This is a genomic window from Pelobacter seleniigenes DSM 18267 (assembly GCF_000711225.1).
In the GTDB taxonomy this organism is placed as follows: domain Bacteria; phylum Desulfobacterota; class Desulfuromonadia; order Desulfuromonadales; family Geopsychrobacteraceae; genus Seleniibacterium; species Seleniibacterium seleniigenes.
In genome coordinates this window covers 530,096-991,468 of record NZ_JOMG01000002.1, presented here as the reverse complement: position 1 = coordinate 991,468, position 461,373 = coordinate 530,096, and the positions used below count along the sequence as shown (strand labels likewise).

Below are 461,373 nucleotides of genomic sequence, written 5' to 3'. Positions count from 1 at the left end.
TTTCGGTACCACCTCCCTTTGGGCCACCGCGCCCCTGGAGGTTGAAGCAGAAGGGTTGCTCAATCTCAACCCGGCCGATGCCGCCGCTGCCGGCATCAGCGAAGGTGATACCATCAAAGTCAGCAGTAGTACCGGAGCGACGGTCGGCAAAGTCAAACTCAGCACAGATGTTCCCCAGGGACTGATCTTTGCGCCGTATCACTTTGTCGCGCTCGGTATTCAACAACTGATTCCGGACAGCGCCAACCGCACTGCGGTGGAGATTGCCAAAGTCTGAATAGCCTTGCTGAGAATTGACTGATATGTCATCCGCCCCGGGAATTTCCCGGGGCTTTTTTTTGTAACGAAAATGGGTTGGCCGCAGGAGGATGGCGATGGCCCGACTGTGGAAAAGTGTCTGCTTATGGTCGGTGCAGCTGGTATCTGCGGACTGCGGCGTTATGCTCGCGCAGGGTGGTCGAAAACTGATGACTGCCATCGCCGCGCGCCACAAAATAAAGATAGCGGGTGGTCGCCGGTGCCGCGGCGGCCCGCAGGGCGTCCAGGCCTGGACTGCAAATGGGGCCGGGGGGCAGGCCGCGAATCAGATAGGTGTTGTAGGGGGTCGGGGTGGTCAGGTCCTTGCGGGTGATGTTGCCATCGAAATCCTTGATGCCGTAGATCACTGTCGGATCGGTCTGCAGGGGGATGCCGCGCTTGAGCCGGTTGTGAAAAACCGAAGAGATGAGCGGCATTTCTTCAATCGCCGCGGTCTCCTTTTCGATAATCGACGCCAGGGTGACCAGCTGGTGCAGGTTCAAGCCCTGGGCTTTGGCCTGTTGCAGCAGTTGGTCATCCAGATGCGCACGGAATTGGCTGGTCATCATCTGCAGCAAGGTTCGTTCGTCCACGCCCGGAGCAAACAGGTAGGTTTCCGGGAACAGGTACCCTTCCAGGCTGTTGGCACCGATCTGCAATGAATGAATGAAGTCCTGGTCATGAGCCAGCTGGGTGAGGACCTCGGCCCGGCCGTAACCGGCCTCGGCAATCCGGGCAATGATCTGCTCCAGGGTGAAGCCTTCGGGAATGGTCAGGCTGACTTTTTCCACGTCCCCCTTGATCAGCCGTTCGAGGATCTCGGCCGGACGGGCTGCCGATTGAAAGCGATAGGTTCCGGCCTGGACCTGACCGGAACGCTGTTCCCAGCGGGCCAGGAGCCGTAGTGCCAGGGCATTGCGAATAACTCCGGAATCTTCCAGCTGGCGGGCGATTTTATGCAGGCTGGTCCCGGGGGGGATGGCGATGGACACCGGTTTTTCCGGCATCACCGGCACCATCAGTAATTGGTAGCAAAACAGGGCCAGGGCGGCTATGGCCACAACCAGGGTAAAACTACAGGCGAAAAGTAATCGACGCATGATGAATCAGAGGTTAAATCTGTTTTCGGTACCGGCCCGCAATCGTTCGATATTGCCACGATGGCGCCAGATCACGATGGCCGCGATGACCAGGGTGGCGATGAAGAGTGGCACCGAGTGGGAAACCAGGATGACCAGCAGCGGAATAATCGTTGCTGCCGAGATGGACGCCAGGGAGATAAAGCGCCACTTCCAGAGGACGACGATAAAAACCAGCAAAGCCCCCAGGACGGCCAGCGGCGAGAGGACCAGAAAGATTCCCAGGGCGGTCGCCACCCCTTTACCCCCTTTGAAGCCAAGGTAAACCGGAAAACAATGGCCGATAAATGCGGCGATGGCCACGGCCGCCAGCCCGTTGCCGCTCAAGCCGAACCATTGCTGGGCGACGAGCACCGGCACAACCCCCTTCAGGCAATCGCCAAGCAGGGTGATGAGGCCGAGTTTGCGACCGGCAACCCGATAGACGTTGGTCGCACCGATGTTGCCACTGCCGGCTTTACGGATGTCCTCGCCGCCGACCAGACGGGTGAGGATGAGGCCGGTGGGAATTGCGCCGATCAGATAGGCGGCACAGATCAGAAGAAAAAGGATCATGACGGTTCTCCAGGTCTATTGTCGTTAACCGGACAGGGGCAACGCGAACTATCCATCCTGCCGATCCGGCGGAAAGGCTTTCCGATATTCGGTGATTGCTCCCCTGATCGCCCCTGCTGCCATATTGGAACAGTGCATTTTTTCCGGTGGCAGACCGCCGAGGGCATCAGCAATCGATTGGTCGCTGATCTGCAGAGCTTCATCAAGGCTTTTCCCCAGCACCATCTCGGTGGCGATGGATGATGTGGCAATGGCGGCGCCGCAGCCGAAGACCTTGAACTTGATATCAGCAACCCGGTCATGTTCGATTTTCATCGTTACCAGCAAGGCATCCCCACAACTCGGTTCCCCCACCTGGACCAAAACCGTAGGGTCTTTGATGATCCCGATATTGCGCGGGTTGTTGAAATGCTCGAGGACTTTTTCAGTGTACAATGTTTCGTTCCTTTGTCCGCCGCCGAGATCACGGCGGCAATCTGTTTTTGCCGCGCCAGTTTAACGTTCCTGGCCGGGTGAGAGCAAATGTAATTTTGGACAGGGTGGGAAAAACGCCCCATTCGGGGAAGGGGATGCCGCAGTCAGGGAAATTTCTGCTCTGCCAGGGTGGCGGAATTGCGTTTGCTGCAGTCATTAAAAAAGCAGCCGCAAGGGCTGCTTTTGTGAAGGTGTTCCTATCGGGCAGGGTGCGGGTAGAGCAAGCAATCAGTACTGCGCACCCCAGCGTGAAATCAGATGAAATTTGTCATCACTGTTCAGCCAGTGTGCATTGACAATCCGGCTTTCATCTTCCCAGCTCTTGGAGCCGGTATTGCTGAACAGAACGACGGGAACCAGTACGCCCAACGTAATTAACAAAATTAAAATACCCATCATATCCTCCCAGCGCCTTTACTGTTAAAATCCGGAGTGGTCAGAGGGATGCCGTTGTTTTCCGGACAATCTGTTTAAAAAATCTTCATTTGCTTGAATTCTAAAGCCGGACTATATATAAGTAAAATCATTCTTTATGAAGTAATAGATAGGCTGTGCTTATGCTACCGGATCTGAATCGACTCAATGTCTTCTTCCATATCTACCGGGCCAACAGTATTGTTGCCGCGGCCCGAGCGCTGAATCTGTCGCAACCGGCGGTCAGTCAGCAACTGCAGAAACTGGAAGCAGAGTTGAAAATACAGCTGTTCACCCGCTTGCACAAAAAGCTGGTTCCGACTGCGGCGGGTGAGCGGCTGTTTCAGCTGGCCGAACCGTTTATCAACCGGTTGGAAAAAGAGCTGCCTTTTATCCGCCAGCCCCTGGAGCGACCGAGCGGACTGCTGCGCATCGGTGCCCCGCGGGAATTCGGTAAGGAATACCTGCCCCGCTTCTGCAATGCCTTTCGAGAGCGTTATCCGGATGTGGTGTTCCAGCTTAAATTCAAGGAATCGATCCCTCTGCTGACCATGATCCGGGAAGGGAGTCTTGATTTCGCCCTGGTCGATGTCTATTTCAATCAGGGGGAGCTGCCGGGATTTCCCGACATCTTCAGCATCGATCCATTGCTTCGGGAGGTGATGATCCTGGCCTGTGCCCGCTCTTATTACGACCGGCATGTCAAGGGGGATCACAGCTATGCCAACCTGGTCGACCGCGAATTCATTACCGATGAGGACGACCCTTCGATCCTCGACCTGTGGTTCAAGCATCACTTCCGGAAGGTCCCGGACCAGCTCAATATTGTCATGACCCTCGACAGTCATGAGGCGTTGATTTCGGGAATCAAACTGGGAATGGGGCTGGGGGTGGCGACTGCGCACCTGATGTGGGAAGAGTTGCAGAGTGGGGAATTGGTCCTGGTGCGGACCGCGGCCGCCGACATGGTCAACATGATTTCCCTGGTACAGCTGCAGGATAAGGTTCCGACCCTGACCGAGAAAACCTTTCGCGATTTCATGCTGGCCGGCATGCGTCAGCCGGAAATCCTCGAACGTTTCCAGGCGGTCAGCCATCTGTCGGATGATTGACCGCCTGCACACTTTTATCCAGCGTCTGTCAGTTTATCCAGGGCCTGGGTAATCGCCTGCTGCATCATGTCGTCAAAACAGACAAAGATGACCCGCTCCAGGCTGATGTCGGTTTTCAGAAACTCAGCGACTTCGGTCACTGCAATCTGCGCGGCCTGGCCGATGGGAAACCGATAGACCCCGCAGCTGATCGCCGGGAAAGCGATGGATTTGAGGCCGTGCTGCACTGCCAGCTGCAGACTGCAGCGGTAGCAGGAGGCCAGCAATTCGGGCTCGTTGTCATTGCCGCCGTGCCAGACCGGGCCGACGGCATGGATGACGTGTTTGGCGGGTAGCCGATAGCCCCGGGTGATTTTGGCTGCGCCGGTCGGACAGCCGCCGAGGGTGCGGCATTCGGCCAGTAATTCAGGTCCGGCGGCCTGATGAATGGCGCCGTCCACGCCGCTGCCACCGGCCAGCCTGCTATTGGCAGCATTGACGATGGCATCGACCTCAAGTTTGGTGATGTCGCCAAGGACAACTTCCATGCGTTTCATGACTCCTCCACAACAGATGTTTTTCATCGTAGCATACTCAGCCAGCTGGCCTGAATTCAACCTCTGCAAGGACTGCTGGTCGGCGTATTGCCACACCATGTTCCGCCATTTATCAAGAGCGGTGGGGCGCTGAAAAATACCGGCGCATTCCCACCAGGAGCATTTCCGGAAAAAACGCTTCTACAGGTCTTTGATGATGAAACCCATATTGCCGATCATCACTTTCTGATTTTTATCGCCCAGCCACAGGCGGACCGAACGCTCGCCGACCATTTCAAAGCGCATCCGGTTGTCTTCGATGGAGGCAACCTTGTTACCGGCTTCGGTGTAGACCTCGACCACCCGATGGGTGCCGATGGTGTCCGCTTTGAGGTCATAGGCTTTCTGCTGGGCGCTTTCGCAGCCAGCCAGGAGCAGAAGTGCGCTCAGCAGCAGTAAGATCAGGGTTGATTTCATTCTTTCGTCCTTTCCTGAGACAGGGTAAAAATCAGTATTTCGGTTGAAAGCCAAGCCGATTATCACTTTGTCGCGATGACGTGCCGATTCGCAACAATGTGCTTGGGCCACATGCTTTCCGGGTTTATTTGATGAACCAATCTAACACAAATTTTTTGGTTTTTTGGGGAGTCTGTCGGGAAAATGCCGGTCAGGGTAGAGAATTAACCCAAACCTTTGCGGCAGGAGCAGGGTGGAAAACCTTCAGGTTTCCCGCCCCTGGCAAGCGAGATTCAGCCTACCCGCTTGAGGTGCTCGGCGGAACAGGGCTGGCAGCGCGGTTATAAACGGAAGAAACACCTCGTTGGCTGGTTGTTCAGCTGATCACAACGCAGTTGCGGCCGGCATTTTTTGCCTCATAAAGCAGGTTGTCTGCTTTGGATACGGTTTTGTCAAAGGTCTCGCCCAACTGGGTGCAGACGCCAATGGAGACCGAAACGCGAATTTTGGCTCCGTCTGACTTGATAATATGGCTGGAAATCCGCTCCCGGAGTTCTTCAAAATGCTGCTTGATCCTGGAGCTGTCCATATTGCTGGTCAGGATGATAAACTCTTCACCGCCGAATCTGGCCACGATGTCCGAGGAACGGAAGCTGTTTTTCAGGATTCCGGCCACATGGCGGATTGCAACATCCCCGCAGCAATGTCCGTAGGTATCGTTGATGGCCTTGAAATGATCGATATCAATCATGGCGACGCTGATCTGCAGGTTTTGCCGCCGGGCATTTTCGAACAGCTTGTCACCGACCTGAAAGAAGTAGCCGCGGTTGTAGAGGCCGGTCATCGAATCCACGATTGCGGCCTGGCGCAGTTGCTCAACATGCACCAGCATTTCAACGTTCTGGTTGACCCTCCAGACCAGCTCTTCTTCAAAATACGGCTTGTTGAGGAAGTCACTGGCACCCCGCTTGAGAAACTGGGCGGAAAGCAGGGGGTTGCCGTAGGCGGACATGCCGATGACCGCCAGCTTGTCCATAGGGAAGTTCTTGCGGATTTCTGCGGTGAGTTCGAAACCGTTCATCTCCGGCATGTTGAAGTCGGTCAGCACGACCCTGGTATCCTGGTGTTTGCGCAGTTCCTGCAAGGCGGTCTTTCCGTGGTTCGCTTCGATGACTGTGAATTGCTGTTTTTCCAGGATGGCTTTGGTGCTTTCCCGGACCAGCCGGGAGTCTTCGACCAGCAGGATTTTAATGTCCTTGTTGCGCAGAAAGCGGCTGATGGTTCCGGAGAGCAGATCGAGGGTATGAGGGCCCTTGAGGATATAGTCGAGGACCTGTTTTTCAAGAATACTGTCGCGGGTCAGGTCGTCCATACGTCCGGTCACAACGACGATGGGAATGCCTTGCGTCTTGACCAGGTCGACAATCTCCCCGTCAGGCGAGCCGGGTAAAGTCAGATCGAGAATAGCCAGCAGGTATTCATGTTGGCCGGCCGCGAGCAGTTCTGCAGCCTCCTGGTAACTCTGGCGAATAACACATTCAATCTGGAAATCCCTGCTAATTCGGTTTTGTACCAGGTTGATAAACATTTTACTGTCTTCAACAAGCAGAATCTTTTTCATCAAAATACCCAACGGGCTAGGGAGAAAACAAAGAAAAAATAAATTAACCTAAATTAAGAATGGTTTCAATCATTATTATCCCTTTCCGCTGTGAAAAATGCCGCACAGCGAACCGATTGAAAAGGGTTGACAGGGAGAACCTCCGGGGTAATATGACTGACACGTCAGTCATATTACCCCGGAGAAGAAACCATGCAGACCGAAGCGGGAGCGAAGGATACCAGGGCGCAGTTGATCAATGCGGCCATTGACATGTTTCATGAAAAGGGCTTTCAGAAAACCCGGGTTTCAGACATTGTGGCCGCGGCCCGGGTGGCACAGGGCACTTTTTATCTCTATTTCAAGTCCAAGGACGATGTTTTCCTGCATATCGCAGCCGAGTTCAAAGGGTTGTTTGCCGAGGTCATTGAAGGCGCGGACAATCTCTTTGCCGGAACTTCTGCCGATGAAATCAGAGCCAACCTGCTGGTTTTCATCCGCGATCTGGTGCGGCTCTATTCGGAGAACAAAAAAATGGCCAAGCTGCTGTTTTACGAAAGCGGTCAGCATGACTGTTCATTCCGGAATACCTGGCAGGATCTTTATCTTGATTTCATCGATATGACTCGCCGGCAGCTGGAGCAGAACCGGGATTCAGCGTTCCTCTCATTTGAGGATGCCGAAACCGAGGCGGCATTTCTGGTCGGCCTGTTCAGTCGCAGCCTGTTTTATTTTATTGAACTCAAAAACGATATCGATATTGAAACCCTGAGTCGGCGAATGACGGCGTTTGTCCTCGGCGGGTTAAGCAAACAATCAGCCAGCGGCGGAATTTAAACCTGAACCGGCCGCAAGTTCGGGCGGGAATGGGAACGGTTGTCCCGTCCGCGCCAGTCCCGTAGCGCACGCAAAGGAAAATGTATGAGATTCATTTCCCCCCATCCCATTTGGTCAGGAACCGGCCTTCGGCAACAGCAGCGCTTGGTTCTGGTTCTGTTGTTATTGCTGGCTGTGCTCGCCGGCTGTTCGGACGAACAACCGGCGGTAGCACCAAGCGCACCCCCGATCCCGGTCGCTGTGGGGCAGGTCAAACATGTCCGGGTGCAGCGCAGTATCCCGGTCAGCGGCAGCGTGGTCTCCCCTTTTGAACCCACAAAGGTTTCGTTCCTGGTTGCGGGGCGGGTCGAGAGAGTGATGCCCCGGGAAGGGGATTTTGTTAAGGCGGGGCAGTTGCTGGCCAGCCTGGAACCCCTCGATTATCAGGCGGCCCTTGACGGAGCCAGCGCTCAGGTTAAACAGGCCGGGGTCGCCGTGGAGCGCAGCCGTGACGAGTATCAGCGGATGGACTATCTGTATCAGCATCACAGCCTGGCCAGGAATGATTTTGAGAAATACCGGGCCGCCTACCAGGCGGCGACTCAGCAACTGGAGCAGGCCCTGGCCGCGGAAAAAATCCAGCGCAAGCGGCTTGGCGATACCAGACTGCGTGCGCCAGTGAGCGGGTTTGTTGCCAAACGGCAGGTGGAACCCGGCCAGACCGTGGCCGCAGGCTCGCCGGCGTTGGAGATTGTCCGTCTCGATCCGGTGGAAATCCTGGTCGGTGTGCCGGAACGCGACATCCATCTGGTTGCTGTGGGGCAGCAGGCGCAGGTGACCCTGCCGGCGCTGCCGCAGCAGCAGTTCAATGGCACGGTCCGGGTGGTCAATGTCAGTGCCGATCCGGGGACGCGCACCTATATGACCCGCATTGCGGTTGCCAATCCGGATTATCAGCTGCGTCTCGGCATGGTGGCGAAAGCCGCCATCATCGGCAACGACCAGCTGGATGCCATGACCCTGCCGACGGCGGCGATTGTGCATGACCCGCAGGGGGCGCCGCTGGTCTACATCTATTATCCGCAACAACAGCGGGCCCACAGCAAGCGGGTGACCATCGGTAATCTGATCGGGGACCAGGTCGAGATCAGCTCCGGGCTGGTCGGCGATGAGCAGATCGTGCTTGCCGGGCAGGATAAACTGCGGGACGGAGCCGCTGTCACCGTTGTCAAAGCCGGTGAAAGCCAGTAACAAGGAGCAGCGCGGTGAACCCGATTAAAAGCACTCTAAAGTATCCGGTGGTCGCCCTGTTTTTTGCGGCCCTGCTGTTCCTGGCCGGTATGCATGCATTTTTCAACATGCCGAAGACCGAAGATCCCTCCATCACCATCCGCACCGGGCTGGTCCTCGCCCAGTATCCGGGGGCGACCGCCAGCCAGGTTGAGGAGCAGGTCAGCAAGGTGCTGGAACGGCATATCTTTAAATTCCCGGAAGTCCGTAAGGATAAGACTTTCTCCACCAGTCGCCACGGACTGGCGGTGATCAATGTGGAACTGGAGGACAACGTCAAGGAACCGGACGTGTTCTGGGGCAAGCTGCGCCATGAAATGCTCCAGACCGCTGCGACAGAGCTGCCGGCCGGAGTTCGGGGACCGTTGGTGAAATCCGATTTCGGCGACACCGTCGCCATGCTGATCGCGGTCCACGGCAAGCGCTACGGCTATCGGGAACTGCAGGATTATGTCGAGCGGATTGAAGACGAACTGCGCAAGATTCGTCAGATCGGCAAGATGGCCAGCTACGGTGAGCAGACCGAAGAAGTTTGGGTGACCAGCAGCAGTGAACGGATTTCCCAACATGCGGTCAACCCCGCCCAGGTGATTCAGGCCCTGCAGCAACAGAATGTCATTACCAGCGCCGGCAGTGTCGACTCCGGGAGCCTGGATGCTCCGCTACGGGTGACCGGGGCTTTCGATACCGAAGAGGATATCCGCAATGTGCTGCTGAATGTGTCCCCCGGCGGACAACCGGTCTATATCCGCGATGTCGCCGAGGTCACCCGCCGGTACCAGGATCCGACCTTTCTGGTCCGTTGCAACGGCGAACCGAGCGTGATGTTCTCCATCGAGATGCAGAAAGGGAAGAACATCGTCCACCTCGGCGAGCGGATCGCCCAGGTGTTTGAACGCCTGCACGCGGTGCTGCCGCCGGACCTGTCCCTGGACATCATCGCGGATCAGCCGACCGTGGTCAAAACCCGCATCAACGACCTGAGCCACGAGTTTCTCCTGGCCATCGGCTCGGTGATCCTGGTCACCCTGTTGCTGCTGCCCATGCGGGTGGCGCTGGTGTCGGCCGTGGCCATTCCCATCACCCTGGCGACCACCCTGGGGATCATGGATGCTTTCGGCATTCAGCTTCACCAGGTCTCCATCGCCGCCCTGATCGTGGTGCTGGGGATTATCGTCGATGATGCCATCGTCATTGCCGACAATTATGTCGAACTGCTCGACCGCAAGGTCCCCCGTGCCGAAGCGGCCTGGCGCTCCGCAACCGAGGTGGTGGTGCCGGTGTTCACCGCAACCGTCACCATTATCTGTTCGTTTTTGCCGCTGTTGATTCTAAGCGGGTCGACCGGAGAGTTCATCCGCGCCCTGCCGCTGACCGTCGCCACTGCGCTAAGTGTCTCCTTTGTGGTGGCGGTGATGCTGACGCCGATTCTCTGTCGGTCCTTTGTCCGCAAGGGGCTGCACAATCATGATCAGCCGGTCAGGAAAAAGGGCAAAAAGCATGTCTCCTTGCTTGACCGGCTGCAGGCGGTGTATGCCCGGTGCATCACGTTTCTGATGCGCAGGAAACTGGTTGCCGTCGCCCTGGGAATCCTTGCCGTCGTGGCTTGCGGGCCACTCTTTAAACAGGTGCCCCAGCAATTTTTCCCGTCGGCAGAACGTGATCAGTTCGTGATCGATGTGTGGATGCCGCAGGGCAGCCGGATCGAAGCGACCGATGCGGCGATCCAGCGGATCGAAGCGGAACTGGCCGGGCGGGCCGATATCGCCCAGTATGCCAGTTTTATCGGGCAGAGCGCCCCCCGCTTTTACTACAACGTCAATCCCCAGCAGCCCGATAGTGCTTACGGCCAGCTGATTGTCAACACCCATTCGGTTGACGCAACCCCGACGATTGTCGAAGAGCTGAGCGGCAAACTGGCCGGGCTGGTTCCCGAAGCCATGGTCGTGGTCAAGGAGTTGCAGCAGGGGAATATTGTCGAAGCGCCGGTGGAGATTCGGATCTCCGGCGACAAGCTCGATGAGCTGAAGGAGCTGGCGGCCGAAGTGCAGGGGATCGTCAGTGCAGTTCCTTACGCTCGCTATGTCCATCAGGATTATTTTAATGATGCCTTCATGGCGGATGTCAACGTTGACAGCGAACTGTCCAAGCGCCTCGGGTTGACCAATGCTACGGTGGCCAGAACCCTGTCCGGCGCCTTCAGCGGTCTGCCGGTGAGCGTGTTCTGGGAAGGTGATCGCCCGGTCACCATTGTGCTCAAGCTGGACGAGGACGAGCGGGAGAATTTCGACGATGTGCAGGACGCCTATGTCTCCTCATCACTGACCGGAGCAAGTGTGCCGGTTCGTTCGGTGGCCAGACTGGCCCCGGAATGGGAAACCGGTCGCATCGTCAGGCGCAATGGGGTGCGCACCATCACCGTGCGCAGCTTTGTCAAGCAGGGGCACTATGCGTCGGAACTGCTCAATGCCATCCAGCCGCAACTTGACGATCTCAAGCTTCCGGTCGGCTACCGGCTGTTCTACGGCGGGGAAAAGTTCAACCAGGAAGAAACCTTGCCAACAATGGTGGCGGCGCTGGGGATCAGTCTGCTGGCTATCTTCCTGGTGTTGCTGTTTCAGTTCCGCAACCTTCTTGAGCCGCTGGTGATCATGTGCTCCATTCCGCTAATGCTGCCCGGAGCGGTGTTTGGCCTGTATGTGACCGGTAATGCCTTCGGCTTCACCGCCTTTGTCGGTCTGATCAGTCTGTGTGGCATTGTGGTGCGGAACGCCATCATCCTGGTGGATTACATCAATGAAAAGATTGCCGAAGGCCATTCCCTGGACCAGGCGGCCACCGAAGCCGGCGAACGCCGCTTGCGGCCGATTTTCCTGACCACCATGGCCGCTGCAGTGGGGGTGACACCCATGATTCTGTCCGGATCCAGTCTGTGGAGTCCGTTGGCCAGCGTCATCGCTATCGGGCTGATTTTTTCCATGTTCTTTACCCTGCTGGTGGTGCCGGTCATTTATGTCCTGGTCTGTTCACGGCTGAAGAAAAACCGGGCCGGTGCTATCGCCGCGGTCTGTCTGCTGGCTCTTTGCGGCCTGCCGTCCATGGCTCGGGCCGTTGCGCCGGTGCAACAGCTGACCCTGCAGCAGACCGTTGCGCTGGCTTTACGGCAGAATCCCGCCCTGAAGATCGCGGCGGCCAAGGTTCTCGAAAAAGGCTACCAGGAGGATGCGGTGCAGGCGGATTACTATCCCCAGCTGTCCGATGATCTGCGCTGGACCTACCTGACCGCTAGCCAACTGGTTTCGATTCCGGCGGGCTCTTTGGGAAATATCGAAGGGCTCGGCTCTTTCCCGGCCGAGAAAATGGATATCTCCCAGGGGTCGCAGAGCACCCTGCTCAATACCCTGACCGTCAAGCAGCCCCTCACCCAGCTGATCAAGATTAGCGATGCCGAGCAGGTGGCGGCCGCTGACCGGATGATCTCGGAGGCGGAATTGCGCCAGGCGCAAACGGAAGTGGTGTTCGCGGCGAAAAAACTCTTCTATGGCTTATTGCTGGCAAAAAAACAGCAAGAGACCGCCCGTGCCGCCATCGCTGCCGCTGACGCCGGCCTGCGCGAGGCAACCGATGCGGCAACCTCCGGAGTGGTGCTGCCGATGGTGGTCAGTGGGGCCAGGGTCAAGCTGCTGCAGGCGCAACAGGCGCTCCTGAACGAAGAGATCCGCAGCAGCGATTTGAGTGCCGAACTCAGCCGCCTGATCGGGCTGCCTTTGGATAGCGATTACGAGCTGGTCTATGCCGCCAGCGAGCCTGCTGAGCCGTTGCCGCAACAAAGCTACGTCGCTACCGCTCTCGTCAGCAATCCGGAGATCCTGGGAGCAAGGAAAAAAGTCAGCAAGGCACAGGGCGGAGTCGCTGCCTCCCGCCATGACTCTATTCCGGATATCGGACTTTTTGCCAGCTACATGCATCAGGAAGGGGTCTCATTTCTCCAGGACGATTTCGGTGTCGTCGGCCTGCAGATGACCTGGGATATCTTCGACTGGGGCAAGAAATCCGCCAAAGTCAAACAGCGCAACATGCAGCTGGTGCAGGCGGAGCGCAACCTGGAGCGGGTCAAACAGCAGGTGGAAGTTGCAGTGGGCAAGGCCTATCGAAAACTGGAACAGACCCGGATGATGATGGCCGTGGCCGAAGAGGCCCTCAGCCTGCAACGGGACCGCTTACGCCAGGGGGACGATCAGCTGGCCGTCGAGACCATCACTGTGGCGGCCCATGACGAACTGGTGGCCGCCGTAAAAGAAGCCGAATACAACCAGCTCCAGGCACAGGTTGCCTATCAGCTGGCCCTGGCGGAACTGGACCAGGCGGTGGGAAGCAATGCGGCCGACTGAGCCAGCGGAATCCGCTCAGGCCAGTAGATCCGCATACTCCTGATGACGTTCGATGTATTTGGCCACAAAGGAACACTTGGCAACGACTTTCAGGTCCTCCTGCCGGGCGTAATCCAGGGCGCTGCCGGCCAGCCGACTGCCGATCCCTTTGCCCTCCAAGGCGGGCGGTACTTCGGTATGGAGCAGGGTTAATACGCCCTCCTCCAGGGAATACGTCAAGAAGGCGCTGATCCCTTCGACGGTGGTTTCAAAACGTTCGGCCTGTGGGTTGAGCTGGATGTTGATCTCCATGCGCGGTGTCTCCTTGCCAAAAAAATGTCAACGATCGCCATTCATTATCGCACAGCCGGAGCGGATTTTCATGCTGCCGGCAGATTACTGCGGCGGATCGACAATCCAGCGACATTTCGGGCCGACCACGATCATACTGTTGGGGAGATGATGCTGCACCTTCTCCATGGTACTGCCGAACAGGGTTTCCTTGATGTTGCCTTTGCCGTAGGCGCCAAGCAGCACCAGGCTGTCGTGGGGAATGTTGAACAGCCGCGTGGCCGTATCGTGACCGGTCAGGAAATGCCAGTCCAACGAAGCAATCTGTTGGTCGCTGAAGCCCTGGGAACGCAGCCGCGCTTCGAGTTCATGCTGATCACCGCGGGCGAAGAGCTGCAGCGGCGCGTTGCTGCGCTGCTGAATCTTCAGGGCCAAACGCAGAGCACCGGCGGCATGGATCGAGCCACCGTACAGCACGGCCAGCTTATCCCAGGGTTTAAATACCGGCGCCGGCAGAAAAATGGGGAACGGGGCGGTATTGACGATCCGCCGTACCTTCAGGCCGATACTGCCCAGAGCGATTTTGCGGGTATCTTTGGTCATGGAACGCGGGCAGGTCATTACTGAAAAATGGGTCGGTAAATCCGGCAGGGTGCTGGCGCTTTTGCTGATTGGCTGGATTGGCGTGTAGTCCAGCTGCTGCAGGTTGAGAATGTCGCGGATATGGTCTTCCGCAGAATCGGGGTTGGTCAGATAGCTGCCATCAAGGTCGATCTGCACCACATCCGTGGCAAAGTAAAAGAGAAAACTTTTGAATTCAGGACGATAGATCGTCAGCGGCAGCTGCAGGCGCCGGCAGAGATAAGCCGATTGCAGTAAAGTTTCACGGCCGAACGGGGTATTGCGAAAGATGTGCAGTAACGGTTTCTTCATGACGACTCCAAATGACGGCTAAAACGGCATCATAGCTCCAGGATTGCTCTCTTGCAAATTTGCCGGGATTTTTCTCGGCGGAGCTGTTAAAAAAGATGGGGCATCAATCGGTCTGAACCAAGGGGGATGATTTTCTGAAATGAATAAATTCAACCAACCGAGGTAGATCATGTTTTCACGTCAATACAATTTTTCCTCAAAGCTGTTGTTTTTTATTTTTATCTCAATATTAATCCCTTTTTTCGCTCTATCATTCTTTTTAAAAACAGAAATACAAGACGATATTTTCGAAGAAAAACAGGATAAGCTCTTTGGTTTGACAAGACAGTTGGACCATCATCTTGATGGAACGTTTGAAGAACTTATTGCAAAGGGAAATGTTCTTTCGTCAAGCCGGGACGAACAGATAGCTTATCTGAACCGGGAATTGCGAGGGATCACGGATTTTGTTGCTTCAGGAAATCCAGGGGTGGGCGTCGGTTACTATGCAAAAGACCTGAATGCTGTCTTGACTTATGGTCCGAGCAGAGAGTTTCAGCATACTGTCGGGATCTCGATAGAAGAAGACCATGAAGGCCTTATTGCTATGGCGACTGGAGAAGATCGAGTGCAGATAGGGCAACTGGTCCGCGGCAATATCATGAACTGCATGCATCCGATCCATCGTGAGGGCAGAGTCATCGGATATATCTGGGCAAATGAGACGGTCAGTAAGGTACAGGCTCAGCTTTCTGAAATAATGAAAAGGGTTTACCTTCTTGTAATCATTATTTTTGCGGTAATTTATCTTTGTGTTTACTTTATTTCAAAAAACTTTCTAAGAGGAGTTAATATATTAAAAAAGGAAATAGAGAATATTATTGATAAACCAACATCGCGCCTCCCTGAAATAGAAGGTGATCTTAATATAATTGGTAAAACAGTTAATAATCTTGTAGATAATAATTGCTACATGAAATCCCATATCAGATATATTCTTGATGCTGTTGTCAGTGGTGTTCTTGTTGTTTCTAATAATGGTATCATCACTCATGCCAATCAAAAGTTTTCTCAGCTATTTAAAAAGTCTGGAAGTGAAGTCTATGGCAAACAGGCGCGTGATATTTTTGGAGAATCAGTCAGGAATGTCATTGATGGAGGCTTACTTGAAGATAAATGCTATGAAGGTGAAGAGCTGAATCTGGACAACCAAATTATTAGAGTGCTGAGCAATTTTGTTATCGATGAGCAGGGGCAAAGACTTGGGCTGATTCTTATTTTTCAGGATATTACACTGATCAGGCAATATCAGAGTGACCTGCGGGAGAAAGAAAAAATAGTGGCCTTAGGTGAGATGAGTCTTGGAGTCGCTCATGAAATTAAAAACCCGCTGACTTCGATCAAAGGATTTACGCAAATGCTTCAGCGGCCAACCCTGAAAGAAAATAAGCGGGTCGAATACCTGCAGATCATGGACGAGGAGTTGAATCGGGTAAACCGTTTGCTTAATGATCTTCTGCTGTATGGCGGACAGGCTCCTTTAAAGGTGAAGGCTGAGGATCTTTTGAGTATTCTTGATGACCTGCTGGCAGGGCATCGAACGGTTAATCCGGAGATTGCATTTGAAAAGAAAATTTTACAGGAGGGTATTTTTGTTATACCTCTTGATAAATATAAGATAATTCAGGTTTTTGAGAATATCATAAAGAATTCAGTGGACGCACTTGATCATGTTGAAAACGGAAAATTAATGGTGAGTCTTGCGGCTTCTGATAAACACATCCGAATTTTTTTCAAAGATAACGGAAAAGGAATCAGTAAAGAGAACCTTTCCAAAATTTTTAATCCGTTCTTTACGACCAAGGACAGTGGAACTGGTTTCGGTTTGCCGATCTGCTACAGAATTATCGAAAAACATGGTGGTGCTATGGCAATTTCCTCGGAAGAGGGAAAGTTTACTGAGGTGTCAATCAAACTGTACAGAACGGTAGGTGAATAAATGAAGGGCAGCATACTGATTGTTGATGATGAGAGAAATGTCAGGGTCTTTTTGCGTGAGCTTTTCGAACAGGATGGATACGAGGTTTTTGCTGCAGGAAGCATTGATGAAGCAAAGACCGAAATTACTAAAAACAGTCCTGAAGTCGTTGTCCTGGATCTCGGTCTTCCCGATGGCAGTGGGCACGAGCTGATTCCGTTTATAAAGAATAATAAGAAAAACACGGAAGTCGTTGTCATAACCGCAATGGGAACAATCGATAATGCTGTTGATTCAATGCGGCTTGGAGCTTACGATTTTATTTCTAAGCCGTTTGACACGGAAAAAATACTCATTTCATGTGAGCGGGCAGTGAAGTTTGCAAAGGTGAGCCGCGAAAACACTGCTTTAAAGCGTCAGCAGAAAAATCACATCTATTTTGAAGAGTTTATTGGTGAGTGTCCCGAGACCCAGAAGCTTAAAAAGCTGATTCACAAGCTTGCTTTTGTGGATGTCCCGATCCTGATTACCGGAGAAACGGGAACGGGGAAAAATATCCTCGCAAAGCAAATACACTTTACCTGTGCAGATGAAAATAAACCCGTTGTCTATACAAACTGCTCAAGCCTCCCGGAAACTTTATTCGAGTCTGAACTGTTTGGTCATGAGAAAGGGGCATTTACAGGCGCCAGCACCTTGAAGAAAGGACGGGTGGAGGAGGCTGACGGCGGGACGTTGATTCTCGATGAGATAACCGAAATTCCTTATGAACTGCAGGCCAAATTGCTCAATTTCATTCAGGAGAGGTGCTTCTATCGGGTTGGCGGGAATCGGCATATTTTGGTCAATACAAGAATTATTGCCCTTTCAAACAGAAATATGAGCGAGGAAGTTGAGGCGGGGAGATTTCGAAAGGATCTCTTCTATCGATTGAATGTCGTGCATATGAAGGTTCCGCCTTTGAAAGAAAGGGGCAGTGACATTGCCCTGCTGACCCGACATTTTATGGATATCCTCAAAACGAAATATGGAAAAGATAAGCAGCTTTCGCCCCTCGCTTTCAAACTGTTACAGACTTACTCCTGGCCGGGAAATGTTCGTGAGCTCAAAAATACCCTGGAGCGGGCATTTATTTTTTCAGAAGATGAAGTGATTAAAGAAGGCGAGATCGTTTTCGAAGGCGACGCGACCAGCGGGGAGCAGGGGGACCTGAAAAGTATGCTCAGTGGTTTTGAAAAGACTCTTATTATCCAGACCCTTGCCGCTCAAGGTGGAAATCGGGCCAATACTGCCGCGGAACTTGGAATTTCCCTCCGTAATCTTCAGTATAAACTCAGCCGATATGACCTTATAGACTGACTGCAATGTGCAAGATATTGCATGTGAGCATGAAAAAGCTGGCACATCGAACCTCTTTCTTATCTCAATAATTCTGCTCGAAATTACAAAAAATCTTCAATAAGCCCATAAAGCCGACTGATCATTTCCGCTAAAGGACAAGATATCAACTTGGTATGATTGCTGCTCTATCCCCTCCTATCTAGTTTTCATTCGGAAACGGACCTTTTCCGCTGTGGCGGTGTCAATCTGCGGGTTTTCTTGTGCGGTGTAAAGTACTACGCCTCCGCGCAACCCCTTGATTTCCTTGCTACAACGGAAAACTTCTCGTTTCCAATCTGAAAACTTAATTATTGTCATCTCAGTGTTTCCGGATGGCAACTATCTATTACCCTTTCACCAATAGGAGGTACAAATGGTACGAGCTCTCGGTACATTCTTTTCCAAGGTTGCAAAGAAGTATCTGCCGGATGCATTTATTTTTGCGGTCATTCTTGCGATTATTGTTTTTGTATTGGGAATGGCTATAGAGGGGGCCTCCTTTGTTGAAATGACCACCTATTTTGGTGGCGGAATGTGGAAGTTCTTAGCCTTTTCAATGCAGATGGTTCTTATCTTGGTAACAGGCAGCGCTCTTGCAACCTCAAGGCCTGTTCATAAGGGCCTTAAAAGTTTATCGACTATCGCCAGGACTCCTACTCAGGCAATTGTTCTTGTGACTGTCGTCATGATTGTCGGCTGCTGGCTTAACTGGGGGTTCGGTCTTATCGTCAGTGCGCTGGTCGCCAAAGAACTTGCTAAAAATATCAGGCATATTCATTATCCGCTTCTTGTCGCCAGTGCCTATTCCGGTTTTGTGGTCTGGCATGCCGGTTTTTCAGGGTCTATTCCGCTCAAAGTGGCGGGTGCTGACACCATCATGAAACAGTTTGCGGATGGGGCGATTATCCCAACCGCGGAGACGATCTTTTCCTGGCCGAATCTCCTGCTTGTTGCCGTTTTTCTGGTCACCATTCCGATCATCAATATGCTGATGAGTCCTAAGCACAAAGATGAAATTCTGGAGGTTGATTCTGCTCTCTTTGAAGAGGAAGAAGACGCTCCGCTTAAACCCAGACAAGACATGACCCCGGCTGAAAAACTTGAGAACTCCTGGATTCTTTCAATGATCATCGGGGTCATCGGGGTTGCTTTCATTATTTCCTTCTTTGTCAAAGGGGGCGGGCTTGGCCTGGATGTTGTCAACTTCATTTTCCTGATTCTCGGCATTATTCTGCATAAGACGCCAATTCGTTATGTAAATGCGGTGAACGATGCAATCAAGAACTGCGGCGGGATCGTTCTGCAGTTCCCCTTCTATGCAGGGATCATGGGCATGATGATCAGCTCAGGTCTTGCGGTCACCTTTTCTGAAGGTTTTGTCGATATCTCCAATACGACAACCTTCCCGTTCTTTACCTACCTCTCTGCAGGCCTTGTCAATTTCTTCGTTCCTTCAGGCGGAGGCCAGTGGGCGGTTCAGGGTCCGATCATGATGCCCGCGGCAAAGGCGATTGGTGTTCCCTACTCAACAACGGCAATGGCTATTGCCTGGGGTGATGCCTGGACCAATATGGTTCAGCCGTTCTGGGCTTTGCCTTTGCTGGCCGTTGCCAAACTCAATATTCGCGACATCATGGGATATACGACCGTCGTCCTTATTTTTACCGGGATAGTGACTTCTTTGTTCATGCTGTTCGTTTTTTAAATAACAGCAGCTATGAGACGGCGCATCGTTTCTTAGCGAAATTCAGTTCCCGACTATTTTGACAGCATAAGGAGTACCGCATGATTGAGAAGAAAATAATCAGCGCTGAAGACGCAGCCGCATTAGTGAAAGATGGAGATACTGTCATGCTCAGTGGTTTTATGGCCTGTGGATCTCCCCCCGATATCCTTAACGCTCTTTATGAAAAAGGGACCAAGGGGATGACCCTCGTTTGTAATGATACTGCAATCTATAATCCCAAGAACGACTACATGAATGGTGTGGCGCCTTTGGTCCTGAAAAAGCAATTCAGCAAGATGATCGTCTCTCATATCGGGACCAATCCCGAGACCCAGCGGCAGATGAATGCCGGGGAAGCCGAGGTTGAACTTGTCCCACAGGGAACCCTCGCCGAGCAGATCCGTGCCGGTGGCGCTGGCCTCGGTGGGATCTTGACTCCGACAGGTGTCGGTACTGAGGTAGAAGAAGGCAAGCAGGTTATTGAGGTTGACGGAACAAAGTTCCTTCTTGAAAAGGCCCGGAAGGGGGATATCGCTCTAATCAAGGCTGGTACCGCAGACAAAGCCGGAAATCTGACCTATGCCAAATCCTCACGGAACTTTGGGCCGCTGATGGCGACTGCCTGCAAGACAGTTGTCGTGGAAGTTGATGAGATCGTGGAGGTCGGCGAGTTGGATCCTGAGTGTATCGTGACCCCGGGTTTCTTTGTTGATTACCTTGTGCAGACAAAGGGGGCAAAGTGATGGAATATACGCCGAATAAAGAAATCATCGTCAAAAGAATAGCGCAAATGTTTAAAAACGGTGATCTGGTCAATCTCGGAATCGGTCTGCCGACCCAGGTTGGAAATTATGTCCCTGATGACGTGACCATCATTCTCCAATCGGAAAATGGGTTTGTCGGACTCGGCCCTGCGCCGGAAAAAGGCCATGAAGATCCCATGCTTGTGAATGCCGGGGGAACCCCTGTCACCCTGCTGCCCGGAGGAGCCTATTTTGATTCGGCAACCTCCTTCGGCATTATCCGTGGCGGTCATGTCGATTATACTGTTCTTGGCGTACTTGAGGTTGATCAGTACGGCAACCTGGCGAACTACAAGATTCCCGGCAAGATGGTTCCGGGCATGGGAGGAGCCATGGATCTTACTGTCGGAGCCAAAACGGTTATCACGGCGACAACACATTTTGAGAAGAACGGTGATGCAAAACTCAAGCGCACCTGCACACTGCCACTTACTGCGGCGAATGTCGTCGACTATGTGGTCACCGATCTGGGCTTTTTCCAAATTGCCGAGGGCAAATTCGTTCTGAAGGAATACTTCGCTCCCTATACCGTGGCTTATATTCTCAACAATACCGATGCAGATATCTTTGTACCTGAAGACTGTAAGGAGGCAACGTTATGAGTAAGGTCAGTATCATCGGCGCCTATAACACGCAGTTCGGATCTTTCGTTAAAAAAGATAAAGAGACCAGACAAGTCACCGATCTCAAGTCCATCAATGAACTCTCCTATGAAGCGATCAGGGGGGCTCTGAAAGATGCCGGAGTAGAGGGTTCAGATATCGATGCGATCTGGGTTGGGACCTGCGCTCCCGGACTTTTTGCAAATCAGGAGCATATGGGGGCACTGGCCGTAGATGCGGATCCTGGGCTGAGATATAAGCCCAGTACCCGCTGTGAGAATGCCTGCGCGTCATCATCTGTGGCCCTTTATGATGCGATTTACGCTGTTGAGGCCGGAAGATGTAAGACGGCCCTGGTTCTTGGTGTCGAAAAAATGAACCTGCTCGATACCAAAGGGGTCACGCATGCTCTTGCGACCTGCTCACACTGGGACTCGGAAGGGGCCAATGGCATGACCTTCCCCGGTCTTTTTGCCGAATATGCCAAGGGCTATCAGGCCCATTACGGGATCAGTGACGACCAGCTTAAAAAGATGCTGGCCTATGTCTCGGCACTCGGTTACGCCAATGGTGTTGAGAATCCATTGGCACACTTTGGCGTTGGTGGACCTTCCGATAAGTTGAAGCTATTCAGTGCTGAAGCCATCTTGAATCTTCCAGATGAGAAAAACCCGTTGATTGCTCCGCCTTTAAGGCTTCATGATTGTTCTCTCGTGACTGATGGTGCTGCCGCCCTTGTTATCACCACAACCGACAATGCCAGAGCGATATCAAACAGAGTCGTCGAAATCGCCGGTATCGGGCACGCCAATGAACGGTTTGCCATCAAAGACAGAGATAACATGTATGAAATGATTGCCGGAAAAATTGCCAGAGACAAGGCTTTCAAGGAAGCCGGGATCACCATTGCCGATGTTAACCTGGCAGAAGTTCATGACTGTTTCACCATTAACCAGATTCTCTGTACCGAAGCGCTGGGACTGTCTGAGGACGGCCGGGCCGGCTATGATTACATTGACGGAAGGTTTACCCGGGATGATGTCTGCCCGGTCAATATTTCAGGCGGGCTCAAGGCAAAGGGGCACCCTGTGGGAGCAACCGGGGCGTCGATGCATACCCTCATCTACAAGCAGCTGGTCGGCGAACCCATTGGTGTCAAACCGACGAAAGGACAACCCGAGATCGGTGTTACCTTGAATGTCGGTGGGTCCTCTGCCACAAACTGTGTCTCTGTCCTGCGCAGATTGAAGTAGTGATAGCCTGACCAGATGCTGACTACCGGTCAGCCTTTGATGCCCCAGATCAGTCGATGCTGGGGCATTTTTTTTTAGAAACACATCACTTCAATTTTAAACGGTCAACCATTATGGCTAAGCGTGATCGTTGAATCGTAGCAACGCAGAAGGGGATTGTCTTTCACCGGATGATGTCTTGTGCTATGGATGTTCTGTTCCTTGCCGACTTATCCTGAATTCTTCAAGGGGAAACAGTGCTATAGTTTTTGCAGTCACCTATCCTCAGCTTTGGCGCCGAAGGCGAAAGTAGCTAATGCGATTATTTGACACCGTTTCACTCAAATACTTTTGTGCGGTCTGTAAAGAGGAGAATATTGCCCATGCTGCGGCCAAGCAGGCCACGGTCCCTTCTGCGGTCAGCAAACGGATCAGCGCCATGGAGCAAACCATCGGCACACCGCTGTTGCAGCGCGGTTCCCGTGGCGTCAAGCCGACGCCTGCGGGGATGGTCCTCTGGCGCTATGCCAATGAAATCCTTGAGCTGATGGCACAGATGGACAAGGAATTGAGCACCTTTGCCGATGATGTGCGGGGGAAAGTGCGGGTCTGCGGACCGTTCTCGCCGGTTATGGAGCTTCTGTCAAAAGACATTGGCAATTTCATGCGCCAGTATCCGCATGTGCAGGTGGAAATTATCGAAAAAGTGACGACCGAGATCGTGACCTCGGTCGAAACCGGGGATGCCGATATCGGCGTCTGCTGGGAAGCAGCCGATTTGGATAAACTGCAGTGTCGCCCCTATCGGCATGATGATTTGGAGCTTCTTGTGCCGCGTTCCCACCCCCTGGCGTCCCGCGATGTCGTCACGGCTGGCGATATCGTTGATTATGATGTGGTTGATATCTTCCCGGGCAGCCTGGTCTCGAATCGCTTGGGGCAGGAAGCCAGTAAGCTTGGTAAAATCTATAATTGTCGGGTTCAGGTTTCGAGTATTGAAAATGCCTGTCGGATTGTTGCCGATCAGTTGGGCATAACCGTCATTCCGCGGGGCGTGCTGCCCTCCTATGAAGGGCTGGTGACCATTCCGGTCGGGGATGCCTGGGCGCACCGGCTTTTTATGATATGTGCAAAAGATTTTGCCAAGCTTGCGCTGCCCACCCGGCTGCTGGTGGACAGTTTGTCCGCAAGTGTTGCGCATGCTGAGCAGGATCATCAGGCTACGGAGGCATAAAATCTCTCCAATCTGTCATTCCGCTCCTAAAATGAACAATGCCGATCCTTCTAAAGGATCGGCATTGTTGCAAGGTACAGTCAAAGTTGCCTATCGGATGAGGCTACTTCAATCCTCTTCCGACCAGGTGAACAACGGGCCCATGCTGGAGCGGCCATAGCCACTGAAGCTTGCAGACGAGCCAAGTGATTGAAAAACAGAAGAAACGGCATCTTTGAAAGAACGCTTTTTGCTTGTCGCTGTGCGATTTTTTGTCGGAGACAGAGTCTCCATCGGTATCGTTGTCATAAGTCTTCTCTCCATTCTCTTTGGTTATGTCCCACAGGTGTCGTGGGCTTATTTAAACTCAAGTTGACGATCAGCGTTCACTTGAGATGAACTGACAAATTAACACTTCCAACTTAAGCGAACCTGAATCATCCTTGAGACGATGATTTATTTATATTCATATTAACATGAATCGACAAGTGGTGATAATTCACCCTTGTCATGCCGAATGGGGATGGCTGGAGTTGGTTCGGCTGGCATGGTGAAAGGGGAAGGATGGGGATGAAAATGCTATTCTTTGTTCTCTCCGGATCAAGGTCTGGTTTCGCCCTGCTGACCATCTCTACAAGGAGTTTTATCGACCCGTTCCTCGGCAGAGAAACCGATAGAAATATTGCAGCTATTTCGTTATGATCTGTGAATATTTATGCTATCCGGGGGAATGCGATGATGGCCCGCAAAATTGATTAAGACCGCTTCGTGTCCGCAAGGCCGGAGCGGTCTTTTTGCAATGAAATTCCAGGAAGGTATTTAGTTTTATGACACCCAATTTTACCCAGACCGCTGCATTTTTGTGGGCGGTTGCTGATCTGCTGCGCGGTGATTTCAAACAAAGCCAGTACGGCCGGATTATTCTTCCTTTTACGCTATTGCGCCGGCTTGAGTGTGTTCTTGAAGAGGACAAACCCGGCATCCTGAAGAAAAATGCTGAAGTCAGTAAAATGGGATTACCGGAGAGTGCCGCTGAAAAAATCCTGTTGCATGCGACCTCCGCAAATTTTGTCAACACCTCGCCCATGGACCTGTCCAAGCTTGGGGAAGCGAGCATCAAAGATAATCTGGAAACCTATCTGCAATCTTTCTCAAAAGATGCGCGGGAGATTTTTGAATATTTCAAGTTCAGTGAATTTATCGGCCAGCTGAATGACTGTAATCTACTTTATAAGGTGGTGCAAAAGTTCGCCAATGCCGATCTCAGCCCGCAGCGTATTTCCAATTATGAAATGGGGCTGGTTTTTGAAGAACTGATTCGGCGTTTTGCAGAGAGTTCCAATGAAACTGCCGGTGAGCACTTTACCCCACGTGATATCGTCCGCCTGACAACGTCTTTGGTTTTTATGGCGGATGATGAGGTTCTAACTCGGGAAGGGATCATCCGCACCATTTATGACCCAACGGCCGGAACAGGAGGCTTTCTCTCCAATGGCATGGAGTATGTTCACGAGCTCAACCCCAATGCGGTCATGCGCGCTTTTGGCCAGGAGCTGAACCCGGAATCTTACGCCATCTGCAAAGCCGACATGCTGATCAAAGGACAGGAAGTCGACCGTATCAAGCTGGGCAACACCCTGAGCAACGATCAGCTTTATGCCGATAAATTCGATTACATGCTTTCCAACCCACCCTTTGGAGTCGATTGGAAGAAGGTCGAAAAAGAGATCCGGGACGAACACACCTTCAAAGGTTTTGACGGACGCTTTGGCCCCGGTTTGCCACGGGTCTCCGACGGCTCGTTGCTGTTTTTGCTGCACCTTATCAGCAAGCTGCGCGACACCAGGGACGGCGGCGGGCGAATTGGCATTATCCTCAACGGCTCGCCGCTTTTTACCGGCGGCGCGGGGAGTGGTGAGAGCGAAATTCGCCGTTACATCCTTGAAGTCGATCTGCTGGAGGCAATCGTTGCCCTGCCGACCGACATGTTCTACAACACCGGCATCGCCACTTATGTCTGGGTACTCTCCAACAAGAAAGCCCCGGAACGAAAAGGAAAGGTGCAGCTCATCAACGGCGTCAACCTCTGCAGCAAGATGCGCAGGTCCCTCGGTTCCAAGCGCAACGTGATGCTTGATGATGATATTGCCACGATCACCCGAGCCTTCGGACAGTTCGCGCAAATTGACAGTGTTGAACTCAACAAACCAGAGGATGTGAAAAGCAACCGGGGTCGGCAAGCTGACAACCCGAAAGCACCAGAACCGAAGACCTTTTCGAGCAAGGTTTTCGCAACTACTGATTTCGGCTACCGGCGCATTACCGTTGAGCGGCCTTTGCGGCTTTCGGTACAGTTCAGCAATGAACGTCTGGAAGAGTTGCGTTTTGCGCCCAAACCGTTCGATTCGGTGATGAAGTGGGCTTACGAACAGTTTGGACAGAACTGGGCGGATGAAGATTACGGCGATCTCTCCGCTTACGAGAGTGAAATTCGCGCCTATATCAAAGAGAACTTCTCCGGGTTGAAAGAGAAGCAGATCAAGACGGTGTTAGACGACGGTCTGTGGCGTTTTCAGAAAGCCCTGCTGGAGGTCGGAGTCGCGTTGCAAAAACAGCTTGGCAAACAGATGGGGACTGACGCTATCGTTGTTGGCCACTGTGATGACTTCAATCATTTTGAAGGCCAGCTGAAGAAGGCTCTGAAAGCAATCGAGGTGAAGCTTGAGGTTGGGGAGAAAAAACAGCTTCTTAATGCAGTGAGTTGGAAAAATCCCGAGGCACAACGGGTGATCAAGAAGGTTCACAGTCAACAGGCCGATCCACTTTACGGGCTGTTTGAGCTGGGGAAGAAGGTCGTCGAATTTCAGGCCGATGGCGATCTGCGCGATTATGAGAATATCCCCCTTGATCCGTCACGTCCGGTCAAGGAGTTGGTTGAAGATTATTTTTTAAAGGAAGTCGCTCCCCATGTGCCCGATGCCTGGATCGACGGCAGCAAACGTGATGGCAAAGATGGTGAACTTGGTCTGGTTGGTTACGAGATCCCTTTCAATCGGCATTTCTATGTCTACACACCGCCGCGTTCGCTGGAGGAGATTGATGCTGATCTTGATTTGGTGAGTCAGGAGATTATGGATCTGCTGCGGGAGGTTCATTCGTGAAAGCTGCTGCTTGCCAGATGTTTTCTATGTTTAAAATAGTACTTGACGGTATGAATGGGGGAATGTACAGTTTTTCCATCGCTTCGGCGATTCACTTTAAAAACACCCTCCAAGCCTCTCCGATGGTTCGCCGTCGCGATGCTCAAACCGGAGGGTTTATTTTTAGGGGGCTAAGCTATGCAATATAGCAAGCCCCCTCTTTCAATTGATGATCAGGTTGCCCGTTTGTTTCAGCGCGGGTTAGTCTGCGAAAACCCTGAGCGACTCAAACATTATCTCACCCATATCGGCTACTATCGCCTTAGCGCCTATTGGCTCCCTTTTGAACTAGCTCCTGTAGAACCAGACAGCCGCAACCATCATTTCGAAGCAGGTACGACCTTTGACCGGGTTTTGGATCTCTACGACTTTGACCGAAAGCTGCGGCTGTTGGTGATGAACGCCCTCGAACGGATTGAAGTTGCGATCAGAACGCGTTGGGCAGGTGCTATGGCAAAGCACCACGGTCCTCATGCTTATATGAATTCAGATCTTTTTAAAGATCCGTGGCAACATCAGCGGGACTTGGCGATGCTTTCCCGTGAAGTCAAGAAGAGTAGTGAGGTTTTTATCAAGCATTATCTGGATCACTATTCAAGGCCCTTTTTGCCACCCATTTGGGCAATTGTCGAGATGATGAGTTTTGGGCAACTGTCCTGTTGGTTTTCCAATACGAGCAATACAGAAATAAAAAAAGAAGTCATGCGAAGTCTGAAGTTGCCTACGATTGAGGTTTTAGAAAAAGTGCTGCATACCCTAACCCCGGTGCGAAACACGGCTGCCCACCATGGCAGACTGTGGAATCGTCAATTTCCGATGACTCTGCCGGAGATAAAACGGCTGCGGGAAAGGGTTATGCCGAATAGTGCTCCCGATAGGCTGGGGCACCGCATTTTCAACTACCTGGTCATCATCGAGTACTTGAAAAGTGTCATCAATCCAACGGGGCAATGGAAGTCGCAGTTGATGAGTCTTCTTGAGACTGTTTTGGAGAGTGACTTGAGGGCGATGGGGTTTCCGGAGGATTGGCGGGAGCGTGAGCCTTGGCGTGGGGTAGAGTGATGACAGGGCGTTACTCAGCATATTTCTCTGTCAAGAATTCGGGCGTTGCGTGGGTTGGTGATATCCCAAAGACATGGGATGTTAAACCCCTATTCGCGTGCACAGATACTGAGTGTCGGAAGAATGTTGATGGTCAAGAGTCAAATATATTGTCTTTGAGCTATGGTCGAATTATTCGCAGGGATGTTGAAGAGAACTACGGTCTTTTGCCCGAATCGTTCAACACGTATCAACTGGTCGATGCAGGGGACATTGTTTTACGCCTTACTGACCTCCAGAACGATAAACGCAGCTTGCGAGTAGGGCATGCTGGAGAGTCGGGGATAATTACCTCCGCGTATCTTAAATTGATCGCCAAAAGCGGCCAGCTTAACGATCGCTATTTGTATCGCCTTTTACATTCCTACGATACGACGAAAGTGTTCTACGGGATGGGCGGCGGACTTCGGCAATCCATGAAGTTCGAAGATATGAGGCGTTTGCCATTGCTGGTGCCTTCAATTCCTGAGCAGGAGCAAATCGCCAACTTTCTCGACCACGAAACCGCCAAAATCGACACCCTGATTGACAAGCAACAACAACTAATCAAGCTGCTGAAAGAAAAGCGCCAGGCGGTGATCAGTCATGCCGTAACCAAAGGGCTGAACCCCGATGTGCCGATGAAAGATTCCGGTGTTGAGTGGTTGGGGGAAGTTCCGGAGTGTTGGGACGTGCGGCGAATCGGAACATTATTCTCGGAAAGCGGCTCAAGAGCTGTAAGGGAAGCAGAGCTTGAGTACCCCATACTTCGCGTGTCTATCCATCATGGCATATCGGATAAGGAACTTGATGAAGAGGAGATGGAGAGGAAGGTTTTCAGAAGTGAAGACCGTTCCCTCTACAAAGTAGTACATGAAAACGATCTTGCTTACAATATGATGAGGGCTTGGCAGGGGGGATTTGGTGCCGCAAAGGTTAATGGTTTGATCAGCCCGGCATATGTCGTTTGCAAGCCGAAGGCTGAGTTGAATTCTTCATACTTTGAACTTGTTTTACGTTCACCAAATGCGGTTACAGAGCTGAAACGGTTTTCACGGGGGATCACGGACTTCCGGCTAAGGCTATATTGGGATGAGTTCAAAAGCATTAAAGTACCTATCCCACCGGCAGGTGAGATCGAGAAAATTTTACAGCACATAGACAAAGTAAACTCAAAATACGATCAAATTTCAGCGAGTGCGCAGAAGCAAATTGATCTTCTTATAGAACGGCGCACTGCACTTAACTCAGCCGCCGTCGCCGGCAAGATCGATATTCGGAACTGGGTGTTTAAAGAATGATGTAAAAGTCTGAAAACCGGGAGTGATTCCAGTTTTCAGAATTATTTATCCGAAGATCAAGCATGAAAAATCGGGCACCCCGCAAAAGTGGACTGATTTAAGTCAGCCTTTAGTGCTTTTTCGTTTCTTGAAGGTTAGGTTATCGTATGTTAAAGACCATCACCTCAATAACACTCTGGGTTGCCAATAGACTCTATAGCATCGTGTCTTGGCTGGAAAGCAAAGACCGCTCCGCCGACATGCAATCGAAGTACGTGGACCTCGCGCCAACTGATGAGGCAGACAAGGCTGGCGTATATTCCGAAGCGATTTTGTTTGCGACGAACAATGCGAAGGTCTCTAACATCGCTCTAACTGGCCCCTATGGATCAGGAAAGAGCAGCATCATCCAATCCTTCTTGAAGAAGTATCGGCGGCCTGCGCTTCATATTTCTCTTGCTGCATTCGTTCCCGAGGCCGATTCGAGGGGCGAGAAGGTAAGCCGTCAAGAGATTGAGAGAAGTATCCTGCAGCAGATGCTGTATGGTGCTGACGCAAACAAGCTTCCGCTATCAAGATTCAAAAGAATTCAATCTCCTGGTGTTTGTTCGATTTTTAAATCTCTTTACATAATGCTTGGAATTCTCGCGCTGTGGTACGTGTTTCATAAACGAGAAGACATCATCAGTGGCACTTTTTTCGTCCCGCTTGCGCTCAGCAATTGGCTCAATCTGGGGATTTTAGTGCTTGCGGCAACATTCCTCTGGGTGACGCTGCATCACTTTTATGTCGCGAGCTTCGGCCTGTCACTCAAGAGCATCTCGCTGAAGGATGTTGAGATTAAGCCTGCACATGATGACCAGGCGTCCATATTGAACCGCCACCTCGACGAAATAATCTATTTCTTCCAATCAACCGCTTATGATCTTGTCATCATTGAGGATCTCGATCGATTTAACGATACTGAAATTTTCGTCACACTGCGCGAAATTAATAGCCTCGTGAACGAGAATGCAGGCGTGAAACGCACTATCAGATTCCTCTACGCCCTGCGCGACGATATGTTTGTCAACACCGATCGAACCAAGTTCTTCGAATTCATTATTCCCGTTATACCGATCATCAACACATCGAATTCGATCGATATGGTATTGGAGCAGGGAAGGAGACTTGAGCTTGATGAGCGCCTTGACCCGCAGTTTCTGAGAGAGGTCTCACGATACCTGAACGACCTGAGGTTGATTCAGAACATTTTTAATGAGTACGCCATCTATGTGGCTAATTTGGAAACCGATGGAGAGAATCTGCTCGACACCAACAAACTCCTCGCGATCCTGATCTATAAAAACGTCTATCCAAGGGACTTTGAGCAACTGCACCGCGGCGCGGGGGCTCTCGCCAAAATATTGAACCTCCAAGACGAACTCATTGGGCATGGTGAGGCCACGTATAGGACGGAGATCGCGGAACTCGAAAAGCGACTTGAAATCGCCGAGCGACAGACGCCTTCGGACCTGAAAGAGCTGCGGCAAATCTACGCTATGGCCCTGATTGAGAAGCTTCCAGAGAATGTTGTCACAGTCAGTCTTGATCGGCAAACATGGATCACGCTTCACCAGTTGGTCAGCCATGATGCGTTCGAGCAATTTATTGAGGCTTCGCGTCTATTCTGCCGTAGCGGCTACTATAATCAACAAGATACGGTCGATGTTTCCAAATTGCAAAGCGAGGTAGATTCTCAGAAATCCTACAAGCAACGCAAAACGGAGATCGAAAACAAGGCGGCTGGCAATAAGAACAAGAGCTTGCGCAAAATACAGGAGCTAAGATCAAAGATCGCAGCGCTTCGTACGACTAAGCTTAATGAGCTGTTGCGTTTGAATGCCGACCGCGTGCAGGAGCTTCTCGGAAACTTAGGGGAAAACGGGGAACTTGCCCGTTATCTGATTCTGGAAGGCCATCTTGACGATACCTACTACCAATACACTTCACTCTTTCACTCAGGCCGTTTGTCGCCCAATGACAACAAGTTTCTAATCCAGATAAGAGCATTTGTTACGCCTGAACCGGGTTTCCCAATTGACAATCCAAAAGAGGTCATCGCAGCGATGCGAGATGAAGACTTCCGGCAAAGCTATGTCTTGAACGTCAAGCTTGTCGATAGTCTCTTAAGTGACCCAAGCTGTTACCCCGACCAAATGAAGAAGCTTATCGAGTGTCTCTCGTCCGAATTCGAAAGCTGCGAGAGTTTTTTCGATTCCTATTACTCCAGCGGCCACTATGTTGTAGGACTGCTTTCGGAGCTAGCAAAAGCATGGAAAGGTCTTGTCCCAACAGCCATTGCCAGCCCCAACAATATCTCACACGTTACCCAACTGGTCGCGAGCCTACCGGAAAGCGTGCTCAAAACGCTCGCAAGGGATTTCAAGAAACTACCGGAATTTGTTTCGGCGAACCTTCCTGAGATTTTGGTGAATTCACCCGAATTAGCACCGGAACGCCTTGCATGTCTCGACTTTGAGGTCAAAGATCTTGCTGCAATCAAAGAACACTCTGAAATTGTACACTTCATGTTCGAGGAGGGGCTTTTCGAACTCACGATCGCAAACTTGGAATTCATCTACCAAGCGATTTTGGGAGAGAAGGATCTTAAGCCATTACGTGAGAGGAACTACACGGCCATACGTTCAACAAATAACGCAACCTTGATGAAGTGGGTCGAATACGATTTCGATCGCTACCTACATGATATCCTTTTGGATCTTCAAGGGAACTCAGAGGAGGATGCCCCCGCTATTCTTGCCGTTGTTCGCCACGATACGCTTGATCAAGGTGATCTTCGGGAGTTTCTTGGACGGCAGACGACCCCGCTTCCATCCCTAGAGGATGTGCCTGGGGGGGTGCACTCGATGCTGTTCCAGTTAGGTAAGATCGAACCAACCTGGATGAACTGTCTTGATTTTATCGAAAGTGAAGGGTTCGAGGATGAGTGCCTGATTGGCTATCTTGATCGAGATGACGTCCGGTCGGCTATCCTGAAATATCCCATACCAAGCGACTCAGATTCACTGAAGCTGCGTCTGTTCCTCTTCAATGCTGGCTTACTATCTGATGCCAGCTATAAAGAATATGCGCATGCTTTACCCAAGCCTTTTAAAGAATTTCCTGTAGGGCTTGAGCCAGCCAAACTTCGAGTCTTAATAAGTGAGGAAAAAGTCACATTTACTACGGAGAGTTTAGAAGCGCTCGCTGAGAACAGGAATTTGCAGTTACTATTTGTCGCGGCCAACATCCACAAATATCTGGCGGACCCAGTTAGCTTCGGCCTGGATGACGATTTCTTGGAAGATCTTCTTCGATCTGAAATTAATCATGCTTCCAAGCTTGGGATAGTCAAAATAATGGACCTAGAAGCGCTTGTGGGCCTTCCCGATCGATCAGCACTCATAGGCTCGGTTCTTGTCAACACCGACGCCAACATACCCAATCTCAATGGGAGTATTGCACAATCCCTAGTTGAGCATTCTACGCCCATAGCGACGCAAATATCACTCTTTAATAAATATCATTCTCTTATGACTGATGACGAAGTGCGTCATGTCTTGGCTAATCTGCCCCAACCCTTTTCCCAAATAAAAACTGGGTATAACAAGCCAAGATTGGAGAACAGCCCCGAGAATCAGGTTTTGGTCAGATGGCTTGATTCAAGAAACATTATCTCGTCATGGAGTGAGAGTAAGAAATTATTCAATAATGATATTAAAGTGAATCTCTATAGACACTGAGAAGCGGCTTCCAAAATTCCGCATTGTCTCGGTGTCAGCGTTACTCCGTCTGGGGTGCCACACACCGAACGACCGATTCGGGCCAACTCTTGCAATGCTGGTAATAGGGTAACGCCGGGACGCTGTTGACAAATTGTCATTCCTGGAAGGAGATCTGCCTTAATAGGCGGATGGTTTACATAAATGTGAAGTTTTTAGGTGCAACTATGTGGAATACCCCAACCTATTTGAGAGTAACGGAATGACTTCATCCGGTCGATATGACACCTCGGGATATCCTGAAGATCAGTATGAGCCTGGTTCTGATGGAAAGGTTTTAAAAAACCGGCTTAGGATTACCTCCCGTGAAGAAATGGAGATTGCCGAAACGGAATACTTGTGGAAAGCACAGGAACACCTGCTGGATGTTGTCGAGGAAGATCAGCAGTTTACTGCTCATGACATTTTCGAGATGCACCGTACTTGGCTTGGCGTTGTCTACGAATGGGCGGGCAAAGAACGCCGGGTGAATGTGAGCAAGGATGGTTTTACTTTTGCCATGGCCCACACAATCACTGGGTTGATGTTGGAGTTTGAGCGCAAACAACTGTCCCGCTACACACCTTGCCGATTTGATAGTTACGATAAAATTGCCCAGGCGTTGGCAGAAGTGCATGTCGAACTGATGTTGATCCATCCATTTCGCGAAGGGAACGGCAGACTAGGCCGGTTGCTCGCCACGATAATGGCATTGCAGGCCGGTTTGCCATTGCTGGATTTTAGTGAAATGGCTTGTGAAAAGAAGGATGAATATTTTTTAGCGGTGCGAGTAGGTTTGGAAATGAATTATGCGCCGATGAAACAACTGTTCCTAGACGTAATAGAAAGTTCGGAAGCATCAAATACGGAGGATTAAGCTTTGTCGGAGGCAAGACGGCCTGACTTGTGATCATGCTTGGTTTCAGTTATGCATGTTGTTTTTGAGGAGGGATTCTTGCGGTCTACAAAGCGTCCGGTGGCAGCATCTCTTTTTACCCGGATGCCTTCAATGGCAGAAGATGATTCGATGTTGCGAGCCATATTGCGTTGGCGGGTGGTGCTATTACTTAAATGAATATTACTTTTTGCGAGTGTTTTGCCCATAAAGTCAGATCTCGGATTAAGTGTTAGTCTGCTTGCCTGCGCCAGGCCAGTTTGTCAAACACGACTATTATAGCCGGAACGGATTGTTTTTAGAAGGCTATAGATGAATGCCCGGAGGGAATTGTGGTGGCAAATAAATCGAACGAGCAAAGCTTCCAAAACGACATCATTGCTCAGATGGTCGCCAACGGCTGGCAGCTTGGAACCTCCGCTGGTTACAATCGGAAACTGGCCCTGTACGAAGAAGACGTGATCGGCTTTGTGCAGGACAGCCAGGGCGAGCAGTGGCAGAAATACTGCAAACTCTATCCGCAAAACCCGGAAAAGCACCTCCTTGAAAGAGTCGCCAGCCAGCTCAACAAAGCCGACCCCAACGCCGCCGACCGTGACCTGCGCACTTTCGGTACTCTTGGTGTGCTGCGTCACGAACTGCGCGTTCGTGGTGTGCGCTTTAAATTTTGCCAGTTCAAGCCGGAACACGACCTCAATCCCGATACCCTGACGAGATACAAAAAGAACCGCCTGCGTATCGTACCGGAGCTAGTCTATAGTCCCTATGCGACCGAAGACCTAGTCGGGAGCGAGGAACAGGCGGGCAAGCAGGCGAAAAGCTGGCGTATCGACCTGGTGCTGTTCGTCAATGGTCTGCCGGTTGCCACTTTGGAGCTGAAGTCCGAGTTCAAACAGGCGGTCGATAACGCTATCAAACAATACAAGCGTACCCGTTTGCCGAAAGATCCAGTCACTAGGAAGCCAGAGCCGTTACTGACTTTCAAACGTGGCGCGCTGGTCCACTTTGCAGTCAGCCAGTATGAGGTCTACATGACCACCCACCTGGAAGGTGACGATACGTTCTTTTTGCCGTTCAACCAGGGGACCAAAGAGGGCGGGGCTGGTAATGACGTGCCGGATGATCCAAATGAGTACGCCACCGGTTATCTCTGGAACGAGGTGCTGCTGCCCGATAACCTGCTCAAAATCCTCGCCCGCTATGTCCATCTGCAGATCGAAGAAAAGGAAGATTGGCAAGGCAAAAAATACAAAAAAGAGACACTGATTTTCCCCCGTTACCACCAATGGGACGTGGTCAACCGGCTACTTGATGCCGCCCGCAAAGAAGGGCCGGGACAGAAATACCTGATCCAGCACAGCGCTGGGTCGGGCAAGTCGAACTCCATCGCCTGGACCGCGCATCAGCTCTCATCCCTTTATACTGCCGCTGGCGATAAGCAGTTCCATTCGGTGATTGTTGTCACCGACCGCACCGTACTCGATGATCAACTACAGGATACCATCTATCAATTTGAACATGCTGACGGGGTAGTGGGGCGGATCAATCGCGAGGTCGGTGAAGGCTCAAAGTCTGAAAAGTTGGCGAAGGCGCTGGAGAGTTCCCAGCCGATTATTATCGTTACCATCCAGACTTTTCCCTTTGTGCTCCAGGCAATTGAGAACAGTGTCAGCCTCAAGGAACGACGCTATGCCATCATCGCTGACGAGGCGCATTCGTCGCAGACCGGCTCGACTGCCCGGAAATTGAAAGAAGTGCTGGTTGCCGAGAATACAACTGATGATATCGAGTACACTTCTGAAGATATCCTTGATGCCACTGTCGCCGCCCGGCGTTCTAACGATAACCTGAGTTATTTTGCGTTCACAGCTACGCCGAAGCCGAAGACCCTGGAGCTGTTTGGCCGTCTGCCCGATGCTGGTCAACAACCTTCCAAAAGTAACCTGCCTGAAGCGTTTCATGTTTATTCGATGCGTCAGGCCATTGAAGAAGGTTTCATCCTTGATGTGCTGAAGAACTACACCAATTACAAGGTTGCTTACCAGCTGGCGCAGAGGATTAAGGACAGGGACAAAGAGGTTGACAGCAAGAAGGCGACAGTCAAGCTTAACCAGTGGGTGCGGCTGCATGATTATAACATCGCCCAGAAGGTGCAGGTGATTGTCGAGCACTATAAGAACAATATCATGGGGTTGCTTGGCGGCCAGGCCAAGGCGATGGTGGTAACCAGCTCACGCAAGGAGGTGGTGCGATACAAGCAGGAGTTCGACAAGTACATCATCCGTAAGGGTTACAGCGGTATCAGCGCCCTGGTGGCCTTTTCCGGTGAGGTGGCGTTCAATGACAACGACCCAAATGTCGCAGGGCTGCTCGGTGAAAAGTTCACCGAGCACAGCATGAACCCCGGCCTTAAAGGGCGCGACATGCGCAAAGCTTTTGACACCAACGAGTTCCAGGTGATGCTGGTTGCCAACAAGTTTCAGACCGGCTTTGACCAGCCGAAGCTTTGCGCTATGTATGTCGATAAAAAACTCTATGGCGTCGAGTGCGTGCAGACCCTGTCGCGCCTGAACCGGACCTATCCGGGAAAAGGAGAAAGTGGCACTTTTGTGCTCGATTTCTTCAACGAGCCGCAGGATATTCTTGAGTCTTTTCAGCCATATTTTCAGACTGCTGAGCTGGCGGATGTCTCCGACCCTGACCTGGTTTTTGATCTCTTCGACAAGCTGCGTGCCGAAGGAATCTTTACCTGGCAGGAGATAGAACAATTCGCTGTGGCCTTTTTTGCCAAAAACAAGAGCAATGCCGCGATCAGTAATATCTGCAAGCCGGCGGTGCAGCGCTGGCAAGGACGCTACAAGCTGGCGGTCGACGCCTACAAAACCGCCAAGGAGATGTTCGACCGCACCAAGCAGACCGGTGACGCGGTCCTGATCGCCAATGCCGAAAGGAGCCTCAAGGAGTGCAAACAGGAAAAGGATCGGCTTGATATCTTTAAAAAGGACCTGGGCAGTTTTACCCGTTTTTATGAATTTATGTCGCAGATTGTTGACTACGACAGCAAGGATCTGGAAAAACTCAGTCTTTACGGTCGCCACTTACGGCCGCTGTTACGGGAAAAACAGGAAGAGGAAGATGATATCGATCTGAGCAATGTCGCTCTGAGCCACTACCGGCTTTCGAAGCAACGCGAGCAGAATTTGGTGATGGAATCGGCTGGAGATTACAGCTTAATGCCGGGTAGTGATCTTGGAACCGCCAAACCGAAAGATAAAAAGGAAGAATTCCTGTCGCAGGTCCTAGCGCGTTTGAACGAACTGTTTATGACCGATAATCTGACCGATAAGGATTTGGTCAACTATGCTTACACGATTCGCGACAAGGTTCGCGAGAACAAGGTCGTCATGGACCAGATTCTCAACAATACCCCTGAACAGGCTATGTTGGGTGATTTTCCAAAAGCACTCGATGATGCGGTTTTGGATAGTAATGAGGCACACCAGAAACAGATGATGCAGATTCTGGCAAACCCCGAAGTCGCTAGGGGTTTTGCCAGGGTGGTGTTTGATTTGCTGACACACAAAGAATTGCGATAGGCGGCAATGTAGGGTCTCTTGGAACGTGTTTTCAGGATGCCTCTTTTTGCATACGAAGAAAAAAGTTCGGGGCGAGAGGATTTGCCCACTGGGTCACCGGCGTCCTGCCGGTTCCTGCGTCGGCTCCACTGTGCTCGCTGGCGCTTCAAATCCCCCTCAATCCCCCTTTGTAAAAGGGGGAAGGTCAAACTGCATTGGTCTCATTCAAGGTCTGTAGATCCTCTCTCGAAAGCAATAACAAAAAAGCACTTCCCAAAAAAATGGAAAGTGCTTTTGTTGTAACTGGTCGGGGCGAGAGGATTTGCCCACTGTGTCACCAGCGTCCTGCCGGTTCCTGCGTCGGCTCCCCTCCGCTCACTGACGCGGCCATCCTTGGCCGCTTTTCTGACATTCAGTCAGCGCTCGCTACGCTTCAAATCCTCTCTCGGCATGCAAATAAAAAAGGGTCGGCTTAAATCGCCAACCCTTTTTTCTTCGTATGGTCGGGGCGAGAGGATTTGAACCTCCGACCCCCTGCTCCCGAAGCAGGTGCGCTACCAGACTGCGCTACGCCCCGATACCTGGTGTTTTCTGAAGTACGGCGGACATATTTAGCATCGTTGCAGAGGAAAAGCAAGGTTTTTTGCGCCCGCCGCTGGGAATATTGTTCGTCTTTATTTTTGCGGAGTTAACTGGTATATGCAAGGTGGCGACTTTGAGTGATTGTCAGTCTGGAGGTTGTTTTGACCTGGATTGTTCTGTTTTTCGCTATCCCGCTGTTTGTGTATCTAACCTTTAAAATGAACTCGGGCTCCGCAGGTTCTTTGCCTCCTGTTTCTTGTGCCAAGCAACAGGTTTTTCTGTCTTTTGCCGAAAGGGATGTGCTTGGTCTGCTGGAGCAGATCCTGGGTCCGTCTTATCGTATTTTTGTCAAGGTCCGGTTGGCCGATCTGGTGGTGATCAGGGCGGGGCAGGAGCCGCGACAGAGATCCGTTGCGGCCGGGATGCTGGCCCGCGAAACCGTCTCTTTTGCCATTTTCGATCAGGCCCAGAAAGCAATTGTCGCCGTCATCGATCTGGCCGAAGGCGGCGACCAACATAAGCTTCGTAATGAATTTGTCGATCAGGCTCTGGGTTCAGCGGAAATTCCCTATGGGCGGATTCCCTTGCAATTGTCCTATTCGAGCCAGGAGATCGAAGGGCTGGTCACTGCCCTGCTGAAGATTGAAGGCCGGGCCGTGGTTGAGAATGAAGAACAGGTTAGTCTCAACCATGGCGCCGACCAACAGGACTCTGCACGTTTCGGGGGGCGATAACCGCTGAAAAGAAGCGAATCAGCTCGTTTGGGCCAGTTTTATCCCCAATTGGTAAGCTCTGCGACAATCTTCGGGAAATGCTTCCGCCTTGCGTTGTTTCTTGTAGGCCGGGTCTGCATATTCCATCACCATTTTGGAAAAGTCGTCAACCTGACAGGTATCGTACGCACAGATGGTTTCGGCCGAGCCGAGGATGCGGGCAAAGTAGTCCTCGATAATCTGGAACTGGACCGGGTATTGACGCTCGATGCTCCCCTGCTCGCTGAGGTTCATGGTGTAGATCAGTGCGGTTTTAAGTTTTTTGGGAAACCGGGAGCTGGGTGGTTTGGTATAGACCATGGGCGCAAACAGCAGGCGCTCCATGAAGCTGCGGGCTTCGCCGGTGACACTGGCAAGATAGATGGGTGAGCCGACCACCAGGACATCTGCCTGCTCCTCGATCTTATCCAGGACCGGAGTCAGATCGTCGCGCATGGCGCAGCGGCCCTCTGATTTGCCGTTCACGGTTTTGCAGGCCAGGCAGCTGACGCAGCCCTTGAAGTTGAGGTCGTAGAGGTGGATCAGTTCGGTTTCGGCGCCTTTGCTGGCGGCTCCTGCCAGGGTCTGTTCGAGCAGGGTTGCGGTATTCCACTTTTTACGGGGACTGGCGTTGATGGCGATAATTTTCATGATTCGTAACCTTTTTTGCTGGTGATAAGAATTCTGCGGAGTAAACTTTTCAAATTGTCGGGCTCGCTTCGGGATCATAACCAACCACGGCGTATTTTTCCAGCGGCTGCCAAAGCGATCCAGTTTGCGTTTGCCCCATTCATTGTTTATTGCCTGCTGTCCGGAGATTAGTTTTTTGAACGCTTCAGCTTCCTCATTTCCCCTGTTTCGCCTGTTGTTCGGCTCGCTTTGTATCAGTTTTTCCCCGGTGTTTATCAAGCTTGCGGCGGTTGATCCGGACTTGGCCGGGTTTTATCGGATGCTGTTTGCGGTGGGCGGACTGCTGGTGCTGTTACTGCTGCGCCGGGAATTGCCGCGCGTGCCGGGGAAAATTCTCTGGTTGCTCGCCGCTTGCGGAATTGCTCTTGGTTCTGACTTCATGTGCTGGCATCGCAGTATTGAACTGATCGGGCCGGGGCTGGCCACCCTGTTGGGAAATTTTCAGGTGTTTTTTACGGCGTTTTTCTCCTGGCTGGTGCTGAAAGAGAAGATCAGCGGGCTGTTTATCGTGGCGGTGGTGCTGGGTGTGGCCGGGCTGTTTCTGATCACCGGAGTCGATGCAATTGTTTTATCCAGTGACATCAGGCTCGGGCTGCTGCTGGGGGTGTTCACTGCGCTGGCTTATTCGACCTTCATCATGCTCATGAAAAAAGCCGTGACCGGCAACAAGCTCAGTGGCGTTTCGGTCATGCTCTGGATCAGCCTGTTCTGTATGACTTATCTGGGCGCGATCTGCCTGGCCAAGGGAACCTCGTTTGCCGTGGCCGAAACGTCATCCCTGCTGGCTCTGGCCGGGGTCGGCATTTTGGGCAGTACCCTCGGTTGGTCACTTCTTTCCTCTGCCCTCAAAATAGTGCCTGCCTCGATTGCCGGTTTGGTCATGTTGCTGCAGCCTGCCCTGTCTTTTATCTGGGATATCCTGTTGTTCAAGCGGCCGACGGGGTGGCTCGACTATGTCGGGGTATTGATGATTCTGACGGCAATCTATCTGGGAACCTTGCGTAACCAGCCGAAATAGCTCCCGGCCATTCAGTTGGGCCGGGTTGTTTTTTCGTCTTCAAGCTGATGACGGATTCTGCGGGTGATGAAGATCGGCAGATAGGAGCGGATGGTGGCTTCCGGCAGAATCTCACTCAGCTGTTTCTCATAACGGGTTCGGATCAATCCACACCGATCAGGAAACTGATCACAGAGCACTTCAATGGCATTTTCGTGCTGATTTTTTTCCACGTCGTTTTTAAACAGGGTCGTGTCCATTGTTGACTCCTTGGGTACGAATTTCGACTCGACCTTTTTAACAGTGGATTGTTAGGATTATGTTAGCGTTTTAACCGAAATCAAATAATTCTTGCTCAGGGGTTTTCCGGAAAGTTGATCTGCCCGGCACTCAGGTCGGTTAAGCGGGTTCGCAGGGCGGTCAGCTGCTCCTGGGCGACCCGGATATGCAGCACGACCTGGGCTGCGAATTGCTGTTCGAGAATGGTTGCTTCATAGTCGGGAAGCAGCCGTTCGATGCTGCTCAGAAGGGGGTAAGCGCAGCTGAACCTGAGTTCTTCCCAGGCGATTTTTTCAGCGACCTCCAACTGCTCAAGAGCGCTCTGGACCGCTTGGGTGTAGGCTTTGACCATCCCTCCTTTACCCAGTTTGATGCCGCCGAAAAAGCGCGTCACCACCACGGCCAGATCGCCCAGGCCGCTGTGTTGCAGGGCGGTGAGCAGCGGCTTTCCGGCCACGCCGTGCGGTTCGCCGTCATCGCTCAGGCCGATCCGGTCGCTGCTGCCGGGCGGTCCGCACAGGTAGGCCCAGCAGTTATGGTTGGCGGTGGGGAACTCTTGTTTGAGCCGGGCGACAAAGTCCTGGGCCTGGTCCGGGGTTTCGACCATTTCGATGCTGGCGATGAAACGACTGCGATTGACTTCGATTTCACAACGGCAGGGAGCTGCCGGGATGGGATAGCGAGTCCTGGACATGATGGCTTCAGTCCCCCCTCCTCCCGGCTGGGAAGAGGGGGCGCGTGAGGTTAGGGAGTTGGCTGCTGCTTGCGCTGTTTCTCTTCGTGCCAGGTGCAGAGCAGCATAATGCCGACGCCGATGCAGATGGCACTGTCCGCGACATTGAAGGCCGGCCAGTGGTGGCTGTACCAGTGGGCGTCCAAAAAGTCGATCACCTCGCCGAAGCGCAGCCGGTCGATCATGTTGCCGACCGCGCCGCTCAGAATCAGCCCCAGGGCGGTCAGCTGCCATTGCTTGTCGGCGGCAAGCCGCCGGCTGTACCAGAGGATGCCGATGATGGCAATACTGGAGATGGCAAGAAAGAACGGCAGCCGGAAGCCACTGTCTGCCAGCATACCGAACGCCGCACCGGGATTGCGGACATAGGTGATATGAAAAAAGTTTTCAATCACCCGGTGCGACTCGCCGATGGCAAAATGAGTATCGATATAGCCCTTGCTCAGCTGGTCGAGGATCAGGCTGAACGCTGCGGCCAGGGCAAAACTCCGGTATTTTTTCATGTCACTCCGCAGCCAGGGCTGCTGCACACCGGGCGCAGACAGTCGGATGTTCAGCGGTTTCGCCGACCGTTGTTTTGTAGTTCCAGCAACGTTCGCATTTTTCCCCTTCCGCAGCCTGAATCAGGATTTTCAGATCCGGGATCTGTTCGGCGGCGTGGCCGTCGTCGAGCTGTTCCCGCATCTCAACCTGGGAGACGATGAAGTAGGCCGGAAGCAGGTCCTGATACTGAGCCAGCAGGGCTTGCAGGTTGGCCGGGACCTGGAGGACGACTTTGGCTTCCAGGGACTGGCCGATGCGTTTTTCCGCGCGGGCTTTTTCCAGCTGGCGGGACACTTCCGAGCGCACCTTGCGCAGCTGCTCATAGCGTTCTTCCAGCTCATCGTCGATGTAGCCCTTGATAGCGGCGGGGAATTCGGCCAGATGGACGCTCGCTTCGCGTTCGCCCGGCAACCGCTGCCAGATTTCATCGGCGGTAAAGGTCAGCACCGGGGCGATCATCCGGGTCAAGGCATCCAGAATCCGGTACATGGTCGAGCGGGCGCTGCGGTATTCGATACTCGACTTCGGACTGGTATAAATGCGGTCCTTGAGGATATCGAGATAGAAGGAACTCAGATCGCCGCTGCAGAAGTTGTGCACCGCATGATAAAAGGTGTGGAACTCATAGCTATCATAGGCCTTGGCGACCCGTTGGCCGAGCCGTTCCAGGCGGGCCAGGGCCCAGCGGTCGAGTTCGAGCAGATCGGCGTCAGCAACCATGTCCTGGCTCGGTTCGAAGCCATTGAGGTTGCCGAGCAGATAGCGGGCGGTATTGCGGATGCGCCGGTAAGCGTCGGAGAGCCGCTGCAGGGTTTCCTGGCCAAGACGGATATCATCCCGGTAATCGGTGGCCGAGACCCACATGCGCAGGATTTCGGCTCCGTACTTCTGGATGATTTCTTCCGGGGCGATGACATTGCCCATGGATTTCGACATCGGCCGGCCGTCCTTGTCGAGGACAAAGCCGTGGGTCAGGACCGATTTGTAGGGAGCCCGGTCCCTGGTGCCGACCGATTCGAGCAGGCTCGAATGGAACCAGCCGCGATGCTGGTCGGAACCTTCCAGATACAGGTCAGCCGGGCTGCTTAATTCTTCACGGTGTTCACAGACCGCAGCGTGGGACACCCCGGAGTCAAACCAGACATCGAGAATGTCGGTTTCCTTGGTGAACTTATCATGACCGCAGGCCGGGCAAACAGTTCCCGGTGGCAGCAGCTCGGCGGCATCTTTTTCAAACCAGATATCGCTGCCCGTTTCTTCAAACTGATCGGCGATGTAGTGCATGACTTTGCCGTCATTGAGTGCTTCGCCGCACTTTTCACAGTAGGCGATGGTGATCGGCACTCCCCAGCTGCGCTGGCGACTGATACACCAGTCCGGCCGGCCGGCAACCATGTTGTAGATCCGGTCACGACCCCAGGACGGGATCCACTCGACCCGGTCGATTTCAGTCAGGGCTTTTTGGCGCAGGTCGTTGTGATCCATGCTGATGAACCACTGCTCGGTGGCCCGGAAAATAACCGGTTTTTTGCAGCGCCAGCAGTGCGGGTAACTGTGCTCGACCGAGCTTTCATAGAGCAGCGCGCCGACTTCGGTCAGTTTTTCGCTGACCGCCCGGTTGGCGTCCTGCAGTTTCATCCCGCCGAACAGTTCCAGATCTTCCCGATAACGACCGTAATCATCAACCGGATTGTAAATCTCCAGACCATATTTGAGACCGACCAGGTAATCGTCGTGGCCATGCCCCGGCGCCGTGTGCACACAGCCGGTGCCGGCTTCCAGCGTGACATGGTCGCCGAGCATGATCAGCGAGTTGCGCTCATAGAAGGGATGTTTGCAGTTCTTGTTGTCGAACAGGGCGGACTCAAAGGTGGCGGCCACCTGGTAATCCTCGATCGCGAGGGTCTTCAGGACTTTTTGATAGAGGCCTTCGGCCATCACCAGCCGTTCCGCCCCGGTGTCGACCGCCACATAAGTCAGCTCCGGGTTCAGACAGATCCCCAGGTTGGCGGGGATGGTCCAGGGGGTGGTGGTCCAGATCACAAAGCTCAGCGGCTTGTCGCCAAGTTGCGCCAATGACGCCGGCAGTTCGTCGACATAGGGGAACTTGACGTAGATGGAGGGTGAACTGTGATCCGCGTATTCCACCTCGGCTTCGGCCAGGGCGGTGACGCAGGAGGTACACCAGTGGATCGGTTTTTTCCCTTTGAAGAGCGAGCCTTTTTCTGCCAGTTTGGCCAGTTCCCTGGCTGTGGCCGCCTCGTAGTGGGTGGTCATGGTCAGGTACGGATCCTGCCAGTTGCCGAAGATGCCGAGGCGCTGAAATTCCTCACTCTGGGTTTGAATCCAGACCTTGGCATATTCGCGGCATTCCCGGCGGAAGTCGGCTTTGCTCAGCTCGCGTTTTTTCTTGCCGAGCTTTTTGTCGACCATCAGTTCGATGGGCAGGCCATGGCAATCCCAGCCCGGCACATAGGGGGTGTAATAACCCTGCATGCGTTTGCTTTTGACAATAATGTCCTTGAGGATTTTATTGAGCGCATGGCCCATGTGAATATGCCCGTTGGCATAGGGAGGGCCGTCGTGCAGGATGAAGCTCTGCTTGCCCTGGTGGGCTTTTTCCAGTTGCTCGTTCAGGCCGATCTGTTGCCAGTGGGCCAGGATTTCCGGTTCCCGGTTGGGCAGGTTGGCGCGCATTGGGAAGTCGGTTTCGGGAAGATTTAAAGTCTCTTTATAGTCCATGCCGTTCTCTCCGCAGGGATGGGTGATTCAGAGTGAAAACTAATCCGGCAGGCTAACAAATGCGGCCTTGAAGTTCAAGGGGAAAGGCCCGAAACTCCGGCGTTAAGATCTATTTTTTGCGGGTTTGAAACTTTCCGGCGGGTCAGTTGTCGGTTGGGCTGTCCTTAATCTGCCCCATGAGTCTGGCCCAGAGCAGGCCGAGCTTTTCATGGGCCCAGTACTCGGTGTCGGCCAGGGTTTTGCTGGAAGGGAAGGTCCACCAGCTTTTGATCGGTTTGCTCAAATGCTCGGTCGGAGCCGGCTGGGGGTCGAGGCCGGCACCCCGGAACAGGCCAAGCGCCCGTTGCATGTGCATGGCCGAGGTCACCAACACCAGTCGTGCCACCGGGAAGACCCGGGCAAGCAATTGGGCTTCTTCAATGGTATCGCGCGGGCCCTCAAAGGTCAGGATGTCATGGTCGGGGACCCCGAGTTCCAAGGCCAGCTCGCGCAGCTTGGCCGGATAGGAGACCGCATCTGCCGGCGTGCCGCTATAGCCGGTAAAGACCAGTTTGCTACCGGGGTTGAGGCGATAAATGCGGATGCCTTCCACCAGTCGAACAATGCCGTCGGGACTGATTTGGCTGGTCAATGGCTGGTTTGCAGTGGACTGGTGCCAGCTGCCGAGAACAACGATATAGTCGGCCGGGAGATCCTGCTGGGAATAACTCGGGACGCGATTTTCAAAATTGCTGATCAGGCGATGGCTCAACGGAGCATAGCTGCTGATAAAGAGCAATCCGGTTGCCACGCAGACCAGCAGAATGCCGAACCAGCGGGTCTTGCGCCGCAGCATGAAGAGCAGAGCGCCGAGCAGCAGCAACAGGGTGAGGGGAAGCGGCAAGAGCAGGTTGCCGAGAAACTTTTTCAGCAGGAAGAGGTAGTGGTTGATCATCGCTGCGTCCGTTTAAGTCAGAATCGGTAAAAAGGGAATATCGGCACCCTAACGCAGAATCCTCAATAGATCAAGTTAACGCTTTGGGATAACAGCATAAATCGGCCAGAGGACAAGCCGGACAGAGAGGCTTGGTGCGGCAGAATTCCTTGCAGTGCTGCACGATCAGGGCGTGATATTCATTGTAGAGTTCGACCTCGGCAGGCAGCCGGGCCATGAACAAATCCCTGATTTCGGCATACTTTTCCGCGCCCTGAAGAATACCGATGCGGCTGAACAGCCGCCTGGTATAGGCATCGACCACAAAGGACAGGTGCTGCCCGGCATAGAGCAGGATCGAATCCGCGGTTTCCGGACCGATCCCTTTCAGGCTGAGCAGTTCGCTGCGGATGTGGTGGCTGTCCTGCTGCAGCATGGCCTCGAGGCTATCCTGGTAGTGGGTTTGCAGATGGTGACAGAAGCCTTGCAGGCGTTCGGCTTTCTGGCGAAAGAACCCGGCCGGGCGAATCAGTTCCTGTACCTCGGCGGCAGACAGGCGCAGCAGCGCCGCACAGCTCAGGGCGTCGGCCCGGCGCAGGTTGGCAATGGCTTTTTCCACATTGCGCCAATTGGTGTTCTGGGTCAGAAACGCGCCGATCACCACCTCAAACGGAGAATCGGCCGGCCACCAGTGGCGCTGACCGTAGGTTTTCAGCAGGATTCGGTAGATCTGCAGCAGCTCGGGCATGGTGATTTCCTCTCTGGAGATTGCCTGTAGGGTAGCAGATTTGCAACAGGGGGCACAATGCTCGAGCTGATCGACAGGGACAGCGGATCGGGGTCTTGTAATTAAGTGTCCCATTCCTGTCTCGCTTCCACTATAATCCCGACCCATGCTTGATTATTTTTCCCCTGACAGTATCGACCAGATCCGTTATGCCATTGCCCAGGCCGACGGCAATGAGGTTTTTGTGCTTGGCCAGACCGATGCCGAGCGGCGCATCGTGCAGGTCGAGGTTCTGGCTCGTGGTTCTGAAAGCGCGGTTCCCGCCATTCTGCAGACCTGTGGATATGGGGATATCGTTATCCACAACCATCCTTCCGGGGTGCTCAAACCCTCCTCTGCGGATATCTCCGTAGCCGCACAATTCGGGGCTTTGGGGGTCGGTTTCTACATTGTGAATAACTCTGTGGATAAGGTGTACAGGGTTGTGGAAGCCTTTGCCGACAAGGACCGGGAGCTGATTACTCCTGAGGCAGTCGGTCAACTGCTCGGCCCCGCCGGGATGATCGCCTCCAAGCTGCCCGACTACGAAGAGCGCCCTGAGCAGCTGCGTATGGCCTTTGCGGTCAGCGAGGCGTTTAATCGGGAGCAGCTGGCGGTGATTGAAGCCGGGACCGGGACCGGCAAAAGCCTGGCCTATCTGGTGCCAGCTCTGCTCTGGGCGCGGGCCAATCGCGAGCGGGTGGTGGTTTCGACCCGCACCATCAACCTGCAGGAGCAGCTGATCCGCAAAGATCTGCCGTTTCTGGGGAGGTCTACCGATCTGGAATTTTATGCGGTTCTGGTCAAAGGACGCAGCAACTATTATTGCCTGCGTCGCGGCGAAACTGCCGGGCGGGAACCGGGCCTGTTCGATCAGGATCTGGTCGAAGAATTTCAGCAGATCGCCCAGTGGGCGGAGACTACGGCCGACGGGTCGCGGGAAGACCTGTCTTTTATCCCCAACTATCAGGTCTGGGAAGAGGTCTGCTGCGAAGCCGATCAATGTGCCCGAGTCAAGTGTGCGCACTACAGCCGCTGTTTCTTCCACAAGGCCAGACGCCAGGCGGCGCGGGCCGATATCCTGGTGGTCAATCATGCTTTGTTGTTGTCGGATCTGGCCCTGCGCCAGCAGACCGACAACTATTCGGCGACCGCGGTGTTGCCCCCTTTCGAACGGATTATCCTTGACGAGGCCCACCACCTGGAAGATGTTGCGACCAGTTATTTTTCGTCCCAGGTGACCCGCTTTACCTTTGCCCGGGTGCTGCATCGGTTGCGTCATCCGCGCAAGGCCAATCAAGGGCTGCTGCCGCGTTTCCTGGATCAGCTCTCCAAAGAGCTGCCGCAGACCATGGACGAGCTGTACCGGCCGCTGCATGCCGAGATCGAATCCTTGCTGGTCAAGCGCCAGCAGCTGCTGGAAGAATCCCTCGATGAACTGCAGGGGATCGGCGAGTGGTTGCCGGGTGCCCTTGGCAAAAAGGTCACCGACAAATTTGAACTCAAGCACCGGGTCCTGCCCGAGTTTCGTGAAAGCCATCTCTGGGTGGAGTTGTGTGAACGGGTCGAGCGGTTGCGCAGGGGCTGCCAGGAGCTTGCCGACAAGCTGGCGGGCCTGCTGCGCCTCTGTGAACCCCTGCCGGACGCGGTTGCCGAAAAGCTCAATCCGACCATGGTCGACCTGGGCGGGATCGCCGGTCGCCTGGAAGGCCTGGCCGCCGATCTCGGTTCGTTTCAGGCCGCCGCCGACACCAGCTGTGTGTGGATCGAGATTCGCGAAGGGCGGGTTGGCCGCGGCAAGGGGTTGATCACCAGTCTTTGCCAGGCGCCGCTGGAAGTGGCCGATAGCCTCAACAAGGCCCTCTATCAGCGTTTTCGGACCCTGGTCATGACCAGCGCGACCCTGGCCGTAGCCGGAGCGTTCGGTTATTTCCATTCCCGGGTTGGTCTCGACCGGGTTGAGCCGGGGCGGTTGCGCGAGCTGGCCTTGGAATCTCCCTTCGATTACCAGCGTCAGGCCCTGGTGGCGATACCTACCGACCTGCCCGAACCGGGGCGGCCGAACTTTGCCGCCGCCGTCCGCGATGCGGTGGAAAAGGCGGTACTGTGCAGCCAGGGGCGGAGCTTTGTACTGTTTACCTCCTATGCCTTACTTCGCCAGGTGCATGACGAACTGGCCCCGGTGCTGCAGGCGCAGCGGCTGCATTGTTTGCGTCAGGGGCAGGAGAACCGCCACCGGCTGCTCAAACGTTTTGCCGAAGACGAGACCAGCGTACTGTTCGGGACCGATTCCTTCTGGGAAGGGGTCGATGTGCCGGGGCGGTCTCTCGAGCAAGTGATTATCGCCCGCCTGCCTTTTAAAGTGCCGACCGAGCCGGTCCTGGAAGCGCGTGCCCAGGCCATTGAACAGCGCGGCGGCGACCCATTCATGGAATATACCGTGCCCCAGGCCGTGATCCGTTTCAAGCAGGGGTTCGGCCGGTTGATCCGTCACCGCAATGATCGTGGCGTGGTGCTGATTCTCGATAGCCGGGTGGTTAAAAAAGGCTACGGACGGATGTTTCTGCGCTCTTTGCCTCCGGCTCGGACTGTCCGGGGTGACAGCCACGAGGTGTTCAGGGCGATCGGGGATTTTTTCAAACCGGAGCTAACAGACTAAGGGGGAGCTGATGATGAAAAAGCTGGTTGGGCTGCTGGTAGGGACGCTTTTGCTGAGCGGACTCTGGGCCTGTGACAACAAGCAGCAATATCTCACGCCGTTGCGTCCGAATGACGTCATCCTGGCCTTCGGCGACAGTTTGACCAAAGGAGCGGGGGCGGCTCCGGAATTGAGCTATCCCGCCCAGTTGAGCCGGCTGATCGCGCGCAAGGTGATCAACGCCGGCATCTCCGGGGAAACCAGCGACGAAGGGGCACGCCGCCTGCCGGGATTGCTGGATGACGTAAAACCGGATCTGGTTATCATTTGCGAAGGCGGTAATGATATCCTGCGCAAGCAGGACCGCGGACAGTTGCAGGAGAATCTGCGCCGCATGTACGAAGCGGCCCATCAGCGGGATATCCAGGTGGTGATGATCGCGGTTCCGCAAATGGGGCTGCTGGCCAAGGATCTGGACCTCTATCGCCAGCTGGCCGAAGAGCTCAAGTTTCCCCTGCTGGAAGATCGGTTGGGGGAGCTGCTCTTTGATCGCAGCTATAAAAGCGATGCGGTCCATCTCAATGCGCAAGGATACCGTAAGCTTGCCGAAGCTGTGGCCGATCTGTTGAAAAGCCGCGGTGCAATATAGCTTCGCAGCGACCATCCTGTTGCGCTGAAAGTGACTCAAGTTCAGTGGGTTAAGTGATTGACAAGCGGCTGGGCTCGGCTATTTTTAAAAGAGAGAACGTGCTGAGCAACCTTTGCACAAGGAGGGTCCTATGCCGCAGGAATTCATTCATCAGGAAGCGATCAAACAGGCGGTTGAGAGTGCCAAACAGATCATGTGCTTTTATCGAAAGGCTGCGGAGATGGTTGCGGATGAAGGTGGAAAGAGGGTCTTCAACCGCCTGGCCGATGAAAAAAGGGCGCATGTCGAACGTTTTTTCCGCTATTACAAAGGGACTGAATTCGGCAGCTTTGACGAATTTATCGTGACCCCCTGCAATGAGGAGGCCGCGGTCGTGAAAGAACTCGACGGGATTATCAGCGAGGAAGTCAAAGAACGCAAGGCGCGGGAGATCGCCCTTGGCAAAGAACAGCAGATGGAACGGATTCTGCGCAGCAAAGCGAAGAATATCGTTGATCCCGGGGTGCGGATCGTTTTTGAGCAGCTGGCCCTGGAAAGCCAAAAGCATTTCGCGGTGATTGAATCGGAATACGCCCGGTTCATGGGGATGCCCCATGAGACCGATATCGATACCTATGTGAGGGAATAGTCAGCTATGAAATATCTGTCTGTGACGGTCCTTGTTCTGGCGGCCAGCTTGGCTGCTGCGCTGTCGGTATCCGCCCAGGACAAGATCGAGGCCGAATACCAGCGCATCATTAACGAACGTTGCAGCCAGTGCCACACGCCGGCGCGCATTGAGCAAGCGCTGCAGCGGGGTGAGAATATCGATGAAATCATCACCAAGATGATCCGCTTCGGGGCGCGGCTCGATGATCGTGAAGCAGAGGTCATGGGAATCTTCTGGACTGCAAAGCAGGCGGCGCTCAAGAGTGCTTCGCCCGCATCGCCTCTGCCTCAGGCTGATCCTTTAGGAGAATACCGGGCCATTCTGGAGCGGCGCTGCACCGGCTGTCACAGCCTGGCACCGGTGGATCGGGCCATGCGGGACGGACGTTCTCTGAATGAATTGCTGGATCTGATGGCGGCCCGCGGGGTGATTATCAGCCCGGCGGAAAAGAGTGTGCTGGGGACCTTTTGGGGGACTCCGTTTAAAGCGGATTTGCCGCAATAAACTGAAATCATTAACCTGACAATTGAATGCCGAGGAGGGGGATATGCGGCGGATTAAAGATTGGCCGGCGGACGAGCGTCCGCGGGAGAAATTACTTGCGTCTGGAGCCGAGAAACTGACCGATGCCGAATTGCTGGCATTGATCATTCGTACCGGGGACGGCTCCGGGAAAAACAGCGCGGTCGACCTGGCGCGGGCGCTGCTCAGCCGGTTCGGTTCGTTTCGGCAACTGGCTGCAGCCAGTATCAGCGAACTTTGTCAGCAACCCGGCATCGGTCCGGCCAAAGCAGCGGAAATTCAGGCGCTGTTCCAGATCGGCCGGCGTTTTGCCGATCAGCGCCTGCAGCCGGGCCAGCCTTACCGGTCATCTCAGGATGCCTTCCTGCATTTCCATGAACGACTCTGCGATTACCGCAAAGAGGTGTTTGTCGCTCTGTTGTTGGACACCAAAAACCGGCTGTTAAAAGAGGTGCGCATCTCCGAAGGGAGTCTGAATGCGAGTATTGTCCATCCGCGGGAAGTCTTTGCCCCGGCCCTCAAGGAAGCGGCAGCCGCCATCCTCTTTGTCCACAACCACCCTTCCGGCGACCCGACGCCGAGCCGCGAAGATCTCAATATTACCGAACGGTTGAAACAGGTGGGCGAGTTGATGGGAGTGCGGGTGCTGGACCATGTCATTATCGGCAAGGGGGAGTATGTCAGCCTGGCTGACCGGGGGCTGCTCTGAGCCAGGCCGGCGAAGAAGCCTCCGGCGTGGCGACAGGGGATCATTCGATCTCGTAATCCTTGATCTTGTACATCAGTGAGCGCAGGCTGATTTCCAGCAGCTGGGCGGCCTGGGTCCGGTTGCGGTCGGTTTTTTTCAAGGCCTTGCGAATATACTCTTCTTCCAGCCGCCGGGTGGCGACCTTCAGGGAGTACTCTTCCGCATCGAAACCTCCCGGGGGGGGCTGCCTCATGCGCAGCGCGGGCAGGTCCAGCTGTTCACCGTGGCTGAAGATGAGGGCTTTCTCAATATAGTTTTCCAGCTCGCGGACATTGCCGGGCCAGGGATAGCGGGTCAGCGTCTGTTTGGCCTCTTCGGTCAACTGCGGGCAGGGCCGCTTCTCCCGCTGGCAGCTCTTGGCCAGGAAATATTCGCTCAGCTTGACGATATCTTCAGGCCGTTCGCGCAATGGCGGCAGGTGCACATCAACCACGGCCAGGCGGTAATACAGATCCTGGCGAAAGGTTCCTTGCTGGACCGCACCCTGCAGGTCGGTGCCGGCGGCGGCAATCACCCGGGTATTGATTTTTTCCGAGCGGGTGGCGCCCACCTTCCTGATTTCACTCTCCTGCAGAACCCGCAACAGTTTTGGTTGCAGCTCCAGGGGCAGGTCGGCAATCTCATCCAGAAACAGGGTGCCGCCGTGGGCGATGGAAAACAATCCTTCCTTATCCCGGTCTGCGCCGGTAAAAGCCCCTTTTTTATGTCCGAATAGTTCGCTTTCCAGCAACCCGGCGGTGATGGCGCTGCAGTTGATGGCCAAAAACTGACCTTTGCGGGCGCTTTCACTGTGCAGGGCTTTGGCGATCAATTCCTTGCCGGTTCCGGTTTCACCGCTGATCAGCACCGGCGAGTCGGCTTTGGCCGCCACTTTGACCAGCTTAAGCAACTGCTGCATTTTGGGGCTGGCATGGATGATGTGTTCGATGGAGAAGTTTTGCTCCTGCTTCGACAGCGCTTGCTTCAATTGCCGGTTTTCAACCTTCAGCTGCTGCCGCTCTTCGGCTTTACGCAGGGTCAGGATGACTTCATCGGGCTTGAAGGGTTTGGAAATGTAATCGTAGGCGCCGCGTTTCATGCATTCCAACGCGGTATCGACGCTGCCATAGGCGCTCATCATGATGATCGTGCTGGTGAGCGCACGGACTTCCGGTTGTTCCAGAAAGGTCAGGCCGTCCATGTCCGGCATGCGGATATCGGAGAGAATGACGTCAAACTTTTCCTTGTAGAGCAGATTGATGGCCTCGGCACCGTTGGCGGCTTCACTGACCCGATACTGGTGCTGCTCCAGAACCAGCCGCAGCATATGACGCATGGAGCCTTCATCATCAATGACCAGAAGATTACGGAATTGCTCTGCCATGGGGTCCCCTCAACAGGAAAGTAACAGTTTTGTTAAGATACCTTTATTTTTGGGAATGATCAATGATCTTCCCCGGTGTGGCGGTGGAGGATGGGAAAAATTGGGAGTTTTTTTCTCACCCCCATCCCGACCTTCCCCCATCAAGGGGGAAGGAGCAAAGGACCAAATTTCATCAAACCATCAGTCCTTCCAAATTTGCAGCCCCTCAGTCCGCCAGTACGAGAAGCGCAGCTTCTCGTCGGGCGCATTCAACGACCATACGGCTAGTAGCGGGCATGCTCCGTGATTAAATGCAACGGTGACCAACCCTGCCGAATGAGCAGCGACCAGAGCATCCCTGAGTCATTTCCGGAACAAACGAAACTCCCGAGCAATCAAAAGGCCATTTTTTTCCATCTTTTTGTTGGCCTGGACAAAAAGATGGGCGGCTGCGGGGCCGCGACCCCGCGACTGTGATTTTGATTTCAGTGTTTTGAAAGTTTTCGGCATGAACGGATACGGTTCGTGAAGCAACCAGAGAAACCGGCGGGTCTCGTCCCGCCAGGCGAGTGACTTTTCTACTTTAGGTCAGAAAAGGCACCAAAAGACCCCGCCCCAATGCCAGCGCCTGGCTGCGCCAGGTCCCTTCCGCTCCACAGGTTTGGGCCGCGCTCGCAAAACTTGCCCAAAAGGGCTGCGAACATTCCTCGCTTACTCCGGCCCAATCCTGTTCCGCTCCAGCGCTGGCAAAAGGGGGATGAAAGTCAGAAGCTAAAATCAATCTTTAGGCCCCGAAAAAGGCAAGCCATTTGACGGGCAACGGGTGGCGATGGTGATTGGTGCGGCAGCTCTGCGTAGGTGTTGGTTGTTTCAGCCCCATCCCGGCCTTTCCCCTTCAATGTGGAAGGCCGGGATAATCAATTGCGCAACGTCGCCACCAACCGTCCCGGATGCAGCAGCAAATCAAGCGCCGCGAGGATATCCCTGGTGACCAGATCCGCCGCCAGGATGGTGGCACTGGCCGCGCCCTCCTCCTGCAGCACCGCAATCCCCAATCCTGCCCCGGCCAGCATGAGCCGGTCATTGCGTCCGTTACCGATGGCCGCTGCTCTGGATGCACCGAGCTGCTGCAGGTAATCGAGTTTTGCCTGGTCTTGAGCCTTGGGGGGAATAATCGACAGCCGACAGGGGATATCCGCCACGGCTGCGGCAACCCCGCCAAACGTATCGGCGGTGATGATATGGATCTGCAGCTGTCCAGCCAACCGTTCAAGCCGTTGGCGAACACCGGCAATGAGCTGGCCGTCGCAGGCGAGGGTGCCGTTGAAATCAAGGACCAGATGGTCCAGTTGCAGGGTTTGATAACCGGGGATGTCAATTGTCAGCATAATAGGTGTCCTGGCTGGCGGTCGGGGTACTTGGTACTGATAACCAATTCTGGCGCAATTAATTGTTCGCAGGCAAGCGCTTGTTGATTCAAGCAGGGCCATTTTCGGCTGTGCAGGAGCTCTTTCCCATGAACTGATTCTGCCTGGGGTCAATTGCTTTTCACTACTGAATCCACTATTGTTGACTATTAACCTTGCTAATATTTTTATTAATTCTGGATTTTTCAGGCTGTCGGCTGCGTTGCCTTCCCAGGCTTTGTATCAAACCGGGTCTCTCTTGCTTTGCCGGTGCCTCAATAACCTCAGGTGAATCCAAGTAGGTTGAAAAAAGATAGCGACGGTTTGCTCTGCAGCGCGAACCGTCAGGAGCCGCGATAATGAATCGAATCTCCCTCTTCACCTCCCGACGCCTCAGCGGCCAAATCCTCAGCAGAGTTTTACTGTTCGGGGTTCTTGTTGTGACGATTGCCACAATCTCCTGCTACTTTCTGGTGTACCACCACAGCAAGGAACGGTCACTGGCGACGATGCGCCAATATATGGTCGAGCGCAAGCAGATTGAGGATCAGCTTTTTGCTGGGGCCTATCATAATTTAACCTTTTTTCGGGACGAGTTCCTTCACCTGTACCTTTCGCCGTTGGACTTTTCGGATGATGAGTTCTGGGCGATGTATTTTGTCGATGGCGATGGGGCCACTCGAATGAAGGAGCAATTCTTTACCGAAAGCATCGAACGCCACCTGGGACGATCCTGGGGGGTGACCAGTTTTATCGGCAACAATCAGTCGGTCGCTTCCCACGATTTCAAGCGCCGGCTGCTCATCGCTTATCTGCTGGTCAATCGCTACGGGCCGGCCTGGGCTGCCCAAGGGGTACTGCATGCCTCTTATCCGGAGAACGCCATCACCATCTATTCCCCGGCGGCACCCTGGGGACTGCAGGCCAAACCGGACCTGCCCATGAACGAACTGGGTACCATCAAGGCGACCTTGCAATCGGAAAACCCCGCGCGGACTCCGGTCTGGACTGGGCTTTATTATGACGAGACGGTCGGGCAATGGACCATTACCTTTGAACTGCCGGTTGACTACCAGGGTCGCCACTTGGTGAATCCCAGCCTGGATCTGTACCTGACCGCCATTATGGAGCGGCTCAACAATGATTCCCTGTCCGGCACCTATTCTCTGATCCTCAGTAAAAATGGCTACCTTATTGCCCATCCCGGCAAACTCAAGGACGAACTGAAACAAAAAGGGCAGCTGTCGCTGGACAAGATTGGCGATCCGGCCCTTGACCGCATCTTTCATCAAGTTGCGCTGGCAAAGCCGGATGCACAAGGCATCTCCGTGACCGAAGATGTCCAGGGAGGCAACTACCTGATCGCCGCAGCGCTGGCCGGACCGGACTGGTGGCTGGTCAGAGTCCTGCCCAAGCAGCTTATTGCCCATGAGGCGCACCAGACTGCCCGCATTGTTCTGCTGTTCGGGTTTCTGCTCTTTGTGGTCTATTATGTCACGGTTTATCTGGTGATCGGCAAACAGGTCAAAGCCCCCCTGGCCAAGCTGCAGCAGGCCATATCCCTGGTGGCGGCCGGAGATTACCAGACCGTGATCCGCTCTTCGCAGCAGCTCCCTTTGGAGCAGCAGAATGAGATCGGCGGGCTGGCCGGAACCTTTCTGGATATGTGTCGTCAGGTCGATGAGGCCCAGACGGATCTGCAGGGGCTGGTGAACAGCCGGACCCGGGAGCTGGAGACAGCCAATGCCCAGCTCAGGGAGTTGAGCCTGCTCGATGGTTTGACCGGCATTCATAATCGCCGCTCTCTGGATCGGGATATCGAGGCCGTATTCAGGCAGGCGCAGCACAATGTTGAATCCTTTTTCCTGCTGCTGGTCGACATTGACCACTTCAAGGCGTTCAACGATATCTACGGGCATACGGCGGGGGACGAAACCTTGCGTGCGGTGGCTCAGGTTATCGCCGCCACCATCCGCAAAGTCGATCGAGCCTATCGCTATGGCGGGGAGGAATTCGCGGTGATTTTCAACAGCGCCGACCAGGCCGCTGCCCATATTTGTGGCGAGCGGCTGGTCGAGGCCGTCCGTAACATGGACATCCCCCACCGCGGCAGCCCCCACGGAATCATTACCGTCAGTGCCGGATTGGTGGGGTATTCCTCCCGCTTTCAATCAGTGACCGACCTGATCGATGTGGCCGATGCCTGCCTTTATCAGGCAAAGGATTCCGGCCGCAACTGTCTGCGGATCAATCTGGCTGCTGACGACAGTCCGACCGGCTGATTGTTCAGGCTGATCGATCCATCTGCAACTCGTTTGGCACCCGTTGCAGGAATGTCTTGATGGCTTTGGGCGAGGTCAGATGCAGCACCTGTTTGGACTGCGCTGCGTCGGCGATCAATTGCCGATACTTTGGCGTCAGCTTGCGGTGGCAGAGCCACAAAACCCGGTAGCTGTTCAACGATCCTTGCCAAATCGGACTGTCCTTGGGCCAACCTTCGGGATTGACAAATACCCCTTTGATGAGCCGTTTGGTGACCCACCAGAAATGCCTGGCCAGGGGAAGATCGATATAGATCAAGGTATCAGCGGCGGCAAAACGCTGCCAGGCAGAACTCACGCAACCAAAACCATCAATGATCCAGCGGGGTTGCTGCAACAGTTCGGCATGCATGGCCAGGTACTCCTGGTGCGGCACTTCGCCGCCGCCGGGGCGGTATTTAATTTGATCAAGGGAATGGAGCGGGAGCCCGGTCAGTTCTGCCAATTGCCCGGCCAAGTGGGATTTTCCGCCGCCGGCATTGCCGAATATGGCGACTTTGTTCATGATCTTGCCTCCTTGGGGATCTGCCCAAGAAGCAAAAACACAAAACCCGCCTCTTGGGCGGGTTGATAAACGGTTTTCACGTCAGCGAACCCACCACTCCTATGGAGTGATGGTCATAATCTGCCGGAAAAAATGGGTTGGGTTCGTGTTCATGAAAGTATTCTGGCGCGCCAGGCAGGCGTTGTCAACGGCAAAGTCAAGTGCGGCCCAGGTTCAGTTTTTTCCGGCCATGCGCAGCGCGGGGTCTTGCCGGTAGTACTCTTTCAGGACCCGATAGAGTTCGGGAGCCTGTTCCATCAGCAAGCTTGGCTGATCAAAAAACTGCTCTGTGGCCACGGCAAAAAACTCGGCGGTATTGGTGCTGCCGTAGGCGTCAAGGAATGACTTTCTACCTTGCCGGGTATCCTGTTGCAGGCGCTGGTATTCCCGGGTGCAGATTTCTACCCAGTCGCGGTATTCGGTGCGGTCGCGCAGCGGCGGGGTTCCGTCGACAGCGCCGTCGAGCATGTCCAGCTTATGGGCAAACTCATGGTAGACAACGTTGTGGCCCAGTTCCGGGTGCCGCCCTTCGTGGAGGGCGGCATCCCAGATGATGATGACCGGGCCATGCAGGAACGCTTGCCCGAGAATCGGCTGCGTCGGATCCACCGGGGCGGTGGTGGTTTCAAAAAAGCCCCGCTGGCGGGGCGGGGGCACCACGGTTGAGGGATAGACAATGATGGACTCGACATTCCGATAATAGTTGTGTTGCAGGCCAAGCAACAGCAGGCAGGCCTGGGCGGAGATTGTCACCCGAATCTCATCAGTCAGTTGCAGACCACCAACCGCTTCCCAATGCTTTTCCGCAATAAATACCTGAATCAAGGCTTGCAGGTGGGCACGTTCATCGTCCTCCAGCAAGCCATAATGGGCAACATTGCGGCGGAGAATGGATTCCCAAAGCTCAGAAAAAGGGGCTGCGGTAAGTTTCTTACGGCGGCGCTTGGTCAGCCAGTCAAACAATACGCTATTCTCTCTTTGTGAATGCGGTGGAGTGTCAATTACTCTTTCATGTAGCTGCAGCAATAGTCGGTGACGCTGTTGATTTTCAACTGAAATTTGGCGTTGGCCGGTACTTCAAATGAATCGCCGGCTTTGATGGCTTGCCAGTCGGACCCAGGCAGCCGGATCTCCAGGTTGCCGGCCAGAATTTCCATCAGCTCTTTGTCTTCGGTGCCGAACTCATATTCCCCCGGCAGCATGATGCCCAGTGTTTTGCGGGTTCCGTCGGCAAAGAGCACGCTCCGGCTGGTGACTTTTCCGTCAAAATAGATATTGGCTTCCCGAACGACTGATACATTGTCAAATTGTGACATCGCAGCTTCCTTTATTTTTGAGGTGATCGTAAATATCTGAGTCTTTTGTTGGTGAGGTTATCTGCGACTGTTTTCTAATCGATCAGAAATAAAAAAGCCAGAGGAAATGACCTGGCTTTTTTAAAAGGCTCAACCTGTGAACGACAACTCGCCGACCAACCGCAATGACCGGACAACCCGGTCATTGCGGTTGGTCGTTGTTTTTGTGCTACGGCTGCCAGACCTTGAGCAGAGCCTCGGCCATTTCGGCCGGGGAGTCGGCGACGCTGATGCCGCATTCTCTGAGGAAGGCTTTTTTGCTGGCGGCATCCCCTTTGCCGCCGGAGATGATCGCACCGGCGTGGCCCATGCGTTTGCCTTTGGGGGCGGTGGCGCCGGCGATGAAAGCGGCCACTGGTTTAGTCATGTGGTCACGGACGTAGGCCGCGGCCTGCTCTTCGGCGTCGCCGCCGATTTCACCGATCATGATGACTGCTTCGGTGGCCGGATCGGCTTCGAACATCTTCAGCACGTCAAGGTGGCTGGTACCGTTAACCGGGTCGCCACCGATGCCGACGCAGGTGGTCTGGCCGATATCGCGGGTGGTCAGCTGCCAGACCGCTTCGTAGGTCAGGGTCCCGGAGCGGGACACCACGCCGACCGGACCGGGCTTGTGAATGTAGCCGGGCATGATACCGATCTTGCATTCGCCGGGGGTGATCACGCCCGGACAGTTGGGGCCGACCAGGCGGGATTTCTTGCCTTCCATGAACTTCTTGACCTTGACCATGTCCAGCACCGGAACCCCTTCGGTGATGCAGATGACCAGTTCGATTCCGGCATCGACCGCTTCCATGATGGCGTCGGCGCTGCCGATAGGGGGGACGTAAATGACGGAAGCGTTGGCCCCGGTCTCTTTGACGGCATCTTCCACGGTGTTGAAAATGGGGAAACCGTCAACCGATTGACCGCCTTTACCCGGGGTTACCCCGCCAACCATCTGGGTGCCGTAATCGCGTGCTCCCTGGGCGTGAAAGAGTCCGGTGGCGCCGGTGATTCCCTGAGTGATGACCTTGGTGTTTTTATCGATGAGGATACTCATGATTCGCTCTCCTTAACCGTTGACGGCTTTGACGATTTTCTGGGCGGCGTCGGCCATGCCGTCGGCACTGACGATATTCAGTCCCGATTCAGCCAACATCTTCTTGCCGATTTCGACATTGGTCCCTTCCAGGCGGACCACCAGCGGCACCTTGACGCCGACCTGCTTGGCGGCTTCGATAATCCCGGTCGCGATAACGTCACACTTCATGATACCGCCGAAGATGTTGACCAGAATCCCTTCCACTTTTTCGTCGGAGAGAATGATTTTGAAGGCTTCCGTGACCCTTTCGATGGTTGCACCACCACCGACATCAAGGAAGTTGGCCGGCTCGCCGCCGGTATGTTTGATGATGTCCATGGTCGCCATGGCCAGACCGGCGCCGTTGACCATGCAGCCGATGTTGCCGTCCAGGGCGATGTAGGACAGGTCGTACTGGGAGGCCTCGATTTCCATGGGGTCCTCTTCGTCATAATCACGCAGGTCGCGGATGCGGATATGCCGGAACAGGGCGTTGTCTTCCAGATTCAGTTTGGCGTCAAGGCAGATGAGATTGCCTTCGACGGTCTGGATCAGCGGATTGATTTCCAGCAGGGAACAGTCCGTTTCGATAAAGGCCTTGTAGAGATTACTCAGCAAGGGGACGGCCTGTTTGACCTGGGGCATGGCGAAGCCCAGTTTGAACGCCACCTTGCGCGCCTGGAAGGCGGTCAGTCCGACGACCGGATCAATGGCTTCGAAAAAGATCTTTTCCGGGGTTTTCGCGGCAACCTGTTCGATGTCCATACCACCCTCGGCAGAGGCCATCAGGGTCACCTTGGAGGTGGCCCGATCGACCAGAAAGGACACATAAAATTCATCGGCAATGTTGCTCCCCTTTTCGACCAGCACCCGTTTGACAACCTTGCCTTCCGGGCCGGTCTGGTGGGTGACCAGGGTCATGCCGAACATGCTGCGGGCGAACTGTTTGACTTCGTCCGCGGTTTTGGCAATTTTAACACCGCCGCCCTTGCCGCGGCCGCCGGCATGAATCTGGGCTTTGACCGCCCAGGGGCCGTCGCCAAGGCGGCGTGCCCAGTCGCGGGCAGAGTTGCTGTTGTAGACCACGTGCCCTTCCGGAACAGGAACACCGAAATTGCGTAGAATCGCCTTTGCCTGATACTCGTGAATGTTCATTGCGTCCTCACATGGTTAGAAAAAAGATACGGGTTCGTTGCCGAATGCCGCAAACAAGATGAATCAAAGACCTACAAATTTGGAACTGCCCTGCGTATACCTGAGAGCCACATTGAAGTCAAGCTGTCAGGGGGGTAGAAAATGAGCAAATTAAATCAATGTTTTATCTTGCTGCAAAGGAAAATATAACTGATAACGTATAAAAAGACAAAGCCGGAAGATAGGCTTCCGGCTTTGTCTTTTTACTGTTGTACGGGAATGGGGAACTGATTATTTGGTCTTCTCCCAGTCGGCCAGGAACTTGGCAATGCCGACATCGGTCAACGGATGTTTTGCCAGTTGGGTTATGACCGCATAAGGGATGGTGCAGATATCGGCACCGATCAACCCGGCATTCAGCACATGCATGGGCGAGCGCACCGAGGCGACGATGATTTCGGTCGAGTAGCCGTAATTGTCGAAAATGGTCCGAATCTGTTCAACCCCTTCCATCCCTTCCTGACCGACATCGTCGAGGCGGCCGACAAAGGGGGAGACGTAGGTTGCGCCGGCTTTGGCGGCGAGCAGGGCCTGCAGGGGCGAAAAAATCAGGGTGACGTTGGTGTTGATCCCTTCGCTGCTGAACTGTTTGGTGGCCTTAAGACCCTCGGTGGTCATCGGGACTTTGATGACGATGTTGTCATTGATTCTGGCCAGCTCACGCCCTTCGCTGAGCATACCCGGCGCATCCAGAGCAATGACCTCGGCTGAAATAGGGCCGTCGACAAGGGCGGTGATTTCGGTGAGGACCTCTTTGAAGTCGCGGCCGCTTTTGGCGATCAGGCTGGGGTTGGTGGTGACTCCGTCAACCAGTCCCAAGTCGTGAGCAGCGCGGATTTCCTCAACTTCAGCGGTATCAATAAAAAACTTCATCTGAACGACTCCCTGTAAAAGGTTTAATGGCCTTGCGCGTCTTTAAATTTCTTCAGGCATTCTTTGGAGCAGAAATAGTACTCGCGGCCATGAAAGTTGGCTTTGATGGCATCGCTTTGCGGAAGGTAGGTTCCGCACTGCGGATCTTCAACCATGGTTTCTCCCTGGTTGGTACGATTGAGCGGTCGCCTGGATTTGCCGGAACGCAGCAGCAGTCCGGAAAAAAAGGAGTAGACGACGAATCCGAGCAGGGCCAGAAGCAGAAGTTTGATCATAAGATTACCATGCTTTGTGTAGACAATGAATTCCCTCTTCCGGGGGCAACTTATCAAGCAGCTCCAGCATTGAGCATTGTAACTGCGGATGCTGCAGCTGGGGGGCCAGATCGCAAAGCGGGCGCAGCACAAAGTGCCGCTCTGCCAGGCGGGGGTGCGGCAACGTCAACTGTTTGCTGTCCAGAACCTGATTGTCGACAAATAACAGATCAATGTCCAGAGGGCGCGGCCCCCAGTGAACGGTCCTGACCCTGCCGGACTCATGCTCCAGCTGCTGGCAAAACAGGAGCAGTTCAACGGCCGTTAATTCCGTAGCGATTTCGAGGACGGCATTCATGAAATCGGGTTGCCCCTGGGGGCCACCAACGGGTGGCGTAGAATACAGTGGGGAACTGGCTTTGAGCTGGACCCGTGGGTGTGCCGCCAGCTGTTGCCGGGCTCGCCGAAAATGGGTCAAGGGATGATCGATATTACCGCCGAGGCCGAGAAAAGCTCGACTCTGATTTCGCTCTGTCATAACCTGAGGCATTAAAGCACAAGCCGGGAAATAAAATCAATTTGCCAATCGCGGGGATGACATAAATGCAGTTGAATCTCACTCTGGGTGTGACCGATTTGCAGCGGAGCCAAATATTTTACAGCGAAATTCTCGAGCTGGAAGTCGACAGTCAGCCGGCGCACAACAGCCGGCCGGCATTTCTGCTGGTCAGATGCGGAGCAACCCGCCTTGTTTTGCAACCCCTGGCCGTCTTGGAAGCCCAGCATCCGGCCCTGTTGCAGAATCTCAGTCGCGATACCCTGGGGGTTGGTCTGCAACTGGAATTCAGCTGTCCGGATATGAGTGCGCTTTTGCACAGGCTGCAGGCGCGGCACTGGCCGATCCTCTATGAACTCGAAGATCAGGAACATCAGCGCCGCGAACTATGGTTGCACGATCCCGACGGCTACCTGCTGGTCTTGAACGAGGAGCAGGAGCCGGCCGGTCGCCGACCCTGAGTGCGGCTGGATTACGCGTACCCTTCCGGCTGACCGAGCATTCCGCGGGTGACCAGCACAATCCCTTTTTCCGTGATCCTGAAACCGTTTTTCCGATCCTCTTCCGGGTCATAGCCGATCACCATCCCTTCGGGGATTTCACAACCACGATCAAGGATGGCCCGTCTGATTTTGCAGTTTCGATGGATAACCACTTCCGGCAGGATGACCGCTTCGTCGACGGTCGAGAAGGAGTGGACCCGGACATTGGAAAAGAGCAGGGATTTATTAAGCCTGGAGCCGGAAATGATGCAGCCGCCGGCAACGGTCGAATCGACGGCCATGCCGCGGCGATCATCATCGTTGAAGACAAACTTGGCCGATGGCAGGTGCATCTGATAGGTCCAGATCGGCCAGTTGGGATTGTAGAGGTTCAGTTCGGGGGCCGGGGAGATCAACTCCATGTTGGCTTCCCAGAAGGCATCGAGGGTCCCGACGTCACGCCAGTAGGCACGTTCGCCAGTTTCCTGATCGCGGAAAGGATAGGCGTAGACGGCATGGTCCTTGATAATGGAGGGGATGATATTCTTGCCGAAGTCATGTTCGGACTCCGGGTTCTTACCGTCCCGGCGCAGATTCTCAAACAGAAAATCAGTATTGAAAATATAATTTCCCATGGAAGCCAGGGTCATGCCGGGCTTGCCAGGAATTTCCGCAGGGTGGGCCGGTTTTTCCTGAAAGCCGATAATCCGTAGATCCTCATCGATCTCCATCACTCCGAATGCGCCTGCCGCCTCTTCCACGGGGACTTCCAGGCAGGAGACCGTCATATCGGCTCCCGATTCCACGTGTGCCAGCAGCATGGAACGATAGTCCATGGTATAGACATGGTCGCCGGAAAGAACCAAGACGTACTTGGGACGTTCGGCGCGAATAATATCCAGATTCTGGTAAACCGCATCCGCCGTCCCCTGGTACCATTCATCGGAAAAGCGCTGGGATGCCGGCAGGACTTCGACAAACTCCCCCAATTCCTTTTTGAAATGACTCCAGCCCCGGACCAAGTGGCGGATCAGGGAGTGGGACTTGTATTGGGTCAGTACGCCGATTCGGCGGATCCCTGAATTGATGCAGTTGGAGAGGGGGAAATCGATGATCCGGTATTTGCCACCGATATAGACCGCCGGCTTGGCGCGCCAGTTGGTCAGTTCATACAGCCGTGATCCTCTGCCCCCGGCCAGAACGAGGGCAAAGGTATCTTTGACCAGGTGATCGACATAGCGGTAGACAATGTGACGGTCGGATTTGTTGGGCATGTTTTCTCCTTGCCGGGTGATAGAAACAGAACTGCAGTCAGCTGGAATGACTCTTTATCAGGTTGTTGAAAAAGTCCATCCTGGTTTTTTTCAAGCCCGGTAGAGAAAAGTGCCATTTTCTCCACCTTACAAAATCAATGACTTACAAGACGTTATTGATTTTGATCGCCCGTCCATGGGCTCAACAACCTGTTGTATAGTTAGTTGCCATCCGGAAACTCCGAAGGGCAACGGCTAAGTTTTCAGATTGGAAACGAGCAATTTTTCGTTGTGGCAAGGACATCAAGGGGTTGCGCGGAGGCGTAGTCCTTTACGCCGTACAAGAAAACCCGCAGATTGACACCGCCACAGCGGAAAAGGGCCGTTTCCGGATGAAAACTAGTTACATTAAAGATTAGTCGCTTTTATGTGTCCCGGCAACCGTTGTTCTGGGATTTTTCTCACTGGTTTGGGGCGGCTGAACGAGTGGCTGAAGCCCTCGGCGGGAGCAGGTGGCCTGGCTTATGCCGCTTTGCGATTGGTCAGGTAGACCCCGCAACTGACCAGAATCAGACCGGTCAGCAAGGACAGGGTCAGGGGTTCCCCAAGCAGCCAGACCGAGAGCATGACCCCGCTGACCGGGACAAAATTGATGAACTGCCCGGCTCTGGTCGAGCCGATTTTTTGAATCCCCTGATAATACCAGATAAACGCCAACACTGTTCCACACAGGCCCAGGTAAAACAGGCAGATCCAGGCGGATAAAGAATATTTGGGCAACTGCGCAAGCAGCCCTTCGTGCAGAGCGACCGGGCATAGCAGCACGGTGCCGACCAGGGAGGAATAGGTCACGGCTTCCAGTGGGGAAAAACCGCGCATGGCAATCCGCCCGACCAGCGAGTAAACCACCCAGCTGACCACGCAGCCGAAGATATACAGCTCTCCTTTGCCGATTCCTTGCGCAATAATTTGCTGCGGGTGGCCGTGGGTAATGACCACCAGCGCTCCGAAAATCGACAACAGGATTCCCGCAAGCTTCGGCAGGGTCAGCTTCTCGCCCAGTAGTAGAGCGGCGAACAGGGCAATGATGATCGGGTTGTTGGCAATGATCACCGCCGCCCGACTCGCTTCGATCAACTCCAACCCTTTAAAGAAAAAAGCGTTGTAGGAGAAAATTCCACTCAGTCCGAGCAGCAGGAGCGGGAGCCACTGATTTTTGCGGATTCGGGGCAGTCCGCCAGAGGTCCGCAGGCAGATCAACACCAGCGCAACGGAAGCGATACTGAAACGGATAAAGGCCGAAGAAAAGGGGGCCGCATAGCTGCCCAGCAAGCGCCCGGCAATAAATGTCCCCCCCCAGAATATGGCCATGAACAGCAGTTTGAGGTAGGTGGTCAGGGTTGAATCTGCAGGCATGGTCCAATAAGTCTCAAGCGGGTTTGAGGATAATGTCAGTGCCGGAGGTGTTTCCGCCTGTTCAGGCCGCTGACCGGGGAACCGATTTTCAGTTGAATTCCGGCCGGTTTTGCGGCTGCTTGCCCCAGCGTTCATGCAGAATCAGCGAGAACAGCAGCACTGCGCCACCGATGCTTAGTCGGAGCAGGTCGGCGTCGCGGTTCCAAATCAGCAGGTTGACCACGAGTCCGGCGGGAATCAGGGCATTGTTCATGATCGCCAAGGTTCCGGCATCGACCTTGGTGGCCCCTTTGTTCCAGAAGAAATAACCCAGCCCCGAGGCGATCACGCCCAGGTAGATGAGGATTTCCCATTGCAGCGGGGTGGTCGGCAGTTTGGCCGGGTTACCGAACAGCAGCCAGGTGATCACAGTGACAACCAGCGCGCCCAGATAGAAATAACCGAAGATTGCCCGCTGTGAAAGGATATTTTTTTCTTTTTCCAACAGCACCTTGTAGCCGACCTGGCCCAGGGCAAAACAGATGTTGGCGCCCTGGACCACCAGGAAACCGACAAAAACCTGCTCACCGATGCCGTTGTAACGGATGATTCCCGCCCCCAGCACTGCGAGCAGTGCTGTGACCAGATAGCGTGCGCTGAACCGCCCCTGCATGAGATCAAAGATCAGGGTGACATAGACCGGGGTCAGAATGGTGAAAATGAGGACTTCGGGGACGGTCAGGAGCAGGAACGACTGGTAGTAAAACACGTACATGCAGCCGAGCTGAATGGCGCCCAGGGCCATCATTTTGGCCGCTAGTTTGAGCGGAGCCGGGCGCAAAAACGGTAGAAAAATCAGCGCTGCCAGCGCAACCCGGGTGAGCACGGAAAAATACGCATCGACCTGGCCGGCCAGATAAACGCCGATCAGGCTGAAAGAAAATGCCCAAAGAATAGTGATAGCGCAAAGATAACCCATAATCCATTCATCCTTTGATACGTCTGCTGCAGGCCCAAAAAGCACAGAGCCCGAAAGATGTCGGATGGATGAATTGCTGACGGGCTCTGCTCATGATCATGCCCTGAGCGCTCTGTTTAGTCAACCCGGAGATTGTCAATGGTTGACGAATCAGATAATGCGGTCGCTATCAGCTCTCAAACGGTTTTCGCGGTGGCTTATTCGTCTTTGAGGCCGACCTCTTCGGCAGGGATAATTTCGGTTTCCGCCCTTGCCTGTTCCTGCCACAGCTTGATTCGGGGGTGATCCAGCACGGTCTGGACATACTGCCGGGCCAGGGTGGACAAAGGTGGATTGTAGCTGGCAAAACGCATGACAACAGGAGCGAACATGCAGTCGGCAATGGAAAATGTGCCGAACAGCCAGGGGCCTTGGGAACTGTGTTCGCGAAGACAGTCTGACCAGATTGCGTCGATCCGGTCAATGTCCCGTTGCAATTCCTCAGTCATGGCGACCTGGCGCTGGTGGGCTCTGCAGTTCATGGGCATCTGCCCCCGCAGAGCGAAAAAACCGGAATGCATCTCAGCACAGCAGGAGCGGGCTTTGGCCCTGGCGACGTGATCGCTGGGCCAGCCCTGGCCGGAGAGAAAGGTTTCGGAAATATATTCACAGATAGCCAGCGAGTCCCAGACCGTTATTTCCCCGTCCAGCAATACAGGAACCCGCCCAGCCGCGGAATACTGTCTGATCGCTGCGGCCGTGTCCGGGGTTGACAGTGGAATGCGGATTTCTTCAAACGGAAGGTCAAACCCTGCGAGCATAAACCAAGCCCGTAGCGACCATGAAGAGTAGTTTTTGTTGCCGATAACCAGTTTCACAGCGACCTCCAGTGGTTGGGGAATTTGTCTGGCACAGCCAGAACGAAGATATCAGTTTAGCATTTTTTGCTGATTTGAAAACGATCCTGATTCAACAGGGTCGGTCAATCCTATCTCATGGTTGATTTGTGGGTTGCGGATTGGGACCTGGCGGCAGCGGTTGGCCGAATTCCACCCGATTGCGGCCGCGGCTTTTGGCCAGATAAAGCGCCTTGTCAGCCCGGCTGATAATATCCCGCACCTTGTCGTCGGGCTGACTCAGGGCCAGACCGAAGCTGGCGGTTTTGTGGCCGACCGGGGAACTGTGATGGGCCTGGAGCGCCTGGCGCAGGTTCTCGGCCATTTCGAGTAGACCGTCGTGGTCGGTTTTGGGGCAGACAATCAGAAATTCCTCGCCGCCCCAGCGTCCGGTGGTATCTGTCTGGCGAGTCTTATTCGCCAGCAGCTCAGCCGTTTCTTTCAGGAATTGATCGCCGACCTGATGGCCATGGGTGTCGTTGACTTCCTTGAAATGGTCCAGGTCCAGCAGGATCACGCCGAAAGGCATTCCGAAGCGTCGGAAGCGGGCCAGTTCATCCTCCAGAACTTCGTCGAGCTTATGGCGATTGGCCAGCCCGGTCAGCCGGTCGGTCAAGGCCAGGGTTTCAAGGATTTCCGCCTCTTTCTCCTTGATCTTTTCGCGCAATTCCAGGGCGACGAGATCTTTGGTCCGTTTGCCGAGTTCCTGGGTCATATTGCTGAAGTTATTGCTTAACCGGTCAATCTCCCTGATTCCGACCGTACCCGGCGGAGCGCTCTCAAAAGCGGCGCCGAGGCCACCGGTCAGCTTGGACAGGTTTTCGATCGGTTCCGCAATCCGGGCCGCCAGCCTGCTCGATTTATGCTGCAGGTAAAGGAAGAAGGCCGCATAAAAGAACAGCATTGCAACAATGGCGCCGATTCCGATCCGTTTACTCAGCGCATCAAGCGCATAGATCGGCGTAAAGATGGCTGACTTGTCAACCAGGGTGAGCAGCCGCCAGCCGGTCGCCGGGACGATCTCCTGGCTGACCAGGTACGGGGTCCCGGCAATCGTCAGTTCCGCCAGGTCGGCCCGGTTCAGAAACAACTCCTTGAGAGCTGCGTCAATGGGCAACTCCTGGTTGCTCAACAGGTTGTATTCGCCGCGCTGAGCCAGGACCGCCGTGTCCGCCAGAGGTGCCCCCTGGGTTTTCAGCGGCGGCAACCCGAGCAGTTCTGCCAGCTCGGCCGGGATCGCCAGGATCGAGCCATTCTCCTCAACCATGAATGCCTGCGCGTTCCAGGGCAGCTGGAGATCGAGGATCTGCTTGACAAAGACATCGAGGGTCACGTCGACACCGCTGACCCCTTCGAGGAAATCGCCCCGGTAGATGGGGACGACATTGGAAATCATCCAGCCCTGGCCGGCCGGATCCAGATAAACTCCGGTCCAGACCGGCAGCCGTTGCGGGTTGTGGCGGGCATCGGCCTGATAATAAAAGTTGAAGGCGGTCAGGTTGAGGGCCGGCCCGAACTGCTCGGGCGCATTGTCCAGAAACGGATAGATGCGGACCATATTGTCCCAGGTATTCAGATACGCCTGGGTAATGATCGGGCTGGTCTGCACCACGGAGATCAGGATGTCATCCAGCTTTTCACTGCACAGCGCCTTTTTTTTCTCAACGGTCCCAATGGGGGTTGAGGCCGAATAATACAGGCTGGCGCCGCCGTTGTTATTGGTTTTGTAATAGGCCCCGTTGCGGTGAACGGCAAACCTTGGGGTCCCGTTGGGAAGATAACAGCTGTCCGGGGTGGCAAAGAACTTTTCATGATCCCGCTGCAGGATGGCGGCATAGCGGGATACCTCCTGCAATTGGGTGTTGATAGTGTTGACCTCCCGGCGGGTTACGTCGCGAAGGTGTTGGCTGACTTCAGTGAACAGGGTTTGCTTGTTGTGCTCTGAGATATAGGCATTGATGCCGAAGTAAAGCAGCACCAGCGCCAGCTCGATCATCAGGATGGGAACCAGCGAACTGGTCAGCGCACTTCGATAAATAAGTCCCTGCAGGTTTTTTGAACTCATTCGAGGCATGCAGATCCTCATTGGTCCGGAGGTTGGCTGATTTCCCCGGCCTCTTGCAGACCGAGCCTGCCGTCGAAAGTCCGCAAACCTCGGTCCAGCCGGTCTCCTGACGGGACATGGGGAAATAAGCTGGCGAAAGCTTACCATTTATATCGGGTATTTTCAAAGAACTCTGCTGCCGATTGGCAGCAAAGGGGCTATGCCTTGTCGCAGGTCAGCAGGAGAGCGCCTGAATTATTCGACTTCGGGAAGAGAGATGGCCAGGACCGCTCCGGCGACTCCCAGCAGTGACAGCAGCAAAATAATGGTGCTGATGGACAAAACAGTACTGAGCGCACCGCTGAACCCCATGATCAGCAGGATGATGCCGATCATGGTATTACTGACCGAGACATAATCGGTCCGTTTGTTCCCTTCGGCCAGGTCGACCACGTAGGTTTTGCGACCGACCCGGACCCCCTGGTGGGCGATACTCAAAATGAAATAGACCGCAGGCAGCAGCCAGGGCAGGGCCAGCCAGCCGGGGTGGACACTGTCGATCAGGTAGACGCTGATCCCCAGAATCGCTGTCATGATCGCCGCGGCAATCATCACCTTACGGCTGGAGCGATCGGCGAACCGTCCCCAGAATGGTGCGGACAGCAGGCTGGCCGCACCGCTGGCCAGAATGAACAGGCCGAGCAGGGAGACCGGAGAGCCCAGGTTTTTCTGGGCCAGGACCACGTAATAAGGAGCGGTCAGTGCGGAACAGAGGAGCAGCGCACGGGTGATGACAAAGCGCCGGAACGGTTGGTCGCGGCGGAGAATATCAAGGCGTTTGATGGCTTCGACCAGGGCATTCCGGCCGCCCTCAGTGGCGCCGGGGAATTCTTTGATGCGGGCATAAACCAGCGCAGCGAGCAGCCACAGGGCTCCGGCAGCGATCAACATAACGGCGTAGTTGAGCGGGGTCAGCGCCTGGTTGGAGCTGAACAGAAACAGCAGCCCGAGGCCGACCGTCACCAGGCCGGAACTGCTGGCGGACCAGCCGGTGACCTGACCGCGGCGGGTTTTGGGGATGGTTTTGCCGATGACATCCTTGGACGCGACCGAGCTGAGCCCGCGGGCCAGACTGAACAGGGTGAGCAGGGCGATGATGCACCATCCCGCCAGCGCGCCCCGCAGGGTCCAGGCCACAATCCCGATACTGACCATGGCTGCTGCCTGAAGGATACTGCCGAATATCCAGACCCCTTTGCGGATCTCCTGTTTGCGGATGAAGCCTGCGATGACCAATTGGGGAAGCAGCGAGCCCGATTCACGAATCGGCACCAGGAAACCGATCAGGTATAAAGGGGCATGGATTGTTTCCATGACCCAGGGCAGAACGACTTTGGGATTGGCAACCGCATCTCCGAGTTGGCTGAAAAAATGGCTGAAAACCATCAGCAGAAAATTACCCGGGACAACCTGACAGGCCTCTTCACTGATGGAGTTACAAGCTCTGGCATCTTCTTCACCGACCAGTTTTTCGTAGAGACTTTGGGCGAGGTGCTGTTGTGTCATGGTGAAGCCCTCCATGTGTTTTGCCGTCGAGATGACCAGTTCTCATTACCCTCTTGGCTACTTAGTTTTCATCCGGAAACGGCCCTTTTCCGCTGTGGCGGTGTCGATCTGCGGGTTTTCTTGTGCGGCGTAAAGTACTACGCCTCCGCGCAACCCCTTGATTTCCTTGCCACAACGAAAAATTTCTCGTTTCCAATCTGAAAACTTAGCCGTTGCCCTTCGGAGTTTCCGGATGGCAACTACTTAATTAATTATAGCGACGATATCTTTTTAACATAATTTTGTGGGTAATGCGAAGGGGAGGGTGGACCGCAGAAACAATCGGGGGCAGGGGAACCCAGCAGCAAGAAGGCACCGGAAATGAGCCGGTGCGGCTGGGTTGGGACTTTTAAACAGCAGCTGTGCTGAAGGAGCAGGGGGTAACGGTGGGCTCCTTCAGGGGGCCTGGGGGAACAGTTACATGGCGTCTTTTGAAACATCCTCAGCGGTGACCCAAACCAGATTTTCTTCAAGCTGGCCGGCACGGATTTTCTGCTCTGCAATGGCCAGCAGGCTTGATTTGCTGGCCTGGAACTGAGACATCGGATCGGTCTCACCGTTGGCGGGGTCGATGGCGCGCAATGCTGCCAATGTCATACGACAGAAGATGCTTTCGTCGTCAACTTTGGCCCGGTAGGAAACACCGCCATCAGGGGACATGACAGCCGGGCCGCAAAAGAAAATGTTCATGGACTTCTCCTTGGAAATGGTCGATTGGATATCGCCACGGGGTGACTATTCATCATACATATCATAAAAAAAGATCAGATGAAAGCAGTCGTCTGAGCATCTTTATACCCTGGCCATGTTAGGCATTTATAAGCGGTCCGGCTAGATTACAGGCGGCGAAACTGCCGCCAGATTTCTGCCGGAACCTGATAGCATTCCTTGAGCCATTTTTCATTATCCTGAACGAAGCCGAGCGATTCCCGCTGGACAGCCAGCACCCAGAGCCGGGTGGCCGCGTCGACGCACAAATCATTTAATTGCGCGGCAGGCATATTTTCCTGCCGGGCCTGGCGAAAACGATTAAGCGCCGTTTCCAGTTTTTCCCCGGCCCGTCCCAGAGCGGAGGCTTTTTCCTGCATGATTTCAAGATCCTGTGGATTAAATTTTTTCGCCCACATGAATTGATGAACCTCTTTCCGTCTCAAGACAATCAGTCAGTGCGGTTGTAATGAATAATGCATAGTCGTTCTTGCGCTGGTCACTGCAAACCGCTTCGTGATGATGCCTGCTCCCGGTTTTATCGCGGCAATGAAAAGCTGAAGGTTGTCCCCTGCTCCTGCGAAGAATGAAAATTGACTTTTCCACCGAGGATTTTCTCACCGAAAAACTTCATTGAGAAGGTTCCGATCCCCCGCCCGGCCTGCTCTTTGGTGGAGAAATTCCGCTGAAAAATACGCCGGGCAACCTCTGCTGGGATCATTTGATCGTTCCAGACATGAAAGGTCAGGCGTTTGGGGTCCGCCAGTGACCAGATGCGGACCGATCCCGCTGACTCCGTGGCTTCCAGGGCATTGGTGACCATGTTGCACAGGACCCGTGATAATAAGGAACTATCCGTGATCACCACGGCGTCCGCGGCTGCTTCGGTAAACTGAAGAGACTTGCCCTGGGCCGCCGGGTGGGTGGAAAAAAAGTTTTTTAATTCCTTAAACACCTCTGCTGCGGATATCCTGTGGTGCAGGGGCTGGTAGCTGCAGGATTCGGTTTGGGTCAGACAACGCTGAATGGCGATTTCTTTATGCAGGCGAACGGCTGCCTGGTGCAGATTTTTGGCCAGGGGAATCGGCGTTTGCCTGACCAGGAGTTCGCTGGCGCCTTCCAGGGCCGCCAGCATATTATTGATATCGTGAAAAAAGGTCCGTTCCAGGGCGGCCCGCTGTTGCTGCAGGGTGACATCCTGAAGGAACAGTAAAAGGAACCTTTCCCCGTCGATCAGGATCGGTTGGGAGCGGACCTGCAGCGCAAGATCGATCTCCTCATCGCCTTTTCGGGTTGTCAGCGCGCAGATTCTTTCCACCGGTTTATTCTGCTCCAGACTGGAAACGATGGCGATGGCCGCCCCACAACTCGAACACATCCTGGTGGTTCCGCAGCAGGCGGATTCCTCCTGCACGTAAGTGCATTGCAGGGCTTCGCCCGGTCGCAGGCCCAGGGCTTCGTCAGCGGACTCAAGGTTGAGCATTTGCAACAAAGAGTCGTTGACCGCCACAATCTGCCGTTGTTCGTTCAGGACTGCGAGCAGACCGTTGATGGAATAGAGCAGGCCACTGACCACCGGGTGTGCGCTGAGAATTTCAATTTGCGCCGCCAGTTTTTTTGAGCCCGTTTTGGCGGCCGGAGCGAAAAAACTCTTCATAGCATTCTCCCTCGGTAAAAGGACATGCCCGGGCAGAGTTGCCGAGAAGCATTATCCTGCCGTCACCCCTGGTGTTTGAGCGTCAGGAGCGCGCCGGCCGGGATGGGCATAGGAGCGGGTGACGAGGCGATCTTGCGGCCAGTCAAAAAAACAAAAAACCGCCCCTGCTTTGTTCAGCAGGCTGCGGTTTGGCAAATGTTTCTCAAAACTGGTCTCTTCATGGCATCCCCCATTCTCAAAAATTACTGCAAAAGCCGCTAAAGATCAAGAATGGGCGATCCGCCAGTCGTCCAGCGGGACCAGGGCCTGGCTTGGCTATGGTGTAGAAGCGACTGTAACAAAAAGTAGTCAAGATCAAACAGACAGGAAAGATCCTTCCGCAGTAAACTACCGCTTCGCGGAGCTGAAGCTAAGGCTCGCTGTTTTCCCGGCGAGGATAACGAAAGGGTAGCATGCCCATGTGGCGTAAATATTTTTTAGGGTTTATCTTCTGTCTGCTGACGACCCCGGTTTGGGCCGGGACCGCTGAAATCAGTTTTAACGACAGCAGTTTTCAGTTCCTGTACGAATACCTTTTTCAGCATCAGAATGATAACGCTGATGCTCCCCCTGCGGCACCGGAAGAGGCCTTACCCGAGCTGTTCAGCGGCCACTACGGACTCGTTATCGCCAATGCACGCTACCTACACAACGATGATAAGGATATCGAAATGTTCAGCGGCGGACTGGACCTGGCCGGCCAGCCTTTTATCGATAACCCGACCTTGCAAATGCGTATCGGAGCGAAGCTCTATACCGGAAAAGCCAATGGAAAAGTCGATTTTCTGAACATCGCCATCGCTTTGCGCGGCGAGTATGTCATTCCGGACACCGAGCGGATGGGGATATCGGTCGGTTTCAACTATGCACCCAAAGTTTTTTCCTTTGGGGATTCAGCTCACCTGATGGAAACTGAAGTTCGTTTGAGTTATGCTCTTTTTCCCCGCTTGAATGCCTTTATCAGCTATCAGAACATTCGTTGCGACCTGGTTGATGATGAGCGGGTCGGCGTTGATAATTCCGTACGGCTCGGGTTTTCCGGACTGTTCTGAGGGTACGCTTATGGGGCCGGGACGTCGTTGCAGGACGGCGGATAAAAAACGGCCAGCCACAGGGTCAGTTGTGCTGGATCGGTGCGGCTGACCCGGTGCTTGACATGCGCCGGCAGCAGCAGATAATCACCTCGTTTCAGCTCCTGCTCACGACCGTCTGCAAACTGAATCGTGGCCGAGCCCTCCAGCACCATGACCCATTCGTGCTCTTCCTGGTCGTACCAGCCGGACGCCGGCGAACTGTGCCCCCTGGAGACAATCCTTTCAATGCGCACCATTTTGGAGTGAACCAGCTCCAGGAACTCTTCTTCCGCCAGCTCAACCGGTAACTTGTCAAAAATATTGCCTAGCATAACATGTCCTGACGGTTTGGAAGCCGCTCACCCCCGGCTGTTGATCAAGCTGGCCAAGTCCTTCCGACTGCGCATCCCCAGCTTATCATAAACCCGCTTCATGTAGGTTTTGACCGATGATTCCGAAATATCCAGCTGGCTGGCGATGTCCCGGTAGGTCGTCCCGTTCAAACTGTGCTGGAGAACCAGACATTCCCGGTCGGACAGTTGCAGCCGGATGCTGTCGGGAAGGGTGATCTGCACAGGTTCGGGCTGGGCAACCGGCTGGGACGGACTCTGCTCGGCAAACCATTGTTGAATGCGCCAGCGGTAATAGTAAAGGCTCAATGCGGCCAGGTTCAGGCAGATCAGCCCGGTTAGGGCGATGCTGCCGGCGTATTGCTGCAGGCTGGCGCCGAGCAGCTGCCCACCGCTGACGCCGAGACACAGGGTTGCCAGGCCGAAACCGAAAGCGCGAATCGGTTCGTTAAAGGAGAGCAGATAGACAATAAGAAACAGGTCGATGATCCCCTGACCCGCCTGCATACTGAACATGGCACAATTCACCGCCAGCGGTTGCCGGGTCTGCAGCAGGATAAAGGACAGCATGGCCAGCAGGATTCCACCCATCAGGGAGAGTTCGCGGCTGCTCTTGACCAGCCTTGCGCTGGCGCTGACCGTCCCAATGTAGAAAAACAATTCCAGACCCGGGAGCACGGCCTGATCAAGATAAGCCGGGTACATAAAGCTGTACATCAGGCCGCCGACCAGATGAAAGAGCAGAATAAAGGGCAGAAACAGCCAGAGTTCTCCCAGGGCGGATTTTCTTTTTTGCAACGACTGGGCAGGCAGTGCTTTTGGTTTCAGCAGCAGACTGAGCAGGGGCAGGCTGAGGAGCGCGAAGAACCAAGGTGAGTTCTGTGCTTGAGTCAGCAGGGCAAACAGCACCAGATTGGCCCCGACCAGACCACTTGCTGCATGGCCGACAGGGGTGGCCGACTGCCGCAGGCGAGCGCAGGCCGCAACCGCCACCAGGGCCCCGCTGAATCCCAAGAGCATTCCGATCCAGGGGAGCGCCGTGCCGAAAAACGGCAGTAGACTGGTCAACAGGACCGTAAGAACAGCCCCGTAGGGGAGGAGCCGCTCCAGTTGCACCTTTGAACAGCGATAACCGAGCAGAAACAGGCCCAACACATGGGGCAGCAGAAAATAGAATGACAGCGCCGGCAGCCCGTTTGCAGAAAGCAGTGGGCCATCCATGGGAACGGCCAGAAGCCAGGTGACAAAGGCGGCAAAGGAAAAAACTGGAGAGCAGTGTCTGGCAGTCATAATTGGCATCGTGGTTGATGTATATTCAGTATTTTTCTGTCTTTTTTAGTGGAAAGTTGACAAAAAGTCGACTTTATTTTCCCCTATATTAATGTTTGTTTAGGTCTCAATACAAAACCGACAGGTGAAAGGAGATCTGAACATGCTGAAGAGGGGTTACAGGTTGTTTATTTTAGGTCTGGTGTTGTTGTTGGCCGGACTGTTGGGGTGTGACGGTGATGACAACCACACCAGGGACAGTGCTGGCGAAGGGGATTCCAACCTTTCCACGGTCACCGCGGGGGTGGCGGTCGACCCTTACATCATCGGCGCGCTCTTTTTTGAGGACAAGAACAATAATGGTCTTCAGGATGAGGGGGAACAACTCTCCACCGTCACTGATGAAAACGGTTATTTCAGCTTTGCCGAGCCGCTCACTATTGGCAGTACGCTGGTGATGAAAGATCCCGGCACTCATCAGGGCCTGCCCTTCACCCTGATTCTGAAACGCCAGATCAATGCCGAGGACGCTGGCCAGGTGGTTGTTTCACCGCTGACCACTTTATTGGCCGCGGGATTGAGTGCCGATGAACTGCTGACCTTGTTGAGCGATGCCGGGCTGCCTTGGGCCGCCCAATTGCAGCCGGCTGATCTGTCCAGCGACCCGCTGGCGGCCATAACCGGCCTCTCCGCCGGCCAACTGACCGATGACGACCTCGCCCTGCTGCGCACCGATTTCGTCGCCTATTCCGTCATGGAATTCATGAATCGTTTTTCGCCCCGGGAGCTGACTGCGGAGCGTATTGCCGCCGCCCTGGACAGCGAAGATTTTTCCCAACTGCTCTTTGACACCGTCGAACTGCTCTGCAGTAAGAGCATGCTCGAAGACGCGGATTTGGACCTGGCCGGACGGGCCGCCGGAATGCCGGCGCTGACCATGGATGATCTGGCAACGACCATCCCCGCTATTCTCTATTGGTGGACCGGGCAATTTTATGAGGATCTGATCAACAATCGCTATGATTTCCCGGTCATTGACGATATTGCCGAGCAACTGGGCAGCTTTGTCCTGGCTTTGGCCCCCTATAATTATGCCTTGCACCGGTTGGACAATCCGGCCGTGACTCCGGCCGATTTTCTGGCCGCCGAGCTGCTCCCCCTGGCCGCCGATTCCTACGTGATGCTGGCCAATGACGGCAGTCAGGGTGTTCGCCTGGTCAGCAACGAGATTTCTCTGACGGATGAAACCTTCCAGGATCGCTCTTATGTTTTCGGTGGAGCTGTGCTGCACTTCTCCGCAACCGGTGACTGGAGGGCAATATCCGCTGAGGATGGTGTCGTCGATCTACAGCAGGGAACCTGGTCCCGAACGGGCAACGATGTACAGTTGGTTGATAATACTGACAGTGCTGCCTATACTCTGACCCTGGTCGGCGAGTGGCCCGAGTATCTGCGGTTTATGACGACCGATCCGGTTTTGGGGGACGAACGAAGCGGGGTTATGAATCTACCGCTGGCAAAAGTCCGTCAGTTTGACAGTAGCGATCTGGCCGGGCGGACCTTTTTGATTGATGACGACGATTGTCTGGGAGCGACGGATTTTTGCGGCGGGCGGGTCGTCTTTGGTGCTTACGATGCCGAAAATGGTTTAGGAACGGCGACCCTGTATATGTTTGACGCCGATAACACCGCTCCGGTCGTCGCTGACTGGCGTTTTGCCGAGGATGATGCCGTTGTTATCGAGACGGCGGATGAAACCAGTGAGCTGTATTTTTACGGGGATGATGGAAACGTCGTCGTGGTGACCTCTCAGGGTGATACCGTCATTGACGTTGCGGGCGAAAAAATGTTTCCGCCTGACATTCCTGAAGCGATCGGCAGCGGGGTTTATACGGTTGCCTCAACCGTTGGCGAAGAACTGACCCTGTACGCCGGCAATCAGTACAGCTGGAATGATGGGACCCAGGTAGAAAGCGGAACCTTGAACTATGACAGTGCGACCGGCGAACTGACCCTGTCCAGCGGCGAAGCCGTGAGCGTCCGAATCTGGTTCTATGGGGTGGCCGGTGAGACGGCGACGGAATTCCCCTTTTATTACGAGGATTATGACGGGGGAACCGTCGTTGCCTCGGGTTTCGATAAATTGATTTATAAAGAAGCGGCTCCCGTTCAGACCGCGAATCTGGCTTTGAATAAATCGGTCAGCGCCCTGACCAATACCCAGCAGGGACTTCCTGAATATGTGACCGATGGCGACGTCAATACCTGGTGGTATAGCTATCAGGGCGTCAACAACAGCTGCCAGTTTGTCGTTGATCTGGGGGCTGAGTACAGCATCGGTGAGGTTGTCCTGGGGGTTCTGCAGACCGAAGAGATGACTCTTGAATCCTCCGTTGATGGAACGGATTGGACGACGCGACATCAGCAGAGCGGGCTTTGGTTGACGACGACCGACCCTGTCCTGTCTTTCCCGGTACCGTTTTCGGCCCGCTATCTGCGCTATACTGGACACAACGCACAAACGGCCTGGATCGGGATGAAAGAAATAGAGGTGTTCGCTCCGTAACCACGCGGTGGTAAAACGGGCCCGGCAAAAGCCGGGAGGACTGTGCCAGCGGGCAGACACCGCCACTCCGGTAGCGGTGTCTGCCCGCGATCTTATCTCTTGGTTGCGATCACACTGATCAGACCCTGATCGTTGCTCATTTCGATGGACTTGAAGCCGGCTCCGGACAGCTGCTCAAGCACCCAATCCGGGGATAGCCTGAGCTTGCGGTAAAAGCTTTTGTGGCATGTCCACTGCTCATTCTCCTTCTTATAAACCAGGTCGTGGACCTTGACCGTTTCCGGTTCATATTCGAGAAAGCAGGTCATGATGCTGCTGTTGTCACTTTTGACGGGGATAAAGCGTTCAAGAGCTGACAGTTCAAAGCTCAGGTCCCTAAATGTAGCGATAAAGCGGCCGTTTTTTTCCAATGCAGTGAAAATTTTTCGGAACAGTTCGCAGACCGTTGCCTTGGAATCGAGATGCAGCAGGGTATCGGTCATGCAGACGATCAGTTCCGCCGAAGTCGTTAGGTGCCGGTCGAACTGAACCAGGTCGTCATTGATGATAGTGATGCTCAGGTCATCGGCGTGATCGGCTAGTAGATTGAGCAGCTTTTGACTATGATCGATGGCCGTGACCGTAAAACCTGTCCGGGCCAGGGGGATGGACTGAAAGCCGCAGCCCGCGCCGAGATCAATCGCGATCCCGGAAGAGACCGGCTTGATGTCATGCCGGCTGAGAAAAGCGCTGTTTTGAGCAAGGGCGTTGGAAAAACCGCCAAACATCCAGACGTAAACGTCCGCCAGTACCTCTTCATAATGTTGTTTGACTGTTGCCATTTTCTTCTCCGGTCAAAATTAATCGTCTATCGGGGTAAACCAAAGACCCTTCGACAAGGTGTTGCGAACCGGGCAATTCTCTATTGCTGCCAGCAGGGTCTGCTGTTCCGGTTCTGATAAGGAATCGGGAAAGACAACGCTGTAACCAAATGTCGAGCGATCCGGTGAACTGCGATCAAGGGAAACCGAAACCCTGACTTGGGAAAGAGCAATTCCCATCTGCTGGGCGGTCATGCGCAGTGTTATGTTCATGCAGCTGGCCAGCGCCGCTTCCAGCAAATCGTGCGGGCGAAACCCTTGATTGCTGCCGCCTTTGTCGCTGGTGGTGTCTGCTATACCTTCTTGTTCACCATTGGTGAAGAAAGTCAGAAAATCCTGATTTTGGCTCTCTGCCTGAATCATGGAACACCTCTAAACCTGACAAAAAATTATTACAAAAACAAATTTTGTGACAACGACGGAGATATCCGGCCGCGTGCAGCAGACCGCCGGCTTTTCGTCGCGCCTGATACATATAAAAATTTATCCATGCATATTTATTTTGGTTGCAGATAAATGCCAGCGCTATACTAGCGCGCGTTCCGTTCATTGCAAACGGATTTTTCGGTTGGGTTGGCCATGGATTCCTTTTTCCCTTTTTTACAAACACATCTGCTGCAGTTTCTTTTTACCTGTATTATCGCTTTTGCCGCTGCGGTCATGGGGGGGATCTCGGGGTTCGGTACCGGCTTGATCCTGCCGGTCTTCTTGAGTCCGGTTGTCGGGGTCGCGAATGTTATTCCGGTCATGGCGGTTGCCATGCTGTTAAATAACGGAAGCCGGGCTCTGGCCTTCAGGGAGGCAATCAAGTGGGATCATGTGCGTCGTCTCCTGGTGTTTGGTTTACCGGGGTGCGCACTGGGGGCTTATGGCTATACTCTCCTGAAAGCCGATTGGATTGCTTTTGCCCTGGGTTGCTTTTTGTTGCTCAGTCTTCCTTTGCGAAGACGATTGCGGAGGGCCGCTTTTCAGCTGCGGGCACCTGGAGAAATTTTCGCCGGCGGATTATTCGGCGTGATCAACGGTGGAATGACCGGGACCGGGGTGTTCCTGATTTCCCTGTTACTGGCCGCTGGAGTGCAGGGTGCTGCACTGATTGCCACTGATGCGATTCTGGCCGTGATCATGAGTGCGGTCAAAGTCGTTTTGTTCGGCCGCTTTGCCAGCCTGGACCTGCTGATGCTCTGCATCGGTCTGCTGGTTGGTGCCGCGACGATTCCGGGAGCTTATCTGGCCCGCTATTGTCTGGGGAAAATATCACTCCGGGTTCATGCCTGGTTGATGGAGGGGATTGTGCTGGTCGGTGCGATGACCTTTCTCTGGCAAGCTTTTCATTGACCTCCCGGTGGTTTGACAGGGGTGCTGTGAACATTGAATAATAATTTTCCGGCATAACCGATTTTTTTACATCCAGCCCGAAAGCCGTATTCCATGACTCAGCAGAAACCCATCGTTGCCGATTTTCACATCCACTCTCATTATTCACGCGCGACCAGCAAACAGTTGACCCCGGAATATCTGGACTACTGGGCTCGTATCAAGGGGATTCATGTGGTCGGCACCGGCGACCTGACCCATCCGGGCTGGCTGGCCGAGTTGAAAGAGAAACTGGAGCCGGCCGAGGCGGGACTGTTTCGACTCAAACCGGCTTATCGGGGTGTGCCCGAGGAACAGGACTGCCCGGCGCCTGAAGGTCAAGTCCGTTTTCTGCTCAGTGGAGAAATCAGCAATATCTATAAAAAAGACGGCCAGGTCCGCAAGGTCCACAACCTGGTCTGTGCCCCTGATTTTGCCAGTGTTGAGACCATTCAGGACAAACTGGAGCGGATCGGCAATATCACCGCGGATGGCCGTCCCATTCTCGGCCTTGATTCAAAGGATCTGTTTGAGCTGTGCCTGAACAGCTCTGAGCAGATCATGTTCATCCCGGCGCATATCTGGACGCCGTGGTTTTCAGTGTTGGGGGCAAAATCAGGATTTGACAGTTTGCGCGCCTGTTTTGGCGAGCTGGCCCCGCTGTTGGCCGGCGTGGAAATGGGTCTGTCCACCGACCCGGCCATCAACTGGATGTGTTCCTTTCTGGATGATTTCACCCTGCTGGCCAATTCCGATGCCCATTCGCCGGAAAAGCTGGGCCGCAACGCCAATCTGCTGGCCACCGAACTGAGCTACGCGGCCATCCGTAGCGCCGTTGCCAGCGGCGGGGAGGAATTTCTCGGCACCATCTCCTTTTTCCCTCAGGAAGGGAAGTATCATTTTGACGGCCACCGTAAATGCGGGGTCTGCCTCGATCCGGTGGCCACCTTGCGCAACAACGGAATTTGCCCGCACTGCGGCAAACCGGTCACCGTCGGTGTGGCCAATCGGGTGGTGCAACTGTCCGACCGGGCCGATATCCTGCAGCGCCCCAACCGGAAACCCTTTCATTCGCTGATTCCCCTCAAAGAGATTTTTGGGGAATTGCTGGGGGTCGGGGTAAACAGCAAAAAGGTCAGCCAGGTCTATCAAGAGGCAATCCGCAAATGGGGAACGGAGCTTTCCATTCTTATGGACCTGCCTGTGGATGTCGTTGAACGCGAAGGGGATGCGCTGTTGGCTGAAGCTTTGCGGCGGATGCGGGCCGGAGAGATACTGATTCAGGAAGGATATGACGGCGAGTATGGCAGTATCCGGGTTTTTGCTGCCGGGGAAAAGGAGCGGTTTTCCGCCCAAAACAGCCTGTTCATGGGGGCTGCCGACGGCTCAGCCAAACGCAAGCGCGCCCTGCTGACCTTTGACCTGAATGAGTACCGGCAGCTGGTTGAACAACGGGACGAACAGAATGAAACCGCTGCCGGGCAGCCGGCAGCTTCCGTTGCCAAACCGACGGCGGAGTTTGTCTTTAATGCCGAACAGCTGGCGGCGGTGGAGCACGCAGCAGGACCGGCCCTGATCCTGGCCGGTCCCGGGACCGGCAAAACCCGGGTGCTGGTCAACCGCATCCAGCGGCTGATTGACAGTGGAACCGCTCCGGCAGAGAGCCTTCTGGCCATCACCTTTACGAATAAGGCGGCGCAGGAGATGCGCGAACGCCTCAACCTGCTGCTGGGACCTGTTGCCCAAGCAATCACGGTTGCCACTTTCCATGCTTTTGGGTTGCAGGTTCTGCGTGACCAGCTGGTTCAAACCGGCCGCAGCGCGGATTTTTCTCTGCTTGATGAGGAGGACAAGGAACTCATCGCCCGCCATCACCTGGGGTGGGATAAAAACCTGCTCAAAGAGCGGCTGGCCTTGATCAGCCAGGTCAAACAATTGCAGGTTGAGCTGCCCGGCGCTCAGGAAGAGCCGTGGTTCAAGGACTGGCAGGAGGTCTTACGCGAACAGAACCTGTTCGATCTCGATGACCTGCTTTACCAGCCCTTACAGTTGTTTGCTGCTGAGCCGGAACTCCTTGACCAGTATCGTAAACGTTTTTCCTGGCTGCTGGTGGACGAATACCAGGACGTGAATCGCGTCCAGTACGCCTTGATCCGTCAGCTGGCACCGTGCGCAGATTCCAACCTGTTTGCCATTGGTGATCCCAATCAGGCGATCTACGGATTTCGCGGAGCCGATATTCAGTACATCCAGCAGTTTTCCACGGACTATCCGCAGGCCGCGGTTTATCAGCTGAGTCAAAGCTACCGCTGCCCAGATCCGGTGATCAGGGCCTCCGGCCATGTTCTGCGCAAACCGGGAGAATCTGCGGAGGTGGGCTTTTTGTCAGGAGTGCCGTCGCAGGTCAAGATCAATATCGATCATCATCGCAGTGACAAGAGCGAGGCGGAATTCGTAGCCCGCACCATTGAGCAATTGCTGGGCGGCATGAGCTTTTTTTCCATTGATTCCGCCGTGACCAGTGGCCATGCGCAGGGAGAAATCGGCGGCCTGGCGGAGATTGCCATCCTCTGCCGGCTGGGCCGACAAATGGAGGTGCTGGAGAAAGCGCTGCAGGATCACCATATTCCATACCGCGTGGTCGGCGAAGCGCCGTTTTTCCGCCGTGAGCCGGTCAAATCGATTCTGCAGCAATGTCAGGCGGTTCGTCAGCCCGACCACCCATTTCTGCACCGGCAGGTTGTGGAGCGTTTCGCTCTCAGCGAACAACAACTGCAGCAATGGGGGCAATTGAACGACTCGCGTGACCTGGTCACCGCTGTGGTCGCGGCCCGGGCGGACGGCTCCAGCCTGTTGGAAGACCCCGCCATCCGTCGGCTGCTGGAATTGTGCGGCGAATATCCGCAACCACAACGGTTGCTTGACTACCTGGCGCTGGGGATGGCGGCCGATGATTACAGTTCCAGGAGCGAGGCCGTGGCGTTGATGACCCTGCATGCTTCAAAGGGATTGGAATTCGATGCCGTGTTTATTCCCGGTTGCGAACAGGGATTGCTCCCCTATGCGCTGTTTGAAACGCAGCGGGCTGATGTGGCTGAGGAGCAACGGCTGCTTTATGTCGGAATGACCCGCGCTAAAAAACGCCTGTTTCTCTCCCACGCGGACAGCCGTTTTCTTCTTGGAAAAGAGTACCAGCTGCCGCGCAGCCCGTTTCTGGACCGGATTGAGTTGGAGTTGTTGGCCCAAACCCACCAGGAGAGCAAACGGAAGCAGCAGCCCGCGGCTGAACAGTTGTCGCTGCTCTGATGAAAGGTTGGCAATAAAAAGCGGATTCCCAGGGGGACGAAAGTCCTCAAAATGGACCCATTCAGTCGGCAATGCGGATGCTGGCCCACTCGGTGCGCGGGATATACATGTACTTCACCTTTTCACAGCCATCGCATTTGACCGGAACCTGAATCAGGCCTGGGTCATAGGGGACCGGTTTGGCCGGGGCATTGTCGATGAGCAACTCATGGCCGCACTGATCGCAGGCCAGCCCGGTTCTTTTCCGTTCCTGCTTGCGTTTTTCGAGGACAGCATCATTGTGTTGGGACAGGGTCTTCATGGGGACTCCTTGTTGTTCTGCGGATGAGAGGACATTATACACAACTTGTCTGCAGTGGTGGGGGAGGTTGTTTCACCCCCATCCCGGCCTTCCCCCATCAAAGGGGGAAGGAGATATCTTCTTTCGCCAGTAGGCAGGCTAAGTAACCGAGCAAAACCGTCGGGTCTCGGCCCGACAGCCGACCTCCTTTTTTTGATCGCAAATAAAAAGGAGGCAAAAAAAACTCTTTTGATTTCTCGGGATGAGCGGCTCTGTTGTGATTTATCGTGGGTCGCGCTGAGAGCGGCTTCGTGGCCTGGGATTGAGACGGAGACCTCACTCGCCTTAGAAATATTGCTATGTGGGAACCGAAGCGGCGCAGCATGAGCCCCGAAAAAGGCAAGCCTTTTGGCGGGGCAACGAAGTCTCTGGGGAGATTGCGCTGCGTTTCAATGTGAATAGCGGCCTTCCAAATGAGAAAAGACAAAAGGTGCATCAATTCGGCTACCGTACCAATCCCGCAGCCCCTACCTCCGCCAGTACGAGAAGCCTCGCTTCTCGTCGGGCGCATTTGACGACGGTGCGGTCAGTAGCGACCACGATCCGTGCATAAATGTAACGGTAACCAACCCTGCCGAATCAGCATTAAACAATGCGCAGCTATTTCATTCCCGGAACAAACGAAACTCCCGAGCAATCAAAGGCCATTTTTTGCCTTCTTTTTGTGGGCCTGGACAAAAAGAAGGGCGGCAGCGGGGCCGCGACCCCGCGACCTTGATCAACTCAGGTCCCTTCCAACAGCGCAGAGATCTCCTGCCTGCGGGCTGTTGCATCAGCTTCCCCGACTTTCAGCATTTGCCGGATATAGCGCGGGTCGAACATCACCATGCTCAACCAGTCCGGGCTGCCTGTTTTATGGGTCCCGATGCCGCGGACCAGGTAACGAAACAGCCTTGGCAGATCCTGCTCGAATTGCCCGGAGAGCCTGCCGATGTCGCAGGATGGGCGGGACAGGAAGAGTTCTACTCGGCTTGGTCCAGGGTCCGAACCCGGAGGGATTTTACTGAGCAGGCGGTTGACCATTTCGAGAGAATGGGCATCCTGATCGAGCACATCCAGGAATATCGCATTCATTAAGACGCCGATAATCTGGGCCGGTGGCGGGTAGCCCTGGATAACCGGTGTGTCGGCCTCAGACAGTGAGCGCTGATAGCGGGTCGAGATGGCCAGAATCCTTTTCCCGCCCAGATGTAAGGACGGTGCAAAGGGTGCAGCCTGGCGGATGCCACCATCGCCGAACCACGCATTGCCGATCTGAACCGCCGGGAAAAACAGTGGCAACGCGGCCGAGGCCATGATGTGGGCAACGGATATTTCGGTGCGGACGCTCCGGCGATGCGGCCGTTCCCACAGGGTGATGTCTTTTCCCTGCACCCAGGTGACCGACTGTCCGGTGCCGTAGTTGGTCCCGGTAATGGCCAGGGCCTTCAGTTTTCCCTGGCGCAAGTTTTCGCCAATGCCTGACATACTCCCGGCGGGAGCGAGGCTCTGTCGCAACAGCTGATGGAGAGGGGTGGTATCAACCAGCCCACGGACTCCAGGGGTAATTCCGAGCCCGCCGAAGAGCAGATTTGTGCCCCAGCCCAGCACGTTTTTGCTCAGACTCCAGCTGTCCGCACGGAATACCTGATCAAGGGTGAGGCCGCACCACAGCTCGGCCAGGTCAGCCACTGCTTCGGCAAAGCTTCCGGTGTGGTTCGCGAGGAAGGCGGCATTGATCGCCCCGGCGGAAACGCCGGTCAGGATCGGGATATTAAGATCGGGTTTGAACTTGGCAAGGGAGAGCAGAAAACCAACCTGGTAAGCGGCACGAGCGCCGCCACCACTCAGTACCAGGGCGAGATCGTTGTTTGCGTTCATGCGATCCTCCTTGCCTGAGAAGATTCTCCGGTCACCGATTGGAAACTGTTGTTCTTAAGCTCTTATCCCTGTGGATTTAATCCCCTGTCGCTTACGGAGAGGAGCCTGGTCGCCATCAGCCGTCAAGTCCAGGCGGAAACATCCAGGGCGGATTTTATTGCTCCAGTGCGCTCCTTCAAAACTATGGACTTTCAGATCCTATGAATTGAGTCCTTCCCCCTTGATGGGGGAAGGTTAGGATGGGGGTGGAAATGCCGGCCTGTTTCCCCCCTCACCCCAACCCTCTCCCACGAGGGAAGAGGGAGCTATTTTAGGGGCTTTCAGTGCATAGTGGTTTATTCAAAGACCGAATGCGGTTGGTCCGTCGTTTTTCACAGACCGCGGCCGGTCGCTAAAAAATGAGCCCAGTCCGCGCGGTTGCGTTTTTGCGCCAGGGCGACCGCCTTCTGGTAATCATAAGCCACTTTGATATGTTGCACGCTCCAGCCCTGGCCGCAATTTTCGATCATGGCATAAGTAGTATGGGGGCTGAAACTCTGCATGGAATGGCGTACCGGAGTGTCATCGGTATAGGCTGGCAAACCGACACTCCCCGGATTGACAATCAATTGCCCGCTACTGGTGAACACCGCTCTGGCAATATGGGTATGGCCGCAAAGGATGACTTTTTCCTTGTGCCCGTTTAAAAGGTGCAGGATCTCCGGATCGGATCGCAAACCGGGCAAACCGCTCTCAACGGACTCCAGCAGATAGGTCATGTCATCGTTGGGAGAGCCATGACAGAGATAAATTTCGTCTGTTACGCGACTTTCGCCGGGCAGGCTTTTCAGCCATTCCACGGATTCTGCTCCCAACTCCTCCAGAATAAACTTGAGGGTTGGGTTGGCTTCGATCTCGGCTTGGGTTGCGGCAACGATCTGCCGGTCCTGATTGCCGGCGATGGTGACAAAATCGTATTCCTGCAGCAAATCATAGGTTGCCCGCGGAGCAATCGGCCCATAAAGAATATCGCCAAGATTGACGGTTATATCGGCATTGCGCTGTTTGATGTCCGAAATGACGGCTTCAAGTGCGAACAGGTTACTGTGGATATCGGATAAGATGGCGATGCGCACGGGGTCCTCTGCGGTTCGTGTCCGGGGCTGGTTAATTCAATCCATTTATGCCGGTTCTTTCGGCTGCCAACAGGGTAGCGGCTGGTCAGTTTGCGGCCGGGCCGGGAAGCAGCGATGCGTCTTGACAGCCATGAAACTGGAGCGGTTAGCACCGCAAAGACCTGGGACAGTCCCGGTTTTGCTTACAGCTGCTCTTAAACGAGCGCCATTCCACTACTGTCCCAAGAATTGCCTTTTGGCAAAAGAAAATCAAGAACGAAAATCGGTCTTTCAGGGCAAAGCTCCTGTCCAAACAGAGGAATGCCAGTCACAGGCAATGGCCGTATCTTTCACTGTTCAGCGCGGTCAGGTGTTTTCGTTCGAAAGAGTCCTGATTGAAAGGTGGTGGCTCCGTTGATCAGGATATGTCCGGTCGGGCAGACCCGAAGACAGGCCTGGCAGGTTCCGCAGCCCGCCGCAGTCGTGGTCGTCACATAGGCCACTTTGAGGTCCTGGCCTCGCCCCAGAAAAGTCAGTTTGTTCCTGGATATTGATCGACACAGGGAGACACACAGCCCGCAGAGAATGCAGCCGGGTTGCGGTGGTTTGTTGGCTGCGTTGCCCTGCCCGGCCGGTTGGTCCTGAGCGTTGGCCGGGGCTTGCCCCAGGGCCGCTAATTCCTGCAGCATTTCGGTCACGGCAGCATGGTTAAACGGGCCGCGTTGCAGCAGCAATGCGGCCGCCAACGCGCGGGTCCGACGAATTTTTCGCGAATCGGTCCTGATTTGCATCCCTGGCCGACAGTTAAGCAAACAGGCGTGCTGCAGGACCCAGCGGCCGTTTTCCTGCTGTTCGACCAGGCATAAACCGCAGCGTCCCTGCACTGGCAGGCGCGGAAAGTAACACAAGGCCGGAATCGCTATGGCGTGGGAGATCAGGACCGCGAGCAATGATTCTCCCTCGGTAGCGGGGAGTTCCCGCTGGTCGACATGGATGGTTATTGAACTCATTATGGCGTCTTCCTCGGTTTGGTCATAATGCAGGCATGCGGGCAGAGTTCCGTACAACTGTGGCAGCGTACACAGCGCTCATCGTCAAACCGGTAGCGTGCCGGACCCCGGCCGGGCAGCAGGGTGATCGCCCCGACCGGACAGACTTTATAGCAGACCAGGCAATCGGTGCAGGCCGTTTGATCGATTTCGAAACGGATCAGCGCATGGCAGGCTCCGGCCGGGCAGATTCCCTGAGTGTGGGAGGCGAATTCCTCGGCAAAATATGTCAGTCCGCTCAGCAACGGATTAACCGCGGAGCGGCCAAGTCCGCAGCGGGACAGTTCGCTGACCGTCCGGCTCAGTTCCGCCAGGTCCCGCAGCAGGGACTCGTCAGCCCGGTTCCGGGTCAGCCGATCGAGCAACTTATGCAGCTGCGCCAGGCCGTCCCGACAGAACAGGCATTGGCCGCAGGATTCCGCGGCCATGAAGGCGGTCAGCTGTTTACATAGATCCACCATGCAGTGGGATTTATTCAAGACCACCAACCCGCCGGAGCCGATCATTGCCCCGGCTTGTTGAAGAGTGGAATAATCCAGCGGGGTATCCCGGTACGGGAGCAGCCCGCCGGAAGGTCCGCCGATCTGGAGCGCCTTGATGGACTGTGGCGCTGCTCCGCCGATCTCTTCAACGACTGTCGCTGTGCGGGTTCCCAGGGGCACTTCAATGAAGCCGGGGCGGGGCAAATCACCGGTCAGGCAGAAGATTTTTGTCCCCGGGCTTTGGGCGCTCCCCGTTGCGCGGAATTCTTCCGCTCCCCGGGTCAGAATCCAGGGGACATTGGCCAGGGTCTCGACATTGTTGATCACGGTCGGATGCCCGCCCAGACCCTGCTCGGCCGGGTACGGCGGCCTTGGAACCGGTTCGCCCCGCCGGCCCTGCATGACCTGCAGCAAAGCGGTTTCTTCGCCGCAGACAAAAGCCCCGCCGCTTTGAATGATTTCGACCTCAAGACTGAACCCGGTCCCCAGAATATGACTGCCGAGCAGACCGGCGGCATAGAGATCGGCGATGGCCTTGCGCAGGTTGGCAATGGACAGCTGATATTCATGGCGGACAAAAACGTAAGCGCGTTGCGCACCAACGGCATAGGCGGCCAGCAGCAGCCCCTCCAAACACCGGTGCGGATCGCTTTCCAACAGGGTACGGTTCATATACGCACCGGGGTCACCTTCATCGGCATTAGCCACCACCATGCGGAGCGGATCGGAACTCTCTGCAGCGAGCAGCCATTTTTGCCCGGTGGGAAAGCCGCTGCCGCCGCGGCCACGTAGGCCCGCCGCGGTAATTTCCGCAATGAGATCCGACGGGGTTTGTTCAAAGAGGGCTTTGGCCAGGGCAAAATATCCCCCGGTCGCCACATATTCAGCCAGGCTGTGGGGGTCGATCAAGCCGCAATGACCGCTGATGCGCCGTTGCTGGCCGGCAAAAAAGGCTGCGAAATCGTTGTTGGCGGCACGGAGAACGTCCAGATCTTCAAACCCGGTCAGGATCCCCGGATGGCGTTCCTGTAAGACCAGCCAGGCCGAATCATGGACTCTTTGCTTCAGGGCCGTGCGGATAATCGCTGAATGATTGATGCTGCCGGCTTTACCAAACAGATAGTGGCGCCCCTCGGTGGTGCGCACGTCGATCAGGGGTTCCGCGTAACAGGCGCCGATACAGCCGACGTTGTGGACCTTGACGGCTCCGGCAAAGTCGGCCCGGGTGGTCAGCAAATCCAAACGTTGGCCTGCTCCGGCTGCCTGCCCACAGGACGCTGTACCGACGTTGATCCGGGAAACGTCCCGCGGGCACAGCAGGTCTTGCCCCTGCCTGGCCAATTTTGTCAGAATGGGCGGGATCACACAGAGGAGACCATGGCGGCGGGCAAGCAGGAGCTCAATCGGCGGCGTTGCCGCCGCTGCGCTGGGAACCAGGGGAATATCACGTTGAACTTGTCCAGTCATAAACCCTTCCGCAATCAGCTTGTTGCAAAAATCCATCCCTGGCTTTTTGCAAACCCGGTAGAGAAAAGTGCGCTTTTCTGCAGCCTGTAATCCGGGGGGCGTCCGGAATGGCGCTCGTTTAAGCAACTTCGCAGTAAACTCGGGACTGTCCCCAGGGGCATCGCGGGGGGCTGTCCCAAGAGTTTGCGAGCCATGAAACTGTAGGGGTTAGCACCGCAAAGACCTGGGACAGCCCCGTGCGGGGACAGTCCCGGTTTTGCTGCCAGCGACTCTTAAACTAGCGCCATTCGGGGGCGTCCGTGGTGCCAGAGTTATTTGTCTTCCTGCTTTTGGGGCGTCTCATCCCGCAGGCGCTTCAACACCGTCGGCAGCTGATGCGCTTTAACCCTGCCTTCCAAGCGGTCGTTGACGACGATCACCGGCGCCAGGCTGCAGGCCCCGACGCACTGGACCTTTTCAATACTGATGAAGCCATCCATGGAGGTCCCGTCTTCATCAAGTTCCAGTTCTGCAGCCAGACGCTGGTAAATCTGCTCTGCGCCGCGGGCGTAGCAGGGGGTGCCGTAACAGATGGCAAGCCGGTTTTTGCCGGGGGGCCTGGTGCGCAGTGAATGAAAAAAACTCAACAGGCCATGCAGGTCCGCCAGTGGCCGATCGGTCTGCTGCGCCAGATCCTGCAGGTCCTGCTCGGAAATAAAGCCCTTTTCTTCATGCAGCCGATGAAAACGGTTAATGATGGGTGAATCAGATGTCGAGAGGTGACGCATGGTAAGCACCGCAGCTCAGGATGATATGCCGGTGTTGGCCGACGGAGTTGTTATTGGTTAGGTGGTTCTTTTTTACTATAGAGGGTTTTGAAAATTTGGCGCAAGAGGGGGGGATAACTGACGCTGGGACACACCGTTACCAGCTGAGGGTAAAACGGGCGCCTCCTAACGGCGAAGATTCGACCGATACGGTTCCGCCGTGCAGGGTGATAATCTGTTTGACAATGGCCAAACCGAGGCCATGGCCGCCGGTATCTTTGGTCCGGCTGGCATCCAGCCTGACAAAGGGTTCAAAAATACGCTCGCGATCAGCCATGGGGATACCCGGTCCGTCATCATCGATATGGATCAGGCAGCATTTCTCCCCTTTCTCCAGACGAACGATGATTCTGCTTTCAGAATATTTTCCGGCGTTGATCATCAAATTGCTCACCGCTCTGGCCATGTAACGCGGGGCGATGTTGGCGGTGATCGCTTCAGCCTCCTCACTAATCAGGCAGGAAACCGTTGCTCTTGCCAGGACGGGTTTGATCTCTTTGACGACCAGAAGCAGCCAGGGTGCCATGAGCTGTTCTTCCTTATGCAGGGCAGGGGTCTCCCGGTCGAAGCGTGCGTAGCTCAGCAATTCGGAAACCAAATCTTCCAATTCATCGACATCACGACTGATTTCGACAAGGTAATTCTGGCGTTTTGCTTCTTCCAGGGAGCTTTGGGCCATCTCCAGGCTGAAACGGATGCGGGAGATCGGCGTGCGCAGTTCATGGGAAATAGCTCTGGTGAGCTCTTTGTGCGAGGCGATCAACTGCTGGATTCGCCCGGCCATGTTGTTAAACGTCTCCGCCAACGGGGCCAATGTCGATCGCTGCGGCAGATTGGCGCGAGCAGAAAAGTCCCCCTGGCCGAAGGCCTGGGCGGCCCGGCTTATTTCCTTGAGTTTTAACCAGAGCGGTCGCGCCCAAAGAATGGCCAGCAAACCGAATAATAAGGTAATCATTGCCCAGGCCAGGAGATCAATCTGCAAAGACAAGTCCAAGTCATTGATCGGGCCCATGGTGATGACCTTATTGCTGGCGGGGATGAGGCGATAGAACAGGGAACCGTTGTTTTTGACGACAATGAGCAGGCTGTTTAACTGTTCTTGTTCCGCCGGCGATAAAGTCAGCTGATCCCTGTCGGTCAGAGTAATCGGGTAGCCAAAGCGGCTTTGCAGCTGCTGCAGGCGTTGTTGCTGTTCAGCGGGAGGCAGCGCTGCCAATTCATTCAACAGCAGGTGGAAAGTCCCGCGGGTCAGATCCCGCCAATAGTCGAGGTAGGCCTGCCGATAATATTCCTGCAGCGGTTTGCTGATCAGCAACGGCTGGGCGTACTGCAGACCGATCATGCCGATCATGATAAATAGGAAAAATGAAAAGAAGATCCGCTTCATCAGGGTTGCCTCAGGCGTTCAGAGCAAACAGATACCCCTGCCCCCAGATCGTTTTGATCCGCTTGGGGTGGTCGGCGTCTTCCTCAAGTTTTTTGCGCAAGTGCGAGATGGTCAAATCCACCGATCGGTCCAGCCCGTCGTAGTCGATTCCCCTCAACTTGCGGTAAATGGTCGCGCGATCCAGAATCTGCCCGGCGTGACTGGCCAGAAGCCAGAGCAGGTTGAACTCATTGGTGGTCAAAATGACTGGTTGACGATTAAGCTGAACGCTTTGCGCGGCTCGGTTAATACTCAACCGGCCAAAAACCAGTTCATCGATTGTTTCCGGAGCAACATCATTTTCTCCGTTGGCTTTTTCCCGACGCCGCAGCAAGGCCCGAATGCGGGCCAGCAAAACCCGTGGCAGAACCGGCTTTTTGACATAATCATCGGCACCCATTTCCAAGCCTGCGACTTGATCCATATCATCTTCAAGAGCCGTCAGCATGAGAATCGGTCCCTGGTAATCGGTGCGGACCTGCTGACAGATCGTCAAGCCGTCCATGCCTGGCAATAGTAGGTCGAGGATGACCAGATCCGGTCGTTCTTGAAGAATACGCGTTGCCGCGGTATCGCCTCTTCTTTCGACGGACAGGTCAAAGCCCTGTTCTGTCAGATAGGAACTGATCAAATTCCCAAGCCGGTCGTCATCCTCAACCAGCAGGATTTGTTTTCGTTGTGTCATGGTTTTCTGATCCGGATCTCTGTGAGTTCGAGTCACGAGTTCTGTCACAGTCAAAGCCGCGCGCGATGACTTGACAGCGCTCACAACAAAAGAATGTCAGCGCCTGGTAACAGGACGGTGGATTGGCCATCAATGATAATGGAGTCGGCTATCTTCAGCAAGTCAGCTTCACGCCCTGGGTCCGGAAGTCACAGGATGATTGCCTTTGCCATGTTTGTGGATGTCAATCTGTATAGCATGAATGAGCCTGATAAAATCCGTGGAATTTTTGTATCCGATTGTAGGTTTTTGTAGGAACGAGGACGCTCCCAGGGGCACGGGGAGTTTTACAAAATCTTACAATTGAATACATAAAATCCACAGCTTGAAAAAATAGCCTACCGTAATGTTCTGCATCAATAACGGGCTTCCAAAACGGAACGCACTCAATATTGACGCAAGCAAAAGGAGACAATGATGAAAAGTGTGAAATACCTGGTTATGGTGGGGCTGGTACTGACAATCGCCGTTAGTACCGCCCAAGCGGATGGGACTGGAAACGGGTTCTATGCCGGAGCCGCGGTTGTCGGTTCCGGGTTCGTGCTCGACAGTGGGGACAATACCGATAAATTGGATGGCGATTCCAAAGTATCTGGCGGGGTCTATGCCGGTTATAAACACAGGATTATCAAAGGGATGTTTGCTGCTGGAGAAGTTTTTTATCACGATACCGCAGCGGACAAGAAATTTTCCGATGGCGACAAAATGGAGCTTGACCCGCAATATGGGCTTAAGTTCCACCTGGGCTATGAGTGGGACAGCTGGTCCGTGTACGGGATTTTGGGCGCTGCCCACCTGGGCTACGATGTGACTCAAAATGGAGAGCATAAAGATGACGGGAGCTTCCAGGCACTATTTGGCGGTGGTGCCGGCTATCAGTTCAATGAGAAGATTTCCACCAATCTGGAAATAACGACCACCGGCGAAGAGGTTGATATTGCCGGAGATGACGACAGAACGCTTGGTCTACTCACCATGCGGCTAGGAGTCAGTTATCATTTTTAATTGGGTGAGCCGGTTTTTGAAAGAGCTGCTTACCAAGTTTATCAAGCCAGGCAGGAAAAGTTTTTTTCCTGCCTGGCAAACTTCATGAGTCAGGGAATTAAGATTGCTTTTGATCTTCTGCCGTTTCAGGGAGCGGCCGCTTGTTACTCCGCTTCTTTCTGCAGTTCCCGGTAGCGCAAGCCATGGATGGTATTCTCAATCCCGGATTGCCGGTTGGCCGGGTCGGTATGATAATGATAGTTGCTGGTTCCTAACGTGGTCAGGGTTGTCCCGTAGATCTTCAAGTCTTTATCCTCAGCCGGGGAAACGCCGAAATCCTGACAGACTGTCTCATATTCCGTTCGAGACAAAGGCTTTTTGGGAATACTGTTGAAGCGGCGCATATGCGCAATAAATTCTTGCGGGTCCTCAACCGTAAAGCAGCGGTACCATTTTTCTGGTTCAGTGGTGTGATAGCCGGATTCCACAAACCGTCCTTCAGCCGTTTTCTCCATCGTTGTCCAGACTGTAGCCATGTCGTCCTCCTTTGATCGAATTAAAAAATTATCCATGCATTCTACATGTTTGTGGTGAGATTTAAAGAGATATCTGGTAGACAGAAGGAGACGAGCCCCAGCCGGGGAGAGGCAATTTTCATTGGCCATCCGGATGCGCGGTAAGCGGGTCAAGTCCATCGCAGGGTTTCCTCCCGGCCACGAGCGCCGTTGGAGTAAGCAATGGGCCCGATGACAAAAACCATGTCAGGAAAAAATATGCATATCACTCTTGCTCAGCTCAGATGGCACCGGCTCATGAGGTCAGGTCTGATAACTCCGTTCGCCTCAGCAGAGGACTGCGCAGAAGCACTCATTGGAGTGCAGGCGCAAATGTCACGCGCTGCTGCTCTTGCCATTGCAGCCAGGATCGCCGGTGATTTTTCTTTCCGGAAATTCGAAGAGTTGCTGTACCGGCAACGTTCTCTTGTCCGCACATGGGGACAGCGGAACACCCTGCATACCTTTCGCTCAGCAGATTGGCCCAATCTGGTTGCGGCGCTTGGTTCCCGGCGCTCCTGGGCGCACGGAAAGTTTCTTGAAAACGGCGGCTCTGCGGTTGATTGCGAGCGGTTGATTGCAGCTATCGGCAAAACCCTGCAAGGGAGACCGCCGCTCACGCGGGAGGCGATTGCCGGGCAGACCGGAATGGAGGCATCGGGCTGGGGCGGACTTCTTATTGACGCTGCTTATCGGGGCCTGCTTTGCGATGCCGGAGCGCGGCGGTTTGCTCATGGCATGCACTGGCTGCCCAGGCGCATGGAGCAACCGGACCCAAAAACCGCCAGCATCGCTTTGATGCGTCGTTACCTGCGTAACTATGGGCCAGCACGGCCTGCGGATGCCGCCTTCTGGTTTGGGGAAAAAGTGGCCGTGGTCAAGCAATGGCTGGCCAGCTTGGACCTGATAGAAGTCGTGTGCGAAAAGACTCCACTTGTCGCCCTCCGTGAGGACAAAAATGAGCTGACCTCGCTTGCTCCGCCACGCTCCACGCAGGGTTGGCCAATTGTCATGCTGTATCGCTTCGATCCTCTCCTGCTGGCCCACAAGGGCAAAGACTGGATCGTTCCGGCCCAACACTATGGCAAGGTCTGGACGGCCGGCGGGCATGTCTCGGGGGTCATTTTACAGAAAGGGGTCGCAGTGGCCACCTGGCAGTATCAAAAAAGTGCGGGTCGATATGGCATTACCCTTGCGCCGTTCTCAAAAACAAAAATCTCCCAACGGATCCAAGAAAAAGTTGAGCAGCAGGAAAAATTTCTGGGAAAATTCTTTCTTCAGTGATCATTCTGTGGGGCAAAGCGCTTTACCTGGGAAATCCAGCGCAATGGTCCGCAGGCGCCACAGTTTCAGGGCGCACTTTTTTGCGCCCGCGATATTTTTTGCTATGAAGGAACAGACTCGGCATTTTTCCCGGTGCAATGGCGAGAGACTCAATGCTGACAGGCCAGCTGCACAAAAAACAGGTGAATAGAAAGAGTCTTTTTCTCTTTTTTTTACGTGGATTAGTGGGGTAATGTCAAAAACTTGAAATTCATCTGCCCTGCTCGGGTGATGTGCGTTGGTTAACCGTTCCTCCTTTGTTTCCTGCAGAAAGTCAGATATTGTGCCCCCACAGACATTTAAAAGAAATGAAGTGTTCGTCCTGTCAATCGCCCACCTTGCTCATGATACGTTTTCCGCGATCCTGGCGCCGCTCCTGCCGCTTTTGATTGCGAAGCTCGGCATGTCGCTTTCGGTGACGGCTTTTCTCGATATTACCCGGCGCATTCCGGCACTCTTCAATCCGTTTTTGGGTGTCCTGGTCGAGCGTACCGGCAGCAAGTACATTGTCATCTTCACACCGGCGATCACGGCACTCAGCATGGGCTTCGTCGGCCTGGCCAACTCGACGGTGATCTTGTTTATCCTGCTGTTTGTCGCCGGGGTCTCGGCGGCGCTGTTTCATGTCCCTTCCCCGGTGATGGTTAAGAATGTGGCGGGCAATCGAGTCGGTACCGGAATGAGTTTTTTCATGGTCGGTGGGGAACTGGCGAGAACTCTCGGCCCGATGTTGGTTATTGCCGCAGTCTCCGCTTGGGGACTGGAAGGGATTTATCGACTGATCCCCTTGGGGCTACTGGCTTCTCTGGTCCTGTATCTCAAACTGCGCAATTATCAGAGCCCGCAGCACCTGAGCAAACCTAAAGAAAAAGGGGATACCCGCAAGATTCTGAAACAACACCGGTTTTTTTTTATTGCCCTGGCTGGCTTCATCCTGTTTCAGGCGGTGGCAAAGAGCGCCCTGACCCTGTATTTGCCGGTTTACCTGACCGGGCAGGGCAGTTCCTTGTGGTATGCGGGTATTTCCTTATCTGTCTTGCAGTTTTTCGGCGTGGTCGGGACGTTCTGCGCCGGGAATCTCTCCGATCGCATCGGCCGGCGCAAAACCCTGCTGCTCTCCAGCGTTGCAACGGTCCTTTTTATGGGGCTGTTTGTCTGGAGTAACAATATTATCCCATTGGCTGTGCTGGGACTGTTCCTGCTTGCTTCAGGACCGGTTCTGCTGGCCAAGACCCAGGATATCGCAACGAATATGCCGACTTTTATGAACAGCATGTACATGTTCATTAATTTCGGTGTCAGCTCGGTGGCGGTTTTTGCTGTCGGTCTGCTCGGGGACAAGCTCGGGCTGCAGACGACTTATATCATTGCAGCGTTCTTCTGCCTTGGGACTATCCCGCTGGCCTGGCTGGTGACCCTGGAACAGGGCCAGGAGACTCCCCCGGAGTTTCCCGGCTGAAGATTCCTCATATTGTTGCTGAGTCGGTACCGCTCAGGACATGACCTGCCCTGGCAATTGCCTTGCGGCGCTTTGTTTCAGGCAAATTGCTTTGTTAACCATTGCTGAGTGGTCGCAAGCTGAGCCTGGTACTGCGGGTAGCTGTGCAGCAGTTTTTCTATACAGGATGACACGCTTGCGGACTGGTATTGCAGGCCGTGCAGCGCTTCCGCAAAACGTTCCATCGGCAAGGGATCGAGCATGTCGGTGTAAATGGTGGCCTGCTGAATCGTGCCTCGCTCCACGTTGAGTAACATTTCAACCCCGCCCCAATCAAAACGCTCGTCCAAAGAGTGCGTAAACGGAGGAGTGCTGCCGAAATTCCATTCCCAACTGCATTGGCGGGCAAATTTTTCCTTGAAGTCCGGCAGGTTCGCGAAGTGCTCTGGAGTGATGAATTCGGTTGTGACCGCGACCTGATAGTAATCCTGATAGGCCTGGCTGATTGCTGCGCTCACTGTTTGATGGCTAAGATCAGGAACCAGCGTGTTCAGATTGACAACTCGTGATCTGATGGAGGCAATTCCCTTGGCCTGTAACTTCTTCGGGTCGGGGTTGAGATAGTCGGCCAAACGGTTCAGGTCGGCGTTCAGCAGCAGGGTGCCGTGGTGGAATCCTCGGTCAGGAGTTTCCCGATAGGCCGAACCGGAAAACTTGCGCAGGCCGGTTTCATCTTCGATCACCAGGTCGTTACGGCCGTTGGCCTGCCCCGCGATCCCCAGCTTTTCCAAAGCGTTCAGGACGATTTGGGTCGATACGCTTTTATCATATTCGGGCTTGCCGGCCATGAAGGTAAAGCAGCTGTTGCCCAGATCATGAAAGACCGCCCCGCCACCGGTCTGGCGGCGGGCAAGTTTCACCCCGTCCTGCTCCATGCGTTCGGTATTGCATTCTCGCCAGGGGTTCTGCGCCCGGCCGATCACCACGGTGTCGGCGTTTTGCCACAAGAACAGGACGCGCTGGTCGGCCGGCATGGAACGGAAAATAATATCTTCAACGGTCAGGTTGAACCAGGGATCGGTCGAATCGGAAATGAGGATACGGGTTTTGTTCATCGTTTACTCGCTGCAAGTTGTAGGGATTATTCTGTCGTTTAGAGAATCATAGCCGTATTCGGTTTTAAAGGTAAACGGGGGAAAGACATTTTGCTCGGACGGCGGGGCCGGGTCGGCACGATGTCTTTACCTGCTGGTTCGGTTCAGCTCTTGAATCTGTTTTTCCAAATCATTCTGGTTTTGTTTAAGCAGGGTCAGTTCGGCCCGGATCGCCTTGATTTTATCCCTGGCTATGAAGTTTTTATTGCGCAGCTCCATTTGCAGAGCTTTGATTTCCGTCAAAATCCTCTGCTCCTGGAGTTTCCCATAGGACGTGTTTCTGTTGTACCTGCTCAATTGCTTGTTCAAAAGATCCACTTTCTGTTCATAGTCCTGTTGAATCGCAGCCATCGATGCCGTGGTTTCATTGATTTCTTTTTCCTTCATGGAGATTTCACTGTCGAGGATTTCAGCATTGAATCTGAGTCTTATCAAGTCGCGTTTTTGCGCAGCGTTCGGTCCATCATCCGTTCCGGTTTGATGGGTCGGTTTTTCAGCAAATTCAATCACCGACATCTCTTCGCTGTTTGAGCTGCAGGGCCTGTCGGAGTAAATGGTTTTGCCGTTGACTGTGCAGGAATAGATCGCAGGTTCGGATGTGCCCGCCATGAGGAAAAGAAAGAGGGTTGTCACTGCCGCTGTTTTTAGCATGAAACTTTCATTCGCTATTGAGCAGGTCGTAGGTCTGCTGATGGCCCATGGGTGAAATCACTTTGCCATCATAAGCTGGTGTTTCGGCACAAATCAAATGATCGTCAAGTCTGTCCATCGTTCCCCGTCTTTCCTCTCATACGGAAAACGCCCCCTTCTTGACGCTGGTGACCACCAATTTATACACTGCAATATGACCTCTCTTTTCGTTGAACAACGCATTACAGCGATCTTTCGCCATGAATCGCGGCGGGTACTGGCCACTTTGATTCGCCTGTTGCATGGTAACTTCGATCTCGCCGAGGATGCCCTGCAGGAGGCCTTTATAGCGGCATTGTCACAGTGGCAGCACGAGGGTATCCCAGACAATCCAGGGGCTTGGCTGGTGTCTACCGGTCGATTTAAAGCTATTGACCGGATACGTAAAAGCACACGCCTTGATAACTTTCTTAAAGAGCTTGCCCAAACTCTGGAAATAGAATCACACGCTCAACAGTCGGAAGATGACGAAGAGATAGAAGACGACCGGCTGCGGCTGATTTTTACCTGCTGTCACCCCAGTCTCGCCATGGAGGCGCGCGTCGCACTGACCCTGCGGGAAGTGTGCGGCTTGACCACCGAGGCTATTGCCGCGGCGTTTCTGGTGCCGGTGCCGACGCTGGCGCAACGCATTGTCAGGGCGAAAAACAAAATCCGCGATGCGGGCATTCCTTATGAAGTGCCCGAGCCCGAAGCGCTGCCAGAACGCCTGGACGCCGTGTTATCGGTTATTTACCTGGTTTTTAACGAAGGTTACACGGCCTCCAGTGGTGCACAGCTTACCCAGAGAGACCTCTCGGCAGAGGCCATTCGTTTAGTAAAGCTCTTGCAAGAGTTATTGCCCAATGCCGAGGTTACCGGCCTGTTGGCTCTGATGCTGTTACACGATGCCAGACGTGACGGACGCACCAGCACCAGCGGCGATCTGATTCCCCTGGAAGCACAAGATCGCACCCGGTGGAATAGGGCCCAGATCCGCGAAGGCTGTGATCTGGTGGTAAAGGCCCTGCGGTCTGGCCCGCCTGGCGTGTATACCCTGCAAGCGGCCATTGCCGCCGTCCATGCCGAAGCGCGGACGGCGGAAGAGACCGACTGGGCGGAAATCACTGGCCTTTATGATGTTCTGCGGCGAGTCAATCCCTCCCCAATCGTGGAACTCAACCGCGCCGTTGCCCTGGCCATGCGTGACGGGCCGGAAGCCGGCCTGCAGGCCATTGATAAACTCATGAATCACAAGGAGTTACAGCGTTACCATCTTTTATACGCCGCGCGCGCCGACCTGTTCCGCCGTCTCGGTCAATCACAGGACGCCATTCACTGTTATCAACAGGCCCTGGATCTGGCACAGCAGGAGCCCGAAAGGCGGTTTCTGCAGCAGCGATTGGCATCACTTCAAAAATAAATTTTAGAGACTGTCGAAACTGCTGTCTGGCCGACGACTATTGGGTGACAACACCTTATCACTGACCCGATACCAAGGAGTATTCAGCGATGACAGCCATGATTTTTGTCAACTTACCCGTCACCAATCTCAACACATCAATGGCCTTTTACCAGGCTCTTGGTTTCGAGAACAACCCCCAATTCACTGACCAGACCGCCGCCTGCATGGTGTGGAGTGAAGCAATTCATGTCATGTTGCTCACCCATGATAAATGGCGCCATTTTACCGATCGCCCAATTCCACCTGCCAACACCAGTGAGGTGATGCTCGCTTTGTTGATGAGTAGCCGTGAGGCCGTCGATACCATGCTGCAGAGCGCTGCTGACAAGGGCGGAACCGCCGATATCAATCCTGTCCAGGACTTGGGATTTATGTACGGCCGGGCCTTGGCGGATCCCGACGGCCACATATGGGAAGCAACGTGGATGGATCCAACGGCGATGCCCGCGGAAGAGAAGAACCGGTAAAAAATTCTCTGTCCTGTCGATCTTCAGCGGGAATCAACGCCGAAAAGGTGAAACCACTCACGAACGATTTGAGGAGCTGAACATGAGTTATATCGATGGATTTGTCCTAGCCGTACCCAAAATCAAGAAAGACGCCTTTATCGAGCACGCGGGTATTGCCGACGCCGCCTTTATGGAGTGGGGCGCCACCCGTATTCTCGAATGCTGGGAAGACGATGTCCCGGATGGCAAAATCACCGACTTTCGCCGGGCGGTACAGGCAGAGGAAGGAGAAGCCGTGGTATTCTCCTGGATAGAATGGCCCGACAAAGCGACCCGCGATGCCGGTATGGAGAAAATGGTGGCAGCTATGAAAACCGACTCTCGCATCAGCCCGGAGAAAAACCCCATGCCCTTTGACGGCATGCGCATAATCTTCGGGGGCTTTGTGCCGGTAGTGAAGCTCGAAAAATGATCGCCTGCCATCCACTGACAAAAGTGAGGAAAAAACATGCCCAATCAACACGGCGAATTTATCTGGTACGAATTATTAACCGACCATAGCGACAGTGCGGTGCGGTTTTACAACGCAATTCTTGGCTGGCAGGCGACCGACAGCGGCCAGCCCGGAATAGATTACCGGATTTTCCACGCCCGGGATGAGGACAGCGGAGAATCCCACGCTGTCGGTGGCCTGATGCAACTCACCGAAGAAATGCGTCAGGGTGGCGCCAAGCCGGTATGGCTGGGTTATATCGGCGTGGACGATGTCGATCAGACGGTTGGCAATATCATTGCTGCCGGTGGCGGCGTGCAAATGCCTGCAACGGATATTCCCAACGTCGGCCGCATCGCCATGATAACCGATCCTCACGGCGCTCCGTTTTACGTCATGCGGGGTATCAGCAACAAAACCAGCCTGGCTTTTGCCTCGGACAAACCCCGCGTCGGGCACTGTGCCTGGAATGAACTCGTCACCCCCGATCCTGAAGCAGCCAAAGCATTTTATTTCACTGAATTTGGCTGGAGCAAAGAGGGCGAAATGGATATGGGGCCGCTGGGGCGTTACGAATTTATCCGCCATAACGGGATCATCGGTGCCCTCATGCCCAAACCGGAAGCGCTGCCGATACCGCTGTGGCACTACTATTTCCGTTGCGCTGACATCGACGATGCCTGCAAGGCCATGACCGCCAACGGCGGACAAATCCTGCATGGCCCCGATGAAATCCCCGGCGGGGACTTTATCGTCAAGGGCTTCGATCCGCAGGGAGCGCTGTTCGCCCTGGTTGGCCCAAAAAAACAGCCGGCTTAAAAAATCGACTATGACGTGGGGAATAAAACTATGAAATACCTATGCCTCGTTTATTACGACGAAAAGAAAATGCAGCAACTTTCCCAACAAGAGTGGGACAGCCTTAACCGGGAGTGCATGGAATGCGTGGCCGGTTTAAACAAAGGCGGTCATTTTCTCGATGGTGCGCCACTGTTATCCACGGATACCGCAACCACCCTGCGCATGCGCGATAACAAAGCGCTGGTGACCGATGGTCCCTTCGCAGAGACAAAAGAGCAACTGGCGGGGTTTTATATGCTGGAAGCGCGGGATATGAATGAGGCGATTCGTCTGGCAGAGAAAATTCCGCCGGCGCGCTATGGCTGCGTGGAAATCCGCCCGGTGCGGGAATTGATGGAGCAGGGCAACAGCCGTTGATCACTGACAAATCGACACACAACTCACTGAATAGATAGGAGATAATTATGTCTAATGAAACCGGTACAGTTCGGCTACACCGTGTACTGCCCGCCCCGGTGGAGCGGGTCTACAAAGCGTTCACCGACAAGCAGGCGCTGGAATACTGGCTGCCGCCCTACGGTTTTACCGGCACCATCCATGAAGCGGATATCCGCGAGGGTGGCGGTTATCGCATGTCTTTCACCAATTTCGGCACTGGCAGCAGTCATTCGTTTACCGTTGAGTATGTCGAAATGGTGCCCAACAAACGCATCCACCATACAGATCGTTTTGACGATGCCAACCTGTCTGGTGAAATGCAAGTCACCATTGACTTTAAAGCGGTGTCCTGTGGCACGGAAATAAACATTGTCCAGGCAGGTATTCCAGCGCTGATTCCTGTCGAGGCCTGTTACCTGGGCTGGCAGGAATCACTGGAACAGCTTGCCCGGTTGGTGGGTCCGAATATTCCTGATCATGAATAAAATTATCGATGATGGAATTTTCCCCTGAATTCATGACGTTGTTGGCGAGTTGAACCCATCATTGGTCATCGCAGGTGGACAGTCAACCCGATACCGAGGGGAAAGGAGAGAGCATGACCGAGTTGATTATCTGGACTCTTGACTGGGTACCCGAAGGCCCACGAGGTTTTGTGCGCGATTTGAGGCTACGATGGGCCTGCGAGGAAGCTGAACTCCCATACCAGGTCCAGACGGTTCCGTTCGATGGCCGCGAAACCAATCATCTCGCGCAGCAGCCTTTTGGACAGGTTCCCTTCCTGACCGACGGAGACTTACAGATATTCGAAAGTGGTGCAGGCTTGCTGCACCTGGCCCGAAAATCCGACCAGCTGATGCCGCGCGATCCCGTTGGTGAAGCGCATACCCTGCAATGGGTTATTGCCGCACTCAACTCGATTGAGGTGGTCACCATACCTTGGTGGTTTCTGAAGGTATCCGGTAACGAGGACAATAGTCTTGCCGGCTGGATGGACATGCGCCTCCAGCAACTGGAGAATGTTCTACGCGAGCGAGATTGGCTTGCGGCAGATCGCTTCACTGTCGCGGACCTGCTGATGGCAGATGTATTACGTGTATCGAAGGTCCGCGCGTTCGGCAACCGCCCGGCGACCGAAGCCTATGTAGCGCGCATAACCGATCGTCCCGCATTTAAAAAGGCTTACGCCGATCAGATCGCACATTTCGAGGCGGCCGACGGGAAGCGGGTATAAGCGATATTCCGGTCACGCAGCAAGGCACCATGTCCGACAGTTGAACGGTCAAAAGGCCAGAAATTCAACGCAAGGCTATTGTGGAAGCCAATCCCGATAACAATACCGTGACTTTGCCTTCAAAAGGCAGAGGGGGAAGAAATCCGCTGGGCTTATCGCTCCTTCGGGCACCGTTAAAAATCATTGGAGATTTATTCAGATCTCTCGATCGAGGTAATTAGTTGGCATCCGGAAACTCGGGATAGCAACGCATAAATTTTCAGATTGGAAACGAGCAATTTTACGTTGTGGCAAGGAAATCAAGGGGTTGCGCGGAGGCGTAGTCCTTTACGCCGCACAAGAAAACCCGCAGATTGACACCGCCACAGTGGAAAAGGGCCGTTTCCGGATGAAAACTTAATTAGCTCATATTTTTCTTGTGATGTCATAACGCAATTCAACCATGCTCGACCCCATCTGACGAACGGATATCAGCTGTAAAACAGGACTTAATGCAGCCCGCGGAAATAACGGTTTGCCTTTACCCAGAGTGACTGACCCAATTTGAACAATCAACTCATCCAATAATCCAGCATCGTAAAATTGACCGGCCAGGTCGCCGCCTCCCACTATCCAAATGTTCTTATTGTCCGCAGCTTGCCGCATTTCCTGATGAACCTCTTTTACATCGCCGCTGACAAAGCGGATATTAGCACCGTCAATAGATGGCAATTTACGGCTGGAAAAAATCCACGTGGGTTGGGTATACGGCCACGGCTCTCCGGCTTCTTCCGCCACTTTTTCCGCATTGCGCAGCATCCACTCATAGGTCGCTGAGCCCATCGCCAATGCACCAACCTCGGCAATGAATTCCGGGTAACTGGAATCCCCCAGTTCACCCAGTGAGAAAAGCCACTCGAGCGAATCATCCTCTGTGGCGATGAAACCGTCGAGACTTGTTGCTGTATAAAATTGTGTCTTCATGGCGCCATCTCCCTTACAGATGTCTGAACTTTGGGGTGGATTCTCAAGTTGTTGTAGAAACCCTCCATGAGAACGAATCAGCGTGAATGGCTGAGTTTTGATCGGTTCGGCTTTCTCACAGTGCGCGCCATCCTTCGATAGCAGGCAGTTTCATTGGATAATTATATATGAATGCTCATTTCTGCACAGGTTGGCGGCTTTGGTTTTTGAAACGGTCCTTATTAGGAAATACGATGAGTGTTCCCGTTTTTCCGGCATCGGCTCCACCGGCATCGTCATCTACGGGATCTCCATCAATGTTGGGCGGATGTTTTTTGTCGGTGTTGATTTTTTGCTGGTTGGGTTGAAGTTTTATCTGGAGTGAATCCGGGGAAGATAGAGATCTTGTAATGTTCTGCGTTTGAGTGTAGTTTTGTAGAGCATTGTTTCAAAAAATGAGAAGAGAGCCGTAGTTTGTGAGATTTTGGGGGAATCTGCAGATTGCGGCTTTTTTTGTATGTTTGACCTTGAGCTGATTTGTGGGAAATTTGCTATATATCACGCAGAGAAAATTTTCAGAAATTTGTCAGAACCACTTGATATTGTTTGGAAAATAAGAATTTTCTTAAAAGGCAGCCGTGTTATAACGCGGCTAATATCACGTATATTACATGTTAGGGCTCAAAGGCACGATGAAAACAATTATTAAGCAGAAAATTAAACCAAATATCGGTGCACTCTGCTTCTTTGCGTTTTTGCTGGTCATGGTTGCCTATCTTGCTGCTTTCAACAATGAACTAGTAGGCAAGCCTATTTCGGCACATTTTGACCTAGTCAATGACGGTCGATCTATTTCCAAAAATGAATTTCTACAAAAAGTAGAGAATAATTTCAGAGTTACTGCTTATCACGCAGAGGATGTTGGGGCTACGCTCGAAAAACCCGCATTACATCTAACCCTGAAAGAGGGGCAAAAAGTCATACTCAGTAAAACACTTATGCCTCGCTTTTCCGAAGGCGCGGGGACAAGACGTGGGACCACCTCATATAGCCATTTGAATTATGGGCTGTTTGAAATACCCAAAAGTGGAAATTACAACATCACAATAGAATCTAGTAGCAACCTAAATGGCTACGATATTTTTCAAGCCAGGGTATCTACGCACGGGAGCGATGGCACTCTTCATTTCTTACAAATAATTGCCACTGCATTTTTGTTTTTATCAACGTATTTGAGGCAGCAGGTTTTTAAAGGAAGCTTTTTGAAAAGCGTAATTGCTTATTCACTTTTTGTTGTATTGGGAGTTTTCCCCCTTGCTCTATCATTTATATAAAAACGCCCTAACCAGTCAATGAAGGCGGACGGAAAATAGCTGGGTGCTCCCCGACAAACAAAACCAAATTGCGGTAATAGACCGAAACAGTTCGTCGCCGCCGCTTATCTCAAACCGTTGGGCATTTTGATGGAAATTAATTTTAATAAAGGCGTCGACAATATTGTCTTTGGGATGACCGAGGAAGAGGTAATTAACGCCCTTGGGAAGCCGAATAAAACTGTCATTACTGACGAAGAGAATCGGGATTTATATTTTTATGCGATCAAATTGGTTTTAAAAATTGAGCGTGAAAATGACTGGCGGTTAGGATGGATTGAGGTGCGCAACAAAAACGCCACTCTTATGGGCAACAATCCTTGGCTACAAAGTCGAGAGTGCCTTCTCGAACAGTTATCCCATGCTCTGGGTGAAGCCTTCGAGTTTACTGATTACGGTAGCTTTGAGTCTTATTGCTTCAACGAAAATTGGGTAGAGCTGCAATACGAACTCGGGGAGCTTAGAACAATTAATTTCGGCGTTCTTTACGGGGACGATGACGAGCCTATGTGGCCGCCAAGGTAACGCCCAACCAAGGGCTCCAGCGGATTTGCTACACGCTGCGCGTTCCGCAAACGCGCTGAGCCCAATCGTTAGCTGCAAAAAATGGAGGGAACACTGTGGAAACAACTACGAAAAATGGTGATTTTATCCAAAGTGGAAAAAAATCAAAAATCCTGATAGTGATGTTTTTCATCTCAATTGCAGCAGACCTTATCGCCGTAATCTCAGGGATCACACAATATAATTTGTTAAATTCGGCCTTGGCTGGTGCGGACATTACTCAATCAGCGGCTGAAGCGAATGATGCGTTTTATGGGATAGCCGGAATTTTACAAGTTACTGCATTTGTATTAACCGCAGTTTTTTTCCTAATGTGGTTCTATAGGGCCCACAAGAATTTAGTCCCACTTGGTTCTAGTAATTTACAATATTCACCGAAATGGGCTGTTGGTGGCTTTTTTATCCCATTTCTCAACTTGGTTCGTCCCTACCAAGTAGCAAAAGAAATTTTTCAAAAAAGTATCCCCCCCGAAGATAGTTTCATTTTTTTAAATTCTGACTATAAAACACCATCGGAAAACATAATTAAAAACTGGTGGGGTTCTTTTATAGTCATGAGCTTTGCCGGAAACTTCGCTGGAAGACACTATATGCGTGCAGAAAGTATTCAAGAAATATCAACTGCAACAAGCGTGAATATGGTCGCAGATTGTTTGTCAATTGTTGCTGCAATTTTAGCAATTAAAATGGTTAAATCCATTGACTCTCTTCAACTGAATCGTCATCAGAGTATTTCAATACAAAGCAGCTAACGAATAAGGATAGATAGCGCGAGGGACGAGCCGCGATCTTATCCTGTGGTTGGACAAGCCCGGTCTTTATAGAGACAAAGCAAATATATCGAATTGATTTTGAGGGGTGTGAAGGTCTTGAATTTCTTTCTCTTTTTTCAGGGTGAGCGGGAGCCTTTCACCTGCTGCGAGGCTAAAAAATCAGCTCACGATTGACGTCATAAATCTGTGGTCCCTCCTCTGCCGGAGTGAGAACAAAGCGATGCCGGGGGATTCAAGTTAGCCGGTCAGATAGATCGGTCGCCGAAAGGCAACGACTTCCATCGCCGCTTTGCAGTGCGGACAACGGAACACCGGTCGTGATCGCATGGGAATCGGTTCGACCATGACGCGCAGAACAAGCTGCACCAACCGCAAGAGCCGCTTGGCATTGCCGTGCAGGAAACCGTAATCCCGAACCCGGCGGAACCCTTTGGGAAGCACATGCTGGAGAATCAGCCAGAGAAAATCTTCCCCCTTCAGGGTGCGGGTGCATGTTTGTCCAGCGCTACTCCGGTAACGGAAAGTCACCTCGCCATTTTGGCAGGAGATGATGTTGGTTTCGGCAATCACACCGCGATAGAGGTAGCGAGACAAATATTTCAGCGCCGGTAAGCCCGTGCCCACATGTTGACAGTTGACAACCCATTGCGGCGGGGTGTTGGGCGGAATTTTCAACGGCGTATTGCTGAGCGCCGCCAGAAAACGGGCCCGAAAAACCCGGGCCAGATTGAATTCGTTAAACAGGTACCGGCCCTTGACCTTTTTCCATTGTCGCCTGCGCCTGTCAATCCCCCCGCCGGGGACGATCACATGGAGATGCGGGTGATAATCAAGCCGCCGAGTTTGAGTGTGAAGCACCGCTGTCATGCCCAGATCGGCCCCCAGATGTTTGGGGTTCAGCCCGAAATCCTTCAGGGTGCTGATGGCGCAAGCAAAGAGGCAGGTGTAGATCTCGGCTTGAAAGCGCCTGGCCAAAGAGCGAAACTCAGCGGGCAACGTCAAGGTCACCATAAAGTAGGATACTGGTAACAACTTGCTCTGTTGCCGATCCAGCCACCGACTCGCTTCATAGTTCTGGCACTTCGGGCAGCTCCGATGGCCACACGAAAGAGGTCGCCAATGGGCTTGCTCGCATTCCGGACAGCGGAGATACAGCTCCCCTGCGGCGGGAGTCCGGCAGCGTCTGATGGCCCGAAGAGCACGGCGCTGACCAGGGCGCAACCGGCCGGCATACTGGGTCATGAAAGAATCGTAAAATCGTTCAACGATAGAGCTCAGATCCATCATCGCCTCCCAGAGAAAGAGGCAGGGAATTGATCAGGCGATTAATGGTGAGCAGAGACTCTTTTTCAGTGACATTGGTTAGGTGAGCATAGCGGGCAGTGGTGGTGGGACTGGCATGACCGAGTAGATTCTGAATATGGCGCAGACTCAGACCGCGTTCAAGCAGATGGGTGGCAAAGCTGTGGCGCAGAGAGTGCGTGGTGATTTTTTTTTAAACCCGCACTGCGCGGCAAGGACCTTGATCGTTTTCTGCACGCCGCCCCGGTCCATATGCGTTGTCGCCCGCCGGATCGTCTGCGGTGACCCGTTGGCATTTGGAAAGAGGAGATGCGGGTGACGATGCACAGACCACAAGGCCCTCAAGGCCTGATAGGTGAGGTCGGGCAAGGGAACAAAACGATCCTTCCGGCCTTTTCCGCAACGGATATGAACCCGTTTTTGTAACGCATCAATGTCGCCAACCTGGAGGGCCAGAGCCTCCTCCAGGCGGAGCCCCATGGAATAAGTGGTCAGGAAAAACACCCGGAAACGCAGCTTGCGCGCCGTCGCCAGCAATATTTCCACCTCTGCTGTGGTGAGAATGTCCGGAAGGGATTGGATTTTTGGCGGTTTGATGATGTTGATCCACTGCCAGTTTTGTTTGAGCACATGTTTCCAGAAGAATTGCAGGCCGTTCCGGTCGACCTTGACCGTACTCCAGGAGTGGGAGTCGACCAACTGGCCGAAGTAGACTTCCAGTTGATCTGGCGAGAGTCGGTCGGGACAGCAATCGAAATGCTGGGCCACCCGGCGGACCGCACGGGCATACACATCGATGGTCTTGTCACTTTTGCCCTGCAACTTCAGCATGCGCAGGTGACGTTGGTAGAGATCGTTAAAGCGGGATTGTTCCGATGATTCCATGATAAACTCCTTTGCTCAGAGGGCCCTGAATTGGGCCATGCCAAGAAGTTTACCCTGAAGCTGGAGTTGGTAAGATTGTGAGCTGATTTTTCCCGCCGCGCTAGCGGCTTTGTTCAACAAACCAATCAACCGGACGGAAAATACGTCTGTTCTAAATTGAGGAGTTCGGTGGGATGCGGTTCCCGCGTCGCCGCCCGGTTATCACTACCGTTAGACAATAAACATTATGAGAAAGCTAAAAGCACTAGCAGAGAACCCACTAGCACCACTGATAATATCTTTAATTGCTGCCATAATCTCTTTAGTGGGTTTGACATTTGCTTATCAAGCCCACGAATTGAGCGTTCTGCAATATAAGCAAGAACGGTATTTAATACTAAAAGGAAGCTTTGGCGAAAAAGGTGATGAAATACAAGTTACTTCGGCAACCAGTGAGTCTCATTTTCTTGAAGGGGAGGTATATTTCCCTCCGTCGATATATGCAGATCCGACGCCTATAGACTCTTCTGGAAAATTTTGGGATATGGGTTCCGTATTATATGAACTGGAAAACCATATTTTGAAAAGGGTAAAGCCTGAAGATGGGACCATAAAAATGCTTACCAATAAAATTCCGATAATAATAAAATCATATTACGCATCAAAAGGTGAATCATACACCGATGTTTCACTTTATACTCTCGGGATGATATCGCAAATAAACGATGGGAAATATTCACGACCAATAATCACGCTTAACAGTTTAAATTTTATAGCGCATCATAATGGCAAAGTAACAATTACACCTGAAGAGTTAGACAATTTCCTGAATGCCGAGGGCCTGTATGTACCGGCTAGAACACCATAGATGCCTAAAAAATAATAAACCGGACTGGTGATATAGGTGCGATTCTCGAAAACATTTCTACTAAATTGTACCGACCCGTCGCAGCCGGTTATCTTACTGTTGGGCATCAAATGAATAAATTAGACTATCAATCTGACACAGAATGGAAGGAACACTCATTTTCGAAAATATATGAGTGCAGTGAATTGTCGGAAGGAACATGCCGAATCGTCGCGGGCGTACCAAATGGTGATCCTGCGGTTTTTAAGCGCTTAGCATTGTGCCTTAAGCCACCATATTATTTGCTATATGTACTTCACACTCCACGAGGCGAGGGCGATCCTGGGCGCTACCAAAGTCCCGGCTTATCAGCAGTACAGTTATGCGAATTCATCGCACGATTTAAATCATTTCTTTCCGCGGATGCTCGGTTTGATATTTGGGCACATTCTCCGTCTGAAAATGCCACGGTAGTTTGGGAGAGACATAACCTCATATATGCATATGGTCCTCTTGAGAAATTCTCAACAGAGCTAAGTTCAATGGGTTTCAGCAAGGGTGAGTTGAATATACCCTTTCCACATCAGCATCACTATCAGCATGAAATGGATGAGGACGCTAAAAGCCTTCTTGCTTTTTGTGAATGGTCTTACTCGCCATTACGTGCAGAAGACAAACAGTGAAAATGCCCAGCCAGATAATAAAGCCGACGGTTAATAGCTCTGCGGTTTTCGTAAAGCTTTCTGCCAATTTGAGAGGTTACTCTGCCGCGGCTTGTTCAAGCCGTTCGGTGCACAGGCTATAATGAAAAATATTAAACTCCATATTATTTACTTAACTGTGATAGTTGCCCTCGGCATAGCACTTTTTATTACGAATACACCCAATTTATTACGTTGGTACTTTTATCGCGATGGCGTAGTTTATATGGAAATTAAACAGGATGTTGACATATCCAATCCAGAGACGGGCGATGTGATTGGTAAAATTTATAGCGGAGCAGTCCTCCAGGGGCCATCAATCGAAGATTTAGACGATACCGATTTAGGAGACAATGATCGCTGGAAAATCCTGCTGGATGCAGACGTAGTCAAAGGGGAGCATCGGAAATACATCAATTCTAGTAATAGAGAAAAGCTTAAAATCCCTTTTCGCTACGTATTGAAGAATACCGAACACTTATCAGGCCCCCGGCCGTCAAGAGTAAAGAATAGCGTTAACGTAAAAGATTCATCTTTTCGTTCTTTGACAAGCGACTGATCTACTAGCAACCATCCGGGTTCTGACTTGGGCTTTGCTCCGCGGCGCGTTTCGCAAACGCGCTGAGCCCATTCGTTAGGCAAAGCCAGAAATAACCTCTCACCATCCAGGACCTCAAGCATATGGACCAAAGCCAACCCGGTCGTTATACGCACGGACATGAGAGCAGCACCCTCGCTTCTCATAGCGCACGAACAGCTACAAACTCAGCGGCCTATCTTTTGCCCCATCTAAAGTCAGGAATGCACGTCCTAGACATTGGTTGCGGGCCCGGAACGATTACCTTGGATTTGGCTGCGCTTGTCTCACCAGGAAAGGTCGTTGGTATAGAAAACGTCGAGGCGCCACTACTTGCCGCCCGCGCTGAGGCTGCCGCTCGTTCAGATGTCACCACAACATTCCAACTCGGGGATGCTCTGAAACTGCCCTTCGAGAACGAATCTTTTGATGCTGTACACGCTCATCAGGTTCTTCAGCATTTGACCGACCCTGTAACCGCTTTGCGGGAAATGGTACGGGTGTGCAAATCAGGCGGTTGGGTTGCCGCCCGCGATGCGGACTATGCCGCCATGTGTTGGTATCCAGAACTTCCGGAACTCGAGCAATGGCGACAAACCTATCGTGCTGCAGCCCGCGCCAATGGAGCTGAACCTGATGCCGGGAGGCGACTCCGAGCATGGGCGCATGCGGCTGGTATCTCCGCCCCACAAGTCACGGCTTCCGTATGGAATTACGCCAATACGGAAATTTGTCAGTGGTGGGGTCATGGGCAGGCTGACCGTTGTGCGGGTGAAATTTTTGCCCAACAAGCCAAAGAACAAGGACTGAGTGACACAGATATTGCGGGCATTGTCGATGCGTGGCGCAAATGGGGCGAAGAACCTGATGCTTGGTTTTGTCTACTTCACGGTGAATTGCTTGCGCAAATCTATCGGTAAGCCATGGCATAGCACGCGTAACTCCAGAATCAACGCGGACGGAAAATTGCCGCGCAATTTCTCGAATACATCGGTGATACACGCAAGTTCGCGTCGCCGCCGGTTATTCAAGGCCGTTATATTCCAGGAAGAATGAATGTGCTCATTTCTTTTTTTATGATTTGAGACAAGCCCAAAAACAAAAAACGCTGCCAAGCGTCGTGTCGTGTTGGAAGCTGTGGATAATGTTTTTTCTCAATTGCGCCAAAAAGGGGGCAAGGCTTTTGCTGAATATCGCGATTTTGTTTGCCAGGAAGAATCTGAGGACATTCAGCATTTCTTTTCCCTGAAGAATCTTCCTTCGATACTTGGCTCTGAACACTTTATTGACATGATCAAAGAGACGTTCGGTGACCTACATAAAGATCTGGAGCTTTCAAATCGTGAAGTCCTGTCCGTTGACGGACAGGCGGTTATTCAAGCCGTCTGCGCTGTTTGCGATATTGACAAAGAGCAACTGTTCACGTTTCAGCGTGGTGTTGCCAATGTCCCAAAAAAAAATGGCAATGTCCGCATTCAGAGAGCATAGTCAGAAAACGCTGAGAGAGATAGGTGCTGTCCTGGAGTGCAACCGCTACAGCACTGTCAGCACGGCTATTTCAAGATTTGAGTTTATGGTGGGAGGGGATGTTACTGTCCGGGAAATGGATGTGCGGCTATGCCGGGAGATGAAAATAAGTCAACCGTAGATTTGACCCCTTCTGACCCTTCTTGGTCATCTGCAAGTCCAGAGAGTCGGATTCCATCTGAAAATTTCATTGTTTCGACCCGTATTCCGGCAAGTTGCGTGGCAACGGCCACAACCAGCCTGCGTCTGATTGAGCTTGTGGAGTGTGAGGAGGTAAAAAAAATGTCTATCGCCATTATCTCTCCCGGCCATGACCGTAGTGCATGGATCCATGCGCTGCAGACACATCAACCTGACCTGGAAGTCGAAATCTGGCCTCAGATAGGCGTTCCGGAGCGGGTCGAGCTTGCACTCTGCTGGAATCAGCCTCCCGGCAGTTTGAATCATCTTCCCAACCTGAAATTGATTTCTTCCTTCGGGGCAGGGGTCGACCATTTGCTCAACGACCCGCATGTCCCCGCGGGCGTCCCAATTGTGCGTCTGGTCGATCCGAATCTGCGGCAGTCCATGGCGGAATATGTACAACTCGCCGCCCTGGGGCATTTCCGACGCTTTAAAGATTATAGCAGCCAGCAAGAAATGAAAACCTGGCAACCTCTGTCGATTCCAAGCATTTCAGAGGTGAATGTCGGCATCATGGGGTGTGGTGACATCGGTCGGTTTGTTGGTGGCAAATTAGCTTCAATTGGCTTCAGGGTTCACGGCTGGAGTCGAACGCCGCAGCAACTCGATCATATTGTGACCTATAGCGGCGAGAAAGAGCTGGCAAAGTTTCTCGGATACAGTAACATTCTTGTCTGTCTTCTGCCGCTGACTGCGGCGACGGAGAATATTCTCAATAGCAAACTTTTCGATCAGCTCCCGCCGGGAGCCTATCTTATAAATGTAGGCCGCGGCGCTCATTTGGTCGAGGCAGACCTGCTGAAGGCTCTTACCTCAGGTCAGCTGTCCGGCGCCCTGCTGGATGTCTTTCGGCAAGAACCGCTACCGACAGAACATCCCTTCTGGCAACATGATAATATCCAAATAACTCCGCATATCGCCAGCATCACCAATCCTGCTTCCGCAGCGAAGCAAATCATTTCGAACTATGATCGTCTGCGTCAGGGAAAAGAACCATTGAATATTGTAAGTCGTCAGCTTGGCTACTGAATGTCTTTCAGCCGATCAAATGATTTCTGAGTCTCAAAATCGTGACTTAATCTCAGGATTTTTTATGGAACACAAAATCGGCCCACTACCTTCACTGTAAATTCAAAAGTTTAGTTGAGTAAGCCTTTTGATATGGCGACAGATGAAATTGAAGTCCTGTCCGTTGACGGACAGGCGGTCTTTCAAGCCATCTGAGCTGTTTGCGATATTAACAAAGAGCAACTGTTCGCGGTTCAGCGTGGTGTTGCCAATGTCCCAAAAGACATGGCAATGTACGTATTAAGAGCGCAGAGTCAAAAAACGCTGAAAGAGATAGGCGCTGTCCTGGAGTGCAACCGCTACAGCACTGTCAGCAAGGCTATTTCAAGATTTGAGTCTATGATGAAGGGGAATGTTACTGTCCGGGAAATGTATGTGCAGGTGTGTCGGAAGATGAAAATCAGTCAACCGTAGACTTGCCCCCTTCTCTTTGACCTCTTCTTTTTACTACAGACTCGTTAGTCTTCTTATAGGAGAAATCATGAGTTCAATTAAACATGAAGTCTGGATAGATGCGCCTCAAGAAAAAGTGTACAAGCTCCTATCAAGTGCAGAAGCTATAAGCACATGGTGGGACAAGCAAACCATAAAGGAAACTTCCGAAGGTACAGTTTTGGAACATTCACCGGGTCCCGAGCATGGAGTGGTTAAGTTTCTAGTGTTGGCTAATGAACCAAGTACTTTAGTGAAGTGGCGTTGTATCTCCAAACATCCCAATAACACCCCGGCGTCGGAATGGACGGGGACGGAAATTATTTTTAGAATTGGCGGCAGAGATAGTTCTGAGGTCGCAATGGACAAATGGGCTAGTAATGTGCCGATTCAAACGGTCATCAAATTCGAACACTGTGGCTGGCCAGCCTCTTCTAAATACTTTGCTTTCTGCTGTAAGGCTTGGGCCGATGTTCTTAGTAGTTTAAGTCAGCAGGCAGTCAATAATGCCAGCTAACAAGACCTTCAACTCCGATCCCAAAAACGTCGCGGCGTTATGCTTTGCTGCGCTTATAACACGAGCCCACGCCACTTCTTGGGCGGGTTAAGGCGGCGTTAGGCCTAAAAAATAAAGAGCAATTGGATTTTTTAAGCAGATAATATCAAATACGTCTGTGCAAAGTTGAAAAGCAAAATCTAAAATTGCGGTGATGTTCGAGCGTTTCGTCGCCGCCGGTTATCACCAACCGTTGAGGCTGTAGGAAAACCCTAGAGATTGCAAAGTCATTGAATTTTAAGGGTCATAAAACCATTCGGTGAGTCAAGAAAGTTGATCTGAGGGTAAATTCCGAAGCTGATTTTTTAAAAATATTCGGGCGTAGGATTTCCCTACACCTTCGTTGTATAGCTCAATAAAATAGCAAGAAAGCAATTTTATCGACCGATGAAAATTGGAATTGAAGAAAGGGGTCAACATGGAGAAGTTGAAAGAACTCACCAAGAAACGAAAAGAAGCCCATTCAAAACTACTTTCCCTCAATTCAAAAGTTTACAAAGCATTTCTCAAGATGGAAGAAGCTGCCTTTTCCGATGGCGCACTTCAGAAAAAGCATAAAGAATTAATCGCAGTCGGAATCTCCGTCGTTATCAATTGTGAATCCTGTATGCAATGGCATATTGAACAATCAGCTCAAGCCGGTGCGTCACAAGAAGAGGTTCTCGAAGCAATCGAGGTTGGAATTGAAATGAGCGGTGGCCCAGGAACTGTCTCAGCTCGATTTGCACTTGACGTAATAAGCGAAATTTACCAATAAATTCAAAAGGCTGTGCAACCAGATAATCAAGCGGACAGAATGCCCAAGCTGCTAAATCTGAAAAGGTTCAGTGGTGCTCGCAAGGTCGCGTTGCCGCCGAGCTCTATGTTAGACATCTCAACAGGAGTCCATTTGAACGGCCCGAATCCACTAGACAAGCACCCGATGGCGGGTTTCCCGCAGGTATGCTTCATCAAGAATACTGTTACCAATCCGAATATCGTCATTGGTGACTACACCTACTACGACGATCCTGAAGATTCAGAGGACTTTGAGCGTAACGTTCTTTACCACTTTCCGTTCATTGGGGACCGTCTGGTCATCGGGAAGTTTTGTGCGATAGCCCGTGGCGTCAAGTTCATCATGAATGGCGCAAACCACAAGATTTCCGGCATCTCCACTTATCCATTCCAGATTTTCGGAAACGGGTGGGAAAAGGTCATGCCCCAGCCCGGTGACCTTCCTTACAAAGGCGATACCATCATTGGCAACGATGTCTGGATAGGGTATGACTGTCTCATTATGCCCGGCGTAAAAATCGGCAATGGTGCAATCATTTCCTCGCGTTCCGTAGTCGTTAGCGATGTGCCTGCCTATGCCGTAGTCGGAGGCAACCCGGCAAAGGTAATCAAGGAACGCTTTTCGCAAGAAATTGTCTTGGCGCTTGAGAAAATCGCTTGGTGGGACTGGCCAATTGAAGAAATCACAAAGCACTTGGCCGTTATCGTGTCCGCAGACGTTGAAGCGCTGAGGGTGTGTACCGATGTCTAACCCTTATCAGGCCCCGGCCGGTAAACGGCCTTAACCAAAATTAGAATCTGAACTGTAGGACGGTTGATTTTTCGGTTTTTCTACAGACTCGTTGGGCGTCAAAGGAACCGTCATGGAATGGCTAGAACCGTGGTGCTCCGTCATGCAAATGGGGGAACAGATTGCTCAGAGTTGGCAACGGCAACTGCAAATCGAGGTTTTGCCCGGTCACTCCTTATTTGGCAAACCCGTAAAGCTCTTAGCTCGCGGCAACGGAGACGACGCACTCTTTGAAATCTTGGACGGAAGTGGTCGCGTTGCAAATGTCCATCTCACTTGGTCCAAGAGTCAGGAACGTTTGCCTTGGCCGAGAACAGACATCTATAGCGGCCTGCAAGATTGGGGCGAACGGGTAATGGTCCCGGAACATCAGGAGTGGGTAAATTGACATTACCCATTTGCTGGCCAACTCATCATTCCACCGGACCTGCGCGAAAGCCTGTGAATTCAGACGTTAGCCGCCATGTGCGACGGTGTGCCAACCACCATGAACGGTGCCAAAATCAGGAGTAACGTATGTCCCCTTTTTATATGATGCTGATCCTGTTTGCTATGGTAGCACTACTCGGCTTTGTGTATGTAATTCGGTGGGAACGTCAAAAGTTTTTCTCACGGGGTTTGGCGAGTTCCTGGCTAAAGGTTCGCCTCTCGTCGATTCCTGCAGCATTGATAGCTGCAGGAATCGTTGTGATCCCAGCCGGAAGCACATCGGGCATGGAAGGTCTTGCGGTTTTTTATATACTGCTCTTCTCTGTTGCACCGCTGATCTGGTTCGGTGCTCATTGGGCGGTCGGCCGGCTGGTAAGGCCACAACTCTCGTTTGCAGACTCGGTACTTATCGCGGGTTTGCCCCTTATATACGTTCTGGCGCTGGCCGCGGTCGCACCAACCTTACAGTCTCTCGCATGGTCGCTGTTGAGGGCGTTAGGTGCAAAATAGGAAGGCCGCAACAACCTTGGCGGCTAACCATTCGTTGCAGGCGCAACGGCCCTGACGGGCTTCGGCTTGAGCTCAAACTGTGAGGCTGTAGAAAAATCTCAGAGGTTGCAAAATTATTGAATTTCAAGGATTCAGCGAGTCAAAAAAGTTGATCTGAGGACAAATTTCGAAGCTGATTTTTTAAAAATATTCGGGCGTAGGATTTCCCTACACCTTCGTTATGTTTTTAGGGCACAAGGAAGAAGAAATGAAAATCATCGGATTTACCGCAAGCCCACGGAAAAAAGGAAATACCGCCTGGGTAATGGACAAGATACTTGAAGGTGCAAAAGAGCAAGGCGCCGAAACCCAATCCTGGCATTTCAGCGATCTCGACATAAAGCCCTGTCAGGGTTGTCTTTGCTGTCACAATGGGGAAGATCGAAGTTGTATCATTCATGACGACATGCAGGAATTGTATGGTGCGATTGAGAGTGCGGATGCTCTTGTCCTCGGCTCGCCGGTTTATATGGGGCAAATGAGTGCACAGGCGAAAATATTTGTCGATAGGTTGTTTTCTCTAATTTCTCCGCGATTCTCACCGTATTACAAAGAAAAAGTTATAAAAATGAAGCTGATTCTTGTATTTACTCAGGGTAATCCTGATACTGACATGTTCAAGGTGTATTTTGATTATACGAAAAGCATGTTCCAGTTACTTGAGTTTGATGTGAGAGGAGTACATGTGATTGCGGGTATGAGAAATGGACCAGCGCATGAAAGAGAAGGCCTTGATATGACTATGAAAGGAATCGGATCGTCATTGTTGTAGTTATATTTCGGCAAAAAATGTCCCTTGCCAGAACCCAGGAAGGCACTACTCTTTAATGAGTAAGATGCTTTTTCCCAGGACAGGAGACGACTATGACGGCATATAAAGGGACGATTGGAATTCTGACTGGCGGCGGCGATGTCCCCGGGCTGAATCCGGCGATCAGGGCGATTACCGTGCGGGCGTTGCGCGAGGGGTTCAAGGTCATCGGTATTCGGCGCGGCTGGGCCGGGCTGGTGGATATGATTCCCGATCCGCAGGCGGACAACAGCAATAATTATCGCGTACTGAGCGAAGATCTGGTCAACCGTGCAGGGCGGACCGGCGGGACCTTTCTGCATACCTCGCGGACTCGGCCGAGCCATCTGCCGCTGAGCAACCTGCCTTCCCATCTGCGTGATAAATATCAGGACGACATCAATGATGTGACCGCGGATGTGCTGAAGAATATTGAATTTCTCGGCATTGATACGCTGATCCCAATCGGTGGCGACGATACTCTCAGCTATGGGCTCCGGCTGCATCAGGAAGGGGTCAAGGTGGTGGCTATTCCGAAAACCATGGACAACGATGTTCCCGGCACCGACTACTGCATCGGTTTTTCCACCTGCGTCACCCGTACCATCGAAATGACCCACAGCCTGCGCACCTGCGCCGGTTCCCACGAACGGTTCCTGGTGCTGGAGGTGTTCGGTCGGTATGCCGGCTTCTCAGCGTTGTTGCCGGCTATGGCCGGGGCGTCGGATCGTTGTATTATCCCCGAGTATCCTTTTGCCATCGAGAAGCTGGTGGAGCTCCTCAGCCAGGATCGACATAAACATCCGAGCAACTACTCGGTCGTGCTGATTTCCGAGGGCGCAACCATGTTGCATCAGAACAATATGTCCTTTGAAGGGGATGAGCAGGATCAGTACGGGCATAAGAAGCTTGGCGGGATCGGTGATCAGGTGGCCCGTGAGCTGAAAGAGTTGTCACCGCAATTCAATGACGGCCGACGGGTCAATGTCGTGAATCAGCGCCTCGGCTACCTGGTTCGTGGCGGTGACCCCGATGCCATCGATTCCATCGTGCCCATGGCGTTTGGCAACCTGGCTCTGGATTTGGTGCTGCAGGGGATCTCCGGCCGTCTGGTCAGCCTGCGCAACGGTTGCTACGACAATGTGCCCATTGACGTGGTCACCGGGCGGAAGAAAATTGTCGATGTCCACAAGTACTACAACGCCGAGCGTCTGCGCCCCCGCTACGAGTCCTTTTCCCGGCAGCCGCTGTTCATCATGACCAGTGATGTTTAGTGGTATTGCGGACGGATGTTCTGGGGCGGTTTCGGCTGATCTGTTATCCGTGGCTTAGCTCCAGATCTGACTTTTCCGGCGGGGGGAATTAAACACCGTAGTCGCGCTCGACCTTGGCGACCCGAACCCGAAAGGCGGAGTACCATTTGTCCCGTCCCCGCCTTTGCGCCAGTTGGTGCTTGGCGTTCTGTTTCCAGGCGCTAATCGCGTCCAAGCTTTCCCAGTAGGAAACGGTGATGCCCAAACCGTCCCGGGCCGATTCAACCCCCAGAAAGCCGGGCTGCTTGGCCGCCAGCTCCAGCATTCGGGTGGCCATGTCGGCATAACCGTTATCATCAGCGGTTCGCTGACTGCTGAAAATGACTGCGTAATAAGGCGGTTGCGGAGTGGTAGCAAGCTCTGCCATGGTATCCTCTTTTTACGATCCGGTTCTTTGTGCAGCTCTTCTGTCGCGCCTCAAATCTTCTCAATCTCCACATACACCGCATACAAGGCCAGCCCGTCCCCTGAATCCGTCAGTCGGTTCGGGATGGCGTTGTTGGTATAGCCTTGTTTCATCGGAATATTCTTCCAGCACATCAGGGTGCCCCGGGCAATGTCGTCCGTGACCAGGGCGCTGGCGACAAACTCGCCGCAAGGACCGCAAATGCGCAGATCGTCGCCGGTTTTTATGGCGCGGGTGCTGGCGTCGGCGCTGTTGAGGTGAACCACCTGCAGCCCCTGCTCCATCCCCGGCAGGGTTTGTGAGTTGAGGTAGCTGGCGTGGGAGGCGGTCAGCAGTTGGAACTTGTCCCGCGATTCGGGCATGGTCAGATCAAGTTCTTGGGTCCGGTAGGTGCGTTGGGGCATTTCAGTTTTTTTGATCTGGGCGCGTTCCTTGATCTTCAGGGGCAGGTGCAGTTTGCCGGCCAGCAGGGTGGCGGCGTCGACATCGCTCAGTTCGCTGGTCAGGTTGGTGCGGCTGTAATTGTGGGAGAAAAAGTTGCTGGCCATGAAATCGCTTTGCGCGAACATGCCGCCGACTTTCAGGAAAAAGGTCGCCTGCTGCGCAGTCTCATCGTGATTGGTGCCGATCACCAAACTGGGGGTTGCGCTCATCCCGGAGCGCCAGAGGTGGATGTCCGGCATGGTCATGAGCGGATTGGCGGCAACATTGACAAACAGGTCGAATTCGCCGGCGGCTAGAACTGTGGCGAGTTGGTCGACATGGATCTGGCCGGCAAAGTTGGCGTGCGGTTTTTCCCACAGCCGCTTGGAGCCGTGGCCCCAGAACAGCAGATCCTGCATGCCGGTTTTCACCGCCAGCCGGTTGATCCAGCGAAAGGCGTTCATGCCGTTGCGCTGGCGCTGCAGCCCGGAGCCCTGGATGTGGGCGGTCCGGCCACCGCGGATACAGGCTAGCAGGTCAGCAAAGTCCTCCGTTGAGACTCCGGCGGTTGCGCACAGCGCGGCGGCGTTGTAGCCGCGCTGGTGGCCCAGTTCGACCAGCAGGGCGCAGGCGAGCAGGCCGTCACAGCCCGGATTGATGAGGATGAACCGATCAGCCAGGTCGGCGGTGCGGGTTTTGACCGGGTCGATATAGATGATTTTTTTTCCGGCCCGGCGCAGCTTCTTCAGGTAGGCATAAAGATGCGGGCTGGTTGCCGCGGCGTTCCTGCCGTAAATGATGATGGTGGCGGCGTTTTCCAGTCCGGTGATGTCCGGGTTGGCCAGGACTCCGAAATCAGCGATGTGCGCAGCCGTGCCGGTATCGTCGCAGGGTCCGCCGGAGACGTTCCAGCAGTTGCCGAAGCTGGCAAAGAGCTGGTCCCAGCAGTACATGTTATAGGCCAGGCTGCCCGAGCCGCGCTGGAAAAGAATTTTTTTCTTGCGGAACGGTTCCAGAAAAGTGGCCAGGGCGGTCAGCGCGTCCTGATCGGTGGCGTATTCACATGATCCGCCAGCCATGCTTTGCCATGATTTGAGGCCATTGTTGATTTCGCGCCGGGCAAAAGTTTTGAACTTGGCGCAGACAAATCCGGGATCGGACCAGGGTTCGGCAATCCCCTCCACTTTGAACTCCGGGGCAACGGCCGTGATTCTGGCGGCACAAAGGTCGGGGCAATCCTTGCTGCAAAAAAAGTTCATCACCATCCTCCCGGGTCAAATCGGTTTGTCATTGAGGCGGATTCTAGCAATGCCCCGGCAGGGTTGCAATAAAATCAGCAAAGCATTCCTTTTGATGAAGCTTAACTTTCCAGAAGTCGTTCGCAATGAAACAGGATATGGTCTTCGATAAAGGTCGCAATGAAAAAGTAACTGTGATCATAGCCGGGGTGCATGCGCAGCTGCAGGGGGACATCGTGATCACTGCAGGCCTGCTGCAGCAGGTCTGGTTTGAGCTGTTCGACCAGGAACTGATCGGTGGTGCCCTGGTCCACCAACAGCGGAGGCGGGGAGGTGTGCTGACGAATCAACTCACAAGCGTCGTAACGTAACCAGGTGCTGGAATCCTCTCCCAGATAGCGGCTGAAGGCTTTTTTTCCCCACGGCACCTGAGAGGGGGCGCAGATCGGCGCAAAAGCGGAAATTGAACGGAACCTGGCCGGGTAATTGAGCCCCAGAGTCAGCGCCCCATGCCCGCCCATGGAGTGTCCGGAAATACCGACCCGTTCGGGGCTGATGGGGAAGTTATGAATCACTTGGGGAAGCAGCTCATCGATCAGATATTGCTCCATATGATAGTGCTGATCCCAGGGCGTTTGAGTGGCGTTGAGATAGAATCCGGCCCCCTGACCAAAATCCCAGGCGCCGTCCGGATCATCGGGAACATTCTCGCCGCGCGGACTGGTGTCCGGGCAGAGGATGGCGATCCCGTGGTGCGCAGCGTAACGCTGTGCTCCGGCTTTCTGGACAAAATTTTCATCTGTGCAGGTCAACCCGGACAGCCACAGCAGCAGCGGAACCTGTCTTTGCTGTGCTTGTGGCGGCATGTAGAGCGAAAAGGTCATGTCGCAGCCGAGAACCTGGGACAGGTGGCGGAAGCGGAGTTGTTGTCCTGCAAAGCATTTGTTGGCAGCGAGTTGGTTAAACGGCATAGCGTCCTCTCCTTATGCAGCCGGGGCGGTCAGTAAAGCACGACGGAACGAATACTTTTGCCTTCGTGCATAAGCTCGAAAGCGTGGTTGATCTCCATCAACGGCATGGTGTGGGTGATCAGGTCATCGATATTGATCTTGCCGTTCATGTACCACTCGACGATCTTCGGGACATCGGTACGGCCACGAGCCCCGCCGAAGGCGCTGCCCCGCCAGACCCGGCCGGTGACCAGTTGGAAGGGACGGGTGCTGATCTCCTGGCCAGCGCCGGCAACGCCAATGATAACCGATTCGCCCCAGCCTTTGTGACAGCATTCCAGCGCCTGGCGCATGGTATGGACATTGCCGATGCACTCGAAACTGTAATCTGCACCGCCGTCGGTCAGATCAATGATGGCGGCAACCACGTCATCGGTGTCTTTGGGGTTGATGAAGTCGGTCATGCCGAATTTCTCCGCTAAGGGAACTTTGGATGGATTGATGTCGACTCCGATAATCCGGTCGGCACCCACCATCCGCGCACCCTGGATGACGTTCAGGCCGATGCCGCCGAGGCCGAACACCACGACATTGGAGCCCGGCTCAACCTTGGCGTCGAAGACGACTGCGCCAATCCCGGTGGTGACCCCGCAGCCGATATAGCAGACCTTGTCAAACGGCGCATCGGAGCGGATTTTGGCAACGGCGATTTCAGGCAGGACCGTGAAATTGGCGAAGGTCGAGCACCCCATGTAATGAAGAATGGGGCGCCCGTCGAGAGAAAAGCGGCTGGTTCCGTCCGGCATCAGCCCCTGCCCCTGAGTGGTGCGGATCGCCTGGCAGAGGTTGGTCTTGGGATGCAGGCAGAACTGACATTCCCGGCATTCGGGGGTGTAGAGGGGGATGACATGATCGCCCGGTTTGACCGAGGAGACGCCCGGTCCGACCTCTCTGACAATACCGGCTCCCTCATGACCGAGGATGACCGGAAAGGCGCCTTCCGGGTCATCCCCCGATAACGTAAACGCATCGGTGTGGCAGATGCCGGTGGCTTTCAGCTCCACGAGAACTTCTCCGGCCTGCGGTCCTTGCAGATCGACCTCGACTATCTCCAGCGGTGCGCCTGCAGCAAAGGCGACGGCAGCTTGGGTTTTCATAGCGACTCCTGTGTGAATCAATGGTGATGGGGGCGAATTGTCCATGCTGAGAACCAGAGTTCCAACAGTCTCTCGTCAAATTATTACATAAATTGTCATAATTGAAAGAGCGGGGCGCTGACAGTCCGTCAAAATCACGACTCAGTTATCGATAAGGGCCACCAAAGAGACCTATGGCACGATTGCTATGGCCTAATATCTTGAAATCTATAGAAAATAAATATTGTTTAATTTTTTGGCACGATTCTGGCCTATCGGGTTGATGGATTCTTTTCGCAAGCCCGGAGGAGTGGATGAATCAACCTTTGTCGATTCTTAAAATTCTTGGAATGATTCTCTTTTTTGTGCTGTTTCTGCTGAGCACGATTTTGCCGGTCAGGGCCGCCCAGGCGGTGAGCCTGATCGGGATGAGCAAAGAAGAGACGCCGTATCATACCCGCATCACCCTGGAGATGTCGGCGGTGCCGCAATTCCAGATGGAAGAATCGGGGCAGCGGGTCGACTTGCTGTTAAACGATGCGGATATTTCCGGTCAATTGCGCAAACTGCCAGAAGATGAGGCCGTGGTCAAAATCCTGTTGGCCAAGAAGCATCATGACCTGATGGTTTCTATTTTGCTGCGGCGGCCACCCAAGCAGGTTGTCGCTGAAAGTAAGGACAATCCGGGGCGGGTGGTTCTGGACCTGTACTGGGAGGATTCCTCTGCGGCCCGCCCTGCCGTGGCCTTTCGAATCGCCGACATGCCCCCGCGCAAGGCCGGCAGCGGAGCCTCGGCCTATGCGCAACAGTCTCCCTGGGATGGGCGCTGGCGGGAATTTTTTGCCGAATACCGGCAATACTGGAAGTTGCAGCTGCCGTTGCGTTTTACCCTGCCCGAGCTCCCCCCGCTGGTGACGGATGAGCACAGCCCGCTGTGGCCGTTGCAACAGTATACCGTGCAGGGCAAGTACCTGAGTTTGCAGCATGCTGCTGAAAATCTGTCCGGGCTGAATGACGAGCAAACCCTGCGCAGGACGCTGCTGGTTGCGGAAGCCCGCCTGCGCAGCGATGCGCTGGAAAGCGCTGTGATTCTGCTTGACCAGTTACGGAACGACCCCAACCTGCCCCAGGCCCTCAAAGCCCGTGTCGAATATTTGACAGCCTATGGTCAAGCTGTTGGCGGGCAGCCGGTTGTCGCACAATTGACACTGCAGTCCCTCCTGCCCCGGCTGAGCCAGGGGAGCCCGTTGCTGCCGTTACTGCACCTGCTTTATGGCGAAGCAGCTCTGGCTTCGCAGCAGAACCAGGTCGCCCTCGACCAACTGACCGCAACCAAGGTGACCTGGCCCGCAGCATTGGAACGGATGGTGGCGCTGCGGCGGGCTGACGCCCAGGCCGGCTTGGGCCACACGGGCCCGGCGCTGGATGCTTATCGTGACCTGGCCGAAGTGCCGGGGCTTTTCGAACAGCAGCTGTTTTCCTGCAACCGCGCAGCTTTCAGTGCATTCCGGTCCAAGTCCTACACCTTTGCCGGTGACCTGTACCGGCGGCTGATCCCGCCGACCGAAGATCTGCCCGGGCATGACCTGGTGCTGTTTGCGAGCGGGTTATCCGCTTATGAAGCGGGTGACGAGACCTGGGGCATGATCGGCCTGGAGCGGGCGTCCCTGGACGAACCGGGGAGCGAAGGCTCCGACCGTGCCCGGCTGCGGCTGCTTGATCATCAGATTTTGAAAGGTGGCGAACTGGAACTGGCCGAGGCTGCCATCAAGTTCGGCCAGCTGGCGCAAGCCTCAAAGTATCGGGTTGTGCGCGAGGAAAGCTTTTTCAAACAGGCCCTGGCCCATTATCTGCTGGCGGAGAACACACTCAGCGTAAATGAATTGATGAAGTTTCGGCGCGATTTCCACAGTTCCACCTTACGTCGTGAGGCTGATCTGCTGTTGGCCCGGCAACTGCCCGGCGTGGTCCATCAGCTGCTGGCAGACCACAATGACCTGGATGCGGTGGTGCTGGTGGAGCAGAACCGTAAATTGCTGCTCAGCGGCCATCTTGACCGTGAATTCCTGCAGGATCTGGCCACCGCATTCGACAACCTGGGCCTCTATCAGCGGGCCGCGCGGGTGCTGCTGTATATGCTCGACCGCTTGGACGGGCAAGCGGATCAGAAGTATCTTTATCTGCCGCTGATTCAATCCTATTTCAAGCGGGGCGAATATGCGGAGGTGACGGACTTTGCCGGCCGTTACCTGGATAAATACCCCCAAGGCGAGGATGCGGGTGCCATTTACGGGCTGCTGCTGGATGCCTATCAACACCAGGGCGACAATGATCAGTTGTTGGCCTGGTTGCATAAGCCTGATCGTCCGTCCAGCCCCGAGCTGGATATCCGGGCCGCCTGGGATTATTGGCGGTTGGGGCGTCCCGCGGACGCTATCGACAGTCTGGAGCGGGCGCGCCAGGCCGGCGCTCAACTGCAAGTCAAAGAAATGGCACTGCTGGCGGAAGCCTGCTATCAGGTGGGGCGTAATCAACAGGCGGAAAAAAATTATCGGAGCTTGTTGGATGACAAAGAATTCGGCCCGCAGGCCCGCTATCGAACCGCACAACTGCTGCTGCGGCGGGAGGAAAGTAAACCGGCTCTGGCCATGCTGCAGCAGCTGGTCGAGCAGGATGGTGCCAGCCCCTGGGGGAAGTTGGCGCGGGATTTGCTCATTCAGAAGAAACGCTGATTCTGTCAGTTAAAAGTGTCAAAGATTAGTCAGGAGTGCATCATGGCAGATTTTAAAATTACCGGGCAGACGATTGCGGTGCTGCAGAAAAGTCTTGATCTGCGGTCTGAGAAACAGCAGGTGATCGCAGGCAATATCGCCAATGCCGAGACCCCCGGCTATGCCGCGCGCAAGTTCAGTTTTGAGGAGAATCTGCGCGATGCCATCAATAATCCCGGAATTGCCGCCCGCCAGACCAACAGCCGGCATTTCCCCATCGGCTCGGGATCGATCGAAGCGGTGCAGGGAACCCTGGACAAGGATATCGACCACAGCCCTTTGGGCGACGGCAATACGGTTTCGATGGAAGACGAAATGTTTGACCTGGCCGAAAACCAGCTGCTCTATGAAGCCGGCAGTCAGATTATTCGCAAGAAGCTGTCCCTGCTGAAATACGCCGCCAATAACGGCAGTGGCGGCTAGTGCCCGTTTGGAAGCTGGCGCTGGCTGCAGAGCTTGTTGAAAAGGGTCGTTTCTGGAAGAAACCCCGTTAGGAGAATTGCTTATGGACATGTTCACAACGATGAAAATCAGTGCTTCGGCACTCAAGGCCCAGCGGGTGCGGATGAACGCCATCAGCTCCAACCTGGCTAATATCGAAACCACCAGGACGCCGGACGGCGGTCCCTATCGCAAGCGGGAAGTGGTGTTCCAGAGCACCCAACAGGGCTTTGCAGAAACCCTCGACAGCCAAATGCGTGATGCGGTCCAGGGGGTCAAGGTCAGTTATGTGCAGGCCAGCCCGCTGCCGCCGCGGATGGTCTACGATCCGTCCCATCCCGATGCCAATGAGAACGGAGAAGTGGCCATGCCGAACATCAGCCTGGTGGAAGAGACCGCAGACATGATGTCGGCGTCCCGCGCTTATGAAGCCAACGTCACGGTGGTCAAATCAGCCAAGCGGATGGCGTTGAAAGCGCTGGACATCGGTAAATAGTTGGCAGCCGGAAACGGCCTTTTTCCGCCGTGGCGGTGTCAATCTGCCGGCTTATTTGTGCGGCGTAAAGAACTACGCCTCCGCAGAAGCCCTTGATTTTCTAGCCACAACGAAAAATTGCTCGTTTCCAATCTGAAAACTTATGCGCTGGCAGCCGGAGTTTCCGGATGCCAACTAAATAGTTTTAACCCAATCTAAAATATCAGAGGTCGACAATGAAAAGTGTATCGGACATTACCTTAAGCAGTCATCTGAAGGGCCTGGCTAAACCGCAGCATGCCCCTTCGGTCAGTGATATCGGCAACAAATTCAGCGAAGCTCTGAAAAACTCCATCTCCCAGGTGAACTCGGCCCAGGTCAGTGCCGACAAGGCGGCCGAACAGATTGCCGCCGGCGAAACCAAGAACCTGCACGAAGCGATGATCAAGCTGGAAGAGGCTGACATCTCCATGCGCCTGATGGTGCAGATCCGCAACAAGGCGCTCGATGCCTATCAGGAAGTGATGCGGATGCAGGTCTGATGCCCGGGCCGTCCCGCTCAGCGCTGTGCTGCAGGGGGATCGCGGCCCTTGGTCGAGAATAACCGCAGTTTGTCCGTTCAGTAACAACCGGCGTTAAGAAGATCCAGAACCAAACCTAACCGGAGCAGAATCATGGCCGCAGAGTCAAAAGACATCGTTCAGAGCGAACCCGTAAAAAAGAACCTGTTAAATGTCATCATGGAGTGGTCACTGGCGCGTAAATTGAGCCTGGTGGCTGTGGCGCTGGTCTGCGTCGTCCTGTTCTCCCTGATCATCATGCAGTCCCGGGTGGCCGACTACAGTCTGCTGTTCGCCAACCTGCCGAGCCGGGATGCCGCATCCATCGTTGAATGGCTGAAGGAGCGCAAGATCCCTTACCGGTTGGAAGATGGCGGCAAAAAGATCATGATTCCGGCCGATCAGGTCTATGAGGCCAGGATCGAACTGGCCGGCTCCGGCCTTTCCGAAGGCGGGGTCGGTTTCGAAATTTTTGACAAGCAAAGCTTCGGGATGACCGATTTTGCCCAGAAGGTCAACTATCGTCGCGCGCTGCAGGGGGAATTGATGCGGACGATCTCCTCGCTGGCCCCGGTGGAGTCGGCGCGGATTCACCTGGCGCTGCCGGAAAAGCGGCTGTTTCGTGAGCAGCAGCAGCCGGCAACGGCTTCGGTCATCGTCAAGCTGACCCCGGGCCGAACCCTGAATGAAGCCCAGCTGCAGGGGATTATCCACCTGGTGGCAGGGAGTGTCGAAGGGCTGGAAGCCGAGAATGTCACGGTGGTCGATTCCAGCGGCAAGGCGTTGTCGCGGACCCGCGGCGACGAAATGAACGGACCGATGACGCCGGGGATGCTGACCTATCAACAGACCATGGAACGACGGCTGGAAAGTCGGGCCCAGGCGTTGCTGGATCGGGCCTTGGGGGCGGGCAACTCGCTGGTCAAGGTCAATGCGGATATCGATTTCGACCAGCGTGAACGGGTCGAGGAAGCCCTTGATCCCAAAGGGGCGGTCGTCGTCAGTGAGCAGAACAGCACCGAACAGGGCAGCGGGGAGAGTTCGAGCGGTGTTCCCGGTGTGGTCAGCAACCTGGACCAGACCAAAGGGATGACCGTGGCCACGACACCATCGTCGCGCTCGTCGGAAACTGTCAATTATGAATTGAGCAAGGTGACCAGCAAGACTGTCAGCTCGGTCGGCAACCTGAAGAATCTTTCCGTTTCGGTCCTGGTGGCCGACCGCATGGAGCCGGGCGCCGAAGGCAGCGAGCCGAAGTCAGTGCCGCGCAGCGCCACGGAGCTGAAAGATATCGAGCAGATGGTGCGGACCGCGCTGGGCATCAGCGACACCCGCGGCGATCTGATCTCGGTGGTGTCGATGCCGTTTGAAACCGATTTCCTGGATGAGCCCCTGCCATCGCCTTCAGTGGTGGACAAGGTCTACCCTTGGTTGCCGGTCATCAAATATGGCCTGCTGGCCCTGGCCGCGCTGATGGTTTACATGATCTTCCTGCGGCCCATCATCCGGACTCTGCGGGGAGCCAATGAGGAGACTCAACCGATGAAAACAGTGGAAGAGCTGGAAGCGGAATTGCGCGGGATAGAGCAGACCCCGTTGCTGGGTGGCCCGAGCGATCCGCTGGCACAGATCCGCCAGGAAGTGCTTGGCGGCGACATGTTGCCGGTGCAGGTGGTCAAGAACTGGCTGCGCCAGGAACCGGCTGAATCCTGATCTGGCCCCTGAAGCTAGTGCGTTTATAACCGTATGACCTGGAGCAACCTGTGAAAAAAGCAAAACATTTAACCGGTGCCAAAAAAGCGGCGATTCTGCTGCTCTGCCTCGGTGAAGATGCTACGGCCAAGATTTTCGAGGCCCTCGATGATTCCGAGGTTCGGGAAATCAGCCGTTGCATGATCAACATCGACCATGTCGACCCGCTTCTGGCCCGGGAGATCCTTGAAGAGTTCAAGGAGGCCCGCGGCGGCGACATCGGCGTTTATGTGCGCGGCGATGAATTTGCCAAACACGCGATTCTGGGCGGCGGCAATGCCGCACGCGCCCAGTACCTGCTTGATCAGGTCTCAGCCGGCATCGAAGGGCGGCCGCTGGAGACCATCTCCAAGATGCATCCGCGGATGGTCGCCGGGTTGCTGGAAAACGAGCATCCGCAGACCGTGGCGCTGATTCTGTCGACTCAGAAGGAGGATCACACCAGCAAAATCCTCTCCGAACTGCCGGACGAACTGCGCGGCGAGGTGATGTACCGGATTGCCAAGATCGAAAATGTCTCGCCGGAAGTGATCAGCCAGATCGAAGAAGCGCTGCAGCGTGAAGTCGGCGTGATCGTCGGCAAAGACCGCAAACAAGTCGGCGGGATCGAAAAAGTGGTGGAAATTCTCGGCAAGATGGAAAAGGGTGCTGATCAGATGATTCTGACCAGCATCGAAGCGGTTGATCCGGATATGGCCGAAGAGATCCGGCGGCGCATGTTTACCTTCGAAGATATGGCCTCCATCGATAATCGCGGCATGCAGGCGATCCTGCGCGAGGTCAGCACCGACATGCTGACCCTGGCGCTAAAGACCGCCAGCGATACCCTCAAGCAGAAGGTTTTTGCCAATATCTCTCAGCGGGCCGCCGATATGATCATGGAAGACCTCGAGGCGATGGGGCCGCGCAAACTGTCTGAAGTTGAAGCGATGCAGACCGAGGTGGTCAAAATCGCCATGAAGCTTGAAGAAGAAGGGTCGGTCGTGATACCGGGCCGAGGTGGTGGTGGCGATGAGCTTGTCTAAGATTTACCGCGGCAGTGACGCGAGCGAACTGAAGTCTTTTGAATTCCAGTCTTTTGGTGGCCCCGCGCCGAGCGCGGCTCCGGCAGAAAAGAAGGCGGCCCCGGTGGCGCCGCCACCGCCGACGGCGGCCGTTGCCGGGCACAGCGCCAAGGAGGTTGAAGACGCCTATGCCCGCGGCCTTCGCGAAGGGCTGGAGAAAGCCGGGCAGAGACTGGAGTCGGCCACCAAGGCTTTGGCCGATGCCCTGGACGAGGTCAGTCGCCTGCGCGAAAAACTGGCCCAGAACAGCCGTCAGGATATGCTGCGCCTGGTGATGGCGGTGGCAGAGCAGGTCATTCGCCAGCAGGCGGCCGTCGATTCGAGCGTGGTCATGAACATTATCGACCACGCCCTGCAATCTGCGGTGCGTTCCGACCGTTACCGGGTGCGGATCAATCCGGCCGATCTGGCTGCGGTGAACGAGCAGAAACCACTCTTTATCGCCAGTGTCAGCGGTCTGAAAAACCTCCATATCGAAGCTGATGCGACCATTTCGGCCGGCGGCTGCCGGGTTGATTCGGAACTGGGAGAGGTCGACGCCACCCTGGAAACCCAACTGGACAGTATTCGCCAGGCCTTAACCGCAGCGATGACGGAGCAGTGATGACTGATCTGGTGGCTTGTGTCAAAGCGGTGAACCCGATCAAGGTCAGCGGCAAAGTGATCCAGATCGTCGGCCTGGTCGTCGAAGGCTACTGTCCGACTGCCACCGTTGGCACATTGTGCCGACTGCTGCCCCTTGACGGCGGCGCAGCGGTGCCGGCCGAGGTGGTCGGTTTCCGTGATTCGCGCGCTCTGCTCATGCCCTTGGGGGAACTGCGCGGGCTCGGTCCCGGCAGCCTGATTCAGGTCATGCGCAGCAGCGCTACCCTGCCGGTGGGCGAACAGCTGCTGGGCCGGGTCATCGACGCTCTGGGGCAACCTCTGGACGAGAAGCCACTGCTCCCCTGTGAAGACGAATGTCCCCTTTATGCCCTGCCTTCCAGTCCCATGGCCCGCAAGCCCATTGTCCAGCCCCTTGACCTCGGCATCAAGGCGATCAACAGCCTGCTGACCTGCGGCATCGGTCAACGGATGGGGATCATGGCCGGCTCGGGGGTGGGTAAGAGCGTGCTGCTGGGGATGATGGCCAAACATACCCAGGCCGATATCAATGTCATCGCCCTGATCGGCGAACGGGGGCGGGAGGTGCGGGAATTCATCGAACGCGATCTGGGACCGGAGGGCCTGGCCCGTTCGGTGGTGGTCACGGCGACCTCGGACCAATCGCCGCTGTTGCGGATGCGCGGCGCTTTTGTGGCGACCACCATCGCCGAGTACTTCTGCAACCAGGGCAAAAACGTGTTGCTGCTGATGGACTCGGTCACCCGGTTTGCCATGGCCATGCGCGAAGTCGGCCTGGCCATCGGTGAGCCGCCGACGACCAAAGGCTATACCCCGTCGGTTTTTGCCACCTTGCCCAAGCTATTGGAACGGGCCGGGAATTTTAAGAACAAGGGGAGTATTACCGGCCTTTATACCGTGCTCGTCGAAGGGGACGACATGAACGAACCGGTGGCCGACTCGGTGCGTTCGATCCTTGACGGCCACATTGTTCTGTCTCGCGATCTGGCCGCCCGCAATCATTTCCCGGCCATTGATATCCTCCGCTCCGCAAGCCGGGTCATGCGCGATATCGTGACCCCGGAGCATCTGCAGATGAACGGTCAGACCCGGGAAATCATGGCCACCCACAAGGAAGCGGAGGATCTGATCAATATCGGCGCCTATGTGGAAGGGAGTAACGGCAAGATCGACTACGCCATCTCGCGGATTGAAGCGGTCAACGATTTCCTCTGCCAGGGGATGAACGATTCGGTTGATCTGGAGACGACCCTGGCCGAGCTGAATACTCTGCTGCTCGACCGACGCAAGGCGGCGAGGTAACCCATGGCCGGGAAATTTAAATTGCAGGCGGTCCTGAATTATCGCCAGTTATTGGAAAACCAGGCCCAACAAGTGCTCAGCCTGAGCCTGCAGGAACAGGCCGGGATGCTGAAGAAGATCGAAGAATTTCGTCAGCGGCTGCAGAACCACGATGCCCAATTGCGGGTTCGCCAGCAGGAGGGGATGACCGTGGCCGAAATGGAGCTGTTCGAAGCCGGCATTCAGCACTGTCGCCAGCAGATTCAGCAGTTGCAGCAAAAGCTGCTGGTCCTTGATCGGCGTATAACGGAGGAGCGCAACACTTTGCTCAAAACAGCTCGCGAGCGGCAGGTGATGGAAAAACTGAAAGAAAAACAGGAGGCCGAATACCGGCATGAACTGGACCGCAAGGAACGGGAGATGCTCGATGAAATCAGCCTCCGGCTTAAAGGAGAAGGCTCATGAAAACCAGCGCTGGTCTGTTATTGCTGGCCCTGTTGTTGCCAGCACCGCTGCTTCATGCTGCTCCGGCAACCTCGACAGCCCCGGCTGATCTGGTCGGCAACAAGCCGATTTCGTCGGTTGAAGAGCGGCGGATTCTGGTCTCTATCGAAGATGAATATACCAAGCTGGCAGAAAAAAAGGCCGAAATCGACAGCCGGGAAATGCAGCTAAAGACTCTTGCCAGCGAGGTCGATAAGAAGCTCGCAGCGATGCAGAAGTTACGGGATGAACTGACGAAACTTTTGGATCGTAAGCAAGAGGCGGAAGGCGAACGAATCGGCGAATTGAGCCTGATTTACGAAAAGATGGCTCCCCAGAAAGCAGCCGTCCTGATCAAGGGTCTGGACCAGCAACTGGCCGTCGATATTCTCCTCGGGATCAAGAAAAAGACCGCCGGGAAGATTCTCGACAATCTTGATTCGCAAACCGCCACCCAGCTGAGCAAGGCTTTCACCGAAATACCGGTGGGGGACACGACCGGTCAGTGAGAACGGTCTGCCAAATGTCGAAAGGGGGTGAGAGAGATGCAGGACACAGCAAGAATCGAACGGATGACCGCAACGCCCGATTTGCCGGCAGCCAAACGCAGCTCCAGCAAAAATGACGAGGCTTTCGATCGGATTTTCAATGAAAAACAGCAGCCGGAGCAAGACCCGGCCGTAGCGCGTCAGACGCGCAGCAAAGACGGCGCAGGCACAGCGGACAAGCCCGACCGGACGAAGAGCCGGGATACAGAGGGGCAGTCGGCAAGGGCAGAACAGAAATCCGCCGCACCGGACCACTGCCGGGAAAAAACTGCCGGAAAAGATGCCGCTGCCAAGCAGGACGAGGTCACTGGAAAGAACGACGAGCAAACCGCCGCAGCGATAGCTGACCAGCCGGCGGAGGCCGCTTCGGCAGAAGAAGCCATGCAGCAGATCCAGCAGACCCTGGTCAAGCTGATGAAGGTGATGTCCAAGCAGGGGGACGCTACCGATGCCGATACCCGGGAGCAACTCGACAGCCTGCTGACCGATCTGGTGCAGCAACTCGATTCCACCGATCTTCATGGTGAGGAGGTCCTGGCCGGAATCGATTTGTCCGCCCTGGCCGATCAGCTTGAAGAACTGAAGAAGAGTGAAGACAAGGATCACTTGTTGACACAACTGCTCAGCGGGATCGAAAACCAGCTGGTTGCTGTGCCGGCTGAAGTGACCGCGACGTCGGTTCAGGTAGCGACCGCGCCGGAAGCGACCGCAGCCCAGGAACAACCGGGCGGGAAAGCTGAAACTCTGGCACAGGCCCGGCAGATTCTCCAGCAGGTTATTGATGCGGTCAAAGCACAGAACCAGACCGAACCGGTTGCCACTGAAGGCGTCGCCACGGCCAATGCTGCCGAGGATGGCGCAGGGAATAATGCCAAAACAGCCGAGGAGCTTGACCCGCGGTTCGCCGGGCTGCTCAATCCGCGCGCCGAACAGCGTGTTTCCCAGGGCAAACCGACTCATCGGACAGCCGCGTCGGCACCGGCCAATCAGGCTGCCAGCACACAGTTGCAGCAGGCTCAAGAGACTCATGGAGAACAACGCGCTGCGACCGCAACGGAAGGTCTGGTGGTGGAACATGGCCAGCAAAAAGCCCCTGCCAGTCATTTGAGCCAGATGACGGAACAGGGTGAAAAACATGTTCTGGACGGGCTTTCCCCCCAGGCCCATCATGCTCAACCGGGGCAGGGACCCGTTGCCGGCCCGGATACGGCCAAAGCCATGCCGCAAAATCCGGTCCTCCAGTTGCCCAGCGGGCAGCAGGTCGCGGAAAGTCAGATTTTTGACCAGGTGGTCAGCCATCTGTCAGGCAGCGTCAACGGCGAATCCGGCCGTATGGTGCTGAGGTTACAACCGGCGGAACTCGGTTCACTTAAACTGGATCTGGCGATCGAGGGGGACAAAATCAGCGCCAATATCCATGCCCAGAGCCAACAGGTCCGGGAAGTGTTGGAGCGGCACCTGCCGCAACTGCGCAATGCCCTGGCCGAACAGGGGCTGAAGGTCGAGCAGTTCCAGGTGAGTGTCGAGCAAGGCGGTCAGCAGGGGCAGTACGATAACCTGTCAAGGCAACAGCAGCAGTTTGGGCAGTCCCATCAGCAGCACGGCAGATTTTACCAGGAGGCCCCTGAAGAGGACAGCATTCCTCTGGTTCATCTGCTGCAGAACGGCGGCGGTGGCATCAGCCTGCACGTTTGAAAACTTCGAGAAAGGAGGTGGCGTAACGAATGTCAGCGATCAGCGGAATCAATAGCGGCTACTCCAGCGCACTATCTTCGGCATCGACCGATGATGTAGCCATGGGCAAGGATGATTTTCTCAAGCTTCTGGTTGCCCAGCTGCAAAATCAGGATCCGATGAACCCGTCCGATCCGACCGAATTTACTTCGCAACTGGCCCAGTTCAGTCAGCTTGAACAACTGAGCAATGCCAATAAGAGCCTGGAAGGGCTCAACACCATGAGTACCGAAATGCAGCGCATGTCGGCGCTGGGTCTGGTCGGTCAGGAGGTCATCGCCCAGACTGATCAATTCCGGTTTGAGGGTGAGCCCCTGCAACTCGGTTATCGGACCGAACTGCCGGCTGAGGACATCAAGCTTTATGTCCTCAATGAAAATGGTTCGACCCTGGCCACCATCAACACAACCGAGACCGACGCCGGAGATCATTTCCTCGAATGGGATGGGACCAGCGACCTGGGCTTGCCCCTTGAACCTGGCAACTACACCCTGGTTGTGCGGGCGGTCGATAAGGATGAGGCCCTGGTTGACTCAGCACCGCTTGTGAAAGGGACGGTGACCGCGGTTGACCTGGGCAGCAGCAGTACGCAGCTGGAAACCAGCGCCGGAATCTTTGCCATGGCAAAGGTGGAAAAAGCCGGAGCCAGCCTATGAGTGAGCACATCACCATTTTCCCGCAGCCGATCGGGACGCCCCGGACTCCGACAGCACGCGGCAGACAACACAATAGTGGCACATCCGGCAGTTTTGACCAGCTGCTGCAGAACCGCATCGATCAGGGGAGCGTCAAGTTTTCCCGTCATGCCAGCGAACGGATGCAAAGCCGCGGGATCCAGTTTTCGCCGGATCAGCTGCAACGGCTCGAGTCAGCGGTCTCCCAGGTCAATAACAAAGGGGGGCGTGAATCGTTGGTCATGCTCGACGATACCGCGTTGGTGGTGAGCGTCAAAAACGAAACAGTGGTGACAGTGGTCGATAAAAGCCAGTTGAAGAATAACGTTTTTACCAATATTGACAGCGCAGTGATTGCTTAACCGAACCGGTCCTCTTTGAGGAGGTTCGCAAGCCGCCGACCGATTGACGCGGCTTACGAAAGGAGTTTTACCATGGGAGTTTCCAGTTCTCTGTACAGTGGCGTCAGTGGCCTCAATGCCAACGGTAATGCGATGAGCGTTATCGGTAATAACATTGCCAATGCCAATACCATCGGCTTCAAATCGAGCCGGGCGATCTTCGGCGATCTGCTTTCCAGTCAGATTTCGGGGTCAGGCGGTATTTCCCAGGTCGGCCGCGGGGTCGGCATGTCCATCGTCGATAATATTTTTAGCCAGGGCACCTTTGACAATACCGAGACCAATACCGATCTCGCCGTTGAAGGCGCGGGCTTTTTCATTGTCAGTGATCCCACCACCGGCAACGCCGTCAACAACTATACCCGGGCCGGAGCGTTCCGTTTTAATGCCGACGGCTACATGATTAATCCCGAAGGTTACAATGTCATGGGGTATCAGCTGGATGAAAACGGGAACACGGTGGGGGATTTGACGCCGATCTGGGCCAACACCCAGTCCTTTACCCAGGCCGGACCGACCTCCAGTCTGGATCTGAACACCAACCTCGATTCGGACTCCAACGCCATCCCCATCGTGGCTCCGGCGACCGAAGCATTTGATCCCCTCAACCCTTCCGGGACCTCGAACTACGCGACCTCTATCCAGGTGTACGACAGCCTCGGCAGTACCCACCTGATGACCACCTATTTTACCAAGACCTCGGATCAGAACTGGGAATGGCACTCCGTGGTCGATGGCGGTGATCTGACCGGCGGTACGGCCGGAGAACTGTCCATCGTCGGCAGCGGGAGCCTTGAATTCGATGCCAGCGGCGACCTGATCCGGGTTGACGGCCAAGACCTCTATACCATCCCGGGCGATACCAGCAGCGATGCCGTAATTCCCCGGCCGACTGCGTTGACCACTGCCGGGTCCTTCACCTGGAACAACGGCGCCGTCCAGAACCAACAGATTTCCATCGACATGCAGACCAGCCAGTACTCCAGCCCTTCAGTGGTTGTGTCTCAGGAGCAGGATGGCTTCGGGACCGGCACCCTGGTCAAGCTGAGTGTTGACGAAGCCGGCAATGTCATCGGTAACTTTTCCAACGGCACTCCGCGCAAACTGATGCGGATCGCCCTGGCCAAGTTCACCAACCCGAATGCCCTGGACAAGGCGGGGAATAATATGTATGCCCAGAGTACCGGGTCCGGGGTTCCGGTTATCGGTACGGTTGGTTCCGGGGTCGGTAACATCTTCACTAACGCGCTGGAACTGTCCAACGTCGACCTGGCTCAGGAGTTTGTCAAAATGATTACCACCCAGCGCGGTTTTTCCGCCAACTCCAAAACCATCACGACAACGGATGAAATGCTCTCCGAGGTTATCAATCTCAAACGGTAATCCGGGAGAGTCAAAATCATGACTTTTAAGAAAGCCGCTCGGTTGATTCCGAACGGCTTTCTTTTTGCGCCGGGAAGTATGCTCTATTCGTGTGTCGAAAAAATGACCGACCGCGGATTGTCCCGAATGGAGCTGGTTAAAGCGACTTTGCAGTAAACTCGGGAGGGCCATCGGGGGCTGTCCCAAGAGTTTGCGAGCCATGAAACTGTCGCGGTTAGCACCGCAAAGACCTGGGACAGCCCCCGTGCGGGGACAGTCCCGGTTTGGCTGCCATCGACCTTTAAAATAGCGGACGGCTCATTTTATTGGAGCTTTTTATTGAACTGGCATGTAATCTGCTTATCACATTTAGCGGTGTTAATTCTATGAATTGCCGTCAAGATTTTGTTATTGTCTCCCTTCACCGGAACAAGGATTTCATGGGATAGAGGACGTTTATGGATATCGCAACAGTAATCGGTCTACTTGCCGCCTTTGGTTTGATGGTTTCCGCCATCATGCAGGGCAGCTCCCTGATGATTTTCATCGATATACCTTCCGTCACCATCGTCGTCGGTGGAACCATCGGTACCGTACTGGTGCATTTTCCTTTCGGCGACCTGATGGGGGCTTTCAATGTCGCTCGCAAAGCGTTCTTTCATAAATCGCAGTCGCCCGTCGAAACCATTGAAAAATTGATCACCTACGCCGGTAAGGCGCGCAAAGAGGGGATTCTCTCGCTGCAGTCGGTGATGAATGATATCGACGATGAATTTTTTCTCAAAGGGCTGCAGATGGCCGTGGACGGTCAGGAGCCGGACGCGCTGAAAGAGATGCTGGAAAAGGAGATCGAGTACGTCATGGATCGGCATGACAAGGGGGCGGAGATCTTTGCGACCATTGCCACCTATTCCCCGGCGATGGGGATGATCGGTACTCTGATCGGGCTGGTGCAGATGCTGCAAAATATGAGTGACCCTTCGTCCATCGGTCCGGCTATGGCGGTGGCGCTGTTGACGACCTTTTACGGCGCGGTCATCGCTAATGTTATTGCCAGCCCGATTTCCGGAAAACTGAAGATCCGTTCCGCCAGCGAAGTCTTGAACAAGACGCTGGTCACCGAAGGGATGAAAGCGATTCTCGAGGGGGAAAATCCGCGCCTGATGGAACAGCGCCTGCATGCCTTTGTCGCGCCTAAAGAGCGCCAGAGCAACTTCGGCTAGGGAGTCGCGAGCATGGCGAGGAAACAGAAAAAGGAAGCGCCAGGAGCACCTATGTGGATGGTCACCTTCAGTGATATGGTGACCCTGCTGCTGACTTTCTTTGTGCTGATGCTGTCGATGGCGAATATGGATCAGGTCAAGTTCGACAAGGCCAGCGATTCCCTGGCGGGTGCTTTCGGGGTGTTGGCCAGTAGCAGAAAGACCGAAGCAGCGCCGCCGCGGGTGGTCTCCTATGCGCCCATCGACGATGATTTCACTTCGCGGGTCTATCGACGCATCAAGACCAAGATCAATGAGTTGAAGCTGAACAAGAAGATCGAACTGGTCAAGGATCGTGGCGCCGTGGTTCTGCGCGTCGATGAAGCCGTCCTGTTCGCGTCCGGATCGAGTCGGCTGGACCCTGCGGCGGATCCGATCCTGCGGAAAGTGGCAGAGCTGGTCAGGCCGTTACCGCTGAATATGAAAATCGAAGGGCATACCGATAACCGCGGTTCGGAGATGGCCAACTGGGAACTGTCGGTCAACCGGGCGGTTGCGGTGCTGCGGTTTTTTGCGACCCAGCAGTTGCTGCCGTTAAACCGGCTCTCGGCAACCGGCTATGGCTCGCAAAAGCCTCTGTTTCCCAATAACAGCGACCGGGAAAGAGCGCTAAACCGGCGGGTGGAATTTGTCCTGGAAAACCAGGGCGATCCGAACCAGGAGCTGCCCTACCTGATCGATGCCAATGATCAGGCCCCATTCTGACAGGTGACTGTCGGCAGGGTATTGCAACGCTGAAATTTCAAATCTGTAATTCTGCGCTGTCAGCAGCGGAGTAAAGGAAGGAACAATCGATGGCAAAGGAACCGACAAAACAACCAGAAGGCAGTGGCGGATCAAAGACCAAGCTGATCATCATCATCGCCGTGGTCCTGGTCCTGCTGATCGGTGCAGGCATTGGTGGCTTTCTGTTTTTGAAAGGGGATGATAGCAAAACCCCAGAAGCGGAGCAGGCCGCCGCAGCGACCCAGGGAAAACAGGTCGGCCCGATGGTCAATATCGACAGCTTTATCGTCAATATTCTGGATGATGAGGAGAGCCGCTACCTGAAAGCCGCCATCACCATCGAGGTTGACAGTGATGCCGCCGCACAGGAGCTGAATCAGCGTATGCCGCAGATCAAGGACGCGATTTTGCTGCTGGTCGGCAACAAAACATTCAGTGAACTCAGCGACCTGCAGGGAAAAATTCAGCTGCGGGCTGAATTGATCAACAAATTGAACAGCATTCTGGTCAAAGGGAAGGTCAAGCGTATCTATTTTACGGACTTTGTCGTCCAATAGGGGCTGGCTGTGGAAAAGATCCTCAGTAAAGAAGAAATTGCCGACCTCCTCTCCGCGGTCAGACATGGTGAGATCGACATCGAGGAGACCGGCGCGGAGTCCGCCCAACCGGCGCAAGAGAACAGGATTCGCAAGGCGAGGAGCTGCAACCTGTTCAAAGCCGATGGCCCGGAAAGCTGGAAGCTGAAGAATTACGATCTGATTCTGGACAGCTTTGCGCGTAACTATGCCCTGTCTCTGTCAACCCGTTTTCAGCGGGCTGCCCATGTCAAGCTTGAGGCCATGGAATCGATGGTCTTCGATACCTTGCTACAGCGCCTGTCCGGGCGGGGAGCGATCGGGATCATGCAACTGGAGCCTCTGACCGGCGGCGCGCTGTTGGTGTTCGACGAACAGATTTCGTTTTCGATGGTGGAAATGGTGCTGGGCGGCAGCGCCGATGTCCATATGGTTATCCCGAATCGCGGCATGAGTCCCATCGAACTCAATGTCATCCGCGACGTCATTAACGCGGCCTGCCCGGAAATCAATAAAGGTTTCAAGCAGGTCATGGATGTCGAATCCTCTCTGGTCGAAGTGGTCAGCAACCTGCGTCTGCTGAACTTCGTGGCGGCCGAGGTTGGTGTGGTTGCGGCCCGGTTCAAGGTGGCCATCGATAATCTGGAAGGCTCGGTCACCCTGGTGGTGCCCCATTCAGCCCTGGAGCCGCTGCAGAAGCTGCAACAGCTCAAAGCCGTCCCGACCAGTGCATTGCAGAATAGCAAATGGCAGGCGCTGGTTTGTACCGAGCTTGAACAGATGGAGGTCGAGGTCCAGGCGTTGCTGGCGACGGTGTCGTTGCGGGTCAGGGATATTCTCAATTTTGAGGTCGGTGATGTGATCGAACTCGGCTGCAAACCGGAAACCCCGCTGAAAATCATGGTTGAGCAGCGGCCGAAATTTTTCGGCGTGGCCGGGGTCCAGGATGGCAAAAAAGCGGTCCGCGTATTGGAGCGGATTTCCCACGGAGGATAGGTGATGAGTGACGTGAAACAAAACAGTAGGCAACCCGAACCGGCTGACAAAGGGCTGGAAGGGCGGGGAATCGATCTGCTGCTGGATATCCCCCTGGAAGTGGCCGTCGAAGTCGGCCGTTCGCGGATTCTGGTTCGCGATCTGCTGCAGTTGCAGGAAGGATCGCTGGTCGAGCTCGACAAGCTGGCCGGAGAGCCCCTCGACCTGTATGTCAACGGGCGGCTGATCGCCAGAGGCGAGGCGGTTGTTGTCAACGACAAGTTCGGCTTGCGGCTGACCGATGTTGTCAGCCCGTCCGAACGGATTGAAAAGCTGGGCTGATCATGCGTTTTGCCATTCTCCCCCTGCTTTTGATTGCCACGCCGGCCTGGGCGGCGGATCCGATCGCCGAACCGAGTCTGCTCGGGTCGGCGCTGAAAATGGTTGCGGCGCTGGCGGTGATCATCGGGATTCTGCTGCTCTTCTATGCGGCCACTAAAAAAGGCTATGCGTTTTTGCCGCAGAAAAAGGGTGGCTTGATCAAGGTGATTGAAACCCGTCCGCTGGGCGGGCGCAAATTCCTCTGTATCGTCAGGGTGCGTAATGAGGAATTGCTGTTGGGGCTCAGCAACGATCGGATCGAATGCCTGAGCAAACTGACTCCTGCCGCCGATAGCTTTGCAGACAGCCTGCAGCAAGCCAGTGAGGAGCAGTCATGAAGGTCAAAACCCTTTGCCTGCTGGTTCTGTTGCTGCTGCCGCTGACGGCCTACGCGCAGGGCTTGCCGACCATTACTTTGGGCGTCGGTGAAGCCACGGAACCGGGCGAGGTGTCAACGGCGCTGCAGATCCTGATGGTGCTGACCATCCTTTCGGTGGCTCCGGCCATTCTGTTAATGACCACCGGCTTTACCCGCATCGTCATCGTCCTTTCGTTTGTTCGCCAAGCCTTGGGGACCCAACAGGCGCCATCCAATCAGATTGTGGTCGGTCTGTCCCTGTTCCTGACTTTTTTCATCATGGCGCCGGTGTTCAATCAGATTAACGAGCAGGCCCTGCAGCCTTACCTGAACCAGCAGATCACCCAGGATCAGGCGCTGACCGAGGCATTGAAGCCGATGCGCCAGTTCATGTTCTCCCAAGTCGGCGAAAAGGACCTGCAGCTGCTGGTCGATATCTCCAAAGCGCCGCAACCGGAAAATCAGGATGACATTTCCCTGTTGACCCTGATCCCGGCTTTTGTCCTGTCGGAGCTGAAGCGGGCTTTCCAGATGGGATTTCTGCTGTTTGTCCCGTTTTTGATGATCGATATGATCGTTGCCTCGATCCTCATGGCCATGGGGATGATGATGCTGCCGCCGATCATTATTTCCTTGCCGTTTAAGATCCTGCTGTTTGTGTTGGTGGACGGCTGGTCACTGGTCATCGGCTCCCTGGTGAAGAGCTTCGGCTGAGCGTCCGCCCCTGCAGGGAGCGCGGACGGGTGACGGGCAGCCGGCGCCAGCGGCTGTCAAAATTTTAACAGTGAGAGAGCTTATGACCCCGGAATATGTTGTCGGTATCGCCAGGCAGGCGATTGAAACCACCTTGATGTGTGCGGCCCCGATGCTGATCGTGGCCTTGGTGGTCGGCCTGATCATCAGTATTTTTCAGGCCGCAACCCAGATCAACGAACAGACCATGACCTTTATCCCTAAAATCGTCGGCGTTTTCGTCACCCTGCTGATTTTTGCCCCCTGGATTCTGCAGAAAGCGTCCTTATTCATCATCGAAATCTTCAACCAGCTGCCCAACGTCGGCCGTTGACGGAACGTTGATTTATGGAGTTGCCACAACTCTCCGTGCCGCTGATTCAGGGATTCCTGATCTGTTTCTCCCGTATTGCCGCAATGTTTGCGGCCATCCCGGTGTTCAACGGTTCGCAGCTGCCGGCTCAGGTCCGGGTCAGCTTTGCCTTTCTGTTTTCGTTATTGACCTACCCGGTGGTGAAGGGGTTCATTCCGGCCGCAAGCCTGGCGCCGTTCGAACTGGCCATGTGGCTGGGCGGTGAGGTCATCCTCGGCCTGCTGGTCGGGTTTTTGGCGCAACTGGTGTTCATGGCCGCCGAGTTCGCCGGTTCGGTGATCGGCTATCAGATGGGCTTTGCCGCCGCCAATCTCTTTGATCCGACGACCCAGTCCCAGGTGGCGCTGATCTCCCGCTTTCAAGGCATCTTTGCCATACTGCTGTTTCTTTCCCTGGACATTCACCACCTCTTTCTGGAAGCGATCGTCTCCTCCTTCGAAATGCTCCCACCAGGCAGCCTGACCCTGTCCGGCGGCGCCATCCCGATGATTGTCGAAGTGGCCAATCATTCCCTGATCCTCAGCATTCGTCTGGTGGCACCGATCCTGGTCCTGCTGATTCTGTCCAACCTGACCCTCGGCGTCATGGCGCGGGTCTTTCCCCAGCTCAACGTCTTCCTGCTCTCTTATCCCCTCAACATCGGTATCTCCTTTATTGTCATGGGGTTGACCCTCGGGATCGTGGCCAATCTCCTGCAACACGAATTTTTTACGCTTTCGGAACGGTTCTTGCGTCTGTTCAGCCTGATGTGATTTTTTTAACGGTGCCGTGACAAAAAACTGTCACCACCGGCCGTTGTTTCCCCAGGGACGCACGGATCAGAGCGGAACAGGTGCCGGGAGCGCAGGATGGCGGAAGAATCAGGACAGGAACGTACCGAACAGGCGACGGAGAAGCGTCGCCAGGATTTTCGCGAAAAAGGCCAGGTTGCCCAGAGTAAGGAAGTCGCCACAGCCGCCCTGCTCACTTCTTCGCTGCTGCTCTGGGTGTTCTATGCGCGTTTTTTCTGGCGTGATCTCGAGCAGCTCTATCTGCAGCTGCTCGGCTCTTTCGGCAGCATGGAGCTGACCGCGGCAGCTGTGATGCACCTGGGCTGGGACATGGGGCTGGTCATGGCCAAGGTGCTCTGGCCGGTCTTTCTGATGACCCTGGTGATCGGCTTCTTTGCGTCCTTTTTGCAGGTCGGGCCGCTCTTTTCCACCAAAGTCTTCATGCCCGATCTGAACAAGTTCAATCCGATCGCCGGGATGTCCAAGTTCATCTCCAAGCGGTCCGCGATTGAACTGGTCAAATCCCTGGCCAAAGTCTCCCTGATCGGTCTTGTTGCTTACAAGACCGTTGCCGCCGAATTCGACAAGTCCTTGAATCTGCCCTTGGTCGACCTTGAGCAGACGCTGTTGTTTCTGGCCCAGGTCGCCTTTCTGGTGATGGGCAAGACCTGCGGCATCATCATTGTGCTGGCGGTCATCGATTACGGTTTTACCAAGTTTGAGATGGAAGAGAAGATGAAGATGACCAAGCAGGAGATCAAGGAAGAATACAAAGATACCGAGGGGAACCCGCAGATCAAATCGCGGATTCGCTCTTTGCAGGCGCAGATGGCGCGGCGGCGGATGATGGCCGAGGTCCCCAAGGCCGATGTCATCGTCACCAACCCGACCCACCTCTCCATCGCCCTGTCTTATCGGCGTGAGGAGATGAACGCACCGACGATTGTCGCCAAGGGAGCTGATCATCTGGCGTTTCGCATCCGCGAAATCGCCCGCGAAAACAAGGTTCCCATCGTCGAAAACAAGCCGGTGGCACGAGCTTTGTACCAGCAGGAAGTGGGCGAGGAAATTCCTGAGGGCATGTTTACCGCCGTGGCCGAGATTTTGGCCTATGTGTACAGCTTGAAGAAATAATAACTTATTGAAAATATAGGGATTGTTTAGGTGTTTTTTGCAGCTCAACGCCGTGCCAAAAACTTGACAAGCCCGTCAGAATTCAGACTTGAGGATAAAATTTATGGCGACACTTGATGGCGTAATCAACAACCGGTGGAAGGAAGCGCTGCTGCGCAGTGATATTCTGGTGGCGCTGGGACTGGTCTTGATCCTGATGCTGATGATTCTGCCGGTTCCGCCGATGCTGCTGGACCTTTTCCTGTCCATGAACATCACCATCGGGTTGCTGATCCTGATCATCGCCCTCTATACCACGCGCGCGCTCGATTTTGCGATCTTTCCCAGTATCCTGCTGATTACCACTCTGTTTCGGCTGTCTCTCAACGTGGCGTCCACCCGCCTGATCCTGCTCCATGGCGATGAGGGGCCCTCGGCCGCGGGGAATGTCATCCAGGCCTTCGGTCAGTTCGTGGTCGGCGGCAATTACGTGGTCGGGATTGTTATTTTCGTTATCCTGGTGGTCATCAACTTCATGGTTATCACCAAGGGTGCCGGCCGGGTTGCCGAGGTGGCGGCGCGCTTTACCCTGGACGCCATGCCCGGCAAGCAGATGGCTATCGACGCCGACCTCAACGCCGGTCTGATCAACGATGAGGAGGCTCGCGCCCGGCGCAAGGAGGTGTCCTCGGAATCCGATTTCTTCGGTGCCATGGACGGGGCCAGCAAGTTCGTCAAGGGGGATGCCATCGCCGGCATCATTATCACCCTGATCAATATCGGCGCGGGTTTTGTCATCGGGGTCATGCAGAAAGGCATGCCCATGGCCGAGGCCGCCGCCAACTACACCATCCTGACTGTCGGTGACGGTCTGGTCGGGCAGATTCCCGCGCTGATCATTTCCACCGGTGCCGGCATCATGGTCACCAGGACCGCCGGGGACGAGGATTTCGGTACGGAAATGAAGCGCCAGTTTACGGTCCATCCGCGTGCTATCTGGGTGGTGGCGGGCATTCTCCTCGGCTTTGCGCTGATCCCCGGCCTGCCGCAGCTGCCGTTCTTCATGCTCTCTCTGATCCTTGGCGGGATTGCCTGGCAGGTGCAGAAGTCGCGGCAACAGGTTGAGCAAAAGCAGCTGGAGGTTGATACGGCACCGCCGCCCAAGCAGATCGAAGAGGAAAACTACGAAAAGATGCTCAGCGTCGATCTGCTGGAGATGGAGGTCGGTTACGGGCTGATTCCGTTGGTCGATACCGCCCAGAATGGCGAACTGCTGCCGCGCATTAAATCGATCCGCAAACAGTTCGCCCTCGATTTTGGCTTCATCGTGCCGCCGGTGCATATCAAGGATAACCTGCAGCTCAAACCCAACGAATACGCCATTGTTCTCAAAGGGGTGCGGATCGGTGGCGGCGAATTGCTACCCGGCCATTATCTGGCCATGAATCCGGGCACCGCCACCGAGACCATCAAAGGGGTGGAGACCGTCGAACCCGCCTTCAACCTGCCGGCGGTGTGGATTTCGGAGGATAAGAAAGAGCGCGCCCAAATTTCCGGCTATACCGTGGTCGACAATACCACTGTGGTGGCCACCCATTTGAGCGAGTTGATCAAACGGCACGGTCACGAGCTGCTCGGCCGCCAGGAAACCCAGAACCTGCTCGACAATATCGCCAAGGACTATCCCAAGCTGGTGGAAGAGCTGGTGCCGAACCTGCTCAGCCTCGGGGTGATCATGCGGGTACTGCAAAATCTGCTGCGGGAGAATGTTTCTATCCGCGATCTTAGAACTATTTTAGAAACTTTGGCAGATTGGGCACCAGTTGTGCATGACCCAGATCAACTGACCGAACATGTGCGTGCCGTGATGGCCCGTTCGATCAGCAACAGTTACAGCGATGACGGACAGGTACTTGAAGTGATGACCTTTGACCGAAAAGTGGAAACCAGGATCCAGGAAGCGCTGCACAGCACTGATCAAGGGACTTACCTGGCCCTTGATCCCGGCTTTGCCCAAGGCTTGATCGCCAGCTTGAACAAGGCGATCCAGAAGGTTGCCGGGGCAACCCCGGTGCTGCTCTGTACGCCAACAATCCGACTCCATGTCAAAAGGTTGACTGAACGCTACCTGCCGGGACTGGCAATTATCTCTCACAACGAGATCGCGCCTCATCTGAAAGTGCGGTCGATAGGAACGGTGACTGTCGATGTTGGTTAAAAAATTTGAAGCGGAAAATATGGCAGCGGCCCTCAAGCAGGTGAAGGAAACCCTCGGCGCTGAAGCGCTGATCCTGTCCACTCGGACCATCGGCAGAAAAGGCCTTGGCGTCCTCGGGCGGCAGATGATCGAAGTGACCGCGGCGATCGAGTCTCCGTCCATGAAGTCGAACCTGCGTCAGGCCGTCCCCGACAGCGGGGCTCCGGTTTCCAGCTTCGGCCGGCTTCCCGCCGCTTACAGCCAACGGGTGGAAACACTGGAGGACGAAGCGGTGTCATTATCCCGTCAGGCCATCAGTCGCAGTCAAAAAGTCGAGGTTACCGAAAATCCGCTGGAAGCCGAAGTTCGCCAGCTGCGGGCGCAGTTGGAAGCTCAGGATGTCGGCCAGCTGCAGCAGGAGATTAATGAACTGAAGCAGCTGATGCAGCAATTTGCCCAGGCCGCGCGACCGGTGCCGGTTGAACCCGTGCCCCAGCCCGCTCAACCCGCTGTCGAGGAACGGGTGGAGGTACCGCTGCGTCATGCTTCGCCAGCCGCTCCGGTTGCCAGATTTAAGACCGCCGGCGAGCAAACCCTGGAGGAGCTGATCCGGATGCTGACCGAGCGGGGGATCGATTCCGAGGCTGCCGCCACCATCGCTCGTTTCGCCGCACCCCAGTTGAACACCCGGCAACGCCAGGATGCTGGCGCCTGCCGGGAATTTCTCACCGCAACCGTGGCCGGACTGGTCCAAACCACCGGTCCGTTGTGGCAGCCGGGACAACCGCAAAAAAGAGTTTCCCTGATTGGCGCGACCGGGGTCGGCAAGACCACTACCATCGCCAAACTGGCTGCCGAAGCCATCCAGTGCGGTGCCCGGGTGGCTCTGGTGACCATCGACACCTACCGGATCGCTGCTGTCGAGCAGTTGAAGGTCTATGGCGACATCATGGGCCTGCCGGTCGAGGTGGTGCTCTCTCCGGAGCAATTGCAGGAGGCTTTCCGGCGTCATCGCGACAAGGACCTGATTCTGGTCGATACCGCCGGACGCAGTCCCCAGGATCAGCTGCGGATTGAAGAGCTGAATGAATTTCTCGGCCAGGGGGCAGGGGTTGAAAACTGCCTGGTCCTGGCCGCGACCACTGACGAGCGGTTGCAGCAGCGGACCTTGCAAGCGTTCAGCAAATTGCCGCTGAGTCGTCTTATCTTTACCAAGCTGGATGAAACGGATCGCTGCGGGGCATTGATCAACCTGCCGACCAGCAGCAACCTGCCGCTGGCCTACCTGACCAACGGTCAGAAAGTGCCAGAAGATATCATGCTGGCTGAAGCGCAGAAAGTGGCCGAACTGGTCATGGGACATGAAACTGAATCACGGAGGATGGCAGTATGACGAGCGGAGCCATGGATCAGGCTGGAACCCTGCGCACGATGCACGGGCAACTAGACAAAACAGTCGCGGAGTTGCGGATGCCGCAGACCCGCGTCCTGTCCATTACCAGCGGCAAGGGCGGTGTTGGCAAAACGGCGGTGGTCTCCAATGTGGCCGTTGCCTTGGCCAAACAGGGGAAAAAGGTCCTGATTATCGATGCCGACCTTGGCCTGGCGAATATCGATGTCGTTCTCGGTCTGTCGCCAACCTACAACTTGAATCATTTCTTCAGCGGCGAACGGACCCTGCGCGAAGTCATGGTCGAAGGTCCGCATGGACTGAAGATCCTGCCGGCGGGATCGGGGGTGCAACAATATACCCGCCTCGATTCGCAGTTGAAGATGCGCCTGATCGAATCCCTGGATGCTCTGGACGAACAGTTCGATGTCGTGCTGATCGATACCGAGGCCGGTATTTCCGACAACGTGACCTATTTCAATGTCGCTGCCCAGGATATCCTGGTCGTGACCACGCCGGAGCCGACGGCGATTACCGATGCCTATGCGCTGATGAAGCTGCTCTCCACCCAATACCATCAGAAACGCTTTCTGCTGGCGGTCAATTCGGTGCGCAACCCTGACGAAGGGCTGGACGTCTTTGAAAAACTGACCATGGTGTCGGGACGCTACCTGGATATTTTCCTCGATTACCTCGGCTGCATCCCCTACGACAAAAAAATGCATGATTCTGTGCGCCAGCAACAGGTCATGGTTGATCTTTATCCCGAGCATAAAGTGGCAAAGTCTTTTGTTGAATTGGCGGAAACGCTGCTGGAGATCCCGGCCGACAACCAGGCTCAGGGCACGCTGCAGTTTTTCTGGAAACAGTTTCTCGGAGTCGGTTCGGAGGCAAGCTGATGACCTACAGTAACAGCTACGGTCCGCCGGGGCCGGCGGAAAGGGAAAAGATGATTGAGAACCATTTGTCATTGGTTGATTTTCTGGTCGACAGGATGATGACCCAGGTTCCCTCCTTTGTCAGTCGCGACGATATCCGCAGTGCCGCGCTCATGGGCCTGATGGATGCCGCAAACCGCTTTGATCCAAGGCGCGGGGTGCTGTTCAAGACCTTTGCCGAGCGGCGGATCCGGGGATCGGTTTTCGACGAAGTGCGGCGGATGGACTGGTTTTCGCGTTCCCTGCGGGAAAAACAATCGCGGCTGACGAAAACCACCGAAGCTCTGGGCAAAAAACTGGGCCGTGCGCCAGACGATGAAGAACTGGCCGTGGCACTGGAACTGTCTCTGGACGAATTTCATGAGCTGCAGTTTCAGGTCAGCCAACTCGGTTACGTCAGCCTCAATGAAAACCTGGACGAAAACGAGGAGAACGGCAAATCCTTTATCGACAATATCGAGGATACCAGCCAGGAAAGCGTTCAAGAGCGCATGGAGGCCAATGAACTCACCCATGAGCTGGCCGGGTACCTGGAACAACTCTCGGAAAAAGAGCGGCTGGTGATTGCCCTTCTCTACTACGAAGAGCTGTCGCAGAAGGAGGTCTCCGAGGTCCTTGAGCTGTCCGAGGGGCGTATTTCCCAGCTTCACAGCCAGGCTCTCAGTAAATTGAGAACCCGGATGAAACGCAGCATCAATGCGCTGCGCACAGCGGGCTAATCATGCCCGTGGGCGTTCTCTTTGGACTGGTAGCCGTTGGCAGTACGGCGGTTTTGGCATTACTGCTGAGCCTGTGGCTGTTGAAAACCGTCCGCCAGCTCAAGCGGGAGCTGCGCCAGTTGCAGAACACCACCACCGCGCAACGGGAGCCGGAGCCCAAAGCCAGTTTTTCGGCCAGCCTCAACCAGGCTGAGCGGACTGAACGGGCAACCGTTCCGGCAGTGCCCCGGACCATCCCCCAGGCGGATCGATATCGCTATGTCGAAGCGCTCGCGGCGCAGGGGCTGGACGCCGGGAAAATTGCCGCGGCTCTGCAGATGGCTCCGGCGGAGATCGAGCAGCTGCTGCAACTGGCCAGGTTGAAGCAGAACATCGCCGGGCAGCACTGAATTATTTTGACAGCGCGGCCGGCGCAAGTACAGAGCGGTTAAACTTTTTTCGGCAAGAGGTCGACAAGCAGACAGCAGCAGATTGGAGCAGCAGGATGTCGAGTGGAAAGTACAGCGCAATTTCAGGTGCCATGGGGCGGATGGAGAAGCTGAACAGTATCAGTGAACAGCTTGCCGCACTCAAAACCCCAGGCTACAAAAAAGGTGTCACCACCTTTGCCGCGCGCCTGGGAGAAGCCAATTCCGGCATGGCCACCCAGGCGACCAACTACACCCGCCTGACCAGCCCTGAAATCGATTTTTCCATGGGATCCATCGAATACAGTGGTGATCCTCTTGATGTGGCGATCAACGGGGACGGCTTTTTTAAAATCAAACTTCCGGATGGCAGCGTCGGTTATGCCCGCAAAGGGAATTTTCAACTGAACGGCGACGGCCAGCTGATCGATACCAATGGCTACCCGGTGCTCGGTCAGGACGGGAAAGAAATTGTGCTGCCCGAGCCGGATGTCGAAATCATGACTGACGGCACCATCTGGAACGGCGAGCAGCAGGTCGGCAAGGTGGGGATTTTCAAATTTGCCGACACCTCGGTGCTACGGAAACGGGGCGGGGAAATGTTTGTGCCGCAGGATGACAGTCAGCCGGTGCTCGAACCGAATCCGGTGCTGCTGCAGAAAAATCTGGAAGGGGCCAATGTCAACATGATGAAGACCATGGCGGACATGACCTCAAACCTCAGAGCATTTGAGGCCACTCAAAAGGCCCTGAAAATTTACAGCGACATGGATTCAAAGGCGTCTGATATCGGCCAGATCCAGTAAGTCACAGTGAAGCGCGTGCGCAGCGCTTAAAGGAGTCAAACATGATCAGAGCACTCTGGACCGCATCCTCCGGCATGCAGTCACAACAGGTCAATATGGATGTCATTGCCAACAACCTGGCCAACGTCAACAGCTCCGGTTTCAAGAAAAGCCGAGCCGATTTTCAGGATATTCTGTATCAGACCAACCGGGTTGCCGGGACCAGCACCAACGGTAGCGAAATCCCCACCGGAGTCCAGATCGGGCTCGGTTCACGGGTTGCTGCGGTGCAGAAGGTGTTCACCACCGGCGATTTTCAGCAGACCGAGAATGAACTGGATCTGGCGATTGAAGGGCCCGGTTTTTTCCAGGTCACCCTGCCTGACGGCAGCGATGCCTATACCCGTTCCGGAGCCTTGAAAAAAGATAGTACCGGCCGGCTGGTCACCTCTGACGGCTATCCGCTGGTCCCGGAGGTGGTGATTCCCGAGAATGCCACGTCGATCACCATTTCCGAAAGCGGCTTGGTTGAAGTCATGCTGGACGGCGAGAATGAAGCCACCGAAGTCGGTAATGTTCAACTGGTCCGCTTTGGTAACCCGGGCGGTTTGAACAGCCTGGGGCGGAATCTGTATGCCGAAACTTCGACCACCGGCGCGCCGGTGACCGGCACCCCGGGGGAAGAAGGGTTCGGCACCCTGTCGCAGGGGTTTCTGGAAGGCTCCAACGTCAATATCATGGAAGAAATGGTCAACATGATTGCCGGCCAACGCGCTTACGAAGTGAACTCCAAGGCGATCAAGACCGCCGATGAGATGCTGCAAATGACCAGCGGCCTGGTCCGCTAAAAGGATAGACACATGAAATATCTGCTTCCGTTATTGCTTCTCGTTCTGGTTCCCGCTGTGACCTCGGTTGCGGCACAGCAACCTGCAACGGCAGGACAGGTGGTGATCGACCGCCATGAAATGGAGCAGGTTCTCAATGCCTTTCTGGCCCGGCAGTCCAAACAGCTGCCGCAAGTTCAGTTGCGTTTCAAGTCGATCGATTATCCCGATCCCTATGAAGTACCGCAGGGACGGATCGAGCATCAGCTGATCCCGTCCAATCCCGGCGTGATCGGCAGCCGTCGCATCACCCTGTTGACCCGGGTCGATGGCGAGATTTACAGCAATAAATCGTTGCGGGTCGATCTGGAGGCGATGGCAAAGGTTGCGGTTGCAGCGTCCGCTTTGCGCCGCGGTTCAATTCTCGAAGCCAAGGATGTTGAACTGCGGCTGCAGGATATTTCGCAGCTTGATGAGCCGATCTTTTCCGTCGCCGATGTGGTCGGCCGGGAGCTCAAGCGTTCGATTCGCCTTGGCGAACCGTTGGAGCAGCAACAGATTGAATTCCCTCCGGTTGTCAAACGCGGCGAACATGTGGTGATTAAGGCGCAAGGTCCGGGGCTGATCCTCTCTGCCGCCGGGGAAGCCAAACAGGACGGGCGGCCGGGCGAAATGATCAAAGTGATGAACAGCAATTCACACAAGGAAGTCCTGTGTCAGGTGGTTGCGCCGGGACTGGTGAAAGTGGAGTTCTGATATGTTCAAAAATACGCTTCTGTTGATTCCCTTGATTTTACTTCTTGCCGGCTGTATCGGGCCAGCCAGCCGGGTTGATCCCGATGCCGTCGACGAGCTCGAGCCGATTGTTATGGAACCGGCGCCGCCGCAGACCGAAGGGTCGTTGTGGACGCAGAGCCGTGGTGGAATGTTCGGTGACAACAAGGGGCGTACCGTCGGCGATATCATTACCGTGGTGATTTCCGAGAGTGCCAGCGCCAGCAAAGAGGCCACAACCTCGACGGATCGTTCCAGCAACATGTCTGCCGGGATCTCAACACTGTTCGGTCTTGAACGCAGTATCGGCCGGGCTACGGATGGCGATCCGTCCGCTTTGGTGGATGCGACCACGACCAATAAATTTGCCGGCAGCGGTAAAACCGCGCGCAAGGAAAACCTGGTCGCGACCCTGACCACCCAGGTGGTCGAAGTGTTGCCCAATGGCAATCTGCGGATTGCTGGTAATAAAACCGTGACGGTCAATAACGAAATGCAGATCGTCAAACTCAGTGGCATTGTCCGTACCAACGATATCACCCCCGGCAACCTGGTTGATTCGGCCAGTATTCTCAACGCTCGGATCGCTTATGTCGGCAAAGGGGTGATCAGCGACAAACAACAGCAGGGCTGGTTGGTCAGAGCCCTGGATCAGGTCTGGCCGTTTTAAGGCAGGAGCCTTGTTATGAGAGAGTCTTCACAAAAAATTATTATCGTGCTGCTGGTGGTCTGGGGCCTGTTGCTGCTGGGGACCGCCGAGGCCTCACGCATCAAGGATCTGGCCCAGATCGAAGGGGTTCGCGGTAATCAGTTGGTCGGTTACGGTCTGGTGGTCGGGCTTAACGCAACCGGTGACAGTACCAAAACCCAGTTCACCATTCAATCCCTGGTCAATATGATGGAACGGCTCGGGGTCACTGTAAACCCGGCCGACGTCAAGGTCGACAATGTCGCGGCGGTTATGGTCACGGCGGAATTGCCGGCCTTTGCCCGCGCCGGCAACAAAATCGATGTGTCGGTCTCTTCCATCGGCGATGCTTCAAACCTGGCTGGCGGGACCCTGCTGATGACCCCCCTGAACGGGGCGGACGGCAAAGTCTATGCCGTTGCCCAGGGCGCCTTGGTGGTCGGTTCGCTGGCTTTTGGCGGCAAAGCGGCCAAAGTGCAGAAAAATCATCCGACCGTGGGGAGAATCCCGGATGGTGCTTTTGTCGAACGTGAGGTTCCTTTTGACTTCGGAGTCCAGAGCGTCCTGAGTTATCGCCTCAAGGACTCGGATTTTACGACCATTTCACGGATGAGTGACGCCGTGAATCAGCACTTCGGCGGCAACGTTGCCACTGCGGTGGACGCCGGCGAGATGAAAGTCCAGGTTCCAAGCGCCTATCGTAACAAGGTCGTCGATTTTGTCGCTGAGCTCGAAAAGCTGGATGTGACCCCTGATACCCTGGCCCGGATTGTGGTGAATGAAAAAACCGGCACCATTGTCATGGGCGAACAAGTCAGAATATCGACAGTGGCCGTCTCCCACGGTAACCTCAGTCTGGTGATCAACGAACAGAGCAATGTGTCGCAGCCGGCACCGTTGTCCGGAGGGCAGACCACGGTAACCCCGCAGACCCAGGTGAATGTGACGGAAGAAGAAGGCAACCTGGTGGTGATGAAGCAGGGTGTCAGTATTGGCGAGGTCGCTTCGGCACTGAATGCCATCGGCGCGACGCCGCGCGACCTGATCGCTATTTTTCAGGCCATCAAGGCGGCCGGAGCACTTTATGCCGATCTGGTGGTGCTCTAGCTGTCGCCTAAGCACTGCTCGCAGAACGTGAGATTTTTGTCCAAAGAGGTTGTGAAAGATGGATCCGCGAATTGATACAGCGCAATTACTCAGTCAGGTGACCAGTCAGACGGCCAAGACCGGTAAGGCCGCAAGGGGGCGCGACCCGGAAAAGGTTAAAGAACAGGCCCAGGAATTTGAGGCTATCTTCATTCAGCAGATGTATAAGGAAATGCGCAAGACCATCCCGAATGACGGTCTGATTGAACGCGGCAACGCCGACGATATGTATATTCAGTTGCAGGATCTGGAAGCGGCCCGGGTAACCGCCAAACAGGGGGGGATCGGGCTGGCGGATATGATGATGAAACAGTTGTTGGGCGAATGAGCGCTGGTTGCTGCGTTGCTCGATTGTGCTGCCGGCCCCTGCGGGAGGAGGCGGCCTGATCACCCGGACCCGTTGGTTTTCATCCACTTGAACACGCTCCCCCTGCCCGTAACTCCTTCCTGCCGATTTTTTCCTGAAATCCCTAAAGATTCACTCTAATTCGGTCGATAGGATCTCCAAAGAGATTTCCAGCGGAGAAGAAAATGTCTGATCGAATTGATTCAAACTATCGAAAAAGCGTGCTTCCGGTGGCCGGACTCGATGAGTCGCAACCGCGTAAAGAGGCCGAAAAAAATAGTCTGTCCGGCGGTGATCGGGTTTCGCTGGGGGATCAGGACAAAGTCGGTGCCACCTACGGGCCGGGGCTGAAAGTCTCCTCCGCTTATGAACTGTTGCGGAAGCTGGTGGTCAAAAACCTTGAAGAGCAGGGTGTCACCCTGCAGATCAGTACTGGTGACAGCACCATCGATCTGACCACCCTGACCCCGGAAGAGGCGCAGGCTCTGGTGGCCGAAGACGGCTATTTCGGAGTCGATAAAACTTCCGACCGGATCGTTAATTTTGCTATTAACGCTTTTTCCGGCGATCCTGCCCGATTGCAGGAAATGAAGGATGCCATCGATAAGGGGTTTATGGCGGCTCAGGACGCTTTCGGTGGCTCACTGCCGGAGATATCGCAACAAACTTATGACGCAATTATGCAAAAACTGGACGATTTTGCCGCCCAGTTTGAAGAATCAGGACAATAAAGGAGTCCGTTATGGTCGATAAAATTATGGGCAACAGAGGCTTCGGGCCGCTCGGGAATGTCAGCCAGACCGGAAAAAACGCAGCAACCAAAAAGGGTGCTTCCAGCAAGTCCGATCGGGTTGATTTCTCCAGCGTTTTGCAAAACGCTTCCCAGACCCGTGAAACGAGTGCTGCTCAGGATACGGCCCGGGCTGAAAAGCTGCAGGCCTTAAAAGCGCAGATCGACAGCGGTTGCTATCAGCCTGACCTGGAAAAAGTTGCTTCCAGTCTGCTGCCGTTCATGCTGAAGGACAGCTGAGACCATGACCCGGGAACAGATCAGATCTCAACTCGAAGCCCTGCTTGACTTACTCCGGCAGGAGCGGGAAAAGGCTCTGGCTCTCGATGCTCCGGGACTGCAGGAGGTCGTAGCCGCCAAAGAGGAACTGCTGGCCGGCCTGCAACTGCAGCAAGAGGATGTCGAGGGGATGGAAGACCTGCTCAGGCAGATCGATCATGAAAACCGACGGAATGCGTTTCTGCTCTGGACCGGGCTCAATTGGGTCCGCGATATGATGGGATTTTTCGGTAAGGCGGCAATGCCTCAGGTTTATGGCGGAGGAGGGCGGTCTCGGACCCTGACAGAGGGCGGGCGCCTGCTGTCAGGAAGGGTTTAGACGATGGGACTGAATGCAGCGCTTAATTCCGGGCGAACGTCATTACAGACGAATCAGAAGGCGATCGAGATCACCGGTCTGAATATCGCCAATGTGAATACCGAAGGATACTCTCGGCAGACCCCTAACCTGACCCCCTATCCGGCTTTGAGCTTCGGTGACTTTTTTGTTGGCACCGGAGTTACGGTCGGCTCCATAGAACGCTCCCATGATGTTTTCCTTGATGGGCAGATCAAAACGAAATCCGCCGATGTCGGCCTGGAAAGCGGTATGTCCAACCCGCTGGCCGAATTGGAGCGGGTCCTGGGGATCGGCGACAACAGCCTTTCCGACCAATTTGATCAGTACTTCGATTCCTGGCGGCAGCTGTCCACCAACCCCGGTGGCGAGGTTGAACGGCAGATGGTTCTGCAGCGCGGGGAATTGATCAGCAACGCTTTTGTCGGGGCCTATAATGAAACTCAAGGGGTGGTCAAGAACATCAATACGACCATCGTCTCCAAGATTGATGGCGTCAATCTGCGGGTGGATGAAATCGCCCAGTTGAACAACCGAATCTCGGCTCTGGAAACTTCCGGACAGGATGCCAACTCTGACCGAGACCGCCGTGACCTGTTGCTGAAGGAATTGTCCCAATCGATCGGGGCAACCAGTTTTGAGACCTCCAACGGGACCGTTTCGGTCCAGCTTGGCAACGGGATGCCGCTGGTTGAAGGGGATAAGTCGACGCACATTGTCGGAACCTATAACGATACCGATGTCAACCTTTCTCTGGAGTTCGGGACCGGAACCATCCCCCTTGACCGGACGGCGATGGGCGGCGAATTCCGTGGCCTCTACGAAGTCCGTGATGTCACCATCCCCGATCTGGTCAATCGGCTTGATCAACTGGCCTATTCGTTTACGACCCAGGTCAACGCCATGCATCAGGCTGGAACGGATTTGACCGGGGCCGCCGGAGAAAATTTCTTCACCGCTCCGGGAACGCATCAGAGCCAGGCCTATGCCGACCCTGCTGCCTTGAATTTTGGGACCGGCAGCATTGACCTGAATGTGAACGGCACGCTGACCACGGTCGCCATTGGCGCCGGGGCCAATTCCGTCAACGGGGTAGCGGCTGCCATCAATGCTTCCGGCGCGGCTGTGACCGCGACGGTCGATCCGGATAACAATTCTCTTATTTTGACGCCCAACGTGACCGGTCAGAATGTCACCATCGACGCTTCGGGGTTGGCCGCAGGGGTTTATGATGCCCCGCGGTTCACGTCCAGCGGTATGGCTTCCTCGATGTCGATGCATCTGACTTCTACAGCTCAGTTGGCGGCTGGCACCAGCGGTGCTGCCGGCGACAATACCAATGCCCTGGCGATCCTTGATCTTGAAAAGCAGACTTCGACTGATCTGGGCGGTAATGACACCTTTGTTTCCTATTACGGCAAAATCGTCTCGACCCTTGGGGTTGAAGCTGCCCGCAATCGCCAGGCCCAGCAGGGTTATGAAGACAGCCTGATTCAGCTGCAGAATCTGCGCGACGGCATTGACGGCGTCTCGCTCGAAGATGAGATGATCAATCTGTTGCAGTATCAGCGCAGTTTCGAAGCCTCAGCCAAGTTCCTGTCCAGTGTCGATGAGATGATGGGAACCTTGTTGACCTTGAAGAGGTAGGTGAACCATGAGAGCGACGCAGACAACGACATACCGCAGTCTTCAGTCTTTTTTGGATCGGACCAGCGATAAATTACAGCAGCTGCAATTGCAGGCGGCCACGGGGAAACGCATTAATCGCGCGTCCGACGATCCGACCGCAATCAGCCCGGTGCTCAGTGCTAAAACCCAGATTCAGAGCTCGGATCGTTATATTGAAACTATCGAGAGCGGTCTTGACCGCATCGACAATATGGACGGCTATCTGGACAGTATCGAGAACACCCTGGTACGCGCCAAGGAGATCAGCATTGCGGCCGTCAACGGCTCCCTGAGTCAGGCGGACATGGCGACCTACGCCGACGAAGTCCATCAGCTGCGGGAAAGCCTGCTCTCCGACGCCAATGCCCAGGTTGACGGAAAATTTCTGTTTGCCGGGTTTGCCGAGGACAGCCAGCCGTTCATCATGAATACGGCTTATGACCCGGCCACTTATGATCCGGCAGATCCGACCACTTACCCGGTTTTGTACCAAGGGGATACCGGCCAGCTGGATTTTGAAATCGCTCCCAATGAGCTGATCAATGTCAACGTCAGCGGCAACAGCCTGATGCAGGGGGATCAGGATAACGATGGCCTGCCGGATGCCGGCGCGGTTGATCTGTTCCGTGTTATGACGACCCTGGAAGAGAACCTGCGGGCCGGAGACATTGCTGGCTTGCAAACCTCCACCGATGATCTTGAGAGCGCTGCCGACCAGATTCGTTCGCAACGCAGTATGAAAGGGAATATCGGCCGGCGTCTGGAAACCGCCCGCGATCATATGTCGCAGATCAAAGTCGACATGGAGGCATTCCGCAGTCGCTTCGAAGATGCCGATATCCTGGAAACCATCACCGGCATGCAACAACAGCAGCAAAGTTTTCAGGCGGCTTTGAGTGTGACCGGGAAGGTCTCGGAACTGTCTATTCTCGACTATATTTAAAACTGATTAATACGAATCTTCCGCAAAGTCGGCTCCCCCTTTTTTAAAGGGGGAGCCAGGGGGATTTGACTTTTGTATTGGCTGACAAATCCCCCCTTCCCCCTTTGCAAAGGGGGGGGGGATTCTTCTGTAGCGGAAGATCAGTGCTAATCAGGTATTTAAATAGGTTGCCTTGTAAAACCCGTTAAAGTTTTCCGGCCTGATAGCCGAAGAGATAACAGTGAGTCAAGCAGGAGAACCGTATCCGGAGGCGATACGGACAACACAGCCAGGAGGCATGTCATATGTTGGTACTGACGCGAAAACAGGGTGAAGGCATCATCATTGGTGATGATATCAAAATTACCATCGTCGAACTTAAAGGTGGCGGAGTGCGCATCGGCATTGATGCCCCAAGGGAACTGAAAGTTCACCGCCAGGAAGTTTTTGACCAGATCAAGAAGGAAAATAGGGAGGCCACACAATGGGATCTTGCCGATCTGAACGAGTTGAGTTCCGTGCTGAATGCGGGGAGGAAAAAATGAAAAAAAAGATTCAGTCCCGGTTTGGAGAAATTGAATATGATCCTGAGCAAACCCTGCTTTTTCCGGAAGGTCTGGTCGGGTTTGAAGACCTGCAGAATTTTGTGGTTATGCCCAATGAAAAAGAAGGTCCGCTGTTCTGGATTCAGAGCATTGAGGATCCGCATGTGGCTTTCATTGTAACCGATCCGACCAATTTCTATTTCGACTACAAGGTCGTGCCGGATGGCCGCGAACGGCAGAAGCTGGGCATTGACGAAAAGGATGAATGTTTCGTGGTTGTCGTGGTGACGGTTCCGCCGGATCGGAACATCACTCTGAACCTGGCTGCGCCGATTCTGTTCGCCCCCAAAAGCAACAAGGCCTTACAGGTGGTTCTAGAGGGGACTCAGTTCAGCCCGCAAACGCCCCTCCCAAAAGTAGAAGATGTAAAAGCAGCTTCCAGTTCTGCTGAATAAGATCATGCTGATCAGCCATACGGAACATGATGATGTTTCGTATGGCTGATTCTTTTAAAATATTCTCTCGCCAATAGTTATTCTTGCTTAATATATTTTTTAAAAATTGAGTTTGAATAATATCATCGATGATAAATCCTGATTTATCCTTTCTTTTCTTATATTAAAAAGTCATCTACCTGTAAAATATCAATTTTTAAGAAAAAAATACTAAAGAAAAAAAAATTACGAACGAAGAGTAACTAGAAAAAAAATATTGAATCTCATCGTTGGATCCAGGTCCGGGGTTTTGGGAACATATAACACAATAGAGCTTAAAAGAAAATTCACGGAGGAATGACATGGCTTTAACTATTAATACAAACGTTGCTTCTTTGAACGCACAGCGTAATCTTGGTCGGTCGCAGATTGACCTGAATGAGTCGATGCAGCGGCTCTCTTCCGGGTTGCGGATCAACAGCGCCAAAGACGACGCCGCGGGCTTGGCCATTTCTGACCGGATGACCTCACAGATTACCGGCCTGAACCAGGCGGTGCGGAACTCCAACGACGGAATCTCCCTGGCTCAGACCGCTGAAGGTGCTCTGCAGGAAGGAACCAATATTCTTCAGCGGATGCGTGAGCTGGCTATCCAGTCCGCCAACGACACTAACAGCGCTTCCGACCGCCAGTCCCTGCAGGCCGAGGTCAACCAGCTCAAGCAGGAGTTGAGCCGGATCGCTGAAACCACCACCTTCAACGGCAGACAGTTGCTGGACGGCACCATGTCCAATGCCCAGTTCCAGGTGGGTGCCAATGCCAACCAGACTATCTCTTTCGGGATTGCCTCGGCCAAATCGACCGATCTCGGTAATAACAGCCTGTCTACCAATAATGCTGGCGGTATTGAAGCGGCGACAAATTCGCAACGGGCGGTGACCGTTGCTGCGACCGATGCCTCTGCAGTAGAGTCTTTTACTATTGCCCTGGCCGATGGAACAACCCAGCCCGTTGCCGCTGGAGCTGACGCTGTTGCTTTTGCCGCCAACCTTGCGGCTGCGACAGGCGGCACAGTGACGCCGACTTATTCGAATAGCGTTACTTTTGATGTCTCCGGACTGACTGGCGCGGGATCAGGGAATACCGTTTCCATTACGGTTGGAACCACAACCCTGGCGCTCACCAAAGCGGCCGATGGAACTCTTGGCGGAGTCGCTGCCGGATTTACTGTGGATACAGCCACTCAGACAGTCACTTATGCTGTTACGGATGGATCAAATATCGCGGTCAATGGAATTGATTATACGACCGCCGGTGGCAGCCTCACGGGAAGTATTTCCATGACCGAGGCTGATGGCGATGTTCAGACCTTTGCACAGTCCGCAGGTAATGTTGCCGATGTGGGTTATGATCAGCGCTCTTCAGCTTTTTACACCTTTGATGCGGCGGCAGATATCGCTTCCATCACATCGACTGGCGATTCTCTTGGCGTTGCGGCCGGACAAGAAGGCCTTGGCGGGACCGGCCTGGCCAACTTGGAAGGAACCAACGGCTATAACAATGTTGGTGCGCAGACCCTGACGGTTGCCGGTGGAAATGGTTTTGCACAAGTTGAGGTCAGTGCAGGTGATAGTGCAGCCAAGATCGCCGCTGGAGTCAATGCGACTGCTGCCGATACCGGAGTGACCGCTTCTGCCAACACGGTCGCGACTATCAGTGACCTGTCAGCGAACGGCAGCCTTTCTTTTGACTTGCAGGGGACCAATACGTCGCCTGTCACCATTAACGCAACGGTCTTGGCCAATGATTTGACCAACCTGGTCAGCGCGATTAACGATCAGGCCGGCAATACCGGAATCTTCGCGACTCTGAGTGCTGATAAGGCGAGTGTGGTTCTGGAGCAGTCAGCCGGTTATGACATCAAGGTGTCCAATTTTGAACATAGCGCTGCGGTCACCGGGGTGGCCACCGGTACTGAAACCATGAAATTGACCGGGAATCAGGGTGGTGGGACAATCCTGACCGATGGCGGATCTCTGACTGAAGATGCTCAACTTGACTCGGCGGTGGTTGGTGGCGAAGTGAAATTCAGCAGCTCTTCCGGTTTCAACGTGACCAGCTCCGTCGCTGCCAATGCTCAGTCCCTGTTTGCGGCTGCAGCGGATGGCGCCAATGTCAGTACGCTGAATTCCATCAATAACGTTGACATCACGACGGTTGAAGGAGCAGGGTTGGCTATCGAAGCCGTGGACGGCGCCCTGGCCCAGATCGACACCATCCGGGGGAACCTGGGGGCGGTACAGAACCGTTTTGAAAGCACCATCGCCAACCTGTCGAATGTCTCCGAAAACCTGAGCTCGGCCCGCAGCCGGATTCTTGATGCGGACATCGCGATGGAAACCTCGAACATGACCAAGCAGAACATTCTGCAGCAGGCGGGTGTCTCGATCCTGGCCCAGGCCAACCAGGCCCCGCAGCTGGCCTTGAGCCTGCTGCAAGGTTAATAAATAAAAATGAATTGATTCCGACCGTTTCCCTTCCTTGGATGAGGAAGGGAAACGGTGCGGCAAAAAAAAATAAAAAAAAACAAAAAAACTCTTAAAGTTTCTCAAGGCTGCTGCCGAAGAGATGACAAGCGGGGAAAATTTATCGCACAGGAGGTGTCAAGAAACAGATCAGCGCTCCCCAAAAATGAAAAAGACATGAAACCCACTTAATTCAACAGGGCACGGACGCCCGCAAACAAACTTTCACGGAGGAAACTCATGGCTTTAACAATTAATACCAACGTCGCTTCTTTGAACGCCCAACGTAACCTGGGTACTTCTCAATCCGCTCTTAATGAGTCAATGCAGCGCCTGTCCTCAGGTCTGCGTATCAACAGCGCTAAAGACGACGCCGCCGGTCTCGGTATCTCCGACCGGATGACTTCGCAAATTACCGGCCTGAACCAGGCCGTCCGTAACTCGAACGACGGTATCTCCCTGGCCCAGACCGCTGAGGGCGCTCTGCAGGAAAGTACCAACATTCTCCAGCGGATGCGTGAGCTGGCCGTACAGTCGGCCAACGACACCAACAGCTCTTCCGACCGTCAGTCCCTCCAGTCTGAGGTCAACCAGCTCAAGCAGGAACTGAGCCGGATCGCTGAAACCACCACCTTCAACGGCAAAAACCTGCTCGACGGCAGCATGACCAGCGCCCAGTTCCAAGTTGGTGCCAATGCTAACCAGACCATCTCCTTCGGGATCTCCTCGGCCAAATCGACCGATCTCGGTAACAACAGTCTAACCACCAATAACGCCAGCGGGATCGAAGCTGCAACTTTTTCTGCGCGGGCAGTCTCAACTGACGCTACCGCAGGTGCTGATAGCTTTACTGTGACTCTGGCTGATGGCTCGGAAAAAACGGTTGCTGCAGGTGCTGATGCCGCTACGATGGCAACCAATCTTAAAGATGCGACCGGAGCTACTTCGGTCACAGGGACATATGCAAACTCAGTCAGTTTTGATCTGAGTGCGTTGGATGCTGCAACAGGTACTAACGGATCGATTGATATCGCTCTTGCTAATGGAGATACCGTAACCGTTACGGTTACTGATGTCGCCGATACGGATAGCATGGCGATTTCCGCTGGTGCAGCAGGGACGAGCGGCGATTGGGCTTTTGGGGATGATGGAACAACCTTAACCTATACTCAAAAATCTACCGTTGGGACCAATCTTGCTATTGATGGCACCAGCGGTGTGACCTGGAATGATGGGACCGGTGCTGTTTCGGGAAATATTACCTATCAAGGGTCTTCGGAATCTTCCGCTACTGCAATTGTTAATGGCGGCGACGGCGTTGCGGTAACCTCTGCTACTTTGGATCAACGTGCCACTGCAACCTATCAGTTCAGTAGTGATGCCGATATCGCATCTATCACTTCTAACGGCACTTCTCTGGGTGTTGCTGCCGGTGAAGAAGGCCTCGGCGGCATCGGTCTGACCGATGCAACCGGTAATAATAATGTTGCTGCTCAGACCCTGACCGTGGTCGGTGGTAACGGTTCGGCAGAAGTTGAAGTTGCGGATGGCGACACCGCAGCCAAGATTGCCGGTAAAGTCAATGCCGTTTCCGCAGATACCGGTGTGACCGCTTCGGCGAGTACCGAAGCGACCATCAGTGGTCTTACGAATGACGGAAGTATCTCCTTCAACCTGCAGGGAACCAATACTGATGCCGTGACCATCAATGCCACGGTTCTGTCTGATGACCTGACCAACCTGGTGACGGCCATCAACGACCAAGCCGGTAATACTGGCATCTTTGCCACTCTGAGTGCGGATAAAGCCAGTGTTTCTCTGGAGCAGTCTGCTGGTTACGACATCAAGATCTCGGAGTTTTCCCATAGTAATGCCGTGACCGATACAGGCAGCGGTGGGACCGAGGTCGTCGAAACTATGACCGTCTCCGGTAACCAGGGTGGCGGTACGGTTCTGTCTGATGGCGGGACGGTTGCCGAAGAGCTTCAAGCTGATTCCACCATCGTCGGTGGTGAAGTGAAATTCAACAGCTCGACCGGCTTCAACGTGACCAGTTCCATTGCCGCAGGTGACCAGTCATTGTTCGCAACCTCCGCTGACGGCGCCAACGTCAGTGAACTGAATTCCATCAACAATGTCGATATCACCACGGTTGATGGCGCAGCTAATGCTATTGACTCCATCGACGGCGCTTTGGCCCAGATCGATAGCATGCGTGGTAACCTGGGTGCTGTTCAGAACCGTTTTGAAAGCACCATCGCCAACCTGTCGAACGTCTCCGAAAACCTGAGTTCCGCCCGTAGCCGGATCCTCGATGCGGACATCGCTCAAGAGACTTCGAACATGACCAAGCAGAATATTCTGCAACAGGCTGGTGTGTCGATTCTGGCCCAGGCCAACCAGGCTCCGCAGCTGGCTCTGAGCCTGCTCGGTTAATCGTCTGACGAAACAGGGCGATGAACTTACTGCCCTGAAAATGGAATGGGGGCCGGGTTTCCCGGCCCCCATTTCCCCTTGATGGCAAGTTTGATCATCGCTAACGGAGGTTCCGATGATGAACGTTGAAGCAGTCAGCATGCCAAGTACGACGCAGACGCAACTGAGTAAAGGGGCGGATGACATCAGTGTGGCGCGCAAAAAATCGCAAGACCTGACTCTGGTTGATAGCAGCGAACAAAAAGATGTCCAACCGGAAGAGCTGTTGCAACAGATCAAGGCTTTGACCGAGGATGGTCTTTACAGTGTGCGGTTTGAAAACAACAAAGAAGCGGGTGAAATGGTCGTCAAGGTCGTTGACCCCAAAACAGATGAAGTGATTCGGCAGATTCCTGCCGAGGAACTGCTTAACCTGACCCAACGGCTCAAAGATTTGCGCGGCAATATTGTTGATACCGAAGGGTAGTAAAAACTGCGGGTCGGTCAGGACGAAAACAAAATTTAGCACGGATCATCAGGGTGCCGTTCGGGCAGTTTGAGGGAGAAAGCTATGGCAGGGATCACATTTGACGGCTTGGCATCAGGGTTGGCGACAGACGACATCATTACTCAATTGATGGAATTGGAGCGGCAGCCGCTGGATCGCCTGGAAGCGCAGAAAACGACGGAAGAAAATCGTTTGAAGGCCTTCAGTCAGTTGAATGACAAGCTGGAGGCGTTAAAAGCAACGGTCAGCGATATGACCCTGACCAGTCAGGTGCAAAGCAGTCAAATCTCTGTAAGTGCCGATGCTCCCTTCACCGCGGTAAGTAACGGGGCCGGCACCGGCAGCTATGATATCTCGGTTGTGCAGTTGGCCCAGGTTCAAAAGTCGGTGAGCAACGGTTATGCTTCACAGACGGATTCGGTTTTCGGTACCGGCACTTTGACTCTGGGAAGCCAGTCGATTCATATCAATGCTGATAACAATTCCCTATCCGGGTTGCGCGACGCCATTAACGCGGTTTCCGAGAAGAGCGGCGTTCAGGCCAGCATCATTAACGACGGCAGTGATGATACCCCTTACCGCCTGGTATTGACCGGTAAGGATGCGTCCACCTCCTTCGACCCGATCTTCGCTTTGACCGACGGCAGCGGCAACGCCATCGACCCGGGCATCACCAAGACCCGCGAGGCACAACAGGCTGTCGCGTATGTCGACGGCGTCAAAGTGGTCAGTGGCAGCAATACCCTCAAAGGTGTGCTCACCGGGGTTACCATCAATCTCAGTTCGACCAGTGCCATGAGCTACGCCGGTACCGAAGAAGCCGGGGTCGACCCGTTGGACTGGGCTGATCCGCCGGTTTATGAAACCACGTCAATGACTGTTACTCCTGACACCGACACTTTGAAAGAAAAGCTGACCAGCTTTGTCGATAGTTACAATGAGATCATGGACTGGATTTCGTCCGGTTATGACGAGTTTGGCGCTTCCGCACCGACCGAGGAAGAAATTGCCGCCGGGGCAGAAGAATCTTTGAGCAGTATTCTCCGCGGCGACAGCACGGTCAATGGAGTGAAACGCCAGTTACAGGGGCTGCTGACTTCGGTCATCGGCACCAGTGGCTCTCTCAAGACTCTGTCGTCTTTAGGCATTTCCACCCAGCGCGACGGTTCTCTGAATATCAACGAAGACGACATGGATACTGCTCTTGAAGAGAATTTTGACGATGTCGCCAAATTGCTGGCCGGTGAAGGCAGCACCGATGGGGTCATGAAAAAGTTCAACTATGCCTTGCTGGATCTGACCAGTTACAGCAGTGGTATGTATGCGAACAAACAGGATCGCTATGAAACTGCGGTTGACCGTATTGATGCCAATATCCTGCGTCTGGAACCGCTGATCGACAAAAAAGAAGAAACCTTACGCTCTCAATTCAGTGCCATGGAACAGCTGGTCAGCAGTATGAACTCCCAGAGCGATTTTCTGACCCAGCAGATGGACATGTTGACCAATATGATGACGGGAAATAACTGATGAATGCTTATGTCAATCAATATAAAAACAACCAGATCCTGAATGCTTCACCCGAGCAGATTCTGATCATGCTTTACGATGGGGCGATCCGCTTTGTCCGCCAGGCAAGACAGGCGATGCTCGACAAGCATGAGCTTGAAAAATCCAAAGCGATCGGGAAGGCGGTTGCCATTGTCGCTGAGTTCTCCAACACTTTGGATCGTGAAATGGGCGGCGCCGTCGCTGAAAACCTGAGTAATCTTTATGATTTCATGCTGCGTGAGCTGTCCGCCGCCAATGTTCAGCGAGACGCTGCAAAACTTGATCCGGTGGAACAGATCCTGCTCGACCTGCGGGAAGGATTTGCCGGAGCGATTGAGGTTAATCGGCAACAGCAGCCTTCGTCCGTTGGCCTCTCCGGGGAAAACAGGCTCGCTGCAACCTTTTAACTCAGGACAATGTCATGGAAGCTTGTCTGAAAAAATCGATCGAGCAATATCGCAGGATCGTTGACCATGCTCAGCAGCTGGAGCGGTTGCTGCGCAAGTCCGATCCCAGTGAGTTGGGGTCATATACCGCTCAACTGCAGGAACTGCAGGATGAGGCGAGTCTGAACGATCGGGTTTTCTATGAGCTTTTTTCACGGAATTCAGAGGCCTGGCGAAACCATCCACTGTTTATTGAACGTTCCGAGTTGATTGAAGAAATAGTGAAAATGAACCATTTGCTATTACCGAAAATCCGTGGCATGATGGCTGTTGCTGCTCATGAAATAGCGCAGATCAAAGCCGGACGGACAGCGATGAACGGCTACAATCAGACCCTGCACAAGAATAAAAGGTCGTTAGTCAGGGGTGTCGGTTAAGCGACATTTGCTTGCGATGAAATTTCGAACCAATCCTTGGGGCCGCCATGTCTGTTCTTGATCATTTGAAAGAGTATCGTGTCGTTAAAGCTGTTCTGACCCTCCAGGATGACCGCCAACAGGTCCTGGACGGGGTTGCCAAAGCGACCCGGCCACCTCTGTTTGAAATAACTTTCCTGCCCAATCAGCTTGATCCTTCATTGATTAACAAGGAAGAATTCAGCCAAATCAGTTTCGATGTCGCCGGAGAAAATAAGATCATCAAGGCGCGCATCGATTCCTCCCCTGAGCCCGCCAAGCTGCTGCTGGAAATGATTGATTCCTTTACCCATCAGCAAAAGCGCAATTATTTCCGGATTGATGCTGAACTGTCGGTCAGTTACTGGAAGGTTGATGAAGAAAATCCCAGCGCCAAGTCGGTACAAAAGCCGGTCAATATCAGCGGAGGAGGCATGCGCCTGCCGGTTGCGGAGAAAATTGCCAATGGCAGTGAATTGGGCCTGGAAATTATTATCGATGAACCGCAGGCTGTCGTCATTGAATGTGTCGGCCAGGTGGTCGGAAATTACGATGTAGGCGGTGAACACCAGATTGCTCTGAAATTTACGGATATTGAAGAAGAGGCCCAGGACGCCATCGTGGCTTATTGCCTGGCCGAACAACGTAAACAACTGCGCTTGAAGGTCAAGGTTCTCGGCAACAGTGAAGAGTGATTGCCGGATGCGCTTTTTTGACTCAGGACAAGTCGGTGACGACAGGGTTCTGGGCGATTCTGTTGATCGCTTCTCGATGGTTCCCTTTTGCTGATCTTTTTGCAGGCCAGAACTGTAGTGTAGCGTCTGGCCCACCACCCGAAAAATTTACTTCCTCTATAAATCAGACTCTTCCGCGGGGATTCCTGCAGCCTAATTGCTGGGTTCGGTCAGGCTCCGAATGCCAGGCGCGGCGAAGAGGAAAAGGCCATCTGGACTTTCGGGTTCAGGATATCAATTCTCCAGATTTCGGTCCGATTACGCCCCTTTTCCTTGGCTCTATACATCGCCTGGTCGGCTTCTTCAACCAAAGCTGCAGGATGTCCGCCGTTGTGGTGGTTTGAGCTGCTGATGCCGATGCTGACACTGACCTGAATCTGTTCCGGCAACATCTGTTTAGCCAGCTTGCGGTGGATGCGCGTTGCCAGGACTTCAGCATTTCGGGCGTTGGTATCCGGCAGAATGACAACGAATTCTTCGCCGCCGTAACGACAGCAGATATCGGAGTCGCGGGAAGATTGCCTGATCGCTTCAGCAGCCTGGCGTAGCACCTGGTCGCCGGTGGGGTGACCAAAGGTATCATTGATACTTTTGAAATGATCAAGGTCAATCAACAGCAGGCTGTAGGGAACCCCGCTGCGTTGGGATCTTGCCGCGACCTGTTTGATGTTCAGGTCAAAGGCCGCCCGGTTGGCGAGGTTGGTCAGTGGGTCGGTCAAGGCCATCTTCTGCAGCTGTTCCTGGCTTTTGCGCAGGTCAAGCAGTTTTTGCCAATGCTGCAGATGACGATTTATTCTGGCATTCAACTCATGCTGGTTGATTTCCACGTGGACGGAGTCGCTGGCCCCGAGCAGAAATCCTTTGAGCAGGCTCTGCTGATCTTCGGCAAAGGCGATGACCGGCAGGTCATGCCAGTATTCGTTGGCCTGTAACTTGTCGAGCCAGGTTGTCGATGGAATATCCTCCTCAACGGCCCAGCAAACCATGTCGACCTGGTCCGATTTGAGATGGCGGAATAAGGCGGCCGGAGAACTCAAGGGTTTGATATGTTCAAATAGCCCGGTTGCAGAAAGGTTGTCGACTATGCGCCCCTTTCTGGCGTCGTCAGCCGCGATGACCAGAGCTGTATTATTCATGGTTTTCATTTCCTTTCATTCCCCGATATACTTCGAAGAAAAGTCCCTCTTCTCCAGTTTTTCGGCAGACGGTGAAAAAATCTTTAGTTTTTTTAGGTATTAGCTAAATCCGTGCCAAGTGGGGAATTGTCTGCCTGGCAGATCGCTTTGCCCCTGTCTCTGCCAGGGCGAGGAAGCGGAAGTGACTTGAGGTTGTTTCTTATCCTGTTGATTTTAATGGGAATGATGAATTTTTTGAGAATCTTCCCCAAGGTGGCTCGGCTCGGGCTGGGACCTATTTGTTCGGGGCTTGTGCCAGCGGCAATGGGGTCGGGGTGGGAAAGTTTTTTTGACAGACTTGTAAGTTTTAGGAGAAGTTTGATTTTGTAGTGTCGAAATATTGACAGGAAAGGATGGAAGACGCCGAGTTCGTTGAAGAAAGTGCATTTAGTTGGCATCCGGAAACGCCGGATGCCAACGCATAAGTTTTCAGATTGGAAACGAGCAATTTTTCGTTGTGGCAAGGAAATCAAGGGCTTATGCGGAGGCGTAGTTCTTTACGCCACACAAATAAGCCCGCAGATTGACACCGCCACGGCGGAAAAAGGCCGTTTCCGGATGAAAACTATTTAGTTGCTGTTCGTTGGAGCAGCCCTGATAGGGCCTTTCCCCTATCTTGTTAAGGATAAAGTCTTGCTTGGCAACGACCGATAGGGACAGATGACAGTTGTAGACAGTAAAAAATTACCGGCGAATCTTTTTGTGCGCGGAACCGAGGTTTCCGGCAGGGTTGCTGAAATTCGCCCGCAGACCTTTCAGATTGCCCAGTTTGTTCAGGCTGTCGTCGTTGAAAAGGGGCAGGATGCCGTTCTGGAAATTCTTGATCAGCGTTATCTTGCCCGGGGTGAACAGGAACTGCAGCCCGGCCAGAAGTTACTCTTGCAGGTTCTCCAGACACAGCCGCAGCTGGAGTTTAAGGTTGTCGATGGTGCCGCTGACAGCAGCCTGGAGCGATTGCTGCCGCTGTTGACGCGGTCGTATGACTGGACTCAGCTGGCGAACGTTCTTGACGAGTCCCCGGAGCAAACTCCGCAGGTCAAAGCGTTGGTTACGCTTTTTGCTCATTTGCAAAACGTCACCAGCCTGGAAAATGAATTGCCTTCTGCCTTGTGGGACAAGGTGGCGGTTTTTTTGCGCAGCTTCGGAGTGAGGGGGGAATCTCCCGCTTTCTCTCAGCCGGCAGAGCTGCCGGAACTGGCACAAGCTGGCCTGCCGGAGGCCTTTCGCCAGGACGAAGATCCCGGCGCTTTCCGGCATATTCTGCAATTGCTCAACGCCTTCCGGGATCAGCTCGGGGCATTGGACAAGTCGGAGCCGGCCGGGGCCGGCTGGCACACCCGGACTCGAACTCTTTTAACCCAGTTGCGACAGGAATTTCAATCCCTTGAGATTCCCCCGGCTTTCTCCCGGCAGTTGCTTGCGGTGGTCCTCAGGCTGCAGGAGAGCCCCTCCATCACCCCTCAGCTGGCAACAGATTTACAGCGTTTCGCGACGACATTGAGCAAGGCGGTCGAGCCGAAAGTTTTTTCCCAGGATTTTTTGCAGACTCCTCCAGCAAATCGGGACGACGCGGTTCAGGTTGCTGCAAAATCCGGCTCTATGCCCGCCAGATTGGCCCAAGGCCTGCCACGCGCTTACCGCTCTGCAGCCGTTCAGCAGCCCGCAACCGAGGTCAGGCCTCACCTTCCTGAGCAGCGCCCCTTACCAGAATTGCAGATTCCGCTCAGGCCGACAGGGTCTATTCCGGCCGCACCGTTGCTGCCGAGTGGATTTACCTCAATCCGGGGCGAGCTTCCTGCGCCCTCTCCGCCCGTAGCGGTCCAGGCCGCTCCACTCAGCACCAGTTCCGGCAGCGTTGTTCCGGCGGCCGGTCCTCCCGAAATTGAAGCCTTGCTGGGACAGCTAAAGCGGCTTGAGCCGGGGACGGCTGTTCCTCCCGACCTTTTGGGACGATTGGAAGGGGCGGTTGCTCGCTTGAAACACCTGCAGCCGGATATGTTTGCGAGTTTGCCGGTTCTTGACAGTCTGGTGCAAACCTTAGCGCAGGCTTCTTCGTCGCGGGCTGTCGCGCCGATTATTGAGCAGCTAGGAGTCTTCTCTTTGCTGTTCGGCCTGGCTTTTGAGAAAAATTCTTTTCGTTTGCAGGATCCTGATATCCTGAAGCATTTGCACGAGACTCTGCTGAAAATCCGCAGTCTTCCGGATCGGAATGTAGAGGAGCCGTTGCACCGCATTGAAGTTTTGCAACTCTGTCGTGGCCGTTTGGCAGAGCAGCAGTTGATGTTTTTGCCGTTGCCGTTTCACGAGCTTGAAGAGGGCTATCTGCTGGCAAAAAATCAGGATCACCACGAAGAGGGACGGACCGATAATGAAACGTCCCTGCAGGTCTCGCTGTCGCTGCGGTTGTCCGCTTTGGGGAATTTACGCGTTGATCTGCTTTATGACCGGCAGGGCTTGCGGTTACGCCTGGCTGGTGAGAATCAGGAAAAGATGAACTTTTTACAGAAATTCAGCGGGGATCTGGAACAGGCCTTAGCCTTTACTCCTTTGCGCGCGCTCAGTTTCAGTGCAGACGCCAGACATCCGGCAGCGCAGTTGCAACAGCGGGTCTTGCCCGGATACAAGAGCCTGCTGGATGCGAGGATCTGATGAATCGTAAAGATAAGAGCCGTCTGCAGGCGGTGGCCTTGCATTATGATCGGGACTCCGGCAAGGTTCCGCAGGTGACAGCTGCCGGGCGGGGAGACTTGGCGGAACAGATTCTGGCTGCGGCCAGGGCCGCCGGCGTCGATATTGTCGAAGATCCGGATATGATGGAAATTCTGGGCCGGATTCCGGTGGGACAAAGTATCCCCCCTGAACTATTTCAGGTTATTGCCGAAATTCTGGCTTTCCTATATCGTTTGAACGGGCGTTATGAAACCGGGCAGGGAGAGTAAAAAAATCTTTACAGCCCCAATCCGGTTAGTGTAATGTCTGCAACTCGCGGAGAGGTGACCGAGAGGCCGATGGTGCTCGCCTGGAAAGCGGGTGTAGTTAACGCTACCGGGGGTTCGAATCCCCCCCTCTCCGCCAGAATTTATTAAAACCGGATTCCCTGTGGGGGATTCGAAGCGGAGCGAGCGCTGACTGAATGTCAGAATAGCGGACAGGATGTCCGCGTCAGCGAGTGCAGGGGAGTCGACGCAGTCAACGGCGTGATGCCGATGACGAAGTGGACGAATCCCCCCTCTCCGCCAGAATTTAATTGAGTTGATCAGAAAAAGTGCTGGTCTACTGCAGAAGTGGCAAATCGGTTCATATTTCCGATAGCTTTTCGGCACTTAGCCTCCGGCTAGGCACCTCAATCTTTCGCAAATCTGCCCTCGATTTTCCACTCCTTCGTAACGACCATCCCTTTTCCCGAGCAACTCTGGGCCAGTCATTACAGGTTGCTGGTGAAAAGGCAAAAGCAATCATGCTTTATGCGTGGATTGCTTGTGGGATTGAAAGTTGCCGGTAGAAGTGACAGCCGGGTCCCGCGCAACGGACGACCGTAAACCCCGTCAGGCCCGGAAGGGAGCAGCGGTAGCGGTTTTGGACGTGTGCCGCGGGGGTGCCTGGCTGTCACTTGTGCCGGCAATTTTTTTGTCAAGCGTGTGGCCGCGTTCCGTTGAATCCTGCTTGTCCCAATCTCCGATTCATGCTTTTATTATCACTTTCACTGCAGGCCGGGTAAGAGTTCCACCTTCGGGCGGCTGGCGGTCTCTGGCGAAGTTCGATCTGCACATTAAATTTGTGCTGTGCAGTCAATGAGCTGCAAATTCGCCGAATGATTTCATTTGGATTCATTGTTACTGTATCTGCAAGGGTTTAAGGAGAGTCATGTCCTATCTGGTTCTGGCACGTAAGTGGCGGCCACAACAATTTGATGACCTTGTCGGCCAGGAACATGTCAGTCAAACCCTGAAGAACGCTATTACCGCGGATCGGGTTCACCATGCCTTTCTTTTCACCGGTGCCCGCGGAGTTGGCAAAACCTCGGCCGCGCGAATCTTTGCCAAGGCCCTGAACTGTCAGCAGGGACCGACGACCGAGCCCTGCGGGGTCTGCCCGTCCTGTGTCGATATTACCGGAAGCCAGGGTATTGACGTTCTGGAGATTGACGGTGCCTCCAATACCGGTGTCGATGATATCCGGGATTTGCGTGAAAATATCCGCTATCTGCCCTCCCAGTCGCGCTATAAGATTTTCATCATTGATGAAGTTCATATGCTCTCAATTAACGCCTTCAATGCCCTGTTGAAGACTCTTGAAGAGCCTCCGGAACACGCCAAATTCATTTTTGCCACGACTGAGCCGCACAAAATCCCGATTACGATCCTGTCTCGTTGTCAACGCTTTGACTTTAAAAAAATCGCCATGGAACCTCTGGTTGAGCGGTTGCGTTTTATCGTGACCGAGGAAGGCCTTGAGGTGTCCGATGCCGGGTTGGCGATTATCGCCAGGAATGGCGGTGGCAGTATGCGTGATGCACTGTCGACCCTGGATCAGGTGATCGCTTTCTGTGGAGACAAGGTCGAGGATGATGAATTGCAGGGGCTGCTCGGACTGGTCAGTCGTCGGCTGCTCCTGGCTGCGGTTGAGGCGATTTTTGATCGTGATCCCCGCCAGGCATTGGCGCTGATCCAGAAGATCGATGAGCATGGCCATTCATTTCGGCAGTTCAATCAGCAGCTGGTTGAACTGGTACGTACGCTGGTCATTATCAAGGTTGTCCCCGCGCCCGAAGATCTGGTTGATTACAGTGCTTCCGAATTGCAGGAGCTGCGTTCTCTGGTGGCGGATATCGGCCTGGAGGATCTCCAACGGATTCTGGCCATTTTGATTCGGGCGGAAGCCGATTTGGCCACCTCCAATTATCCTCGCCTGACCATGGAGATGGTGCTGGTGCGGTTGGCCACCTTGCCGGCCGGTATTGATGTCGCGACTTTGATCGGGCGCCTGGAAAGCCTGGAAAAGCGTCTTGCTCACGAGTCCGGTGGCGCCAGGGCTGCGTCCCCGCCGCAGCGGCCGGCTCCACCGGAACCGGATACTCCACCCCCACAGGAGTCTGCAGGAAAAAAGCCTGAGGCCCTGCCTGCGGAAGAAACCGGACATGAAAAAAGCTGGGCAGGGCTGGTCGAATTTGTGAAGCAACAGCGACGACCGAGGATTTCTGCGTTGCTGGAACAGTCCAGTGTTTTGAACCTGGCGGTGCCACACCTTAAAATCGGTATGCCGGAGCGGTTCTATGTCCTTGCCGATAGTGAGATGCGCCAGCAGCTCGACAAGATGGCCAGTGAGTATTTTGGCGCTGCCGTTACGGTCGATGTGGAAAAGGTCGCCAACGGCGAAAAAGCACCACTGTCATTGCATCAGGAGCGGGCTCGGCAGGAGAGTGATCGGCAGAAAAAATTGCGTGAAAATGCCGTTGAGCACCCCCTGATCAAGGCGGCACTGGACATCTTTGAGGGGCAGATAGAGACGGTTAAACCAATTGATAAAGGCTATGTCTGAGAGCATTGCAAAAAGTGTTTTGCGCAGGGGATTGGGTTGCGGGACGTGACCCTGCGGCAGCTGGGTTTTAGTGAATACAGGCGATACTGTGCGAGGTGGTTTTCGCTTCGTCGGTACAGGCGGGGTTGAAGGATTCGTTACCTTTAAATTGAACAAATATAACCGACACGGAGGATAGCAGGATGGCAAAAGGTCTTGGCAATATCATGAAGCAGGCGCAGCAGATGCAGGCGCGTATCGCTCGGGTTCAGCAGGAACTCGAAACCAAAGAGGTCGAGGCGACCGCAGGCGGGGGGATGGTCACTGCCCGCGTCAACGGCAAGCAGCAATTGCTTGAATTGAAGATCGAAAAGGATGTTGTCGACCCCGAGGATGTCGAAATGCTGCAAGATCTGGTGCTGGCGGCGGTTAATGAAGCGATCAAGAAAAGCCAGGAGATGATTCAGGAAGAAATGGGCAAGGTCACCGGGGGAATGAATCTACCAGGGCTGTTTTAGCCGTCTGTCGGCAAATAGCCTGGGAGACCGTTCCTTTGCTTCTGGTCTGGAATTCGGGATCCTCGCTGACATTTTTGTGTTCTGCGAGGATCCCGCAGTTTCGGGAACAGTGAGATGATGCCGGGAAGCGATTGAAAAAAAGATTGAAATCTATGGCAGGCAGTGGTAGGGTTTTTTTTGGTCAGACCAATGGTCCACCCTGCCTACGGTAAATTTGCATAAGTTTTAGCGTCCCTGAAAAAAACTTTCCGACTGCTCAAACTATTGGATTTAGGAGAGATTTCATGTTAGGCTCGCTTCCGTCTTTTGCCCGCTTGGAGGCTGAATTAAGCAAGCTTCCAGGGGTTGGCAACAAGACAGCAGCCCGCTTGGCGTTTCATTTGCTGCGGGCGCCCCGGCAGGATGTCGAGGCATTGGCTTCGGCATTGCTGGAAATGAAAAGCAAAGTACGTTTCTGTCAGCAGTGTTTTCATATCTCTGAACAGGAACTGTGTGAGATCTGTTCCAATGACGGGCGTGAAGCACAGAAGCTTTGTATTGTTGAAGAACCGCAAGATCTGCTTGCGATAGAGCGAAGTCGCTCTTTCCTAGGTTTATATCATGTCCTGCACGGTGCGCTCTCTCCGCTGGATGGAATAGGGCCGGACGATTTGAAAATACCTCAATTGCTGCAACGACTGGAGCAGGGCCAGGTGGATGAAGTCATCTTGGCGACCAATTTCACCGTAGAAGGTGAGGCGACAGCGTTATACCTGGCAAAAATTCTCAAAGAGAAAGGGCTGCGCGTTTCGCGCCTGGCCCATGGAATTCCAACCGGAAGCGATCTTGAATATATCGATTCAGGGACTGTTCAGCAGGCTGTGGATGGTCGTCGTGAACTTTGAGGCTTATTCGTATAGTTCATAAAACAATAACCCGGTGTCCGGAAAGCGATATCGCTTTGCGGACGCCTGTTTATCAACGAGGTCTTCGAAACGCGTTCTTTCTTCACTAAAGATCAAGAGCGTTATTTACTCACCGTATAAGGAGGTGTACATGTCTCGAAAGATGGTCAACATTGACGGTAATGCCGCAGCAGCGCATGTAGCACATGCGACCAATGAGGTTATTGCCATCTATCCCATTACCCCGTCATCGGTTATGGGAGAGATTTCCGACGCCAAGAGTGCTGTCGGTCAAAAAAACATCTGGGGAACCGTTCCCAAGGTTGTTGAGCTGCAGTCTGAAGGTGGTGCGGCAGGTGCCGTTCACGGTGCTCTCCAAGCAGGTGCCATGACCACTACGTTCACCGCATCTCAGGGCCTGTTGCTGATGATCCCGAACATGTTCAAAATTGCCGGGGAATTGACTCCGACGGTTTTCCATGTCTCCGCTCGTGCGCTGGCCACTTCAGCGCTGTCGATTTTCGGCGATCATTCCGACGTCATGGCCTGCCGTTCAACCGGTTGGACCATGCTTTGCTCGAACAACCCGCAGGAAGTCATGGACTTTGCGCTGATTGCCCAGGCTGCAACGCTTGAGTCCCGGGTTCCGGTGCTGCATTTCTTCGACGGTTTCCGTACCTCTCACGAAATTCAGAAAATCGAAGAACTGACTCAAGACGACATGCGCCACATGATCAATGATGAGCTGGTTGCCGCTCATCGCCGCCGTGCCCTGTCTCCGGATGCTCCGAAGCTGCGCGGTACCGCACAGAACCCGGACGTCTATTTCCATACCCGCGAGTCGGTCAACAAATACTACACGACTGTTCCTGAAACCATGCAAGCTCAGATGGACAAATTCGCCAAGCTGGTCGGCCGTCAGTACAATCTGGTCGATTATGTCGGTGCTCCCGATGCTGAGCGTGTTGTCGTGATGATGGGCTCCGGCTGTGAAGCTATGGAAGAAACCGTCGAGTATCTGGTCAGCCAGGGTGAAAAGGTCGGCATGATCAAGATTCGCCTGTTCCTGCCGTTTCCGACTGAGCAGTTTTGTAAAGCACTGCCGAAGAGTGTCAAAAAAATCAGTGTTCTTGACCGGACCAAAGAGCCGGGTTCCATCGGCGAGCCGCTCTATCAGGCTATTCGTACCGCTCTCGGCGAAGGTATGGCCGAAGGCTATGTCGATCTCGGCGGTTACCCGACTGTGGTCGGTGGTCGTTACGGCCTCGGCTCTTTCGAGTTCAACGCCGGTATGTGTAAGGCTGTGCTCGACAACCTGTCCAAAGACAAACCTAAAAATCATTTCATCGTCGGTTTCAATGATGATGTATTGGGCAGTAGTCTTGCCTTCGATCCCAGCTTCAAAGTCCCCTTTGACGGTTATTCCGCCATGTTTTTCGGCCTGGGGTCTGACGGTACCGTCGGCGCCAACAAGAACTCGATCAAAATTATCGGTTCGGCCACCGACAACAAGGTCCAGGCGTACTTCGTCTACGACTCTAAAAAAGCTGGCAGCATGACCACTTCTCACCTGCGTTTCGGTCAGAAGGAGATCAAGAGCACCTACCTGATTGACCAGGCTAACTTTGTCGCCTGCCATAACTTCTCCTTCCTTGAGAAGTACGACATGCTCAAAAACGCCAAAGAAGGGGCAACTTTCCTGCTCAATGCTCCGTACGGCAAAGACGAAATTTGGACACATCTGCCGAAGCAGGTTCAGCAGACCATCATTGACAAAAAGCTTAAGTTTTTTGTCATCGACGGTATTCACCTTGGCGAAAAAATCGGCCTTGGCGCTCGCATCAACGTTGTTATGCAGACCGCCTTCTTCAAAATCTCGGGTATCATTCCCGAGGAAGTGGCGATCACTAAAATCAAAGACGCCATTGTTAAATCCTACAGTAAGGCCGGTGAGAAAGTCGTCAACATGAACAAGCAAGCCGTTGATATGGCTCTTGAAAATGTTTTCGAAGTCGCCGTTCCTGCAACCGCCGACAGCACCATTGAAATGCAGACCGGAAAATGGGGTGCATTCTCTGAGACTGTTCAGAAGTCTCTCGGCCCGATTATTGACGGTGTCGGTCATGAACTGCCGCTGTCCGCTCTACCGGCTGACGGTACCTTTCCGACCGGGACCTCCTGCATCGAGAAGCGTAATATTGCCGTCAATATCCCGGTCTGGGAAAAAGATCTGTGTATCCAGTGCGGGATTTGTTCGCTGGTATGTCCGCATGCCTCGATCCGCATGAAGATCTATGACGAAAAAGAACTTGCCGGGGCACCGGAAACCTTCAAGTCCTGTGCTGCTAAAGGCAAGGACATGGACGGCAGACTGTTCACCCTGCAGGTCGCTCCGGAAGATTGTACCGGTTGTGGCGCCTGTGTTCACAACTGTCCGGTGAAGAGTAAAGATGATGAAACCAAGAAGGCCATCAACATGACCTTCCAGGCTCCGCTGCGTGATGCCGAAGCCGCCAACTTCAAATTCTTCCTTGGTCTGCCTGATACTGATCCGGCACTGATCAATCGTGCAACGCTCAAAGGCAGCCAATTGTTGCCGCCGATGTTTGAGTTCTCCGGTGCTTGTGCTGGCTGTGGCGAGACTCCGTTTGTCAAGCTTTGTTCCCAGCTGTTCGGTGACCGCATGCTGGTCGCCAATGCAACCGGGTGTTCTTCCATCTATGGCGGTAACCTGCCGACCACTCCCTGGACCACTCGTAAAGACGGTCTTGGGCCGGCATGGAGTAACTCCCTGTTCGAAGACAATGCCGAGTTCGGCTACGGAATGCGTCTGGCCGTTGACAAAACTTCCGAGTACGCACGCGAAATGCTGGAGCGCAACATCGAATGCGGTTGTGCTGCCTGTGAAGGGACTGCAGAGCTGAAACGCGAAATTCTGGACGCTGCTCAGGATTCCCAGGACGCTATCGAAGAACAACGCGCCCGAGTCAAGAAACTGCGCAAGATTCTGGAAAAATGTACCCACGAAACTGCTAAGCCGTTGTTGGTTGATCTTGACTACCTGGTGGTCAAATCGGTCTGGATTCATGGTGGTGACGGTTGGGCATACGACATCGGTTACGGTGGCCTTGACCATGTTCTCGCTTCCGGCGAAAACGTCAATGTTCTGGTTCTGGATACCGAAGTTTACTCCAACACCGGCGGACAGGCATCCAAGTCGACCCCGCTCGGCGCAGTGGCTCAGTTTGCCGCTGGCGGTAAAGCAATGCCGAAGAAAGATCTCGGCATGATCGCTATGACTTACGGTAATATCTATGTTGCTAAAGTCTCGCTGGCTAACCCGGCGCAAGCAGTCAAGGCGTTCCTCGAAGCTGACGCTTACGATGGCCCGTCCTTGATCATTGCCTACACCCACTGTATTGCCCACGGTATCAACATGACCTCTGGTGTCGATACCTGTAAAGAAGCTGTCGCATCTGGTCACTGGCAGCTGTACCGCTTTGACCCGCGTCTTGCTGCCGAGGGCAAAAACCCGCTGCAGTTTGACAGTAAGGATCCGTCGATGTCCTTCCAGGATTATGCTTCCAAACAGAACCGTTACCGGGTTCTCAAGAAGATCAATCCGGAAAGGTCGGACTCCATGATGGCTAAAGCCAATAAACTGACTGTCGATAACTTCAATATGTACAAGTATCTGGCAGAGATGAAAGTTGGCGAAGATAAATAAACTGTTTTTTAGATAGCTGAAGCAAGTAAGAGCTCCCGGTGCTGCATGTGCCGGGAGCTCTTTGCTTTTGCGGCCGGTTGAATTGGGGCTGGAGAACTTCTTTGTTTTTAACTACACTGTGGACTCGCCTTTTTCAATATCTTCGCCCGTCAGCTCTGCAACAGCACCCTGCTGCTATCTGAAAAGGCCTGTTATGTTCGAATTTTTCCTGATTTTTCTCAATGTGGTCATGCCAGTGTTCGCCATTGTCCTGCTGGGAGCACTGTTGGGAAAAAAGCTGCAGCTGGAAGCACGCACCCTGACCCGGGTTGCCTATTACATCTTTGTCCCGGCGTATGTATTTCAGGCCATCAGCACCGCCGAGGTTCCTTTGGCCAGTGCCCTGAAGATGATCTCCTTCATCCTCCTGGTTCATCTTGCGGCTGTGCTTATTGCGGCAGGACTGGGCCGCTATCTGGGCCGATCAAGGGAAATGATTGCTGCTTTTATCATGATTGCCGCCTTTGGCAACGTCGGTAATTTCGGTCTTGCGGCGATTCAGTTTCATCTTGGGGATGCCGCACTCCCCTTTGCGACGATTTATTACGTGACCATTTCAACGGCGGGGTTTGCCTTCTGTGTGGGAGCTGCCGGATGGGCCCATGGCGGGCGCTGGGGTGCTCTCTGGAAGGTTCTGAAAACCCCTGCTGTCTGGGCAACGGTGCCGGCGATGATTGTCTCTGGAAGTGAATGGCCGGTTCCGTTGATGCTAAGCCGAATGGTCAGTCTGCTGGCCGGGGGGATGATTCCGGTTATGTTGTTTGCCCTCGGCCTGCAATTGCAGGAACAGGGCAAGGTTCACCTGAGCAAGGATGTGTTGATCGGTTCGACGCTTCGCCTCGGGCTGGTTCCGGCATTGGCACTTTTGCTGGCCCCCTGGTTTGCTCTTGGCCGGCTTGAGATCTCTGCCGGGGTGCTGCAGGCGGCCATGCCCGGCGCCATTCTGGTCGCTATTATTGCCAAGGAAAATAATATTGTGCCCGATTTTGCCACCTCGGTCGTGATTGTCTCGACCCTGGCCAGTCTGGTCACCCTGACCCTGCTGATGCTGTTGCTTTGATGTTTTACAGTGGCGTTGTGGAGTGCTATAAAAGAACCGGTTAGACAAGTACTCGGTTCAGTGGATAAAGAGATACTGCAATGAGTAACAAAACGATTTACCGGATTTTTTTTACCAGTCAAGGGAAAGCCTACGAACTTTACGCGCGCAAGGTTGAACAGGCCGACCTGCACGGTTTTGTGATGATCGAGGGGTTGCTGTTCGGGGAATCTTCCAGTTTGCTGCATAATCCTGCCGAAGAGAGTCTGAAAAAGGAATTTGAGGGGGTGGACCGATTTATGGTCCCCTATCATCAGGTTAATCGGATCGATGAGGTGGAGCGGGAAGGCCGCGGCAAAATCGTCTCCTTGTCAGGGGGGCAGGAAAGTCATGCGGGCGGGGTGGTGTTGGTGGCTCCGTCACCCGGTCCAAAATAATTCCGGGGCCGTGTGAAACAGAATCATTGACACGGCCAGCACACTGTGATACTCAGGCAAAAATCATTTTTTTGGAGAGTGGCAGATGACACGTACAGCAGCAGCGGCAGCACGAGCGATCCTGGCGGCAATATTAAGCCGACAGACTGTCCATTGCCCGCTGGGGTAACGCCGTAAGTTTATCATAATCTTGAAAAAGGCCATGGACAGATCAGTCCATGGCCTTTTTCTATTGACCAAGAGCTGTCAGGGGAGAAATTGTATGCGTAATAATATTGTTCACATCGGTGCCGGGGAGTTGACCTACGAGATCCGTGCCATTGTCGGTATTGCTGAAGAACTCAAGCGCTTGGGTATTCAGGTCAACATGGAAAATATTGGTGACCCGGTCACCAAAGGGGAACATATTCCGGATTGGATCAAGGAAATCGTTGCCGGACTGGCGATGCAAGACTGTTCTTACGGATATTGTGCAACCAAGGGGTTGCTGGAAACACGTCAGTTCCTTGCCGATATGACCAATAAGCGCGGCCATGCGCAAATTACCGCTGAGGACATCATTTTCTTTAACGGCCTCGGTGATGCCATTCAAAAGGTTTACGGACTGCTCAAGCGAGAGGCCAGGGTGATCGGTCCGTCACCGACCTATTCCACCCATTCTTCCGCAGAAGGCGCCCATGCCGGACAGCGACCGGTGACCTACCGACTTGATCCCAGCAATCTGTGGTACCCTGACATGGATGATTTACGACAGTCGGTCAAATACAACCCGGCCATATCCGGGGTGCTGATCATCAATCCGGATAACCCGACCGGGGCGGTCTATCCGGAACGGATTCTGAAAGAAATCATCAGCATCTGCAAAGAGTATGATCTGTTTTTGATCTGTGACGAAATCTATCACAACCTTTGTTATAACGGCACAGTGACCAGGCCGATCTCCGATCTGGTCGGCGACCTGCCCGCCATCGCCATGAAAGGAATCAGCAAGGAAGTTCCCTGGCCGGGTGCCCGCTGCGGCTGGATCGAGGTTTACAATTCCGATAAGGATGAGGTCTTTAAGCGCTATATCGAAAGTATCCTCAACTCGAAAATGGTCGAGGTCTGTTCGACCACCTTGCCGCAAAAAGCAATTCCGCTTATTCTTGCTCATCCTGAATATGAAAAATACCTTGAGCAGCGCCGGAACCGCTATGAGCGCTGTTCCAATATCGCTTATAATCTGTTGCATGAAGTTCCGGGACTGAAGGTGAACCGAACCAACGGCTCTTTTTACATGAGCGTGGTTTTTGAGCCTGACCGGCTGAACAATCACCAGACTTTGCCGATTGAAAACGAGCAGGTGCGGCAATTGGTCGAGCGCCTGGTTGATAAGCCGGGCACACAGACGGATAAGCGTTTCGTGTATTACCTGCTGGCATCAACCGGTATTTGCGTCGTGCCGATGTCCTCTTTCTGTACTGATGAACGGGGCTTTAGAATTACCTTGCTGGAGCCTGATGAAGAAGTCTTTACGCAAATTTTTAAAACGATCGCCCAAACGATCACTGCTTACCTGGAATCCTGAACCTCAGAGTGGGTTCCGGTTTGCTCCGGCCGGCTGTTTGATAACAGCCGGCTGAGCCCGGGCTGGGTTCATAAAACCGCTGACAGAATAGCAAAATCACTGCTAAGGTGAGTTTGGGAAAAGCGCAATTTACCCAGCCCTGTTTGAAAAGTTCCCGGGCGGACTTTTTCAACAACCTGCTGATATGGCTGACAATTACAAGAGTAAACGCACTGCTCCTTGAAAACTGTGGTTAAATCTCTGTCACGAAAAAACGGGGCCGCTTTTTACGACGGTAGATCACGCTGATATTCGCGGGTTGGTTACCGCCTGTCTTGGCTACGTCGTGGAGCTGCCTCTCGCTAGAGCCGGGAGTTCGGCAAATGCCTGATCCCATAACAGGCCCGAGGATTCTCCGTTACCGGGGCCGCGCTTTTTCGCGACAGAAGCTGGTTCCGTTGTTCCTTGACTCCTTCGCTATGCCGGGCGTGGCACCGTTTGGGCGATGGCCCAGATAAATGCTGATAACTCACGGGCGATGGCCGCAATGACCACCTGACTGCGTTTCCCCTTGGCGGTCAGCAGTCGATAGCGGGAGCAGAGCCTCAATTGTGCTTTCCAGGCGATCTCCCAAACAGCCTGCGGTAGGTGCCTCTGCCGTTCAAGCAGCCGACGACTGACCCGAGCCGGAAGTCGATACGACCAAGCCGCTTCGACCAGCATGCGCCGGGCATGTCCGTTCCCGGTTTTGGTGATCCCGCCACGCTTGACCGTCTCGCCGCTGGAGTGTTCCGAGGGAACCAACCCCAGGTACGCCATGAGCTGTCGAGGATGATCAAAGCGGGTCAGGTCTCCCAATTCGGCAACCGTTGTTGTCGCAACAATCAGGGAGACGCCTCGCAGGGCCTGAATCGCCTCGACGACAGGATTCATGCGCCACGGCTCGGCAAGTTGGCGAATCTGTTCAGTCATGCGTTCAACTCGTTCTGTGCAGGAACGTACGGCATCAATATATTCCTGCAAGGTGATCTGCTGGGCCGGATGCGGCATCTTGATGCAAGAGATCCAGTTCCAGTGAGCCTTGCTCCAGGGTGTTTTCCCGCTGTAGCGGAACCCGCTGCGCAGGAGAAAGGCCCCCAGTTGTTGGCGCGCTTTGCGTTCAGCACTTTTGCTGTCGATGCGGGCTCTGCACAAGTCGCGCATCGCCTCATCTTCGAGACAAGGGACATAGACCGGAGTCAGTTCTCCAGCACGATGCAGCCGCGCCAGCATCTCAGCGTCGCGGCGATCATTCTTGATGCGGTCGCCGCTTTTTCGCGGAATCAGCGATGGGGCAACCACCTTGCAATCGTATCCTTGCTGTGTCAGATGCCGATAGATTTCATAGCCACAGGGTCCGGCCTCGTAAACAAAGGAGGGTCTGGTTCCCCGTGAGACCAGTTTACGGATCACCTTGTCCAGTGAGGCAAGATCTCCGTTAATGGTGCCGTAATAGCGGATCTCACTCTCGCGGCCAGCATCGGCTAACGCGACATCGATCGAGTTTTTATGAACATCGAAACCAACATAAGTGATAGACTTTGTCATGACCTGTCTCCTTGGTTATGGCTCTGTGCCGGTTGTTTCAACGACTCCAGCATAACCCATGTTTGCAAGGGGCAGGTCTTCTCTTTTTTAACTGTCAGCCATGATGGCTAGAAAGGGTCAGATTCGATGACAGCACCACATCCACACGTCCTCACGTTGTCCGACAAAACACAGCCGATTGAAAATCATCAGCAGCTGTCAGCCTACCTGGTGCGCGGGGCACGCCCCAGAGCCGACTGGGGGGTCGGAATCGAGACTGAAAAACTGGTTCTGGACCGCACCAGCGGCGAGGCTGCCGGTTATCAGCGCATCCGGGAGTTGCTGGCCCGTCTGGACGGTATCGGCGGCTGGGAAGGGATCTACGAAGGCGAATACCTGCTGGGGCTGCAAGGCAAGCGTTCTTCGGTGACCCTTGAGCCCGGCGGCCAACTGGAGCTGTCAGGGAAGTTTTGTTGCGACATTCACTGCAGCTGGCGGGATATTAACCGTTACCGGCAGCATATCCTGACCATGGGGCATGAACTTGGTCTGGTATTTCTCGGCTGTGGGGTGCAGCCATTTACGCGTCTGGAAGACATCCCCTGGTTGCCCAAACAGCGCTACGGGATCATGGGTCCCTATATGCTTCAAACCGGGGATATGGGGCAGCGCATGATGAAACAGTCCGCCGGGACCCAGGTTAACCTGGATTTTTCCGACGAGCGCGACTGTATGCGCAAACTGCGGGCGGTGCAGCTGCTGAGTCCGGTCAGTTATGCCCTGTTTGCCAACTCACCTATTTTGGACGGCGAGCCCACCGGTTTTCTTTCGTTGCGCGGTGAGATCTGGTCCCGCACCGACCCTGATCGCTGCGGGTTGATCGATGCTCTGTTCAGTTCGTCAGCCGGGTTTGCGGATTATGTCGAATATGCTCTTGATGTGCCGATGTATTTTATCCAGCGCGAGCAGCGTTATATCGATTTCACCCGTCATCGGCTGACCTTCAGGCAATATCTGGAAAGCGGTTGGGCCGGGGAAAAAGCGACTCTGGCGGACTGGGAACTGCACCTGTCGACCCTGTTTCCGGAAGTCAGATTGCGGCCTCAGGTTGAAATTCGCAGTGCAGACAGTCTGCCGCCGCCGTTTACCGCAGCGGTGGCCGCATTTTACAAAGGGCTGCTGTATTCAGAACAGGGTCTGACAACGGTTGAGCATCTGCTTGGCGATTTGTCCGGGGAGGACTTCAGCCGGCTTTATCGCCACTCCTGGAAGGAAGGGCTGCAGACCAGGGTGAAGGATGGCAACCTGGGGGAGGTTGCAGAAGAATTGTTGGCCGCCGCCGCCGTCAGTTTGCAGCAGCAGTTTGCCGCCGGGGAAAGCGGGGCCGACGAAGCTGTGTTTCTGGACGTGCTGGAGCCGATCGTAAGCAGCGGGGAAACCCTCGCGGAGCGGCTGCTGAAGCGTTGGCACGGCGATCGGCAGGACAAGCTGAAAGCCTTGATTGAACATTGCGGCTACGCAGAGAACTCGTTGTGAGTCTCGCACTGTGCAAATGCACAGTCGATAAGTGTGTCTCCGGCAACTGGAAAATGCGAATTCACACGTGTTTTTCCTAGGCTGAGAGAGGTACAGTCACAACCATCAACAGATCGGTGTGGCAGTCGAAATGTTGAGCAGAAACATCATACCTCCTTTCCAGTTTTGAGCCGATTGCCGGAAATACCTCCCTCCGGAATCGGCTCTTTTTTTATCCGCCTGCCGGGATCTTTCCCCACAAGCGCTTTTAATCTTTTGTGTTGCGACTTTTCCTTGATTTATCAGCGGGATTCCTGTTTCAATGTGCCGTCAAAAATATGCCTAAGGAGCTGTCAATGTCGCCACAAAATTTTTCCGATCCTGTTATTCGTCAATCGATTGATACCATTCGTTTACTAGCCGCCGACGCGGTGGAAAAGGCGAAGTCAGGACATCCCGGGACGCCGATGGAGGCTGCCCCAATTGCTTATCTATTGTATATGCGTCATATGCGTCATAATCCGGCCAACCCGGATTGGGCCGGAAGGGACCGGTTCGTATTGTCCTGCGGGCATGCCTCGGCGCTGATTTACAGCATGCTCCATCTGACCGGTTATGATCTGTCCTTGGACGATATCAAACAATTCCGTCAGTTCGGCAGTAAAACCGCAGGCCACCCTGAATTCGGCCACACTCCGGGAGTCGAAACCACCACCGGCCCTCTCGGTCAGGGCGTCGCCGTTGCTGCCGGCATGGCTATGGGACAGCAGTTCCTGGCCGAGCATGTCGATGCCGAGCTGTTCGATTACCGGACCTGGGTGATTTGTTCTGACGGCGATCTGATGGAAGGGGTCTCGGCAGAGGCGGCATCTCTGGCCGGGCATCTTAAGCTCGGTCGACTCAATTATCTTTATCTGGATAACAAGATCACTATCGAAGGGGAGACTGCGCTGGCCTTCAGCGAAGATGTCGGAGCACGCTATCTTGCCTACGGCTGGCATGTCGAGAGGGTCGAAGGTGAAAATCTGGCCGAGATTGATGCTGCCATGACCCGGGCCAAAAACGACCCGCGGCCATCCCTGATTATCGCCCGGACCCATATCGGTATCGGCGCACCCAACAAACAGGATACCGCTGCAGCCCACGGTGCGCCGCTGGGAGCCGAGGAACTTGCCCTGACCAGGCAGGCCTATGGCCGCGATGCGCAGGAATCCTTTGTGGTGCCGGCTGATGTCGCCAAGCATATGCAGACCTGCCTGACTCGGGGTGCTGAACTGGAAAAACGTTGGAACGAACTGTTCGCTGAAAAAAAATCCCAGCCAGCGGTGGCGTCCTGGGCTGAAGTCAGCAAGGGCCGCCTGCCGGCCGATTGGATGAGTTCCCTGCCGGTTTTTACCGCCGCAGATGGCGCTAAAGCCACCCGTCAGGCCAGTGGTGCGGTTATTAATGGTCTGGCGGAGAAGCTGCCCTTGCTCATTGGCGGCTCGGCGGATTTGGCCCCTTCAAATAATACCAACATCAAGGCCGCAGGATCATGGTTGCCCGGACAGAGCGACCGCAACATCCATTTCGGGATTCGGGAGCATGCCATGGGGTCGATCCTCAACGGCCTGTGCCATACTCCGGGGCTGATCCCATTTGGTGGCACCTTCTTTGTCTTTGCCGATTACATGCGGCCGGCCATTCGCCTGGCGGCATTGATGGGATTGGCGCCGATCTATGTCATGACTCATGACTCCATTGGTCTCGGTGAAGATGGTCCTACCCACCAGCCGGTTGAGCACCTTGCTTCGTTGCGTGCCATGCCGAATGTGACGGTGATCCGCCCGGCTGATGCTAATGAAACGCGCGAAGCCTGGATCAGCGCCATCAGCAATCGCCAGGGTCCCACTGTCCTGGTACTGTCCCGGCAGGGCTTGCCGACTGTGGACCGGGAACAATTTGCGGCCGCAGAGGGGTTGCACAAAGGGGGCTACATTTTGGCCAAAGAGCAGAGCGAACTCCAGGTCATTCTGCTGGCCAGCGGTTCCGAGGTGCAACATGCCCTCGCTGCCAAGGAAACTCTTGATGCAGATGGGTTCGGTGTCCGTGTTGTTTCCTTCCCGAGCTGGGAGCTGTTTGAACAACAGGATGCCGCTTACCGGGAGGAGGTCCTGCCGCAAGCATGTCGGCTGCGGGTCGCCATGGAAGCCGGCAGCTGTTTCGGTTGGGAGCGTTATGTCGGCTGTCAGGGGCAGGTGATCGGGATGAGTGGCTTCGGCGCCAGCGCACCGGCCGGCGAGTTGATGAAGCACTTTGGTTTTACCGCTGAATCCATGATTGAGACGGTCAAAAAAATGTTCAAATGATATAAACCCGAGATCAATAAAAAAAGGGCGGCTGGGAAGTCGCCCTTTTTTTATTGATCGGGCGAAAAACCGGGCGAAGCCTTGATGACCTGGGGATATTTTGATTTTTAGGGGGATTGCTGTTCATAGAAATCCTCTGTTCACAATCTGGAAAAGATATGGTAGAGCTTTAACAGAGTTTACAGACGATAGCCGTTGTGCCAGCAGATGGGGTATGGCATATTTTCTCAGGTATCTTGTGTCACATGATCTTCTTCTTCAGCAACCACCGCCCAAAGAATTGTGACGAAGCCTGAAGCGCAGCACGGATAACATCTCTCAAACCGGGAGATGGGCAACTTATTTTCGGAGGTTACAACATGTTTTTACGTCTTTCCCTGATTCTGATTTTCTGCTTTTCAGCAATGACCGCCGCCGCGGATACGGCTGATATCGGTTTTAATGACCAAAGCTTTCAGTTCATTTACGAACGGGCTATTAGCGCCGATGAATATGGAACCTCTTTGATGAATGGCCGTTTCCTGTATAACGACGACAAAGATACCCGGCTGGGCAGTTTTGGTCTGGATTTCATCGGTGAACCGGGCAATGTTCCCGGTTTAAGTCTGGGGGCCGGTGCCAAAGCCTATGCGGGCAGCACCCATTCCAACGTTGATTTTGCCAACCTTGCGATCGGGGTGCGGGCTGATTACTTATTGCCCCAACTCCAGGGCCTGGGAGTGGCCGGCCGATTCTTTTATGCTCCGAAGGTGTTCTCCTTCCGAGATTCCGAACGCCTTCTGGAAGCTGAGGCCCGGTTGACCTATATGGTGCTGCCCAAGGTCAAGGTCTATCTCGGTTACCAGAATACCCGCTTTGATGTTGAAGACCGCAGTGGCCACACCACGGCTGACGATTCCATCCGAATCGGTTTTGTGGGATCTTTCTGAGCTCAGCAGTTTGAGTGACTTTCTTCGGCGCGGCCCTTATGAATTTTGGTAAGGGCCGCTTTCTTATTCCACCAGATCTCCTGCCGGCACCCTGTTGACGCAATACCAATAGGGCTGTGCCAGCTTCCCTTCATTGAAAACCGCTCTGGCAGTGATAAAATCTAAGGACCCATTCCTCGCTCTCATCTCCTGAAGCTTTTGAATCTTTCCAGGAGCCGTTATCTGAAATTGCAGGACATGAAAACGGTTCCGTTAGGAAAGGTTTTTCCCTTTTGGAAAAAATCGAGTTGCCACTCCTGGCATTTTTTCAATGTAAAGTCATTTTGGTTTCTCCGCTGGTTGTGGCTCAAGTCTCAACGGGCAATGTTGTTTTCATTTGGGGACAGGTGGAAAAAACGGGTGAGAGGAGGCAAAAATGAAGACTTTCAGGAAAAGTATTTTGTTTGTTCTGGCGATTTTTGTCATGATGGGATGTGCTAAGGTCGTCGTGAAGTCGGATACCGACCCAAATGTAAATTTCTCAGCTATTAAAACGATATACGTGCAGAAGTTTGAGCCAGACAAGAGGGGGTTGGAGAAAATCATCGCGGACAAATTGAACGATTTCGGTTTCCAGGCCTCAACCGGGAGCGAGGAAACTCCACCCTATTCGGTTGATGCCATTGTGACTTACCATGACCGGTGGATGTGGGATATGACCAATTACATGCTTGAAATCAACATTGAATTCGTCGATCCCAAGTCGCACTTCGTGTTTGCGTCCGGAAAATCATATCGCACGTCGCTGGCCAGGAAACCTCCGGAAGAGATGATCGACGAAGTCCTCAGGGACTTGCTTGCGGACAAAATAGCTCTGCCACAATAACCTTCAGCAAGGAGACAATAGCCATGAGATTATTCTCAAGACTCATGTTCGTCGTATTGCTGTCCGGTTGCGCTGTTGGCAATCAATACGATTACCGGTCCAGTTCCATCTCCTTGCCGCTCAAGGCCACCCGGAATGCCGGTCTTATTCTGTCCGTTCAGGATTTCAGACCCTATGTGCAAAATGGCAGCAAACCAGCCAATTTCGTGGGACTTCAACGAGGTGGATTTGGAAATCCCTTCACTGTGACGACCTCCTCAGGAAAGCCCCTGGCGGAAGACATGGCGATAGCGATTGCCAGGGCCTTGAGTGAGGTGGGTTATCGGGTGCAAACGGTGCCGGGAACCTTGCCCCTGCAAGATTTGTCTGCCAAGGCGCAAGGCTCAGCAGCAAGCAGGATCGTTTTGCTTAACGTGAACGAGTGGAAATCAGATATTTTCATGAGCATAACGGTGCACTGTGCCCTGGTCCTGAAAATTCTCAATCCGGCTGGCGCAGAGCTAGCCGAAAGCTCAATGAAATTTGAGGAAGAGATTGGCGGCGCGCAAATGGGCGGGTCCAAGAACTCGTCGGTCGTTTCCAGGGAATTCGCCAAACGGATCGGTTATCTGTTCAACAAGGAGGAAATCCGGGCGGCTTTGTCGCTATGAGCAATAGGAGCTTGTTCGGGAGGAAGAGGAGGGCCGTTTGCCGTTGGCAGGCTGTCGTTACGGCTGGCAATCGACCGGAATCTTTTACGTAAGCTTATTTCGCGCTGCAAGGAGGATTCCTTGCAGCGCGATTAGAGGAAAAATCTTGATCTAATGACGACGGTTGGCAACCAAGCCTATTCCTTCCGAATTACGAGCAGGCCCTTCTGGATCATCATGGGGAAGCTTTTTTATTAATCTATGCCAAAAGCTGTTGCTACTAAAGAGGGAGGTAGCACACTGTATTTGACAGCAACACCATGATAAATACGAGGCAAGTGATCATCGGCCCAAGATAAATCCGGCCAGTCAGCTTAAAGAAATAGCGGTTAAAATAGGGTAAAACAAACATCATTGGAACCACTCCGAAGAGCAAATTGACATAGAGCCAACCATCAGTCCAATATACCGTCCCGGTGAAGGCAAAAGTCACATACTGAACCAAGACAATCAGCATGAGCCCAAGCGAGTTGGCGATACCTGCCAGCAGCATACTCCACCATTCCTTCTGTCCTTCCAGCCTTAACGACCCGTTTGCTCTTAATGAGTTTGAGAGAAAGAATATGAAGAAAAACGGTGCATACATCATAAGTAGAATGACTTGTTCCTTCTGAAACGGCCTGACGCCCATGAAAAGGAAGCGGTAATCCACATGGAAGAAGTAGTAGATCGCAAAGAGAACCATGTAGTACCCGAGGAACACGCATATTGCTAACAGGAATGTTCTCCAAAGTTCTCTCAATGTGATCTCAACACCCCACATTTCCGGTTTGACCTCGTTCCTTCTTCCAATAAACCAGTAAGAAAGAAAGAAGAAGATAAATCCAATGGTGCCGTTAAGCACGGCCCACAGCATCACACCATTATTCATGCGTTGCGGAAAGAACCAGGTCATGATGCGTTTTGATGCATCTGGAAACAGCACTTTGGAGAGCTCCGCCATGGGAATGTAGGAGAAGCAGGCGATTAAAGCACTGACAATGAGTATGGCCCAGAAAATCACGAGACCTTTTCCACGAGGCCAGGGGCGAGCCACTGGAGTCGTTTTTATCAGGCTTGAAAAATAAGGGACATTGGCAAGGATAAAGCCTGCCAGTGGAATCAGCATCACCATGGCCGCAACCATGGATACCATGCTCAGCAGCTCTTTCCATACCCACACTTGATTGGTGCTTTTGATCGGGCTTTTCCAATCGAAAACTTTTTCGAAATAATCGAGCTGGTTTGCTGTCGCCTCATTGATATAGGGTTGAAACGGATGAAGGATTTTCTCGTTGAACACCACCCGCAGGTTGCGATCAGCGGCCCTTCCGTAAAAGTGCCCCAGTTCCACTTCTTTGACCGGAGCTTCGCCGGCCAGTTTAAGCCCTGAGTTCACGGCGCGCAGCGATTCAGGTGCAATGCGCATATCGCCGTTTCCCTGTTCATTCCGGTAAGCACCTTCATCATAGTAGGCATAGCTGATGCCGACATTGGCCCTGACATGCTTGAGAACGGAATCCTTAAGCGTCAACACGTAACCGGATACAAAAACTGATTGCAGCTTGCTCAGTTTCCCCGTCTGCGTGGCTTCCTTCCCGAAATAGGCTGCTCCGCGAATCGCGGCATTTCCGCCAGCTGAGTGTCCGGTCGCGGCGATGCGGTTTTTATCGATGTAGTTCAGGTTCGGGGTGTCGTAGGCATAATCGACCAGCGCAAACATGCCGTACCCTTCTGTCGTTGCCGATGTACGGCTGAGAGAGGAACTGGAACTTCCCTGCGCGTACGGATCGATCGACATGACGACGATTCCACGCCGTGAGAGTTCGATCGCAATATTGGACAACGCCTCTTTGGAACGCTGGAATCCGGGCACGACCACAACGAGCGGCGCCGGGTTCTCAGCTGTCGCGCTCTTTGGCTTGAAGAGGTCCGCGACAACCCATTGCCCGTTTTGGGTCGGTACTTTTATCGACATGACATTGACTTTGCCGAAGGAGGTTTGAATCAGAGACGCCATGATACTTGAAAGGACAATGATCGAAAGACAGGTGAACAGGAATTTCATCTGCTTCCGGCTGAAACCCTTGCCATCGTGACCTGTTCCCTGCGACTCGGCCGATGGATCGTTTTGGTTGTTACTATCGGTCATGGATCACACCTCATAAATTATTTGCCGCAAACAGCGTGATGTTGCGATACATCGCTGATGTCGTTCTCATCTTTTACAATCCACTGGGAGTTTTCAGCATCCGTCCCGGCTGACTTGGCCCAATCGGTGGTCGGCTCACAGACGGAAGGTTTACGCAGCAGTGTATGGTCTTTGGTTGCTTTAGCGATCCCGGCTACTGCCCAGGCCGTTTTCGGAGCTTTGCCGGGAGTGCCGATAACATCAATCAGGAGGAATTCGCCCGAATCGTTTTTTTGGGCAAGACCGATGGCGTCGTTACCGCTGATGTTCAGGAAGTTCCAGGAAATCTGTCCTTTGATGATCACCGGTTTTTCATCGCTATGCGGACGGGTAATGACATAAGTTCCTTGCGGAGCCAGTGTCCCGGTTAAATCAAGGGGCTTAACAGCATCTCCGTTGTTGATGTTCCAGCCGCCCCCGTCTCTGGCTCTCCACAATTGATAATGCGTCATATCGACGGTTTTGTTAGATGGGTTGTAAAGCTCGATATAATGATTGAATGTCGGTGGCTCACTTGCATTGTGATTATATTCACAATATTCTGAAATAATTAATGATTGCGCATGTAATAAATTGACTGAACCTAAAATAAAAACAGAGACAAAAGCCAAACAGAAATTTCTCATGATCATTAAATTTTCTCCTTATGTCTGTCGTACTTATCTTTAAGTCATTGGAGCCTGCTAAGTGCAGGCTCCAATGAGAAATGAAAGACAAATTTTTCAAAAAACTGACAAAAAACAGTCAGGAATTGGTTATAAGCTTTTAAGTGTAAGCCGTTATTTCTGAGAATTAAAATCTAGCCCTTAATCCAGTGGTCAGAATTTTAATGTCGTCATAATTCGAACCCTTTCGGTCGAGGCTATGGACTTTATATCCGGCATAAAAATCCAGCCACTCTTTTGCGGAGAAAACATAACCAAGACCAATTGAAGAACTTTCGTCGCCTTTTTTACTCCTGTCCTTTGTCATTGCATACATCACTGAAACTGCATGTCTGCCCTTCAAATATCCAACTTTTAGTGACGAGAACTTAGAATCAGGATTGCTTGAGTCATCGTCACTGGATTTACCTACGGCAACAGTTCCGTTAATTCCATTTGAAAGAAGTATTGCGAATGAGCCCCCGACAGTTTTTTCTTTTCCCGTGTCGTTTCCTTCTTCTGTGTCTTCAATCGAATATCCCAATGCACCGCGTAATCTTGTCCCTCCATCAAACTTTTTCTCAAGGCGGACACCGGCCTCAGTGACATCACTATCGTCTTTGGTCCCGTAGCTAATCGCAAGTCTTACCGGTCCAAACTTTGGCGTATCATAACGAACACGGTCGTAACGGCTTTCAAAATCGAGATTGGTCATGGTTTGTGAGATTTTTGGACCGGTCTGACCGAACCTGATAGCTCCACCAAGCAGGGCTGGGTTGGCCCAGTTAATTACATTGGTGCCAGAAAGATCCCGTTCCATGTTTCCGTCTGCTGCTCCAGAACCCTGTCCCAGACTTAATTGCCCGAATCTCTTACTTTTAACATAAACTTCCATATATCTTTCATTGAGAACAGCATCTGATGACTTTGATTCAAAATCCACATCATTGGATGCGTTTGATTGAAACTCAGCCTCAAAAAACGCACCAATGGTAAACTCATTATCTATTGCTGTCTCAGCGTTTAAGTTAAATCGTGTGCTGCTATTGTCATTATCAACATTAAATAATTCTTTGTCAGATCCATCGTCAACGTACATTAATGCACGGTTTATTTGCAGACCCAAGTCGAACTTGACATCATTATATGTACCAAGATCAATCGCATATGATGAAATTGGTATGAGTGAAATAACAACAAGTAATAGAGATTTTCTAAAGAAAGTATTCATAATAAATCCTTTTTGTTATTCTGAAGAAATATTTAATGATAGATTCTGTTTATGATTTATATTTTTAAATTAAATCGTATAAAATTCTCCTTTCTTTTTTATAAGTTATTTATAAAAAAATAATCATAATTTTTCAGGGAATTACTAAAAATTATGATTATGATAATTAAAAATTTGTTTGTATTTTCTTTAAATTTAAAAAATATTTTTATTTAATCTTCCTGGAGATATTAATTACTTAATTTTTTATTCGATTAAAATTCAATATCTACGTGACTCATCGTTCCTCGCTGCGGCAGGCAACGGCGCCTCAAATGAGGAGAGGGAATGCAAAGGGGAATTTTTATATATAAAAAATGGAATAAAAATCCCATAAAAATATTTTATGGTAATAATTTCCCAAAACATATAGCGGGATATTCATCCAGTCAATAAAAAAATGTTTGAGGAAATCCGGCCCGTCTTTCCTCTGCGAGTCTGAAACACTTAAATTGTCAATACGGTTGTTTTTTGTATTGTCTATTCCTGTGTCGAAAGCTCTATTGTCGACAAATGAAGTGGGGGGGGGGCTGTTCAGGTTTATTGTTGATTTCCCGGCGGGCGCTAATGAGGTGAGGGAAGGGACGAAATTCCAAGCCGCGTGTTTGAGGTTCTGAACCTGAAGGCAAGTCTCACAATAGAGAAAAGCCTACGGTTTCAGCACGCTCAAACAGCTGTAAATTACGCTATATCGTGAAGTTGACAAGTTGTCGGGACCTGGATATTTTCACAGATTCTGCGGATGGACTACTTTTTTTATACTTTTCAAATTGACAAAGAGGGCTTTGTTATATATTTTGGGAAAATATTCCCAAAATAAACAAAAATGGGAGATTGTTTTCGATGACAAATTCAGATTTTATTGGTCGGCTCAAAAGTCTTGACCGCCTAACCAAGAGCGAGGCCAGGGTTTTTGATTTTTTTGAATCCAATTACCCCTTGACGGCTTTTGAAACGATTTCATCAATTGCTGAGAAAGCCGGGGTGGGTAAAGCGACTGTCGGCAGGTTTCTCAAACGTCTCGGCTATGAATCGTTTCAGGATTTCAAAATTGACCTGCAGGCTGGAGTTGTTAATCAACTCGATTCGCCTTTAAGCAGATATTCGGCACAAAAAAGCAAAGCCGGGGAAGCCAAGTCGAACCCACTGAGCGAACATGTCGAAACTTCGATTAAAAATCTTCATAAGACTCGCACTCAGATTGCCCCGGAACAATTGGACGAAGCAGCCAAGCTACTGGCCTCCTGCGAAGGACGTCTGTGCATTATGGGAACAGCAACTTCGCAATCCCTGGCCCACTATTTTTTTCTGTTGGCGAAGCACCTCCGTGACAATGTCGTCCTGCTCGATGCCAGTCTTACTTCCATTCGGCACATGCTTGTTGATGTCGGCCCGAAGGATACTCTGCTGGTCATAACTCATTCCCGCTATGGCACAATGTCTGCGAAGGTCGCCAAGTGGTTCAAAAACTACAACTGTCCAGTTGTTCTGCTGGCGGATAAAGCGGTGACGCTGGCTTCAACTTACGCAGACATTCAGCTGCTAACCAGTTCGCATGGAACCCCCCTGTTTAATAGCAGGGTCGCGTCAATGGTCGTTATAGAATCGTTATTGATCGGCATGGCTCCTTATCTCGAAGAAGAATTCATCAAACGTCATGACCTTTTCAATGAACTGAGAAAAGAGTTCAGCTTTGGCAAGTCAATATCAAATAAAAACGGCTCAATATAAGGCGCAGCACATATTTTTAAATATTGTCACTTATTTGCTTGTCGTGACCAACTAAAGTCAGCACTGCTTTAATCCGCGCTATGTTCACCTGACTCTTCTTTGGGGATGTACTGCCGTCGGATCTTCCGCCTGACTCGATGTGTGGGACAGGGTGGGAGCTAGCTTCAATCAGGCCCTTTATCTAATGGAGGATAGCATGAGGTTTGCTCGAAGTATTGTGTATGCGCTGATCGTGGCAACAAGCGCGCTGTCGCTATCTATTGCTCCCGATGCACTGGCAGCAAAGTCGGATGATACTCTGGTCGTCGGTACGACAAGGGGGGTTGCGACTGTTGACAGGCTCTATTCAGTGAAAAGAGAAGGTCTGATCCTCTCTCGTCTTACCGACGATGGCCTGTTTATGGTCGATCCGGAGACTCTGGACTATGTGCCATTGGCAGCTAAATCTTACCAATATCAGGATGATGTAACCCTGGATATTACCCTGCGCGATGGGATCAAATTCCACGACGGCAGCCCTTTCGGCGCAGATGACGTTGTTTATACCTACAACTGGATGTTGGATGAAAATCAGAAGACCTCACGGGGCACCGTTATTCAGCGCTGGCTGAAGAGCGTCCAGAAATTGGACGAAAAGACCGTACGCTTCAATCTGAAGTTCGATTATCCGCTCGTCTTTCGCGACATGGCCATCACCGTCATGCTCCGTAAAAAAGGCACCTACGATACCGAAGAGGGAATAAAGGCTTCTTCCTTTGGTGTCAATGGTATTGGTCCCTATAGGGTCGTCGAATTCGAACCCGGCAAAGACGTTATCTTGGAGCGCTTTGCAGATTACTACGCTGACAGTCCGAAGGGACGACCGGCGATCAAATACATCAAGTTCCGAGTCATTCCCGACATCGGTACTCAACAGGCGGAACTGATGAGCGGAGGGATCCAGTTTCTCTACGGAGTGCCAATTGATATTGCCGAAAATATCGGTCGAACCGGACGCGCAAACTACCTGACCGGCGGAGATGTCACGGTTGCTTTTATGATTCTTGACGCTGCCGGTTATACAGCTAAAAACAACCCCTTCACCAAGCTTGAAGTGCGACGCGCTTTCAACTATGCCATCAACCGCGAAGCGATCGTCAAGAATATTACCCGGGGGGCGTCGGTTGTCCTCAACACCCCTTGTCACCCGCTGCAGTTTGGTTGCTCTCAGGATGTAACCAAGTATGAGTACAACCCGGCCAAGGCCAAAGAGTTATTGGCTGAAGCTGGTTATCCCAATGGTTTTGAGTTCGATCTTTGGGCATACCGCGAAAAACCGGTCGCCGAGGCGATCATGGGCGACCTGGCGAAAATCGGCGTAACTGCAAAGATGCGCTATGTAAAAAGCACCGCCCTCGGTAAAGCCCGCAAGAGTCGTGAAACCCAGGTGATTTTCGCAGCCTGGGGTGCCGGTGGCACTGCCGATGCCGCAATGACCCTGAACAATCACTTTTCACTCGACTCTGATCGTGACTTCACTGGTGATGCAGAGGTTTCCCAACTCGTCGCGGACGCTGAGAAGGTTCGTGACAAAAAAGTGCGCGCCGAACTTTACCAGAAGGCACTCACACGGATTACAGACCAAGCCTACTGGGTTCCGATTTTTGGCTTCTCGCAGAACTATTTAACGTCAAAGGACCTTAATTTTGCTCCGCCGAAAGACGGGCTGCCGCGGCTTTATCAGGCTTCCTGGAGGTAATTTGAAATGTTGAGATTCGCAATTCAGCGTGGTGTCGCTGCTCTTCTGGTCGCCATCACGGTCTCCGTTGCCACCTTTATTCTGCTGAATTTTTCAACCGACCCGGCTCAGACGATTGCCGGGGAAGAGGCGGATCAGGCAGTTGTCGAAGCAATCCGCCATGAATACGGGTTTGACCGTCCTATCATCGTGCAGTATGGGGACTGGTTAGGCGGAGTTCTCTCCGGGGATTTCGGTGAAAGCTACTTCTGGCATCAGCCGGTTGCGAAGCTCATAGCAAAACATGCTCCAGTGACCATTAAACTTGCCTTCTCGGCGATAATGGTCACTCTTATCATCGCTATTCCGCTGGGTGTAGCCGCGGCCCTCCGGCCAAATTCAATCATTGATCGCTTTGCCCTGACCGTGGCTGTATCAGCGCAGGCGGTTCCGAATTTCTGGTTGGGGGTGATGATGATTATTTTGTTCGCGGTAATGATACCTATATTCCCCGTATCGGGCGACGAGACTTGGCTCCACTTTGTCCTTCCCGCATTCGTGCTCGGGACCAGTTCGGTTCCCGCGGTCATGCGTCTGACCAGGACCGGGCTGCTTGACGTCATGTCTTCCGATTATATTCGCACCGCCAGGGCCAAGGGTTTTCGCGGTACCCCCTTGATCATGCATCACGCGCTACGCAATGCGATGCTTCCGATCGTCAGTGTCATTGCCGTACAACTGGGAAGCAAGTTGGGTGGCTCGGTGATCACCGAAGCGGTATTCGCCCTTAATGGGCTGGGGCGTCTGGCCATCGAATCAATCTTTGGTGCGGACATTCCGACGGTGCAGATGCTTGTTTTTATATTTGCCCTGACGTTTGTATTCCTAACCTTTATATCAGATGTATTGAATGCCTGGGTCGATCCGCGCATTCGCCTTGGCTAAGGAGGCGGGGGATTTCATGGCTAGCGAAAACAACCCTGTTACTGAGGATATTGAAGTTCAAGATATAACTCCCAATCAAGCAACCTGGAACCGCATTAAGGCCCACCGGGGGCTTCAAATCGGTTTCGGAATACTGTCGCTGATGGCGCTCTGTGCTCTAGCTGCCCCCTTACTGGCACCGTACGACCCCTACGACCAAGTCCTGAGCCAACGGCTGATACCGCCGGTATGGACCGAGTTCGGTACCTGGGACCACCTGCTTGGCACTGACCACCTTGGTCGGGACTATCTCAGTCGACTGTTGTTCGGGACCAGAATTTCACTGTTGATCGGGCTGGGCGCCGCTGCCATTGGTGGTTGTATCGGCGTTTCCTTGGGGGTTCTGGCTGGATATTTCGGTGGAAAAGTCGATCAGGCTATCAATTTTATTCTCACTTGCAAACTGGCTCTACCGAATCTGTTGATCACCATGGCACTGGTGTTTCTTATCGGCCCTTCGGTAAAGGTGGTCATTTTCATCATCGGCGCCATGCACTGGACTTTTTTCCTCGTCGTATCGCGCGCAGCAACCTTGCGGGTCAAAGAGCTTGATTACATAGCCTCCGCTGAGGCAATCGGCTGCAACAAGTGGCAGATCATATGGCATGAGATTATTCCTAATTTGCTGAACCAGATCATCGTTGTCTTCACCCTCGAAGTCGGCGTTGCGATCCTGAGTGAATCAGCTCTGTCCTTCCTGGGGCTCGGTGTTCCTGCCCCCAATCCTTCATGGGGGCTGATGATCGCTGAAGGGAAAGCGGCAATGTTCTATCAACCCTGGCTGGTTATCATTCCAGGTATTGCGCTTTTTATTTTAGTGGTAAGTATCAATCTGCTCGGCGATGGTGCGCGTGACGTCACCGCACCGGAACACAGAAGTTAACGGGGAAAGTGCATGAGTCGGCAAGAAAAGATTTTGCAGCTGAAGCAATTGTCTGTTGTTCTGCCGTTGGTCAACGGGGATCTCCACGCGGTTCGGGATGTCAGTCTTGAATTGGCGCAAGGAGAAACCCTCGGCATCGTCGGGGAGTCGGGGTCCGGTAAATCCATGACCGCTCTGGCACTGCTGAACCTGCTGCCGAAAAAAGCGCGCCGCAGTGCAGAGCAGATAAGGCTTAAAGATATCGACCTGCTTTGCTCCACGGAAAAGGAACTGGCCAGCAACATCCTCGGCAAGCGGGTCGGGATGATTTTTCAGGAGCCGATGACATCGTTGAACCCGGTCTACACCATCGGCAGACAACTTTCGGAAACGATGCTGATGCGCAAAACGGTCTCGACCAGGCAGGCCGAAGAGCGCGCCGTTTACCTGTTGGAAAAAGTGGGGCTCAAGGGCGCCGCCAGCCGCCTCAAGCAGTATCCACATCAGCTCTCTGGAGGCCAACGGCAGCGCGTTATGATCGCCATGGCGTTGATGAATGACCCGGAACTGCTGATCGCTGACGAGCCGACCACCGCACTTGACGTCACTGTGCAGGCTCAGATTCTCAGGCTGCTAAAAGAATTACAAACCGAGTTTGGCATGTCCCTCATCCTTATTACTCACGACCTGGGAGTTGTTTCCCGCATGGCGGATAAGGTTGCCGTTATGTATGCCGGGCAAATTGTAGAGAATGGCAAAGTGGATGAGGTGCTGAGCAGGCCGCGCCATCCCTATACCAATGGTCTGTTGGGCTGTGTGCCGGAACCGGAAATGGGGGAGCGTGGAGAAAGACTCGGATCCATTCCGGGTTTCGTACCGGCAATGATCGGTCAACAGCAGGGCTGCAGTTTTGCGCCGAGATGTCCTCGTGTCCTCAAAAAATGTTGGCAGTGCATTCCGGAGCGAACAACTATAAATGACACTGTCGATTATCTTTGTCATAACCCGAATCCGGTGCTCTCCACGAGAGAGTGTGTGATAGAGGGCAAGAAGAGAGCACAGGTTAAGGACCAGCCTTTTATTCAGGTGCGGGCTGTCGAACAGATATTTACTGTCCGTCCGAACTTTATGAAGCCCAAACAATACCTCAGGGCGGTCGCTGGTGTCGATCTGGAGATCAGGCGCGGCGAAGTTCTCGCTCTGGTTGGTGAATCAGGGTGTGGCAAGAGCACCCTGGCGAAAGTCATTCTCGGTTTGAACGAGCCGACCAGCGGCAAGGTTCTTTTCGATGGAAAACCTCTGGCCGAACTTCATAATCACAAGCGCGCACAACTGATCCAGCCAATTTTTCAAGACCCCTTTTCCTCCTTGAATCCGCGCAGGACCATCGGCGAGATCATCCGGCGGCCATTGGAGGTACTGGGGATCGGGGAGAAAGAATGGCGTCGTCAGGAAGCCATCAGAATGATGGGATTGGTCGGCTTGCCTGAACGTTTCTACCACCGTTTTCCTAATCAGCTCTCTGGTGGGCAACGACAACGAGCAGCGATCGCGAGAGCGATTATTGTGAAACCGGAAGTTGTAATCTGCGACGAACCAACGTCCGCACTGGATGTCTCAGTGCAATCGCAGATCCTTAACCTGCTGCTGGAGCTGAGAGATGAATTGAACCTTTCATATATGTTCATCAGCCACAACCTGTCCGTGGTCGGCTATATGGCAAATCGCATTGCAGTCATGTACTTGGGAAAAATCGTCGAGATCGGCAGTACCAGGGATATCTTCAACAATCCGCAGCATCCATATACAAAGGGGTTGCTCGGTTCGGCATTACCTATCGCTCCCGGAGCAGGCGTGCCGGAGACCAAACTGGGTGGAGATTTCCCAAACCCGCTCGACATACCGTCCGGCTGCAGTTTTCATCCGCGCTGTTCCTTGGCAACAGTTGCCTGTAAATCGATCACACCGGAGTTAATCGAAAGCGAAGGCCGCTATGTCCGCTGTAGTGAGGTGGTCAATTGATGAAAAGAAGGTTTCTCTTCCTTGCACTCATCATATCCTGCATTTCAATTAATTTATCTGGTTTGCATGAAGCTTTTGCTAAAGAGTTCCCTGTGGGCAAGGGAACGATGGAGGTCACCCTGGACAGTGCTGACGGGCCGTTTGAGCTACGAGTCTACACCTACCGCCCCGCAGCGGCAGATGCCGACTCTCGAGTCGTCATGGTTATGCATGGTGCCTCGAGAAACGCAGATGATTACCGCGATGTCTGGGTTGATGCTGCAGATAAGTACAACTGCATCATCGTCGCTCCAATGTTTGACAAATTCCGGTTTCCTGGCTCCTGGTCCTACAATATGGGCAACCTTTACTCTGCCACGGGCCATAGAAAGTCGATAAATTCCTCAGCCTTCACCATGGTCGAACAACTATTCAGTAAAATCCGAGCGAAGTATCAGCTCAGAAAGGACAGTTACTACCTGTTCGGGCACAGTGGCGGTGGCCAGTTCGCTCACAGGATGGTGTTGTTTGGCCAAGCACAACGAGCTGAACGAGTCGTGGCGGCAAATTCGGGCGTTTATACGATACCTGCCAAAGCGATTGCGCTCCCCTACGGGACGCAGGATACCGGCTTCGATAGGCAACACTACCAGGCTGTTTATGCTAAAGATCTTACGATTATGGTCGGTGAACGGGACAACAATCCCTACCATAGGATGTTGAATCGTTCAGACGAGGCGATGGCTCAGGGGAGCAACCGCTTGGAGCGGGGGAAGAACTTTTTCAACACCACCAGAACCCATGCGGAACAACTCGGGGTCGACTATCGCTGGAGCTTCAAAATTATTCCGGGGGTTGCACATAGCTCAAGAGGAATGAGCCGGGCCGCGGCAGAATATTTCTTCGATTCCAAACCATAGAATGGACCTTCTCATGACAGAGATCAAAAAAGGCAAAATTCAGTTATCCGGAGGTCAACTCTCCTACCGGGAAGCAGGTTCAGGGGAAACACTCTTTCTTATGCACGGTATGAACGGAAGCTCTGCCAGTTGGGAAAGGCAAATGCAGTTCTTCTGCGCCGATTTCCGGACCGTTGCCTGGGACTGCCCCGGATATGGCGATTCGGATGTCGTCGGAGGTGACGTTGACGATTATGTAAAAGCTCTGATCGAAACCGCCGATCAACTCGGCATTAACCGCATGATTTTGCTTGGACATTCGATGGGAGGGGTGATCGCGGCCCGAGTAGCATGCCGGGCCCCGCAGTTGGTGGCAAAACTTATCATTTCTTCCAGCTTTCCTGGTCGAGCCATGCCTGTGAATACGCCGCTGCCAGAACGCTACACAAAGCGGGTGGAGGATATGGAAAGTCTCTCTCGGGATGAATATGCGAGCAAGAGGGCGATGGCAATGTTACCCGAAGGAACGAACCCGGAGGTTTTTGAAAAAATAAAAGCCATAGCGTCACGGATGCGTAAAGACGGTCTCCTCGCTGTAGCAGATATGGTCGTTCATACTGATAACAGGCCAATTCTGAATCAAATTACCTGTCCGACCCTGGTGATCACTGCTTCTAAAGACAAGGTGGTTCCTTATGAACTGGCGACTGATTTTTTGGAACAAATTCCTAACGTGCATCATGTGAGTTTGGAAGGGGTCGGCCATGCTGCCTACCTTGAAGACCCTCAGAGATACAACGAACTCCTCTCCGAGTTTCTTGCGGATGCCTTTCTACCGGTAAGTTGATGGACCTGGGCTATGATCGATTGATTGTGTAGTTCCTTTTTCATCACACAACCAGGCAGCTTTGGTTCCTGTGGCCGGTGAGAATAGAATCATCGTCGGACGCGGCCTGTTCGCTGGGCATGAAGCAATAGCTTTTGTCCGGGTAGCCGCTCAATGATTCCTAGCTGGCGAAGCTGAGAGCCTGGATGCCGATCTGGCAGTGAAAAACGGATTTCATCGCAAGATGAAGTTGATTCAACGGCGAGCATACGGCTTTAGGAATTTTGAAAATTACAGGTTGCGCGTCAAGGTATTGTGCGGTTAAAAAATAGCAGAAGTTTGATCAGTTTAGTGGTGGGATAAAGTTACCTGCCCCTTTCTTTGGTGTAGACCCGAAAAACGGAACGGCCTTCCGCCCGCAGAACCGAAAACTTATGAACAAGTCTGTTGTCGAAACACAAAAAAGGGTTAGCTAAGATCAGCTAACCCTTTGATTTTTTCATGGTGCCCAGAGACAGAATCGAACTGCCGACACGAGGATTTTCAGTCCTCTGCTCTACCGACTGAGCTATCTGGGCGAAACGAGATCCGTTTATAACTAAAGGGGGCGGGAGTGTCAAGCAAAATGCGAAAATTTTATCAGCTATTTTTTTCTTGCTTGTCTTTTGCGGCTTGTGTAATCTGCATGCACAGAAAGGGGACATATCTCAATGCTGTTTAGCTCTTCCTATTTTAGCTTTTTCTTTTGGTTTATCGGCTTTTTCAGGCCGTTTGCCACGGGGAAGGCTGCGTAGGACGTTAGCACAGCTTAGATAAGCCCTAAACCATGGCAGAACGGCAGGCCGTTTCTCCCATGGTTTTTCTTTTTCATAACACTTGAAAATCAAGGCCGCCGGGAGAACAGGCGGCCTTTTTGCCTTTAACGTCTTTACGACAGAGGAGAGCAAAAATGATTATTGTTATGAAAAAGGGCGCTGGGCAGGCCGAACTTGCCGCAGTTGAAGCGAAAATCATTGAACTGGGTTACGCTCCCCATATCATTTACGGCGAAACCCGCAATGTGATCGGGGCGGTTGGGGAAGAGCACGGCAAGGAAAAGCTGCAGATCCTGCAGTCCATGCCCGGGGTTGAAAATGTTGTACCGATTCTCAAGCCCTATAAACTGGCCAGCCTGGAAGTACAGCCGACCCCTAGCGCCGTAGAGATAGTTCCGGGACTGGTTATTGGTGGGAAAGAATTCGTCGTGGTTGGCGGGCCCTGTTCCGTAGAGAGTCGAGAACAAATCTGCGAAACCGCCGTTGCGGTCAAGGAAGCCGGGGCTCGGTTACTGCGCGGCGGAGCTTATAAGCCAAGGACCAGTCCTTACTCATTCCAGGGGATGGAAGAGGAAGGTTTGAAGCTTCTGGCCGAGGCGCGGGAGATTACCGGGCTGCCGATTGTGACCGAGGTGGTCAACCCGCGGGATGTCGAGTTGGTTGCCCGCTATGCTGACGTTATGCAGGTTGGTGCCCGCAATACCCAGAACTTCGCTTTGCTGAAGCTGCTCGGGCAGTTGGACAAGCCGATTCTGCTCAAACGGGGAATGGCGACCACGATTCAGGAGTTCCTGATGAGTGCCGAATACGTTTTGTCCGAGGGAAATCGACGGGTGATTCTGTGTGAACGCGGAATCCGTACTTTTGAAACAGCAACACGTAATACGCTGGATATTTCTGCTGTGCCGGTGTTAAAACAACAGACGCATCTGCCGGTGATGATCGACCCTTCTCATGCTACCGGGCACGCATCCCTTATTGCACCTATGTCTTATGCGGCTGCTGCGGCAGGAGCCGACGGCTTGCTGGTTGAAGTGCACCCCTGCCCGGAAAAAGCTGCGAGTGACGGTCCCCAGTCGTTGCGACCGGCAGATTTCCACGCGATGATGAAAAAATTGCGTGAATTTGTTAAGGTTGCCGAGCGGACCATGGCGGATTAGGAATATTGCCGCCCGCTGTCGGAATAGCCACGAAGAGGAGCTTATGTATTTTGTCCCGTTGTCGCAGGAAGAAAGTGTCAAGCTGCTGATTCATAGTCTGAAGGCCGCTGCCGGCCTGGCCGATTGTACCATGTGCCCCGCCTATCGGGTGTGCATGCAACAGTGTCTGGTCATTGCCAATTCAGTGGAGCAGATGATGCAAAACGGGACTTTGCCCCGGATCGGAGATGCGCAGGGGAACGATAGCCTCTCGGCGGGTCAGGGTGATAACAAGCCTGATCCGCCCGCAGGTGGGCCTGCTGGAAAAGGCCGTCTGAAAGTTGTGAAGTAGCGTTGGTGGAATAATATTTTAATTATATTGCAGGAGAACCAAGGGAATGGCTGAAAAAGTCTATAATTTTGGCGCGGGTCCCGCCATGTTGCCGGAACCTGTTATGAAAAAAATTCAACAGGAGTGGCTCGATTACCAAGGAATGGGTGTTTCGCTTATTGAGATTAGCCATCGTTCCAAAGAATTTATTGCTCTTATCAATGAAGCCCAGGCCCTGTTCAGAGAACTGACCGGACTGCCGGACAATTACCGCATTTTGTTTATGCATGGCGGCGCACGGATGATGTTTTCGGCGATCCCCTTGAATCTTGCGGAACGGGTTCCGTCAAAGCGGTGCCTCTATGTTGAAACCGGCAATTTCGCACGTCTGGCCGCAGAGGAAGCTGAGTTGTTTTATCCGGTGGAAACCATTGCCAACAGTGCGGCAACGGGATACGACCGGATTCCCGAAATAGCCCCTGAGATGATCGATCCGGCGGCCGCCTATCTGCATATTACCAGTAACAATACGATTTTCGGCACGCGCTGGAATAAGTTCCCGGAAACTTCGGTGCCGCTGGTCGCGGATATGACCTCCGAGTTATTGTCCCGGCGTATCGATTTCAACAAATTCGGGGTGGTTTATGCCGGTTTGCAGAAAAACCTGGGGCCGTCCGGGATGGCCATGGTCATTGTCCGTGAGGATCTGCTCGGCTTTGCAGCCAAACAGACTCCAACCCTGTTCAACTTTGCGCAGTGTGACAAGGATAACTCGCTGACCAATACCACCAATACCTTTGCGATCTACGTGATCAAGCTGGTTCTTGACTGGCTTAAGGAGCAGGGCGGGATTGATGCGATAGAATCGCTTAACCAGAAAAAGGCGGCCCGCCTGTATGAGGTCATTGACGGCAGTGACTTCTATCGCGGGATAGCCCATCCGGAGCACCGTTCGATCATGAATGTATCGTTCCGGCTTGCCTCCGAGGAGCTTGACCGAAAGTTCCTCGCCGAAGCGGATGCCATAGGTTTGTATGCATTGAAAGGTCATCGCAATGCAGGCGGAGTCAGGGCCTCCATCTATAACCCCATGCCTTATGCCGGAGTTGAGAAGCTGGCTGTGTTCATGGAAGAATTTGAGCGGCAAAATCGCTGAGTGAAAAATCGGTAAAAGAGACCAACAGGGCTGAGGTGACGTGACCCAGCCCTGTTTGGTTTTCAGGTTACGGGAAGAGGCGCTTCCGTGTAGTTCTGGATAAAACGTTCCAGCTGGGACAGGGTGGTGCTGCTCAATTCTCCGAAGCGGACACTGCCGCGCCGAACCGGCACCAGGCTGTCACGCAGGCGAAAGTCGGAGATCGATTTGATGGGGATATCGTCCACGATCAGTTCATAATCGTGATAGAGGCTGATTCTCTTGATTTCGGAACGCTTCAGCTTGGGGCCAAGATAGCGAAAAGAAAGGCCTCCTTCGCTGATGTCCATGATGTGGAAGGGGAGCGCTTCAGGACCGGTGTTGATAAGAACCAGGGCACGGTCCATAGCTTTGAATCGTTGATGGTTTCTGACCGGGCTGTACTGAATACGACTTTCCATTTGGCTGCTCCTTCAAGCTTGGCCTGGAATGAACTCTCTCCCCCCCTGATAAATGTGCTGTTCTTTCAAAATAACTGAAGCGCAAACTGCTTTCAATAGCAAGATCGTGAATAAATGTTCAAACCTGCATCAATTATGCCTTTTATTGGTGGGTTTTTTTTCTGAAACTGGCTGCTGTCTGGAACTTGCTGAATAATAAGAAAAATTTTAGTAGAATTGACCTGCTGGCTGTTTCTGCTAAATTTATCACGGAAAACAAGTCGGTTTGCAGGTGGCTGGTTTAGGCGGAGTGTCGATTTCTTTTACAGTCAGGCGGTTGGCAGAGTTGAAAAAACTTCGACTATATTTTTTGCTTCTGCTGGCCTTTATTTGCGGGATGCTTCTTTTTGTTGGCGGTCCGGATAAGTCGACACTGCGTTCGCTCCGTTACGGTTGGGATCTGGGTCACCTGGTCTGCTTCGGGCTATGGTCCTATTTGTATCTGCTCTGGCGAGGACGCAGATCTTTCCTGCGATTGAGCCTGGAAGTTCTTTTGCTCTGTTTGCTCTTTGGGGCTGTAACTGAGCTGCTGCAGGCGCAGATCGGACGCGAGGCAACCATTCAGGACCTTGGTAACGATCTGGTCGGGGGGTTGCTGGGTCTGGCTTTTCTCCCCTCCGGTTTGACCGGCTCGGTGCGGCGGTGGTTATGGAGTTATCGGCTCTTGGTCCTGCTGGTTGTCGGTTGGATTATCTTTCCCATTGCCAAGATGGCGTTGGATGATGTGATTGCCCGGCAACAGTTTCCGCTGCTGTCCGGGTTTGAAACTCCTTTGGAGGTATCACGGTGGGGGGGGAGTGCTTTCAAAACGGTTTCAACGGGTGTGGCTTTCTCAGGCAAGGCGTCCCTGCAGGTCAGGTTCGGTACGCAGCGTTATTCAGGAGTGGCGTTCCGCGAGTTTCCTCGCGACTGGTCAGGTTTTGCCAGGCTGGGACTGGAAATCTTCAGTCCCTATCGAGACAGCTTTAAGATTTACTTGAGAATACATGACCAACTCCATGATAACCAATACACGGATCGCTACAACAGGACCGTGACCCTCATGCCGGGCTGGAATGAGGTGGATGTTTCCCTCCAAGATGTCAGGCGGGCTCCACGCACACGGCAGCTTGATTTGTCCCGGGTGGCGGAGATGGTGTTGTTTGTCGGAAAACTTTCCGCTCCCCGGACTGTGTATATTGACAATGTCGCCCTGATTCCCGCAGGAAAATAGCCGCTTACGAATTGACAAGCCGCCTCTATGGGCATAAAATCCAGACCCCCGGCAGGCATTATTTCTGCCGCTACGCAGGGGCAGTCGAATCATTTATTTAATAAGAAATAAGAAAGGTTGAGCATGAAAGTTCTGATTACGGATGAAATATCCGAAAGTGGTCTGCTTCCTTTGCTGGAAGACCCCCGGATTCAGGTTGATAAAAAATTGGGTCTGTCGGTTGCCGAACTGCATGAGGTTATCGGTGGTTACGAAGCCGTCATTACCCGCAGCGGAACCCGGGTCGATGAAGCTTTGCTGAGTCATGCTCACAATCTCAAGATTGTCGCCCGGGCCGGTGTCGGTATTGACAATGTCGACGTCGATGCTGCCAGCAGCCGGGGGATTATCGTTGTCAATGCCCCTTATGGCAATGTGAACTCCGCAGCGGAGCATACCCTGGCCCTGCTGTTGTCCTTGTGCCGCAACATCCCGGTTGCCAACGCCAGCCTCAAAGCAGGGGACTGGCAACGTGCGCCCTTTACCGGCCGCGAGCTGAAGGGGAAGACGGTCGGGATTATCGGCCTCGGGAAAGTCGGCGGCCGGGTGGCAAGACGTTGCCGTGCATTTGAGGCCAACGTTATTACTTATGACCCATATATCTCCGAGAAACGGGCGGAAGATTTCGGGGTTAAACTGGTCTCGCTGGAAGATGTCATTCGCTTCGCCGATATTATCACTGTCCATACCCCGTTGACTGCTGAAACCCGCAATATGATCACCGCCGAACATTTTGAGGGGATGCAGGACGGAGTGATCCTCGTTAACTGTGCGCGAGGCGGTATTATCAACGAAGAAGCGATGCTCGCGGCGCTTGAGAGCGGCAAGTGCGTCGGTGCCGCCTTTGATGTGTGGAGCGAAGAACCGCCGCGGAGCGAAGTTCTGCGCAAACTGATTGCCCATCCCAATATGCTGGTCACGCCTCATCTTGGTGCAAATACTTTTGAAGCGCAGAAAAATGTCGCAGTCGACGTCAGCATGGAAATTGTCAATTATGTCGACGGCAAACCGATGGCAAGCGCTGTCAATATCCCACGCTTTGATCCGGACCTGATGGAACACATGAAGCCGTATATGTCGCTGGTTTCGATTCTCGGCACTTTCATTTCCCAATTGGCGCCGCCGAATCCCAATAAAGTGACCTTTACCTATAACGGAAAACTGGCCCGCTTCGACTGTACGCCGTTAAGTGTCAGTGGCCTCGCGGCGCTGTTGAATCGGTGCTCGGACCAGGAAGTCAATATGGTCAATGCCGGGCTGGTGGCACGGGAAATGGGGATCGAGGTTGAGTCGGTCCGCTCTACTGAGACGGAATCCTTTTCCAGTTTGATTACTCTGGCTCTGGAAAGCCCCGAAGGGCGGCGGACTATCGCCGGGACCCTGTTTGAAGGGACGCCGAAAATCGTAAAAATGCGTAACTTTGCGACCGACTTCCAACCGGAAAAAAATATGCTGGTGATCAACTATCTGGACCGCCCCGGTCTGATCGGTAAAATCGGGACGATCCTGGGTGAGGCCAATGTCAATATCGGGAACATGAACCTTGGTCGCCGGGAAAAAGCCGGGGAAGCCATGGTGGTGTTCTCGGTCGATTCGCCGGTTGATGATGAAACCCTGCAGAAGGTTGCCGAAGCGGTCGACGCTCGCTTTATTAAAGCGGTGCATCTGGATGTCTGAAAGAAGGGTCCTCTTTCCGAGGGGACTGTTTTCAATGCATTAACAAAGAAAGGCGGCTGTCATGGCCGCCTTTCTTGTTGCAGGTCTTGGTAAAGAACTTTCGCGATCAACTCAATTCATGAAACCAGCAAAGGGCAGGAACTCGGGGGGATAATCCCGCGCTGTTCGGCGCGTTCAAACAGATGAGTCACTGCCGCGATCCCCTGCTCGCCAAGATCGATGGAAAAGTCATTGACATAAAGGTCGATGTGACTGCTGATCACCGTGTCGTCAAGTTCCTGGGCATGCTGCTTGATGTAGGAGCGGGGATCTTCGGGGTGGGCGAAGCCATATTCAATACTGCGGCGCAGTGCGGCATCCACTTTGCGAATCACCTCTTCACCCAGACTGCGTTGGGCCAGGATGCCACCCAGTGGAATCGGATGACCGCTGTCTTCTTCCCACCATTGCCCCAGGTCCAGAACCTGGTGGAAACCGTGCTGTTGATAGGTAAAGCGGGATTCATGAATGATCACGCCGGCAGCGGCCCGTCCTTCTTTCACTGTGGTCATGATCTGGTCAAAAGGTACAATCAACAGGTCTTCATACCCTTCCGAATAGAGTTGCAGGAGCAGATTGGCGGTGGTCAGTCGGCCGGGGATGGCTATCCGTTGACCGCGCAGCTGAGCCATGCTGGTCGGCTGCGCGGCAATGACCAGCGGGCCACAGCCTCGGCCCAAAGCGCCGCCGCTGCGCAGCAGGGCATAATTGTCACGCAGATGGCCCAGGGCATGATAGGAAATCTTGGTCAGTTGGAGCTGCCCTTGTAAGGCGAGTTGATTCAAGGTCTCCACATCTTCGAGGCGTTCCTGAAATGAAATGCCGGCGCAAGGAGTTTTTTGATGAATCAGCCCGTAAAAAATAAAGGTGTCATTGGGACAAGGGGAGTAGCCCAGGGTCAGTTTTTGGTTCATGGCCATTGTCCTGTTGCTGTTTGGTGGAAAAGGTTCAGGATTGCTTCCTGGGCGATTCTCGCTCCCAGTGGCAAGTCCCAATGTGCCTTGTCGTGGGTTCCGGTGGGGTTGGAGATTCCGCGGACTTCCAGGAGCGGGCAGCCGAACTCGGCACAGACGCGGGCCGCCGCCGCTCCCTCCATGTTTTCGCAGATGCCGCCGGTCCGTTGGTGCAGGTTGCGGCTCAGTTGTTCCTGGCCGCTGCAGCAATTGACCGTCACAAAAGAGCCGGAACGAGTGCTGGGAAGACAGTTCTGAGCCAATTGGAGCAGCTTCGGGTCGAGTGGCAGCGTCTGTTGCAGGGGTGGGGTCAGACGGGCATCCTGCGGGATGTTGAGCTGTTCAAATGGAATAAAGCCGCTGCTGGTCTCAACCCCGGTGTCGCCAAAAATTTCAGCAGTCGCCAAGGCGAGGTCACCGACCTTGAGGCCGCTGCCCGGATAGGCGCCACCGCATCCGCAAAGCATGACCGCCTGCGGGGTATGTTCGAGCAGCAGCCGGGTTAACTGCATCGCCATGTTGGTCTGGCCGATGCCGCCATGTGCCAGCAGAATCTGGTGGCCTGACAGTTGCCCGCTGATAATCTCGGTCGACCCGCAAGACAGGGTTCGGGCGGCGGAGATTTCCTGTCGCAAGAGAGTTGTTTCAAGGGGGACAGCGGCGATCAGCAGGATCATGGTCATTGCTCAGCGCTTAAACCAGCCGTAGCGGATCAGGTCACGCCGTAGATCGCAGCCCTGATTGCGGACAACCCCCTGGTACCAGAATCGTTCGTTTTTCAATCTGGTTTCGCAGGGCGCATCGAGGCGTTTGCGGTTGTCGATCAGGATGTTCTTGAAGGTCAGGTCCGGTTCGTAGACGATCTGGCTGATTTTTTCCGCCAGGGCCGGGGGGGCCAGTTCAATCACCAGTTGGATGGTATCCCGGATTTTCAGCCCCTGCTTGTATTCCCAGAGATCGCCATCAAAGCTGTGTTCGCATTCGGTGACAAAGTCACTCCAATCCAGCAGCAGGCCGCCGAATTCGGCATCAGCAAATTCATGGTCGGCCAGCTTCTGTTGGACCAGCTGGGCTATTTCTTCCTGTTCTTTGCGGGTCAGGAAAAATGACAGCCCTTCCTCAACTTCATACATGTTGAGGATGTCAGTCAGTTCTTCACAGAAAATAACGGCATCCAGGTCGTCTGTGCTGAATTGCGCCAATGACGGAGGCAGCTGTTCACGGGGCAGGCTGAGCAGTGACAAATGATCATGGCCGAAGTCCTGGGGCAGGATCAGCCGCTCCCGATGCGGAATGCCCAGTTGTTGGAAAAAGGTGCTGATGCGCAGATGATTGTCGGTAAAAAAAGTCAGGACCTTTTCCTCGGAATAGAAGAACTCCAGCCCTTTACGATTGTTGGCCAGGCCAAAACCGACAAAACCGTCATGAACCAGGCGCTCAAGATAGGGCAAGACCGCGTTGATGATGACCTCAGTCGGCAAGTAGGGAGAATAATAGACCGCCGGAACCGGTCGTTCCGTGGCGCCGCTTGGTCTTAACAGGAGGGAATCATCCGGATAATATTCCAGGATGAAAAAGGCTTCTTCGCCGAGAAAACGGGAAAACTGGGTAAAGATACTCTCCACTCGGTCAGCGGCGGCGACAGCGGTGAACCGGTAGGCGTTCTGGCAGTCTTCTAATAATGCGTATTCGAAGCCTTCGCGCTGCACGAGCCGTGGGCCATCATTTTTCCAGCGGCGCAGGCCAATCGGTAATAAAGTCGATTTTTTCAAGCAAGATCCCTTTTCATTGTCCTGCACAGTTGCCCTGGTTCGCAATGCCAGACGAACTCCGCTTTGATCGCGAATTACGCGAGCCCTGCAGCAGATATGATCACAATGAATAAGTAGAAGATTTTGGGGCATAAGTCAACCTGCGCAGTGCTCGTTTTCGGGAGTGGCTCACGATGAGCTAACTTTAAAATTCTATGATTAAGCCCTTGATATGAAGAATATTAAATGTTATAAATGCAAGCGGGTTTAACCTTCCAAAAGGAGTATTACATGCTTGGTCACCAGTCATCCCTGGTCATGTATGATGAAGAGTACCAGAGGATTCTGCTATTACTGGAAAAGCTGCTGCGTGAATCAAATTCCAAAGTTATTTTTCTGGTCGATAAAAATGGGCAGCTGATTGCTTCGACGGGAGAAACTGCTAATCTCGATACAACCAGTCTGGCCTCGCTGACGGCTGGAAATATTGCAGCGACCGGCGGCCTGGCAAAGCTGATTGGCGAAAAAGAATTTTCGATTTTGTTTCACGAAGGCGAAAAAGACAATATTCACATCTCTATAGTCGGTGGGCGCGTTATTCTGGTGGTTATTTTTGACCAGCGCAGCTCTCTTGGCCTGGTGCGGTTAAGAGTAAAAAAAGCCGGACTGGAACTGGGAACGGTTTTCGAAGAACTGGCGGATAAAGCAACCAAGGTTTCGAGCATGGCGACGGCCAGTCCGTTTGCCGAAATCACCGACGATGATATAGATAACCTCTTCAATTGACCAGGGTTGCAAGATGTCCTTCATTAATTATGCATCGCGCGAAATCAACTGTAAGATCGTTTATTACGGCCCTGGTTTGTGCGGAAAAACAACCAATCTTCAATATGTCTACAACAAGACCGCTGAAGAGTCCAAAGGGAAGATGATCTCACTGGCGACAGAGACCGAGAGGACCCTGTTTTTCGATTTTCTGCCTTTGGCTTTGGGCGAAATCCGTGGTTTCAAGACCCGTTTTCATCTTTACACCGTGCCCGGCCAGGTTTTTTATGATGCGTCGCGTAAATTGATCCTGAAAGGGGTCGATGGGGTTGTGTTCGTTGCTGATTCACAGGAAGAACGGCTTGACGCTAATATCGAGAGTCTGGAAAATCTGAAGGATAACCTGGAGGAGCAGGGCTTCGATATCGAAAAAATTCCTTTCGTGATTCAGTACAACAAACGGGATCTGCCCAATGTCACATCCGTTGAAGAACTGAGCAGCTTATTGAATCCACGTCGGGTTCCCGAACTGGAAGCCTGCGCCATGAGTGGTGAGGGGGTTTTTGAAACCCTGAAGGCCATCGCCAAACTGGTCCTCAACGATCTCAAAAAAGGGGCCTGAGAAACTTCTGGAAAAAACTCTTGACAGCAGAGTGGCAATCCCATATATTCCCACTCCGCAACGAGCTTTATTCCCTCTTAGCTCAGTTGGCAGAGCATCTGACTGTTAATCAGATTGTCGCTGGTTCGAGCCCAGCAGAGGGAGCCATTATAGAGGCGGCCGATTTCCTACGTGAAATCGGCCGTTTTCATTTCTTGTCCCAAAGCAACATCCCGTTGGAAATTTTCTAAAATTGAATAAAATATGTAAAATCGGGCAGTTAATGAGTTCGAGCCCTGCATGGCCTTTTTTGGCTATGGTCCAAGAGTAAGGACGTTTGATTTGTTTTGGATATGGCATTTGTCAGCATTCTGAAACTTGACTGTCTGTAATCGTTCGATTACAATGCCACTATGTATACGATAAAAACTCTCCCTGAATTTGATGATTGGTTAGGCGGTATCAAAGACCGCATGACCAGATTGAGGCTCGCGCGTAGGTTGGATAGGGCGGCCAATGGTAATCTTGGAGATATCAAGCCTGTCGGTGATGGTATCTATGAAATGCGGGAATTTTTCGGTCCGGGCTGGAGAATGTACTATGTACCGCGGGGGGACGTTTTGATCGTGATGCTTGGTGGTGGTAGCAAGAGTTCGCAGCAAGCTGATATCACCAAGGCTAAACAAAGATCGGCATTGCTGGAGGATTGACAATGAGTGCAAAAAAAATAAAGATTTCAGATCTCCCAGAATTCGACATGGCACAACAACTCAAGAGCGAAGAGGATATTGCCGCTTATATAAGCCTTGTCATTGAAGATGGTGACGCAGCTGAATTGGCCCATGCTCTTGGTGTCGCTGCAAAGGCCAGAGGTATGGCTGAGGTGGCGAAAGAGGCAGGGTTGACTCGGGAAGCACTTTACAAAGCATTGCGCCCGAATGCTAAACCACGTTTCGATACCATCAATAAGGTCTGCTCTGCCCTTGGTGTTCGTTTAAAAGCAGAGCCAGTCCACAACTCGCCCAAATGACTCCTCCTTAACTTTTGGGGGCCTAAAAACGAAGGTTGCGGAACTCATGACGAAACAGAGAAAGAAGAAACCTGTCTGGAGCGATCTTAAACGCTATCTTGCAAATCTTGATCGACCGGCGTTGCTCGGACTGATTCAGGACCTCTACTCTGCTAACAAGAATAACCAAGCTTTTCTCCATGCGCGCTTCTCCATAGGTGAAGATGTGCTCGGACCGTACAAGGCCACCATTGATCGCTGGGTTTGTCCGGACGTGATGAATAATCAGGACATATCGACCTCCAAGGCTAAGAAAGCGATCTCCGATTACAAGAAGGCGATAGGTCGTCTGGAGGGTATAGCGGAGTTGAGCGTCTTTTATTGCGAATCCTGTGCAACTTTTCTCGGTTTCTGCTGCGTGGATTACGAAGAATATTTTAATGCATTGGTGAGCATGTTCGAGCAGGCGCTGAAAGCGATTGTGGCGCTTGAGCAAGGTCAGCAGGTAATTTTTATTGAGCGGCTCGAACGTGTTTGGAAAAAAGGCCAGAACTGGGGATGGGGTGTTGGCGATGATATGGGCGATCTGATGGCGGAGTATGGGATTTGCTGAAGAATGATCCGCGGATAAATGAACAGCATGAGTTACGGCGGCTACGCGAGGAGAATGCCCGCCTCAAGGAACTGCTGACTAGTCATGGTATTGCTTGGGGAGAGCCAGCCATATCTGAACCTGTTCCCTCCACAACGGAATCCCCACCAGCCCAGCCCCATTTTACCACCGATGACAAGATCGCCCTGTTCCGTCGCCTGTTCCGAGGACGGGAAGATGTCTACCCCCAGCGTTGGGAGTCGACTAAGGGCACGTCCGGCTATTCACCCGCCTGCGGCAATGAATGGAAGCCCGGGGTTTGCCACAAGCCTCGGGTGAAATGCAGCGACTGCAAACAGCGCAAGTTGCTGCCGGTAACTGATAGGGTGATCTATGACCATCTGGCGGGGAATCAGACCATCGGTGTCTATCCTCTTTTGACTGATGACCGCTGTTACTTTTTGGCGGCTGATTTTGATGAAGCCGACTGGAAGGAGGATGGCAAGGCCTTCCTGCAATCCTGCCGGGAGCTCAGTATTTCGGCGGCGCTGGAGATTTCCCGTTCAGGGAATGGTGCTCATGCCTGGATCTTTTTTTCCGAGCCGGTTCCGGCCTGCGAGGCTCGGCAGCTCGGGTCCGCATTGATCAGCCATACCTGCGACCGTACCCGGCAATTATCGCTTGCGAGCTACGACCGCCTGTTTCCTAATCAGGACTCAATGCCCAAGGGCGGCTTCGGTAACCTGATCGCATTGCCATTGCAGAAGCTACCGAGAGAGTTGGGGCACAGTGTTTTCGTTGATGAACAACTCGAGCCTTATCCTGATCAGTGGGCATTTCTGGCGTCCATTTGTCCAATATCGCGACGAGACCTAGAAGGTGCTATGCTGAGGGCTAGCAGCGGCCGGCATCCTCTGGATGTGTCATTTGCCACTGAAGAAGAAGGCAGTAAACCCTGGCAACGTCCTTCACTCATGCCCGCGAGAATTGCCGGTCCGCTACCGAAATTGCTGCCACTGGTGCTGGCTAACCAGATTTTCATTGCAAAAGCCGACCTACCACTGCCGCTGTCTAACCGCCTTATTCGGCTTGCTGCTTTTCAGAATCCGGAGTTTTACAAGGCCCAGAGCATGCGACTGCCGGTGTGGAACAAACCACGCATCATTGGCTGTGCCGAGAATTTCCCCCAGCATATTGGCCTGCCCCGGGGCTGCCTTGATGCGGTTCTAGAGTTGTTACAGGAGAACGACATCTGTCCCGGACTGCAGGATAAGCGCTTGGACGGACGGAGAATGACGGCTAAGTTCATTGGTACCTTGCGCAAGGATCAGAAGACAGCGCTGCGGGAGATGCTCAAACACGAGGTCGGCGTGCTTTGCGCCCCGACGGCCTTCGGCAAAACAGTTGCCGCTGCTGCTCTGATTGCTTGGCGTAAAGCCAGCACACTGGTCCTTGTCCACCGGACTGAATTGCTGCGCCAGTGGCAGGAGCGACTGGCAGGATTTTTGGAAATCCCCAAAGGAAGTTTGGGTGTCATCGGCGCCGGCAAAAAGAAGCCCTCCGGCAAGATCGACATTGCCGTCATGCAGTCATTGTCGCGGCGGGAAGACCTGGGGGAGTTGCTTGATCAGTACGGGCAGATCATCATCGATGAATGTCATCATCTGTCAGCCTTTTCCTTCGAGGCGATCCTAAAGCAGGCTAAGGCGAGATATGTGGTGGGTCTGACCGCTACCCCGATACGTCGCGATGGCCATCAGCCGATTATTTTCATGCAATGCGGGCCGATACGGCACAGTGCATCAACGCCAGAAACAGCCCCCGCGCAACTGGAGGTCAGGCCAATAGTTCTACCTGCGCCCGAGATGCCGCAGGATTCACAGATTCAGGATGTGTTCCGCATCCTCGCCAATGATGTGACCCGCAATCGACGTATCGCTGGTGATGTGTTAAGCGCCTATCAGGAAGGAAGAAAGGTGTTGGTGCTCACCGAGAGGACCGATCATCTGCCGCTCTTGCGAGAGATGCTGGGAAATGAGGTCGAGTACTGTTTTATCCTGCATGGACGCTTGACGAAAAAACAGCGAAGATCGGTGTTTGAAGAACTGGAGGCATTGGATGAGTCCGCCCCGAGAGTTCTGCTTGCCACCGGGCGCTTGATCGGTGAAGGTTTTGACCATCCACCGCTCGATACGTTGGTACTGGCCATGCCTATTTCTTGGAGGGGGACCTTGCAGCAGTATGCCGGCCGTCTACACCGAGAACACACAGATAAACAGAATGTTCGTATTTACGACTACGCCGAGATCGATCAGCCACAACTTGCTCGAATGTGGAACAAACGTCAGCGTGGCTACCGAGACATGGGATACGTAGTCAAGCCAATTAAGAGTGTTATTGTATGAAAAATATGCTTACCGCTACCTTTGTGAGTACAAGTATCGCTTTAACCGTTGTTTCGACCTGGCTGCATACCTACCCAAAATAGGCAACATAAGACTATGCTTTCAACGAATAGAAACTGACTCAATCCAGTGCCCAGATTCAGACAGAATGGGGAGCCATTATAAAACAAGGGCTTACGGTTAATAGCTGTAAGCCCTTGTTGTTTATATGCCTTTTCCTATCTTCCTGACAACATCTGCGAAACAGCACTCCATGTCGATGAAATTCCGGTCAAACTGCTGCGAACAAGCAGTTAAATAAGCCGCAACAGCTGCAGTCGTTATTCTTGAATTTTGAAAAATTGACTCTGACCGTGCGGATTTCTTTTCCGGCGCAGGATTATGTTCAAAATAACCGGTTCAGAGTTGTGTCTGGGTTTTTCGGTTGCGTCTGTCAGCCTGTTGCAAAATCAGGTAGCCGAACAGGCCGGACAGCAGGGAGCCTGCCAAAATGCCGATTCGGTGGGTGGTCAGGTAGGTTCTGGCGTCTCCACCGGTATGCTGAAAGGCCAGCCCGCCGATAAACAGACTCATGGTAAACCCTATCCCACATAAAGCCGCGACTCCAGCCATATGCTGCCAGGTCGCAGCGATTGGTAACCTGGCCATTCCCAGTTTTATTGCCATATAGGAAAACCCGAAAACGCCCACCAGCTTACCGACCAGCAATCCCAGCATAATGCCCAGAGGAACCGATTGAAAAAGAGTGTCGAAGCCGATGCCGGTCAAGGGGATTCCGGCGTTAGCAAAGGCAAAAACAGGCAAAATAAAGAAACTGACCCAGGGTTGCAAGCTATGTTCGAGCGTCTCCAGCGGTGAATGCCCGGAATTGTCTTTTCCGTGCAACGGAATGGCAAACGCCAGCACTACCCCTGCCAGGGTCGCATGAACTCCGGATTTTAGGACCAGGACCCAGAGCAAGGCACCGACCCAGAGGTAGCTGGCAAGGTAGGTCACCTGCAAGCGATTGAGAACAAAGAGGATGGCGACACAGATGGCAGCGAGAACCAGCATGATCATGGATAGATCGCTGGAATAAAAGAGGGCGATAATAATGATGGCCCCCAGATCGTCCATGATGGCCAAAGCCAGCAGGAAGATTCTCAATGATGACGGCACTCGCTTAGCCAATAAGGCCAGAACGCCAAGGGCAAAAGCAATGTCTGTTGCTGCAGGGATTGCCCAGCCGTCCAAGGCAATAGAGTCGCCATGGTTGAGCAAGGCGTAAATACAGGCCGGGATCAGCATGCCCCCCAACGCTGCAGCACCGGGCAGGATGATTTGCTCTTTGCTGGAGAGTTGTCCGATGAGAACTTCCCGTTTCACCTCCAGGCCGATGAGAACAAAGAAAACCGCCATGAGCCCGTCGTTTATCCATAGCAGCAGGGGTTTGGCGATATGCAATTGGTTGCCGAGCCTGACTTCAAAGGGGGTGTCAAGAAAGTAATCATACACCCTGGCAAAAGGTGAGTTGGCAAGAACAATAGCAAGGAGTGTGGCGATCATCAACAGGATGCCAACGGAGGATTCTTTTTTGAAAAAAAGGGCAATGGTTTTAGCCATATCGCAATACCATTCAGAATGATGGAAAGTTATTTGATTTTCACTTGAGAGAGAAATTGATAAGTGTAAATAATACCAAATAGGTAGGTAATTGCAACGAGCTGCAAACCAAGCCGTTCGGGATATTCTCCTTGTGCGGCAACGCTGCTCTCAAGCAGAATCGTGCCAATCCACCGAGAGACCTCAGGGCTGGATCGCCTTCGCTATGATAGGATCGGCAGGGCTGATTTTACAAACGCGTCCAGCTTGAATTCTGTCGAGATGGGTGAGGAGCTGCTAAAAAGGCATCTTCCGCAGCAAAGAAATGTTATGATTTGTAACAAATTGGTAAACGACGCTTCCGGGATGACGACCGGGACAGAGGTTATCGTTCTTTCAATAAATTGTGGTCTTTCCCATCGGGGCGAATAACGATTTGCAGGGCAGGGGAAGACTTTGACAAGCCGGTGTCAGAAAGGAGACCACCCTGATGGCTGAACAGCGTGGCCAGGAACGCAAGCGGAAGCGCTTGAAAGTCCGATTCGGCATCGATGAAGTTAAACGGATGGCCTTTACCGGAGACACCTCTTTAGATGGGTTATTCCTGATCACCGGGCAACCGGAGGCTCCCGGGTGCAGGGTGCGGTTGGAAATTCACCTGCCTGATCAGACCCGGGTCCTGGCCGAGGGGCAGGTGCGCTGGGCCAAGAAAGTTCCCCCTAATCTGGTTCGTCTGGCCAATAAAGCCGGTATGGGGGTCAGGTTTCTGCGCTTTGAACAAGGTCGCCAGGATTATCTGGACTATATTTCCGGGCTGCGCTGAGCGGCAGTCACACTGTGGATGCGGGGTCAGTTGACGGTCGGTCTTGCCATATTCCCACTGACCCGCAGTTCATACCCGCCACCGGACCGTTCGTGAGCGGCCAGTTTTAAAAGTTCGACCAGCGCCGGATCAACTCCCGGTTGTGGGTCTATTTCGAGGCGCAGACTGAGCATGCTTTTGGCTGGACTGGAACCGACGCGCAGGTTGCCACGGCCGCTGACCGCAAAATCCCCCCCTGCGGCACTCAATGTCTCAATTCTGAAATTCTGCCCGCGGCCGCTCGCTTTCAGGGTGATTGTGCCCAGTTTGAGCATCGCGGTGGTTTTACCGGTTTCGGCAACATTGACATTGGCCAGGGTCAGATCAATGCGGCTGGGGGAGGTCTGATCCAACGGAACCGTCCCTTCGACATGAGCCGCGGAGAGCACTCCCGACACTTTCATGTTCCAGCCGTTTTGGAGTGGAAAGTCCAGCTTCAGTCCATCAGCACTGGCCTGCAGGCTGCCGTTCCGATACAGATCGGCCTGCAGTTGGCCGTCCAGCAGCCGGCTGTCCAGATGCAGGCCGGGATTGCCGGAAAACAGCGACAGCCATAACGGAGTCAGGTCAAACGAGCTGATTTCGACCGGAGGCCAGAGATCCTTCTGCGACCGCACCACCACGCCGGTGCCTTTGACTTTCAGCAAGCCAAGGCTGATGCTCCCGTCGTCAATGGCAACCTGCCCCTGTTTTTCGATTTCCCTGGCCAGGCGTTTTTCGAGGATTCCGCTTGGAAATGAGACGGCAAGACCGATCAGCAGACCGAAAATAAACAGAATCAGGCCAATGGAAAATAATTTCAGCCAATGGAATTTGATGGGAGAGCCCAGTTTCTTCATCGATTCTTCCTGAATACGGATACGGTCATGGTGAGATCTGTTTGAGCCGGGTTGTCGAATCTTTGCTTGAGCCGCAGATTTTTGATCTGCATCTGGGTCTGGGCAGACTCGACTCCCCAGAGCAACTGCAGCACCTGCTGCAAGGACAAACGCTCCAGTTTGACATCCAGGTTTTCAATATGGATTTCACCCTGGGTTTGGGCCGGCTGCGGGCGAATGTAGCTCAAGTTTTCGCGACTGCCGATGCGTGAGGCGATATCTTCAACCATGGCCAGTGCGGAAACACCGCTGCGCTTGACCAGCTTGCTTTCGGCACGGTTCATCTGCCCTTGCAGGGCCAGATACTCTGCCTGCAACGCCCTGACCTGATCGATTTGTTGATATTTGGTGGCAATAGAGCGTTGAGCCCGGCTCAGAGCGTTGCGGTAGGGGTCGTAGACACCGTAGATGAGCACAACCACAACGATAAAAACAGCTCCGACCAGCAACAGGATTTTTTCCCGCCGCTCCAGTTGCGCAATCCGGTTGATCATGATCCTGCACCTTCCTTGGCAAGTGTCAATATCAGGCGAAAGTTGATTTTATTCCCTTTGAGGGCCATTTGGGCATCTGCAACCTGTACCTGGGTGAAGAGCGGGGAAGCGGTCAGTTGTTCAGTGATCTGGTTGACGGCTTCAAAGGAGGTGGTGCTACCGGAAACTCTGGCTTCTGTGGGCGTATAGTTGAATTCCTGGACTTCAAGAGCCACGTTTTCCACCATGTCCGAAACCGTTTTCAGGACCTCCAGGGCCTGGGGTTGAGTTCCGCCGACCAGACTGCTTTTTTCGCGCAGGTCGTTGATGGCGCTCTGCATCTGCAGGGGGACATCGACAATGGTATTGGCGTTGGGGAAAGTCTGCCGATAGATATTGACGATTTCCCGTTGCAACTGGTCGGCTTCGTTCAGCTTGATCCGATATTTCAAGCCGGCGGCGGCGCCAATGACTGCGACTGTCAGGAGGGCCAGCGCCGCGGTGGCCCAGAGGGCCCTTTTCAGCTTCTGCCACTCCCCTTTCAGGGCGAATGCTCCCTGGCGGAAGTTAAAGGATTTTTTACTTTTGCCGGCCCCTGCCCGGAAAGCCAATGCCGTTGCCGGGAGATAGGCCGCAGGAATCGTCTGGCCGGCCAGAGTCATGGTCAGCTCCTTGACGATGAGCTCCTGCTCCAGCAACAGGTCGGTGAATTCTTCGGCAAGCGAATCGCCGATCAAATAAATGTGCTTGCTCTGGTCAGTCGCCTTGGAGACCAGCGCCTGGACTTCCCGCACGGCGCGGGGGGCATTTTTTTTGCTCAGTTTTTCCGGCAGCAGGCGGTACTCGGCCAGTGACCCCTGGCTGAGCCGGGAGATGGTTGTTTCCTGACTGGTTGCAGCGACCAGAATGCCGTCGGTGATTTGTTCTTCCAGCCCATAGAGCAGCGCATAGGGTTGCAGATCAAGGGTATGCAGGGGCATCCCAAAATCTTCGGTCTGGGTGAGGATCTCCTGGACGATCCGCTTCGGCACCGCCGCCGCAGTGACCAGGGTCTGTTCCTCGGCTTTCACCATGTTGGGAAGCGCGGCTGTCGCACAGTCTTCAATGGCGACGGGAATCTGGGCACTGAGGGTAAAGGGCAGGGCCGCGAGGATCTTTTTGGTTTCGCTGAACGGGAATTTCAATTCCCTCACATAGGCGGATTTTGCCGGCAGCGCGGCGGCCAGGCGATCGCCTATTTTGAAGTCGCCGTCAAGATTTTCGGTCAACTCGGCCAGCTGCGCCGACAGGTCCTGACGATGGCTCTCCAGCAGCTGGATTTTGCTCAACTCTCCCCGGTCGTAGTCGAGTACCGCCAGGTAGGTGCAGCGGGGACTGATGTCAAGGCCGAAAAAACGTTTTGCCATAGTGTCTATTCCACTCTGATAAAAAGAAGTTGGTTGTTTTTCTTGTCGACTTCTGCAACCAGCCGTTGCCGGCCGTCGTTGACCATGGCTTCCGAGTCAATTCGATAATAGCGGCTCTCGGTTCCCAACAGGTCCTGGTTGGCCAGGCTCTTCAATATGCTGTAGGCCTCATCGGTCAGCAGACTTTCCAACTCGGTCATTTTTTCAATGGGGCCGTCCTGGCGACGCTCCAGAATGACCTCGATCGTCTGTTCATCAAGCTGTGAACTTAACGACAGCAAGACTTTGTCGCTGGCGGTATTGATATTGATCTTATTACTGCCGTTCACCGTCAGGTAAGGGGCGACGATATTCACCACTTCCTGGGAAAATCCTTTGATCAGCAGCAGTTCATCCATGGATTCCAGCGGTCCGTTTTTACACGAATAGCCGTTTGCAAGACCCTGATAATAATCGTTCTCGGCCCCTGACACCGGAATATCGAGGTTGTCAGTCTGGATCAACTGGTAATTTTGGCTACCACTGTCAAGCCAGTCGATCAGGGCTGCGACCAATTCTGCCGGATTAGCCAAATGCTCGATTTCAAGTGACGAGAAGAGGCGATAGAAGCGGTCAACGACCACGGTTTGCGGGTTGTTCCCATTAACCAGTTCGTTGATGGCCAGCTTTCCGTCAAGATCGGTGATGGCCACCGAGACCGCTCCTTGTCCAACCGGGTAACTGATGATCCCCGTGTGCCAGAGTTCGTCGGTGGAATCATAATCGTTTTTATCCGCCTTCAGCAACATCCGGCCGGCAGCAATCCCCCCCTTTGCTAGGTAATAGGCCTTGGTACTGTCGCGAAAGGTCTCAGTCAGCCGCTGATCGACCAGGGTTGAATAGGACAATTCCATCAATAACGAGGTCAGCAGGGTAATAATCACCAGGACCAGCAGCAGAGCCATGCCGTTTTGATTGTTACGCAGCACTGCCATTACTGACTCTTTTCCGGAATCGTGAACGCCGATAGAAACGGGATGTCGGCGTTCTCTCCGTCCTGAAAGCGGATTTCCATTTCGACAATTTCGGGCATTCCGCTGGTCTTCGAGTCCCAACTGTCATGCCAGCCGGCATCCGCATAATAACGCAAGGTCATCAGGCGAATCCCCTTCACCAGGCGCATTGCCGTGGGTGTGCTGTCGGATTCTCTCTGAAACAGGGGCTGCTCGGTGCGCAAAATGACTTTGCTGCCGTCTTCGGCTTCCGTGTCCTCAACCAGGGTATATCTTATCAGGGCAAACCCTTTGCCCTGGCTGCTCAACGGTGACGCTGTGGTTGTGCTCAGCTCCAGGTAGAGTTCGCCGTCCGCAGTCTTGCCCCCTTGGAAAATACTGTCCCGGTTGGAGCTGCTTAAATAGGCACCATGCAGTTCACGACCGAAGCGGTCGAAAACAACCCGGGCGCTCTGATAAATTTCACTGGCAGCGTCGAGTTTGTTCTTGGCCGTACTGACCGATGAAAAGACGCCGTAAACCGTGGCAATCGTTATCGCGATAATGGTGACCGCAACCAGGACTTCGATCAAGGTGAAGCCCTGCTGTGACTGGCGCCCCGGGCGATATTTAAAAGATGAAAGAGTCAATGGTGACCGCTTCATTGCTGTCTTCTTCACCCCAACTGACCGTGACGCTGACCATTTTGATGGATGGCAAGGGGGTATCTGAATAATCCACCCGCCACTTGTAGGCTTCGTTGGGTTTGTCAAATACGCCGGTTTCCTTATCCTGCTGGAAGGCATTCCCGGCAGAAACTTCAATTTCACTGATCTTGTATTGGGCCAGCAGCGTGGCCTGGGTCATGCGCTGCAAACGCTCATGAACGGCGATGCTGCGGTTCCCCAGGCTGAGCAGGGCCGTCAGCGCGATACTGATGATGGCCAGGGCGATCATGATCTCGAGCAGGGTGAAGCCGGCCGAGCCTGTGGGTGTTGCGGTTTGTGCGCGAGTGATTTTCGTCATGAAAATCCCTGTGTCCGAATGCGTTTCCAAGTTGTTGTGCAATCTCCTGTCGTGAAACTCCGGCTGGGCAAGTCTCAATTCACCTGGAAGTCCCGGTAGCCGGCGAATATTTCACTGCTGCCGGTCAACGGGTTCACGCGCAGGGTCAATGCGTTCTTGTTTGAATCCTGCAGATGAATGATGGTCTCTTCCAACCAGCCCGTCGGGTGAATGCGCACCGTCACCTCTCCGGAGCTAAAGGTTCCCCGGCCGGGCAAGGAAATATCGCTAAAGCTGACTCCGTCTTTCAGTGTTGCGTTGCCGGTCGAATCGTCCAACTCGCCGAGGGTTCCGTCCGTTTCCAGAATTTCCGCGCGGTAGCTGTGCTCTGCGAAGTTGAAAACCAGGCGATGTTCCTGTCCGGACAATGCCGCTTCGTTGTAAAGATACTTCATGGCCCCAGCCAACCTGCGGGCCGAACCGCGCAAGTCGCCTTTGCCGATTTGTGAAAACAGCGGGACGCTGATCACCGTAAACAGGCTGATCAGCAGCACGACAATCGCCAGTTCGATCAGGGTGAAACCGGCGGACCCTGTGGCTCGCCGCCCGCTGGAGTGAGATGGATCAGTCCAGCTCCCAGCTGTTGATGTCGGCATCATAGCCTTCTCCTCCCGGCTCACCGTCAGCACCGTAGGAAATCAGGTCGAAATTCTTACTGTGCAGGCCGGGCGACAGATAGACGTAACTGTTGTTCCAGGGGTCAAGAGGAACCTTTTTGAGGTAGCCCCCATCGGCATATTTCTGCGGGATACGACCGGTATCCGGAATAGTCACCAGCGCTTGAAGACCCTGGTCGGTCGACGGATAAAAGCCGTTATCCAGTTTGAACATGCCAAGCGCCTCTTCGAGCCCCTTCATATCGACCTTGGCCTTGGTCACTTTGGCCTGATCCGGCCGATCCAGGAGCTTGGGGACGACGATGGCGGCCAGAATGCCCAGAATGACGACGACAACCATAATCTCTATCAGGGTAAATCCCCGGTTGTTGGTATACGCTTTTTTCATGTTGACTGACTCCTTGATGTTCTTCTCATTGAAAATAATGCTCAGAAGCCTTGGCTGGCTTCGAAAATCGGTAGCAGAATTGCCAGAACGACAAATCCGACCACCGTCCCCATCACCAGGATCATGATCGGTTCAAGCAGAGACAGCAGGCCGGTGATGGATAAATCGGTTTGATGCTCATAGGTATCGGCCAGGCGAAAGAGCATCGGCTCCAGTTGGCCGCTCTTTTCCCCGGCTGCGGAAATCTGGGCGAGCATGGGGGGGAAAGCCGCTGAATTTTTCAAACTTCGCGCCAGTGATCCGCCTTCCTGGACCTCTTTGCGGGCGGTTTCCACCGCTTCGCGCAGGACCCTATTGTTCAACAGGGTCCGGGTGATATCCAGGGCTTTGAGCAAGGGGACGCCACTTTGCAGCAGCGTTCCCAGGGTTCTGGAAAAACGGGCGGTGGCTATAAACAGGTTGAGGCGTCCGTAGAGCGGAATTTTCAGGCTTAAGCGGTCCATTTTCAGCCGTCCTGCCGCAGTGTTCCGATAGCGGCGCAGCCCGGCCAGAGCCAGCGCGACGCCGATGAGCAGCAACCACCACCAATTGGCCAGGGTCGAACTGAGGGTGATCAGCATCTGGGTCGGCCAGGGGAGCGCCTGGCCCATTTCGGTTAACATGCCGGTGATTTTGGGAACGACGAAAATAAACAGGAAAATCAACACGCCGGTTCCCACCACGGTCATCAGGATGGGGTAAGCCATGGCGGCCTGAATACGCGATCTGATGCGCGCCTGTTCATCCAGAAAATCGGCCAGGCGGTTCAGAACCTGATCCAAAGTGCCGCTGTTTTCTCCGACCTGAATCATGTTGATAAACAGGTCCGGAAAGACCCCGCTATGTTCGCCGATGGCTTCGAAAAAAGGAGAGCCCTGGAGAACCTTTTCCCGAATGCTCATGAATGTGCTGCTCAGGGCTGACTGATCGGTCTGATCGGCAACCGTGGCCAGGACCTCGTCGAGGGGGATGCCTGCCCCGAGCAGGGTTCCGAGTTGCCGGGTTGCCGCCGCCAACTCAACGGGAGAAATTTTCCGTCGCAGACTCAGGCGCCTTATTCCGCCGCTTGACGAGGCTGCCGCCATCTCTTTCAGATCGGTCAGGAAAACGCCCTGCTGGCTGAGTTTCTGCATGACCGCTTTGCGGCCGGTGCCGTCAATTTTCCCACTGACCTTGCGTCCCTGAGCGTCGAGGCCGGAATACTCAAACAGAGGCAAAATCAGACCTCCTCTTGGGTAACGCGCAGGACTTCTTCAAGGGATGTTTCGCCTTGCAGGGCCTTGGCCAGGCCGGCCGCACGCAATGGCTGCATGCCGTTTTGCATGGCTGCTTTACGAATCGTGGCCGCGTCCTTGTTCTTCAGCAACAGATCTCTGACCTGGTCGTCGATGGGAAGCAGCTCATAAATTCCGGTTCGTCCCCAATATCCGATATTCATGCACCTGTCACAACCGCGGCCCTTGAAAAAGACCGAATTGGCTGGCAGCCCTTCGGCACCAAGCTCCCTGAGAAGTTCCCGCGGTGGTTGGTATTCTTCACGGCAGTGCGGGCAGATTCGCCGTACCAGCCGCTGGGCCATGATGCCGACGACACTGGACGCTGCCAAAAATGGCTCGATGCCCATTTCGACCAGCCGGGTCAGCGCCCCGGCGGCGTCGTTGGTATGCAGGGTGGAAAAAACCATGTGGCCGGTGAGGGCCGACTGGATAACGATTTCAGCGGTTTCCTGGTCACGAATCTCGCCGACCATGATGATATCCGGATCTTGGCGCAGGATGGATCTGAGTCCGTTGGCAAAGGTCAGGTTGATCTTGGCATTAACCTGAATCTGGCCGACTCCCGCCAGCTGATACTCGATGGGGTCTTCAACGGTGATAATATTTTTTTCGCGTTGATTGAGCCGGGTCAGGGCGGAGTACAGTGTGGTCGTCTTGCCCGAGCCGGTGGGGCCGGTGACCAGAAAGACGCCGTGGGATTTGCCGATCATGCCAATAACCTGCTGCAGCAGGTCATCTTTCAGACCAACTTCTTCCAGACTCAGCACATTGGAAGTTTTATCGAGCAAACGTAACACCACCCGTTCACCAAAGGCGGTCGGCAAGGTCGAGACCCGCACGTCAATATCGCTGCCGGCGACCCTGACCCTGAATCGTCCGTCCTGGGGCAGGCGTTTTTCCGCGATGTTCAGCTGGGACATGATCTTGATCCGCGACACGATCCCGGCGTGAGCTTTGAGCGGCGGCTGATGGACATCGTAAAGGATGCCGTCGATGCGGTAACGAACCTGTAATTCTTTTTCAAAGGGTTCGATGTGAATATCGCTGGCACGTTCTTTATAACCCTGGGTGATCAGGCTGTTGACAAAGCGGATGATTGGAGCCTCATCCGAGGTATCGAGCAGATCCTCGGGCTCGAGGTTATGGATCAGATCCGAGCCGCGATCCCCTTCGATTTCTTCAATGACATCGGAGGTCCCGCCAGCGGTTTTTTCGTAACTGCGATTGATGGCACGGAGAATTTCCTCGGCCGTCGCCACGCAGGGCTCGGCAATCGTTCCGGTTAAGGTGGCCAGGTCGTTCAACAAGGAGGAGTCGAGGGGGTCGGCCATGGCCACCAGCAGGCAATCTTCAACCCGTTTGATCGGATAGAATTTTTTCTCCTTGGCAAAGCCGATGGGAATCTGTGCGACCAGATCCTCCAGGGCGGTCTGCTCGGGGAGGGTCTGGAAAAACTCAAGATTCTGCTGGGCGGCCAGAGCCCGGGCCAGGGTTTCCACTGAGATGGATTTTTTCTTGAGCAGCATTTCCCCCAGCCGCAACCCTTCCTGGCGTTGTTCCTGCAGCGCGGCGTCGATGTCAGTCTGGGCAACGGCAAAATCTGCGTGGAGGATCTCTCCTAATAGGCGCCATTTCGTCATAGCTTTATTTCGCATCCCCATCGGCTTGGGGTGCTTTGGGGGTGTTATTTTGGATCGCCTCCTGATTGAAGTCATTCGGCAACGTTTTGCGCTGCTCTTCGGTCAACAACTCTGCGGCTTTGGCTCTGTTCTGCTCGGTGATTTCCGCGACATCATCGGCATCTTTAACAATGGTCGGGGTAATGAAGACCAGCAGATTCTTCTTTTGTGACGTGGTCGATTTGCTTTTGAACAGCCAGCCGATGACCGGAATATCGCCGAGCAACGGAACCTTGGTTTCGTTCTTGGTGACCTGGTTATTGATCAATCCGCCAAGAATAATCGTTTTTCTGCTCTGGGCCAGGACCGTATTGCGGATCACCCGTTTGGTCAGGGTCGGGCCGTTGGTATCCGATTGTGAATCCTCCTTGACGCCGGTCACTTCCTGATAAATGTTCAGGCGCACCAGATTATCTTCGATAACCTGAGGAGTAAATCTCAGGGTCAGAGCTGCATCCTGCCGTTCGACAGAGACCGTCACGTTGGTCGAGGTGGTATCGGTCAGTTTTTCAGTAACAATGGGAACGTTGTCTCCGACGATGATTTCCGCCTCCTCGTTGTCGGAGGTCAGCAGGCGTGGTGCAGAGAGAATATTCACGTCGTCAGTCGTTTTGGACAGATTGATCAGGGCTGAAATGGCAGGTACTGTCATCGCTGTTCCGTCCGGGCCGGTCACGGTGATGGTGTTGAACAAACCACCGAGCAGAATGCCGTTTACGCTTTGACTGAGCAGGCCTTCCGAAGAGGTCAAATTCCCCAGGGTGGTGTTACTCCCGGTGCCGGCAAAAATGGCGCTGTCACTGCCGACATCGATCGCCCCGGTCAGCGAGGTGCCCAGTGCCTTGGTCGCATCCATGGACAGTTCCAGAATCAGCGCTTCGACATAGACCTGTTTGCGCTTGATGTCGAGCTTGCGGATGATGTTTTTGATGGCCGCATAATCCTTTTGCTGGGCATTGATGATCAGGGAATTGGTCGGTTTGTCCGCCGTAATCGTGACCGGCTGGGATGAAATGGCCGATGAACTGTTGCTGGTCGCCGGCGTTTTGGTGGTATCCTTTTGAGTCTGGGCAGCCTTGACCCCGGTCAGGATTTCGTTAAGGGTTGCCGCCAGGGTTTCGGCATCGGCGTTCTCCAGGTAATAAACGTTGATATCCGCTTCCTCTTCGCCGACCTCCTTGTCGAGCAGGGCGACCAGATTTTTGATTTTCGCCAGGTCCTCAGCATTAGAGACCACGATTAACGAATTGGTGCGAGGGTAAGGGAGGATCTTGCTGCCATTTTCCTGGGTGGTGGAGATCTTCTGGTTGCTGCGCCGACGCGTGGCCGTGGCCTGTTCTTCCAGGATATCCTGGGCGATTTTTGCCACTTCTTCGGCATTGGCGTATTTCAGCGGGATGACTTCCAAGTCACCGGAGGAATCCGGTTTGTCAAGCTTTTGCAGGATTGTGACCATGCGATCAATGGTCGCTGCGGTTTCGGTCAGGATCAGGGTGTTGGTCGGCGCATAGGTGATGATGTTACCGGTTGCCGGCATGAGCGGCGCCAAAACCGCGGTGGCGACGGTATCGACATCCAGGTATTCCAGCCGGACCATGCGGGTGATGAACTGATCACTGGAATTGCTGCGGCCGTTGCTGTAGACCGGCAACCCTTCCTGGCGGGCCGTTTTGGTGGAGACAATTTTATTCACTTTGCCCGAAGGAACAATGGTGTAGCCCTTGACATTCAACACGGTCAGAAACAGTTGATAGGTTTCATCAAGGGTCATGGTTTCCGGGGAGACGATGGTGACTTTTCCTCTGACGCTCTCATCATAGAGAAAATTTTTGCCGGTCAGTTCACTGACGGTGTTGATCAGGTCGGTCAGTTCGACGTCTTTAAAATCAAGAGTGATCCGTTCCTTATCGGCCGGGGCCGAATAGGCCGGTCTGAGCAACGGCGGGTACGCCAGCAGCGTCAGCAAGGCAAGCAAAGTCAGGGTGTGGCTCAATTTTATGAAATTCACTTGAGAGGCCTCCTAATCAAGTTCATACGAAAAAGTCATTGCTTCGCCCTTGCGTTCGACGCCGACGGTAATTTGCCGTGCCTCACGCAACTGCTGAAAGATCTGTAGTGCCGCTTCTGGGCTGTTCAGCGACATGCCGTTGACATTGAGGACCACGTCCCCGCGTTGCAGTCCGAGCTTATTGAGGATCGAGTTGCGGCGGAGTCGACGGATCATGAAACCGTCCGTTTTCCCGTCGGTCATGCGTGGCTGCATCTGTGCCAGGCGCAATTCCGTGCCCAGATTGGCCCGGGTGTTTTCCGCGGTTTCGCGGGGTACCACCCAGTGCCCCTCGTCGATCTGATGGATGCCCGAATTTGCATCGCTGGCAGCACTCGCGTTCTCGGCATTGCCTGCTGCGCCGGGGCGGTCGGCCTTCTTGTCCTCAATGCTCTGGAGAATCGTCAGTGACTGGTCCGCGTTGCGGATTTTAACGATATTGCGGGCGATCTCTTCAATGGTGCCGCCACCCGGCAGGAGGTCCTGCAGGTGGTACACATCCAGATCCTTATCGATACCAATCAGCGCCAGGGAATCCGCACCGGCGACAACCGTACCGAACAGGGTCATATTTTTGCTTGCAACTTGCTGGCGTGCGGTGGCCGCGTCCTCTTGTCCACTCTCTGTCTCCTGACTCAGGTCCAGGGTCGCTGAGGTGGTCCGACTGGCCGGGTCGAAGATATTGTGGCGCAGGATACTGTTAAGATCCGCAACGCTCATCTGCTGGGCTTCTTCCCGGTCGGCTTTTACGGTTGCGGTCTCAATGACCGGCAGCGGGTCCATATAAGCTTCCAGCAGAGAACCGCTGAAAATGCCGCAGGCCAGGCCCAGCAGGGTCAGTAACAGCAGGTTGAGATAGGTGTGATATTTTTGATAAAGCGTAAGCATGCCCGGTCCATACCTTCAGCGCAGTGCGGCAAATTCTTTACAATTATCGGTTTCCGAAATTCGTTTGATGTTCTGCCCCTGCCATCGTTTTCGGTTCGTCATCATAATCGCTTACCCTGCTTCGATCAAGCAAACCGATTTTTTATTTTCTGCCGGCTTGGCTTGCTGCCCCTGCTCGGTCCGGCATGCTGCCGGCCATTTTCCATGCGTATCAGTCTCCAGGTGCCTTGAGTTTGAACAACGTATCGCGGAAGCGAAAAATGACCGATTTCTCTCTGATCTCCTGCACCAGAAGATGGTCTGCCAGGGCTTCTCCCTCGCGCAGAATCAATCCGTTAACACGAATCATCCGCCGGGATGCGTCCGAACTATAAAAGTGCAGCGACATGTTCAAAGAAGGAATCTGGCCGCGGAGCGAGGGCGGCAGGTTCTCCAGCAGAGGAATGCTCCGGTTGGCTGCCGGAGGTTCGGCCTGAGTTTGATTGCCGGGGGGCAGGCTGTTCTCAGGCGTCGCTACGGCGGGAGCTGGGGCTTCCTGGCTTAACAGGCGTTTTGGAATCGGCGCCCTGGGCGCAGGAGGCACGTTGTGAACCGGTGGCTGGACTTCGGTTTGCCGTTGGGGCATAGCGCTTTCGGCCCGAGCGTTGTTAGCATCTGCGGAATTTGGCTTTTCCCGGACTGCTTGCTCAACGGGCCTCCGGCTGGACGCCAGCGGTGCCGGCAAGGGATTGTTCAACCGGCTTTGGGTCTCCAGGGCCCGAATCACTGGGGATTGTTCGGCCGGCTGTCCGAGCCACCAGCCCAGGCCCATAAAAACCAATGCCATCAGCACCAGCAATGGCCAGAATGCCGATTTCCTGCGTGCTTTGCGCTGTGGGGCCAGCAGGTGTTTGCCGATACCCGCAACCGTTTCGTCCGTACGGCTCTCCTCAGATTTTTTAAGCGCGTCAAGGATAAAAGACATCAGTTCGCCTCACTCTGAAACAGCCGCGGGCCGGGTGATTCGATGGCGCGATTGAGGTGAATAATGGTTTTCGGTCCCAACACACCATCCGGAGTCAGTCCGACCGAAAACTGAAAGCGTTTCAATGTGCCCAACAATTGTCCTTCCAGGGTTTCACCCTGAGCGTTTGCCGGATACAGCCCGAGGGTGACCAGGGACTGCGCCAGCCACGGAACCACCGCGTCTTGAGCGCCCGGATAAACAATTCCGGAATATTTTTCCGGGGGCTGCCAGAGGATACGGTATTCGCCGAACCAGCGGGTTTCCAACGCCGCGATATCCAATTCCCGTTGCTGCTTGGCAGCCATGAATTTGCCCCGGTCCTCATCCAGTTGAACCAGCAGGGCGTAGAAAGCGGTCCCCTGGTCATCATAAAGAGTCAGGATGGCCGGGCGATTCAGCTCCCGCAAGCTGACAATGCTCTCCTGGCGATCATAACACCTGAGGCCGGCAGCCAGGGCGAAGTCGCACGGGGATGTGTCATCGGTTGGATACGACAGGCCCCAGAGTGCTGCCAGGTCGGCAAACGCCTCTGCTGCGCTGTTGGTAAAACCGAACCCCGGTGGCCAGGTTTTGCTGAGCGTTGGTTCGGGTACTGCCGGTTCAAGCGCTGCCACGGGAGGAGGCTCGGTTGAAACTTGAAGATCTGGTTCGGGGGCAGCTGCGCTTGGAGGTGACGGTTCAACAACCTGCAGGTGGTTTTTCGGAGCAAACAGACTATAGGCGATCCCGGCCGCTAGAAAAAGCGTAATTAGCACAGTTACTGAAAAGATCTGGCGACGGTTGTCTGACTGACGGTCAAAAACTTCCCGGCTGGACTGTTTTACTGTAGCCGCTGTGACCAGCTTTTTTTGTTGGGTATACGCACCTAAAAGCGAACGGTCGCAAAGCAGATTGATCAGGCGGGGAATGCCCAGACTCTGTTTATGAATCTCTTTGACGGCCTGTTTGTTGAACAGCATCTCTTTGCCACCAGCGGTCTGCAGGCGATGAAAGATATAGCCGGCGATATCGGTTTTGGCCAAGGGGCCGAGATGATAGCGGGCGGTGATGCGTTGGGCCAACTGTCTGAGCTGGGGGCGGTTGATCATCTCGCGCAGTTCCGGTTGGCCCAGTAAAATGATTTGCAGCAGTTTGCGCTTGTCTGTCTCCAGGTTGGTGAGCAGGCGCAGCTGTTCCAGAACCTCCACGGCAAGGTTTTGCGCTTCGTCGATAATCAGGACGGTTTTGCGCCCTTTGGCGTTCGTCTCCAGCAGATGCTGGTTGAGGCGATCAACCAGATTTTTTTTGGATGTTCCGAGCGGTCTGGGAATATGCAACTCGTCACAGATGGTTTCGAGCAGCTCGGTTTCGGTGATGCGCGGGTTCAGGATAAAGGCCAGGTCAATTGACGGGGGGATTTTGTTGAGCAGGCTTTTGCAAATAGTGGTTTTGCCGGTTCCGACTTCACCGGTTAACAGGACAAACCCCCCTTCAGTTTGCAGACCGTAGAGCAGGTGGGCCAAAGCTTCCCGATGGCTGGCGCTCATGAACAGATAGCCGGGGTCCGGGGCGATGGAAAACGGTTTTTCAGTGAGTCCGAAATATTCGGCGTACATTGATCCCCTTAAGTTCCAATTGGTTACAGGAACAAAATAAATAAGAGTTCGATGATAGTTACGGATTGTTAAGCATACATTTGTCTATGCTGAAAAAAAAGCCCGTAAATAAAATCGGGAAAAGAATTCTAGAAATCTAAAAATATGAATATTTATACATATCTATCGATGAATAAATAGTCATCTCCAGCAGTTAGCCAGACGTTTTTTGATTCTATCAACTTTTGTTTGAAATCCATCAAAATAGCCCTTGATCTACGGAAAATATCAGGGTATTTTTCGCACTATCTGTGAGAAAAGAATGTTCGTTCTTACGAAAGGTTATTCTTTCTATCTTATTTTAATCAGTTGTGCTGAGAGAGGTATTCATTCGTCGATTCTATTCAACATGCGGGTTATTCAACCTGTCAAACCAAAGGAGGTCATATGTCAGGAAGGATCAAACGAAGCTCTCTGAGAATGGGCGCGTTGTTTCTGCTCGTAATCTCTGCCACGTTGCTTGTCTGGGGCTGTGGCGGCGGGGGAGGAAGCAGCTATGACACCCCCACAGAAACCGACAATGCCGCTGTCGGTGGAGCTGCAACCAATGTGCTGATTGAACCTGCCACACTCAAGTCCTGGATGGATGCCGGGCTGGTCGGAAATGAGACCGGGTATGGTGAAAAAGTTGTCGTCCTCGACTTCCGCTCCACTGGTGCCGAGCGTATCGACGGTGCCTGCCGGGTAGAAGGTGCCGACCTGACTCTGACCCGCTTTGAAGGCGTGGCTGACGCTGCTCCGCTGGTAGCCACCGGGGCGATGATGGATGCCGTCATTCAGCGCCTGGGGATCGATGAAAACACCACCATCGTGTTTACCACAGATGGCAGCCCGTACATGGCGACCCGGGCTTACTGGACTTTCCGTTACTGGGGCTTCCCGAAATCCCGCCTGAAGCTTCTGAACGGCGGGAACAACGCTTTTGCCGCCGCATACCCCAACCTGATGAACGAAAATGTTCCGAGTCCCACTCCTTCGACCTATAGTGTACGGAACCTGGCCGGGCTCAATGATGACCTCCGTGCCTCGGTCGGCGAAATTATTGAAATTATCAAAACCTTACCTAACTCAACTACGAATATCGTCTTTGACGCCCGCGGCTCCACTTATTATCTCGGCAACAACGCAACCTCAGGCTTGTTGGGCGGCGACGTCGTCGTGGTCGACGGCCATCCGGAAGGCGGCCAGTATCTGAGCCAGGGTGAGATGTTCAGCTCCGGTAAATTCAAGACCGCTGCCGAGATCGAAGCTCTGTTCGCTGCCAAAGGCTGGGATGCCTCGAAAAAAGCAACCGTGTACTGCACCAGCGGTTACTCGGCCACCCCGTTGTTCTTTGCCCTTGATGCCATTCTGGATGCCGATGTGCAGCTGTATGACGGTTCCTGGAGCCAGCTCGGCAAATATTCCAATAATTCAGCTGCCGGTGGCGAATTGCCCGTCAACTCACCCTGGGCCATCGACATGTACCTGAATGGCGATACCTACACCTACAACAAAAATGTCTACCCCGGCCCACTGACCATCGAAACCCTTAATATCGCTGCGGCGGTTGAACCTCAGCCCAGTCCGTTTACCGGGGATGTCCCCACCGATGACAGTGATGTCGTCCAGAGCCAGGTCGAAGCTGCTGACGGTGCTTACGCCGACGGTAGCGGGACCACCACCATCGCCGCTCCCTCCGCGACGGCAACCAGTGAGGTGCTGATCGACTATGCGACCCTGCAAGGCTGGATGAACAGCGACCTGGTCAATGCTGCCAGCGGTGAAAAGGTTGTCATCCTGGATGTCACGACTGCCGATGCCTACGCCGCCGCCCACATTCCTGGAGCCCAGCTCTGGAATATCACCGGCCAGGCCATTACCCGTACCGAAGGTCCGGCTCCGGCCGTCAATATGGTCCTGGACGGTGCCAGCATGGATGCCAGAATCCAGGCCGCCGGGATCGACGCCAATACCACCGTGGTCATCACCTCTTCGGCGACTGCCACCTATTACCCCAGTCGCGCTTATTTCCTGTTCCGTTACTGGGGTTTCCCCAAAGAGCGTATCAAGGTGCTGAACGGCTATAACGCTGCCTGGCCGCAACCCGAACTGACCACCGAGGTTCCGACCATCACCGCATCGACCCTGAGCGTGGCCGACCTGAGCAGCGGCGCCCAACTCGATACCCGCGTGTCGCTGGCTGAACTGATGGATGCCGTGCGCGATGGACGCGGCATGGCCATTGATTTCCGTGGTGACAAGAGCGCCATCGGCTCAACGCCCGGCGTGTTCAGTGATGTGGCCGGGGATTACGTGGTCTTTGAAGGAACCTTGCAAGGCGGAACATCGTTCAATTATACGAACTTCAATGTCGATTACGCCAATGGTGATTTCCGTTTCAAATCTGCTGCCGAGATTGAAGCAGCGCTGCAGGCCTTGGGCGGAACGACGCCTTCTATGGACGGATCCTACAGCAATCCGATCTATTCCTATTGCCGGACCGGTTATATCGCTTCGGTCGGTTTCTTTGTCCTGGATGGAATCCTCGGGGTCGATGCCATGACCTATGACGGTTCCTGGAGCCAGTGGGGCAAAATGTCTGCTGACGCCAGTAAAGGCGGGGAATTGGCTGCAGGGACCGTGGATTACTCCGCTTGGGCAACCGACTCCACAACCTATATGAGCGTCATCAACTACAATGCCGATCGGATGAAGCAGATCGAACCGTTGAACGCCGATAGTTCAGCCCTGTCACTGACTCCGGCCACGGCCAACCAGGTGGAAGATGCTGACTATGAATACCAGACCACTCCGGTGTCCGATTCCGGTTCAGACAGTGGTGCTCCGACCTCCGGTTCCGGTGATCTGGGTGGCGGCTGCTAGTTCTGATTCAATGACTGTCTCCAGTGGTGTTTCTGCACCACTGGAGCTCTTTTGAAAAAGGAGACTTTAAGTATGACTATGCTCAAGAAAGCAGGTTTGCTTTGTGCAGTTGCAACGGCATTCTGCATGATCGCCGGTAGTGCCTTGGCCGGCCCGATCTGGACTTTCGGCCCTGATGACGAGGGGCTTTTGAAACTCGACTACAAAGGTCAATTCCAGGTGCTGCATCGCGATACCGGCGCCAGCCCTGACGGCGACGGCGATGCCACCGAATTCAACTTTCGCCGCAACCGGCTCGCCCTGATGGGTGCCTGGGGTGATAACTTCGGTCTCTATGTGCAGACCGAATATTCGGAAGATCGCAACATCCTGCCCCTCGGTGTGTCGGATGGCAGCGACGGCGATTTTGAAATGCTCGACGCAGTCCTGCGCTTCAAATTCAGCAACAGCTTCAATCTGTGGATGGGGAAATTCAAGTACAACCTGACCCGGGAAAACCTGGAAGCCTGCGAAATGCCGCTGACCCTGGACCGCTCCATCATGATCCGCGCTCCTTTTGTCTCCACCCGGGACAAGGGCGTGGCCGTCTGGGGCAACCTGTTTGAGGATAAATTCCAGTACCGCTTCGATGTCATGAACGGCCGCAATGATTCGGCGTCCTCTCCAGAGTCCAATCCCCGTTTCACCGGCCGTGTTCACGTGACCCTGCTGGATCCGGAAAATGGTTACGGCTATCGCGGGACCTACCTGGGTGAAAAGAAAGTCCTGACCATTGGGGCCGCTTATCAGACCGAAGCCGCCGTTGCCTACGCCGGCAATAAAGAAGTCGATTACAGCGCCTGGACCGTTGACCTGTTTGCCGAATACCCGATTGAAGACGTGGGGACATTTACCCTGTCGGGTGCCTATGTCAAATATGACATGGACGATGCTTATAAAAATGGCACTCCGGATACTGACGTGACCGGGCTCAACGGCGAGAAGAACGGCGGCTACGTTAAGGTCGGCTACATGCTGCCGAACCTGCCCTTGCAACTGTTTGCCCGTGCTGAAGGTTGGTCATTCGCCAAGCTGAATGATGTCTATGACCAGGAAGTCGATATCATGGGGCTCGGTTTCAACTATTACCTGCGCGGCCAGAATCTGAAAGTGACGGTTGAGTATTCGACTCTCGACTACGACAAGGAAGACTCCGTCGAGGATTTCGAAACCATTGTCGGCCAGGTTCAGGTCATCTTCTAACCTGCATCATTTGCTGGCTGGGGTCGCCGGTGCGGTTAACCGCGCCGGTGACCCCAGTGAAACAACCGAAAGGAGATTGTTCATGAAAAAACTGTTGGTTCTGGTGCTGGCATGTCTGCTGACGTTGAGCTTTTCAGGGCTTATTTTTGCAGCGGAGTACAAAGGGAAAGTGACCGCTGTTGACGGCAAAATGGTTACCATCAAGATCACCAAAGGCAAGGCCGAGGATTTTGCTGTCGGCGATAAAATCAAAATCGAAACCAAAGACGGCGCTCCGAAAAAAGGTGGCGGTGCCAAACTGCAAGGCTGCTGATTTTCGACCTGCCGGAACGGATACCCGGTCGCTGCAGCTATCCAGGCGACCGGGCCGGCGCAGTTGGCTGCCATTGGTCCAGGCAAGGCTGTCAGTTGATGGCCGATTGCTTGGTGGTCTAAAGCCGGGAAGTAAAACCGATGGCTGTTCGTGGGGGTGAGGTGGTGAGGCCGGCAGCGGTTGATTTTTTCTGCTCATGCTCGAACAAGTCCCCGGCCGGACTTCTTCGATAACCTGTCAGGAGGGGCTCAGGTGGAACGGAACTTGACCGCCGGAATGAACCCCTGTTGAAAAATGTGGTCGGATAATGGCAATGGCGATGGAAAAACCGGTTGGTAACGCTTGCACCAGGCTTGCGGAGATTTTGTGTTTTTTGGCCGCGGCCATGGAATATCCGCAGCGGTCCTGGCTGACGCCCGCATATTGGGCCGCTCTGGAAGGACTCCTGCACGAGATCGGCAGCATTTCTGCTGAGGCAATGTTCCCTTCTTACCCGGCGTCCCCGGAACAGTTTGAAGGTCTCCAGGTTGAGTATACCCGGCTGTTTATCAACGCCGTTCCTCATGTGATCGCTCCGCCGTACGGCTCGGTTTATCTCGACGGAGACGGGATGCTCTACGGTGCCAGTGCCGAGCGGGCCAAGGCGTTTTACCGGCAGGAGAATTTCGAGCTGCGGGGCAGTCATGATATTCCCGATTATCTGGGGAATGAATTGCGTTTTGTTGCCCTGCTGTTGGAGCAGGGGAGGGAAGCGGCGGCGGAGCTTTTTCTCCGGCAGTGTTTTCGGCCGTGGTTTGGCAGTTTTTATCAGCGTGTCAGTCGTGAAAGCAGGCACCCCTACTATGTGGTCCTGGTTTCGTTGATCGACTTTTTTACCGAGGAGGAAGAGGATCATGGCAGTTAAGATGACCCGCCGCAGATTTTTGCAATCGACCGGCTGCGCCGCAGCCGTACTTCCGTTTGCCAATCTGGTCCAAGCGGACGATTCTTTTGTGAAATACCCGTATGTTTCTCCCGGCAGCATGGCGGGAACGCAGACCGTGACCGGCGGTATTTGCGAGATGTGTTTCTGGCGCTGTCAGGTGATCGGCAAGGTCCGGGACGGCAAGCTGGTCAAACTGGAGGGGAATCCCAAAAGCATCGATAACGGCAAGAGCCTGTGTGCCCGCGGCAATGCCGGGATCAAGCTGCTCTACGATCCCGATCGCCTCAAGTATCCACTGAAGAACATCGGCAAGCGGGGTGCTCCGAAGTGGAAACGGATTTCCTGGGACGAAGCCCTCGATGAGTGTGCGACCCGGCTCAAAGCCACCATTGATAAATACGGCCCGCAGGGGATAACCATTTTTCCCCATGGTTCTTCGGCTGTTTATCCGATGCACTTTTTTGAGCATGTCGTCGGTACACCGAACAATTCCGAAGCCTCCTTCTTCCAATGCCGTGGCGCGCGCGACCTGGCTTACCTGGCCACCCTGGGCGTACCGGCCGGGGAAGAGGTGGACATGCCCAACGCCAAGGTGATTTTCCTGCTCGGCAGCCACCTGGGGGAAAATGTCCATGTCTCTCATTTGAAGCGTTATCTGAAAGGGTTGGAAAACGGTGCCAAGCTGATCGTGGTTGATCCCCGTTTCTCGGCCGCCGCTGCCAAAGCTGATGTCTGGGTCAAGATCAAACCGGGCACCGACACCGCTTTCCTGCTCGCGATCATGAATTACCTGGCCGAAAACGAAAAATACAATGTCGAGTATGTGGATGACAATGGCGACGGGTTCGATGATTTCTGTGAAGGGATCGCCCACGCCAGCCTGAGCTGGGCGGCCAAAATTTGTGATGTGCCCGAGGCACAGATCAAGCAGGTTGCCGATATGCTGTCCGCCGATATGCCGCATGTCGCCATTCACCCGGGCCGGCATACCAGCTGGTATGGTAACGACTTCCAGCGTGAGCGGGCCATGGCCTGCTTGACCGGAATGCTTGGCGCCATCGGTTCAGTCGGCGGTTTTGTCCGCCCCATCGGGCCTAAGCTCGGCCGGTTCAGCTGGCCCACACCGATGAAAGAACATGCCGAAGAATATTCCTTGCGGCGGTTGGCAAAAGTCCACAAGTTTTCACCACCCGGAACCCCGACCGATCTGATCCGTAACGCGGCCTTGACCGGCCAACCTTATCCGATCAAAGCCATGGTGACCTGGGGCCAGAATCCGATCCAGACGGTGCCGAATCAGGCCCAGACCATTGCCATGCTGGAGCAGATGGATTTTGTCCTGGTCTGTGACGTGATGCCGACCGATATCACCATGTATGCGGATATCCTGTTGCCCGAGGTCTCCTATCTGGAGCGCTACGATTACATCAAGCGTGGCACCCAGTGGGATTTTGCCGAAGAACATCAGCAGTATATCGCCGCCCGCATGCCGCTGGTCGCTCCTGAAACCAAGGATCACGAGCGCAAGGATTCGGTCTGGATCACCAACGAGCTGGCCAAACGGATGGGTTACGGTGAACACATCAAGGCCAAATCCGCCGAGGAGATGGTCGATATCATGCTGGCCGGAGCCAAGCCGACGTTGTCCCTCAAGCAGCTGCGCGCCGAAGACGGCATCCATCTCCAGGAAGGGGAAGATCCCTATGATGTCGAACTGGACGTGGTCTTTTACAGCGAAGCCCTTGAAGAGGCCGGCTATCCTCCGGTGCCGACCTATACCGAAGTTCCGCAACCGCCTGCCGGTTATGCTCGTCTGGTTTACGGGCGGCTGCCGGTGCACACCTTCAATCGGACCCAGAACAATGTCTGGCTGCACCAGGAATCGACTCTCAACCCGGTTTGGCTGAACGAGCAGAGCGCCAAAAAAATGGGACTGAAAGACGGGGACATGGTGGAACTGGTCAATGACCAAGGGGTGAAATCGCGGACTGCGACCGTGGTCAAGGTCACTCCGGGGATCCGCTCCGATACGGTCTACATGGCCCATGGCTATGGCTCCATGAATCCGGCGCTGACGGTCGGGGTTGGAGCCGGGGTGGATGATCAGAGCCTGATCAGCAATCCGTCCATCGATCCCGAGACCGGCACCCACGGCATGCGGAACAACTTTGTCCGCTTTATCAAAGACGGCAAGGAACTGTCCATCCCCGCCTGAGCCGATTATTTTCGCAGGGAGGATAGGTTGGATTCGTTTTTCAGACCAGATGGAGGAAACTCGTGAGCCAATATGGAATGATCATAGATCTGAACAGATGCGTCGGTTGTCATGCCTGTTCGGTTGCCTGTCGGGCGGAATGGAATGTCCCGGTCGGCAAAGATTCGGAAAACCGGGTCCGCCGGCGCAGCTGGGTTGAGCGCCTCGGGCCGACAAAAACCCCGAAGGGGCTGGCCTACACTTATTACCCGGGCCTGTGTAATCACTGCGACAAGCCGTCCTGCGTCGAGGTTTGCCCGGCTGACACGGTCAGCAAGACTTTTACCGGTAAAGACGGTACGACCAAGACCATGGACGTGGCTGCGACCTGGAAAGATCCCTTTGACGGCAGCGTCCAGATCGACAAGGAGCGTTGTATTGGCTGCGGTGCTTGCGCCGAAGCCTGCCCCTATACGGCCCGGTATATGAATGAAGATGGTGATGAGCCGAAAGCGGACAAGTGCACGTTCTGTGTCGAGCGGATTGCCCTGGGCGGGGAGCCGGCCTGTGTGCAAACTTGTCTGGCCGGAGCCCGGATCTTCGGCGATGTGAGTGATCCGGATTCCGCGGTGTCGGCCTATATCAAAAAAGGCGCGGTTCGTTTGGAATCAGCAGCGGTCAAACTTGGCCCCAATGTGCGCTATTTTGGCAAGGAGCGCGACCTCTACCTGCTGGATAAAACCTCGACCCCGCAGGAACTGGCCCAGATCAATCAGCGCCGCCTGCTCATGGCCCATCTGTCCAAAAAGACCTCCCGGCATCTGCAGGGCATGGGGCTGTTGGGGATGGCCGCGTTATGGATGAAGTCAAAAGAGCAGGATTCTGATCGGACTGAATAGTCCGGATGGGCTTTCCGGCCATGAACCGCTCGCTGGTCACGGTGAGCGGTTTTTCTTTGTCCTGTTCCAGCCAGAAAAAAGTCCGATCACTGTGGTGGAGTGTTTTTCGTGGAGTCGATCCGTGCTAGACTGCGCTGGATCCTGCCCCTTGTATTGAACTTCATCCCGGATTTTATCGCTTGCCAGCAGCATGTGAGATACCGATCGTAGTCATGAGACCAGCGGGACTGATATATCTGTTGTGGGCTGTCCTCGGCCTGCTTTTTGCCGGTTGTCGCGGCCCCGCCGGCGACGGTTCGACCTGTGCCCAATGTCATCAGGGGCTGGAACTGGCCTCCGCGTCGCATCTGGAATGTGTTTCCTGTCATGGCGGCGACCCCGCGGCCCGAGAAGAAAAAGCCTCCCATCGGACCATGTTCGGGCCGAAAAATCCTGCTGATCCCGCCCACTGGGAGAAAACCTGCGGCAGCTGTCATCCCTACCAGTTGGAGCGGGTTCGGGGCAACCTGATGTACACCAACACCGGCATGATCAAAAATATCCAGAAAACCTGGGAAGGTGAGGACGGAACACTCTATGCAACCCGCGGTGAAGCGGTGCATGACGCGGCCGGGCTGCCGCGGGACTTGGCGAATGTTGCCGAACTGGATAACCTGTCCGGCGAACTGTACCGGAAATTTTGCGCGGTCTGCCATGTTGGCATCGATATGAACCGGGTATGGAGCGGCAGTCACGCCTCCGGCTGTGCGGCCTGCCATTTCCCCTATAACGACAATGCCACCTACCAGGGGAACGATGCCACGGTCAAGGGGAAGTGGCCCCATTCGGCCAGTCACGAAATGGCCGTGCTGCCGGACAACCAGGTCTGTGTGCGCTGCCATAATCGCAGCGGCCGGATCGCCCTGTCCTACCAGGGGTGGAACGACGGAAACAACGGCCTGGTTCCGACCGCCGCGGGCGATCCGGGGCCGAAGATTATCGGCGGGGCTCGAAATGTGACCAGGATTCAAGCCGATATTCACCATGAAAAGGGGCTTGAGTGCATCGATTGCCACACCTCGCGCGATGTCATGGGGGACGGCTATGCCTACGAAAATATGTACCTGCAGACCGAGATCGCCTGCGAAGATTGCCACGGGTCAGCCCGGCAGCGGCCGCGGAGCGAACCGATCAGCCGTGAAAACGACGAGGTCCTGCGCGAATCGGCCCATTATCAGCACCCCATGAAGCAGGGGGATGAGATGGTCCTGACCGGCAAAGGGCGCAAATATTCCAATGTTTTTGTGGCCGACGGTAAGGTCTGGCTGCAGGGCAAGCGGGATGGCAAGCTGCGGGAAAGCAAGGTGATCACCGGGACCCCGGAACACACCATCGTCGGTCACGAACGGATGGAGTGCTATGCCTGTCATTCCCGGAGCGTCGCGCAATGCTACGGCTGCCACACCCAATATGATCAGCGCGAACTCGGGACCGATTTTATCAAGGGGGTGAAAACCCCGGGCCAGTTCAGTGAAACCGAAGATTATCGGATGCTCTATCCTTTTCCCCTGGCCCTCAATCAACGTGGCAAGGTGTCCACGGTCACCCCCGGCTGTCAGACCTTTGTGACGGTGATCGACCAGCAGGGGAACAAGCCGCTGGATGAATACGTCGCCCTTTACAACGGCCGCCAGCAATTGCGCTTTGCCCCATTTTTCGGCCACAATACCGGAACCCGGGCCATCGGTTGCGCCGAATGTCATGCCAATCCGGCGTTCCTCGGCTTTGGTCAGCACGTGGTCAGCGCCGATAGTATCGAAGCGACTATGCTCTGTGAAAAATCGGCTGAAAAACCGCTCGATGGCTATGTCACCATGAACGCAGGTCAGGTCAAGGCTTTTTCCGCCATTACCCGGGAGGGTTCGCGGCCGTTTAATACCCGGGAAGTGAACAAAATTCTCGCGGTCAACCTGTGCCTGGTCTGCCACAATGACTCCAAAGATCCAATTTATCAGAAGGAACTGGATTACGATGCGTTGGACAGTTGTCTTAAGCGTGCTGCTGTTCAGCCTTGAGCTGAGTGGGGGCGTGCCGGTTTTCGCAGCCCAGGTCAAGTTGGCCGGCGTGCATGCCGAACTGGCCTGTGCTGCCTGCCACAGTTCCGGCTCGGAGCGCTTGGCGCAGCCATCCTCTCTGGCCACCAGAGCCGCGGGCTGTACCGGTTGCCATCAGGGCTATGGGCAGATTTTTGACCAGGCCATGACCGTGCGGGGGGCTGAAAAGCACTTTGCCAACACCGCCTTTCACGGACTGGATGACAACTTTTTTGCCAATAACTGCACCAGTTGTCATGTTTCCGACTGTCTGGATTGCCATGGCGGGGATGGCCACAAAATCGGTGCCGCGACCCAGCAACAGTGCCTGTCCTGCCATAAAGGCTATTTTGTGGGCCCGGAATATCTCGGCAAAGCACCCCGTGAAGACCATCCCCGCTATCAGCGTGGTCCGGAGTTGCTGGGGGAACACTATCTCAAAATGCGCCCCGACCTGCATGCCGAAGCCGGCCTGCAATGTCAGGACTGCCATACCATGGCCAGCCTGATTGCCGGACACAAGAGCGCGCAAAGCTGCCGGGACTGTCATCAGCCGGATCCGCAGGTGATTGAGCACGGCATCGCCGCCCATCTGGAAAAGCTGGAATGCTATGCCTGTCATTCCGCCTGGGCGGCGCAGGAATACGGGACCTTTTATCTGCGCATCGGCAAGGATAACGAGGACAAGATTGAACAGTTTCATGTGGCTGAGCCGCCGGTGGGCGATTACCTGACCCGGGTCTATTTACGCAAGCAGGATGCTCCGCCGCTCGGCCTCAATGCGCGTGGCCGGGTCAGCCCGATCCGACCGGAGTTTATCGCCTATTATTCCGATCTGCGCGAGGATTCCAGCGGGGTGGAGAACCGCCTGCTGAGTGCGCAATGGAAAGCGTTTTTCCCCCATACTGTTCGTCGTGGCAGCGTCATGTGCGACAGCTGTCATGACGACCGGCGGCGTTATCTGCTGGAATCTGAAGATGACCGGGTTTATCGTATCGATCTTGACGGAATGACTTTGCCCTCGTTTTGGAATCAGCAGGGGCAGCAGGTCAGTAACGGGTCTTTTATCAGCCCGCAACAGTTTTCAGAGCTCAATAAAAAGGATGGCCCCTATACCAGGGCCTATGTGGAACGATGGCAAAAATTGCTCGGTCGCGGCGCAGATTCCTCACCGGAATAGCTCTGCTCGGGGGGCTGGGAGCGCTGTGGCGTTTTCTGGTGCCGGGTCGGAAAGTGCGCCGGCAAACACTGCTGGAAGTGCAGAAAAATGCGATTCCGCTGCGCGGGGCGCTGGTCTTCAAACGGTCACGGGTGGCGGTGATCCGTGGCGAAGATGATGTCTACGCGCTGAGCTTGGTCTGCACCCATCTGGGCTGTACCGTCAATGTGACCGCTGAAAATCTGATCTGTCCCTGCCACGGCAGTGTGTTCGATCGTGCCGGAAACGTCCTCAAAGGGCCGGCGGAGCGCCCGCTGCCCCGACTGACTGTTGAAGAGCGCGGCAACAAACTGGTGGTTCTGATATGAAAAAGGATGACGATTTCGTCAAAGAGTTCATCAAACACCTGTTTCCGCGCGTGGTGCTGCGCCGGAACCTGAAGCTGACCTATACCTTCTGCCTGGGTGGGCTGGCCTTTACCGCTTTTTTGCTGCTGATTCTGACCGGGGCGCTGCTGATCTTTCATTATCAGCCCTCTGCCGAAGGGGCTTTTGAGTCGATCCTCTATATCGAGAACCAGGTTCCGGGCGGCTGGTACATCCGCAATCTGCACCGGCTGGCCGCCAACTTTTTCCTGGTCCTGATCTTTCTGCATACGCTGCGGGTGTTGCTGACGGGGGCCTTTCGCAAGCCCCGCGAGCTCAACTGGGTAATCGGCTTCGGCCTGCTTTGCCTGGCCCTGTTCGAAGGCTATACCGGTTATCTGCTGCCGCTGGACCAGTTGGCGCTCTGGGCCACCCAGACCGGGATGAACCTGCTCGCAACCTTGCCCTTCGGTGAGTTTCTGCGTAATTTTCTGGTGCCGGACGATATTGGTCAGCCGCTGTCACTGGTGCGCTTTTATGTTCTGCATATCGCGGTGCTTCCGCTGTGTATGTTGATTCTCTGCAGCCTGCATTTTTATCGCATTCGCAAGGACAAGGGGGTGTTGCCGTACTTATGAGTGATTATGTCAAATCCTCTCCCCACTTTTTCCGCATCATCAAGATCGCCTTTGTCGTGCTGGCGTTGGTGCTGCTGGTGCTGGCGATTTTTATCCCGGCTCCGCTGCAGGGTCCGGCGGATATCAGCCGGGTGCCCAATCCGTCCAAATCGGCCTGGTTTCTGATGTGGACCCAGGAGCTGGTCAGCTATTCCAGCCTGCTGGTCTACCTGATCCTGTCCCTGGGGCTGTTCTTTCTGGTGCTGCCCTGGTTGCCCTGCAGCAGGCCGGCTGAGCGGGCCCGCTGGTTTGCCCGAGATCAGCGCCTCATCAATCTACTCACTGTGTTGAGTTTTGTGGGGATTGTCCTGTTGACAATCATTGCCATGTTTTTTCGGGGTGAAAATTGGTCCTTCGTCTTCTGATCCCGTTGCTCATGGTTGTCGTTGGCGTCGGCGTGGCTGCGGCAGACCTGCCCAAAACGGCTGGAACCGTCAATCATTGTCTTGATTGTCATCCGCTTCATTACCCGGAGCGCGGCTCCTGTACCGACTGTCATCGTGGCTTTGCCGGGACCAAACGGCTCAATATCGCTCATCAGGGGTTGCTAGCGGCGCGCTATGTCGCCTTTACCCTACCGGAACACCCGCTTGCGGTCAGTGGTCGCCAACTGCTCAAGGACTATGCCTGTAGGCGTTGTCATCGCAGCGGCAATCAGGGCAACCTGCTGGCCGCCGATCTGGATCTGGCCCAGCAGACCAGACGCCCGGAGGAATTGGAAGAAAGTATCCGCAATCCGGTCCTCTTCATGCCTGAATTTCATTTTTACGAAAGCCAACGTATCGCCCTGGTCAATGCCATTCTAGAGGGGGGCCAGACTGTGCCCCCGCCGGAGCAGGAACAGCCGACCGTGGTGCACTTTGAAGGGGCAGAGGTGACCCGCGAGTTCCAGTTCGAAAAACATTGCGGGGGGTGCCATCGGGCTTTGACCGCCCGGTTCGGCGGTTTGGGGCATGGCCTCATCGGCCCGAACCTGTCGGGGATTTTTTCTGAGTTTTATCCGCAGAGTTTTGGCGACGAACAGCAGCGTTGGACTGTCGAGAACCTGGAAAAGTGGTTGAAAAATCCCCGCAAGGTCAGGCCGTTTGCACAAATGCCACCCTTGGAATTGAAGCAGGACGAGTTCGAACGGATCTGTGCGGAGTTGCAGCATATACCGCCGGAATAGCTCGTTGGCATCCGGAAACTCCGGATGCCAACGCATACGTTTTTAGATTGGAAACGAGCAATTTTTCGTTGTGGTAAGAAAATCAAGGGCTTATGCGGAGGCGTAGTTCTTTACGCCGCACAAATAAGCCCGCAGATTGACACCGCCACGGCGGAAAAGGGCCGTTTCCGGATGACAACTAGCCCGGGGCAGCTGCTCAATAACCGCTGTCAGCGGCGTCTCCCCAATGTTCAACCCCCCAGGATTGAAATTTCGGTAGCCAGGGTGAACGATTTTTTCGGGGCAACGGTTCTTGTGTTTCGCTGGTTGAAATGGTTTGAGGGGCGGCTTTTTCCGCAGCCGGAGGATTAAGCTTCGCTGCCGATTGGACCGCATCGCTTGCAACACTCTGGTTGGTTGGGACGGAACTTGCTGGCGGCGTGGGCATGGTTGCGGTCGCTGGCGGTTGAGCTTGCGGACGGGTGGCCGGTGTCGCCGGTGGGGCAGGCACTACGGCGCTGGCCGGTGCCGGGGTTTCCCCCTGTTGGGCGGCGATATTCTGGCGGAGTTCGGCAAAGGCCTCTTTCACCCCGCTGGCGGGAACGGGCAGATCGACACCATTGGGGTAAAAATAATCGACGGCGGTGACGATCGTCCGGTTCTGCGGATTGAGAAATTCGATATGCAGGCTGTGCAGGCGGGTGACAATCTTGCTGTCTGCAGTCAGGTCAGGGCCTGCCACGGCGGTGAACCGGGCCAGCAGGTCGGCTTTGTCCCCCGGGTCCACCGGCTTGAAGCCGAGACCGATCAATTCAGCTTTGATGAGCGGGGTCAGCTGCCAAGGGTCCGCCTCTGGTGCTTCGAGGCTGACCAGCGAAACCTGCCGCCAGTCGACTCTGGTGGTTCCGGCGATCTGCACAGCCGAACAACCACTCAACAGAAGAATAAACAAAGTGCAACCGCTGGCGATGCGTTGGAAAATGCTCATGTCCGCTCCTTGTCCCTCTTGCCCTGTGCGGGGAGCCACATTGATTCATTCTGGAGCTTTTGCGCGCTGACGGCAGCTTGTTTTGCCCACAAGCCAAATACTTCAGAATGATCTAAGAGCTAACTGCACGGGATCTCACCAAAATTGAGCTGTGCCCCCGAGTCCGGCCGACCGCTTGAACAGGCCAGCGGATCGGCTGGTTTCCGTTGCCTATCATAATGGGATTGCGTCAGGAATACCAGGATTATAGGCCGCTGGTGCGAGGATTTGCAGAGTTGTTAACGCTGTTTTGGGGCCGGCTGATAGTTTCTCAACGCTTTCAGTGAATTTTTGTTATGATTCCCAGAGAAACCGGAAAACAGTTTCTCTTTTATTGAGAAAACTAACCGAAAATTGATTCGATTTTATTCCATCTGCTATGGCGATTTCTAAAGATCACAATTCCAAACATCTGCCCGCTGTTGCCCCGGATATTATCCTGGTGTATTGGGGCCACGGGGGCTGGCAGGTTCATCGCCTGTCCGAACGCCTTGCCGGCTGGCTGGGGGTCGATCTGCTCGAAGTTCGCGGCCGCGCAGTGGATGCCATGTTCCCTGACGCGGTCCCTGCATTAACCGAACTGGTGGATGATGTCCTGACCCATGGCCGGGATCTCGACGGGATTAAGCTGCGGATTCGGCCGGACCAGCCGGAATTCCTGGCCGATATCCAGTTTGCCGGTTTGACCGAAGATTACCTGGGCCGCTTGGTTCGCATCAGCCTGCGTACGGAAACCCTGGCAAGCAGGCAGGAAACCGGGTTTCGTAACCTGGTCGGGGTCAGCCCGGCGATGCGGGAAGTGTTTCGTAAAATCCGCCTGTATGCGGCTTCGGACGCGGCGGTCATCATTACCGGGGAGACCGGCGCTGGCAAAGAACTGGTTGCCGAGGCTTTGCACCAGGAGAGTCCCCGCCATCACAAACCCTTTGCGGCGCTGAACTGCACGGCTATCAGCGAGCAGCTGCTCGAGTCCGAGCTGTTCGGCCATGAACGGGGCGCTTTTACCGGGGCGCTGCGCGATCATCGCGGCTATTTTGAACGGGCCGACGGGGGCACCCTGTTTCTCGATGAGATCGGCGATATGCCCATGGCGACCCAGAGCAAATTGTTGCGGGTGCTGGAGGACGGCAAGGTCCAGCGCGTCGGTAGCGAGAGCAGTCGGCAGGTCGATGTGCGCTTTATCGGTGCGACCAATGTGCCGCTGGAACAGGCTGTTGCCGAAAAACGTTTTCGGGCTGATCTCTATCACCGGCTGGCGGTATTGCGGATTCATCTGCCGCCGTTGCGGGAACGCCCCGAGGATATCCCGCTGCTGGCGGAGATGTTTCTGGCCCGTTTCAATGCCCATTACGGCAAGGGCGCCAAGCGGCTGACCAGCGAAGCGGTCAGGCTGCTGCAGTCGTACCTGTGGCCCGGTAATGTGCGTGAATTGCGCAATGTCATTGAACGGGTGGTGATCGAAACTGAAACTGAAGCGATCAGCGCCCGCGCTTTCACCGAATGGATTCGTGAGCGGCAGCAGTTTTCCCGCGCCGTGGCCGAGTCGGTGACTCCGGCATCCCAGCGTCATCTACCCATGGTTGTCCCCTATACCCACCACGAGGCGGTTCCGATCTATACCCAGAACAACGGTCATGATGTCCCGGTCGGGGGAGGGCAGCGCCCGCTGCTGACCGAGGAGAATATTCGCCAGGCTTTTCAGGCCGCGGCCGGTAACCTGTCCGAGGCGGCCAGGATTCTGGGGGTGCATCGAGCCACCCTGTACCGGCATCTTGAGCGGCTTAATCTGAGCCGTGAGGAACTGACCGAGTAATCTCCCGTTCTTTTTCCCCGAGCCTGGCCGTGTGTCAAACCATCAGGGGCTCTCCTTGCTGTTGTGCTCAGAGCGCGCTGGGACAGGGGCCTGGCAACGTTCAGGCCCAAGCTTGGCCCGTTGTCCCGAATGGCAGTTTGAGCAACTTTGCAGTAAACTCGGGACTGTCCCAGGGCCATCGGGGGCTGTCCCAAGAGTTTGCGAGCCATGAAAGCTGTAGCGGTTAGCACCGCAAAGACCTGGGACAGCCCCCGTGCGGGGACAGTCCCGGTTTTGATGCCATCTCCTCTTAAACTAGCGCCATTCCCCGTTGTCCCCTGTCTATCCAGCCCTAAACGGAGCCTGTCCGGTTCTGCGACGTCGCAGCTGTCGCATGCCGCTTGCCCATGCAACAGCTGCGACGTCGCCGGCTTTCTTCTCCTGATTGCTTTTTCTCTGTAAAAATTAATAAAAACAATATGTTATATATGTTTGACGAAGTTGGCATTGCATTTGTAATGAAGCCATACCAGAAAGGCAACCAAGACGAAAATAACCCACAGAGGAGGAAAACATATGTTCGCATTACAATTTGTCAACGAAATGGACAGCATGCAACGGGAAATGAATCGGCTTTTTCGCCACACCGGCCTGATGGGCAGCAACCGTCCCGGTCCCGCGGTCGGCCTGCTTAGAGCCGAAGATAAAGGAGCTGCCTTTGTCGTTGAAGCGACGCTGCCCGGACTCGACCCAGAGCAACTGAGCATTGATGTCCTGGGCCGTAAGCTGACTATCTCCGGTCGTTTCCAGGATAATCCGCCTGCCGGTGACGATGTCCGCTGGTATCGCAAAGAACGGCGCAGCGGAGCCTTCGAACAGTCGCTGGTTTTGGCTGCGGAACTGGATACCGAAAAGGTCGAGGCTGAATATAAGCACGGGATCCTCAGAATTGATTTACCCAAAGCCGCGGCGGCTTTACCGAAGAAAATCGCCGTCAATGTCGGCTGAACCAAGAGTGGACAGATCGATTCAATAACGTATTTTTCGAGGAGATAAAACCATGAGTGACAAAGAGATGATGAAACAGGAACTCGATTCCGTTGAAAAAATAAACCAGGCAAAGCCGTTGCATTGGGCCACCCCGGCAGTGGATATCTATGAGACTGCTGATGAACTGGTGGTGCTGGCCGACCTGCCGGGAGTGCAGGAAAGCGCGTTGCAACTGGAAGTTTCCCGCGGGGTGTTGACCCTGGAGGCAGCGGTGGAAGCCGCTGAAGACCAGAGACAATATGGCTATTACCGGCAGTTTCAGCTCTCCGAGCGGATTGATGCTGATGCCGGCGAGGCTGCCTTGAAAGATGGGGTCCTCACCCTGCGGTTACCGAAAAGCGCGGCAGCCAAGCCGAAGCGGATTGCCGTCAAAACCCTGCATTGAGGTAGTCGGTGCAAACGATCCGGAATGAACATTATTAGCAACTCAAGCCAGGGTCGCCAGACCCTGGCTTTTTACCGCGAAGCGCCAGACAGGCGTTATACTATAAATGCATCACCGGCGGCTCTCTCAACCGCTCGGGACGACCGGCCGGGCTGGCCGTTTATAATAAAATAATCAGGCGAAACAGGAGTGATGAAAAATGGACATGAATAAAACCACCCAGAAAGTTCAGGATGCCTTACAGGCCGCTCAGGCTCACGCCCTGCGCCTAGGCCATGTCGAAATTGATGGTGAACATCTGCTGCTGGCGCTTTTTGAACAGCAGGAAGGTCTTGCTCCGCGCCTGTTACAGAAGATGAATATCGCTGTTCCTGAAGTTGTCGACGGGCTGCGCAAAGAACTCGAAAACCGACCGCGGATGGGTGGTCCCGGGGCCGACAGCTCCAAACTGTACGCCAGTCGCCGGCTCAGCAACCTTTTGCTGCAGGCCGAAAACGAGGCCAAACAGCTGAAGGATGACTATGTCAGCGTTGAACATATTATGCTGGCCGCAGTGGCCGAAGGGGAGCGGAGCGCATCCGGGCGGCTGTTCAAAAAACTGCATGTTGATCGCGACAAGCTGCTACAGGCCTTGACCCAGGTTCGCGGCAATCAGCGGGTGACCAGCCAGGATCCGGAGTCGACTTATGAAGCCCTGGCCAAATATGGTCGCGACCTGGTTGAAGAGGTCAAAAAAGGTAAACTCGATCCGGTGATCGGTCGTGACGAAGAAATTCGCCGGGTGATCCGGATCCTGTCGCGCAAGACCAAGAATAACCCGGTGCTCATCGGTGAACCGGGGGTTGGTAAAACCGCCATTGTCGAAGGCCTGGCCCACCGGATTGTCCGCGGCGACGTTCCCGAAGGGCTCAAAGGGAAAACCGTGTATTCCCTCGATATGGGAGCGCTGGTCGCCGGTGCAAAATACCGGGGAGAATTTGAGGAACGGCTGAAAGCCGTGCTCAAGGAAATTCATGACAGCCAGGGGCGGATCCTGCTCTTTATCGATGAACTGCATACCATTGTCGGGACCGGCAAAAGCGACGGCGCTATCGATGCCGGCAACATGCTCAAGCCGATGCTGGCCCGGGGGGAACTGCACTGTATCGGTGCCACGACCCTGGACGAATATCGCCAATATCTGGAAAAAGATCCGGCCCTGGAACGGCGCTTTCAGCCGGTCATGGTTCAACAGCCAAACGTTGAGGCCACGATCAGTATCCTGCGCGGACTCAAAGAGCGCTTTGAGGTTTATCACGGGGTCAAAATTCAGGACAATGCCCTGGTTGCAGCCGCAGAATTGAGTCATCGCTATATCGCCGACCGTTTTCTGCCGGATAAAGCCATCGACCTGGTTGATGAGGCCTGTGCGACGATTCGGACTGAGATCGATTCCATGCCTGCCGAGCTGGACGCGATTACCCGCCGGCTGATGCAGCTGGAAATCGAAGAAGCGGCCCTGAAAAAGGAAAAGGATCCGGCCAGCAAGGAACGGCTGGCGGTGCTGCAGAAAGAACTGGCCGAATTGAAGGGGAACGAACAGACCCTGGCTGCCCAGTGGCAGCTTGAAAAGGGCGGCATCCGTTCGGTTCAGCAGTTGCGTGAAGAGATTGAAAAGGTGCGCCTGGCCATCGGCGAGGCGGAACGCAGCTATGATCTGAACCGGGCTGCGGAACTCAAACATGGCCGGTTGCCGGAACTGGAAAGACAACTGCGGCAGGAAGAGGAAAAGCTGCAAAGTGCCGATGCGCAAGCCAAACTGTTGCGGGAAGAAGTGACCGATGATGAGATTGCCGAAATTGTTTCTCGCTGGACCGGAATCCCGGTCACGCGGTTGGTTGAGAGCGAGCGGGATAAACTGCTGAAGCTCGACGAGATCCTGCATCAGCGGGTCATCGGTCAGGATGAGGCGGTGCAGCGGGTAGCCGATGCGGTGATCAGAGCGCGGGCCGGCATCAAGGATCCGCGTCGGCCCATCGGTTCCTTTATCTTCCTCGGCCCGACCGGGGTCGGTAAAACCGAGTTGGCCCGGGCCTTGGCCGAAGCCCTGTTTGACAGCGAGGACAATCTGATTCGCATCGATATGTCGGAATATATGGAAAAGCATGCCGTCAGCCGGTTGCTGGGAGCCCCTCCCGGCTATGTCGGCTATGAAGAGGGCGGCCAGCTGACCGAGGCGGTGCGGAGGCAGCCGTATGCGGTGGTGCTCTTTGACGAAATCGAGAAAGCCCATCCGGATGTCTTCAATGTCCTGCTGCAGGTGCTCGATGACGGCCGGGTGACAGATTCCAAAGGACGGACCGTCAGTTTCAAAAACGCCGTGGTCATCATGACCTCGAATATCGCCTCGCAGTACCTGCTGGAAGGCATCCGCGACGGGGAGATCCCCGAAACCGTTTTGCACCAGGTCGAACAGGAGTTGCGGCGAAATTTTCGACCGGAATTCCTTAACCGGATCGATGACACGGTTATCTTCAAGCCGCTGTCCAAACAGGAAATCCGGCAAATTGTCCAGCTGCTGGTCGCCGAACTGCAGGCACGGGTTGCTGAACGGCGCTTGACTCTGACCCTGACGGATGCCGCCTGCGACTTCATTGCCGAGACCGCCTACGATCCGATCTTTGGCGCGCGGCCGCTGAAACGGTTTATCCAGCGGCAGCTGGAAACCAAGGTCGGCCGCTCCCTTATCGCCGGCGATTTTCCGGAAGGGAGTCGGTTGCTGGTCGATCTGAAAGATGGTGAGCTCGTGGTAACTGCTGAACGCTGATGGTTTTTTTCTGCTTGGCGTAGAATTTTCTTGCCAAGCGGGCAGGAACGGCTATAATTAACCAAAATGGTAATAATTCAGGTTACCAGAAATCTTCAAGGCTTTGATTACTTGCCGAAGAAGAGCCGCTTTTTGATTTGTAAACCTCAAGCATGGAGGGCTCACTTATGCGAATCGATATTCTCTGTAAACCGGGGCATCCTGAGACTTGTCAGAATACTGTTGAAAACGTTCGTGAAGCTCTGAGTAAACTTGGAGTTGAGGCAGAAGTCCATCAGTACAATGATTCAAAAAAGATGATCGATAACCGGATTTATGTGGTTCCGGCTCTGATGATAGATGATCAGGTCCGCATTGCCGGGCGTGTCCCTGCGGTTGATGAAATCGTCAATTTCATAGCCGAACGGCCGCGCTATCTGAAAGATGTCGCCATTGTCGCCTGAGACAAGACAGAATCAAGCTTCTTTTCTGCAAGGCTCCCGGGAAACTCCCGGGAGCCTTTTCCATATGTAGTGGATGATCGAGTTGTCTTAGCCTGTGCTTACCAGGTGACGTCACCGGGCGGTCAGATCGCAGGCGGTGAACCGTCTGTTTACTTTTATCTATATATGAAGTATATTTAATCTTCTTTTGCTCGGGAGATTGACTATGGCAAAAATCCTGCTGGTTGACGATGTCGACCTTTTTCTGGAGCTGGAACGCTCGTACCTTGAAGGCTGCGGCTATGAACTGGTCACTGCATCCTCGGGTGAAGAGACCCTGAAACGGCTGGACAGGATTTCCCCTGATATCCTGCTGCTTGATTATTATATGCCGGGCATCAATGGTGACGAGGTCTGTCGCGCCATTCGTAAAAATTCCCGCTGGCATAAACTGCCGATTCTCATGGTCACTGCGGCCGGCAAACCGGAAGAAGTCCAAAATTGCCTCGACGCCGGCTGTGACGACTATATCACCAAGCCGGTGAATAAGGAGGAGCTGCAGGAGAAAGTCAAGCGGCTGCTCGGTGATATTCGCCGCCGGCTCAATGAACGGGTCAAAGTCAAAATCCCGATCCAGATATATGAAGGTGAAAAGATCAATGTCGCCAGAGCGGAGGACCTTTCCGCCAGCGGGATGTATCTGAAATCGTCAACTCCGTTGCAGGAAAACGCCACCGTGGAGATCCGCCTGGAAGGGGCGGATGGCCAGCCCATCACCCTGTTCGGCAAGATCAAGCGAACCGCTGATGACGATCAGAAGGGCTGCGGGGTTTACTTTATTTATCCGGATCAAAAGAGCAAACGGATGCTGGCCCAGCTGGTGCTCGACCAGAAGGCTGCCCAGCTTCAGCAAGAGGGGGGCGACGATAATCTCAGCCGGCGAATGCAGCTGCTCGAACAGGAATGCACCCACCTGCGCAATGCTCAGGACGATGCTTTGCGCAGGATCGGCGAGTTGGAACAGGAAAATCTCGATTTTGCCAATCAGCTGGTGCAGGTCGAAGAGGTCAATAATAACCTGACCAATCTGTATATTGCCTCGTCCCGGCTGCATTCCACCCTGGATCGTGAAGAGACCCTGGAGATTATCAAGGAAGTGGTGATCAATTTTGTCGGGGCGGAGAAGTTCGCGGTTTTCCTCTATGACAAAAATACCAATAAGCTGCACTTTGAAACGGGGGAGGGGTTTGATACCAATGAGAATTTCCCCGAAGTCCCCCTCGGCGAAGGGGTGCTGGGAAAAACCGCGGCCCAGGAAGAGAACTATTTTCTCCCCGGCTCGGTCAGTGGTGGTTCGGACGATATCCTTTCGCCGATTGTTGCCATCCCGTTGGTTATTCACGGGCAGATGATCGGCTTATTGGCGATCTATCGGTTGTTCATTCAGAAAGAGCAGTTGGAATCCATCGACTATCAGCTGTTTTCCATGCTCGGTGAGCATGCCGCAACAGCGTTGTTTTCTTCGACGCTGTATGGTCGTTCTGAGCGCAAGCGGCAGACCTATCAGGGGGTTGTCGACCTGCTGTTGAAGTAGTTTGTTACCCGGTTTTCATCCGGAAACGGTCCTTTCCCGCCGTGGCGGTGTCAATCTGCGGGCTTATTTGTGCGGCGTAAAGAACTACGCCTCCGCCTAAGCCCTTGATTTCCTAGCCACAACGAAAAATTGCTCGTTGCCAATCTGAAAACTTATGCGTTGGCCGGGATCAGCAGTCCCTGGGCGATGGCAAAATCCACTTCATCCCGGCTGACCGCCGGGAAGTTCCTGCTGAAGCTGATCATGTCCTGGCGACCGTCTGCCGCGAGCAGGAACTCCGCAAATTCGTCACTCAGCGCTTCGATAATAAAATCCCCCCCCTGACGTAGAAAAATTCCATATTCTCGGGCAGGTTTCAATTTTCCGGCCAGCTTGGTCAGCGGCAGCGCACCATGTCTTTCAATATCAGCCAGGGCATGATTGAACTGATGGATGTGCAGCTGCGGGTTACGACGCCAGCGGAGCTTGCCACGGTTCCCGCGCTTGCCGGATAACTCAATCGGGCAGCATTCGTCGGCCAGGACGGTTTCGGCACAGAGGTAATGATAATGGATCAGATCGATCGCGATGCTGATGCAGTTGCCGCGCTGCTGGTGCTTGAGCCGGTCTGCTGCGAACTGGAGTTGCAGCGGCAGGATAGCGGTCGGCCACCAGGTTTCTGCGGCCAGGATCTGCTCCAGGGGGAGTTGCCGGTCGCGGATGAGCCAGTCGGCAAAGCTTTGCAGCAACGCTGCCGGGCTTTGCTGTACAGCCTGGCAGAGTTGCAGGAAAAAGCCGACGGCGCGGCCGCGGTTGTAAAAGATATCCGTTGCCGCAGCCAGCAGGCGACTTGCGGCCAGGTCTGCCGGCGGGTAACTGCGGTTAGCGGTCAGCTGGTAGGGCGGATCCATTTCCCCGGCAATGCCGAACGCCTGTTGGCTGGCAAAGAGTTCGGTGCCGGGCAGTACCGCCAGTGGAAAGATATCGACCTGGTTCGGTTGCCGGTTCAGAGCGAAATCAAGGCTGTTGCAGAAGCCCTGGTGATTGTCACCGGGCAGACCGTAAATCAGATCAAGGCCAAAGGTCACACCGGCGTCTGTTAGCAGCTGCAGCTGTCGGCTCATCTGTTCCTGATCCAGTTTGCGCCGGAGCGGCTTGAGCACTTCGGGCTGGGCCGATTGCAGGCCGATCTGCACCGAGCAGGGCAGCCGAGTCAGCAGCTCGGCGGTTTCGGCATCGAGAAAATCAGCCTTGGCCTCAATATGATAATGGATCTCGGGAGCGACCTCGGCCAGCAGCCTGAGCAGTTTCTTGCCGCGTTCCGGCGGAGCGTTGAAGGTTGAATCGAGCACCCAGATCTGACTGACCCGTTTGCGGCGAAACAGTTCCAGCTCCTGCCGCAGGCGGGGAAACGGCAGCGGACAGACGCCGCTGCGTCCTTTGGTGTCATAGCAGAAGGCGCAGTTGAAATGGCAGCCTCTGGCAACTTCCCAGAGCACCCCGCAGCCCTCCTGTAATTCGAGCTGGCCGCTTAGCCAGGGTGAAACCAGCTGCGCCGGATCACTGCAGGCCGCCGGCGGCAGGGGGCCCGCGGAGCTGACCGCCCGGCTGACGAAAGCGCTGCAGGTCAATGGCTTGTTGGCCTCCAGGTTGCTCAGCAGCTCGGCAAAGGGGTGTTCCCCCTCGCCCCGGATCACCCCGTCAAGAGCTCCTTCCCGAAGGACCCCGAAACTGTCGGCACCGGCCTCCGGCCCCCCGGCGAACAGAAAAACCTGTGGCCGTTCCTGTTTCAGCCGGCGGCTCAGCTCAAGGATCTGTGCCCGGTTCCAGACATAAAGGGGAAAAGCGATGACCTCGGGATTGTGCGCCAGCAGGGTGGCGCAAAGCTCCTCGTGGGGCTGGCCGGGAAAGATATCGAGCAGGGTGGTCTGTTTTTGCAGATGGTGCGGCAATGCCGCTTTCAGACAGCCCGCCGCAAGTGCCACGGCCTGTGCCGAAGGGGCGACATGGAGGGTAACAATGAGAATGTTCATGGTTGGGCTTACTTCTTCAGGCTGACTTTGATGCGGGGGCGGCCGTCGCTGGTATCGATACTGAACTGAATCGGCTTGTCGCCGTAGCGTTCGCGGATTTTTTCACGCTGCGAGGCGAGAAATGCGGCTACTTTCTCGGCACTGGGTGTTTCCCCGCCGATTCCGCAGGCCTGCCGGGCCTGCTTGAGTTGCTGCTGCAGTTGGCTCGCTTCGTCCTGTTCGCCCGAGGAATGAGTGGAATTCTGGGCCACGGAGGGTTTCTTTATTTTGGCGAGATGACGGTGGTATTTCCCTTCGTCAATCAGCCGCAAGATCCGGTCCCAATGTTGGCCGTAGGACATGAAGCGAGACGCCAGGCCCTGGTAACGGAACTTGAGATCGGTCCAGACAATATGCCGGTTGGTAAAGTGGCGCAGGCGGCGGGCGACATCTTTGCGTTTCTGGTATGGCTCACGCCGCTCCAGACCGGCAAAATACTGCTCATAGAGTATTTCCAGCTCTTTGATTTCCTGCTGGATGTCATCCAGCTCCTGCGCTATCGAACGACGATCATTCATAAAAAAGAACCCCCTAGGCTGCAAAACTATACGCTACTGTCAACTTCATGTAAATATCCGGACAAAATATCCGCAGATGCGGTCGTGGTGCTTGACTAGCCGCATATTATGTTCAAATATTTAGTCTGTTTAGCGCAGACTGCTGAAAAGCACATTTTTTTGACCGGATTTGAAAAAAGCTCATGGTGTGCAAAATGGAGCTTGTTTAAGAGTCGCTGGCAGCAAAACCGGGACTGTCCCCGCACGGGGGCTGTCCCAGGTCTTTGCGGTGCGAACCGCGACAGTTTCAATGCTCGCAAACTCTTGGGACAGCCCCTGATAACCCTGGGGACAGTTCCGAGTTTACTGCAGAGTTGCTTAAATTAGCGCCATTCCATAATGGCCATTTTTAATAACCTGAATAGTTTTTCTGCCCAGGGGATGTGAATGAATAAAGGATTAGTCGCAATTATTTTGGCTGCAGGAAAAGGGACCCGGATGAAATCGGCGCTGCCCAAGGTGCTGCATCCGCTCTGTGGAAGCCCGATGCTGGGGTATCCGCTGGAAGCGGCCCGACAGGCCGGTTTTCAGCAGATGAAAGTTGTTATCGGCCATGGTGCCGAGCAGGTCTGCGAGGCTTTTCCCGCCGCTGATATCGAATGGGTTGAGCAGACCGATCAGCTCGGAACCGGACATGCGCTGATGTGTGCGGCCAATGCGCTGCGTGGTTACAGTGGCCCGTTGCTGCTGTTGTGCGGGGATGTCCCGCTGTTGACTGCGGATACGGTCCGCCAGCTCTACAACTACCATACCCACGAGGATGCGGCAGTGACCGTGCTGACCGCGCAGATGCCGAATCCGACCGGCTATGGCCGGGTGATCCGCGCTGGCGAACAGGTGCTGCAGATTGTCGAAGAAAAAGATGCCGACGAGCAGCAACGCCAGGTCACGGAAATTAACACCGGGACCTATCTGTTCGATGCGGCCTTTGTCCTTGGCGCCTTGAAAGGGTTGAACAAGAACAACGCCCAGAAGGAATATTACCTGACCGATGTGGTCGCAGCCGCTGTTGCGGCCGGCAAAAAAACGCGTGCCCTGTGTGTTGAGGATCCGACCGAAGCCATGGGAATCAACGATCGCTGCCAGCTGGCCGAGGCCGAAGTCCTGATGCGCTGGAAGATCAATGCCGGACTGATGCAGGGCGGCGTCTCAATGACCGACCCGACCACGGTCTATATCGATAACGGGGTCGAGATCGGTATGGATACGGTCCTGCATCCCAATGTGCATCTGCGCGGCAAGACCAGCATCGGCCGCAACTGTATCGTAGAAACCGGCGTCGTGGTGGTTGATTCGGTGATTGCTGACGGGGTTCATCTGAAGGCTGGTTCGGTCATCGAAGAATCCCGCATTGGTGAGCTCTGTGAAATTGGGCCAATGGCACATTTACGGCCGGGCAATGTGTTACTTGGGAAAAATAAAATTGGCAACTATGTCGAGGCAAAAAAATCGATTTTCGGCGAGGGGACCAAAGCCAGTCACCTGACCTATATCGGAGATGCCGAAGTTGGGAAAAATGTCAATTTCGGCTGCGGCACCATTACCTGCAACTATGACGGTGTCCACAAGCACAAGACGATTATCGAAGATGATGTCTTTATCGGCAGCGATACCCAGTTTGTCGCCCCGGTCAAGATCGGTCGCAACAGCCTGATCGCCGCCGGTTCAACCATTACCAAGGATGTCCCTGCCGATTCCCTGGCTTTGGCCAGAACACCGCAGAAAATTGTTCCCGGCTGGCGGACCCGTAAACAAAAAAAATCCTGATCATCCGAAAGGTACTCCCATGTGTGGAATCGTTGGTTATATCGGTGGGCAAGAAGCATCACCGATCATTATTGAAGGACTGCGAAAACTGGAATACCGGGGCTATGACTCAGCGGGGATCTGCACGCTGAACGGCGGTGCCCCGCAAATTCGCCGGGCGGAAGGAAAACTGATCAATCTGGAAAAGATCCTGACCACGACGCCGGCCCTGGGCACCAGAGGCATCGGCCATACCCGCTGGGCGACTCACGGCCGGCCGTCGGAGATCAATGCTCATCCTCACAAAGCTGATGGTATCGTTGTGGTTCACAACGGAATCATTGAAAATTATCTGAAGCTCAAAGAGCAATTGGTCGAGGCTGGACACCAGTTCAGCTCGGAAACCGATACCGAGATTATCGCCCATCTCATTGATGAGCATTATCGCCGCTGTGGCGATTTCGAGGAAGCGGTCCGTTCCGCCCTGCGCCAGGTGAAAGGCGCCTATGCCGTGGCCATCGTCTGCCAGCAGGAGCCGGATAAACTCATCGCCGCCAAGTTTGGCTCGCCACTGGTGGTCGGCCAGGGGCAGGGGGAATATCTAGTTGCTTCCGATATCCCGGCCATGCTGTCGCACACCCGGGAAATGATTTTTCTCGAAGACGGTGAAGTGGCGGTCTTTACCCCGGAAAAAATGTGGGTGACCGATCTGCAGGGCACGCTACTGGAAAAACAGAGCAAGACCATTACCTGGAGCCCGCTGATGGCTGAAAAAGGCGGCTTCAAGCACTTCATGCTCAAGGAAATTTACGAGCAGCCGCGTGCTCTCGCTGATACCATGGCCGGCCGGCTGCAGCTGGACGAAGGGGACGTTTTCCTGGAAGATCTGAATCTGACCGCGGAGGATCTGGCCGGTTTGGATAAAATCTTCGTGATCGCCTGCGGCACCTCCTGGCATGCCGGGCTGGTCGGTAAATTTTATCTGGAAAAACTGGCGCGGATTCCGGTGGAGATCGACATCGCCAGCGAATTCCGTTACCGCGACCCCATCGTCGCTGCCAACAGCCTGACCGTGCTGATCAGTCAGAGCGGCGAAACCGCCGATACCCTGGCCGCCCTGCGCGAAGCCAAAAGCAAGGGGGGGAAGACGCTCTGTATCTGTAATGTGGTCGATTCATCCATAGCCCGGGAAAGCGATGCCGTGATTTACACCCATGCCGGGCCGGAGATCGGTGTTGCCTCCACCAAGGCCTTTACCACGCAATTGGTGGCGCTGTATCTATTGGCCCTCAAACTGGGGCGGGTGCGCGGCCAGCTGAGCGCAGCGGGCTGTCAGCAGAAAATAACCGATCTGCTCACCCTGCCGCGCAAGGTGGAAGAGGTTCTGGAATTGGATGGCTCGATCGAGAATATCGCCAAAAATTACATGAATGCTCGGGACTTCTTATATCTGGGGCGTGGCAACCAGTATCCCATTGCCTTGGAAGGAGCCCTCAAACTCAAGGAAATTTCCTATATCCACGCCGAAGGCTATCCGGCTGGCGAAATGAAACACGGCCCCATCGCGCTGATCGACGAAAATTTGCCGGTTGTGGTGCTGGTGCCGCAGAACGCAACCTACGACAAAGTCGTCTCCAATATGCAGGAGGTCTGCGCTCGCGGTGGGATTGTCATCGCCATTACCAGCGGCACCGACGAACGCTTGCGACAGCAGGTCTCGGCCCTGATTCAGGTGCCTGAACTCGACGACGACCTGATGCCGATTTTAACCTCTATCCCGATCCAGCTGCTGGCCTATCACGTCGCCGTGCTCAAAGGGACGGACGTTGATCAGCCGCGGAATCTGGCCAAGAGCGTGACCGTGGAATAGCTTTCCAGATCTGTTCTTTGAGGATGTTGGAAATAAATAAAGCCGGCAACTGATCAGGATGAATGAAGTAATTAAAAAATCCAATTCCACTTTCCCCTTTTGGGACTGTATTCCAAAGGGTGAAAGTGGAATTCCTTCTACTCAAGTCTCTTGATGAGATTTGACGTTTAAACGAATTCCAGTCATAAGAAAACACTTCATTTTTCTACACTGAATTCCATCGTGATTACATCAAAGGCCGGGTTCTGGTCAACGTCTGCCCGAAATTGGGTGACAGCAGCCCTTGTGTCGATAAGCTGGCAGCAATGATTGCCTTGGTTGACAAACTACAGCTCTGGTGGAAAAAGGAACGTTCAGGAACTGGACCTTTTCCCTTGATACGGTAGACTTTTATTCGCAAAACTTCGCGGACCACTTCCACCATGCCAAGAAAGAGGGCGTTTTGTTCGTTGATTTAGGCAAAAATGGCATGCCAGAGAAACATCCTCCCATAAAAGCCATGCTTATCGAGCATGATCGGGACTGTCACTTCGTTGGCAACATGGAAGCCGCAGCCCAAAAGGTCACCACAGATGAAACTGAACAGATTTCAGCAATCGTCTTTAGCCCCATGTCATGATTTCGGAGTCATATCGAAGCAGAGAGCAGTGTTCTTTAGCCCCTTCGCGGAATAGATTGTTAGATCTTATTTGGCAAGAAAGAGCCGGAAAAAACACCAAAACCAAAGGAGGATACCAGCATGTCGATGTTCTGTTACCAATGTGAGCAAGCCTCAAAAGGTACTGGATGCACTGTGATCGGTGTATGCGGCAAGCAGCCTGATGTTGCCGCCCTGCAGGATTTACTGGTTTATACGTTGAAAGGCATTGCTTTCTGGGCCAACAAAGCCAGGGAAATGGGCACTAAAGATAACGAAATTGATCGTTTTATGATCGACGGTCTGTTTACGACTGTCACCAATGTTGATTTTTCTGCCGAGGCGGTTTCCAGCTTTATTGTTGAAGGAGTTCGTTTGCGCGATAAGGCCAAAACAATGGCCGGCCCTGTCACAGGAACAATCCCCGCAGCGGCTCAGGGCTGGAATCTTCCGGAGAGTATTGCCGAACAAGTCAAGCTTGGTGAACTGCACGGGGTCAAGGATTATACCGTTGATGACGATATTCATTCAGTTCGCGAACTGATCACCTACGGCATCAAAGGCTACGCAGCCTATGCGGATCACGCCCGTATTCTGGGGAAGGAAGCGGATGAAATCTACGCCTTCACCCATAAGGCTCTGGCCGCGCAACTTGACGACAGCCTTGATCTGATGGCCAATGTCAACCTGGCCCTGGAAGCAGGAAAAATCAACTATCTGACCATGGAACTGCTCAACCAGGCTCACGTTGCTGCCTATGGTCATCCGGTTCCTACACCGGTCCAACTCGGCACCAAGGCTGGCAAAGCCATTCTGGTATCCGGTCACGACCTCAAGTTCCTCGAAGAACTGCTCAAACAGACCGAGGGGACCGGTATCAATATCTACACTCATGGTGAGATGTTGCCTGCCCATGGCTATCCGGGACTGAAGAAATATGCACACCTGGCCGGCAACTTCGGCGGGGCCTGGCAGGATCAGTACAAGGAATTCCAGGATTTTCCGGGCGCGATTATCTTCAACACCAACTGCATCCAGAAGCCTGCCGACAATTACAAGGGTCGGCTGTTCACCTGGGGCCTGGTGCAGTGGCCTGACGTCAAACATATCGACGGCTTTGATTTCTCGGAAGTCATCAAGAAAGCCCAGGAGTGCGATGGTTTTGAAGAGAATCCGGGGCAGGAAATCCTCACTGGCTTTGGCCATAACGCTATCCTCGGTGTGGCCGATAAAGTTATCGAAGGAGTCAAGGCCGGTGCCATCAAGCACTTTTTCCTGGTCGGCGGCTGCGATGGCGCCAAGAGCGGCCGGAACTACTACACTGAGTTTGCTGAAAAAGCTCCAAAGGATACCGTGATCCTGACCCTGGCCTGTGGCAAATTCCGCTTTAACAAAATGGACCTGGGTGATATCGGTGGAATCCCGCGTCTACTCGACGTCGGCCAGTGCAACGACGCCTACAGTGCTATTCAGGTCGCTTTGGCATTATCCGAAGCCTTTGAATGCGGCGTCAATGAACTGCCATTGTCGCTGGTCCTGTCCTGGTACGAGCAAAAAGCGGTTGCTATCCTGCTGACGCTGCTCCACCTGGGTATCAAGAATATTAAACTGGGTCCGACATTGCCTGCTTTTGTGACTCCGAACGTCCTTAACTTCCTGGTCGAAAATTACAATATCGGACCGATTACCACGGCAGAAGAGGACCTCAAACAGATTCTTGGATGATCAATATATTAAAAAGCGCTACCCGGTTCACCCGGGTAGCGTGGTGACAAAGCCAAGGTACACGATGTTGTGATCGTCATTATCTTGTTTCTTCAATTGGAATCTTGTTGAAATGGGGTAGGTTTCTAAAAAATAAAACTATTTATTCAAGGAGGACTACATGGGAACTCATTGGATCGACGAAGGCTGTATCAACTGTGGTGCTTGTGCTGAAGTTTGTCCGGTTGATGCGATCAGTGAACAGGGGGATGTGCATGTTATCGATAAAGAAACATGCACCGATTGCGGAAGCTGTGACAGCGTCTGTCCCGTCGATGTCATCAACTGGGAGACGACAGCCTGACCGTCTGCAGAAGTCAAATAAGCACTGTTTCGGGCTCAGGTCCGAAACAGTGCTGTTCAATTGGGGGAAATGTGCCCCTCCATTCAGGCTTCTTTTATCTGGTTTCTAACGAAATTCAAGACTCCACCGGCCAATAGATGCTGACGCTGTCGATCCGAAACCTCAAGTCGTGTGATAATTTCCTGCTGATCGATCAAAACTGGGATTTCAACTCCACCGCGTTCGATGATTTTCCGCAAATCCGGCAATTCGACCCGGGCTCCTTGTGATGCTCGTTCAAAATCCCCGGGGTTTTTGAAGGTCAGGGGGAGGATCCCGAAATTACATAGGTTGGCTTTGTGAATACGGGCGAAGCTTTTGACAATTTTGGCCCGTACTCCAAGATAGCGCGGGGCCAGCGCAGCATGTTCTCGACTGGACCCCTGTCCGTAGTTCTCTCCGCCAATGATAATTGCATTCCGGTATTCCCGACAGCGCTTGTGGAAATCTGGATCAATCTGGTAGTAGACATACTCGCTGATGGCCTTAATGTTGGAGCGTAATGGCAAAACCTTGCTTCCTGCGGGCATTATCGTATCCGTTGAGATGTTGTCTTCGACAATCAGCACAATTTTAGCGTCCAGGGTTTCGGGTAAGGCGTCCAACTCCGGAAACGGCATGATGTTCGGACCCATAAGAATTTCGGTTTGCATCGATTCCGGACTCGGGAAAACAATGGAACTTGTATCGACAAGGTAATTGTTCGGGTCGCTGATGCGCGGATAATCCATCTGTTCGGCCAACTCACGCGGGTCGGCAATGACCCCTTTGAGAGCCGAGGCGGCAGCAGTTTCCGGGGAACAGAGATAAACCTTGTCACTCTTGGTCCCGGAACGGCCGGGGAAGTTGCGCGGGAAAGTCCGTAGGCTTACTTCATCAGTGCCTGGCGCCTGGCCCATGCCGATACACCCCAAACAGCCGGATTGATGAATGCGCGTTCCTGCCAGTAACAGCGGCATGATACCGCCGCTCTCTGCGACATTTTCGAGTACCTGCCGACTCCCTGGATTAACATGTAATGATAGACCTCCTGCGGAATGTTTTCCTTCCAGGATTTTGGCTGTAACCATCAGGTCCCGATAGCTGCCATTGACACTGGATCCGACGATGACCTGATCGACCTTAGTTCCCGCAACCTCCTCAATCCGCTTGATGTTGCCCGGCGATGTCGGACAGGCGATCAGTGGTTCAACACTTGACAGATCGATTTCATCGTACTCGTCATAGGAACAGCCTTGGTCGGCGGTAAGTTCGCTCCAGTCTTTTCCCCGACCTTGAGATTCAAGCCATTGCCGGGTTCGTCCATCTGCAGGAAAAACTGTTGAGGTTGCACCCAGTTCAGTCCCCATGTTGCCGATCGTCATGCGGTCAGTGGCTGAGAGTGTTTCAACTCCTGGGCCGAAATATTCAATCACTTTGCCGACGCATCCTTTGACGTCATAGCGCCTGAGCATTTCCAGGATCACGTCTTTCGCGCTGACCCAGTCGGACAAACGATTCGTCAATTTGACCCCAAGAACTATTGGGCAGGGGAAATAATAAGGATATCCGGCCATTGCTAAGGAGACATCCATCCCGCCCGCGCCAATCGCCAGCATCGAAACCCCTGCCGCTCCCGGAGTATGGCTATCGGCACCCAGCATGGTCAGCCCTGGCCGACCGAAACGTTCCATGTGCACGATATGCGAAATACCATTACCCGGTTCCGAGTAATGTACCCCGTAATGAGCACAGGCGGTGCGTAGATACTTGTGATCATCCGCATTCTTGAAATCGGTTTGCAATAGGTTGTGATCGACATATTGCGTGGCCAGGTCGACTCCGACACGATCAAGTCCCAATGCCTCGAATTCAAGCATAGCCATGGTTCCGGTCGCGTCTTGAAGAAGGGTATGGTCGATACGGATAGCAATTTCTTCGCCGGGGACAAGTTGCCCTTCAACGAGGTGAGCCGAGATGATTTTTTGAGTTATGTTTTGTGCCATATTGTCACTCCTTTACCAACCTGACGAGCAGCAGTTCAAAGGAGTGTTGGCAGAGATGCTGCCACAAGAAGGGAAGCGCCTTATGAGAAAGACGGAAAACAATTATATTTTATTATAACCAAATTGGTAGGATATTTCTTGAAAACGGCAGTTTCTATTAAAATTTTAATTTCATGCCAGGTCTGCCAATTTTTTCACCCTGCTACGCTGTTTATTCATCAAGCTCGTTCAATGAAAGACCCATCGAATACTGATCGGCCGCGCATGAAACAGAAGAACTGCTGAATGGGAATAAACCTCCTCAAACTTGTGCGTCAAGACAGCTTCACGCTAAAATGAAGGAAATGTCTGCGAGAGCGGGAAGGAGAAAGCACATGACAGAAAATAAAAAAGCGAGCGACAAAGATTATAGCGAAATGACGGCTTGTCAGTTGAAAAATGAAGGTCCCAATCCTGAGATCGATAAGCTTTTCAACAACCCACAATTTGTCTGCGGAAATTGTGGCTCTCAAACACACTCTGCCGCTAACCTTTGTAATCCCGAGCCACTTTAACGATCTGCTGCTTTTGCCTGAATCGCGAGAAAACCCCGTCCGGAGTGCGAGAAGGGTTTTCTCGCGATGGCTGGTCAGCAGAATCTGTGGAAATATTCAGGGAAAACGAGGAACGCTCCCTGTTTATTAACTTTCTTTCGCGGTTCCACTCTCTTCTCTTTATTTGGTTAAGGTCAGTAATTTTTATCAATTTTCCTACTCCTGAGCCACGATCTCAAACAGAGTGATCTCCGGAGGAGAGAATATCCGCATGGGTGGGCCCCAGGTGCCGGTGCCGCGGCTGGTGTAGAGGTGGGCGCCGCCGGCTAGAGCGTAAAGGCCGTTCTGGCGGGGGTATTGCAATCCGGTGAGCAGGTTGAACGGGAAGATTTGCCCGCGATGGGTATGCCCTGACAGTTGCAGGTCAAAGCCATTTACAGAGTTGTCTTCTATCGCTGGGCGATGTTTCAGCAGCAGAGTGAAACGTTCTGAGGGACTGCCAAGGGCCTTTTCTTCAGCAGGTTGGTTGCCTCGGGCCGGGTCATCGACCCCGGCCAGTTTTATATAATCGCCGACTTCGATACTCTCGTTGTGAAGGACTCGAAAGCCGCTCTTGCCGAGGAAATCGAGGGCCTGATCAAGGCCGGCATAGTACTCGTGGTTACCGGTGACCGCAAACTTTCCCAGTGGTGTTGTCAACTTCTGCCAGAGTTCTGCCAAGCCTTCCAGGTGGTTGATCTGGGCGTCGACGATATCTCCGGTTGCGACCAGCAGGTCGGGTTCGAGTTGCTGCAGCCGGGCGATGATCGGGGCGAGGGTTTCGTCCCGGTGGATCAAGCCGAGGTGCAGGTCGGAAATCTGGGCTATGCGCAGGGGCTTGGTGCCTGGTGGCAGCTTTGAGGACGTCAGGGTGACCCTTTCAGTGCGCAGGTTGCGGGCTTCGTAAAGGCCGTAGCAGCTCCCGACGACCACCAGAAAGAGCACTATTCCTGCGCTTGTAGCACTGTGGACAGAGTAACGGGTCAGGGCGGGAACCGGCCAACTGACCAGCTTCATAAGTAGATCCCCGCAGGCGATAACCGCAAACAGGCTGAAAGCGATAAAAACCCCGCCCATCCAACTGTATCCCACCCATGCCAGGCCGCGGGCGAGGGACTCAAAACCCTGCCGTTCGCACAAGCGAACAGCGATGGGGGCGGCAATCATGGCTGCCATCCAGATTCCCAGCAGGCCGGGCAGAGCATAATGATTCTGGAACAGAGGGTAGAATCCCCAGAACACCAGGGTGTGAACGGCGGCATAGGTGAGAAGGAAAATGACCAGGAACAGCTTCATGTCAGCTCCGATTTCGATGTAAAATGATAAATATGACTATAATTCACATGAGTGGTATTTTTGAAGAATATCTTTATATGAAAAATATTTATACGCATATAAGTCTACGGTAAAATATAAATAAAAGTCACATAAGAATTGTGGTTTACGATGGTAACTCCCTTTTACAATGGTTTTTTATGAAAATAGCGTCATTTATTACCTTCCATATGTGTTCTTCACTGAATTTGATTTGGTATAGAAAATTAACTTTTTTAATGCGCTGAAACATTTCTATAGATAATCCCACCAATACATACGGGAATTAATCTTCTTTAAAAAAAATATAAGCTATTGTTCTTGTTATTTTAAACGCTTAGTTCTTGTCTGTTGTTTAATTGTAAAAAAATGTGTTGACTGTTTTTTTTTAGTTCGTTTAAGGTCTCCGAAAAATTGCAGGAGATAGACGACAATACTAAACCACTCGCAAGGGTGGGGCGGAAAGCCCATAGGGTCTCCTTGAGATAGCCGGGTTGCCGAAATATCGACTTTGATATGCGGTGACCCGGTTTTTTATTGGTCATCACCGTTCACTGCCAACGATAGACGACAATACTAAACCACTCGCAAGGGTGGGGCGGAAAGCCCACAGGGTCTCCTTGAGACAGCCGGGTTGCCGAAATATCGACCAGATTATCGGCCCCGGTTTTTTTGTGTCCGGACGCTGAAAAAGCGGGGTATTTCACGAAAGGAGGTCGTGTCGATAGAACTGGGAATGTCACATTATCGTTTGGATTGAAGAAGAAGGATATCGCAAAAGAATCAACTAAATGGAGAAGTGAAATGCAAAGTGATTTGAAAAAAATAGTTTCTATTCTTGGAATTGCTCTTTTACTGCTGACAACCTTTATTGCCACCGGTTTCGCCGATGATGATCGGGATAGCCGCTATGAAAAGAGCAGAAGATACGATCGATATGAGCAGGGTCGCAGTTATGATCATCGCAACTGGCGGCATGACCGTGACCGGGATGACGATCATGATCGGAATTCTGATCGTGATGATGATGACGGGGTGACTCCGGTTCCAACTCCTGATCCCATTCCGGTACCGGTGCCGACTCCCGATCCAACCCCGGTTCCGACTCCCGACCCGACTCCGGTCCCGGTTCCGACTCCTGATCCTACTCCGGTTCCGACCCCCGATCCGACTCCGGTCCCGGTTCCGACTCCCGATCCTACCCCGGTGCCTGACCCGACTCCGGTGCCTGATCCGACCCCGGCCCTGGACGGTGCTGCGCTGTACAACCAAAACTGTGCCGGTTGTCACGGCCAGAGTAACTACGGCGCCAATGTTCCGGCCAGCCACCTTGGCGGACGGGTCAATCTGACTCAAGAAGAGATTGATGCGATAAACGCTCTTTAATGACTCTTTTAATAGTCACTTTAGCCCTCCCTTCGGGGAGGGCTTCTTTATAAAAATATGAAAATACGATCTGTTTCCAAGACTTGTCTTCGTCTGCTGTGCGCTCTGGTGCTGCTCTTATCGGTCGCGCCAGGTGGAGCGGCCCGTGCTGCCGAGAGTGTCAACCTGCCACTCAAGGTGGCCCTGGGCATGGCCATCAGTAACAATCTCGATTTGCGTGTCGATGCCCTTGATTCATCTTTAGCGGCGGCGGACATGGAAGGTAGCCAGAGTATTTATGATCCGGTGTTGAGTTTCTCGGCCAATCACGGGCAGACCTTTTACACCGGAGAAACCTATGGCACCAAAGATACCTCCTCGTCACTGGGGCTGACCCAATACCTGTCCACCGGCGGTAGTGTCACGGCCTCGGCCCGGGCCGGCTATACCAAGCCGGTTTCTGATTTCCCGGATGATGACTGGACCGATTGGTATACCTCTGTGGGCATCTCCATCTATCAGCCGTTGCTGAAAAATTTTGGTCGGGAAACCATGGAACTGAACATCTCCCTGGCAGAGTACGACCATAAAGCCTCCCTGGAAGATTTCCGGGATTCGGTCAGTGAAACCGTTTACTCGGTGATAAAAGCCTATAACCGGTTGTTTACTTTACGGCAGGTGCTGGACTCAAAGGAAGATGCCCTGAACTCGGCCCGGCAGCTGAAGGAAAACATTCAACGTCAGGATGCCCCGGGTGAACAACAGGATGTGGAAATTGCCAATACCGAATACGCCATCAGTCAGCGCTTAAAAGAGCTGGTTGATGCGGAACGGGCAATCAAGGATCAGGAAGCAAAACTGCGCTACCTGATCGGCGTGGCGGATAAAACCACCCTTATCCCGGTGGACCCCCCTTCCCGGGAAGAGCCGATGGAAACCCTGGATCAGGCAATTGAGCTGGCCCAGGAGCAGCATGCAGAGCTCAAGCAATTGCGGCTGGACCTGAAAGCGAACGAACTGCGCGAGCGAGTCAGCAAACGCAAGCTGCTGCCGAACCTGGGGATCACCGCCAGCGGCGGGGTACGTGGTTTGGATGATCGTTTCAGTGATAGCGTCGACCAGATGGGCCAGGGTAAGGGGCGCTGGTGGTCAGCCGGGCTGCAGTTCAGTATGCCGCTGGGCAATACCGCCGCCGAAAGCGATTACCGGATGAAAAAGTTACGCACCCGGCAGCTGCAGAGCCGTTTGACCGCTACGGAATGGAAAATTCGCGATTATATCGAAGCGGATATGCGCGCGTTGATTTCTGCCCGGGTGCAGATTCAGGTGACTGATAAGGCGGTGCAGAGCGCACAACAGCGGCTCGATCGTTACCGTGCCAGTCTGGCCCGTAAAACGTCGACGGTCCAGAACCTGCTCGATGCGGAAAGCGACCTGCTTTATGCCCGCAACAGCCAGGTGGCAGCCCTCGAGGATTTCGCCAATGCTGTGGCCTTGCTGTGGAAGGATGCCGGAGTTTTGCTGGAACGGGAAGATATCCATATTGAGACGGCCGACCCCGAGGATCTGACCGCCGAACCCCGCGGTTTTCCCAGTGCTGAGCAGGCGGTCGCTACGGTCTCCGCGGCGACTCCAGAAGCCACCCCGGAACAGTCCGCCGCCTCTGCCCGGGTCGCCCAGCAGGTGACCCAGGCGATTCTCAAAAATGCTGCCGAAGAGCAAAAGGAAGAGCATAATAAACCTTCTCTCGAACAGGAGATCAAACCGGCGGCGACCGGCCAATCCGTTGCAAAAGCGGAGCCGGCTGTAAAGGCTGTGGCTGCCCAAGCACCAGCCGCAGCGGTTGCGTATCGACTCCGCATTGGCGAGTTCATTGCTGCGGAACTGCCGCGGGTGCGGCGGCTGATCAGAGCGGCCGGGCTGCAACCCCAGCAGGCCGAAGGGGAGCCTCATTCCCAGTTCGTGATCCGCCTGGTGCTGGGAGATTTTTCCAGTCTCGGTCCGGCCAAGAGCGCGTTGGAGCAACTGGCTGGCAGCGGAGCGGACGGCTTTGTTCTGCCCCATGGCGTGGACGGCTACCGGGCCTATGCCGGGTCATTCTTTGATCGGGCTGGAGCCGAGCGGGAACAACAGCGGCTGGCAGCAAAAGGGCTGACCTTGAGCCTTGAAGAAACCCGGGTCAAATTGCCGACCACCCTGGTGACGGTTGGACCCTTCAGCGGGCAACAGGCCGCCCGCCAGGTTGTGACTGCCCTGGAAAAGAAGGGGCTTCGGCCAACCTTGCAGCAAGCACCGTCCACAACACAGTGAGCTGTCGGCGGACACGTGCCCTTTTGACCGGATAATCATCATTGTTCTTGCTGAAATGACAACAATTGTGAATGATAGCCCCATTGTGAACAGCTGTTTTGCTGAAGATCATTTTATTGCCAACCGGGACTGCAATGTTCCCGCGATAAATCGGGGTGGTCATGAAAATTGCGATTCTTGATGATTATCAGAATGTAGTCAAAGATCTTGCCTGCTACTCCTTGCTCCAGGGGCATACGCCGACGGTCTATTGTTCTGCCCCAGCTTCGCAGGCTGAATTGGTGCAGCGCTTGCGTGACCAGGACGCTCTTGTGCTGATCCGGGAGCGCACGACCATTGACGCGGCCCTGCTGGCGCAATTACCCAACCTGAAGCTGATCAGCCAGACCGGTAAGCTCAGTAACCATCTCGACCTGCAGGCCTGCACCGCCCATGGGGTCGCCGTGGCTGAAGGGGTTGGCTCGCCGGTGGCGCCGGCGGAATTGTGCTGGAGCCTGATCATGGCGGCCAGCCGGCATATCGTTCCCTATGTGCAGAATTGCAAACAGGGGCGCTGGCAGGATTCCGGCAGCCTGGGGCTGGGCCGGACCTTGCAAGGCTTGACCCTGGGAATCTGGGGCTACGGTAAGATTGGCCAGCGGATCGCCCGCTATGGCCAAGCCTTCGGAATGAATGTCCTGATCTGGGGGCGGGAGCCGTCCCGCCAGCGGGCGCTGGCGGATGGGTTTTCCATTGCCGCGAGCAAGGCTGAATTTTTTGCCACGGCCGATATCCTTTCCCTGCAGTTGCGCCTCAATGACCAGACCCGTGGCTGTGTGACCCTGGCCGACCTGGCGCAGATGAAACCGGATGCCTTGCTGGTCAATACCAGCCGGGCGGCGCTTATCAGTGACGGGGCGTTGTATCGAGCCCTGCAAAGCGGGCGTCCCGGTGCGGCGGCGCTGGATGTTTACGACCAGGAACCAGCCCGGCCGGACCAGGAACCGCTCCTGACTTTGCCCAATGTCCTCTGCTCCCCTCACCTGGGCTATGTGGAGCAGGGCAGTTACGAACTCTACTTTCAGGCGGCGTTTGCCAACCTGGTCAGTTTTGCCGCCGGGAATCCGCAAAATATTGCCAATCCGGAGGTCTTGGGTAACCGGTAAGGCTCTTCGCCCTTGCTGTGGCAGGTCAGGTCTTGAAGTATTTGCGTTCCGGTCGGCCGATGGTGCCGTATTCGAGATTAATGCGCAGAAAACCGGTGGAAATCAGGTACTCCAGGTATTTTCGTGCGGTGGTCCGGCTGGCGCCGATGCTGTGGCCGACTTCTTCGGCGCTTTGCCCCTGATCCGGGGTGGCGCTGAAACTTTCGATGACTTTTTCCAGGGTTAATGGGTCGATGCCCTTGGGGACATCCTGGCAAGGTTGTTGTTGCGTGTTGCCCTGGGCAGTACGAAAAAAGTGATCGACGGCTTCCTGATCCATGTCGTCAAGGGCGTTCAGCCGCGTCCAGTGTTGACGGTAGTTGCCGAGGGCCTCTTCAAAACGTTGAAAGAAGACCGGTTTGATCATGTAGTCGAATACGCCGCTGCGCAGGGCGCTATGGAGCAGTTTGACCTCTTTGGCGGCGGTGATCAGGATGACATCGCAATCGGCGTGGTTGCGGCGTAGCCGGGCCAAAAAATCCATGCCGTTGCCGTCGGGAAAATAGACATCCAGCAGGATCAGATCAGGCTCCAGAACCTTCACCATATCCGCGGCATCAGCCAGGCAGTTGACCACGCCGGTGACTGTGAAACCCTCAACCTTTTCGACAAACAGCTGATGCGCCTTGGCAACCTTGAGGTTGTCTTCAATGATCAGAACTTCAATCGTTTTCATTGTGCATGATTCCTTTTGGGAATTTCGATAATGAACAATGCTCCGCCCAGTTCGCTATGCTGTACGCTGATCCCCCCGTTCAGTACTTTGAGCGCATTCTTGACCAGATGTAAGCCATACCCCCTTTTTTCGCCGGATTTTGTTGAAACCCCCTTATGAAAGATGGTGCTTTTCAGCTGCTCGGCAACCCCCGGGCCGTTGTCTTCAATTTCGAAAATCAGGTCATTGCCGTAATCACTCATGAAAATCTTGACCACCGGGTGCCTGGCGTTGCCCTGGGCCGCCTCAAACGCGTTGTTGAGCAGGTTGCCAAGAATTGTGACCAGCTGGTGCCGGTTGATACTGTCGGGGATATCAACCATATGACTTTCCGGATCAATTGTAAAATCAACTTTCAATTCGAGGGCATGCATGTATTTGCCGATCAGAAAAGCTGACAAGGCCGGATCAGGGATGGATTCGGTCAGCTGGCGGATCAGAATGCGGTGTCCGCTGGTCTCCGTGGCGATGAAGTCAAGGACATCCTCATAGGTTTCCATCTGAATCATGCCGACAATGGCATGCAGGCGGTTGGTATATTCGTGGGTCTGGGCCCGCAGCATATCGGAGTAGGCCTGTACCTGGGATAATTCGCGCGCCATCAGGTCGACTTCATCACGGGGGCGCAGAGTCATGACAATGCCCTGGATGAGCCCTTCGAAGCGGATCGGCACGATATTGAAAATCATGGTGACCCCCTTGACCGGAAGCTCCTGGTTGACCAGCTGCTCCCCGGCGGTAAACACCGGAGAAAAATCGATATCGGCGAACTTACTGACAATGGATTGGCCGAGCAGGTCTTCGCCGAACTGATTGCGCGCGGTCTGGTTGAACAGGGTGATCGTTCCCCGGGCATCCGTGGCCACCAGCCCTTCGCGGATGGAGGCAATGATGGCTTCACGTTCCTGGAACAGGGAAGCGATCTCCTGGGGTTCCAGGCCCAATGTGGCGCGCTTGACCCCCCGGGCGATCAAAATGGCCGCGACCAGGCCGAGGGTAATGAAAACCCAGATGTAGAACAGCTCTTTTTCCAGATACCCTTTGGTCAGCAGACGGACGCTTTCAATCTGGTAGTTGACCGAGACCATGCCGACGATATCCAGGTCGTCGTTGAAAATCGGGGCGTTGCCGCTGATCAGCGCACCATGCTGGAGGCTGCTTTTGGAAACGTAGGGATGGCCGTAGCGCAAAACACGATTCAGGTTGGGAATCTCATAAAGGTGACCGATTTGCCGGCTGTCGCTGTTATAGATCTGCAGCGCATGGCTGTCGGTAATGATCAACCCGGTCGCCTCGGCCTCCAGCCGAATGGCATTGGCCAGCGAGGCTAATGTGTCGAGTTGATCCTGGTGGTTGACAATGCGCCGCAATTCCGGAATCAGGGCAACATGCTTGGCGGCCTGCAGGGCGCGCTTTTCAGTCTGCTGCTCGACAATCTCATAAATCATCCGCGAAAACAGAACGCCGAGGGAGATCATCTGGAAGACCACCAGGATCATGATCACCAGCGCCACCGAATCAAGCAACTTGCGGGGGACCAGGCGGCGTCTGAAAAATTGTCGCAGCGCGGTCATTTGGCTGCTCCGGTCCGTCCGCCAAAGAACCAGCTGAGCAGCAGCGGGACCAGGATTACCAGGAAGGTCAGCAGCCAGAGCGTCTGACAGATCGGTCCACGGTAGAGGATGTCGAGGCTGCCGCCGCTGATGGCCAGAGCTCGCCGTAAGGCGTTTTCCATCACTTCGCCCAGCACGAACCCGAGCAGCAGGGGAGGCAAGGGGTAATGCCAGCGCTCCAGCAGATAGGCGCAGCCACCCAGCAGCAGCATGATCAGCAGGGAGAGCGAGCTTTCATTGATGGAAAATACGCCGATGAAGGCCAGGACCATAAGCACCGGGCTGAACAACCAGTCCGGGATTTCCCTGACTCGCTGCAGCAGGCGCGCCAGCGGCCAGTAGAGTCCGAGCAGCAGCAGGTTGCCCAACCCCATGGACATGACCAGGGCCCAGATCAGGTCGGCGTGTTGGGTAAACAGGCCGGGACCGGGGGTAATATTATGCAGCAGCAGGGCGCCGAGCAAGATGGCGGCGGTCCCGCTGCCCGGGATCCCCAGCGCCAGCAGCGGAACCATGGCGCCACCCACGGCGGCGCTGTTGGCGGTTTCTTTGGCAACGACCGCTTTGAGCCTGCCCCGCAGGCGATCACGGTCACTGGCGAACAAGGTTGTTTCGATCTTCAGGCTCAGTTTACTGGCCAGAATCGCACCACCGCCCGGCAATACCCCAATAATAAATCCGAATACCGCGGACCGCAGCATGGCCCAACGACAGGCGAGCAGGGAGACCCGGTTCAGGCGCAGATGTTCCGTCTTGGCTTGCGGTTTTGGTGGTTGCTGGCTGGCTTCAAGCAGTTCGAACAGCTTGCTGATGACAAACAGGCCGACGACCACCGTGGTGAATTCAATGCCATCAAAAATTTGTGGAATGTTCATGGTAAAGCGCAGGATGCCAGTCGTCGAATCGATGCCGATGGTTGCCATCATGATTCCCAGCACGGTACTGATGATGGTGCGAAAAGGATAGCTTCCCGCTCTGATCGACAACGAGGCGAAGGCGAATATCACCAACACGAAATATTCGGCGGGACCGAAGCGCAGGGCCACCTGTTTGATCAAGATGATCGACAGGATCATGCCGATATTGGCGGTCATCCCGCCGAAAAAAGAGCCAATCCCGGAGAGGGTCTGGGCTGTGGCCAGATGTTTCTGCTCGGCAGGTGTTTCCGTAGCGGACGCAGTTTCTCCCTGCCAGCCGAATTCGGCGGCATAGTAAACGGTCAGGAGTAGGATCAGGGTTGATTCAATCGGCAGGGAAAAAGCGTAAGTCAGCGGCAGCAACAGCGCGACCCCATGAATGGCATGAAGGCCGCGCATTGAACCGAGCAAGGCCCCTAGCAATACACCCAGGCAAATCATAGCCAGGTTCAAGGCGGAAAAAGCCAATTGCCAGCCGTGGCCGAGTTCGGTCCAGAACTCCATCTCAGTTGCCGCCGTAATTGAAAATTGACCCCAGCGGCAGCGGGGCATCGAGCAGGAAGTTGAAGACTCCGTAACAGATGACGGAGAGTATCAGGGCGGTCATGAGCCCCTGCATCCAGGAACAGTAAAACAGGCGTGAGGCCAGATAAAGGCTGATGGTTGTCGAGAGCAGAAAGCCCAGGGGGAGCCAGGTTAATTGATAAAAGACCAGGGTTGCGGCCAGCCACAGGAAGCGCTTCCAGGTGGTTGCCCGGGGCAGGTCGATGGGCTGCGGATGAATGATCAACAGGATCGCAAGGATGATCAGCAGGATCGCCAGAAACAGCGGAACCGGAGCCGGCCCCAGGGGGTCATAGCTGAATGGAACCTTAAGCACGCGGGCCGAAGCCCCGTAGACCAGACCGAGCAGGAGCAGCACGAGGGAAAAAAGCCGATCACTCATTTGATCAGACCAATACCCGTGGCCAGTTCTTTTTGCTTGTTCACAGATTTTTCCACAAAGGTGGTGAATTCCTGACCGAGCACCACAAAGGGGTACAGGCCAAGCTTGATCCGTTCCTGCTCAAATTCGGGGCTTTTGACCATTCGCCTGAAGGTGTTGATCCACCATTGGTAGCTTTCTTCACTGACCTGCGGCCCCATGTAAAATCCGCGCCAGATGGTCCATTCAACCAGATAACCCTGCTCTCTGGCGGTCGGGACATCCGCGAACCCTTCCGGCAGGCGGTGCTCGGACAACACCGCGAGGACCTTGATTTTCCCGTTCTGCAAAGTGCTTTTCAACTCCGCAGCGTCGCCCGGAAAGACGTCGATATAGCCGTTCAGCAGCGCTTCAATGGCATCCTTGGGTCCTTCAAAGCCGACGTAGCGTATCTGGGTCGGTTTGATACCGGCTTCCTGAGCGAGGAGTGCGGTTTTCATCCAGTCCTGGCTGCCGATGGAGCCACTGCCGCCAATGTTGATACTGCAAGAAGGTTGGCGAAGAGCATTGACCAAGTCGTTGAGAGAATTCCAAGGGGCATCCCGCCGTACGGCAATGACCCCGAAATCTGCGGCAACGGCGCCCAGCCAGCGCACGGAGTTGACATCGTAATGACCGAATTTTTGGGTGGCGATATTCAGGGCAGATCCTGAACTGGTGGCGACAATCAGCTGCGGATCATTGTTGCGTACGCCAATAACATGGTTGTACGCCACGGCGCCAATGCCACCGGTTTTGTATTTAATCTGCATCGGGGTATCAATGAGTCGGGCCGCAAGCAGCGAATTGGCGACCAGCTGACAGCTAATGTCCATCCCACCGCCGGCCTTGGCCGCGACCAGGCATTCAGGATGGTCTGCTTCAAAGGCCCAAAGCCGCTGATCCAGTGGCTGTCCGGCCAGCAGAAATACGATGAAAAGCAACAGTTTTTTCATGTTTATCCCGACTGCTTTCAAAAAGAACAAAAATAACATTAAAAACAGAAAAAACCTTTAGTTCCATAACGTTTACAGAATACTAGCACCTGAGTATTTATAAAACAACAATTGAAAATCCGCCCTTGAATGAGAGGAAATCAGGCCCACGGAAGGGTCGTTGTAGCCGGGGCAGATCCTTTTGTCGATTCGTTTACCAGCGGCATCAACAATGCTGATGTTGTCGTTTACCACGCCTGCGGGCAAAACTCATTTTCGTTACGAGGAGGTAAGTTTATGAAGTTGGTTAAGGTTGTGGCATGTTTGTTTCTCGCTCTTGGTCTGGCGTTGCCGGTGTCGGCAGCGAGCATCGAAAAACCGGAGTGTATTGCACCGGCCAAACCTGGCGGTGGTTTCGATTTAACCTGTCGTGTGGCCCAGATCGGTCTGAAAGATCAACTGCCGAATTTGATGCAGGTCACCTTCATGCCCGGTGGTATCGGTGCGGTTGCCTTCAATCTGTTCAACACCACCCGGACTGACGATCCCAATGCCATCGTCGCCTTCTCCTCTGGCTCCCTGCTCAATATCGCGACCGGCAAATTCGGCAAATGGACTGCTGACGATGTGCGCTTCCTCGCCGCTGCTGGTGCCGATTTCGGTGCGATCGTGGTGAAAGGGGACAGCAAATACCAGACTCTTGACGACGTTATGGCAGAGTTCAAAAAGACCGAATCCGCAATGACCATCGGTGCCGGTGGCTCGGTCGGCAGCCAGGACTGGATGAAGGCCGCCTTGCTGCTGAAATCGATCGGCAAGGATCCGCGGAAAATGCGTTATGTCGCCTATGATGGCGGCGGCGATGCCATTGCCGGACTGCTTGGCGGCAGCATTCAGCTGTATACCGGTGATGTCGGCGAAATGGTTTCCCACCTGGGAACCGGTGACATGAGAATTCTTGCTGTCATGTCCAGCGAGCGGCTGCCCGCTCCTTTCGATCAGATCCCGACCACAAAAGAGCTGGGCTACGATGCGGAATGGACCATCATGCGCGGTTACTACATGGGCAAAAATGTCTCCGACGAAGCTTATAACGCTTGGGCCGATATTTTCAAGGCCGCTTACAAAACTGAAGAATTTGCCAAGATTCAGAAAGATAAAGGCCTGCTGCCTTTCAACATGGCTGGCGAAGAGTTTGACAAAGAAGTGAAACGCCGGGTCGAAAAAATGCGCGGTGTTGCCAGGGAAGCTGGTCTGATCAAATAACCACCCACCATCATATGGCACCGGTTTAGCTCAGCCGGTGCCATTTTTGGAGAATGAAATTCATGGCTGATAGAATTTTTGGAACCATTGTTTTGCTGGTTGCCGTTGTCTACGGAGTAGTCGCCTTTACAGTGATCAAAGCACCTTTTCAGTACGATCCCCTTGGCCCGGAAAGCTGGCCGCGGATTCTGGCGGTCTGCGCCGTACTGTGCAGTCTTTATGTCTTGATCCGGCCGGACGAGTTGAAGTTTGGTGTGGCTGGCCGGGTTCTGACCCGGATCGGGATTGTTGTTGTCCTGCTGATCGCCTATGCCCACTTTTATGAGCCCGCCGGGTTCATTATTGCGACAGCTATTTTTTGCGGGATCTTTTCGCGGCTGTTCAGCGCCACCTACAAAGAATCGATCCTGTTCGGGATCGCTACCGGTGTGCTGGGCTATATCGTTTGCGCGCTGCTGCTTGATTTGAATCTGCCAAAAGGCCTTCTGGCAGCGATTTTGTGAGGTTTCTATGTTTGATGTTTTCTCGAATCTGTCGCAGGGCTTTGCCGTTGCCCTGCAACCGGCAAACTTTCTGTATGTGGTCATCGGTTGTCTGTCGGGAACGCTGATCGGGGCCTTGCCCGGAATCGGGCCGATCAACGGGGTCGCAATTTTGCTGCCGATCGCTTTCAGTGCCGGTTTGCCGCCCGAGTCCGCGTTGATACTGCTGGCGGGGATCTACTACGGAGCCGAATACGGCGGCCGGATTTCCTCTATTCTGCTCAATGTGCCGGGCGATGCCGGGGCGGTGTTCACCACTCTCGACGGTAACCCCATGGCCAAAAAGGGCGAAGCCGGACGGGCCTTGTCGTTATCCGCGGTGGCGTCGTTTATCGGCGGTACTATTGCTGTCATTCTGATGTCACTGTTCGGTCCCTTGCTGGCTTCGGTCGCGATCAAGTTCAACCCGTCCGATTATGTGGCGCTGATGGTCTTCGCTTTTACCTGCCTCTCCTCCCTGGTCGGGAAAAACCCGGTTAAAACCCTGCTCGGGGCGATCATGGGCTTTATGATCACCACCATCGGGATTGATGCCAATACCGGGGTGCCACGTTTCACCTTTGATATTCCGGACCTGCTTTCCGGGATCGATTTCCTGATCATCGTCATCGGTCTGTTCGGGATGGCGGAACTGATCAGTCTGGTCGAGCAGCAGGTGACTGGCAAATTGGAAGTGCTGCCCATCGGCAAGAGCTTCGTGTCCTGGCAGGATTTGATGAAAGTCAAGTGGACGATTTTGCGCAGTTCGTTGATCGGCTTCTTCATCGGCGTGTTGCCGGGAACCGGGGCCTCGGTCGCTTCGGCTGTGACCTATGGGACGGAAAAGCGTCTGGCCGGTGAAAGCGGCAAGAATTTCGGCAGCGGCGATGTTCGCGGCCTGGCGGCTCCGGAAGCGGCCAACAACGCTTCGGCCGGCGGTGCGATGGTGCCGATGTTGACCATGGGGATTCCCGGCTCAGGAACCACCGCAATTCTGCTGGGCGCATTGTTGCTGTTCAATGTCACTCCGGGTCCGCTGATGTTCCAGAACCGGCCGGAAATCGCCTGGGGATTGATCGCCTCCATGTATATTGGCAATATCGCCCTGCTGGTGATCAACCTGCCGCTGGTCGGAATTTTCGCCAGGCTGTTGACTATCCCGCAGAAATTTCTGACCCCGCTGATCGCTGTGCTGGCTTTTGTCGGCATCTATTCCGTGGTCAGCAATCCCTTTGACCTGTACATGATCATCGGTCTGGGAGTCTTCGGCTGGTTGCTGCGCAAACTGCAGTTCTCCCTTGCCCCGGTTATTTTAGGCGTGGTGCTCGGTAACATTTTCGAGGACAACCTGCGCCGGGCCCTGTCTATTTCGGGTGGAGACTGGTCGATTCTGTTTGAATCGGGAAGCAGTCTCTTTTTGTACTTCCTGGCTATTCTGATCGTTTTTGCCCCCATGCTGCTGGGGCGGATCATGAACAAAAAAACGGCCTGATTTTTACCGGTTGTTTTCGATCCCGGCGCGGGTGATTCCGCGTCGGGATCAGACGATGAATTCAGCTTTTTCCTGTCCGTTCCCTCTCGCTCCTATGCAGCTGAAAATAGCTTTTCCCCGGTTTGGCAACTGGCCGACCGTTTTACTCCCCCTCTTCTCATTATGGAGATGTCTTATGACCGAGCAACAACAAAGTTGGGCAACTGCTGACCTTTATGATGAGTATGAAGACCGCCTCCAGGTCGGTGAGCCGTTGTTCACCCACTATGGCGGACAGAATTATTTTTGTGGTCCAATCGCGACCATCAAATGCTTTGAAGACAATTCCACGGTCAGTGAATTGCTGGGTACCCCTGGCAATGGGCAGATCCTGGTGGTCGATGCTGGCGGCTCCAGGCGCTGTGCCATGCTCGGTGACCGGCTGGCGCAAAAGGCGGTCGATAACGGCTGGGCCGGGGTTGTCATGTATGGCTGTATCCGGGATTCCGCGGAAATCGGGCAAATGCCCCTCGGCGTGCTGGCCCTGGCTACGATACCCCGCAAAAGCATTAAAAAAGGGATCGGTGAAAGCGGTATCCCAGTCAGTTTCTCCGGAGTCATGTTTCGGCCCGGCGCCTGGTTGTATGCCGATCCAGACGGTTTGGTTGTTGCCGACGAGCGAATTTCCTGATTCTTTGCGGTTGACTCTCCTGTCGGATCGGCCCGGCGCTGCCGGAAAGCCTTGAAGCGATAGCCCTTGACCTGTAGAATGACTTGGCGTATCACAGGGATTCTTGACAAAATAACCCGGTGGAGGACGTTTTTGTCAGTTCACCAACGCCCCTGGTAACCTTTGCATTATTGCGATTGACGTCATGATCTATCTCTTTGACCTGCTGCAACAGATGGCGATTTTCCTGCTTATTGCCTACCTGTTCAGTAAGTCCCCGGCATTCAAACCGCTGGCCAGCGATACCCTGTTGGTCAAACATAAACTCTTTCTGTTCATTATCTTTTCCGGGTTCGCAACGCTGGGCAGTTACGTCGGGCTGCCCATTCATGATGCCGTTTTCAATGCCGGCGCCATCGGTAACGTGATTGCCGGACTCATCGGCGGACCGCTGATCGGCTTTGCAGTCGGTGCGGTCAGCGGACTGTTTTCCGTATTCTTCGGGCAGTTGACCCTGGTTGCGGTCGCTCAGGGACTATCCGCGGCCGCACAAGGCCTGCTCGGCGGCATGGTTCATCTGTACCTGCAGCGGAAAAATCAGTCCGAGCAACTGTTTTACCCGAGTGTGGCTCTCCTGACCGCTTTGGGCGGAGCGATTCTGCAGCTTGCGGTGTTGAGGATCCTGGTCAGCCCGACCGCAGCAGCCTGGCCGATGATCCACAGCTATGCGTTTCCGATGATCGTGGCCAATGCCTTGGGCGCGGCCCTGTTCATGACCATGATGCGCGACCAGAAGACCATGCTCGACAAGGTTGGGGCGATGTTTTCCGCCAAAGCGTTGAACATTGCCGAGCGTAGTCTGGGGATTCTCAGTAAGGGGTTTAATCAGGAAACCGCCGGAAAACTGGCGGAAATCATCTACGATGAAACCGGCGTCGGGGCGGTCGGCATCAGCGACCGCGAGACCACCTTGGCCTTTGTCGGCGAAGGGGCGGATCATCATCGTCCTGGACTGACCATCGCGTCGCCGCAGACCCGGGAAGCGATCCGCGACAATAAGGTTATTTACTCCGATGGAGTGAAGGAAAAATTTTCCTGCGCGCTGCGCGAAGACTGTCCGCTGGGGTCGGCGTTGATCGTGCCGTTACGGGCGGATAACGAGGTTGTCGGCACCATCAAACTCTACGAACCCAAGCACAAGTTGTTCCTGAACCTGAACAAGACCCTCGGTGAAGGGATCGCCCGCCTGCTTTCCGAGCAACTGCTGCGGGATCGCTATGAAAATCAGAAAAACCTGCTGGTCAAATCGGAGTTGAAGCTGATTCAGGCCCAGGTCAACCCTCACTTTCTGTTCAATGCACTGAATACCATTGTGGCGGTGGTGCGCAAGGACCCGGACCAGGCCCGCAGCCTGTTGCTCCATCTGTCCAATTATTTTCGTAAAAACCTCAAACGTTCGAGCGATCTGGCGACCCTGGAAGAAGAGCTGGATCATGTCAACTCGTACCTGGTCATCCAGAAGGCGCGCTTTGGCGAGAAGCTCATCATCGAGCAGGATATTGATGCCAAATTGCTGAAGACAAAAGTGCCGACCTTTACATTGCAGCCGATCGTCGAAAATGCTATCAAACATGGAATTTCCAATATGCTGAATGCCGGTAAAGTCAGGATCACCGCCCGCCGCGAGGAAGGGCGCATCTTCATCGAGGTGATTGATGACGCCGGCGCTTACTGTGAAAAAATCCGGACCGACGGTCTGGGGATGAATATTGTGGACAAGCGGATCAAGAATCTTTACGGGAGTCAGTTCGGGACGGAAATCGCTTGCGTCCCTGACGAAATGACCAAGGTTTCCTTGATTCTGCCCGACAAAAACGGAGTAGTGAAATGATCAGGGTACTGATTGTCGATGATGAGTTTCATGCGCGGGAAGAATTGTCTGTTCTCCTTGAGGACATCGGCGGTGTTGAAATAGTCGGAAGTTGTGAAAATGCGATGGAAGCGATCAGGATGGTGAACCATGAACATCCTGATGTGCTGTTTCTGGATATCAAGATGCCGGTTCTGGACGGGTTCGATCTGCTCGGGATGATTGAAGAGGAGATCATGCCCTATGTGGTGTTTGTCACCGCCTTTGATGAATATGCTCTGAAATCCTTTGAAGAAAAGACCCTTGATTATCTGTTGAAGCCGGTCGATCCTGAGCATCTGTCCCGCGCCATGCAGAAAATCCGTGCTGCCGTCGCGGCCAAGGAAGCTCCCAATTACCAAATGGCCCAGCTCAACCGGATTCCCTGTACCAGCGGCCATAAGATCAAGTTGATCGATCCGCAGGCGGTCGAGTACGTACACTCCGATATCAGCGGCGTTCATGTCTACACCGCGGAAGGAGGCTTCTTTACCGAATTGACCTTGAAAGTTCTGGAAGGCCGCGCCGGATATCTGCGCTGTCACAAACAGTATCTGGTCAACCCCTGTTTTGTTGACGAGATCGTGACCCAGGAAAACGGCCTCGCCGAAGTCCGGACCCACAGTGGTTACGCGCTGCCGGTCAGTCGTCGCTACCTGCGCAAATTGAAAGACGCTTTCAGCCTTTAGTGGGTTTTTGGCAGTGCTGCGACCCGCCAAAAAAAGACCTGTATTTTCACTAGTTGCGGACTGCTCCCCAGGGCGGTCCGGCCGACGGGGCAAGGCTGATCGAAGACGTTTGGCAATGGCTCTTCGAATGTCGAAGGGCTATTGTTGATGCGGATTTAAACCGGTTTTTCGTGTTCCCGCTTATCCATCCTTTCCGACCGCTTACCTGATGAATCCTGCCGTTTGTTGCTAAGGTACTTTTTACCTCTCTCTATTTCTCCTATTCTGACGGCGAAACATTCAAAGTTGATTAACCCAAGACACAAAAAAGGAGATTGAGAAATGGGTGAAGCAGCACTGTCTTACTGGTTGGAAGAGTTTGTCAACCCGTCCCCGCAACCGGCCGACTCCGATCTTGATTACACCGCTTTGCTTGCCGGCGAAACTGACGACGACTGGAAATACGGATCTGACTGATCCGGTAGCTCGGTATGACCAGTGCCGGTTGTTGACTTGGGCCCGACCAGATCTTGAGCGTTGGGCCTTTGTCGTATCTGGCGAATAATTTTTTAAATGATCGAGGGAGAGATGCTATGTCGGTAAGAATCGTAATAGTACGTCATGTGCCGCAGGATAAAGCTGCGGAATTGAGGCCGTTATTGTTGGAGATGAGGGCCCTGGCCAATGCCCAGCCCGGCTATGTATCGGGGGAAACGCTGGTTAATTATGATGACCCGAGCGAATACCTGGTGCTGAGTACCTGGCAGACCCTGAAGGACTGGAATGTCTGGCTGGCCGATGAGCGGCGCCAAAAACTCCAGACTGAGGTTGATAAGATTACCGGTTCGGAAACGCTCTATTCAGTCTATTACAACGGCTGATAACGTTATTTAAATTTTTGCTATTAACTTTGATGATTAAGGGATGTCGCTGATGATGGAAGCGAAAATGAATGCGCTGTTGGAGAAACGGCAGAAAGCTCTCTCCGGGGGCGGGATCGAGAAAATTAAGAAACGCCATGACCAAGGGCTACTGACTGCCCGTGAGCGTATCGAACTGCTGGTTGACGAAGGCAGTTTCGAAGAATTCGATATGTTCAAGGGGCACCGTTGTCACCATTTCGGGATGGAGAAGATGGAAACCCTCGGCGACGGTGTCGTCACCGGCTACGGAACCATCGCCGGCCGTCTGGTTTACCTGTTTTCCATGGATTTCACCGTGCTGGGCGGATCACTGTCGGAAACCTTTGCCGAGAAGATCTGCAAAATCATGGACATGGCGGTCAAAAACGGTGCGCCGGTGATCGGCCTCAATGACTCGGGTGGTGCGCGGATTCAGGAGGGGATCGAAAGTCTGGCCGGCTATTCGGATATTTTCCTGCGTAATGTCACCAGCTCCGGGGTGGTTCCCCAGCTGTCCGGGATCTTCGGTCCCTGTGCCGGCGGTTCCGTCTATTCTCCGGCGTTGACCGACTTCACCGTGATGGTGCGGAACAACAGTTACATGTTCCTGACCGGTCCCAAGGTGGTCAAAGCGGTGACCCATGAAGATGTCGATGTCGAAACCCTTGGTGGTGCCAGTGTGCATACCACCAAAAGCGGCGTCGCCCACCTGGCCGCCGACAACGAAGAACAGGCAATCAGCCAGTTGCGGGAACTGTTCTCCTATATTCCGCAAAACAACATGGAAGCCCCGCCGCGTCTGGATACCAACGATTCTGTCAATCGCGAGGAGATGGGCCTGTGCAACCTGCTGCCGGAGAACCCGAATCATCCCTACGACATCAAGCAGCTGATTGCCGCTACCGTTGACGACGGGAAATTCCTCGAGATCCAGCCCGACTATGCACCCAATATCGTGATCGGCTTTGCCCGCTACGGCGGTCAGTCGGTCGGCATTGTCGCCAATCAGCCCCTTCATCTCGCCGGGGTGCTGGATAACGATGCTTCGGTCAAGGCTGCCCGCTTCGTCCGTTTCTGCGACGCCTTCAATATTCCGCTGGTCACCTTTGTCGACGTGCCCGGGTTCCTGCCCGGAACGACCCAGGAGTACGGCGGGATCATCCGTAACGGCGCCAAGCTGTTGTACGCTTTTGCCGAAGCGACCGTACCGAAAGTCACGGTCACTGTGCGTAAAGCTTACGGCGGCGCTTATTGCGTCATGAGTTCCAAGCACCTGCGGGGTGACATCAACTACGCCTGGCCGACTGCTGAGATCGCGGTGATGGGGGCCAAGGGCGCAGCAGAGATTCTGTTTGCCCGGGAGGTCAAAGAGAATCCAGACAAAGCGAAGGAAATTCTCGAAAAACGCATTGCCGAGTACTCAGACAAGTTTGCCAATCCCTATGAAGCGGCCAAGCGTGGTTATGTGGATGCGGTCATTCTGCCGCAGCGTACCCGTTTCCGGATCTGTAACGCCCTGGTCATGCTGGAGGGCAAGCAGGATAGTAACCCGCGCAAGAAGCACGGCAATATTCCCCTTTAACCGATATGATTGCTGAGACGAACGGATATTAGATATGAACTTTGGCTGGCATAATGTGGTTGCAGGTCATGGGGTCGGTCTCATGATCACCGGGATGTTGATTGTTTTTTGTGGATTGTTGCTGATCAGCGGCATCATTGTCGTTCTGGGGGCTTTGAACGGCAAGAGTGCCAAACCGAAGGCTGTTGCAGCTGTCACTGCGGCCGATCGGGAACCGACCAGGGAAGAGCTGATTGCTGTCGCTGGGCTGGTTGTGCATCTTGAATCGGAACGCAGCCTGGGGGAATGGACCCAATTAACTATACCGCGACAGAACCGGGTCGGATCGATCTGGGCTTCTGCAGGGAAAATGCGCTCGCTGTCTGAGGGAGGCTCTCATGCGTAAATATAAATTGAAGTTGAATGATAAAGATTTTGAAGTGCAATTGAACAGCCTGAGTGCTGAAGAAGCCTTGTTGGAAATCAACGGCAAGGAATATACCGTTTCCATCGACTCGATTGCCGAGGTGTTGCCGGAAGGAGCGGATGCCATTCTGGCCCCGGTGGTGAGCGCTGCGCCGCTGGCCTCAGGTAGACCCAAAGGACCGGTCGCCGCCAGCGACGGTTCGGTGCTGGCCCCGATTCCGGGGTCCATCATGCAGGTCTATGTCAAGGTCGGCGATACGGTCAAGGTCGGTCAGGCCCTGTTCAAAATGGAAGCCATGAAGATGGAAAATGAAATCAACGCTCGCGCTGAAGGCAAAATCACCGCCGTGAATATCAAGGTTGGTGACAGTGTCAATCAGGGCGATGAGTTGATGACCATCGAATGAGCGGCCTGTTCCGGTTTGCGGAAGAGGTCATAATTTTCATGATTTCCACCAGAGAGCGTTAAAAATGGGCATGCTAACTGATTTTTTGATGAGTACCGGTTTTGTCGGGGTCGCCTGGCAAAACGTGGTGATGATACTTTTTGGTTGTCTTTTCATTTACCTGGCTATTAACAAGGGTTTTGAGCCGTTGCTGCTGCTGCCGATCGGTTTCGGCCTGATCGTCGGCAATATTCCCATCCCGGAAAGTATGTCGGGCGGGGAAGAGGGGATGTTCTTTGTCAACATTTACCAGGGGGTCAAGCAGGGCATCTATCCGCCGCTGATTTTCCTCGGTGTCGGGGCAATGACCGATTTTACCCCCATGCTCAGTAACCCCAAGCTGGTGCTGCTCGGCGCTGCGGCGCAGTTCGGCATCTTTACCACCCTGATCGGTGCTTTGTTCATCGGCTTTACCCCGCAGCAGGCCGGCGCTATCGGCATTATCGGCGGGGCTGACGGTCCGACGGCGATCTTCCTGTCGTCGATGCTGGCACCTGAGTTGCTTGGCTCCATCGCTATTGCCGCCTATTCCTATATGTCATTGGTGCCGGTGATCCAGCCGCCGATCATGCGGCTGCTGACCAGCAAGGAGGAACGGCTGATCCGCATGGAGGTCTCCCGGCAGGTCAGCAAAAGGGAAAAGATCATTTTCCCCATCGTCGGTTTTCTGGTCTGTACCCTGATCGCCCCCGGCTCAATGGTGTTGATAGGCTGCCTGTTCTTCGGTAATATTCTCAAAGAAAGCATGGTGACCGAACGTCTGGCCAATACCGCCCGCAACGCCATGATCGATATCCTGACGATCCTGCTGGGCTTTTCCATCGGGGCCAATACGCTGGCGGTCAATTTCCTGACCCCGCAATCCATCGGTATTTTTGTGATGGGGGCGACCGCCTTTGCTCTGGCCACCGCTTCCGGGGTATTGTTTGCGAAGTTTCTCAACCTGTTTAGCAAGAAAAAGATCAATCCGCTGGTCGGTGCCGCCGGCGTTTCCGCCGTGCCGAACTCGGCCCGCGTGGTCAACAAGGTCGGGTTGGAAGCTGATCCGACCAACTACCTGCTGATGCATGCGATGGCTCCCAATGTCGCCGGAGTGGTCGGTTCGGCTATCGCGGCCGGTGTCCTCCTCTCAGTACTTGGACATTAACTGAATTAAGTTGCAGGGTTTACGCATATGGTCGTCAGGTTGATTAATAAATTTGATCAACGCAAAGCGCAAGAGCTTATTGAATCGAATGGTTTCAAATACGAAGAGACATTCGACGCGCTGTTCGGAGTTTTCGAAAATGGTGAACTGGTCGCCACAGCGGCCAGGGATCACAATGTTTTTAAAATGATCTGTATCCGTGACAGCCATCAGGGGGGCGGCCTTCTTGGTGAGCTGATCACGGAACTGATCAACAGTTGTGCCTATTCAAACATCGAAAACTTTTTTGTTTTTACCAAGCCGGATCGCTGCCTGTCCTTTCAGCATCTGAACTTCACACCGCTGGTTAAACATCCCAAACTGTGTCTGCTGGAATATGGCCATGGCTTGCAGAAATACTTGGCCGACTGTCAGGCGCTGGTCAAGCCGGGCCGCAACGGTGCTGTTGTGGTCAACTGCAATCCGTTTACCCGTGGCCATCAGTACCTGATCGAACAGGCCGCCGCCCGGGTCGATCAGCTGTATGTGTTCGTGGTTCGGGAGGACCGGTCCATTTTCCCTTTCGAGGTGCGTTACCGGCTGACCAGGGAAGGGACGGCCCATATCCCCAACGTGACAGTTCTGGATACCTCCGACTATGCGATCAGTCAGGTGACCTTTCCCGGCTACTTCCTCAAGCGGGACGATGACCAGCAGCTGATTCAGATGGAAGTTGACTTGGAGCTGTTCGGGAGGCATATTGCGCCTTTTTTCAACATCGAAAAACGCTTCATCGGGACCGAACCCTACTGTCGGACGACGCGTATTTACAGTGAGACTATGCATAAGGTTTTAGCCCTGTATAATGTTGAGACAGTGCAGTTGGACCGGGTTGCGCGGGGTGACCAGCCGATCAGCGCGTTCCGGGTGCGCGAGGCCCTGAAAAGTGAAGCTTTTGAGACGTTGAAAGAGCTTGTGCCTGCAACGACGCTGAATTTTCTCCGTTCGGTCCAGGCGCGGGAGCTATTGCAAACATTGAAGAATTACCAGAGGAGACATTGATGGAGATCGCACGAAAAGCTCAGGCAGGGACAATGCAGTCGAGTGACCTGATGGTTTTTTTAGAGCCTGCTGATGACCTGCGCATAGAAATAGATTCAACGGTAAAAAAACAGTTTGAGCACCTGATCAAACGTCAGGTCGAAAAAGTTCTGGCCGACTTGTCAGTGACCGGTGGGCATATCAAGATCAGTGACCGGGGCGCCCTCGATTACGCGATTGCCGCCCGCCTGGAAACGGCGATCAGAAGAGCCAGCAGCCAGGAAGGGGCCTGAACATGAACGGAGTCTGGTGTAAAACCTGGGAGCAGGGTCGCCGCTTTATTATCAAGATCGAGCCGGGACAGAAGATCGTCGAGCGGCTGATTCTGTTTGCCGAGCAGGAAGAGGTGAAAAACGGAGTGATCGTGTCTGCGGTCGGGTCGGTGGTCAACGCCCATTTCCGCGGGATCAAGTCCGGCGCCAAACGGCCGATTACCGAGCCGCGCATGCGCCAGCATCATATCGAAGGGCCGCTGGAACTGCTGGATCTGGAAGGCAACCTGATTTCCAGCGACAATGGCAAGGTGGACTGTCATGCCCATATTATGCTCGGCAAAAGCTCCGGGGAGGTGATCGGCGGACATCTGTTTGATGCGGAAGTCTTTGCCAGTTGCGAAATTCTGTTTACCGAGATGATCATCGATGGGATCGAGCGGCATATTTCGAAGACATCCGGAACCCCGACCATTTACATTGAGGAGGAATGATTGCCATGGCTGATTTTGAATTAATGAGATCGCTGTTGTATGTGCCAGGCAACATGCCTTCCATGCTGCAGAACGTGCCGATGTTCCAGAGCGACTGTGTCATGATCGATTTGGAAGATTCGGTGCCTTATAGTGAGAAGGACGCCGCGAGGGTCCTGGTCAAAAACTTCCTGGAGACCTACCAGAACCACAACCGGAAGATCCTGGTGCGGATCAACAGTCTCAAAACCAAGTGGTGGAAGCAGGATCTCGATGCCATCCTGCCGGCCATGACCGACGGTATTCGCCTGCCCGAAGCTGACAAGCCGGAATATGTCGAGCAGCTTGACACCATTTTGACCGAGTATGAGGAGGAACTGGGGCTACCCATCGGGCACTTCAAAATCCTGCCCTCCATCGAAACGGCCGAAGGGGTCATCAACTGTATCAAGACCGCCAAGAGTTCATCGCGGCTCCTCGGGCTGGCTTTCGGTGCCGAGGATTATACCGCCAGCCTGGAGATTGAAAGAACCAAAGGCGGCGAGGAACTGTTCGCCGCGCGGACCCGGATCGTCTGGGCCTGCAAGGCCGCCGGTATTCAGGCCATTGACACCATCTTTCCGGATGCCACGGATATGGATGCGCTGCGCAAGGAGACCGAGTTGATCAAGGTCCTCGGCTTCAGCGGGAAATCGCTGGTCAATCCCCGCCAGATCGAAGTTGTCCACGAAGTCTTTGTTCCCAAGCAGGAGCAGATCGACTACGCACTGCAGGTGATCGATGCCATTCAGCGCGCCCGGGAAATGGGGACCGGGGTTATCTCGCTGGCCGGCAAGATGATCGACGCGCCGGTGGTTATTCGTGCCGTCAAGACTTTGAAAACTGCCCAGGCGCACGGTCTGGTTGATATTGAATTGGATGAAGAGGTGATCTATGGCCGTAAATAGTTTGGGACGTCAGCTCCCGGAGTCCTTTGCCGGGAAAACAGTTGTCCCGTATCAGGACCCCTTCAGTTATAAGAAAACCTCCGACCATGCCAGTCGACCGCTGCGGCGGGTCAACCCGGGGGACAAGAAGCTGCTCGGGAGTCTGCGTGAAGCCATTGAGGCCTCCGGTCTGAAAAGCGGCCAATGCATTGCGACCCACCATCACTTGCGCAACGGTGACGCATTGCTGAATATGGTGGTCAAAGAGATCGACGCTATGGGCATTCGGGATATCACCATCGCTTCAAGCTCGGTTCACCCGGTGCATGCGGAGCTGATTCCTTACATCCAAAAAGGTGTCATTACCGCCATTGAAACCGGTGTTAACGGTCTCATCGGCGAAATGGCTTCCAAAGGGGAGTTGCATTGCCCGATTACCGTACGTACCCATGGCGGCCGGGCCCGCTCGGTGATCTCCGGGGATGTGACCGTCGATGTCGCCTTTATCGCGGCTCCGACCTGTGACGAGTTCGGCAATATGAACGGGTACTTCGGGCCCTCGGCCTGCGGCAGTCTGGGCTATGCCCATACCGATGCCCAGTACGCCAAGCATGTGGTTGCCGTCACCGACAACCTCCAGCCTTATCCGGTGGTGCCGGTATCGATTCCCATGTCCCTGGTCGATCATGTCGTGGTCGTCGATTCCCTGGGCGATCCCAATAAGATCGTTTCAACCACCACCCGAATCACCCGTGATCCGGTCGGCCTGCAGATTGCTAAATATGCGTCCCAGGTGATTGAGGCCTCCGGGCTGCTGAAAGACGGTTTTGCCTTCCAGACCGGCTCCGGGGGGATCTCCCTGGCGGTGGCGGATCGGGTCAAACAACTGATGAGTGCCGGGCAGATCAAGGGCAGCTTCGGCTGCGGCGGGATTACCGGTTATTTCGTCGATATGCTCGAACAGGGGCTGTTCCGTGCGTTGTTCGATGTCCAGTGTTTCGATCTGAAAGCGGTCGCTTCCATCGGGCGTAATCCAAATCACCTGGAGATGAGCGCGGACCTGTATGCCAATCCCTATAATGCCGGCGCGGTCGTCAATATGCTCGACTGCGTTATCCTGGGAGCCACTGAGGTTGACGTAGACTTCAACGTTAATGTCAATACCGAGTCAAACGGCTACCTGCTGCACAATACCGGTGGGCACAGTGATGCCGCTGCTGGCGCCAAGTTGTCGATTATCACCGCTCCACTGATTCGCGGGCGGCTGCCGATTATCCGCGACGCGGTCACGACCGTTACCACCCCGGGCGAAACCATTGATGTGATAGTCACCGAACGCGGCATTGCGGTGAACGAGCATCAGGCCGACCTGAGAAAGGAACTGGAGAAACGCAAGGTTCCGGTGATGGATATCCACGATTTGAGAAAATTGGCGACCCGCATCACCGGCGAGCCGAAACCGGTCGAATTCACGGATGATGTCGTTGCCCTGATCGAATATCGTGATGGCACAATAATCGATGCAGTACGCAAAGTTAAAGAATGATATCCTGACTGCCCGTGAGCGTCGCGATGAGGAGCTGCAGAAGCTGCTGGCGACGCTTGCGGGCGGCAGCATCATTCAGTTGGCGCTGAATGTGCCCGGTTGCGACAAGCGGCCGGCGGGCAGCGAAGCGCTGTTCGGCTGGGGACAGGAACAGCTCTGCAATGCGCTTGCGCCGAGCCTGGAACTGTTTGATGTTGATGCTCTTGGCCCATGGGTCTTATATGCTTCAGCAGGGGACCCGGTCGATGTCAAAATGCAATGCTGCCGGATCGAGGACTATCGCGATTTTGCGCGGTTGCTCGATTTTGATGTCTATGCCGCGGACGGCACGGTGTACGATCGGCAGCGCCTCGGCCTGCCGCAACGTTCCTGTCTGGTCTGCGCCGCCCCGGCGCGGGAATGCATCCGCACCCGTCGCCATACTCCCATGCAGGTGAAAGAGCGCTTTGAAGAATTGCTCGAACCCTTTACAACTGCAGGCGTTGGCCGAGTCGCTTATCGACGGGCTCAAGGCTGAGCTGTATCTGACCCCGAAACCCGGCCTGGTCGATCTGCGCAATAACGGTTCCCACCCGGATTTGTCCTTACTCCTGATGGCGCGTTCCATCGTCTTGCTGCGTCAATATCTGCGTGAACTCTGTGCCGCGCTGGCGGCTCCAAGCGGTTCTGGCGACCCGGTCCTGATCGGGCAGCGGGCCGAACGGCGCATGTTGCAGGAACTTGGCACCAATTGCCATCGCGGCGGGATCTTCTTGACCGGTCTGCTGCTGATGGCCGCTGCGCGCTGCGACCTGCGTAACCCTGTGGCGTTGCAGGCCGCCGTAAAAGTGACCGCCGGCGAATTCTTTGCCCGCCGGCCGCAGCCGCCTTGCAGTCATGGGGAAACGGTGCGAAAGCAGCATCCTCAGGCCGGAATCGTCGCTGAGGCACTTGGCGGGTTGCCGGGGGTGTTTGATATTGTGCTGCCGGCTTTAGACCAGGGTGGGCTGGACAACGGTCGCGGCTTTTATCTGGCGCTGGCGGAGCTGATGCTGCGGGTCGACGATTCGACCGCCCGCCACCGTTGCGGGGATTCCGGCATCGCTTATTTACAACAGAGTGGGCTGCAACTGCGCCGCTGTCTGGTGGCGGGGCACGATCCGGTTCCCCTGCTGCGCCAGATGGATGCCGCGTTCCGACAGCGCAACCTGACCATGGGCGGGGTGGCTGACCTGCTCGGGGTCGGGCTGGGCTATGCGGCCTACCTGCAGCACAGCGCCTGACGACTGCAAATCCCTTCTCCTTTGCCGGGGCAGCCTTCCCGGCTGTTCATGTTGCGTTGCCGCAGCCCGCTAAAAAATAATCATATTGTTTTTTGTGGTGTTGCCTCGTGGGATATTTGGGTTTAGTATAATTCGTTTGAATTCAAAATTCTTATCCAGACCTGTCCCCGCCGGTTGCCGGGGCGGTTTGTTTTTATCCGAAACACCGCTGCCTGCCGAGGCAGTCAATTAAACGTTAGGCCAAAGTTGTGTCATCTCAGGTATTGAAAAATTATCTTCCCGCTCGCCGCGTGCAAAAACTCTTTCTGAAAATTCTGGGTCATCTCAAAATCAGTGAAAATACCTTTCTGATCATTCTTGCGGTTTTGATCGGTATCCTGGGCGGTTTGGGCAACTATTTTTTCCGGAAAACCATCGAACTGATTCATTGGCTGATCTTCGAGCAGACCTTTGAACTCTTTGACATTTCGTTGGATCACTGGTCCTTGCAGCGGATTCTGGTGATGTTTCTGCCCGCTATCGGCGGCCTGTTGGTGATTCCGCTCTGGGTGTTGTTCAAAAAAGACCTGCGGGGTGGCTTCTCAGCCTTTCTGGTCAAGGTCAACCTGAAAGGTGCCAAGCTACCGCTCAGACCGTTGTTTACCAAGGGTCTTGGCTCCGCGATTACCCTGGGTACCGGTGGCAGCGCCGGGCAGGAAGGACCGATCGCCGTGATCGGTGGCACCATCGGCAGCCAGTTCGGGAAACTGTTCAAAATGAGCGGGAATCGGCTGAAAGTGCTGGTCGCCTGCGGTGCTGCGGCCGGGGTCGCAGCGACCTTTAACGCCCCGATCGCCGGGGTGTTTTTCGCCACCGAAATCGTCCTGTTGTCGTCCTTTGAACTGGCCAGCTTCACGTCCATCGTTATTTCCAGCGGCATGGCCACGGTCGTATCCCGGGCCTTGCTCGGTAACGTCTCGGAAGTGGTGACCCCGACCTTTTTTCTGCACAGCTTCTGGGAACTTGCCCTCTATGTGCTGCTGGGTTTTGTTATCGGCGGTCTTGCCGCCGGTTTTATCGATGTGAACAGTCGCATCAAGAACATGATCACCGCACTTAAAGTGCCGCAGTTGAGCAAACCGGTCCTGGGCGGGCTGAGCGTCGGGGTGATCGGCATTTTTCTGCCCCAGGTGTTCGGTAACGGGTACGAATTCATCAGCGCGGTGCTCCATGGGGGCCATTCCTGGTATCTGCTGCTGGTGTTGGTCGCTGCCAAAATGGTGGCCACATCCATCACCCTCGGCTCCGGGCTGCCCGGCGGCATGTTCGCACCCTGCCTGTTTCTCGGTGCGGTGGCCGGGGGAGCCTTCGGTCATATTCTGGAGTTGGTCTTCCCTGGGGCCGGGCTGTCCGGTGGCGCCTATGCGCTGGTCGGTATGGGGGCGTTCCTGGCGGCGGCGACCCATTCGCCGATGACCGCCATTTTTCTGCTTTTTGAAACCACCGACAGCTACGAAGTCATTATCCCAATTATGCTGACCTGCGTTATCGGCACGACCTTTGCCCGCAAACTGAAAAAAGACAGCCTGGAAACTGCTGAGCTAAGCCAGATCGGCATTGATCTGGAAGCCGGGAAAGAGCGTAATATCATGAAGAGCCTGGCGGTCGGTGATGTTATGCTGACCCGGGTCGAAAGTATCCCGGAAAGTATGACCCTGGGAGAATTTGCGCGCTTCATTCAGAAGACCCATCATACCAATTTTCCCCTGGTCAACGAAAAGGGAGAACTGACCGGGATTATCTCGGTGCAGGATTTCCTCGGGGTGGTTTTCGAAAAAGAACTGATGGATCTGGTTGTCGTCAAGGAGCTGGCGACCACGGAAGTGGTGACGGTGCATGCGGAGGAGGACCTCGATACCGCCATGCGCAGAATCGGTTATCGCAATATCGAGCAGCTGCCCGTGGTGGACCGGGAGACTCACCGCAAGCTCTACGGGATTATCTCCCGTCGCGACATGATTTCAGCTTATAACCGAGCCCTGATGAGCCGGACGCTGGGGGAAGAGGATGACTGATTTACTGGCCGGCTTGAATGAGCCTCAACGACAGGCGGTCCTGCATCAGGATGGTCCGCTGTTGCTGCTGGCCGGAGCCGGTTCCGGGAAGACCAGGGCTCTGACCCACCGGGTTGCCTACCTGATCCGCGAGCGAGGAGTCGCCCCCTGGCAGATCATGGCCGTGACCTTTACCAACAAGGCGGCCAATGAAATGCGGGAACGGCTGGAAGCGCTGCTCGGTTCTTCAGAGCTGCCCTGGGTGGCCACCTTCCACGCCAGTTGCGTGCGGATTTTACGTCAGGAAATTCATCATCTCGGCTTTGGACGGGATTTTTTGATTTATGACGATCAGGATCAGCTGCGCCTGCTGCGCGAACTGCTTAAGGATCAGCAGATTTCTGAAAAGGTCCTCAAACCACGCGCCGCTGCAGCCGCCATCGACAGTGCCAAAAACAGCGGGATCGGGCCGACCGAATACGGCAACCTGCATCCAGACGAACGGCTGGTCGCCGAGCTCTATGCGCAATATCAGCATAAACTGAAAGCCGCTAATGCTGTCGATTTCGGTGATCTGCTGCTGTTGACCGTGCGGCTGCTCGAGGAATTCCCGGAGGTCAGAGAGCGCTGGCAGCAACGTTTCCGCCATGTCCTGATCGATGAGTTCCAGGACACCAACCGGGTTCAGTATCGACTCATGCAGTTGCTGACCCGGCCGGAGACGGCGCTCTGCGTGGTCGGCGATGATGACCAGTCCATTTATCGGTGGCGCGGCGCCGAAGTCGGCAATATCCTCGGGTTTGATATCGATTTTCCGACCGCGAGCGTGATTCGACTGGAGCAGAATTACCGCTCGACCCGCACCATTCTGGAGGCCGCCGGAGCGGTGGTCGGGTGTAACCCGGACCGCCGGGAGAAGCAGCTCTGGACGGAAAATCCGCCAGGTGAACTGCTGCATGTCGAGACCGCTCCCGATGACTTCGAAGAGGCCCGGTTTGTTGCCGCTGAAATCGCTGAATTGCAGCGGGCCGGCCATGGGTTACGGGAGATGGCCGTGTTCTATCGCACCAATGCCCAGTCCCGGGCTTTGGAAGAAGCCTTGCGGGCCGGGCGGATTCCTTATGTCATGTTCGGCGGGGTCAAGTTCTATGCCCGGCTCGAAGTCAAGGACGTCCTCTCCTACCTGCGGGTGCTGATCAATCCCCAGGATTCCCTGGCCGTGCGGCGGATCATCAATGTCCCGGCCCGCGGTATCGGCAACACCACCATCGAGCGCATTGCCGCCTATGAAGAACAAGCCGGCAACTTTCTGGCCGCCTGTCGGCTGGCTCTCCAGGAGCAGATCCTGAAAGGTGCAGCGGCAAAGCGGGTGGGAGAATTCCTGGCCTTGCTCGACAGTTTCACGGAGCGTCTGCAACGGCTGCCGTATCCGCAACTGATGGCGGAGTTGATCCATGATTCCGGTTACGGACCGGCCCTGCAGGAGGAAGCCCAGAATGCCCTGACCGCGGAAGGTCGCCAGGAGGCCAAAGGTCGGCTGGAAAATCTGGAGCAGCTGCTGGCGGGGATGGAAGAACATGCCACCGCTGGCGGCAGCGTACAAGATTACCTGGAGCAGATCGCGTTGATCACTGACCTGGAACAGCATGACGACTCCCAGCAGCGGGTGACCCTGATGACCCTGCATTCCGCCAAAGGTCTGGAGTTCCCCATCGTTTTCATGACCGGGATGGAAGAGGGGCTGTTCCCCCACTCCCGCTCCGGTGCCATGGGGGAAGAACTGGCCGAGGAACGGCGCCTCTGCTATGTCGGTATGACCCGTGCCATGCAGCGTCTGTACCTGTCCCATGCCCGGCGTCGGCGGGTTTATGGCACCTGGCAGTTCAATCCCCCCAGCCGCTTCCTGACCGAAATTCCGGGCCAGCTGATCAAGGGACGAGGGGAGGAAGCCGCCCCGGCGACAAAAACAGCGGCTGCTCATAATCTGTCCTCCTTGGCGGATCTGATGAGCGGCCAGGAGGAAACGGAGGTCTGGGATGAAAACCAGGACCTTGCCGTGTCGATCGCCGCTCCTCAACCACCGCACCGGGGCGCGACCGAGTCTGCCACTGATGAAGGCCCGGCCGGATTGCGGTTGGGAACCCGGGTGCGGCATATCAAGTTCGGGATCGGGACGGTGCGCCGGCTGGAAGGTGATGGCGACAAACAGAAGGTTATCGTTTATTTCAATTCAGTCGGATCCAAGAAGCTGTTGCTCAAGTTTGCCGGGCTGATCCCGGTGTAAACGGTTATCATGATGCAGACGGAGCCCCTGGAACAATTTACCCTGTTGCTGGTCGATGATAACCAGACCAACCTGTTGCTGTTGGCTAAAATCATTGAAATCGACCTGCCCCGGGTGCGGGTCCTGACCGCCCGCAGTGCCCGGGAGGGGCTGGCCATCTGTGCGCGGGAAGCGGTCGACGGGGCCTTCATCGATGTGCAGATGCCGGAGATGAGTGGATTGGAGATGTGTCGCAGGTTGCGTCAGCAACCGCAGACCGCCGAGATCCCGCTGGTTCTGATCACCGCTCATCTTGCCTCGCCGACGATGCGCGCCGAAGGGCTTGATGTCGGCGCCTACGACTTTATTTCTCAGCCGATCAGCAATGTGGAAATGCTGGCCAGGGTTAAAGTGATGCTGCGGATGTGTGCTGACGAACGCCGCAGTCGCAGCAATCAGCAGCAGCTGGAACAGCAACTGCAGGATCACTCGGCGCGCCTGCGCTGGCTCAGCGGCCTGATGATTACCGGTGATGGTCAGCTCAGGGAACAGGACCGGAGCATGTTGCTGCGCCTGGCTGAAGATCTGGCCGATCCCCATGAACTGGATGATCGCCGGTTCTTCGAAACCTTGACGACCGAATTCCCTTTGCCCTGGCGGCGGACGGTGCTGAAGCTGGCGTTGCTGGAATCGGTGCCGGTTCGGTTGGCCCAGAGTCTGAGTGAAATTACTGATATTCGGGCGGTTATCGATTATCTGCAGCGGCACGGGCTGGTGCTGACTGCCACTGTCGAAAAAGAAACGGTTTTGCTCATCAAGCCCGGGACCAGGGCTTTCTTGCGTGAAAAGGCCGAGTTGGATCTGACGGCCGCGGAACGCCAGCTGGTTTACCAGGCGGCGGCCGAATGGTACCGGCTCGAAGGCCGTTTTGATGCAGCCCTGAACTGTCTGCTGGAGGCGCGCGACTTTTCCGCCATGGCACAGATGCTCAGCCAGTTCGGTCTGGCCCTGGTGGACAGCCGCTATCAGCGCGAGATCGGCCCCTTAATCAGCGCGATCCCTGCCGACCTGACCGCCGCCGACAGTTGGCTGGCGCTGTTCCGCGGAATCACGGAGCTGCATGCTTTTTCAAATGAGGCGGTGGACTGGCTGGAGTTGGCCTATCAGCGTTTTGCATCGGCTGAGGATTCTCGTGGCATGCTGCTGACGGCGACCGTCCAGGTGATGCTTTCCCTGGCTGTGGATGGTTGTTTTGAACGCTGGCAGGGGCGACTGGAGGATTTCAGAAAGTTGTATGCCGCCTATAGTGACAGCTGTGCCGCGGTTGAACGTCTGAAAATCACCTACGCACTGGGTCTGGCGGAATTATTTTTTGCCGGGCGGCTGGACACCGTTGACAGCCTGGCCAGCATCGGTCTGGCCGAAGCCCAGCAATTGTGTTTGAGTGAGCAGCAAATCGAATTTGCCGTGTTGCGGGGCATGCAGGCCCTCTGGCAGGGGCGTTACCGGGTCGTTGCCACTGCCTTGGAGCACCAGGCCGGGCACCGGGAGAATCTGGAACGGTTTTCAGCCTGCCAACTGCTGGGTTTGATCGGTTGTTCGCTGCTCCATGGGCATGGCGATGCCGGCGGATTTTCCAGACAGCGGGAGATCCTTCGTTCGCAGCTCAGTCCGGGGCAGATGCAGCGCTCTGCCATCGGGCCGTTGCTCAATTATTATCAGGCCATGCTGTTGCTGGCCTGTGGTGAAAAAGAGCATGCCGCAGAGCTGGTGGACACTGCGCTGCTGAACAGCAAGGGTTCCAGCCACAGTCATCAGTTAAGTCGTTTGCTGCAACTGCGCGGCTGGCTTCATGCCCTGGCCGGGCAGCACGATGCGGCGGAGAGAGACTCGGCTACGGCCCTGTGCCTGCGTGAACAGGCCGGAGGCCCGCTGTACCGGATTGAAAACCTGCTGTTTGCGGCGCTGACCTGCGCTGCCGGGGAGCGGTTTCCCACCGCGGAAAAATTATTGAACGAAGGCCTGGCAGAGTCGCAACGCTGTGGGGAAGAGCGGATTCGCCCCGGGCTGCATGCCTGGCAGGCCGCAATCCAGTGCAAACTTGGGCGGCGGGAACAGGCGCGGGAGCAGCTGCGGTTTTTCCTGGAGTTTCAGCGGCGTCAGGACTGCGCCTTTTTCTGGGGGCTGATCCCGGAGCTGTTGGAAGCCTTGGCGGGGTTACTGGAAAGTCGGGCTGAGCGGGATCTGCTCGAGCCCCTGCTGGCGGAGTTTGCCGGCCAGGCATTCAGTCCGGACCCGGCAATCCTGCTGTGCCCGTTGCTGGAAGTGAAGTGCCTGGGTCAGTTTCGCATCCAATTGCAACAGCAAAGCTTCGATCTGGGTGAGATCGGCCAGGCCTCCCGGCAGATTTTCGCCCTCTTGGTTGCGGCCCCGGGGCAGACTCTCAGCATCGAATCGATTATGGCGATGCTGTGGCCGGACAGCCCCCCTTCCAAGGCCCGCAACAGTTTTGATACCGCCCATTCACGGCTGCGCAAGGCGCTGGAAGGGGCTTTTGGACAACGAATCCGGCGGGACTACCTGATTTTGGAAAAAGGACTGCTTTCGCTCAGGAACGCCCGCATCGACACGGTACGGTTTGCCGAGTTCATGGAGCAGGCGCGTTACCATTTGCAACGCGAACATTTTTTGCAGGCCGAGCACGCCTTCTGGAAAATGGCCCAGCTCTGGACCGGGGAATTCCTGTCCGGGCATGACCTGGGCGGTAACCTGGCATTACTGCGTGATCACCTGACCCAGCTGCGGCTGGAACAGATCAGCAGCCTCGCTCGGCTGCTGCAGGAGCGCCGCAAGTACGACGAAGCGATCGCGATCCTGCAACAGGGGCTGGTCATTGATCCGACCCGGGATTCCATCGTGCGCCGCCTTTTGCAGCTTTATCGGCGGCAGCACGATCACCGGGCAGCCACAAATCTTTTGGCGTTATATAGCAAAGCACTCCAGGAGGAGGATTATGATCCCGAGGAGATTGCTGAGCTGATCGAATCTTTGGAAGGGCAATGGGTGCCCGCCGAAGATGATATCTGAATTAAAGGAGAGTGGAGAACCATGAGTAGTTGTGACAGTTGTAGCGACAGCTCCTGCTCGGTCAAACAGCCAGGGCAGGCCAACGATCAACAATCCCAGATGCGCCAGGCCCTGGACCGGAGAATGTGCGGTGTCAAGCACAAGATCGTCGTCATGTCCGGGAAGGGCGGCGTCGGGAAAAGCACCACTGCCGTCAACCTGGCCCTGGCTTTGGCCCAGCAGGGGAACAAGGTCGGTTTGCTCGATATCGATCTGCACGGCCCGAGCATTCCCAAGATGTTCGGCCTTGAGGGGCAACACCCGAACGCGGATGAGAACGGTATTTATCCGCTCGAAACCGGCGACCTGAAGGTCATGTCCATCGGTTTTCTGCTCGAGTCCACCGGTGACGCGACGATCATGCGTGGACCGATGAAACATGGCGCTATCCAGCAGCTGCTGTCCGATGTTGTCTGGGGTGAGCTCGACTACCTGCTTCTCGACTGCCCGCCCGGGACCGGTGATGAGCCCTTGAGCGCTGTCCAGCTGCTCGGTTCCCGCGCGGCTGCGGTGGTGGTCACCACACCGCAGGACGTGGCGCTGACCGATGTGGAAAAATCCCTCAGTTTCTGCCGCGAACTGAAATTGCCGGTGGTCGGCCTGGTCGAGAATATGAGCGGTTTTATCTGCCCTCATTGCGGCGGTAAATCGGATATTTTCAAGCGCGGCGGAGCCCAGAAACTGGCTGAGAAGACCGGAATCAAGCTGCTCGCCGAGATCCCCTTTGAGCCGTTGGTGGTCATCGGCGGCGATGCCGGGCAGCCTCACCTGCTGGCCCATCCGGATTCTGCCAACAGTGAAGCATTGCGCACGGTTGCAAAGGCGGTGTGCGATTATTGTGCGGCCGACTGAGGCGCGCCGGACTCTTGCTTGCAAGCGTTTAAGATGCTATTTCTAGGGAGCTGCTGAGGCCCCTTGGAAAGACACGGGAAATCCGTATTCCCCGGCTGCTCTCCGCCTTCCTGCCGGAGCAGCCAGTCGGGGATTGCCACAGGCAGTAGCTGAAATTGACAACACCACGCAGGGACGTTGAGGACCGCATGAAGATTAGTCGCCAAGATGTTGAATATGTCGCCCGCCTGGCGCGTCTGACCCTGGAGCCGGAAGAGCTGGAGCTGATGACCGGGCAGATGGACGCCATCCTGGGCTATGTTGACAAGTTGAATGAACTGAATACCGATGGAATTGAACCGACGGCCCATGCCGTCCCCATGGCCAATGCCTTCCGCGCCGATGAGGTCAAGGCGTCGATTGGCATTGAGCGGGCCTTGCAGAATGCGCCCCGTGCGGACGGTGACTGTTTCAAGGTACCGAAAGTCATCGAATAAGTGGCCTGGCGGCCTGATGGAATAACTGATTTCACCACAAAGCAGAGCCGTTGTTGATGACGGCTCCGGAGTTGTTATGGCTTTTGAACAAATGACTATTGCAGAGATGCGCCGGGAACTGCAGGCCGGGCGGGTGACGGCGGTCGAGTTGACCCGGGCCTGCCTGGAGCGGGTTGAGGCGACCGATGAACAGCTGAATGCTTTTATCACGGTCTGCGCAGAAGAGGCGCTCGTGGCCGCGGCTGAAGCCGATCGGCGGATCGCCGGTGGCGAGACTGCTCCCTTGCTCGGGATTCCTTTGGCGGTCAAGGATATTTTCAACGTCACCGATTTGCCGACCACCTGCGGCTCGAAGATCCTAGCTAACTACGTTTCCCCCTATACGGCTACAGCCGTGGCTCGGCTGACTGCCCAGGGGGCGGTTATTGTCGGCAAGCTGAACATGGATGAATTTGCCATGGGCAGTTCCAATGAGAACAGCGCCGCCGGACCGGTCAAAAACCCCTGGGACCTGGAGCGGATTCCCGGCGGGTCATCGGGCGGCAGTGCCGCCGCGGTCGCGGCCCGGCAGGTGGTTGCCGCGCTGGGCACGGATACCGGCGGGTCCATTCGCCAGCCCGCGTCTCACTGTGGCGTGGTCGGCCTCAAACCGACCTATGGGCGGGTCTCCCGCTACGGGGTGATCGCGTACGCTTCGTCCCTCGATCAGGTTGGCCCGCTGGCCGGCTCGGTTGAGGACTGTGCTCTGCTGCTGGGGGCCATCGCCGGCTATGACTCCGCGGATTCGACGTCCGTCGACTGTCCGGTTCCCGATTATCTCGCCACCCTCAAGAACGGAGTGGCCGGGAAAAAGATCGGTCTGCCCCGGGAATACTTTATCGAGGGGCTCGACCCCGATGTCAAACGGGCCGTTGCCGAAGCGATTGAGGTCTATCGCGGCCTGGGCGCGGAGATCGTTGAGGTCAGCCTGCCCCACACCGATTATTCGGTGGCCTGTTACTACCTGATCGCCACTGCGGAAGCCTCCAGTAACCTGGCCCGTTATGACGGAGTGCGCTTCGGAGCCAGAAAGGATTCGGGGCAGGGGCTGATCGGCATGTATCAGGAGACCCGGGCTGCTGGTTTCGGCGCCGAAGTCAAACGCCGGATCATGCTCGGAACCTATGCCCTGTCCTCCGGTTATTACGATGCCTATTACCTCAAAGCACAGAAGGTACGGACGCTGGTGCGCCAGGACTTTTTGAATGCTTTTGCCCAGGTTGACCTGCTGCTGACCCCGGTTGCACCGACCCCGGCGTTCAAAATCGGCGAAAAGGTCAACGACCCGTTGCAGATGTACCTGTCCGACATTTTCACCATTCCGGTCAACCTGGCCGGGACCTGCGCACTCAGTCTGCCGTGCGGTGTGAGCAGTGAAGGTTTGCCCATCGGCCTGCAGCTGATCGGGCAGCCCTTTGCCGAGGCGGACATCCTGCAGGCGGCTTACGCTTTTGAAGAAGCGACCGATTGGGGCGGCCGGGTTCCCGAACTGGGCTGACGAACAGGACCGGGCGCATGCGCTGTTGCCATCTTTTGAGACACGACAAGGTTGTGAAATGAATTCGAAATACGAAGTTGTCATCGGGCTGGAAGTCCATGTTCAGCTCACCACCAAGAGCAAAATCTTCTGTGGCTGTTCAACTGCGTTCGGCCAGTCCCCCAATTCCCAGACCTGCCCGGTTTGCCTGGGCCTGCCCGGGGCGTTGCCGGTCCTCAACCGACAGGTGGTTGAATACGCCATCCGGGCGGGTTTGGCAACCAATTGCCAGATCGCCCCGCGCTCGGTGTTTGCCCGGAAAAATTATTTTTATCCGGATTTGCCCAAAGGCTATCAGATCTCCCAGTTTGAGCTGCCGATCTGCGAGCATGGCTGGCTTGATATCGAGACGGAAGAGCTGGGTCCCAAACGGGTTGGGATCACCCGGATCCATATGGAAGAGGATGCGGGAAAACTGCTCCATACCGACAGCAGCAGTTCCTCCGTCGACCTCAACCGGGCCTGTACCCCGCTGCTGGAAGTGGTCTCCGAACCGGACATGCGCAGTGCCGATGAGGCCATCGCCTATCTCCGCCAGCTCCATCAGACCGTGGTCTATTTGGGCGTTTGTGACGGCAACATGGAGGAAGGTTCGTTCCGCTGCGACGCCAACGTGTCGATCCGCCCCTGGGGTCAGCAGGAATTTGGCACCCGTGCCGAGCTGAAAAATCTCAACTCATTCCGTTTTATTAAGCAGGCCATCGAATATGAGGTCGAGCGCCAGATCGAAGTGATTGAGGACGGCGGCAAGATTATCCAGGAAACGCGCCTGTTCGACGCCGACAGCGGGATGACCCGTTCCATGCGTGGCAAAGAGGAGGCGCACGATTACCGCTACTTCCCCGATCCCGATCTGCTGCCGCTGGAAGTTTCCGCCGAATGGATCGCGCAGGTGAACAGTGAACTGCCGGAGATGCCCGCTGCCAAGATCAAGCGTTATCAGGAGGAACTGGGGCTGCCCGCCTACGACGCCGGGGTGTTGTCCGCGGAGCGGCCGGTGGCCGAATATTTTGATGCCCTGGTGGTGTTGCATGATAATCCGAAACTCTGCTCCAACTGGGTGATGAGCGAAGTCCTTGGCGCCCTGAAGGATAACAATATCGCCATCACGGAATGCCCGCTGACGCCGGAATTGCTGGCCGGCATCCTCAAGCGGATTGACGATAAAACCATCTCCGGGAAAATCGCCAAAACCGTCTTTGATGAAGTCTGGCAATCGGGGCGCCCGGCCGATCAGATCATTGAGGAGAAGGGGCTCAAACAGGTTTCGGACAGTGGCGCCATCGAAGCGCTGATCGATGAAGTGATCGCGGCCAATCCCGCCGAGGTCGCCGAATATCGGGCGGGAAAAGATAAATTGATGGGCTTTTTCGTCGGCCAGGTGATGAAAGCCAGCAAAGGCAAGGCCAATCCGGGCCTGGCCAATCAGTTGTTAAAACAAAAGCTGGGCTGAACGGGAATCTTCCTCAAGTCGATATAATTTCGAAGCTTTCGCAACCCGGTTATTGTATTTTGCAAATAGTGACCTAACGAACAGGAAAAAGGACGGAACCTATGTCTTCATGCCCCATTGATACCAGTGTCATCAGGCCGCTGCGCTTTGTGGCCGGGCAGTGCCAGATGCTTGATCAGCGCCTGTTGCCGAGCGAGGAAGTCTGGCTGAACTATAGTACCTACCAGGAGGTTGCCACGGCGATTCGCGATATGGTGGTGCGCGGCGCGCCGGCCATCGGAGTGGCTGCTGCTATCGGGGCCTGGTTCGGCGCGCGCGATATCGACACCGAGGACAGCGCGGAATTTTATCGTCAGTTCGAGGCGATATGCGAAGTTCTGGCTGCCACCCGGCCGACGGCGGTCAATTTGTTCTGGGCGCTGGATCGGATGAAGCGGTTCGCCCATGCCAACCTGGATCGCAGTGTTAACGAGTTGAAGATCGGTCTCGAGTACGAAGCCCTGGCCATTAACCAGGAAGATGAGATGCTGAACCGGAAGATGGGGCGACACGGCGAGGTCCTGCTCCCTGACGGCGCCAGGGTCCTGACCCACTGTAATGCCGGTGCCCTGGCCACAGCCGGGTATGGGACCGCCCTTGGGGTGATTCGGGCGGCGGTGGCTGCCGGTAAGCGGATTTCCGTGCTGGCCGATGAGACTCGGCCGTTTCTGCAGGGGGCCCGACTGACCGCCTGGGAGCTGCAGAAAGAAAACATTCCCGTGACCCTGATTTGCGACAATATGGCTGGCTACCTGATGAGCAAAGGCGAAATCGACTGCGTCATCGTCGGTGCCGACCGCATTGCCGCCAATGGTGATGTGGCCAATAAAATAGGCACCTATACGGTTGCGGTGCTGGCCAAAGAGCACAATATCCCCTTCTATGTGGCCGCGCCGGTTTCAACCATCGATCTGAGCTTGAGCGACGGCTCGCAGATTCCCATTGAGGAACGCCACAGCCGGGAAGTCACTCATATGAAAGACATCCAACTCGCGCCGGACGGCGTCAAGGTTCGCAATCCGGCCTTTGATGTGACCCCCCATCGGCTGATCAGCGCCATCATTACCGAACATGGCGTCGCCAAAGGGCAATACGATAAACACTTGGCAGAAATGGTCAACCGTAATTAAAAAAGAGGTGCAATGGGTCCTGAACTGCAGGCCATAAGGGAAAAGCTGCAACTGCTGAAGGAGGACAGACCCGCGCTGGTCGCCTGGCTGGACAGCTTTGCCCTGTTGCAGGGGGAGCGGGCCTGTGCCAATCTCGAGCTGATTCAACAACGGCTGGAGGATCTCGATCTGCTGGCCGGGGTGGTCAAGCAGGTTTTTGTCGCGGCCGATCCGGATTATGCGTTGAACCTGCTGGAGCGGCTGTTCAATGTCGTTGACCGCTCCCGGCTGGTTGCTGTTTTGAGCTGTTCCGAAGGACGCCGCCAGCTGCTTACGCTACTTGGCGGTTCTCCGTTTCTGGCCGGAATTCTGTGCCGGGAGCAGAAGTACTTCAACTCACTGTTCTCTCAGCGTGCCATCGATCAAGCCGTCAGCGAAGCGCAAATGCTGGCGGATCTGCGTGATCAGATCCCCCTGAATAGCGATTTTGCAACCCTGCAGAAAGGGCTGCGCCATTACAAAGCAGCACAGGTTCTGCGCATCGGCGCCCGGGACTTGTGTGGCTTGGCCCTCCTGGAAGAGACCATGGCCGAACTCTCCGGGTTGGCGGCCGCCAGTCTGCAGCGCGCCTATGAGGTCTGCGACCGGCAGTTGCAGGAGGAGTACGGTTGTCCCATCGAAAGTGATGAAGACGGGACCACCCGGATTGCGGAAATGACCATCCTCGGGATGGGCAAATTCGGCGGCAACGAGCTGAATTTTTCTTCGGATATCGATCTGATCTATTGTTATTCCTCCACCCACGGCGAGACCGAAGGCGGTCGCCGTGAGGAACGGATCAGTCTGCACCGCTACTTTGTCAAATTGGCGGAGCTGCTGACCCGGGCTCTCCATCAGGTGACTGAGGACGGTTTCGTCTTCCGGGTCGATACCCGGCTGCGTCCCGACGGTAACAACGGCGACCTGGCCATCTCCCTGAATGGCGCGGAAGTTTACTATGAGTCCTGGGGGCAGAGTTGGGAGCGAGCGGCCATGATCAAGGCCCGCCCGGTGGCCGGTTCGATCAAGCTCGGTACGGAACTGCTGCGTCGCCTCAAGCCATTCGTTTACCGGCGTTACCTCGATTTCGGCATGATCGAGGATATCATGCTCATGAAGCAGAAGATCAACGCCAGCCTGGGACGGGAAAATGAACCTGAGCGCAATCTCAAGCTCGGCAACGGCGGGATCAGGGAAATCGAATTCTTTATTCAGGCCCATCAACTGGTCAATGCCGGCACCCGGCCGCAGTTGCAGCTCCGCAATTCCCTGCAGGTGCTGAACCTGCTCGCCGCGGAGGACCTGGTCTCGGCCGAGGACCGCCAGGCCCTCGATGCGGCCTATCGGTTTCTGCGCATGGTCGAGCATCGGATTCAGATCGTCCAGGAACAGCAGACCCACCTGCTGCCGGCGGCCCGCCGCGACAGGGAAGTTCTGGCCCGGCGCTGCGGCTTTGCCAACGGCGAGGAGTTTGCGGCGCAACTGCTGCGGCATCGCCAGGCGGTCGGCGCCAGGTTCAGGGATCTGTTCCATTCCAGCGTTGAAGAAGGCCAACCAGTGCGGCCGGAAGTCCATGTCATTTTCGATCGTGCCGCCGATCCCGATTTGGTCAAGGATATCCTGGAAGAAAAGGGCTTCAGTAACCCGGACGCGGCCTTTGCCAGCCTGCAATACCTGCGTGACGGCGATCCGCATAAACGCTTGACCCGGCGGGGGCGGCGCAGCCTGGAAAAACTGGCGCCGCTGCTGATGAACGAACTGCTCGAATCGCCGAATCCGGATCAGGCGTTGAACAATCTGGAGACCTTTCTCAATGTCATCCGGGCCCGCGATTCCTTCTTCGCCCTGCTGATTGAAAACCCGGCCACGGTCAAGCTGCTGATTGCCTTGTTCGGGTCGAGTCAGCTGTTGTCGCGGATCTTCATCCAGCGTCCTGAACTGCTCGACAGCATGGTCTCCCAGTCCCACTCCGAGGGCATTAAGACGCGCTCCCAGCTAAGCTCGGAGCTGGCCGATGAGCTGGCGCTGGCGGAAGATTTCGAACAGCGGCTGGACATGTTGCGCCGGTTCCGCAATGCCGAATTCCTGCGTATCGCCCTCAATGATCTCCATGGTCAGATGAAGCAGGGGGTTGCCACCTGGCAGCTGTCCTGGCTGGCGGAGGCCTGCCTGGAACATTCCTGTGTCCTGGCCAGGCAGGAACTGGCCGGGCGCTTCGGTGCGCCGTTTCCTGACCAGGAACCCGTTGAGTCGACTCGGGAGTCCGCTTTTGCCATTGTCGGCATGGGGAAACTGGGCGGTCTGGAACTGAATTATCATTCGGATCTCGATATCATTTTTATTTACGAAGGGGAGGGCACCACCCGCCCCGTCGCCGGAACCAACCGGGACAAGTTTCGGCAGATCAGTAATCATGAATATTTTGCCAAGTTGGCGCAGCGCATTATCACCATTCTGACTCTGGTGACCCGGGAAGGCTTTGTCTACAAGATCGATACCCGGCTGCGGCCATCGGGCAATCAGGGCCCGTTGGTGACCAGCCTTGCGGCCTTTCGCCGTTACCACCAGGAATCTGCCCAGCCTTGGGAACGTCAGGCTATGACCAAGGCCCGGACGGTCTGCGGACCGGACGATTTCTGTCAGCAGGTGCAGCAGACGATCAGTGAACTGACCTTTGACCGGCCGCTGCCGGAGAACCTGCAAGAGGAGATTTATCGGCTGCGCGGCCGGATGGAGCAGGAGATTGCCAAAGAAGGGGGCGGCCTGTTTAATATCAAGACCGGGCGGGGCGGCATGGTTGATGTCGAATTCGTTACCCAGTACCTGCAGCTGCAGTATGGCGGGGCCCACCCCGAGTTGAGAAAACAGGACACCATTCGCGTGCTTGAAGGGCTGGCCGATCAGCAGCTTCTGCCGCGGGCCGATGCCGAGGGGCTGATCAACGGCTATCGGTTTCTGCGCCGTTTGGAAAACCGCTTGCGGCTGTTGCATGATCAATCGATCAATGAGCTTTCAACCCAGACCAGGGAATTTCGCAAAGTTGCCCTCAGCCTCGGTTACGGTGAGACCGGCCGCAAACCGGAACAGGAGTTTCTTGACCAATACCAGGCCGTGACCGAAGATATCCGGGCACTGCTGGAAAAATATCTGAATCCACATGTTGGTGAGAGCGGGACACATGAATAAGCACATACTGATTATCGACGACGACCGGGATATGAGGTACTTCCTGCAGCAGGCCCTGTCCGCGGCAGGAAATCAGGTTGAAACCGCTGAACGGGGAGGGGAGGGGCTGCGCAAACTGCTGACTGAGGAATTCGACCTGGTCCTGATCGAAATGAATATGCCAGAAATTTCCGGGCCGAACATTTGTCGGGCGTTGCGTAAACATGACCAGACCCGGGATTTAATGGTCGCCATGATCACCGGGACCCCGCTGGATGAAGCCCAGCAGCAAGCTGCCAAAGCGGATTACGGAGCCGATGATTTCCTGTTTAAACCCTTTACCGGGATCGACCTGCAGAAGTTACTGGAGCGGGCCTTTGCGCCGAAACCGGATGAAGGGATCGGCCAGGAGCAAGCCCTTGGGGATTTTACCCTGCCGCTGTTACTGCACCGTTTCTATATGGAAAAAATCACCGGACTGCTCGAACTCCAACGCGGCCAGGCAAAAAAAATCATCTATATCAAGGATGGTTATCCGATTTTTGTCCGTTCCAATATGCTCAGTGAATGCCTCGGGCGGATGCTGGTTAAGGATGGCCGCCTCACGCAGGTCGACTGCGATCAATCGGTCGAAAAGAGCCGCGAGACGGGGCGGCTGCAGGGTACGGTCCTGATCGAGATGGGAGTGCTGACCCCGCAGGAGCTACAGACGGTTTTGACCCACCAGGTGACCGAAAAATTGCTCTCGACCTTCGCCTGGCGGAGCGGGACCTGGCAGCTGACTCCGGCCCGGGATTTCAAAAGACATGTGACGCGGATCAAATTGTCGCCGGCAGCCTTGATTATGCATGGCATCGAGCGCTACTGGACCAATGAGCAACTGGATGATTTCCTCTACCCCTATCGTGGCGACTATATCAAGCAGGCCACCGATCCCAAGTATCGCTTTCAGGATATTGAGCTGAGCAAGCGCGGGACGGCCCTGTTCAAGTCGTGCCTGGGGGTGCGAACCCTTGGCTCCATTCTCGAAGAGCATCCGCTGGCGCGCCGTGAGGTGCAGCGAATTCTGGCGGCGCTGATGATTTCGGAGATGCTTGAGCGGCAGTCGACTCCGGAAGCGTTGTCCATGGAGGATATCCCGCAGGAAGTGAAGCCCGGCTCCATCGACTCGGAGCTGCGCCATAAGATCCTCGAAGATTACAAACAGGTGATGGGCTCGGATTATTTTACGGCTCTGGGGATCAGCCGGGAGGGGAGTACCGCTGAGGCGCGCCGCGCCTATTACCGGCTGGCCAAGGAATACCATCCCGACCGCTACCTCGGGAGCGGCCTGTCGCGCGAGATGAGTACCAAGATTAATGAAATGTTTCAGTATATCACCCAGGCCTACACGGTCTTGAGCGACCCGGAGGCGCGGACTAAATACCTTGAAGAGCTGAAACACGGTCCCAAGAAAAAACTCGATATCAACCAGGTGATCGAAGCCGAAGGCGCGTTCCAGGAAGGGCGCGCGCTGCTGCGAATCCGGCGTTTTGGCGCTGCCGCCAAATCCCTTAAACGGGCTTTGGAGTTAAGCCCGGAAGAACCGGAGTACATGACCAGTTTCGCCTGGGCCCTGTTCAAGTCAGCACCGGAAAATGAGGAGGCCCAGACCCAAGCCCTGGAAGTTCTGCTGGCCTCCCGGGAATTGAATCCAGAGAGTGACCTGACCCATCTGTACCTGGGACATGTCTACCAGGCGCAGAAAAAAGAGCGCCAGGCGGAAAAATCTTTTGAGATGGCGGTCCAGGCCAATCCCAATTGCACCGAGGCGTTGCGAGAACTGCGTCTGATCAATCTGCGTCGGGAACAGGTGCCGCAAAAAGGCCTGTTCAAGAAATTTCTCAACAAAGACTAGCCGCAGGACTTAAATCCCGGGGAAGGTCGTCCCGGTCTGGAAGTCAGGGTTGTTCCTTCTTCAGCAGGTTGCTGTCAAGCAGGTGACGGGGCAGGACGTTGCCGACCGCTGCCAGCATGCTGTTGCGGATTTGCGGAATATCCCGGCTTAAGTCATTGATCAGCTGTTTCATCCGCTGGCGTTGCTGGTCCTCGGTTGCCGCTGCCGGGCAGCCGCAATGAATGATCGGGAATTCGCGCAGTGTGCTGTACTCGCGAATATCCTTTTCTTCGACATAGACCATGGGGCGGATGACGGTATGCAGGCCGTTATCCGCTTTGAGCTTGGCACTCATGGCTGCCAGGGTGCCAACATAGAATTGGTTAAGCAGCAGGGTTTCAATGACATCGTCAAGATGATGGCCAAGAGCGATTTTATTGCAGCCGAGCTGTTCGGCCACGGTATAGAGCACACCCCGGCGCAGACGGGCGCAAAAGGCACAATAGGACGAGCCCGGGCGCAGTTTTTCTTCAATGATTCGATAGCTGTCGGTCTTTTCCATGCGGTAGGTAAAGTTGTTTTCGCGCAGGTGCTGTTCAATGACCTCCTTGCGATAACCCGGAAAGCCGGCGTCAAAATTGACCGCAATCAGCTCATATTTGATCGGGGCTTTTTTGCGCAGTGCTTCCAGGACATGCAGCAGGGTGTAAGAATCCTTTCCCCCTGAAACCGCCACGGCAATTCGGTCACCGTCTTCAATCAACTGAAAATCACCGATCGCTTTGCCGACCTGTTTGCGAATCCGCTGGAAAAGTTTGTTCTCCGTTGCCTGCATGATCTCTCCTGCCAGGGTGTAGGAACACCCATTCCTTCATCTTGCTGCCCTTGTTCAAGTTCTCCCGATTGCATCGCAGGAGCTGATGATGAACCCGCAGTTGTAAAAGAAAATCATTCAAAAAACAAGCGGCCGAGTCAAGAAACTTGGCTTGGTTCGATTTTTGCTTGTTTCAAAAGCCGTGGAGCCGAAGAACGGCTTGGTTGACACGGCGCAGGAGATGAGAAATGAGTATTGACACTGTCAAGGCCCTGGCTTTGAGCGGCGCGCCCACAGCGCATAAACGAACCACAGGGGTGAATGATCTGCACCGGGAGATTTTTGAAAAGCTCCTTGAGGATGCGTCTAACAAGCCGGAATCATTGCAGGAAAAGTCGCGACAATTGATTGCATCAGCACGCTTGAGCCAATTGCAGATGCTGCAGAATATCTTTGCTGATGAGGAAGAGCAGACTGCCGATGAGCTGTTTCCGGGGGATCTGTTCGGCGGCGATATGAGCCTGCTCGCTTCGCGGCAAAGTCAAATCATTGACAAGTATTATTCTTCTCCGCAGGCGGCATCCCATTCAGCCGGGCAACTGGGCAAGGACGATATCGACCAATTGATCGATCGGGTCGCTGCGAGCCTCAGCCTTGCCCCTGACTTGATCCGTTCGGTGGTCACGGCGGAAAGCGGTTATCAGGCTGATGCCGTATCTCCGGTCGGTGCCCAGGGGCTGATGCAGCTCATGCCGGATACGGCCAAAGAGCTCGGGGTCCGTGACAGTTTCAACGCTCATGAAAACCTGCTCGGCGGCAGTCGTTATCTGAAACAGCTCCTGGACAAGTATGCCGGTGACTTGGATCATGCCCTGGCTGCGTACAACTGGGGGCAGGGGAATGTCGATCGACATGGGTTGGACAATATGCCGCAGGAAACCCGCAATTATGTGGCCAAGATAAAATCCTTGCTGAATAAGGAATCGGTTTGATCGGTTAGTGGGATTTTTCCCTTCCAGCCGGGGAAGATCTGCCTGTTCCGGGCCATCCACAACAATAAATGAGTCCGCCGGGGTGGTGGTTCATTAGCACTGGGGACAAACGCAAGTCGCCACTTTGGTGGTTTATTCGCCGATTTTGCTCAGTTGCCGGTCATGGGTTCCGGTTAGCAGCAGCAAGGCCAGAATAGACCCGAGCAGCGCCAGGGCCATGTCTGACTGGGTATCCCAGAGGTCCCCCTGGGTACCGAGAAAAGCGTCCGCAGCTTCTCCCGACAGCAGCGCCACCCACCATTCGATCAATTCATAGCAGGCACTGATCGCCAGACAGATACAGACGATGAGGACATTCAGCCAGCGACGGCCATTAACCACCTGTTTGCGGAGCAGAATTTCCCTGGCGATTATGGCCGGGATAAATCCTTGGGCCAAATGGCCGACCTTGTCGTAGTTGTTGCGGGCCAAGTCGAAATAATCCCGCAGCCAGTTGAAAACCGGGACCTCGGCATAGGTATAATGACCGCCGATCATCAGGATGACGCTGTGCAGCAGAATCAGCCAGTAGGTCAAGGGGGTCAGTCTGAAGCGGGAGTAGCTCAGCGCCAGTACCAGAATCGCCAGCAGCGCCGGGGCAACCTCCAACAGCCAGGTCAGGCGGTCGCGGGGGTTGATAGCGGACCAGAGCAGGGCCGTGAAAAAAATGCCTGTCCAAAGCAGGATTTTGCCGGTGCTACCGGAAGGATTCTGCATGGTGTGGTTCTCCGGTCGGGTGTGGTTGAAGGTTAAAATCGCCGGTACATCTCTTTGTCGTTTGACAGGTCCAGCCAACCCTTGGCAATTCGGTAAATCAGCCAGACCATGTTAGCAACCAGAATGAAATAGCCGATGACGGCAACAAAGGTCAAATAACCCAACACAGACCACAGCAGGCTGAACCAGAAGGTTCTGATCTGCCAACGAAAATGGGACTCAAGCCAGGTCCCGCGGACATCGTCCCGCTTGACGTAATTGATGACTACGGCGGCAAGCAGGGTCGCGCCGCCGGAGAAAAAGGAAGCCGCCTGCAGGGCGTAAACAATCGTGGTGATTGTTTTTGCCGATTTGAGCTGCGGGTCGTTGGGCAGGTTGACGATAATCGGGTCCTCGGGCATTCCGTTCTTCCTTCTGATTAAGAGTTGAGCCTTGGCGGTCTGTTGCTGGGCGCAAAAATGTTTCACGAGTATACCTGAAAACATCACTTCTTTCCCGGGCCTGCAGATGCGACAGCACAAATCTTCCGCCCGGTCTTTCATTTTTCTGTTCCGGTGATACTGTTTTTTCAGGGCGCTGGAACCTGCGTCAGCTCGGCAATTGCCAACTCCGGTTGCCTCGGACCGCTCGTTTGCGGGTTCAGTCGGTGACCAGGAGGCGAGCCCATTTGCTATGGCCCTGAACGACTTAACAAACCAAGGAGATACTCTTATGCGTTACAAACGATTAGGACAGAGTGGACTTTTTGTTTCTGAACTATGCCTGGGAACCATGACTTTTGGTGGCAGCGAGGGGATCTGGGGGCAGATCGGGTCGTTGCAGCAAAAAGAGGCCGATGCCTTGATCGGCCGTTCCCTGGAGGCGGGTATCAATTTTATCGATACGGCCGATGTCTACGCGCATGGGCTGGCTGAAAAAATGACTGGGCAGGCCTTGAAGAACCTGCGGGTCAAGCGTGAGGAGGTTGTTGTTGCCACCAAAGTATTCAGCGAGATGGGGCCCGGGCCCAATGATCGCGGAGCCTCGCGGGGGCATATCCTGGATGGGATCAAGGCCAGTCTGAAACGGCTGCAACTGGATTATGTCGATCTCTATCAGATTCATGGCTTCGATCCGGCTACGCCGCTGGAGGAGGCGGTTCGCGCTCTGGAAACCCTGCTTCAGCAAGGCCTGGTTCGTTATGTCGGCGTCTCCAACTGGGCCGCATGGCAAATCATGAAAGGGCTCGGTATTGCCGACCGGCTGGGAATGACCCGCTTCGCATCGCTGCAGGCCTATTACACCATTGCCGGGCGCGACCTGGAGCGGGAGATCGTGCCCATGCTGAACAGCGAAGGGGTCGGGCTGCTGGTCTGGAGCCCCCTGGCCGGTGGCTTGTTGAGCGGGAAATACGGCCCCAAGCAGCAGACCGAAGCGGGCAGCCGCAGGACCACCTTTGATTTTCCGCCGGTGGAACTGGAACGGGCTTACCCGATTATCGACCTGATGCGGACCATGGCCGAAGAGAAGGGTTGTTCGGTCGCTCGTATCGCCCTCGCCTGGCTGCTTCATCAGTCGCATGTGACCAGTGTCATTATCGGCGCGAAAAGACGCGACCAGCTTGACGACAACCTGGCTGCTGTTGATGTGCAGCTCTCAGCCTCTGAGCTTGAGGCCTTGGCGGAGATCAGCGAGCTGCCCCGTGAGTATCCCGGCTGGATGCTGGAGCGGCAGGGAGAGTATCGACGGCGCCAGTTAAGGGAAGAATACCGGGATTGAGCGGCAGACCGAAAACGCCCGGCTTGAGTTAGCCGGGCGTTTTTTTAAGCGGGCAGCGCAGGAAGGGGTGCCACCAATCAGGAGTTCAATTGGCGGAATTTTCCATCAGCAGGGCCTGGTAAAGATTTCTGCTGGTCATCAGATGATTGCGCATGGTGTTACGGGCCTGGTCTTCATCTTTTGCGGCAATCGCTTCATAAATCGCGTGATGTTGCTTGAGGATTTCTTCCAGGTAGGAGCGCAGCTTTTCCGGGGCCATTTCATTTTTATACAAGCGTGATCTGGGGATAATCTTGTCAGCCAGAAAATTGAAGAACTCGACATAGCGGGCGTTGTTAGTCGCCGCTGCAATCGCTTTGTGGAATTCGTAATCGGCTTTGTCCGCAGAGTGTCCGGCCTCTATGGAATTCTGCATGGTCTTCAGGGTTTCAAACAATTTCATTTGCTGAGCGGTGGTTCGACGGCTGGCGGCCAGACCGGCAGCTTCAATCTCGACGGCCATACGCAATTCAAGGACTTCAAGAATGTCCGAGAGGTCGGCATAGTCGGCAGTAAACAGAGTTATCTTGTTTTCATCCGCTGGCGGGGTCAGCACATAGACACCTGCGCCCTGCCGCGATTCCAGGATGCCGGCCGCCTTCAGAGCGGCAATCGCCTCCCGTACCACCGTTCTGCTGACTCCGAATTGTTTGGTCAGGGTCGGTTCGGTGGGTAATCTCATTCCGGGTGAATAGCGACCTGCTTTAATGTCACTCTGTAGCGATTTTATGACTTTGTCGGTCAAGGACACTCTTGGTGTTCCCATTAGCTTCTCCCTCAAAAATAAACGGGTATTCTAGGGTGTCTTGGCAAAATATTCAATAGCTATACTATACGCGGAAAGGACCTAAAAATAAAGTGTAAATTCATATTATGTATTGACAGTTTTGATAATACCAATATACTGTATCCAAGTCTCGTTCCTGTTTTTTTAGGGGTATTGTCTGGATACCAAATACCCTCAGCGTAACCCTTTTTAGAAAAGGCGGAACGATATAGAATATAATGGAAAATAATGTTTTTCACTTTGATTTTTCTCGTTTCTGTGAACTGTTTCTGTTGCTTCTGCCGTTTCCTGACCAAACCGTGACATCCGTATGATTATGCCCTGATGGGCGGGCAGCGGTGCTGATGGTGTTGGTCGTAAAATTAGTACGATTGCTGAAAAAGGACTGGGGCAGCCCATTCGTGTTGAGAATATTGAAGGCGGGAATGAGCGCGACCGGCCTGACCCTGGTCATGAAGGCACGCCCCGACGGCTATACGCTGGGGGCATTGACTTATGACAGTGTGATGACGGCTCCCTGGCAAGATTAAGGTCGGCATTCAGGATACTGTTTCCAGGGGCATCTTGCTATGCTCCAGTTTTAGAACAACGCGGTGTTGAGTGCGGGCGGGTCAGCTCTCCGGGCGGAGTTGCTCCGTAGGAAGAAGCTGTTCTCTCAGAAGCAGTTGATGTGGTTGTCACCAGCCCGGACAGTTTATTCTTTCTGGTCATTACCGGAATCTTTTTCTATTTCATGGTGATCAGCAATCCGAAGAACGGAAACCTGCCTGTTGCGGGCTAGGCTTCCCCACTTATTTAATTTATTTTGGAAGGATAACCAGATGGACACCAGTTTTATCAAGGGGGTGATCCCCCCGATCGTGACCCCGACCGACGCCCAGGAACGGGTCAACGAGCCGGTTCAACGTCAGATCGTCGAGCATATCATCACCGGCGGCATTCACGGCATCCTGGCCATGGGCAGCAACGGTGAGTTCTACGGGCTTGACCCCGAGCAGCAGGAACGCGCCACCCGCATCATCGTCGATCAGGCCGCAGGGCGGGTCCCGGTCTACTTCGGCATCGGCAACATTACCACCCGTGAATGTGTCGCCTGGGCCAAAAAAGCCGCAGCCATGAAGGTCGACGCCATCAGCGTGCTGCACCCCATGTTCATCGGTCCCAACGACGATGAAATGTACCGCCACTTCAAAACCGTGGCCGAAGCCACCGACCTGCCGGTGCTGCTCTACAACAACCCCGACCGGATGCGCTGCGGGATCTCCGCCGGGCTGCTCGAACGGCTCAGCGAGGTGCCCAACATCGTCGGCGTCAAAGAGAGCAGCGGCGACATGACCCTGACCGCTGAATTCATCCGCCGCACCCGCAACAAAGGCAAGGACTTCAAAGTCATCGCCGGGCGCGACATCCTGATTCTGAGCACCCTCGCCTACGGCGGGGTCGGGACCGTGGCCTCCTCGGCCAACATCGTCCCGGAACTGGTGGTCTCCATCTACGACAAATTCATGGCCGGGGATCTGGCCGGTGCCCTGGAAGCCCAGTACCAACTGGCCCCGATGCGGATGGCCTACGGCCTGTCCAGCTTCCCGGTGGTGACCAAGGACTACATGCGCCTGCTCGGCTTTGACATGGGCGAACCGATTCTGCCCAACACCCGCAGCACCCCGGAGGTGATGACCGCCCTGCAGCAGCACCTGGACAGCCTGGGCGCCAAGAAGCTGGTCTGAAAACGACCGGCAGCACATCGAAACTCAACAGGAAAGACAAGGAGAGATAGCATGCAAATCGGATTTATCGGACTCGGCATCATGGGCAAACCCATGAGCAAAAACCTGCTTAAAGCCGGCTACAAACTGGTGGTCTGCGACCTGAACAGCGCCGCTGTCGAAGAGGTCGTCGCCGCCGGTGCGACCAGTGCCCCCAGCGCCAAAGCCGTGGCCGAGCAAAGCGACGTCATCATCACCATGCTGCCCAACTCACCGCAGGTCAAAACCGTGGTGCTGGGCGAAGGCGGTGTCATCGAAGGCGCCAAACCGGGCAGCGTCGTTATTGACATGAGCTCCATCGCCCCGCTGGCCAGTCGCGAAGTCGCTGCAGCCCTGGCCAAGAAAGACGTCGCCATGCTCGACGCCCCGGTCTCCGGCGGCGAACCCAAAGCCATCGACGGCACCCTGTCGGTGATGGTCGGCGGAGACAAAGAAGTTTTTGACAAAAACTACGACATCATGAAAGCCATGGCCGGGTCGGTGGTCTACACCGGCAAGATCGGTGCCGGCAACGTCACCAAACTGGCCAACCAGATGATCGTGGCGCTGAACATCGCCGCCATGAGCGAAGCGTTGGTGCTGGCCACCAAGGCCGGGGTTGAACCTGAGCTGGTCTACCAGGCCATTCGCGGCGGCCTGGCCGGCAGCACGGTGCTGGATGCCAAAGCCCCGCTGGTGATGGATCGCAAGTTCGATCCGGGTTTCCGCATCAACCTGCACATCAAAGATTTGGCCAATGCCCTGGATACCGCCCATGAAGTCGGCGTTCCGGTGCAGCTGACCTCGGCGGTGATGGAAATGATGCAGGCCATGAAAGTGGACGGCATGGACGGCCTCGATCACGGCGCCCTGATCCGTCATTATGAAAAACTCGCCAAGGTCGAAGTCAAACGCTAACAATCTGGCTTTATCATAGCTGAGCAGATGCGCCGCAGCTGTGGCGCATCTGCTTGTTTGCTTTTTCCGGGTTTACACATGATATGAATTCGAAACCGGTCGAGATCCTCCAAATTGCCAGTCTGACTCCGCAGGGCAATCGTCAATTGGCTGAAGAATACAAAGTTTTGAGGCTGTGGGAGCAGAACGATCCTGAAACGATCCTGCGTCAGCACGGCGCCCGCTTTTCCGCGCTGGTCACCGCGGCTAGAAAAAAGGTCGATACCAGCTTGCTGTCGTTTCTACCCGGCCTGCAGTTGGTGGCGACCCGTGGCGTTGGCTACGAGCATATCGATATTGGCGCCGCCCGGCGCAACAATATTCTGGTCAGCAATACGCCGGGGGTGGTGACCGAGTGTGTTGCCGACCTGGCTTTCGGCGCGCTGATTGCCGTTGCCCGAGAGCTCATTAAAGCAGATGGTTTTGTCCGCAACGCGTGCTGGCCACAGCAGCCCTATCCCCTGACCACCAGTATCTTCGGTAAAAAGCTCGGGATCGTCGGCTTGGGACGCATCGGCGCGGCTATTGCGCGGCGGGCCACCGGGTTCTCCATGGCGATTCGTTATCATAACCGCTCGGCCAGAACCGACCTCCCCTGGCGTTATGAACCGTCCCTTGCGGACTTGGCCGAATGGGCCGATTTCCTGGTTGTTGCGACTCCCGGCGGAGCCGAAACCGACAAACTGATTTCCGCGTCCATCCTTACCGCGCTCGGCCCCAACAGCTACCTGGTCAATGTGGCCCGCGGCTCGGTGGTGGATGAATCCGCCCTGATCAAGGCTTTGCAGCAGGGCACTATCGGCGGCGCGGCCCTGGATGTGTTCGAAAAAGAACCGTTGGTCCCGAAGCAGCTGGTTGAGCTGGACAATGTTGTGCTGCTGCCGCATATCGCCGGGAGCACCCGGGAAACATTTCGCGCCATGGAAGACCTTGTGCTGGAGAATTTACGTTCATTTTTTCACACCGGCAGGCTTGTAACCCCGGTGGAATAAAAGAGATTTGAGACAATGAAAATAATCATCGCCCCTGATTCATTCAAAGAGAGCCTGTCCTCCCAGGACGTCGCCAGCGAGATCGAAGCCGGCTTCCGTGACATCTATCCCGAAGCTGAGTACGTCAAGTTGCCCATCGCCGACGGCGGTGAAGGCACCGTGGCCGCCCTGGTCGCCGCCACCGACGGCGACCTGATCAAGCTGACCGTCACCGGCCCGTTGGGCGATCAGGTGGAGGCCTTTTACGGGCGCAGTGGCGACAATGGTACCGCGGTCATCGAAATGGCCGCGGCCAGCGGCCTTGACCTGGTCCCGCCGGCCCGCCGCAACCCCTTGCTGACCACCAGCTACGGGACCGGCGAACTGATCCGCCATGCCCTTGACCAGGGGTTGCGCGATTTCATTATCGGCATCGGCGGCAGCGCCACCAATGACGGCGGTGCCGGGATGCTGCAGGCCCTGGGAGCCCGCCTTCTCGATGCCGATGAGCAGCAGATCGGTTATGGCGGCGGCAGCCTTGCCGAGCTGGCACGGATCGATGTCAGCGAACTGGACGAACGGCTCAAGGAGTGCCGAATCCAGGTCGCCTGCGATGTCGACAATCCCCTGACCGGCCCGCGCGGCGCTTCGGCCGTGTTCGGCCCGCAGAAAGGCGCGACCCCGGAGATGGTCGAACAGCTCGACCGCAACCTGGGACACTTCGCCGCACTGATCCGTCGCGATCTGGACCGGGATATTGAACAGCGGCCCGGCGCCGGAGCGGCCGGCGGCATGGGCGCGGCCCTGCTCGGCTTTTTGCCGGCCGACCTGCGCCCCGGGGTGGAGATCGTCATCGAAGCGATCGGGTTGGCCGAGGCCGTCAGCGACGCCGACCTGGTGATTACCGGGGAAGGGCGTATCGACGGGCAGACCGTTTACGGCAAGGCGCCCATCGGGGTGGCCAGAGTTGCAGCGCAGCGGCAGATCCCGGTGCTCGGTTTTGCCGGCTGCCTGGGGGAAGGCGCGGAGGCGGTTCTGGAGCACGGCATCAGCGCCCTGTTCAGCATTGTGCCCGGCCCCTGCAGCCTGGAGGAGGCCCTGGCCAATGTCCGGACCAACCTGCGGACTACGGCCAGAAATGTTGCCGCTGTCATGGCTTGCCAATTCTGACCCGATTTTCTATTCATCTTGATAGCGCTATCCTGCCGATGCGCCGGTTCGGGTGTCCCCAACGACGTGGTAGGGATAGAGAGGCTGAGTATGAGACTGTCTTTTGACGAGATTCAAGGGGAAATCAGCCGGGCTTTTATTGCCCACGGCATGTCCCCGGACAAGGCTGCAACCTGTGCCCGTATTCATACGGAAACCACCAACGACGGCGTTTATTCCCATGGGACCAATCGGGTTCCCCGCTTCGCGGAATATCTGGATAACGGCTGGGTCGATCCCGCTGCCGAGCCGACGCTGATCAAGGAGTTCGGCCCGATCCGCATTTACGATGGCAATATGGGGCCGGGCATTCTGAATGCCCTGTATGCCGTGGAGCAGGGGATGGCACTGGCGCAGGCGCATGGCCTCGCCATGATCGGCCTGAAAAACACCACTCACTGGATGCGCGGGGGAACCTATGCCCTGGCGGCTGCCCAGCGCGGGTTCGTCAGCGTGATGTGGACCAATACCGAGTCGGTCATGCCGCCCTGGGGAGCCAAAGACAGTCGCTTGGGGAATAACCCCTTTGTCCTGGCCGTGCCCCGGGCCGCCGGGACTTTCCCGATTCTGTTCGACATGGCGCTATCGCAATATTCCTTCGGCAAACTCGGGGTTATGCAATTGGCCGGGGAAACCCTGCCATTTCCGGGCGGGTTCGATCAGGAAGGGCAGGTCTCCTACGATCCGGCAACCATTATTGACTCGCGCCGGGTCATGCCCATCGGCTTCTGGAAGGGATCTGGGTTCTCTTTCATGCTGGATATCCTGGCGGCTGCGCTGACTGACGGCAGCGGTGCCGCCGAACTTGATTGCAAAGGGATGGGCAGTTGTGGCGGGGCTTCTCAGGTGATGATCCTGATCGATCCGCGCAAATTATCCTCTGCGGAGACTTTTGAGGAACATCTCCTGCGCAGCATCGGCCACCTGAAGAGTTCTCCGCCCCTGGCCGGATCGAACGGGGCGGCGGTTCCGGGAGAGGGGGTATTGCGGTTCCGGGCCGCTCATGCCGAACAGGGTATTTTTGTCGATGACAAGATCTGGAGTGAAATCAAGGCGCTCTAGCAGAGGGTTGAACGTTTGCTGACCGAGCCGTCATCTAATGGAACATCCGCTGAAAACATTGCCCACTGCAGGCTTGCCTGGATGGACTGCCGCGGGAGGTTGAGGCAATAATAACAGAAACGGAGTGTCCAACTGCCGGTTTCAATAAGGCAGCGACGGTTATCATCCAATAATTAAATACAAAGCCGTTGGCTTAGAGCAAAAAAGACAGGAGAAAAGAATATGTTTCGTCGTACAAAAATCGTTGCAACCCTCGGTCCAGCCAGTGAGCAGGAAGAGCAGCTCAGCGCACTTATCGAGGCTGGTGTTGATGTGTTCCGCTTGAATTTTTCCCATGGTGATCATCAGAACAAACTGGAGCTGATCACCCGCATCCGCAAGATTTCCGCCCAGGCCGGCAAGGCGGTCGCCATTCTTGGCGACTTGCAGGGACCCAAGATCAGAACCGGGCTGATGAAAAACGGCTCTATGGAACTGGTCAGCGGCAGTGAAGTTATCGTCACCACCTCTACGGTGGAAGGGGAGGGGAACATTATCCCGACCATCTATGAGAATCTGCCCCAGGATGTCAAACCCGGCGATCGGATTCTGCTCGATGACGGTCTGATGGATCTCGAAGTGCTGGGCACCGAAGGGCAGGACGTGCGCTGCCGAGTGGTGACCGGCGGGAAACTGAAAGACCGCAAAGGGATCAACCTGCCGGGCGCAAAAGTTTCCGCTCCGGCATTGACGGAAAAGGACCTGGAGGATCTGGCTTTCTGCACCGAGCAGGAAGTCGACTATATTGCGCTCTCCTTTGTCCGTGCCGCGGCGGATGTTGAATACCTGAAAGAGCTGCTCAAAGATAAGCCCTTCGCGCCGAAAGTCGTCTCCAAAATCGAGAAGCCCGAAGCCGTCGAAGCCTTCGACGCGATTCTCGAAGTCACCGATGCCGTTATGGTTGCCCGCGGTGATCTTGGGGTTGAACTCAGCCCGGAAAAGGTGCCGCTGATCCAGAAGCGGATCATTCAGAAGTGTAACGCGGTCGGTAAACCGGTTATTACCGCGACCCAGATGCTGGAAAGCATGATCAACAACCCCCGGCCGACCCGGGCGGAAACTTCGGATGTTGCCAACGCGATCCTTGATGGGACCGATGCCATCATGCTCTCCGGGGAGACCGCTGCCGGCAAGTACCCGGTGGAGGCGGTGCGGGTCATGGATCGGGTCGCCTGTGACGTGGAAAAGAGTCATCAGTATCTCCACAGCAGCGCCCATTTGGCGACCGCCGGACAGGTGCAACAGCCCATGACCGAAGCGATTGGCCAGGGGGCTTGCCAGATCGCTGAGAATGTCGGTGCCAAGGCGATTCTGGCCTTTACCCAGACCGGCAGAACAGCGGCGCTGGTGTCCAAATATCGCCCCAATCTGCCAATCTATGCCATGACCCCGGATCCCCGGGTGAAAAGAAGAATGGCCCTTTATTCGGGGGTCAGGGCGATCTGTGTCGGCAATCAGAACACCACCGAGCAGCAGATTCTTGCCGTGGAGAAAGCGGCTCTAACGGCCGGGGTCCTGGAGTGCGGGGATATCACCGTGATCACCATGGGCAGCCCGGTTTCCAGGGCCGGCTCGACCAACCTGCTGAAAGTTCATGAACTCAGCAGCGACGAATAACCGGGCTTTGCCTACCACTAATTGGAAAGCAAGACGCCAGGGGAAACCCCGGCGTGTGTGCAGGGAAACCGTCGGCAGGGAAAAGGAAGAGGACTCATGAGTATTGAAAAGACCGTGATTTTGCCGGATGGAACGGCATTGCCGCGGCTGGGGCAGGGAACCTGGTACATGGGGGACGATAGCGCGGCCGAAGCGGAAGAAATCTCCACCTTGCGGCAGGGCATTGACCTGGGCATGACCTTGATCGATACTGCCGAGATGTATGGCAACGGGCGTTCCGAGGTTTTGGTCGGCAAGGCGATCAAAGGGATCAGGGACCGGGTTTTTCTGGTCTCCAAAGTGTTGCCGCACAATGCCGGCGGCAGTCACCTGATCAGCAGTTGCGAGTCGAGCCTCAAGCGGCTCGGGATTGATTGCCTGGACTTGTATCTGCTCCATTGGCGCGGGCAGGTCCCTTATGCCGAAACGGTTCGCGGCATGGAAGAATTGATCCGGGCGGGCAAGATCAAGCGTTGGGGCGTGTCCAATCTGGATGATGACGACATGCGCGAGTTGCTGAGCGAGCCCGGCGCGGAGAGCTGTGCCGTCAACCAGGTTCTGTATCATCTTGGCTCCCGCGGGATCGAGTATGACTTGCTCCCCTGGCAACGTCAGAACCATATGCCGGTGATGGCCTACTGCCCGTTGGCCCAGGCTGGCCAGCTGCGGCGCAATCTCGTTACCGATGCCACCTTACGGCAGGTTGCGGCAGAGCACAACGCCGATCCGTTCCAGATCCTGCTGGCCTGGTGTATTCGTCAGGACGATATTCTGGCCATTCCGAAAGCGGCCAGCCTGCACCATGTGACCCAAAACGCCGCTGCTGCGGACATTGTCCTGAGCAGAGAACAGCTGCAGCGGCTCGATCAGGCATTTCCGGCACCCAATCGTCCCGTTCCCCTGGATATCGTGTAAACTATCCGGATAACAGGACACGGAGCAAATGCTCCGTCAGCAACAGGGGGATGATAGCGGATGAAGGTTTTATTTGCCGCCCCGGAACAGGCCTGGGGCGGAATCCTCAATAAATTCAGAGCGGCTCATCCGGATCTGCACTTTACCGCAACTGGCGATTACTACATCGACAGCCTGGCCGGCTACGAGGTGCTGATTCCGACCATGTGCCGGGTCGATGCGGCGTTGCTGGCCAGCGCCGACCGCTTGCAACTGATCCAGCAGATGGGGACCGGGTTGGAGGGGGTGGACATTGCGGCGGCGCGGGCACGCGGCATCATGGTCGCCAACGTGCCGTCTGGCGCTTCAGGAAATGCCGATTCCGTTGCCGAACTGGGGATCTACCTGCTCCTCGGCCTGCTGCGCAAGGCCTGGGAAATCCCCGCGGTACTGCAGGCTGGCCGGCTCGGTCGACCCATGGGCGGCACCTTGCAGGGGAAAAACATCGGTCTGGTCGGTCTTGGCGATCTTGGCCAGGCCTTGCTGAGAAAACTGGCCGGCTTCGACGTCCGCACCATCGGGATCAAGTCACGGCCTGATCCCGAATTCGCCGCACGTTACGGTCTGGACTGGGTTGGCGGTCTGGCCGACCTGCCGCAATTGCTGGCCGAGGCGGATATGGTGGTGCTCTGTTTGCCGGATACCCCGGTCACCCACGGTCTGTTCAACCGGGCGGCTTTTGCCGCGATGCGTCCCGGCTCCATGCTGGTCAACCTCGGTCGCGGCGGGGTCGTCGAGCGCGAAGCATTGCTGGAAGCCCTGCAGAACGGGACCCTGGGCGGGGCTGGTCTGGATGTCTTCTGGCAGGAACCACCTGATCCGAACGATCCTATCTTCGACTATCCCGTTATCGCTACTCCGCACATCGGTGGTATCACCGACACCTCTCTCAGCGGTATTTTTCAAGGGGTTTCCGCCAACCTGAAACGCCTGCAAATCGGTGAACCCATCCTCTATCAGCGGCAGCCGTAAACGCCGATTCAGCAGCGGCACAGGTTTCTTTCAATCGACCCGATGGCGGAACAGCCAGGCCGCCGGCGGCAGGGTCAACAGGGCGATGATCAGCAGCGGCCAAAGCAATGGCCAGATCTCTTTGAGTCCGGCACCTTCCAGGAAAATCCAACGCAGAGCCGTGACCACATAGCGCAGCGGGTTGGCCAAAGTGCCGATCTGCAGCCAGTGGGGCATGTTTTCCACCGGGGTGGTAAAGCCGGAGAGGATCACCGACGGCATAATAAAGGAGAAGGAGCCGAGCAGGGCCTGCTGCATGGTCATGGAAAGGGATGATACCAGCAGGCCGACCCCGACAATGGAGAACATGAACAGGGTCAGGACCAGGAACAGGGCAATCACACTCCCCCGGAACGGCACCCCGAACCACCAGACCCCGCCGGCAGCGAGCAGTCCTGAATCGATGATGCCGAAGACGATCCCCGGTAATGATTTGGCCAGCAGGATCTCGCCGGGGGTAAAGGGCGCGACCAGCAACTGGTCGAAGGTGCCAAACTCCCGTTCCCGGGCAACCGAGAGGCTGGTCAGAATCATCACCACCACCATGCTGATCATCCCCCCCAACGGCGCGACGATATACCAGCGGCTGATCAGGTTGGAATTGAACCAGGCGCGCTGATTCAGATCGATCATCTTGGTATTGGCAGCGACCGCCCCGGTAGCGTGCTGCTGGTTGAAGCGGCTGACGATATTTTCCGCATAGCCGAGGGCCACCGAAGCGACATTGGAGTTACGCCCGTCGAGAATGATCTGCACCTCCGGCTGTTCGCCGCGCAGCAGCTTATCGCTGAAATGCTCCTCGATATGAATCACCATGCGCGCTTCCTGGGCATCGATGGCTGGGTCGATCTCCTGCACTCCGTTCAGATAGCGGACCAGGCGGAAATTGTCCGAGCCCGAGAAATCGGCGATCAGTTCCCGCGACAGGGAAGTGCGGTCCTGATCCAGCACCGCATAACGGACCTGTGTGACATCGAAAGTGGCGGCATAACCGAACAGGAAAAACTGGATGATCGGCGGGCCGATTACCACAAAGCGGCTCTTGGGGTCACGCAGAATCACCATGAATTCTTTGCCGATCAAAGCGGCGATGCGACGGAGAACGGTCATGATTATTACTCCAGGCGTTTACTGAGTTTACGCCGCGCCAACAACAGCAGAACCGTTGCCATGATCCCCAGGGCCGTGCCGGCCGGCCAGAGGACCGCGCCGATATTACCGGCCAGAAACAGGGTATGGCTGATTTCCACAAAATAGCGGGCCGGGATGATATGGCTGACCCATTGAATAACCAGCGGTGTGCTGTCCAGATCGAAGAGCATGCCGGACAGGAAAAACGCGGGCAGAAAACCTGCCAGAATGGAAATCTGGGCGGCCACGAATTGTACCCGCACCGTGGCGGAAATGGCTAATCCGAAGCCGAGGGAGGCGATCAGAAATAACGAGCTCAAAAAGAACAGCAGGAGGAACGACCCGCGAAAGGGCACCTCAAAAATCCACAGGCCACCGGCGACGGAGATCAATAAACCGAGAATGCCCAGGATGTAGTAGGGGATCAGTTTTCCCAACAGCAGTTCGGAGAGTCGCAGCGGCGTCACTAAAATCGCCTCCATGGTGCCGCGCTCCCATTCGCGGGCAATGACCAGCGCGGTCAGCAGGGTGCCGATCAGGGTCATAATCAGGGCGATCAGGCCGGGCACCAGGAAATTTCGGCTTTCGTGGGCTCTGTTGAAACGAACCTGGGACTGAACGTTTACCCCGCCGAGCTGGAGCTGTTCACCATGGGCCTGGCGGAGCTGATACCATTTCTGCACGGTACCCCGGGTATACCCCAGAATCAACTGAGCCCGGTTGGCATCCACGCCATTGACGATCACCTGGACCGGCGACTGACCGGCATTGATCAGGTCGCTGGTAAAATTGTTGCGGATATGGATGATGCCGTCGACCTGACCGGTCCTGAGCAGGGTTTCCGCCTCGGCCATGGTTTTGACAGTCTGCGGCTGGAAGAATGGCGACAGGGTGAAACGGGCGACCAGGTCGCGGGCCTGCGGGGCCGGGTCGGTTGCGACAACCGCCACCGGAACCTGGGTTGGATTGAGGGAAACGCCGTAGCCGAACAGAAACAACAGGATCAGGGGCATCACCAGGGCCAGCAGAATGCTGCTCGGATCGCGCTTGATCTGCAGAATCTCTTTGCGTAAAAAGCCGCGCAGGCGCATCAGCGCCAGGGCCAGCTCATTCATGACGACCTCCGGACAGCCCCGCGGGGGAGGCCGTCCCCTCGGCCAGGGCGATAAAGGCATCTTCAATGGTCGGGTCGGGATTGTCCTGGCTGCGGGCCAGGCGACGGATATCGGCCGGTGTCCCCTGGGCCAGTTCGGTGCCGTGGGACATGATCAGCATATGGTCGCAGTATTCAGCCTCTTCCATAAAGTGGGTGGTGACGATCACGGTGACGCCCTGTTGGGCAAAGCCGTTGATGCGCAACCAGAATTCGCGCCGGGCCAGCGGGTCGGCACCCGAGGTCGGTTCGTCCAGAAATAACAGCGCCGGTTCGTGAAGCATGGCGGTGGCCATGGCCAGGCGCTGTTTGAAACCGCCGGGCAGGTCTCCGGCCGGCGTGTCACGGCGTTCCTGCAGTTCGAATTCCTCCAGTGCCCAGGCCATACGTTCCTGTAGCCGTTTACCGTACAGTCCGTAAGCCTTACCGTAAAATTTCAGATTGTCGGTGACGCTCAGCTGCCGGTAGAGGGAAAAGGCCTGCGCCATATAGCCCAGGTTGGCGCGGGCGCGGGCGCGCGACTTACGCAGATTGTGACCAGCCACGCTGATCTCACCGTCGCTGATGCTGGTCAGGCCGCAGAGCATTCGAAAGGTAGTGGTTTTGCCTGCGCCGTTGGGGCCGAGCAGGCCAAAGATCTGTCCCCGCTGGACCTCGAAACTGATTCCCTGGACAGCCGTAAAGCTGCCGAAAGTCTTTTTCAGGTTGTGGACCTGGACCACAACTTCATCTGCGCGGGTCTGGGAGACTGCCGGCTGCTCGGGCAGAAACCTGACCTCCGGACGCTGGGCCAGGGCCATGAAAGCATCTTCAAAGGACGGTTCGCTGATGCTGACCTCCTGGTAGCTGGACCGCGGGATCAGCTCTGCGATGGGGCGTGTAAACTCAGCGTCGATGACACAACGGACCCGGCCGGAGCGGATGGTCGCATCGATAACCTCAGCAGTCCCTGCCAGTGTGGTCTGCAACGCCCTGGTTTCGGCAACCTGGTTGGGGGCGAAGCGATAGACCCGGCCGCGCATTTTGGCGCGGAACTGCTCCGGTTCGTCCTGGGCGACAATGGTGCCGTTTTGCAGGACCACGACCTGTTGGCATTGCTCCGCTTCATCCAGATAGGAGGTGGCAACCAGAACTCCGATCCCTTCCTCGTTCACCAACTGGGCGATGATTTGCCAGAGATCCCGGCGCGACACGGGATCAACGCCAACGGTCGGTTCGTCGAGTAAGAGCATTTGCGGCGATTTGATCAGGGAGCAGGCTAAGCCAAGTTTCTGCTTCATCCCGCCGGAGAGTTTTCCGGCGCGGCGGGCGGTGAAGGACGCCAGGTCGGTCATCTCCAGCAGCCTGGCGTGGCGCTCATGGCGAATTCGCCCCGGGACACCCTGCAGGTCGGAAAAAAGGTCGAGATTCTCCTGCACGGTGAGATCCTGATAGAGGCCGAACTGTTGCGGCATGTAACCGACCCGGCTCTGAATCTGCAGCGATTGCTCAGTGCTGTCCAGGCCGAGGACGGTCACCCGGCCGGCGGTTGGTTTGAGCAGACCTGCGGCAATCCTCAGCAAGGTGGTCTTGCCGGCCCCATCCGGGCCGACCAGCCCGGTTATTCGGCCTGCCTGAACCTGCAGGGAAATCTCTCGCAGAGCATGCACCACGGGCTGTTTTTTTGGGGAAAACTGCTTGCTGAGTCGAGTCGCCTCCAAAACAATGCGCTCGGTGGCATGATGATCATCGATCCCTTTGTTGTTCTCTTCCACTGGAAAACAGCTCTTTCATTAATGCGTCGTCGACGCGGTGCGGGGTTGGGGGAACGTGACCGTTACCGGCATGCCCAGGCGCAATTCGTTCTCCGGATCGTTCACCAGAATCCGGGTTTCGTAAACCAGCTTGGTGCGCAGGTCGCTGGTTTCTATGGCCTGGGGAGTAAACTCGGCGGCTGGGGAGATAAATCCGACCTGACCGGTGAATTTCCGGTCCGGCCAGCTGTCCGCGCTGATCTCCGCTTGCATCCCCGGTTTGACCTGTCCCAGTTCTGGCTCTGAAACATAGGCGCGGATCCATTTCGGGTCAGTCAGGGCAAGGATGAAGGCCGGTTTTGAAGGCCCGGCCATTTCGCCGACTTCTAAAATCCGGCTTTGAATAATCCCCGGGGTCGGTGCTTTGAGGACGGTATCCGCCAGGCGTTCCTGAAGATAGGCGACCTGGGCCTGGCCAGCTGTCAACTGGGCTTTGGCTTGGGCTATGTCCTCTGTTCTGGGGCCTTGCAAGGCCAGTTCCAGCGCCTGATCCTGAATCTTTTTCTGGGCAATCAATTCATCCAGGGCTGCCTGGGCGTCATCCACGGATTGTTTGCTGGTTCCGCCAACCGTCACGGTTTGCTTGAGCCGCTGCAGATTTTTTTCAGCGATGGCGATTTTGATTGCTGCGGCATCAACGGCCGCGCGAGCCTGTTTGATTTCTTGCGGCCTGGTCCCGTTTTCCAGCTTGCGGACCAGCTCTTGCAGAGCTTTACTCTGGGCTTGCGCCTCGCTGAGCTTGCTGGCCAATAAATTGGAGCGCAACCGGGCCAGTTCCTGTCCGGCAACGACTTTATCCCCTTCGTCAACATAGATGGCGGAGACAATTTCCTGTTCGTTAAAGACCAGCTGGGCATCGCGAATTTCCACATTGCCGTAAAGGGTCAATGGGCCCGCTGCGTTCTCTTCCTGGTTCAGCCACCAGCGGGTCGCCAGCCCGGCAGCGACAACGAGCAGCACAATAACTATGAGCAACGGCTTTTTTTTCATTGTTCAGGTCCTGAAAAATAAAAAGGAGTCAAAGATTACCCGGGTTGAAATTTATATTATACACCCGTATCAATTCGTGGCAATGTAGCCTATTGTTGACAGATAAGTCAAACGATCGTATAAAATAACTGTCTCGGCTGATTTTAACGAAAGATTGCTCCGTGAAGAAAAAACGCACTCCAAGAATTGCTCCGCTTCGGCGCGATGCCGTCGAAACCCGGACCAGATTGCTCAGCGAAGCAGGCCATGCTTTTGCAGAGTTTGGCTATGACGGGGTCGGACTGCGCGATATCTGCAAGGCTGCCGAGGTCAATCTGGGCGCGGTTAAGTATTATTTCGGCAGTAAGCAGGAGCTGTATCGAGAAGCGTTGATTCAGCCCCATATCCAGCTGCTGCAGGAGGAGTCGGTTCCCAGCTTCGACGGCTCGACCGATCCGGAAGGCGCTTTGTTGAACTGGCTCAATTTTGCCTTGCGCACGGTGCTGGTGAGGCGTCGCGAGCATCCTTATCTATCCCGCCTGTTTATCCGGGAATTTGCCAACCCCTCCTTTGCCATGGAAGAGTTGATCGAGTTGGTCTTCAAAAAAGTCCGCCATGAACTGGTTCGAATTGTCATGGCCCTGAAGCACAAGGATCAGGAAGACAGCCAGGTTGCTGAACTGGCCAATATGGTCATCCTGCTTTGTGTCCAGCAGGAAGTGGGCCGGCCGGTCCTGGAGCGTCTCGCATATCCGCCGCCGACCAAGGATCAGGATGTGCGGGCTCTGGCCGAGCGGATTCATCGATTTGTCCTGGCCGGCATAAAAGCTTCGGCCTGAAGGGCGGGCTTCCCCAGCCGCTTGCGCCGAACTTTCCCCTGCTGCATCTCTACGGTTCATCCCTCTTTGTCCGCTCTGGTTTTCCGATTTTACAATTCATTTCGTTATGTTCCGCAGCGCGGTTTTTGTTCCTGCTTGCGGGTCTTTTCCATCGATAGCTCGCCCCGTTTTTTGGGGTCTTCAATGCCGGGCAGGGCAGGAGCGGGGTTACCGTTAAACCGTCCGGGCGATTGTGCTCTGGATAATTTCCGCTAAACTTGACTGCAGTCAGAGTTATTTCAGTAGATTCCAAAACCTGCATGAGAATTCAGAGGAGTAGTGTGATGAAAAAGTATCTTCCCGATTTTATTGCTAAACCGCTCTGTGCAATGCTGATACTGTCATTTGTGTTCATTGATTTCAGCCCGCAATCGGCCCAGGCGGGAATGATCAGCACCGAAACGATTCTCTCTGCTCAGGCCGCAACAGCCGCCCGTGACCGGGTGCAGAACTTTTTGGCGCGGGACGATGTGCGGCAGGCGATGAGCGCCCAAGGAGTAGCCCCCGAGGAAGTCGCCCGACGCGTCGCCAGCCTGACCGATGACGAGGTTAACCGGATTGCTGCCGATATCGACAACCTGCCGGCCGGGGCCGGGTTCGGCACCATTGTCGGTGCCGCGGTGTTTGTATTTGTGCTGCTGCTGGTGACCGATATCCTGGGGTTGACCAAGGTCTTCCCGTTTACCCGTCCCATCCGTTAAATGCTGCGTTTGCAGTTACCTGACCAGGCAGGAATGCGCGGGCTTTCCTGCCTGGTTATTGTGCTCACCCTGGTTTTTCTGAACGGCTGTTCAGCGGTTCTGCCATCTCCGGATCAATCATCCCTGCCACCGCGCATTCTGTTGCATGACGTCCCGTTTTTTGCCCAGCAGGAATATCAGTGCGGGCCGGCGGCTTTGGCCATGTTGCTGGCCTGGAATGGTGAACAGGTTGTCCTGCCACGAGTCACTGAGCAAGTCTATTCACCGGGGCGAAAGGGAACTTTGCAACCGGCCTTGGTTGCTGCGGCGCGCAGAAACGGGTATCTGGCTTATCCCCTGCAGGGGCAGGATGCTTTACTCCGGGAACTGGCCGCCGGACACCCGGTGCTGGTGCTGTTGAACCTCGGATTCTCCTGGGTGCCATATTGGCACTATGCCGTGGTCATCGGCTATGACTTGACGGCTGATCAGATCTTTCTCCATTCCGGCACAGAGGCCGAAGCGATTTTCTCCGCCGGGGTATTCTCCCGGACCTGGGCACGGAGCCAGGATTGGGGGCTGTTGGTTCTTCCGGCCGGAACGTTGCCCGCAACAGCGGAGGAACAGGTCTATCTAAACGCGGCCAGCGGCTTGGAACGGGCCGGCAGGAATCTGTCCGCAGCGCATGCCTACCAGGCCGCTGTGCAACAATGGCCGGACAGTTTTGCGGCCTGGATGGGGCTGGGGAACAGTCGCTACGCACAAACCGATCTGCCTGCCGCGGCAGCGGCCTTCCGCCAGGCCTCCAGGTTGCACTCCACGAGCGGTGAGGCGTGGAACAATCTGGCCGTGGTTCTTGCGGCGGCGGGACAGCGGGAGCAGGCACTGGCCGCTATTGACCGGGCGATCGCTCTGGGTGGACTCTTGCAAGAGAGCTTTCTGCAAACCCGCCAGGAAATTCTGGCCGGTGAAATAAAATGAAAGGGACGAAATTATGAACACGAAAGACCTCGAAAATAGAGCTCAGGGAACAATTCTTGGTGCTTTTATCGGTGATGCCCTGGCGCTTGGACCGCATTGGTATTACGACTTGGAGCAACTGCGCAAAGATTATGGTCCCTGGATCAGCGACTATACCGACCCCCAACCGCACCGTTATCATGCCGGTTGTAAAGCCGGCCAGCTGTCCCAGGCCGGTTATCTGCTGCGGATGATGGTGCAGTCTCTGGTCGATTGTGGCGAATATGATGAAGCGGATTTTTGTCGCCGCCTGGACGAAGACCTGTTTCCGCAACTTGACGGCACCCCGGTCAACGGGCCGGGCGGCTATACCAGCCAGTCGATTCGGGAAGCCTGGCGCCGCCGGGTCAAACAAGGCCTGCCCTGGTCGCAGACCGGCGGGCATGCCGATACCACGGAAGCGATTGAGCGAACCCTGGCCATTGCGGTTCGCTATGCTGCTGACCCACGTCAGCTGGCGCGAGCCATCGGCGCCAATACCGTTCTGACCCAGACCGATGAGACCGTCGTCTCGTTAACTGTCGCTTTTGGGGCTGTGCTGGGCCAGCTGGTGCAGGGCGAAGGGTTGACTCCGGATATTTCAGGAAAACTGATGCGTTTGGTCAAGAGCGGGGAACTGCCTTTCCATGCCGTCACCAGCGACGATCTGCAACCGCCCAAACCTGGCGATCCCGATCCGCCGCGGGTGGGCCGATTCGCCTCGCCCGATGCTTTGCTTTCGCCGGCGGCCATGGCCACCGCCGCCATTGACCCGGAGATTCGTATCGAACCGGCCTGGAAGGTGTCCCTCGTCTATGGCATGCCCTGCGCCATTTATCATCAGCTGCCGGCCGCTTACTATCTGGCGGCACGCTTTGCGGACGATTTTGAGGCCGCAGTGCTGCATGCTGTGAACGGTGGCGGGCAAAACCAGGCCCGGGCCATGCTCACCGGGGCCCTGGTCGGAGCACAATGCGGTCTGACCGGTATTCCCCAACGGTTCATCGACGGCCTGGACGGTTCCGCTGAACTGTTGGACTTGGCCCGCCGCCTGGCCCAACAGCTCTAAAGATCTGCCAGGAAACTGTTGCGGACGGGTTGTTTGTACTGAGCCCTAAGCAGTAAAATGGTCTGAACAGAAACTGGCACTGGTAGGCAGGGGCAGGTGTCCGTCTGGCAGGAGTAAGAGGGATGAAAAAGTTGCTGGCAAGTTTTTCCCTGATGCTGGCGCTGGTCGGTTGCTACGGTCCGGTCATGCAGCAGGAGTCCCGGGAATGGAGTCATCATGATCATGAAGCCTATTGTCGTGCCTATGCCCAACAGATGAAGCATGACAATGATGAGTTGCTGCTTTTTAACGACTGTATGGAGCATGAGGCGGACTGTCCTTATTGCGTGATTAATCATGGTTACTGATGCAGGGGAGTTGGACGATTCCGGCGGATGTTCAAGTAAAGTGCTATGTTTTTAAACTGAACATTTCTTAAAAGTGAACTGTTCTGTTAGAAAATACTTCGCTCCTTCCCCCTCTGATGGGGGAAGGTCGGGATGGGGGTGAAACAATTGAGCTGCCAATTTTACCTACAGCGAAACATGCCTTGATCACCACTTTTGTTTGTTGGCCCGTCAAAAAGTCTACTTTTTGCGGGGCTCATGCTACGACGCTTCATGACCCACATAGCCATGCTTAGAAGGCCGAAAAAAGTCACCGTCTCAAGCCCTGGCCACGGAGCTGAATCCCACACAGCCCGCCGATAACAGCCAACAGGGCTGCTCATCTCGAGAAATCAAAAGAGTTTTTTTTGCATACTTTTATTTTGCGATCAAAAAAAAGTATGTCGACTGTCGGGCCGAGACCCGACAGTGTCGCTTGTTGATCAACGAGCCCTTTCAGTTCAGCAGAAAAATCCCAATACCTAAAAATCAAAATCAAGACCGCGGGGTCGCGGCCCCGCCGCCGCCTTTCTTTTTGTCCAGGCCGACAAAAAGGAAGCAAAAAACGGCCTTTTGATTGCTCGGGATTGGCGTTCGTTCCGGAGGAAATTCAGGGTTGCGCTGGGCGCTGCTGGTAAGGCAGGGTTGGTCACCTGAGCATTTAATCACGGAGCATGGCCGTTACTGGCCAAACCGTCGTCGAATGCGCCCGACGAGAAGCTGGGCTTCTCGTACTGGCGGACCGAGGGGCTGCGAAATTGGTTGATCTGCTGGTCTTATGGTTTGATGGAATTCGTTGCTCCTTCCCCCTCTGATGGGGGAAGGTCGGGATGGGGGTGAAACAATTGACCTGCCAATTTTACCTACAGCGAAACACGCCCCAATTACCACTTTTGTTTGTTGCCCCGTCAAAAAGCCTGCTTTTTGCGGGGCTCATGCTGCGGCGCTTCATGCCCCACATAGCAATGCTTCGAAGGGCGAAAAAATTACCGTTTCAATCCCTGGCCACGAAGCAGGGTTTTACACCTCTCAGGGATAAAACCCGACAAAGCTGCTCATCCCGAGAAATCAAAAGAGTTTTTTTTGCATACTTTTATTTTGCGATCAAAAAAAAGTATGTCGGCTGTCGGGCCGAGACCCGACGGTTTCGCTTGTTGATCAACGAGATTTTTCAGTTCAGCAGAGAAATCCCAACACCTAAAAATCAAAATCAAGACCGCGGGGTCGCGGCCTCGCCGCCGCCTTCCTTTTTGTCCAGGCCGATAAAAAGGAAGCAAAAAACGGCCTTTTGATTGCTCGGGATTTGCGTTCGTTCCGGAGGAAATTCAAGGTCTCGCTGGGCGCTGCTGGTACGGCAGGGTTGGTCACCTGAGCATTTAATCACGGAGCATGGCCGTTACTGGCCAAACCGTCGTCGAATGCGCCCGACGAGAAGCAGGGCTTCTCGTACTGGCGGACCGAGGGGCTGCGAAATTGGCTGGTCTGCTGGTCTTATGATTTGATGGAATTCGTTGCGAAGGTCGGGATGGGGGTGAAACAATCAAGCTGCTAATTTTTCCTATAGAAAAACGAACCACCAATAACCACCTCAACAAGTCTCCCCGTCTAAAAGTCTGCTTTTTGCGGGGCTCATGCCGCGACGATTCGATCCCAGATACACAGCCAAGAAATTCAGCACAATCTCTTTTCCATACTGAAATTAATCAGCACCTCTCCATTCCTCTCCAGGCGGTTCTGACTGATCACCTGAAACCCCCTTTGCAGGAAAAAATCTTTTACCAGCAGGGAGGCCTCGACGAACAGCAGCTTGATTGCGCGCTGTTGAGCTTGCTGTTCCAATGCCTTGTAGAGAAGCCCGCCGACCCCTTGGCGCTGAAAGTCCGGGTGAACGTAAAAACAATCGATATGGCCGGAATGTTCGAGTTCGATGAATCCGGCAACACATTGGTCGTGGATGGCCACAAGCGGTTTTTTCATTGCCAGACGCGCTTCCCAAAAAGCGTAATCGACCGGGGTTGGAGCCCAGGCTTCCTGCTCTGCTGGAGAGTACAGCGCCGGATTGATGGCATGGACGGCACTATGGAAGAGATCAGCTATTTCAGCAGCACGGTCAGTTGAATAAGGATAAATTTGAATGTTCATCAACAGTTGCTGTTATCTCAAAGGTTTAGGTAACAGGGGGATTAGCGCTCGTTTAAGAGTCAATGGCAGCAAAACCGGGACTGTCCCCGCACGGGGGCTGTCCCAGGTCTTTGCGGTGCTAACCACTGCAGTTTCATGGCTCGCAAACTCTTGGGACAGCCCCCGATGACCCTGGGGACAGTCCCGAGTTTACTATTTACTACAGCGTTGCTTAAACGAGCACTAATTCGTGACAAGGGGCATAGGCACCCGTTTATCAGCTCATTGCGGAGCTTCCAATCCGGCTAACACGAATTTCAGCAATTGGTCGAGCTGTTGTCCTCTGCTGAGGGGCGGGGCGCTAGCCTCTGGCTGCTCCTGGAAGTTATTGTCTCGGCACATGATGATACTCATGGTTCCGACCAGGAACTGCATGCGGATCCGCAGGATCTCCACGGGGAGATCCGGCAGGGCTTGCTGCAGGCTGGCGAAGAAGAACTTAAACATCGGCAGGACCAATTCCATAAAACAGTTACGGACCGTTTGATCGGGGTCGTTCCAGGAGCGGCTGATCAGGGTCAGAAAATCCTCGGCACCTGGACTCAAATCACGGAATTCCAGAGTTGGTTCAATGAATGCCCGCAGCAAATCTTGCGCACGCGGGGGCTGCTGGTTTCCTGCGGCCGCCTGAAGCACCTCTTCCAGCCGGGCGTGGCGCAGTTTATTCAACGGAACCAGGCGCCGTTCGATAACTGCCCGCAGCAGCGCTTCCTTGGAGCCGAAATGATAATTGACCGCTGCCAGGTTAACTCCGGCCTTGTGGGTAAGAATCCTGAGCGAAGTGCTGTGAAAGCCTTCCCGGGCGAATAATTGTTCGGCACAGTTCAGAATACGGTTTTTGGTACTGATACGTGGCATAGTGCTTTTTCCAGACTTAAAATAAAACTTCTGTTTGAAAACTGGGAACATCTTCTTGTCGAAAATGTTACATGTCCAACAATTAAACATTTGTTTAAAACATATGTCAAGAATGGAGCGCTTCTTGCTATAGAAGGTCAATATATCGATATATTGATATATTTTTTATAGAGAGAGACGCTGCAGATAGCGGATATATAACATTCTGATCGGTTAAAGGGGTTGTGTAATCTCTGAGCAGGGAGTGGGGTTTATGGTTAAAAAATAGGCAGGTGAGGAGGGATTGATGCTCTGGGTGCTGAAAAATAGGGGTTTGAATCAGTTGGCATACTGCCTGCTTTAGAACGTTGATATGTACAACATAACAGCTACGCTGGTCATTTAGTCACCCTCTATACCAAAGGAGCCCCTCAGGATGAAAAAAGTAGAATGTATCATCAAGCCGTTCAAGCTGGACGATGTCAAAGCGGCGATCACCGATCTCGGGATCAGTGGCATGACGGTCAGCGAAGTACGCGGTTTCGGCCGCCAGAAAGGGCACACCGAACTCTACCGCGGTGCCGAATACCAGATCGACTTCATTCCCAAGATCAAGATTGAACTGGTGGTCTCCGACGACCAGGTCGACGGGCTGGTCAGCGCCATTCAGCGCGAAGCCTGCACCGGCCGCATCGGCGACGGCAAAATCTTCGTCAGCGCCATCGAACAGTCGATCAGGATCCGGACCGGCGAATCCGGGGAAGATTCCCTCTGATCCGCCCTTCACCATCAAAAGACACTTTATTCATATAGACAAGGAGATACACACCATGAAAAAAACGGTCCTGACCCTGGCGACGCTTCTGCTCGTCCCGAGCCTGGCCCTGGCAGCCGATGCCGAGCTGTCCTATGTTTTGAATACCTTTTCCTTTCTGGTCATGGGGGTGCTGGTGATGTGGATGGCCGCTGGGTTCGGCATGCTCGAATCCGGTCTGGTGCGCTCGAAGAACGTCGCCACCATCTGTCTGAAGAATATTTCCCTGTTCGGGATCGCCGGGATCCTCTTCTACCTGATCGGCTACAATCTGATGTACGCCGGGGTGGACGGCGGGTTCATCGGTAGTTTCGGGCTCTGGGGGCCGGATGACGCCGCGGCCCTGTCCGGCGACTATGCCGCCGGTTACGCCGCCTCATCCGACTGGTTCTTCCAGATGGTGTTCTGCGGCGCGGCCTGTTCGGTGGTCTCCGGCTGCGTGGCCGAGCGGATCAAGCTGTGGTCGTTCCTGGCCTTCTGCGTGGTGCTGACCGGGGTCATCTATCCGATCCAGGGATCTTGGGTGTGGGGCGGCGGCTGGCTGTCCGAGATGGGGTTCACCGACTACGCCGGGTCGACCCTGGTCCACTCGGTGGGCGGCTGGGCCGCGCTGACCGGGGCGATCATCCTCGGTGCGCGCAAAGGCAAGTACGGCAAGGACGGGCGGGTCAACCCCTTCCCCGGTTCCAACATCCCCCTGGCCACCCTGGGCACCTTCATCCTGTGGATGGGCTGGTACGGGTTTAACGGCGGCTCGGTGCTGGCCCTGGGCAACGCCGCCAGCGCCATCGAAATGTCCAACGTCATGGTCAACACCAACCTGGCCGCCTGCGGCGGGATGATCGCCGCGATGATCCTGGTGCAGATCATGTACAAAAAGGTCGACGTGACCATGGCCCTGAACGGCGCGTTGGCCGGGCTGGTGTCGATCACCGCCGGGCCGGCGACCCCGTCGCTGGGCGCCGCGACCCTGATCGGCGCGGTCGGCGGGATCCTGGTGGTGTTGGCCGTACCGTTCTTCGATAAGCTCAAGATCGATGACGTGGTCGGCGCCTTGTCGGTTCACCTGGTGTGCGGGGTCTGGGGCACCCTGGCGGTGCCGATCACCAACTCCGAAGCGAGCTTCGTGACCCAGTTCATCGGTGTGGTCTCCATCGGTGCCTTCGTGATCGTAACCACCTCTATCGTCTGGCTGGTGCTGAAGTATACGGTCGGGCTCCGGGTCAGTGAAGAGGAAGAGATGCTTGGCTGCGACTCGGTTGAAATCGGTATGGAAGCCTACCCTGACTTCCAACGCGTCAGCAGCGGTCGGGCCGGCGTTTCAAGTCATGGTGTCAATGCGGCTTAGGTTTTTGTCCGCCTGATTCTTCACTTTTTTTGATCACAGCCCGGGCTTGTCACAGGTCCGGGCTGTTTTGTTTTGCTGATCTGGGTTTTCTGCCAGTGTGCTGGCTCCGGGCGTGGCGGAACGGATAAAAAATGAATAAAGAGGAGATGTATTCAATTGAATATTAGAGTGGTTTCACAGGTTCGAATTTCTTGATAAACTGATCTGCAGGCTTGTCAACGAAGACACAAGGGGTAGCTGATCAATGAAAAAAACCTGGACTTTCGGGATTTTCGGTATTGTGCTGACGCTGTCTCTGATCGGTTACAATTTCCATTTGCAAAAACAGGTGATCCTGAAAGAAGCCCAGGTCACCATGGGCAACCTGCTCAGCTTTGTCGAAATGGATCTGGAAAGGTCTTTTTTTGGTCTGGACCAGGTCTTTCTCGGTCTGGAAAATTACCTTGCCGTAACTTCCCCGGCTAATTCGCTTGACGCCCCGCAGGTCAAAGGGGTTATCAATGACCTGCTGAAAAAGAATTCCTACCTTACGGCTTTGATCGATCTGGATCGTAACGGACAGATTCTGCACTGGAACAATTCCAGGAAAAAACCGGACCTCAGTGGTCGCGATTACTTTACTGTCCACCAGAAGCAGATTCTGAACGGGCTCTACATCGGCAAACCGCAGCCATCGGTCGTCAACAGGAACCAGACCATTTTCGGGATCAGCCGCGCGATCCGCGGCAGTGACGGACGGCTGCAGCAGGTCCTTGCCGCGATCCTGGATGTCAAATATTTTTATCAGCAATACGAAAAGCTCTTTGTCCGGGCGGACAGTCAACTGACCATCTCCTCGTTGGAGGGGGATGTCTATGTGCAAATTCCAGCTGGCGGCAACGTCGTTCCAGCTCCGGCCATGGCGGAGCTGATCGCCGGCTGCGACCCCCATTTGTTAACCGACGAAGATTTCTGTTTTCATGCCACTAACGATGGAAAACAACTGGTCACAGGGCGCAAACTGGCAGGTTACCCCCTGCTGGTCAGGGTGTCGAAAACCGAAGATGCCATTCTTCGTGGCTGGCGCGAGAGTGCCTGGACTTTTGCCCTGCTCGGCGTTTTTGTCAGTGTGGTGTTGCTGCTCTTGACCTTTCGAATTACCCAGTATCAGCGCCGCCAGCATGAGATTCAGAATGAGCTGCGTCAGCAGGCGGTCACTGACCCCCTGACCGGGTTGTTCAACCGGCGCTATGTGTTCGAGCAATCCCGCCTGGAGATTAAAAAATCCCGGCGCAGCGGTGCGCCCCTCTCCCTGATTCTGCTCGACCTTGATCATTTTAAAGAAATCAACGATAACTTCGGCCACGAGAGTGGCGACAAGGTTCTGAAATCCGTTGCCGGATTGTTGAAAGACAACTCTCGGGAGAGCGATATCATCTGTCGTTTCGGCGGAGAAGAATTTTTGCTGGTGTTGCCCGCGACGGAATTGACCGGAGCGATGACCATGGCCGGCAGTATCCGCAAGGCTCTGCAGCAGTCTGTCCATTACGGTCCGCATGGGGAGTTTAATGTGACCGGCAGCTTCGGGGTGACTCAACTGGGCGCGGCGGAAGAAGACCTGACGGCCGGCTTGCGCCGCGCTGATGAACTGCTCTACAAAGCCAAAAAAATCGGCCGCAACACGGTTCAATGGGCTCCGCCGGCGAAGTCTTGACCAGGCGCGCAGCCGGCAACCGAAAAGCCCCCCTTCGCAAATGAATTTCCACCGTTCCAACCCCGGTCATTGCTGACCAGGCGGCTTTTCAGCTGATGAACGTGCCGCTGTTTTTGCTGATCCAGGCATTGAGCTGATTAAAATTATCCGCTCCCAGGTCCTGCTGTAATAGTACCCATTGTTGCAGCTGATTCTGCACGGTGCGGATGGCCCGGGTCTCGATCTGCATTTCATCGAGCAGAGTATTGATCTGTTCTGCCAGCGGGATCAGTTGGTCCCCGCCGCGGAGTTTGATGCGGATGGCTAAGTCTTTCTCTTCCAGAATTTGCGCAAGGTCTTTTTCGATCCGGTAGAGGCCGCCGGCCAGCGGTTTGGGGAAGAACAGACTGGCGATGGTTCCGGCGATCAGGCTGATGGCAAAGGAACTGAGCACGACCGGCAGCAGGAAATCGAGAAAATTGCGGGCTTTGATATGGAACATCTGGAATGACGAGGTCACTTGTTGATTGGCAAATTGGTAGAAGATCATTCCGCTTAGCAGCAGGCAGATAAACAGCAACAGAAAAATTTTGCCGATCATTTTGAACTGCATATCCCGTTTGATGGAAAAATTGAGTAGTTTCCTTTTATAGCTGTGCTTGGTCATCATTGCTCCTTGAACTCATTGAAACATGGTGGCGGGTGAGCTGTTTTTGTATTTGGTGTGACAGGCGACACAGAGTTTGGTCTTGATCGTTTCACGGACCAGCATCTCCCCCGGTGCACTGTGCGGATTGTGACAGGTGACACAGGTGAGCATGCCGTTGACGGTCGGTAAATCGTCCGGGATGCGGACATCGCGGCCACCGTAGAGGCGGACCGGGTGCGAGGTTCCCAGAGTGGCCTCGGCATGGCATCGGTAACAGACGCTGATGGCCAGCTCGGCGGGATCCTGCAGGGCCGGATGGGCGCTGCTTTGCAGCTGGTCCGTGGTCTGGGCCAGGGGGGCGCCCAGCTCGACTCCGTTAAGTTCCTGGAGTTCGATCCAGCCATGCATCGGCAGCGTTGTCTGCCAGGAGACATAAAGGGTTGTCCCATCCCGAAACAGCTCTGCCGAGGTCACTGCTGCGGCGATCTCGCTGTCCAGACCGGCGGCCAGATCGATTTTTTGGGGCAGGACGAGCGTGCTGGTATCCGCTGCTTTCAGGCCCAGCCAGAGGCTGGCGGAGACGGAGTCATTGGCGGATCTGGCCGCGGGACTGACCAAGATTCGAAACCGGTAGCTGGTCTGCTGTGGGAGCTGCGGCAGGCTGACCAGGTGATCGCTAACCGGGACGGTCGCAGCCGGAAGAATCCGCGCTTTGCGCCAGAGAATCTCCTGGCTTACGACCGTCCCGGAAAACAATGCGTCATGCTGACCGGAGGAAACCGTGAGGTCCGCCCCCTCGGCCAGGTGGCAGATGGCGCATTGGCGTTCAAAGACCGGGGCGTGGATATATTGATCCCGTAACGCCCGGTCATAAATGTCGACATGGCACATGATGCATTGTTCGTCGGTGGCCTGATCGCCGCCCGGGGCTGTCAACGCGATCACTGCGAGCAGCAGCGCCACCAGTATAAAACCGGGAACAATGACTTTATAGGGTGTTGAAAGCCTTATTTCGGCTGGAGTGGGTGCAGCTTTCTTCACGTCACCAGGTCCTTATTCGGAGATATTGAAATGCTGGATACGGTTGTTGGCCGTATCGGCGATGAACAGATCCCCGGAGTCACTGATACTGATCTGGCTCGGGTAATAGAGGTTGCTGTCACTCCAGCCCATGCTCAGCCGGCGGCCGGCGAAAGCTCCGTCGGTCCCGACAATAGCCAGCCCGCTGCCATGTTTGTCGACCAGCAGCAGGTTGCCCAGATTGTCCGTCGCCAGGCTGGTGGGAAAGTTCATATTCTCTTTCATCCCCACGGTCAGGGGGGCAAACTGGTCGGTACCGCTGCGGGCGACCCAGAGCGCAGCCTGGACACTGTCGAGCAGGTAAATGTTCCCCTGGCGGTCCATGCACAGGTCGGCAATCGCGCCGGCCAGGGCCGGAAAAGGCAACTGGCGCAGGAACTGTCCGTCCCCGGCGAAGATCAGCACCCGAGCGGAAAAGATATCGAGCACCAGCAGGGTCCCGTCACTCCCGGACCTGATGCTGCGCGGGATGATGCGGCTGGTGTCCGGCAGCCCCTTGGCCGGATACTTGCCCTTGACCTTGCCATTGGCGTCGAGCACGAAAATTGCCTTGGCCCGACCATCAAGCACGTACAATTGACCATTGCCCGCCGGTTCGACCATCAGGGGAAACATCTCGGGCAGGGGATAGACCTGGTCCGGTTTGACCTCTCCTTGCTGATAGCGATAGCTGAGCACGCGTTTCCCCCCGCTGTCGGCGACCAGCAGCAGGTCCTTGGTGACGGTGACGCCGGCCGGATGGTTCAGGGCTGCTCCGGCGGCATCGGTGTAAATGCTGCCGACATATTTCAATTTGATCTGGCCAGCCGCGCCGGCCTGTAAGGCTGGCGTCAGGACACTCAGGACCAGGATCAGGATCAGGATTCTTTTCATCGCTCTTACCTCCGGTACTTGGTATGGCACTGCACACACAGATCGTTCACCGTCTCGTTGTAGATGAAGTGCTGGTATTCCGTACCGTGGGTACGGTGACAGCTCAGGCAGTCCAGGGTCAGGTTCGGATTGCGCGGATCGGTCACTTCGGCACCGATCGGGTGCGTCGAGTGGGTCTGCCAGTCATGGCACTGTCCGCAGATGTTGATCACCGATCCTTCGTTCAGAATAAAAGGATTGTTTGAACTGTGCGGAGCATGACAGGTACTGCATTCGCCATCCTCGATGGGCTGGTGCTTGGTCAGGGAGCGCTCCTGCCGGGCCACGGTATCGCTGTGGCAGGTGTTGCAAACCTGTTTCAATGGAGCTTTCATCAGTTTCGCTTCGCTCGAGGCATGGGGCGTGTGGCAGTTCAGGCAACCGACCTGGTCGACCACCGGCCAATGAATCCGATCCTTGTTGAAGGTATCGTTCATCATGTCGTAATGGCAGCCCTGGCAGAGTTCGAAGCTGTTCTTGAGCGTTGCAAACGGCGTTGCCGAGGTCGGTTCCTCATGACACTGCTTGCACATGCGCTGACTGAGCGGTTCATGAACATTGTCATACAGCATGGCCTGGGTATTGGAACCGTGCGGGTTATGACAGGAGGTACAATCGGCCTGTTCCACCGGATAATTGACATGCTGGATTTTGAAGGTCTTTTTGCTTGCATCGTGGCACTGCAGGCAGAGTTCCGGGGCTTTGGCCTGCAGCAGGCTGGGGTTGTCGGCCGAAGCATGGGGGCTGTGACAGGTCAGACAATCATCGCTGACCGGAGAGTGCGGCACCTTGTTTTGGGCGATTTTCTGAGCGAGCTCCTTGTGGCAGCTGAAGCAGAGCTGGTTTTCCGACTGGAGTAGATTCATTTTATTGTCGGAGGCATGCGGGTCATGGCAGGACACGCATTTGCCTTCACTGACGATCTGATGAGAACTGCGGGCATTGACCGGGACCAGCCCGTCATGACAGCTGAAGCAGATCTGCGTAGCATCTTCAGCCAGCAGCTTGCCATGGTCGGCGGCGTGGGGATTATGGCAGCCGGTGCAATCACCCTCCGCCAGGGGGGTATGGATGAACTTTTTGTTCATCGTCTTCTTGAACCCCTCATGGCAACTCAGACAGAGCTTTCCCCTGGCTCCGGGAGCCAGGTTGAAGGGGTTCTTCGCTTCGGCCAGGGCGCCACCGGGCAAGGTCAGGAGGATGGCAACACAGGAAAATATCAGCAGCAATGATTTCATCTTTATCATACCCCCTTACTGTCCGGCCACGTGACATGGCTCACAGGATCTGGCCGCAAACGGCGCATGCATCACATCCTTGAAGTATTTCGGATCTTTGGACGCATGTGGATTATGGCAATTCACGCAGTTGATGGCCTCAGCGGCAATCCCGGCATGGCTACTGAGGAAAGTCTGGTCGGTGAGTTCATGACACTCGGCGCAGAGATCCTTTTGCGGTTTGGTCAAAAGCGGCGTCAGCTCTGCAAAATGAGGTCGGTGGCAGGTCATGCAATCCTGTCCGGCCGGCGCATGGGTGCGTCCATCTTCCATCTTGGTTTTGATCTCTTTATGGCAGGCCAGGCAGAGGTCTTTATCACTGGCCAGTAGCAGATTCGGCAGCGCCGATTTGTGCGGGTTGTGACAGCTGCTGCACTGCCCCTGTCCAACCGGCTGGTGCTGACTGACTGCTTTTGCGAGGGCATCGGTCAGATCGCTGTGACAGGTTCCGCAGAGTGTGGTCTGACTATCTGTCAACATGCCGGCAAACGGACTGGCATGCGGGTTGTGGCAGGTCTGGCACTCCCGGTCGGCAAACGGCGTGTGTTCGTTTTCCTTTTCGCCCGGCTGCAGCAGGGTGTCGTGACATTCGGCGCACAGGTCGGCACCTCGGACTTTGACAAAGGCCTGATTGTCGCCGCCATGACCGTTGTGACAGCTCAGGCAGCTGCCATTTTTCACCGGTTGATGAATCACCGCCTGGGTAAAGTTTTCCTGTGCTTCGACATGACATTCGTAGCAGATCTGATCGGCACGCCGAGACAGGATATGTTCCCCGTTGGAGCCATGCGGGTTATGGCAGCTGGTGCACATGTTGTCCGCGACCGGCTGGTGCTGCTGAGGCATTTTTGCCAGATTCTTTTTGGTCTCCGTATGGCAGGTCAGGCACAGCTCCCCTTCCGGCGGGGCCGAAACCAGCCCGGCATATTCCGCGGCGTGCGGCTGATGACAAGAGAGACAGCCGCGCTCGGAATCGACCGGGGCGTGGGGAAACTGCAGCTTGGTGTTCTTTTCGGCATGGCATTCAAAGCACAGCTTGTTGCCCTGCGCCACCAGCAGTTGCGGGTAAGGGGAGGTATGCGGGTTATGACAGGACAGGCAGTCTCCGGCCATGAACGGCGCGTGTTCGACCTTTTTCCCGCCGGTCAGATTGTCGTTGTCGTGGCAGTTCAGGCACAGTTCAGCGCCTTGGGCCAGCAGGGCAAAGGGCTCTTTGGCTGTCGCCGATTCATGGCAGCCGTCGCAACCGATTTCTGCAACCGGTGTGTGGACACTGCTTTTAAGCAGATTGGCCTGGTCGGACGAATGCGGGTCATGGCAGGTGGTACAGCTTTTTTGTTCGACCGGGTATCCGCCATGAGCTTTGGCAAAGCTTTTCTCCGTGCTGCTGTGACAGGAGAGGCACAGCTCAAGCGGTTTTTCAACCAGGAGATTTTCTTCAGCCGAAGCATGGGCTTTGTGGCAGGCCAGGCAGCCCTCTTCCTTGATGATGCCATGGACCACTTTTTTGCTGAACGGTTCCTGCTGATGACAACTGAAGCAGATATCGTTGCCGGCGCTGCTGAGCAGGAAGGGATTATCCGAAGCGTGCGGGTCGTGGCAGGTTTCGCATTTGCCATTTTTCAGCGCCGAATGGATAACCGGCTGATCCAGGCCGATCGACTCTTTACTATGACAAAGCAGGCAGATTTTATTGCCCGATTCCTTCAGCAGCAGTTTAGGAACAATCCCATGAGGAAGGTGGCACTCTTCACATTTCTGCTCTTTGACCACCGGATGAACGTTTTTCTTTGCCAGGTATTGTTTGGCAAAATCTCCGTGACAATCAATACAGCCTTTTTTGCCGAAGGAGCGTTTTGCCGCTTCGCCGCTTGCCGGGGCAAACAGGCTTAGCAGGACAATCCCCGCTAACAACAGGATGACCGGTCGCATTGTTTTATTTCCAGACCCATAAAACATAAACATTCCTCACAGTGATCAGGTTCGCAAAATCGGTTCTCTTCGCAGTTGCAGATCAGTGGCTTTTCGCGGCAAGAAATATCCTGGTTTCATAAGCGTCTTTCAACTTGGCAACCCATTCGTCAAGGGTCTTTTTCACTTTATTCTGATAAACGATATTCAAAAGCTCCTTGCGCACCTGCTGGTAAGGACGCGGTTCGGCAGCGAAGACGTCTTCAAAATACAGGACGTAAAAAAAGTTATTCGGATCGGCGTACAACAGGGTATCGCCGCGTTTGGTTGCCGCGGCCTGTTGCTGCAGATTTTGCGGGAGTGACGACAGGCTGAGGATATTGCGGTCAAATTGCAGCAGATCTTTGTTCTGTACGGCGACCAGGCCATCGGCATTGGCGGACACCCATTTGAAATCGCTGCCGCTGCGCAATTTTTCGGCGGCGCTTTGCGCGTCCTGCTCGGAATAAAAAGGCAGACTCTTGATCCTGAACATGGCCGGGGTCATGTAATCCTGCAGATGGCTGTCATAGTAGCCTTTGATCTCATCTTCGGTCAGGCGAACCTCAGGGGTGATGACTTTCTGCATGAAGATATCGAACAGGGTCTTGCGCTCGAACTCGGCAATCTTGCGCCGGTACTCGGCGGTTTCATGCAGCCCCAGTTTCTCTGCTTCGGCCGTTCCGACGATACGAAACAGGATGTCCTCAAGCAGCTCCTCTTTCTTGAGATTGGCTTCCTTGGCGTCAAGGGCGGTGTCGACGCCGTGAAAATAGGTCTCCTTGATCTTTTCAGCCAACTCGGCGACGGTCAGGGTGGCCGGCGTTCCTTCGTCGATCGTGACCAGAGTGCGTTGATCGGTCAGGAGCGGTTGCAACGCATCCCCCAGGCTGATATCCGGATTGGCTGTCTTGATTTTGCTGAAGTCGAGGCTGTCCATGGCCGCGGTGTCATACTCGGTATGGGCAGCGATGATGCTGTCGATATATGCGGAACCGGCGGTCGCTGTCTGCTTTTTCCAGACATTGTTTCTGGCGAACTCAAGAGCTTTGGGGTCTTCGATAAATTTTTTGTCGAGCAGTTTGAAGATCAGGAAGCCATCCGCTTTTCTGAAAATCTGGCTGACCGCACCGATCTCCATGTTGCTCGCTTCCGCGGCGATATTGGTGAGCAGATTTTTGAACGGAATATAATCCTGTTGCTGTTCAGGGACGGCCTGACCTTTGGCCACAGCTGCTGCGATCAGGGTGTCGAAATCACCCCCTGCTTTATAGGCGTTCTGAAGCGCAGTGACATCAGCTTCCTGCTGGAAGCGGAAGCTGGCGAATTTCCCCTGCAGGGAAATTTTTTCATAAAGCTCGTTCACCTGCGCCTCATCAAGGGTGAGGTCTTCCACCTGCTTGTTGAGCAGGGAATAAAGCAGGCTTTTTTGTGCAAACTCGGTGGCCTGAGAGCGGAACTGACTGGTCTGGTCAAAACCGATATTGCGGGCTTCCTGTTCGACCAGTCTGACGGCAATCATGCGCTCCATGAGCTGCTGGATGTTTTGGTCTGCATTGCTTGCCGTTTCGTTCGTGGAGAATTCACTGTGAACGGACTGCAGATCCTGGGAAAACTCCGCCACGGTCACCGGGACTTCATTCACCAGCGCAACCGGGGTTTCGGCAAACAGTGGCGAGAACAGCGGTACGCTCACTCGTAGCAGTTGGCCGTTTTCAATAGCGGTTGCGGCATAGAGGGTCAGCTGCTCCGGCTGAGTCTGGCTGCTTTTAACCCGGTCGTCCAACGCTTGTTTGAACTGCCTGCTCAGTTCGGCGGGGCTGGTGTCCCGGTTCCAGAACAGGATTTTTTGGGATTGTTCCAGCGCCGGGGTCAGGTCTTTCAGAAAAACGGGCTGCTGCTGCACGCTGGCCACAGGTGTTTCCGCAAAAGAGGGGTCAAACAGTGGGATTTGCAGCTCGACGGCCAGGTCGCGGCCAAGTTCGTCCACGGACATTCCGCCACTGTGCTGATCCGCTCCGGCAAAGGCCATTGCCGATGCCGCCGAAGTGATGAGCAGGAACAAGGATAATACTGTGAGGCGCTTTGAAAATTTCATGGTTCCGATTCCTTTAGCGTCAGTGCTGGTTATACCCGGTTGGGTTAAGTTCCGTCGGGTCAGGTTCCCGGTCATATTTACGGGGAAATAAAAGCTGGCCGATGGCTCGAGTCATGTCTTCCGTCAGAACATGGGCTGAGCGATAGCGGCCGAGGTCGAAAAAATAAACATCGTCGTCACCTGCTGCATAACTTCTTGACCACCAGATGATTTTTCGTTCCGGGCCGGAGAAGAGCCGGGTTGAAAAATCGATTTTCGGCGTTCCCGACTGATCCTGATAGTCAAAGACATAGCCGGACAGGATCAGATCGGCATTGAGGGTGCTCTTATGGGCCAGGGCATCGGCAATGGCCAGCGACGGACCTGCCTGCATGATCAAGCGGTATTTCAGCAACTGCTCGCGGACCAAGCCGGGTTCGATAAGATCCAGGTTCTCATGATTCGCAAGGCTGTTGATCAGGTGGAGCGGGACGACAAATCCTGCATTCTTGCGGGCGTAACGGTTAAGAAACGGCACAATCGCAAGGCGATAGCTGTTGTCCGGAGAGAAGTCCGTGGCCCGATAGTAATCACGGGGCGGCTGTTCTTCAGTATTTTTCCCTCTGCTCCTGCCCCCGGCGAGATAGTTTTCAAAGGACGCACGCAAGGTGGCGAGGGCTTTCTTCTGCAACTCTTCAATCCGGTCGATCCGCCCCAGACTGAGTAGTCCCGGGTGATCTGCGCCGGAGAGCCCAACGCCGTCAATCCAGGCTATCCGGGGGGTGTCTTGACACAAAACCAATCTGGAGATCAGCGCGATTTTGGGGGGAATGCTATCCTCGTAGGATTCCAGGGAGGTGATCATGACGGCCGCGACCTGGTCCTCATCGCGCAAGGCTGCAGAGATCTCGGCGCCGATGCCGCCGGTATAGCGCATCCGGTGGCGATACATGAAGTTTTCCAGTTGCTCTGTTCCCATCAGCTGCAACCCCGTTTCTTTCAACATGTCCGTATAGGCAACGCTGATCTGCTGTAATGGCGCCTTGGCTCCACTGAGATTTTCAATCGGCAGAACAGCGATTCGGCTGCCGCGCTCGATGCCCGGTTTGATCAGATAGGGTTGCCAGGGGCTGACCGTGCTGGTGCCATGAGCGTCTTCAACCTTGACACTGATTTGATAATCCCCGGGATTGCGCGGCAGCCAGGCCCACTGGTTTTCTGGCCCGCGTTTGACAACGGTCAGCCGGTGTTCAGTCAGCAGGCGAAACTCATAGCTGAGTGGCTGCGCGCCCCCGGTTACCGCGGCCTGCCATAAAATTTGCCCGGCCAGTGCCGGTTGCGGAGAGGCCTTGGTGGCAACCAGCTGCGGCATCTGCAAAGGGTTCCCCCGCAGGCCGCTGCAGCCGGCCAAGGTGCAGCCCCACAGGGCCAGTGCAAAGCAGAGCAATTTATTGGAAAAGCTGGTCAAGGAGATCATTGATCGCTTCTTTGGTCACATCGTTCATGGGCTCCCCACCCCCGCCGAGCATGCGATCAGCCATGTCGATTCCGCCTTTGGTCGAGGCGGCCGACCAGACAATCGTGCCGGTTTCGACCTCCATCATCTGCAGGCTGAGGGAAATCAGGTTGGCCTGGGTCTGCCCGGACCGAACCTGGCCATATTCGCGCAACACGCCGGTGATGACCGCATCCACTTTCAGGATTTCACCAATGGATTTGACCTTGTCCGCCGCCGGTGTCGAAGGGGTGCGGACCCCGGAGCGTTCAATGCCCCGCTCGACTTCACCAGGCGGAAGGACATACATGGCTTCGGTGGCCAGCAGCATCCCCATGAATGTATCCCTGACCCGTTCAGCTGCATCGTCGTCAGCGGTCAGGTTCTGGAACGGCAGGACGGCCACGCTTTGCACCGCGCCGAAATTCATCAGGCTGTTTTTATAAGTGTTCGCACTGTTGACCGCGCACCCCCCGCTGCTCAGCAGACAAATCGCCAGCGCCAGCCACTGCAACTGCTTCTCGATTCTTTTCATATCGGTTCCCCTTGAGATCTTTCCTGGTGCTTTACCTCGGCAGGCAAAAACGTCTCAGTCATAGTTAATTCTCAGGTTTATCTGTGCCGTCTGGAAATTTTCCGTAGCATTGTTGGATTCTTCATATCCTTGGGAATAGCGCACGATCAGGGTGGCGGAATCGGTGATATCCCAGCTCAGGTTGGGGGATAAGGTCCGGGTCCGATTGCCATCCCGGTCTTCTTCCTCGCCGAAACTGATGTTGCATTGCAGGGTGCCGTCTCTTAACGGCAGCCAACTGACCCCGTATTCCCAAAAAATATCCTTGTCCGCGCCGCTGCCCCGCAGCTTGATTTCGCCACTCAGGCTCAGGGTGTCACTCGGGATCCAGAGCGCCCGGAGCCGCCCGGTTTCGCTGCGTGAGTAGTCTTCGCCCTGATTTTTACTCCACTGAATGGAATAGTCGGCCAGCAGGTTAAAGCGGCGGTGAGGCACCAGGCTGTTCTGCAGCCTTATGAAAATGTTGGAGTTTTCCGGGCCGGAAGACGGGTTTTGCCAGCTGAACCCCTGGTCGAAAGAGGTATCCCAACCTGGATAGAGTTCTGCATTGGTCCGTAAAACGACCGAATTGGTGATGCTGTCGCCCTTCTGTTTTTCCTGATCATAGGTCCCGCTGTAGATAAGGGACTGATTGAGGGTTTCCAGGTAACGTGCGGTCATTTTTGCACTGTAGCTGTAATTCCTGGTCTTATGATCCCCCTGCTCCCAGGTCTCTGCGATAGAGAACCGGCCCGTTCCGGTAAAAATTTCATTGAACAGGTGGATGATGTTTATTCCGTTATTCAGGCGGATGCGTTGATCATCGTCCAGGCTTGACTTTCGTTCCTGGAAATTCAGGTCATAAATGAGACTGGTTTTTTCCGACATTTTCCAGCTGACTCCCAGTTGCCCGTTATGAACCCGGCTGGTCAGGACCGAACCATCGCGCAGATTGCGGGTGACGAAGGCTCGTATCGAAGTGACCTCGACCGGACCGATCTGGTTGGGATTCAGCGGCGGGGTGTAAACCAGCATCACGAATTCATGGGCGGCGCTCGGGGTGAACCTGATCTCCAGGAGGTTTTCGTCCTGCTGGTAGTCAACCGCCGTCACTGTTCTGGTTTGCCAGGACTCCTGATCGTCACTGACATAGACCGCCCAGTTGCCGAGATTGCTGATATTCGAATGGCTGTCCAACTCAGCGGTGAGGGCCAGCTGCAGCATGTCCACCGTGACGGCCTCCCCGAAACCCAGGCCGATGTCGAGGATATCGTTGGCGTTCAGATTCAGATTGCTGCCGAAGTCAGCGGAATCGGTATAATCGACCGCCGGATTGTTATTGCCCGGCAGCGAGTCGTCATCAATGAAATAAAAACTGTTTCCCGAGGGGAACACGGGAAAATCACGGTCGCCATCTCCGGAAAAGGTCTGGTCGGTGTATTCCCCGCGCACTCTTGAACTCAGGGTGACGCGGCCATCCAGATAGCTGTGGTAATATCTGACCCGGCCATTATGGGTGTTGATCAGTGTGCTGGTGTTCTCCTCGTTGTCCTGCTCATTGGTGCGCAGATAGTTATACTGGAATTCGTAATCCTGATAGTCGTAGCGGCTGATCAATTGAAAAATGTCGCTTTCCCGATCCTTGGTTCGTGGTTCGTCGAAACGGTGCGTATTGATATAATTCAGTTCGAGGCGCGGAAAATCTACGGGCCGCCACTCGGCGCGCAGGTTGTAGGAGGTTAAATAGTCGTATTCCGCACCGCTGAATTCGCTTCCCGAGCGCCGGACATTCCGTTCCCGATAACCGCCAATGAGCGAATAGAGCGGGGTCTGTAATTCGCCATCCAGGTACGGCATGACAGTCGTCGTGCGGGTATCTGTATCGAACTGATCTGTTGATACGCTTTGCTTGCTGTTTTCCACCTGTCCGCCTCCGTCAAGGGTCAGGGTCGGGAAAATTTCCTTGCTGATGTCCAGGCGATAGTTCTGCTTAAAGAGGTCGCTATCGTTTTCGGTTTTGTTGCCGCTATCCCGTTCCTTTATATCGATTCTGGACAGGATGTAGCTCCAGTCACCCAGCAGCCTGATGTCATCTGCATGCAGATCGCCGGGCGTCAACAGGATTGCACCAAGCAAAGGGCACAGTGCCATGACCAGCCGAAAGCTCCGCAGCATGGGTTATCTTTCACCCATGACAACGGCTGCGTAGCCGACTGCATCAAGCTCGACAACCGCAATGCGTTTTTTGCTGACAAGGTCGTATTTCTCAAGCCGGGCACTTTTTCCCAATAAGACAAACAGGCTGTTTTCTTCCAGGTCGGGGACCATGGCAACGACCTCGCCCCCGGTCCGAAAGCTGTCGAGGGGGAGTCCCAGTTGGGGGTCAACAATGGCAATCTCTCCGTTTTTCAGGCCGATATAGATCAGACCGGTATTTTTATTCAGCGCCAGGCATTTGGCACCAAAGCCGACAAATATGCTTCTATCAATGGTGAGGTTGTCGGCATCGACGACCAGCAGGTTGGGAGAGTCCGCAGCCAGCAGATAAAGCTGTTTTCCCGCGTTGTCGGCGATTCCTTGGATGGGGGATTCGGCCAGGGTGGCCGTTGTCCGCAGGGTCGCGCGATCAAGATCAATTGCCGCCAAACCATTCGCCTCAGGTAAAATGACAAATGCCAGCCGGCCGGTTGCGTCCAGAAAAACTGGGCCAGGGCGGGTCGAAAACTGAATCCGCTCCCGTTCAATAAGTGAAGGCGTGTCCAAGATGCTGATGCTGTTGCTGCCGGGATTGGCCGCGATAAGAGTTTGCCCGTCGGCAGAGAGGACCAGCTCTTCCGGACGGTCCGCGGAGTGCAGCCGGACTTTTCTTTGAATCTGCCCCTGGCTCAGATCGATAGCCGCTATACTGTCTTCGCCCGCCAAGGCGAGATAAGCTTTGCGCATCCGCTGATCAAGGACCAGGCCGGTTGGCCGGCGACCGGCGGCAAGGATCGCAATCACTGCCGGGGTTTTTTTCTCGAACAGCGTCAGGGTGCCGGTGGTCGGATGGCTGACCAGGCCTTTTAATTTGACCAGCGGCGGCTGTGGTTTATGCAGGGAAAAATGGGCATTTAAATGGTACCCGGCGCTGATCAGCCGCTCCGGCTGCAGGGACAGGAAGAGGGTTTGGTCACTCTGCTGCCGAATCAGGAATTTTTCCGTGATGAGCTGTGGGGTGATTTCGGTCAGCAGGGCGGTTTTCCCGTCCTCCCCCAAGCTGGTTGCCGAGCTGATGGTTATTTTCAGCCCCTGATACTCGCCAGGGGGAAGTTTCGCCGTAAGCAGTTTGGTTTGCCGGGTCAGATGCTGGCCCGGATTCAGCTGTAACGGTTTGTGCAGCAACGGCAGAGCGTGACCCTCGACGGAAACGGCATCCAGGGCTGAAATGGTCAAGGAGAGGCGTTGAGCTTCTTGCGGCATAGGTTGCAGATACAGATGCAAAGTGGCCCCGGGAAGAGCGTCTGGTATTTGGGGAGTTGGTGCCATGGTGCAGGAGGCAACTGTCAGCAGTACCGCCAGCAGCAGTATGGGGAGATGTCTTTTCAATGGCCGATCCTTTTTGTTTGCATCTTTGCCGAACTCTACCTGCCTTGATGCCCTTGAGCTAAGGAGTTCCGCTGCTATGGCACTTCTCACAGAACTGTCCTTGCGCTGCCCCAAATTCAGTCGTGATGTCGCGTCCGTAGTAACTGTTATTGACATCATTTCCGGAGACGCCGCTGTCTCCCACTGCCGGGTGGGAATCAACCAGCAGCGGTGCGTCGAAATCCCAGCGACCCGCAGCTGGAAAAGCCGTTGCGTGAGCTCGATGGCAGGTCAGACAGGTCACAACCGCGGTTGCTTCTGGTCCATTGGTGCTGGTTGGATCGAGCAGCTGGGGATCGTTGGCACCGCGTTCAAAGGGAACAAATTGAAGAAAAGCAGTAGGGTTGATACCGTTCAGGTTCCCGCTGCTGAGATAGCTGTTGTAGCTGCCGGACAGCTCTGTTCCCAAGGGTTCGTCAACCGGATGCTCGAATCCTCCCCCCGCTTTATGTGAACTGTTGAGAATTCCGTTATGACAATTGCCGCACCATGCGCTCATGCCACTGCCATAATCGACATGCGAGGTATCGCTTTCTGCAAAGGGCAACGCCGGATTCTGGCGGGCCACCGGTGCCGGATTGGTGAAGCTGAAACCGTTACTGACATAGCCTGCTCCCCCGAGCATGCGATAGCTCCCCTGTTCGGTCCCTGGTGCCGGGGTTTCGCCATAGGAACCGGAACCTGCCAGCGGCAGCCCTCCTTGCGCCGTTCCTTTGCTGCTGCGACCGTGAGGATCGTGGCAGCTGGTACAACCAAGTGCGCTGGAGGGGTATGTGCCGCCAGGCGCCAGGGTTCGCAGTGGATCGGCTTCTAAACCGAAATCCCGGGCAACGACATTGTGACCATGGCTTGCGGCCGGGCTTTCCCCGCCGTTCCAGGTAAAAGTTTTGGTCAACCAGTAGAAATCGCCTCCCGGGGTCAGGGCCGAACCGTCAAAGCTGAAAACTGAAGGGGAGGTCGCTCCGCCAGGACCGGCATGGCAATTCAGACAAATGGAGCTGGGATCTGAAGCTTTGAGCAACGGCGAGGCTGAGGCTGTTGAGCTTTGCATGCCGTTCTCGCTGCCGTGTCCGCCGCTATGGCAACCCTGACAGGAGCCGACACCGCCGGAATGAAAGGCTGAAAATGCGGCCGGTACAAAACAGAATGACAGGTTGAATATCATTCCTATGACTATGAAACGTGATCCTGCTGTCATGAACAACCTCGATGGTCACCACTTGACCGATCATTCTGCCGGCTGAAGACGTTGTTTCCTGGAAAAAAGGGCCGGCGGCAACATTTCCGCCGGCCCAAAAGGTTAGTTGACTAACCTGTCATAGAGACATTGTTGATGGTGACTGTGGTCTTAGTCCTGTACGTGACACTTGTTACACAGGGAGCGCTGGTATTCACCGTAACCATCGGTGAACGGGCTGCCGGTGCCGGGATCGGCCACGTCAACGCTGGCGCCGTGCTTATAGTAGGCAATGGCAGTAGCCGGAACATTGGAGCCGAGGGAGATCCAGGTTTCAGCGATGAAGGCTTCGGTCTGGTCCCAGCGCAGGGCGTTGCCAAAGGCCGAAGCATGGGCACGGTGGCAGCTCAGGCACATCACTTTGGAGTTACCATCGACGCCAACACCGGCGGTTGCTGCATCGGTCGGATCCGGCAGGTCGCTGGAGGCCGTGGTCACACCGCGCTCAAACGGAACCAACGGGTCGTAAGCGGTGGAAACATCGCCGTTGTAATTGCCGGTGGCAACGTACTGGTTGTAGGTCGCGGGGATGGCAACGTCAGTCGGGTGCATATGGCTGCTGGCGCTCTGGGAATAGAAACTGCCATGGCAGTTGGCACACCAGCCGCTCATGCCTGAACCGTACTGGGTCGAAGCGCCGTCATAGCTGTTGGCGCGGGCGATCGGTGCGTCTTCAGAGAAGCCGACTTTGTTGGAATCGTAGAGAATCCGGTAGTTACCGGCGATCGTCCCAGCCACCGGAACGGCACCGTAGGAGCCGGATACGGAGATCGGCGCAGCGCCGGCGGTTACGCCACCTTGAGCTTGGCCGTGGGGATCGTGGCAGCTGGTGCAGCCGAGATCGGCAGCCAGGAAGGAACCTCCCGGAGCTGCGGTCAGGTTGGCGTCAGCCGCAAAGCCGTAATCAGCAGCAACAATGCTGTGACCATGGTTTGAATAGTCATCAGTTTTCGTGCTGCCACGGACAACATAGGTATAACCATTGTCCTTGACCCAGCTGAAGTCGCCGCCTTCGTTGGTGTTGCTGCCGTCGGCGCTGGCAACATGATAACGCCCGGAACCGTCATGGCAGTTCAGACAGGTGGAGCTGGCATCGGAACCGTTGGTCAGGGCCGGGCCAGCTGCTCCAAAGTTGCCGTTACCGCTACCGTTGTGCATGGAGTGGCAACCGTCACAATGGGCGACACCGCCGTCATGGAAGGCAAAGGCGATTCCGCTCAGGCAAAAGCTGAAAAGTATGGCAGTCGAAACAATAAGCAGTTTTTTCATTTTAAGAAATCCTCCCAAAAGATGGTTTTGGTTCTCCGGCAACCCAGCCACCCCATATGGGGCCTGTGGCTTTGTGTCCCTGCCTTGCGACAGGTTTACTCTTTACGGAGGACGTCTGCTTGGTGCTGGTTTAATTAATGTTTATGACCTCCTTTGCAGTGCTGCGGGCTGCCAGCAGTCAGCCCTGTGTTGGCATTGTTGCTCAAGTCCCGGGGCTCAATCGGTTTCAATGGTGAAAACACTGACGCCCCGGTTGGCAGCTTGAGCAACATAGATTTTATGGTTGCGGGTATCGATGGCCAGGTCGTCGGGAACCACGAGATTTTGCGGTTCCGTGCCCCGATAACCGAACTCCATCTGAAAGTCCAGATTGTGATCAAACATCAGTACGACACAACGTAACCGGTCGGACACGAAGATATTTCCCTGGCGATCTGCTTCAATACTGGCGACAACCCCGAATTTTCCCGGGGCCCCACCGGGAACACCGAATCCTTCAAGCTTTGTTTGCGGAGTTGCCCGGAAAGCGGAAAAAAGCGGCGCGATGGTAAAGTAAATCGTACCCTCCCCATCCACGCTGAACCCGCTCAGATTGGCACCCTTCAGGGTGGCAAGATCGTCCTGAACTTTTTTCAGCTGCGCCTGGTTGCGCGGTTTGCCGGACTCGTTTGCTTTGATCATTTCAGCGATTTCCCTGCGGAAGTCGTAGCGCTGCAGCAACTCGCCGGCCGGGGTTATGGCGATCACCTGCATCGTTTCAGCATCAGCCAGAAACAGGTGGCCTTGCTGATAGTCAAGAAAGTCCGGGGTGAACGATGCCAGCTCTTTTGCCAACTCATTGGCCTTTATCTCCCCAATGGGTTCGCCGCGATAATTGAGCCGTTTGACCGTGGCCACCGGAAACCGATAGAGCACGAAGATCTCGCCATTATCTCCAGAGGTGATATCGACAGCAGAGGTCAGGGCCAGGTTTTCGCCGAAGCCGAAGGTCTGCATGGCCGTATCGCTGAAAATCTGAATGGCGGAATCGGTTCGGTTGAGGGTATAGACTTCCCCCTGCTGCCGATCCACGGCGATGCGTGCCCACTGCGACGCCACCGGACCGTTGAAGTCGGCGAGATGATAGAGGTAGCTGGCCGAGGTTTGGGCCGGTGCCGTAAGCGGGCTCAGGCTGAATAAAACCGTCAGGGTCAGCAACCAGGTTATGTTCAGGCATTTTTTCATCATGGCTTCCAGTCAATGGCAAGTCCTGTGCCAAACCAGGGTAAAATAAAAAACCTGAATGATATTGAAGAAGAACTGTTGCCCGGATGAGAAGGCGCCAAATCTGAACAGCTGAATCTGGGGATTTGACCAGTCTGGATTTGTGGTTTCCCCAAATGCGGAGATGCTGGTTTGTACCGATCAACGGCCGCTGACCAGCCGGTGAGCATCTTCATGGCACTCCAGGCAGCTGCGAAACTGGCTGTGCAACGAGGGGGCATGGGGCAGACCGTGGCAATCCTGGCAGCGAGGGACGGACGGATGCCGGCCTTTATGACAGGAGACACAGTTGATTCCGCCATGATTGGTGTTGGTCGCGGCCAGGTCGCGTCCCTGTTGTAAGTGGCAGATCCGGCAGAGTTTCTCGGCAATATAGCCATGTGGTGCAATGGCCAGGGGCTGGTGGGCGGGGTGACAGAGCAGACAGTCTGCCGAGTTCTGGTTGCTGCCATGGGGCTGATGGCACTCCAGGCAGGCCGGGATCTCTTTATGCTTGGTATGGCAACGATTGCAGAACAGTTTTGCATGTCGACTCGGCTCGTCCGCCATCTGCCTGCCGATGTCGGCATGGCAGGAGAGACATTCCTTGCGGGCTGGTTTCAGCGGATCACGCAAGGATTGCAGAGGTTGGTGCGGGTCAACGTGGCAGTGCGTGCAATGGTCGATCCGGTCATGGGGCTGATCGTTGTGACATGCGTTGCAGTCGAGGGTGAATTGGCCCGTGGCCGGCGGATGCCGGGGGTGACAATCGAGACAGCCGACCTCTGTCGCATGCCGGCCACCGAAGTCGCTGACGACCTGGAACTGGGACGTGTGGCATTTGCCACAATCCGTTGTTTGCAGTTCGGTGGCTGCCTGCAGTAACGAAGGGGCGACAAGCCCTGTCAACAGCAGTCCGAGTAACAGGTTGCAGAGTTTAGCGACCATTTTTGCCAATCCAACCTTCCAACGGGTGTTTGTGGACAGTTGTAGAGACCGCCGGAACGGTCGCCAGGGATCGTCCCTTTGGAACCCCTCACCAGATCCTGAAGTTTCTCTACGGTTTTTGCCGTCTGAAGCAGCGGGCTGAACAACGCAGAAACAATGCCGCGCAGCAGGGTCCATGCTACGCAATCACCATGCCACCGCCGGGCGGTTTCCCTGGCAGACCGGGAAGCCTGTTGAATCGGGCTTTGTCTGCCAGTGTTTTCGAGGGAAGGCTGTGACTGGGCGAAGCCAGAGCAATCTTGTCGGGCATTTCCCCAGACCTATTCTGGTCAATTGCCCAAATCGGGTTGCTGAAGAACCGGATCCGATGAGCTGAAGACCCTTGCTGTCTTCATTCTTCATCATCTTCCAGATATGGAATGGCTTTTGCTGCTGTTGCCCAACATGATGTCATGTTGATGAAGCTATTAAGTATGGTTAGCGGAGGTAAAATGCGTAAGGGGCCCTGGCAAGTCCAGATCATTGACGAGGAGATCGTCATCCTGCTCGCTGTTTCCAGAGCATATCGCAATAAGCCCATTGATATTATTTCGGCGGACAATGCTGATAAAGCCTTGGCGCAGATGGCGGTATTCAATGTCAATCTTTTCCTGCTCGACCTCGATATGAAGGATCGCAGCAGTTTTCACCTGCTTGAAATCATGACCGAGCGCTCACCGGAAATCCCGGTCATTCTGATGACCACTCAGGATACCACTGCCCCGGGGTTGCTGGACAGGATTGCCGAAGTCAGGACCCGGGGGTGCTGGCATCTGCTTGAAAAGCCGTTCGATTATCAGAAACTGCTCAGTTTTATCGATCGGGGGCTTGAGGAAAGCTTGCAGTCAAGCAGGAGTTCCCAACTCTGTGCGACTGCCGGTGCGGCAGAGAAACGCCGTTGCCGGCGTTTCTCCCGCCTGGAACAGATCAATGTCTATCTTGCCGATGAGCAAGAGCCGGACAGCCGTTGCCTTCCTTTTCTCGCCACCTTGACGGATCTGTCCGTTGGCGGAATCGGCCTGGAAACCAGAAAAAAGCTGTATGAAAAGCAACTGATTCACTTTGATGAAAAATTCATGCATCAATCCGGTATGGTGGTCTGGAGCAGGGAAGAAGACCTGGGCCATCGGGCCGGGATCAGTTTTGTTTAACTTATTTGACAAAGGAGTTCGAGCTCTTTAATGGTAATGATTTAGTTAAAATAAAAATTTGTTTTATCTGGCATAATGAGCTGTGCTATTCTTGATCGTTGTAGTTGACAATCCTTCATGAGGTCGACACCCAGTGTAAAGTTTCTTTTCAGTACAACACCCTGCATTGAATTATAGGATGGTTTTCGTGCTATGAAACGACAGGTATTGTTCGGCCTGACAATTATGCTGGTGTTTTTCTTCATTGGCGGCCTCTATATTGTATTTTCCATCGGCGGGGCCACCCAGCAACTGGAAAACGCCGTGGTGATGCACAGCGTTGCCGATTTCAATAATGAAATTCTGAACAATATCCGCAGACTCCAGTCCGATCTGCAACTGCTGGGACGACCGCAGGGGGTCAGTTCGGCAACCGTCTCTCTGCACGCCGACACCTTGTTGGAATCCCTGAACTTAAGCGATGGACAACGGTATTCTGAGTCCATGCTCCAGCAGCAGAATGCGCTGCATAAGTCCATCACCGTTTATATTGAAAATATTGCTGCCCTCCTCCAGACAGAGTATGGCCCGGATGGTTTTGAGCGCGCCAAAGCGGATATCCTCACGCATGGCGACATGCTGGTTCATGCCATCGAAGCCGTGACCATGACCGGTAACAAGCGGCTGACCGGACATGCTGAACATCTTCTGCAGGGGCTTTCCCGGATCAACAATTTTATCGTTTTCATGGTTGTTATCGGCCCCCTGTCCATCTGGTTGTTGACGGCTTTTTTTCTCCAGCGTTTCACCGGTTCCGTTCATGTTCTGGTGGAGGCCGCCAAAGTCCTCAAAGGCGGTCAGCTCGATTATCGTATTGATGGCGGGCTCAAACATGAATTCAAGGAACTGGCCGACTCGTTTAACAGCATGAGTTCAAAACTGAAGAAAGAGCGTGATGAACTGCAGTCTGTTCGTCAGCTGTACCAGACCTTGTTTGAAAGTGCCGGGGAAGGAATCCTGATTTTGGATCTGAGCTTCAGTCGGATCGGCCGGATTGTTTCCGTGAATCAGGCGGCTGCCACGATGCATGGTTATACCGTGGCAGAGATGCAGGAACTGAATATTGCCGATCTCAACAGCGGTGGCGGTTGTGATGAACGCCTGCAGTATGCCCTGAATGGGGTCTGGACCGAGTATGAAGTCGAACGCCGCAAAAAGGATGGCAGCCGTTTCCTGGCGGAAGTCAGTGTCGGACTGCTCGATTTGGGTAACGAAAAATACGCCCTGGCCTTTACCCGGGACATCACCCAAAGAAAAAAGGAAGAAACCGAGCTGCAGCGGGCCAACCAGATGGCTCTGGTCGGAGAAATGGCGGCCGGGCTGGCTCATGAGATCAAAAATCCCCTCGCCGGGATCAAGGTTTCCCTGGAAGTGCTGGCAGATGAACTGACCTTGAGCGAGGAAGATCAGGAACTGTTCAGCCGGGTCATCAACGAAACCAACCGGGTTGAGAAACTGCTCAAAGGGCTGCTCAGCTATGCCCGGCCGCCCAAATTGCAGTTGGAAACGTTTGATCTGAACAAGTTGCTCGACAATTCGATCAAGAACATCTTTATCACCGGCCGCAGTTCCTCCCGTCTGGGGGTGGATATTGAGCGTAGTTACGCAGAAAATCTGCCGCCGATCGAAGCTGATTCGGCCCAGTTGCAGCAGGTGTTGCTAAATATCTTCCTGAACGCCATCGAAGTGATGGATACCGGCGGGCGTATTTTCGTCTCCACCCGTTATCATCAGGATAATACGGTCAAAATCAGCATAGCGGATACCGGTAAAGGGATTTCCGCTCCTGAAGCCAGTGATATCTTTCAACCCTTTTATACCACCAAAAGCAAAGGGACGGGCTTGGGCCTGGCGATCTGCAAGCGGATCATTGAGGAACATGGCGGGAGTATTGGCGCCGCAGGCAATCGTTTCGGCGGCGCAACATTCACTATCATTCTCCCCTTAACCCATCAGCTACAGGATGTTTACGATGATAAAAAAAGGTCGGATTCTGCTGCTTGACGATGATGAGCTGATCATCTCGATGCTGGCCCGGTCGCTGCGTAAAGAGGGGTACGATACCCAATTGCTGTACAGTTCTGCCCGGGCCGTGGAAAAGATTCTTGACTGGCAGCCGGATCTGATGCTCCTCGATATCGATCTGGGGGAAGAGCTGAACGGGCTCGATATTCTGCAGATGCTGCAGGAAGAAGCGGTCAATTTCCCGGTGATTATGCTGACCGGAGACGATTCCAGTGAGTCGGCCATCAAAGCGATGCGCTTCGGTGCGTCGGATTACCTGCACAAACCCTTTAATGTCGAAGAGGTCAAGATCGTCGTCGATCAGTTGTTGAAAAATTCACGCCTGAAGGACGAGGTCGCTTATCTGAAACGTTCGGAAGCCGCGGCGTTTGGCAAGGAGTTCATCGGTGAAGCAGGCATCGTCCGGAAAGTTCTGGCCGATGCGCGAAAAATCGCCGAAGCCGGCGTCCCTTCGGTGCTGATTACCGGTAAGTCGGGGACCGGCAAGGAAGTCCTAGCCCGGAAGATCCATTCCTGGCGGTTTGCGCAGCGCAAGGATTTTGAGAATGTCCCCTATATCGCCATCAACTGTACCGCTTTGCCCGAAAACCTGATCGAAGGGGAGCTGTTCGGGCATGTCAAAGGGGCCTTCACCGATGCCAAGAGTGACAAAAAGGGGGTCTTTGAACTGGCGGACGGTGGGACCTTGCTGCTGGATGAGATCGGCGACATGCGGCCGGAGCTGCAGAGCAAGCTGCTCAGAGTCATTGAGGAGCGGACCGTGCGCCGGATCGGGGGGAAGGTCGATTTGCCCATTGATGTCAATCTTATCGCCTGTACCAACCGGGATCTCAAAAAGCAGGTGCTGGAGGGGCTGTTTCGAGAGGATCTTTATTACCGGCTCAGTTCTTTTTCCATTCACTTGCCCCCGCTCAAGGAACGCGACCAGGATGTTTTGCTGCTGACGCGGTTTTTTCTGGACACTTTTACCAGGAAATATTCCAAGCCGGTGGTCGACAAAATCAAGCCGGATGCGGAGAAGCTGCTGCTGGACTATCCCTGGCCGGGCAATGTCCGGGAACTGCGCAATGTGATTGAGCGTTGCGTGGTCATGGAAAAACTTGACAGCCTGACCGCTGACTGCCTGCCTCTTGATATCGGCGGGCGGCAGTCCCAGTCTCCGGAACGACGCAAGACTTTTCAGATTCTGTTGCCGGAAGAAGGGGTCTCCCTGGAAGAGGTCGAAAAAGAACTGCTACGCCTGGCTCTGGAACGGACCGGCAACAATATGACCAAAGCCGCCGGCCTGCTCAAACTCAGCTACGATGCCATGCGCTACCAGGCCAAGAAACATGATCTGGTCTAGCCGGCTGTGTCCATTCTGCGAGCAGGGGGAAGGTTTGTTCAGGCTGATGCCGTTTTATCGGGCAATTCCGCCAACCGCTCAATGATCGGCAGGTGCTGGGTACAGCGCTGTTCACAGGCTCCGCAGGCGATACATCGGTGGGCCAGCTCCGGACTGATGCGCCAATGCATGTTAAAGCGGTCCTGTACCGCCTGGTGTTTGCCGCCGGACAGAATCAGCTGATTATAGCTGTCCATGAATTTGGGGACCGGAATATCGGCCGGGCAGGGCAAACAATAACCGCAGCCGGTGCAAAGCCCGCTGAAAGCTTCCCGAGTGTTGTCCTGCAGCTGTTGCAGCTGGGCGCTGTTATAGGGGGAAAATTCCTCCATCGCCGCGACGGCCATATCGATATCCTGGCGGGTTGCGATACCGACCAGCGCAGAACTGATAGCTGGGTGGGAGAGGTTGAAACGCAGGGCGGCAGGAACCAGATCGTCCCCGGTGATGGTTTTCAGAAAACGGAAGCGTTGCGGATTCTGTGGGATCAGCCCTCCCCTGAGAGGGTTCATGGTGACCACACCGATACCGTACTGGCCGGCTAACTCAACGGCTGCGCGGCGATAGGGAAAGTTCAGGACATTGTAGCCGAGCAGCACGCCGGCAAAAACATCCTCCGCCAGCACTTGCCCCAGGGCAGTCCCTTCCATATGGGAGGAACAGAGCAGGTGGCCGATCAAACCTTCTTCCCGGGCGCGCAGGGCCGCCTCGACCGCACCGCCGCGCCGCCGGCTGTCCCAGTCGGCCGGGTTCATCAGGTGCCAGATGTAAAAAAAGTCGATGCTGTCGACCCCCAGTCGTTGCAAACTCCTTTCCAGGCTGCGCCGTAGCTCATCCCCGCTGGCGCGACCACACTTGGTCGAGACCAGAAAACTGTTCCGGGGCAGTCCCCGCAAGGCGGTTCCGAAAATGTCCTCACTGCGGTCTCCACAGTAGGCGGGGGCGGTATCAAAATAGTTGATCCCTTTGCTGTGAGCGTAATGGATGAGGGCGGCACTGGCGTTGATATCGGCAGGATCGGCGAAACGCATCCCACCGAAGCTGACCGCGGAAATCTGGGTGCCGGTCTTGCCGAACGGGCAGTAAAGCATGGTAGATCTCCCTGTCCGGCAGCCATGGCCGGAAAAACACGATTTGATAGATGGCGCGGTTTCTGAAGTGCCGGGTCGATCAGCTGTTTTTGACCGGGGGGGAGGCCTGCGTGTCCGAGCCGAGAAGGATTGCCAGCCAACGGGTCGATTCATTAACCTGCAAGGCAATTTTGACAATCATCGTCAACGGGACCGAGAGCAGCATGCCGACAGGCCCCAGAATCCAGCCCCAGAAAACCAAAGAAAGAAAAACAACCAATGCAGACAGGCCAAGTTTGCGGCCCATCAGGCGGGGTTCGACAATATTCCCCATAATCATATTGGTAATCAGGTAGAGGATGGCGACCAGCAGGGTCGGCAGCCAGCCCAGTTGCACAGACGCCAGCAATAAAGCCGGGACCGACGCGATGATCGAACCGATATTCGGGACATAATTCAGTAGAAAGGCGATCATGCCCCAAAGCAGTGCATAGTCCAGGCCGAGCAGCAGCAGACCCAGAGCAATGACCATGCCGGTCAGAAAACTGACCAGGGTTTTGATGGCCAGGTATTGACGCACCCCGTCGACAAATTTTCCAAAGGTTGCCAGTGAACTTTCGGCATCGGTCAGAGCGGCGCGCAGTTTATTCGGCATCCCCGCAGCCTCAAGCAGGATGAAGATGACGGTCAGCAGAATCAGGAATGAATTGGTGAGGACCCCGCCCGCAGTGGCGAGCATGCTGGCGGCCGACTGCATGATGGCGCCCGGATCAAAATGTTGCAGTAGAACCTGCCGGGAGATTTTGATCCCCATGTGTTCCAGCCAGCCGAACAGGCTCAGGGTTTGCGCTCTCAATTGTTCCTGGTAGGTCGGCAACTGCTGGGTGAAACTGGTGACGGAAGTGCCGACAACAGTCAAAACCCCCAGCCCGCCCAGCATAACGATAGCGATGACCAGCAGCAGCGCCAGCGGGGCTGGAACCTTTTTCTGTTGCAGCCAGTAAAACGGACCGGCGCAAACGATGGAAATGAAAAACGCCAACAGAAAAGGCACGATCAGGGCCTGAGCAGTTTTCAGGCCGGCAAAAACAATGACCAGAGATGCCAATGTGAGCAGCAGTCTGCTGCTGGTGGTTTCGCTTGCAGGGGGTGTCATAAGCCTCAATTGTCGTCAGGAAAAGTACCTGAAAAACTGTATCAGGGACAAATAAAGCTTATGAACGGGCGCTTGTCAATCTTTTCGGCAGGCGCTATTGCGTTTACTCTGTGGCTGCCGGTGCTATCGCGGCAAACCGTGCTACAACGTGCAGCGCAGCATCTTGATGCCGTCGCGAAAGTAGACTTCCATTTTGTTGGGGCGGATGGTGTTGATGACGCGGCCCATTCCGAAGATCGGATGTTGAACAACATCCCCGGGTTTGAACGCTGCCTTGATACTGTAACTGATAGCATCGGAGGCCTTGCACTCATTCAGCTGGGCGGCCCATTCCGTTTCTGTTTTTCCGACCCTGGGGGTTTTGGTTGCCGCGGTCTTGGCTCTGGGGGTGGGTTTTACTGTCGGGGCGACACTGCGGTAATTATGGACGCTGCCACAGGTGTTGCATTCAACCCGAACGACTTTGTTTTCGACCATTGCCACGATCGTGTGGTTGGTGACGTCTTTGCACTTACTGCACCGGGATGCGATGTAATCACCGGCGGACAACATTTTTTCAGACATACAAACTCCTTGCTAAAGGGAGCCGTTGTACATTGCCTATCCTGCAACTGTCAATGATCTTTACCGTAATCCTACCAAAATTATTTGCGCCCGACGAGGCCCCGGATGATCCTTTTAGCGGACCCGGAATGTTGCCAGAAGGTGCCATTCTATTGATTTTTAAGATATATTTTTCCGTCAGGCCAAACATTTTTTTGATGCTCTCGGCTGGTTATATTGAGTGAATGTCCTGTGCCCATCTGACAGCATCGAGATAGGCCGAAGGAAGGAGTTGCTCATCGATCTGGAGCGCCGCGGCCAGGGTCGAAACCTGATTCCATTCTCCCTTTTCCATGGCGATGACCAGCTCAAGGGTTGTTTTTAATGGTCCGGGAATCCCGGTCAGGGCATCAACAATGTCGCTTTCGACATGGATCTCATTGAGGATTTCATCAATTGGCCGGGACATGATGACGTCGAGTAACGAAAACAGTCCCATCAGGAACAGGTCGGCCTGGCGACTACCCAACCCGCAGGGCAGAGCCAATTGTTCGCAGAGCCGGGCGCGGATCAGTGAGCTCGAAATCAGCTCGGCTGGCTTGTCATCGGCCATGAATGAGATGGAGAGCAGGGAGATCCAGGAGCGGATTTCCCGCAGGCCAAGCAGGGACAATGCCTGAATAATGGAGGTCACCCGATTGCGCAGGGCGAACGCCGCAGAGTTGACCAGTTTGAGGAGCTTATAAGACAGCGATACTTCACTTTGGATGGTCTTGGCCAATCTTTTAAAGTCGACCTCTTCAGCGTGAACATCGCGCAAAATGCGCAGGAACTGCATCTTGTTGGTCGGAATGTCTTTTCTGGAGATAATCACCGGTTTGGCGAAAAAGTAGCCCTGGAACAGCTGGTAACCCATTCTCTTGGCCTGTTCGTAGACATCCGGGGTTTCGACTTTTTCGGCGAGCATTTTGATCCCCCGCGGGATCATGGTTCGGGCCAGCTCTTCCTGCTGTTGAACATCACTGAGCAAAAAGTCGACCTTGACGATGTCTGCAATCTCCAAAAGAGGTTCATAACTCTTATGATAGACGAAATCGTCCAGGGCCAGCATATAGCCTTGTTCTTTCAAGCGCCGGCAGGCGTCAATCAGGGTGGCATCGATTTCGACATCTTCGAGAATTTCGACAGCTACCTGGTGGCGGGGTAGGGTTGTCATCAACTCTTCAATCAGCACCCGGCGGGTGCAGTTGATGAAAGCCCGAGTTCCGCCGGTCATTTCTTCCAGGTCGAAGAGCAGGTTGCTGTTGGCGATGACGCTGGCCGCTGCATGATCCTGATCGTCGCAGTCGAAATAGTTGTGCAGGCCGGATCGAAAAAGCAGCTCGTAAGCTTGGACGCGACCTCTGGTGTCAAAAATCGGTTGCCGAGCGATGAAGTGTTCCAACGTGCGGTCCTTGAGAGAATAGGTATTTTGTAACCAAATGTTACTGAATTAATTGAAGCAAGAAAATTTCAACATTCTCCCCCCAGCCTCATTGCCAAATAACTTTTCCTGTTCAGAGCAACTATTGACGCTGTCTGAACTATCGGCTAATCTTATCAGGTTTTTGTCACGGATTCTTGTTATAAATAACAAGAATCTCTCTTTTGAAAAGGATGGGCTTATGAAAAAGTTGACGTTGTTGCTGGTTGTTCTGGTTCTCGGTGCCGTGACTGCTGCGCTTGCCGTTCCCCCCGGGAAAACTCTCACCTTTGACAAAAGTCCGATGGGACCGGTGGTTTTTTCGGGAACCGTCCATAAAGATGCCGGAGTCAGTTGTAAAGAATGTCACAACCCGGAGATGTTTCCGAAAATGAAACAAGGCACTGTCGAAATCACTATGGCGAAAATTTATGCAGGCGAGCTCTGTGGCAAGTGCCATAATGGGACTCGTGCGTTTGAGGCCAAAAAGAACTGCACCCGCTGTCATAAAAAGTAACCTTTCTACACTGCTAGTGTCCCGTTCGGTGAGTTATTTGTATTAATCTTGAGTCATTTTTGTTGCTGTCAAGGCTTGCCGCCGCAGGCCTAGCTTGGGCTAAGCCGAGAAGGCAGAACGTAGACAGCGGCAAAAAGGACCGGAATTGGGATAGAGAACTAACCGTACGGGACACGAGGACGATTCTTCATTGAAAAGCTCGCGACTTGCCGCGGGCTTTTTAGCTCAGGGCCCTTCCCCCGGTCTTTACTCCATCCTCTGAATATCTGACATTAGTGCATATATGTGCCGGACCGCCGCTTAGCGGTCAGCTCGATTGCCGGCTGAATGCTCCGCTGGAACTGAGCGGCGACATTGCTTCTTGTTCATCTCTGCCGGTTAAAGGCCGTCCCGGGCTCACTTTACATCTTAGCTTACATGCCTTGCTGCTGGAAGCGACCATGCTGAAAAGTCCTGCCCCCTGTCGATCGGGCTTGAAATCTGTGCTCCTGTGGCGCTACAGTGCAGCGGTTTCTTCCTCTTTTACAGGTACACTCTCATGATTTTACAGGGAACTTTGGTCAATGTCGGGGCCGTTGTGGTCGGCAGCCTGCTTGGTCGCTGGGCCGGCCGGTTTCTGTCTCCGCGCTTGCGCCAAACGATGATGGCCGGGCTTGGGCTGGCTGTTTTACTGATTGGTTTACAACTGGCCTTGCAAAGTCAGCAACTGATGGTGGTTATCGGCAGCCTGATTTTTGGTGGTTTGCTGGGAGAACTGATCGGGATAGAAGCTCGCCTGGAACGGTTTGGCCAGAAACTGCAAGCGAAATTTTCCGGATCGGGCGGAATCGCGGAAGGCTTTGTCACCGCCAGCCTGCTGTTCTGTGTTGGCGCCATGGCGATCATGGGTGCGCTGCAGGACGGACTGGGCGATCGTCCGACCATTCTTTATGCCAAGGCCGCCCTTGACGGGGTTGCGGCCATCGCTCTGACCTCAACCCTGGGCATCGGGGTGATATTTTCGGTGATCCCTCTGCTGCTCTATCAGGGGGGGATCACGCTGGTGGCTGATCTGGCCAGTGCGGTGTTGACGGAACCGGTTATCTCTGAAATGAATGCGGTCGGGGGGTTGCTGATTGTTGCCATTGCCTGTGATCTGCTCGGTTTCAAGAGACTGCCGGTCGGTAATTTGTTGCCGTCAGTTCTGGTGGTTGTCGGGCTGCTGTGGAGCTTCGGCCTGGCGTAAGGGCAGAGAGTTGGTTATCTTGCCGATGGCTTTCTGCAATTCCTGGAGTTGATAGGGTTTTTTAAGAAACCCGGCTAAGCCTTTGCCGGCAAAACGTTGCGTGACATCAATTTCATTGTAGCCACTGCAGATAATGACCTGAACCTCTGGATCGATGCGCCTCAATTCGCGGAAGGCCTCTTCTCCGTCCATGTGGGGCATGGTCAGATCCATCAGGACAAAACTGATTTCCTGCCGGTGCTGCTGGTAAAAAGCGAGCGCTTCAAATCCGTCAGCGGCAGTTAAAACTTTGAACCCCAGTTCTTCAAGCATAGCTTTGCCGATACTGCGCAAGCTTTCCTCATCATCAACCAGCAGAACCTGACCGGTGGCTTTAAACTCGACCGGTTGATCAACTGCTTCAATCCGCTCAGCCACCAGTGTCGAAGCTGGAAACAGGACTTTGAAAGTGCTGCCCATCTGTGGTTCGCTATAAACTTTTATCGCCCCGTTATGGCCGCGAACAATCCCGAGAACTGCTGCCATGCCGAGGCCTCGGCCTGAAAATTTGGTGCTGTAAAATGGTTCGAAAATCCGGCTTATATTGTTTTTGGGAATGCCGCAGCCGTTATCTGCAATTTCCATGAAGACGTAATGTCCGGTGGGTAGATCCTCATCCAGCCAGGTTTCACTCAGGTAATTTTTATTACAGAATTGGGTTCCTGTGGTGATTGAGATGACGCCGTTTTTTTGACCTAGAGCTTCAGAAGCGTTGATGACCAGGTTCATGATAATTTGCCGCATCTGAGTGGCATCGGCTTCAATGGTTGGCAGCGCATCAAACAAGTCAAAACTAATGGCGGCTTTTTTACTGATGGAGACTCCCAGAATCTGCTTCATCTCAATAATCAATACATTGAGATTGAGGGGCTCGACGATGAATTTCCCTTTGCCCGAATAGGCGAGCATCTGGTTGGCAAGATCTGCGGCCTTGGCCGCGGCTGATTTGATCTGTTCCAGATTCGGTCTAGCCGGAGATTCATTGGCAATCCGCCTTTGGGCTAGTTCACAGTGACCAATGACAGCCATCAGGATATTATTGAAGTCGTGGGCAATTCCCCCTGCCAAAACGCCCAGACTTTCCAGCTTTTGGGCCTGCAGCATTTGTTCTTCAAGTTTTCTTTGCTTGTTTTGAGCTTCAATCTGTTCGGTGATATCCCGGGTTATGTTCAGCAGGCAGAGTTCACCATTGAGGTCAATAACCCGAGCGGACATCATCCCGTAAATAATACGTCCATGCCTGGTCTGGAACTTGGCGATAAAGCCACTGACCTCGCCATCGCGTCGCAACAGTTCAACCAGGGCGTCGCGATCTTTTTTGTGATACCAGATATTCAGCTCTGGAGAGAGGGAGCTTTTGCCGATGACTTCCTCTTCGGTCCATCCTGTAATGTTGGTAAAGCCTTGGTTGATCTCAAGATAGACCCCATCATCAAGGCGGTTGATGTTGATAGCGTCAGGGCTTAGTTTGAATGCGCGGGAAAATTTTTCCTCTGATAGCCGGAGGGCATCTTCTATCTTTTTGCGCTCGCTAATATCCCGCATGACAGAGTGGAACGTGCCATCCGGGAGGATGCTGCTGTTCATCTGAATGGCCACCGTGGTTCTGTTCTTCCGGGTCAGCAGGCGTTCGGCAAGGACCGTCTGTCCTGCCCTGAGCAGGTCAAAGCGAAGAGGGACGCGCTCCTTTTCTGTGACGGAGAAAAGTTCTCCGATGTTCATCCCGATCAGCTCGTCCTTGCTGTATCCGCAAAGTTTAAAAGCACTCCGGTTGGCCTCGATAATATTCCCTTGCGGATTGCCCAGAAAAATTGCGTCTGCGGCATTTTCAACCAGTACCTGATAACGGGAGCTGGTGCTGCTGAGGATACGTAGAGATTCTTCAAGTTGCTGATTTTTTTTCTTCAGCTCGACAATTTCCCGTAAGGGGTCCGTGACGGTACTTTTCATTTCAGACATTCCCTGTCCCTTAATAACTTATTGTTTTTAAAGGTGCTATTTAACATTTATCAGCTGAAAAACCAACCTAATCTTTTTGGGCAGGGAAGCGACAAAGGGTCAGGAACGGATCCGTTGGCAGAGCAGCCCGACAACAATCAGGATCAGGCCGATGAAGGTTGAGGCAAGGATTTCTTCGCCGACCAGAAAATGAATGAACAGCAAAGAGAGAAACGGTGACAGGAAAATCAGATTGCTGATTTTGGCCGTATTGTCGGTCAGTTTCATGGCCATAAGCCAGAACACAAAACAGGCTCCCATTTCAAAGGTGCCGACATAGGCAGCTCCCAGCAGACCATGATAATCAGGGATCCGCAACTCGGTGGTGAGCAGGTAACAGCCGAGCACAAACGGGAAGCTGGCCAGAAAATTGACGAACAGGCCGACGATCGGATCGCGTCGATCACGGGTGCTGAAGATCCAGTACAGGGCCCAGATGATGGTGCTGAACAGGGCGAGGGCGACTCCGAACGGGTCGGTAAAGTGCAGACTGAGAGGGTGGCCTTCGGTGGAAATGACCACCACTCCGCAATAGCTGATCACCAGCGCCAGCCACTGGGGCCAGCGGATTTTCTGTTTAAGCAGGGGAACCGCCAGTAACGAAAGGGTGATCGCCCAGGTGTAGTTGAGGGGTTGCGCTTGTTGGGCGGGGAGCAGCGCGTATGCTTTGAACAGGACCAGGTAGTAAAGAAAAGGACTGAGAATCCCCAGGAAAATGGACAGCAAGTACTCTCTGGCGCTGCAGTGAAAGGCCTCCATGAACTTTCCCTGTTTGAGCAGAATCGCTCCGAGCAGAAGGGTGGAAAAAGATCCCGAATAAAGCAGCAGTTCAATGGGAGTCAGAAACCGCAATGCCAATTTGAAGGCCGTTGCTACCGTGGACCAGAGCAAGACTGCGGTAAGAGCATAAAGAATGGCTTTGCGCTGCTGATTCATGGACGCTCCTCGGAGATAATCTCCCGGCGTCGTTTGACAACCAGGGAGACCAAGCCGGTAAAGATCAGGACAATCCCGCAGATTGCCACGGTGTCCACCTGTTCCTTGAGAACCAGAATGCCCAGGATTCCTGCGGTCATCGGTTCGGCCAAGGTCAAGGTGGTCGCTGTGGCGACCTGGACCGTCTGCAGGCCGCGGGCGAACAGCCAATAAGACAGCGCCATGGAGGCCAACCCCAGGTGCAGTGCGACCGCCATTGCCCGGGGTTGAAGGAGCCAGTCCAGATCCATATGCAACAGCGCGGGGAGCAGGAAAATAGCCCCACCACAGGTCACCACCGCAACGACGGCGTTGGGAGAATGCTGCTCAAGGATGCCCTTAATGATCAGAGTGTACGCGGCGTAGGATGCTCCGGCGCCGAAGGCCAGGGTGATTCCGAACAGGTCGACGGAGATATCTCCGCCGCTGAGACTTAACAATACACAGCCGCCGATGGCCAGGACGGTGGCGCTGAACCAGCGCCTGCTGGGGCGTTCGCCGCGAAAAATCAAACCGAGCAAACCGCCGGCCACCGGTGCGCTGCCGATACCGACGATGGTGCCGACGGCAACCCCGGTTCTGGCCACAGCGGAAAAAAAACACAGCTGGTAGCTGGCGGTGAGTACCGAGGCCAGCAGGGTTGGCCAGAACGGCCAGTCACGGATTCTGCCCAATTCCTTATGCCTGACCGCCAGAAACAGCAACGCCAGTCCGCCGATCAGCAGCCGTAACGCGCCGATCACTCTGGAGTCGAAACCTGGCGGGGCGAACGCCTGGGCGGTTCCGGTTGTCCCCCAGAGTAAAGCTGCACCGAGTACGAACCAGGCGCCGGTCGATTTGGAAGGAGTGGCTTGAAGCAGTTTCAAAACGGGGAACTCCCTTGCTGGAGAAGCTGCTTGAGGTGCCCGGCAAACGGCCGTTGCAGCATGAAAATAGCCGCCAGACGACCGCAGACATAGGCCGCCGCCGCGGCGACTGCACCCGGTAGCGCAAAGTATACCACCGAGATCAGCAGGAGGGCGAAAATTCCAGCGGCTTCCAGGGTCGTTGCCAGAGAAATCGGTCGGGTATGCTGAGCGACGATCAGGATTGAGCGTTGAAACGAGATGAGTACGGTCAGGGCCGGGAAAATTGCCGTCAGCTGAAGGGGCAGAACCGCAAAAGCACTGAGCGCATCACTGAGCCCGGAAACCGCGTGGAACCAGGTATAGTGCAGCGGGGTAAAGGCGATGAGGCTCAGGCCGCCGGAGGTGAACAGGCCTAGGCCGACGGCAAAGTTGCGAACCCGTTGATAGTTGGCTCGATTTTCGCCGAGCAAAGCGATGGCAACTTCCTGGTAGGAAAGGCCAAAGGCGCGAAAAATGAAAGTCAGCCCGTAAATCACCGGCATGACCGCAAGGGACTCGACCGCCGCTGGGCTTTTCCCCAGAAAGAAGGTGACCATCGGATGAATCGACAGCCCGATAAAAGGGGTCATCGCCAGGGGCAGATAGTAGTGGCCGATAGCTCGATAGCTGAGCGGTTGTTCTGCCGGGCCGGGAGCTTTATTCAGCAACTCGGCGACGGCATGGCGAGCCAGAAACCTGGTCAGCAGCGCTTCTGCAGTGACCCCCGCCGCCAGGGACAGGGCTCCGATGGTGGCACCGGGCAGAGAACTGAAGAAAAAGCAGCACAGCGCACTGCCGGACATGAAGAGCAGGCGAAACACGGTCGCCGCGGCAACCCGGCGGGTTTTATGGGCTGCAATCAGCACGCCCTGGTAAAAACGGCGCAAGCCGATGGCGCCGGGCCAGGGCAGCAGGCAGAGCAGAGCGCTGTGAATTAATTTGGAAATATCGGCCGGCATGCCGAACAGACCCTCGATAACCGGATGATACAGCGGTGGTAACAGGCCCAGCCCAAACAGCAGGGTCACGCTCAGGCTCAGCCAGAAGGAAAACGTGCGCAGGCGCAGATAGCTGTCCCGGCTGCGACAGAGGGCGGTACTAGCACTCATCAGCATGATCACTGGTGATTCGGCGACCATGGCAAAGGCATAGGCTACCCCGTAGGCCGCCAGGTTCTGCTGTTCCGCACCCAAACGGGCGATAATTGCGGCAATGAAAGGTCCCTCGACCGACATCATCAGCCAGGTTGTGGCAAGGGGAAACCAGAAGCGCAGAATCTGCACATACGAAAGTCGAGGCGATAAATTTTTCATGGTTCACGTTTATTTGAAGAAGGGGCTCTTGGCTGGGATCAGCCGCCGCAGAAAGGCGCTCACCGCGTCCAGCTCAGACCTTGGTAGAGGTTCTGCCTATACCATAAACGGAGTGTCGATTGACAGCACTTTTCCATTGCTTCCACGGTTCTTTATTCTTTGTCGAGTTGGCTGATTTAGGATTGACGATGACGATGCATTCGGTTAGTTTGTTCTAAGATTTTCTGGGGTTAGAATTCTGATAGCAATTGATATTGCGTATTTAGTTGTCAGATTGGAAACGAGCAATTTTTCGTTGTGGCAAGGACATCAAGGGGATGCGCGGAGGCGTAGTCCTTTACGCCGCACAAGAAAACCCGCAGATTGACACCGCCACAGCGGAAAAGGGCCGTTTCCGGATGAAAACTATTTAGCGAATGACTGTCTGGAAAAGAAGGAATTTTTTTGGTCCTGGCAGTCATACGAATGACACATATCGTTGCTATCGTGATATCGCCGGAATGTTTGATTCTCGCCAGGGGGCATTCCGGTTGGCAGACGTTCTGGCAAATACTGCGTTGAGAAATGAATCATGTCCCGACCCATCAGTGCGCTTTACACCCCGCAGGAAATGTCTGAAGAGGAATTCTGCGCCAGATTTTCAGTCCGCAATGAGCTTCTCGAGAGCCTGGTTTCAGAAGCGGTTGCGACCGGTCATCGTCAGACTCCTCGACATGTCATCATCCAAGGGCAACGCGGGCAGGGAAAGTCCAGCTTGCTGCGGATGGCCTATCTCAAAATTCGCGATAATCAGCAAACACAGGACTGGCTCCTCCCGCTGTTGTTCAATGAAGAGTTGTACCGGATCGGCCGGCTCTATAAGTTTTGGGAATACACTGCGGAACTGTTGAGCTCGTTCCTCGGCTTCGAAAAATTGCCAGCAAGATTCGCCGAAGAATCCGAGAATCCTTATTACGAAAATGACTGCCACCTGATTATCGAAAAGGAACTGCAAAAAAAGAATGTCTGTTTGCTGCTGCTTATCGACAACATTGGGGAGTTGATTTCCAAGTTGAGAACTCATGAGCAGCTGCGGCTCCGGGACATTCTTGTCTCCACCAGCCGAATTCGTATTATTGGTGCATCTTCAGCCCTGATGGAAAAACATTTTGATCAGGGAACACCCTTCCACCGGTTTTTCAAGGTCATCCAACTGACCGGTCTGGATGCTGAAGAAACCCGTACTTTGCTGGGACATTTGGGAGATGATCAGCAGCAAGAGAAAATGAGGAAAATTCTTGAGGAAAATCCCGGCAGGATTGAGGCCCTGCGCAGGTTGACCTCCGGGGTTCCGCGAACCATCCTGCTGCTGTTCGAGATCCTGCTGGGTAAAAGCGGTGATGCGTTGCACGATCTGGAAAACCTCCTCGACCGGGTGACTCCCCTCTATAAACATCAGATGGATGATCTTTCCGTTCAGCAGCAGGAGATCGTTGACACCGTTGCTCTGGCCTGGGACGCTGTCGATGCCGATGAAATTGGCCGCGCTTGTCGCATGCCGCGTAATCAGGTCTTGATTCATCTCAAACAATTGATAAAGGGCCGGATCATTCACCAGGAACAGACCTCCGGGACGAATAACCTGTATCGTCTTGAAGAGCGGTTTTTCAATATCTGGTACATGATGCATAACGGCCGCCCCAGTGATCGGCGCCGGACGCTTTGGTTGGTTCGTTTTTTACAGACCTGGTGTAGCCGTGATGAGCTGTTCCATCAAGCCGAACGCCATCTGCAAGCCATTCAGGAAGGAAGCCTGAAACCTCAGCATGCTCGGCTGTTGACTGACGCATTGATATCGGCTGGATTATCCGGCGAACAAGAAGATCGGCTGATCAAGGCAACCCGGCAGATTGAAGGTCACGAAAGTTCCTCTTCAGAGAGACGTTTCGAAGATGTTGTCAGTGATTCCCCCCTGCAGGAAGCCGCCCTGAAAAAGGAAAAGAGTCTGCTGAAGAAGGCCGCAAAAGGCAAACCCGCGGCCCTGTTTGATCTTGCTCTGCATTATGAAGAACAGTTTGAACGGTATCAGGATGCCGAACGTTATTATCTGCTGGCTGTTGACAAAGGCCACGTCGGTGCCATGAACAACCTGGCACTGCTTTATCGCAAAAAGTTAGAGCGATATGCCGATGCCGAACGCTACTTCCTGATGGCGGTGGAGCATGGTCATGTCGGCGCCATGAATAACTTGGCATTATTGTATCGACGTCATTTTCAGCGCTGCGAGGATTCGGAAAGCTACTATTTGCTGGCCATTGAACGGGGGCATATGGATGCCATGTTCAACCTTGCCCTGCTCTATGAAGAGCACTTTCAGCGTTATCAGGATGCTGAACATTTTTACCTGCAGGCTGTTGAAAAAGGGCATATCGCGGCCATGTTCAATCTCGCTCTGCTGTACGAGGAGCACCTGCAGCGTTTCGATGACGCTGAAACCTATTATCTTCTGGCTGCCGGGCAAGGGCACGGCGCGGCCATGGCCAACTTGGCGTTGCTCTACCAGCGTCACTATGAAGCCTTCGAAAAAGCAGAGAAGTTCTATTTGCAGGCCGTCGCGGTGAATGACTCGGGAGCCATGAACAATCTCGCTTTGCTTTATCAACAGCATTTCGAACGCTATGAAGAGGCCGAACGCTATTATCTGCAGGCTATTGCTTTGGGACAGGCCAGCGCCATGAACAATTTGGGGCTGTTATATCGCCGCCACTTTGACCGTTATGAGGATGCCGAAAAGTATTATTTGCTGGCCATCCAACATCATCATGTCGGAGCAATGTTCAACCTGGCGGTCTTGTATCAACAATGCCTGGGGCGTCATGAGGAGGCTGAAAAATATTATCTGCAAGCCATAAAATACGGTTGTCTTGATGCCATGTTCAATCTCGCCCTGCTTTATGAAGAATACTATGGGCGTTATGAAGAGGCTGAAAAATATTATTTGATGGCGATCAAACATGACCATTCCGATGCCATGTTCAACTTGGCGCTGCTTTATGAGGAACGGCTCAAGCGTTTTGAAAATGCTGAACGCTATTACCTGCTGGCTATTGAAAAAGGGCACACCGGAGCGATGCTGAATTTATCCCTGCTCTATTTTGAGCAGGCCGAAAAATATTCCAGGTGCCTTGACCTCAGTTGTCGGGTTGCCGAGCTGAAGGAGCTGCAGCAGGATTCTCTGACCCAACTGCACCTGGTGCGAGTCCTGCTCTGGGGCGGGCGGCATGAAGAGGCTTTGAATGCGCTTGACCGGGTTGTTCCGCTGCTTGATCTAGAGCGTGATGCGGGATTATTCAGCGGAGTCCTGTTGTGTTTGGCCGCCGCCGGCCAGGTCGGGCCAGCTTTGCGGCTGTTTGAAGACAGCTGGTATAAGCCTCTCTGCCTGCAAGATCGTTTCAAACCCATCTACTTTGCCTTGCTGTCCAAAGCCGGTCCGGAACGTGAGGATGATTTCAGGAGGATGGGGGGCGAGTTGCAGGAAACGGTCGATGAAATCCTCCTTGCCATGACAGCCCAGGAAGTGAAATATTTTTCCTGGGCTCCGGAAGAGGTCACTGCTCAAAGCTGAGCAGGTGGCAGGGCGCATTTTTGCACCTTTTCCCTCCTTTGTAAGACTGCTCCTCAGCCGCCAACCCGGGCGGTCACGCCGCACGCATCGAAACAGGCGATGGCCCTGGAGATGTCGTCCTGATTCGGCTCTGCCAGCCCTTCATCCTGATAAACCCCGCCAAGTTTTTTGTATTTATGAGCAGCTATCGCGTGGTAGGGGAGCAGGCTGACGGTTTTGGGTTTTCCCTCCAGGGTGGAGATGAACTTGGCGGTTTGGGACAGATTGGCCTGATCCGCATTGACCCCTTTAATGAGCGGGATTCGGATATCGATCCGGGCACCGGTTGCCGCCAGGACGGTCAGGTTGCCGAGGATTCTTTCGTTGCCGACCCCGGTAAACTGCCGATGACGGTCCGAGTCGATCAGTTTCAGGTCATAGAGAAACAGGTCGGTCCGTTCGGCCACGGTCAGCAGGGTTTCTGTCGGCACATGGCCGCAGGTGTCGACAGCCCGGTGAATGGCCCGTTCACCGCAGCTGTCAAGGAGCGGGATCAGGTAGTCGGGGTAGAGCAAGGGTTCGCCGCCGGAGCAGGTGACCCCGCCTTGTGACTGGTCAAACAAGGGGCGTTCTTTTTCAATAATTTCAAGTAATTCAGGGAGACTCTTGTAAAAGCCGGACAGTTCAACCGCCCGGGTCGGGCAGATCTCGGCGCAGGCTCCGCAAAGGGTGCAGCGTTGTGGATCGGTGACAACCCCTGCCGCGGTCAGGGCACAGGCCTGCTGCGGGCAGACCTTGATGCATTCGCCGCAACCGATGCATTTGCCGGCGGTGAATAATTTCTGCGCTCGGGGGGAGATGCTTTCCGGGTTATGGCACCAGGCACAGCGCAGCGGGCAGCCTTTGAAAAATATGGTGATGCGGATGCCGGGTCCATCGTTGATGGAGTAGCGCTTGATATCAAAAAGCAAAGGCTGGTTCATGTCCTGTTATTTCCGGGGTAAGTGCTGTTGTGTTTTTACGGAGAGAGCGGAGTCGCCCCGGTTGAGCCTGCTCAACCGGGGCGACGACAAAAGACTTGTCGGCAGCAGCTAAAAAGCCTCGTTCTCGGTCCGCTCGATGATCTCCTGCTGCAGATCGGCGTTCATGTCGTTGAAATAGTCACTGTAGCCGGCCATGCGCACCAACAGATCCTTGTATTCCTCAGGATTCTTCTGGGCCGCATGGAGGGTTGCCGTATCCACGATATTGAATTGGATATGGTGGCCGCCCAGATTGAAGTAACTGCGGACCAGCTGACCCAATTTGACGATATCCTCATCCCGTTTGAGCAGGCTGGGTAAAAAGCGCTGATTGAGCAAGGTTCCACCCGACATGGTCTGATCAAGTTTGGTCAACGAACGGATAACCGCTGAGGGACCGTGGGTGTCAGCGCCATGGGAGGGAGACGTGCCGTCGCTGATGGATTTTCCGGCCAGTCGACCGTTGGGGGTGGCGCCCATAACCTTGCCGAAATAGATGTGGCAGGTGGTCGACAGCATGTTGAGATGGAAAGTCTCCCCTTTGACATTCGGTTTGCCGTCAATGGCCTGCAGCAGATCGGCGTAGACTTGCAGGGCGATGCTGTCGGCATAGTCGTCATCATTACCGAAGAAGGGGGTGCGGTTGACAATGGTCTGGCGCAGGAACTCCTCGCCGCTGAAGTTTTTGGCCACCGCGGCAAGAATTCGCTCCATGCTGAAGGTTGCGTCTTCGAAAACATGCTTTTTAAGGGTCGCCAAGCTGTCAGTGACCGTTCCCAGCCCGGTGCACTGGATGTAATTGGTGTTGTAGCGCGGGCCGCCGTCGTAATAATCCTTACCCTTGCTGATGCAATCGTCAATGACCACCGAAAGCAGCGGGGCCGGGGCATATTTGCCGAACATCCGGTCGATGTAGTTGCTCACCCGGACCTTGAGGTCAACGATATAGTTCAGCTGTTTGACAAAGGCGTCATAGAGTTCCTGGTAGGTTTGAAACTCCCGTGGATCGCCGGTGGCGATGCCGACCTGCTTGCCGGTGACAGGGTCGACTCCGTTATTGAGGGTGACTTCCAGGATTTTTGGCACATTGAGGTAGCCGGTCAGGATAAAGGCTTCTTTGCCGAAGGCACCGACCTCGATACAGCCGCTGCAACCGCCTTCCCGGGCATCGCGCAGGGATTTGCCCTGACGCATCAATTCCATGACATAGACGTCGGGGTTGAAAATGGACGGGTAGCCGTGCCCCTGACGAATGACTTTGCAGGCCGCGTGCAGGAATCGGTCGGGGGTTTTGGTGCTGATATGGACCGCATTGCCCGGCTGCAGGATATGCAGTTCTTCAACGATTTCCAGCATGATATAGGAGACTTCACTGACGCCATCTTTACCGTCGCCGGTGATGCCGCCGATGTTGATGTTGGTGAAGTCGTTGTAGGTTCCACTTTCCCGGGCAGTGATCCCGACCTTGGGCGGGGCCGGATGATTATTGACCTTGATCCAGAAGCAGCAGAGCAGTTCTTTGGCTTCATCCCTGGTCAGCCGGCCGGCAGCCAGGTCTGCGGCATAGAACGGGGCCAGGTGCTGGTCGAAGTGACCAGGGTTCATGGCGTCCCAGCCGTTCAGCTCGGTAATGGTGCCCAGATGGACGAACCAGTACATCTGGATGGCCTCACGAAAGGTCTGTGGGGCATGGGCCGGAACCCGGCGACAGACCGCCGCAATCTCCCGCAGTTCCTCGACGCGCTGCGGGTCCGTTTCGGCCGCTGCCAGCTGTTCGGCCAGTTCGGCGTGACGCTCGGCAAAACGGATCAAAGCCGTGCAGGAGATGTCCATGGCTTTGAGCTCTTCGAAACGGTCGGTGGCCTCCGGATCGTTGAGATAGTCGAGGGCGGCAATCCGGGTGGCGATCTGCTCTTTAAAGTCAAGCATGCCGAAGCGGTATATTTTGCCGTCCAGGGCCGTGTGCCCCGGTGCCCGTTGTTCCATGAATTCGGTAAACAGGCCTGCTTCATAGGCGGCCTGCCAGGGTTGCGGGACATGGCCGAAAATCCGTTCGCGGACCGTCCGCCCCTGCCAGTAGGGGATGACTTCGCGCGCGTAACAGTCGATATCCTCCTGACTGATATGGTAGCGCTGCTGGTCGCGGGTATTGAGCACCTGGAAGTCTTCAACACTATGGCACGTCAGTTCCGGGAAAGTCGGTACCGCCTTGGGGGCCGGCCCGCGTTCGCCGACGATCAGTTCATCGGCACCGATATAGAGGGTTTTCTTTTCACAGTGATCGAGGAAGTTCATTGCCCGCAGCACTGGAATGGAGTACTTGCCGTAATTTTCCTTATAAAAGGCGGTCTCATGCAGGGCACGCTCAATGGAGAGGCTCGGCTCCGTTTCCACGCTCAGCTTCCGCAACCGCTGTATCCTCGGGTTCATGCCCGGTCCGATGCAGTCGGCTGCAGCAGCGGGGTAAAAGTTTCCTTCACTTGAGGGTTTTCGTTCCGGAGGCGTTGTTTGGTTGATATCGCTCATGGGGTATCCTTTTCTGCGCTGCTTTGAAAGGGGCTGCCGTGGTGGTCTTTTTTGCGATGCTCGCCAGCACCCTGCCGAAAATCGAGGCAACCTTGCGGCGGCCTGTCTTAGATTGCTTAGTATAGCAATAGTAGCAATAAAGGTGCCAGCCGTGATTTTTTCGCTCCGGTTGCTAACCGCTCAACAATCCATGGTTAATGGATAGTAGGAGGGGAAGGGCGAGCGCGTTTTCTTTGGTGAATATTCAATTTTGAATATTTTTATTCATTGGTAAATGTGAGCGAAAGAGAGTGATGACTCGTTTCTTCATTCTGATGGCCTCTGCGTGCCCGCCTTCGCCTTGGGTTAAAAAATAAAAAGACTGGTAAAATGTTGCCGCTGTTGATATCGTAATCGTATCTATTCTCAGGGCGGGGTGAAATTCCCCACCGGCGGTGACTCATCTTGAGAAGCCCGCGAGCGCCTTTATCAAAGGGATAAGGGGTCAGCAGATCTGGTGTGATTCCAGAGCCGACGGTTAGAGTCCGGATGAAAGAGGATACGACAGAATTCAATCTTGCCATGCGGTTTCGCCGCGGATTGTTCCTGCCTATCGCAACGCCCTGATTCATGATTCTTTTTTTCAGGAGTATTGTGCCATGAATCAGCCCATTCACTACCTTTTCGGAACCTCAGAACAACGGGTCGAACGCGCTTTAACGGCTCTGCGCAACGGTCACGGCGTGCTTGTCACGGATGATGAAGACCGTGAGAACGAAGGCGACATCATTTATTCGGCGGAATTCCTCACCAAAGAGCAGATGGCTTTACTGATCCGCGAAGGCAGCGGGATCGTCTGCCTGTGCCTGCCGGAGGAAAAAGTCAAACAGCTGCAACTGCCGATGATGGTCCAGGAAAATAACAGTCAATACGGCACGGCCTTTACCGTCAGTATCGAAGCTGCCCGGGGGGTGACCACCGGGGTCTCCGCTGCTGATCGGGTGACCACTGTCAAGGCCGCCATCGCCGCCGATGCCAGACCGCAGGATCTGCACAGTCCCGGCCATGTTTTTCCTTTACGGGCTCGCTCCGGAGGCGTTCTGGAGCGGCGTGGTCATACTGAAGCGACCATCGATCTGATGCGCCTGGCCGGTTTGCAGCCCTGTGGCGTCCTCTGTGAAGTGACTCTTCCCAACGGGGAAATGGCCCGCTTGCCCGAACTGGTTAAGTTTTCCGATGCGCACTATATGCCGCTGGTCACTATCGAGGATATTGTTCAATACCGGCAGGTCCATGAGAAACGCAGCAAAGCGGTCTGAATTTGGACTGGCTCTCTATCAAGGCTGTTGAAAAACGGCCCGTTGAGAGCCCATGGACGGGCGAGCTTGAAAAAGGCCAGGGATGGACTTTTTCAACAATCAGCTATTGTCGAGCGGCCAGGTTGACGGCCAGCCAGTTGCTGGCCAGTACCGCGGCCAGGCCGCAGATCACCACCAGACCAACTGGATTGGTGGCATTGCTGCGCAGGGTGTCCATGATGAAAATCCCCAGGAAGCAGGCTGCTATGAGCAGGTTGGCCTGACTGGCCGCCTTGCTTTTACTGCGCCACGCCCAACTGAGCGTGTACACATTCAGCAGACCGTAGCCGCCGACGACATAGGCGAAAATTTGCAGCCAGGCTGAGGCGGTTCCGCCAAAATAGATGCTGACCGCATAAAAGATCAGGAGAAAAGAGGACGCCAGACTGAACAGGGCGAAACCGTAACGCAGCACCTTGTTGTTGCTCTTCATAAGGGCCTCTTTGCTCAAGGGGGCTATGGCAAGTTGTTGAAGACGGTGGGTTTTCAATCGCCTGCTAAGTTTAACAGAATTCTTCTGCAAAACCATGTCGGCCTTTAGCAGGCTCAATAATGCAAGCCCCCGGGTCATGTTCCATGTCCGGGGGCTTGCTTATTTCTGCTCAGCTACATACAGCGGCTGTTCTTCGTTATATTTGTCTCGTCGCCAACGGTATGGAAGATCAATGATCGTGCCGGGTTCCTTGATCCGGTACAGGGCCTCAAGGGCCTCCCTGACAATGGTTTTCTGCTGTAACCGGTGACCCGGTTCGCCCAGCGGATGCCCGAAGGGCCAGCGTAGAAACAGGGTTCGCGGCGGTTTGACCTTTTCAGAATATTCACGGACGATCGAGATGCCGATGGTCGAAATCCCGACTTTTTCTATCTCTCTCTGGATCAATCCCACGGATTGATTGCAGATCCCTCAGGCCGGGGTCAGCAGGACCAGGTCGACCTGGTCTTCTTTGAGCTGACGAGCGACTTCGCGGGCGGTCTGGTTGGTGAGCGTAGCGATATGGTCACCGTCGATGTGCCCCATGAAGGCATAATGTGTTCTGGCCAGACTTCCGAGTACCCCCTCTTTAACCAGTTCGCGGAGCCGTTCAAGCGGGAAGATGATGTTCGGGTCTTTGCGTGCGTCAGAGTGATCGTAATAGTCATGGGTGATCTGGAAGTCATGGAATAGCTCCTCTCCGTTCAGGACTCGGTAGCTCGGGTCGCCTGTACTGTCCTGCATGTTGAATGGAGTCTGGTAACGATGGTGAATCCCCGCTGTCGTGACCAGGGCCAGTTTGGCTCTATTCAACGGTTTCCCCGGCTCGCTCCAGGGGATATCCCCCGCGCTTTCGCGCGGGGAGTAACCGCTGACAAATTTTTGTGCGACCGCTGGAAACCGGGTTGCCAGAAAAGCCAGGGTGCGGTTTTTCAGCCGGGAAGCAAAGCTCATTGAGTCACCTCTTGATCTTTATTGACCTGGGCTTCACGCGTCTGGTCAAGGCTGATGTGGATCTCGGTTTCCAGTTTCCCCTGCGCATTGATGATCGGCAGGGTCGGGTTATTGGCCCATTCGATCCAGGACCCGTCATAGTTGCTGACCCGCTGGTAGCCTAATCCAAGCAGAACCAGGGTTGCATAGGATGAACGGATTCCGGTCTGGCAATGGGCGATGATCTCTTTATCAGATGTTATCCCTTTGCTGTTTAAAAGCGCAATGATCTCTGCCGGTTTTTTCAAAACTTTTATTCCGTTGACCTCGGTCTGCAGGTTTGTCCAGTTCAGGTGAGTCGCCCCGGGAATATGTCCACCCCGGTTGGCGCGGACTTCAGAGCCGACATATTCTTCGGTGCGCCGGGTATCCCAGACCACCACCCCGGGATTTTCCAGCCGGGTATAGACATAATCCGCCCCGGCACGTGAACTCAGGTAGCCCGGATCAACACTGCCCGGGTATGGAACAGGGGTGGCTGCGGGGGTCGGCAGCAGGCTGGTCGAACGGTTTTCCGCGCTCCATTTGTCGTAGCCGCCATCCAGGACGTAAGCGTTCTTGTGACCGTTGTACTGGAGTGACCAGACCAGGCGCGCGGCATAGGGATTGTCATCCTCTGCATAAACAACCACGGGGGTGGTCGGCGAGGCTCCCAACCGACTCAATAGAGCATGGGTTTTAGCGACCCCGGGGACCAGACTTTTGACGCCGTTGCGCGTCTCCAGAAATTCGTCTCTGGGAACATGCTGGGCGCCGCTGATATGGCCGAGCAGAAAAAGGGGCGTTTGCCGAACATCGACCACGACTACCTGATCCCGGTGGGCGGCCAGCCAATCCGTGCTGACGAAATAGTCGTCAAGACCGGCAAAAGCAAGCCCGGGAATGCTGGTTAAGAGTAGCAGCGAAAGACTCAGAACAATTTTTTGCATGACAGATCTCCTTTGTTTATTGTTTTGATAGGTATATACTTTGGTTATTTCTTTAGTGTCAAGATGTAATTTTTAGATAATAAAATACATTTAAAATATGTAGAATATAGAAAGGTTCGTTTTGCGTTTATATAAGGTAATAAAATTAGTAGGATAGGATTGGTTTTGTAAGGTTCGACAAGACTCTGTGAAGGACGAAAAAAAGTATTTCGGGAACGCCACAGAGGTAGCGGCGGGATTTTAAGCTGGAATTAAGTGAGAGAAGTACTAGGGAAAAAAGGCCTGGAAAAGAACCGGTTATTTTTTTGAGACCCCTGGGAGTGCCAAAACGAACCAGGCTCTGCCGATTGTTGATGGGCAGAGCCTGGTTGTCCGGTTCCCAATGGCTTTTTTTAGTGGATGTACAACGTTACTTTTTGGCGTGAGCGCGTTTGGAGGCTTTGAGGGGGTTGATCTTCAGCTTTTGCCCCTGGCTTGACGCCAGCCAGTCTGCGGTCATGGTAATCTGCCCGGACTTGAATTGCTGGCAAAGTTCGTCCTGTTCGAAGGCGACCACGATATCCCAGTTGCCGTACTTCATCTCGCTCGGATCGATGGGGACATGGGGGATCTGTTTTTCTTCAAACTCGGCGATGATCTCGGTGACCGGTCTGACATTGCGAAAAATGGTTCGGCTTTCATATTTAATGGAGACTCCCAGCCTGGGTTCCTGTGTCATGATGTAAAACTCCTCTGTTTTTGTTCGGTCCACCGGCAGCCGCCAGATGGAACGTTGCTGTCCTCTCGGGTTGTTGAAAAAGTCCATCTCTGCCTTTTTTCAAGCCCGGTGAAGAAAAGTGCGATTTTTGCAACCTTGCAAAATCGATAACTTGGAAAGTTTCCATTGATTTTGATCACCCATCCATGGGCTCGGCAGGGCACACTCGCCAGATTATTGTTTCCGAATTATGCAACAGACAGACAATTGATTCAATGTGAATTTGAAAATAATTATCAAGACAGGATGGAGAAAAAACTGTTGCCCTGGCTGACATGGGCTGTCGATCAGGAAAAATACCTAGAGTGATAGGCCTTGATGGTCTGGCAGTGTTCTTTTTCATCCTGGGCAATGGAGTGAAACATTCTGCTCAGGCTTTCATCGGTAAATTCGACGGCGGCAGTGACATGGATTGCCAGGAAATCTTCTTCCAATTTAAGGCTCAGCTCAACGGCGGCTTGCCGGGAAGGTGGCTGGGTGGTGATATTCTCCAGGGTCTGTTGGCTGAATGCCTTCATCTGCAAAGCTCGTTGCAGGGTGACATCTTTTTTTTGCAGGTTGATGTCAGCGGCTAACCTGGCCGCAAAGGCAATGTCGAGGGCATGACGGTCCTCCTCCTGGGCCATTTTGGTCCAAATATCCTGCAATTCCTGCTCGCAACGGACGTTGTGACTGAATTGACGATAGATGGCAGCGATGTTTTTTTCGATGGTATGACAGGTGTTTAAAAAATGACGCACGCTTTGTTTCCTTTTTCCTGGGACTGCCCTGAATGGCGCTCGTTTAAGCAACTTCGCAGTAAACTCGGGACTGTCCCCAGGGTCATCGGGGGCTGTCCCAAGAGTTTGCGAGCCATGAAACTGAAGCGGTTAGCACCGCAAAGGCCTGGGACAGCCCCCGTGCGGGGACAGTCCCGGTTTTGCTGCCAGCGACTCTTAAACGAGTGCCATTCGGGACGGCCCTGCTCTTTAGGCTCACCTGCTGAAATGCTCTAACCTGCGCGAATTATTGCCTGGCCGGGGTACTATAACGCAGCTGCCGGTCAATGGCTATTTTGGGACTGTCCAGTCCGCCTGTTGCGTGGTAGTTTGTGCATCATAACATGAACCGCAGGTTGCAGAAGGGTGGTTGTGGACAGTTACGATGAAAACTGGATGGTTTACATCCTCCTGTGCTCGGATAGCTCGCTTTATACCGGAATAACAACGGATATGGCGCGCCGTTTTCGACAGCATGCCAGCGGTCGCGGGGCCAGGTATTTTCGCGGCCGGCAGCCGCAGCAGGTGGTTTTTCTGGAGCCCGGGCACAATCGCAGCAGCGCCAGTCGGCGCGAAGCCGCCCTTAAAAAATTGTCCCCCCTGGCGAAGAGAAGACTGGTCGCAGAGTTTGCAAGTTGGCCTTGTGCCGCTCTGAGCGTGGCCGACAGCGAGGATTCCCATGACTGAAGAGAACCACGGAAACCTGTCTGCGGATGAAGGCATCATCGTTCCTTATCAACAACTGGCTCCTGAAACCCTGCGGGCCATGATCGAGGAATTCGTCAGCCGTGATGGTGTGGACTGGGATCAGGCCGGGTGTACCCTGGCCGACAAAGTTGCCCAGGTCTATCGCCAGTTGGAACGGAACAAAGTACAGATTGTTTTTGATTTCAGTTCGCAGACCGCCAATCTGGTTCCCTGCGAAGACCGCCAACCAAAACAGAAGTAGAGGTCTGTGTGAAAAATAAGCTCATCCGTCTTGTTGAATTGATTCAGGAGGATTATCCGGAAGATATTATGGCCCTGTTCCGAACTGAAGAGCAAGTCTCTTTGGACGCCAAGTTGGCACTCACCGGGCGGGCCATCAGTCATCATCAGAAACGCTCGGCCGACCTCTGGCTTGCCGCCGGCCGCAAACGAACTTTGGCAGAAAAACATGCCTCAGCAAGGGCCGATCTGGCCGCTTTTCTGCTGGCCTACCTGACCGGAGATGCCAAAGAAAACGTCTCCACCGCGCTGGAAGCTTTGGACGCTCTCGGCCGCCAGAGTGAAACCGATCTGGTTAAAAGCCTGGCCCGCCGGCGCTGAGCGATTGTTGCATAGCAGGACTGTTGCAAGCCAAGTTGCCTGCTGCCAAAAAAGTCCCAATCTGGGGCGGTCTTTTTACGGGCAGAGCTGGTTGTTTGGCAACCCTCTGGCGGATTCTCAATCCATACTCCGAAATCTCTCCGCAAGGTCCTCGCCGACGGTTTTTGCGGCTTCCGCCGCTTCCTTCAGGGGGCCGACAAAGAGCACAAAATCGTGGATCAACCCGGCGTAGTGGCGATGTTTAACCGCAACTCCGGCGGCGCTGAGTTTTTCACCATAGGCGATTGCTTCAGCCGCCAGCGGATCCAATTCAGCAGTGACAATCGTCGCCGGGGGGAGCGCGGAAAAATCGTCTGCCAGCAGTGGTGACACCAGCGGATGATTGACCTCACTGAGCTCATTGAGATAGTAGTCGCGGAAAGTGCGACTGTTTTTGGTCGTCAGCATGATTTCTGCTATTTTGCTGATTTTGTCGGCATGCTCGGTCCGATAATCCAGCAGTGGGCAGAGCAGCAGCTGATAAGCGGGCTGGAAATCTTTGCGTTGACGGGCTAAGAGACAGACTCCGACCGCCAGGTTGCCCCCTGCACTGTCCCCGGCTACCGCCAGTTGATCGGACCTGATATTGAGGGGGATGTCGTTATCCAGCATCCAGCGGGCGACCCGGTAACACTCTTCCAGGGCGAATGGAAACTTGTGTTCCGGCGCCAGACCGTAATCGACGCTCACCAGCACTGCTTTTGCCGTGGCTGAAATGATCCGGCAGACATTGTCCGAAGTCTCCGGGCTGCCCAGGCTGAACCCTCCGCCATGCATGTACAGGATCGCCGGGAACGGGCCGCGGCCGGCCGGGGAATAGATCCGCACCCTGGTTTCGTTGCGGGTGTCGGTAATGACATTATCGATGGTGCCGGCGTAGGCAACCTTGCTGGTGCGGGAAGAGCGACTGTGTTCCAGGGCTCTGGCCGCTTCGATATCTTCTACGGGCAACGGGTGGGCGTTCTGAAAAGCCCGGATAAATTTTTCTTTTTCCACAATGAATCTCACATGCCTTGTTAAATAATTGTCCTCACCTAGCCGCCTGCCGCCAGCTGAGCAAAGCCCCAAGAGTATGCCAGAGCAAAGTAACGCCAGCAATTAGCGGGAGTGCCGGGATAAACAGGTGCCCGCTTTGCGCCCAGACCAGTGCTCCGCAGAGGGCCACAACAGGGATCGGTACATAGCACCGGAGTCGTTTTTGCCGGGCAATCGTGCTGCCGGCAACGCCGAGCAGATTGTCATTTTTCCGATAGCGGTTGGCAACGCTGATAAAGAAAACCACCATGATCCAATCGGATATGCCGAAGACCGGCAGCAGGCGAGCGGAGTCGGGAAAGGCAAACTTGACCAGCACCATGTCAATCAGCGGTTTCGGCCCGGTCGGCGCCGTATAGTAGGTTTGAATCTGGCGGCTGAATTCTGCCGTTGGGCCGAGCAGCCAACTGGAAAAATCGGCAATGGTCATAGCCAGGCAGATGGGAATGATTTCCCACAGGCGTTTGACGTACTGCGCCAGAACCGTACCGATAAGGGTTGCCGTGAGCAGTAAAAAACCTGCTTTACCTGCGTTGAGCAGCGGTTGCCAGTCGTCGACGGCCGGCAGTTGACTGAAAGACCAGGTCAGTACCGCCAGCGCCGTGCCCCAGAACAGGTAGAACCCCCGTTGGCGCTCTGCCGGCTCGAGCAGCAGTGCGGGCAGCAGCAATTGTGCCGCCGCAAAAAGCTGTACGGCAATGAAACCGAAATCCCACCAGGGACCGCTTTTGGTGACGAGCATTCCAGCGTAATGCAGGCTGACCACCAGTCCGCTCCAAAGCAGGTGCCCGGTAATCAGAAGCAGAATCAGCCGGCGGTTGCGGGCGCTGAATAATCGTGGGTCCGGGGATGACATCGATTCGCTTGAAGTTTGAGGTTGTCCGTTTCCGAAATTGCCAGCCGAACATTGAAAAACTTGGGTTCTTCTGGCTCAGCTGGAAATCTATGCTAGACTTAATTTTCAAAATGGTAAAGAGCCATTGTCCCTGTTACGGGGCAAATGGTTCCTCTTCTCTTTCCCTTTCGTGGAGGTTGTTTTGAGTCCTACCAAATTTGAAAAAAGCAAAGAGAAACTGGCAAAAGATTACCAGAAGCTGCTGAAAGACGCTGAAGATCTGATCTCCAGTCTGCCCGGGGAAGTCGACGAAAAGACCAAGGAAGCCAGAGCCAGATTGCAGGACACTCTCGACGCGGTGAAAGACCGTTATGAGAGTGTTGAAGAGAAAGTACAGGAGCAGGTGAAGCGTACCGATCAGCTGATTCGGGACTATCCCTATCAGTCTGCCGGGATTTCCCTCGGCGTCGGCCTGCTGGTGGGGTTGCTGTTGCGGCGCGGCCGTTGATGACGCTGCTGAAACAAACCCTGCATGGGGCCTGGGACAGCTTCTTCGCGCTGTTGGTCAACCGCTTTGAACTGTTTGCCGTCGAACTGCGAGAAGAACAGGAGCGCTTCATTCGCCTGTTGGTTGTTGCCCTGCTCAGCCTGCTGCTGCTGGCTTTGGGCGTGACCCTTGTCGTGGTGACAGTGCTGCTCTTGGCCCCGCCGGAATATCGTCCCTGGCTCTGTCTAGGCTGCGGGCTGGGTTGTCTCCTGAGCGGGTTGCTGGGCTGGCTGCGGGTGCGGAGCGGACTTTGTCGCGGCCCGGCACCTTTTGAAACAACCCGAAGCGAATTGAAAAAAGACTGCGGGGTATCCTGATGGGAGGCGGCAAGCTGGAAAACAGAAAAAAGGAGCTGGTTCTGCGTGGCGAACTGCTGCGCTATGATCTTCGCCTGAGATTGCTGACGGTTCGAGAAGGCCTGATTATTGGTGAAGCAGGGGTCGGGCTGCTGCGCGGACTGCTTGATTACTATATGCAAAAGCGTCGTCAGCGAGCGCCATAATCACTGCAGGCGCGTTGTCCATTCTCCTGAAATGCCACCGCTTGGAGAGTCCAAATCCCCATCAGGGGTTGTTGTCCAGGACCCTCCGGATTGTTTTGACCAGGAGGTCCATATCCAATGGCTTCTGACAATATTCCCGAATTCCGAGGTCTTCCGTAGAGTTTCTTTCCTGGACGGTATTGTAACCACTGCACAAGATAATCGGTAGCTCGGGGTACAGTTGTCCCAGCTCCCGCGCCAGTTCTTTTCCGGTCAGATCGGGCATGGTTTGATCAGTGATAACCAGGTCGAATGCGCCGGGTTGGCTGCGGATCAACTCCAGGGCGGTGCTGCCGTTAGCCGCAGTTTGCACTCGGTAACCGTATTCTTCCAAAATCTGTCGGCCGATATCCAGCAGCAGCTCTTCATCATCCACCAGCAGAATATTTTCTTTCCCTCTGGGGGGAGTTGCCGCCCTTGGTGAAGGGCCTTGCTCTCTGATAGACTCATCGGCCAGGGTCGGCAAATAAACCTGGAATAACGTGCCCTGGCCTGGGCTGCTATCGACCCGTATGAAACCTCCATGACTTTCGACAATCCCTTCGACGACCGCCAGCCCCATGCCAGTGCCTTCGCCAACCCCTTTGGTGGTAAAAAACGGGTCGAATATCCTGGCTATGTTTGCGGCAGGAATCCCGCAACCGTCATCGGCAACGCTCAACAGCAGGTAATCCCCTGCTGGTAGGTCTTTATCCGGAGGCAGGTCCGGCGTGGTCATATTGATCTGGCTCAGATTGATTTTCAGAGTTCCCTTTTCCTGCATGGCCTGCACTGCATTATTGCAGAGATTGACGACAATTTGCTGCAACTGTGTGGCGTCAGCGGAAACGATGGCGCTATCGGCGGAATTTGCAACGACAAGCTCTATGCGGACCGTCGCCGGTATGGTGGAGCGCAGCATCTTGATCACATCCCTGATCACGGCAGCAATACGCAACGCGCCCTTGTTGTGCGTTCCCTGCCTGCTGTAGATAAGAATCTGCTTGACCAGGTCTTTGGCCCGCATAATTGCAGTTTTGGCTTGGCGCAGGTGTTTAGCTGGTCGGCTGTCATCGGGGAGTTTCCGCAACGACATTTCAACATTACCGAGAATAATGGCCAGGGTATTGTTAAAATCATGGGCAATGCCGCCTGCCATGGTGCCGATTGCTTCCATCTTATAAGCTTGTCGCAGTTGTTCCTCCAATTCCAGGCGTTTTTGTTCGGCCTCTTTGATCGGGCGCATATCGATGTCGATGCAGAACAGTTCTTGGCCGGTGGACATCTGATGCAGGACATGAGAAGAAAAGACCGTCACTTCATGTCCGTCTTTATCGATCAACGACAGTTCCCCGGCAGGAATCGAAATCCCTTCTGTGAGCCAGCGCTGAATATCCTTTGTCACTTGATCGCGCAACGCTTCGGGAATAATCAGATCCTCCAGTTTTTGCCCCAATGCTTCCGCTTCGGAATATCCGTATAGCAGCTCACTGGCTTTGTTCCAGAAAATGACCCGCCGCTGTTCGTCATAACCTTGAATTGCCAGGTTAGCAACCTGCTCGATAAGGTTGCGAAAGCGTTTTTCACTTTCCAGACGTTTTTCTTCTGCCCGTATCCGCTCGGTGACGTCGACATTGGTTCCGATCATGCGCAGACCCTGGCCGCCAGGATCACGCTCAATGACCCGGCCGCGACCACGGATCCAGACCTGTGAACCATCGGGACGATTGACACTGAAGATGTGATCAAATTTTACGCTATGGCCGTTAACATGTGCTTCCAACTCTGCAATAACCCTGGCGACATCCTTTTTTCCGATCCGGCTGAGGATATCGTCATAACTGATGGTTGTTGCGGGAGTCAGCCCGAACAGCTCTTTACTATGGGCATCAAGGATTAAAGTTCCGTTAGGGATATCCCACTCCCAGATTCCGTCGGAGACGGCATCAAGAGCCTGGCGCAATAGCTGATCCGCCTGCTGCTGCTTTTCCTGAGCGGATTTCTTTTCGGTGATATCGATGGCGACCCCATCGATAACCTCGCCACGTTCCGCATCGAGGCGTTTGATGAAGCGATCGTTGATCCAGAGCCATGCGCCCTGTCGATTGCGGATGCGGTATTCAAGTTCATGGGTCTTGTCCAACGGCAAGCCAGCCAGAACGGCGGCAACCCGAGGTTGATCCTGCGGATGAATGGACTCCGTCCAGAGGTTCGGATGCTCATGCAGATAGTCGGTTGGGTAACCGAGCACCGTTTCAGCCGAGGGCGGAAAGTCGACCTGGCAGGAAGCAAGGGCGGCGCTGTAAATCAGTCCGGGAACCCGGCCGGCCAGTTCGCGATAGCGGGTTTTACTGTTTTCCAGTTGAGCCAGCGCCCTTTGGGCGCGGTAATTCGCCCGTGATAGCAGGGTCAGAAAGAACAGCAGGCCGACGATTGTGCTTGCCGCGCCAATGACCCAAGAGCGCAACGCACGCCAATCTATTCCTGGTGGTGGTGCATAGAGAAAATCATCAGTCAGATGGAAATCAGTCGAAATTTGCCCGGAGACGATTAACTGATGGGCGATTTGCGCCCAGCGGGCCAGGTCCATATGGCCGATATCCGCCCCATCTGGCTGGACCAGTCCTTTGATGACCATTGCTTCATAACGCAGTCCGGCTTCGCTTTTGGTGACCTGGTAGCGCTGTTTGAGCAGAGCGATGGTTTCATCAATATGTTCCAACGCATATTGCCAACCCTTGATGGCCGCAGTACGGAAGCGTTCGACCGTTTCCGGGTGTTGTGTAAGGTAACTTTCACTGGTGAACAAAATGTCGCTGTAAAAGTGGATGCCGTAGTCGCGAGGATCAATGATGTTGACGGGATAGCCTTCGGATTGTAGCTGATACGGTTCGTTGCTGCGGTAGGCATTGAAGACATCGGTATCTCCCTTGAGCAGGGAATGGACGTCAAAGCTTGTTTCAATGCGGTCAATATCCTGCAACAGATGCTCTTTATACAGCAAAGCGATCAGTGGCAGGCTCTGATAACCGGGGGAGAGCATGACCCGTTTCCCCTTAAAGTCGGCAGGCGAAGCCAGCCCGGAACTTTGCAGGGTCAGGAAGATGGTTGGCGCATCCTGAAATATTGCCGCCACCGCGATCACCGGCCGGCCGAGGCTGCGTTCGACCAGCAGGCCGCTGCTGGAAACCCCGAAATCAGCGCGGCCGCTCAGAACTTCTGCGACGGTATCTTCTGCCTGATCAACGGTACGGATTTCGACCTCCAGCCCCTGATGACGGAAAAATCCCTTGGCTTCGGCCATGTAGTAGCCAGCGAATTGAAATTGGTGATGCCAGGATAATTGCAGGGTCAGGTGTTCCGTAGCAACAGCGGAATGAGTCAACAGAGACGCTAATAACAGAGGCAGGAATAGAGCGATTTTGAGCAGTGCCGATGGAGTCATTCCGAGTCTCCGCGTCGCCGGGGTGAAACAACAGAACAACAAGCCCTGAACAGAGGGAACCTAACGCCTGAACTCTGAGCTTGCGGTCCGGGTTGATACCGGATAAATCGGCTTAAGCCATTGGCTCACTGCTGGAACGGAGAAGTCCCTTGCAGCATCGCTGCAGGCAAAAATGCATCGAAATCAGAATGACTCCCCTTGCGGGGTGGGTGAATATGTTCCAGTATAGGTAGAATTTAATAAATGTCAATAAATAAAGCGACTTGGCTTTTGTCCGGACAACCTGTGGTTAAATATTTCGGTGGTGGTGGCAATCTTTCAAAAAGAAAAAACGCCCCGGAAGGGTCCGGGACGTTTTTTTTGTTCTTTTTGCTTCTGAGAAGATCCCCACGAAGGGAACCTTTTGCGAATTGCCTTTTACCGGCAATCCGAATGTAACCTGTTCATTCTTAAGCTAAGTACGACTTTAACCAGCATGGTGGCTCAGAGACTGTCATCTGTCTTCCTCCTTATTGCTTTGAGGTAATATAATTATAGCACAGAAAACAGTTTGGAGGGCAAGGGGGGGTTATCTCTGTTCGACGCTCTGTCCGCAGGAGGGGCAGTAACTCCAGGCTTCAGACAGCACTGCACCACAGCGGCAACTGCGCTTTTTCTGATGGTGATTGTTGCGCCGCCGAAACAACAGCAGGGCAATTCCAGCCAGCAGATTACAGATGAACAAAACCAATGCCGGAGCACTGATAGAGAGCAGTGATGAAGCGGTGCAATGACCGCAACGGTACGACCAGGTGTTGTAGAAAAAAATGCCCAGGAGCACAACGATGGCAAAGAGAAAGAGAAAATATTTTTCAAATGTCTTCATTTTTTCACTCTATTCCCAGGCCTGTTGGAATTATCTACCCCTTGCAGTGAAAACAAGAGACGGGTCGTTGTATTGCCAGGGACAGGGTCAACTGTTTTGCAGCGGCTGTTCCCGGGATGCTTCACATTGTGTCGGCGGCAACTTGGCTGTGGCGGTTCGCGGGCTGGCTCCGCAAAACGGGCAAATCTTCTGTTTAACCAGTTTTTTTTCATGACAAACCGGGCAGCTTTCTTTCAGCCGTTGTCGGCAATGGGGGCAGACCAGCCAATCGGTCGCTACGATCGCCTGGCAAGCGGGACAACTGGTTCCGACCGCTTCTGTTTTTTGCCCCTGTTGCTCAAGCTCTTTTTGGATCAGCCAGAGCAGCAGAGCTAACATGATCAGCAACAACAGCACCATATTTTATCCTGCCCGGGCAATGACCTGAAAAGAGGTTTGGCTGTCTTCCGCAAGCTTCCCGTCGCGCAGGGTCACCGTTCTGTCAAAATAAGGGCGGTTTTCACTGTTATGAGTCACCATGACAATGGTCTGCCCCTCTTGATTGAGGGTTTTGAACAGCTCCATAATTTCCTGACTGGTCGCGGTATCCAGGCTTCCGGTCGGTTCGTCAGCCAGGATCAATGGTGGTGCGTTCACCAAGGCGCGGGCGATCGCGACCCGCTCCTGTTCTCCGCCGGAGAGCTGGTTGGGCAGGTGATGAAGCCGTGCCGCCAGGCCGACCCTCTCCAGGACCTGCTCTGCCGCGCGCCGCTTTTCCGCACTCGGCATTTTCTTGACCGCTAACGGAAGCATGACATTCTCACAGGCCGTCAGGTAGGGGATCAGGTTAAAGGACTGAAAGACAAAACCGAGATATTCGCGGCGAAAGTCGGCCAGTTTTTCCCCTGACAGCTGGTAAAGATCGATGCCATCGACCAGGACCTGCCCGGCCGTGGGATGACAAAGGCCGCCGAGAATGGAAAGGAACGTGCTTTTGCCGGAACCGGAATGGCCCATGACCCCGAGAAAGGTTCCTTCCACAACGGTCAGGTCGAGCCGGTTCAGGGCAACCACACAATCCGCATCGCCACTATATGTCTTGCGCAACTCGTCTATTTCGATAAAGGCCATGAAATCCTCATTTTCCTCATCATAATGCGCGCAGGGCTTCAGTCGGGTCGAGACGACTGGCCTGCACTGCGGGGTAGAAAGATGCCATACAGCCGACCACCAGAGCCAGGGTAACGGCGGCCGCGCCAAGCAGCGGGTTCCATTGCAGGTGGAGATGCTGTTCGGTCATGAAGGGCAGGATCAGCCGGGTGATGCCCATGCCGATCAGATAACCGAGGATTCCGGCGAGCAGGCTGACAACCGCCGATTCAAGCAGAATCAGCCGCATGATGTGCGCCCGCCGAAAGCCGAGGGCTCTGAAGATGCCGATTTCCCGGGTCCGCTCATTGACTGCTCCCATCATGGTGACAAACACCACCAGGGCGCCGATCAACAGGACAATTGCGGCAATGGCGAGGGAAAAGGTCCGAAACTGGCTGAGGGCATGCATCCGTGTTTTCACCACTTGCTGAATAGCGCTGACATCAACGTTGGGAAGAACCGTGGCAATCTGTTGGACCATGTCGGTGACCGGGCAGTCGGAGCATAACGCTGCAACTTCAACCAGCGAAACAGTCCCTTCCTTATGCAGCAGGCGTTGCGCTGCCGGCAGCGAACCGATCAGCAGCTGATCATCTTGCGAACCGGTTTTCTCAAGGACCCCGCTGACCATGAACTTACTGTTCTGGATGGTCAGGGTCGAGCCCGGCACCAGGTCCAGCTTTTGGGCAACTTCATGGCCTGCCACCAGCTGTTGGTCGTTCATAACCGGGTTGCCGCGAATGGTCCACCAACGTTTCAGGTGAAATTCTTTCTCGATATCGACACCCATCAACAGAACCCTGGCCGAATCGGTGGTGATAACCCCCAAAACCTTCGGCGCAATAGCTGCGATATTCCTGTGGTTGGGAATGGTAGTGATTTTTTCCAGATCGTTTTGCCGGATCTCCGTGCTATCCACCGCGACCCCACCCAGGGTCATGCCGCCATAGGTCAGGGACAGGCTGTCGCTATGCGGGGTGATGACGATATTGGCGCCGTAGTTTTCCATCTTGTGCTGTGCGTCAGCAGTGAGCGCATTGGACAGGGAGATCAGCGTCACCACGGTCGCCACTCCGATCAACAGGCCGATGACCAGAAAAGCCATCCTGCTCTTTCGCCGCCGCAGATTATTAAAAGCAATGGTTTCCAGTTTCATGGAGCCCTCTCTAGCAGGTTGTTGAAAAAATCCATCCCAGGACTTTTTCAGGTACGGTCTGGGGAAAATGTGACTTTTCTGACCGTACAAAATCAATGAGGCATAATCCAGTCATTGATTTTGCTCGCCCATTCTTGGGTGGCAGACTGCTTTCAGCCGGCCTGCCTGGTTGAATCAACTGCCGAAATACCAGGCACCCTGGGTCATATCCCGTTCATTGATAACCAATTGCCTGCCATCGATCCGACGTTGCAGAGGTGCCGGGTTGCAACCGCCTTTGATCTCGTTGACCAGGTCGGTACGGAATTGCTGGCCGCAGTTGTTGCAGACCATGAATTCACCTTCCTGGTGATACCCCTTTTTCGATTTATAGCAGACGTCGCAGGCGTCAAAAGCTGCCCTGACAACCCCGTCCACGCTTTTCACGACAAAGAAGCCGATTTGCCCCTGATTGGAATTGTAGGTAAAAAAGTGGGCCTGGCCATCGCTGACTTTATCCAGGTCGATGCGGATTTCTCCACCGACACTTTTAACACTGGTGTAGCCGTTGGAGGCGCCTGGCCCCAGCAGCATGAATGCTGCTCCTGCGACAACCGCCACCAGCACGGCCAGAACGGCGACCTTTTTTCCGACTCCTCCACGCTTTTCTTCGACAAATTGTTTTTTCTTATCATTGCGTTGCTTGTCCATGAGCAAAACTCCCTTCAGATTTTGATAAAACGATGCTGTTTATCTTAAATTTTTCAACTGCAGCAGCTGCCGTTACCGCCACTGCAGCCGCCGGCTGCGGAACGAGTCAGCTGTTTGAGTTGTTGATCGTAAATGATAACGTCGATAGTGCTGGGCAGATCCTCTAACCAACCTTCAAAGAGCGCCCGGCGTTTTTGCGGATCGGTCTCTCCGGCCAGGACATGGTCAGTAATATTGCGTTGGATAATCATCTGTTCCTTAAGCTGCCGGGTGAAGTTTTCTGCAGATCCGTAGCGACTTTGGATAACGCTGTCGAGGTCGGGCTGCTGCTTGCGCATGGCACGAACCTGCAAGTCGACTTCGCCATCCTGAACAACCACTTCGTTGCGAGTCGCAGCCTCCAGCAGCATGAGCCGCTGTTGCAGCATCGGCCAGATCTGGGCAGTGAGCTGAGTCCGGAGTTCCGGCTGGTCCGCGTTTCCGGCCAAGGTCAGCTGCTGGTCGATTGCGGCATTGAATTCTTTTCGTGAAAACAACCGATCGCCGATTTTTGCGACATAAAGCTCGCTGAGACGGGCGGTCTCCTGCTGCAGCGCCCGGTATTGCTCCGCAGTCAATTCCTGTTCGATCTCAGCAGGATACCCGGCGGCGCTGACCGTTGCCGCTATGGTGGCGGGAGAAACCCGATCCGGCGCAAAAGTTATTCTACTGCGGCCGGTGGTCAGGTTGACGTCTACCGTATCCACGCCGTCGAGCTTGGACAGCGCTGTGGTGATGTTTTCCACACAGGAACCGCAGGTCAGTTTTTGCACTTGCAGTTCAGTCATGGCCAAGCTTGCGTTCGCCGGCCCGGAGGTGAAAAGAAAGCCAATGATTGCCGTTATGGCAGTCACGACAACCAGCCCGACCAGCAGGTATGAGCGTTTACGCATCGTCTGAACCGTCCCTTCCATCAAAAAGAATAAAAATCAGGGGATTCTTTATCAGGATACGTGCCAACTTGATAAATCGGCTGTTATCGGGCGAAACTGAAAGGAAGGGGGGCGCTGAAGGAGGTCTTTTTGTGGATTATTCCACAGCTGACTACAGAATAATCCACAGTGTGGCTGGCAACTTTACAAAACCGGCTGAAGCATTTTACGGCGGGGATGAAAAACAATATAAAACAAAGCGCCCCGACTTTTCGCGGGGCGCTTTGCTGATCTAAACCTTTCCATGAAGGTCTCCATGGAGGAAACCGTTAGCGGATGGTGCCCGTGGCATCATCCGTTAGACTTATACAAACAATAATTTCAGTAGGTGTAACCAAAATAGTAGGGTGGCTCAGAGACTGTCATAACGTCTTCCTCCTTTTTTATCCAGTTCGAAAAAAGGTGCCAATCGATTTTCAGCCGACGACCTGTTCTACTCCTTTATCTTGCCTAAGGGTTGGACATGTTTTTGACGTTAAAAGTTAAAAAAGATACTTAACTAAGGCTGAAAATCTTTTATTCCAAGCAGTGGTCATCAACTTTTGCTTGGCTATGATTTATACTAGCACAGTCGCCCCGGGTGAAGGCAAGAGGGCTACTGAAAATTATGTTGATAGCTGCTTGGCAGATCTGTCTGAAAATCGCTCTGTGGCCTGTTCCAGGGCAGGTGCGGATGTTTAACAAATTGAAAAGAATCGGTTTCGGGGGAATGTATGGCTTTATATCGAATCGTTTTATTCTATGTACTGACGAGCTTGTTGTTGATTAACCCAGTTTTTGCCAGCGGGCCTGAACCCCCTGTTCCGACCTTGGTGGAGAGTATCCGACTTGATGCGAAGCTGTCTTTTTGCGGTGAACCCGTCCCCTTGGCCGACGGTGAAGTTCGTGAGCGCATGGAGAAAGAGCTGCTGTTGTCCCTTTGGGATCGGGACCAGGCCATATTGTGGTTGAAACGTTCCAGACGCTATCTGCCGAGTATTGAAAAAATTCTCAGCGAGGCAGGGCTGCCGGATGATCTCAAATATATCGCCCTGGCGGAAAGTGCCTTGCGGCCGCATGTCGGGTCGCCCAAAGGAGCGGTTGGTTTCTGGCAGTTTTTGCCCGCCACCGGCAGGCGCTATGGCCTGACCGTTGATGATCAGGTGGATGAGCGGCGGAATCTGTCTGCTTCGACCCGGGCGGCGGCCCGGTATTTTACCGAACTGCATGAGAAGTTCGGTTCCTGGAGTCTGGCCGCGACCGCCTTCAATATGGGGGAAGAAGGCCTGCAGGCCGAGATCCTGGCGCAGCAGGTTGATGACTTTTATCGGCTCTATCTTCCCCTGGAGAGCCAGCGTTACCTGTTTCGGATTCTTTCCGCCAAGCTTATTCTCACCCAACCGGAAAAGTTCGGTTTTTATCTGCGGGATGAGGATTATTACCCGCCGCTGCGTTTTACAACGGTCCAGTTGACGACCTTCGAAGAAACCAGCCTGACGGTTGTGGCCAAAGCAGCCAAGACCGATTTCAAGCGGATCAAGGATTTGAACCCGGAACTGCGCGGGCACTATCTGGCCGCCGGAACCCATACCCTGGCGCTCCCGGCCGATACCCCGCCCGGTTTTCTGGCCCGGTTTGAAAATGTCCACCAGCAGTGGCGGCAGCAACGCAACGAACGGATTTACGTTGTTCAAACCGGCGATAACCTGTCAACGATTGCTGAGAAGTTCAATGTGCCCTTGGCAGCGCTGCTGATCTGGAATCGTATCGATATGAACAAACCCCTTTATCCGGGAGATCGTCTGGTGATTCTTCCCGCGGAAGAAAAGACCGCTGAACCCTGATTGGGAATATTGGCTTTATAGGAAAACGTCGACGCAGAGCTTCACCCCGGAGGCGAACAGAGCCAGGTAAAAAAAGCGGTAGATCGCTTCCTGACGGGCTTTCTGCAACACCAGGTAACCTAGCTTAACCCCGATCGGGGCCAGCGGCATCAGCAGCAACGAAGTGAGCAGATTTTGCGTTGCGAACAAGCCGAGCATGGTATAGGGGATCAATTTCGCATAGTTGATAATGGCAAAAAAGATCGCCATGGTTCCGATGAAGGTGACCTTGTCAAGCCGTTGCGGCAGCAGGTAAATACTGATCGGCGGTCCGCCGGCATGGATCTGGGTACTGGTAAAACCGGAAAGAGCGCTCCAAAAATATCCGCTGGCGCGGCCACCCGGTGTCCTCTCGTCCTGGTTGCCCCGCAGCCAGTAGTTCAGGCAGAAGGAAACGGCAATAACCCCAATGATCAAACGGATTGCGTCGGGAGGGAGGTGCCCCATCAGCAGTGACGCGATGATGATGCCGACAATTCCGGCCGGCACCATGATCTTCAGGTGCTGCAGCGAGAAGCGGCCTCGAAATTTCAATACCGCGAAGATATCCATGACGCAGAGGATCGGTAGCATGATGGCGGCCGCCTGCACGGGACTGATGACCAGTGCCAGCAGCGGCACCACCAGGGCGCCGACGCCGGGGCCCAACCCGCCTTTGGCCATGCCATAGAGGAGCACAGCGGGAACAGCGAGCAGATAGAAATAAGGGTCGATGATGATCACTGGTTGTGGTCCCTTGGCTGGAGAGGGTTCAGGCCGGCCGCAGCCGGCGAAAGGCGATACTAACTCTTTTCTGCGCTTTTTTAATATGAAAATAAGTTCATTGGTCGAACCGGTTATCCTTGAAAAAACACTCCGGGCTGGATTCCCGGGAAATAGACTGCAGGAGGTTATTTATGTCGGTTCAGTCGCTGTTCGGTGTCGTAGGGTTGTTGCTGCTGCTTGCCGCCTGTTCCGGGCGGCAGACCTTTCTAATCGGCCAGGAATGGCAACGCCAGCGGTGCTATCAATTGAGCGATGCCCTGGAGCGCAGTCGTTGTCTGGAAGAAGCGGGCATCCCCTATGAACGCTATCGGGAGGGGCTGAACCCGGATCGATCAGGGGACAAGGAGTGATTCCGCTGCGGGGGTGATTCCATTGCTCAAACGGTTCAGACGATTGCCCTGAAGGCGCTTGTTCAAAAATGGTTCCTACTGTTTTTTTAGAACAGTTTTAAAAGATGAACATCTCCCTCCTGATTTTAGCTTAATCTGCTTTTTCGGATTGAGAATCAGTGGTGGTTCCCTGAGGCGATGACCTTGAAGTCATCGGTTCGCTCCAGATTGTTGAACTGAACTATAATCTCTTGCGGTGGCACCATGATCTTGCGCGCCCGCAAGTCCAGCCAGGCTCCGTCCAGGTCGAGGGAGGCACAGAGTTTTCCCTCCCGGCAGATCTGATGGCGGATACTCCATTTGCGGTAATCCGTGGAAAGCCCGGTCAGGCGCATATCCACCACCAGCTCGTCGCCGCTGTTGACTTCGCGATAAAATTTCGCCTCTTCACGAAACAGCACCGGACCGATCCGGTTGCGAAACATCCAGCCGAGGCTGCAGCCTTGCTGATGCAAATAGTTGATACGGACCTGCGCACCGTAGTCGTAGTAGACCGAGTGGCGGACGTGACCGTTGGGGTCGAGATCGGCCCAGCGAACCATGATGGTCTGTTCGAATATCGCCATGCTCTGTTCCTCTCCCACTGAAAAGGCGGACATTAAGGCAAACTCTGTTGATCCACAGGCAAAATGCAGGCCGCGGGTCAGGGTGTCAGGAGGTGTTCTTGCTGTAATTCCTTCAGCAGTGCCGGTCCTTGGGAAAGATCATCAAAGATGATGGCCGAGGTCATCGTCGCACTGGTCACCGCATCGGCCTGGGCGTTAAAGGTCCAGTTGCCGGCAAGATTTTTACCGATCACCCGTTTGGCAAAGCGCTCGCTTTCGGCACGGCTCCATTCCACATTGCCATACTTGGTCAGATGCAGCGGCACAAAGTCGAGGATCCGCCCGGTTTGATCAAACGTATAGAAAAAGTGCACGCTATGGCAGACATCACAGATTGAGGAACGGTTGGCCACTTCGGCGAACACCCTTTGTACCTGGCCGTGACGCTTAAGAAGAGCACTGTAGACCCATCGCTGACTGGGCAATTGGAGTCTGCGGAAATCCTTCAGGTCTTGCCCTTGCCCGGCAAAGGATTTTTGAATCAGGGCGATGATTTCCGCATCGCTCTGGGGTGGACGCAGTTCTTTTGCCTGTTTGGTTTCAGCCTGGTTCCGGGTCGTGAATTCGCTGCTGTTAATGGTCAGCAGATATTTCAAATAATCAAAAAGCTGAGGCATATCATGATCCTCACCCAGGTGGGTGTCCGCGATAACGCCGAAGTCGCCCGGCTGGTCACGTAACACATACAGAGTAAACGGGGTCGGCCCAGCTCTCAGCGCTTTATGCAACTTGAAATTGCGATCAGAAACGACGGGATAGGCGACACTGTAGATGGACACGAAATCGGCAATGGCCGCATCGCTGTTGGCGACGGCCACACCCAACATCTTGATTTTCCCTCTGGTTGCCGGGTCGGCTTCGATTTTTTGAAACAGCTCGTTGTAAGGCTGAGTCTGGCGCTGGCAATGGGGACAAAGTACGTTGAGGATTTCCACGACAACAACGCGTCCTGCAACCTGATCAAGGGTAAACGTTGGCGTATCCGGCAGCCCCAGGTAGCTCCGTTGAGCCGTCTGCCGGGGGGTTGGCAGGGCAACCGCGGGGAACGCTTCACCAACCCCGATTGGGGTCGCGGCCCAGAGCTCCGCTGGCGACCGGATATCACCGCTGAATGCAAGAACGCAACACAACATACCGGCCAACAGGGATAATCTCATAAGCGCTCCTGTCTTGAGAATTCTGCAGCAACGGCTGCAACTCTGCGGGGTTGCCAAGTGGGAAGAAAGGCATCTTCTGTGGCTCGCGTGGAGGTCAGTAGCCTTGGTGCCGCGCCTGTTTCATCCCTGGACTGGGTGCGGGTTTCAAGGGTCCAGCATGTCTTTTTCCCGCAACTGCTGCTGGGCGACGGAATTTTTATGGAGTTTGAGCCCCATGCCATGCAAGACCCCGGCTGTTTTACTGAATTGAATATCTGCATATTCGACCACCTGGACAAAATTTCCCCAAGGGTCTCTAAAGTTCAGGCCTTTTCCTTCAACCAGCTCAACATCGTGTTCTTCCAGCCTTTCCCTGAGACCACTGCGGTCATTGACCACCAGGCCGAAATGACGCTCGCGGTCCGGCTGTCGGTTCTCCTTTCTGGACAATGCCAGAAACTGGTCGCCTAAGTCGATGAAAGCCATGTCTTCGCTGCGGCTGCGCAGAGTGAAGGAGAAGAAGTAGCCGTAAAAGCCCAGAGCGGCATCAATATCGCCGACTTCCAGGGCAACATGGTTGATGCCGACCAGTTTCGGTTTTGAGGATTCTTCCGCGGCCATCACTGACTCCGTAGCATTAAAACTATTGCCTTATTGTACAATAAAAATGAACATTCAGCCTATTTTGACCAGGATTTGTCATAAAAACAAACTTTTTTGCGGCCCGTTGCTGTAAATGGCCAGGCGTTTGAAAATGTTGAGATGCTCTCATCTCCCGGCAAAATAGCCAGTGAAGAGATATTATAACCAGTCTGCAACCCCTGGGTTGCGGGCCGATTATCGGGCTCAAGGCGGGGCGGCTCAGGCCTTTGGAGGTGTCCCTTGCTGCAGCGTTGCCAGCCGCTGTTGGCGCGGCAGCCGGCTGAGTTCTTCGACTTTTTGATAGAACAGCTTCAGGTCGCCGTTGCAGCTGCTGAGCAGGTTTTGAAACCCGGGTTGCAGGTCACGATATGTGGCAACGGAAGCTAGCCGGGCATTGTTGAGTCCCTGCGCCATCCAGCGATCAAAACGTCCGTCAATTGCACCGGTTTTTTCCAGACCTTGGTAGTGCTGCAGTGCATTGGCAATGATCTCCTGTTTCTGGCGGCGCATCTCTTCGACAGGGAGGTCCCGGGCATAAAGGTTTGCCAGTTTTTGTCGGGTTTCCCGCAAAAAGTGCTGAAAAAGCGTTGCTTGCCGCTCATGGTCGAGGTAACGCTGCCATTCCTCTGTGCTAGCCCGGCTTTGCAGCCAGCGTCTGACGCCTTCCATCTGCACGGTCATGGCAAAGGCTTCGTTAAAGGCGCTGTCCCCTTTGATGTAAACCACCTGGTGGGCCAGTTCGTGAAACAGCAGCCCAGCAAGGCGGGTTTCCGACGCGTTGATGAAGGTGTTGAGGACCGGATCGGCAAACCAGTTCAGAGTCGAATAAGCCTGGACCCCGTAAAGATCGACCTCGTAACCGTCTTTTCGCAACTCCTGTGCTTGTTCGGTTGCCGCGTCTTTATGGAAATAGCCTTTGTAGGAGACACAACCCGCAACCGGGAAACACCATTTTCTCGGCTGCAGGGAAAATTCCTTGGCCGCGACCAGGTTCCAAACCACATAGGGGCGGTCGAGGTCGGCATAGCTGCGATAACTGTCATTGTCCGGCAGGCCCAGTTCGAAAATGGCGAAGTCACGCATTTGTTGAACATTTTCCAGCCGAAGCTTCAGCTGTTCAGGAGTCTGCGGGTCGGCGACCAGGTTGCTGATTGGCACCGAGCGTTGCATGACATCGATATGGCCTCGGGCACACTGCAGGTAGTAGCCAAGGTCTCCACCGCAGGCAGCCAGGGACAACAAGGTGGCCAAAAGTCCGAAAATGATCAGCAGCTTTTTCATGGGAACCAGCGCAAAAGGAAATTGTGAAATTGAGCAGAGTTTAGCAGCTCTGCGGGATAGAGGGCAAACAGGTATTTGGCCAAATGATGCTTGCCGGGTTAACCATAGGGGCAACTGGTAAATCAGTTCAAGTATTTTTTAAAATATTGATTATATAAGTAGGGAATTATTTTAATTTTTAATATAAAAATAGTAGGAATTGAGTTTTTTCTTTGATAGTATAACCTCGTTCTATTCTTCTGCTGGGCGGTTGTTTTTTAATTCGGGGACAAGAAACAAGACTGGGAGGATTCTATGAAGATGAAATTTGGGTTGTGCTGTGTGCTATTTGGCCTGCTGTTTATCATACCTGCCGGGTTGATCATGATGGCCCTGCTTTCGCCAGATTTCCAGCTGGGCACCGCCGTGCTGATCTGGGCGCCGCTGACCGGAGTCGGTGCTTTGTCGGTATGCTTCTGGTGTTATAATCGGGAACGGAGACGCCGTTGTAGCATCATGGCGGGAGACAGATATTAATTATTAACAGTGGCCGGGCGGTCGGAGAGGTTTTCAGGCCTTGATGGCCGCCCAGGCGTTATTGATGAATTCTTCAGCCATTTCTTTCAAGGGCTGGGGCAGGACACATTCCAGATGCAGCTGGGCGGGGCGGAGGATGGCCCCGGTATAAGAAACAGCTGCCGCGAAATAGTCCCCCTGCTTCACTTCCCCGGTCGCCATTCCCTCTTTAACGATCTCCCTGATCAGACGAAACGGTTCGGTCAGACAGACCGGCCCCATGCCGTCCATAAATTCTGTATGGCGCATGAACAGCATGTACTGCATGGTTGCCGGATCTGCTTCGGTCAGGTCAAAAACCAGGTGGGCAAAAGCGCTCAGTTTTTCAAAAGTCGAGGTGCAATGACCGAGTCGTTCGAGGAAGTCGGTTTGAAATTGATCAAGGGTTTTGTTGTGAAGGGTTCTGGCCAACTGCTCTTTGCTGCCAAAGAGGTTGTAAATAGCGCCGGTGCTGACCCCCGAGCTTTTGACGATATCAGGAATGGAAACCCGGTGGTAACCTTTTTCAACAAAGAGTTGCCGGGCACAGGCAAGGACTCGCTCGGCTTTGGCTTCAGGATTGATGGTTCTTGTTTTATGTACAGCAAACATAGGCGAGAGCTCTACTGGTTGATAACGTCAAGGTATTCAATATAATTTCAAAATTTCAAAAGTCGAGCTAACCAGTAGGCTACCTTTTTTTAAGCTTTTCAGCAATATCTTATTCATCCTGTCCAAAATTCCTTACGTCTGGCGGAAATGTTCTTCCTCTTGAGCTGTTTCACGAATTGTTCTGGAAAGGGTAGGCCTTAAAGAATCTTTGGTTTCACGGAGAGTTGTCCTGAGCTGTTGAACCGGGAAGGGGTCATGCCCTTCCCGGTCTTTTTTGCAAGATGCAGAACTTGTTTCGCCCAGACCCTGCCGACGCTAGTGGCGGACTCGGGCAGTTGCTTCAGATGTTGCGGGACATTATTGATCCGCCAGTTTTTCGGTCTTGATGACCACGTCGATGCGCCGGTTGATAGCGCGGCGTTCCGGAGTGTCGTTGGGTGCCAAGGGCCGTTCCGAACCGTAGCCGATGGCCGTGATCTTGTCAGCGGAGAGGGTTCCGTTGGCAATGAAGTACTGGCGCACGGCTTCAGCGCGGTTTTTTGACAGCTGGGCGTTGATTGCCGCCGAACCGGTACTGTCGGTGTGGCCTTCAATGACCACCGCCGGTTCGCCGAAGGTGCGGATCGCCTTGCGAACCTGGCTGAGCAGGGCATAGTTGTTGGGCATGATCAGGTCCTTGCCGACCGGAAATTGCATGGCTTTCAGCCGAATGACCAGGTTGTCGCCCTGTTTATAAACCTCGGCCTGGTCTTTGCTGAACAGGCCCTGGACTTCATCGAACAGCTGCTGAAAGCGCCGCTCCGCTTCCAGGCGGGCCTTGGCCTGTTGTTCCTGCAGGGCGATCTGTTCCCGCTCTTTCTGAACTTCCTTGCTCTTGCCTTCCAGAGTGGCAATCTGTTTGCGCTGTGTCTCCAGCTGCGCCTGCAGATCGGCGAGTTTGGCGGCATATTCCGCCGCGTCCTGTTGTCTGGCTTCCTGCAGGTAGGTGTTGTCGTCCTTCAAAGAGGCAATCGATTCGATGACATTCTGCAACTGCAGGCCCGGTGTTTCATTGCGCAGATCGCGTGCGCCCAGGCGCATGGTAATCTGCTGCAGCCGTCCTTCACTCCACAGGGCGATATCCTCACTGTCCATCAGCCCGACTTTCTGGCTCAAGTCCATGATCTGGCCAAGCCGCTGGGCCTGGAACAGCGCCTGTTTGGCTTTCTCCTGCATTTTTTCGCTTTCATAGCGCTGCTCGGTGATGAATTGATCGGCCTCCTGCAGGGTGTTGCGCGCCACGATCAAGGTTTTCGGAGCCAACCGATCCGCACCGTTGGTTTCGGCAGTGGCCAGCAGGCTGCGCACTTCGCCGAGGGTTTTTTCTTTGATGGCGCGTAATTCCAGGTCGGCGTAGCCCTGGGCGACCTTGTCCTCGTATTTTTCCGCCCGGGCAATGTTGTTGTTTTCAATGTCCATGGTCAGACTCATGAACTGATCTTCCATATCCTTGAAATCACTGGCATAACTTGCGGCTCCGGCGGCGCTGGCCAGGGTCCGGGCCTTGATGGCGTTAGGGATGGTGGAGCGGGCGATCTGGGCATATTCCCTGGCTTTTTCCAGATAGGCATGACCGTAGGCGACATTGGTGAGAATGTCGGCGACCGAGTCATCATAGGCCAGTCCGTAACGGGCTTTGTCCAGAGCGTTCTCCGCTTTGGCATACCAGGTCGGGGAAAGCACATTGACCTGATCGACCCGGCCGGCGGCAAGGGTTTCTTCCAGTTCAAAGATCTTGCTGCTGGGGTTGTCCGAAATCGCCACCGGGGGGACTTCCAGAGTCGGGCCGGCACAGCCCGCCAGCAGGCTCAAGATAACCAGCAGAAGACACGACCATCGTTTGATGTGCTGCATTGCTCGTTCCTTTCCTCGATCTGAAGCAGCAGGGCAGAAGCCGTTTGCCCGCTGGCCAGATCTGTTGACAGTCACTTTTTAATTTGGCGATAAGTATACCGCGTTCTCGTTAAGATATGTATTTTCATTGCAATCCGCAAGCTTCGCACCGCGCGCGTGGAACTGCTGGAATGGTTCAAGGCTGCTGAACGGCGGAATTCCGGGCAGGTCATCAACCGGCTTGCGTTCAATGACTTACAGCATTATGGTTGTGCAACTGCAAAGCAAGGAGCCCGAGCGATGCAATTGATTTTTTCTCTGTTACAACAGATGTCAGTTTTTATGGTGGTCGCCTACCTGTTCACCAAATCCCCGGCGTTTCGACCGCTGACCGGGGAGAGTATCCGTCGGCGCCAGAAACTGATTCTCTATTTTGTCTTTTCCGGATTTTCCATCATGGGGACCTATTTTGGTTTGCCCATCAGTGATGCTATCGCCAATACCCGGGCTATCGGCGCGGTGCTGGCCGGGTTGATCGGCGGGCCGGGGCTGGGCCTGGCGGTCGGCTTTACGGCAGGCTTGCACCGCTATTTTCTTGGTGGCTTTACGGCCTTTTCCTGTGGGGTGTCGACCACCGTGGAAGGCCTGGTCGGCGGGCTGTTTCATCTCTATCTGATGCGTCAGAACGGGGTCCGCGATGTCTTTAATCCGCGCATCGCCCTGGTTGCGACCTTGCTGGCCGAATCATTGCAGATGCTGATTATTCTGACCCTGGCCAAGCCTTACCACGATGCCCTGGACCTGGTGGAGGTGATCGCCGCACCGATGATTCTGGCCAATTCCATTGGCGCGGCCCTGTTTATCAGCATCATGCGTGACCAGAAACGGATGGTCGACAAGGTGGGGGCGATCTTTTCCGCCAAGGCGCTCAAGGTCGCGGAAAAAACCCTGGGGATTTTCAGCCGCGGCTTCAATGCGGAAACCGCGGCTGAACTGGTGCGGATTATCCACGCGGAGACCGGTGTCGGCGCCGTCTCCATTACCGATCGCGAAAAGGTTCTGGCCTTTTCGGGGATCGGGGCGGATCATCATTCCGGTAAGCCGTTGTTGTCCAATTATGCCACTCAGGCGATCCAGCAGCGGAAGGTCTTTTATGCCGACGGAGTCCACGAACCTTTTGAATGCCCGCACAGCGCCAACTGTCCGCTGGGGTCCGCCCTGGTGGTTCCGCTGATGGTCGATAAGGAAGTGCTGGGCACCATCATTCTGTTTGAACCCAAGACCAAGCTGTTTCTCAGGAATAACCGCTCCCTTGGCGAAGGGTTGGCCAGTCTGTTGTCGGAGCAGCTGCTGCGCTCCCGTTATGAAGATCAGAAGAGCCTGCTGACCAAATCGGAACTGAAACTGGTCCAGGCCCAGGTCAATCCGCATTTCCTGTTCAACACCCTCAACACGGTGATATCCATCATCGAGCAGGATGCGCTTCGGGCCAAGGACCTACTCTTTCACCTGTCCAACTTCTTTCGTAAGAACCTCAAGCGCTCCAATGATCTGTCGACCCTGGAAGAAGAGATGGATCATGTCAATTCCTATCTGACCATCGAACGGGCCCGTTTTGAGGATCGGCTGGTCGTCGATATCGATATCGACCCGGCATTGTTCGGTACGCAGCTGCCGACTTTTACCCTGCAGCCGATTATTGAGAACGCTATCAAGCACGGGATCGCCAATATTTTCGGGACCGGTGTGATCAAGGTGCTGGCCAGACGGGCCGGCGCGACCATCCATATCGATATCGAAGACAATGCCGGCAGCTATTGCCAGAAAATAGAGCATGGTGGTCTCGGGATGAACCTGGTCGATAAACGGATCAAGAACCTCTATGGCGAGCAGTTCGGGATCGCGGTTAACTGTCAGCCCGATATCCAGACGCAAATCAGAATAACCATACCTGCAGGAGCGGCCTCATGATTCGAGCGTTGATTATTGATGATGAACCGAATGCCAGGCGGGAACTGGAGAAGCTGTTGGTTAAAACCGGTCAGTTCGAACTGATCGGCGAGTGTGGTAATGCCGTGGAAGGCGTCAAGATGATCAACCGGCAGCGGCCCGAAGTTATCTTCCTCGATATCCAGATGCCGGTGATCGGCGGGTTTGAAATGCTCAGTATGATCGACCGCGATATCATGCCCCATGTCGTCTTCGTCACCGCCTACGACGAGTTTGCGGTGCGTGCTTTTGAGGAGAAGACTCTCGATTATCTGCTCAAGCCGGTGCGGCTGGAGCGGCTGGAGAAAACCGTGGAAAAGCTGCACGAGCATTTGCGCACCCATATCGTGCCGGATTACGAAACCGAACCGTTGACGCGGATCCCCTGCATCAAAGGCGGGAACATCAAGTTGATCGCCCCGGAAGCGGTTGAATATGCCTATACTGACCAGAGCGGCGTGCACCTGCTGGTGGATGGCGATGTGTTTAACACCGATATGACATTGAAAGCCCTTGAAGAGCGAAGCGATCTGATCCGCTGTCATCGCAAATGTCTGGTGAATATCCATCAGGTGGATCAGATCATTCCCGGGGAGAGCGGGACTGCTGACATCAAGACTACCAGTGGTCATATGGTGCCGGTCAGTCGCCGTCACCTCAAAGACCTCAAGCGGCTGGTCGGAATCTGATCCCCGCAACATAGCGTTGGACCTGGTTCAAACTTTGCGCGCTTTTTTGTCTCCGACTCTTGGGGATCTCAAGATTGAAAGACCTTTCCCACCCAAAATACGTAGATTGTCTTGACACCTGATCGTTGTCGGTTATCAATTTAATCATTACTTTCAATTGAACTTGAAGAAGTACTAGCGTCTTTTGCTGCTACCACCCCACCTATTCCAGGAAGAGGGAATCAATTCGAGGTCAGACGTTGATACCTGTCGACCTCTGGCAAGAAGGAGTCAACTTGTGGCTCAGGCGCTGCTTGTAAAAGCAAAGATGGCGGAACTGGTGGAATTTTTGTCTGCCGGACAAAAAGTTGTTGGCCCGGTACCGCTTGAGAAAGGGCAGTTCAGGTTCGCTGAAGTCTCGCGGCTGACCGAGATGTCATTGGACTATATCCCGACAGTTCTCCCACCCAAAAAATATTTCATGCCCCAGCACGAGACATTGCTGAAATACGATATCGCCAACGGTCAGAAGATGGAGGCCGTTGTTGAGGTCGAGGACCTGGTTCTGTTCGGATTACATACCTGTGATCTTGCCGGAATTCAGTGCCTTAACGTGGTTTTTTCCGATCACCCCCGCGATATTCACTATCTCATTCGTAAGGGCCACTTCACTCTGATCGGACTGGAGTGCAATGATTATTGTGACGGACACGCCAATTGCGCCATGTTGCGCAATCATCTGCCGAAAGGAGGTTATGACCTGTTTCTCAGCAGGCTTGATGATTGCTTTTATGTCGATATCGGGACCGAGAAAGGTGAGGCGATTGTTCATCAGTCGGGATTGTTTGAGCCGGTGACTCCCGATGCGGAAAAGCAGCTGCAGGAGATGCGCGCAAACAAAAAGGAGATTTTTAAAAACGAGGTTGCGATCCGCTACCAGGATATCCCCCGCCTGTTTGATGAAACCTTCGACAGTGATGTCTGGAAACAGGTCGGAGAGCGCTGTCTGTCCTGCGGTAACTGTACCAACGTTTGTCCGACCTGTTACTGTTTCGATGTCAGGGATGAAGCTGAGCTTGATCTGACCAGAGGGCGTCGAATAAGGGTCTGGGATTCATGCCAGCATGAAAACTTTGCCAAAGTTGCCGGGGGCGAAAGTTTTCGTGAGACGCGGCTTGATCGCAAGCGGCATCGTTTCAATCGCAAATTCCGATACCCCATGGTCCGATACAAACGGATGTTCTGTACCGGTTGTGGTCGCTGCAGCCGAGCATGCATGGCAAAGATTGATTTGAAGGAGACGATCAACGCCTTAATTGAGGAGCGAGGCTGATATGGCGCTTATCGCTATCCACCATTCCGGATACGAGATCAAACGCGGAAAGCTGGTGGAAATCTCCAGTCTGACCCGTACCGAGAAGCTCTTCAGGGTTGAACTGCCCGAGGCCGAAACTCTCGATCACGATCCGGGCCAGTTTGTCGAAGTCTCTCTCTTCGGTGTCGGCGAAGCGCCGATATCGGTCTGTTCTTCGCCGACCCGGTTTGACAGCTTTGAACTTTGCGTGCGCAATGCCGGTCGCTTGACGGAGGTCCTGCATCAACTCGAGGTCGGGGACGAGGTCGGTATCCGCGGTCCTTTCGGTGTCGGTTTCCCGGTGGTGCCACTGGAAGGCAACGATATTCTGTTGATTGCCGGCGGCCTCGGGATCGCCCCTTTGCGGTCGTTGATCAATTACATCATCGATAATCGCCGTGAATTCGGGAAGGTCGATATCCTGCTCGGCTGCCGGGACCCGCAAAGCATGCTGTTTCACAATGAGCTTGAGTCTTGGGCCAAGCGCATTGACCTTAACTTTCTCTGTTCGATCGACAAAGCGGCTCCCGATTGGGAAGGTAATGTCGGATTGATTACCCAGCTGATTCCCGGCGTCAGCCTTGATCCTTTAAAAACCTGGGTTGTGACTTGCGGGCCACCGGTGATGTACCGTTTTGTGATTGACGAGCTGCTCAAAAAGGGGATTCCTGAAGACCAAATTTACCTGTCGCTGGAACGGCATATGAAATGCGGTCTCGGTAAATGCGGCCATTGCCAGATCCATGAGGTCTATTGCTGTCAGGATGGCCCAGTATTCAATTACAGCAGGGTGAAGAAAATCAGAGGAGCGATATGATGGGACGGCCCAAAGTGGCATTTTTTGATCTGGCCAGCTGTGAGGGTTGTCAACTTCAGATTGCAAACCTTGGTGAGGCTCTCCTGGATGTTCTCGGCGCGATTGATCTGGTCGAGTTCCGCGAAGTCATGTCGAATAGTTGGAATGGGACATACGACCTGGCCTTCGTGGAAGGGAGTGTGGTGAATCATGAGGCTGAAGAACGGCTACGCAAGATTCGGGAACGTTCAGACAAGCTGATTGCCTATGGAAGCTGTGCAACCATCGGTGGAGTGAATGGGATAAAGAACCGGCGGCTATTGTCTGAAAGCCAATCCGAAGTCTATGGCGACAAGGCACAGTGGTATCCGACAATTCGGACCCGGGCTCTGCATCAGCTGGTCAAGGTGGATTATTTCATCAACGGTTGCCCGATTTATCCAGATGAATTTCTCAGAGTGCTCAAGGCAGCATTGACCGGTGTGTCCTACCATGTGCCGGATTATGCAGTCTGTGTTGAGTGTAAGTTCAATGAGAATGTCTGCTTATACGACAAGGGAGTCACCTGTCTTGGCCCGGTGACCAGGGCGGGTTGCAATTCCTGGTGTGTCAACAACGGCAATGTCTGTTACGGCTGCCGGGGGCTGGTTTCCAATCCGAACCGGGCTGGTGCCGAAGAGGTGCTGAGCACGTACGGTCTAAGCGGTGAGCTGATCGCCAATAAAATGATGATGTACAATGCCGCGTTGGAGACCGATGATGAGTAGAAACGTTGCCCTCAATGTTGAATTCCTCACCCGGATCGAGGGGCATGGCCATATTGTCGTCGATGTCGTTGACGGAGTTTTACGCAAGGCGGAGCTTAAGATTGTCGAAGCACCGCGTTTTTTTGAAGCGATGTTGCAAGGGCGGTCGATTTTCGAGGCTCAGCATATTACTTCCCGGATTTGCGGCATCTGTGCCTGTAGCCACAGTCTGGCTTCGATACAAGCGGCGGAGGAGGCCATCGGCTATGTCCCCAGCACCCAGACGGTGAAGTTGCGCAAACTGCTGCTGCATGTTGAAAACCTCGACAGTCACCTGCTGCACATTTATTTTCTGGCCGCTCCTGATTTGCTTGGTGTGCAGAGTCTTATGGGGTTGATGACCGATCATTCGGGTGTGGTGCGCAGGGCTCTGCGGATGAAGAAGGCCTGCAACGATATTTGCGATACCCTGGTCGGCCGCCATGTTCATCCGATATCGGCGGTGGTCGGAGGATTCACCAAACTGCCGCAAAAAAGGGAACTGGAGAATATCCGTGCGATCCTGCAGGAGTTGATTGATGAGCTTGATCCAACCGTCGACCTGATTGCTGCGCTGACTTTTCCTGATTTCATCCGTGAAACAGAATATGTAGCACTTTGCAGTGACGATGGCGAATATCCGCTGCTGACGGGGGATGCCGGATCAACCGATGGTGTCCGCCGGGCCAAGGAAGATTACCGCACCATCACCAACGAATTCCTGGTGTCCCACTCGTCGGCTAAGCATGCCAGACTCAGTCGCGGATCTTATTCTGTTGGCGCCCTGGCACGTTTCAATCTTAATTTTGACAAGTTGCATCCGCTGGCCCGTACGGTCGCAGACAAGATCGGCCTGACCGCCCCCTGTTACAACCCATTTCTCAATACCGCAGCTCAACTGGTCGAGTGTGCCCACTGTGCAGCCGAGGCTCTGCGAATTGTCGAAGAACTGATTGACAATGGCGTTGATCAGAGTGAACGAGTCATTGTCGGCGTCAATGAAAATTGCTCGATTCCGGTTCGGGCCGGAAGCGGTGTCGGCGCCGTGGAGGCGCCTAGGGGGCTGCTTTTTCACCATTATCAAGTTGACGACCGAGGTATCATAAGGCAGGCCAATTGTGTCATTCCAACTGGACAGAACTTGCAGAACATTGAGGATGACATGCGTAAACTGGTGCCGGAAATTCTTGAAAAGTCAGAGGATGAAATCACCCGGATACTGGAAATGCTGGTGCGTGCCTATGATCCCTGTATCAGTTGCTCAACCCATTTTCTTGATGTGCACTTCATTGGTCGCTGAGTTCCTGAGACAACTGTTTCCATCGGGAGTGCGGCACTGCCTGCTGATTGCCCTTGGCAACACCCTCAGATCGGATGATGGGGTTGGTCCTTACCTGGCAGAACAGCTGAGGGGAATTGCCGGGTTGCAGATAGAAAATGCCGGCGACCGACCGGAGCGCTCTGTTCATTGGGTCGAACGTTATCGGCCGCGGACTGTTGTCTTTCTGGATGTTGCTGATTTCGGTGGCGCTCCGGGTGATTTACGACAAATTGGTCCCGGCGAATTGATCAATTCAGGTCTGAGTACTCATCGTCTACCATTAGCGGCACTGATCACCTGGATCGAACAGGAAAACAACGTCCAGTGCTATTGCCTCGGAATTCAGGCGGCTTCATTGCAACCCGGAGAGACTTTGTCAACGCCTGTTTCAATCACCGCCGATCTCCTGATTGAGTGGTTTAAACTACAGGCTGCGGCCGATTGAGAGGAAGATTTTTCCTCTAACAACAACTTTTTTGTTTTCCGCTTTTTTGTCACCTCCCATCTTCTATCAATATGTATTTCTGTCCTGCTTTCAACCATCCGGCCGCCGTTTTCGACCACTGACAAAGATATAGAACCATTGGTGAGTACGCGCTGGCTTCTGACGTATTGGATTCCTAAGATCAAGGCGTAATTAATCCCCCCCCCCCAATATAGGAGGAATGTCATGCTCTATTTCTTTGGCTGTGTTGCACTGCTGATCATCGGGTATTTTATTTACGGATCCTTTGTTGATCGGGTGTTCGGTCCTGATCCCACCCGCCTCACCCCTGCCACCACCATGAACGACGGGGTCGATTATGTGGAAATGTCCGGAAAGAAAATCTTCCTCATCCAGCTGTTGAACATTGCCGGGCTGGGGCCGATTTTCGGACCGATCCTTGGGGCCCTGTACGGACCCTCGGCGCTGATCTGGATTGTTGTCGGGAGTATCTTCGGCGGCGCAGTCCATGATTATTTTTCCGGGATGCTGTCGATGCGCTCCGGTGGCCAGTCGATTCCGGATGTGGTCGGGAACGAATTGGGTGTCGGATTCAAGCAGTTCATGCGGGTTTTCTCCATTGTCCTGCTGCTGCTGGTCGGGGTCGTGTTTGTTCTCGGTCCGGCCAAACTGCTTGGTAATCTGACCGGGCTCGCCGTTCCGGCCTGGGTTGCCATTATCTTTGTTTATTACTTTCTGGCCACGATCCTGCCGGTTGACAAGATCATCGGTCGACTCTATCCCTTGTTCGGCGCCGTGCTGATTTTTATGGCTGTCGGGCTGACCGCAGCACTGATTTTCAAGGGCTACCACTTTTTCCCTGAACTGACCCTGTCCAACATCCATCCCAAAGGCCTGCCGCTCTGGCCGTTGATGTTCATTACCATCGCCTGTGGCGCAATCAGTGGGTTCCATGCAACCCAGTCGCCGCTGATGGCCCGCTGCGTCAAAAACGAAAAACACGGTCGGCCGCTGTTTTACGGCGCTATGATCGGTGAAGGGGTGATCGGCCTGATCTGGGCGACCCTGGGCATGTCTTTCTACAACAACTCCGCAGCCCTCAATGCCGCACTGGCACAAGGTGGTCCGGCTTATGTGGTCAATGAAATTTCCACCACCCTGCTCGGTCCCCTGGGTGGTCTGCTGGCCATCATCGGCGTGGTCGTACTGCCGATCTCCTCAGGCGATACCGCCTTCCGCAGCGCCCGGCTGATTATTGCCGATTTCTGTAAACTGCCGCAAAAACAGACCAGCAAGCGTCTGGCCCTGGCGATTCCCTTGTTCGTCATCGGTTTCCTGGTCTCCCGCGGCGATTTCGGTGTCATCTGGCGTTACTTCGGTTGGGCTAACCAGACCCTGGCCACCATCGTCCTCTGGGCCTCCGCCGCGTATCTGATCAAAGAAGCCAAGCTGCACTGGATTGCCACGGTGCCGGCTGTGTTCATGACCGCTGTGGCTACCACCTATCTGGCCTATGCTAAGATCGGTTTCGGGCTGACCCTTTCCACTTCTACCGGAATCGGTATCGCGGTTGCCGTGTTGAGCCTGATTCTGTTCCTGTTCAAGTTCCGCAAAGTTGAAGCAGTGGTCGAAGAACCGGTCGGTTAACCTTACCGCGAACATTAACTGCTGAACTGTAATCCCGAAGCCCCGTGGTGTTTAACCACGGGGCTTTTTGTTTGCTGCCACATCCGGTGAGGTAACCGTGCGGTTTCGCTCTACTCCTGCAAAATAAGGAACGATGTCCTGCCGGTCGGGGTTTAACCCGTCCGGCAGGAACGGGCGGGATTCTTGGCAGCAGGGGGCTCTTGACGTCAATCTTTCTGCCCCTGGCCCCTTGTTTTCGCTTCCGACAATGCTTTAATTTTAAAAGATCTCTGTAACCTATTTGTACCAGGCTGGCTGTTGCGATGGCCCGCTGACGGCCGCCCTGTTCAGGAGTTTTAAAAGACCGAAGCATGCGATTTGTCCTCTACAATATTCGTTATGCGACCGGGCCCAAAGCGCGTAATTTTGTGCGTCCCACCGGCCGCAATCTCAACCGGATAGCGGGTTTTCTGCGTGATCTGCAGCCGGACCTGGTCGGCCTGGTCGAAGTCGATTACGGGTCCTACCGGACCGGCCGTAAAAACCAGGTCGAGCAACTGGCCGAATCCCTGGGGCATTACCATTCCTACTCCACCAAGTACGGGCAGGGTTCATTCTGGCATCGTATTCCGGTTCTTAATCGGCAGGGGAACGCCTTTCTGGCCCGTGACCGGATTCGTAATGAGACTTTCCATTTTTTCGACCAGGGGATGAAGCGCCTGGTCATGGAGTTGGAACTGGAACATATGGTGGTCTATCTGGTCCACCTGTCCCTTGGCGGACGAACCCGTCATCAGCAGCTTTCCGCCCTGTATGATCTGGTGCGCAAGACCGATCGACCGTTCCTGGTGACAGGAGATTTCAACATGCTCTGGGGTGAACAGGAGATCGATTTGTTTCTGGCCGCAACCGGGTTGGAGGATGCCAACCGTGCCGGCTTACCCACCTATCCGAGCCGAAACCCCAACCAGCATCTTGATTTTGTGTTGCATAGCAAGGATATCAAAATCAGGAATTTTCAGGTTCCGCAGGTCACCTTCTCCGATCATCTGCCGCTGGTGGTCGATTTCGATGTCGATGTCGCCGAAGACCAGCGGCATGGGGAGCGCGAACCGACCTGCTTCTGCGATGACCTGAGTGATCTGTCGGCGGTTGGCTTCGGAATTCGGCCTTAGCCGCTGGCGGAAAGCGAAAAACTGCTCGTTCCCAATCTGAAAACTGCACCGTTACCAGCCGGAGTGTCCGGATGGCAACGACCTATGCTGACAGTTTTTCTGACTTCGGAAGACTGCCAGGTGGTTCTTCCCAGCTTTCACGGAAGGGGCGGGCCTGGCCCTAGAGTGGAGTGATGTTCCGTCAGGATAGATTTCCTTTTGTTCTTTTTTAACCTTTGCTTTGCGTTGCCTCATATTTCCGTTTTTATTTGATAATTCAATAGATTCCGGATATCTTGAAGTCTTCTTTTTAATCTATGTTCTCGATTTTTTTATCCTGCTGCAGGCTTGCCGGCGAGACCGACCAACTGCAGCGACGACCGTCTTAACCAGAAGCGGAGGCTTTTTATGACCTTGACCAGACTGATCAGTAGTGCCGGCCTGCTCGCCATGTTTCTCTGTGCGTCCGTGGTCCATGCCGAGACCCGAGTGACCTATAAGTCCGCCAAAACCAGCTCATCCTATTACCAGATGGCGGTGCAGATTGCCGAAGCGATCAAAGCGGGAACCGGCGGTGAGGTGATTGTGACGGTTGAAGAAAGCCAGGGGTCGGTGCAGAATGTTAAGGAAGTCATGGTGCGGAGCGGAAATTATGTCTTCACCACCCCGCCGGCTCTGATCAAGCAGGCCCAGACCGGGCAGGGGAAATTCGCAGGCGATGACCCGGCAAAGTATAATAACGTCCGTTCTCTTTTCCCCATTCCTTCTTTAACCATGCATTTTGTGGTCCGGGCCGATAGCGGAATCAAAGATTTTGCCGATCTGGCAGGCAAGAGCATCCTCATCGGCAAAGGCTCCTTCGGCGCCCGCGAGGCGGAAAAATATTTTCAGCTGTTCGGTCTTGAAGGCAAAGTCAAATTGGCCAATGTTGAGTTGGGAAGCGCGGTTCAGGCGTTGAAAAATCGGCAGATTGACGGGTTCGCGACCTCCGGGTCGTTCCCGGCTCCCAATGTTGTGGAAGCGGCCGCCGGAATCGGTGTGCAGTTACTGTCATTGTCCGACGAACAGGTCGTCCTGACCAAACGAACCAAATTGCTGATTCCTGCCGGAACCTATCCGGGAGTCGATTACCCTGTCACCACCACCTCTCTGCCGGTGATCGCCTACGCCACCACCGATATGGCGGATGAGATCGCTTATCAACTGACCAAGGCGTTTTGGGAGCAGAAACAGAAAATGGCCAAATCGAATGCCTGGTGGGGCGGGGTTTCTCCGGAAATGCTGAGTAATATCTACGGGAAACTGCATCCCGGTGCTCTGCGTTATTATCAGGAACAGGGGATTACAGTTCCGGAAGCAATCCGTTGATTGAACGTCCGCATAGCGTTAACCGACTGAGCACCCGGCTGGTCCGGGTGCTTTTCTCACTGTTTTGAAGATTCAACAGATATGACTGACTCATCCCCGACCTCATCGTTGCGCTGGCCCTGGTACTGTCTGGGCGCGCTATCTATATTTTTTCATCTTTATCTGGTTTTTAGCGGGATGGTCCCCAATCTGATCAGCCGGCCGCTGCATATGGCCCTGGCTGCGCCCTGGGCGCTGGTCTTTACCGCCCAAACCCCGGCCAGACGCTGGAGCGGGTTGCTTTTGACTCTGGTTGCCGTGGCCAGCTGTTGTTATGTCGCACTGCATGAAGAAACGCTCTCTGATCAGTACGGCGCATTGCACGGATCGTTACAACTCGCCATGGCCGTCATTCTGCTGTTGAGTACTCTGGAGATGGCCCGCCGCAGCATCAGCTGGCCGTTGCCCAGTGTCGCCCTGCTGGCTTTGCTCTATGGCCTGTTCGGTCATTATATCCCGGGGGAGTTCGGCTATCCGGGGTTGCCGCTAAGAAGTTTTCTCGGCACGCTGACGATTGCTGAAGGAGGTCTCTGGGGTCAGTTGACCGGCGTCTCGGTGCAGATCGTCGCGATTTTCGTCATTATGGGGGCGGTACTGAATGCCGGAGAAGCCGGGCAGGGCTTTATGAATCTCGCAACCGCGGTGGCCGGACGGTTGAAAGGGGGAGCTGCCAAGGTTTCGGTTTTGTCCTCAGCGCTGTTCGGTTCCATTTCCGGGTCGGCTTCCGCTAATGTGGCCTCGACCGGGGCGATCACTCTGCCGGCCATGACCAAACTGGGATATCCGCGGGCCCTGGCCGGTGCCGTTGAGGCGGTGGCCTCGTCCGGCGGTCAGATCATGCCACCGTTGATGGGGGCGGGCGCTTTTGTCATGGTTGAACTGACCGGGGTGCCATACAACAGCATCATGGGTGCGGCATTGCTGCCGGCTATCCTCTATTTCCTGACCGTCTGGAGCGGGATCAATGCCTATGCCCAGCGCTATTCCCTCAAAGCTGTTGAGCAGGGGGATCTGCCGGAAAGAGCTGCGGTGATCACCACGGCACTTTTTTTCGTGGTGCCTTTTGCGGTGTTGCTGGAGCGTATGTTCAATGGTGGTTATACCCCGCAATATGCAGCCTGTGTTGCGATCCTGGTGGCTTTTCTCCTGCTTTTTGTCGATATCCGCTTCAGCTTTTCCCTGTCCCGCACTCTGCACCGGTTACAGGATGTTTGTTTGAACTGCGGCAAACAGATTTCCACTATCGCCTCGATTATCCTCTGCGCCAGCATTGTCATCGGGGTGCTGGGGCAGACCGGGTTGGGAGTTAAAATCACCTCGCTGATCCTGTCCGGCTCCGGCCACAGCCTCTGGCCGGCGTTACTGTTGACCGGACTGGCCTGTCTGGTGCTGGGGATGGAAGTCCCGACCACGGCCGCTTACGTCATCTGTGTCTCGGTGGCCGGACCCGCTCTGCAGGAGTTGGGGGTGCCGCCCCTGGTTGCCCATCTCTTCGTTTTCTGGTTTGCCCTGCTGTCGACCATTACCCCGCCGGTGTGCGGGGCGGTCTTTATCGCTTCCGGAATGGTTGGCGAAAACTGGCTCAAGATCGCGGTCTGTGCCATGACGCTAGGAATCGGCCTTTACCTGATTCCACTGGGCATGGTGGCTAATCCGGCCCTGATCAGGCTGTTCGATACCCCGGTTGCCGCCTTGCTGGCGTTTTTCAAGTTGGGGGCCAGCCTGACGGCAATCTCCTACGGGATTATCGCTCCGCGCGGGGTGCTGGCCCGGCTGGCTCTGGTATCAGCCGGACTGGTGGGGATCTTTGTCTGAGTCGGTAGGAGCACTGAGCCGGTTCTGCCGCAGCAGAAAGTCGATAAAGGCCCGGTTGGCTCTGGACAGATAGCGTTCGGATTTCCAGGCAATATACAAATCCAAGTGCAGGCGCGGTGAAAAGGAGATTGCTGCAAGTTGAGGATCACCCTGAACCGCCATCCGTAAAAATGTTGAGGTTCCCAGTCCCTGTTTGATCAGAGAACTGGCCAGGGTATACAGATTGGTTTCGAAAATGACCTGGGGGCGCTGCTTTTCCCTGGCAATCATCTCATCCAGCAATTCCCGCATGTAATAGCCTTCCTTGAAGACAATCTGCGGTTCACCGAAAAACTCTGCCGGAGTGATTTCACTGCACTCGGCAAGGGGGTGGTCGACCGGAACGCAGGCGACAATCTCTTCGCGCAGAAAGTGCTGGTAGCTCAGTTCGCCATGGTGGACCGGAGCAGTGATGACCCCCATATCGATCTCCCCTTTGCGCAGCAGGCGCTGGATCTGCCCCGCCCCCTCGCCGCTGACTGCGACCTGCAGGTGCGGATACTGCTGGCGAAACAGTTGGATAATCTTGGGAAAATAAAAGGAACTCATCATCGGTGGAATCCCGATCCGTACCTCCCCGCGGGACAGCTCTTTTAATTCAGCCATTTCCGTTGCGGCAACGGCCAGATTGTCAAGAATCCGCTCCGCGTGTTTGAGCAACGTTTCCCCCTCTGCGGTGAGGGTAATGCGTTTGTCCTGTCGATTAAGAAGGGTCAGATCCAGTTCCTCTTCCAGTTTGCGCAGGGTCATGCTCACCGCCGGTTGAGCAATATGCAGTTGCTCGGCGGCCCGGGTAAAATTCCCCTGACGAACGATTTCAGTAAAAACCCGTAATTGACGGATATCCATCGACGCATCCTCTATCAAAGATTGTTATGGTAATCATAATAACAATATATTTTTATTATATCCAGCCATGCAGTAAGCTGTTCCCAGTCCTCTTCAACCATGCCATGAACAGGTGCTATCGTGACCGAATATTCCGCCCTTGAACCGGGAACAAAAGCTTACTGGCAGGCCAATCTGGCCTTGTTTTTTGCCGGGTTTGTGACCTTTTCCACCATCTACATGTTCCAGCCGTTATTTCCCGACCTAGTCGCGGAATTCGGCATTACGCCAGCCACGGCCAGCCTCTCGCTGTCCTTTGCCACCTTTGCCCTGGCATTGACCCTGCCGCTATCCGGTGTCCTGTCGGATGCCTGGGGCCGCAGAGGGATCATGATCGTCGCGGTGGTGGCGGCCTCACTGCTGGCCCTGGTCAGTGCCTGCCCCCTTCCGTTGTCTCTGTTGCTCGGGGTGCGGCTGATCCAGGGGCTGGTCCTGGCCGGGGTTCCCGCGGTGGCCATGGCTTATCTCAATGAAGAGATCGAGCCGCGTGCCATCGGTAGCGCCATGGGGCTGTATATTGCCGGCAACGCCTTTGGCGGCATGACTGGCAGGATTCTGACCGTGATTCTGGCGGACCTCTGGTCCTGGCGCATGGCGGTTGCCGCCATCGGCGGGCTGGGGCTGCTGCTGGCGCTGTTGTTCGCCTGGCTGCTTCCCCCTTCCCGCAATTTTCAGAGCCAACGACCATTGCAACTGCGCAGCCTGACCTCTTCCCTGCTCAGGCATCTGCGCCATCCAGGCCTGATCTGCCTGTTCCTGCTTGCCTTCTGCTGTATGGGCGGATTCGTCACTCTTTACAACTATGTCACTTTCCGCCTGCTGGGCAGCGAATTCAATTTGCAGCAGTCCCAGGTTGCGCTGATTTTTCTTGCTTATGCCTTCGGGGGCTGCGGCTCCAGTGTGATGGGCCGGCTAGTGGATCGTTTTGGACGGCCTTCGATTCTGTTCATGTCTCTGGCGATCATGTTGAGCGGTCTGTTGCTGACTCTGGATCAGGGGCTGGTCTTGGTCATTCTCGGAATTGTCGTTTTCACCATAGGCTTTTTCGGCGCGCATGCGATCTGTTCGGCCTGGGTGGGGGTGCTTGCCGGAGAAGCACGTGCCCAGGCCTCTTCCCTCTATCTGTTTTTCTACTACTTGGGCTCGAGCATCTCGGGGACTGGCGGGGGCTATTTTTATTCGAGCTGGGGCTGGCACGGAGTGGTGACGCTGATCGCGGGGCTGATCGGGGTGGCGTTGCTGAGCGGCCTGCGGCTGGTCAGTGTGCTGCCCACAGCGGGTGCGGCGACCCTGCCCAAAGCTCTGCCCGGTAACAGTCGCTAGCAGTCCCGGGTACAGATCCCCCTTCGGCCACCCGCCACCGAGGAGGGGACGATCCGGCCGAAATGCCATCGACCGTATTGTCTTGCGCCGGGGCCATGACACTCAGCAGGGCTGGTCCGGAAAAGGCCAGAGATATGTCTGCAGATCTATCTTTCCTGCGGCTGAAAATTGCACTCCTTCCGCCTCCAGCAACGCACGCTGGAGAATATTCCCTTCTCCGTCCCGGCGCGGGCTGATTCCTCCTTGGCTGTTGATCACCCGTTGCCAAGGGACGTCATGGCCTGGAGGTAATGCGGCCATGGCAAAACCCACGGCCCGCGGAGTGGTCCCCACCAGTTTGGCGATGCGCCCGTAGGTGCTGACCGAACCGGGCGGAATTCCCCTGACCAGGCTGTAAATACGTTGATAGAGAGACCCTTGTTGGGGAACAGTCATGAGGGCGCCTTTCCGCGATGGTTGACTTGTTGACACGGCCAAACAGCTTTCAAAATAGCATCGGGTAAACCCTTGACTCAATTTTATTTTGCGCCTGTCTGGGAATCAGAAAAAAGCCAGAACTCGCCACTAATATTGGTCCGTACAGGATTTAAGCGAGGAGGGGGAGATGATGCGCAAAACCATTGGCGGGTGGCTGGTTCTGGGGTTTCTGTTGGTTGCGACCGTTGCCGCCGGGGAACCCATGTTGCCAGAGGTTTATCGCGACCAGGTGGATGTGACCGGTTGGCTGATGAGCGAGAAGCTGGACGGAGTCCGCGGGTATTGGGACGGCCGCCAACTCTGGTCAAAAAACGGTCATCCGTTTGTACCGCCGCCCGAGTTTGTGCGTGACTGGCCCCCTTTTGCGCTGGAAGGGGAGCTCTGGGCCGGCCGCGGTCAATTTGCAACCGTGGCTTCGATCGTGCGCAGTGAAAGCCGGAAAGAGCGCTGGTTGCAGCTGCGTTTTGCGATCTTTGATGCCCCCGCAGCCGGCGGATCTTTTGCCGCGCGGATCAACCAGGCCAGGGAATGGTTTGCCGCCCACCCCGGGGGGCATGCTTTTGTGATTGAACAGATCCCGGTTCAGAGTGAACAACATCTACAGCAGGAGTTACAGCGCGTCGAAGCTCTGGGCGGGGAAGGGCTGATCGTACGCCGGGCGGATACTCCCTATACGCCGGGGCGCAGCCCGACGATCCTGAAAGTCAAAAGTTATCTCGATGCCGAAGCGACCGTTATCGCCCAGCTGCCCGGCAAAGGGAGAAACCTTGGCCGACTCGGAGCCCTGCTGGTCAGAATGGCTGATGGCACCGAGTTCAGAATCGGCAGCGGGTTTTCGGATGCTGAACGCGACCGGCCACCACCGCTGGGAACCCTGATCACCTTTAAGTATTATGGCCGTTTTGCTTCCGGCATCCCCCGCTTCCCGTCATTTTTGCGGGTACGTGAGGATGACGGCTTATAGGGCTGCGCTGTTCAGCCGAGTTTGGCGCCGTTGGTGACTTTTCTTTCCGGAACGGCCAGTACGACCGAGCGATCTTCCTGATAGAAACCGGTGATCAGGCATTCTGAACGAAACGGGCCGATCTGTTTGGGGGGGAAGTTGACCACCCCAACGATCTGCCGTCCTTTTAAGTCTTCCTTGCTGTAGAGATCGGTGATCTGGGCACTCGATTTTTTGATGCCGATGGTCGGCCCGAAATCAACCTTGATCTTATAGGCCGGCGTGCGTGCTTCAGGAAAGTCCTCAACCTCGACAATCGTCCCGACGCGTAATTCCACTTGGTCAAAATCCTGCCAGCTGATCTCTTTCATGCTTGTCTCCCATGGGTAGAGGGTGGATGGAGTTCATTTATCATAGCAAAGGATTATCTCTGGTACAGGAGGGTGTGCAGATCAATTCCATATTTATGCAGCTTGCGGGCGACGGTCGGCTGGCTCATGCCCAGTTCGGCCGCGATATCGAGCTGTTTGTGAAAGCGTTGAGCGGTCTTCAGAATAACATGCCGTTCCACGCTTTCGACGATCTGTTCCATGGTCATTTCGCGGGGCCATTCGGTGAGGAAGATGCCGACGCTGTTTTCGTTCTGGGCGATGACGGTCTGGGGCAGTTCATCGACGTCAATCAGCTCGCCCTCGGCCATGACCACCAGCCGCTCACAGATATTCATCAGCTCACGAACGTTGCCCGGGTAATTGTATTGACAGAGGACGTCGATGGCTGCCGGGGTCAGCCGTTTCGGTTTACCGATCCGCTCGGCGAAACGGGTAATGAAACTGTTGATCAATGGAACCAGGCAGTCGCGCCGTTCGCGCAAGGGAGGAATGTTGATAGGGATGACACTGAGCCGGTAGTAGAGATCGGTTCGAAACTGTCCCTGGCGGATCATCAGTTCGAGGTCGCGATTGGTCGCGGCGAGAATCCGCACATTGACCCGCCTGCTTTTGGTGCTGCCGAGGCGGGTAACCTGGCCGTCCTCCATGAACCGTAACAGTTTAACCTGCGAGCCCTGCGGCAGCTCGGCGATTTCGTCAAGGAAGATGGTGCCGCCGTCGGCCAGTTCCAGATAGCCCGGCTTGTTGCCCACCGCACCGGTGAAGGCCCCTTTTTCATAGCCGAACAGCTCGGCTTCGATGAGCGACTCCGGGATGGCGCCGCAGTTCAGCTTGATGATCGGTTGCCCGGCGCGGGTGGAGTTCTTATGAATAAGGTCCGCGATCAGTCCCTTGCCGACACCGGATTCCCCCAGCAGCAGGACCGTTGAGTCGACTTCACTGAGCTTGAGCGCTTGCTGGAGGGTTTTGATCATGCTCGGACTTTCGGCAATGATCGCCAGGTCGGCCAGCTGCTGCTGCTGGAGTTCCCGCACCTGATGGCGGAACTGGTTGCCGAGAGCCTGCTGTTCTTCCAACTCGTGTTGCAGGCGGTCGATTTCGGTGATGTCCTTTTCACTGACCACCACGCGGATCAGTTCGTTGTTATCGTCGAAAACCGGGGTGCCCGTGGAAATCAGTTTGCGACCGTAGCGGTTTTCCTGCAGCAGGCTGACCTGGGCACGGTTTTTAATGGCTTCCAGGGCAGCTGACGGGAGGATGACCAGCCCATCGGCGGCAACATCGAGATAATGTCGTCCGATCAGTCGATCGGGAGGAGCGTTGTTGATGCGGGCGGAAGCAGGGTTGACCCGTAAGATAAAACCTTTTCCGTCACAGACAAAGAGGCCGTCGGAGGAGCAGTCGATAATGGCGTCATTTTCCCGGGTCAGCTGCTGCAACGGCCGGTTCTCCATCAGGACGATCAGCACGCCGCGGCCGTCCGGCATCTCCTGCGGTCCGAGCCAGGCCATTTGATCGGCCAGATCCTTTTCCAGGGCGGTGACAAACTGGCTTTCACCGCGGTTGAGGACCAGCCGCACAGCAGCGTTGAGACGAGGGCAGGTCAGCGGTAATTCCTGCTCGGGAAGGTAATGCGCTGCCAGCGATCCCCAGGCCCATATAACGCTGCCGGTCGGACCGATGATCGCGCCACCGGTACCGACGGAAGCAATGATTTCAGAAAACTGTTGAGAATCCAGCACGATCTTTTTTCTGCGGTCGAACCGCCGGTCGAGCTTCGTTGCAGCTCAGGCTGCAATCCGAAGCCTTTAGAACAGCCAATTAATGGGACATCAGCACCGGGACGGTCATATGCTGAAGCAGGTGCCGGCCGGTATCGCCAAGGGTCTGAAACCCGCGCCGCGATTGCATGGTCGCGCCCATGACCAGGAGATCGGCACCGACATCCGCACAGCGGTTGAGGAGCAGGTCGCCGACACTTAACGGTCCGCTGACCCGTTTTTCGCAGCTCAGTCCCGGCAGTTCGTAGCGGCTCATATGATGACAGATGTCTGCTTCATGGGATTGGTAGATCTCGTCGCCGTCTTTGCCCTGAACAGTAATGACCTTGACCTCCTCCGCCATGGCCAATAGCGGCATGGCATCGTTCAGAGCCCGGGCTGATTCCGGACCGCCGCGCCAGGCCTGGAGGATAATCTTGAAGTCCTGTGGAAAGGTGCCGGCGTAAGGGACGATCAGCACCGGGCGGCCTGAACCCAGCACCGCTTTTTCCGGCAGGTTGTCCGGAATGGCAGGATCGGGAGCGGAGCTGTCGGTCTGGCTGATGATCAGCATATCTCGATAGTGACTGTACAGGTTGATCGCTTGGGAGACATTCAGGCCGCTTTGATAACTGTCGACAATGATCCATTCCGTCTCGATCCCGGCTGCGCTGGTCATCTCCTCAAACAGCACTCGGGCCTCGTCTTCTTGGCGGTGCAGATCACGCATATCGGCAAGATAATGGGGGCGTGGGACAACATAGATTCCGGCCAGCAGTGAACCGTGCTGTTTGGCAAGTTTTATAGCGACTTCCAGTCGTGACGTACAGGTCGGGCGATTGTCAATATGGACGAGGATATCTTTTAAGCTCATAGCTCAACTCCTTTGGGGCCACCCGGCCAGGCGGCATCAGTTTTTCTTGCCCAGGTACGCTTCCTGAACTTTTTCGGACGCGAGCAGTTCAGCAGAGGTTCCTGCCAGGGCGATCTTGCCTACATCAAGAACGTAGCCGCGATCAGCGAGTTTCAACGCCGCCTTGGCATTCTGTTCGACCAGCAGAACGGTCACGCCCTCTTGGGAGATCTTTTTGATCTGCTCGAAAATGGCTTTGACCAGGATCGGCGCGATTCCCAGTGAGGGTTCGTCAAGCAACAGCATTTCCGGCTTGCTCATCAAGGCCCGGCCGATGGCGAGCATCTGCTGTTCTCCGCCCGATAGGGTGCCGGCCAGCTGCTTGCGTCGTTCTTCAAGGCGCGGAAACAGTTGGTAGACCCACTTCAAGGTTTCGCGGTCGACTTTGCTTTGCGAAAAGGCACCCAACAGCAGGTTTTCCTCAACGGTCAGGATACCGAAGACCCGCCGCCCCTCGGGAGAATGGCTGATGCCGAGTTTGACGATCTTATGGGCTGGCTGCTGAGTCAGTTCCTGCCCCTTGAAGAGAATCGAGCCGGATTTGGCTTTGAGCAGCTGACTGATGGTCCGCATGGTGGTGGTTTTGCCGGCGCCGTTGGCACCGAGAATGGTGACAATTTCACCTTTGCGAACTTCCAGTGAAATCCCCTTGATGGCGGCAATGCTGCCGTAGGAGACCTCAAGATCTTTTATTTGAAACAGGACGTCGTTACTCATCGTCATCCTCACTTCCCAGATATGCTTCGATAACTGCCGGATTTTTTTGAATTTCGGCGGGAGTCCCTTCGGCAATTTTTTTGCCGAAGTTAATTACGGTCAGATAGTCGGTGACTTCCATGACCATATCCATGTCATGTTCGATGAGCAGCACCGTGATCCCCTTGTCGCGGATTTTAAAGATCGTATTCAGCAACCCCATGGTCTCTTTATCGTTGAGCCCGGCCGCGGGTTCGTCAAGAATCAGCAGGGTCGGGTCAACGGCCATGGCGCGGGCCATTTCGACCCGGCGCTGGATTCCATACGGGAGGGATCCGGTCGGTGTGGCTGCAAATTCGGAGAGATTGAAAAATTCAAGCTGCTCTTCTACCTTGTGCCAGTTGTCCAGTTCGTCGCGGCGGGCAGCGGGGGTTGGAACAATCCCGTGCCACCAGCGTTGCATACTCTTGATATGCCGGCCGCTCATGATGTTTTCGGCCACCGACATCTGGCTGAACAGGCGGATGGTTTGAAAGGTTCGTACGATGCCGCGATCGACAATCTGGTACGGGGTCAGTCCGCGGATCTCTTCACCGCGCCAGTTGACAGAACCTTCCTCCGATTTGTAGATACCGGTAATACAGTTGAAAACGGTGGTCTTGCCGGCGCCGTTGGGGCCAATGATGCCGTAGATTTGACCTTGTTCAACTTTCATGCTCAGGTCGTCGACGGCAGTCAGTCCACCGAAACGTTTGGTGACGTTGTTCAGGATCAGATTGTTATGCGCCATGGTTCGATTCCTTAATCAGAAACTTGGGGATTTTGCCGAAAGTTGCCGGCCAGATACCGCGGGGGCGGAGGATCATGGCCAGGATCATCGCGAAGCCGAAGATAAAGTAACGCCAGGTCGCGAATTCGCGGAAGATCTCCGGCAGCACGAACATTACGAATACCCCGAGCAGCACCCCGGGGATTGACGAGCCCCCGACCAAAACGATGCTGAAGAAGAGAACCGACTGGATGAATTCGAAGGCTTCCGGGCTGACCGCCGAGTATTGAGTGGCATAGACGGTGCCAGCCAATCCGGCGATGCCGGCGCCGAGGCCGAAGGCAAAAATCTTGTAAACGCGGGTATTGATGCCGATGCTCTCTGCTGCCAGTTGATCTTCCCGCAGGTAGTGTAGCGCCCGCCCGGGTTTACTCTTTGCAAGGTTGCGCATCACCCAGAGGGTGAGGAGCAGAACCAGAAAGGCGAAGTAGTAAACTGCCACCTGGCTGACCAGGTTGGTGCCGAAGATGTTGAGTGAGTCGAGGCCGAAGATACCGTTCGGGCCGCCGGTCACTCCGCCAAGATTATTTTGCAGGACCTGAACAAATACAATATTGAAGCCAATTGTGGTGACCAGCAGATAGTCGCCGCGCAGGTGGACGATCGGCCCGGCCAGCAGGATACCGAACAGTGCCGGAATCAGAATTGCCAGCGGGACGGTGGCAATGATCGGCCAGTCGAACTGATGGTTGAGAATTGCGGTCGTGTAGGCACCCATGCCGAAAAACAAGGCTTGGCCCATATTGAACATACCGCTTTTGCCAAGGATAATGTCCTGTGACAAGGCTACCACGGCAAAAATCAGAAAGGTGATGGCGACCGCCTGCCAACGTTCATTAAGCAGGTGCGGCAGAATTGCCATAACCACAATAAAGATCGGAAGACCAAAGCGTTCGAGGTTTTTCATCAGACTTTCTCCGCAACCCGCTCACCGAGGATCCCGGTGGGGCGAACAATCAAGATTAAAATCAACAGGACAAAGGTGAAAGCGTCGGCCCAGGTACTGGAAACATATCCGGCGATGAAGGCATTGAACAGGCCGAGCAGCATGCCGCCGAGCATTGCCCCGGGGATGTTGCCGATGCCGCCGAGGATTGCCGCAATAAAGGCATAGAGCCCGTATTGCCACCCCATATTGAAAGTAATACCCCGATAATAGAGACCAATAAACAGACCGCCGACCGCACCTAGAGAAGAGCCGATGATAAAAATCAGGGCGATGACGCTGTTGACATTAATGCCCATCAGCCGGGCGGCGTCCTGGTCGATGGAACTGGCGCGGATCGCAGCACCCATGCGGGTTTTTTCAACGAACAGGTAGAGGGATACCATCAGTACCAGCGACAGGGCCAGGATCAGCACCTGAATCAGGCTGATCACGACGTTGCCGAAATTCCAGTAGACTTGGGGTACCAGCTCCGGGAAGATTTTCATCCGTGGGCCCCAAATCAGCATGATGCCGTTCTGGATGACCATGCTGGCACCCAAGGCGGAGACCACGGCCGACAGGCGCGGCGCGGTCCGCAACGGCCGATAAGCGACCCGTTCGAGGATAATCCCGACGCAGGCCATGATTGCCGCGGACAGGAGAAAAATAACAATTACGGCCCCCAGTGAAGTGGCTTTCCCCATGACCTGGGTGTAGATGGTCAGTCCGACAAAAGCTGATGCGGCGACCATGTCACCATGGGCAAAGTTAATTAATTTCATGACACCATAAACCATGGTGTAGCCGAGCGCGACCAGGGCAAACATGCTGCCGATGGTCAGGCCGTTGGCAAGTTGCTGCAGAAAAATGTCCATAAAACTTCTCCGAGGTTGGTGATTCTGTGCTCAACTTAACTGCCTGTCAGACGCCAGAAGAGGGGTGTGGTGTCCTCTTCTCGCGTCTGCTGGGCAAGGGCCGGCTTTGTGTGAATGGGCCTGGATAAGGTCACAGGGCGGGGAAAACATCTCCCCGCCCTGTCAGATTGTTCAGAACGGTTTACTGAACATATTCGTTGGCGTAGGTGCCGTCAGCCTGGATTCTTTTCACCACATAAGCACCACCTTTGCGGTTACCGTCGGCGGAGAAAGCGATTGGACCAGTGATCCCCGGCATCGGCTCAGGCATGTTGTGCAGGTAGTCAGCTGCCTTCTTGGTGTCGAAGCTCTTATTCTGTTCCATGGCGTGGATGATCGCACGCATACCGTCAATATTCATCAGACCCCAGATGGAAGGCGGCATTTCACCGTAGGTTTTCTGATAGTCGGCAATAAAGGTTTTGGCGATTTCGTAGGGGAGCACGTCCGGTGACGGAACGTTCACGATGAAAGCGCCTTCTGCAGCCGAGCCTGCCAGTTTTACAAAGTCCGGATTATCGTTGGCGTCACCGCCGTAGAAGTCGGCTTTGATGCCGAGGGCGATCTGCTGTGAGCGCAGTTGGCCGCCATCGGAGTAGTAGCCGGCAAAGAAAATTGCATCCGGGTTTTTCGACTTGATGTTGGTCAGGACCGGAGTGAAGTTTTGTGAATCAGCTTTGATCTTGTCGCGGGAAACCACATTGCCGCCAAGTTTTTTGATGGCAGCTTCAGCGGCATTGGCCAGGCCGTCGGCATAGGTTGAGAAGTCGGAAAGAACCACGATCCGCTGATACTTTTTGACGTTAACCAGGTAATTGGCGACGAATTCGGCTTCGGCGCTGTTCGGGAAGGAGTTACGCAGGAAAGTCCAGTAGCCGTTTTCGGTCAAAGAATCCGCGGTCCCGTCGGAGGTCTGCAGGACACCGGCTTTGAAATAGGTTTTTTGAGCAGCTTCAGCGCAGGTTGAGGTGTAGGAACCGATGACCATGGAGACGCCTTTGTTGACCAGGTCCTTGGCGCAGATTGCGGCGGCCATGGCAGTCCCCTGATCGTCGCAGGTGATGACTTCAACCTGTTTGCCCATAACCCCGCCGGCGGCGTTGATCTGAGAGGCGAGCAGGCGTACGCCGTTGTCGATTCCCTGACCTTCGTTGGCATAGCTGCCGGTAATCGGAGCCTGAACACCGACCTTGAGGGTGTCGGCCCAGGACAAGCCTGCCGTCAGTGCGACAGCAAAGAGCGCTAACAAGATATTACGGAATTGCTTCTTCATTGTGTTTCCTCCTTGTTTGATGGTTTTAAACACTGTTTTGATGAAGGTTACCTTTCCGATTTTCATCGGTCAACGAAAATGTCACCCGTGAAAAGTTCATCTTCCTCCCCCTTGAGAGAGTAACCTCGGAAAATTTCTCAATAACCTGATTTTCCAATAAAATGACGACCTTCTCGGTTTAATGAATGCTTCTTTTAAGAATCTTTCAGGGATCCGGCCAACCTATCTATCATCGGCGAAACCCTGGGAAAAAGCATTCTATTTTTTGCCCTTTTCTATCTGAGTCACGGTTTTTAACGCAATCGGCAGTTCGGCTGTCGAAAACGGCTGGCAACCGTTTTTTAAAGGCTTCTGTCTGCCGTCCAGGCCTTTTTCTGGCGCATCGGGTGACGCTTGGACGGGCAAACTGTTAATGCTGTGTTCGAGTTCGTTCTCGATTGATCAATGAATTAATAGTGGCGATCAGAGGTCTCGCCTTTGAGACCAGGCATTGTCCGAAGTTTCAGTCAGGCCAATAAGGAGCCTGATTCGGTCAAGCTGTGTTGCGGGTGATGCTTGTTTTGCTATTCAGGCCTCAGGTGGTTCGGAAACAGCCGAGATCCATCTGAGGCCCTCCGAAGCGCAGCAGCAACTCTAGCACTTCTGTTGGTCGGGCCGCAAGAGGCCCCTGAAATTGTTAATGTTTTTTCAATCCAAACATCTGCCTCAGGGCATGCTGGGCGATGAAGGGATTTTCTTTGAGGCGACGTTTCGAGTAGGGGAGCCAGTCCTGCCCGTAGGGAACATAGATCCGCAGGCGGTGGCCGTTGTCAACGATGATTTTCCGTAACTCTTCATCGACTCCGAGGAGCATCTGGAATTCGTACTGATCGGGTTTCAGGCCCAGTTCGCGCACTAGATTCATGGCTTCAAAAACCAGAGATTCATCGTGGGTTGCGATCCCGACGTAGGCACCCTGCTTGAACATCCGCTCCAGGCAGGTGACATAGTTGCGGTTGATGGCCTGCGGGTGCTTCCAGGCATGGAGTCTGGGTTCGATGTAGATCCCCTTGCACAGGCGATAATTCTGATAACCGTCAGCCAGGTCGATAATGTCCTGTGGCGTCCGTCGCAGGTAGGCCTGCAGCACCGTCCCGACATGGCCGGGGAATTCTTCCCGCAGCTTGCGGAAAAATTCCAGGGTGTCGTCCGTGGTCGGGATATCTTCCATGTCGATGCGAATGAAATTGTTGATCCGCTTGGCTTCGGCAACCAGCTCATGAATCAATTCGAAGCAGCGTTCCTTGTCCAGCGTGAGTCCCATCTGGGTCGGCTTGATGGACAGGTTGGCGTTCAGCTTGTGCTGGTCGATGGCCTGGAGGATCTCCAGTCCGTTGTTTTTGAAAGCGACCGCCTGGTCGATTCTGGTGATGAATTCCCCAAGGATGTCGATGGTGGTCATCATGCCTTGCTGATTCAGCTCTTTGGTTACGCGGATCGCGTCATCCAGGGTGGAGCCGGCGATGTAGCCTTTGGCAAAGTAGCTGACGATCGGCTTCGGCACATGCATGATGGTTTTGGAAACAAGAAAATTAAAGAGAGACATGTTCAGCTTCCTGCTGGTCAATAAAAAAGGTTGATGGGGAAATCTCTGCACTCGGCCTGCGCCGAGTGCAGATGACCGTTTAACCCGAGCCCCTTGGGCGCTTGGCAGCCGTTATTCCGGATCCATGAAGGGGTATTCGAAAGTTGTCGGCGGGACGAAGTTTTCTTTGACCGCCCGCACCGAAGCCCAGCGCATCAGGTTCTGCTTGCTGCCGGCCTTGTCGTTGGTTCCCGAAGCGCGGGCTCCGCCGAAAGGTTGCTGGCCGACAACCGCGCCGGTCGGCTTGTCGTTGATATAGAAGTTCCCGGACGCATTGACCAGTTTGGCCATGGCAAAGCTCGTGGCGACCCGATCCTGGGAGAAAATGGCGCCGGTCAGGCTGTAGGGTGACGTCTGGTCGCACAGTTCCAGGGTCGCCTCAAAAGCGTCGTCCTGATAGCAGTACATGGTCATCACTGGGCCGAAGATCTCTTCTTCCATGGTTTTGAAGTTCGGGTTGGTGGTGGTGATGACGGTCGGCTCGATGAACCAGCCCTTACTGTCGTCATAACCGCCGCCGATGGCGATCTCAGCATCTTTGGCGTCCTTGGCGTAGTCGATGTAGGCGGTGATGCTCTTAAAGGCGCCCTTGTCGATAACGGCGTTGACGAAATTGCCGAAGTCACAGACGTCGCCCATTTTGATGCGATCGGTCTGGGCTTTGATTTCGTCAAGTACGGGCTGCCAGATACTGGCCGGGATATAGGCACGCGATGCGGCCGAGCACTTCTGCCCCTGGTATTCGAAGGCGCCGCGGACGACTGCAGTGGCGAGGGCTTTCACATCAGCGGATTTGTGGGCAAAGATAAAGTCCTTGCCGCCGGTTTCGCCAACGATGCGCGGATAAGTTTTATATTTGTTGTCAGCCAGGTTGGTGCCGATGGTTTTCCACATGCTCTGGAAGACCGCGGTACTGCCGGTGAAGTGGATGCCGGCAAAGTCGGGGCTGGCAAGAATGGTGTCGCCGACATTGCTCCCCGAGCCGGGGACGAAGTTGATGACACCGTCCGGCAGTCCGGCTTCCTGGAGCAGCTTCATGAAGTAGTAGGGGGCATAAACCGCCGATGAAGCCGGTTTCCAGACCACGGTGTTGCCCATGATGGCCGGCGAGGTCGGCAGGTTGCCGGAGATGGCCGTGAAGTTGAACGGCGCGACGGCAAAGACAAAACCTTCCAGCGGGCGGTGCTGAACATAGTTCCAGACCTGGCGGGAGGAGAGCATCGGCTGGTCTTCATAGACCTGCTGGGCAAAATAGACATTGAAGCGCAGGAAGTCGATCAGCTCACAGGCGGAATCGATCTCGGCCTGGAAGGGGTTTTTGCTGATATTGAGCATGGTGGCTGCGTTGATCAGGAAACGATAGGGGCCGGCAAGCAAGTCGGCAGCCTTCAGGAAGATGGCGGCGCGCTCTTCCCAGCGCAGGCTTTCCCAGACCGGCTTGGCGGCCATGGCGGCATCAATGGCCATCTGGACTTCTTTGGGGCCGGCCTTGTGATACGTGCCCAAGGTAATAGAGTGATCATGAGGGCAGGCAATCTTGGCGGTATTGCCGGTGCGGACTTCTTTGCCACCAATAATCAAAGGCACTTCCACCTGTTTGGATTTCAGCTCCTCCAACGCAGTCTTGAGCTTGGCGCGCTCAGGTGTGCCGGGGGCGTAAGTCAGGTTCGGCTCATTTTGCGGAACAGGAACGTTGATTGAAGCATTATTCAGAAGATTCATGATTCTCCTCTTCAGTTTATGGTTTTTATTCCTCAATGAATATACGTCAGTATATGAGCAAATAAGGTGCCAGGTTAAGGGGAGGATCCTTCCTGGTTGCTGATTCTTCTGTGATAATTCAATAAAATCAATATGTTAAAATTGAAAAATAAACTTACTCTGTTTTCTGCTGATCCATTGTTCTTTGTTTGGAAGGTCTGGAGGGGTAAGAGAAAATGCAGAATTGCATAATGGTGGGTCAGGTGAGATGGTATTTCTTAAGTTTGCGGGCAATGGTCGATTGATTGACGCCGAGGGCTGCGGCGATTTCACTTTGATTCCGATACTGGGCGCGGGCTTTTTCGAGCAGTTCTTTTTCGATGCGTTCCAGGGTTTCGGTCAGGGAGAGGCCACTGGGGAGTTTGTTGAGATGGGTTTGGCTGGCCACGGCCTGGCCGATATGGGCCGGCAGGTCGGCCAGGCCGATCAGTTCCGTATCGGACATGACCACCAACCGTTCGCAAATGTTCATGAGTTCGCGGACGTTTCCCGGATAGGGATAAGCGGTCAGGGCATCAAGGGCGGCCCGGGTCAGGCGTTTGCGGGTGCCGGTCTGGTTGTTGAATTTTTCGATATAATGCCTGATCAGCGGGACGATACAGTCCGTGCGCTCACGGACCGGGGGGACCTGGATGGGAATAACATTCAGACGGTAATAGAGATCGAGGCGGAATCGTCCCTCTCCGACCAGTTTCTCCATATCCTGGTGAGTTGCTGCCAGGACGCGGACATTCAGGGTTTTGCTTCTGGTGCTGCCCAGCCTGGTGATGCGGCCGTCTTCCAGAAAACGCAGCAGTTTGACCTGTGAAGAAGGCGGGAGCTCAGCAATTTCGTCCAGAAAAAGAGTGCCGTCGTCGGCCAATTCAAAGTGGCCGGGTTTGCCGCTGGTCAGGGCTCCGGTGAAAGCTCCTTTTTCATAGCCGAACAATTCCGCTTCAATGAGCGATTCCGGGATGGCGCCGCAATTGATTTTGATCAGGGGTTCTTTTTGCCGTTGCGAATGCTTGTGGATCATATCGGCAATCAGCCCTTTGCCGGCCCCGGATTCGCCAAGAATCAGGACAGATGAATCGGCTTTGGCGACTTTCAGTGCCTGCTGGAGAGCGCGAATCATCGACGGGCTGCGCGCAATAATCTCCTGCCCTTCCAGTTCGGCCTGCTGCATGGCCAGCATCTGATCGCGGAAGCCGTCGCGCATTCCTTCCTGTTTTTCGAGCTCTTTCTGCAGATTGTCGATTTCGGTGATGTCCCGTTCACTGACCACGACCCTGATCAGTTCATTATTGTCATCAAAGACCGGAGTCCCGATGGAGATCAGTTTGTGGCCGTTTTTGTTCTGCAGTTGGCTCACCCGGACTTTCTTGATGCTGGCCTCCAGGGCGGCAGAGCGATCGATAAAACCGCTGGCGATCAGTTCGCGCATATTGCGACCGATCAGTTCACTGGCCGGCAACTGGTGAATTTTTTCCGACGCCGGATTCATGCGGATCACGTTGGCGTTGGCATCGCAAACGAACAGCCCGTCCGACGATGAGTCGATGATGGTGTCGAGTTCTCGGGAGAGGGTGTTGAATGAGGGGAGTCTGCGGGTCATGGTGTCGAGCTGGGTACTGTCGACCAGAATGCAGACGGCACCCTTGATTTTGCCCTCCTCGACCAGGGGGTTGACCCCGACCAGGTACTCGCGGTTACCGAGTTGCAACGGAATTTCGCTATTGGCAAGGGTTCCATCCAGCACTTTGTTGACCTGGATCCAGAAACCCGGATATTCGGATTCGAGGGGAATCCCGGGCATGATGCGCAGGTGTTCGCGGGCCAGCTGGCTGACCAAGGCAACAATACCGTCATTGTCGATGGTCAGAATGATCCGTCCGGTTGCATCCAACAGAGTTTGGACCTGCGGGTTGAGGGCGAGAGTTTGCATAGGAATATTATGCACGAATGCATTTTTTATGCAATAGAGAATAGGTGGGCTGGTTTGGCAAAATTGACCGAAGACCTATTTTGCAATCGTTACCAGGTGTCAGGTGAGGCTGGAAATATCAATGCACTGATTCGGTTCATGACCCGTTGCGCTCTGCCGGAGTGAAACAGTCGCAGTCCCACGGTCCCGGTCAACAGGGCAATGGCCCCGAAAATCAGGTCGGTGGTGAGGATGAAAAGGCGCCCAAAAAGCATCTACAAGAGAACCTGGCCGCGCACCAGCAGGGAAGGTGGTCAGGGCGATGGGCAGGATGCGCTTAACCTTGAATTGTCGGTTTGCACTCCTTAAAAAGGGCGGGCCTTAGAGCTCTTCGATTTTTTCATACTCAAATTTATAACCGACCCCGTAGACGGAGTGGATCAACTGCAGGTGCGGGCAAAGACCGGAAATTTTTTTCCGCAGTTTCTTGATATGACTATCAATGGTGCGATCGGAAACAATCCGTTCGTCCTGGTAGATTCGGTCCATCAACACCTGCCGGCCGAAGATCTGCCCGGGGTGGTTGGCGAGAAACTGAAGCAGCTTGAACTCAATGGCGGTCAGATTCAGATCCTTTCCTTCCAGCGCCGCCAGGTAGCGACCGGCATCCAGGGAAAGATCTGCCGTTGCGATAATGTTGTTCCCCGCGGACCTGCGCAGGACGGTTTTGACCCGGGCTACGACTTCCCGCGGGCTGAACGGTTTACAGATATAATCGTCGGCACCGAGTTCCAGCCCAAGAATCCGATCAATCTCCTCTACCCGGGCGGTAATCATGATAATCGGAAGATTGGAAAAAGTTCTGACATCGCGACAGATATCAAGCCCATCACGTCCCGGCAACATCAGGTCCAGCAAGATCAGAGCCGGGTGTTGTTCCCGAATCACGGAAACGGCGTCCTGGCCGGTGTAGAGACAATCTGTTTCATAGCCGGCTTGTTTCAGATAGTCAGAGAGGATCTGGGCCAGTTTTTGTTCATCTTCAATGATAAGGATCTTATCCGGCATCGGTGACTCCCGGTAGGGGCAGGGTGACTTTGATCCAGAGCCCGCCCAGCGGTGATTTGAGGGCTGCTATTGAGCCCTGATGTGCTTCAACGATATTCCGACAGATCGTCAGGCCGAGGCCGGCGCCACCGGTGGCTCGGTTACGGGACGATTCGACGCGGAACAGCCGGTCGAAGAGTCGGTCGAGGTTTTCTGTGGCAACGCTTGGTGCGGAATCCTGGAAGTTGATTTCCAGAACTTCTTTTCCCTTACTGGCAACGATTTTCAGATAGCCGCCGGCCTCGGTGTATTTTAAGGAATTGTCGAGCAGATTGGAGAACAGTTGGTGTAGACGTTCCGGGTCTCCAAAAATCTCGACCGGCCGACTTGGCGCAGCGACCCCGAAAAAGTGCAGCTGGTGATTCTCTATTTCTCCCAAATAGCTGTCCACGACCTCTTTCAGAACTTCGATTCCGTCGATTCTGGTTTTGCGGTAGGTCAAGGCGCCCAGATCGGACATGGACAGCTGATAGAGATCACTCACCAACCGTCCCAGCCGTAAAGATTCTGCATGCAGCGATTCCAGGGCCTTGGTGTCGGCCTTCCTGACCCCGTCCAGCAGGGCTTCGATTTCTCCCCGCAGAATTCCGATCGGGGTACGCAATTCGTGGGAAATGTCGGCAACCCACTGGCGGCGTGCCTGCTCGTTTTTTTCCAGGGTCAACGCCAAGGTATTGAAGTCGGCGGCCAACCGCCCCAATTCGTCATTGGATGTTACCGGCACCCGGCTGGAAAATTCCCCGCCGGTCAACTTGTGAGTTGTTTCCGCCAGATGTTTTAACGGCCGTACCAAACGCGAGGCCAACAGTAACGAGAGTCCGGCCGAAAGCAGGACAATTATGATCGACACGGTGATGACGGTCATCTTCTGGCTATGCAAAAAAAGTAGATGACGATTATCTGTCAATCGGGTTGTTGGGGTAAAGCCCAGATATCCGACCACCTGCTGATCGACCTGCAGGGGGGTGAGTTCGGTTTGTGCTGATTCCTTTGGGGCGCCGATGAGTAAATTCATCTGGCTGTCGAACAGGAAGAAACGTTGATTGTAATTCTTGATGAACGGCAGCGGCGGCAATTCGCCGCCGCTGGCCCCTGGCGGCTGGGGCTGGCCGATGGACCGACTTTTCATGTCGGGGCTTGGTTGCGGCTTTTGTTTCGGCTCCGCTGACGGTTCGGACGGACGCGCGCCCATTGGCTTGACCGATAGCATAAAATCCGGCGGCGGTCCCATATCGCGAGGCAGCGATTCCCGAATAAGGTCGCGCCAAAGATAACCGTTATGTTGCAGCGGCTGCCAGCTCTGATTCTCGGCATAATATTCCAACAGTGTCTCTGACAAACTAGCGACACCGATCGCTTCAGTATCTCTGACAAATTTGAGAAAGCCGCGATCCAGGTTCCACTGCGCAATCAGTACCATGCTGACGACAGCGAGGCCGGCGGCCAGAAGAATCGCCCCAAAAAGTCGGTAAGTAATGCTTGGTTTCAATGGTCCGGATCCTTTTCAACGGCCAGATCCCATAGGGAATCGATTGTAAATCGATTCTGTCCAAGGACAGTTATTGCAAAACGTAACGGTCAAGTACATCAGTTTTTTGTAGACCATTTATATTTTCACATTTCTTTCACATTTCTTGCTCTTTTTGTTGCTATTTCTTAGCCAAGTATTTCATGGAGCGAAGTCTTTGTAACAAATGTTCCTAGGTTATTACTCACCCAATAATCGCAATAAAGCCGAAATATAGTCGCGACTTATTTTGTAAATAAGCTGATTTTAAAGGTTTTTTAGAAGATCATTCGTCAGTTTCTGCGGGGCTCCGCCTCCGGCTTGATTGGCATGGCGGGTCTGCAGACGAGAATGTAAGGTCGGCTTTTATAAACCATATAGCGCAGAGATCAAGCTCCGGCTGATTGCCAGGGCGATCCGCTACTGACACCTGTGGCGATTCGAGAACAAACCCTGGATTGGGCCATGAGAAGTAAAAAACTCTTATTTTTCATAATGATAGGGCTTGCAGTTGCGGCGGTTTTCGCAGGAATGGCCTTTTATGCTTTTTCACAGCCGCAACCGCTGCCGTTATCTGTTCCGGTGGTCAGGGCGGATATGGAAGAAACGGTGCTGGCGACCGGGACTTTAAATCCGATTAAAACGGTTGAGGTCGGGGCTCAGGTGTCCGGGCAGTTGAAAACCCTCCACGTGCAATTGGGTGAGCGAGTGGAGAAGGGAACGTTGCTGGCCGAAATCGATCCGGTCCTGCAGCAGAATTCCCTGAGAGAAGCCCGCTCCGAACTGGCCAATATCGAGGCAGATATCCTGGCCAAGCAGGTAAGGATAACCCAGTATCGTCAGGCTTTTGAACGTGAACAGGACATGTTCGATCAGGCTGCCGGCGCCCGGGCTGATCTGGAGGAGGCCGTGGCGGATTATCAGGTGGCCCAGGCCGAATTGGAGGCTTTGCAGGCACAACAGCAGAAAGCGCTGGTTGCCGTTGATACGGCTCAGGCCAACCTCGGTTACACCATGATCAGTGCGCCCATGACCGGAACCGTGATCAGTATTGCGGCCGAAGAAGGACAGACCCTGGTCTCGAGTCAGTCGGTTTCGACGATTTTGACCCTCGCTGATCTTGAGCGGATGACGGTCAAGGCGGAAATTTCCGAAGCGGACGTGGCCAAGGTTGAACCCGGGCAGGAGGTTTATTTCACGATCCTCGGCAATCCGGAAGAACGCTATGAGGGAGTGCTCAGGGCGATTGAGCCGAGTCCGGTCGATGATGACAGCAGTTCGACCGGCAGTGCCGTGTACTACAACGGCCTGTTTGATGTCGACAACCGGGCCCAGCGGTTGCGGGTCGGCCTCACTGCGGAAGTGACGATTATCCTTAATCGGGCCCGGCAGGTTTTAACCGCGCCGGTATCCGTTCTGGCCGAAGATGGCAGTTATTTTGAGACCCGGGTCGACGTCCTTGTGGATGGCCGTCCGGTACCGCGGCGGGTGAGGATCGGAATGAACAATAAGGCCCAGGTGGAAATTGTCGACGGTGTGAAAGAGGGAGACCGCTTGCTGGTTCAGAACGCACCGAGCGAGAGCAAGAGCGAAACCAGCCGGCTCCATCCACCGGGTGGCCAGATGGGGCCGCCACCGGGAAGGTGACGATGGGCGCCTTGCTTGAATTGCAAAAGGTTTCTCGCATCTATGCAGCGGGAGAAAACAGTATTCCCGCCCTGGATGCCGTGGACCTGAGGATTGAGGCCGGCGAGATGGTGGCTATTGTCGGCTCATCCGGTTCGGGCAAATCGACACTGATGAACATTCTTGGCTGTCTCGATCATCCCAGCTCGGGCAGCTACCTGGTCGGCGGGCGGGAAACCGCGAATCTGACCGGGGAAGAGTTGGCGGAACTGCGGCGTAATCATTTTGGCTTTATTTTTCAGCGCTATCATCTGCTGTCCCATTTGGATGCCCTGGAGAACAGCGAAATCCCCGCGGTCTATGCCGGGATCGGTAAAACGCAGCGTCGCTTGCGCAGCCGAGAGCTGCTGGAACGGCTCGGCCTCGGTGACCGAATCAGCCATAAGCCCGGACAGTTGTCCGGTGGGCAGCAGCAGCGGGTCAGCGTGGCGCGGGCACTGATCAACGGCGGCCAAGTCATTCTGGCGGATGAGCCGACGGGCGCCCTGGACAGTCACAGCGGCGCGGAAATGATGGCCCTGTTGCAGGAGCTGAATCAGCTGGGGCATACGGTCATCCTGGTGACCCATGATCAACAGATAGCGAGTTATGCCGAACGGATCATTGAAATGCGCGACGGGCGTATTTTGAACGATCGGTCCAACAAAAGCGGCCGTCCGGCGACGGTCCCGCTGGCGGAAAAACAGGACCGCGGGTCGGCAAATTCCTTTAATGCCATGTGGGGAAGAACCGGGGAAGCTTTTCGGATGGCCTGGTTTGCCATGGTCTCACATCGGTTGCGGACCTTGCTCACCATGCTCGGCATCATTATCGGTATCACTGCGGTGGTCTGTGTTGTCGCTCTCGGCCAGGGGGCCCGGGAAAAGATCGTGAACGATATTAATTCCATGGGCACCAATGTTATTTCCATCATCCCCGGTAAAGGTTGGGGGGATTTTCGCTCCGCAGCGATTCATACCCTGGTGCCGAGTGATCTCGAGGCATTGCGTTCCCTGCCCTATGTCGACAGCGCCACGCCCAGTCTGAAAACCAGCCTGCTGCTGCGTTACGGAAATATCACTGCCTCGGCGTCCGTGACCGGGGTCAGTGAAGACTACTATCGGGTCCGCGGGCTGCTGCTCGACCAGGGGAACTGGTTTTCGAGCACTGAGCTTAAGCGCCTGGATCAGGTGGCGGTGATCGATCCGAATACAGCGAAAAAACTTTTTCCCAACGGTGGTTCGCCGCTGGGACGGGTGGTGCTGCTGGGGACGGTGCCCTGCCGGATCATCGGGGTGACTCAAGCAAAGGAGAGCCCTTTCGGAAACAACGAAGACCTCAATGTCTGGCTCCCCTATAGCGCGGCCATGGGGCGTTTGACCGGACAGAATTATTTTAATTCGATCACGGTGCGGGTTGCCGATGGGTTTGACAACGAGACGGCGGAAAATAATATCACCCGCTTGCTGACCCGGCGCCACGGGAGCCAGGATTTTTACACCAGCAGCAGCGATACGATCCTTAAAACCGTCAATAAAACCACCGCGACCATGACCTTGCTGGTTGCCGCCATTGCGGTGATTTCCTTGGTGGTCGGCGGTATCGGAGTGATGAATATCATGCTTGTTTCGGTGACCGAAAGAACCCACGAAATAGGCATCCGTATGGCGGTCGGTGCCAGGCAGACCGATATCATGCAGCAGTTCCTGATTGAAGCGATCCTGGTCTGTCTGCTTGGCGGAAGTTGCGGAATTCTGCTGTCCTATGCCATCGGCCTGGCGTTTCCGTTCTTTGTGACCAGCATCAAAATGGAATTTTCGCTGCTGGCGATTCTGGCAGCGGTGCTGTGTTCCACGCTGATCGGGGTTGTTTTCGGTTTTCTGCCGGCCCGTAATGCCGCGCGGCTTGATCCGGTTGCCGCTCTGGCCAGGGATTGATCATGGGCGGGCCGTTGGTGTGCAGATATGTTCTGCTGGCTTTACTGCTGGCTTTGCTGCTGGCTTTGCTGCCGGGCTGCTCGGTCCTGGGTAAAAACGCTTACCATGCCCCATCCCTGAATGTTCCGGAGCAATGGCAGGAGGCGACCAGCGCCGACCAGCAACGCCTTGGCGGGGAGAAGTTCTGGGAAACCTTCCATGACCCGCGGTTGAATCGGCTGATCGAGCAGGTTATTGCGGTCAATAACGATGTCCGGGCCGCCGCGGTCAAGATCAAGGCAGCGCGACTGCAGGCCGGCATTGCCGGCACGGAACTCTGGCCGACGGCCACGGGTTCCGCCGATTTGAGCCGCTCTCGTGACTTGCAAGATGGTGCCCGGAGCAGTAGCTACAGTGTCAGCGCCGGACTGAGTTACGAGATCGACTTCTGGGACAGGTATTCGGCGGCTCATGCTGCCGCCCGGTTGGAGGCTCAGGCAACGGAGGAGGATCGCCATAGCGCTGTGCTTTCATTGATCGGGACCACTGCCAAGTTGTACTGGAAGATCTCTTATTTGCAGGAGAGCGTGACTTTAAACCGGCAGTCCCTCGCTTGTACAGGGCAGATTGAGCAATTGACCAAGGCCCGTTATCAGGCTGGGGCGACCACTGCCGCGGCATGGTTCAGCAGCAGGCAGGCGCTGCACGAGGCAGAGCAAACTTTGCACGAGACCCGGCAGGATCTCAAGGAGACCTGGCATGCTCTGGCGATCCTGTTTGATCGGCCGCCCGCGGCGGGTTTCACAGAGATTACCGATCTGGCCGAAACTGCGATTCCCTGGGTGGCGGCCGGGTTGCCGGCAGAGCTGCTGGGGAATCGCCCCGATTTGCGGGCTGCTGAATTGCGTTTGCGTAAGCTGCATCAGCAGTTCGAGGCCAGCAAAGCCGATTACTATCCGCAGCTGACTTTGACCGGATCTCTGGGCAGCAGCAGCGATGAACTCCGCCAGGTCCTGCAGAATCCGTTGGTGAGTCTGGGAACCGGGTTGGTTTTGCCCTTTGTGAACTGGAATCGGACCACTTTGAATGTCCAAGCAGCCGAGGCTGATCTTGAAAGTGCGGTGATCGATTTCAGACAGACGCTGTATGCCGCGCTGGCTGAAGTCGAAGATGCTCTGGTTGCCCGTGAGCAGGATCTGGCAAACGCCGGGCTGCTGGAGCAGAACCTGGCCCTGGCTGTTAAGGCGGAACAATTGAGCCGCCGCCGTTACCGTGCCGGCGCGACCGACCTGGAACAATGGCTCGACAAGCAGGAGGCGTTGCGCAGTGCCCATCTGGCGCTGAATAAAAACCGTATGGAACAGTTGGAAGATCGGATGACCCTGTATCTGGCCCTTGGGGGAGGCCAGAGATCCGCTTCCGGTTTCAACCCGGACCTGGCAGTACAAGAGTAAGAGTAATTAACTTTCGGAAGAACGGTGCCTGGAGAGCAACTTCCAGGAGGATCTGAGTCCAAAACAGGAAGCGGGCTGTGCGTTTCTTGCGCCGCTAAGGCGAAACAGCGCGGCCCGGCAACCGTCCTTGAACATCGTTTGCGGGAGAATTTTCAACCGGTTGTTAGCTTTTAGCTCCTAAATATCGAGGTGAATAAATGTATCAATCCAATCAAGCAAGTTCTGCCCAGGCCGCTGCCGATTTGGTGGATAGCTCCCCAATGTCCATAACCGCCGGTAAAAAACTATTCCTGTTCAGTGACAACAAAGAGCATTCCCCTTTTCACGAGATGCTGACCAGCGAAGGCTTCAGGATTCATGAATTTCAGCAGAAGCAACTTTCCGTGGAATGTTTTGCTGTCGGCCAGCCGGACCTGATGCTTATTGATTACGTGACCCCATCTATGGAGTTGATCAGTCGCTGTCGCAACCTTCGCTTCTCTTATGCAGGTCCGATTCTGGTTTTAGCGGAACAAGCCGATGAGATGCTGCAGATCCTCGGGCTGGAAATGGGCGCTGATGATTTTCTGCTCAAGCCGATGAGCCCTTCGCTGCTGCTGGCTAAAATCCGGGCGACGCTACGCCGGGTCCAGGAGTTGCAGCAGAACAACCGCAAAATCATTCAACTGGGGCAGTTGGTCATCGATGCCGGGCGTCGGGAAGTCCGCTCCCATGGCAGCACTGTCGAACTGACAACCCGTGAATTCGATGTTCTGTGGTGCCTGGCGGAAAATTCGCGCAAGGTGCTCAGTCGGGATGATATCCATAAATATCTGTACAATTCGGAATATAATGGTTTTGATCGCTCCATCGACATCTACATTTCACGGATTCGCAGTAAGATCGGCGATGATCCTTTGCATCCGCGCTATCTGAAAACAATACGCGGGGCGGGCTATCTACTGACCGGGGATGGCCACCAATAAGCACCGGGTCGTTTTTTATACGACGGAGCCGCGTTTTCTTACCACCTGTAGTCACCGCTAATTACTCACAGACAAAACCTGGCTGACTTGTTTCGGGACTCAAAGGCGAGCCCGAAGGTCAGCCCGGCCGACTGTTTTTTTATCTGTGTGCCTTTCCAGGGGACGCTCTGATCCCCCCCGATCACTGTTGCTCGGACAAAGAAATAACAACCTGCCTTTGGGCATTGGCGTTGATTCCTGCCACGCGTCACATTCCTTGTATTTCTCTCTGGTGATGTCTTTTACCTTCCAACTTAAATGAGGCCTGAAGATTGTATCTAGATTATTGTTCAAATGTAACAAATAGTAACTAAATATATAATTTCATAACGAAAATACAACTGAAACAAAACATAGAAAGGTTTCCGGAAAGTCGAAAAGACTCCTAGCTAAAGAACGATTTTCACCGAACTTAAGCACCTGAGATTGCTTCTTTCAATGGGTGATTTCTGATCGGTCTTCAAGGAGAAAGATATGGATGTTAACAGCGCTACCGATACGGCCGCGGCAACAACGTCTTTTTTGACCAGTTCCCAGAATTCCCTCGGGCAAGATGATTTTTTAACCCTGCTGGTGGCTCAGTTGCAGCACCAGGATCCCCTTGATCCGCAGGAAAACTCGGAATTCATTGCCCAAATGGCGCAGTTCAGCAGCCTGGAACAACAGGTCAATACCAACGACAAGCTGGACGCCCTGGTTTCGGCCCAGAGCAATGTAGAGCAAATGTCGGCTTTTTCATTATTGGGGCAGAAAGTGATCGTCGCCTCAGGTGACTTCTATATGCAGGGTGATTCAGTTGACCTCGGTTTCAGTCTTGACGGGGATGCGCAGGATGTCTCGCTGGATGTCCTTGATGAGGACGGCAATGTGGTGACCAGCTTTGCCATGAATGATCTGCAACAAGGCTACAATTTTGTCAACTGGGACGGTACGGATAGCTCCGGCAAGCAACTGCCGGAAGGGCTGTACTCGATCAAAGTTAACGGCACCGATAGCGCAGGAGAGGATCTCTCGGTACAGCCGCTGGTGAAGGTAGCGGTCAATGAAGTTGGGATCGATTCTTCAGGCAGTATTCTGGTGACCGATGCCGGCAACATCCCGTTCAGCGGAATTTCTTCCGTCATCAATCAATAGTCAGGAAAGAGGCGCTCATGATTGCTCAATGTCTAAGTTTTTCACGTCATGCCAAACAACGCCTGGAACAGCGGCAGCTGGTTCTCTCCCCACCGGAGATTGCCAGGCTTGAACGGGCGGTTGAAAACCTGGCTGGAAAAGGGGGCAAGTTGTCGCTGGTCCTGCTTGGTCAACTGGCCATGGTTATCAGTATCGCCAACGCTAAGGTCATCACTGTCGTCGGCCAGGAACAGCTGAAGCAGAATGTCTTCACCAACATTGACAGTGCTGTTATCGCCTGATGCAGCAGCGAAAATAATTTCAAGGAGGAACTCATGGGGCTTTCCAGCACATTATATACGGGGATCAGCGGTCTGAAGGCTAACTCAGAGGCGATGAGTGTGACCGGCAACAATATTTCCAACAGTAATACGATCGGTTTTAAATCCAGCTCAACATTGTTTTCCGACGTCTTGTCGGCCAGTATCTCCAGTGCCGGGGGCTCCTCCCAGGTCGGCCGCGGGGTGCAGATCTCCAAGGTGGCCAATCTGTTCAGCCAGGGGTCCTTTTCCAGCACTTCAAGCAATACCGACCTAGCTATCGACGGCGATGGGTTCTTTATGGTCAGGGCGTCTGATTCGCCGGTGAACTATTACACCCGTAACGGTGCGTTCGATTTCAGCGATGACGGTTATCTGGTCAATGCCGAAGGCTATCGGGTCCAGGGGAAAGCATACGAAGACGGTGTTCTTAGCGGGGGTGATCCGACGGATATCAAAGTCGATTTCAATAGCCAGATCGCCGCTCACCAGACCACTCAACTGACGCTGACAACCAACCTGGATTCCGGCTCTGACATTATTACCGCTTTTGATATCACCGACCCGGAGGGGACGTCGAGCTATTCGACCCAGACTGAGTTGTTCGATTCCCTGGGCGACAGCCATCCGGTGACCACTTATTTCACCAAAACCGCGGACAATACCTGGGAGTGGCATATGGTCATCGACAGTGATGAACTCGATCCATCGGTTGCCGCGACCACGGATCTGACCGAAATCGGCACCGGCACCCTGACCTTTGACGGTTCCGGGAACCTGCTGACCGGAGGGACGGGGACGACCACGGCCGGGGCTATTGTCTGGACCAACGGTGCCAGTTCCGGGCAACAGGTGGAAATGACCTTTGCGACGACCCAACGGAACAATTCATCGCGAATTATTTCCCAGACCCAGGACGGCTATGCTCCCGGTGAAGTTGTGGAGGTATCCATCGATGACGAAGGGACGGTCATTGCCAGCTATTCCAACGGCGAAAAAATCAATATTTCCAAGCTGACCCTGGCCACCTTTAATAACCCTTCCGGATTGGCGAAGGAAGGCGGCAGCCTGTATGCCCAGACCGCATCCTCTGGCGACCCCAGTGTCGGTGTCTCGGGAGCTTCACAGGGCTACATCTACACCAGCAGCCTGGAATTGTCCAACGTTGACCTGGCCCAGGAGTTTGTCGATCTGATCACCATCCAGAACGGCTATTCCGCATCGTCCAAAGTTATTACAACCACCGATGAAATGCTGCAGGAATTGATCAATCTTAAACGGTAACGACAAAACGGGCTGAATGGAAATCGCTATGGCACACACTGAATATCAGGAAAAATTAGCACTTCTGGAGCAATTGATTAAGCGGGAGAGGTCTTTTGCCATCAAGCTGCAGGTTGTGGAACTCAAAGAGCTGCAGGAAGAAAAAGCCCAACTCCTCGCTGATTTGAAAGCCTTGGACGGACCCTGCCCCGAGGACCTTAAGGAGTTTGCCGATTACTTGCGGCGGCAGAATCGCCGGAATGCCCGTCTGCTGGCTTCAACCCTGACCTTTCTGCGGCAGACCATGAACAGCTGCCGGCGTGAGATCTCTACCGTGCTTTACGGTCGGCATGGCAACCGGATTGAATCCCGGGCCATGGGGCTGCTGCACACCGGGAGGATATGACATGAGTCTCATCGCGTCCTTAAACACTGGCGCCGGCGGTCTGGCGGTTAACCAGAAGGGGATCGAGGTTACCGGCAATAATGTCGCCAATATCAACACCGAAGGCTATTCAAGGCAGAGCCTGGTGGTTTCTTCCTCGCCGACCCTGGAATTTCAAGGGCAGATGATTGGCACCGGTGCGGTGGCCAGTTCCGTCAGCCGCGCCACCAACAATTTTCTGGCCAAGCAGTTGACGGATAAAAAATCTGGCTATGGCGAAGAAAATTCCAAAGGGATCATTCTTGCCGAAGTTGAACAGATTGTCGGCATCAGCACGAGCGATTTTTCGACTGATCTGGACGAGTTTTTTGATTCCTGGCAGGAGCTCAGTGATAACCCTTCAGCAACATTGGAGCGGCAGCAGGTCATGCAAAAGGGAGCGGAAGTTGCTGACAGTCTGCAGTCGATGGTGAGTGACCTGAATGCGGTGAGCGAAAGTATCAATGATGATATCAGCGGGAAAGTCACCTCCCTGAATCAACAGCTGAACAAGGTTGCTGATCTGAATGTTCAGATTCTGGCCTCTGAATCGACCGGCATCTCTGCCAACGGGCTGCGTGATCAACGCGATATGTTACTGCAGGACATCTCTGAGACGGCCGGTGTCACCTATTATGAAGAAGCAAACGGGATGGTGTCGATTCAGTTGCAGAATGGACAACCGCTGGTGACGGCGGACCAAGTCAGCAATGTCGCTGCCGAGTGGACCAACGGCACTCTGCAGGTTTCTGTGGACGGTGGTGTTTCAACAAGTATCCTGGATGCTGACGATTTTGGTGGGGAACTGGGTGGCATGTTGGAGATGCGTGACGAATATATCCCGGATCTCATCGAGAAACTCGATATCCTTGCTTATAACATTGCCACTTCCGTTAATGCGGTCCATACCGGTGGCGTTGATCTGGATGGTAATGCCGGGGTTGATTTCTTCTCTTTCTCCGCTGGCGGCAGCGATCCCTGGACCGGTGCGGCCTCCTCAATCGCTATGGCTTTGACCGATACTGCGCAGGTGGCGGCAGGGACAACCGCGGCCCCTGATAATCAGCCCGGCGACAATGAGAACACCCTCAATATGGTTGCCTTGCAGGATCAGGCTGTGATCAACGGTAACAATACCTTAAACGATTACTATGCCGTGATTGCTTCCGATGTCGGACTGACTGTCAGTCAAAACGAAGCCATGTCCGATAGTATTGGGGACTCTCTGGATCAGATTCAAAATATGCGCGATTCTGTGGCCGGGGTTTCCACCGACGAAGAAATGCTCATGCTGATTCAGTACCAATCCGGTTACGAAGCGGCAGCGAGATATCTGACCACGGTCGACGAAATGCTCGACACGCTGATGTCAATGTGAGGTTTTATTATGAAGGTTTCGCAAATGTCACTCTACCGAACAGTGCAATATAATCTGGAGAAAAGTAGCAAGAATATGAATGAACTTTATCTGCAAGGCTCGACAGGAAAAAAAGTGATTGATGCTTCGGATGATCCGTCCGCCATCGGGTCCATTTTCAGTTCACGGACCGAGATTGCCACCTCGGACCGTTATCTTGAAACGATCGCCGATACCCAGGATAGTATTGATATTGTCGACGGTTATCTTAACAGCGCGGAAGATATTATGGTGCGGATCAAGGAAATTGCTGTCACCGCAGTGAACGGCGCCCTGTCAGACACGGACCTGGAAACCTATGCCGACGAAATGGGGATTCTCCAGTCCTCACTGCTTGATATTGCCAACGCCAAAGTTGACGGCAAGTATATTTTTTCCGGCTATGCCGAAACCACACCGGCGTTTTCCGGAACCCCGCCCACCTATACCGGGACCAGCGATCATAAAATGGTGGAAGTAAGCCGTGGGCAGACCGTGCAGACCAATCTGACCGGAGATGAAGTGTTCAGCTCACCGCTGGACTGTTTCGCCATGATGTCCGACCTGGAGGCGAATTTACGTAGCGGTGACACCGATGCCATCACCAATTCCCTGGATGACCTGGAATCAGCAGCGGACCAGATCCGTTCCAAGCGTAGTGAGATGGGGAACATCAACGAGCGCCTCGAGGATACCACTGCGTTGCTGCAGAATGTTCAGTTGCAGATGAACGGACGATTATCAGGGTATGAGGATGCCGACCTGATCGAGGTCATGACCGGCGTGACCCAAGCAGAACAGGCCTATCAGGCCGCTTTGTCGGTCAGCGCCCGGTTGGCAACATTGTCGATTCTGGATTATCTGTAACGCGAATTCCGCGCGGTCATCACAGCGACTCCCAGAATTCAGCAGCTTCCTTCCAACGGAAGGCTTCGTCGATATCCTGGGGG

At 54.5% G+C, this 461,373-nt stretch carries 423 protein-coding genes, 4 tRNA genes, 1 other RNA gene, 5 pseudogenes and 4 riboswitches (2 of these 437 only partly in view); of the genes and pseudogenes, 264 read left to right on the top strand and 169 right to left on the bottom strand.

The window, feature by feature from the left end:
- Positions 1-277 carry the 3' portion of a molybdopterin-dependent oxidoreductase gene (locus N909_RS0107275; protein WP_029913511.1) on the top strand. It extends 2,270 nt beyond the left edge of the window, so the window shows 277 of its 2,547 coding nt (coding positions 2,271-2,547); its start codon lies off the left edge, out of view; its stop codon occupies positions 275-277.
- Between the two features lie 124 nt (positions 278-401).
- Here the strand turns inward: N909_RS0107275 and mltG are convergent, their stop codons facing one another.
- The 4 genes from mltG to N909_RS25630 form a co-directional block, all read right to left on the bottom strand.
- A complete protein-coding gene (mltG, locus tag N909_RS0107270) occupies positions 402-1,397 on the bottom strand; it encodes an endolytic transglycosylase MltG (RefSeq protein WP_036682979.1) in 996 nt (331 codons plus the stop codon).
- A 6-nt stretch (positions 1,398-1,403) separates the two neighbouring features.
- The gene (gene plsY / locus N909_RS0107265; protein WP_029913505.1) at positions 1,404-1,991 is read right to left on the bottom strand and encodes a glycerol-3-phosphate 1-O-acyltransferase PlsY; all 588 of its coding nucleotides are present in this window, start codon (positions 1,989-1,991) and stop codon (positions 1,404-1,406) included.
- A gap of 48 nt (positions 1,992-2,039) precedes the next feature.
- A complete protein-coding gene (locus N909_RS0107260) occupies positions 2,040-2,426 on the bottom strand; it encodes an iron-sulfur cluster assembly scaffold protein (RefSeq protein ID WP_029913503.1) in 387 nt (128 codons plus the stop codon).
- Between the two features lie 267 nt (positions 2,427-2,693).
- On the bottom strand, positions 2,694-2,864 hold the full coding sequence (locus N909_RS25630) for a hypothetical protein (protein ID WP_155005890.1): 171 nt from the start codon (positions 2,862-2,864) through the stop codon (positions 2,694-2,696).
- 158 nt (positions 2,865-3,022) lie between these two features.
- Here N909_RS25630 and N909_RS0107250 point away from each other — a divergent pair, with 158 nt between their 5' ends.
- Positions 3,023-3,991: a LysR family transcriptional regulator gene (locus N909_RS0107250; RefSeq protein WP_051689588.1), complete on the top strand. Its 969-nt coding sequence runs from the start codon at positions 3,023-3,025 to the stop codon at positions 3,989-3,991.
- A gap of 14 nt (positions 3,992-4,005) precedes the next feature.
- On the opposite strand, the gene N909_RS0107245 is transcribed toward N909_RS0107250, so the two are convergent.
- The 3 genes from N909_RS0107245 to N909_RS0107235 all read right to left on the bottom strand — a co-directional run bounded on the left by N909_RS0107245 (position 4,006) and on the right by N909_RS0107235 (position 6,583).
- Positions 4,006-4,527, bottom strand: coding sequence for an O-acetyl-ADP-ribose deacetylase (locus N909_RS0107245; protein WP_029913497.1), 522 nt, complete (start codon positions 4,525-4,527; stop codon positions 4,006-4,008).
- Between the two features lie 180 nt (positions 4,528-4,707).
- The gene (locus N909_RS0107240) at positions 4,708-4,983 is read right to left on the bottom strand and encodes a DUF5052 family protein (protein WP_029913495.1); all 276 of its coding nucleotides are present in this window, start codon (positions 4,981-4,983) and stop codon (positions 4,708-4,710) included.
- Between the two features lie 355 nt (positions 4,984-5,338).
- Positions 5,339-6,583: a GGDEF domain-containing response regulator gene (locus N909_RS0107235; protein ID WP_029913493.1), complete on the bottom strand. Its 1,245-nt coding sequence runs from the start codon at positions 6,581-6,583 to the stop codon at positions 5,339-5,341.
- 192 nt (positions 6,584-6,775) lie between these two features.
- Here N909_RS0107235 and N909_RS25625 point away from each other — a divergent pair, with 192 nt between their 5' ends.
- The 3 genes from N909_RS25625 to N909_RS0107220 all read left to right on the top strand — a co-directional run bounded on the left by N909_RS25625 (position 6,776) and on the right by N909_RS0107220 (position 13,059).
- Positions 6,776-7,399, top strand: coding sequence for a TetR/AcrR family transcriptional regulator (locus N909_RS25625; RefSeq protein ID WP_051689587.1), 624 nt, complete (start codon positions 6,776-6,778; stop codon positions 7,397-7,399).
- An 84-nt stretch (positions 7,400-7,483) separates the two neighbouring features.
- Positions 7,484-8,629 (top strand): efflux RND transporter periplasmic adaptor subunit, encoded by a 1,146-nt coding sequence (locus N909_RS0107225; protein WP_029913490.1) that lies wholly within the window; start codon positions 7,484-7,486, stop codon positions 8,627-8,629.
- A 14-nt stretch (positions 8,630-8,643) separates the two neighbouring features.
- Positions 8,644-13,059, top strand: a complete 4,416-nt coding sequence (locus tag N909_RS0107220; RefSeq protein ID WP_051689586.1) for an efflux RND transporter permease subunit — start codon at positions 8,644-8,646, stop codon at positions 13,057-13,059.
- Between the two features lie 15 nt (positions 13,060-13,074).
- On the opposite strand, the gene N909_RS0107215 is transcribed toward N909_RS0107220, so the two are convergent.
- Together N909_RS0107215 and N909_RS0107210 are read right to left on the bottom strand one after the other, a co-directional pair.
- A complete protein-coding gene (locus N909_RS0107215; protein WP_029913486.1) occupies positions 13,075-13,350 on the bottom strand; it encodes a GNAT family N-acetyltransferase in 276 nt (91 codons plus the stop codon).
- 84 nt (positions 13,351-13,434) lie between these two features.
- Positions 13,435-14,262, bottom strand: a complete 828-nt coding sequence (locus tag N909_RS0107210; RefSeq protein ID WP_029913484.1) for a universal stress protein — start codon at positions 14,260-14,262, stop codon at positions 13,435-13,437.
- A 169-nt stretch (positions 14,263-14,431) separates the two neighbouring features.
- On the opposite strand from N909_RS0107210, the gene N909_RS0107205 reads away from it, so the two are divergent.
- The 7 genes from N909_RS0107205 to N909_RS0107170 all read left to right on the top strand — a co-directional run bounded on the left by N909_RS0107205 (position 14,432) and on the right by N909_RS0107170 (position 23,196).
- Positions 14,432-16,240 carry an ATP-binding protein gene (locus N909_RS0107205; RefSeq protein ID WP_029913483.1) on the top strand — a complete coding sequence of 603 codons (1,809 nt, stop codon included), beginning with the start codon at positions 14,432-14,434 and terminating at the stop codon, positions 16,238-16,240.
- Complete coding sequence (locus N909_RS0107200; RefSeq protein ID WP_029913481.1) at positions 16,241-17,578, top strand: sigma-54-dependent transcriptional regulator; 1,338 nt, start codon at positions 16,241-16,243, stop codon at positions 17,576-17,578.
- 394 nt (positions 17,579-17,972) lie between these two features.
- Positions 17,973-19,304, top strand: coding sequence for a short-chain fatty acid transporter (locus N909_RS0107190; protein WP_029913479.1), 1,332 nt, complete (start codon positions 17,973-17,975; stop codon positions 19,302-19,304).
- Positions 19,305-19,384: 80 nt separating this feature from the next.
- The gene (locus N909_RS0107185; RefSeq protein WP_029913477.1) at positions 19,385-20,068 is read left to right on the top strand and encodes a 3-oxoacid CoA-transferase subunit A; all 684 of its coding nucleotides are present in this window, start codon (positions 19,385-19,387) and stop codon (positions 20,066-20,068) included.
- Complete coding sequence (locus N909_RS0107180; protein ID WP_029913474.1) at positions 20,068-20,730, top strand: 3-oxoacid CoA-transferase subunit B; 663 nt, start codon at positions 20,068-20,070, stop codon at positions 20,728-20,730. Before N909_RS0107185 ends, N909_RS0107180 begins: the two co-directional genes overlap by 1 nt.
- Positions 20,727-21,983 (top strand): thiolase C-terminal domain-containing protein, encoded by a 1,257-nt coding sequence (locus N909_RS0107175; protein WP_029913472.1) that lies wholly within the window; start codon positions 20,727-20,729, stop codon positions 21,981-21,983. Before N909_RS0107180 ends, N909_RS0107175 begins: the two co-directional genes overlap by 4 nt.
- A 295-nt stretch (positions 21,984-22,278) precedes the next feature.
- The gene (locus tag N909_RS0107170) at positions 22,279-23,196 is read left to right on the top strand and encodes a LysR family transcriptional regulator (RefSeq protein ID WP_051689585.1); all 918 of its coding nucleotides are present in this window, start codon (positions 22,279-22,281) and stop codon (positions 23,194-23,196) included.
- Positions 23,197-23,304: 108 nt separating this feature from the next.
- Here N909_RS0107170 and N909_RS25620 read toward each other — a convergent pair whose 3' ends face one another.
- On the bottom strand, positions 23,305-23,484 hold the full coding sequence (locus N909_RS25620; RefSeq protein ID WP_155005889.1) for a hypothetical protein: 180 nt from the start codon (positions 23,482-23,484) through the stop codon (positions 23,305-23,307).
- Between the two features lie 518 nt (positions 23,485-24,002).
- On the opposite strand from N909_RS25620, the gene N909_RS0107165 reads away from it, so the two are divergent.
- The 6 genes from N909_RS0107165 to N909_RS0107140 all read left to right on the top strand — a co-directional run bounded on the left by N909_RS0107165 (position 24,003) and on the right by N909_RS0107140 (position 33,415).
- Entirely contained in the window at positions 24,003-26,336 is a 2,334-nt protein-coding gene (locus N909_RS0107165) for a type I restriction-modification system subunit M (RefSeq protein ID WP_029913468.1), read from the top strand.
- Complete coding sequence (locus tag N909_RS0107160; RefSeq protein ID WP_029913467.1) at positions 26,333-26,524, top strand: hypothetical protein; 192 nt, start codon at positions 26,333-26,335, stop codon at positions 26,522-26,524. Before N909_RS0107165 ends, N909_RS0107160 begins: the two co-directional genes overlap by 4 nt.
- Entirely contained in the window at positions 26,514-27,437 is a 924-nt protein-coding gene (locus N909_RS0107155; protein WP_029913466.1) for an Abi family protein, read from the top strand. The genes N909_RS0107160 and N909_RS0107155 overlap by 11 nt, the downstream gene beginning before the upstream one ends.
- A gap of 149 nt (positions 27,438-27,586) precedes the next feature.
- Positions 27,587-28,756, top strand: a complete 1,170-nt coding sequence (locus tag N909_RS0107150) for a restriction endonuclease subunit S (protein WP_162179115.1) — start codon at positions 27,587-27,589, stop codon at positions 28,754-28,756.
- 146 nt (positions 28,757-28,902) lie between these two features.
- Positions 28,903-32,520 (top strand): YobI family P-loop NTPase, encoded by a 3,618-nt coding sequence (locus N909_RS0107145; RefSeq protein WP_029913464.1) that lies wholly within the window; start codon positions 28,903-28,905, stop codon positions 32,518-32,520.
- 241 nt (positions 32,521-32,761) lie between these two features.
- Positions 32,762-33,415 (top strand): Fic/DOC family protein, encoded by a 654-nt coding sequence (locus N909_RS0107140; protein ID WP_029913463.1) that lies wholly within the window; start codon positions 32,762-32,764, stop codon positions 33,413-33,415.
- On the opposite strand, the gene N909_RS25615 is transcribed toward N909_RS0107140, so the two are convergent.
- Positions 33,412-33,642 (bottom strand): hypothetical protein, encoded by a 231-nt coding sequence (locus tag N909_RS25615; RefSeq protein WP_155005888.1) that lies wholly within the window; start codon positions 33,640-33,642, stop codon positions 33,412-33,414. The two genes, N909_RS0107140 and N909_RS25615, sit on opposite strands and share 4 nt — an antisense overlap.
- A gap of 177 nt (positions 33,643-33,819) precedes the next feature.
- Between N909_RS25615 and N909_RS0107135 the strand changes: the two genes are divergently transcribed.
- Positions 33,820-37,029, top strand: coding sequence for a type I restriction endonuclease subunit R (locus N909_RS0107135; RefSeq protein WP_425415849.1), 3,210 nt, complete (start codon positions 33,820-33,822; stop codon positions 37,027-37,029).
- A 479-nt stretch (positions 37,030-37,508) separates the two neighbouring features.
- On the opposite strand, the gene N909_RS0107130 is transcribed toward N909_RS0107135, so the two are convergent.
- Positions 37,509-37,585, bottom strand: a tRNA-Pro gene (locus tag N909_RS0107130).
- 166 nt (positions 37,586-37,751) lie between these two features.
- Here N909_RS0107130 and N909_RS0107125 point away from each other — a divergent pair.
- Positions 37,752-38,324, top strand: coding sequence for a DUF2726 domain-containing protein (locus N909_RS0107125; RefSeq protein ID WP_155005887.1), 573 nt, complete (start codon positions 37,752-37,754; stop codon positions 38,322-38,324).
- An 18-nt stretch (positions 38,325-38,342) separates the two neighbouring features.
- On the opposite strand, the gene N909_RS0107120 is transcribed toward N909_RS0107125, so the two are convergent.
- A complete protein-coding gene (locus N909_RS0107120; protein WP_029913458.1) occupies positions 38,343-38,993 on the bottom strand; it encodes a flavodoxin family protein in 651 nt (216 codons plus the stop codon).
- Between the two features lie 175 nt (positions 38,994-39,168).
- Here N909_RS0107120 and N909_RS0107115 point away from each other — a divergent pair, with 175 nt between their 5' ends.
- A complete protein-coding gene (locus N909_RS0107115) occupies positions 39,169-40,050 on the top strand; it encodes a DMT family transporter (RefSeq protein WP_029913456.1) in 882 nt (293 codons plus the stop codon).
- An 11-nt stretch (positions 40,051-40,061) separates the two neighbouring features.
- Here the strand turns inward: N909_RS0107115 and N909_RS0107110 are convergent, their stop codons facing one another.
- From N909_RS0107110 to N909_RS0107085, 6 genes are all read right to left on the bottom strand, one after another.
- Positions 40,062-40,289, bottom strand: a complete 228-nt coding sequence (locus N909_RS0107110; RefSeq protein WP_029913453.1) for a hypothetical protein — start codon at positions 40,287-40,289, stop codon at positions 40,062-40,064.
- A gap of 95 nt (positions 40,290-40,384) precedes the next feature.
- A complete protein-coding gene (locus N909_RS0107105; protein WP_029913449.1) occupies positions 40,385-41,002 on the bottom strand; it encodes a YigZ family protein in 618 nt (205 codons plus the stop codon).
- 50 nt (positions 41,003-41,052) lie between these two features.
- Positions 41,053-41,544 carry a signal peptidase II gene (lspA, locus tag N909_RS0107100; RefSeq protein WP_029913445.1) on the bottom strand — a complete coding sequence of 164 codons (492 nt, stop codon included), beginning with the start codon at positions 41,542-41,544 and terminating at the stop codon, positions 41,053-41,055.
- Position 41,545: 1 nt separating this feature from the next.
- The gene (gene ileS / locus N909_RS0107095) at positions 41,546-44,326 is read right to left on the bottom strand and encodes an isoleucine--tRNA ligase (RefSeq protein WP_029913442.1); all 2,781 of its coding nucleotides are present in this window, start codon (positions 44,324-44,326) and stop codon (positions 41,546-41,548) included.
- Between the two features lie 142 nt (positions 44,327-44,468).
- The gene (locus N909_RS0107090; protein ID WP_051689584.1) at positions 44,469-45,260 is read right to left on the bottom strand and encodes an ElyC/SanA/YdcF family protein; all 792 of its coding nucleotides are present in this window, start codon (positions 45,258-45,260) and stop codon (positions 44,469-44,471) included.
- Positions 45,261-45,330: 70 nt separating this feature from the next.
- Positions 45,331-45,987 (bottom strand): endonuclease III domain-containing protein, encoded by a 657-nt coding sequence (locus N909_RS0107085; protein WP_029913436.1) that lies wholly within the window; start codon positions 45,985-45,987, stop codon positions 45,331-45,333.
- Positions 45,988-46,132: 145 nt separating this feature from the next.
- Here N909_RS0107085 and N909_RS0107080 point away from each other — a divergent pair, with 145 nt between their 5' ends.
- From N909_RS0107080 to radC, 5 genes are all read left to right on the top strand, one after another.
- A complete protein-coding gene (locus N909_RS0107080; RefSeq protein WP_029913434.1) occupies positions 46,133-48,664 on the top strand; it encodes a helicase C-terminal domain-containing protein in 2,532 nt (843 codons plus the stop codon).
- A gap of 10 nt (positions 48,665-48,674) precedes the next feature.
- The gene (locus N909_RS0107075) at positions 48,675-49,292 is read left to right on the top strand and encodes a GDSL-type esterase/lipase family protein (protein WP_084167562.1); all 618 of its coding nucleotides are present in this window, start codon (positions 48,675-48,677) and stop codon (positions 49,290-49,292) included.
- Between the two features lie 130 nt (positions 49,293-49,422).
- Complete coding sequence (locus N909_RS0107070) at positions 49,423-49,920, top strand: ferritin-like domain-containing protein (RefSeq protein ID WP_029913428.1); 498 nt, start codon at positions 49,423-49,425, stop codon at positions 49,918-49,920.
- 6 nt (positions 49,921-49,926) lie between these two features.
- Entirely contained in the window at positions 49,927-50,445 is a 519-nt protein-coding gene (locus N909_RS0107065; RefSeq protein ID WP_029913426.1) for a hypothetical protein, read from the top strand.
- A 43-nt stretch (positions 50,446-50,488) separates the two neighbouring features.
- On the top strand, positions 50,489-51,172 hold the full coding sequence (gene radC / locus N909_RS0107060; RefSeq protein WP_029913424.1) for a RadC family protein: 684 nt from the start codon (positions 50,489-50,491) through the stop codon (positions 51,170-51,172).
- Between the two features lie 40 nt (positions 51,173-51,212).
- Here radC and N909_RS0107055 read toward each other — a convergent pair whose 3' ends face one another.
- Together N909_RS0107055 and N909_RS0107040 are read right to left on the bottom strand one after the other, a co-directional pair.
- Positions 51,213-52,574: a sigma-54-dependent transcriptional regulator gene (locus N909_RS0107055; protein ID WP_029913419.1), complete on the bottom strand. Its 1,362-nt coding sequence runs from the start codon at positions 52,572-52,574 to the stop codon at positions 51,213-51,215.
- Positions 52,575-53,470: 896 nt separating this feature from the next.
- Positions 53,471-53,941 carry an HAD family hydrolase gene (locus N909_RS0107040; protein WP_029913416.1) on the bottom strand — a complete coding sequence of 157 codons (471 nt, stop codon included), beginning with the start codon at positions 53,939-53,941 and terminating at the stop codon, positions 53,471-53,473.
- A 377-nt stretch (positions 53,942-54,318) separates the two neighbouring features.
- Here N909_RS0107040 and N909_RS0107035 point away from each other — a divergent pair, with 377 nt between their 5' ends.
- Entirely contained in the window at positions 54,319-56,241 is a 1,923-nt protein-coding gene (locus N909_RS0107035) for a sensor domain-containing diguanylate cyclase (protein WP_029913413.1), read from the top strand.
- Between the two features lie 4 nt (positions 56,242-56,245).
- Here the strand turns inward: N909_RS0107035 and N909_RS0107030 are convergent, their stop codons facing one another.
- The 8 genes from N909_RS0107030 to folK all read right to left on the bottom strand — a co-directional run bounded on the left by N909_RS0107030 (position 56,246) and on the right by folK (position 62,101).
- Positions 56,246-56,785, bottom strand: coding sequence for a P-loop NTPase family protein (locus tag N909_RS0107030; RefSeq protein WP_029913408.1), 540 nt, complete (start codon positions 56,783-56,785; stop codon positions 56,246-56,248).
- A 213-nt stretch (positions 56,786-56,998) separates the two neighbouring features.
- Positions 56,999-57,787: a M90 family metallopeptidase gene (locus tag N909_RS0107025; RefSeq protein ID WP_029913405.1), complete on the bottom strand. Its 789-nt coding sequence runs from the start codon at positions 57,785-57,787 to the stop codon at positions 56,999-57,001.
- A 38-nt stretch (positions 57,788-57,825) separates the two neighbouring features.
- Positions 57,826-58,140 carry a pyrimidine/purine nucleoside phosphorylase gene (gene ppnP / locus N909_RS0107020; protein WP_029913401.1) on the bottom strand — a complete coding sequence of 105 codons (315 nt, stop codon included), beginning with the start codon at positions 58,138-58,140 and terminating at the stop codon, positions 57,826-57,828.
- A 208-nt stretch (positions 58,141-58,348) separates the two neighbouring features.
- Complete coding sequence (gene sucD / locus N909_RS0107015; protein ID WP_029913398.1) at positions 58,349-59,221, bottom strand: succinate--CoA ligase subunit alpha; 873 nt, start codon at positions 59,219-59,221, stop codon at positions 58,349-58,351.
- 12 nt (positions 59,222-59,233) lie between these two features.
- Entirely contained in the window at positions 59,234-60,397 is a 1,164-nt protein-coding gene (gene sucC / locus N909_RS0107010; protein ID WP_029913396.1) for an ADP-forming succinate--CoA ligase subunit beta, read from the bottom strand.
- A gap of 270 nt (positions 60,398-60,667) precedes the next feature.
- Positions 60,668-61,309, bottom strand: a complete 642-nt coding sequence (fsa, locus tag N909_RS0107005; protein ID WP_029913393.1) for a fructose-6-phosphate aldolase — start codon at positions 61,307-61,309, stop codon at positions 60,668-60,670.
- A gap of 23 nt (positions 61,310-61,332) precedes the next feature.
- The gene (locus N909_RS0107000) at positions 61,333-61,584 is read right to left on the bottom strand and encodes a PP0621 family protein (RefSeq protein ID WP_029913391.1); all 252 of its coding nucleotides are present in this window, start codon (positions 61,582-61,584) and stop codon (positions 61,333-61,335) included.
- Between the two features lie 4 nt (positions 61,585-61,588).
- Positions 61,589-62,101 (bottom strand): 2-amino-4-hydroxy-6-hydroxymethyldihydropteridine diphosphokinase, encoded by a 513-nt coding sequence (gene folK, locus N909_RS25040; protein WP_036683467.1) that lies wholly within the window; start codon positions 62,099-62,101, stop codon positions 61,589-61,591.
- A gap of 65 nt (positions 62,102-62,166) precedes the next feature.
- Here folK and N909_RS0106990 point away from each other — a divergent pair, with 65 nt between their 5' ends.
- The gene (locus N909_RS0106990; protein WP_029913385.1) at positions 62,167-62,580 is read left to right on the top strand and encodes a VOC family protein; all 414 of its coding nucleotides are present in this window, start codon (positions 62,167-62,169) and stop codon (positions 62,578-62,580) included.
- Positions 62,581-62,591: 11 nt separating this feature from the next.
- Here N909_RS0106990 and glgC read toward each other — a convergent pair whose 3' ends face one another.
- The 9 genes from glgC to N909_RS0106945 all read right to left on the bottom strand — a co-directional run bounded on the left by glgC (position 62,592) and on the right by N909_RS0106945 (position 73,117).
- Positions 62,592-63,875, bottom strand: a complete 1,284-nt coding sequence (glgC, locus tag N909_RS0106985; protein WP_029913374.1) for a glucose-1-phosphate adenylyltransferase — start codon at positions 63,873-63,875, stop codon at positions 62,592-62,594.
- A gap of 501 nt (positions 63,876-64,376) precedes the next feature.
- A complete protein-coding gene (locus tag N909_RS0106980) occupies positions 64,377-65,270 on the bottom strand; it encodes a DMT family transporter (protein ID WP_029913372.1) in 894 nt (297 codons plus the stop codon).
- An 88-nt stretch (positions 65,271-65,358) separates the two neighbouring features.
- The gene (locus tag N909_RS0106975) at positions 65,359-66,228 is read right to left on the bottom strand and encodes a carboxylate/amino acid/amine transporter (protein WP_029913370.1); all 870 of its coding nucleotides are present in this window, start codon (positions 66,226-66,228) and stop codon (positions 65,359-65,361) included.
- A gap of 197 nt (positions 66,229-66,425) precedes the next feature.
- Positions 66,426-67,085, bottom strand: a complete 660-nt coding sequence (locus N909_RS0106970; protein WP_029913368.1) for a glutathione S-transferase family protein — start codon at positions 67,083-67,085, stop codon at positions 66,426-66,428.
- Positions 67,086-67,200: 115 nt separating this feature from the next.
- The gene (locus N909_RS23720; RefSeq protein WP_051689582.1) at positions 67,201-69,168 is read right to left on the bottom strand and encodes a sensor domain-containing diguanylate cyclase; all 1,968 of its coding nucleotides are present in this window, start codon (positions 69,166-69,168) and stop codon (positions 67,201-67,203) included.
- Between the two features lie 234 nt (positions 69,169-69,402).
- On the bottom strand, positions 69,403-70,713 hold the full coding sequence (locus N909_RS0106960; protein ID WP_029913363.1) for an MFS transporter: 1,311 nt from the start codon (positions 70,711-70,713) through the stop codon (positions 69,403-69,405).
- A 456-nt stretch (positions 70,714-71,169) separates the two neighbouring features.
- Positions 71,170-71,442, bottom strand: coding sequence for a DUF1488 family protein (locus N909_RS0106955; protein ID WP_029913361.1), 273 nt, complete (start codon positions 71,440-71,442; stop codon positions 71,170-71,172).
- Between the two features lie 146 nt (positions 71,443-71,588).
- Positions 71,589-71,840: a hypothetical protein gene (locus tag N909_RS0106950; RefSeq protein WP_155005886.1), complete on the bottom strand. Its 252-nt coding sequence runs from the start codon at positions 71,838-71,840 to the stop codon at positions 71,589-71,591.
- A 158-nt stretch (positions 71,841-71,998) separates the two neighbouring features.
- Positions 71,999-73,117 (bottom strand): sensor histidine kinase, encoded by a 1,119-nt coding sequence (locus N909_RS0106945; protein ID WP_029913358.1) that lies wholly within the window; start codon positions 73,115-73,117, stop codon positions 71,999-72,001.
- 458 nt (positions 73,118-73,575) lie between these two features.
- On the opposite strand from N909_RS0106945, the gene N909_RS0106935 reads away from it, so the two are divergent.
- Positions 73,576-74,208, top strand: a complete 633-nt coding sequence (locus N909_RS0106935) for a hypothetical protein (protein WP_029913356.1) — start codon at positions 73,576-73,578, stop codon at positions 74,206-74,208.
- An 8-nt stretch (positions 74,209-74,216) separates the two neighbouring features.
- On the opposite strand, the gene N909_RS0106930 is transcribed toward N909_RS0106935, so the two are convergent.
- Both N909_RS0106930 and N909_RS0106925 read right to left on the bottom strand, forming a co-directional pair.
- The gene (locus N909_RS0106930) at positions 74,217-74,561 is read right to left on the bottom strand and encodes a cupin domain-containing protein (RefSeq protein WP_029913354.1); all 345 of its coding nucleotides are present in this window, start codon (positions 74,559-74,561) and stop codon (positions 74,217-74,219) included.
- 27 nt (positions 74,562-74,588) lie between these two features.
- Positions 74,589-75,869 (bottom strand): response regulator transcription factor, encoded by a 1,281-nt coding sequence (locus tag N909_RS0106925; protein ID WP_029913351.1) that lies wholly within the window; start codon positions 75,867-75,869, stop codon positions 74,589-74,591.
- Between the two features lie 142 nt (positions 75,870-76,011).
- On the opposite strand from N909_RS0106925, the gene N909_RS0106920 reads away from it, so the two are divergent.
- Positions 76,012-78,414, top strand: coding sequence for a discoidin domain-containing protein (locus N909_RS0106920; RefSeq protein WP_029913349.1), 2,403 nt, complete (start codon positions 76,012-76,014; stop codon positions 78,412-78,414).
- A gap of 92 nt (positions 78,415-78,506) precedes the next feature.
- Here the strand turns inward: N909_RS0106920 and N909_RS0106915 are convergent, their stop codons facing one another.
- Together N909_RS0106915 and N909_RS0106910 are read right to left on the bottom strand one after the other, a co-directional pair.
- Positions 78,507-79,235, bottom strand: coding sequence for a class I SAM-dependent methyltransferase (locus N909_RS0106915; RefSeq protein ID WP_029913347.1), 729 nt, complete (start codon positions 79,233-79,235; stop codon positions 78,507-78,509).
- Positions 79,236-79,253: 18 nt separating this feature from the next.
- Positions 79,254-79,637, bottom strand: coding sequence for an OsmC family protein (locus N909_RS0106910; RefSeq protein ID WP_029913345.1), 384 nt, complete (start codon positions 79,635-79,637; stop codon positions 79,254-79,256).
- Between the two features lie 216 nt (positions 79,638-79,853).
- Between N909_RS0106910 and N909_RS0106905 the strand changes: the two genes are divergently transcribed.
- Together N909_RS0106905 and N909_RS0106900 are read left to right on the top strand one after the other, a co-directional pair.
- Entirely contained in the window at positions 79,854-80,612 is a 759-nt protein-coding gene (locus N909_RS0106905) for a sulfite exporter TauE/SafE family protein (protein ID WP_051689581.1), read from the top strand.
- Positions 80,613-80,705: 93 nt separating this feature from the next.
- Positions 80,706-83,936 carry a UvrD-helicase domain-containing protein gene (locus N909_RS0106900; RefSeq protein ID WP_029913340.1) on the top strand — a complete coding sequence of 1,077 codons (3,231 nt, stop codon included), beginning with the start codon at positions 80,706-80,708 and terminating at the stop codon, positions 83,934-83,936.
- Between the two features lie 61 nt (positions 83,937-83,997).
- Here N909_RS0106900 and N909_RS0106895 read toward each other — a convergent pair whose 3' ends face one another.
- The 8 genes from N909_RS0106895 to N909_RS0106855 form a co-directional block, all read right to left on the bottom strand.
- Positions 83,998-84,237, bottom strand: a complete 240-nt coding sequence (locus tag N909_RS0106895; RefSeq protein ID WP_029913338.1) for a hypothetical protein — start codon at positions 84,235-84,237, stop codon at positions 83,998-84,000.
- Between the two features lie 762 nt (positions 84,238-84,999).
- Complete coding sequence (locus N909_RS0106885) at positions 85,000-86,136, bottom strand: patatin-like phospholipase family protein (protein WP_029913336.1); 1,137 nt, start codon at positions 86,134-86,136, stop codon at positions 85,000-85,002.
- A gap of 371 nt (positions 86,137-86,507) precedes the next feature.
- Complete coding sequence (locus N909_RS0106880; RefSeq protein ID WP_029913334.1) at positions 86,508-87,251, bottom strand: metallophosphoesterase family protein; 744 nt, start codon at positions 87,249-87,251, stop codon at positions 86,508-86,510.
- Positions 87,252-87,580: 329 nt separating this feature from the next.
- Positions 87,581-88,240: a 2Fe-2S iron-sulfur cluster-binding protein gene (locus tag N909_RS0106875; RefSeq protein WP_029913332.1), complete on the bottom strand. Its 660-nt coding sequence runs from the start codon at positions 88,238-88,240 to the stop codon at positions 87,581-87,583.
- The gene (locus tag N909_RS0106870) at positions 88,240-90,228 is read right to left on the bottom strand and encodes an NADH-ubiquinone oxidoreductase-F iron-sulfur binding region domain-containing protein (protein WP_162179114.1); all 1,989 of its coding nucleotides are present in this window, start codon (positions 90,226-90,228) and stop codon (positions 88,240-88,242) included. Before N909_RS0106870 ends, N909_RS0106875 begins: the two co-directional genes overlap by 1 nt.
- Positions 90,229-90,539: 311 nt before the next feature.
- Positions 90,540-90,995, bottom strand: a complete 456-nt coding sequence (locus N909_RS0106865) for an NADH-quinone oxidoreductase subunit NuoE family protein (RefSeq protein ID WP_029913328.1) — start codon at positions 90,993-90,995, stop codon at positions 90,540-90,542.
- 136 nt (positions 90,996-91,131) lie between these two features.
- The gene (locus N909_RS0106860; RefSeq protein ID WP_029913326.1) at positions 91,132-92,421 is read right to left on the bottom strand and encodes an ATP-binding protein; all 1,290 of its coding nucleotides are present in this window, start codon (positions 92,419-92,421) and stop codon (positions 91,132-91,134) included.
- A 10-nt stretch (positions 92,422-92,431) separates the two neighbouring features.
- Complete coding sequence (locus N909_RS0106855; RefSeq protein WP_029913319.1) at positions 92,432-93,145, bottom strand: winged helix-turn-helix domain-containing protein; 714 nt, start codon at positions 93,143-93,145, stop codon at positions 92,432-92,434.
- Positions 93,146-93,601: 456 nt separating this feature from the next.
- On the opposite strand from N909_RS0106855, the gene N909_RS0106850 reads away from it, so the two are divergent.
- A complete protein-coding gene (locus tag N909_RS0106850) occupies positions 93,602-94,189 on the top strand; it encodes an outer membrane beta-barrel protein (RefSeq protein ID WP_029913317.1) in 588 nt (195 codons plus the stop codon).
- Between the two features lie 143 nt (positions 94,190-94,332).
- Here N909_RS0106850 and N909_RS0106845 read toward each other — a convergent pair whose 3' ends face one another.
- On the bottom strand, positions 94,333-94,704 hold the full coding sequence (locus N909_RS0106845; protein WP_155005885.1) for a hypothetical protein: 372 nt from the start codon (positions 94,702-94,704) through the stop codon (positions 94,333-94,335).
- Positions 94,705-94,905: 201 nt separating this feature from the next.
- Between N909_RS0106845 and N909_RS0106840 the strand changes: the two genes are divergently transcribed.
- On the top strand, positions 94,906-96,006 hold the full coding sequence (locus N909_RS0106840; protein ID WP_084167552.1) for a DNA glycosylase AlkZ-like family protein: 1,101 nt from the start codon (positions 94,906-94,908) through the stop codon (positions 96,004-96,006).
- A 352-nt stretch (positions 96,007-96,358) separates the two neighbouring features.
- A complete protein-coding gene (locus tag N909_RS0106835) occupies positions 96,359-97,504 on the top strand; it encodes an MFS transporter (RefSeq protein WP_245613579.1) in 1,146 nt (381 codons plus the stop codon).
- Between the two features lie 77 nt (positions 97,505-97,581).
- On the opposite strand, the gene lplA is transcribed toward N909_RS0106835, so the two are convergent.
- The gene (lplA, locus tag N909_RS0106830) at positions 97,582-98,598 is read right to left on the bottom strand and encodes a lipoate--protein ligase (protein WP_029913308.1); all 1,017 of its coding nucleotides are present in this window, start codon (positions 98,596-98,598) and stop codon (positions 97,582-97,584) included.
- A gap of 126 nt (positions 98,599-98,724) precedes the next feature.
- Complete coding sequence (locus N909_RS0106825; protein ID WP_029913305.1) at positions 98,725-99,288, bottom strand: DUF4124 domain-containing protein; 564 nt, start codon at positions 99,286-99,288, stop codon at positions 98,725-98,727.
- A 193-nt stretch (positions 99,289-99,481) separates the two neighbouring features.
- Here N909_RS0106825 and N909_RS0106815 point away from each other — a divergent pair, with 193 nt between their 5' ends.
- The 7 genes from N909_RS0106815 to N909_RS0106785 all read left to right on the top strand — a co-directional run bounded on the left by N909_RS0106815 (position 99,482) and on the right by N909_RS0106785 (position 104,186).
- A complete protein-coding gene (locus tag N909_RS0106815) occupies positions 99,482-100,729 on the top strand; it encodes an RNA polymerase sigma factor (protein ID WP_029913303.1) in 1,248 nt (415 codons plus the stop codon).
- A gap of 89 nt (positions 100,730-100,818) precedes the next feature.
- The gene (locus N909_RS0106810) at positions 100,819-101,238 is read left to right on the top strand and encodes a VOC family protein (protein ID WP_029913302.1); all 420 of its coding nucleotides are present in this window, start codon (positions 100,819-100,821) and stop codon (positions 101,236-101,238) included.
- 82 nt (positions 101,239-101,320) lie between these two features.
- On the top strand, positions 101,321-101,692 hold the full coding sequence (locus tag N909_RS0106805) for a DUF1428 domain-containing protein (protein WP_029913300.1): 372 nt from the start codon (positions 101,321-101,323) through the stop codon (positions 101,690-101,692).
- Positions 101,693-101,728: 36 nt separating this feature from the next.
- A complete protein-coding gene (locus N909_RS0106800) occupies positions 101,729-102,532 on the top strand; it encodes a VOC family protein (RefSeq protein WP_029913298.1) in 804 nt (267 codons plus the stop codon).
- Positions 102,533-102,562: 30 nt separating this feature from the next.
- Complete coding sequence (locus N909_RS0106795; RefSeq protein ID WP_029913295.1) at positions 102,563-102,931, top strand: YciI family protein; 369 nt, start codon at positions 102,563-102,565, stop codon at positions 102,929-102,931.
- Positions 102,932-102,978: 47 nt separating this feature from the next.
- Positions 102,979-103,437 (top strand): SRPBCC family protein, encoded by a 459-nt coding sequence (locus tag N909_RS0106790; RefSeq protein WP_029913293.1) that lies wholly within the window; start codon positions 102,979-102,981, stop codon positions 103,435-103,437.
- A 113-nt stretch (positions 103,438-103,550) separates the two neighbouring features.
- Complete coding sequence (locus N909_RS0106785) at positions 103,551-104,186, top strand: glutathione S-transferase family protein (protein ID WP_029913291.1); 636 nt, start codon at positions 103,551-103,553, stop codon at positions 104,184-104,186.
- Between the two features lie 405 nt (positions 104,187-104,591).
- Here N909_RS0106785 and N909_RS0106780 read toward each other — a convergent pair whose 3' ends face one another.
- The gene (locus N909_RS0106780; RefSeq protein ID WP_029913289.1) at positions 104,592-105,149 is read right to left on the bottom strand and encodes a dihydrofolate reductase family protein; all 558 of its coding nucleotides are present in this window, start codon (positions 105,147-105,149) and stop codon (positions 104,592-104,594) included.
- A 199-nt stretch (positions 105,150-105,348) separates the two neighbouring features.
- On the opposite strand from N909_RS0106780, the gene N909_RS25610 reads away from it, so the two are divergent.
- The 4 genes from N909_RS25610 to N909_RS0106760 all read left to right on the top strand — a co-directional run bounded on the left by N909_RS25610 (position 105,349) and on the right by N909_RS0106760 (position 107,817).
- Positions 105,349-105,513 carry a hypothetical protein gene (locus N909_RS25610; protein ID WP_155005884.1) on the top strand — a complete coding sequence of 55 codons (165 nt, stop codon included), beginning with the start codon at positions 105,349-105,351 and terminating at the stop codon, positions 105,511-105,513.
- 307 nt (positions 105,514-105,820) lie between these two features.
- Positions 105,821-106,462: a hypothetical protein gene (locus tag N909_RS0106770; protein ID WP_029913287.1), complete on the top strand. Its 642-nt coding sequence runs from the start codon at positions 105,821-105,823 to the stop codon at positions 106,460-106,462.
- Positions 106,463-106,591: 129 nt separating this feature from the next.
- Complete coding sequence (locus tag N909_RS0106765; protein ID WP_029913285.1) at positions 106,592-107,026, top strand: hypothetical protein; 435 nt, start codon at positions 106,592-106,594, stop codon at positions 107,024-107,026.
- A 95-nt stretch (positions 107,027-107,121) separates the two neighbouring features.
- Positions 107,122-107,817 carry a DUF4328 domain-containing protein gene (locus N909_RS0106760; protein WP_029913283.1) on the top strand — a complete coding sequence of 232 codons (696 nt, stop codon included), beginning with the start codon at positions 107,122-107,124 and terminating at the stop codon, positions 107,815-107,817.
- 258 nt (positions 107,818-108,075) lie between these two features.
- Here the strand turns inward: N909_RS0106760 and N909_RS0106755 are convergent, their stop codons facing one another.
- From N909_RS0106755 to N909_RS26320, 3 genes are read right to left on the bottom strand one after another with little or no spacing between them, the layout of a single operon-like run.
- Complete coding sequence (locus tag N909_RS0106755; protein WP_036682968.1) at positions 108,076-109,122, bottom strand: IS91 family transposase; 1,047 nt, start codon at positions 109,120-109,122, stop codon at positions 108,076-108,078.
- The gene (locus N909_RS26325) at positions 109,100-109,273 is read right to left on the bottom strand and encodes a hypothetical protein (RefSeq protein ID WP_342672700.1); all 174 of its coding nucleotides are present in this window, start codon (positions 109,271-109,273) and stop codon (positions 109,100-109,102) included. The genes N909_RS0106755 and N909_RS26325 overlap by 23 nt, the downstream gene beginning before the upstream one ends.
- Positions 109,270-110,025 carry a tyrosine-type recombinase/integrase gene (locus tag N909_RS26320; RefSeq protein WP_029913279.1) on the bottom strand — a complete coding sequence of 252 codons (756 nt, stop codon included), beginning with the start codon at positions 110,023-110,025 and terminating at the stop codon, positions 109,270-109,272. Before N909_RS26320 ends, N909_RS26325 begins: the two co-directional genes overlap by 4 nt.
- Before the next feature lie 226 nt (positions 110,026-110,251).
- Between N909_RS26320 and N909_RS0106745 the strand changes: the two genes are divergently transcribed.
- The 13 genes from N909_RS0106745 (at position 110,252) to N909_RS0106685 (ending at position 120,504) form a co-directional block, all read left to right on the top strand.
- A complete protein-coding gene (locus N909_RS0106745; RefSeq protein WP_029913271.1) occupies positions 110,252-110,872 on the top strand; it encodes a hypothetical protein in 621 nt (206 codons plus the stop codon).
- Positions 110,873-110,982: 110 nt separating this feature from the next.
- Positions 110,983-111,534, top strand: coding sequence for a hypothetical protein (locus tag N909_RS25210; protein ID WP_084167549.1), 552 nt, complete (start codon positions 110,983-110,985; stop codon positions 111,532-111,534).
- Between the two features lie 121 nt (positions 111,535-111,655).
- Entirely contained in the window at positions 111,656-112,111 is a 456-nt protein-coding gene (locus N909_RS0106740; RefSeq protein ID WP_029913270.1) for a hypothetical protein, read from the top strand.
- A gap of 122 nt (positions 112,112-112,233) precedes the next feature.
- A complete protein-coding gene (locus tag N909_RS0106735) occupies positions 112,234-113,049 on the top strand; it encodes a methyltransferase domain-containing protein (RefSeq protein WP_029913269.1) in 816 nt (271 codons plus the stop codon).
- Between the two features lie 205 nt (positions 113,050-113,254).
- Complete coding sequence (locus tag N909_RS0106730) at positions 113,255-113,617, top strand: hypothetical protein (RefSeq protein ID WP_029913268.1); 363 nt, start codon at positions 113,255-113,257, stop codon at positions 113,615-113,617.
- Between the two features lie 129 nt (positions 113,618-113,746).
- Entirely contained in the window at positions 113,747-114,868 is a 1,122-nt protein-coding gene (locus N909_RS0106725) for a 2-hydroxyacid dehydrogenase (protein WP_211253929.1), read from the top strand.
- 520 nt (positions 114,869-115,388) lie between these two features.
- A complete protein-coding gene (locus N909_RS0106715) occupies positions 115,389-115,856 on the top strand; it encodes an SRPBCC family protein (RefSeq protein WP_029913263.1) in 468 nt (155 codons plus the stop codon).
- A 457-nt stretch (positions 115,857-116,313) separates the two neighbouring features.
- Positions 116,314-116,652 carry a carboxymuconolactone decarboxylase family protein gene (locus N909_RS0106710; protein ID WP_029913262.1) on the top strand — a complete coding sequence of 113 codons (339 nt, stop codon included), beginning with the start codon at positions 116,314-116,316 and terminating at the stop codon, positions 116,650-116,652.
- Between the two features lie 105 nt (positions 116,653-116,757).
- Positions 116,758-117,423: a Vat family streptogramin A O-acetyltransferase gene (locus N909_RS0106705; protein ID WP_084167766.1), complete on the top strand. Its 666-nt coding sequence runs from the start codon at positions 116,758-116,760 to the stop codon at positions 117,421-117,423.
- A gap of 112 nt (positions 117,424-117,535) precedes the next feature.
- Positions 117,536-117,850, top strand: coding sequence for a hypothetical protein (locus N909_RS0106700; protein ID WP_029913258.1), 315 nt, complete (start codon positions 117,536-117,538; stop codon positions 117,848-117,850).
- A gap of 128 nt (positions 117,851-117,978) precedes the next feature.
- Positions 117,979-118,401, top strand: coding sequence for a hypothetical protein (locus N909_RS0106695; protein ID WP_029913256.1), 423 nt, complete (start codon positions 117,979-117,981; stop codon positions 118,399-118,401).
- Positions 118,402-118,648: 247 nt separating this feature from the next.
- Complete coding sequence (locus tag N909_RS0106690; RefSeq protein ID WP_029913254.1) at positions 118,649-119,212, top strand: flavodoxin family protein; 564 nt, start codon at positions 118,649-118,651, stop codon at positions 119,210-119,212.
- A gap of 92 nt (positions 119,213-119,304) precedes the next feature.
- Positions 119,305-120,504, top strand: coding sequence for a 6-phosphofructokinase (locus tag N909_RS0106685; RefSeq protein ID WP_029913252.1), 1,200 nt, complete (start codon positions 119,305-119,307; stop codon positions 120,502-120,504).
- A gap of 88 nt (positions 120,505-120,592) precedes the next feature.
- On the opposite strand, the gene N909_RS0106680 is transcribed toward N909_RS0106685, so the two are convergent.
- From N909_RS0106680 to N909_RS0106665, 4 genes are all read right to left on the bottom strand, one after another.
- Entirely contained in the window at positions 120,593-120,910 is a 318-nt protein-coding gene (locus N909_RS0106680; protein ID WP_029913250.1) for an antibiotic biosynthesis monooxygenase family protein, read from the bottom strand.
- A 50-nt stretch (positions 120,911-120,960) separates the two neighbouring features.
- The gene (locus N909_RS0106675; RefSeq protein ID WP_029913248.1) at positions 120,961-122,631 is read right to left on the bottom strand and encodes a molybdopterin-dependent oxidoreductase; all 1,671 of its coding nucleotides are present in this window, start codon (positions 122,629-122,631) and stop codon (positions 120,961-120,963) included.
- A 101-nt stretch (positions 122,632-122,732) separates the two neighbouring features.
- Positions 122,733-123,581, bottom strand: coding sequence for an S-formylglutathione hydrolase (gene fghA, locus N909_RS0106670; protein WP_029913245.1), 849 nt, complete (start codon positions 123,579-123,581; stop codon positions 122,733-122,735).
- Between the two features lie 29 nt (positions 123,582-123,610).
- Entirely contained in the window at positions 123,611-124,717 is a 1,107-nt protein-coding gene (locus N909_RS0106665) for an S-(hydroxymethyl)glutathione dehydrogenase/class III alcohol dehydrogenase (protein WP_029913243.1), read from the bottom strand.
- A 293-nt stretch (positions 124,718-125,010) separates the two neighbouring features.
- On the opposite strand from N909_RS0106665, the gene N909_RS0106660 reads away from it, so the two are divergent.
- The 52 genes and pseudogenes from N909_RS0106660 (at position 125,011) to N909_RS0106415 (ending at position 169,858) form a co-directional block, all read left to right on the top strand.
- Entirely contained in the window at positions 125,011-127,428 is a 2,418-nt protein-coding gene (locus N909_RS0106660; protein WP_029913241.1) for a tetratricopeptide repeat protein, read from the top strand.
- 42 nt (positions 127,429-127,470) lie between these two features.
- On the top strand, positions 127,471-127,890 hold the full coding sequence (flgB, locus tag N909_RS0106655) for a flagellar basal body rod protein FlgB (protein WP_029913238.1): 420 nt from the start codon (positions 127,471-127,473) through the stop codon (positions 127,888-127,890).
- An 82-nt stretch (positions 127,891-127,972) separates the two neighbouring features.
- Positions 127,973-128,404 (top strand): flagellar basal body rod protein FlgC, encoded by a 432-nt coding sequence (flgC, locus tag N909_RS0106650; RefSeq protein ID WP_029913235.1) that lies wholly within the window; start codon positions 127,973-127,975, stop codon positions 128,402-128,404.
- Between the two features lie 215 nt (positions 128,405-128,619).
- On the top strand, positions 128,620-128,925 hold the full coding sequence (gene fliE, locus N909_RS0106645) for a flagellar hook-basal body complex protein FliE (protein ID WP_029913234.1): 306 nt from the start codon (positions 128,620-128,622) through the stop codon (positions 128,923-128,925).
- Positions 128,926-129,057: 132 nt separating this feature from the next.
- Entirely contained in the window at positions 129,058-130,656 is a 1,599-nt protein-coding gene (gene fliF, locus N909_RS0106640) for a flagellar basal-body MS-ring/collar protein FliF (RefSeq protein ID WP_029913232.1), read from the top strand.
- A 50-nt stretch (positions 130,657-130,706) separates the two neighbouring features.
- On the top strand, positions 130,707-131,720 hold the full coding sequence (gene fliG / locus N909_RS0106635) for a flagellar motor switch protein FliG (RefSeq protein ID WP_029913230.1): 1,014 nt from the start codon (positions 130,707-130,709) through the stop codon (positions 131,718-131,720).
- Positions 131,707-132,363 (top strand): FliH/SctL family protein, encoded by a 657-nt coding sequence (locus N909_RS0106630; protein WP_029913228.1) that lies wholly within the window; start codon positions 131,707-131,709, stop codon positions 132,361-132,363. Before fliG ends, N909_RS0106630 begins: the two co-directional genes overlap by 14 nt.
- Positions 132,363-133,685: a FliI/YscN family ATPase gene (locus N909_RS0106625; RefSeq protein ID WP_029913226.1), complete on the top strand. Its 1,323-nt coding sequence runs from the start codon at positions 132,363-132,365 to the stop codon at positions 133,683-133,685. The genes N909_RS0106630 and N909_RS0106625 overlap by 1 nt, the downstream gene beginning before the upstream one ends.
- A 3-nt stretch (positions 133,686-133,688) precedes the next feature.
- A complete protein-coding gene (fliJ, locus tag N909_RS0106620) occupies positions 133,689-134,129 on the top strand; it encodes a flagellar export protein FliJ (RefSeq protein WP_029913224.1) in 441 nt (146 codons plus the stop codon).
- Positions 134,126-134,656 (top strand): MotE family protein, encoded by a 531-nt coding sequence (locus tag N909_RS0106615; protein ID WP_029913221.1) that lies wholly within the window; start codon positions 134,126-134,128, stop codon positions 134,654-134,656. Before fliJ ends, N909_RS0106615 begins: the two co-directional genes overlap by 4 nt.
- A gap of 36 nt (positions 134,657-134,692) precedes the next feature.
- On the top strand, positions 134,693-136,390 hold the full coding sequence (locus tag N909_RS0106610) for a flagellar hook-length control protein FliK (protein WP_029913218.1): 1,698 nt from the start codon (positions 134,693-134,695) through the stop codon (positions 136,388-136,390).
- 29 nt (positions 136,391-136,419) lie between these two features.
- Positions 136,420-137,085: a flagellar hook assembly protein FlgD gene (locus tag N909_RS0106605; protein WP_029913214.1), complete on the top strand. Its 666-nt coding sequence runs from the start codon at positions 136,420-136,422 to the stop codon at positions 137,083-137,085.
- Positions 137,082-137,465, top strand: a complete 384-nt coding sequence (locus N909_RS0106600; protein WP_029913211.1) for a TIGR02530 family flagellar biosynthesis protein — start codon at positions 137,082-137,084, stop codon at positions 137,463-137,465. Before N909_RS0106605 ends, N909_RS0106600 begins: the two co-directional genes overlap by 4 nt.
- Before the next feature lie 72 nt (positions 137,466-137,537).
- Positions 137,538-138,887, top strand: coding sequence for a flagellar hook protein FlgE (locus tag N909_RS0106595; RefSeq protein ID WP_029913209.1), 1,350 nt, complete (start codon positions 137,538-137,540; stop codon positions 138,885-138,887).
- An 18-nt stretch (positions 138,888-138,905) separates the two neighbouring features.
- Positions 138,906-139,043 (top strand): hypothetical protein, encoded by a 138-nt coding sequence (locus N909_RS25600; protein WP_155005883.1) that lies wholly within the window; start codon positions 138,906-138,908, stop codon positions 139,041-139,043.
- A gap of 281 nt (positions 139,044-139,324) precedes the next feature.
- Positions 139,325-140,089: a motility protein A gene (locus N909_RS0106585; RefSeq protein WP_029913206.1), complete on the top strand. Its 765-nt coding sequence runs from the start codon at positions 139,325-139,327 to the stop codon at positions 140,087-140,089.
- A 12-nt stretch (positions 140,090-140,101) separates the two neighbouring features.
- Positions 140,102-140,833: an OmpA family protein gene (locus N909_RS0106580; protein WP_029913204.1), complete on the top strand. Its 732-nt coding sequence runs from the start codon at positions 140,102-140,104 to the stop codon at positions 140,831-140,833.
- A gap of 89 nt (positions 140,834-140,922) precedes the next feature.
- The gene (locus tag N909_RS0106575; RefSeq protein ID WP_029913201.1) at positions 140,923-141,411 is read left to right on the top strand and encodes a flagellar basal body-associated FliL family protein; all 489 of its coding nucleotides are present in this window, start codon (positions 140,923-140,925) and stop codon (positions 141,409-141,411) included.
- 9 nt (positions 141,412-141,420) lie between these two features.
- Positions 141,421-142,425, top strand: a complete 1,005-nt coding sequence (locus N909_RS0106570) for a flagellar motor switch protein FliM (RefSeq protein ID WP_029913200.1) — start codon at positions 141,421-141,423, stop codon at positions 142,423-142,425.
- A gap of 3 nt (positions 142,426-142,428) precedes the next feature.
- Complete coding sequence (gene fliN, locus N909_RS0106565) at positions 142,429-142,746, top strand: flagellar motor switch protein FliN (protein WP_029913197.1); 318 nt, start codon at positions 142,429-142,431, stop codon at positions 142,744-142,746.
- Between the two features lie 2 nt (positions 142,747-142,748).
- Positions 142,749-143,123, top strand: a complete 375-nt coding sequence (locus N909_RS0106560) for a FliO/MopB family protein (RefSeq protein ID WP_029913195.1) — start codon at positions 142,749-142,751, stop codon at positions 143,121-143,123.
- On the top strand, positions 143,120-143,857 hold the full coding sequence (gene fliP / locus N909_RS0106555; RefSeq protein ID WP_029913193.1) for a flagellar type III secretion system pore protein FliP: 738 nt from the start codon (positions 143,120-143,122) through the stop codon (positions 143,855-143,857). Before N909_RS0106560 ends, fliP begins: the two co-directional genes overlap by 4 nt.
- 82 nt (positions 143,858-143,939) lie before the next feature.
- Complete coding sequence (gene fliQ / locus N909_RS0106550) at positions 143,940-144,209, top strand: flagellar biosynthesis protein FliQ (RefSeq protein ID WP_029913191.1); 270 nt, start codon at positions 143,940-143,942, stop codon at positions 144,207-144,209.
- 14 nt (positions 144,210-144,223) lie between these two features.
- The gene (gene fliR / locus N909_RS0106545; protein ID WP_029913188.1) at positions 144,224-145,000 is read left to right on the top strand and encodes a flagellar biosynthetic protein FliR; all 777 of its coding nucleotides are present in this window, start codon (positions 144,224-144,226) and stop codon (positions 144,998-145,000) included.
- A gap of 96 nt (positions 145,001-145,096) precedes the next feature.
- The gene (gene flhB, locus N909_RS0106540) at positions 145,097-146,152 is read left to right on the top strand and encodes a flagellar biosynthesis protein FlhB (RefSeq protein ID WP_029913186.1); all 1,056 of its coding nucleotides are present in this window, start codon (positions 145,097-145,099) and stop codon (positions 146,150-146,152) included.
- A gap of 103 nt (positions 146,153-146,255) precedes the next feature.
- Positions 146,256-148,349, top strand: coding sequence for a flagellar biosynthesis protein FlhA (flhA, locus tag N909_RS0106535; protein ID WP_029913184.1), 2,094 nt, complete (start codon positions 146,256-146,258; stop codon positions 148,347-148,349).
- Positions 148,339-149,721 carry a flagellar biosynthesis GTPase FlhF gene (gene flhF, locus N909_RS23710; RefSeq protein ID WP_051689579.1) on the top strand — a complete coding sequence of 461 codons (1,383 nt, stop codon included), beginning with the start codon at positions 148,339-148,341 and terminating at the stop codon, positions 149,719-149,721. The genes flhA and flhF overlap by 11 nt, the downstream gene beginning before the upstream one ends.
- Complete coding sequence (locus N909_RS0106525) at positions 149,718-150,617, top strand: MinD/ParA family protein (RefSeq protein ID WP_029913177.1); 900 nt, start codon at positions 149,718-149,720, stop codon at positions 150,615-150,617. The genes flhF and N909_RS0106525 overlap by 4 nt, the downstream gene beginning before the upstream one ends.
- Positions 150,617-151,375, top strand: coding sequence for a FliA/WhiG family RNA polymerase sigma factor (locus N909_RS0106520; protein ID WP_029913174.1), 759 nt, complete (start codon positions 150,617-150,619; stop codon positions 151,373-151,375). Before N909_RS0106525 ends, N909_RS0106520 begins: the two co-directional genes overlap by 1 nt.
- 2 nt (positions 151,376-151,377) lie before the next feature.
- Positions 151,378-151,764, top strand: coding sequence for a hypothetical protein (locus N909_RS0106515; protein WP_029913171.1), 387 nt, complete (start codon positions 151,378-151,380; stop codon positions 151,762-151,764).
- Between the two features lie 95 nt (positions 151,765-151,859).
- On the top strand, positions 151,860-152,588 hold the full coding sequence (locus N909_RS0106510; protein WP_084167542.1) for a flagellar hook-basal body protein: 729 nt from the start codon (positions 151,860-151,862) through the stop codon (positions 152,586-152,588).
- A gap of 41 nt (positions 152,589-152,629) precedes the next feature.
- Positions 152,630-153,415 (top strand): flagellar basal-body rod protein FlgG, encoded by a 786-nt coding sequence (gene flgG / locus N909_RS0106505; RefSeq protein WP_029913165.1) that lies wholly within the window; start codon positions 152,630-152,632, stop codon positions 153,413-153,415.
- 12 nt (positions 153,416-153,427) lie between these two features.
- Positions 153,428-154,150: a flagellar basal body P-ring formation chaperone FlgA gene (gene flgA / locus N909_RS0106500; protein ID WP_029913162.1), complete on the top strand. Its 723-nt coding sequence runs from the start codon at positions 153,428-153,430 to the stop codon at positions 154,148-154,150.
- A gap of 1 nt (position 154,151) precedes the next feature.
- Entirely contained in the window at positions 154,152-154,838 is a 687-nt protein-coding gene (locus N909_RS0106495) for a flagellar basal body L-ring protein FlgH (protein WP_029913159.1), read from the top strand.
- A 15-nt stretch (positions 154,839-154,853) separates the two neighbouring features.
- Positions 154,854-155,963 (top strand): flagellar basal body P-ring protein FlgI, encoded by a 1,110-nt coding sequence (locus tag N909_RS0106490; RefSeq protein WP_029913156.1) that lies wholly within the window; start codon positions 154,854-154,856, stop codon positions 155,961-155,963.
- Positions 155,964-156,021: 58 nt separating this feature from the next.
- On the top strand, positions 156,022-156,330 hold the full coding sequence (locus N909_RS0106485; RefSeq protein WP_051689578.1) for a rod-binding protein: 309 nt from the start codon (positions 156,022-156,024) through the stop codon (positions 156,328-156,330).
- A 203-nt stretch (positions 156,331-156,533) separates the two neighbouring features.
- Positions 156,534-157,079: a hypothetical protein gene (locus N909_RS23705; protein ID WP_051689577.1), complete on the top strand. Its 546-nt coding sequence runs from the start codon at positions 156,534-156,536 to the stop codon at positions 157,077-157,079.
- 11 nt (positions 157,080-157,090) lie between these two features.
- Positions 157,091-157,378, top strand: a complete 288-nt coding sequence (gene flgM, locus N909_RS0106475) for a flagellar biosynthesis anti-sigma factor FlgM (RefSeq protein WP_029913147.1) — start codon at positions 157,091-157,093, stop codon at positions 157,376-157,378.
- Positions 157,379-157,382: 4 nt separating this feature from the next.
- Positions 157,383-157,736 (top strand): flagellar protein FlgN, encoded by a 354-nt coding sequence (locus tag N909_RS0106470; RefSeq protein WP_051689576.1) that lies wholly within the window; start codon positions 157,383-157,385, stop codon positions 157,734-157,736.
- A 3-nt stretch (positions 157,737-157,739) separates the two neighbouring features.
- Positions 157,740-159,401: a flagellar hook-associated protein FlgK gene (flgK, locus tag N909_RS0106465; protein ID WP_029913142.1), complete on the top strand. Its 1,662-nt coding sequence runs from the start codon at positions 157,740-157,742 to the stop codon at positions 159,399-159,401.
- A gap of 7 nt (positions 159,402-159,408) precedes the next feature.
- A complete protein-coding gene (gene flgL, locus N909_RS0106460) occupies positions 159,409-160,365 on the top strand; it encodes a flagellar hook-associated protein FlgL (RefSeq protein WP_029913140.1) in 957 nt (318 codons plus the stop codon).
- 284 nt (positions 160,366-160,649) lie between these two features.
- A complete protein-coding gene (csrA, locus tag N909_RS0106455; RefSeq protein WP_029913137.1) occupies positions 160,650-160,889 on the top strand; it encodes a carbon storage regulator CsrA in 240 nt (79 codons plus the stop codon).
- Positions 160,886-161,344, top strand: a complete 459-nt coding sequence (locus N909_RS0106450) for a flagellar assembly protein FliW (protein WP_029913133.1) — start codon at positions 160,886-160,888, stop codon at positions 161,342-161,344. The genes csrA and N909_RS0106450 overlap by 4 nt, the downstream gene beginning before the upstream one ends.
- Before the next feature lie 341 nt (positions 161,345-161,685).
- A pseudogene (locus N909_RS26315) lies at positions 161,686-163,026 on the top strand (flagellin N-terminal helical domain-containing protein); the annotation flags it as partial.
- A gap of 279 nt (positions 163,027-163,305) precedes the next feature.
- Positions 163,306-163,827, top strand: a complete 522-nt coding sequence (locus N909_RS26480) for a flagellin (RefSeq protein ID WP_342672699.1) — start codon at positions 163,306-163,308, stop codon at positions 163,825-163,827.
- 261 nt (positions 163,828-164,088) lie between these two features.
- Positions 164,089-165,474, top strand: a pseudogene (locus N909_RS26540) (flagellin N-terminal helical domain-containing protein); the annotation flags it as partial.
- Positions 165,475-165,765: 291 nt separating this feature from the next.
- On the top strand, positions 165,766-166,284 hold the full coding sequence (locus N909_RS26535) for a flagellin (protein ID WP_425415848.1): 519 nt from the start codon (positions 165,766-165,768) through the stop codon (positions 166,282-166,284).
- A gap of 115 nt (positions 166,285-166,399) precedes the next feature.
- Complete coding sequence (locus N909_RS0106435) at positions 166,400-166,750, top strand: flagellar protein FlaG (protein ID WP_245613578.1); 351 nt, start codon at positions 166,400-166,402, stop codon at positions 166,748-166,750.
- A gap of 84 nt (positions 166,751-166,834) precedes the next feature.
- Positions 166,835-168,301: a flagellar filament capping protein FliD gene (gene fliD, locus N909_RS0106430; protein WP_029913123.1), complete on the top strand. Its 1,467-nt coding sequence runs from the start codon at positions 166,835-166,837 to the stop codon at positions 168,299-168,301.
- Complete coding sequence (fliS, locus tag N909_RS0106425; protein ID WP_029913120.1) at positions 168,301-168,729, top strand: flagellar export chaperone FliS; 429 nt, start codon at positions 168,301-168,303, stop codon at positions 168,727-168,729. Before fliD ends, fliS begins: the two co-directional genes overlap by 1 nt.
- Before the next feature lie 14 nt (positions 168,730-168,743).
- Complete coding sequence (locus tag N909_RS0106420) at positions 168,744-169,145, top strand: hypothetical protein (RefSeq protein ID WP_029913117.1); 402 nt, start codon at positions 168,744-168,746, stop codon at positions 169,143-169,145.
- A 47-nt stretch (positions 169,146-169,192) separates the two neighbouring features.
- On the top strand, positions 169,193-169,858 hold the full coding sequence (locus N909_RS0106415; RefSeq protein WP_029913115.1) for a flagellar brake protein: 666 nt from the start codon (positions 169,193-169,195) through the stop codon (positions 169,856-169,858).
- Between the two features lie 209 nt (positions 169,859-170,067).
- Here the strand turns inward: N909_RS0106415 and N909_RS0106410 are convergent, their stop codons facing one another.
- Positions 170,068-171,033 (bottom strand): GGDEF domain-containing protein, encoded by a 966-nt coding sequence (locus tag N909_RS0106410; RefSeq protein WP_051689575.1) that lies wholly within the window; start codon positions 171,031-171,033, stop codon positions 170,068-170,070.
- 699 nt (positions 171,034-171,732) lie between these two features.
- Between N909_RS0106410 and N909_RS0106395 the strand changes: the two genes are divergently transcribed.
- The 11 genes from N909_RS0106395 to N909_RS0106350 all read left to right on the top strand — a co-directional run bounded on the left by N909_RS0106395 (position 171,733) and on the right by N909_RS0106350 (position 184,800).
- A complete protein-coding gene (locus N909_RS0106395; protein WP_029913107.1) occupies positions 171,733-173,721 on the top strand; it encodes a hypothetical protein in 1,989 nt (662 codons plus the stop codon).
- Positions 173,721-174,011 (top strand): EscU/YscU/HrcU family type III secretion system export apparatus switch protein, encoded by a 291-nt coding sequence (locus N909_RS0106390; protein WP_029913105.1) that lies wholly within the window; start codon positions 173,721-173,723, stop codon positions 174,009-174,011. Before N909_RS0106395 ends, N909_RS0106390 begins: the two co-directional genes overlap by 1 nt.
- Before the next feature lie 48 nt (positions 174,012-174,059).
- Positions 174,060-174,147 (top strand) — tRNA-Ser (locus N909_RS0106385).
- Positions 174,148-174,581: 434 nt separating this feature from the next.
- An RNA gene (ffs, locus tag N909_RS25035) (signal recognition particle sRNA small type) lies at positions 174,582-174,680 on the top strand.
- A gap of 256 nt (positions 174,681-174,936) precedes the next feature.
- Complete coding sequence (gene dnaX, locus N909_RS0106380) at positions 174,937-176,610, top strand: DNA polymerase III subunit gamma/tau (protein ID WP_029913101.1); 1,674 nt, start codon at positions 174,937-174,939, stop codon at positions 176,608-176,610.
- 182 nt (positions 176,611-176,792) lie between these two features.
- Positions 176,793-177,107: a YbaB/EbfC family nucleoid-associated protein gene (locus N909_RS0106375; RefSeq protein ID WP_029913099.1), complete on the top strand. Its 315-nt coding sequence runs from the start codon at positions 176,793-176,795 to the stop codon at positions 177,105-177,107.
- A gap of 284 nt (positions 177,108-177,391) precedes the next feature.
- Entirely contained in the window at positions 177,392-177,991 is a 600-nt protein-coding gene (gene recR / locus N909_RS0106370) for a recombination mediator RecR (RefSeq protein WP_029913095.1), read from the top strand.
- A 151-nt stretch (positions 177,992-178,142) separates the two neighbouring features.
- Entirely contained in the window at positions 178,143-181,718 is a 3,576-nt protein-coding gene (gene nifJ / locus N909_RS0106365; protein ID WP_029913092.1) for a pyruvate:ferredoxin (flavodoxin) oxidoreductase, read from the top strand.
- Between the two features lie 193 nt (positions 181,719-181,911).
- Positions 181,912-182,817, top strand: coding sequence for an AEC family transporter (locus tag N909_RS0106360; protein ID WP_029913091.1), 906 nt, complete (start codon positions 181,912-181,914; stop codon positions 182,815-182,817).
- 80 nt (positions 182,818-182,897) lie between these two features.
- Positions 182,898-183,233 (top strand): DUF1820 family protein, encoded by a 336-nt coding sequence (locus N909_RS0106355; RefSeq protein ID WP_051689574.1) that lies wholly within the window; start codon positions 182,898-182,900, stop codon positions 183,231-183,233.
- A gap of 262 nt (positions 183,234-183,495) precedes the next feature.
- Positions 183,496-184,800 carry a pyridoxal phosphate-dependent aminotransferase gene (locus N909_RS0106350; protein WP_029913086.1) on the top strand — a complete coding sequence of 435 codons (1,305 nt, stop codon included), beginning with the start codon at positions 183,496-183,498 and terminating at the stop codon, positions 184,798-184,800.
- Positions 184,801-185,256: 456 nt separating this feature from the next.
- On the opposite strand, the gene N909_RS0106345 is transcribed toward N909_RS0106350, so the two are convergent.
- Positions 185,257-186,366 carry an IS110 family RNA-guided transposase gene (locus N909_RS0106345; RefSeq protein ID WP_029913085.1) on the bottom strand — a complete coding sequence of 370 codons (1,110 nt, stop codon included), beginning with the start codon at positions 186,364-186,366 and terminating at the stop codon, positions 185,257-185,259.
- Between the two features lie 126 nt (positions 186,367-186,492).
- Here N909_RS0106345 and N909_RS0106340 point away from each other — a divergent pair, with 126 nt between their 5' ends.
- The 5 genes from N909_RS0106340 to N909_RS24485 all read left to right on the top strand — a co-directional run bounded on the left by N909_RS0106340 (position 186,493) and on the right by N909_RS24485 (position 192,652).
- The gene (locus N909_RS0106340) at positions 186,493-187,881 is read left to right on the top strand and encodes a glutamate--cysteine ligase (RefSeq protein ID WP_029913082.1); all 1,389 of its coding nucleotides are present in this window, start codon (positions 186,493-186,495) and stop codon (positions 187,879-187,881) included.
- Positions 187,882-188,216: 335 nt separating this feature from the next.
- Positions 188,217-190,208, top strand: coding sequence for a transketolase (gene tkt / locus N909_RS0106335; protein WP_036682954.1), 1,992 nt, complete (start codon positions 188,217-188,219; stop codon positions 190,206-190,208).
- 359 nt (positions 190,209-190,567) lie between these two features.
- On the top strand, positions 190,568-191,137 hold the full coding sequence (locus tag N909_RS0106330) for a YfaZ family outer membrane protein (RefSeq protein ID WP_029913080.1): 570 nt from the start codon (positions 190,568-190,570) through the stop codon (positions 191,135-191,137).
- A 415-nt stretch (positions 191,138-191,552) separates the two neighbouring features.
- Positions 191,553-192,002: a hypothetical protein gene (locus N909_RS0106325; protein ID WP_029913078.1), complete on the top strand. Its 450-nt coding sequence runs from the start codon at positions 191,553-191,555 to the stop codon at positions 192,000-192,002.
- A 23-nt stretch (positions 192,003-192,025) separates the two neighbouring features.
- A complete protein-coding gene (locus N909_RS24485) occupies positions 192,026-192,652 on the top strand; it encodes a hypothetical protein (RefSeq protein ID WP_029913076.1) in 627 nt (208 codons plus the stop codon).
- Between the two features lie 259 nt (positions 192,653-192,911).
- Here N909_RS24485 and N909_RS0106315 read toward each other — a convergent pair whose 3' ends face one another.
- The 3 genes from N909_RS0106315 to N909_RS0106305 form a co-directional block, all read right to left on the bottom strand.
- Positions 192,912-194,822, bottom strand: a complete 1,911-nt coding sequence (locus N909_RS0106315) for an alpha/beta hydrolase family protein (RefSeq protein ID WP_211253928.1) — start codon at positions 194,820-194,822, stop codon at positions 192,912-192,914.
- Between the two features lie 17 nt (positions 194,823-194,839).
- Positions 194,840-195,493 carry a lamin tail domain-containing protein gene (locus N909_RS0106310; RefSeq protein WP_029913073.1) on the bottom strand — a complete coding sequence of 218 codons (654 nt, stop codon included), beginning with the start codon at positions 195,491-195,493 and terminating at the stop codon, positions 194,840-194,842.
- 160 nt (positions 195,494-195,653) lie between these two features.
- On the bottom strand, positions 195,654-196,736 hold the full coding sequence (locus tag N909_RS0106305) for a porin (protein ID WP_029913070.1): 1,083 nt from the start codon (positions 196,734-196,736) through the stop codon (positions 195,654-195,656).
- Positions 196,737-197,618: 882 nt separating this feature from the next.
- Here N909_RS0106305 and N909_RS0106300 point away from each other — a divergent pair.
- The 8 genes and pseudogenes from N909_RS0106300 to N909_RS25205 all read left to right on the top strand — a co-directional run.
- Positions 197,619-198,506 carry a MurR/RpiR family transcriptional regulator gene (locus tag N909_RS0106300; protein WP_029913067.1) on the top strand — a complete coding sequence of 296 codons (888 nt, stop codon included), beginning with the start codon at positions 197,619-197,621 and terminating at the stop codon, positions 198,504-198,506.
- A 196-nt stretch (positions 198,507-198,702) separates the two neighbouring features.
- Positions 198,703-200,244 (top strand): ABC transporter substrate-binding protein, encoded by a 1,542-nt coding sequence (locus N909_RS0106295; protein WP_029913064.1) that lies wholly within the window; start codon positions 198,703-198,705, stop codon positions 200,242-200,244.
- 6 nt (positions 200,245-200,250) lie between these two features.
- Entirely contained in the window at positions 200,251-201,168 is a 918-nt protein-coding gene (locus N909_RS0106290) for an ABC transporter permease (RefSeq protein WP_029913061.1), read from the top strand.
- Between the two features lie 16 nt (positions 201,169-201,184).
- A complete protein-coding gene (locus N909_RS0106285) occupies positions 201,185-202,090 on the top strand; it encodes an ABC transporter permease (protein ID WP_029913058.1) in 906 nt (301 codons plus the stop codon).
- 12 nt (positions 202,091-202,102) lie between these two features.
- Entirely contained in the window at positions 202,103-204,091 is a 1,989-nt protein-coding gene (locus N909_RS0106280; RefSeq protein WP_036682951.1) for an ABC transporter ATP-binding protein, read from the top strand.
- A 92-nt stretch (positions 204,092-204,183) separates the two neighbouring features.
- Positions 204,184-204,990, top strand: a complete 807-nt coding sequence (locus N909_RS0106275) for an alpha/beta hydrolase family protein (RefSeq protein ID WP_155005882.1) — start codon at positions 204,184-204,186, stop codon at positions 204,988-204,990.
- A 13-nt stretch (positions 204,991-205,003) separates the two neighbouring features.
- Positions 205,004-205,816, top strand: a complete 813-nt coding sequence (locus N909_RS0106270) for an alpha/beta fold hydrolase (protein WP_051689573.1) — start codon at positions 205,004-205,006, stop codon at positions 205,814-205,816.
- Positions 205,817-206,015: 199 nt separating this feature from the next.
- Positions 206,016-206,120 (top strand): annotated as a pseudogene (locus N909_RS25205) (transposase); the annotation flags it as partial.
- Between the two features lie 177 nt (positions 206,121-206,297).
- On the opposite strand, the gene N909_RS0106265 reads toward N909_RS25205, so the two are convergent.
- Positions 206,298-206,373: transfer RNA gene (locus N909_RS0106265), tRNA-Phe, on the bottom strand.
- Between the two features lie 371 nt (positions 206,374-206,744).
- Here N909_RS0106265 and aroF point away from each other — a divergent pair.
- Genes aroF through serC form a run of 3 tightly spaced genes read left to right on the top strand, consistent with a single transcriptional unit; the run spans position 206,745 to position 209,236 of the window.
- Positions 206,745-207,770 carry a 3-deoxy-7-phosphoheptulonate synthase gene (aroF, locus tag N909_RS0106260; protein ID WP_029913044.1) on the top strand — a complete coding sequence of 342 codons (1,026 nt, stop codon included), beginning with the start codon at positions 206,745-206,747 and terminating at the stop codon, positions 207,768-207,770.
- Between the two features lie 43 nt (positions 207,771-207,813).
- On the top strand, positions 207,814-208,101 hold the full coding sequence (locus N909_RS0106255) for a hypothetical protein (RefSeq protein ID WP_029913041.1): 288 nt from the start codon (positions 207,814-207,816) through the stop codon (positions 208,099-208,101).
- A 46-nt stretch (positions 208,102-208,147) separates the two neighbouring features.
- Entirely contained in the window at positions 208,148-209,236 is a 1,089-nt protein-coding gene (serC, locus tag N909_RS0106250; RefSeq protein ID WP_029913038.1) for a 3-phosphoserine/phosphohydroxythreonine transaminase, read from the top strand.
- Between the two features lie 62 nt (positions 209,237-209,298).
- Here serC and N909_RS0106245 read toward each other — a convergent pair whose 3' ends face one another.
- On the bottom strand, positions 209,299-209,676 hold the full coding sequence (locus N909_RS0106245) for a PilZ domain-containing protein (protein ID WP_029913035.1): 378 nt from the start codon (positions 209,674-209,676) through the stop codon (positions 209,299-209,301).
- 325 nt (positions 209,677-210,001) lie between these two features.
- On the opposite strand from N909_RS0106245, the gene N909_RS0106240 reads away from it, so the two are divergent.
- Together N909_RS0106240 and serA are read left to right on the top strand one after the other, a co-directional pair.
- Positions 210,002-210,928 carry a VanZ family protein gene (locus N909_RS0106240; protein WP_029913031.1) on the top strand — a complete coding sequence of 309 codons (927 nt, stop codon included), beginning with the start codon at positions 210,002-210,004 and terminating at the stop codon, positions 210,926-210,928.
- A 123-nt stretch (positions 210,929-211,051) separates the two neighbouring features.
- Positions 211,052-212,644, top strand: coding sequence for a phosphoglycerate dehydrogenase (serA, locus tag N909_RS0106235; protein ID WP_029913028.1), 1,593 nt, complete (start codon positions 211,052-211,054; stop codon positions 212,642-212,644).
- Positions 212,645-212,760: 116 nt separating this feature from the next.
- Here serA and N909_RS0106230 read toward each other — a convergent pair whose 3' ends face one another.
- Genes N909_RS0106230 through N909_RS0106220 form a run of 3 tightly spaced genes read right to left on the bottom strand, consistent with a single transcriptional unit; the run spans position 212,761 to position 215,408 of the window.
- Positions 212,761-213,597, bottom strand: a complete 837-nt coding sequence (locus N909_RS0106230; protein ID WP_084167530.1) for a menaquinone biosynthesis family protein — start codon at positions 213,595-213,597, stop codon at positions 212,761-212,763.
- Positions 213,594-214,319, bottom strand: a complete 726-nt coding sequence (gene mqnB / locus N909_RS0106225; RefSeq protein WP_029913023.1) for a futalosine hydrolase — start codon at positions 214,317-214,319, stop codon at positions 213,594-213,596. Before mqnB ends, N909_RS0106230 begins: the two co-directional genes overlap by 4 nt.
- A 3-nt stretch (positions 214,320-214,322) precedes the next feature.
- Positions 214,323-215,408, bottom strand: coding sequence for a hypothetical protein (locus N909_RS0106220; RefSeq protein ID WP_029913020.1), 1,086 nt, complete (start codon positions 215,406-215,408; stop codon positions 214,323-214,325).
- 270 nt (positions 215,409-215,678) lie between these two features.
- Here N909_RS0106220 and N909_RS0106215 point away from each other — a divergent pair, with 270 nt between their 5' ends.
- The 7 genes from N909_RS0106215 to N909_RS0106185 all read left to right on the top strand — a co-directional run bounded on the left by N909_RS0106215 (position 215,679) and on the right by N909_RS0106185 (position 220,759).
- The gene (locus tag N909_RS0106215; RefSeq protein ID WP_029913017.1) at positions 215,679-216,173 is read left to right on the top strand and encodes a roadblock/LC7 domain-containing protein; all 495 of its coding nucleotides are present in this window, start codon (positions 215,679-215,681) and stop codon (positions 216,171-216,173) included.
- 13 nt (positions 216,174-216,186) lie between these two features.
- Positions 216,187-216,774: a GTP-binding protein gene (locus N909_RS0106210; protein ID WP_029913014.1), complete on the top strand. Its 588-nt coding sequence runs from the start codon at positions 216,187-216,189 to the stop codon at positions 216,772-216,774.
- A gap of 71 nt (positions 216,775-216,845) precedes the next feature.
- Positions 216,846-216,921: transfer RNA gene (locus N909_RS0106205), tRNA-Asn, on the top strand.
- A gap of 245 nt (positions 216,922-217,166) precedes the next feature.
- Entirely contained in the window at positions 217,167-217,463 is a 297-nt protein-coding gene (locus N909_RS0106200) for a type II toxin-antitoxin system RelE/ParE family toxin (RefSeq protein WP_029913009.1), read from the top strand.
- A 2-nt stretch (positions 217,464-217,465) separates the two neighbouring features.
- Positions 217,466-217,783: an addiction module antidote protein gene (locus N909_RS0106195; protein ID WP_029912999.1), complete on the top strand. Its 318-nt coding sequence runs from the start codon at positions 217,466-217,468 to the stop codon at positions 217,781-217,783.
- A gap of 46 nt (positions 217,784-217,829) precedes the next feature.
- The gene (locus N909_RS0106190) at positions 217,830-218,375 is read left to right on the top strand and encodes a hypothetical protein (protein ID WP_029912997.1); all 546 of its coding nucleotides are present in this window, start codon (positions 217,830-217,832) and stop codon (positions 218,373-218,375) included.
- Positions 218,369-220,759, top strand: coding sequence for a TOTE conflict system archaeo-eukaryotic primase domain-containing protein (locus N909_RS0106185; protein WP_029912994.1), 2,391 nt, complete (start codon positions 218,369-218,371; stop codon positions 220,757-220,759). Before N909_RS0106190 ends, N909_RS0106185 begins: the two co-directional genes overlap by 7 nt.
- A gap of 399 nt (positions 220,760-221,158) precedes the next feature.
- Here N909_RS0106185 and nhaA read toward each other — a convergent pair whose 3' ends face one another.
- The gene (gene nhaA / locus N909_RS0106180; protein WP_029912990.1) at positions 221,159-222,361 is read right to left on the bottom strand and encodes a Na+/H+ antiporter NhaA; all 1,203 of its coding nucleotides are present in this window, start codon (positions 222,359-222,361) and stop codon (positions 221,159-221,161) included.
- A 469-nt stretch (positions 222,362-222,830) separates the two neighbouring features.
- Here nhaA and N909_RS0106175 point away from each other — a divergent pair, with 469 nt between their 5' ends.
- Positions 222,831-223,163, top strand: coding sequence for a PilZ domain-containing protein (locus N909_RS0106175; protein ID WP_029912987.1), 333 nt, complete (start codon positions 222,831-222,833; stop codon positions 223,161-223,163).
- Positions 223,164-223,189: 26 nt separating this feature from the next.
- Here N909_RS0106175 and gspN read toward each other — a convergent pair whose 3' ends face one another.
- The 14 genes and pseudogenes from gspN to N909_RS26530 form a co-directional block, all read right to left on the bottom strand.
- Positions 223,190-224,041, bottom strand: coding sequence for a type II secretion system protein GspN (gene gspN / locus N909_RS0106170; protein ID WP_029912984.1), 852 nt, complete (start codon positions 224,039-224,041; stop codon positions 223,190-223,192).
- On the bottom strand, positions 224,038-224,574 hold the full coding sequence (gene gspM, locus N909_RS0106165) for a type II secretion system protein GspM (protein ID WP_029912981.1): 537 nt from the start codon (positions 224,572-224,574) through the stop codon (positions 224,038-224,040). Before gspM ends, gspN begins: the two co-directional genes overlap by 4 nt.
- Positions 224,571-225,959 (bottom strand): type II secretion system protein GspL, encoded by a 1,389-nt coding sequence (gspL, locus tag N909_RS0106160; RefSeq protein ID WP_029912978.1) that lies wholly within the window; start codon positions 225,957-225,959, stop codon positions 224,571-224,573. The genes gspM and gspL overlap by 4 nt, the downstream gene beginning before the upstream one ends.
- Positions 225,960-225,964: 5 nt before the next feature.
- The gene (gene gspK, locus N909_RS0106155; protein ID WP_029912975.1) at positions 225,965-226,933 is read right to left on the bottom strand and encodes a type II secretion system minor pseudopilin GspK; all 969 of its coding nucleotides are present in this window, start codon (positions 226,931-226,933) and stop codon (positions 225,965-225,967) included.
- Positions 226,933-227,595 (bottom strand): type II secretion system protein GspJ, encoded by a 663-nt coding sequence (locus N909_RS0106150; RefSeq protein WP_155005880.1) that lies wholly within the window; start codon positions 227,593-227,595, stop codon positions 226,933-226,935. The genes gspK and N909_RS0106150 overlap by 1 nt, the downstream gene beginning before the upstream one ends.
- Positions 227,561-227,956 (bottom strand): type II secretion system minor pseudopilin GspI, encoded by a 396-nt coding sequence (gene gspI, locus N909_RS0106145; protein ID WP_155005879.1) that lies wholly within the window; start codon positions 227,954-227,956, stop codon positions 227,561-227,563. Before gspI ends, N909_RS0106150 begins: the two co-directional genes overlap by 35 nt.
- 74 nt (positions 227,957-228,030) lie before the next feature.
- The gene (locus N909_RS0106140; RefSeq protein WP_029912967.1) at positions 228,031-228,594 is read right to left on the bottom strand and encodes a prepilin-type N-terminal cleavage/methylation domain-containing protein; all 564 of its coding nucleotides are present in this window, start codon (positions 228,592-228,594) and stop codon (positions 228,031-228,033) included.
- Complete coding sequence (gspG, locus tag N909_RS0106135) at positions 228,560-229,000, bottom strand: type II secretion system major pseudopilin GspG (RefSeq protein ID WP_029912964.1); 441 nt, start codon at positions 228,998-229,000, stop codon at positions 228,560-228,562. The genes N909_RS0106140 and gspG overlap by 35 nt, the downstream gene beginning before the upstream one ends.
- A 41-nt stretch (positions 229,001-229,041) precedes the next feature.
- Entirely contained in the window at positions 229,042-230,256 is a 1,215-nt protein-coding gene (gene gspF / locus N909_RS0106130; protein ID WP_029912962.1) for a type II secretion system inner membrane protein GspF, read from the bottom strand.
- Positions 230,257-230,258: 2 nt separating this feature from the next.
- Positions 230,259-231,956 (bottom strand): type II secretion system ATPase GspE, encoded by a 1,698-nt coding sequence (gene gspE, locus N909_RS0106125; protein ID WP_029912960.1) that lies wholly within the window; start codon positions 231,954-231,956, stop codon positions 230,259-230,261.
- A 4-nt stretch (positions 231,957-231,960) separates the two neighbouring features.
- Positions 231,961-234,003: a type II secretion system secretin GspD gene (gene gspD, locus N909_RS0106120; protein WP_029912957.1), complete on the bottom strand. Its 2,043-nt coding sequence runs from the start codon at positions 234,001-234,003 to the stop codon at positions 231,961-231,963.
- A gap of 12 nt (positions 234,004-234,015) precedes the next feature.
- Positions 234,016-234,930 carry a type II secretion system protein GspC gene (gene gspC / locus N909_RS0106115; protein ID WP_029912954.1) on the bottom strand — a complete coding sequence of 305 codons (915 nt, stop codon included), beginning with the start codon at positions 234,928-234,930 and terminating at the stop codon, positions 234,016-234,018.
- 211 nt (positions 234,931-235,141) lie between these two features.
- Positions 235,142-235,894: a general secretion pathway protein GspB gene (locus N909_RS0106110; protein ID WP_029912951.1), complete on the bottom strand. Its 753-nt coding sequence runs from the start codon at positions 235,892-235,894 to the stop codon at positions 235,142-235,144.
- Positions 235,895-237,015: 1,121 nt separating this feature from the next.
- Positions 237,016-237,462: pseudogene (locus tag N909_RS26530) on the bottom strand (ExeA family protein); the annotation flags it as partial.
- Positions 237,463-237,957: 495 nt separating this feature from the next.
- Between N909_RS26530 and extH the strand changes: the two are divergent.
- The 12 genes from extH (at position 237,958) to extS (ending at position 251,449) form a co-directional block, all read left to right on the top strand.
- On the top strand, positions 237,958-240,435 hold the full coding sequence (gene extH, locus N909_RS0106100; RefSeq protein ID WP_084167524.1) for a selenite/tellurite reduction operon rhodanese-like protein ExtH: 2,478 nt from the start codon (positions 237,958-237,960) through the stop codon (positions 240,433-240,435).
- A gap of 72 nt (positions 240,436-240,507) precedes the next feature.
- On the top strand, positions 240,508-241,677 hold the full coding sequence (gene extI, locus N909_RS0106095; protein ID WP_029912941.1) for a selenite/tellurite reduction operon porin ExtI: 1,170 nt from the start codon (positions 240,508-240,510) through the stop codon (positions 241,675-241,677).
- Positions 241,678-241,759: 82 nt separating this feature from the next.
- The gene (gene extJ / locus N909_RS0106090; protein WP_029912939.1) at positions 241,760-241,990 is read left to right on the top strand and encodes a selenite/tellurite reduction operon protein ExtJ; all 231 of its coding nucleotides are present in this window, start codon (positions 241,760-241,762) and stop codon (positions 241,988-241,990) included.
- Positions 241,991-242,303: 313 nt separating this feature from the next.
- Positions 242,304-242,894 carry a TorD/DmsD family molecular chaperone gene (locus tag N909_RS0106085; protein ID WP_029912935.1) on the top strand — a complete coding sequence of 197 codons (591 nt, stop codon included), beginning with the start codon at positions 242,304-242,306 and terminating at the stop codon, positions 242,892-242,894.
- Entirely contained in the window at positions 242,884-245,130 is a 2,247-nt protein-coding gene (locus tag N909_RS0106080; RefSeq protein ID WP_029912925.1) for a molybdopterin-containing oxidoreductase family protein, read from the top strand. The genes N909_RS0106085 and N909_RS0106080 overlap by 11 nt, the downstream gene beginning before the upstream one ends.
- Positions 245,131-245,192: 62 nt before the next feature.
- Positions 245,193-246,008 (top strand): 4Fe-4S dicluster domain-containing protein, encoded by an 816-nt coding sequence (locus N909_RS0106075; RefSeq protein ID WP_084167518.1) that lies wholly within the window; start codon positions 245,193-245,195, stop codon positions 246,006-246,008.
- A 212-nt stretch (positions 246,009-246,220) separates the two neighbouring features.
- A complete protein-coding gene (extM, locus tag N909_RS0106070) occupies positions 246,221-248,062 on the top strand; it encodes a selenite/tellurite reduction operon c-type cytochrome ExtM (protein ID WP_029912920.1) in 1,842 nt (613 codons plus the stop codon).
- Complete coding sequence (gene extO, locus N909_RS0106065) at positions 248,019-249,260, top strand: selenite/tellurite reduction operon b-type cytochrome iron-sulfur cluster-binding subunit ExtO (protein ID WP_029912916.1); 1,242 nt, start codon at positions 248,019-248,021, stop codon at positions 249,258-249,260. Before extM ends, extO begins: the two co-directional genes overlap by 44 nt.
- Complete coding sequence (locus tag N909_RS0106060; protein ID WP_029912913.1) at positions 249,215-249,607, top strand: QcrA and Rieske domain-containing protein; 393 nt, start codon at positions 249,215-249,217, stop codon at positions 249,605-249,607. The genes extO and N909_RS0106060 overlap by 46 nt, the downstream gene beginning before the upstream one ends.
- The gene (locus N909_RS0106055; protein ID WP_029912910.1) at positions 249,604-250,242 is read left to right on the top strand and encodes a cytochrome b N-terminal domain-containing protein; all 639 of its coding nucleotides are present in this window, start codon (positions 249,604-249,606) and stop codon (positions 250,240-250,242) included. Before N909_RS0106060 ends, N909_RS0106055 begins: the two co-directional genes overlap by 4 nt.
- Positions 250,239-250,646: a selenite/tellurite reduction operon b-type cytochrome membrane protein ExtQ gene (gene extQ, locus N909_RS0106050; RefSeq protein ID WP_029912907.1), complete on the top strand. Its 408-nt coding sequence runs from the start codon at positions 250,239-250,241 to the stop codon at positions 250,644-250,646. Before N909_RS0106055 ends, extQ begins: the two co-directional genes overlap by 4 nt.
- On the top strand, positions 250,628-251,449 hold the full coding sequence (gene extS, locus N909_RS0106045) for a selenite/tellurite reduction operon c-type cytochrome lipoprotein ExtS (protein ID WP_036682943.1): 822 nt from the start codon (positions 250,628-250,630) through the stop codon (positions 251,447-251,449). The genes extQ and extS overlap by 19 nt, the downstream gene beginning before the upstream one ends.
- Before the next feature lie 196 nt (positions 251,450-251,645).
- Here the strand turns inward: extS and N909_RS0106040 are convergent, their stop codons facing one another.
- A complete protein-coding gene (locus tag N909_RS0106040) occupies positions 251,646-252,416 on the bottom strand; it encodes a hypothetical protein (protein ID WP_029912901.1) in 771 nt (256 codons plus the stop codon).
- Between the two features lie 418 nt (positions 252,417-252,834).
- Between N909_RS0106040 and N909_RS0106035 the strand changes: the two genes are divergently transcribed.
- The 6 genes from N909_RS0106035 to N909_RS25200 all read left to right on the top strand — a co-directional run bounded on the left by N909_RS0106035 (position 252,835) and on the right by N909_RS25200 (position 260,504).
- Positions 252,835-254,268 carry a sigma-54 interaction domain-containing protein gene (locus N909_RS0106035; RefSeq protein WP_029912898.1) on the top strand — a complete coding sequence of 478 codons (1,434 nt, stop codon included), beginning with the start codon at positions 252,835-252,837 and terminating at the stop codon, positions 254,266-254,268.
- Between the two features lie 555 nt (positions 254,269-254,823).
- Positions 254,824-255,255, top strand: coding sequence for an Hsp20/alpha crystallin family protein (locus N909_RS23695; RefSeq protein ID WP_036682940.1), 432 nt, complete (start codon positions 254,824-254,826; stop codon positions 255,253-255,255).
- A gap of 52 nt (positions 255,256-255,307) precedes the next feature.
- Positions 255,308-255,682 carry an Hsp20/alpha crystallin family protein gene (locus N909_RS0106025; protein WP_029912894.1) on the top strand — a complete coding sequence of 125 codons (375 nt, stop codon included), beginning with the start codon at positions 255,308-255,310 and terminating at the stop codon, positions 255,680-255,682.
- A 199-nt stretch (positions 255,683-255,881) separates the two neighbouring features.
- Positions 255,882-258,488: an ATP-dependent chaperone ClpB gene (gene clpB, locus N909_RS0106020; RefSeq protein WP_029912893.1), complete on the top strand. Its 2,607-nt coding sequence runs from the start codon at positions 255,882-255,884 to the stop codon at positions 258,486-258,488.
- Between the two features lie 167 nt (positions 258,489-258,655).
- Entirely contained in the window at positions 258,656-258,931 is a 276-nt protein-coding gene (locus tag N909_RS23690) for a thioredoxin family protein (protein ID WP_029912891.1), read from the top strand.
- A 205-nt stretch (positions 258,932-259,136) separates the two neighbouring features.
- A complete protein-coding gene (locus tag N909_RS25200; protein ID WP_051689571.1) occupies positions 259,137-260,504 on the top strand; it encodes a response regulator in 1,368 nt (455 codons plus the stop codon).
- Between the two features lie 152 nt (positions 260,505-260,656).
- On the opposite strand, the gene N909_RS0106000 is transcribed toward N909_RS25200, so the two are convergent.
- Together N909_RS0106000 and N909_RS0105995 are read right to left on the bottom strand one after the other, a co-directional pair.
- Positions 260,657-262,516 carry a B12-binding domain-containing radical SAM protein gene (locus N909_RS0106000; protein WP_051689570.1) on the bottom strand — a complete coding sequence of 620 codons (1,860 nt, stop codon included), beginning with the start codon at positions 262,514-262,516 and terminating at the stop codon, positions 260,657-260,659.
- Between the two features lie 8 nt (positions 262,517-262,524).
- Entirely contained in the window at positions 262,525-263,073 is a 549-nt protein-coding gene (locus tag N909_RS0105995; protein ID WP_029912875.1) for an MXAN_5187 C-terminal domain-containing protein, read from the bottom strand.
- A gap of 426 nt (positions 263,074-263,499) precedes the next feature.
- Between N909_RS0105995 and glmU the strand changes: the two genes are divergently transcribed.
- The 5 genes from glmU to N909_RS0105970 all read left to right on the top strand — a co-directional run bounded on the left by glmU (position 263,500) and on the right by N909_RS0105970 (position 269,433).
- A complete protein-coding gene (gene glmU, locus N909_RS0105990) occupies positions 263,500-264,879 on the top strand; it encodes a bifunctional UDP-N-acetylglucosamine diphosphorylase/glucosamine-1-phosphate N-acetyltransferase GlmU (RefSeq protein WP_029912872.1) in 1,380 nt (459 codons plus the stop codon).
- 19 nt (positions 264,880-264,898) lie between these two features.
- Positions 264,899-266,728: a glutamine--fructose-6-phosphate transaminase (isomerizing) gene (gene glmS / locus N909_RS0105985; RefSeq protein ID WP_029912869.1), complete on the top strand. Its 1,830-nt coding sequence runs from the start codon at positions 264,899-264,901 to the stop codon at positions 266,726-266,728.
- A 337-nt stretch (positions 266,729-267,065) separates the two neighbouring features.
- Positions 267,066-267,347 carry a hemerythrin domain-containing protein gene (locus N909_RS23685; RefSeq protein WP_051689569.1) on the top strand — a complete coding sequence of 94 codons (282 nt, stop codon included), beginning with the start codon at positions 267,066-267,068 and terminating at the stop codon, positions 267,345-267,347.
- A gap of 126 nt (positions 267,348-267,473) precedes the next feature.
- On the top strand, positions 267,474-269,090 hold the full coding sequence (hcp, locus tag N909_RS0105975) for a hydroxylamine reductase (protein ID WP_029912866.1): 1,617 nt from the start codon (positions 267,474-267,476) through the stop codon (positions 269,088-269,090).
- A 160-nt stretch (positions 269,091-269,250) separates the two neighbouring features.
- A complete protein-coding gene (locus tag N909_RS0105970; RefSeq protein WP_029912862.1) occupies positions 269,251-269,433 on the top strand; it encodes a DUF362 domain-containing protein in 183 nt (60 codons plus the stop codon).
- Positions 269,434-269,516: 83 nt separating this feature from the next.
- On the opposite strand, the gene N909_RS0105965 is transcribed toward N909_RS0105970, so the two are convergent.
- A complete protein-coding gene (locus tag N909_RS0105965) occupies positions 269,517-271,457 on the bottom strand; it encodes an aconitate hydratase (protein WP_029912859.1) in 1,941 nt (646 codons plus the stop codon).
- A 374-nt stretch (positions 271,458-271,831) separates the two neighbouring features.
- Between N909_RS0105965 and N909_RS23680 the strand changes: the two genes are divergently transcribed.
- Positions 271,832-272,011, top strand: coding sequence for a hypothetical protein (locus tag N909_RS23680; RefSeq protein ID WP_036682938.1), 180 nt, complete (start codon positions 271,832-271,834; stop codon positions 272,009-272,011).
- A gap of 195 nt (positions 272,012-272,206) precedes the next feature.
- Here N909_RS23680 and N909_RS0105955 read toward each other — a convergent pair whose 3' ends face one another.
- Entirely contained in the window at positions 272,207-273,325 is a 1,119-nt protein-coding gene (locus N909_RS0105955) for a metallophosphoesterase (RefSeq protein WP_029912857.1), read from the bottom strand.
- 443 nt (positions 273,326-273,768) lie between these two features.
- Positions 273,769-273,845, top strand: a riboswitch (cyclic di-GMP riboswitch).
- A 63-nt stretch (positions 273,846-273,908) separates the two neighbouring features.
- A riboswitch (cyclic di-GMP riboswitch) is annotated at positions 273,909-273,985 on the top strand.
- Between the two features lie 162 nt (positions 273,986-274,147).
- Between N909_RS0105955 and N909_RS25595 the strand changes: the two genes are divergently transcribed.
- The 3 genes from N909_RS25595 to N909_RS0105935 all read left to right on the top strand — a co-directional run bounded on the left by N909_RS25595 (position 274,148) and on the right by N909_RS0105935 (position 278,163).
- On the top strand, positions 274,148-274,729 hold the full coding sequence (locus N909_RS25595) for a c-type cytochrome (RefSeq protein ID WP_051689567.1): 582 nt from the start codon (positions 274,148-274,150) through the stop codon (positions 274,727-274,729).
- Between the two features lie 57 nt (positions 274,730-274,786).
- Positions 274,787-277,018 carry a TolC family protein gene (locus tag N909_RS24475; RefSeq protein ID WP_051689566.1) on the top strand — a complete coding sequence of 744 codons (2,232 nt, stop codon included), beginning with the start codon at positions 274,787-274,789 and terminating at the stop codon, positions 277,016-277,018.
- Between the two features lie 161 nt (positions 277,019-277,179).
- Entirely contained in the window at positions 277,180-278,163 is a 984-nt protein-coding gene (locus N909_RS0105935; RefSeq protein WP_029912846.1) for a D-2-hydroxyacid dehydrogenase family protein, read from the top strand.
- Positions 278,164-278,188: 25 nt separating this feature from the next.
- On the opposite strand, the gene N909_RS0105930 is transcribed toward N909_RS0105935, so the two are convergent.
- The 5 genes from N909_RS0105930 to N909_RS0105910 are packed head-to-tail and all read right to left on the bottom strand — an operon-like array spanning position 278,189 to position 283,367.
- The gene (locus tag N909_RS0105930) at positions 278,189-278,878 is read right to left on the bottom strand and encodes a response regulator (protein WP_029912843.1); all 690 of its coding nucleotides are present in this window, start codon (positions 278,876-278,878) and stop codon (positions 278,189-278,191) included.
- Positions 278,875-280,491: a sensor histidine kinase gene (locus N909_RS0105925; RefSeq protein WP_029912840.1), complete on the bottom strand. Its 1,617-nt coding sequence runs from the start codon at positions 280,489-280,491 to the stop codon at positions 278,875-278,877. Before N909_RS0105925 ends, N909_RS0105930 begins: the two co-directional genes overlap by 4 nt.
- The gene (locus N909_RS0105920; RefSeq protein ID WP_029912837.1) at positions 280,488-281,951 is read right to left on the bottom strand and encodes a tripartite tricarboxylate transporter permease; all 1,464 of its coding nucleotides are present in this window, start codon (positions 281,949-281,951) and stop codon (positions 280,488-280,490) included. Before N909_RS0105920 ends, N909_RS0105925 begins: the two co-directional genes overlap by 4 nt.
- 1 nt (position 281,952) lies before the next feature.
- A complete protein-coding gene (locus N909_RS0105915) occupies positions 281,953-282,393 on the bottom strand; it encodes a tripartite tricarboxylate transporter TctB family protein (RefSeq protein ID WP_029912834.1) in 441 nt (146 codons plus the stop codon).
- Positions 282,390-283,367 carry a tripartite tricarboxylate transporter substrate binding protein gene (locus N909_RS0105910; RefSeq protein ID WP_029912830.1) on the bottom strand — a complete coding sequence of 326 codons (978 nt, stop codon included), beginning with the start codon at positions 283,365-283,367 and terminating at the stop codon, positions 282,390-282,392. Before N909_RS0105910 ends, N909_RS0105915 begins: the two co-directional genes overlap by 4 nt.
- Positions 283,368-283,643: 276 nt before the next feature.
- Here N909_RS0105910 and N909_RS0105905 point away from each other — a divergent pair, with 276 nt between their 5' ends.
- The 29 genes from N909_RS0105905 (at position 283,644) to N909_RS0105765 (ending at position 317,860) form a co-directional block, all read left to right on the top strand.
- Positions 283,644-284,612, top strand: a complete 969-nt coding sequence (locus N909_RS0105905) for a Bug family tripartite tricarboxylate transporter substrate binding protein (RefSeq protein ID WP_029912827.1) — start codon at positions 283,644-283,646, stop codon at positions 284,610-284,612.
- 62 nt (positions 284,613-284,674) lie between these two features.
- Complete coding sequence (locus N909_RS0105900) at positions 284,675-285,115, top strand: tripartite tricarboxylate transporter TctB family protein (protein ID WP_029912825.1); 441 nt, start codon at positions 284,675-284,677, stop codon at positions 285,113-285,115.
- A 7-nt stretch (positions 285,116-285,122) separates the two neighbouring features.
- On the top strand, positions 285,123-286,625 hold the full coding sequence (locus tag N909_RS0105895; protein ID WP_029912822.1) for a tripartite tricarboxylate transporter permease: 1,503 nt from the start codon (positions 285,123-285,125) through the stop codon (positions 286,623-286,625).
- Positions 286,626-286,800: 175 nt separating this feature from the next.
- Positions 286,801-287,295 (top strand): ribonuclease E activity regulator RraA, encoded by a 495-nt coding sequence (gene rraA / locus N909_RS0105890; RefSeq protein WP_029912819.1) that lies wholly within the window; start codon positions 286,801-286,803, stop codon positions 287,293-287,295.
- A 184-nt stretch (positions 287,296-287,479) separates the two neighbouring features.
- Positions 287,480-289,165 (top strand): sensor histidine kinase, encoded by a 1,686-nt coding sequence (locus tag N909_RS0105885; RefSeq protein ID WP_029912816.1) that lies wholly within the window; start codon positions 287,480-287,482, stop codon positions 289,163-289,165.
- Positions 289,162-289,872: a two-component system response regulator BtsR gene (gene btsR, locus N909_RS0105880; protein ID WP_029912813.1), complete on the top strand. Its 711-nt coding sequence runs from the start codon at positions 289,162-289,164 to the stop codon at positions 289,870-289,872. Before N909_RS0105885 ends, btsR (N909_RS0105880) begins: the two co-directional genes overlap by 4 nt.
- 321 nt (positions 289,873-290,193) lie before the next feature.
- On the top strand, positions 290,194-290,328 hold the full coding sequence (locus tag N909_RS26305; RefSeq protein ID WP_281174816.1) for a hypothetical protein: 135 nt from the start codon (positions 290,194-290,196) through the stop codon (positions 290,326-290,328).
- A 116-nt stretch (positions 290,329-290,444) separates the two neighbouring features.
- The gene (locus N909_RS0105870; RefSeq protein WP_029912810.1) at positions 290,445-290,732 is read left to right on the top strand and encodes an antibiotic biosynthesis monooxygenase family protein; all 288 of its coding nucleotides are present in this window, start codon (positions 290,445-290,447) and stop codon (positions 290,730-290,732) included.
- A 43-nt stretch (positions 290,733-290,775) separates the two neighbouring features.
- Positions 290,776-292,335: a carboxyl transferase domain-containing protein gene (locus N909_RS0105865; protein ID WP_029912807.1), complete on the top strand. Its 1,560-nt coding sequence runs from the start codon at positions 290,776-290,778 to the stop codon at positions 292,333-292,335.
- Positions 292,336-292,369: 34 nt separating this feature from the next.
- Positions 292,370-292,720: an OadG family protein gene (locus N909_RS0105860; RefSeq protein ID WP_029912792.1), complete on the top strand. Its 351-nt coding sequence runs from the start codon at positions 292,370-292,372 to the stop codon at positions 292,718-292,720.
- Entirely contained in the window at positions 292,713-293,147 is a 435-nt protein-coding gene (locus tag N909_RS0105855; RefSeq protein WP_029912789.1) for a biotin/lipoyl-containing protein, read from the top strand. The genes N909_RS0105860 and N909_RS0105855 overlap by 8 nt, the downstream gene beginning before the upstream one ends.
- Positions 293,148-293,211: 64 nt before the next feature.
- Positions 293,212-294,333 (top strand): sodium ion-translocating decarboxylase subunit beta, encoded by a 1,122-nt coding sequence (locus N909_RS0105850; protein ID WP_029912785.1) that lies wholly within the window; start codon positions 293,212-293,214, stop codon positions 294,331-294,333.
- A gap of 27 nt (positions 294,334-294,360) precedes the next feature.
- On the top strand, positions 294,361-295,374 hold the full coding sequence (citC, locus tag N909_RS0105845) for a [citrate (pro-3S)-lyase] ligase (protein ID WP_029912771.1): 1,014 nt from the start codon (positions 294,361-294,363) through the stop codon (positions 295,372-295,374).
- Positions 295,374-295,646, top strand: coding sequence for a citrate lyase acyl carrier protein (citD, locus tag N909_RS0105840; protein WP_029912768.1), 273 nt, complete (start codon positions 295,374-295,376; stop codon positions 295,644-295,646). Before citC ends, citD begins: the two co-directional genes overlap by 1 nt.
- A gap of 2 nt (positions 295,647-295,648) precedes the next feature.
- Positions 295,649-296,119, top strand: coding sequence for a PPC domain-containing DNA-binding protein (locus tag N909_RS0105835; protein WP_029912765.1), 471 nt, complete (start codon positions 295,649-295,651; stop codon positions 296,117-296,119).
- A 5-nt stretch (positions 296,120-296,124) separates the two neighbouring features.
- Positions 296,125-297,045: an HpcH/HpaI aldolase/citrate lyase family protein gene (locus N909_RS0105830; protein WP_029912763.1), complete on the top strand. Its 921-nt coding sequence runs from the start codon at positions 296,125-296,127 to the stop codon at positions 297,043-297,045.
- Positions 297,032-298,570 carry a citrate lyase subunit alpha gene (gene citF, locus N909_RS0105825; protein WP_029912760.1) on the top strand — a complete coding sequence of 513 codons (1,539 nt, stop codon included), beginning with the start codon at positions 297,032-297,034 and terminating at the stop codon, positions 298,568-298,570. Before N909_RS0105830 ends, citF begins: the two co-directional genes overlap by 14 nt.
- Positions 298,545-299,087, top strand: a complete 543-nt coding sequence (locus tag N909_RS24470; RefSeq protein WP_029912757.1) for a citrate lyase holo-[acyl-carrier protein] synthase — start codon at positions 298,545-298,547, stop codon at positions 299,085-299,087. The genes citF and N909_RS24470 overlap by 26 nt, the downstream gene beginning before the upstream one ends.
- Positions 299,017-299,832 carry a triphosphoribosyl-dephospho-CoA synthase gene (locus tag N909_RS0105815; protein ID WP_036682933.1) on the top strand — a complete coding sequence of 272 codons (816 nt, stop codon included), beginning with the start codon at positions 299,017-299,019 and terminating at the stop codon, positions 299,830-299,832. The genes N909_RS24470 and N909_RS0105815 overlap by 71 nt, the downstream gene beginning before the upstream one ends.
- A 248-nt stretch (positions 299,833-300,080) precedes the next feature.
- Positions 300,081-301,886 carry a chloride channel protein gene (locus N909_RS0105810; RefSeq protein WP_051689563.1) on the top strand — a complete coding sequence of 602 codons (1,806 nt, stop codon included), beginning with the start codon at positions 300,081-300,083 and terminating at the stop codon, positions 301,884-301,886.
- On the top strand, positions 301,879-304,149 hold the full coding sequence (locus tag N909_RS0105805) for an ATP-dependent helicase (protein ID WP_029912747.1): 2,271 nt from the start codon (positions 301,879-301,881) through the stop codon (positions 304,147-304,149). The genes N909_RS0105810 and N909_RS0105805 overlap by 8 nt, the downstream gene beginning before the upstream one ends.
- 9 nt (positions 304,150-304,158) lie before the next feature.
- Entirely contained in the window at positions 304,159-307,215 is a 3,057-nt protein-coding gene (locus tag N909_RS24465) for a response regulator (RefSeq protein WP_084167509.1), read from the top strand.
- 21 nt (positions 307,216-307,236) lie between these two features.
- Positions 307,237-308,106 (top strand): Mrp/NBP35 family ATP-binding protein, encoded by an 870-nt coding sequence (locus N909_RS0105795; RefSeq protein WP_029912744.1) that lies wholly within the window; start codon positions 307,237-307,239, stop codon positions 308,104-308,106.
- A 188-nt stretch (positions 308,107-308,294) separates the two neighbouring features.
- Positions 308,295-308,582 (top strand): Asp-tRNA(Asn)/Glu-tRNA(Gln) amidotransferase subunit GatC, encoded by a 288-nt coding sequence (gatC, locus tag N909_RS0105790; RefSeq protein WP_029912741.1) that lies wholly within the window; start codon positions 308,295-308,297, stop codon positions 308,580-308,582.
- A 91-nt stretch (positions 308,583-308,673) separates the two neighbouring features.
- A complete protein-coding gene (gatA, locus tag N909_RS0105785) occupies positions 308,674-310,119 on the top strand; it encodes an Asp-tRNA(Asn)/Glu-tRNA(Gln) amidotransferase subunit GatA (protein ID WP_425415847.1) in 1,446 nt (481 codons plus the stop codon).
- Between the two features lie 58 nt (positions 310,120-310,177).
- Positions 310,178-311,611: an Asp-tRNA(Asn)/Glu-tRNA(Gln) amidotransferase subunit GatB gene (gatB, locus tag N909_RS0105780; protein WP_029912735.1), complete on the top strand. Its 1,434-nt coding sequence runs from the start codon at positions 310,178-310,180 to the stop codon at positions 311,609-311,611.
- 101 nt (positions 311,612-311,712) lie between these two features.
- Positions 311,713-312,780: an S-methyl-5-thioribose-1-phosphate isomerase gene (gene mtnA / locus N909_RS0105775; protein ID WP_084167507.1), complete on the top strand. Its 1,068-nt coding sequence runs from the start codon at positions 311,713-311,715 to the stop codon at positions 312,778-312,780.
- Positions 312,781-312,792: 12 nt separating this feature from the next.
- Positions 312,793-315,984: a bifunctional [glutamate--ammonia ligase]-adenylyl-L-tyrosine phosphorylase/[glutamate--ammonia-ligase] adenylyltransferase gene (gene glnE / locus N909_RS0105770; protein ID WP_029912728.1), complete on the top strand. Its 3,192-nt coding sequence runs from the start codon at positions 312,793-312,795 to the stop codon at positions 315,982-315,984.
- Positions 315,977-317,860 carry a response regulator gene (locus N909_RS0105765; protein ID WP_029912725.1) on the top strand — a complete coding sequence of 628 codons (1,884 nt, stop codon included), beginning with the start codon at positions 315,977-315,979 and terminating at the stop codon, positions 317,858-317,860. Before glnE ends, N909_RS0105765 begins: the two co-directional genes overlap by 8 nt.
- 43 nt (positions 317,861-317,903) lie before the next feature.
- Here N909_RS0105765 and ttcA read toward each other — a convergent pair whose 3' ends face one another.
- Complete coding sequence (gene ttcA / locus N909_RS0105760) at positions 317,904-318,674, bottom strand: tRNA 2-thiocytidine(32) synthetase TtcA (protein WP_029912722.1); 771 nt, start codon at positions 318,672-318,674, stop codon at positions 317,904-317,906.
- Positions 318,675-318,901: 227 nt separating this feature from the next.
- On the opposite strand from ttcA, the gene N909_RS24460 reads away from it, so the two are divergent.
- Positions 318,902-319,645: a lytic transglycosylase domain-containing protein gene (locus N909_RS24460; protein ID WP_051689561.1), complete on the top strand. Its 744-nt coding sequence runs from the start codon at positions 318,902-318,904 to the stop codon at positions 319,643-319,645.
- Positions 319,646-319,777: 132 nt separating this feature from the next.
- Here N909_RS24460 and N909_RS0105750 read toward each other — a convergent pair whose 3' ends face one another.
- Positions 319,778-320,401, bottom strand: a complete 624-nt coding sequence (locus N909_RS0105750; RefSeq protein ID WP_051689560.1) for a DUF2238 domain-containing protein — start codon at positions 320,399-320,401, stop codon at positions 319,778-319,780.
- A gap of 32 nt (positions 320,402-320,433) precedes the next feature.
- Entirely contained in the window at positions 320,434-320,802 is a 369-nt protein-coding gene (locus tag N909_RS0105745; RefSeq protein WP_029912713.1) for a DUF4870 family protein, read from the bottom strand.
- A gap of 310 nt (positions 320,803-321,112) precedes the next feature.
- Between N909_RS0105745 and N909_RS0105740 the strand changes: the two genes are divergently transcribed.
- Positions 321,113-322,159, top strand: a complete 1,047-nt coding sequence (locus N909_RS0105740; RefSeq protein ID WP_029912712.1) for an aldo/keto reductase — start codon at positions 321,113-321,115, stop codon at positions 322,157-322,159.
- An 85-nt stretch (positions 322,160-322,244) separates the two neighbouring features.
- On the opposite strand, the gene N909_RS0105735 is transcribed toward N909_RS0105740, so the two are convergent.
- On the bottom strand, positions 322,245-322,964 hold the full coding sequence (locus N909_RS0105735) for a FadR/GntR family transcriptional regulator (protein WP_029912707.1): 720 nt from the start codon (positions 322,962-322,964) through the stop codon (positions 322,245-322,247).
- 422 nt (positions 322,965-323,386) lie between these two features.
- Here N909_RS0105735 and N909_RS26300 point away from each other — a divergent pair, with 422 nt between their 5' ends.
- From N909_RS26300 to N909_RS0105685, 9 genes and pseudogenes are all read left to right on the top strand, one after another.
- The gene (locus N909_RS26300; RefSeq protein ID WP_281174815.1) at positions 323,387-323,515 is read left to right on the top strand and encodes a hypothetical protein; all 129 of its coding nucleotides are present in this window, start codon (positions 323,387-323,389) and stop codon (positions 323,513-323,515) included.
- 291 nt (positions 323,516-323,806) lie between these two features.
- Entirely contained in the window at positions 323,807-324,712 is a 906-nt protein-coding gene (locus N909_RS0105720) for a dihydrodipicolinate synthase family protein (protein WP_029912700.1), read from the top strand.
- 48 nt (positions 324,713-324,760) lie between these two features.
- Positions 324,761-325,648, top strand: a pseudogene (garR, locus tag N909_RS0105715) (2-hydroxy-3-oxopropionate reductase); the annotation flags it as partial.
- An 83-nt stretch (positions 325,649-325,731) separates the two neighbouring features.
- Entirely contained in the window at positions 325,732-326,679 is a 948-nt protein-coding gene (locus N909_RS0105710; protein WP_029912694.1) for a 2-hydroxyacid dehydrogenase, read from the top strand.
- Between the two features lie 15 nt (positions 326,680-326,694).
- Positions 326,695-327,828, top strand: a complete 1,134-nt coding sequence (locus tag N909_RS0105705) for a glycerate kinase (RefSeq protein ID WP_029912691.1) — start codon at positions 326,695-326,697, stop codon at positions 327,826-327,828.
- A 90-nt stretch (positions 327,829-327,918) separates the two neighbouring features.
- Complete coding sequence (gene yiaK, locus N909_RS0105700) at positions 327,919-328,929, top strand: 3-dehydro-L-gulonate 2-dehydrogenase (protein ID WP_029912688.1); 1,011 nt, start codon at positions 327,919-327,921, stop codon at positions 328,927-328,929.
- Between the two features lie 222 nt (positions 328,930-329,151).
- A complete protein-coding gene (pyk, locus tag N909_RS0105695; RefSeq protein ID WP_029912686.1) occupies positions 329,152-330,585 on the top strand; it encodes a pyruvate kinase in 1,434 nt (477 codons plus the stop codon).
- Positions 330,586-330,681: 96 nt separating this feature from the next.
- Entirely contained in the window at positions 330,682-331,539 is an 858-nt protein-coding gene (locus tag N909_RS0105690) for an aldo/keto reductase (RefSeq protein ID WP_029912682.1), read from the top strand.
- Positions 331,540-331,599: 60 nt separating this feature from the next.
- On the top strand, positions 331,600-332,550 hold the full coding sequence (locus N909_RS0105685; RefSeq protein WP_029912678.1) for a 2-hydroxyacid dehydrogenase: 951 nt from the start codon (positions 331,600-331,602) through the stop codon (positions 332,548-332,550).
- A 30-nt stretch (positions 332,551-332,580) separates the two neighbouring features.
- Here N909_RS0105685 and N909_RS0105680 read toward each other — a convergent pair whose 3' ends face one another.
- Genes N909_RS0105680 through N909_RS0105665 form a run of 4 tightly spaced genes read right to left on the bottom strand, consistent with a single transcriptional unit; the run spans position 332,581 to position 337,656 of the window.
- Positions 332,581-333,699, bottom strand: coding sequence for an ABC transporter permease (locus N909_RS0105680; protein WP_029912675.1), 1,119 nt, complete (start codon positions 333,697-333,699; stop codon positions 332,581-332,583).
- Positions 333,700-333,704: 5 nt separating this feature from the next.
- Entirely contained in the window at positions 333,705-334,835 is a 1,131-nt protein-coding gene (locus N909_RS0105675; RefSeq protein WP_029912672.1) for an ABC transporter permease, read from the bottom strand.
- Positions 334,828-336,627, bottom strand: coding sequence for an ATP-binding cassette domain-containing protein (locus N909_RS0105670; protein WP_155005878.1), 1,800 nt, complete (start codon positions 336,625-336,627; stop codon positions 334,828-334,830). Before N909_RS0105670 ends, N909_RS0105675 begins: the two co-directional genes overlap by 8 nt.
- 18 nt (positions 336,628-336,645) lie before the next feature.
- Positions 336,646-337,656 carry an HlyD family secretion protein gene (locus N909_RS0105665; RefSeq protein ID WP_029912667.1) on the bottom strand — a complete coding sequence of 337 codons (1,011 nt, stop codon included), beginning with the start codon at positions 337,654-337,656 and terminating at the stop codon, positions 336,646-336,648.
- Positions 337,657-337,817: 161 nt separating this feature from the next.
- On the opposite strand from N909_RS0105665, the gene N909_RS24455 reads away from it, so the two are divergent.
- The 6 genes from N909_RS24455 to N909_RS0105625 all read left to right on the top strand — a co-directional run bounded on the left by N909_RS24455 (position 337,818) and on the right by N909_RS0105625 (position 342,918).
- Positions 337,818-338,474 (top strand): TetR/AcrR family transcriptional regulator, encoded by a 657-nt coding sequence (locus N909_RS24455; RefSeq protein WP_051689559.1) that lies wholly within the window; start codon positions 337,818-337,820, stop codon positions 338,472-338,474.
- Between the two features lie 323 nt (positions 338,475-338,797).
- Positions 338,798-339,214 (top strand): PA2779 family protein, encoded by a 417-nt coding sequence (locus N909_RS0105645; RefSeq protein ID WP_029912662.1) that lies wholly within the window; start codon positions 338,798-338,800, stop codon positions 339,212-339,214.
- Between the two features lie 33 nt (positions 339,215-339,247).
- Entirely contained in the window at positions 339,248-340,174 is a 927-nt protein-coding gene (locus N909_RS0105640) for a PA2778 family cysteine peptidase (protein WP_029912659.1), read from the top strand.
- A 13-nt stretch (positions 340,175-340,187) separates the two neighbouring features.
- On the top strand, positions 340,188-341,261 hold the full coding sequence (locus N909_RS0105635) for an ADP-ribosylglycohydrolase family protein (RefSeq protein WP_029912656.1): 1,074 nt from the start codon (positions 340,188-340,190) through the stop codon (positions 341,259-341,261).
- A gap of 122 nt (positions 341,262-341,383) precedes the next feature.
- A complete protein-coding gene (locus N909_RS0105630; RefSeq protein ID WP_029912653.1) occupies positions 341,384-341,608 on the top strand; it encodes a hypothetical protein in 225 nt (74 codons plus the stop codon).
- A gap of 848 nt (positions 341,609-342,456) precedes the next feature.
- Complete coding sequence (locus N909_RS0105625; protein ID WP_029912650.1) at positions 342,457-342,918, top strand: hypothetical protein; 462 nt, start codon at positions 342,457-342,459, stop codon at positions 342,916-342,918.
- 379 nt (positions 342,919-343,297) lie between these two features.
- Here the strand turns inward: N909_RS0105625 and N909_RS0105620 are convergent, their stop codons facing one another.
- Together N909_RS0105620 and N909_RS0105615 are read right to left on the bottom strand one after the other, a co-directional pair.
- Positions 343,298-343,768 carry a GNAT family N-acetyltransferase gene (locus N909_RS0105620; RefSeq protein WP_029912647.1) on the bottom strand — a complete coding sequence of 157 codons (471 nt, stop codon included), beginning with the start codon at positions 343,766-343,768 and terminating at the stop codon, positions 343,298-343,300.
- Between the two features lie 261 nt (positions 343,769-344,029).
- On the bottom strand, positions 344,030-344,665 hold the full coding sequence (locus N909_RS0105615) for a TetR/AcrR family transcriptional regulator (protein ID WP_051689558.1): 636 nt from the start codon (positions 344,663-344,665) through the stop codon (positions 344,030-344,032).
- A 415-nt stretch (positions 344,666-345,080) separates the two neighbouring features.
- Here N909_RS0105615 and N909_RS0105610 point away from each other — a divergent pair, with 415 nt between their 5' ends.
- The 3 genes from N909_RS0105610 (at position 345,081) to N909_RS24450 (ending at position 348,499) form a co-directional block, all read left to right on the top strand.
- Positions 345,081-345,419 carry a P-II family nitrogen regulator gene (locus N909_RS0105610; RefSeq protein WP_029912640.1) on the top strand — a complete coding sequence of 113 codons (339 nt, stop codon included), beginning with the start codon at positions 345,081-345,083 and terminating at the stop codon, positions 345,417-345,419.
- Between the two features lie 55 nt (positions 345,420-345,474).
- Positions 345,475-346,806, top strand: coding sequence for an ammonium transporter (locus N909_RS0105605; RefSeq protein ID WP_051689557.1), 1,332 nt, complete (start codon positions 345,475-345,477; stop codon positions 346,804-346,806).
- A gap of 244 nt (positions 346,807-347,050) precedes the next feature.
- Entirely contained in the window at positions 347,051-348,499 is a 1,449-nt protein-coding gene (locus N909_RS24450; protein WP_051689556.1) for a sensor domain-containing diguanylate cyclase, read from the top strand.
- Positions 348,500-348,587: 88 nt separating this feature from the next.
- Here the strand turns inward: N909_RS24450 and N909_RS0105595 are convergent, their stop codons facing one another.
- From N909_RS0105595 to N909_RS25590, 14 genes are all read right to left on the bottom strand, one after another.
- Complete coding sequence (locus N909_RS0105595; protein ID WP_155005877.1) at positions 348,588-349,148, bottom strand: hypothetical protein; 561 nt, start codon at positions 349,146-349,148, stop codon at positions 348,588-348,590.
- Between the two features lie 12 nt (positions 349,149-349,160).
- Entirely contained in the window at positions 349,161-350,168 is a 1,008-nt protein-coding gene (locus tag N909_RS0105590) for a cytochrome c3 family protein (protein WP_029912627.1), read from the bottom strand.
- Positions 350,169-350,180: 12 nt separating this feature from the next.
- Positions 350,181-351,080: an NHL repeat-containing protein gene (locus tag N909_RS0105585; protein WP_029912623.1), complete on the bottom strand. Its 900-nt coding sequence runs from the start codon at positions 351,078-351,080 to the stop codon at positions 350,181-350,183.
- 5 nt (positions 351,081-351,085) lie between these two features.
- Positions 351,086-352,357, bottom strand: coding sequence for a cytochrome c3 family protein (locus tag N909_RS0105580; RefSeq protein ID WP_084167501.1), 1,272 nt, complete (start codon positions 352,355-352,357; stop codon positions 351,086-351,088).
- Between the two features lie 15 nt (positions 352,358-352,372).
- Entirely contained in the window at positions 352,373-354,328 is a 1,956-nt protein-coding gene (locus N909_RS0105575; RefSeq protein ID WP_029912618.1) for a cytochrome c3 family protein, read from the bottom strand.
- Positions 354,329-354,410: 82 nt separating this feature from the next.
- Positions 354,411-356,444 carry a peptidyl-prolyl cis-trans isomerase gene (locus N909_RS0105570; protein WP_029912616.1) on the bottom strand — a complete coding sequence of 678 codons (2,034 nt, stop codon included), beginning with the start codon at positions 356,442-356,444 and terminating at the stop codon, positions 354,411-354,413.
- A 19-nt stretch (positions 356,445-356,463) separates the two neighbouring features.
- Positions 356,464-357,900, bottom strand: coding sequence for a hypothetical protein (locus N909_RS0105565; RefSeq protein ID WP_051689553.1), 1,437 nt, complete (start codon positions 357,898-357,900; stop codon positions 356,464-356,466).
- Entirely contained in the window at positions 357,872-358,453 is a 582-nt protein-coding gene (locus tag N909_RS0105560; RefSeq protein WP_029912609.1) for a GNA1162 family protein, read from the bottom strand. Before N909_RS0105560 ends, N909_RS0105565 begins: the two co-directional genes overlap by 29 nt.
- Positions 358,454-358,507: 54 nt before the next feature.
- On the bottom strand, positions 358,508-360,646 hold the full coding sequence (locus N909_RS0105555) for a hypothetical protein (RefSeq protein ID WP_029912606.1): 2,139 nt from the start codon (positions 360,644-360,646) through the stop codon (positions 358,508-358,510).
- 3 nt (positions 360,647-360,649) lie between these two features.
- A complete protein-coding gene (locus N909_RS0105550; protein WP_029912604.1) occupies positions 360,650-362,056 on the bottom strand; it encodes a YncE family protein in 1,407 nt (468 codons plus the stop codon).
- 58 nt (positions 362,057-362,114) lie between these two features.
- Entirely contained in the window at positions 362,115-363,146 is a 1,032-nt protein-coding gene (locus N909_RS0105545) for a cytochrome C (RefSeq protein ID WP_155005876.1), read from the bottom strand.
- A gap of 297 nt (positions 363,147-363,443) precedes the next feature.
- Positions 363,444-364,601 carry a hypothetical protein gene (locus N909_RS24445; RefSeq protein WP_051689551.1) on the bottom strand — a complete coding sequence of 386 codons (1,158 nt, stop codon included), beginning with the start codon at positions 364,599-364,601 and terminating at the stop codon, positions 363,444-363,446.
- Positions 364,602-364,635: 34 nt separating this feature from the next.
- Positions 364,636-364,711: riboswitch (cyclic di-GMP riboswitch) on the bottom strand.
- Between the two features lie 106 nt (positions 364,712-364,817).
- On the bottom strand, positions 364,818-365,828 hold the full coding sequence (locus tag N909_RS0105535) for an NHL repeat-containing protein (RefSeq protein ID WP_155005875.1): 1,011 nt from the start codon (positions 365,826-365,828) through the stop codon (positions 364,818-364,820).
- Between the two features lie 177 nt (positions 365,829-366,005).
- Positions 366,006-366,791 (bottom strand): hypothetical protein, encoded by a 786-nt coding sequence (locus N909_RS25590; protein WP_155005874.1) that lies wholly within the window; start codon positions 366,789-366,791, stop codon positions 366,006-366,008.
- Between the two features lie 491 nt (positions 366,792-367,282).
- Here N909_RS25590 and N909_RS0105515 point away from each other — a divergent pair, with 491 nt between their 5' ends.
- The 3 genes from N909_RS0105515 (at position 367,283) to N909_RS0105505 (ending at position 371,390) form a co-directional block, all read left to right on the top strand.
- Positions 367,283-367,981, top strand: coding sequence for a PilZ domain-containing protein (locus N909_RS0105515; RefSeq protein ID WP_029912570.1), 699 nt, complete (start codon positions 367,283-367,285; stop codon positions 367,979-367,981).
- A gap of 192 nt (positions 367,982-368,173) precedes the next feature.
- Positions 368,174-370,024, top strand: coding sequence for a sensor histidine kinase (locus N909_RS24440; protein WP_029912567.1), 1,851 nt, complete (start codon positions 368,174-368,176; stop codon positions 370,022-370,024).
- Positions 369,993-371,390, top strand: coding sequence for a sigma-54-dependent transcriptional regulator (locus N909_RS0105505; RefSeq protein ID WP_051689550.1), 1,398 nt, complete (start codon positions 369,993-369,995; stop codon positions 371,388-371,390). The genes N909_RS24440 and N909_RS0105505 overlap by 32 nt, the downstream gene beginning before the upstream one ends.
- A 38-nt stretch (positions 371,391-371,428) precedes the next feature.
- On the opposite strand, the gene N909_RS0105500 is transcribed toward N909_RS0105505, so the two are convergent.
- The 4 genes from N909_RS0105500 to N909_RS0105480 form a co-directional block, all read right to left on the bottom strand.
- Positions 371,429-372,520 carry an aldo/keto reductase gene (locus N909_RS0105500; protein ID WP_029912563.1) on the bottom strand — a complete coding sequence of 364 codons (1,092 nt, stop codon included), beginning with the start codon at positions 372,518-372,520 and terminating at the stop codon, positions 371,429-371,431.
- Between the two features lie 79 nt (positions 372,521-372,599).
- Complete coding sequence (locus tag N909_RS0105495; protein ID WP_029912561.1) at positions 372,600-373,655, bottom strand: AI-2E family transporter; 1,056 nt, start codon at positions 373,653-373,655, stop codon at positions 372,600-372,602.
- Positions 373,656-373,796: 141 nt separating this feature from the next.
- The gene (locus N909_RS0105490) at positions 373,797-374,219 is read right to left on the bottom strand and encodes a hypothetical protein (RefSeq protein WP_029912557.1); all 423 of its coding nucleotides are present in this window, start codon (positions 374,217-374,219) and stop codon (positions 373,797-373,799) included.
- Positions 374,220-374,430: 211 nt separating this feature from the next.
- Positions 374,431-375,642: an EAL and HDOD domain-containing protein gene (locus tag N909_RS0105480; protein WP_029912555.1), complete on the bottom strand. Its 1,212-nt coding sequence runs from the start codon at positions 375,640-375,642 to the stop codon at positions 374,431-374,433.
- Between the two features lie 220 nt (positions 375,643-375,862).
- On the opposite strand from N909_RS0105480, the gene N909_RS0105475 reads away from it, so the two are divergent.
- Together N909_RS0105475 and N909_RS0105470 are read left to right on the top strand one after the other, a co-directional pair.
- Entirely contained in the window at positions 375,863-376,177 is a 315-nt protein-coding gene (locus tag N909_RS0105475) for a c(7)-type cytochrome triheme domain-containing protein (RefSeq protein ID WP_029912551.1), read from the top strand.
- Between the two features lie 538 nt (positions 376,178-376,715).
- The gene (locus N909_RS0105470) at positions 376,716-377,402 is read left to right on the top strand and encodes a DUF554 domain-containing protein (protein ID WP_029912536.1); all 687 of its coding nucleotides are present in this window, start codon (positions 376,716-376,718) and stop codon (positions 377,400-377,402) included.
- On the opposite strand, the gene N909_RS23650 is transcribed toward N909_RS0105470, so the two are convergent.
- From N909_RS23650 to N909_RS0105450, 4 genes are all read right to left on the bottom strand, one after another.
- Positions 377,355-379,400, bottom strand: coding sequence for a PAS domain-containing hybrid sensor histidine kinase/response regulator (locus tag N909_RS23650; RefSeq protein WP_051689549.1), 2,046 nt, complete (start codon positions 379,398-379,400; stop codon positions 377,355-377,357). The genes N909_RS0105470 and N909_RS23650 overlap by 48 nt on opposite strands.
- 99 nt (positions 379,401-379,499) lie before the next feature.
- Complete coding sequence (locus N909_RS0105460) at positions 379,500-380,375, bottom strand: DMT family transporter (RefSeq protein WP_029912529.1); 876 nt, start codon at positions 380,373-380,375, stop codon at positions 379,500-379,502.
- Positions 380,372-381,280, bottom strand: coding sequence for a DMT family transporter (locus tag N909_RS0105455; protein WP_245613575.1), 909 nt, complete (start codon positions 381,278-381,280; stop codon positions 380,372-380,374). The genes N909_RS0105460 and N909_RS0105455 overlap by 4 nt, the downstream gene beginning before the upstream one ends.
- Positions 381,277-382,614 (bottom strand): hypothetical protein, encoded by a 1,338-nt coding sequence (locus tag N909_RS0105450; protein ID WP_029912523.1) that lies wholly within the window; start codon positions 382,612-382,614, stop codon positions 381,277-381,279. The genes N909_RS0105455 and N909_RS0105450 overlap by 4 nt, the downstream gene beginning before the upstream one ends.
- Positions 382,615-383,185: 571 nt before the next feature.
- Between N909_RS0105450 and N909_RS24435 the strand changes: the two genes are divergently transcribed.
- The gene (locus N909_RS24435; protein ID WP_084167492.1) at positions 383,186-386,218 is read left to right on the top strand and encodes a tetratricopeptide repeat protein; all 3,033 of its coding nucleotides are present in this window, start codon (positions 383,186-383,188) and stop codon (positions 386,216-386,218) included.
- A 53-nt stretch (positions 386,219-386,271) separates the two neighbouring features.
- On the opposite strand, the gene N909_RS0105435 is transcribed toward N909_RS24435, so the two are convergent.
- Positions 386,272-387,180 carry a glycyl-radical enzyme activating protein gene (locus N909_RS0105435; RefSeq protein ID WP_029912519.1) on the bottom strand — a complete coding sequence of 303 codons (909 nt, stop codon included), beginning with the start codon at positions 387,178-387,180 and terminating at the stop codon, positions 386,272-386,274.
- Between the two features lie 108 nt (positions 387,181-387,288).
- On the bottom strand, positions 387,289-389,649 hold the full coding sequence (gene hypD, locus N909_RS0105430) for a trans-4-hydroxy-L-proline dehydratase (protein WP_029912516.1): 2,361 nt from the start codon (positions 389,647-389,649) through the stop codon (positions 387,289-387,291).
- A gap of 493 nt (positions 389,650-390,142) precedes the next feature.
- A riboswitch (FMN riboswitch) is annotated at positions 390,143-390,289 on the top strand.
- A gap of 94 nt (positions 390,290-390,383) precedes the next feature.
- Between hypD and ribB the strand changes: the two genes are divergently transcribed.
- Positions 390,384-391,043 (top strand): 3,4-dihydroxy-2-butanone-4-phosphate synthase, encoded by a 660-nt coding sequence (gene ribB, locus N909_RS0105425; protein WP_029912513.1) that lies wholly within the window; start codon positions 390,384-390,386, stop codon positions 391,041-391,043.
- 103 nt (positions 391,044-391,146) lie between these two features.
- Here the strand turns inward: ribB and N909_RS0105420 are convergent, their stop codons facing one another.
- The 6 genes from N909_RS0105420 to N909_RS0105395 form a co-directional block, all read right to left on the bottom strand.
- A complete protein-coding gene (locus tag N909_RS0105420) occupies positions 391,147-391,515 on the bottom strand; it encodes a hypothetical protein (RefSeq protein ID WP_029912497.1) in 369 nt (122 codons plus the stop codon).
- 159 nt (positions 391,516-391,674) lie between these two features.
- Positions 391,675-391,968 carry a proline reductase gene (locus N909_RS0105415; RefSeq protein WP_029912495.1) on the bottom strand — a complete coding sequence of 98 codons (294 nt, stop codon included), beginning with the start codon at positions 391,966-391,968 and terminating at the stop codon, positions 391,675-391,677.
- An 18-nt stretch (positions 391,969-391,986) separates the two neighbouring features.
- Entirely contained in the window at positions 391,987-392,508 is a 522-nt protein-coding gene (locus N909_RS0105410; protein ID WP_029912492.1) for a glycine/sarcosine/betaine reductase selenoprotein B family protein, read from the bottom strand.
- Positions 392,505-393,476: a sulfurtransferase gene (locus tag N909_RS24430; RefSeq protein ID WP_051689547.1), complete on the bottom strand. Its 972-nt coding sequence runs from the start codon at positions 393,474-393,476 to the stop codon at positions 392,505-392,507. Before N909_RS24430 ends, N909_RS0105410 begins: the two co-directional genes overlap by 4 nt.
- Positions 393,477-393,885: 409 nt before the next feature.
- The gene (locus N909_RS0105400) at positions 393,886-394,194 is read right to left on the bottom strand and encodes a hypothetical protein (RefSeq protein ID WP_155005873.1); all 309 of its coding nucleotides are present in this window, start codon (positions 394,192-394,194) and stop codon (positions 393,886-393,888) included.
- Between the two features lie 326 nt (positions 394,195-394,520).
- On the bottom strand, positions 394,521-394,973 hold the full coding sequence (locus N909_RS0105395; protein ID WP_029912485.1) for a ferritin family protein: 453 nt from the start codon (positions 394,971-394,973) through the stop codon (positions 394,521-394,523).
- Between the two features lie 414 nt (positions 394,974-395,387).
- Here N909_RS0105395 and N909_RS0105390 point away from each other — a divergent pair, with 414 nt between their 5' ends.
- The 3 genes from N909_RS0105390 to N909_RS0105380 are packed head-to-tail and all read left to right on the top strand — an operon-like array spanning position 395,388 to position 396,299.
- Positions 395,388-395,678, top strand: a complete 291-nt coding sequence (locus N909_RS0105390; protein ID WP_029912482.1) for a GIY-YIG nuclease family protein — start codon at positions 395,388-395,390, stop codon at positions 395,676-395,678.
- Positions 395,671-395,940 carry a YheU family protein gene (locus N909_RS0105385; protein WP_051689546.1) on the top strand — a complete coding sequence of 90 codons (270 nt, stop codon included), beginning with the start codon at positions 395,671-395,673 and terminating at the stop codon, positions 395,938-395,940. The genes N909_RS0105390 and N909_RS0105385 overlap by 8 nt, the downstream gene beginning before the upstream one ends.
- Before the next feature lie 8 nt (positions 395,941-395,948).
- Positions 395,949-396,299: a hypothetical protein gene (locus N909_RS0105380; RefSeq protein ID WP_029912474.1), complete on the top strand. Its 351-nt coding sequence runs from the start codon at positions 395,949-395,951 to the stop codon at positions 396,297-396,299.
- Between the two features lie 117 nt (positions 396,300-396,416).
- Here N909_RS0105380 and N909_RS23640 read toward each other — a convergent pair whose 3' ends face one another.
- Together N909_RS23640 and N909_RS0105370 are read right to left on the bottom strand one after the other, a co-directional pair.
- A complete protein-coding gene (locus N909_RS23640) occupies positions 396,417-397,334 on the bottom strand; it encodes an alpha/beta hydrolase (RefSeq protein WP_051689545.1) in 918 nt (305 codons plus the stop codon).
- Between the two features lie 34 nt (positions 397,335-397,368).
- A complete protein-coding gene (locus N909_RS0105370; protein WP_029912469.1) occupies positions 397,369-398,229 on the bottom strand; it encodes a hypothetical protein in 861 nt (286 codons plus the stop codon).
- 181 nt (positions 398,230-398,410) lie between these two features.
- On the opposite strand from N909_RS0105370, the gene N909_RS0105365 reads away from it, so the two are divergent.
- Genes N909_RS0105365 through N909_RS0105355 form a run of 3 tightly spaced genes read left to right on the top strand, consistent with a single transcriptional unit; the run spans position 398,411 to position 399,257 of the window.
- On the top strand, positions 398,411-398,716 hold the full coding sequence (locus tag N909_RS0105365) for an ElaB/YgaM/YqjD family protein (protein ID WP_029912466.1): 306 nt from the start codon (positions 398,411-398,413) through the stop codon (positions 398,714-398,716).
- Positions 398,716-399,072, top strand: a complete 357-nt coding sequence (locus N909_RS0105360; protein ID WP_029912464.1) for a phage holin family protein — start codon at positions 398,716-398,718, stop codon at positions 399,070-399,072. Before N909_RS0105365 ends, N909_RS0105360 begins: the two co-directional genes overlap by 1 nt.
- Positions 399,072-399,257, top strand: a complete 186-nt coding sequence (locus tag N909_RS0105355) for a hypothetical protein (protein ID WP_029912461.1) — start codon at positions 399,072-399,074, stop codon at positions 399,255-399,257. Before N909_RS0105360 ends, N909_RS0105355 begins: the two co-directional genes overlap by 1 nt.
- A 61-nt stretch (positions 399,258-399,318) precedes the next feature.
- Here N909_RS0105355 and N909_RS24425 read toward each other — a convergent pair whose 3' ends face one another.
- The 7 genes from N909_RS24425 to N909_RS24420 all read right to left on the bottom strand — a co-directional run bounded on the left by N909_RS24425 (position 399,319) and on the right by N909_RS24420 (position 407,494).
- Positions 399,319-402,720: an ABC transporter substrate-binding protein gene (locus tag N909_RS24425; protein WP_051689544.1), complete on the bottom strand. Its 3,402-nt coding sequence runs from the start codon at positions 402,718-402,720 to the stop codon at positions 399,319-399,321.
- Between the two features lie 568 nt (positions 402,721-403,288).
- Positions 403,289-403,585, bottom strand: a complete 297-nt coding sequence (locus tag N909_RS0105345) for a hypothetical protein (protein ID WP_029912456.1) — start codon at positions 403,583-403,585, stop codon at positions 403,289-403,291.
- Between the two features lie 87 nt (positions 403,586-403,672).
- Positions 403,673-403,984 (bottom strand): double zinc ribbon domain-containing protein, encoded by a 312-nt coding sequence (locus N909_RS0105340; protein WP_029912453.1) that lies wholly within the window; start codon positions 403,982-403,984, stop codon positions 403,673-403,675.
- 3 nt (positions 403,985-403,987) lie between these two features.
- On the bottom strand, positions 403,988-404,695 hold the full coding sequence (locus N909_RS0105335; RefSeq protein ID WP_029912450.1) for an ABC transporter ATP-binding protein: 708 nt from the start codon (positions 404,693-404,695) through the stop codon (positions 403,988-403,990).
- Between the two features lie 19 nt (positions 404,696-404,714).
- Positions 404,715-405,872: an ABC transporter permease gene (locus tag N909_RS0105330; protein ID WP_029912447.1), complete on the bottom strand. Its 1,158-nt coding sequence runs from the start codon at positions 405,870-405,872 to the stop codon at positions 404,715-404,717.
- A 174-nt stretch (positions 405,873-406,046) separates the two neighbouring features.
- Entirely contained in the window at positions 406,047-406,562 is a 516-nt protein-coding gene (locus N909_RS0105325) for a DUF2318 domain-containing protein (RefSeq protein ID WP_029912444.1), read from the bottom strand.
- A 53-nt stretch (positions 406,563-406,615) separates the two neighbouring features.
- Positions 406,616-407,494 (bottom strand): cation transporter, encoded by an 879-nt coding sequence (locus N909_RS24420; protein WP_162179113.1) that lies wholly within the window; start codon positions 407,492-407,494, stop codon positions 406,616-406,618.
- Positions 407,495-407,625: 131 nt separating this feature from the next.
- Between N909_RS24420 and N909_RS25585 the strand changes: the two genes are divergently transcribed.
- Complete coding sequence (locus tag N909_RS25585; protein WP_155005871.1) at positions 407,626-407,769, top strand: hypothetical protein; 144 nt, start codon at positions 407,626-407,628, stop codon at positions 407,767-407,769.
- Positions 407,770-408,246: 477 nt separating this feature from the next.
- On the top strand, positions 408,247-409,356 hold the full coding sequence (locus N909_RS0105310) for a lytic transglycosylase domain-containing protein (protein WP_029912439.1): 1,110 nt from the start codon (positions 408,247-408,249) through the stop codon (positions 409,354-409,356).
- A 15-nt stretch (positions 409,357-409,371) separates the two neighbouring features.
- On the opposite strand, the gene N909_RS0105305 is transcribed toward N909_RS0105310, so the two are convergent.
- Complete coding sequence (locus N909_RS0105305; protein WP_029912436.1) at positions 409,372-410,118, bottom strand: sulfite exporter TauE/SafE family protein; 747 nt, start codon at positions 410,116-410,118, stop codon at positions 409,372-409,374.
- Positions 410,119-410,291: 173 nt separating this feature from the next.
- Between N909_RS0105305 and N909_RS0105300 the strand changes: the two genes are divergently transcribed.
- Positions 410,292-410,510, top strand: coding sequence for a hypothetical protein (locus N909_RS0105300; protein ID WP_029912433.1), 219 nt, complete (start codon positions 410,292-410,294; stop codon positions 410,508-410,510).
- Between the two features lie 155 nt (positions 410,511-410,665).
- On the opposite strand, the gene N909_RS0105295 is transcribed toward N909_RS0105300, so the two are convergent.
- From N909_RS0105295 to N909_RS0105280, 4 genes are all read right to left on the bottom strand, one after another.
- Entirely contained in the window at positions 410,666-411,115 is a 450-nt protein-coding gene (locus N909_RS0105295) for an acyl-CoA thioesterase (protein ID WP_029912430.1), read from the bottom strand.
- Between the two features lie 77 nt (positions 411,116-411,192).
- Positions 411,193-412,311, bottom strand: coding sequence for a peroxiredoxin family protein (locus N909_RS0105290; RefSeq protein WP_029912427.1), 1,119 nt, complete (start codon positions 412,309-412,311; stop codon positions 411,193-411,195).
- 144 nt (positions 412,312-412,455) lie between these two features.
- Positions 412,456-412,911, bottom strand: a complete 456-nt coding sequence (locus tag N909_RS0105285; RefSeq protein WP_029912424.1) for a VOC family protein — start codon at positions 412,909-412,911, stop codon at positions 412,456-412,458.
- A 240-nt stretch (positions 412,912-413,151) separates the two neighbouring features.
- Positions 413,152-414,213 carry an aminopeptidase gene (locus tag N909_RS0105280; protein ID WP_029912422.1) on the bottom strand — a complete coding sequence of 354 codons (1,062 nt, stop codon included), beginning with the start codon at positions 414,211-414,213 and terminating at the stop codon, positions 413,152-413,154.
- Between the two features lie 294 nt (positions 414,214-414,507).
- Between N909_RS0105280 and N909_RS0105275 the strand changes: the two genes are divergently transcribed.
- Entirely contained in the window at positions 414,508-414,729 is a 222-nt protein-coding gene (locus N909_RS0105275) for a hypothetical protein (RefSeq protein ID WP_155005870.1), read from the top strand.
- Positions 414,730-414,762: 33 nt separating this feature from the next.
- Here N909_RS0105275 and N909_RS0105270 read toward each other — a convergent pair whose 3' ends face one another.
- Together N909_RS0105270 and N909_RS0105265 are read right to left on the bottom strand one after the other, a co-directional pair.
- The gene (locus N909_RS0105270; protein ID WP_029912416.1) at positions 414,763-415,359 is read right to left on the bottom strand and encodes a TetR/AcrR family transcriptional regulator; all 597 of its coding nucleotides are present in this window, start codon (positions 415,357-415,359) and stop codon (positions 414,763-414,765) included.
- 357 nt (positions 415,360-415,716) lie between these two features.
- A complete protein-coding gene (locus N909_RS0105265) occupies positions 415,717-417,252 on the bottom strand; it encodes an OmpA family protein (protein WP_029912414.1) in 1,536 nt (511 codons plus the stop codon).
- A 279-nt stretch (positions 417,253-417,531) separates the two neighbouring features.
- Here N909_RS0105265 and N909_RS0105260 point away from each other — a divergent pair, with 279 nt between their 5' ends.
- The 11 genes from N909_RS0105260 (at position 417,532) to N909_RS0105210 (ending at position 430,591) form a co-directional block, all read left to right on the top strand.
- Complete coding sequence (locus N909_RS0105260) at positions 417,532-419,202, top strand: sensor histidine kinase (protein ID WP_029912412.1); 1,671 nt, start codon at positions 417,532-417,534, stop codon at positions 419,200-419,202.
- On the top strand, positions 419,199-419,909 hold the full coding sequence (btsR, locus tag N909_RS0105255; protein ID WP_029912409.1) for a two-component system response regulator BtsR: 711 nt from the start codon (positions 419,199-419,201) through the stop codon (positions 419,907-419,909). Before N909_RS0105260 ends, btsR (N909_RS0105255) begins: the two co-directional genes overlap by 4 nt.
- Positions 419,910-420,186: 277 nt before the next feature.
- The gene (locus tag N909_RS0105250) at positions 420,187-421,221 is read left to right on the top strand and encodes a 4Fe-4S dicluster domain-containing protein (protein WP_211253927.1); all 1,035 of its coding nucleotides are present in this window, start codon (positions 420,187-420,189) and stop codon (positions 421,219-421,221) included.
- 1 nt (position 421,222) lies between these two features.
- Positions 421,223-422,059 carry an FAD/NAD(P)-binding protein gene (locus N909_RS0105245; protein ID WP_029912401.1) on the top strand — a complete coding sequence of 279 codons (837 nt, stop codon included), beginning with the start codon at positions 421,223-421,225 and terminating at the stop codon, positions 422,057-422,059.
- Positions 422,056-422,805: an NADH-quinone oxidoreductase subunit B family protein gene (locus N909_RS0105240; RefSeq protein WP_211253926.1), complete on the top strand. Its 750-nt coding sequence runs from the start codon at positions 422,056-422,058 to the stop codon at positions 422,803-422,805. Before N909_RS0105245 ends, N909_RS0105240 begins: the two co-directional genes overlap by 4 nt.
- Positions 422,795-424,123 (top strand): Ni/Fe hydrogenase subunit alpha, encoded by a 1,329-nt coding sequence (locus tag N909_RS0105235; RefSeq protein ID WP_211253925.1) that lies wholly within the window; start codon positions 422,795-422,797, stop codon positions 424,121-424,123. The genes N909_RS0105240 and N909_RS0105235 overlap by 11 nt, the downstream gene beginning before the upstream one ends.
- Positions 424,113-424,589, top strand: coding sequence for a hydrogenase maturation protease (locus tag N909_RS0105230; protein ID WP_029912393.1), 477 nt, complete (start codon positions 424,113-424,115; stop codon positions 424,587-424,589). Before N909_RS0105235 ends, N909_RS0105230 begins: the two co-directional genes overlap by 11 nt.
- A 225-nt stretch (positions 424,590-424,814) precedes the next feature.
- Positions 424,815-426,236 carry a carbon starvation CstA family protein gene (locus tag N909_RS0105225; protein WP_029912389.1) on the top strand — a complete coding sequence of 474 codons (1,422 nt, stop codon included), beginning with the start codon at positions 424,815-424,817 and terminating at the stop codon, positions 426,234-426,236.
- A gap of 350 nt (positions 426,237-426,586) precedes the next feature.
- Entirely contained in the window at positions 426,587-427,390 is an 804-nt protein-coding gene (locus tag N909_RS0105220) for an endonuclease/exonuclease/phosphatase family protein (protein WP_029912385.1), read from the top strand.
- A gap of 387 nt (positions 427,391-427,777) precedes the next feature.
- Positions 427,778-428,737: a TAXI family TRAP transporter solute-binding subunit gene (locus N909_RS0105215; RefSeq protein WP_029912383.1), complete on the top strand. Its 960-nt coding sequence runs from the start codon at positions 427,778-427,780 to the stop codon at positions 428,735-428,737.
- Between the two features lie 81 nt (positions 428,738-428,818).
- Positions 428,819-430,591: a TRAP transporter permease gene (locus N909_RS0105210; protein ID WP_029912381.1), complete on the top strand. Its 1,773-nt coding sequence runs from the start codon at positions 428,819-428,821 to the stop codon at positions 430,589-430,591.
- Here the strand turns inward: N909_RS0105210 and N909_RS0105205 are convergent.
- On the bottom strand, positions 430,562-431,479 hold the full coding sequence (locus tag N909_RS0105205; RefSeq protein ID WP_051689542.1) for a LysR family transcriptional regulator: 918 nt from the start codon (positions 431,477-431,479) through the stop codon (positions 430,562-430,564). The genes N909_RS0105210 and N909_RS0105205 overlap by 30 nt on opposite strands.
- A gap of 120 nt (positions 431,480-431,599) precedes the next feature.
- Here N909_RS0105205 and N909_RS0105200 point away from each other — a divergent pair, with 120 nt between their 5' ends.
- Positions 431,600-432,841 (top strand): MFS transporter, encoded by a 1,242-nt coding sequence (locus N909_RS0105200; RefSeq protein WP_051689541.1) that lies wholly within the window; start codon positions 431,600-431,602, stop codon positions 432,839-432,841.
- Positions 432,842-432,943: 102 nt separating this feature from the next.
- On the opposite strand, the gene N909_RS0105195 is transcribed toward N909_RS0105200, so the two are convergent.
- Positions 432,944-433,276 carry an MGMT family protein gene (locus N909_RS0105195; protein WP_029912372.1) on the bottom strand — a complete coding sequence of 111 codons (333 nt, stop codon included), beginning with the start codon at positions 433,274-433,276 and terminating at the stop codon, positions 432,944-432,946.
- A 169-nt stretch (positions 433,277-433,445) separates the two neighbouring features.
- Between N909_RS0105195 and N909_RS0105190 the strand changes: the two genes are divergently transcribed.
- A complete protein-coding gene (locus N909_RS0105190) occupies positions 433,446-434,282 on the top strand; it encodes a DNA ligase (RefSeq protein WP_084167482.1) in 837 nt (278 codons plus the stop codon).
- Between the two features lie 11 nt (positions 434,283-434,293).
- Here the strand turns inward: N909_RS0105190 and N909_RS0105185 are convergent, their stop codons facing one another.
- The 14 genes from N909_RS0105185 to N909_RS0105120 all read right to left on the bottom strand — a co-directional run bounded on the left by N909_RS0105185 (position 434,294) and on the right by N909_RS0105120 (position 449,850).
- Positions 434,294-434,632 (bottom strand): tRNA-binding protein, encoded by a 339-nt coding sequence (locus tag N909_RS0105185; protein ID WP_029912356.1) that lies wholly within the window; start codon positions 434,630-434,632, stop codon positions 434,294-434,296.
- 53 nt (positions 434,633-434,685) lie between these two features.
- The gene (locus N909_RS0105180; RefSeq protein ID WP_245613574.1) at positions 434,686-436,395 is read right to left on the bottom strand and encodes a sigma-54 interaction domain-containing protein; all 1,710 of its coding nucleotides are present in this window, start codon (positions 436,393-436,395) and stop codon (positions 434,686-434,688) included.
- A gap of 79 nt (positions 436,396-436,474) precedes the next feature.
- Positions 436,475-437,287, bottom strand: a complete 813-nt coding sequence (locus tag N909_RS0105175; RefSeq protein ID WP_029912352.1) for a universal stress protein — start codon at positions 437,285-437,287, stop codon at positions 436,475-436,477.
- 36 nt (positions 437,288-437,323) lie between these two features.
- Positions 437,324-438,043, bottom strand: coding sequence for an ATP-binding cassette domain-containing protein (locus N909_RS0105170; RefSeq protein ID WP_029912350.1), 720 nt, complete (start codon positions 438,041-438,043; stop codon positions 437,324-437,326).
- Positions 438,036-438,812, bottom strand: a complete 777-nt coding sequence (locus N909_RS0105165; protein WP_029912347.1) for an ABC transporter ATP-binding protein — start codon at positions 438,810-438,812, stop codon at positions 438,036-438,038. The genes N909_RS0105170 and N909_RS0105165 overlap by 8 nt, the downstream gene beginning before the upstream one ends.
- Positions 438,802-439,758 carry a branched-chain amino acid ABC transporter permease gene (locus N909_RS0105160; RefSeq protein WP_036682916.1) on the bottom strand — a complete coding sequence of 319 codons (957 nt, stop codon included), beginning with the start codon at positions 439,756-439,758 and terminating at the stop codon, positions 438,802-438,804. The genes N909_RS0105165 and N909_RS0105160 overlap by 11 nt, the downstream gene beginning before the upstream one ends.
- On the bottom strand, positions 439,758-440,654 hold the full coding sequence (locus N909_RS0105155) for a branched-chain amino acid ABC transporter permease (protein ID WP_029912341.1): 897 nt from the start codon (positions 440,652-440,654) through the stop codon (positions 439,758-439,760). Before N909_RS0105155 ends, N909_RS0105160 begins: the two co-directional genes overlap by 1 nt.
- Before the next feature lie 181 nt (positions 440,655-440,835).
- A complete protein-coding gene (locus N909_RS0105150; RefSeq protein WP_029912339.1) occupies positions 440,836-441,966 on the bottom strand; it encodes a branched-chain amino acid ABC transporter substrate-binding protein in 1,131 nt (376 codons plus the stop codon).
- Between the two features lie 676 nt (positions 441,967-442,642).
- Positions 442,643-443,551, bottom strand: coding sequence for a proline dehydrogenase family protein (locus N909_RS0105145; RefSeq protein WP_029912337.1), 909 nt, complete (start codon positions 443,549-443,551; stop codon positions 442,643-442,645).
- Between the two features lie 111 nt (positions 443,552-443,662).
- Entirely contained in the window at positions 443,663-445,312 is a 1,650-nt protein-coding gene (gene pruA, locus N909_RS0105140; protein WP_029912334.1) for an L-glutamate gamma-semialdehyde dehydrogenase, read from the bottom strand.
- A 238-nt stretch (positions 445,313-445,550) separates the two neighbouring features.
- A complete protein-coding gene (locus tag N909_RS0105135; RefSeq protein ID WP_245613573.1) occupies positions 445,551-447,275 on the bottom strand; it encodes a sigma 54-interacting transcriptional regulator in 1,725 nt (574 codons plus the stop codon).
- An 89-nt stretch (positions 447,276-447,364) separates the two neighbouring features.
- Positions 447,365-447,529, bottom strand: coding sequence for a hypothetical protein (locus N909_RS25580; protein WP_155005869.1), 165 nt, complete (start codon positions 447,527-447,529; stop codon positions 447,365-447,367).
- A 106-nt stretch (positions 447,530-447,635) separates the two neighbouring features.
- Positions 447,636-448,322, bottom strand: coding sequence for a response regulator (locus tag N909_RS0105125; RefSeq protein WP_029912330.1), 687 nt, complete (start codon positions 448,320-448,322; stop codon positions 447,636-447,638).
- A complete protein-coding gene (locus N909_RS0105120) occupies positions 448,312-449,850 on the bottom strand; it encodes an ATP-binding protein (protein ID WP_029912328.1) in 1,539 nt (512 codons plus the stop codon). The genes N909_RS0105125 and N909_RS0105120 overlap by 11 nt, the downstream gene beginning before the upstream one ends.
- Before the next feature lie 549 nt (positions 449,851-450,399).
- Between N909_RS0105120 and N909_RS0105115 the strand changes: the two genes are divergently transcribed.
- From N909_RS0105115 to flgL (N909_RS0105070), 10 genes are all read left to right on the top strand, one after another.
- Complete coding sequence (locus N909_RS0105115) at positions 450,400-451,515, top strand: efflux RND transporter periplasmic adaptor subunit (RefSeq protein ID WP_162179112.1); 1,116 nt, start codon at positions 450,400-450,402, stop codon at positions 451,513-451,515.
- Between the two features lie 2 nt (positions 451,516-451,517).
- Complete coding sequence (locus tag N909_RS0105110) at positions 451,518-453,470, top strand: MacB family efflux pump subunit (RefSeq protein WP_029912323.1); 1,953 nt, start codon at positions 451,518-451,520, stop codon at positions 453,468-453,470.
- 2 nt (positions 453,471-453,472) lie between these two features.
- Positions 453,473-454,903, top strand: coding sequence for an efflux transporter outer membrane subunit (locus N909_RS0105105; protein WP_036682914.1), 1,431 nt, complete (start codon positions 453,473-453,475; stop codon positions 454,901-454,903).
- A 197-nt stretch (positions 454,904-455,100) separates the two neighbouring features.
- Positions 455,101-455,868, top strand: a complete 768-nt coding sequence (locus tag N909_RS0105100) for a winged helix-turn-helix domain-containing protein (protein WP_051689540.1) — start codon at positions 455,101-455,103, stop codon at positions 455,866-455,868.
- A 513-nt stretch (positions 455,869-456,381) separates the two neighbouring features.
- On the top strand, positions 456,382-457,041 hold the full coding sequence (locus N909_RS0105095) for a flagellar hook assembly protein FlgD (protein ID WP_051689539.1): 660 nt from the start codon (positions 456,382-456,384) through the stop codon (positions 457,039-457,041).
- A 17-nt stretch (positions 457,042-457,058) separates the two neighbouring features.
- The gene (locus N909_RS0105090; protein ID WP_051689538.1) at positions 457,059-457,322 is read left to right on the top strand and encodes a hypothetical protein; all 264 of its coding nucleotides are present in this window, start codon (positions 457,059-457,061) and stop codon (positions 457,320-457,322) included.
- A gap of 33 nt (positions 457,323-457,355) precedes the next feature.
- Entirely contained in the window at positions 457,356-458,624 is a 1,269-nt protein-coding gene (locus N909_RS0105085) for a flagellar hook protein FlgE (protein ID WP_029912309.1), read from the top strand.
- A 28-nt stretch (positions 458,625-458,652) separates the two neighbouring features.
- Positions 458,653-459,009 (top strand): hypothetical protein, encoded by a 357-nt coding sequence (locus tag N909_RS0105080; RefSeq protein WP_029912306.1) that lies wholly within the window; start codon positions 458,653-458,655, stop codon positions 459,007-459,009.
- Between the two features lies 1 nt (position 459,010).
- Entirely contained in the window at positions 459,011-460,405 is a 1,395-nt protein-coding gene (flgK, locus tag N909_RS0105075; RefSeq protein ID WP_029912304.1) for a flagellar hook-associated protein FlgK, read from the top strand.
- Positions 460,406-460,414: 9 nt separating this feature from the next.
- Positions 460,415-461,290 (top strand): flagellar hook-associated protein FlgL, encoded by an 876-nt coding sequence (gene flgL / locus N909_RS0105070; protein ID WP_084167477.1) that lies wholly within the window; start codon positions 460,415-460,417, stop codon positions 461,288-461,290.
- Positions 461,291-461,309: 19 nt separating this feature from the next.
- On the opposite strand, the gene N909_RS0105065 is transcribed toward flgL (N909_RS0105070), so the two are convergent.
- Positions 461,310-461,373, bottom strand: the final stretch of a protein-coding gene (locus N909_RS0105065) for an SEL1-like repeat protein (protein WP_051689537.1). Its footprint extends 1,034 nt past the window's final position; only the last 64 of its 1,098 coding nucleotides appear in the window; the start codon falls outside the window, past its right edge — the gene reads right to left on this strand; its stop codon occupies positions 461,310-461,312.

What these genes read in the sequence shown, in the direction of transcription:
- mltG (WP_036682979.1), bottom strand. Translation starts at nt 1,397, where the DNA reads ATGCGTCGATTACTTTTCGCCTGTAGTTTTACCCTGGTTGTGGCCATA.
- plsY (WP_029913505.1), bottom strand. Translation starts at nt 1,991, where the DNA reads ATGATCCTTTTTCTTCTGATCTGTGCCGCCTATCTGATCGGCGCAATT.
- N909_RS25630 (WP_155005890.1), bottom strand. Translation starts at nt 2,864, where the DNA reads ATGATGGGTATTTTAATTTTGTTAATTACGTTGGGCGTACTGGTTCCC.
- N909_RS0107250 (WP_051689588.1), top strand. Translation starts at nt 3,023, where the DNA reads ATGCTACCGGATCTGAATCGACTCAATGTCTTCTTCCATATCTACCGG.
- N909_RS0107245 (WP_029913497.1), bottom strand. Translation starts at nt 4,527, where the DNA reads ATGAAACGCATGGAAGTTGTCCTTGGCGACATCACCAAACTTGAGGTC.
- N909_RS0107240 (WP_029913495.1), bottom strand. Translation starts at nt 4,983, where the DNA reads ATGAAATCAACCCTGATCTTACTGCTGCTGAGCGCACTTCTGCTCCTG.
- N909_RS0107235 (WP_029913493.1), bottom strand. Translation starts at nt 6,583, where the DNA reads ATGAAAAAGATTCTGCTTGTTGAAGACAGTAAAATGTTTATCAACCTG.
- N909_RS25625 (WP_051689587.1), top strand. Translation starts at nt 6,776, where the DNA reads ATGCAGACCGAAGCGGGAGCGAAGGATACCAGGGCGCAGTTGATCAAT.
- N909_RS0107225 (WP_029913490.1), top strand. Translation starts at nt 7,484, where the DNA reads ATGAGATTCATTTCCCCCCATCCCATTTGGTCAGGAACCGGCCTTCGG.
- N909_RS0107215 (WP_029913486.1), bottom strand. Translation starts at nt 13,350, where the DNA reads ATGGAGATCAACATCCAGCTCAACCCACAGGCCGAACGTTTTGAAACC.
- N909_RS0107210 (WP_029913484.1), bottom strand. Translation starts at nt 14,262, where the DNA reads ATGAAGAAACCGTTACTGCACATCTTTCGCAATACCCCGTTCGGCCGT.
- N909_RS0107205 (WP_029913483.1), top strand. Translation starts at nt 14,432, where the DNA reads ATGTTTTCACGTCAATACAATTTTTCCTCAAAGCTGTTGTTTTTTATT.
- N909_RS0107200 (WP_029913481.1), top strand. Translation starts at nt 16,241, where the DNA reads ATGAAGGGCAGCATACTGATTGTTGATGATGAGAGAAATGTCAGGGTC.
- N909_RS0107190 (WP_029913479.1), top strand. Translation starts at nt 17,973, where the DNA reads ATGGTACGAGCTCTCGGTACATTCTTTTCCAAGGTTGCAAAGAAGTAT.
- N909_RS0107185 (WP_029913477.1), top strand. Translation starts at nt 19,385, where the DNA reads ATGATTGAGAAGAAAATAATCAGCGCTGAAGACGCAGCCGCATTAGTG.
- N909_RS0107180 (WP_029913474.1), top strand. Translation starts at nt 20,068, where the DNA reads ATGGAATATACGCCGAATAAAGAAATCATCGTCAAAAGAATAGCGCAA.
- N909_RS0107175 (WP_029913472.1), top strand. Translation starts at nt 20,727, where the DNA reads ATGAGTAAGGTCAGTATCATCGGCGCCTATAACACGCAGTTCGGATCT.
- N909_RS0107170 (WP_051689585.1), top strand. Translation starts at nt 22,279, where the DNA reads ATGCGATTATTTGACACCGTTTCACTCAAATACTTTTGTGCGGTCTGT.
- N909_RS25620 (WP_155005889.1), bottom strand. Translation starts at nt 23,484, where the DNA reads ATGACAACGATACCGATGGAGACTCTGTCTCCGACAAAAAATCGCACA.
- N909_RS0107165 (WP_029913468.1), top strand. Translation starts at nt 24,003, where the DNA reads ATGACACCCAATTTTACCCAGACCGCTGCATTTTTGTGGGCGGTTGCT.
- N909_RS0107155 (WP_029913466.1), top strand. Translation starts at nt 26,514, where the DNA reads ATGCAATATAGCAAGCCCCCTCTTTCAATTGATGATCAGGTTGCCCGT.
- N909_RS0107145 (WP_029913464.1), top strand. Translation starts at nt 28,903, where the DNA reads ATGTTAAAGACCATCACCTCAATAACACTCTGGGTTGCCAATAGACTC.
- N909_RS0107140 (WP_029913463.1), top strand. Translation starts at nt 32,762, where the DNA reads ATGACTTCATCCGGTCGATATGACACCTCGGGATATCCTGAAGATCAG.
- N909_RS25615 (WP_155005888.1), bottom strand. Translation starts at nt 33,642, where the DNA reads ATGGGCAAAACACTCGCAAAAAGTAATATTCATTTAAGTAATAGCACC.
- N909_RS0107135 (WP_425415849.1), top strand. Translation starts at nt 33,820, where the DNA reads ATGGTCGCCAACGGCTGGCAGCTTGGAACCTCCGCTGGTTACAATCGG.
- N909_RS0107120 (WP_029913458.1), bottom strand. Translation starts at nt 38,993, where the DNA reads ATGAAAATTATCGCCATCAACGCCAGTCCCCGTAAAAAGTGGAATACC.
- N909_RS0107110 (WP_029913453.1), bottom strand. Translation starts at nt 40,289, where the DNA reads ATGGACACGACCCTGTTTAAAAACGACGTGGAAAAAAATCAGCACGAA.
- N909_RS0107105 (WP_029913449.1), bottom strand. Translation starts at nt 41,002, where the DNA reads ATGTCCAGGACTCGCTATCCCATCCCGGCAGCTCCCTGCCGTTGTGAA.
- lspA (WP_029913445.1), bottom strand. Translation starts at nt 41,544, where the DNA reads ATGAAAAAATACCGGAGTTTTGCCCTGGCCGCAGCGTTCAGCCTGATC.
- ileS (WP_029913442.1), bottom strand. Translation starts at nt 44,326, where the DNA reads ATGGACTATAAAGAGACTTTAAATCTTCCCGAAACCGACTTCCCAATG.
- N909_RS0107090 (WP_051689584.1), bottom strand. Translation starts at nt 45,260, where the DNA reads ATGATCAACCACTACCTCTTCCTGCTGAAAAAGTTTCTCGGCAACCTG.
- N909_RS0107085 (WP_029913436.1), bottom strand. Translation starts at nt 45,987, where the DNA reads ATGCCCGAGCTGCTGCAGATCTACCGAATCCTGCTGAAAACCTACGGT.
- N909_RS0107080 (WP_029913434.1), top strand. Translation starts at nt 46,133, where the DNA reads ATGCTTGATTATTTTTCCCCTGACAGTATCGACCAGATCCGTTATGCC.
- N909_RS0107075 (WP_084167562.1), top strand. Translation starts at nt 48,675, where the DNA reads ATGATGAAAAAGCTGGTTGGGCTGCTGGTAGGGACGCTTTTGCTGAGC.
- N909_RS0107070 (WP_029913428.1), top strand. Translation starts at nt 49,423, where the DNA reads ATGCCGCAGGAATTCATTCATCAGGAAGCGATCAAACAGGCGGTTGAG.
- N909_RS0107065 (WP_029913426.1), top strand. Translation starts at nt 49,927, where the DNA reads ATGAAATATCTGTCTGTGACGGTCCTTGTTCTGGCGGCCAGCTTGGCT.
- radC (WP_029913424.1), top strand. Translation starts at nt 50,489, where the DNA reads ATGCGGCGGATTAAAGATTGGCCGGCGGACGAGCGTCCGCGGGAGAAA.
- N909_RS0107055 (WP_029913419.1), bottom strand. Translation starts at nt 52,574, where the DNA reads ATGGCAGAGCAATTCCGTAATCTTCTGGTCATTGATGATGAAGGCTCC.
- N909_RS0107040 (WP_029913416.1), bottom strand. Translation starts at nt 53,941, where the DNA reads ATGCTGACAATTGACATCCCCGGTTATCAAACCCTGCAACTGGACCAT.
- N909_RS0107035 (WP_029913413.1), top strand. Translation starts at nt 54,319, where the DNA reads ATGAATCGAATCTCCCTCTTCACCTCCCGACGCCTCAGCGGCCAAATC.
- N909_RS0107030 (WP_029913408.1), bottom strand. Translation starts at nt 56,785, where the DNA reads ATGAACAAAGTCGCCATATTCGGCAATGCCGGCGGCGGAAAATCCCAC.
- ppnP (WP_029913401.1), bottom strand. Translation starts at nt 58,140, where the DNA reads ATGTCACAATTTGACAATGTATCAGTCGTTCGGGAAGCCAATATCTAT.
- sucD (WP_029913398.1), bottom strand. Translation starts at nt 59,221, where the DNA reads ATGAGTATCCTCATCGATAAAAACACCAAGGTCATCACTCAGGGAATC.
- sucC (WP_029913396.1), bottom strand. Translation starts at nt 60,397, where the DNA reads ATGAACATTCACGAGTATCAGGCAAAGGCGATTCTACGCAATTTCGGT.
- fsa (WP_029913393.1), bottom strand. Translation starts at nt 61,309, where the DNA reads ATGAAGTTTTTTATTGATACCGCTGAAGTTGAGGAAATCCGCGCTGCT.
- N909_RS0107000 (WP_029913391.1), bottom strand. Translation starts at nt 61,584, where the DNA reads ATGATCAAACTTCTGCTTCTGGCCCTGCTCGGATTCGTCGTCTACTCC.
- folK (WP_036683467.1), bottom strand. Translation starts at nt 62,101, where the DNA reads ATGACAGAGCGAAATCAGAGTCGAGCTTTTCTCGGCCTCGGCGGTAAT.
- N909_RS0106990 (WP_029913385.1), top strand. Translation starts at nt 62,167, where the DNA reads ATGCAGTTGAATCTCACTCTGGGTGTGACCGATTTGCAGCGGAGCCAA.
- glgC (WP_029913374.1), bottom strand. Translation starts at nt 63,875, where the DNA reads ATGCCCAACAAATCCGACCGTCACATTGTCTACCGCTATGTCGATCAC.
- N909_RS0106980 (WP_029913372.1), bottom strand. Translation starts at nt 65,270, where the DNA reads ATGCCTGCAGATTCAACCCTGACCACCTACCTCAAACTGCTGTTCATG.
- N909_RS0106975 (WP_029913370.1), bottom strand. Translation starts at nt 66,228, where the DNA reads ATGGGTTATCTTTGCGCTATCACTATTCTTTGGGCATTTTCTTTCAGC.
- N909_RS23720 (WP_051689582.1), bottom strand. Translation starts at nt 69,168, where the DNA reads ATGAGTTCAAAAAACCTGCAGGGACTTATTTATCGAAGTGCGCTGACC.
- N909_RS0106960 (WP_029913363.1), bottom strand. Translation starts at nt 70,713, where the DNA reads ATGACACAACAGCACCTCGCCCAAAGTCTCTACGAAAAACTGGTCGGT.
- N909_RS0106955 (WP_029913361.1), bottom strand. Translation starts at nt 71,442, where the DNA reads ATGAACATTTTCTTTTGCGGCCCGGCTGTCATGTCCCCTGATGGCGGT.
- N909_RS0106950 (WP_155005886.1), bottom strand. Translation starts at nt 71,840, where the DNA reads ATGCAGGAAAAAGCCTCCGCTCTGGGACGGGCCGGGGAAAAACTGGAA.
- N909_RS0106945 (WP_029913358.1), bottom strand. Translation starts at nt 73,117, where the DNA reads ATGAAGAGTTTTTTCGCTCCGGCCGCCAAAACGGGCTCAAAAAAACTG.
- N909_RS0106935 (WP_029913356.1), top strand. Translation starts at nt 73,576, where the DNA reads ATGTGGCGTAAATATTTTTTAGGGTTTATCTTCTGTCTGCTGACGACC.
- N909_RS0106930 (WP_029913354.1), bottom strand. Translation starts at nt 74,561, where the DNA reads ATGCTAGGCAATATTTTTGACAAGTTACCGGTTGAGCTGGCGGAAGAA.
- N909_RS0106925 (WP_029913351.1), bottom strand. Translation starts at nt 75,869, where the DNA reads ATGACTGCCAGACACTGCTCTCCAGTTTTTTCCTTTGCCGCCTTTGTC.
- N909_RS0106920 (WP_029913349.1), top strand. Translation starts at nt 76,012, where the DNA reads ATGCTGAAGAGGGGTTACAGGTTGTTTATTTTAGGTCTGGTGTTGTTG.
- N909_RS0106915 (WP_029913347.1), bottom strand. Translation starts at nt 79,235, where the DNA reads ATGGCAACAGTCAAACAACATTATGAAGAGGTACTGGCGGACGTTTAC.
- N909_RS0106910 (WP_029913345.1), bottom strand. Translation starts at nt 79,637, where the DNA reads ATGATTCAGGCAGAGAGCCAAAATCAGGATTTTCTGACTTTCTTCACC.
- N909_RS0106905 (WP_051689581.1), top strand. Translation starts at nt 79,854, where the DNA reads ATGGATTCCTTTTTCCCTTTTTTACAAACACATCTGCTGCAGTTTCTT.
- N909_RS0106900 (WP_029913340.1), top strand. Translation starts at nt 80,706, where the DNA reads ATGACTCAGCAGAAACCCATCGTTGCCGATTTTCACATCCACTCTCAT.
- N909_RS0106895 (WP_029913338.1), bottom strand. Translation starts at nt 84,237, where the DNA reads ATGAAGACCCTGTCCCAACACAATGATGCTGTCCTCGAAAAACGCAAG.
- N909_RS0106885 (WP_029913336.1), bottom strand. Translation starts at nt 86,136, where the DNA reads ATGAACGCAAACAACGATCTCGCCCTGGTACTGAGTGGTGGCGGCGCT.
- N909_RS0106875 (WP_029913332.1), bottom strand. Translation starts at nt 88,240, where the DNA reads ATGAGTTCAATAACCATCCATGTCGACCAGCGGGAACTCCCCGCTACC.
- N909_RS0106870 (WP_162179114.1), bottom strand. Translation starts at nt 90,228, where the DNA reads ATGACTGGACAAGTTCAACGTGATATTCCCCTGGTTCCCAGCGCAGCG.
- N909_RS0106865 (WP_029913328.1), bottom strand. Translation starts at nt 90,995, where the DNA reads ATGCGTCACCTCTCGACATCTGATTCACCCATCATTAACCGTTTTCAT.
- N909_RS0106860 (WP_029913326.1), bottom strand. Translation starts at nt 92,421, where the DNA reads ATGAAGCGGATCTTCTTTTCATTTTTCCTATTTATCATGATCGGCATG.
- N909_RS0106855 (WP_029913319.1), bottom strand. Translation starts at nt 93,145, where the DNA reads ATGACACAACGAAAACAAATCCTGCTGGTTGAGGATGACGACCGGCTT.
- N909_RS0106850 (WP_029913317.1), top strand. Translation starts at nt 93,602, where the DNA reads ATGAAAAGTGTGAAATACCTGGTTATGGTGGGGCTGGTACTGACAATC.
- N909_RS0106845 (WP_155005885.1), bottom strand. Translation starts at nt 94,704, where the DNA reads ATGGCTACAGTCTGGACAACGATGGAGAAAACGGCTGAAGGACGGTTT.
- N909_RS0106840 (WP_084167552.1), top strand. Translation starts at nt 94,906, where the DNA reads ATGGGCCCGATGACAAAAACCATGTCAGGAAAAAATATGCATATCACT.
- lplA (WP_029913308.1), bottom strand. Translation starts at nt 98,598, where the DNA reads ATGAACAAAACCCGTATCCTCATTTCCGATTCGACCGATCCCTGGTTC.
- N909_RS0106825 (WP_029913305.1), bottom strand. Translation starts at nt 99,288, where the DNA reads ATGCTAAAAACAGCGGCAGTGACAACCCTCTTTCTTTTCCTCATGGCG.
- N909_RS0106815 (WP_029913303.1), top strand. Translation starts at nt 99,482, where the DNA reads ATGACCTCTCTTTTCGTTGAACAACGCATTACAGCGATCTTTCGCCAT.
- N909_RS0106810 (WP_029913302.1), top strand. Translation starts at nt 100,819, where the DNA reads ATGACAGCCATGATTTTTGTCAACTTACCCGTCACCAATCTCAACACA.
- N909_RS0106805 (WP_029913300.1), top strand. Translation starts at nt 101,321, where the DNA reads ATGAGTTATATCGATGGATTTGTCCTAGCCGTACCCAAAATCAAGAAA.
- N909_RS0106800 (WP_029913298.1), top strand. Translation starts at nt 101,729, where the DNA reads ATGCCCAATCAACACGGCGAATTTATCTGGTACGAATTATTAACCGAC.
- N909_RS0106795 (WP_029913295.1), top strand. Translation starts at nt 102,563, where the DNA reads ATGAAATACCTATGCCTCGTTTATTACGACGAAAAGAAAATGCAGCAA.
- N909_RS0106790 (WP_029913293.1), top strand. Translation starts at nt 102,979, where the DNA reads ATGTCTAATGAAACCGGTACAGTTCGGCTACACCGTGTACTGCCCGCC.
- N909_RS0106785 (WP_029913291.1), top strand. Translation starts at nt 103,551, where the DNA reads ATGACCGAGTTGATTATCTGGACTCTTGACTGGGTACCCGAAGGCCCA.
- N909_RS0106780 (WP_029913289.1), bottom strand. Translation starts at nt 105,149, where the DNA reads ATGAAGACACAATTTTATACAGCAACAAGTCTCGACGGTTTCATCGCC.
- N909_RS0106770 (WP_029913287.1), top strand. Translation starts at nt 105,821, where the DNA reads ATGAAAACAATTATTAAGCAGAAAATTAAACCAAATATCGGTGCACTC.
- N909_RS0106765 (WP_029913285.1), top strand. Translation starts at nt 106,592, where the DNA reads ATGGAAATTAATTTTAATAAAGGCGTCGACAATATTGTCTTTGGGATG.
- N909_RS0106755 (WP_036682968.1), bottom strand. Translation starts at nt 109,122, where the DNA reads ATGGATCTGAGCTCTATCGTTGAACGATTTTACGATTCTTTCATGACC.
- N909_RS26320 (WP_029913279.1), bottom strand. Translation starts at nt 110,025, where the DNA reads ATGGAATCATCGGAACAATCCCGCTTTAACGATCTCTACCAACGTCAC.
- N909_RS0106745 (WP_029913271.1), top strand. Translation starts at nt 110,252, where the DNA reads ATGAGAAAGCTAAAAGCACTAGCAGAGAACCCACTAGCACCACTGATA.
- N909_RS25210 (WP_084167549.1), top strand. Translation starts at nt 110,983, where the DNA reads ATGAATAAATTAGACTATCAATCTGACACAGAATGGAAGGAACACTCA.
- N909_RS0106740 (WP_029913270.1), top strand. Translation starts at nt 111,656, where the DNA reads ATGAAAAATATTAAACTCCATATTATTTACTTAACTGTGATAGTTGCC.
- N909_RS0106735 (WP_029913269.1), top strand. Translation starts at nt 112,234, where the DNA reads ATGGACCAAAGCCAACCCGGTCGTTATACGCACGGACATGAGAGCAGC.
- N909_RS0106725 (WP_211253929.1), top strand. Translation starts at nt 113,747, where the DNA reads ATGCCGGGAGATGAAAATAAGTCAACCGTAGATTTGACCCCTTCTGAC.
- N909_RS0106715 (WP_029913263.1), top strand. Translation starts at nt 115,389, where the DNA reads ATGAGTTCAATTAAACATGAAGTCTGGATAGATGCGCCTCAAGAAAAA.
- N909_RS0106710 (WP_029913262.1), top strand. Translation starts at nt 116,314, where the DNA reads ATGGAGAAGTTGAAAGAACTCACCAAGAAACGAAAAGAAGCCCATTCA.
- N909_RS0106705 (WP_084167766.1), top strand. Translation starts at nt 116,758, where the DNA reads ATGTTAGACATCTCAACAGGAGTCCATTTGAACGGCCCGAATCCACTA.
- N909_RS0106700 (WP_029913258.1), top strand. Translation starts at nt 117,536, where the DNA reads ATGGAATGGCTAGAACCGTGGTGCTCCGTCATGCAAATGGGGGAACAG.
- N909_RS0106695 (WP_029913256.1), top strand. Translation starts at nt 117,979, where the DNA reads ATGTCCCCTTTTTATATGATGCTGATCCTGTTTGCTATGGTAGCACTA.
- N909_RS0106690 (WP_029913254.1), top strand. Translation starts at nt 118,649, where the DNA reads ATGAAAATCATCGGATTTACCGCAAGCCCACGGAAAAAAGGAAATACC.
- N909_RS0106685 (WP_029913252.1), top strand. Translation starts at nt 119,305, where the DNA reads ATGACGGCATATAAAGGGACGATTGGAATTCTGACTGGCGGCGGCGAT.
- N909_RS0106680 (WP_029913250.1), bottom strand. Translation starts at nt 120,910, where the DNA reads ATGGCAGAGCTTGCTACCACTCCGCAACCGCCTTATTACGCAGTCATT.
- N909_RS0106675 (WP_029913248.1), bottom strand. Translation starts at nt 122,631, where the DNA reads ATGAACTTTTTTTGCAGCAAGGATTGCCCCGACCTTTGTGCCGCCAGA.
- fghA (WP_029913245.1), bottom strand. Translation starts at nt 123,581, where the DNA reads ATGCCGTTTAACCAACTCGCTGCCAACAAATGCTTTGCAGGACAACAA.
- N909_RS0106665 (WP_029913243.1), bottom strand. Translation starts at nt 124,717, where the DNA reads ATGAAAACCCAAGCTGCCGTCGCCTTTGCTGCAGGCGCACCGCTGGAG.
- N909_RS0106660 (WP_029913241.1), top strand. Translation starts at nt 125,011, where the DNA reads ATGAATCAACCTTTGTCGATTCTTAAAATTCTTGGAATGATTCTCTTT.
- flgB (WP_029913238.1), top strand. Translation starts at nt 127,471, where the DNA reads ATGGCAGATTTTAAAATTACCGGGCAGACGATTGCGGTGCTGCAGAAA.
- flgC (WP_029913235.1), top strand. Translation starts at nt 127,973, where the DNA reads ATGGACATGTTCACAACGATGAAAATCAGTGCTTCGGCACTCAAGGCC.
- fliE (WP_029913234.1), top strand. Translation starts at nt 128,620, where the DNA reads ATGAAAAGTGTATCGGACATTACCTTAAGCAGTCATCTGAAGGGCCTG.
- fliF (WP_029913232.1), top strand. Translation starts at nt 129,058, where the DNA reads ATGGCCGCAGAGTCAAAAGACATCGTTCAGAGCGAACCCGTAAAAAAG.
- N909_RS0106630 (WP_029913228.1), top strand. Translation starts at nt 131,707, where the DNA reads ATGAGCTTGTCTAAGATTTACCGCGGCAGTGACGCGAGCGAACTGAAG.
- N909_RS0106625 (WP_029913226.1), top strand. Translation starts at nt 132,363, where the DNA reads ATGACTGATCTGGTGGCTTGTGTCAAAGCGGTGAACCCGATCAAGGTC.
- fliJ (WP_029913224.1), top strand. Translation starts at nt 133,689, where the DNA reads ATGGCCGGGAAATTTAAATTGCAGGCGGTCCTGAATTATCGCCAGTTA.
- N909_RS0106615 (WP_029913221.1), top strand. Translation starts at nt 134,126, where the DNA reads ATGAAAACCAGCGCTGGTCTGTTATTGCTGGCCCTGTTGTTGCCAGCA.
- N909_RS0106610 (WP_029913218.1), top strand. Translation starts at nt 134,693, where the DNA reads ATGCAGGACACAGCAAGAATCGAACGGATGACCGCAACGCCCGATTTG.
- N909_RS0106605 (WP_029913214.1), top strand. Translation starts at nt 136,420, where the DNA reads ATGTCAGCGATCAGCGGAATCAATAGCGGCTACTCCAGCGCACTATCT.
- N909_RS0106600 (WP_029913211.1), top strand. Translation starts at nt 137,082, where the DNA reads ATGAGTGAGCACATCACCATTTTCCCGCAGCCGATCGGGACGCCCCGG.
- N909_RS0106595 (WP_029913209.1), top strand. Translation starts at nt 137,538, where the DNA reads ATGGGAGTTTCCAGTTCTCTGTACAGTGGCGTCAGTGGCCTCAATGCC.
- N909_RS25600 (WP_155005883.1), top strand. Translation starts at nt 138,906, where the DNA reads ATGACTTTTAAGAAAGCCGCTCGGTTGATTCCGAACGGCTTTCTTTTT.
- N909_RS0106585 (WP_029913206.1), top strand. Translation starts at nt 139,325, where the DNA reads ATGGATATCGCAACAGTAATCGGTCTACTTGCCGCCTTTGGTTTGATG.
- N909_RS0106580 (WP_029913204.1), top strand. Translation starts at nt 140,102, where the DNA reads ATGGCGAGGAAACAGAAAAAGGAAGCGCCAGGAGCACCTATGTGGATG.
- N909_RS0106575 (WP_029913201.1), top strand. Translation starts at nt 140,923, where the DNA reads ATGGCAAAGGAACCGACAAAACAACCAGAAGGCAGTGGCGGATCAAAG.
- fliN (WP_029913197.1), top strand. Translation starts at nt 142,429, where the DNA reads ATGAGTGACGTGAAACAAAACAGTAGGCAACCCGAACCGGCTGACAAA.
- N909_RS0106560 (WP_029913195.1), top strand. Translation starts at nt 142,749, where the DNA reads ATGCGTTTTGCCATTCTCCCCCTGCTTTTGATTGCCACGCCGGCCTGG.
- fliP (WP_029913193.1), top strand. Translation starts at nt 143,120, where the DNA reads ATGAAGGTCAAAACCCTTTGCCTGCTGGTTCTGTTGCTGCTGCCGCTG.
- fliQ (WP_029913191.1), top strand. Translation starts at nt 143,940, where the DNA reads ATGACCCCGGAATATGTTGTCGGTATCGCCAGGCAGGCGATTGAAACC.
- fliR (WP_029913188.1), top strand. Translation starts at nt 144,224, where the DNA reads ATGGAGTTGCCACAACTCTCCGTGCCGCTGATTCAGGGATTCCTGATC.
- flhB (WP_029913186.1), top strand. Translation starts at nt 145,097, where the DNA reads ATGGCGGAAGAATCAGGACAGGAACGTACCGAACAGGCGACGGAGAAG.
- flhA (WP_029913184.1), top strand. Translation starts at nt 146,256, where the DNA reads ATGGCGACACTTGATGGCGTAATCAACAACCGGTGGAAGGAAGCGCTG.
- flhF (WP_051689579.1), top strand. Translation starts at nt 148,339, where the DNA reads ATGTTGGTTAAAAAATTTGAAGCGGAAAATATGGCAGCGGCCCTCAAG.
- N909_RS0106525 (WP_029913177.1), top strand. Translation starts at nt 149,718, where the DNA reads ATGACGAGCGGAGCCATGGATCAGGCTGGAACCCTGCGCACGATGCAC.
- N909_RS0106520 (WP_029913174.1), top strand. Translation starts at nt 150,617, where the DNA reads ATGACCTACAGTAACAGCTACGGTCCGCCGGGGCCGGCGGAAAGGGAA.
- N909_RS0106515 (WP_029913171.1), top strand. Translation starts at nt 151,378, where the DNA reads ATGCCCGTGGGCGTTCTCTTTGGACTGGTAGCCGTTGGCAGTACGGCG.
- N909_RS0106510 (WP_084167542.1), top strand. Translation starts at nt 151,860, where the DNA reads ATGTCGAGTGGAAAGTACAGCGCAATTTCAGGTGCCATGGGGCGGATG.
- flgG (WP_029913165.1), top strand. Translation starts at nt 152,630, where the DNA reads ATGATCAGAGCACTCTGGACCGCATCCTCCGGCATGCAGTCACAACAG.
- flgA (WP_029913162.1), top strand. Translation starts at nt 153,428, where the DNA reads ATGAAATATCTGCTTCCGTTATTGCTTCTCGTTCTGGTTCCCGCTGTG.
- N909_RS0106495 (WP_029913159.1), top strand. Translation starts at nt 154,152, where the DNA reads ATGTTCAAAAATACGCTTCTGTTGATTCCCTTGATTTTACTTCTTGCC.
- N909_RS0106490 (WP_029913156.1), top strand. Translation starts at nt 154,854, where the DNA reads ATGAGAGAGTCTTCACAAAAAATTATTATCGTGCTGCTGGTGGTCTGG.
- N909_RS0106485 (WP_051689578.1), top strand. Translation starts at nt 156,022, where the DNA reads ATGGATCCGCGAATTGATACAGCGCAATTACTCAGTCAGGTGACCAGT.
- N909_RS23705 (WP_051689577.1), top strand. Translation starts at nt 156,534, where the DNA reads ATGTCTGATCGAATTGATTCAAACTATCGAAAAAGCGTGCTTCCGGTG.
- flgM (WP_029913147.1), top strand. Translation starts at nt 157,091, where the DNA reads ATGGTCGATAAAATTATGGGCAACAGAGGCTTCGGGCCGCTCGGGAAT.
- N909_RS0106470 (WP_051689576.1), top strand. Translation starts at nt 157,383, where the DNA reads ATGACCCGGGAACAGATCAGATCTCAACTCGAAGCCCTGCTTGACTTA.
- flgK (WP_029913142.1), top strand. Translation starts at nt 157,740, where the DNA reads ATGGGACTGAATGCAGCGCTTAATTCCGGGCGAACGTCATTACAGACG.
- flgL (WP_029913140.1), top strand. Translation starts at nt 159,409, where the DNA reads ATGAGAGCGACGCAGACAACGACATACCGCAGTCTTCAGTCTTTTTTG.
- csrA (WP_029913137.1), top strand. Translation starts at nt 160,650, where the DNA reads ATGTTGGTACTGACGCGAAAACAGGGTGAAGGCATCATCATTGGTGAT.
- N909_RS0106450 (WP_029913133.1), top strand. Translation starts at nt 160,886, where the DNA reads ATGAAAAAAAAGATTCAGTCCCGGTTTGGAGAAATTGAATATGATCCT.
- N909_RS26480 (WP_342672699.1), top strand. Translation starts at nt 163,306, where the DNA reads ATGAAATTGACCGGGAATCAGGGTGGTGGGACAATCCTGACCGATGGC.
- N909_RS26535 (WP_425415848.1), top strand. Translation starts at nt 165,766, where the DNA reads ATGACCGTCTCCGGTAACCAGGGTGGCGGTACGGTTCTGTCTGATGGC.
- N909_RS0106435 (WP_245613578.1), top strand. Translation starts at nt 166,400, where the DNA reads ATGATGAACGTTGAAGCAGTCAGCATGCCAAGTACGACGCAGACGCAA.
- fliD (WP_029913123.1), top strand. Translation starts at nt 166,835, where the DNA reads ATGGCAGGGATCACATTTGACGGCTTGGCATCAGGGTTGGCGACAGAC.
- fliS (WP_029913120.1), top strand. Translation starts at nt 168,301, where the DNA reads ATGAATGCTTATGTCAATCAATATAAAAACAACCAGATCCTGAATGCT.
- N909_RS0106420 (WP_029913117.1), top strand. Translation starts at nt 168,744, where the DNA reads ATGGAAGCTTGTCTGAAAAAATCGATCGAGCAATATCGCAGGATCGTT.
- N909_RS0106415 (WP_029913115.1), top strand. Translation starts at nt 169,193, where the DNA reads ATGTCTGTTCTTGATCATTTGAAAGAGTATCGTGTCGTTAAAGCTGTT.
- N909_RS0106410 (WP_051689575.1), bottom strand. Translation starts at nt 171,033, where the DNA reads ATGAATAATACAGCTCTGGTCATCGCGGCTGACGACGCCAGAAAGGGG.
- N909_RS0106395 (WP_029913107.1), top strand. Translation starts at nt 171,733, where the DNA reads ATGACAGTTGTAGACAGTAAAAAATTACCGGCGAATCTTTTTGTGCGC.
- N909_RS0106390 (WP_029913105.1), top strand. Translation starts at nt 173,721, where the DNA reads ATGAATCGTAAAGATAAGAGCCGTCTGCAGGCGGTGGCCTTGCATTAT.
- dnaX (WP_029913101.1), top strand. Translation starts at nt 174,937, where the DNA reads ATGTCCTATCTGGTTCTGGCACGTAAGTGGCGGCCACAACAATTTGAT.
- N909_RS0106375 (WP_029913099.1), top strand. Translation starts at nt 176,793, where the DNA reads ATGGCAAAAGGTCTTGGCAATATCATGAAGCAGGCGCAGCAGATGCAG.
- recR (WP_029913095.1), top strand. Translation starts at nt 177,392, where the DNA reads ATGTTAGGCTCGCTTCCGTCTTTTGCCCGCTTGGAGGCTGAATTAAGC.
- nifJ (WP_029913092.1), top strand. Translation starts at nt 178,143, where the DNA reads ATGTCTCGAAAGATGGTCAACATTGACGGTAATGCCGCAGCAGCGCAT.
- N909_RS0106360 (WP_029913091.1), top strand. Translation starts at nt 181,912, where the DNA reads ATGTTCGAATTTTTCCTGATTTTTCTCAATGTGGTCATGCCAGTGTTC.
- N909_RS0106355 (WP_051689574.1), top strand. Translation starts at nt 182,898, where the DNA reads ATGAGTAACAAAACGATTTACCGGATTTTTTTTACCAGTCAAGGGAAA.
- N909_RS0106350 (WP_029913086.1), top strand. Translation starts at nt 183,496, where the DNA reads ATGCGTAATAATATTGTTCACATCGGTGCCGGGGAGTTGACCTACGAG.
- N909_RS0106345 (WP_029913085.1), bottom strand. Translation starts at nt 186,366, where the DNA reads ATGACAAAGTCTATCACTTATGTTGGTTTCGATGTTCATAAAAACTCG.
- N909_RS0106340 (WP_029913082.1), top strand. Translation starts at nt 186,493, where the DNA reads ATGACAGCACCACATCCACACGTCCTCACGTTGTCCGACAAAACACAG.
- tkt (WP_036682954.1), top strand. Translation starts at nt 188,217, where the DNA reads ATGTCGCCACAAAATTTTTCCGATCCTGTTATTCGTCAATCGATTGAT.
- N909_RS0106330 (WP_029913080.1), top strand. Translation starts at nt 190,568, where the DNA reads ATGTTTTTACGTCTTTCCCTGATTCTGATTTTCTGCTTTTCAGCAATG.
- N909_RS0106325 (WP_029913078.1), top strand. Translation starts at nt 191,553, where the DNA reads ATGAAGACTTTCAGGAAAAGTATTTTGTTTGTTCTGGCGATTTTTGTC.
- N909_RS24485 (WP_029913076.1), top strand. Translation starts at nt 192,026, where the DNA reads ATGAGATTATTCTCAAGACTCATGTTCGTCGTATTGCTGTCCGGTTGC.
- N909_RS0106315 (WP_211253928.1), bottom strand. Translation starts at nt 194,822, where the DNA reads ATGACCGATAGTAACAACCAAAACGATCCATCGGCCGAGTCGCAGGGA.
- N909_RS0106310 (WP_029913073.1), bottom strand. Translation starts at nt 195,493, where the DNA reads ATGATCATGAGAAATTTCTGTTTGGCTTTTGTCTCTGTTTTTATTTTA.
- N909_RS0106305 (WP_029913070.1), bottom strand. Translation starts at nt 196,736, where the DNA reads ATGAATACTTTCTTTAGAAAATCTCTATTACTTGTTGTTATTTCACTC.
- N909_RS0106300 (WP_029913067.1), top strand. Translation starts at nt 197,619, where the DNA reads ATGACAAATTCAGATTTTATTGGTCGGCTCAAAAGTCTTGACCGCCTA.
- N909_RS0106295 (WP_029913064.1), top strand. Translation starts at nt 198,703, where the DNA reads ATGAGGTTTGCTCGAAGTATTGTGTATGCGCTGATCGTGGCAACAAGC.
- N909_RS0106290 (WP_029913061.1), top strand. Translation starts at nt 200,251, where the DNA reads ATGTTGAGATTCGCAATTCAGCGTGGTGTCGCTGCTCTTCTGGTCGCC.
- N909_RS0106285 (WP_029913058.1), top strand. Translation starts at nt 201,185, where the DNA reads ATGGCTAGCGAAAACAACCCTGTTACTGAGGATATTGAAGTTCAAGAT.
- N909_RS0106280 (WP_036682951.1), top strand. Translation starts at nt 202,103, where the DNA reads ATGAGTCGGCAAGAAAAGATTTTGCAGCTGAAGCAATTGTCTGTTGTT.
- N909_RS0106270 (WP_051689573.1), top strand. Translation starts at nt 205,004, where the DNA reads ATGACAGAGATCAAAAAAGGCAAAATTCAGTTATCCGGAGGTCAACTC.
- aroF (WP_029913044.1), top strand. Translation starts at nt 206,745, where the DNA reads ATGATTATTGTTATGAAAAAGGGCGCTGGGCAGGCCGAACTTGCCGCA.
- N909_RS0106255 (WP_029913041.1), top strand. Translation starts at nt 207,814, where the DNA reads ATGTATTTTGTCCCGTTGTCGCAGGAAGAAAGTGTCAAGCTGCTGATT.
- serC (WP_029913038.1), top strand. Translation starts at nt 208,148, where the DNA reads ATGGCTGAAAAAGTCTATAATTTTGGCGCGGGTCCCGCCATGTTGCCG.
- N909_RS0106245 (WP_029913035.1), bottom strand. Translation starts at nt 209,676, where the DNA reads ATGGAAAGTCGTATTCAGTACAGCCCGGTCAGAAACCATCAACGATTC.
- serA (WP_029913028.1), top strand. Translation starts at nt 211,052, where the DNA reads ATGAAAGTTCTGATTACGGATGAAATATCCGAAAGTGGTCTGCTTCCT.
- N909_RS0106230 (WP_084167530.1), bottom strand. Translation starts at nt 213,597, where the DNA reads ATGAACCAAAAACTGACCCTGGGCTACTCCCCTTGTCCCAATGACACC.
- mqnB (WP_029913023.1), bottom strand. Translation starts at nt 214,319, where the DNA reads ATGACCATGATCCTGCTGATCGCCGCTGTCCCCCTTGAAACAACTCTC.
- N909_RS0106215 (WP_029913017.1), top strand. Translation starts at nt 215,679, where the DNA reads ATGCTTGGTCACCAGTCATCCCTGGTCATGTATGATGAAGAGTACCAG.
- N909_RS0106210 (WP_029913014.1), top strand. Translation starts at nt 216,187, where the DNA reads ATGTCCTTCATTAATTATGCATCGCGCGAAATCAACTGTAAGATCGTT.
- N909_RS0106200 (WP_029913009.1), top strand. Translation starts at nt 217,167, where the DNA reads ATGTATACGATAAAAACTCTCCCTGAATTTGATGATTGGTTAGGCGGT.
- N909_RS0106195 (WP_029912999.1), top strand. Translation starts at nt 217,466, where the DNA reads ATGAGTGCAAAAAAAATAAAGATTTCAGATCTCCCAGAATTCGACATG.
- N909_RS0106190 (WP_029912997.1), top strand. Translation starts at nt 217,830, where the DNA reads ATGACGAAACAGAGAAAGAAGAAACCTGTCTGGAGCGATCTTAAACGC.
- nhaA (WP_029912990.1), bottom strand. Translation starts at nt 222,361, where the DNA reads ATGGCTAAAACCATTGCCCTTTTTTTCAAAAAAGAATCCTCCGTTGGC.
- N909_RS0106175 (WP_029912987.1), top strand. Translation starts at nt 222,831, where the DNA reads ATGGCTGAACAGCGTGGCCAGGAACGCAAGCGGAAGCGCTTGAAAGTC.
- gspN (WP_029912984.1), bottom strand. Translation starts at nt 224,041, where the DNA reads ATGAAGAAACTGGGCTCTCCCATCAAATTCCATTGGCTGAAATTATTT.
- gspM (WP_029912981.1), bottom strand. Translation starts at nt 224,574, where the DNA reads ATGATCAACCGGATTGCGCAACTGGAGCGGCGGGAAAAAATCCTGTTG.
- gspL (WP_029912978.1), bottom strand. Translation starts at nt 225,959, where the DNA reads ATGGCAAAACGTTTTTTCGGCCTTGACATCAGTCCCCGCTGCACCTAC.
- gspK (WP_029912975.1), bottom strand. Translation starts at nt 226,933, where the DNA reads ATGGCAGTGCTGCGTAACAATCAAAACGGCATGGCTCTGCTGCTGGTC.
- N909_RS0106150 (WP_155005880.1), bottom strand. Translation starts at nt 227,595, where the DNA reads ATGAAGCGGTCACCATTGACTCTTTCATCTTTTAAATATCGCCCGGGG.
- gspI (WP_155005879.1), bottom strand. Translation starts at nt 227,956, where the DNA reads ATGACGAAAATCACTCGCGCACAAACCGCAACACCCACAGGCTCGGCC.
- N909_RS0106140 (WP_029912967.1), bottom strand. Translation starts at nt 228,594, where the DNA reads ATGATGCCGACATCAACAGCTGGGAGCTGGACTGATCCATCTCACTCC.
- gspG (WP_029912964.1), bottom strand. Translation starts at nt 229,000, where the DNA reads ATGAAAAAAGCGTATACCAACAACCGGGGATTTACCCTGATAGAGATT.
- gspE (WP_029912960.1), bottom strand. Translation starts at nt 231,956, where the DNA reads ATGACGAAATGGCGCCTATTAGGAGAGATCCTCCACGCAGATTTTGCC.
- gspC (WP_029912954.1), bottom strand. Translation starts at nt 234,930, where the DNA reads ATGCTTACGCTTTATCAAAAATATCACACCTATCTCAACCTGCTGTTA.
- N909_RS0106110 (WP_029912951.1), bottom strand. Translation starts at nt 235,894, where the DNA reads ATGTCTTTTATCCTTGACGCGCTTAAAAAATCTGAGGAGAGCCGTACG.
- extH (WP_084167524.1), top strand. Translation starts at nt 237,958, where the DNA reads ATGTCAGGAAGGATCAAACGAAGCTCTCTGAGAATGGGCGCGTTGTTT.
- extI (WP_029912941.1), top strand. Translation starts at nt 240,508, where the DNA reads ATGACTATGCTCAAGAAAGCAGGTTTGCTTTGTGCAGTTGCAACGGCA.
- extJ (WP_029912939.1), top strand. Translation starts at nt 241,760, where the DNA reads ATGAAAAAACTGTTGGTTCTGGTGCTGGCATGTCTGCTGACGTTGAGC.
- N909_RS0106085 (WP_029912935.1), top strand. Translation starts at nt 242,304, where the DNA reads ATGGCGATGGAAAAACCGGTTGGTAACGCTTGCACCAGGCTTGCGGAG.
- N909_RS0106080 (WP_029912925.1), top strand. Translation starts at nt 242,884, where the DNA reads ATGGCAGTTAAGATGACCCGCCGCAGATTTTTGCAATCGACCGGCTGC.
- extM (WP_029912920.1), top strand. Translation starts at nt 246,221, where the DNA reads ATGAGACCAGCGGGACTGATATATCTGTTGTGGGCTGTCCTCGGCCTG.
- extO (WP_029912916.1), top strand. Translation starts at nt 248,019, where the DNA reads ATGCGTTGGACAGTTGTCTTAAGCGTGCTGCTGTTCAGCCTTGAGCTG.
- N909_RS0106060 (WP_029912913.1), top strand. Translation starts at nt 249,215, where the DNA reads ATGGCAAAAATTGCTCGGTCGCGGCGCAGATTCCTCACCGGAATAGCT.
- N909_RS0106055 (WP_029912910.1), top strand. Translation starts at nt 249,604, where the DNA reads ATGAAAAAGGATGACGATTTCGTCAAAGAGTTCATCAAACACCTGTTT.
- extQ (WP_029912907.1), top strand. Translation starts at nt 250,239, where the DNA reads ATGAGTGATTATGTCAAATCCTCTCCCCACTTTTTCCGCATCATCAAG.
- N909_RS0106040 (WP_029912901.1), bottom strand. Translation starts at nt 252,416, where the DNA reads ATGAGCATTTTCCAACGCATCGCCAGCGGTTGCACTTTGTTTATTCTT.
- N909_RS0106035 (WP_029912898.1), top strand. Translation starts at nt 252,835, where the DNA reads ATGGCGATTTCTAAAGATCACAATTCCAAACATCTGCCCGCTGTTGCC.
- N909_RS23695 (WP_036682940.1), top strand. Translation starts at nt 254,824, where the DNA reads ATGTTCGCATTACAATTTGTCAACGAAATGGACAGCATGCAACGGGAA.
- N909_RS0106025 (WP_029912894.1), top strand. Translation starts at nt 255,308, where the DNA reads ATGAGTGACAAAGAGATGATGAAACAGGAACTCGATTCCGTTGAAAAA.
- clpB (WP_029912893.1), top strand. Translation starts at nt 255,882, where the DNA reads ATGGACATGAATAAAACCACCCAGAAAGTTCAGGATGCCTTACAGGCC.
- N909_RS23690 (WP_029912891.1), top strand. Translation starts at nt 258,656, where the DNA reads ATGCGAATCGATATTCTCTGTAAACCGGGGCATCCTGAGACTTGTCAG.
- N909_RS25200 (WP_051689571.1), top strand. Translation starts at nt 259,137, where the DNA reads ATGGCAAAAATCCTGCTGGTTGACGATGTCGACCTTTTTCTGGAGCTG.
- N909_RS0106000 (WP_051689570.1), bottom strand. Translation starts at nt 262,516, where the DNA reads ATGAACATTCTCATTGTTACCCTCCATGTCGCCCCTTCGGCACAGGCC.
- N909_RS0105995 (WP_029912875.1), bottom strand. Translation starts at nt 263,073, where the DNA reads ATGAATGATCGTCGTTCGATAGCGCAGGAGCTGGATGACATCCAGCAG.
- glmU (WP_029912872.1), top strand. Translation starts at nt 263,500, where the DNA reads ATGAATAAAGGATTAGTCGCAATTATTTTGGCTGCAGGAAAAGGGACC.
- glmS (WP_029912869.1), top strand. Translation starts at nt 264,899, where the DNA reads ATGTGTGGAATCGTTGGTTATATCGGTGGGCAAGAAGCATCACCGATC.
- hcp (WP_029912866.1), top strand. Translation starts at nt 267,474, where the DNA reads ATGTTCTGTTACCAATGTGAGCAAGCCTCAAAAGGTACTGGATGCACT.
- N909_RS0105970 (WP_029912862.1), top strand. Translation starts at nt 269,251, where the DNA reads ATGGGAACTCATTGGATCGACGAAGGCTGTATCAACTGTGGTGCTTGT.
- N909_RS0105965 (WP_029912859.1), bottom strand. Translation starts at nt 271,457, where the DNA reads ATGGCACAAAACATAACTCAAAAAATCATCTCGGCTCACCTCGTTGAA.
- N909_RS23680 (WP_036682938.1), top strand. Translation starts at nt 271,832, where the DNA reads ATGACAGAAAATAAAAAAGCGAGCGACAAAGATTATAGCGAAATGACG.
- N909_RS0105955 (WP_029912857.1), bottom strand. Translation starts at nt 273,325, where the DNA reads ATGAAGCTGTTCCTGGTCATTTTCCTTCTCACCTATGCCGCCGTTCAC.
- N909_RS25595 (WP_051689567.1), top strand. Translation starts at nt 274,148, where the DNA reads ATGCAAAGTGATTTGAAAAAAATAGTTTCTATTCTTGGAATTGCTCTT.
- N909_RS24475 (WP_051689566.1), top strand. Translation starts at nt 274,787, where the DNA reads ATGAAAATACGATCTGTTTCCAAGACTTGTCTTCGTCTGCTGTGCGCT.
- N909_RS0105935 (WP_029912846.1), top strand. Translation starts at nt 277,180, where the DNA reads ATGAAAATTGCGATTCTTGATGATTATCAGAATGTAGTCAAAGATCTT.
- N909_RS0105930 (WP_029912843.1), bottom strand. Translation starts at nt 278,878, where the DNA reads ATGAAAACGATTGAAGTTCTGATCATTGAAGACAACCTCAAGGTTGCC.
- N909_RS0105925 (WP_029912840.1), bottom strand. Translation starts at nt 280,491, where the DNA reads ATGACCGCGCTGCGACAATTTTTCAGACGCCGCCTGGTCCCCCGCAAG.
- N909_RS0105920 (WP_029912837.1), bottom strand. Translation starts at nt 281,951, where the DNA reads ATGGAGTTCTGGACCGAACTCGGCCACGGCTGGCAATTGGCTTTTTCC.
- N909_RS0105915 (WP_029912834.1), bottom strand. Translation starts at nt 282,393, where the DNA reads ATGAGTGATCGGCTTTTTTCCCTCGTGCTGCTCCTGCTCGGTCTGGTC.
- N909_RS0105910 (WP_029912830.1), bottom strand. Translation starts at nt 283,367, where the DNA reads ATGAAAAAACTGTTGCTTTTCATCGTATTTCTGCTGGCCGGACAGCCA.
- N909_RS0105905 (WP_029912827.1), top strand. Translation starts at nt 283,644, where the DNA reads ATGAAGTTGGTTAAGGTTGTGGCATGTTTGTTTCTCGCTCTTGGTCTG.
- N909_RS0105900 (WP_029912825.1), top strand. Translation starts at nt 284,675, where the DNA reads ATGGCTGATAGAATTTTTGGAACCATTGTTTTGCTGGTTGCCGTTGTC.
- N909_RS0105895 (WP_029912822.1), top strand. Translation starts at nt 285,123, where the DNA reads ATGTTTGATGTTTTCTCGAATCTGTCGCAGGGCTTTGCCGTTGCCCTG.
- rraA (WP_029912819.1), top strand. Translation starts at nt 286,801, where the DNA reads ATGACCGAGCAACAACAAAGTTGGGCAACTGCTGACCTTTATGATGAG.
- N909_RS0105885 (WP_029912816.1), top strand. Translation starts at nt 287,480, where the DNA reads ATGATCTATCTCTTTGACCTGCTGCAACAGATGGCGATTTTCCTGCTT.
- btsR (WP_029912813.1), top strand. Translation starts at nt 289,162, where the DNA reads ATGATCAGGGTACTGATTGTCGATGATGAGTTTCATGCGCGGGAAGAA.
- N909_RS26305 (WP_281174816.1), top strand. Translation starts at nt 290,194, where the DNA reads ATGGGTGAAGCAGCACTGTCTTACTGGTTGGAAGAGTTTGTCAACCCG.
- N909_RS0105870 (WP_029912810.1), top strand. Translation starts at nt 290,445, where the DNA reads ATGTCGGTAAGAATCGTAATAGTACGTCATGTGCCGCAGGATAAAGCT.
- N909_RS0105865 (WP_029912807.1), top strand. Translation starts at nt 290,776, where the DNA reads ATGTCGCTGATGATGGAAGCGAAAATGAATGCGCTGTTGGAGAAACGG.
- N909_RS0105860 (WP_029912792.1), top strand. Translation starts at nt 292,370, where the DNA reads ATGAACTTTGGCTGGCATAATGTGGTTGCAGGTCATGGGGTCGGTCTC.
- N909_RS0105855 (WP_029912789.1), top strand. Translation starts at nt 292,713, where the DNA reads ATGCGTAAATATAAATTGAAGTTGAATGATAAAGATTTTGAAGTGCAA.
- N909_RS0105850 (WP_029912785.1), top strand. Translation starts at nt 293,212, where the DNA reads ATGGGCATGCTAACTGATTTTTTGATGAGTACCGGTTTTGTCGGGGTC.
- citC (WP_029912771.1), top strand. Translation starts at nt 294,361, where the DNA reads ATGGTCGTCAGGTTGATTAATAAATTTGATCAACGCAAAGCGCAAGAG.
- citD (WP_029912768.1), top strand. Translation starts at nt 295,374, where the DNA reads ATGGAGATCGCACGAAAAGCTCAGGCAGGGACAATGCAGTCGAGTGAC.
- N909_RS0105835 (WP_029912765.1), top strand. Translation starts at nt 295,649, where the DNA reads ATGAACGGAGTCTGGTGTAAAACCTGGGAGCAGGGTCGCCGCTTTATT.
- N909_RS0105830 (WP_029912763.1), top strand. Translation starts at nt 296,125, where the DNA reads ATGGCTGATTTTGAATTAATGAGATCGCTGTTGTATGTGCCAGGCAAC.
- citF (WP_029912760.1), top strand. Translation starts at nt 297,032, where the DNA reads ATGGCCGTAAATAGTTTGGGACGTCAGCTCCCGGAGTCCTTTGCCGGG.
- N909_RS24470 (WP_029912757.1), top strand. Translation starts at nt 298,545, where the DNA reads ATGCAGTACGCAAAGTTAAAGAATGATATCCTGACTGCCCGTGAGCGT.
- N909_RS0105805 (WP_029912747.1), top strand. Translation starts at nt 301,879, where the DNA reads ATGACTGATTTACTGGCCGGCTTGAATGAGCCTCAACGACAGGCGGTC.
- N909_RS24465 (WP_084167509.1), top strand. Translation starts at nt 304,159, where the DNA reads ATGATGCAGACGGAGCCCCTGGAACAATTTACCCTGTTGCTGGTCGAT.
- N909_RS0105795 (WP_029912744.1), top strand. Translation starts at nt 307,237, where the DNA reads ATGAGTAGTTGTGACAGTTGTAGCGACAGCTCCTGCTCGGTCAAACAG.
- gatC (WP_029912741.1), top strand. Translation starts at nt 308,295, where the DNA reads ATGAAGATTAGTCGCCAAGATGTTGAATATGTCGCCCGCCTGGCGCGT.
- gatA (WP_425415847.1), top strand. Translation starts at nt 308,674, where the DNA reads ATGACTATTGCAGAGATGCGCCGGGAACTGCAGGCCGGGCGGGTGACG.
- gatB (WP_029912735.1), top strand. Translation starts at nt 310,178, where the DNA reads ATGAATTCGAAATACGAAGTTGTCATCGGGCTGGAAGTCCATGTTCAG.
- mtnA (WP_084167507.1), top strand. Translation starts at nt 311,713, where the DNA reads ATGTCTTCATGCCCCATTGATACCAGTGTCATCAGGCCGCTGCGCTTT.
- glnE (WP_029912728.1), top strand. Translation starts at nt 312,793, where the DNA reads ATGGGTCCTGAACTGCAGGCCATAAGGGAAAAGCTGCAACTGCTGAAG.
- N909_RS0105765 (WP_029912725.1), top strand. Translation starts at nt 315,977, where the DNA reads ATGAATAAGCACATACTGATTATCGACGACGACCGGGATATGAGGTAC.
- ttcA (WP_029912722.1), bottom strand. Translation starts at nt 318,674, where the DNA reads ATGCAGGCAACGGAGAACAAACTTTTCCAGCGGATTCGCAAACAGGTC.
- N909_RS24460 (WP_051689561.1), top strand. Translation starts at nt 318,902, where the DNA reads ATGAGTATTGACACTGTCAAGGCCCTGGCTTTGAGCGGCGCGCCCACA.
- N909_RS0105750 (WP_051689560.1), bottom strand. Translation starts at nt 320,401, where the DNA reads ATGCAGAATCCTTCCGGTAGCACCGGCAAAATCCTGCTTTGGACAGGC.
- N909_RS0105745 (WP_029912713.1), bottom strand. Translation starts at nt 320,802, where the DNA reads ATGCCCGAGGACCCGATTATCGTCAACCTGCCCAACGACCCGCAGCTC.
- N909_RS0105740 (WP_029912712.1), top strand. Translation starts at nt 321,113, where the DNA reads ATGCGTTACAAACGATTAGGACAGAGTGGACTTTTTGTTTCTGAACTA.
- N909_RS0105735 (WP_029912707.1), bottom strand. Translation starts at nt 322,964, where the DNA reads ATGGGAACACCAAGAGTGTCCTTGACCGACAAAGTCATAAAATCGCTA.
- N909_RS0105720 (WP_029912700.1), top strand. Translation starts at nt 323,807, where the DNA reads ATGGACACCAGTTTTATCAAGGGGGTGATCCCCCCGATCGTGACCCCG.
- N909_RS0105710 (WP_029912694.1), top strand. Translation starts at nt 325,732, where the DNA reads ATGAATTCGAAACCGGTCGAGATCCTCCAAATTGCCAGTCTGACTCCG.
- N909_RS0105705 (WP_029912691.1), top strand. Translation starts at nt 326,695, where the DNA reads ATGAAAATAATCATCGCCCCTGATTCATTCAAAGAGAGCCTGTCCTCC.
- yiaK (WP_029912688.1), top strand. Translation starts at nt 327,919, where the DNA reads ATGAGACTGTCTTTTGACGAGATTCAAGGGGAAATCAGCCGGGCTTTT.
- pyk (WP_029912686.1), top strand. Translation starts at nt 329,152, where the DNA reads ATGTTTCGTCGTACAAAAATCGTTGCAACCCTCGGTCCAGCCAGTGAG.
- N909_RS0105690 (WP_029912682.1), top strand. Translation starts at nt 330,682, where the DNA reads ATGAGTATTGAAAAGACCGTGATTTTGCCGGATGGAACGGCATTGCCG.
- N909_RS0105685 (WP_029912678.1), top strand. Translation starts at nt 331,600, where the DNA reads ATGAAGGTTTTATTTGCCGCCCCGGAACAGGCCTGGGGCGGAATCCTC.
- N909_RS0105680 (WP_029912675.1), bottom strand. Translation starts at nt 333,699, where the DNA reads ATGACCGTTCTCCGTCGCATCGCCGCTTTGATCGGCAAAGAATTCATG.
- N909_RS0105675 (WP_029912672.1), bottom strand. Translation starts at nt 334,835, where the DNA reads ATGAATGAGCTGGCCCTGGCGCTGATGCGCCTGCGCGGCTTTTTACGC.
- N909_RS0105665 (WP_029912667.1), bottom strand. Translation starts at nt 337,656, where the DNA reads ATGAAAAAAAAGCCGTTGCTCATAGTTATTGTGCTGCTCGTTGTCGCT.
- N909_RS0105645 (WP_029912662.1), top strand. Translation starts at nt 338,798, where the DNA reads ATGAAAAAGTATCTTCCCGATTTTATTGCTAAACCGCTCTGTGCAATG.
- N909_RS0105640 (WP_029912659.1), top strand. Translation starts at nt 339,248, where the DNA reads ATGCGCGGGCTTTCCTGCCTGGTTATTGTGCTCACCCTGGTTTTTCTG.
- N909_RS0105635 (WP_029912656.1), top strand. Translation starts at nt 340,188, where the DNA reads ATGAACACGAAAGACCTCGAAAATAGAGCTCAGGGAACAATTCTTGGT.
- N909_RS0105630 (WP_029912653.1), top strand. Translation starts at nt 341,384, where the DNA reads ATGAAAAAGTTGCTGGCAAGTTTTTCCCTGATGCTGGCGCTGGTCGGT.
- N909_RS0105625 (WP_029912650.1), top strand. Translation starts at nt 342,457, where the DNA reads ATGGGGGTGAAACAATTGACCTGCCAATTTTACCTACAGCGAAACACG.
- N909_RS0105620 (WP_029912647.1), bottom strand. Translation starts at nt 343,768, where the DNA reads ATGAACATTCAAATTTATCCTTATTCAACTGACCGTGCTGCTGAAATA.
- N909_RS0105615 (WP_051689558.1), bottom strand. Translation starts at nt 344,665, where the DNA reads ATGCCACGTATCAGTACCAAAAACCGTATTCTGAACTGTGCCGAACAA.
- N909_RS0105610 (WP_029912640.1), top strand. Translation starts at nt 345,081, where the DNA reads ATGAAAAAAGTAGAATGTATCATCAAGCCGTTCAAGCTGGACGATGTC.
- N909_RS0105605 (WP_051689557.1), top strand. Translation starts at nt 345,475, where the DNA reads ATGAAAAAAACGGTCCTGACCCTGGCGACGCTTCTGCTCGTCCCGAGC.
- N909_RS24450 (WP_051689556.1), top strand. Translation starts at nt 347,051, where the DNA reads ATGAAAAAAACCTGGACTTTCGGGATTTTCGGTATTGTGCTGACGCTG.
- N909_RS0105595 (WP_155005877.1), bottom strand. Translation starts at nt 349,148, where the DNA reads ATGATGACCAAGCACAGCTATAAAAGGAAACTACTCAATTTTTCCATC.
- N909_RS0105585 (WP_029912623.1), bottom strand. Translation starts at nt 351,080, where the DNA reads ATGAAAAGAATCCTGATCCTGATCCTGGTCCTGAGTGTCCTGACGCCA.
- N909_RS0105580 (WP_084167501.1), bottom strand. Translation starts at nt 352,357, where the DNA reads ATGAAATCATTGCTGCTGATATTTTCCTGTGTTGCCATCCTCCTGACC.
- N909_RS0105575 (WP_029912618.1), bottom strand. Translation starts at nt 354,328, where the DNA reads ATGCGACCGGTCATCCTGTTGTTAGCGGGGATTGTCCTGCTAAGCCTG.
- N909_RS0105570 (WP_029912616.1), bottom strand. Translation starts at nt 356,444, where the DNA reads ATGAAATTTTCAAAGCGCCTCACAGTATTATCCTTGTTCCTGCTCATC.
- N909_RS0105565 (WP_051689553.1), bottom strand. Translation starts at nt 357,900, where the DNA reads ATGATCTCCTTGACCAGCTTTTCCAATAAATTGCTCTGCTTTGCACTG.
- N909_RS0105560 (WP_029912609.1), bottom strand. Translation starts at nt 358,453, where the DNA reads ATGAAAAGAATCGAGAAGCAGTTGCAGTGGCTGGCGCTGGCGATTTGT.
- N909_RS0105555 (WP_029912606.1), bottom strand. Translation starts at nt 360,646, where the DNA reads ATGCTGCGGAGCTTTCGGCTGGTCATGGCACTGTGCCCTTTGCTTGGT.
- N909_RS0105545 (WP_155005876.1), bottom strand. Translation starts at nt 363,146, where the DNA reads ATGCAAAGCTCAACAGCCTCAGCCTCGCCGTTGCTCAAAGCTTCAGAT.
- N909_RS24445 (WP_051689551.1), bottom strand. Translation starts at nt 364,601, where the DNA reads ATGAAAAAACTGCTTATTGTTTCGACTGCCATACTTTTCAGCTTTTGC.
- N909_RS0105535 (WP_155005875.1), bottom strand. Translation starts at nt 365,828, where the DNA reads ATGATGAAAAAATGCCTGAACATAACCTGGTTGCTGACCCTGACGGTT.
- N909_RS25590 (WP_155005874.1), bottom strand. Translation starts at nt 366,791, where the DNA reads ATGGTCGCTAAACTCTGCAACCTGTTACTCGGACTGCTGTTGACAGGG.
- N909_RS0105515 (WP_029912570.1), top strand. Translation starts at nt 367,283, where the DNA reads ATGCGTAAGGGGCCCTGGCAAGTCCAGATCATTGACGAGGAGATCGTC.
- N909_RS24440 (WP_029912567.1), top strand. Translation starts at nt 368,174, where the DNA reads ATGAAACGACAGGTATTGTTCGGCCTGACAATTATGCTGGTGTTTTTC.
- N909_RS0105505 (WP_051689550.1), top strand. Translation starts at nt 369,993, where the DNA reads ATGATAAAAAAAGGTCGGATTCTGCTGCTTGACGATGATGAGCTGATC.
- N909_RS0105500 (WP_029912563.1), bottom strand. Translation starts at nt 372,520, where the DNA reads ATGCTTTACTGCCCGTTCGGCAAGACCGGCACCCAGATTTCCGCGGTC.
- N909_RS0105495 (WP_029912561.1), bottom strand. Translation starts at nt 373,655, where the DNA reads ATGACACCCCCTGCAAGCGAAACCACCAGCAGCAGACTGCTGCTCACA.
- N909_RS0105490 (WP_029912557.1), bottom strand. Translation starts at nt 374,219, where the DNA reads ATGTCTGAAAAAATGTTGTCCGCCGGTGATTACATCGCATCCCGGTGC.
- N909_RS0105475 (WP_029912551.1), top strand. Translation starts at nt 375,863, where the DNA reads ATGAAAAAGTTGACGTTGTTGCTGGTTGTTCTGGTTCTCGGTGCCGTG.
- N909_RS0105470 (WP_029912536.1), top strand. Translation starts at nt 376,716, where the DNA reads ATGATTTTACAGGGAACTTTGGTCAATGTCGGGGCCGTTGTGGTCGGC.
- N909_RS23650 (WP_051689549.1), bottom strand. Translation starts at nt 379,400, where the DNA reads ATGTCTGAAATGAAAAGTACCGTCACGGACCCCTTACGGGAAATTGTC.
- N909_RS0105460 (WP_029912529.1), bottom strand. Translation starts at nt 380,375, where the DNA reads ATGAATCAGCAGCGCAAAGCCATTCTTTATGCTCTTACCGCAGTCTTG.
- N909_RS0105450 (WP_029912523.1), bottom strand. Translation starts at nt 382,614, where the DNA reads ATGAAAAATTTATCGCCTCGACTTTCGTATGTGCAGATTCTGCGCTTC.
- N909_RS24435 (WP_084167492.1), top strand. Translation starts at nt 383,186, where the DNA reads ATGTCCCGACCCATCAGTGCGCTTTACACCCCGCAGGAAATGTCTGAA.
- N909_RS0105435 (WP_029912519.1), bottom strand. Translation starts at nt 387,180, where the DNA reads ATGAACCAGCCTTTGCTTTTTGATATCAAGCGCTACTCCATCAACGAT.
- hypD (WP_029912516.1), bottom strand. Translation starts at nt 389,649, where the DNA reads ATGAACCCGAGGATACAGCGGTTGCGGAAGCTGAGCGTGGAAACGGAG.
- ribB (WP_029912513.1), top strand. Translation starts at nt 390,384, where the DNA reads ATGAATCAGCCCATTCACTACCTTTTCGGAACCTCAGAACAACGGGTC.
- N909_RS0105420 (WP_029912497.1), bottom strand. Translation starts at nt 391,515, where the DNA reads ATGAAGAGCAACAACAAGGTGCTGCGTTACGGTTTCGCCCTGTTCAGT.
- N909_RS0105410 (WP_029912492.1), bottom strand. Translation starts at nt 392,508, where the DNA reads ATGAGCTTTGCTTCCCGGCTGAAAAACCGCACCCTGGCTTTTCTGGCA.
- N909_RS24430 (WP_051689547.1), bottom strand. Translation starts at nt 393,476, where the DNA reads ATGCAAAAAATTGTTCTGAGTCTTTCGCTGCTACTCTTAACCAGCATT.
- N909_RS0105400 (WP_155005873.1), bottom strand. Translation starts at nt 394,194, where the DNA reads ATGACACAGGAACCCAGGCTGGGAGTCTCCATTAAATATGAAAGCCGA.
- N909_RS0105390 (WP_029912482.1), top strand. Translation starts at nt 395,388, where the DNA reads ATGGTTTACATCCTCCTGTGCTCGGATAGCTCGCTTTATACCGGAATA.
- N909_RS0105385 (WP_051689546.1), top strand. Translation starts at nt 395,671, where the DNA reads ATGACTGAAGAGAACCACGGAAACCTGTCTGCGGATGAAGGCATCATC.
- N909_RS0105370 (WP_029912469.1), bottom strand. Translation starts at nt 398,229, where the DNA reads ATGTCATCCCCGGACCCACGATTATTCAGCGCCCGCAACCGCCGGCTG.
- N909_RS0105360 (WP_029912464.1), top strand. Translation starts at nt 398,716, where the DNA reads ATGACGCTGCTGAAACAAACCCTGCATGGGGCCTGGGACAGCTTCTTC.
- N909_RS0105355 (WP_029912461.1), top strand. Translation starts at nt 399,072, where the DNA reads ATGGGAGGCGGCAAGCTGGAAAACAGAAAAAAGGAGCTGGTTCTGCGT.
- N909_RS24425 (WP_051689544.1), bottom strand. Translation starts at nt 402,720, where the DNA reads ATGACTCCATCGGCACTGCTCAAAATCGCTCTATTCCTGCCTCTGTTA.
- N909_RS0105345 (WP_029912456.1), bottom strand. Translation starts at nt 403,585, where the DNA reads ATGAAGACATTTGAAAAATATTTTCTCTTTCTCTTTGCCATCGTTGTG.
- N909_RS0105340 (WP_029912453.1), bottom strand. Translation starts at nt 403,984, where the DNA reads ATGGTGCTGTTGTTGCTGATCATGTTAGCTCTGCTGCTCTGGCTGATC.
- N909_RS0105335 (WP_029912450.1), bottom strand. Translation starts at nt 404,695, where the DNA reads ATGGCCTTTATCGAAATAGACGAGTTGCGCAAGACATATAGTGGCGAT.
- N909_RS0105330 (WP_029912447.1), bottom strand. Translation starts at nt 405,872, where the DNA reads ATGAAACTGGAAACCATTGCTTTTAATAATCTGCGGCGGCGAAAGAGC.
- N909_RS0105325 (WP_029912444.1), bottom strand. Translation starts at nt 406,562, where the DNA reads ATGGACAAGCAACGCAATGATAAGAAAAAACAATTTGTCGAAGAAAAG.
- N909_RS24420 (WP_162179113.1), bottom strand. Translation starts at nt 407,494, where the DNA reads ATGCGTAAACGCTCATACCTGCTGGTCGGGCTGGTTGTCGTGACTGCC.
- N909_RS0105310 (WP_029912439.1), top strand. Translation starts at nt 408,247, where the DNA reads ATGGCTTTATATCGAATCGTTTTATTCTATGTACTGACGAGCTTGTTG.
- N909_RS0105300 (WP_029912433.1), top strand. Translation starts at nt 410,292, where the DNA reads ATGTCGGTTCAGTCGCTGTTCGGTGTCGTAGGGTTGTTGCTGCTGCTT.
- N909_RS0105295 (WP_029912430.1), bottom strand. Translation starts at nt 411,115, where the DNA reads ATGGCGATATTCGAACAGACCATCATGGTTCGCTGGGCCGATCTCGAC.
- N909_RS0105290 (WP_029912427.1), bottom strand. Translation starts at nt 412,311, where the DNA reads ATGAGATTATCCCTGTTGGCCGGTATGTTGTGTTGCGTTCTTGCATTC.
- N909_RS0105285 (WP_029912424.1), bottom strand. Translation starts at nt 412,911, where the DNA reads ATGGCCGCGGAAGAATCCTCAAAACCGAAACTGGTCGGCATCAACCAT.
- N909_RS0105280 (WP_029912422.1), bottom strand. Translation starts at nt 414,213, where the DNA reads ATGAAAAAGCTGCTGATCATTTTCGGACTTTTGGCCACCTTGTTGTCC.
- N909_RS0105275 (WP_155005870.1), top strand. Translation starts at nt 414,508, where the DNA reads ATGAAGATGAAATTTGGGTTGTGCTGTGTGCTATTTGGCCTGCTGTTT.
- N909_RS0105270 (WP_029912416.1), bottom strand. Translation starts at nt 415,359, where the DNA reads ATGTTTGCTGTACATAAAACAAGAACCATCAATCCTGAAGCCAAAGCC.
- N909_RS0105265 (WP_029912414.1), bottom strand. Translation starts at nt 417,252, where the DNA reads ATGCAGCACATCAAACGATGGTCGTGTCTTCTGCTGGTTATCTTGAGC.
- N909_RS0105260 (WP_029912412.1), top strand. Translation starts at nt 417,532, where the DNA reads ATGCAATTGATTTTTTCTCTGTTACAACAGATGTCAGTTTTTATGGTG.
- btsR (WP_029912409.1), top strand. Translation starts at nt 419,199, where the DNA reads ATGATTCGAGCGTTGATTATTGATGATGAACCGAATGCCAGGCGGGAA.
- N909_RS0105245 (WP_029912401.1), top strand. Translation starts at nt 421,223, where the DNA reads ATGGCGCTTATCGCTATCCACCATTCCGGATACGAGATCAAACGCGGA.
- N909_RS0105240 (WP_211253926.1), top strand. Translation starts at nt 422,056, where the DNA reads ATGATGGGACGGCCCAAAGTGGCATTTTTTGATCTGGCCAGCTGTGAG.
- N909_RS0105235 (WP_211253925.1), top strand. Translation starts at nt 422,795, where the DNA reads ATGATGAGTAGAAACGTTGCCCTCAATGTTGAATTCCTCACCCGGATC.
- N909_RS0105225 (WP_029912389.1), top strand. Translation starts at nt 424,815, where the DNA reads ATGCTCTATTTCTTTGGCTGTGTTGCACTGCTGATCATCGGGTATTTT.
- N909_RS0105220 (WP_029912385.1), top strand. Translation starts at nt 426,587, where the DNA reads ATGCGATTTGTCCTCTACAATATTCGTTATGCGACCGGGCCCAAAGCG.
- N909_RS0105215 (WP_029912383.1), top strand. Translation starts at nt 427,778, where the DNA reads ATGACCTTGACCAGACTGATCAGTAGTGCCGGCCTGCTCGCCATGTTT.
- N909_RS0105210 (WP_029912381.1), top strand. Translation starts at nt 428,819, where the DNA reads ATGACTGACTCATCCCCGACCTCATCGTTGCGCTGGCCCTGGTACTGT.
- N909_RS0105205 (WP_051689542.1), bottom strand. Translation starts at nt 431,479, where the DNA reads ATGGATATCCGTCAATTACGGGTTTTTACTGAAATCGTTCGTCAGGGG.
- N909_RS0105195 (WP_029912372.1), bottom strand. Translation starts at nt 433,276, where the DNA reads ATGACTGTTCCCCAACAAGGGTCTCTCTATCAACGTATTTACAGCCTG.
- N909_RS0105190 (WP_084167482.1), top strand. Translation starts at nt 433,446, where the DNA reads ATGATGCGCAAAACCATTGGCGGGTGGCTGGTTCTGGGGTTTCTGTTG.
- N909_RS0105185 (WP_029912356.1), bottom strand. Translation starts at nt 434,632, where the DNA reads ATGAAAGAGATCAGCTGGCAGGATTTTGACCAAGTGGAATTACGCGTC.
- N909_RS0105175 (WP_029912352.1), bottom strand. Translation starts at nt 437,287, where the DNA reads ATGAGCTTAAAAGATATCCTCGTCCATATTGACAATCGCCCGACCTGT.
- N909_RS0105170 (WP_029912350.1), bottom strand. Translation starts at nt 438,043, where the DNA reads ATGAGTAACGACGTCCTGTTTCAAATAAAAGATCTTGAGGTCTCCTAC.
- N909_RS0105165 (WP_029912347.1), bottom strand. Translation starts at nt 438,812, where the DNA reads ATGGCGCATAACAATCTGATCCTGAACAACGTCACCAAACGTTTCGGT.
- N909_RS0105160 (WP_036682916.1), bottom strand. Translation starts at nt 439,758, where the DNA reads ATGAAAAACCTCGAACGCTTTGGTCTTCCGATCTTTATTGTGGTTATG.
- N909_RS0105155 (WP_029912341.1), bottom strand. Translation starts at nt 440,654, where the DNA reads ATGGACATTTTTCTGCAGCAACTTGCCAACGGCCTGACCATCGGCAGC.
- N909_RS0105150 (WP_029912339.1), bottom strand. Translation starts at nt 441,966, where the DNA reads ATGAAGAAGCAATTCCGTAATATCTTGTTAGCGCTCTTTGCTGTCGCA.
- N909_RS0105145 (WP_029912337.1), bottom strand. Translation starts at nt 443,551, where the DNA reads ATGTCTCTCTTTAATTTTCTTGTTTCCAAAACCATCATGCATGTGCCG.
- pruA (WP_029912334.1), bottom strand. Translation starts at nt 445,312, where the DNA reads ATGAATCTTCTGAATAATGCTTCAATCAACGTTCCTGTTCCGCAAAAT.
- N909_RS0105135 (WP_245613573.1), bottom strand. Translation starts at nt 447,275, where the DNA reads ATGCAAACTCTCGCCCTCAACCCGCAGGTCCAAACTCTGTTGGATGCA.
- N909_RS25580 (WP_155005869.1), bottom strand. Translation starts at nt 447,529, where the DNA reads ATGCTTTTTGGGCGCCTTTTCATCCTCACCACCGACCTGATTTTCGGG.
- N909_RS0105125 (WP_029912330.1), bottom strand. Translation starts at nt 448,322, where the DNA reads ATGCCGGATAAGATCCTTATCATTGAAGATGAACAAAAACTGGCCCAG.
- N909_RS0105115 (WP_162179112.1), top strand. Translation starts at nt 450,400, where the DNA reads ATGGCCTTTTATGCTTTTTCACAGCCGCAACCGCTGCCGTTATCTGTT.
- N909_RS0105110 (WP_029912323.1), top strand. Translation starts at nt 451,518, where the DNA reads ATGGGCGCCTTGCTTGAATTGCAAAAGGTTTCTCGCATCTATGCAGCG.
- N909_RS0105105 (WP_036682914.1), top strand. Translation starts at nt 453,473, where the DNA reads ATGGGCGGGCCGTTGGTGTGCAGATATGTTCTGCTGGCTTTACTGCTG.
- N909_RS0105100 (WP_051689540.1), top strand. Translation starts at nt 455,101, where the DNA reads ATGTATCAATCCAATCAAGCAAGTTCTGCCCAGGCCGCTGCCGATTTG.
- N909_RS0105095 (WP_051689539.1), top strand. Translation starts at nt 456,382, where the DNA reads ATGGATGTTAACAGCGCTACCGATACGGCCGCGGCAACAACGTCTTTT.
- N909_RS0105090 (WP_051689538.1), top strand. Translation starts at nt 457,059, where the DNA reads ATGATTGCTCAATGTCTAAGTTTTTCACGTCATGCCAAACAACGCCTG.
- N909_RS0105085 (WP_029912309.1), top strand. Translation starts at nt 457,356, where the DNA reads ATGGGGCTTTCCAGCACATTATATACGGGGATCAGCGGTCTGAAGGCT.
- N909_RS0105080 (WP_029912306.1), top strand. Translation starts at nt 458,653, where the DNA reads ATGGCACACACTGAATATCAGGAAAAATTAGCACTTCTGGAGCAATTG.
- flgK (WP_029912304.1), top strand. Translation starts at nt 459,011, where the DNA reads ATGAGTCTCATCGCGTCCTTAAACACTGGCGCCGGCGGTCTGGCGGTT.
- flgL (WP_084167477.1), top strand. Translation starts at nt 460,415, where the DNA reads ATGAAGGTTTCGCAAATGTCACTCTACCGAACAGTGCAATATAATCTG.